Raw genomic sequence first — 461,373 nt, forward strand, 5'->3', positions numbered from 1 at the left:
AGATGAATATGAAGGTGCTGTTTTTGTCATTGCTGAAAGCCTGTATCGAGACTTAAGCACATTGGGGACCACTTTGCCCTTCTTGGCAGTTGTAGACTTACCAAGTTCAAGCCAAAGCGTAAACTTTAGCTTAGACACCCTGATTTTGGAAAATATTCAAGATCCAGGTAATGTCGGTACACTCCTCCGCTCCGCAGCTGCTGCAGGGATTAAACAAGTGATCTGCACCAAAGGCTCAGCATCACTTTGGTCGCCACGTGTATTACGCGCTGGTATGGGAGCGCATTTCTCGCTCAACACCTATGAAAACGTTGCCATCGAAGATGTACTCGAGCGCTTTGAAATTCCAGTGTATGTCACCAGCTCACATCAAGCTGAAAGCCTGTATCAAAAAGATTTAACCCAAGCTTGTGTCTGGATCTTAGGTAACGAAGGTCAAGGTGTTTCTGATTTTGCTTTGACCCATGCCCAAGCAGTTAGCATTCCACAACCAGGTGGTCAAGAGTCTCTTAATGTGGCAATTGCAGGTTCAATTTGTTTCTTTGAAATGGTACGACAGCGACTTTAAAATCGTTAAGTTATATTAATTAAAGTCGGTTCAGCTGAAAAAATAGATTACACTAGAAAAAATAATTAGTTGTGTTGTCAACCAAACCATTATTTCCAACGTTATAGGCACATGATCGAGGAAATAATGGTGGGTATCCAATGACAGGATTTTCCATCTCTATGGATTTAGCACCCAAACAGTCTAAAGTGCAAGATTCGAGTATTCTTAAGAGTACCGCTGAGTCTCGCCTGAAAAGCTTTATGCAAGAAGTGACTGGTCGTGCATTAGTGATGATGGAAAGTGCAACACAAAACCAACATGGCATTGCCATGGATTTGGTGCAAGAAGCCTTTATTTCTCTGCATAAGTCTTATGCAGATCGTTCTACGGAAGAATGGTATCCCCTGTTCTATACCATTTTAACCAACAAATTACAGGATTGGCGTCGTAAAGAAGCACGTCGAGCACAACCCTTTTCTTTCTTCAAAAAAGTCAGTCTTGATGATGACGATCTTGAAGTCAATGATGTGGTTGATGAAAGAGCGCTAAATCCATCAGACTTTTTAAGTCAAGCTGTTACTGCTGATGAAATTCAAGAAGCCATTGCGAGCCTTCCAGTTCGTCAACAGCAAGCATTTATGTTACGTGCATGGGAAGGTTTTGATACTGCAACTACTGCACAAATCATGAATTGCTCTGAAGGCAGTGTTAAAACGCATTACCATCGTGCGATTCAAGGCTTACGCCAAGCTCTCGCACATTTGAATCCACATCTAGGAGGATCATCCGAATGAAAGATGATTTCTTAAAGCAAGTAACCTCCAAACTTGATGGACTCGCGCAGCACCACAAAAATAAACCCGTGGTCATGCAACATGTTCTTGATGATATTCAAGATCAAAAGTCCTCACGTTATGGCCTTTGGAAAATGTCTGGTTTTGCTTTAGCTGCGGCTATTGCAGGTTTCGTGGTTCTTCCAAACTCTGTAACTCTCGATGAAAAACCACACAACCAAGTAGTTTCGACTCCTAAACTTTCACCACAGATGGTTGAAGATTTAGAAATGTTATTGGTTTTAGGTGAGGACACCGTTCCACATGGCAGCTAAACGTGTCGCTTTTGCGCTTTGTACACTGGGTTTTTTACAAACCAGTTTTGCAGGTTTTGAACGTTTTTGGATTTTTTCCAAAGATGCCGATACACAAGTATCTGAAACGTGGGAATCGCTATCTGAAGAAGAACAGCGTGCGTTAATTCAACGCTACCAGTCCCTCAAAGAACTCCCAGATGCGCAAAGTGCCGCACTTCAACAACGTATGGATTGGTTCACTCAGCTACCTGAGCAAGAAAAGCAGAAAATGCGTGATACATGGCAACAGATGAGCACCCAAGAGCGACGTGATTTAGGCATTCGCATGCAAAAAGCTGATGCAAATGAACGTGTAAACATTCGTAATGAATATATTAATAAATACATCAATAACCATAACAGCACACATTAAGTTCAGTCAAAACTTATGACCTACTGCTCTCAAGTTCATAAAAAATGCCTCAATTGAGGCATTTTTTATTTTAATTCTAAATTTTACGGCGTTGTCTTAACCACACCAATGACAATAACCCTATCACCCCTAAACCACCGATCGAACCGCCTCCACCGCCACTTGATTCTTTATTGGTATTTTTAGCAGTATTTTTAAAGTAGATCATCGCAGATTTAGACTCTTCAGCCTCAGCATCATAAATTACATATTCAATCTCATAGGGGAATGGGCTGAAATTATTGCGCACTTCAACTTCAATATTACCGCCATAACATACATATTTCTCATACTCTCCAGGACACGGTCCTGTACGCTCTGGTTTAATATTGATACCTGCATCTTGACGAACAATACGAATTGCAAGATTTTCACCATTAGCATCTTGGTAAAATGCTGGTCGCTGATATTCTGAAGCCACAGTGCTAACAGGGCCATCACCGTCATCACTATCATTGGAAAGTGGGTTTATATTTAATTTTAATGTTCCACCGTAATTCAATGTGTATTCGTCTGTTTTGGCAATTGGTTGAATATTGCTAAATTCAGCTTTTAAAATTCCTGACGATGTTGCCTGTGTTGACTTACTCTGAACAGTATATTGACAATAGACATATTCAGAACTATTGGTAGGTTGACCATCTGTTCGATAAATCATGATTTGTTTTAAATCATCTTTCCATTCACAACGCAATGTTGGATCAGCCCTGAGTTTAGAAGTATCAAGGACACCGCCTGTAGCACTGAGTGTTCCAACACCCAAAACCTTAGTTTCAATAATCGCATAATTATCTGTATTGGGTTCTTTTAAAGCTGATGTTCCATCAGCAGAATTAATCACAGCTTCATCTTGAAGTATAAAAAGGAATGGATCGACATAAATCGCACGGTATTTTTGATCAGTTTTTGTCGCGGATAAAAGTGCTTTATAGCGTTGTAACTCCTCATTAAACTCAACTAGAAAGTCAGGGTTAGTATTTTTATTGGCAATTAAATCTTCTAATTCCTTAATATTATCTTCATAAGCTTGTAGACGCTCTACATGTGAGGTGTTTTTCAAATCAGTAATGTCTGCCGCCGCCAAGCGACGAAGTTCAACAGAACCAATATCGCAACTATTGGCATCTTCTGGAGCCAACATCAAGGTTCCATCAACAATACGATCTAAGCCACGCTGATCACTACTATTACAGTCTAATTTGCTGTTGGTATCTAACAAATCAATACCTCCCCCATTGACTTTCGGGAAGTACATTTGTCGAAATAAATTATACTTTGATGGTTCAGTTAATGAACTCAGTAAGCTAGACATAGCAACATTTTTAACATCAATATTGGTATCAACCGAATTACTTACAACCCTTGCACCTTCAGCGAACTCACACTGGCTTGTACTTGTATCAAAAGCGTTATAAGCAACTGTCACACCAGCATCATACTTATCCGACAAAGTCTGTGATCCTAAATAACGGCACGACTTGTATTGGTTATATGCAAGCACATTGTAATATAAAGATTTATCACCAGAATCATCATAATCCAGAACACCTGCTGCACTATTTTCCACAATGGTATTGTTTGAAAGGATAAAACTACTTTCTAGACTTAAATTATGTTCACGAGTATTGATGGCATAAATAATACTTCCGTTTGTAGGACTCGCAATGTTTTTTGCCACAGTATTATTACTCATGGCAACTTTAGGATTCCCGCAGAAGTCAAATGCACTGAGACTCGATGTCAGTCCATTCGCAATAAAACTACTCGCCCTAAATTCTAGATTAGCCTTCACATCCAAAAGACCTGCATTGCACTGCATTGCAAGAATACTACCAACATTCGCCTGATTACCCTGCAACACACTGTTATTAACAGACAGTTGATGTTCCCCTGATCCAACTAAATATAATGCCCCACCTTTCTTAGCAGATTTTGAGTTTAAAATCTGACTATTGTTGAGGGTTAATGCTCCACCAATAAGCAGAGCCCCACCTTCATCTGATGAGTAACCATTTTCTAAAACTACATTTTCAAGTGTTAGACTACTCTGTGTGATGGTGTTAAATAAACGTGATTTCCCAGCCGCATCAATTCGTGAAGTCAACTCACCTAGTGCTGGATACTTAAAACTAATTGGGCTTTTCTCACGATCTAAATATGGACTTTTTCCTAAAATCACAACCTTAGATTCAGGTATGATTTCTTTATCCAACTTATATGTACCAGCCTTTAATTGAATATAATCTGTCTGACCAGAACCTGTATTTCCAGCTGTGCAGCCCCCATAAGCCTTGTTGAGACTCGCTGTTTTAATTGCCTCACGGAGTGAGCATTGATCCATGTTCACATTATCTTCATCTTCAAATGTATTGACATAAATAGTCTTATCTTCCGCTGCAATTAGAGCCATGCTCGCGACCACCACGGCTCCTAACAGTCCTTTCTTAAAATATTTCATGTTTGGCCTTTTCTTTTTATTTTCGACGCAGCAAAATTAATGCAAACAACCCGAGTAAGCTAAGAATTCCGGTGCTTCCTCCAGAGGTTTTAATTTTGTCACTTTCCATATGATTTTGTGGTTCTTGCACAATTTGAACATTCACTTCAATGAACGGAACATGCTCATCAAAGCGTGTTGTTGTGGTCACAAGTTGCAATCTAAAAATATCTGCACCATGCCATGATCCATTTGGCGTATAGGTGATATTCCCTTGCTCATCAATAACAACTTTGCCCTTGGAAACAGTTTGAGTCTGCTGTACACGCATACAACCCGGTTGCCATTCTTCACCATTAGGCGCTTTGACTGAGTTGAACAAGGTCGCACATTCAGTTTTAGACAATAAATCACTATCCCCTAGCAAATCTGCAACTGAAAGCTTAGCAACTTGGCCAGAGATTAAATCCTGACCAATCAGACTAATGCTGGTAGGGACTTCAATTTCAATTGCGCCTCGGTCACAGAAAGTATTATTACTATTCCTGTTTACGCCTCGTTGATCAGAGCTTTCACAACCAATCAGAGTATCGGTTGAGTTCACAACTACTTTACCTTTATTCACAATTGGTGAATCTAGCCAATGCATTTGACTCATTAAGATACGTGGGCGTATATAACCTAAAAATTTATGATTAGGTACCTTATACGGACACAGTAAGCTATCCCCATCTTCAGACATCGTCTTACAATCGCCAACAACATCATTGCCAGCAATCAGAGGACCCGACCAAAACTCATTGGGATAATAATTTACACCACTTCCACAATCCTCTTGTGTAACAAGATTATTCTGAAGCACGGCTTTAGCAACATTTCCAGCACAGTTTTCTGCAATTGTATTTTCAATGTTGCCAAGTACAATACTATTCGCCAAATAAGCCATGTTTGCAGCGACATCAAAGTAAATACCTTTACTATTGCCAACGACAGTTAAATTGTTCAAAGCCATACCATCACGTACATTGACGACATAGCCCGTATTTTTGACAAAGGTACTACTGACAAGACGTGATGTTAATGTCAATAAGGTAGAATCTTCGTTAACAGTCGCATTATTTAAAGAATAAATATTGGCACTTGTACTGTTTGTTGTTTTATTTTCTTTGAAAACAGAATTAGATATGCGAAAAGAAGGTGCGCCACCATATAATATTGCCCCTTGTAGCGCTTGGTTCTTCTCGACCAGACTCGAGCGAATCTCTACTATGCTTCGACTTATCCCATCAGCTAACAAGGTTGCAACATTATAAATAGCACCGCCTTGCTCAGCAAAACCACCTGTTAATTTGACATATTCTAGACTTAAATATTCATTATTATAAATTAGCCCGCCCTGCCCAATACCACACTCCTGTTCACAGCCTTGTAAACTTACTTCTTTTAAATTCACACGAATTAAAGCGCTTTGATCATTATCAACTCGTAAAATATTATCTTGTCCATTCATTTTTAAAATGGCATTACTTACACCCTGAACAATTTCATCTCCAACAGAACTATCGTATGTAGTTCTCAGCGTCATATCTTTTTTTATACTTAAGTGATTGTTTAGTAAATATGTTTTATTTTTTTCAAGCAAAATTATTGAAATAGCATCTTTACCACCACAACCATAATATCCAGCTTCTGGCATGTCTTGATTAATATATTCGATAGCTTCGCGAAGTGAACATTCCGTGTCATTTTTGACAATATCTGCAGTGGTCGTGACCTTAATATTGTCTGAGTAGGCATGACTCGCCATGAATAGCGTAGCTACACCTATGCTCTTCTTGAGCATAACGATCTCCTTGCTTTTTATTTTATCTTTTCTTTTTATTCTTAGGTTGCATAATCCCTGCAACACCTAACAATTTTCCGTACTCTGTCACAGCTCGAACAATTTCTCAAGTAATATTATGATTTACCGATATTCGTCAATCAACGCATAAATCTGTCTTAAGTTTGCATTACTTAATTTGGTTTTCTCTCCCTTCAATAACTGAATCAACTGTTCCAAGCTTTGTAATAATATCGAGGTTTGATGCGGACCATGTGCAAGTAAATAATCAATAATTTGTTGATCCATATGAATCCCACGACGTGAAAGAACTGACATCACCAGTGTCGATCGGTCAGCATACAAACTACCATTTGGGACTTTCACACTCACCGCTTGGGTTAAACGTGACTGCAAATCAGGTAACTCAAGTTTTAACTCAATGGGAGCAACCCGGGAAGAGAACACCAACTGTCCACCTTCTTCATTGTTATAGTTGATTAGATGGAAAACTGCTTTTTGCCAATGTGGTACTCCACTAATGGCTTCAATATCATCTAAAGCGACCAGATCAAAACGTTCTAAAGAGGTAATTGCTTCAGTCGGAGCATCAAGCAACTCAAGCAATGAAACTTGAATTGCTGTTTTTCCAATTTCCAGATAGGAATCGCAAATTGCTGAGAGCAAATGACTTTTCCCTGAACCTGCACCACCATAGACATAGAAACGATTCATTAAACCCGCATGTAACTGACGAATTGCATCTATAACATGCCCCCACCCTGGCCCAGAAAAATCACTGATCCGAGCATCGAGTTGAGGTTCAATATCTAATTGCAATTGACGCATAGGGGGGTATTTGTCCTAAAGTTCTTTATGGTCGACTTGATCAATCTTACTTGAATTTTCAGATGCTTGCTGATCTTTTACCATCCGATTTTTTAATTCAATATCAACTTCAACCTGATCAGTTTCAATGCTAATTGAACCTGTTGTCGAATCTTGTGAAATAAGTGCTGGTGCTCCATACATAGGGCTATTTTCGTAAAACTCACGTGCATGTCTCAATAAAACCACAATCACAGCAGCTACAGGCAATGCAATCAACATCCCCAAAATTCCGCCCAACTGAGCACCTGCTAGAACCGCAAATACAACTGCCACTGGAGACAGTCCAATTTTATCGCCTAGCAAGAACGGTTGCAGGATATAGCCTTCTACAGCTTGACCAATCATAAAGACCACACCAACTAGCAGTAGCTGCATCCAGTCAATACCAAATTGGAATAAGCTTGCAATAACAGCCGCAATAATGCCAACAGCAAAACCTAAATAAGGAATAATACTACATAGGCCTGCGACCATACCGATAATTAAACCGACCTCAAGCCCAATAAGCTGTAAACCAACAGCATAGACCACACCCAAAAGCACCATCACCAAGAACTGACCTTTAACAAAAGCACCCAGTACGCTATGGCACTCTCTAACGATGACAAGTGTCCTTTGCTCGTAGGCTTTTGGAATCAGGCGACGGAAACTATCCAGCATGCGATCCCAATCTAATAGAAAATAGAATGCAATAATCGGAATCAGAACCACCGTACCGCCAATTTGAATAAAGTTCAAACCAGATTGCGCCAATTTAGCAATCATCGCTTGAATGCTGTCTGCACTATAATTGGTTTGTACGTATTCCATAATAGCCGCTGAAATTTGATCAACATCCAATTCCATAGGAACTAAATTAAAGCTGTCTGAAAGCCAAGGGAGGAATTTATAATTTGCCCAATGTATACCTGAAGGAATACTATTTTTGGCATACATTAACTGTTCCCAAATCAACGGAACCAAATACCAAAATGCTAATGTAATGACAACGCCAATACCGATAAAAACAGCACTGATAGATAGCCAACGCGGTAAACCAATTTTATGCAGTTTATCGACTAATGGGCTAAACAGATAAGCGACTAAAAATGCACCAATAAAAGGTAAAACGACAGGTTTGAGTAAATACAACACCCAGAGAATAAGTGCTATACCTGCCAAAATAAAGAAACGCTTCAGTGTACGATCTTGCATGCAATCTCGCCTTTTTCAGATTTAATCGTTATTGAGAAAAATATTTTAGTAAAGATAACATTTTAGCGCAGAAATAACATATGTGTTTCGTATATTCAGGTATAATCGCCCCGCGAATGCGGAGACTTCATTATGAGCAACTCAACTTCTACCCCAAACACTGGTTTAAGCTACAAAGATGCAGGTGTCGACATTGAAGCGGGCGACGCGTTAGTCGATCGTATTAAATCTGTCGCGAAGCGTACTACTCGTCCTGAAGTAATGGGCGGACTAGGTGGCTTCGGTGCACTTTGTAAAATCCCTAAAGGTTATGAAGAACCTGTTCTCGTATCAGGCACAGACGGTGTTGGTACAAAATTACGTTTAGCATTGAATTTGAACCGTCATGACACAATTGGTCAAGACTTGGTTGCAATGTGTGTAAACGATCTTCTTGTCTGTGGCGCTGAGCCATTATTCTTCCTTGACTACTACGCAACAGGTCACCTAAATGTTGATGTTGCAGCAAACGTAGTCACTGGTATTGGTGCAGGCTGTGAACTTGCTGGTTGTGCATTGGTTGGCGGTGAAACTGCTGAAATGCCTGGCATGTATGAAGGCGAAGATTATGACTTAGCCGGTTTCTGCGTAGGCGTGGTTGAGCAAAGCAAAATTATTGATGGCTCTAAAGTTAAAGCAGGTAATGTTTTAGTTGGTGTTGCATCTTCAGGTGCACACTCAAACGGTTACTCTCTACTTCGTAAAATCTTAGATGTTAAGAATATTGATTTAACTCAAATTGTTGATGGCCGTCCACTTGCCGATGCGGCAATGGAACCAACTCGTATTTATGTGAAGCCTATTCTTCAACTTTTAAAAGAAGTTGATGTTCATGCAATGGCACATATTACAGGTGGCGGTTTACCTGGTAACTTACCGCGCGTATTACCAAATGGTGCTCAAGCTGTTGTCAATGAAGCATCTTGGGAATGGCCAGAATTGTTTAAACTTCTTCAACGTGAAGGTGGTGTTGAACAGTTTGAAATGTATCGCACATTTAACTGTGGCGTAGGTATGGTTTTAGTTGTCGATGCTGCTGACGCTGACAAAACAGTTAAATTACTGAATGAGCTTGGCGAAAAAGCATTCACCATGGGTCATATTGTAGACAATGCTGAGTCAGTTGAAGGCGCAGACGAAAAAATCCGTGTCGTTTTCGCTTAATTCGTATGATTAAAATTGCTGTTTTGGTTTCAGGAAATGGATCAAACCTTCAGGCTTTGATTGATGCCAACCTTTCAGGAAAAATTGTAGGCGTTATTTCCAACAAACCTGAAGCCTATGCGCTACAGCGTGCTGGAAATGCAGGTATTGCAACAGCAGTGATTGAACACAAGCAATATCCAAATCGTGAAGCTTTTGATGATGTTATGCATCAACAATTGCTCGATTGGGATGTTGATCTCGTGGTTCTTGCTGGCTTTATGCGTATTTTAAGTGAGAAATTTGTTAGTACTTGGGAAGGGAAAATGATTAACATTCACCCTTCTCTTCTGCCGTATTACAAAGGGATGCATACTCATCAGCGCGTACTGAATACTGGTGATCAACTACATGGCTGTACCGTGCACTATGTGACGGCTGAACTTGATGCAGGTCAGGCTTTAGCACAAGGCGTTCTGAAAGTGAATGTACATGATAATGCCGATTCACTAGCAAGCCGAGTACATGTGCTTGAACATGTCATTTACCCGCAAGTGGTGGAATGGATTTGTACAGGTACAATTCAGCATACCGAAAAGGCTGTGTTATATCGTGGTCAAATCATGCATGAACCTGTGCAATTTGCCAAGTTTCCATAAATTTTAAGATTAAAAAAACGCATCCTCGGATGCGTTTATTTTATGATGATTTCTAATGCTTTTCTAACAACTGATTAATTAATGGATTGATTTTCGATTCATTACTTTTATATTTCGTTGGATTTAACAACCCACCTGCATGTAATTTATATTCAGCAAAACCGAGCAATTGATCATCTTTATAAAGCCTTAATTCCGCTCTAGTTAATACCATTGAAAAATCCCACTTTTGATAAGCCACATATTTCAAGACATAAACACATTCTAAAGGTTTAGTCCGATCATAAATTTGAGTTGAGATATGACGCGCTTCCAGACCATTTATAAGAATATTTTCAAAGTTAACCACAATAACTTGAGGATTATGTTCAATACAAATATGCGTTAAATCACGTTTATCAATATTATTCAAATGAGAGACTTGAGTGCTTGAGCATCCCAGTAACGGAAGTATGAAAAATAAAGAATAAATGGCTTTCTGCATTTATAATCCAAAAAATTACGCTGTTGAAATGAGCCTTTTAATGAGTGTCACCGTTTCTTGTGGTTTTTCCAATGGAAACATATGGCTTCCCTCAACCACTTGATAAGGTATTCCGAATTTCTTTTTCACCATTTGTGGAAAACCTGGACCAATAAATGGTCCTTTCTCAGCGATCAATAAATGCATGGGAACTTTTGGCTGAGCCTGTGGTAACCACCACAATGATGGATTTGTTCTAAAGATATGAACTTCATCCATCTTTGAAATGCTAAGCTCCACACCTCCACGCACACGATCTTCAGTTAACCCATGGTCGATATATGCTTGAAAGCAATCAGGATCAAAGTCTTTATAAAAACCTTTAGCGCCTAACAATTCTGCAGCCTGTTCACGGCTTTCCCAGTGATCTCTACGTCGCAGTGATAATGCGGCTGGAGACATATTATCCACCACTTTGAGCCCCAGCATCTTCGCAAAGTGTAATGCAAACGAAGCTTTGCCCATAATTAATGGTGGATCAATCATAATAACTTGTTCAAACAATTCAGGACGCTGTAATGCGGCCTGAAAAGTAAGCACTGAACCTAAAGAGTGACCTAAACCAATCACCTTGCGCCCTTGTGCCTGCCGAACAATACTATCAATCACTTGTTGAGTTAAGCTTTTCCAATGGTTATCAATTGGATAGCTTTTATCTGGTCCCAATAGAGGCACATAAATCACATCGTACTGATCCGAGAGTAAGTCAAATAATTTCTGATAGACTTTTCCAGGCACGCCATTGGCGTGCGCAAAATGAATTAAAGGTTTCATTGTAACTTTGTCGTCTGTTCAGTTTGCATTTGGTTTGACAGTGATGACGCAAAACCTGCCCCCATAGACGCACCTAAACGCCCTAAAACAGAATCAAGTGGACTATGTACCACAGTATAATCCATTGCTTTATCTGTATTTAACTCACGTTTTAAAGTATGTAAGTTACCAATACGATCAGCAATGCCGAGTTTTACTGCCTGATCACCAGTCCAGAAAAGACCTGAAAAGAGCGCTGGATCATTCGATTTTAACTTTTTACCACGACCTTGTTTAACAGCATTAATAAAATGCTCATGTACATTATCAAGTACAGCTTGGACATGTGCGCGCTGCGCAGGATTAACAGGTTGGGTCATAGATAGCAAGGCTTTGTTTTGACCAGATGTCATGGTGCGGTCTTCAACACCCAGTTTTTGCATCAAGCCGGTTACACCATAGTTCGGCATAATCACACCAATTGAACCGACCAAACTTGATGGATTCACCAGAATCTCATCCGCAGCTGACGCAATATAATATGCACCTGACGCACCAGTATCACCAATCACTGCATACAACTTTTTGTCGCTATGTGTTTTCTTTAGGTATTGGATTTCTTGCCAAATTTCATCAGACTGAACAGGTGAACCACCTGGTGAATTAATATTTAAAACCACTGCTTGGCTTTGCTTATTTTCAAATGCTTTCTTTAATGATTTAATCGTGTCATTACTGTTCACGCTTTGCTCGTCTGCGGCAATTGTGCCCACAATATCAACCACAGCAATATGCTTTGATGCTGTTGCATCCGTACCACTGGTCGAACAACTCTTGGTCATCGCAATTAAAATAAACAAAAGATAGGCAAAAGTCAGAAACTTGAAAAAGATCCCCCAACGACGTGCACGACGTTGTTCTTCAACGGAAGCTAAAACCGCTTTTTCTAAAAGCTTCCATTCATTCCCTGTTGGCTGTTCGTGTGCAGGTTGTTGTTTCGGCATTTCATTTTCTGGTTTTGGTGGCCAATCGGACATATAACAATCCAAACTTGAATAAAATTGCCCTCATTATATACACTGATTTATACAAAACTGTCGAAACCATTCATTTTATCTTATAATATTTTTTGTTTTTATCCACGTACACTATATCGACTCTAAAGAATGACTAAACCACAAGAACAGAACTCGACTTATCGTCTACTCCGTTTTGCAAGTAAACAACCCATTAAATTTTCACGTTTTTTTGCTAGAGGTTTAGCGGGTTTAGTCAATCTTTTAAAAATTAGTAAAAATAATGATGCTCTCAGACTAAATCTGCAAATTGCTTTACCTGAACTCAGTCCAGAACAGCGCGAAATGATTGCGAAACAAGCAGTACGTAATGAACTCACTACTTATTTTGAGTTTTTTAGTATTTGGGGTTCCAGTAACCAAAAAAATATTGAACGCGTTCAAAAAGTACATGGCGAACATCTACTACACGAAGCCCTTGCTGCTAAAAAAGGTGTCGTCTTGATCGTTCCACATTTTGGGACATGGGAAATTATGAACACCTATGTTGCCCAATTTACCGAAATGACCATTATGTATAAACCAGTCAAAGATCCTGGGGCTGACTTATTTGTTCGTGAAGCACGTGGTCGGGAGGGTGCTCATCTTGTTCCTACCGATGAGTCTGGAGTTCGACAAATTTTTAAGGCGCTCAAACAAGGGGGAACAACCGTGATTCTGCCCGATCATACCCCCAAACAAGGCGGGGAAATGATTCCTTATTTTGGTTTTCCCCTAGCCTCAAGTAACCTGAGCGCCAAGCTGATTCAAAAAACCAAAGCCAAAGCTTTACTGCTGTATGCCATTCGTAATGACGATGGCTTTGACATGTACATTGAAGAAATGAGTGACGCGGTTTATCAAGGTAGTGCCAATGATGGTACTTTAGTGATTCATCAAGCCATTGAGAACTTAGTCCATCGCCACCCAGAACATTACCACTGGACCTATAAACGCTTCAAAGCCAATTCGAAACTTAGGCCATTGTATAATCTGCCATTTAATGAGGCAGTGCTGCGTTTAGAGCAGTTACGTTTGGAACAACAGAATCAGCCGATCGCAACCACGGTCGAGTCTGACGCTGTGTCATCAACTCAATAAGTCCTGTAGACCTCGCAGTAAAACGTATACTACCGTGCCCTGCCGTAGTCAAAAGTGGAATATTGAGTGCTTTCAAGCGTGCTTGCGTTATTCTACTCGGATGCCCATAACGATTATGAAAACCTGCTGAAGCAACCGCCAGTTTTGGTTGATAATACTTTAAAAATGCATAAGCTGAACTATGACGACTACCGTGATGCCCCAAGATCAGGACATCAACTTTTAAGTCAGGATAATCCTGCAATAATTGAAACTCGGTTTGCCAGCCAGCATCGCCCATAATCAAAAAATTCTGATAAGGCTGTACATTTTTCACCTGTATATAGACTACACAAGATAGCTCATTTTGCTGATACGGCACTTGTGCCAATTGACTGGCTTTTGGCGATAAAATTTTGATCTCAACGTGTTCAGACCAATGCCAAATCTGCCCTTGTTTACAATAATCAAAACGAGACTTGCTAGCCACATCCAATTGCTGATTGGAATAGACTTGATTGATCGACAACTCATTTTTTAATGTGGTATAGCTTCCACTATGATCTTGATCCAAATGCGTAAGTATCAATGGATCTAATTCACTCACACCTTTTTTCGATAGAAATGGCTGAATCACCTGCTTAGCAATACTAAACTTCGTTTCATCATAGGAGCCTCCGACGTCAATCATGGCATGCTGTTGATCATCCTGCATATACACCGCCTGCCCCTGACCGACATCAAGTACAATTAATTCAAAAGGATGCTGCTTTGCACTCAGCCCAAGTAGCGGAAAAACACTCAATACTACCCATGTTTTGGGTAAAGTCGACTTGGGCATAAAAATAATGCTGAGTACCACAATGAGCAAAATTATCTGCCAAACGTTAAGTGCAACCGACAACAATTTGATCGAAAGCATGGCATCTAACAAGTGGAGTATGCTCAACAAAAATAGCAATACCCAATCTGCCAACTGAAACAAAAGACTACTCAGCGGTTCAAAAACATAAAAGGTAAAAGCAGCCAAAACATCCAATGGCACAACCACTATGCCAATCAAAGGAATGGCCACAAGGTTACTGATAGGACTAATCCAAGAGACTTGTTTAAAGAAAATGATCACCAAAGGCAAAAGTGCGACAAAGATTTTCCACTGCGACTCTATCAACAGTTTGAGCGCGAATATAAGTTGCTGTTGCCACGTTTGGGAGCGACTCAAATCAAACCGAATGGTGGTTTGATAAATGCGTAAAAGTACAAAACATGCCCCATAGGACAGCCAAAAAGCAGCTGATAGAATCGAAAAAGGATCAAACAATAAAAGAAGTGATGCACTCAATAAGAGCAACGTCAAAGCCGAAATTTTCTGCCTGAGCCAAACCAACGCCGTTAAACAGAAACAACTGAGTAAAGTCCGCATTGCAGGAATTTCAAAACCAACAAAGGCACAATACAGCAACACACAGAGGAAAAATGGCAATAGCAATAAATATGGACGTGGAACTATAAGAAAAATACGTGAGTAAAATCGGTTGACTCCTTTTTGTAAGAGCCAGCAAAACATCACAGCAAAGATGAGTACATGCGGTCCTGAAATTGCCAACAAATGACTAATACCAAAACGTTGAAAGAATATTGTTGTTTCCTTATCTAAGAAACTTTCATCCCCTGTCAGGAGCGCTAAAATTAAGCCCTTATGACTTAAGGGCTGTATATAAATAAAGTTGCGTATCTTTAAACGCTGTCGCTCTATACCTAACTGGAGTTGCTTGAAGATAGTTTGCTGCTTTCTTAAATGACTGGCATAGCCTAACCCGTAAATTTCTGCCTCAGATAAGGGTTGTATTTGCTTGAGCTTGAAACCAGACATAAGATTACGTTGCAGATACCACTGCTCAAGATCGAATACACCTTGCACTGCATAACTATGCGCAGGACGTATTTCCCCGGTCAGTCGGTAGTATTTCCCAAGTTCCAACACCTCTTGCTGATCCGATATCCTTTTTTGAAAACTTAACCACTGCACCGGTTGCTCGTGTCGGTTCAAGACCTGTATTTCTTGCTGAATGGTCTCACTACCCAGTTGGTTAATCTTTGCAATATAAACAATGACTTTAGTATCTTCCACTCTGATTTCTTTATAGGCTAGACGTTGCTGCAAAGCCGATTGCGCATAATAATATCCCGCAGTTAAAAACAACATGAAATAAATTAATCCGCATATAAACTGTAAAATAAGTGCGGGTTTATGCTTAAAAAGAAAAAACTGTAAAGGTAAAAGTCCGATGACCAAAATCAATGCTGGGTAAAAAAGATGATTTAGGATGGAGACGCTCTGCCCCATTAATGCAATTCCTAAAATCCAAGCAACAGCATATAAAAGCTTCATTTTTTATTCAGTTATTGTTTTTATTGGCGCCATAATAAAGCCCACCGAAGTGGGCTTCAATAGATAGTGGCTTTATCTCATATTTTTGTCGGCACTCAGCCTAATCATTGACCCAAAGACCATCTTGCATATGCAAAATAGAATCAGCCGACTGAGCCAGTTGCTCATCATGCGTCACGATCAACATCGCCATATTGAATTCCTGACGTAAATCCATCAGCAACTCAAAAATTTTACTTGCTGTTTTCCGATCTAAATTACCTGTCGGTTCATCTGCCATCATCAAGGCAGGCTTAGCCACCAATGCTCGCGCCAAAGCAACGCGTTGACGTTCCCCACCTGAAAGCTCACCTGGTTTATGGGTTAAACGATGCGTCAATCCTACACGTTCAAGCAAGTATTCAGCCTGTTTTTGCACATCTTTAAAGTTGGTGCCTTGGCGTAACATCAGCGGCATGGCCACATTTTCTAAAGCCGTAAACTCAGGCAACAGATGATGGAACTGGTAAACAAAACCTAAGTGTTGATTACGTAAATAGCCACGCTCAGCTTCATTCAAACTGTCAAAACGACTACCCTGTAAAAAAACCTGTCCAGAGCTCGGACGGTCTAAACCGCCCAATACATGTAACAACGTACTTTTACCCGAACCACTCGACCCCACAATTGAGACAAATTCGCCTGCTTTGACTTGTAGAGAGAGACCTTTAATCACTTCAACGGTCGACTTACCATCGGTAAAGTGCTTTTCAATATTTTGTGCTTCTAAAACAATTTTACTCATAGCGTAATGCCTCCGCAGGTTGGATTTTTGCAGCACGCATTGCAGGATAAATTGTTGCAAGGAAACTTAAAATTAAAGACAGGGACACAATGGTTAATACATCTTGCCATCTTAAATACGAAGGTAAGTAATTAATAAAATAAGCATCAAATAAATGAAGTCCCATTACATTGTTTAGCCAACCCACCAAGCTACTAATACTTGAAGCGAAAACAATACCGAGAATCGCACCAGATACCGTACCAATCACACCAATAATCGTACCCTGAACCATAAAAATACGAGTAATAGTTGCTGGAGAAGCGCCAAGAGTTCGTAATATAGCAATATCCGATTTTTTATCGGTGACAACCATCACCAAGGACGACACAATATTAAATGCAGCCACCAAGACAATCAGGAACAGTAATAAGCTCACCATGGCTTTTTCCATTTGGATCGCACTAAATAAGTTGCCGTGAGTATAAGTCCAATTTGAGGCATAAAAACCGCTTGGCAGATCCATGACAATTTCATCTGCCACTTTCGGCGCAACAAAAATATCATCTAGTTTCAAGCGAATACCTTGTGCTCCATCAGGTAAGCGCAGCAAAGTTGATGCATCATTAAGAGCAATATAGCCCATCATCGAATCAACCTCAGCACCAATGCTGAAAATCCCCACAATTTTGAAACGCTTAAAACGTGGTACGACACCCGCTGGTGATGGTGTTGCCTCAGGTAAAACCAAAGTCACACTGTCATTTAAGCCTAAACCTAAGGCATCGGTCATTTGTTTGCCTAAAACAATACCAAACTCACCTTTTTTGAGCTTATCAATACCCCCTTCAACCATGTGGTCTTGGATAATCGAAACCTTTTTTTCATACTCAGGTTCAATTCCCGTGACCATGATTCCAGCCACTTGGCCTTGTGCAGTCAGCATCCCCTGCAATTGAGTAAAAGGTGCCACACCCGTGACATGCTCTTTTGTTTCAATTTTTTTTGCAAGTTCGGGCCAATTTGTTAAAATTTGTGTTGAAGAAACAGTGGCTTGAGGTATCATTCCAAGTACACGAGTTTTCAATTCTCGGTCAAAACCATTCATTACAGATAACACTGTAATGAGTACTGCCACACCCAGTGTCAGACCGATCATCGAAACCAGTGCAATAAAAGAAATAAAGTGGTTGCTACGCCGTGCGCGAGTATATCTCAACCCTATATACAGCGAGATTGGTTTAAACATACCATCTAGTCCGAGGTCATAATTATGGAAAGTTTACAGCATCAAAACGTTCAAACTGAACGTCGTGTGATGTCTCGAATCGACGCGGCCTTGAGAATTAACTATCAGATTATTTCTGATGATGTTGCCCTTAATGACCCTTACGATCCTAATTTTGTTTTGCCACGCTATTTTCTACTACTCGCAGAATTAGATCAATTTGATCATGCCCTAAACTACGAATTAGAACAATTATCTGAAAAAGATCAACAAATTGCTCGAATATTATCCCTATTTAATCAAAAATTAAACCTGATCACGGGATCTTTGTACGACACGATTGTACAAACCATGTTACCTACACCTGAGCATGTCAACTTTTCAGAAAGTGGTTTAAGCTTTTACAGTGACAAGCAAATTCAAGATGGTACCTATATACATCTGACTTTGAGCCATCCTGAAAACTTCTTCCATATTGCAGCCATTGCGCAAGTGGTATATAGCAACGCAGAAGAAAATGACAAGTATCGCACGGGTGCATACTTTATTACCTTGCACCCGCAAGATCGTGCGAAACTCGCAGACTGTATTTCATTAAGCTTAGAAGATCATTAAAAAGCCAAAAACTCGGACTAGTTTGGACTTTTTAATTTTTGGGCAAGTTTTCGACTTGCCTGAAGATCTTTATAAAAATAGACAAATAAGCCAGATAGCAATACCGCTGCACCTAAGAGGACTAACATCGACAGTTTTTCGTGGTTGAGTACTGCACCAATAAATAAAGCAATCATTGGCGTCATGACTGTTGTCAATGACAACGTTGTCGGCTGAATTTTTTGTACCAAATTAAAATAACAGAACATTGCAATCAATGACGCCATAATGACGGTATAAAGTAGTGCCAAACAAGTTTTCAAATCGGGCATTTGCTGCGGTGCATACTGCCAAATAAATGGCACGATACATATTGCTGCTACGGTTGAAACCAAGATTGACCCCGTTGCTTGTGCAACAGGTTCGATATTTGCATTGACTTTTTTCACCCAGAAAATAGAGGCTGCATAAGAAAATACACTGAGTAGCATCAGCCCAATCCCAAAGGGATGCACATGCTGTGTATTTCCAGCAAGACAAATAATGGCCAATCCCACCAATGCAATACACATCCCGAGCCACTGCATTGCGCTCAAATAGGTCTTAAAGTAAAAACGTCCGATCAGCCCTGCCATAATGGGTGCTAAGCCAAACATTAAGGCAATCATGCCTGAACTAATATAATTGGTTGCGACATAGGTAAAAAACTGCGAGCCGATCAAGCTAAAAGAACCAGCTAAATAACTATGCCACGCAACTTTGTTGGTCGGGAACTGGCGCTTTAGAACCAATAACAAACAAATCGCCAAAGGTAGTGCAATAAAAAATCGCAATACCAACGCCCACAGCATATGTAAATCGGTCACACTCCACACAATCGCTAAAGGCGTTGTAGACCAAATAAAAACCAGTAATCCATAGGTTGCCATCAAATTGGCTTTAGAAGACATAATCGGCTCGATGCTAGATAGCTGTTTTACGTTTTTGCTTTTGGATGGTTTGATCTAAAGAACTGGAGAACTCTCGTTTATCTCGTTCGGAAATAGGGGGAGGACCACCTGTTTGAACACCTGCCCCACGTAAGGTATCCATAAAGTCCCGTAAATGCAGTCGCGCTTTGACATTTGCAGTGGTGTAAATTTCACCACGAGGATGAATCGCAACCCCTCCTTTTTCAATCACTTGTGCGGCAAGCGGAATATCCTGAGTAATCACAATATCGTTGGCTTGCATGCGATCAACAATTTCTTGATCAGCCGCATCTGCCCCGCTCATCACCTGAATCGAATTAATACGGATGGATGGCGTAATCCCAACATTTTGGTTTGCCACGAAAGTGACTTCAAGCTGATAACGATCTGAAGCACGTAAAATCACTTCACGTAAGATTTTAGGTAATGCATCAGCATCCACCCACAGTTTAAATGGCAACACTTTGCATCCACGAACAAAAGAAACTGTCTTAGTCTAACAAACTCAGTGCGTTAGATTAATAGATAAAACCGCTCAAAATGACAGTGTTAACCATCGCCAAATACTTTTAAAGTATAATTCATCATGACTGTGGCAGGATTTAAAAGCCAAATTCAAGCCATATCTATGTGCTTTTTCATGATTCTTCAGTAAAAATATAATAAAGGACTTGAAATATAGAAATAACCCTCGATTTAATAGGGATATATCACCTCATTCAATCGTGCATATGAACAATCAAAATAGTCCAGAAATAATCACCATTGATGACCAAAACTTTGGTAGCCACGTCGAACATTGGAATTTACTCACAGATCACCCTGCACAAGATGTACCCAAATGGTTAGGTTTAGCTTTAAATGCGCCGATTATGCCAATGGGGTTGTGCCAAACTGAACAGGATATGGATGCAAACTGTTGGTTAATCCAAGGACCAAGTCAAGCTGCTGTTCAGCTTACACAAGTGATTGCAGTTGAAAATAATAAGCCTACAGCAGTAAAAACCGCATTCCCAAGTTTCAATAGCCCCTACAAAGTTCCTGTTGTGGTTGAACGTATCATCCGCTGTCAATCAAACACGCAAGCTGTTCTACGCCTAAATTTAGGTAATAACAGCATTGTATATGCTTACGATAGTCTGTATAGCGTGAATCATGGCCAATACCAAAAAGACCAAACCTATGTTGCACAACTCAATGCATGGGCATATGAGCTAGAGGCTGTTGCAGAACATGAACAACTTGTCGTTGATGATCCCGCATCCATTAAACACCATCGCGCACTAAACGATATTTTAGCAGCAAACAATGGTATTGCCCCTGCCAACCTCCAAGAGCAAATCGACGCATGGGAACCAAAGTCAGATGACGATAAAGAACCTGTGACTGTAGATTTTTCAAAGATGGTTGCCTATTTATATGGTGAAAAGATTGGTCAGGAAGATGAAGCATGGTTTCAAGGCAATATTGTGGGTAAAACTAGCATGCAATTTATGGAGCAAGACTACACGTTGCTTGACGTTGCCTTAATTCATGAAGAAGACCAAGCTGCAACCTTGATCCGTATTGCCACTAAAAACCCAACTTATGCACAGTTCAATATTGGGCAATACATCCGTGGTAACATTTGGATTCAAGCCAATATTTATTCATCAAATCAATAATTTAAACAAAAATCTAACTCAGATTGCAAAGCAATTTGTATCAACTGAGTTGGATTTTTTTATTTTTATAGCTCACTTTTATTTTAATTTAAATTCATTTGTATAAAACTTATCCACATTTTATATTAATTCCATCTATTTTAAATTCATTTTAAAACCCATTTATCCACAGTTTTAAATTCATTATTTTTATTTAATTTATATATTCAAAACTTATGAGTTTTATGACTTTCATATAGTTAGCTCTTGCCAGAAGCAGACTTTGATATAATTTTTAGATAAAACTAAAAAAATTAATAATGATGTATAATCGGCTTTGATTATTTTTATTTAGTACTTTATTTAATCATTTTTTTATGTTAAAAATATAAACATGCAATAGGATTTAAACGATAATTAAATCGGAATAAAACTTCCATGAAAATTATGCAAGAAGAAAATATACAGCATGTTGAACATCAATTAGAAAAGCGCTATCAGCTTGATGCTTATTCGTGCATGTTCTTTGTGTTAGGCATGATGATTTCTGCCTACTTCTTACATCAATTCATTTTGTAATTGATGTGACCTTCGCAGCCCCATTCAAAGAAGCCAACGATTGTTGGTTTTTTTACGTCTAAAATAGCCAAAACAAAGCCATCTAAACTTTTTTCTTCTACCGCGCTTAGCTGTGTGGTCTTTTATGCGCTTTATATAATATTGTTCAGTAAATATTTGCCCAAAATACTCAACAGGCTGTTCACTCATATAAACAAAACCATATTGCTCATACAATTTTTTTGCAGCCTGATATGGTTGCTCAAGCCACGTTTCCACCGCCTGAAAGTCATGTAACTCACAAAATTGCATTGCATGTGACATAAGCCGTTGACCTATGCCCTGTCCGCGCCAAATATCATCCACCATCAACCACCGAAGTTGAGCATTGGCATTGCCTAAGTTTTCTGCATCAATCGCAACACAGCCCACAATACGATTTTGATGTAAGGCAAACCAAATTTCATTACGCGCCTGATCTAAGCGACCAATAAAATCAGCTAACTCGCGTGCAAACTGAATTTCAATCACATCATGTGATGTGCTATTCATTCGATAAAACTGGCGCAACATATCAATCAGCCGGGCAACACAGCCTGTTTGATAGCCAGAGACAATTTGAATATTTGTAGTATGTATTGTAGTTGCTGAGATGCGAAAGTTTTTTAGTGTTTCAATATACAGGGCTAAACCCTGCAAAATCAGTTGCTGTCCATGTTCATCTAAATTTTGCAATGCCGCACTGATCTGACTTTGATCAGCTCTATGAATATGGTGAACTGTACTGAGCCCCTGCTCGGTTAAGCAAACTAACTTGACACGTCCATCTTCGCTACTACTGAATTCCTCAATTTCACCCGTTTGTTTTAACTTGGCTAACATTCGGCTCACACTTGATTTGTCCAAACCCAAGTGTTCCACCAAAGAAACTGCACTCAGTTGCCCTTGTTGCTCTAAACAAAGTAAACATTGCACTGACGATGATGACAATACTTGATCTAAACCATTCTGTAGACGACCATACTCACGAACCAATTGCTGAGTAGACTGACGAATGTGATCAATTGGACTAATCGGCGTTCGACTCATAACGTTAGCCAACTTTAGTGTACATATCCAGCATATTTACATACTCATAAAAACTAAACAATAGATAAAAAAATATTTTAGATATAAAAAAACCTGCGAGCCTAAACTCGCAGGTTTTTGAAAAATATTATAAAAATTAGAACAACCGATTCATACCGTTTAAGGTTGCAACCCGGTAAGCTTCCGCCATAGTTGGATAGTTGAATGTGGTTTCCACAAAATATTTGATGGTATTATTTGGACTATTCATCACAGCTTGACCAATGTGAATAATTTCCGAAGCGTTGTTACCGAAGCAATGTACACCCAGCACTTCCAAAGTTTCTCGGTGGAACAGAATTTTCAATTCCCCCACCGTGTCACCCGTAATTTGTGCACGTGCCAAGTGACGGAATGAAGCCTGACCCACTTCATACGGAATTTTTTCTTCAGTTAACTCTTGTTCAGTTTTTCCAATCGAAGAAATTTCTGGAATGGTATAAATCCCTGTCGGAATATCAACAACAGGTTCAACGCCTTCCTCACCGCTCATATTTGCACCCGCACAACGACCTTGGTCGTATGCAGCAGAAGCCAGTGAAGGCCAGCCAATCACATCACCTGCAGCATAAATATTTTCTACTTCGGTTTGGTACTGATCATTCACCGTAATCTGACCACGACTGTTTGGTGTAATGCCAACATTTTCCAAACCTAAGCCATCCGTATTTCCAGAGCGGCCGTTACACCATAAAATGGCATCGGCTTTAATTTTCTTACCGCTTTGCAAATGCAGTACCACGTGATCATCATAGGTTTCAAGATGATCAATCTGCTCATTATGGCGAATCAAAACACCTTGTTGGCGTAAGTGATAAGATAACGCATCTGAAATTTCATCATCAAGATAACTCAGCAGTTTGTGCTGTGTGTTTATCAAGTCAACTTTGTGATCTAGCCCAATAAAAATAGACGCGTATTCACAGCCAATGACACCTGCACCATAAATAATGATTTTTTGGATGGAATAATCAAGATCTAAAATTTTGTCTGAATCGAATACACGCGGATGGTTAAAATCAAGCGCCGCAGGACGATATGGACGACTACCCGTTGCAATTACGATTTGTTTACATAGGATCGTTTCTTTAATGCCTTCAGGGCTAAACACTAAAACTGTATTTTGGTCTTGGACATAGGCGCGACCATGGAAAATATCAATTTTGTTACGGTCATAAAAACGTGAATGCGTATCTACTTGTTGTTGAATCACTTTATGTGCATTTTGAAGCACTTGCTTCATGGTAAACTGACGCCAGTCGCCCATTTTTTTAAACATTGGATCACGACGATAGCGAATAATGCTCGATACCGTTTGACGTAAAGCCTTACTTGGAATAGTCCCCACGTGGGTACAGTTACCACCGAGCTGCTCACGTACATCCACAATCGCAACACGCTTTCCAGATTTGGCAAGTTTCATTGCCGCGCCTTCACCCGCAGGGCCTGAACCTAGAACGACCGCATCGTACTTAACGAAAGTTCCACCAACGACCTCTTTTTTACGTGGCATTCAACGCTCCTTCTTCAAAAAACTTATTACTTATCTTGGGCATATTATGACGTAATTGCAGGCAATTTGCTGTATTTAGCTTACATATATTAAGTGATAACCACATTTAGTAAATGAATAGTATTTCTGCCCTATCAATTCGCATTTCCGCTATACTAAGAACTGCTATTTTTAGCATCTCCCCCGTCAAAAACAGTGGAATAGTTGAATATGTCTGAAAACCGTAAACCTGAGCAGGGTATCAAACTTCGTGGCGCAGAAAAGGTCGCGCGTATACCTGTAAAAGTTATTCCTACGGTTGAAACGCCACGCAAGCCGGATTGGATTCGCGTTAAAATGGCAGCACCCGAAGAAGTGCAACGCATTAAATCAACCCTACGTGAACAAAAACTACATACCGTTTGTGAAGAAGCAGCATGTCCAAACCTACCTGAATGTTTTGGTGGGGGTACTGCAACCTTTATGATTATGGGTGACATTTGTACACGTCGTTGTCCTTTCTGCGACGTGGCACATGGCCGTCCAAATGCACTTGATGCAGACGAACCACGTCACATGGCTGAAACGATTTCAAACTTAGGTCTAAAATATGCCGTGATCACTTCTGTAGACCGTGATGACTTACTTGACGGTGGTGCACAACACTTTGTTGATTGTATTAAAGAAGCACGTGCATTAAGCCCGAATACTTTACTTGAGATTTTAGTCCCTGACTTCCGTGGTCGTATGGACATTGCGCTTCGCATTATGACCGAGTGTCCACCTGATGTTTTCAACCACAACATTGAAACGGTGCCACGTTTATACAAAGCAATGCGTCCAGGTTCAGACTACCAACACTCTTTAAATCTGTTGAAAATGTTTAAAGAATACTGCCCTGACGTTCCAACCAAATGTGGTTTGATGGTCGGTATTGGTGAAACTGAAGAAGAAGTCATTTCACTTTTAGATGACTTGCATGCACACGGCGTTGACTATGTAACGATTGGTCAGTATTTACAGCCTTCAAAAGAGCATGCGCCGATTGACCGCTTTGTTACACCAGAAGAATTTGAACGTTACACTGCACATGGTCAAAAGCTAGGCTTTAGAAATATTTGGGCAGCACCAATGGTTCGCTCAAGTTACTTCGCTGACCGTCAATACTATGGCGAACCTGTACCAGCAGTACGTCGCAAAGTAGACCCTGCGAAAAAGATTGCCGTTCAAACGATTGAAGCTTAATTTGCTGTGATGTTAAACAGTTAAATGCAAAAATTAAAAGCCCTCATATGAGGGCTTTTTTTATTACAGACTTCGTTCTTTATATTTTTCAATTACGTATTCATACATTTCTAACACAGTCATTGCTCAAAAAACGCCCTAAGCTAATTCAAAGTCTAAAATAATTGTATTGCTACACATCAAATCAAATTCATTTTTATTACACCTTTTCAGTCTACGTTTTGCCTTATTTTCCGTGAAATTTTATAAAACGTATGACTCACCTCACGGTGTAAACAACGGGAGGTTTCAATGGGTTTCATTTTCGCCATTCTGCTTTTAATCTGTACCCTCTGGGCTGTTTTTTATTTTGAAGTCAGTCGCCTTATTGGTGCTGCAATGGTTATTTTTGCATCCCTCTTCACTGCTATTTTTATTAATCCGTGGTCACTACTTCTAGGTCTACCCTTAATTATTCTCAGCCTGATTGTGGTTATTGATCCATTACGCAAGTCCTTAATCACGCAACCTGCCTATAAAGCTTTAGCCAAAGCCATGCCGAGTATGAGCAGTACCGAACGCGAAGCATTGGATGCAGGCACCAGTTGGTGGGAAAAAGAATTATTTATGGGTGCGCCTGACTGGAAAAAATTTGATGGTTATGTCTACCCAACTTTGTCTGCTGAGGAGCAATCCTTCTTAGATCATGAAGTTGAACACCTTTGCGGTTTACTCAATGAATGGGAAATTCATCACCACTTAAAAGATCTTCCTGTTGAAGCATGGCAATACATCAAAGAACAAGGCTTTTTGGGTTTAATTATTCCCAAAAAATACGGCGGTCGTGCGTTTAGCTCCTTTGCCCAAAGCCGCATCATGAGCAAAATTTCTTCACGCTCACTGACCACTGCCGTCAGTTGTATGGTGCCCAACTCTCTAGGCCCAGGTGAGTTGCTTTTACATTATGGAACTGAGGAACAAAAACAACGCTATCTACCGGGACTCGCCAAAGGTGAAGAAATCCCCTGCTTTGGTTTAACCAGTCCCGAGGCTGGTTCAGACGCAGGTGCAATACCTGATACAGGCGTGGTCTGTTATGGCATGTTTGAAGGCCGAGAAATACTCGGTTTACGTATGAACTTTTCAAAACGCTGGATTACTCTGGCACCTATTGCGACTGTGATTGGTCTCGCTTTTAAACTCTATGACCCTGATGGGCTATTAGGCGATGCAAGCAAAACTGAATACGGCATAACCTGCGCCTTATTACCTGCCAGCCATGATGGTGTCCAAGTTGGTGCACGACATAATCCTGGTTCTCCTTTTATGAATGGAACGGTCGATGGACAAGATGTTTTTATCCCACTCGATTGGATTATTGGTGGGGTAGAAAATGCAGGTAAAGGTTGGCGCATGCTGATGGAGTGCTTAGCCGTAGGTCGCGGTATTTCCCTACCTGCGCTCTCCACTGCTTCTGCTGAAATGGCCTATTTAAGCATCGGTGCTTTTGCCAAAGTCCGCCAACAGTTTAAAATTTCTGTGGGACATTTTGAAGGTGTGCAAGAAGCCACCAGTGATATTGCCAGCGGTGCGTATATGTTAGAAGCTTTTCGCTATATGGTGACCTGTGGTTTAAATGAAGGTGGAAAACCTGCTGTAATGACAGCTATGGCCAAATACTATGCCACTGAAACCATGCGTAAAATTGTCAATCACGGCATGGATGTCGTTGGTGGACGGGCTGTGCAAATGGGGCCACGCAATTTTTTAGCACTGAATTATCAAGCCATCCCCATTTCGATTACTGTTGAAGGGGCCAATATTTTAAGCCGTTCTTTAATGATCTTTGGTCAAGGTTCTATGCGCTGTCATCCTTATTTATATGAAGAGCTGCAACTCCTTCAAGTAGAAGATACAAAAACCGCTTTAGCGCCTTTCGACACGCTACTTTTTAAACATTTGGCTTATACCTTTAACCGAACAGCACGTTCATTCAGTTATGGCATATTCGGTGGTCCTTCAGATGCTTCCGCACAGACAGATGATTTCTCACGTCCTTTTTACAAAACCATTAACCGTTTCAGTGCCAACTTCGCTTTAACCGCAGACCTTTGTTTAGGCTTACTTGCAGGTGATATTAAGCGCAAAGAAATGCTTTCAGGGCGTTTAGCCGACATTCATGCTTATTTATTTATCGCGACTGCTATTTTGAAGTTTTATGAAAAAGGACAACGTAGTGAGGTGGAACAACAACATGCTCAATTGGCTTTAGAAAAAGCATTTGTGCAAATTCAGGATGCATTTGATGGGCTATTTGCAAACTTTCCTATACGAGCCGCAGCTTGCGTAGTCAAGTTCATCTGTTTCCCTTTTGGTCGTATTGCCCAACAACCAAGTGACCAATTAAAAACACAATTAGGACTTGCCATCATGGAAAATAACCCGTTCCGTGAACAACTGAAGCAGCATGTTTTTTACAATACCGATCCCGATGATGTCTTTGGGCGTATGGAAAATGCGTTCCAAGCAGCATTAAAGATTGATCCGCTGTGGACGAAGTTTAAAAAAGCAGAGTCCAAAGAACAATTTGAAGGCTTAGATTTTGAATCACATATTCAACATGCACTTGAAACAGGGTTCATCAGCTCTGAGGAAGCGGATCAGTTGCTTCATTACAACACTCAACGCTTCGATAGTATGCTCACCGATATTTTCGACCATAAACTTAAACAGACACTAGATTTAAAGAATCTCTACCACACTAAAATTTCAGATATTAGACTCTAATCGTCTTATCGGTTTTGTGGAATTGCTAAAAGATAAAAGTCCATTCACGGGCTTTTATTGTATTCATACCAAGATAAACTTAACCGTAAAGGACAGCTTTAAATCCAGTACACATTTAAACTGTAATAGAACTCTTCCACTTCCAAACGGACTTGATATCCCAATTGGGTGAGTTCTGCTGAAAAACAGCGAATATCTTGTAAAGGTAAATGTTTTGGTAGCACTGTAAATACCGCAGTATTTCCCTGTTTGGCACTTTCTTCAATCAATGAGGCCAAACGTAATTTGTAGATCTCAATATCTAAATACGCTTGGTTAGACATAATTTTTGCTTGTTCAGCATTAATAAAAGCAGCCATTCCTTTCCTCAAATTACATCATTGTATAGGCAATGAAAATAACGCAGAAACAAATACTCAATCAGATGATTTAGTAACGCCATGTAGCCTTTTCAGCTAAAAAAATCTTCAAAAAATAATTTAGGACTTACGCACTATTATTTATAGATTCTCTGTGGTAGCAGATGATTTTTATCGAGAATAAAGTCATCAATGAAGTTTTTGATAACTGGTCTAAATAATTTCTTCTGCCAACGATATACATTTTCAAAGATCCGCTCAAACTGGTTCTTTTGTATCTCGACGTAGGCCATCAAGGCTGAAAAAATATGATTCAAAATCAGTTTAGATCGTCTTACTTGAAACTTTTCAATATGACAAACCTGTTTAATCACCCGGTGATATTGCTCTATTTTCCAATGACTTGAATGTAATTCATGAAAACCCTCAAAGGACAATAAATCATCTTCATCTTGATGCACAATATAAAACCTCTGCTGTTCTTTTAACTGAGTCTTAAATAATTGTACAAAGCCAAAATCTTTGAGCCAGATCACTTGACCCTGATGGAAATCTGGCAATAAGCGCAGTTGAAACCATTGTCCTTTTTCTGGGGAAACCTTACGGTTACAGTCGATACCAAACATAAATCGAATACCATATTTTCTTATGGTTTTTAGATTTCCAGTCGATGAATACCAACTATCACCTGTAATAAATTGAATCTTTGCACCCCAACTGAGTACTTCACTTAACATATCCATAAAGTAATCATTCTTGGTTTTACTTTCAGATTTGTCATAAATTCGGAAATTAATTGGAATATTTTGACCATTTCGATCTGTCGCATACAAGGTAATGAGATTAATACCCTTGACGGATCGGTGGTGTTTGCCTGACCAAAAATAGCTAACCAAGTCCATATGTTGACTATATGGTTTATCTAAAACAGTATCATCAATACTGACTATAAGTTTATTATTATCAATATGTTGAATTGATTCTTGATATAGGTCGTGAGGTGTGTAGTCTTCACGCTCTAGAAAGCGATTTACACTATCATGCGAGATATTATAAGTCTCGGCAAGTTGTGTGCAGCTAATAGAGTTCGGTTCTGTCATGAGAAAGCCCATATAAATGGGTAATGTACAAGTTGCTGTAGAAGCATGTTTAATTCGTCTGATCACAGATACTTTATAAAGTATTTTAATACTTTTTTGAATCCGTCAATGCGTAAGTCCTATAAATTTAATATTCTTCTACCGTTGCTTTAAATCTTACTCATTTAGAGGCTCACCAAACATTACAGAAAAAATAAATAAAATTACCATCTATTTAATTTAAATAATAATTGTTATCATTTACAACACTGTTTACTAAAGCACCAACTGTCTTCCATGAATAGCACCACTCAAATTGATGCCTTGGTTCATTCGGAAAAAGTTCGTCCGAAACCAACCAAAAAGAAAAAAGTCGATACCCCCGTTAGCTACCGCCTTATGGTGTTGTACCGATTTGCTCTTGCCTTACTTGGAGGCTATCTCCTTGCAGCACTTTCTGCATTAGCCATTGCTAAAATCTTTATAGCCAATCCTGTGAATGCGGCTATGAGCGCTACACTCATTGCATTTTGTCTTAACTGTGCTGCCTTTATTTGGGTCTTTATGGTTCAAAAAACCTTAAAAGCAACGCTCGGTATTGCTGTGCCATGTATTGCACTGTATGCCCTACTCAAATTTTTAGGATAGTTTTTCAATGCGTGTTGATCAAAAAGCGGAAGGACCGCGCCAATCCATGTCATGGTTGCATACATGGGCCAGTCTCATTTTAGGGTGGCTGCTGTATGCAATTTTTGTGACTGGAACACTCAGTTTTTTCCAAAATGAAATTTCTACTTGGATGAAACCCGAAACCCATCAATCTATCCCTGCGCAGTCTCAAGTGCAACAAATGCAGGTCGCGCTCAACTATTTACAAAAAAACCACCCTGATGCAGGCAGTTGGAACATTCAACTACCCAACTCACGGCAAACTACGACTGAAGTAACTATTCGTGCCGTTGGCGAAGACCCGAAAGCACGTCGTGGTGGGACACGGATCACCTTAGACAGTGCAACTGGTGAAGTGATTGAACCACGGGATACACGTGGTGGTGGGTTCCTGTACCGTTTCCATTTTGAATTATACGGTTTACCGCGTCTGTGGACACGTTGGTTGGTCGGGATTGCCACCATGTTCATGTTGGTTGCAATTGTTAGCGGTATCATCACCCATAAAAAAATCTTTAAGGACTTCTTTACCTTTCGCTCAGGCAAAGGTCAGCGTTCATGGCTGGATGCACACAACGCAACCGCTGTTTTTGCATTGCCTTTTCACTTAATGATTACTTTTAGTGGCTTACTACTGCTCATGTTTATGTTCATGCCTTGGGGAATTAACCAAGCGTATGAAAATAGACAACAGTTCTTACGTGACCAACAGGCCAGCATGATTGAGCAGCCCCAAAAAGCTGAAGATCAGCAGCGCGAAGGTCGAGGTCAACGCGAAGGCGAAAGAGCGGATCGTGGAGAGCGCGGACAGCAACGTGGTGAACATGCTCAAGGTCGTGGTGGGGAACGTCCACAACCCGAACTCCGCCCTGCGCCACTGACGGACCTAGCGCCGATTATGGTGACAGTACAACAGCAGTGGAAAGACAATCCAATTGCTTCGATTAACATTATTTCACCCAATACAGACCAAGCCAAAATTGAGTTCCGTGCCTTGCGTGCTGAAAGTGTCGCGCATCGCAATGTCTATGCAACACTCAACTACAATGGGGTCACGGGTCAAGATGAAACGGATAAAAATATACGGATAAAAAACCCATCTATTCCAAGTGGTATCTATAACGTGGTCACCGTCTTACACGAAGCTCGCGGCGTCGACTTAGCTCTTCGTTGGTTGCTATTCTGTTCGGGCATTTTAGGCACGCTCATGGTCGCTACAGGTCTGATTCTTTGGTGTGTAAAACGCGCGCCCCAACAGCAAAAACAAGGCTATAAATCGTTTGGCTTCCGACTGGTTGAAGTCCTGAATATTGCAGCCATCATTGGTTTACCTTTGGCGTGTGCGGCATATTTTTATGCTAACCGCTTCATTCCTGCAGATGTAGAAATGCGCCTGAACTGGGAGATCCGTAGCTTCTTTACGGTATGGTTACTCACACTAATTTATGCCATTTTCCGTACCCACCGCCAAGCATGGTTAGACTTACTTTTACTGGCAACACTCGCTTTCGCACTGTTACCAGTGGTCAACTTTATGACAGGTGGTCAGGCTTTGTGGAACAGCATTGCGCAGGATCAGTGGATGATTGCATCGGTTGACCTAGCCATGTGGATAATGGCAGTGATCTTCTATTTCGCTTATAACAAAGTTAAAAAGCATCAAGGTTTGCCGAATAAAAAAGTGAAAGCACTTGTTCAGGAGGCCGAAGCATGATTTGGTTTCTAATGATATGGGCTTTAGCAACCCTAGGTTTTTTTGCTCTTGCCAGCAGTATGTCTAAGCATCAAAAGCAAATCTTTAACAAAGAACTGACACTTCAGCAAACCCGCTTAGCAACCACTATAGGTTGGTTACTCCTCATTGTTTCTTTGTTCATTTGCTTAACGCAAGGACATTGGAGCACTGAAATCAGTTATTGGGTTGGCGTGATTAGCTTCGCGGCGTTGTTTGTTGGACTTTGCTTGAGTTATTTTGAGCAAAAAATTAGGAATATCGCTGTTTCAGTTTTACTCTTATTTATATTCAGTCTAACTTTGCATCTGATCTAAGCCTAAAAGCCAATCTTCGGATTGGCTTTTTCACTTGAAAGCATTAGGCTATCCACAGTTTAAATCTTTGGTTATCTGTATGCCTAAATCTCCTAAAATTCCTGCTGAATTGGTCAACCTTGCAACAACGGGCAATAGTGACGCTCAATTTGAACTTGCTGAACTGTATATGCAAAGTGAAAATGAAGATGACATTACCCTTGCAGAAGAATGGGCGCTCAAAGCAGCAGCATTAGGTCATGTAGAAGCCATGTATTGGCTCGGTGAAGGTTATTCTTTTTATGCCAAAGAACTTCGTGAAGAAGACCCAAGCGAAGCAGAAACCTACTTTGGACATGCACATCACTGGTTAAAACAAGCTGCTGAACTGAAACACCCTACTGCAATATTAGAGTTGGCTGGTTTTTACCGTCGAGGCGATGTGGTTGAAAAAGATGTCACTAAGTCAATTGAGCTGGTACAACAAGCGGCGGAACTGGGTGAGGCTCAAGCCATGCGTGATTTGGCTTTCATTTATGAAAATGCACTAGGTATTGATGCGGATGAGGAAAAAGCCAAATACTGGCACGACAAGGCGGATGCCACAGAGCAAGAATAAAAGCAAAAGCCCATCCTTTGATGGGCTTTTTACTACTTAAAACTTACGCACAAAAATAATATCTAAATCCTGCTTAGGCACAAAATTCTTTTCTGTCATTTGAAATTGTGTCGAACTGATCTTTTTCACCTGACCATTCCAACAAAATGAAACCAACTCATTGGGATCACGCTTAATCGTCAGCTTAAAGCTTTGAATGGGTTTCGCCCAATTTGCGCCCGTTTTTAAGATATAACCCAACGCCTGATAAGGTGCATATTGTGATTTGGCTTTTTTCAAACCCGCTTTGAAGCTTTGATCCATACAATAAGTCTTTTCATCCTCTTCAGGATATAAAGAGACCGAACCACCGACCAATGGCGCATATTCATGCTGAATACGGGTCATGCTGTTCGCTTTAAAATTTTGTTTCCAGCTATAAATAACCTGAGACTGCCAGCGAATGAGATCTTCATCTTGAATTTTTAGTAGTTTTTGCACTCTTGGATTTTTACAAGTTTGAATTTTTTGCTGAATAGAAGTACTTATATCGGCATTTTCACCTTTCCACGGCTGTATCAACTCTTGCTGCGTGAGACTACAAGCCATAAGCTCATTCGTTACATCGGCTTGAAAGTCTCCATCATGAACATATTCTTGTTCATTACTCGGTAAAAAAGCCCGTACATGTACCTGAGGCTGGATAGGCTGACCATTAACTTGAATTTTAAAACTATCAATTAAACCTGTGGCGTCAGCATAATCATAGTCCACGTAATTTTGAACTTTCGGTAAGGGAAATAAAATAGTCTCATTTACCAAATGTTTACCTAAATTTTTAAACTCATAATCGACAGTGATTCGCTTTTTACTGATAAATAAGTTTTCACTATACATTTGAATATCTTTATTTTTCAGATATTGCACACCGCCTGTTGCGACAAAACCCGTACTGTCATTCGCACTCACGTGCATAGACATAAATACGAATAACCCTATTATTTTTTTCATTTTAATCTTCTTTTTTAAGGTTTAATGTTCTGCATGAGTCTCAAAGTTTGCATTCTCGATAATGATCACCTGACGACAAATGCCTTCAGCTTTTCGCTGTTGTTCAAAGACAGATGCAGGCATCGCCTCAAAACTGTCAAAGAAACAGATTTCTTGTTCATCTATAGAATAAACCAGTGAATGGTTTCCGACGCCTTCTAAAGTATCGTAATACACAATAATAAAGTTATTCTGTTCAAACGCCTGCTGAATGTGTTGATAATTGACTGCAGGCGAAATAGGTAAATTTAACTGTTCAGCTTCGGCATAACTCAGTTTTTCTTGTTCTTGAAGATCAGGATCTGCATCGGTATAGAAATGCACATTGAAACCAAACTTTTTTAAGCCTACAGCCAAGCCTATCGTTGTGGTGCCAAACGTTGCATCATAAGCACAGACATCAATCAATTGTTCAATCTCTGCATCTATACCTAAATGTTGCAGCATCATCCATACTGCATAGATACCGCCATTGGCTTCAAGGTTCATTAAGGACTCAGGGATATTCACGGTCATAACACAATTCAAAAAAGATGATTGTGTTGATAATAAACAAAACATCGTTGGAACTAAATCAATTTCCAAGTACAATACTTCGCTAGTCGAGGGATGCTGCGACTTTTTCACAGGTACATAAATGTGAAATCGCTAGGCTCGACGATCCGGTTCAAATCCCTTTTGAATCAACAACGGCATCCGCGAACTGAATGATCAATTTTTTATATTAGGAGATCGTGATGAACGCGGTTACTGCTTCATTTACAGATTACAAAGTTGCTGATATTTCACTCGCTGACTACGGCCGTAAAGAAATCAAACTTGCTGAAGCAGAAATGCCAGCACTTATGGGCCTACGTAAGCGTTATGCTGCTGCAAAACCACTTGCTGGCGCAAAAGTCCTTGGTTGTATCCACATGACCATTCAAACTGCGGTTCTTATTGAAACTCTAGTTGAATTAGGTGCAGAAGTTCGTTGGACATCTTGTAATATCTTCTCTACTCAAGACCATGCTGCTGCGGCAATTGCGGCTTCTGGTGTTCCAGTATTTGCTTGGAAAGGCGAAACTGAAGAAGAATATGTATGGTGTTTAGAACAACAAATCAATGTGAATGGTACGCCTTGGGATGCCAACATGATTTTGGATGATGGCGGTGACTTAACTGCTCTTATTCATGAAAAATATCCAAATGTATTGGCTAAAATTCACGGTATTACTGAAGAAACCACCACAGGTGTTCAACGTCTACTTGAAATGTGGAAAGACGGTTCTCTTAAAGTTCCTGCGATCAACGTCAACGATTCAGTAACGAAATCTAAAAACGACAACAAATACGGTTGCCGCCACTCACTAAACGATGCGATTAAGCGTGGTACAGATATGCTTTTATCTGGCCGTCGTGCACTTGTCATCGGTTACGGTGACGTAGGTAAAGGTTCTGCTCAATCTCTTCGTCAAGAAGGCATGATTGTACGTGTAACTGAAGTTGACCCAATCTGTGCAATGCAAGCATGCATGGATGGCTTTGAGGTTGTTGCTCCGTACAAAAACGGCGTTCAAACGAGTAAAAAAGAAGACATCAATCTTGACCTTCTTCAAAACACTGACTTGATCGTAACGACAACGGGTAACTACCACGTATGTGACGCGGCAATGTTAGATACATTAAAAGCAGGCGCAGTAGTGTGTAACATCGGTCACTTTGATACTGAAATCGACACCAACTACTTACGTGGTTACAAATGGGTTGAAGTGAAGCCACAAGTACACCAAGTATATCGTTCTGAAAATGACAGTGATTACCTAATCCTGCTTTCTGAAGGTCGTCTTGTGAACTTGGGTAATGCAACAGGTCACCCATCACGTGTCATGGATGGTTCTTTTGCCAACCAAGTCTTAGGTCAAATGCACTTATTCGCGGAAAAATTTGCGGATCTTGCAGAAGATCAAAAACAAGCAGCAATCCGTGTAGAACTCCTTCCTAAGAAATTAGATGAAGAAGTTGCTGCGGCAATGGTTGCAGGTTTTGGCGGTGTGTTAACAACTTTGACTCAAGTACAAGCAGATTACTTAGGTGTTCAAGTTGAAGGCCCATTCAAATCAGACGCTTATAAATACTAAGTTTTATATTTCCCCTCATCCTAGCCTTCTCCCAATGAGAGAAGGGACTTTTCATTATTAATTCAATTTATAGTGAAAGTCCCCTTCTCCTGTAAAGCGAGTTTTAAGCACTGCTTTAAAGCTACGCGCAAGAGTGGGCTAGGAAGAGGTCTAAATAAAAAGCATTTATAAAAAGGATTTGAACATGTCGAAACACATTCCTATTTCTTTTGAGTTTTTCCCGACCAAAACGGATGCGGGCGCAGAGAAGCTCAAAGTCGTACATCAAGAACTACAACTCTTAAATCCAGAGTTTTTCTCAATTACTTATGGTGCAGGCGGTTCAACTCGTGAACGTACCTTAGCAGCCATTGCTGAATTTAATGGTAAAGGCACACCTGTTGCCCCTCACCTGTCTTGTATTGGTGATGACAAAGCACGTATTGCTGAGTTACTCGACATTTATAAAGATCAAGGTATTGACCGTATTGTCGCGTTGCGCGGTGACTTGCCTTCAGGTCAAGTTGGCCTAGGCGAATTGCCTTATGCTACGGATTTGGTACGTTTTATCCGTGAACATTCGGGCGATCATTTCAAAATTGAGGTTGCTGCGTATCCTGAAATGCACCCTCAAGCAGATAGCTTTGACCAAGACATTCAACGCTTTTGCGACAAAGCCAATGCTGGTGCGAATGCCGCACTGACTCAGTTCTTCTTTAATCCAGATGCCTACTTCTACTTTGTAGATCGCATTCAAAAAGAAGGGGTGAATATTCCTGTAGCACCAGGCATTATGCCAATTATCAATGCCAGCAACTTAATTCGCTTTGCAGATGGTACAGGCGCTGAGATTCCACGTTGGATTCGCAAGCAACTGGCAACCTATGGTGACGATACCGCAAGCATTAAAGCATTTGGTCATGAAGTGGTTGTAAAACTATGTGAACGCTTAATTGCTGGTGGTGCACCAAGTTTGCATTTCTACACCATGAACACCACTGATCCTACCCGTCAACTTGTACTAGACCTCGGTTTAGCATAAGGATTTAAACCAGATTCACCCTATTTGAGAGTAAAACCGAATGCCTCGTTTTTTTATGGAAGCAGAACTCAATGTTGATCACACTGTCGAACTGACTGAAACGGTGTTTCATCATTGGGTCAAAGTTTTACGCGCTCAAGTCGGTGAAACGGCTACCTTATTTAATGGACAAGGTGGCGAGTATGAAGTGACCTTAAGTGACGTTGCCAAAAAGTCAGCCTCAGTTCAGGTCACTGCTTTCAACCCAACCAATCGCACACCTGCGTTCAAAACTTTACTCGGTCAAGTCATGAGTAAAGGTGACCGTATGGACTATGTCATTCAAAAAGCGGTTGAATTGGGCGTTTCGGAGATTCAACTCTTAACATCTGAACGTTGCGAAATGCGTTTGAAATATGATCGTGACCAAAAGAAGATTGATCATTGGCAAGGTATTGCCATAGCGGCTTGTGAACAATGTGGCATGAACCTTGTTCCCACTATTCATGCTCCGGTCGGCTTAGAAAAATGGCTCGCGACAGAGTTACCAACAACTCGACTTGTGCTTGCACCAAACAAAGAAGAACTCGACGTTTTGGCAGAAGCGACCCCGAACATTGCGTTACTGATTGGCCCTGAAGGTGGTTTAAGTGAGGCTGAAATTACGACAGCCAATGACCACGGATTTATAAACTGGTGTATAGGCGAACGGGTGTTACGTACAGAGACTGCGCCAGTTGTCGCTTTAGCGATTCTAAATTACAAATTTAGTGATTTAAATCACATAAACGGTTGAGTCATCCTTTAGTTCTGTTAATATATTGCTTATTATGTACAACAATATTACCCTTGACTTATATCAAAACATAACTTGAGTTTATTTTTGTACTGTGTTTTTTAACTTGAAAAACTCACAACTGAACATTTTTAGGTCATAAAAAAAATAAGGTTTCGCGATTCATGCCAGATATTTCTACAGAAAATCTTGATCGGCACTTGCAGACTGCGCAGATATCGCACTCCATTAGCCATATTCGTTTTCTTATTAGTAGCTTACTGATTCTTAATTTTTATATTTTCTGTACATATCACTATAATTTTTCTCAAGATTCTTTTTATTTTAACCTTTGGTTTTTCATTTCTGAGTTTATTTTGAGTATTTTATGGGTGATTAGCACAGTCTATTTCAAGCCAAGTAACTATTCAACTCATCCTGCACATCGTTGGATTCAAGGTGTTTGCTTAACCGTCGGCTGTCTAGTTGCGACTGGTGTTGTATGTATTTATTATTATCTACCCCAACAATCAGGTGATTTTAGTTTTGTTGACGCATTGGTTTTATCTGCACTTTTGGTCATTGTTACACAAACAGTCTGCCTAACCTATTTAACCCAGCGAATTAATTATTTCTGTCTAGTCTTTATTCCATCAATTACGCCCTATATCTTCTCTCAATTCATTTACTTTGATAACAATCACAATATTTTTCACCTTACCGTCAATTTTATTTTGATTGTGATATTACTCTGTGCCAATGCAACAAATCGTATCAATCAGCATTCCTCGCGCCTCTCTATTAAAAACCGCGAACTGAAAAAAGAAGCTGAAATGCAAGTGGCATGGACCGATGATCTTTGTAAACAATTACAAACTGAAGTGAATAAATCCAAGGAAATAGAGCAACAACTGCAACTGAATAATCAGTTACTGGAACAAAAAGTACGTGAACGTACTTTTGACATAAATGAAATCAATAAAGATTTAAAAAACAAACAAGAAAACCTTTCTCTTGCACATAAAATCGCAGGTATTCGCCCTTGGGATTGGAATATTAAAGATCGTTCGATTTCACTAACCAATCACAAACAAGAAAAAGTCGTTAAAAACTCCACAGAACATCAAAACCAACTACAGTTTTTGATTCATCCAGATGACATTACATTATTTAAGTCGTCTATGAAAAGTCATTTACGGGGTCATTCAGATCGTTATGAAGCCACTTACCGTGTGCAACATAACAATGGGAAATGGTATTGGGTACATGACACTGGTCGTGTCATTTCCCGAGATCCTATGACACAAAAGCCTTTACAAATGGTGGGTATTCGACGTGATATTCAACATGAAAAAAGTAATCAGGAACGTTTACGACTCGCAGCAAGCGTACTTGAACAAGCAGAACAAGGTATTTTCATTCTTGATGAAGACCTGCGTTATATCGACGTAAACCCATTCTTTGAGCGTCTCACTGGGTTTAATGCCGCGCACATAAATGGTAAACATCTATTTGATATTGTGGCCAACTATAAGTCACATCAACGCACCACTCACAACCAAATCATTGCTCAGCTTTTGAAAAAAGGTGAATACGATGGTGAACTAGACGAAAAGTTTCTTTCAGGCAAAGAACTGTGTATTTGGATGCATCTGAATGCCATCACTGATGATCAAGATCGTGTGACCCATTATATTGGGATTGTGTCTGATTTAACTGAGCGTAAACTGCAAGAACAACGCCTTTCTTATTTAGAAAACTACGACACATTAACGGACTTACCTAACCGTTTTTATTATAACTATCAACTGCATCAGTATCTCGTCTCTCAAAAAGACAGTATTAAACAACTGGCAATTATTCGTCTCAATATTGACCGTTTCCGACCATTGAATGAGTTTTTAAGCAACAATGGTGGAGATGAATTACTCCGTCAAGTTGCACAACGCCTTCGTTTAACCAATGCAGAAGCTCTAGTTGTTGCTCACTTAAACGGCGATGATTTTGCTATTGTCTATGAAATTTCACATATTCGGCCATCTATTCAACAGCATATTGAGCGAATTCATAAAGCGTTTAGCTTACCTTTTGACATCTTTGGTCAGGAACATATCATTACGCTTTCAATGGGAATTTCTCAATACCCTGAACACGGTCGTCAACTTGACTACTTAAATAACTGTGCAGAACAAGCATTGACCGAGGCAAAACGCCTTGGTGGCAATACAACCAAGTTTTATACTTTGAGTAATACCGTTGCTTTAGAAGAAGGGATTTATTTAGAACGTGATTTAAGGCTGGCAATACAAAACAATGAGTTAGTGGTCTATTATCAACCAAAAATCAATTTTCACGATCAAAAAATTTATGGTTTTGAAGCGCTAGTACGTTGGAATCATCCATCCAAAGGTATAGTTCCCCCTGGACTGTTCATTCCTATGGCGGAAAAAACCAGTCTGATTTCGGATATTGGGCGCATTGTCATCCTACAAACCGCAAAACAGATTCAAGAATGGAATAAACTTGGTTTCGAGGACATTTGTGTCTCTGTCAATGTGGTTGCACAACAGTTACAACGTGGTCAACTCCTCAAAGATTTGGATGAGGCACTTCACCTTTATGGAATCAAAGGCAGTAGCCTAGAGTTAGAAATAACCGAGTCCACCTTAGTAGAAAACTCTGTTGAAGTTAAAAATTTACTTGAGACCATCAAATCACGTGGCATCCACATTTCTTTGGATGATTTCGGTACTGGCTATTCATCCCTGTCCTATCTGACCGACTTCCCAATCGACACTTTAAAAATTGATCGCACATTTATTTCAAAAATTGGGCACAGCAAACAAGAAGCGATTGTCAGTGCCATGATTGCAATGGGGAAAGCCATGGGCATGACTGTCGTCGCTGAAGGTATCGAAACTGAGCAGCAACTAAACTACTTACAAAACCTTGAATGCGATATCGCTCAAGGTTACTTATTTTCCAAACCACTTGCCCAGCGTGACGCAACTCAGTATCTCAAAGATAACCTCGAACTGCCCGCTTATACATACTTAATATAAATCAGGTGGTTTTAGCTCTAAGTTTGACTTAAAAAGCATCAGCTATCACTGGGATATGCCAGCAACTAATGGTATATTCGGTCTTGTCTACTAAAAAACCACCAGCTCCGCTGGCTAACCCACGCTACAAAGAGATTCAGATGGACGATCAATCATTAAAACAGCAAGCTTTGTATTATCACGAATTTCCAACTCCAGGGAAAATCAGCGTTACACCAAGCAAGCAGCTGGTCAACCAACGTGACTTAGCTTTAGCTTATTCACCAGGTGTTGCTGCACCATGTTTAGAGATTGAACGCGACCCGTCTACTGCTGCGCTTTACACAGCGCGTGGTAACTTAGTTGCTGTGGTCAGTAACGGTACAGCCGTACTTGGCCTAGGCAACATTGGTCCTTTAGCGTCTAAACCTGTTATGGAAGGTAAAGGCGTACTGTTTAAGAAATTTGCTGGTGTTGACGTTTTTGACATCGAAATTGCAGAAAATGATCCTGACAAAATCGTGGACATTGTTGCTGCATTAGAACCGACTTTTGGCGGTATTAACCTTGAAGATATCAAGGCGCCAGAGTGTTTCTATATCGAGCAAAAACTACGTGAACGCATGAATATTCCTGTGTTCCACGACGACCAACATGGTACTTCTATTATTGTTGGTTCTGCTTTGCTGAACGCTTTACAGTTAAATGGCAAAAAAATTGAGGAAATCAAGATCGTTGCTTCAGGCGCAGGCGCTGCTGCATTGTCTTGTTTAGATCTTCTTTGTGCAATTGGTGCGAAGAAAGAAAATATTATTGTAGCTGACTCTCGCGGTCTGCTTACCACTAAGCGTGAAGGCTTAGACGAGTCTAAAAAGCGTTATGTACAAGACATCGACGGCACTCAACTGGCTGACGTGATTGCAGACGCAGACATGTTCCTTGGGTTATCTGCTGCAGGTATCTTAACCAAAGAAATGGTTAAGCTCATGGCAAAAGATCCAATTATCTTTGCACTTGCAAACCCAGATCCAGAAATTCTACCTGAACATGCTCACGAAGTTCGTGATGATGTCATCATGGCAACAGGTCGTTCAGACTATCCAAACCAAGTAAATAACGCACTTTGCTTCCCTTACATTTTCCGTGGTGCCCTTGATGTAGGTGCAACGACGATTAATGAAGAGATGAAAATCGCGTGTGTATATGCGATTGCGCGTATGGCACACATTGAAGCAGATGCGGCATCTTATGGTGAAAAATCAGCATCATTTGGTCGTGACTACCTTATTCCACGTCCACTCGATCAACGTCTGATTTTGGAAATTGCACCAGCTGTTGCACAAGCAGCAATGGACTCTGGTGTGGCTGATCGCCCAATTCAAGACTTCTCTGCTTACCGTCAACGTCTGTCTGAGTTTGTTTATAACTCTGCGTTCATGATGAAGCCTATTTTTGCTCAGGCAAAATCTGACCCAAAACGTATTGCTTATGCAGAAGGTGAAGACCTACGTGTACTTCGTGCAGTACAAATTGCGGTTGATGAAGATCTTGCAAAACCAATTTTAGTCGGTCGTACGGCAGTTATTGAAGCGAACATCAAAAAGTTAGGCTTACGTCTTGAACATGGTGTGAACATCACGATTGTGGATCAAGAAAAAAATCCTGACTACGAACTGTTTGCAGATGACTACTACACACTCATGCAGCGTAAAGGTGTAACACCTGAATATGCGCAACGTGAAGCACGTCGTCGTTCAACCTTGATCGCGTCGATGTTGGTGAAACATGGTAAAGCAGACGGTATGTTATGTGGTACATATTCAAGCTACGACATTCACTTAGATTTCGTTAAAAACATCATTGGTAAAAAAGAAGGTCATAACTCTTTCTTTACACTAAATGCTTTAATGCTTGAAGACCGTAACCTGTTCATTGCTGACACTTACATCAATCGTAATCCAACGGCTGAACAGCTGGCTGAAATGACTATTTTAGCTGCTGAAGAAGTGCGCCGTTTTGGCATGACACCACGTGTTGCGCTACTTTCTCACTCAAGCTTCGGTTCAGATCAAACGGATGCAAGCGCACAAAAAATGCGTAAAGTGTTTGAGATTTTAACGCAAATTGCGCCAGAACTTGAAGTTGAAGGTGAAATGCATGCAGACGCAGCATTGGATGAAAACATCCGTAGCTTTGCATACTCAAACTCACGCTTCAAAGGTTCTGCGAACCTACTGATCATGCCGAACTTGGATGCAGCCAACATTTCATTTAACCTGTTAAAAGCAACTTCAGGCAATAATGTTACTATTGGTCCTATCCTATTAGGTGCAGCTAAACCAGTTCATATTTTGACACCGACAGCAACAACACGTCGTTTGGTCAACATGACAGCGCTGACTGTAGCCGAAGTTCAAGAAGCTGAGAAAAACGCTATCTAATCACTTGTTGAGATAGTCTCGTCTTGTGACTTGAGAAAACCTCTATTCTGTAGCATGATGGCTGCAAGAATAGAGGTTTTTTCATGCAAGTTTATTTAGTAGGTGGTGCGGTCCGAGATCAGCTTCTGGGTCATCCCTATCACGAAAAAGATTATGTAGTTGTCGGTGCAACGCCTGAACAACTGCTTGCCCAAGGTTTCCAACCTGTAGGTAAAGATTTTCCTGTTTTTTTACATCCTGAAACCAAAGATGAATATGCGCTTGCCCGTACTGAACGTAAGTCAGGACAGGGATATCATGGCTTTGAGTTTTATACCGATAGTTCCGTCACCCTAGAACAAGATTTAATTCGACGCGACCTTACCATTAATGCCATCGCTATGGATGATGACGGCACACTATATGACCCCTATGGCGGTCAGCGAGACCTAGAACGACGTATTTTACGGCATGTTTCCGATGCTTTTGTAGAAGACCCACTGCGCGTCCTACGCATTGCTCGATTTGCGGCACGTTATAAAACCCTAGGATTTATAGTGGCAGAGGAAACGTTGGCACTGATGCAACAACTCGCAAACTCGGGCGAACTTGAGGCGCTAACACCTGAACGCGTTTGGAAAGAAACCTCCCGCGCCCTAATGGAAGATCATGCTGATGAATACTTTGAAGTGCTACGTCGCTGTGGTGCTTTAAAAGTACTTTTTCCAGAAATCGAGGCACTTTACGGTATTCCGCAGCGCCCTGAATATCACCCTGAAATTGACTGTGGCATCCACACCATGATGTCATTACAACAGGCGTGCCGCGCCAACTATGCACTAGATGTTCGTTTTGCTGTTCTCGTACATGACTTAGGTAAAGCCTTAACACCTGTAGATGAGTTACCACGTCATATCATGCATGAAGAACGTGGAGTTAAACCTGTGACTGAAGTGTGCGAGCGTCTAAAAGTCCCAACACAGATGAAACAACTTGCAATTACGGTCTGCAAAGAACATTTGAAATGTCATCAAGCCCTCACCTTAAAACCAGGGACTTTATGGCGCTTACTGCAACGCTTAGATGTATTGCGTCGTCCTGAACGGGTTGAAGCCTTTGTGCAGGCCTGTGAATGCGACTCACGTGGTCGTTTAGGACTTGAAGATCGTGAATACCCGCAGTCTCAATATGTTTTAAAAGCGATGGAGGTTGTGCGAAATATTAAAGCTCAAGATCTGCCTGCAGATATCCAAGGCCCTGATATTGGTGAAATGCTGATTGAACGTCGCATACATGCCATTGGCGTGCTGAAAACTCAATACAGTTGAATCTTTATAAACAAAAAAATAAAGCGCCCTATTTGGCGCTTTATTTTCATTTCACTTAAGAAATGGATGCGGGAAAAGTAATTACTTTTTCCAACTGCATCTGTTCAGTTGCAACCATTAATAAACGATCCACACCTAAAGCAATACCTGCACATGCGGTCATTTGAGGCAAAGCAGCCAATAAAAATTCATCAATCGGCATCACATGTAAACCTAACTTTTCCCGTTCTGCGTTATCAGCTGCAAAGCGTGAACGTAACACGTCAGCATCAATCAACTCATCATAAGCATTGGCGAGCTCTAAACCCTCGATGTACAACTCAAAACGTGCTGCAACTAGCTCACCGTCTTCATCTGTTTTGGTTTTGGCAAGTGAAGCAAGTTCTGGCGGAAAGTCAGTTAAAAATACTGGGGTATCAAAACCTAAGCTTGGCTCTACAAAATGCGAAAAGAGTAAATCAATATAACCCAATCGGTCATCACCCAAGTCCAAATTTAAACCCACGCGATTGCAGCAGTCTTTTAGCTCTTTCAAACTAGCTAGCAGTGGGTTCAAATCCAAACGATCCATAAATGCATGTTTATAGCTTAAAATGGTTGGACGAACTTCACCAAAACGCTGCTTTAATGTGACATTCAATAAATCGGTCACTTCAAACATCAAATCCTTCAAACTAAAATTCGGTCTGTACCATTCCAACATGGTAAATTCACTATTGTGTTTTCGTCCATGTTCATCATCACGGAAAACCTTACAGACTTGATAAATCGGCCCACAGCCACTGGCGAGTAAGCGCTTCATCGCAAACTCAGGGGAGGTTTGTAAATAATGCGTTTGCTGCGAGCCCTGTACATGACGCTGCGCTTGAATGGAAGCCAAATGTACATCCGTCACACCAGCCTGAGATAATATAGGGGTTTCAACCTCAAGTACTTCTCGTTCAGCAAAAAACTGACGAATTTGGCTGTACATTTGCGCGCGAGCACGCATGGCTTTTAAATCACAGGTTGGCTGATAGTGGATCACGTCCTGACTCATGCCTTTGGCCCCCCATGTGCAGCCCATTCACGGCGTAATGGATAAGTCTTTCTTAAATGGTCAAAGGCTTTCTGGTCAACCATTCCCTCTTTTAAACAAGCACGTAAAGCGTGGTCATCTCGTAAAATTGGATAGATTTCATTTAAATGCTGTTGCAGTGCAGATTTCAAATCTTGCCTTTCAAAATACTGAGCACACACAGGCAACTGCGACTCGAAACTTTTATGTGCTTCAAACTGAAAGGTTTTACAAAAGGCCTCATAGATCATTTGTGTACCACGCGCTTTGCCTTCTAAGCTATAACCTGCAATGTGTGGCGTCACTAGACTCACAGCGTTCAATACTTGTTCAGAAATCACAGGCTCATACTCAAAGACATCTAATACCACTTTACGCTGTGTTTTTTCGATGTCTGCCAATAAAGCTTGCTCTTCAACAACAGATCCACGCGAAGAGTTGATTAGGATCGCCGTAGGCTTCATTGCAGCTAAAGCATCAGTATTAATTAAATGATGTGTCGGGTGCTGCCCTGCTTTCGTGAGTGGAACATGCAATGAAATGGCATCGGCAGTGTTTAATAGCGTATTTAAATCGACCTGCTGAATCACATCTTGCTGTACAAAAGGATCATAGCCGATCACATTCCAACCCAATAGTTTGGCCATATAGGCTAAGCGAGAACCGACATTTCCTAGGCCAATAATCCCCAAAGTAAAACGTTCATTAGCATCTATAAAAGCTGGGTTCAAATGCAGTAAAGCGGTAATCACATATTCAGCCACCGCCTGTGCATTACAGCCCGCAGCATTTGCCCAGTGGATATTCTGTTTTTCAAGGGCTTCAATATCTAAATGGTCTGTGCCAATCGTTGCACTACCGACATATTCAAGCGCTGTATTATCAATTAAAGCTGGATTAACTTGTGTCACAGAGCGAACCAATAATGCCTTCGCTTCTACAACATCGGCATGGGTCAAAGTACGCCCTGCTTTCTGTTCGACTTCACCAAATTCAGCAAAAAAATAATCGGTAAATGCGAGATTTTCATCTGCCACGATTTTCATAATCTATTCCAACGCTTTGTTAGCGCTATGATACCCCTTGAGTGAGTACAACACTATGTTGCCTTATCGTTCATTAAGTTAAAAACCTAAATATTCCACACTTATTTTTAAAAAATAAAAGACATAATAGTTTTATGGAATTGCCTTTTTCATTTATTCTCTATTAGAATAAGTAAAATAACTATTCAGCATGAATGATTAAAAAATTCACTCAGTATATTGAACGATAAAGTGCCATGCTGCATAAGCCTATGCATTGCATCTTTAAGTATTGATTGAGAATAAACGATTAAGATAAAAACAATATTTAACTAAAAACGATAAGGGGACTTAAACGCCATGCAGCGAATTCCAACTCTAAATGAATCCCCACCACTTAAAACGGCCCAACTGATGGGAAAAGTTTACCGATATCATGTCATGATCAAACCTTCGGGTGCGCAGTGTAATTTAGACTGTAGTTATTGCTTCTATTTACATAAGCAAGACATGCTACATCAACCTAAAACACCCCGCATGACAGAGTCTCTTCTTGAACTGCACATTAAACAATACATCGAGTCTCAAACCGCAGATGAAGTTGTGTTTAGTTGGCAAGGGGGTGAGCCTACTCTTATGGGTTTGGAGTTTTTTGAACGAGTGGTTGAGCTACAACGAAAATATCAAAAAGCCAATCAACGTATCGAAAATGACTTACAAACCAATGGCACTTTACTCGATGAAGACTGGTGTGCATTTCTCAAACGGAATAATTTTTTAGTCGGTCTATCCATTGATGGCCCTGCCGAGTTTCATGATAAACATCGTTATAACAAAGGTGGAAAGCCGACCCATAGCAAAGTCATGCAGGCAGTGAAACTTCTGCATCTCTACCAAATTCCTTTCAATGCACTTTGTGTGGTCAACCGTGATAATGCAAAGCGTCCAATCGACGTATATCGTTTTCTCCGCGATCAAGTCCAACCTCGTATGATCCAGTTTATACCTGGGATGGAAAGTGCACAGTTTCAGCAAACAGCTCCAGGTTATTGGAATCCAGATGACTTACCCACTTTAGGCAGTTCTGCAACACAACCTGGGACAGCCGATTCCGTCGTTACAGACTGGTCTATTGCAGCCGATGATTGGGGTTACTTTCTTTCTCGGGTATGGGGAGAATGGTTACAAAAAGACTTTGGTAAGGTCTTTGTCGATCAATTTGAAAATATCGTTTCGATGATGTTTGGCTATGGTGCTCAAAAATGTGTATCAGGACAAATTTGTGGTAAAGCGCTAGCTATAGAACATAATGGTGACTTATTTTCCTGCGACCACTTTGTCTATCCTGAATATAAACTGGGAAATATTCAGGACTTTCATCAAGGTGATCTGGTCTTTTCTGAAAAGCAAAAACAGTTTTCTTTTTCAAAGTACAAATCCCTGCCTAAATATTGTACAAAATGTCCATATTTGCAGTATTGTTGGGGTGACTGCCCCAAAGATCGTTTTTTGAAAACACCTGATGGTGAAGCAGGCTTACATTACCTCTGCTCAGGTCTAAAAAAATTTTTTCACACCGCAACTTCATCTAAACATGATATTGCGAAACGCTTGCAATCACATTAAAAAAAATCCTTTTAACATAGCTATAAATTTTTATTTTTAGAACAACCGTAAAAACATCGCTAAGTTCGTTAAGGCGAACTGAGTGAAAAAAATCTCTATTGCTTCATAACAATCCTAACAAGGAGAAATAACATGCGGAAGAGTTTAATTGCACGCTCTGTTGCCTTAATTGGCGGAGCGTTGTTGTCTGCAACCACATTTGCAAAGCAACCTAATATTTTAGTCATTTGGGGCGACGATGTTGGGATGTGGAATTTAAGCACCTACCACCGTGGCATGATGGGCGGTACCACGCCTAATATTGATCGTATTGCCAAAGAAGGCATGACCTTCATGGATCATTATGCACAGGCATCCTCTACAGCTGGTCGGGCTGCTTTCATTACAGGGCAATACCCAATGCGTACAGGTTTGAGTACGGTCGGACTTCCAGGAGCAGTACAGGGACTAAAATCTAAAGATCCAACCATTGCCGAAATGCTGAAAGCCAAAGGTTATGTCACAGGACAATTTGGTAAAAATCACTTGGGTGATCGAGATGAACACTTACCCACTGTACATGGTTTCGATGAATTTTATGGAATTCTCTATCACCTAAATGCGGGTGAGTATGGTGAGCAACAAGACTATCCGAAAGATGAAGCAACACAACAAAAATTAGGCTTAAAAATGCGTGGTGTGATCCACTCTAAAGCTTTGGGTAATGGCAAACAACAAATTGAAGATTTAGGTCCATTTGGTATAGAACGCCAACGTAATCTTGATGAAGAAGTCTTGGTACAATCTAAGCGTTTTATCTCAGATGCAGTTAAACAAGATAAGCCGTTTTTTGTTTGGCACAACATGACACGAACACACTATAAAACCCACTTAAATAAGAAATATGATGGTAAAACCGGTTATGGTGTCTATGCCGATGGTGTTGCTGAAATGGATGATGGTGTCGGTGAACTTTTAAAGCTTCTTGATGACTTAAAAGTAAGCGGAGATACCATTGTGATGTTCTCAACCGATAATGGCGCAGCATCAAATTCGTGGCCAGATGGTGGTAACCAACCATTCCATGGTGAAAAAGGTGTAGGAGGATGGGAAGGTGGCTTCCGTGTTCCTTTAGTCGTCAAATGGCCTGGTCACATTGCTGCCAATGTATCAACTGGCGAATTTATGACCATGGAAGACTGGATGCCAACACTAATGTCTTGGGTGGGTGATAAGACGCTGAAAGAGGATTTATTAAAAGGTAAGCGTATTGGTGGGAAAAATTATAAAGTTCATTTAGATGGTTATGATCAAAGTGATCTTTTATTAAACCAAGGCAAAACTAAACGTAAAGATTTCTATTACTTTACGGAAACTACTTTCCATGGCATGCGTTATGGAGATTGGAAATTACTATTCACCAAACAAGATGGTTGGTTCCGCTCTACTCAAGAAGCAATGACCAGTCCATATATCATTAACCTGAAAATGGATCCATTTGAACGCTTCACCGAGGCGCGTGGTTATGATGAATGGGCTGAAAACAGAAGCTGGATTTTAGGTCCAGCTGGAGAGCAGATTGGAGAGTTTGTGAAAACCTTTAAAGACTTCCCGCCAAGTCAAAAGAGTATGTCTGTCCAAGTCGACCAAGTTGCAAGTATGATTGAAAATCAGCCTGCTGGACGTTAATTCAACTTAAGGTAAGCTAAAGAGAAAACCTCTACGATACTTTGTTCCAAAGAACAGAAAATCTGTAGGGGTTTTCTCTTTAAAACAACTAACGACTTACTATTACACTGTCAATTTATTTAGCAGAATAAGACAGCTTCATGCCTACGATATAACCTGTATTGTCTTTAAAATCACCCACTATACGACGGTCAGATGTTTCACCTTTGGCATCACCAAACCACATATAACGACCACCGACACTAAATGCGAGTTTTTCATTAAAGTTATATTTTGCTGCCAAACCCGCGCCCCAATATCCATCCACAGGCCCTAAAGTCGGAGCTGGATCACCCGCGCCTGAATCCCATAAACCAGAAACCACAATGGCAAGCTTCGGAGCCAAACGTTTCCCCAGCCCAATTTCAACTGCTGTTTGATCGTCAGAATAATCCACTAAAGGTAAACCTTTGCCCAAAGCAGCCACGGTCGATGCTTTTAAAATAGGTGGATAATAGGCAAAGTTACTCCACGGCACATAGCGTACTTTTGCAAACACAGCAGTGGTCATATTCAGTCCTGCTTGCATGTTTAAATTGACAGACTCAGGGGTAGTAATACTGCCTTGATTATAATGTGAATAATCCATACCCAATTTATCAGCCAATGGCACATCTTCCTGAATTGTTGTCTTATGCTCAATTTCAGAACGATAAGTAAGTGAGGCTAAAATGCCCTTTTCAGGCTTGGCATAGCTGAAACCAGCCACCCAACCAATAGCCATATCATCAAAGCTGTTGTTATAACCACTATTGGCAGCATAGGTTAAACCACGTAAATGTACATTAGCTTCAATCTCTTGCAGTGCAGGTCCAGCATAAATCATGACATTTTTATTCAGGTTATAGCCCAATAATGCAGTGATATTTTTCGATTGCACATCGACACGGGTTTTAGCATCTGTTGCTGGACGGTCTGTTGCAATGAAGTTATTTGTCCCATCAAACTTCACTTTCGCACCAAATGGTTCGTCATAAATGACCGCTAAACGTAAATTCGGGGTTAAATCTGTCTTTACTGCATAATTCAGAGATTGATAATCTTCCGCCATGTCAGAAAGAGAATGCCCACTTGAATCGTCACCTGTCACATCAGGTGAAATATGGGTGTAGCCTACTTCTGCATAAGTTCCCTGTTCAAAAAGCGCATCAATTTGTTGTGGGGAACGCTCTAAACCTGCGGCATAGGCTTGACTTGCCAATACAGACAATATTGCAGTTATGAGATACTTTTGATTCGATTTCATGTCTAATCCTTTAGTGAATATTTAAGCCAGTGACTACGTTTCATTCCGCTGAAAAGCAGTCACTGTGAGTGATTGCATCGCTTTTTGTTCTAGTGAATAGAATCTTTGCTCAAACTGAATTAAGGCACACCCAAACCAATGTCTTTGGCTGGATATTTCTGAAAGGTGCTCATGTGATAACGCACCAGATTCAGGGCACGTGGATAACCCCATTCAAACCCATGATGGCTTGGAATTTGCTCTTTGGGGTCAAGGTATAAGTTGTATGCCCACGGTGCTGGGTTGGCGACTGCCAACAAAGTACTATCAATATTTTTACGTGGCGAAGTAGTATCCATCACTTTGAAATGCACTTTAAACTCATTCCAACGCAGTGATGTGAACTGATTGCCTGAATAGAAGTATGAAGTTTCACGGTTTGACTCACCGTCATCAGCCAGTAGGAAACTGGTTTGGTCGATACCATCAAAGTAACGATCTTTCGGGATTTGATTTGTTTGCTCACCTAGTGCAACGGATGTGTTAAATAAGTCAAGAATGTCAAAAAGACCGTCGCTAACACGTCCCTCTTTGATCATGCCTGGCCAATACGCAATACCCGGTACACGAATTCCCCCTTCCCATGTGGTGCCTTTCCCCCCTTTCCATGGATGAAACCCAGAATCTGGCCAAACATCTTCATTGGCTCCGTTGTCTGAGGTAAAGAACACGACTGTATTTTCAAGCTGACCTGTATCTTTCAGCGTCTTCATAAGACGACCAACGATATCATCGACCTCAATCACCCCATCCTTATAGGGATATTTTGCGGGGCTCTTGCCTGCATAACCCGGAGCAGGATAATTATCATTATGTAATCGTGAAAATGAATGTATCAGATAAAACGGCTCATTCTTTTTACCTGCACGACGGATAAAACTGTCGGAGTAATCTGCAAATTTTTGATCCATTTTGCTGATGTCATCAATAGTTTTAATCGACTGCTCAACCTTTAGCGCCCCGCCTTTGACGCCACTGGTAATTTCAGGAGGCTGAATCGTGCACATTGCTTCTAAACGCTCAGGGTCGTGGATTAAATTTGGATATAAACGTTCATCGGTCATCTCGGTTAAGTTCGATACCACTTGCAAGAAACCGAAGTATTCGTCATAACCATTTTGCTGTGGGTAAGCTCCATCAATTTCACCCAAATGCCATTTTCCCACCATGCCCGTGCGGTAGCCCGCTTTGTCGAGAAGACCTGCTGCAGTAACTTCACCCTCCCACGGATTTGCTTTGAGTTTTTCACCTGTCAAAATAGGACGGACCAACCCTGTACGTATTGGCAGACGACCTGTCATCATTGCAGCGCGAGAAGGCGTACTCAGTGGTTGTGCATAGAATGAGGTAAAACGCAAACCCCCTTGTGCCAATTTATCAATATTTGGTGTCGGTGCACCCACCGTTTCACCTCCACCATTCACACCAATATCCCCCCACCCCATATCATCAACAATGAAAATCAAAATATTAGGAGTACGCCCTGTTTTTTGTTTATATGCCTCAATTTTTTTCTGGGCTACCACGCTCTGCACAGGATGAATAATCGCAGGTTCCATATGCTCAGAACTGACTACTGCTTTCAAAAAAGGATCGTTCGCAATCGTCTTCCCTGTTTGATATGTTTTCGCAGATGCAGCATGTGCTGTTGTTATTGCTACCGACAATAAGCTAGTGCCGATAGATAAACACAGCTTAGACTTCATAATACGCATGGTATCCTCCTTGACCGTTTTTAAGATAAAAGTATCCCTTCCGACTTTTGCCAGAACTTATTTCTTAGAAATTTAATCTGTATAAAATTTATTAAAGTTCAATTATTTATGTATACTTATTTTTAAATTCTCTATAAATAAATGTTGCAATCTATGTATCAAAACCTGCATAGCTAAAAATTATTTTTACAGTAAATAATGTGCTAAAGACCACTCACTAAAAATAGGGCATAGCAATAAAAAAAGGGGGGCAATCTTGGTAACTTTAAGTCGTGGTGAAGCCAAAATTTCGTCTAGTGTTATACAAACAAGTTGATTAACCATCTTGGTTCTAATCCTTTAAAGAAAATATGTTTGCGATTTTCGAAGTTATTGAGTTCTACACATTCGATTTCACATCGTTATTTTTAATCATCTCAATATTTTAAAGGAATCCACACTCCTCCATGACCATGGCTTTCTTTAAAATATGGCTTATGACTTCTACTCAGTCCTTGAGTAATAAATCTGCTTGAAAAGATTAACAGTCTTGAAATGAAGAACAACCATGCGAAAGAATGGTTATAGAATGGTTTGATAGAAAAATCATCCCATAGAAGAATTTTGGGCACGGCTAAAGTGAATCACAGCGCCCATATCATAATGTGGTGCGTATTTACTGCTTAGATTTCTAACATATCAAAGTCAGCTTTAGCCCCCACAGTCAGGACAAGTCCAGTTTTCAGGCACATCCTGCCACGCTCTAGCTGCTACAAAACCTTCTTGCGGCCAACCTGATTGTTCATCATAGATAAACCACAAACCAAACATTGATAACGTTTCATCCTACATCCTCTTGAGTCCTAACTTGCTCTGATGTAATGGATGATTTAGACAGTAAAGTGGTAAATTTTTGATGAATTCTTTTTTGGGATTTTGGATCAATATTTATTTTGCTTAAGATCCTTGCATAGTGTTCGACTACCCGCTGATCCATCAGTTTAAACCACCACTTCGAAATCAAGGCAGGTAAAATCATGGCGGCATAACCTGCGGGAAGTTGAGGTACATCTTCATAATTTCTCAGCGTTTGAAAACTACGTGTTGGATAAACATGATGATCTGAATGGCATTGTAACTGATATAAAAATAGGTGGGCGACTAAATTATTATCGTTCCAACTATGCTCAGGTTGAGTGCGCGTATATGCTTCAGCAGCCAATTTTTGAGAACATTTAAGGCTGAGTTTGCTACACACCATAATGCTATAGAGCCCATCGTCAGCTCCAAACAAACACCGCTAAGTGAACTATCCGTTCATATCTAAAATGCAATGAAAAAACCAAACATTTTAAAAACATCAAATACAGTACTGATTAAGATTTTTTAGTTAAATATTCAAATCAGTTCTTGATAAAACTGTATAATAAATCAGATCTTAAAGTTATTTTTGGGGCAAGGATGCGCGAGACAGATCACGAAATTATTCAACTCTTTAAACAACATGTTTTCCCTCTGTCTACGAAGCTGGCTGAAATGTTAAATGAACATTTCTCACATCAGGCTGAACGTCGAGGTTGCGGTTATACACAAGCCACACGTGTTTTAGCTGAATACATCAACAGCCCACGCTTGAGCCAAGACTTCATCGACTTAAAATTGTTCGATCAATATGATACCAAAGCGTTGAAGGCACTACTTGAACAGTCTCAATATCTAATTTCAGACTGGCATAACTTAGACCTCAATGAAAATTTACAACAACATTTGGCTGGCCCAAATTCCACATTTCTTTCAGCACAAATACATGACCATTTTGAAAGACAGAAAAATTTAAGACACATTGCAGCACAAGCTCAATTAGAAGAAAGTCAGATTTTATGCCAACTGATTGCAGATATTATTTTACCTCAAACCTCAACTAACACAGGTTTAGTCGAATTAAAGACTCGAACAGAAAAGCCTAAAGTCGGCTCATGCCCAATGGCTGAAAACTTCTTCCTTAAAATTGCCCATGGACGAGTACTAAGACAAGGTGAAATCAATATCTTTGTAGATGAGGAACAGCAACCCCTCTTACTAGAAAAACTGAACATGGGAGATGATCACTCTTGTATTAGTCTCAAACCTATACTAATGAATGGTGTTTGTTTGCCAGCAGGCTCATTATTTTCGGTCGATTATGATCGAGATGCCATTCAAAACAAAACTCAAAATAAACAGTTTAAAGGCTATGTTATCCCCTACACAGAAGTAAGTGGGTTTTGGTTCTTACGACTCACGACTTTGGCAGTGTCTCCTGAAAATCGGTCAAGAGCCTTTACAACCCACTATCAACAGCAAATTGACAATGGTTTATATAGTCCTGGAACCACGCGATTACAACAACTGCTTGATGTCGCCACTGCGCAAGTGAAGAACTAAACTATGTTAAACGTCTGCTACTCACCTCAATACTACGCTCGCACTCATACCAATAGTATGGAAAAATTGACGGCGGTGGCGGAAGCACTAAATGATTTAGGCATAGTGCAATTTCATACACCGAAGAAAATTTCTACAGACATACTAAAGCAACTCCATGACCCTAAGTATGTAGAAGCCTTTGATACAGGACTGCCTGAAAAGTTAGCAACACTACAAGGGTTTAAACCTTGGAATCCTCAACTCCGTGATGCAGTTTATCACATCAATGCAGGTCAAATTCTGGCTGCAGAGTTGGCTTGGGAACACCAAATCTCAGCCAATATTGCTCAAGGATTTCATCATGCCGTTTATGAGTTTGGGGGTTCTTTTTGTAGCTTTAATGGACTGGCTTTAGTGGCTCAACAATTCCCAGATAAACGTATCTTTGTGATTGATTGTGATCAACATGGAGGCAATGGAACAGCAGAATTTACTCGTCGCTTGAGCAATCTTTTTAATTATAGTATCTATGGTTTGGCTTTTGGCTGTCCAACTTATGAACGAGCTGAAACCTATCATATTCATAAAACCAATGGAAATTTTAGTCAGTATATCCTAGCGATTCACCAAGCTTTTAGCCTCGCTTTGGAGTGGAAAGCTGATTTGATTATTTTTCAGGCAGGCATGGACTGCCATCAAAATGACCCTTGCGGTTCTTCATGGTTTAGTACGGAACTTATTCAAAAACGAGATGAAATCGTATTTCGTTTAGCCCAAAAGCACCAATTTCCACTAATGTTTGTTTTAGCTGGCGGTTATCAAAGGCTACCTGAACTGGTCAAACTGCATGTCAGTACCTTTCAAACAGCCTACAAAACCTACTATGCCAAGTAGGGATCGCAGTATTTAGTACACTCACCAGTGCCAACCTATAACGCATAAAAAATGCCAGCATATCGAAATATACTAGCATGGCTAATTACTCTAGAAAATCAAGAAAAATCAAGTGATTTTTCAAAACCTTTTAACTCATAACGAGCCATTGCCAAGTTTGATTTAGAACGATCTAAAACTAAATATAAGAACAACGCTTCATTCGTATCCAAAGGACGAATCAAGTGATACTGCTTACCTAAAGTAATTAAAATATCTTCAATGTTGTCATTTAATTGTAAAGCCTTCGCAACTTTACGCTTAGAACGAATAACTTCAGTATTACCTGCTGCTGCTAATTCTAAGTCTACCCCACCGCCTTGAGTCGCAAGTGCTAGACCACTCTCACTATCAACAAGTGCAGCAGCAACAAAACCATCAAGACCTGTTAACGCATCTAAACTAATACGCGCCATATTATTTTACCTCTAGTTATAGGGTTACCCCGGAAAAAATCAAAGACCAAGTTTTCTACGTAACTTTCCAATAAAGCCACGTAGTTTATTCATTTGACCAGTTTCTACTTGTTTTGTATCTATATGATACTTCACTTCATTTTGATCAATAAAACGACCTAATTGCAGTAAAACAGCACATGCTACAAAATTCAATACTTTTTCATTACTTAAATTCAGAGCCTGTTTTACATCTGCAATATGAGCACCCTGTGAAAAACAGGCAGCTATTTTTAAAAAGTCACGGCGTTGCAAATCTTTTTCAAACTGTGGCCAAATATCAAGCTTAAAATTCTGATTAAGATCTACCTTCGGTAAATCCATTGATGGCGAGGAATTTACAACCTTCCATAACCACACTCTTAAGTCATAGACTTCTTTGTCTTTTATCGTATCTTGTACAATTTGTGCCGTTGCATAGGTTTGATTCAATGTTTCATTAAATTGAATCGTTTTATTCGGATTGACCCAAACACGCTCCGTACGCGTATCTACCAATGCAAGAAAACCTTGTGCATCAAATAACTGAATATACCCATTGCGTGGAATAAAGATTTCATTAAATACTTGTTCCGTCGTCATTTCAGGGTTTAAAACCGTCAGTGGTGTCAGCTGCGTATGTGTCATTTCCATGGATGGTATTTCAAATGACATCAACTCTGACTGTGGAATGACTTTTTTGAATAACCAATCACGTAAATATTCAGCATTAGGCAGAGGATAAAATAACTGATCCCCTACAATTCGTCCTGCATTCTCTACCTTTTTAACCAAACGTAGATAAGCAACACTCTGAAGAGATAAAAGTTTTTGAATGCCAGGTGCGTTAAAAAAGGCATCATTAACGAGTAACAAATCAATTTCTTGTTCAGCAAGATTTACCCAATTCACATTCATATTTTTAGGTAAAGAAAGTAATATCTGTGTTTTGATTTGATCTAATGAATTCAAACTTAAACCAAATATCGCAATATTTAATACATTTTTCATTCATGAACCCACTAAAAAATCATCTATCGAGATCATGACTGCACGCCATTTCACTCTAAACAAAAAAAGTTCAACCGCATCCATTTTATGAGGCAATGCTCAATTGTTGGCTTGCCAATTTTTCACTTAATTCTTTGTAGTAATACAACATTTGTCCAATCAAAATATCTGTGCTGGTTACAGCAACCATCACCATTGGATATTTCGAGTGATTAACTGCCGTTAAAAATACTTTTCCATTTTCAGCATCAAGCGTAATTGTCTGACAACCCACAAGTTGGATTTCTGAAATAAAAGCAGAAACCATCGCCAAAATAGAGCTACTAACCGCTGCTATTTTTCCTTTATTTTCTATATTTTTTTTCGAAGCTAAGCAAAGTTCAAAGCCATCCGATGAACATAGCATGACAAAATCAATACCAGCAACAGTATTTAAAAAATGCTGTAATTCTAAATTTGCGTATTCAATCAACTCTTTCGGAATTTCACGAGGATTATTCATTTTTAGCTACCTATTAAATGACTGGCTCTGCTTGTAATTCTAGTGTTGCAATTAACGTTTCTATCATCAGCAAGACATCATCTTTTTTACGTGCATCTACCGCAAATAGTGGAAATTGTTTTTGATGTATTTGCATCCAATCACGGTAAATTTTCAGCTTATGCTCATGCTCTTCATCTAAATGAGTAATTCCCACCACAATATTTGAGCCATAATCTGCAAAAGCATTTAAATAAAATTCAAGATCTTTCAAACGGTCAGTTTGACTATGATCAATTAATACCACGGTCCCTATTGCCCCTTTACAAACAATGGACCACATGAAGTCAAAACGATCTTGACCAGGTGTCCCGTACAAACCAATTTTTGTACCGTCATCTAGACTAATTTCCCCATAATCAATGCCGACAGTCGTCAAAAATTTATGGTGTGCTTCTGTATCGGTATTGACAGCTTCGGTTGTTACTACAGAAATATCAGATAATGCTTGGATAGCAGCAGATTTTCCTGCCCCCATTGTTCCTCCAAAAACAATTTTATATTGCTGTAATATCATTCAGAAGTCCCAAATAGCGAAAAAGTGTGTACTGGTTCACATTATATTTTATTTGATTGACAAAAAACATCATTTTATAAACCATTTAGTAAAACTTAATTACATATTTCCCTACTTTTTGTATACCTTTTAATCTTATTTAGATGCATTTCTATATATTAAATAATGCTAAGTATATGTATTTTATATATAATAATTTTCACAAATAAGAATCATAATCAATTAGTATTAGATTGGCATTTTTTATCATGCAAAAATCAATCTTTTTATTAGATAATTAAATATATGTTAAACTTTTTTTCCAATCAATAAAAAAATACTTTTCACGTAAATATCAGTTCTTAAATACCCTCCTCTTTGCAAAATCATCGCTATCTGGAACAAATCTAATCTATAAAAGATGCAAATTCAGCGCGATGTAAACGGTTATTTACAAAATCATTTAAGTGAATTTAGCTTTTTATTAAGCTGAGCTGATTGCTAAAATACAAATAGAATGACTATCAAACCCTAGTAAAATTAGAAGAGTAAAAATATTTTATAGTGGCCTACGTGTTTTTTTATTTGCTGAAAGCACAAACCACTAAATCCTGATAGCGACAGACCATCAAGGTACATTTCAACATTAATGGTAATCTGCTTTAATTACTGCATGATTTTTCTGATCAAAAATCCTTCAACAACCTGAAAGATTTTTATCCCCTTAAGATCAACCTAAATTTTCACACTTACCTGCCGTTGCTGTGGTGAAGATGGCAATAAATTTTCGAACATTTGCATCAATTCAAAATTTTCTGTTTGCCATTTCGGTTGCTTGTCTTTATCAATCAGTAAGGCACGAACACCTTCAATCATGTCCCCTTGCTCAAACCAGATATCTTGTAAATCACGCTCTAACTGCATACATTGCTCTAAAGATAATCCACGACCTACATATTGAAGTTTTAAGCTGATTTGCTTGGCCAACAAAGAACGTTGTTGTAAATTGGCTAGGATTTTTTCAGCCCAATCCATATAGTCACTGTCTAATGTATTGGCTAAGCTGTCTTCAATATCCTGCAAATCTGCATGTGAAAAATGATGCCGAATCGCATCTTCATACTGTTTTAGTTCGCTAGGTGCAGGTTCTTTTAAATAACGCGCAATGGTCTGCTCAATCGACTGTTGGGTTAATTGCGTAGCATGCGCCAATTCTGTTTGTAGCTGTGCTAAGCGGTCACTCGGCACCAGATAATCAATTAAGTCTAAATGTAAGGCATCGCTACTACTGATCTGTTCACCCGTCACCGCCATATACACGCCCACATCGTCTAAACGAGAAAGGAAATGGGTTGCGCCCACATCGGGGAAAAAGCCGATCGCGGTTTCTGGCATGGCAAAACGAGATTTCTCACTACTAACAATGATATGGCAGGCTTGTGCCAAACCAAAACCACCGCCCAAAACATAGCCATCTAAAAACACCAGCACAGGTTTCGCATATTGGCGCAGGCTCTTCAGCATGTGATATTCATCAGCAAAATAGCGTTGATAGTTGGCAGTTCCATTTTGATAACTGTCATAGAGGAAGCGAATATCCCCCCCTGCACAAAAGGCTTTAGGGCTTTTGGAGTTAATCAAGACGGCTTGAACTTGATCATCCTCTCGCCATTGTTCTAGCTGCTGGCTAATGCCATGAATCATGTTTAAGGACAGTGCATTCAGATGACTCGCTCGATCTAGCGTAATCACGCCTAAATGCCCTTGCATGCTAATCTGTAAATTATTTTCCATGCGAAGACTCCTTTTATTGATTTTTAAATTGTGCTGGACGCTTTTCCACAAAGGCTTTCATGCCTTCTTTTTGATCAGACGTTGCAAAGATGGAATGGAAAGTACGACGTTCAAAGCGTAATCCCTCACTCAAACTCACCTCAAAGGCGCGATTAATACTTTCTTTAATCATCATGGTTGCAGTCAGGGATCGCTGTGCAATTTTTTCCGCAGCCTCTAGGGTATAGGCCAATAATTCATCTTTCGGTAGCACACGCGCCACTAAACCACTTTGTTCCGCCTCAATCGCACCCATTTGCCGTGCGGTTAAACACATTTCCATGGTTTTGGCTTTACCCAATGCCAACGTTAAACGCTGCGTTCCACCAATGCCAGGAATCACCCCAAGAGTTACTTCAGGCAAACCAAATTTGGCATTCTCCGCACAATAGATAAAATCGCACATCAATGCCAACTCACAACCGCCCCCCAGTGCATAACCACTCACCGCAGCGATCAAAGGTTTGCGACGCTGTGCAATCCGATCTGCCAAATGGAAAAAATCATCAAAATAGATATTCGGGAAATTCAGCTCTGCCATTTCTTTAATATCAGCACCTGCTGCAAAGGCTTTTTCCGAACCCGCCAACACCATACAGCCAATCTCAGCATCGCGTTCAAACTGGTCCAAGGCTTGGTTAATTTCAGCAATCAGTTGACTGTTCAAGGCATTTAACGCTTGAGGACGGTTCAGGGTAATCACCCCGACGCCTTTACGCTTTTCAACTAAAATCGTGTCCCACTGTAAATCTTCAATGAAAGTTTTTTCCCACTGCATGTTGCGATCCTTCTTCTATAAACCAGTGCACATATCTCTTGAAAAATCTCGCGATCGTTGACATGTGCAAGGGTCAGTTTTTTTCGATATTGGGTTTATAAACTACGGGCAATTACTAAGCGTTGAATATCACTGGTGCCTTCGTAAATCTGACAAATTCGGGCATCACGATAAATTCGCTCTATCGGGAAATCTTTTAGATAGCCATAACCCCCAAAGATTTGTAGAGCATTTGAACAGACCCGCTCAGTCATTTCAGAGGCAAACAACTTGGCCATCGAAGCTTCTGTCAAACACGGCTGACCTGCTTCTTTTAAACGCGCAGCCTGATGTACCAACTGACGTGCTGCGGCAATTTCTGTTGCCATACTGGCCAGTCGAAACGACACTGCTTGCTGTTCAAAAATGGGCTTACCGAATGCCACACGCTCCTTGGCATAACGCGTCGCTTCCTCCAAAGCGGCTCGCGCCAACCCAACAGCCTGCGCGGCAATCCCAATGCGCCCGCCCTCCAAATTAGACAAGGCAATTTTTAAACCTTCGCCCTCTTTGCCCAATAACATACTTTTGTGAACACGCACATCAGTCAAGGCAATTTGGCAGGTGTCAGATGCATGTAAACCTAATTTTTCTTCGACCCGAATGACTTCGTAGCCGGGTGTATTACGCGGGACTAAAAAAGCACTCATGCCTTTTTTCCCAGCGCTCGGATCAGTCACGGCAAACACGATAATCACGCCTGCGTTATGCCCTGAAGTAATAAATTGCTTGGCACCATTGATGATGTAATGGTCACCATCTTTCACGGCGCGGGTTTTAATGGCTGCGGCATCGGAACCGGTGTGTGGTTCAGTTAAAGCAAAAGCGCCAATCATTTCCCCTTTGGCTAAAGGCACCAGAAATTGTTGCTTTTGTTCTTCGGTGCCAAATTTCAAAATCGGCATGCAACCCACCGAATTATGCACACTCATAATGGCTGAAGTTGCACCATCAGCAGCGGCAATTTCTTCCAGCGCCAGTACATAGGCCAAGTTACCTGTTGCTGAACCACCCCATTCTTCAGGTACCAACATGCCCATAAAACCCAATTGCCCCATTTGCTGTAAAGCTTGCGCAGGGAAAGTCCCCTGTCGATCCCACTCACTGGCATGCGGTTTAATTTGTTCTTGGGCAAAACTTTTCGCCATGTCCTGAATCAGGACTTGTTCTTCAAAAAACATGCCTTGTCGATCCCACTCACTGGTATTTGGTTTCATCTGTTCTTGGGCAAAACTTTTCGCCTTGTCCTGACTCAGGACGTGTTCCTCAGTGAATTGCATAAATCCTTTCCTTACAATCTCTTCAATTTAAACAGTAGCCGCAGTTTGTTGCTTGGCAATTTCCTGATTACGCAGTAAAAAGCGTTGAATCTTCCCACTTGGTGTTTTGGGAAGTTCAGTCACAAACTCAATCAAACGCGGATAGGCATGGGCAGATAAGCGTTTTTTGACAAATTGGCTCAGTTCATTTTCGAGTTCAGTACTAGCCGCACTTTCACCAGATAAAATCACAAAAGCTTTAATCACTTCTGTACGCTCAGGATCAGGCACACCAATCACGGCGGCTTCAATCACTGCATCATGCTCTAGTAGTGCACTTTCGACATCAAAGGGGCCAACGCGATAGCCTGAAGTGGTAATCACATCATCACTGCGTCCGACAAAACTCATGCTGCCATCAGTATGAATTTCAGCTGTGTCACCGGTTAAATAATAATGTCCAATAAAGGGTGATTTACGGCTTTCTTGATAACCGCCAAACCACATCAGCGGAGACTGGCTTATATCTACCGCTAAAATTCCTGGGCTATCGGCACCTAACTCCTGACCCTGTTCATCTAGTGCCACGACACGATAGCCGGGACTGGCAAAACCAGCCGAACCTGCACGGACCTCATGTTCTAGCGCATGGTGATTACACACCACCATTCCCACTTCGGTTTGGCCATAGTGGTCAAATATCGGGGCATCTAATACTTGCTTGAACCAGCGGAACACTTCAGGATTTAATGGCTCACCTGCACTGCTGACGACACGAAATTTGCCACGGAGTTTCGCCATTTGCTTGGGATCAGCCGCCATCATCATACGGTAAGCTGTAGGTGCTCCCGCCAAATTATTCACGCCATAGTCATTTACAATCTGGCATAGACTATCGGCGGTAAACGCGCCTTCATAAAAAATGGTCGGATGACCCAATAAGAGCGGGCCAGTAATGCCGTAATACAATCCATAGGCCCAACCCGGATCGGCAATATTCCAAAATAAATCTTCTGCTCTTAAACCAATCGCATCTTGCATATAAGCACCAAATGCAATCAGAGCCTTCAGTGGCACTTGCAAAGGTTTAGCAGGGCCTGTCGTGCCTGAAGTGAACATCAACAAGAACGGATCTTGGATGTTCATCATCACCAATTCGCACTGATCAGATTGGCGATTAACCTCTGCCCAAAAGCTATAATCTCCTTGATACAAACCTGTGCCTTTGGCTCCCGTGACCGTCACAATGGCAGGGCAATCCTCTACTTCATTTAATTTGTCACGATTGCCCACATCAGTCACCACCAGTTTGCTTTGTGCCAACTGTAAACGGTGCTCAATGGCTTTCGGGCCGAACGCAGTAAATAAAGGTTGATAGACCGCACCAATTCTCCATGCCGCTAAAATGGTAATAATGAGCTCAGGCGTGCGTGGCAATAAACCAGAAATGCGGTCGCCTTTGCTCACCCCTTGCGACTTTAAAAAGTTGGCAAATTGGCTGGCACGTTGTTGTAACTCTCGAAAGGTATATTGCTCTTTACGACCATCTTTACCCTGCCAAAACAAAGCAATCTGCCCTGGCAAAGCATGCCGATCACAGCACTCATAACACGCATTCAGTGCATCGACTGAACCTGATAGAAACCGTTGCGCAGCCTGTTGTAAATCAAAGTTTTGCTGCGCTTGTTGATAATTTGAAGTCATCCTTTCACCTCAGTCACATTTTTTGTTATTCACGACAAGGGTTTTTTATCGGGTGCACTCATTGCACCCATGCATTTCTTTTAAATCAATTTTCTCGGGGTAAGTATTGCTGGATAATGCTGGAAAAATCTAAATGTGCATTGCCTTGCAAACACAGCTGTTGATACAACTGCTGTGCCAAACCACCGAGTAATACAGGTTGCTTGACTTGGCCTGCCGCTTCAATGGCCAAACCTAAATCTTTGAGCATGAGTTGCGAAGCAAAACCATCGGTATAACCACGTCCTGCGGGTGCATTCGGGCTAATATCAGGCCAAGGATTACAGATTTCAGAACTCCAGCAACGACCACTTGAACTATTGATTACCCCTGCCAGCGCATGTGTATCAATCCCCAGTCGACTGCCCAAAGCCATGCCTTCTGCCACGGCTGCCATGGAAATGCCCAAAATCATGTTATTGCAAATCTTCGCAATTTGCCCCGCACCGACTACACCGCAGTGCACGGTATTTTTGCCCATAAAGCTTAAAATCGGCTGCACGCGCTCATAGGTCGCATCATCGGCGCCGACCATAAAGGTGAGAGTGCCTGCTTTGGCACCAATGGTGCCACCAGATACAGGCGCATCACAAACTTGAACCTGATGCTTCAAGCCCTCAGTAGCAACATCTTTAATGGTTTGCGGGTCGATGGTACTCGAGTCAATACATAAGCTGCCTGCACGCATTACCGCCAGAATTCCAGTTTCACCCAAATATACCTCACGCACATGCTTGGCTGCGGGCAGCATGCTAATCACCACATCTGCCTGCTCAGCCGCAGCATGCGGGCTAGCGCACACCACACCGCCACTTTCAGCAAACTGTTGTAAGGCTTTTTCACTCAGGTCATAGCCCAACACTGTTTGCCCTGCTTTGAGCAGGTTCTGTGCCATCGAACCGCCCATATTCCCTAAACCAATGAAAGCTATCTTCATCTCGCTACTCCTTAGCGTAAACTGATGGTGGTATTCACTTCCCCTGCTTCTTGGCTGTCTTCAAACCAACGGCTGGTAATGGTTTTAGTTTGTGTATAGAACTGGACCGCTTGTTTGCCATAAGGACCTAAATCACCCAACTTCGAGCCACGCGAACCTGTAAAACTAAAGAATGGGACAGGGACTGGAATTGGAATATTGATGCCCACTTGACCAATATCAATACGGTTCTGGAAAGTCCGTGCAACTGCCCCACTTTGGGTAAATAAGCCCACACCATTACCAAATGGATTGGCATTGACCAGTTCAATCGCCTCATCCAAAGTCTCGACACAAAGAATGGTCAATACAGGGCCAAAGATTTCTTCTTTATAAATGCGCATATCCGTGGTGACATTGCTAAACACCGTTGCCCCAACAAAGTTGCCATTTTCATAGCCTTTGACTTGAATATCACGACCATCTAGCAGCAGTTCAGCACCTTGTTCTACACCACTGTTAATCAGATCAATCACACGGGCTTTGGCACGCGGTGAAATCACAGGGCCAATATCCGTATTTGGCTCATGTCCTGCATTCACGCTCAAGGTTTTGGCTTTTGCGACCAATTCATTGATCCAGTGTTTACTGTCACCGACCATGACTGCCACTGAAAGCGCCATACAACGTTGTCCTGCCGCGCCAAAGGCTGCACCGACCATGGCATTTAAGGTTTGTTCTTTATTAGCATCAGGCATCACCACCACATGGTTTTTCGCACCCATCATGGATTGCACACGCTTACCATGTTGGCCTGCCAAGTTATAGACATGCGTGCCAACAGCGGTCGAACCCACAAAAGAAATGGCTTTAATGTCTTGATGGGTACACAGGGCATCGACCACATCTTTACCACCATGCACCACATTCAGTACGCCTGCGGGAATACCAGCTTCGATTGCCAATTCGACCAACATCATGGTGGAGAGCGGATCTTGTTCAGATGGCTTCAAAACAAAGGTATTGCCGCAGACGATTGCCATGGGGAACATCCACAAAGGAATCATCGCTGGGAAGTTAAATGGTGTAATGCCCGCACACACTCCCAAAGGTTGTTGTAAGGTATAGGTATCTACACCACGTGCCACACCTTCGGTATATTCGCCCATTTGCAACGTGCCAATTGAACAGGCATGTTCCACCACTTCTAAACCACGCTGAATATCACCTTCCGCGTCGGCCAAGGTTTTACCTTGTTCGGCTGTGAGCACCTGTGCAATTTTCTTGGCATTGTCACGAATCAGTTGCTGTAGTTTCAGCATAATGCGCATACGCGCTTGAATCGGGGTTTCTCTCCAGCTCGCAAAGGCAGATTTTGCTGAGCTAATCGCAGCTTGTATTTCCTCTGGTGTTGCAAAAGGGACTAAACCAATCACTTCTTGGGTTGCAGGGTTAATAATGTCTTGCCACTGCTGGGTTTTAGACTCAATAAATTCACCGTTAATCAAAAGTTTAGCTGTAGTAATTTGGATTTTAGAAACCGTATTCATAACCTCTCCATAGGCCTTCATTTTTATTGTGTCACTGTGAAAACATACGACTTAAACCGTATATTCAATTTCTGCTTTTCAACTCAGACTAGCAAAGAAAACTTTGACCACCAATGCAGATTGGTGCACGATAGTTGTGCAATTTTGCACAGGATGTGGAAAATAAAAATGAAAGTAGATTGGGATCATCTGCAGTTTTTTTGGTCTTGGCACGCGCTAAAACCCTGACCAATGCAGCACGGATTATTGGCGTCGAACACAGTACCGTGGCACGACGCGTGCAGTCTTTAGAAGTCACTTTAGGTATGCCCCTGTTTAAACGTGAAGCCACTGGCTATGAACTCACTGCCGATGGCATGGCATTGGTTCCCCGTGTAGAGCAAATGGAACAGGCTTTTTTGCAAATTCAAAAACCACAACAGCCACTCGAAGGTCGTGTGCGAATTGGCGCACCTGAGGGTTTCGGCACAGCATTTTTAACTCAACTATTGGCCGAACTGTCATTGCAATTTCCACTGCTCACGATCGACCTAATTCCTGTGCCGAAGATGATCAAACTGTCGCATCGTGAAGCGGATATTGTGATTTCAATTGACCGCCCAAAATCGGGGCCATACATCATTACCCGACTAACAGATTATTGTTTAAAAATTTACGGCAGCAAAAGCTATCTGGCACAACATCCACCCATTCCAAATATGGACGATTTAGCTCATCACCGCTTTGTGAATTATATTGATGATCTAATTTATAGTTCGGAGCTATATTGCTTGGAACGCCTACCGATTCCTCTGACTGCAAACTTCCGCAGTAGTAGTATTTTGGCCCAGCAAATTGCAGTCAATGCAGGGGCAGGATTGGCCCTTTTGCCGAAATTTTTGGCGCATGATCAACCTGATTTGGTACAAGTTCTACCCGATCAGGTACGTTTCACACATACCTTTTGGATGCTGACTTTTGTCGACCTACAACACGAGCCACGGATTAAATTGGTTTGGGACTATTTACGCAAACAAGCAGACTTAAAACAAAGCGTGCTGATGGATTAGACCATCAGCAGTAAGTTCTTATTGGTCTTTCTCATCGCAATGTATCGAACTCATTATTCGAATAATGAAGTACAAATAAACTTATCCATGCGAAATAACCAATCACTCTTTTAGTTGAGCCTAGCTAGAAACTCTTATATTGATTGGTATCAAGATTTTATTTGAGTACCCAACGATAACTTTGAGCAGTTAATAATAATGCTGCCAAAAAAATCCCCATAATCATAATCTTCCATATCGTCATGACAGAGGGTTCAACCTGAAATGCCCCATTTATACCAAACATATAACTGAATGGAATAATGACCATCCAATAACAAAATAAAATGACAAACAAGGGCTGCGTGAATTGCTGCATTCCTCTTAATATTCCTGCTGCAACTGTTTGTAAAGCATCAAATATAAGAAAAATAGCCACATAGCACATCAGCGTTGCAGCAATCGTTACTACATCGCTATCCTGACTAAAAAATGCTGTCATTTGTCTTGCAAATTGACTTAGAATCCCTGCCACAACGATTGCATAAAAAAGAGTAAAAGCAGTAACGATGTAATATGACCAGCGCCTCTCTTTCCGATATTTCATCCCATTAAAATGAGCTATTCGAATGGTTGCAGCACTACTCATGGCAACAGGGATCATAATAATCACCATTGCAATATTAATTACAATTTGATGTGCTGCGATGACTTGTGTTCCAAGTCTGGCTGCAAAAAAGGCCAAAGTCGCGAGTGCTAAAACTTGTAAAACTAATGCACATCCAATCGGCATACCTTGTTTCAACAGTTCTATACTGTCAGATAAATTAGCAGTGCTCGTCTCAGTCCAAATACTCATTTCTGGTATACGCTTATGAACCCAATAACGCATAGTCAAACAACCAATGTAAGCACTGATAATCGTCGCCAAACCCGTGCCCATTCCTCCCATTTCGGGGAAAATACCAATCCCATGAACAAAAACATAACCCAATAATCCATCGCATATCAGCATGATGATAAAGCTCATTAGAATTGGATGAAGTTGGCTATATCCTTCACTGATAAAACGGTAAAAAACCATATAAACCAATGCAGGCATGGCAAATGCAATCAAATGTAAGTAATTCTTGCAAATTTTTGCAACATCAGGATCTGGGATAAACAATGGACATAAATATGCGAGAGCCTGTATAAACACAAAACCCAACATCGCCAACAGAAAAGATACTCTCTTTCCCTGCTGATATAATTGTGCTGTCTGTTGGCTATCCTCTTTATACTTTAAAAGCGAAAACTTTGGCACCAATACATATAAAATCCCAGTAAATAGAATGAAAACAGGTGCCCAAATATTACTACCCAAGCCAATAGCAGCTAAATCTAAATAATGATAACGACCTGCCACAATTGTATTAACTAAACCCAATAAAGCTTGACACAACTGAATAAGAATCAAAGGTAGTGCAAGTTGAAGAATGGGTACTGTGATATCTTTAACAATATTCATAGATAATTTGGTTACTCATACTCACAAATTGCTAAAAATCACTGAATACGTGCGTTCGTTTGAAAGCGCCAATAACCTTTAATATGATTATTTTTACCCTGTAGATTTAGGTCATTACGTACATAATGACGGATTGTTTTGGCAACTTTATTTTCCATTGCTCCCCATACGGCATCAATCTGCGGACATGCCTGAAGTATTAGGATTGTTTCATCCACCTGCTGCTCTAAAGTACCAACGACGGTTCTAAGCGTACAATGCTCAGGGAAAGTAAATGTCTGAAAATATTCAAGATCCTTTTCATCTGCACATAACAAAATAATGATTGGGTGAATAGGATTTAACCAAAAATCTAAAATACCAGCCAAAGCTGGGTAAGCAGTCTCATCCGCAATTAAGACCGTTTGTCCTTCAAGTAAATGCTCATGTTTATCATCTGTTTCTGTGCGACTTGAAATTAATGAGCCTGCTTGTAGTTGTTCCACCCATAGACTTCCAGGGCTGCGACCATGTGTAAAAATATCGACATAACCATAATGCAAATCTGCAGTTTGCTGATCTAGACTAAAAGCCTGACGTAACGTGTACAAGCGAATGTCTTTATTCATAGATTCCAATAATTTCTGACGCTTTGGACTAGAAAGATGCTTGAGGAGCCATAAAAAACCATGATCAAACGCATTTTTTAAGCGTCCGCTTTTATTCGACGTTTTTTGGGATAGCACAGGGACTTTCTCTAAAGCCTTTAAAATAAATCCATAAGCATAACCTGCATAATATTGCGGTAACGCTCGCTGACTTTTAATCGTCAAGCGTGTCATATTCTTGCTGACTTGCTCTTTTTGAATTACCTCAAAAAATTGGCGTGCGTTATGACTAAACTCAATTTTTTGTTTTGCAAAAGAGTTATAAGCTAAATATAAAATTTGCTCCTCAAGATCACCTTTTAATTCAAACTCAACAAAAAGCGGTTGCTCTCCTGTCAAATCTTGAATATGTAGCAAAATCCCCTCTTCATAAATATCCGCAATTGTGGCGTTACTGATTTGATCGTTTTTACCATAGGTTTGAGCAATAATTAAAAGCTCTTTGCTATGATCTTGGTTCACATGATCCATAATATCGAGCTTACGATCTTGATCTTGTATCGTGGTGTAATGTTTCATAAAAATTGCCTAAATATGCCTAAAGAAATCTCTGCTTCAAATCGTCAATTCTGGAGAGCTCTTGGGTAATAGTTTCCATACCAGTCCTGCTACGATTACTGCGCAAACAAAGGTCATGACCACCACAAATGTGTAGCCAAAATGTTGGGCTAACATGAGCCCCATCGCTGAGTAGGCAAAGCCCATAAATACAACTAGACTTAACTGTAAGCTGAAGAATGTAGCTCGAGCTGGCATAGTTGATGCGCGATCCATAATCAATGTAGATAAGGTCGCCATTAAGCCGGGGTTAGCAATAAAGTATCCAAAAATAGCCAGATAAACCAAAGCCTTAGACGTATACCCTAAAGTTAATGGAATGAATAATAAAAGTGTCCCACCCTGTAATAAGGTGAAAGTGATAAGTGCTGCTTTACGCTTTAATTTGTTGATGAATACTGTGGCGAGAAAAGCAGAAATGACACCGATCATCGAACCAAATACTTTGGTCGCAAAACCAATATCAGCCATAGACCATTTTGCATCGACCAACAGCGGATTTAGAATGCCAAACACAGCAGTAAAACCGATTGGATATAAAAACAGTAGGAAAAACCAAAGCCGATGTTGGATTAAAAAGAGCTTAAGTTGCGTCCATAGGCTCTTAAATTGAAGGCCTATACCTTGATGCGGGTTTTCCCATTTATTTTCAGGTTCTGAATAGAAAATAAGCTGGAACCATGTCATTGCCGTAAGCCCAGCCAATAACCATAAGGCTCCTTGCCACTGCAACCAAGGGTATAAAATGAGTAATAGACCACCACCAATAATATTGCCCAATAAATTACTGGCATATTGAATACTATTGGCAAATTGGCGTTCAGGTGCACTAAAAATTTTACATGCTAATCCATCAATTGAGACATCCTGTATACTCATAAACAAGGTATAAACAATAAACAGAATTAAGATCACACTAAATTGCTTATGAATATCCAATATGCCACAAATCAACAATAGTAGAGTCATGCACATCTGAGCAAGAATAAGCCAACTACGATACTGCCCCTGAAAGAAAAAACGGAAACTATCAATAAATGGTGCATATAAAACTTTGCCCAACATTGGAAGTGCAATTAAATTCATTAATGCCAATTTATCGAGTGCAATACCACTTTGCCTCAAAATGGCAAATGTGGCAGAAATCATAAAAGCGATACCAATATATTGCGTGGTATATACACTAATCAAAAGTGGCCAAGGCTTCGTATTTGCTTTCATAAACAATTTTCCAATGTTGAGAATGATTTTGATTTTAAAAATCGAACTGCATTGAAAGCTTGTAAGTACGTGGCTGACCTACAGAAACAAAGGCACCATTCCAAACACCTGCCCAATACTGTTTATCAAAAACGTTGTCTACTCCACCTCTAAACGTGACCTTTCGATTTGCAAGTGACGTTACATAACGTCCCCCTAAATCCAAACGAGCCCAACTTGGTAGTTTTTGTGTATTTGCAGCATTAACATACATACTGCCTGTATATATCGTATTTGCAGTTAAGGTGAGCCCCTGTAACTGATTTACATCCCACTCAAAACCTAAATTCGACTGCCAATGTGGAATGCCATAGACATCATTTCCATCATATTTTCCTTGTGTTGTTTTGGCTTGCTCTGCATCCATATACACCACGCCACCTAAAACTCGTAAGTTGTCACGGAGCTCACCCGCTGTAGTCCACTCCACGCCTCGGTTTTGCTGTTCTCCACTCATGCTGTAGTAATTCGTTAGAGAATCACCCATGATCAGCGGTTTCGTAATCTGATAAATACTTAAGGTATTTCTAAAAGTCCCACTGTCCCATTTCGTACCAAGCTCATATTGTTTCGATTTATACGGTGCAAGTGTTGCTCCATAGTTGGATGCAGTCGTATCTGTCACTGACTCCCCAGGCGATAAACCCTCAACATAGTTACCATACAATGCCACTGAGTTATTCCATGGTTTAATAACAAAACCGACTGCTGGAGTGATTTCATTTTTATTGTATGCAGAGCCTTCTACAGGTTTTCCATCATTAATGCTAAAGCTCTGAGACTTAACTTGTTGGTGACGAAGTCCAAGAATAAGTTGATATTTATCATCCTTAAATGAAAGAGTATCTGCGAGTGCGACACTACTTAAAGTGACATCTGATGTTTTAGGAACATACGTTGGAGTTACTGCTAATGCAGCAGGGGTAGATGGAGAATAAATATTTGAGGACCACATTGCTGCTGTACCAGCTGCGTTTTTGGTCGAAAGCCCCATATGCACATCTTGATCAATCACATTGGCACTCAAAACCAACTGATGATTAATATTCCCTGTCGCAAAATGGCCACGAATCCCTACTTCAGCCGAATCGACATCGGTTACATTTGCTGTACTTCGAGAAACAGCCGTATAGTTGCCATTGGCCTGAGCATTCATACCAAGTGCATTATTCGCCATATAACCATGTGCTTTTTGGTGCTTAGTTCCTGCTGTTAGATAAGCCGTCCAATCATCTACAAAGTCATATTCAACATGACCAATTGCAGCCGTTGTTTCTGTAACACCGTATGAACCTGGCATCGTGTTAATAGACGCATCGGGTGCTTTAGGAATATTAGATGACGCAAAAGACAGCATTAAGGGCATAGCGCCTGATAGCTCTTCCTTAATATCATAAATATCTAAAGACGCACGTAAATCTTCCCCGCGATAATCTAGAGCAATCGAACCTAAACGTCGATCTTCAGTTTGACCATCCAAAGCCGTATCGCCATGCGATTTCAACGCATTCACACGTAGACCGAACTCATTGTTTTCACCAAAACGTCGGCCAATATCGACATGCGCCCCTAAGTTCGAATCTGAAGAATAGGTGGTCGTTAATCGTGTGATCGGATCATCTGTTGCACGTTTTGGCACCACATTAATAACCCCTCCAACAGCCCCGCCTAATGACATTCCATACAACAACCCACTGGTGCCACGAAACACCTCAACACGATCTAAAAACTCAGTTGGAACACGATTATGAGGGACTAAGCCAAAAGCACCATTCCATGCCAGTTCATGACTTTGGGTATATAAACCACGAATATTAAAATATTCTCCCAGACCATTTGAGGACATTACAGTGCGTACAGAAGGATCGCTTTGTAGTGCTTCTGCAACCGTTTTCGCCTGATGATCTTCTATGTATTTTGAGGTATAACTCGTGATACTAAATGGTGTATCTAATGCCTCTTTTTCACCTAAAATCCCAATCTGACTTTTTTTACTCACTTGACCACTTGCCAATTCATTTTCAGAAACGGCCGAACTCACAATCGTTGCTAACTGACTCGCGCCTTGACTGTTTTTTTCCCCTTGGATGTCTATGCTTTCCCCTGCAACCACATTTTGGGTTAATAACAATGCAATACTCAAAGACAACATGGATCTTTTTACCTGAAACACTGTATTCATTTTTCACCTTAAACGGGACAAGTGTATTTGAAAGTTGAGGAATACTATCAAGAATCATTCTCAATAAAAAATAATATTGGAAATATGTTTACAGAATTGGGAAAGTGTCTGTTTTTTAATATAAAAATTAACCGCAGGATTTAAACTTGATTGCAAAGATATACATTATTTTTTAATCATAATCGGTTTCAATCACCGATTACGTTACAGAAAAATTGGGGCTTAAATCCTATATACCCATCAATTAAGGATTGACAATCCCCATCGTTAAAATGAAAATAATTATCATTTGTAATTTAAAGTAGCGCTGTGGATGTCGATCTACATTGATTCTCATAAATCGGTATTAGAACAAGTGGGCAATATATTTTTGGATGCTCATTCTCAGTTGCCCAACCACCAACTTAATCATTTTAATCCATCTGATGGTGAAGGTTATAGTGAGCTCTATGATTTCGGTAAGCTCTGTGTAGGTAAAGGTAAATATTGGCTAACCCAACCTTTGACCATGAGTGCCGAAGCTTCTCTTCATTCTTTCGGTTTAACCTTGTTACTTTCTGGCACTCATCATATTCAAAATCATAAAAATAAAATGGAATATGAAATCCATTCACCAATGATTATTCTACGCAAAGGGAATTTAGGCTTACAGACGATCTACTTACAACCTCAGAAAATGATGTCTCTCATTAGTTTAGATTTTAATGAAACCATGTTGAAAATGATTACATCAAACATCGGAGATTGCGATGTAACACGTTTCTTTTTAGACCCGTCCTCACCCACAATACAGACATGTAATATTCCCAATAAAGATATTTTGCATCAGGCACATTATTTACTCAATTTAGCTCCTGCACAGAGTTCAATAGATTTACTGCACCTCGAAGGTGCTGCGCTTGAATTATTAAGTTTAATTTTGCATAAAAACGCTAAAGAAAATTCACTCCCGCTCGCCATTCAAAAGAGTATCTTTATATTAGAAAACCAATTTGATAAGAAAATTACGATTCGTACTTTGGCTAAACAAGCTGGAATTAATGAATGTGATTTAAAACGCTTATTTAAACAATATACAGGGCAAACCATCGGCCATTTTTTACGTGATGTTCGAATGAAACATGCCCAATTATTATTAAAAGAAGGTGTTTCTTTAGACAACGTAGCCAACCAAATCGGCTACAGTAGCACACAATATTTTAAACAAGTTTTTGAGCAGCACTTTGGTTATCATTTTTAAAATGACTGGGTATATACTCAAAAGAATGACAACAATAGCACTGAAACAACATGATAATGAGTCAATTGACTCGATATAATGATCCATATAACATAAATCAACACACACGTTTATATTTATCAGCTATAAAATTTAAAATAAAACTCGAACTCAACTCATCTCATCCGCTCAACAACTTATTGTTATAAAAATCTCAAAATATATAACCACATTTAAATGTATTTAATCTTAATTTTAACTGAGTTTTTTTAAACCCTATAAGTATAAAATCAATGAAAAAATATAGACCTGTTATTTCTGTGAATATTTCAACATTATTATATTTTTAGTTAAATTAAAAACTAGATTTACATATCGAAAATCTTAGTAGCTATTCATACTTTAATTCTATTACAAATATAGAATAGCCACAGATCTAAAATACCCTTATTAATATGTCACTGTTACCACTACAGTATCACTGTAACTTCCTGGAGGAGGAATACTCACACCTTGTGGAATCCGCCCATATACGGTAAAGGTTTGATTGCTACCTGTGCCAGTACCAGCTACGCCACCACTTCCACCAGTTGCTGTTACACCGCCCGTACTATCCCAAATATTGGTCCGCGCAGATTCTTTGTATAGTTGATAGGCTAAATAATTACTTCCATTTACCATCCTACGGTTTCCACCAGTGATACGATTATTCCCATTACCCAAGTAAATTGAATAGTTACGATTCACATTACAACGCGTAACGACAGCACCATTAGCGTCATAATTACTATCTATTACACCTGCATCAGCAATATTACCAAAATCAATATCTGTTACAGAAGTTAAATAACAAATTCCTGGTACGACATAATTAAATGTATAGTCAATACTGCCTGAATCCCATCCATTATTATTTCCCGTTCCACCTTCACAGACAGTTCCCGATGCTGCTTGCATATCTACATATAGCTTTAGAGTAGATGTATATGTTCCAGCAGGAAGGATTGTGGAAGGTGCTGGTACAGTAATGGTTAGAGAAATGTTCATATTATTATTTGTTGTCGTCGTCGTTCCTGGTCCATACCATGTTCCTGTTGTTGCATTTGAACCAGTTGTGGTCACGCCTGCTGTCGCAGTGACCGTATAAGGTAAAGTATAACTTGCATTAGGGCCCGTCATAGGTGAAGAAAAAACAGGCTTTAAACAAGTATAAGCACTCGTTCCAGCATTATTATTTTCTTGGCAACGCCAAGTTCCAGTGAGTGTTAATGTTGCTGCATTACCATAATTAGCGGCAGTATAAGTGTAGGTACTGGATGATGTACCTGTATATGTACACGCAGCATGCGCTTGTTTAGGTGTAAGCAATAAAAAAAACAAGCAAGATGTTAAAAACAAAAAACTCAACAAATAATTTAAGGGGCGTGTTCGAGTTAAAGTATTAAAACTTCGACTGTTCAAATTATTTACACTTAGATTTTTCATGAACATATATATGGCCCTAATTTCTGAGTTGTTGCCTGATCTTGATCATATTGGAATTCAACAGAACATTGTCCGCCATCCAACAAATCAACAACTAGCTTATTCTTTGGTAGCAATCCACGTAAGAACACTTCACCATCATAACCAATCATACTGCTCGTCTGCCCATTAAGGCTGACTGAATAACCAACAGGAAGTGGTTTTAAATTTTTATCTAGCAATACAACGGTAGCTGAAATAATATTCTTTGCCGCAAAATCAAGCACAATACCTTGTTGATAACCCGCAATCGCCAAATTTTCTGTTTTTTCGGCTTCCCAACCCGTAGGTAAATACTGAGTATCCAAATAAATATGATTCTTAGCATAAGGTGTTAAATGCGAAATTAGAAAGTTTCCGTTATGATTTGCTTTACCTAAATTCACACCACCATTAATAATTTCACTTTTAGGGCCTGCATTTTTAACAATCGCAAAAGCATCCCCAATTTCATTGCTCGCAAAAATATCACCTTGTGCTATAACTAAGGCACCTCTTGCACCTAGCATGGTTTGTGAGCTGCTGCCAAACTGGCTGTATCGCCCAAACAAATAAGCTGGCCGCGAACGATAATTCAGATATGCTGTGTTAAGATCTGACTCCCCTTCACTATGCGTCGTTGCCACGCCCCATCCAAAACTACCTAATTTTGGATCACTAATACTATTCAACTCTTGGGTATATTTTATATTTCCATAATCATTGCTTACACTTGTAGATGCTTTTAACTTCGACGACAGATCAAATCTCAAAGCTAAGTATGCGCCATAATTATCATGATCATTAAAATCTTGATACAGTGAAGAATATAGATTAATCCGATCCGTAATATTGCCACTTAAACTGAGTGAAAATAAATCATATTGCTCATTTGTATATTTTAAACGGTTATAATTACTCGAAATACTCCAACCAGGAATTGGATTAAAATTCAAGCCTGCTCGAATTATTTCTTCTGCAGTCGCACTATTTTCAACGACATCACTATCCGTAGAAAAGTTAGAGTTTTGATAATTGATGAGTGATAATCGGGCCAAATCATAGTAGTCTTTACTTGCACCTTGATAGCTAAAATTAAAAGATGAAGATGGACTTAAGCGTCCCTCAACACCAATTAACCCCAGAAATCCTTGATTTCCTTCATAGCTACTGCCCACTACGTTAAAATTCCAAACCCCTCGACCCGCAATATTTTGTGCATAACCTACACCTAAATTTGCTAAACCATCTGTTGATGTTTCAATATGGCCAGTCGCTGTTTGTGAATTAGAAATAGCTTGGCGTAAAGAGCCAGATGCAAAGACAATATCCGAATCATAATCATTAGATTTAGTACTATAATTATAACGAGGGACACCAACATCAACAGAAAACTCTTGAATTCCTTCTTTTAAAATTTTTGGTGAATAGTAATAATATTGTTTATTTACTTGTTGCTGCCCTAATGCATCAGTAGTGACTAATGTCATTTCATTACCTGAAATAAAAGGTAAACTCTTAACATCAAAGGGGCCAGATGGAATTTCACCTGAATATATCTTCTGCTGATTAACAAACAAATCTAAAGACGATGGTAGCGCTGCTGTGCCTGAAAACTGAGGTAATGCCGCCGTAATAATATCTGAGCGCAAAGTATAAGCACTGGACCACTGTAATCCCAATAGTCTGAGACTACTCCCCCAATCTACAGTATTACTATTAAAATCACCAAGTACATAAGAACGAATTTTTTCTGAGTCTATATATTGCCACTTAGACTCTAAACGTACAGATCGGTTGTTTGAATCCTCTGTATCCTGATTATATAAGAAGCCAGACGAAAAAGAGCCATAACTAGAGTTATATATCGCATTTGCTATAGCTGAAAAATAGTTTTCATCATCCAAATAAGTATTATTGATTTCATAATTCAATACTACTGTTTGTATACTTTTTTGTGGAATAAGTCGGTCTTCAGTAATGACATTTCCTTTTAAATCTACTGTATGGGCCTCTAAATTTTTATCTGTAATTTTTATCTGTAATGTTTGTTCATTTTCATTATATGAATACACCAGATCTTTAATATCATTCAAAGCAATGAGTTGCTCATCTTTTAGCTGTACAGGTAATTTAATTCTAAGCTTGCGTAAATCACGAGCTTTGATCAAGATCTTCTGATTTTTTGAGTCTAAATAACTTTGAATTAGGTCGTTAGATGATGAACCATTAACTGAAGAAATTAAAAATAGTGGAACAAGGTCCTGACTATTAACATCCTTTTTTTCAACTGCACCTATTTCTTCAGCATATACTTGGCCTAAAGAGATGTAGGTAACTAAACACGTACATAGAAAATACTTCATATTCTTATCTAACTTAGTAAGAGATATCTTTACCATTTATATTTGCTTGAATGGTGTATTTGTGTGTTGCAATATAATTAAACTTTTCGTTTAAAGGATATGTTTTCACATTGCCATTTAAAACATAGCCATTTAAAGTATTAATTTCAATAGGGTAAGACTGGGCAGAGTAAAACTTGAAGTGCGACATAAACCACCTAATTAATTTAAAGGGTTTATGGAGTATATAAAATTGTCATACCATCATCTTAACTTTGAAGATCGTACTGCATTAATGCTTGAGTCAAGAAAAGAAGGCTTTTCAGCCAGAAAATTTGCTGAACTTATTAAAAGACATCCTAGTACGATCTATCGTGAGCTTAAAAGAAATAGCATCAATGACGTTTATCAAGCTCAATATGCTTCTGATAACACTTTTGCTAGACGTAGACGTGGTCACAGAAAACTCAAAATCGATTCAATCCTCTGGAAATTTATTGTTGAAGCGATCCGTTGTTTATGGTCTCCTCAGCAAATAGCAAAGCGTTTAAAGACATTTCCTGATTTGGATCAAACAATGAATGTAAGCCATACAACGATTTATTCAACGATACGAGCATTACCCAAGGGTGAGTTGAAAAAAGACTTATTATCCTGTCTACGTCATGAAAATAAAAAGCGAAAAGCTAACGGTGAACCTAAAAAAGATTCTATATTACAGGATATTAAAACTATTCATGAGCGCCCAGCCGAAGTTCAAGAAAGAAAAATACCGGGTCATTGGGAAGCTGATTTAATTAAAGGTAAAGACAATAAAAGTTCGATAGCAACACTTATTGAACGAAATACACGGCTCTGTATCTTGGCAACATTACCTGATGCAAAGGCAGAATCAGTGCGCAAGGCTTTAACTGAAGCTCTGAAATATTTACCTGCAGAACTGCGTAAAACGTTGACCTATGACCGTGGACGTGAGATGTCAGAACATAAAATACTCGAAGAAGATTTAGGCATAGATGTATATTTCTGTGACCCACATTCACCCTGGCAAAAAGGCACATGCGAAAATATGAATGGTTTAATTAGGCAATATTTACCTAAAGGGATTGATTTAAATCAGGCAGATCAGCATTATTTAAATCAAGTTGCCATGTCACTGAATACTCGTCCTAGAAAGGCGTTAGATTGGCTTACACCATTAGAGAAATTTGCTCAGCTTGTTGATTATCATATGGCTTTTGAAACTGTCGCACCTCATGTTTGAATTCGCCCTGTTTCGTCGTCTCATCTATCAGCTTTAAGCTAGTGAGCTGAATAAAACGACCACCAATATTATTAACTTCAATTATAGATTTGCCATCTTGATGTAATAGTTGAGCTTTTGCTTCACGAATTGACTTTGGGTTGGTTATAAATAAAGGTAATGAAGTTCTTAATACAACATTAATCCCTTGCCCTATTGTTCTTGAATCTACAACCGTGGGTAACTCATCAATCCAAATCCTGTAGCTTTCTTCTTTCTCAATCGCTGTTTCATTAACTCGTACCACTCTTAAATTATAAGATTGCTGCCCATTAAGCGATAAGGCAGGTGGACTGACAACAACATCATTAGTGGAAATATATGATTCTTCATTCCCTTTCTGTTGCCATTTAAATACGCGTATCTGTAAATTTGTTTTTTCATTTGAATCATTGGCAATAGTTAAACTACTGCTTTGTTGACTTTGTGCCAATTCAATACTTACAGGGGAAATTTTTAACGCTGCAGCATGCACTCCAGCACTACATAAAAAAGTTAAAACGGTCACAAAAAAACTTTTATTCATTATACATAAACCTTAAATATTTTACATTGACACGTCTAGTGAACAAAGCTGACCGAGGTCAGCTTTGTTTTTCTTTTTCGAATTAATATGTAATTGTCAAAGCAACTGTATCGGTATAGCTACCAGCCTTAGGCAACGCCGTTCCTGCTGGAATACGACCATAAACATCATAAGTCTGCTGAATACCTGTACCCGTACCAGTCGCAACGTTCCCACCTACAGCAATTGCTGTCGCACGTGTAGAATCAGAAAATAAGTTGTATGGTAAATAGTCAGCTGTAGAGCCAGAACCTGTAATCATACGGCGTTGTGTTGAAGATACGTTATTACCAGCACCTGCTGTCAAAGTCCAAGTTGTGCCATTTGAACAAAGCACTCCAACTTTAGCACCACCAGAACCAGATGTATCCGCATCAACATTACTAGCAAGGGTTGTTATACTACCAAAATCAATAACTGCTGAAGTAACTGTTCCAGTTGCACTGGTATTCACATAACAGCTTTTCACAACAGTTGCTTTAATTAATAGACTACCTGTTGCTGTGTCAGCCATCGCATTCATTGATACGAATCCACTTACCGCAAGCATTGTTAAAACCAACTTTTTCATATTCGTTCCTAGTTCCTAGCAAAAAAACTTTGTTGCAACTATTTAATTTCAGTAAATCAACGGCTTTTGTATAGAAGAAATTTACCTATATAAAAACAGTCACAAAAGAAATAATTGCTTTCATACATAATACAAAAAAAATAAACCATTTCAACAAAAATATACTTTATTTGACGTAGTAGACACTTTTTAAAAAAACAACCACAATAAATTTATATATTTCAAATAACTGAATAAAAAACACTCATTAGTCAACTTAACTTTATTGACATCACTATTAGTTATTTCTAAATAATATTCAATCGTAGCCGATTTTCTTGGACAAACGTTTGTAAGCTAAAGTTCACTTAAATCATGAATAAGAAATTGACATGAAAAAAAGAGGACTAGAGCCATCAGTTGAGTGATCACACACAACTCACAGCTCTAATCCCTATGCTTTCCGATGGTTTTTGATTGATAGTTCTATCAAACAGAACCTTTATATCGCCATCCTTTACATATTTATTCCTATCATAAGCAAATGCATTTACTCAAGGTGTGTCTGGTGATATATCCTGTATGAGATATTCCTTGTCTAAGGCCTTATCTTGTGGGGCTTTTACATATGTAACCAGCAAAGCCTCATCTTATCTGAGGTGCCGCAATATGATTGATATCTCGATTAAATAGAACTTCTCTAACAGTAATCGCATCCTGATTTTTCAATCTCACGAATTTTAAAAAATTAATCCATAAATTTCTAAATCACCTTCACCAAAAAAGATTTTTTTATAAATTTTTAGCTACTTGATCTGATGCCTGCTGCATCAAACTATTTGAAATATCCCCCCATAACGTAACTGTGCTTGAGTATTACTATAAACTCGAATAAGTTCAGACAAAGAACTACGCCCAGCATTCGCTTCAGTTTCACCCCGTAGCCATAATACAGTTGGATTTGATGATGTATAACCATAATCACTTTGTAGTAAACTGGCTAATGTTGAATAAATAACATAATAACCAATTTTTCCATTTTCTGCCTGTATATGTAAAGCAGGAATTTAATCCATATGGGTTTGACTTAATTTAGTTAACATAATGTAATTTCTTTTTTTCGTTTAATATTTTTAAAGTGGTTAAACAAACATCTAGATATTGTTCATCTGTAATATTAATATAATGAGCATTAAATCCTAATAAGAATCCAATTTCATTTAAATTGATTTATTTTAGAAGTACATGAAGTATGATTAAATGTATTCAAACCCCATCATAATATTGTTTTGAATACATAGATATCCTAAAAAAAAGTTCCATAACCAAATTCATTTTTCCATTTTTCATTTAGCAGGTCATTTACAGTATCAGACCACATTACATTTAATCCATCAACTCCATAATATTAGATCTCTTGCGAAAGTAAGAAGTGGTTTATACTGAACGAGATGAGATATGAAAATTTAACACGATTTAATGATAAGGAATTCAAACGATTAGTTGGAGTTCCACGTCCTTTATTTGTCCAAATGGTTACTATTCTGCAAGAAGCAGAAAGAGCAAAGAAAAAATCTGGTCGTCCACACACATTAACGATTGAAGACCAATTATTATTAACTTTTAATTACTTACGCTCATATAGCACTCAAATTGAGTTAGCAGCAGCTTATGATATTGCAGAAAGTAATGTAAACCGAACGATTCATAAAGTCGAAACGGCACTCATGCGATCACGTCAATTTTCACTACCTAAAAGAGATCCCAAAATAAAAGAGCTTGATTTCGTGATTGTAGATGTGACTGAATCACAGATAGAGCGTCCTAAAAAAACAAGTAAATTACTATAGCGGTAAAAAGAAAAAACATACGCTTAAAACACAAGTTATTTTTAGTCCAAACCTGAATCAAATCATCAGTATTCAAGTTGCTACTGGACGCAGACATGATTTAACGATAGCAAGAAAATATGCTAAAGAGTTTGTAAATTTTAAGTGTATTATGGCTGATTTAGCCTATAAGGGCTTTAAAGAAATAAAGAGTAAGCTGCTAATAGCCATAAAGAAACCTAAAAATATGGAGTTATCGAAAGAAGCGAAAAGCATCAATAGAGAGATCAATCGTCGTAGAATAACAATTGAGCATATCAATTCAAAACTTAAAGTTTTCCGTATTCTTAGCGAACGTTATCGAAATCGAAGGAAACGATTTGGTTTAAGGATGAATTTAATTGCTGGACTGATCAACTGGATGATTCAAAATTAACTTTCGCAAGAGACATATTCTTTAGTGATTAACCAAAAGCGTTTATTACGTTTTATCAAAACGAATTGACGTGAGTCATATTTGGGCAATCTTGCTCTATCTGCATCTGTAATAGCATCAAATTCCTGAGCCAATCTTCTATTCTTTGCCTCCATCAGTCGCCGAACTTCTCCCTCCCGTTCCTCGTTTGTTAAAGGAACACACTTATATATAACCCAAGCTATAAAAACTACTAAAAGCAAAATCCATATAAAACCTTTAGTTGGTGTGTAGTTTTTTTTTATTTTTCCACCTTTAATAAACTTTTGGGTCTCACCTTTTCTACTTCAACAAACAATGAAAAAGTCTGATTAACATAGTTCACTATACTTGATTCACATAATTCACCATGCTAGAAATCTGTTCCAGTTGAAACACCATAAGCTCATTCAGCATAACCATAACCTAGATCCGAAAGCTCCTGATAGATAGCTGGAGTCGCATTAATCATTTCAGCATTTAATAGAATCAGAAGTTGCTCTATTCTATCTTTTGTGAGTTTTTGTGTAGTTGTCACTTTATGCACCTTTTAAATTATTTTTGTTCAACAATAGAACCTAATACAACTTTTTTTGCTTGTTTTTGAATAATTTTCCAGTCCTGTAGATACATGCTTTGAAATACTGCTGAGATTCTAACCTTCATTTCTGGTTCTAAAACAAATTCCTGTTCACATTTACGTGCTATTGGATTTACCGAATCTCCACAAGTAATTAAGGTAAGTACCTTTCCTCCTTTATCTTTTTCAACATATAAATCATCTATATCATATAAATCATTAGACCCCGTATTTATAGCCATCAATTCCTTATTTCGTTTCACCCATTTAGGATGAGGAATATATTTCTGCAGACCATATTCATACTCATCAGTAGGTATGTATATATGCATAAAATTAATTTCTTCTAAATGTTTTTTTGATGTTATTTTTGTCTCTAAGGTTGAATTGATTAATCTCGTTGATAAATCTCCATTATAACTTTTATCTGCATATACACCTACACTTACCCAATGATTATCAGGCAAATTAATTTCTTTTTTATACAGTTTTTCTGAGTATGGTGAAGCTTTATAATAAACAACTAGCACTAATCCATCGGTATAACGCATATCAAAACCAAAGGCCTGAATTTTAGATTGATAGGTTCGAGTCTTTCGTTTATATTTCTTACCTGTTACGAAACCTGTATTATCTTCATATTCAACCCAAGGTGCTTCTCTACCAAGGTTAACAGGCTTCCCTCCTAAGTCGCCTACACTATAACGTGCGCCATATTGATCTCGTGGTGTTATAAACTCTTGCATTTCTGGTTCTTTATTGGAGTCACAAGCTGTTAATAAAAGTACGCTGAGCCCTATTCCTAAAATTTTCTTTGCCATAAGACAACTCACTCTTATTTTTTTATGTTAGTTAGTAAAGACTGTGGTCTCACTTTCTCGACTTCACCAAACAAACTAAAAGTCTGACTCACGTAATTCACTACACCAGAAATCTGTTCCATATACTGCATTAGTTCTGGCGTTTTCTCTGCTTGAATCATTTTCACTGTCCTAGATGGATCAACCCCATCAAATTGACAATAAAAGAGTGGCTCTCCACGCTTTAAAATGAGATCTTTTGAAGTGTCATGCCATTCAAATGCCCACATCAGTGGTCTAGGCCAAATATGAATGGGAAAACGCCCACCAAATATCGTCCCCGGCAAAGGATTTTTTCTATAATGTCCAAATGCATCTAACTGAGTGATATACACCACTTCATCGGCAATAAAACAATAAGGTAATTTAAGCTGAAGAATAGGAACATTCGGTGTACGCCACTCATTTTCATTCACGAGTGTTAAAAGTTCACGTAACTTATTAGCGCGGACTGGTGATGCTTCACCAAGTACATTTATCAAGGTTGGCTTACCTTTTGAATCCCGATCAAAACGAAGATGAAAGTCAAATGGACAATTAATCACAAAGTATCTACTTTCTAGCTGAAGTACCGCAGGACAACGGCTTGCTGACTTGGCATGTTTCGTTTGTGGTTGAGATCGCATGCGATAAGGAGGTTCATAAAGTATGGCCGCCTTATAATCCGTTAGAAACCATCCCACCTGAATAGGTCCAGTACCTTCAATACGATCCTGATCTTCTATTGTAAAATGTATATGCATTGTTTTTATTCACAAGTATTAAGCTATTAGTTTATGGCACTTTAAATATGTTTTTTACCTAAAATTTAAATCGAACGTTTAAAAATTTGAACTTAAATAATTAATATTTCATGCTTTTAATCCATATTAAATATTTAAATTCAATCAGTGAAATTCATCACAGTTATTTATATGCTCTAACATTATTCGTGCTAGCGTCTTATTATAAAGGCAAAGAAATAAAGGACTATTAATGTGCCAAGCCCATCAGCCTCAACTAAATTGACATATTTCACCATTGCCGATACACACTGGACGCTCTGTATGACGGTCAAAAAGATTGTACTCAGTACGTAGGTTTAGCTCGAGATCATTGAAGAGCATGCCTACTAAAATACTACGGAGTTTTTGATTGAGTGCTTTAGCTCGGAGTTGTTCATCGAATGGATATTTCACCCAGCGCTCTTTGTACTGATTTAACGAGCAATTTGTTAATATAGACTTAGGTACCATTTATGCTGAGTATGCTAGCATAAAAACCTATACTAAAACCTACACTAATTTACTCAACAGTCTAGGTTTACATTGAACTAACATGGATTACATCAGACAGTTACCATTAAGTTATCTTTTTAAAAACTGTTTAAATTTAAAGGCTTTATTGTAGTGAAACAAGATAACTCAATGATTGACACATCCACTCTCACCCCGATGATGCAACAGTACATGGGCGTCAAAATGCAACATCCGCATTCTTTGATGTTCTATCGTATGGGTGACTTCTACGAGCTATTTTTTGAAGATGCACACAAGGCCGCTAAACTTCTCGGAATTACACTGACTCATCGTGGCAAAGCCAATGGTGAACCCATCCCTATGGCAGGTGTTCCTTATCATGCAGCAGAAGGCTACCTTGCGCGCTTGGTAAAAAAAGGTGAAACAGTCGTCATTTGCGAGCAAATTGGCGAAGTTACAGGTAAGGCCCCTGTTGAGCGTGGTGTTGTCAGGATTATTACACCAGGTACACTGACCGATGATGCCTTACTGACTGCACATCAAAGTTCAAACCTTGTGGCGCTTTGCATACAACAAAACGAAATTGGTATTGCACTGTTAGATTTGAGTGCGGGTTTATTTAAAGTTCAGCAACAAGAGTTTCAACTTGAGCAACTCGGTATTGAACTGTCTCGCCTCATGCCAAGTGAAATTTTGGTCGATGAAAATATTGTCGACCCCAACATTATTGAACACATTAAAAAGCTACTCGACTGCCCGGTAACACGCCGCCCGAATGTCGACTTTAACCTAAACAACGCACAAAAAACCTTATGCGATCAGTTTGCTGTATCGACTTTAGCAGGTTTCGGTATTGACCATTTGCCACTTGCCAAAGCGGCAGCAGCATCGCTGATTCATTATGCCAAAGAAACGCAAAAGACAGCCTTACCGCATATTCGCTCTATTCAGTTGGAACAAAGCAGTGATTTCATTGCGCTTGATCCTGTGACACGTAGAAACTTAGAGTTGGTTGAACCTCTGTTTGAACACGGCACGTCATTATTTCAACTCATCAATGACTGTCAAACAGCCATGGGCGGACGTTTACTTAGCCGCACGCTAATGCAACCATTACGTGACACCAAGCTTTTAGACGCACGTTTAGACGCGACTAAAAGTCTTGTAGATGGCTACCATGAATCACCAGTCCGTTTAGTCTTAAAAGAAATTGGAGACATCGAACGCGTTCTCAGTCGCGTGGCTTTAGGCAGTGCCCGTCCACGTGACTTAGTGCAACTGCGCCAAGCTTGTGCACAAATCCCTTATTTACGTCATGCCATTCAGCCCGTGATTCAAAGCAAGCAGTCTGCACTCATTACCCAATTGAATGAGGAATTGGGTGATTTCCATGGCTTACATCAACGTTTAATGTCTGCCATTGTTGAACATCCGCCTGTGCTTTTACGGGATGGCAATGTAATAGCCGAAGGTTTCGATCATGAACTAGATGAACTGCGTAAAATCCGCGATCATGCAGGACAGTACTTGATCGACCTTGAAATTCAAGAACGTCAAAATACTGGAATTTCAACCTTAAAAATTGGCTATAACCGTGTCAGCGGGTATTACATTGAACTGACCCGTGCACAAGCCGAGCAAGCACCTGATCACTACATTCGCCGTCAAACCTTGAAAAATGCTGAGCGTTATATCACGCCTGAGCTGAAAACCTTTGAAGACAAGGTGCTATCGAGTGAATCCCGTGCATTAGCCCGCGAAAAAATGCTGTTCGAAATGCTTTTAGATGAACTGCGCGCCGATATTGGTCATTTACAAATGATGAGCAGCGCTATTGCGCAGATCGACCTCTTAGCCAACTTTGCACATCAGGCTCGCTTACGCAATTGGTCACGTCCTGAGTATAGTCCCGAAACTGGGGTTAAAATTATTGCTGGACGTCATCCAGTGGTTGAGGCATTGAACAAAGCTACATTTACACCGAATGACACGACACTTGATTTCAACCACCGTATGGCCATTATTACTGGTCCTAATATGGGGGGTAAATCAACCTTTATGCGCCAAACGGCTTTAATTAGCCTATTGGCCTATTGTGGCTCCTATGTCCCTGCCCAATCGGCAGTATTAGGTCCTATTGATCGAATCTTTACCCGTATTGGTTCTGCCGATGACCTATCTACAGGCAAATCAACCTTTATGGTGGAAATGACTGAAACCTCGCAAATCCTACATCATGCAACCAATCAGTCTCTGGTTCTGATGGATGAAGTTGGTCGTGGCACCAGTACCTATGATGGTTTATCTTTGGCATGGGCTTGCGTACTTGACTTAACCAAACGTATTAAATGTTTATGTTTATTTGCCACCCACTACTTTGAACTGACCGAGCTGGCCAAAGAAACTGCTATTGATAACTACCATGTCACCGCAAAAGAACTCAATGGCAACCTGATTTTGTTACATAAAGTCCAACATGGGCCTGCAAGCCAAAGTCACGGCTTACAAGTGGCAAAATTGGCAGGTATTCCTGCCAGTGTGATCAAAGAAGCACAAAATCGTCTGAAAATTTTAGAGAAACAACAACTGCAAAAACCTAAAGTCGTTCAAAACGATTTGTTTGCTGCAATAGAAGCACCTGAAATTGAAACAATTGAACGTGTAGTCGAAATTGAGAAACCTTCTGCTGCACTTGAACTACTCAAGAGTATTGATGTCGATAATTTAAGCCCACGTGAAGCTTTACAACAGCTTTATGCATTGAAAGATCAGTTACATTCATAGTGGTTTTCTATTTTTGTCACCCATTTAGACCGTCAAAATGGCGGTCTTTTTTATTGTCAAAAGCAGTTTTCAGTAGAATGTTCAGTTTTTATCAAATTTAACAGCCGTGCATATAACAAATATCAATAAAAGCAATTGTTAGTTGGTGCCGTTTTTGCCTAAAATACACATTAGTTATTAGAACCATATTTTTAGGTAGCCTTCGCCATGACCTTTGTTGTCACTGAAAATTGTATTAAATGTAAATATCAAGACTGCGTAGAAGTTTGTCCAGTAGACTGTTTCTATGAAGGTCCAAACTTTCTAGTGATCAATCCAGATGAGTGTATTGATTGTGCACTGTGTGAACCTGAATGTCCTGCAAATGCAATTTTCTCTGAAGATGAACTGCCAGAAGGTCAAGAAGTCTTTATCGAACTGAATGCTGAATTATCACAAACTTGGCCAAACATTACCCAGATTGGTGATCAACCTGCTGACCGTGAAGAATGGAACGGTAAAACAGATAAGTTACAATACTTAGAAAAGTAACTCTAAAAAGATCAGCATAAGCTGATCTTTTTTTATACCTAAAACACACATTTGATTGCAATATTTCCAAATTTTCCCCATCAATATAGATTAAAATAATAGCCGTATTTTTTAAATATTTGATTTCTATAATGAAGAAATTTTTAAAGGGATTATTTGCGGTTAGCATAATCCCCTTGGTGATGATTGGCTGTACGACTTCATCTCACAAAGGCAAAACCATTACGACTCCCGATGGAAAACGTATTTTTATCCCACAAGAGCAAATTAGTTTTGACCGCCCTGCACCACCTAAAATTATTCCTTATACCTATAATGCTTGGATGTCTGTAGGTGACACACTAGCACGCGTACGTGAGTATGAAGTTTTCCTTGAACGTAATGGCGTTGGGAATATCATTCCAAGCTTTGAACTGCTCAGAACCGCTCGTGACTGGCAAAAATGTGGTCGCTCACAATATATGATTCCAAACCGTGAGCTTTGGAAAAACCAAATTGCGACTCTAAAAGTGTTTAAATATTTGGTTGCAGCCAAAGTACTGACCGATTTTGAAGTTACTTCAGTTTATCGTGATCTGCCTTTAAACCAATGTGCAGGTGGTGCCAACTCATCCCGCCACTTATTCAATTCTGCTATAGATTTTCGAATCGGACCTGAAAACCCGCAGCCGCAAGATTATGCATATATTGAAAATACTAAATTCCGTCTATGCCAATTTTGGGCTCAACACGGACAAAGCTTAAACATGGGCTTAGGCTTATATGCATCTGGTCAAATTCACATTGATACCCAAGGATATCGCACATGGGGCCCTGACCTTAGTCGAAATTCATCAATGTGTAATTACTAACTATTTTATAAGGAAAAGAGGTCAATTAGACCTCTTTTTTTAAGCATTGATTTAAACAAATATGGTCGGATAAATTGCACTCTGAAAATAAAAGTTTAAAATGCTCCACATCGCAACCAAGGTGAACATGCTATGCAACAAATGTGGACAGAGATTGATAACTATATCGACGCACATTTAATTCCTGAAGACCCCATTCTGACTCAAACTTTAGAAAATACAGAGAAACATGGTTTTCCAGATCACTTAGCTGTTGCACCCAACCAAGGCATGCTTTTACAAATGCTGATTCAAATGAATCAATGTAAGCGTGTGTTGGAGCTTGGTACTTTTGCTGCCTATAGCACCATGTGGTTAGCGCGCGCTTTGCCTGAAGATGGCTATATTTTAACAATTGAAGGGCGTGATACGCATGCCGCGATGGGTCAAGAAAATATCGACAAAGCTCAGCTTAAACAAACTGTTGAACTCGAATGTGGACGTGCAGCAGATATCCTTAAATCGCTGCCCGCAGACATTGAACCTTTTGACTTTATTTTTATTGATGCCGATAAGCAAAGTTACCCAGAGTATTTGGAATTAAGCCTCAAGCTATCTCATTCAGGTACTTTGATTTTCCTTGATAACGTGATTCGTGCAGGCGATATTATCAATCCTGAAAATCATAAGCCAAGTATTGAAGGGATCCGTGATATGTTTAAAGCAATGCAAAATCATCCGAAAATTTTGTCGTGCACCGCCATTCAAACTGTCGGTAGCAAAGGACATGATGGCTTTGCCTTAGCCATTGTAAAATAAGCTAAAACTTAGATTAAAAAATACCCAATTAATTTAAGCTTATATAAATTATAAACTTACACTCTGTACACGACAAATTTCACAGAACCCTTATCCTATCAGGATTCTGCCTTCTTAAAATTGCCAAAATTTCCTTAAACTCTTCTTTTTTCCCAAAACCAATTAAACGCTGAATCGCCATTTGAACATAGTCTAAACCATAGCGAAATAAACTCATTGAGAGTCGTCCATGCTTCTTTATTTTTATCGCTTTTTTTTGATCATGTTGCCATTCACCTGTTAAATAGCACCAACAGAAACCGATAGCTAGCACTGCTATCAATTTCTTGACTCGTCCAGGGTCTGTTAAACGAGTATTTTCAAGATTGAATCCACGTCCTTTGAGACAACTAAATAAGGTTTCGATTTCCCAGCGTAATGCATAATCACGAATAGCAGAAGCATTAAACATAGGAGAAACAACAAGTAAAAGTTCCCCATCTTCTAATCGTAGCGCACTAATATACAGTTTCACTCGACCAACCCAAATACGTCGTTTACGACATTCAGTTTGACCAACTTGAAGATGACGAAATAAATCACTAATTTTATGATTCCTGGCTAAGTGATTGGTCACAATAAAGTTTTTTTAACACGTATACAGAAGTTGATGTCATTTTCAATTAACCATGTAAACCATTTCTCACCGATAAATTCTCTGTCTGCGAACACATTCACAATACGGTCTTTACCAAAAATAGAGATAAAGCGTTGAATCAAAGCAATACGCTCTTTTGTATCTGAATTTCCACGTTTATTGAGCAATGTCCAAACAATAGGTATCGCTATTCCACGATAGACGATGGCTAACATCAAGATATTGATATCTCGTTTTCCCCATTTCCAATTGGTTCTATCTAAAGTCAGTTGCACTTTGTCGAATGAAAACATATTGAAAATCAACTGAGAAATTTGACGATAATCAAAATACTGACCTGCAAAGAAGCGTTGTATACGTCGATAAAATGATTGTGGTAAGCACTTGATGGGTAAGGCTTTAGATGCAGAAGAAAGATTACAGGTCTGTTTTACAATTAATGCAATCATAATCAGTGTAAAACATTTTACATGTGACTTGTTCCACTTTAGATATTTGTTTAAGATGAGATGTAACTCATTGAAATGTGTCATCATATTCGTCGTCAGAAAACAAGTATTATGCCATTATTTCAATGAGTTATCTATTTTTGTCGTGTACAGAGAAACTTACATTTACTGTCCATATAGTTATCCACAATTAATGCGGATAACTATGGATAAAAGGGGCACAATTTAGAGAAGTCACTCTATATTAGCGTGCCACCAATAAAGGCACTTTGGCATTCCTAAAAATAGTCGTAGCAATGCTACCCAAAAAGAACTGATGAATTTTACTGTGGCTAAATGCCCCTAGAACAATCAGTTGTATACCATGCTCATTCTGATATTCCAAAATATTTTCAGCCACATCACCATAGCGGTATTCAGTAATCACATCCAGATTCGCCTCTTTTAAATAACGTTCTGGCTCTGCTAGGATTTCAGGGTGGTCGCCAACATAGACTAAATGGCATTGTAAAAGACGCAGTAAATCACTTTGAGCAATTCGCTTCATCATCTTCACACAGGTCGGGGAATATTCATAAGCAAAGATAAAACGTGTAGGCGGTTTGAATGTATCACCCACGGTCATGACCGTGCATTTTGCTCCGCGAATAAAGTTTTCAACATTACTACCCAGTGGTTTATTACGTTCAGCCGATTTTTCTCCGACTCGACCAATCACGACAATGTCATCTTCATGTAATAAGTTAAAACTTTGCTCGAGGAAGTCTCCTTTTTCTTGAATATGTGTCGTATGCAAGCCGTGTGTTTCAAGAATGAGTTTAGAAATATGATCAAGTAGATTGTTACTGTAACTGAGTGCAAGTTCACTTTGTTTCTGCTCTAACTCAGCTAGCTCTTTGAGCAACATTGCATTGCTTTCAAATCCAATCACCCCACTAATTTCACCCAAGTGATAACTTGCAGGGTAATAATCCAAAACTTGTAAAAGGACCAATTCACGCCCTGTTTGTTTTGCAATCCAAGCAGACGCTTCTGCTAAGGCATTGATACAAGGGGAAGAATCAATACATGCAATGACTCGTTTCATTATCGCCTCTCATTACACCGCATTTGGCATAAGGTCTCATTGTTGTTCTAAACTTAGCATATCTTTTTTTTTGATGGCAGATTTTTATGTAATTAAGTATTGATAAATGTTCAAGATTCTTTGATGTCTTAATCACGTAAACGAATAAGCTGAGCAGGATTGCCTGCCACAATGGATCGCTCCGCAATATCTTTGGTCACCATACTATTCATACCTACCACGGCATGTGCACCAATTTTCACTCCATCTTTCACGCCCACATGTGCCCCCAACCAAACATCTCGTCCAATTTCTATCCCTCTTGAACGTACAGGCTGTTGATAGATCGGATCACTGAGTGCCATGCCATGATCAAAGGCATATAAGTGACAATAGGCTGCAATACGTACTTGATCATCTAACTTAATCCCCACACGGCCACCATCCAAAATACAATGATGGTTGATTGCGACCTCGTTGCCAATCTCTAAAGGCCCGTGCAAAGTACAATCAGCAGCAATAAACGTGTTGTCCCCAATAATAATTTTGCGGCCTGGCTCTGCGAAAATGTGTGCCAATGGAGAAATAAAACAGTTTTGACCAATTTCAACGGTTTCCATTTCCATTAAGTAAGCTTGGTACTCTTGCTGCCATACCTCAGCCCACATCCGATTTTTAGGCTTGAGTGACCAATACAACCATGGCATATAATTTAAGCGGTGCTTATGCTGTTCACGATATTTTAATAAGGGATCAGTCATGATGGTCATCCACAATTTTTAATGCTTCACGCCCACGGGTTAGGTCTTGTATTTTAACTGCGAGCGCTTCAATCTGATGCACTTGTAATAATGCCTCTACAAGCACGCCCTCCGCAGTATATTGCTCATTAAACTCAATCTGCCCGCTATTTAGCTCATACTGGAAAATTGCCCATTCATTAAATTGACAGGCAAAATGTACTTTTTTCTTTTCAATCAGCTCGATTTTTTCAGCCAACAGTAAACACTGTCCTGCTGTTCCACCATAAGCACGTACCAGTCCACCTGTGCCTAGCTTGACACCACCATACCAACGATTGACCAAAACCAAAACATTGGTTAGTTCATTACCTTCAATGGTGGCTAAAATAGGACGACCTGCAGTACCTGAGGGTTCACCGTCATCATTAAAACGAACATTATGACCAATTTTCCATGCCCAACACTGATGTGTGGTGCTGATATCTTTATATTGCTCTAAAAAGTCTTTAACAGCCTGTTCATTTTCAACAGGCACAGCAAAAGCTTGAAAACGACTTTTTTTGATGTCTTCTTCATAGCTTACTAAACTAGAGATGGTAAATGGCATAACGTAATTTTTAAAAATTTCACAAAAAATTATAACGTATTTTCAATCAGCTATCGTATGAAAATGGCTCATTACTTCAAACCAACACGATGATCAAATAGGCAATGCATAGCAGTATAAAAGGGAAAAGATGCTTTAAATGCTCTACGATCAAACATAGAACAAAAAAACGAGCTATGTAACTGAGTCAAAATGGGATATCCATAACTCTAAAATTTCAGCTCAAAATCTGCGCCAATCAGACCAATTGGCGCAGCAAAAACTTATACAGTAAAGTCATCACCCAGATAGACTTGGCGCACGGTTTCATTGGCTAAGATTTCATCAGGAGAACCTTCAGCAATTACCGCACCCTCACTGACAATATAAGCACGCTCACAAATCGCTAAAGTCTCACGAACGTTATGGTCTGTAATCAATACGCCGATCCCGCGCTGTTTCAATGTAGTAATAATATCTTTAATATCACCGACTGAAATTGGATCAACTCCAGCAAACGGTTCATCCAATAGCATAAATTTTGGATCAGCGGCCAATGCACGTGCAATTTCCGCACGACGACGCTCACCACCAGAGACACTCATACCCAATGAATCTTTAATATGACTGATTTTGAAATCAGCCAATAATTCATGCAAACGTTGTTTACGCTGCTCTTTATTCAAATCTTTTCGTGTTTCCAGAATCGCCATAATATTTTCAGAAATGGTGAGTTTTCTGAAAATAGATGCCTCTTGCGGCAAGTAACCAATACCTTTACGCGCACGTTCATGCATGGCCAAATCAGACATATCCAAGTTATCAAGATGAATTTCACCTTTATCCATGCGTACCAGTCCAACCACCATATAGAAGCTAGTGGTTTTACCCGCACCATTTGGTCCAAGTAAGCCAACAATTTGCCCACTTTGCATGCTAAAAGATACATCTTTTACCACCCAACGCTTACTGTAGTTCTTCGCAAGATGCTTGATGCATAAGGTCTGTGGCTGATTGAGAGTTTGCTCCATTAGTCACGCGCTCCAGGGAAGGATTGAGAGGCTGAAGGTGGAATCACAATTTGAACTCGACCGCCCGATGAACCACCACTACTCGGTGTACCAATCGCTTCAATATCCCCTTTGTTCATACTATAACGCAGCGTATTACCCCGAATACTGGCACCATCCTGCTCCAAAAGTGCACTACCTGATAAGGTAATAATGCCTGTTTCTGCATTATAAATAATCTTTTGCGCCTGACCTTTGGCAATGCCTTTATTAGTACTGACTTGCTGCTGAAAACGTGCAGGCTTGCCATTTGCAGTAATGGTACTGATTTGACGGTTTTGGTTCAAATTCGCAACAATCGAGTCAGCCTGAAGTTTCATTGTCCCTTGTTCAATAATGACATTACCCGTATACGTCGTGACTCCTGTTTTTTCATTAAAGGTTGCACGATCTGCCAACAATGAAATGGCTTTAGTTCGATCACTTGGTAATGCTAAAGCAAAAGTTGAAACTGCTACACCTAAGCTCAGTGCAAGCGTTTGCTTGAGGAAAGTTTTCGAAATAGAAAATTTTGGATTATGGTTCATACTTCCCTCGAATATGGAAAAAGTCATATTGACCCGTATTTAAATTTGCTTTTAAACCCTGACTGACAAATTCTGCTTGTGGTGTTGTGACCACCACTTGCTGTTGAGATTCAAGTTCACGTGTTTTTGGAAAAGCAGTCAGTTCGACCGTCTCAAACTGCATACGGCCATGATCTAACATTTTTTGAGCAACAACCTGATTCGTTAATACGACTTTTTCGTTGTCATTAGAGCCATTCGCCTGCTTTGCATAGAATATGGCATCGACTTTTCCTGCTTTATACATTTCAGCATTTAAGTTTTCTAACTTCGATGTCTTCTTTTGCATATCTTGCTCAAGACGATCTATCTTTGCTCGGACGTATAGATTTCCCCGCTCATCCGTTTGTGTCAGCTGGATCTTCTCAGCAGAATAGGTCATGCTCTGTGCAGAATCGACTTCGAGCTTATGCCCCTTTCCACTATAATAGTAATAACCACTGCTGATAGCAGCAATCGCTACGGCAGTGATATATAAAACTTTAGTATCCATAAATGTTAACTAAACTCTCATGCATGCATACTGATTAATGCGGGACTGCGGTATACTTTTCAAGTAAAGTTTCGTATACGCCTTTGGCTTGTAAAATCATATCGCAAATTTCACGTACAGCACCACGACCACCCATCGCTTGAGTGACTAAATCCGCACGACGACGAACCTCTAAGTGACCATTCGGTACTGTAACTTTCATACCAGCAATCGCAAATGCAGATAGGTCTGGCCAGTCATCTCCCATATACAAACAGTCCTCTGGCACAATGCCGAACTTTGCACAAGCTTCGCGTAGCGCCACACCTTTGTCTTCACGGCCTTGATAAACAAGGTCAACGCCCAAATCAGACATGCGTTTTTCTACGATCTGGCTCTTACGACCCGTGATAATAATCACTTTAACGCCAGCCTGCTGAACCAATTTCATACCTAAACCATCACGGATATCGAAGGATTTAATTTCGTCCCCAGAGTTGGTTAAAGTTACAAAACCATCACTCAAAATACCATCGACATCCAAAACTAGAGCTTCTACATGACGTGCTTGTTCTAACAAAATATAAGAAGCCATTTCTTAGTTCACCCCAGCTTGAATCAGGTCATGCATACTCAACACACCAATCACTTTATTGGCATCATCAACGACGACAAATTGGTTAATTTTCTTTTCGTTCATTCGCTCTAAGGCTTCGACAGCACGTGCTTCGGCAGAAATTGTCAGTGGATTTTGAGTCATCACATTTGACACAGCCAAGTTCACATCAAAACCTTGTTGCTTATCAATCAAACGACGTAAGTCACCATCGGTAAAAATACCCAACAGTCGATCATTTTCATCCACAATTGTGGTTAAACCTAGGCGTTTGTTTGAGATTTCGTAAAGAACTTTGTTCATTGCTGTATCTGGAGACACTTTTGGTAACTCATCCCCTGTATGCATTAAATGTTTCACATGCAACAACAGACGTTTACCGAGTGCACCAGCGGGATGGGAACGAGCAAAGTCATCTGACGTAAAACCACGAGCTTCGAGTAGTGCAACAGCCAATGCATCTCCCAAAGCTAAGGTTGCTGTGGTACTTGATGTTGGTGCCAAACCCAATGGGCACGCTTCTTGGATATCACCTAAGGTCAACGCCACATCAGCATTTTGTGGCATTGGTCCACGTTCATCACCACTGATGGTAATTAAAGGCACACCTAAATATTTAATCAAAGGCATCAGCATCATAATTTCATCACTCTTGCCCGAGTTTGAAATCGCAATCAGCACATCACCTGCAACCAACATCCCCAAATCACCGTGACCAGCCTCACCAGGGTGCATGAAAAATGATGGCGTGCCTGTAGAAGCAAACGTAGCTGCCATCTTTCGTCCAATATGTCCCGACTTTCCCATTCCAGTTATGACTAAACGCCCTTTACACTTTAAAATAATTTCACATGCACGAGTGAAACGATCATCTATTTGCTGTGCAAGAACTGATAATGCTTGTCGCTCTATCTCAAGAGTTTCTAAAGCCACTTTTTGGAAATCAATAGGATTTGACATATTTTCAGAATTCAATGCTGTTTTACCTGAATTGCATGATGATATTAAACACTACCATCACATAAAAAATAATTTCCAAGATTTTATCATATCTAGGTTGTCAACTAGCGTGGAAATCTTTGGATTTTCACAACATATCTACAAATGATCCATTCGAACAATTGAATCTCTATTTTAATGATCTATATTGTCCGCTTTTATACTGATGCTTTTACCATTCGATCAAGATCTGCTATCGCTTTACATCAAACGACGATTTTTTTTGGTTTATAATAGTTAGGCTAAATAAAATACAGCAAACACAAAACTCAATAATGTGGCTAATTCAATTATTTCAATACTTGCCCCGATGGTATCGCCTGTCACTCCCCCGATGCGCTGTATAAATTTACACCGTAAATACCACAATGCTAAATAAAATGAGGCAAGGACAACAACTCCAATCCATGCCCAATACAAGGCCACTAAAGGCGTAAGCAGTAAAAGTGCTATTGCGATTGGGCGAGCTAGATGTTGACCCAACTGGCTACCAAGTCCTTTTTCACGTACATAGTCTGTGCTTAAAAAGAAAAAAAGAGGTACGAGACGCCCTAACAGAGGAAAAAGCATCAGCGCTGTATACAGCTGTTTTTGTAATAACACATATAATACCGACCATTTTAATAGGCACATAATGACAAGACTGAGTACACCTATAGGCCCACAACTCGGATCTTTCATGATCGCCAGTGTGCGTGCTTTATCGCCAAAACCACCAACCCAAGCATCTGCGGTATCGGCCAAACCATCCAGATGCAAACCACCTGTCAGCCAAATCCAGAGCACTAGAATTACACTGCTTAATAGCACAACTGGCAAAGCATGTAATAACAGGGCAATTCCATACAGAATGCTTCCTATGAGCAAACCCACTACAGGATAAAACAACAATGCCTGCGCATTTTGCTGAGGCGTTGGCATTGCGCTTAAGCGAACTGGAAACGTCGTTAAAAACTGTAATGCAATCCAAAAAGGTGTCATTACACATCCTCACTTTGAATAAACTGAAGCTGCCCTTGAGTAAAAACAAAGCAGTTCAACTGCCCTAACTCTGCTGACATTTTTAAAAGATCATTATCATGCTGTTTTAGCGCTTGGCATTTTAAGAGTTTAATCACTCCAGCATGGGAAATAATCAATGCACATGTCCAGCCCTGCGTATGCATTTGTTGGGTCAACCTCTCTACAGACTTTAGAACGCGGCTTTTAAATACCAATAGGCTTTCTGCCTGAGGCGGGGTAAAGCTTAACGGTGTTTGCCAAAATTGGGCCAACTCATCTGGAAAGAGTTGATAAAGTCGCTCAGTCGGCTGAGCTTCCCATTCTCCAAAATCCATTTCTTGCAAATTCGGTTCTATAAACAAAGGAAGCTGTTTTTGCTCGGCCCATTGCTCTGCAAACAAACGGCAGCGCTGTAGCGGTGAGCTATAAATGACATCCCATGCCTGACTAACCTGCTCAGCCTGCCTGAGGGTAGATTGCATTTGCATCCAACCTTTCGCCGTCAAAGCATCATCCGTTTTACCCCGTAGGGTATGACTTAAGCTGGTTTCGCCATGGCGCAGAAAATCTAAATACAACATCTTTAAACTTTCTCACCAATCACTGCTGCTTCAGCAAATGTTGCCATCTCATTATGTAAACGACAGGCGAGTTTGATCAATCCAAGTGCAGCCCCTGCACCACTGCCTTCTCCCAACCGTAGGTTCAGCTTCAATAAAGGCATCGCTTTAAGTTCTTGCAACAAACGCACATGACCATATTCAGCCGACTGATGTCCAAAAAGCATCCAAGCGCGAACCTGTGGATTTAAACGTACTGCGAGTAACGCCGAAACAGTACTGATAAACCCATCCACCACCATCGGCAGACCCAATTGCGCACAGCGAATATACGCGCCTGTCATGGCTGCGATTTCAAGTCCACCCACGGCACATAAGGCTTTAAATGGATCGTTCCCGACATATTGGGCATGCAGTGCAAGTGCTTGGTCGATCACCTGTTTTTTATGTATCAATTGTTCAGTACGGATACCCGTTCCAACACCTGTTAACTTTTCAGCAGGTTCAGCCAATAAAAAACAAGCGACAGCTGAGGCTGAACAGGTATTTCCAATTCCCATTTCACCCGCAACATAGATATCCGCCCCATAAGCGATGGCATCTTCCACACTTTTTTGACCCAAAGCAAAAGCATCTTCACACTCAACCTCAGTCATAGCCAGAGTTTGAGCAAAGTTAGCCGTACCCGCGCGGATGCAGTGGCGTTCAACTCCGACATATTCATAAGCTTCACCGACTGAACCACAGTCGATGACTTGTAATTTAGCTTGATACTCTTTGGCAATCACACTAATACACGCCCCACCTGTTGCGAAGTTCTGCAACATTTGACGTGTCACCGCTTGTGGATAGGCAGAAATATTTTCTTCCATCACCCCATGATCACCTGCAAAAATCGTAATCCATGGGCGGTCAATCTTAGGTTTTACAGTGTTTTGCAAACTGGCTAAGGTTACAGCAACCGATTCAAGCTCCGACAACGAGCCGGTCGGTTTGGTCAACTGTGACTGGCGTACTAGGGCTTGAGTCAATACTGACTCACTCGGACTTTGACATGCTTCTAACCACCAACTCACACTTGTTCTCCTTTTAAAATCATGGGAAATCCTGCCACGCAGAACACCACTTTTGTTGCGATTTGACCTAACTGCTGATGCAATCGCCCTGTTTCATCGACAAAGCGACGGCTAATTTGCCCCATTGGAACCACACCTAAACCTGTTTCATTACTCACTAAAATCAGCTCGGACTGTAAACTTCCCACAACATCTAACAACTTCTGACATTCTTGAACTTGTAAGTTTGAGTCAGTCTGCATCAGTAAATTACTCATCCATAAGGTCAGACAATCGACTAAAATGGTTTGGTTTGGGCGATCTAATTTGAGCAACTGCTCTGCAAGATAAATGGGTTCTTCACACAGCCCCCAATCTTCGGGTCGTTGCTGCTGATGGTGTTGAATACGCGCTTGCATTTCCCCATCTAAGGCTTGTGCTGTGGCGACATAGACCACTGGCTGCGCTAACTGTTGTGCAACCTGCTCTGCCAAGCGGCTTTTCCCCGAACGTGCACCACCTAAAATCAGTTGCATTGTGCATTTCCCAACTTAATTTGTGTATGTGAAAACAATGGCCCTTGTAAAACATCTGCCTGATAAAAACCAAACGTGAGCTTTGAGATGTGTAAGCTATAGTTGATGTCTTCAATTTCAGCCATACGTGTCAATACATGATCACTACTTAACGCTTCACGGTATAGACCTAATGTAATATGCGGACAATAACTTAATGCCGCGACTTCCTGCGATGTATGCAACAATGTTTTTCTAATTTTTTCCAACACGCCTGCGGTATCATCCACTTTTAAAAATAAGGCACTTTCAAAACTATTTAATCCACCTATCTGTAACTGAAAAGATTCTAGCTTTAAATTTTTAAGACGTTCAAGCTGCTGATTCAGTTGCGCTCGACTAAAGTCGTCCGACTGTGTTGCCTGTTCTACCCAAAAACCAGCAACAAATAAGGTGATATGAAACTGCCGTTGATTCGGTTGATAAAGTAAATCTGAAAACTGCTCACGAAGCTGGGTTAAATAGCTGACCAAAACAGGATCATTCACTTCAATATACCAAAGTGCATAGTGCTCACGTCCCAAATGCCATTCAGGATAGTCTCGATCTTCAGTCGGTACGACAGTGCTATTGGGTTGAAGGAACACAATTTTATTCACAAATGAAGATGAATGATTTAAGCATATTTTTGGCAAAATGATGGGCTGAAACGCCGAGATAATTTCACATTTAAATGAATTATTTTCAACACACTCAAATTACAGACATAAAAAAACCTCAAGCTAAGCTTGAGGTTTTTTAAATTTTGGAGCGGGAAACGAGACTCGAACTCGCGACCCCAACCTTGGCAAGGTTGTGCTCTACCAACTGAGCTATTCCCGCAATATGGATGTGCATTATAGAGAGTTTCATCAAACTGTCAACACTCTATAATGCAATTGCTGAATTAATCAGCACGACGCCAAATTGTCCCTTGACGAGTGTCTTCCAAAACAACACCCTGATCAAGCAAAGATTGACGAATTTCATCTGCTTTGGCAAACTCTTTGGCTTTTTTAGCGTCTTGACGTTGTTGAATCAAATCTTCAATTTGCTCTTCAGACAAAGCCAAAGCCTCTTGCCCAATGTCAGATTTCAGAAACTCTTCAACATTGTGCTGAACCAAACCTAAAATATTAGTTAAATGACGCAAGGTTGCATAGTAAATTGCCGCTTGCTCAGCGTGTTGCTCTTTCACTGCACGGTTCAATTCTTTGTTAACTTCAAACAATACCGCAATGGCTTCGGCGGTATTAAAGTCATCCCGCATGGCACTGTTGAAACGCTCAAGCAATGTTTCATCCAAGGTATCGACGTGCGTATCACCATAGGCTTGTTGATATGCCTTAAATGAATGGTAGAAACGTGACAGTGCTGTTTTTGCTTCTTTTAAAGCAACATCAGAGAAGTTCACAGGACTACGATAGTGCGATGACACAATAAAGTAACGAATCACTTCAGGGTGAAACTTATCCATCACATCACGAATGGTAAAGAAATTGCCCAATGACTTCGACATTTTCTCGCCATCAACGTTAATGAAACCGACATGCATCCAGTAGTTGACATACTGCTCACCAGTTGAAGCCTCAGACTGTGCAATTTCATTTTCATGGTGTGGGAACATGAGATCCGAACCACCACCATGAATGTCAAAATGGTTCCCTAGGCAGCAAGTCGACATGGCAGAACATTCAATATGCCAACCTGGACGACCTTTACCCCACGGCGAAGCCCATGCAGGTTCATTTTCTTTGGCATGTTTCCAAAGCACAAAGTCAAAGGGATGTTTTTTCTCAACTTCAACATCGACCCGTTCAGATGCACCCGCTTGCATGTCTTCCAGTTTGCGACCTGAAAGACGACCATATTTGGCAAATTTTTCTACTTGGAAATACACATCACCATTGGTAGATGGATACGCAGTGCCTTTTTTAACCAAATTGCCAATCATGCTCTGCATTTGGTCAATATAATCCGTTGCACGTGGGGCTTCATCTGGATGTAGACAACCTAAGTTTTCAGCATCTTCATTCATGGCTTGAATAAAGCGATCTGTTAGTTGAGTAATCGACTCGCCATTTTCATTGGCACGCTTAATGATTTTGTCGTCAATGTCGGTAATGTTACGCACATATTTCACGCTCCAACCTTGGCTACGCAAGAAGCGAATAATATAGTCAAATGCAACCATCACGCGCGCATGTCCAATATGACAGTAGTCATACACCGTCATACCGCAGACATACATATCAATATGCCCCTCAACACGAGGTACGAATTCTACTTTTTTGCGTTGCTCTGAGTTATATAGAACAAATGGTTGCATAGCGATTCAAAAGACTTTAAATATAAGAATGGATTATCTTAACCTAAGCATTATTTTTCATAAAGTTTTCAGAAGATTTTTCTTCAAATTATCTCACCGCTTTCCTTTTTAAACTCATCAAGTGCTAAATTTTCTCATGCAAATCTTAAAGGTGCCACTGGTAAATATTGGCATTGAATAATGCGCTTTGCTGGGCATGAACATACGCATGATCACAGTGCTCGTGGCTATGAGGTTTTGGCACTTCATGGTCTTTTCGAATACAACAACCTTCGACATATTGACTGCTACCATCCAGATAAAACTCTTCTTTCCATACAGGAACTTCATGTTTCACTCGTTCGACAGCTTCCTCACAGGCTTGAAAGGCTTCATGGCGGTGCGCAGCGTAAGCCATCGCAATAATGGCAGTATCGCCAATAGCTAAAGTACCAATCCGATGTACCACCCGAACATAAGACACGCCATATTTGAATTGGATCTCTTGTTCAATTTGACGAATCATTTTTTCAGCGACAGGTGCATAAGCACTATATTTCAATGCTTGGACAGCTTTACCTTGATGGTGATTTCGCACCGTACCAATAAATATACCCATAGCGCCGCACTCAGGAAAATGATGGATACCATCAAAGTCATTTTGACTAAAAGCAGATGCTTGAATACGTGAAAACTGTTTTAAGGTCATTTTAGCCCCCAATCATATGCATACTGATTTTGCGAATAGGTTGGAGTACTTGCTGTTGAATAGTCTGAAAGCCCTGTTCTTTATGCCAGATATAAGTCATCAACTTACTTTTCAAATGCACAGATGCATGTTGATAATCTTGAGCAAGCTGTTGAATATCTGGTTTCAGTTTTAAACCTTGCTTAGCAAAGAGACAATTATAAAACTCGCCCTGCGCATTCAAGCGCAGTCGATCACACTCCCCACAAAACGAGTTGCTAATGGTCGATATAACGCCAACCACACTGCCATCCACCCGATAACTACGCGCTGGATTGGCACCTTGTCCCTCAAGCACTTGCACCGTAAATTGTGAGCTGAGTTGAGACAAAATTTCTTGCTCAGTTATAACATCAGCTTGCGACCAATTTTGATCGCCATCTAAAGGCATAAACTCAATAAAACGTAGTTCTAGTTTTTGCTGCTTGGCCCACTGCACCAAAGGAATAATTTGATCCTCGTTCATTCCTTTCATAAGGACTGTATTGATTTTAATGTTAAAACCAACATCTTGTGCGGCTTGTATTCCCTCAAGCACAGTATGGAGTTGTTTCTTGGTCAGTCTTTGGAATTGATCCGCATCTAAGCTATCCAGACTAATATTTAAGTCATCCAGTCCAGCTTGTTTTAAAGCATCTGCATATTGTTTTAAATAATGACCATTGGTGGTCATTGAAACACGCTTGAGACCCATTTTTTTTAACGATTGGAGTTGCTCGATAAAATGCACCACTCCCTGCCGCATCAATGGTTCTCCCCCCGTAATACGAATCTGCTCAATTCCTTGTCGCACCATAAATTCACAAAAATGATAGAGTGCTTCAAAACTCAGTAGATCATGTTTTTTCATCCATTCAGGATGTTCAGGCATACAATAGACACATTTAAAATTACAACGATCCGTCACGGAGATCCGTAGCTTTCGCTTTTCTCGCCCAAACTGATCTTGAAATACGCCAATTGCGGCTAACTGTGTCATGCTGTTCATCTGTCTTGCCTACGCATCATTTGCGCTGTTATTGAACAGTTCAAATTTCACGCCCTAATTTCTTGGTTTTAAAACAGCAATAAATGTTCCAACTTTGTGCTATTCAACAGATTGAATACGCTCAAGTCATAACACGAATAGAACAATACACAGCACATTGTTATATAGATAAAATAAATCAGACACGTAAAAACAGTTTAAGATATTGTTTTATTTATTTTAAATATATTTCTATTATTAGTCAGCATTACTACTCATTGGTCAAATCACGAGATAGTATCAAAATCATTTTTATTTATGCGATCTGTGCCTACTGCGCAGAATCCGAACCGTTTAAACGCTACTTTTTATAAAAAATTTCTCTGTACACGACAAAAATAGATAACTCATTGAAATAATGGCATAATACTTGTTTTCTGACGACGAATATGATGACACATTTCAATGAGTTACATCTCATCTTAAACAAATATCTAAAGTGGAACAAGTCACATGTAAAATGTTTTACACTGATTATGATTGCATTAATTGTAAAACAGACCTGTAATCTTTCTTCTGCATCTAAAGCCTTACCCATCAAGTGCTTACCACAATCATTTTATCGACGTATACAACGCTTCTTTGCAGGTCAGTATTTTGATTATCGTCAAATTTCTCAGTTGATTTTCAATATGTTTTCATTCGACAAAGTGCAACTGACTTTAGATAGAACCAATTGGAAATGGGGAAAACGAGATATCAATATCTTGATGTTAGCCATCGTCTATCGTGGAATAGCGATACCTATTGTTTGGACATTGCTCAATAAACGTGGAAATTCAGATACAAAAGAGCGTATTGCTTTGATTCAACGCTTTATCTCTATTTTTGGTAAAGACCGTATTGTGAATGTGTTCGCAGACAGAGAATTTATCGGTGAGAAATGGTTTACATGGTTAATTGAAAATGACATCAACTTCTGTATACGTGTTAAAAAAACTTTATTGTGACCAATCACTTAGCCAGGAATCATAAAATTAGTGATTTATTTCGTCATCTTCAAGTTGGTCAAACTGAATGTCGTAAACGACGTATTTGGGTTGGTCGAGTGAAACTGTATATTAGTGCGCTACGATTAGAAGATGGGGAACTTTTACTTGTTGTTTCTCCTATGTTTAATGCTTCTGCTATTCGTGATTATGCATTACGCTGGGAAATCGAAACCTTATTTAGTTGTCTCAAAGGACGTGGATTCAATCTTGAAAATACTCGTTTAACAGACCCTGGACGAGTCAAGAAATTGATAGCAGTGCTAGCTATCGGTTTCTGTTGGTGCTATTTAACAGGTGAATGGCAACATGATCAAAAAAAGCGATAAAAATAAAGAAGCATGGACGACTCTCAATGAGTTTATTTCGCTATGGTTTAGACTATGTTCAAATGGCGATTCAGCGTTTAATTGGTTTTGGGAAAAAAGAAGAGTTTAAGGAAATTTTGGCAATTTTAAGAAGGCAGAATCCTGATAGGATAAGGGTTCTGTGAAATTTGTCGTGTACAGAGAAAAAATTTAACTGACGATGTTGTTGCAATTCATCTAATGAATTAATGCTATGAAAAAACAGTGCATGATTTTTGAAACGTGCCACTTGTGGGTGCAAATCTGCAAAGCACTGTCTTAAACTGCGCTGATTTTGTTCAAGGTGGCGAATCAAAGTCGGTAAGCTACTGCGTTTTACCAAACAAAATGGATATAAAGCACGTTCATTCATTTCAACGATCGCCACACCACAATTTGGGTCTTGTTGCATCGCCTGATGTAAGCGTGAAAATACTTTTTTCGGAATGAAAGTCACATCACAGGGTACAAACAGTACATAATCTGATTGTACATGCGCCCATGCACTTTTCATCCCCATTAATGGGCCTTGGAAGCCTGCTTCATCATCTTCAAAAAAGCCAATGGATGGAATCAATCGTTCATAAATGGAATGGTCACGGTGGCTATTCACCCACACTTTTGTTGCCCGTGATTTTAACTGTTGATGAATTTTGATGAGCTGGATTTCGTCATCAAACTTTTGTAGCAGTTTATTAATGCCGTTCATACGACGTGCTTGTCCACCTGCTAAAATCACAACTTCAGTGTCAGGATACGTCACCAGTTTAAATATTTTTCTTTTCATTATACATCCTCAGTTTGACATGCCTTAATCAACCCTCGAATTTCAGGTAAACATGAACCACAATTTCCACCGGCCTTTAAACATGCAGTGACTTGTTTTTCATCGGTGATATTTTTTTCTTTAATGGTCTGAATAATTCTATTTTTACCCACTTTAAAACAACTACACACCAACGGTCCTTCACTTTGCCCCATCGACATTGCTTGACCAGCTAACAATGCCTTACGATGCATTGCGCTTAACCGCTCACGTTTAAAGAGACTTGCAACCCAATCCCGGTCTGGTAACAATGCTTTCGGAGCAATATAAAGACTCGCAATGAGATGTCCCTCTTGTAACACCACACTATGACTGATGTGCGCTGTTTGATCTTCTAAATTCAGCCATTCAAAGCTTTCATCTTCAAAAGGAAGTAAGCTCTTTAACTTCTCTGTCGTTTCAGTAAAACGATGGCGATCTGCTAACTCATAGCGCACTGCTTTGGCTGTTTGAATCTTTGTCCACCATACTGTACTTTCAATGGTTTTCTGAACGATGTTTTCAAAGCCTTTACGTACATAAAATACCCCTTGCCATTGGGTATAAAAGGGTTGAATCATCACAGGCGTATGTTTAAATTCAGGTTCCCCTGAAATAGCATCCACCACAGGGTTTACGACTTTACCTATACGTGCATCTGATGCAAATTGATCATTCCAGTGAATCGGTGCAAAAATTTGTCCCCGACGAATATTATCACTCACTGTGGCACGTAATACACAGTTCCCCCAAACCGATTTGATTTCAACTAACTCTCCATCTTTGAGTCCATATTTTAATGCATCGTTAGGATGAATTTCGCAATATGGCTCTGCTTTATGTGTACTTAAATTGGCTGATAAACCTGTACGAGTCATGGTATGCCATTGATCTCGAATTCGACCAGTATTCAATACCAATGGATATTCACTGCAAGTTTTATTAACTGCACCAACAGCAGCTGTTGCAATAAATTTTGCTTTACGATCCGCATGACTAAACTGCCCTGTTTCAAATAACTGAGCAACAGCACCATCTTGTTGATTTTTATTTAGAATAGGCCATTGAACTGGCGCAAGATATTGATATTCAGTAAATGAAAGATCACTTAAACCTTTCAAATTGAAATAGCGAAAAACATCAGACGCCGAACACTGACTCAGTCCCGCATTTTGATAAGCTGAAAGCTCTGCGTGTTCTTTGAAAATGTCATGGCTACTCTCAAAGTCAAAACCACTAAAGCCCAGCTTTTTAGCCACTTGAGAAACTGACCACCAATCCGCTTTGGCTTGTTCTGGGCAGTCCAAAAAGGCACGTTGTCGTGAAATACGACGCTCTGAATTGGTGACTGTACCATCTTTTTCTCCCCACCCAAGAGCAGGCAATAACACATCGGCATATTGCGTGGTATCCGTATCTTTGCAAATGTCTGAAACAATCACAAACTCACATTTTTCTAGCGCACGTTTTACCTGATCAGCATTTGGTAAACTCACGACAGGGTTGGTCGCCATAATCCAAATGGCTTTAATTTTCCCTGCCTCAACCGCTTCGAAAAGGTCAACAGCTTTTAAACCCACTTGTTTCGCAATTGTCGGGCTTTGCCAAAACTGCTGTACCAATTGTTGGTGTTTTTGATTATCCAAGTCCATGTGTGCCGCAAGCATATTTGCAAGACCACCAACTTCACGCCCACCCATCGCATTGGGTTGTCCTGTCATTGAAAACGGCGCAGCACCCAACTTGCCAATTTTTCCAGTCAACAAATGACAATTAATAATACTATTGGCCTTATCTACCCCACGTGAAGATTGATTGACCCCCATTGAAAACAAGCTCATTACTTTGTCTGTTTGAGCAAATTTTTCAAAAAATAAGGTCAATTTCTCCGCTGAAATTCCAGTACGCTCAATCAAACTTTCGATCGAAAACTCAGTTCCACTGCTGATAAGCGCAGCGTCTAAGCCTTGGGTATGCTTTGCAATAAAATCGGTATCGGTATAATGATTGGTTGCCAAATACTGCAATAGACCATTGAACAAAGTAACATCTTGACCCGGCAAAATTGGCAAGTGTAAATCTGCTGCCTCACAAGTAGCAGTAAACCGTGGATCAATCACAACGACAAAAAGATCTCTTTCTTCTTTAGCTTTCATTATGCGCTGATACAATACAGGATGGCACCATGCTGTATTTGAACCAACCAGAACCACCATATCCGTATGTTCAAAATCATGATAACTAGCAGGAACTAAATCTTCCCCAAAGGCACGTTTATGTGCTGCTACCGCTGAAGACATACATAGTCTTGAATTGGTATCAATATTGGCTGTGCCAAGATAACCTTTTACAAATTTATTGACCACATAATAATCTTCTGTCAACAACTGACCTGACACATAAAAAGCAATACTTTCAGGACCATATTGATCTATATAGTGTTGGAATTTATCAGCAATTAAATCAGTTGCAGTATCCCAATCTGTTTGTACTCTCGATGTTTTTTGGATACACGTATCTAAATCTGTTTTGCGGCCTAACATTGGGTGTAAAACCCGTGTCTCTAAGCCCACTGTATCGGCTAAATTACTACCTTTGATACACAGTTTTCCGTAATTTGATGGATGATTTAAATCCCCCACCACAGACACTTTTCGCCCTAAAGCAGTTTCTTCAACAGTTGCAGTTACTCCACATCCCACACCACAATAAGGGCACGTCGTTTGTGTCGTTTTAATCATTTTTTCTGTGGAGCTATGCAGTTCCATTACAGGGATACTATTCATAGAAACTCCTTAATTTTGAAATATACAATTTGATTCATTACGACGACGTCTTTGCAAGAAAGTTAATTTTCAGGAATAAACTTCGGTTAGACCTACTTTTCTTTGTCGAAGAGTAGGCAAAACCTAAGATGCGACTAAAACAACGCAAGATCCGCAAACTCATTGCATCCGTCATTTACCTAAAAGTCCGCAGAAACATTCGTTTCCATGTTTGCTATCAACTCAAACAATAGTAGATAACGTTTCCGCGTATCGAGCTTCAATACATTAAAAGGTTGGGTTTTGATCACCCTGCTATTTTTAATGCAAAATCTTTACCAAATAACAATTTATTGCGAATGGATGAAATTGGCGTTTGATCCGAAATAAGTTCTGCATACCAAGCTCCATCTTCCGTGTCACCAAATAGAACTGCACCAATCACCTTATCCTTTTGAATAATAATGCGTTTATAAATCTGACGCTTTTCATCATTTAAAATAATATCTTCAAAATCATCTTTCGGTTCAAAATTGCCTGCTGAGAACACATCACAACCGCTGACTTTTAATTGAGTCGGTACTGTTGGCGCTTTAAACGTCAAGCTGCCGTGCTCAGCCAAATGCGATGCACAAATAAACGCTTGCCCCCAAAGTGGCTCAACCAAGCCAAAAGTCTGGTTACGGTGTTCGATACATTCACCTACCGCATAAATACTTGGGTCATACGTTTGCATGGTGTCATTCACCAAGACACCTCGGTTACAGCGGAGACCTGCACTTTGTGCTAAGGCCATATTAGGACGAATACCTACAGCAAAAACCACTAGGTCTGCATCTAAAACTGTGCCATCTTTCAAACAAACCTGTGTCACATGACCATCCACCCCAATCAAAGCTTCAGTATTCGCCTCTGTAATGATTGAAATGCCCTTTTGTTCGATACTATGACGTAACATTTGGCTCGCTTTACTATCTAGCTGACGCTCCATAATGCGATCCATCAAATGCAACACCGTCACATTCATACCACGCTGTTTTAGGCCATACGCCGCTTCCAAACCAAGTAAACCACCGCCAATCACCACAGCATTCTTTTTAGATTTACTGTATTCAAGCATGGTATTCACATCGTAAATATCACGGAAACTCAGCACACCTTTTAAATCCGAACCTTGCACGGGCGGGATAAATGGTTTTGAGCCTGTCGCTAAAATCAAACGATCATAATCTACCATCACGCCTTTTTCGGTATAAACTTGCTTACGTGGGCGGTCAATACGCACTGCTGGGTCGCCTGCAATAAAGCGAATATTTTTATCGCTATACCATGCATGCGGATGCAACATGATGTCATCAATAGTCTTATCACCAGATAGAACAGGTGATAGCATGATGCGGTTATAATTACCCCATGGCTCTTCACCAATCACCGTCACTTCATAACGATCTGGTGCCATATCGAGTAAATCCTCTAGGCAACGCATACCTGCCAAACCGTTCCCCACCAAGACCAACTTCATTTTTTCCTGAGAAGTACCATTATTGGTGATATAGGTTTTTTGTGGCGTTGGGCTAATGAGTACACGGCCATTTTCAATCTTGCTTGGGAAAACCAAAAGTTTTTGATCTTTATCTTCCAAACAACGACCTGTTGCTAAACTAAAATGTTGCTTATAAATAGGCGACGCAATAACACGCTCACCTTGTAAATCACCAATGATGCCACGTGACATCACAAAAGCTTTACTAAACGGATCTTGGTTGCTCAAAGCATAAACACGCTTTTCACTGCCTACCCGAAAAATTGCAATTTGTTGGTCTTCGAGTAGCGCACCTACACCTGTATTTGGCGTAATATCATCCAAGGCGCAAATATCCAACCAATCCAGTTCATTCATATCTTTTAAAATTGTCATCATCTTTATCCTTTTAAACTTTTTCATCCCCTCTCTATATTTTCTTTTAAGAGAGCACTAGAGAGAAAAGTTTGAATACCTTAATTTGTTAAGCTTCAACCACAGGAATACGGCTGCTATCACGTTCCGCTTCAGTTTTCGGACGAATTTGTCCACGTACAGAAGCAAACTGAATATGCGGATCTTGTTGTTGTTCAGCTTTTGCATTGATAAAGGTGACAAAACGCTTACGCACCTCTGGGTCTTCAACCGCAGTACGCCACTCATCCTGATACGTCCCAACCACATGACTCATGCGATTCTCAAGTTCAGTAGCCAGACCTAAAGAGTCATTTACAATAACGTCTTTTAAATAATCTAAACCACCTTCCATGTTGTCACGCCATACTGATGTACGTTGGAGACGATCCGCAGTTTGGATATAGAACATGAAGAAACGGTCAATGTATTGAATCAGCGTTTGTGTATCTAAGTCTGAAGCCAATAATTCTGCATGACGTGGTTTCATCCCACCGTTACCACAAACATATAAATTCCAGCCTTTTTCGGTTGCAATCACACCCACATCTTTACTTTGCGCCTCAGCACATTCACGTGTACAACCCGAAACTGCCATTTTTAATTTATGTGGTGAACGTAAGCCTTTGTAACGATTTTCAAGGAAAATCGCTAAACCAACAGAATCATCAACCCCATAACGACACCATGTACTGCCAACACACGACTTCACCGTACGCAGTGATTTACCGTAGGCATGTCCAGATTCAAAACCAGCGGCAATCAACTTTTCCCAAATTTCTGGCAATTGGTGAATTTGAGCACCAAACATGTCAACACGTTGACCGCCTGTCAGTTTGGTATATAAACCGTATTCTTTGGCAATTTGACCCACTGCAATCAAACCATCTGGTGTCACTTCTCCACCCGCCATACGAGGTACAACCGAGTAAGACCCGTCTTTTTGAATATTTCCTAGATAGTAATCATTACTGTCTTGCAGACCAGCATGGCTTGGTTTTAAAACAAAATCATTCCAACACGATGCTAAAATATTTGCTGCAGCTGGTTTACAAATATCACAGCCTAAACCATGACCATGTTGTTGAATCAAATCATCAAAGCTTTTGATTTCATTCACTCGTACCAAGTGATACAACTCTTGGCGTGAATAAGCAAAGTGTTCGCAAATATGGTTATTTACAGTCACGCCTTGGCGTTGTAATTCAGATTTTAATACTTGCGTCACTAACGCTGCGCATCCGCCACATGCTGTTGCCGCTTTAGTGCATTTTTTTAGAGCTCCTAAAGACGTCGAACCCTCTGCAATTGCGCTACAAATATCTGCTTTAGACACGTTATTACATGAACAAATCGTTGCACTGTCTGGGAGCAGATCAACACCACTTCCACCTGTTTTTGCTGAAGATTGAGCATAACCCGGCATGATTAAGCTTTCAGGATTCTCTGGAACTGCTAATCCATTCAGCATCATTTGTAATAAGTCGTTGTACTCTTTTGCACAACCCACCAGTACTGCGCCTAATAATTTCGTTTTTTCGGCATTCACAACAATCTTTTTATAGACCATCGTGTCTTCATCTGCATAGAAATAGCTTAGTGCATTCGGTGTCATCGCATGCGCATCCCCGACAGAAGCAACATCTACTCCCATAAGCTTCAATTTGGTGCTCATATCTGCACCCGCAAACTCTGGACAAGCTTGTTCTGTCACATGTTTTGCTGCAATACGTGCCATGTCGTAGCCTGGAGCAACCAAACCGTAGATCTTGTTATTCCATAATGCACATTCACCAATCGCATAAATGTCAGCATCAGAAGTTTGACAATAATCATTAATGACAATACCGCCACGCTCGCCAACAGCCAAACCGCTTTGACGCGCCAATTCATCACGTGGACGAATCCCTGCTGAAAACAACACAATATCTGTTTCAAGTTCAGAGCCATCTCCAAACTTCATCACGTGTGTAGCATTAAGACCATCTTCGATGGATGATGTTGCTTTTTGGGTATGAACTTTTACCCCAAGATTCTCAATTTTAGAACGTAAAACTTTACCGCCTAAATCATCAATTTGAACCGCCATCAAGCGTGGTGCAAACTCAACCACATGTGTTTCCAAATCTAAATCACGTAGTGCCTTAGCCGCTTCTAAACCGAGTAATCCACCACCAATCACCACACCAGACTTTGCGGTCAGACTTGCTGCGCGAATTGCATCTAAATCTTCAATGGTGCGATATACGAAACAGTTTTGACGATCATTTCCTGGGATTGGAGGAACAAAGGCATAAGAACCCGTTGCGAGCACCAACTTGTCATAACTGATCACATCGCCATGATTCGTGGTGATCAATTTATTTACTGTATCAATTGCAGTTGCTTTAGTCGCTAAGCGGAGATCTATACCATAAGCATCAGCAAAGTCCGCACGACATAAGGTCAAATCTTTTGCAGATTTACCTGTAAAATATTCAGTTAAATGTACACGGTCATACGCTAAACGTGGCTCTTCTGCCAAGATCGTAATTTCAACATCATCACCTGCATGTTCTAGCACAGATTCAATGAATTTATGCCCTACCATGCCATGACCAATCATCACTAATTTCATATCAATTCTCCTTAATTCCTGTTGTTATTTTGGCTTAAACGCTTTGTTTGATTACAGTTGAAGCATTTTGCTCCACGCTATTTCGCTCAAGTAACGCAGCTTCAAATAACTTTTGCTCTTTCTCTTTGTGTTCTACGGAGAAACGAATCATGAGCACACAACTTGCGGCGATGACGACCAAGCCACCTAGAACCATGAGTGTGGTTTGAATATCCAACATCCCTTTAAGTAAGAAGCCTGCAGCCACAGCACCAACGTTACCACCAGCACCGATAATGCCTGCGACACCTCCCAAAGCATCACGGTCAATGAATGGAACCAATGCATAGGTCGCACCACAAGCCATGTGAGTAAACAATGCAAATACGGTCATTGCGAGAATGGCAAGGACTGCTGTATTCATTTGTGAAAATACGATTAAGAACAGACCTTCCATCAAGATCATTGCAAATAGAACTTTAGTACGACCATCTAAGCCTTTTTTAGTTGCAATTTTGTCTGAAACAATGCCACCAAATGCACGGGCAAATAGAGCCAGTAAGCCGAAAATGCCCGCAGCCATACCTGCTTCTTTTAAACCAAATTTAAAGTGATCTACGTAGTACATTGCGACGATGTTATGAATGAAGATTTCGATACCAAAACATGCAGCATAAGCACCAAACAAAATCCAAACACGATAGTTTTTTGCAGCATGCATCAAAATAGCCACACCGCCTTTTTTATCAGAACCAACACTTACACCATCTGCACGTAGTTCTTTAAAGTTGCCTTGTGGACAGTCTTGTGTAAATTTCCAATACATCAAACCGACAATCAGCATCAATATGCCTGGAACAAGTAATGCAATTCTCCAGCCCATAGATTGCTCAACACCAAACATCACTAAAGCACCAAGCATCAATGGCATAAGTACTTGTGTTGCACCTCCACCAGCATTTCCCCAACCTGCTGCCGCCGCATTTGCAGTTCCAACTACATTTGGTGCAAACATGATGCTAGTGTGATACTGAGTGATGACAAAACTTGCACCAATTGCACCGATAAGCAAACGAAAGAAGAGGAATGATTCATAGCTATTTGCTGAAGCAACGCCAAAAACTGGAATACTGCCTAGGATAAGAAGTGCTGTATATGTTTTGCGTGGACCGTATTTATCACACAGTGGACCTACAATCAGACGAACAAGAATGGTGATGGCTACGGCTGCAATATTAATATTGGCGATTTGATCTTTTGTGAGATGAAATTCACCTGCTATAACAGGCATCAATGGCGCACAGGCAAACCATGCAAAGAAGCAGACAAAAAAGGCGAGCCAACTCATGTGGAAGGCTCTCATTGCTGCGCCATTGAAACTAAAAAGACTTATTTTTGTTGCTTTTTTAGCATTTAAATTTGAAGACATAACCTTCTCCAGACAGAACTGAGCGTATTGTTTTTCCACAACACAAAAACTTGTGGTGTAGAAGCGATCAGAACGGACGTCGTTGGCCGTCTTACAAATTTGATTTAGAGTCGTCTTTGACTCGATTAAGATTAAGCAATGATTGTGCCAACATTTAAAGAAACTAGTTAATATAATGATTTTTATTGTTTTTTATAATTAGAATACTTGCACTATAGCCAATATCAGCCCGTCCTTTTCAAGAGGCAACTTCATGTTTTTTCGACTTCTTAACGGCGTGATCACTATTGGTGCATTTTGCATTATCGCTGAGCAAACAACGAATTTTTGAATTGTCTCTGTGCTCTCTAGTGGGTCTCCCGTTACTCTTCAAAAGTAATTTGTACTTCAAGCTGTATATTTTAATTTGTGTTAGGCTTCTATTTCATCCAATGTGTTTAAACAGGCTTGTTTAGACAAGCAACTCAGATACATATTTTTCTTTGATTAAAGTCTTTTTTACTCGGTATACACAGCTTATAGCGAATCTCTACGTAAAAAATTGACTCACCAATCTGAGATAAAGCTGGATTTTCATACATTTGGCATTTAAATTGCTAGCACAATTTTAGATCCCATTTTTCAGGTTTACCTGAGCACTGTACAACATGCCTAAACTGAAAATCGCTTTGATTGACGACAATCAAGAACGCGCACAATTTATTCGTACATCCCTTATCGAACATGATTTCGATGTAGTTGCCTGCCTGATTATAGATCACTTGAATATTAATCGCCTTGAGCAATTAAATGCAGACGTTATTTTATTAGATATGGATCACCCACAACGGGATATTATTGAAAGTTGCGTGAGTCAGTTCAACTTACCTACTGTTTTATTTACTAAAAACAGCCATAGAGACACGATTAAAAGTGCCATAGATGCAGGTGTTACAGCTTATATTGTGGATGGTATAGACCCGTCAAAGTTAAAAAGTATTTTAGAAATATCTATCGAGCAGTTTCGTAAACACAAAAAGCTACTTTCCGATTTACAAGATACTAAAAATAAACTTGCAGACCGTAAAGATGTAGAGCGTGCAAAGGTATTACTTATGCAACTACACGACCTGTCCGAAGATGATGCTTTTCAGCTACTACGTAAAAATGCCATGAGCCATCGTATGACTATTGGTGAAATGGCAAGACGACTGTTGGATGCTCAACAGCTTCTACAATCTCAATTCAAGGACTAAGGCATGGCTCATTTAGAAAAGACGCAACTTCAACTGGGCTATATTCCGCTTTTAGACTGTGTTGCTTTATTATGGGCAAAACAACGAGGTTTTTTTGAAGAAGTCGGTTTAGATGTAAGCTTAGTCAAAGAAGCTTCTTGGGCGAGCTTAAGAGACCGTTTAGCTTTTGGTTTTCTCGATGCAGCCCATTGTCTATCTGCGATGTTACCTGCGGCTGCACTGGCGCAGGATCAACTCGGTATTCCACTACAAACACCGCTTGTTCTGAGCTATAACAGTGCATTTATCAGTTTGAGCCAAAAGCTCTGTTATGCACTAAACATTCAAAAAAATGACGATGCAGCAGTGACTGCACATAAATTTTATACTGCAATGCAGCATAAACAACAGCTGGCTATTGCACATGTCTTTAAGCAATCTATCCATCATTATTGCTTACGTGAATGGCTGGCATTGGCCAATCCTGATTTTGCGAAACATGTTCAACTACGTACACTTCCCCCACCCTACATGGTAGAAGCCATTTCAAATCAGCTCATTGAGGGATTCTGTGTCGGAGAACCATGGAACACTCAAGCTGAAATTCAAGGTTATAGCCAAATTATTGCAACTGGAACAGACATTATTCCGCGGGTTGCAGATAAGGTTTTGGCAGTCACGCAAGAATGGGCCATATCCAATCCAAATACACTTTCAGCCTTAGTCCAAGCTATAGAAAAAGCCCAAGATGAACTCAAAAAAATGGAAAATTTTGAAGCTGTATGGCAGGTTCTGGTCGATTACAACATCATTCGTTTCCCATGTTCTGATAGTGTACATGTTGAAAAATATTATCTAATTCAAAGTATTATTCGCGGCTTTATTAGAGAACATGCCTTGCCACAAGTTTCAGACTTCATTTGGCTTACCGAGCAAATGCAAAAATGGGATGATGTGGATTTAAATAATGATGAAATCCGCAGAATTAGTGATAACTGTGTCATTTCACCAAAACTTAATTTTTAAATTATTACGAAATGTAAACCGAGTTGTAATTACGCACCATTTTAGAACATCTATTTTAAATAATATTATGAAGTAAATCTAAGACCTAACTTGACCGACTTTTTAAAGGAAATCTTTGCTTGGCTTCTGTCTATCTGGCCTTGCTATTTACTTAAACTTAAAGCGATGTAAGCTATTTTTTCAAACATGAAAACAATAGATAAATGAGTCATGATGACTACTGATACATAGAACATCAAACTAACCGATGAATAACGGAGGTGAATTATGTTTACCGAGGAAAATCGCCATGTATCTTTATTGCATGCGATTAATAAAATACTGATTAAAGACTGGGACCCACTATGTATTTATCGTAATCCAGCTCTACAAGATGAATATGAAGAATACTTACCTAATTTATTTCGCTTTATCTGTGAAAAATCCAGTGAAACTGAGATTTTTGAGTATTTATGGTGGATTGAAAATAAAGTCATGGAAGTCAAAGCCAATAGAACACACACGATGAAAATTGCTCATTTATTGAAAAATTTACAAGAAACTTAGTTGATCATTGTGCAATGATAAATCAGCACCTAAAGCAAAAAACCGCACAATGCCAAAAGCAAAGTATTGAGTTTATTTCAAACCAGCAAAACCACTTAGGCAGGGCTGTTTTCCGTGCACTTTAATGCTTCACGGCCACCACAAATCAAATATCGTTGCTGTGTAGCGATATCTTTATATAAGCTGACACATGATCAACGGCGCCAAACTTTTATGGTCCTGCACTAAAGTGGCAAATAAAAATGGCCATGATCAGCAATACTGACCATAGCCACGTGATATTGATTGCTAAAATAATCAACCAACATCGGCGAATCGAATATACGTACTTAGAATGATCCGCCATATACATTACAGCTTGCGATACATTTGACCACTCAGCACCAATATAGATCAGTGCGAACTAGCCTTTAGATCGAAGTTAAACCGTTTAATCCATTTCGCATCAGACTCAACTCGTAACATATAGCCTTATGCAACGTGTTTTTTCACCAGTACTGCACCAACAGAATAACCTGCACCAAATGAGCACAGGATGCCATATTCACCATCATTAACTTGGTCTGCTGTGCGGTGCAACGCAATGATGACCCCTGCGGACGAGGTATTTGCAAACTCATCTAAAATGATTGGCACTAAATCGGGTTGAGCATGTTCTTTGCCCACAACCAATTTTAAAATCAATTCATTCATACTGGCATTGGCTTGGTGCAACCAGAAACGTTTCACATCAGTCGGTGCAATATTGTTTTTCTCAAGCTGCGCTGTAATCATTTTGGCAACCAGTGGACAAACTTCTTTGAACACCTTACGACCGTCTTGAGCGAAACGATTATTTTCAATGTCTGCATCGACTTCACTTAAGTTTAAGAAACCAAAGTTATTGCGGATGTTATTTGAAAACTGTGTGAATAAGTTAATGTCTTCAATTTCAAAACCAGTTTTGCTGTCGGTTTCTTCAATGATTGAAGCCGTTGCGACATCACCAAAGATAAAATGGCAGTCACGTGAACGGTAGTCGGTATGACCAGAGGTGATTTCGACATTCACCAATAATACACGGCGTCCGCCTGCTTTGATTGCATCATAGGCTTGTTTAATGCCAAAAGTTGCTGCCGAACATGCCACGTTCATGTCGTAGGCATAGCCTTGAATACCAAGTGCAGTTTGAATTTCAATTGCAACCGCAGGGTAAGCTCGTTGTAAGTTTGAGCATGATAAAATCACGACATCAATATCTTCTGCAGTTACGCCTGCATTTTCCATCGCTTGTTTCGCTGCGATCACGCCCCATTCGGCTTGAATCGAGAGTTCATCATTTGAACGCTCATGTAACAATGGACGTAAACGCTTCGGATCTAAGATCCCTGTTTTCTCAACCACATAACGACGTTTTACACCAGACGCTTTTTCAATAAACTCTGCGCTTGACCCACGACGGGCTTCCAACTCGCCCGAAGCAATTTTGTCAGCATTGTCTAGGTTATACTGTTCCACATAAGCATTTAAACTTTCAACTAACTCTTCATTGGTAATAATGTCTTCAGGATGATAAAGACCCGTACCTGTAATGCGGATGCCCATGTAAAACTCCTTCTTTAAATTACCTATAGTTTAACTGATTCCAAGTTTTTCCCATACTTTTTGCAAGCGAGTCGGAGAAATGGGCATCTTTGTCTTCATCGGCTGAGAGAATAAAGAAATCCGAAACTCCTCAACCATGAAATACAATTCTTTAAGGCGAGTGTCATTTTTAAACTTAAATAATTTTTCCATCCACGGGTCAACTTGATCAATGGCAGAATTATCCCTTTGTAGGTTATTGGGCAGGCGCTCCAAACGCAAGACCAATGCTTTCAAATATCGAGGAAATTCAAGCCAAATGTCGGAAGATTTTACGTAAACAAAGTTTGATAAGCACATCAAATCTAGCTGATCTTCAACATCATCAATATTTTTCCCAAACACCGCATCATCTAAAACCAACAACTTTCGACGTATATCCTGCCATTGGATATAGATCTCTGTCACATCTGCCAGTGCTTTTTGCCCATGAGTCAGAAAAGTTTTTTTGACATTTGCAACTAAGTTTTCAAACTCTTGTGCATTGACCGGCAGTTCATTGATCGACATTTGCAGTGTGGCATAAACCAGCATTTGTTCCAATTTTGCCTTATCACCCAAAGGTGAATACGCCAATGCCAACGGTTTGGAAATTTGCTTTTTCAACTGACGGACCAAATCTCCCAATTGTATATGCACCAAACGAAGTACACCCTCGCGGTGCTGTTTAGTTGCCTCAGCTTGATCATTAAAAGTCTGAATCACGACACCAGACTCATCCTTTTGTTCCAATGCTGCAAATGTCTTAGTCGGGACCAAAGCTTGATACTGCTTCACCACCACGCCCGTCACTTTTTGCGATGCTTCAAACACAAAACTTTCAGGGAAAGTTTGGAACTCTCCTTTGAGTTGTTTGACGGGACTATGGGTTTCCGTTCGACAGCGCGCTTTTAACTCAGCTAAATCACGACCTTGTTCAATCACACGGCCTTTGTCGTCAATGACTTTAATCAGTGGCAACAAATATTGTTCAACTCGCTCAAAGCTAAAGTCTTTTTCAGTGATTTGTTCGCCACGTAACTGGAAGGCTAAGAAACTAAAAATATGCTGCAAATGCATGGCATCTACTTTCGCCATTAGCTTTGCAGCCGTATCAGGGATAGGCACCAAGTGACGACGTTTATCTTTAGGTAACGCTTTGAGTAAAGCCTCTATTAAATCCTGACGCCAACCAGGTATGCCCCACGACCACAAGTTTTCATCCACCTGAGGCAAGGCTTGCAACGGGATTTTCACCGTTGCTCCATCTTCGTCATGGCTTGGATCAAAACGGTAACTGGCCGCAAGGCGCAGTTCACCATTACGTAAAAAATCGGGAAATTGCTGTGTGGTTGGACGGTCGTTCATCCACAGCGAATCATCATCAATAAATAAATAACGTGGGTTTTGTGGTTCAACCGTTGCGCGCCAGTCTTCAAAACTACGACGACTTGCCACCTCTTCAGGAACTTTAGCCGCATAAAACTGGTAAATGGTTTCTTCATCTACCACCAAATCACGGCGACGTAGCTTATCTTCGACCCGCTCTACCTCTTCAAGTTTAAGCAGGTTGTGTTTTAAAAATGGTGGTGTAATGCCCAAGTGTCCTGTCGTCAGTGCATCTCGAAGGAAAATTTCATGTGCTGCAACATGGTCGACTTTTTCATAATTGATCTGACGTTTTGGTTCAATAATTAAGCCAAATAGTGAAATTTGGTCATAGGCATTAACCACGCCTGCTTTTTTCGACCAGTGTGGCTCAAAATAATGGTGCTTTAACAAATCGCCTGCTGCAAGCAAAATCCACTCAGGTTCAATTTTTGCCAGTGTCCGAATATAGACCTGTGAAGTTTCCACCATCTCAAAAGCCATGACCCAAGGCGTATTGGTCTTATGTAAGGTAGATGCTGGAAAAATGCGAGCCTTTTGCTGACGCACCGCCATAAACACATTGCGTTCATCGGTTTTATTGGCAATAAAGGACAGTAGACCTGTTAAAAGCGCACGGTGTAAATTTTCATAATTGGCTTTTTTCTCATTAAAAGACAGCTTTAAGCCCTTTGCCAAATCAACCAATTGCTCATGAGTTTTCTTCCACTCACGTAAACGCAACCAGCTTAAAAAGTGATTACGGGCAAAAGTACGACGTTTGTTTTCACTCATATCACGGTTGGCAACCAGTGCTTCCCAAAGTTTAAGATAGAACAGAAAGTCAGAATCGGCTTCACGGAACAACGCATGTTTCTGATCCGCCTGCATTTGTTTATCCGCAGGGCGTTCACGTGGGTCTTGTACGGCCAAAGCGGCAACAATCACCAAGACTTCATTCAACACACCAAAATGTGCCCCGCCTAAAATCATACGGGCCAAACGTGGGTCAATTGGCATTTTGGCCATTTGTTGACCAATTTTGGTTAAATCTCCTTTACTTCCCCCTTTGGAAAAGGGGGATTGAGGGGGATTGTCTTCAGATGTATTTCCCCCAACCTCTCTTTGCAAAAGAGGGGCTTTACCTTTCTCCGTCATTGCCCCAAGTTCAACCAACAACTTACGACCATCGTTAACTAAACGATGATCTGGCGGCTCAATGAAATCAAAATCTTCTAACGCACCCAGCCCTAAACTTTGCATCTGTAAAATAACTGAAGCTAAGTTCGTTCGCTTAATTTCGGGTTCGGTAAACTCAGGGCGACTTTGAAAATCTTCCTCAGAATACAAACGAATACATACACCTGGGGCAATACGACCACAACGACCTTTACGCTGATTTGCTGCGGCCTGAGAAACCGCTTCAATCGGTAAACGCTGTACACGTGAACGATAGTTATAGCGAGAAATACGCGCAAAACCACTGTCAATCACATAACGAATATTGGGTACAGTCAGTGCTGTTTCTGCAACGTTGGTGGCGATAATAATGCGTCGCCCGCCACCCGATGGATTAAAGATTTTTTGTTGTTCAGCCAAGGCCAAGCGCGCATATAAGGGTAAAATTTCTGTATGCCGCGGCCCATGCTTTTGCAAAGTTTCTTGTAGCTCACGAATCTCTTGTTCGGTACTGGCAAAAATTAAAGTATCAGCATATTCAGGGTGGCCTTTTTCTTGTGCATCCCGAAAACATTCTTCTACAGCTTGCACTACGGCACGCGGCAAATTTTCTTCAAAGTCATCAAACTCATCATCATCACTACCGACAATACTCATTTCAGAGACAGGGCGATAGCGTAGTTCGACTGGAAAACTACGACCTTCTACTTCAAAAATAGGTGCATTGTTAAAGTACTGGCTAAAACGGTTTACATCTAAAGTTGCCGAAGTGATGATGACTTTTAAATCTTTACGGCGGGGTAAGAGCTGTTTGAGATAACCCATGATAAAGTCGATATTGAGCGAACGCTCATGTGCTTCATCAATAATAATGGTGTCGTATTTATTGAGATAACGGTCATTGGCCAGCTCTGCCAGCAAAATACCATCAGTCATTAAACGGACAATAGAGTCCTGCGATCCTTGTTCATTGAAACGAACTTTAAAGGAAATCGACTCGCCAAGTTTTTCACCAACTTCTTCCGCAATACGCTGGGAAACACTACGTGCGGCCAAACGACGTGGCTGTGTATGACCAATCAGACCCGTTAAACCACGACCCGCCAACATCGCAATTTGCGGTAGCTGCGTCGTTTTACCCGAACCCGTCTCCCCTGCAACGATAATCACTTGATGCGCTTGAATGGCATCAATTAACTTATCTGCATACTGTGTAACAGGCAGGTCTTGGTTCAGTTTAATATTTGGAATGCGTTCAATACGCTCTAAAACTTTTAAATGTGACTGTTCAAATAATGCTTGATATTGCTTTTCGTTGGCATCTTTTCCTTTTTTGAGTCGGTTTAAACGATGACGGTCTTTGACCATCACCAATTGCTCTATATTTAAAGGACTCTGCACAGAAAAAATACCCACATCAAAAACATCAATCGCTTAGTTTACGTGGTAATACAACGAAGCGAAAGTACAGCCTAATTTTTTTAATTTTAACTTTTTTCAAATATCCCCTTGAATTTTAAGCCTAAGGACATCATGTCTGTAGACGAGTTGCGGAATAGATGATTTTGTCATTTAGTCATCATATTTATCATGCTAAATGAACAGAATGATCAGATTCGCTGAGATAGTCTGGAGTAAGATTCGGTTTTTCCGATTCTTGTAATGTAAAAATACTGTTTCAGCAATAACAAAAATTTCGATACCCTATAGAGCATTAAATACAAACCCCAATCATGGAGACAATGATGAGCTTAATTAATACTGAAGTAAAACCATTCGCAGCTACTGCATATCACAACGGTCAATTTGTTGACGTAACTGAAGCAGATCTTAAAGGCAAATGGTCTGTAGTATTCTTCTACCCAGCTGACTTCACTTTCGTTTGCCCAACTGAACTTGGTGACCTTGCTGACAACTACGCTGAATTCCAAAAATTAGGCGTGGAAATTTACGGTGTTTCTACTGACACTCACTTCACTCATAAAGCTTGGCACGACACTTCTGAAGTTATTGGTAAAATCAATACCCATTAATCGGCGACCCAACTTGGACTCTTTCTAAAAACTTTGACGTTCTAATCGAAGCTGCTGGTCTTGCAGACCGTGGTACTTTCGTAATCGATCCAGAAGGCAAAATCCAAATCGTTGAAATCAACGCTGGTGGTATTGGTCGTGATGCTCAAGAATTACTTCGTAAAGTTAAAGCAGCTCAATACGTTCACGCTCACCCAGGTGAAGTTTGCCCAGCTAAATGGAAAGAAGGCGAAGCAACTCTTGCTCCTTCAATCGACCTAGTAGGTAAAATCTAATCTAAATTAGATTGAACACATAAAAAACCACGCTTTTTAGCGTGGTTTTTTATGGCCAAGATAACAGTACAATATGACAAGAAAGAGAAAGCATAAAACAATAAATACCTATCCTTTTACGTCTTCCATGATTCATGACTAGAATTCAGTGTCTGTACCCGCTACAGTAGAATGAATACATATAACACATTGAAGAAAAAAGATGACTTATCAAGTTCATATGATTGATGTGAAAAATCAGCTCCAAAACTACATTTGGTTGCTAGAACACACCACATCAAAACAAGTCACAGTAATTGACCCAACAGAAGCGGGATTAGTTGAAGAATATTGCACTAAACATGGTTTAAGCATTGCTCAAATTTGGCTGACTCATTGGCATAAAGACCATATTGGCGGTGTCGCTGACCTGATCGCAAGTCGAAATATTCCTGTGTATGGACCACGGGAGGAATTATCAAAAATTCCTTTTATCACCCATGCATTAATGGATGATGACTACTTTGCATTTCATGATTTACATGTCGATGTTTTAGCCGTTCCTGGTCATACACTGGGCCATATTGTGTACTTTATCGAATCCATCCAAACTCTATTTTGCGGTGACACCCTGTTTGCTATGGGCTGTGGGCGAGTGTTTGAGGGCACACATGAGCAGATGTACCATTCACTCAATCGTTTAGCAGCTTTGCCAGCCGACACCAAAGTCTATTGTACGCACGAATACACGCTCTCTAACGCGAAATTTGCCAACCATGTCGAACCAGACAATATTGCCATTCAAGAGCGTTTAGACCATGTAGAAACCATGCGCTATTTGGGTCAATGTACGCTCCCGAGCAGTATTGAAATCGAACTTGAAACCAATCCTTTTTTACGTACAGAAAACGTTGAAGAGTTTAAGCGACTGCGCGATCTGAAAGACCATTTTTAAAGCGCCCCCCTAGAGAGACTGCTGACGAGTGCAGTCTCTACTTCATACCAAAGGCTCTCGTCAGACAAGCCTAAACACTCCGATAATGTCTAGAGATTTTCTCTTGAATTCAACGCTCAGTTGGCGCTATTACCATGAGCGTTTAATCTGTCAAAATTTCCACAGAAATAATTTCAACTCACACGATGCTAAACGCAAATGATCATCACAAAGACAGAATGATCCTACTTTTTCAAAACATCCCAGCTTTGAAAAAAATCATTACATTTCTATTCGCTACAAAATATTTCTAGCTCTCATTTTAGCAATATTATAAAAAGGGATTTCCATCTTTTAAATTTTATTATTTTTCAATATCTTGTAAATTTTTAGCCCATAAAGCCTTTTCCTTTATGATTTCTACATGATGATGGATAGCCTGATTACGTGCTAAAAAACAGCAAAAATAGAAATATATAAAAAAATCCCCTTTAAAAAAGCGTGAAATATCCCTATTAATAATTTATCAGTGAATAAGGAATATCCTCGTGAAAAAAGTAGTGAAAGCAAAAAACCTCATCGCCTTTCGTATTTGGTTAGAGAAATTGGGTTATTCAGTCAAAACTTTAGCAGACAACCGTGGCTTTACTTTTAGCTTTAAAAAAGAATATGGACTGGTGACCTGCGACCTCGCGGGAAATAACTTGGCCATGCAGCTCGGTGAAGAATTCGAAGACCATTTGAAAGCCTAAAATTGCTCCATACTTACTTCGCGTGATGAATCAAAACTTAGCCCCCTTATGGGGGCTTTTTTTATGATGAATGGATTCTTAAATTTCAGGCAATAAAAAAGCAAGGTTCTATACCTTGCTTCATTACTGATGGTGGGGACGGAGAGACTCGAACTCTCACACCTTGCGGCGCTGGAACCTAAATCCAGTGCGTCTACCAATTTCGCCACGTCCCCATCAGGGTGCTAACTTTGCGTTAGACTTTAAGTTGGCAGAGGATCAAGGATTCGAACCTTGACGAACGGTTTTGGAGACCGTCATGCTACCATTACACCAATCCTCTATGGCCTTATAAATCATCTTAATTCAAATGATTTATGGTGGGGACGGAGAGACTCGAACTCTCACACCTTGCGGCGCTGGAACCTAAATCCAGTGCGTCTACCAATTTCGCCACGTCCCCAATGGCTGTGTATATTATAGCGATAGACACTATATGACAAGCGCTTTTATAAGCAATCACCCGCTTTTCTACTATAAAATCGGCAGTTGAATCTATTTTTATGCACTATCTGTATAAAAAGGCTATTTAGCTCTTTACTAAATTTTAGGCAATAAAAAAGCAAGGCTCTATACCTTGCTTCATTACTGATGGTGGGGACGGAGAGACTCGAACTCTCACACCTTGCGGCGCTGGAACCTAAATCCAGTGCGTCTACCAATTTCGCCACGTCCCCATCAGGGTGCTAACTTTGCGTTAGACTTTAAGTTGGCAGAGGATCAAGGATTCGAACCTTGACGAACGGTTTTGGAGACCGTCATGCTACCATTACACCAATCCTCTATGGCCTTATAAATCATCTTAATTCAAATGATTTATGGTGGGGACGGAGAGACTCGAACTCTCACACCTTGCGGCGCTGGAACCTAAATCCAGTGCGTCTACCAATTTCGCCACGTCCCCAATGGCTGTGTATACTATAGGGATCATTTTCGCATGACAAGCGATTTTTAAGAAATACCCACTCATTTGATTAAATAAGAAACAAAAACCTTATACTTGGCTTTTTCTCATTCAATTTCAGTCATTAAGCATCGTTTTGCGTCCATGATATTCTGAAGTCTTTGACTTTTTTGCTTGGTCAAAAGCCCCGTTAAAAGTGCATTAAAACATTGAAAACCATGTGGAATATCTATGTCTAATGACTGACAATGTAAATAGGCCCAATCTTGATAACTTTGCGCCTGTAAACGGCTTTGGCTCAGCCACTCAAGTAAAATAATGCCCAGTGCGTAAAGATCAGTTTGTACTGTCTTTGCTTCACCATGAAATAACTCTGGTGCCATATAGCGTGGCGTTGCATTTATAGTTTGTTGATGTCCAGTTCCACCAATTGTTTGACTTTGCTCAAAATCAATCAATTTACATGTCGAACCTGCCAATAAAAAATGTGCAGGTTTTAAGTCAGCATGAATCCAGTCCATCTGATGTAATTCTTCTACAGCATTCAACATTTTGAAGATAATATGAATGACATGATCACAACTTAACTGACGCGGATCTCTTACAAGTAAAGGTGGCAGGTCTTTTAAAATAAGCGCAGCACTCACCTGCTCTGAATGAAACTCAAAATTTTCAAGAATTTGTACTTCAGGCAAAAACGTTGGTTGTGGCGACATCGCAAGCGCATGCTGATAAAAGCTGAACTCTGCATTAAAACCATCAATAAGTACGGAATAACTGGATGCCAATTGAAACTTTAACCAATATCTCTGCCCTGCAACTTCAAAGCGATAAAGTCGTCTCCCCCAACTCAAACGCTGAGTCGGAGTATGAAGCGACAACTCGAGCATGTTCAATTCTTGACGATCAAACTGCCAAGAATTCGGATTCATTCATTTCTGCCGTATTCAACTCAGTTAAGACTTCCAAACAATGCTGAATTGTTTTACCGACACGGGCATGTGTCTCAATCATTGAAATTTTAGGCCAAGTTGCACGCTCGCCTTCACGTTGTAGGAGCTTAAACAGATGTGGCCGTGGATTTTGTAACATATAACTATAATGGCGTAGACCATATTTTCCCACAATATTTACATCGCCATAATAACGCTGATCAACCACACCATAGCCATGGTCCAGTAAACGACGGATCGGCGGGATATTACCTACACGTTCGCGGGCAAAGTCCATGACACCTTTACTAATTACTTTACCCTGCCGACGTACAATACGCTCAGGCCAGCTCAGCATGTCTTTACGGAAACGTGCTTCATCCGACTGCATAAAGGGCACGACATGTGGATTGACTTGGCTGGCAATTGTGTAATTTAAATTGTATAAACGCGCCATCTTTTCCTGAGGGAAATCACTACGCACACTACCATCCACCCAGCGCGTAGAAGACATATAGGGCGTATATAAACCATCATGTCGCTTACTGGTCAGTTTGACGGGTGGGAACAAAATTGGCACAGCACAGGACGCTAAGACAGCACTCCACACCAATAAATCCGGTGAAGTAAAAGTATTCATGATGCGTGCATTTTGTGAGGCATCATAAGGTGCAACCGCGACATTGTTGTATAGGCCTGACTGCTTAAAAGCCTCTTCAAAAGTCACATCACCTAAGTTCGCGATCAAAAAGCTTTTTAAATGCTTTACATCAGCCAAACCACCATTGCCTTTTAGAACTTCGCGAAAACCCCGAAATTGAAAAGCATCGGTAAAGAAGTTTTCACCATTTAAAATACCGAGCATTTCCACAGGCGTTGCCCGTCCTAGCATCGCTGTCATGATGGCTCCAGCACTCGAACCAGACAGTACTTTTGGCATCAGATCTTGTTCAAGCAAAGCCTTACATACACCTGTATGAAATAACCCCAAGGTTGCACCACCTGAAAACATCAGTGCAGGTTGTCCAAAGGCTTTTTGGCAATGTTGAAAAAATTCAATTTTTTGTTGTTTATCTAGACATTGGCAATCCGTAGATGCCACAAATGCTAAACCTAGGCTGACTTCATCAATATAGTCTTCAATAATTTTTTTGGTGCCCACATAAGTTGCTGTGAACAGCATAGGATGAGCAATATTGGCAATATCATAGCTTAAACCTTCACGCAGAAGGTACATTAGATCAGTCGTTCGTTTTTGTTGGCGATAGCGTTTCAACAATCCTAAGCGATGGGTAATCACTTCTGCATCAAAATAAGGTGAACAGTTATCATACTTCCACTCTTGCGCCCCTGATTCCTCATCAATCTTCAGCGCAATATTTTTCCACTCAGTATAATTTTCCGCCTGTGCTAACTGCTGCTTTAGTTTTTTAATGCGATAGGCTTGGTGCGGGTTGATTTCCCGTGTGAAATCTTTAAACAACATATTTGTCCTCACCCACTTTTTTTATTTTCCTAAAACATCATTAACATTGCCAGAGTTAGTCTAACGACTATGTGTAAATTATGGGAGTATTACAATTGCCATTTCAAGCCTAAAATTGGCAAATTAGTGCCATTTTAAGGGTTTGATGTGCCTAAATCGGGTGTTAATATCAATTCCAAGTGTAATTATAAACTGATTGATCATGGCAACTCTTGACCTACCCAACAATATCTTAGAAACACTATCGACTGTACTCCAACAGCTACAGCAAAGCCTTCCCGAAGTTAAACAAGCACCTGATTTCTCGGCGATTGCATTTAAATGGCAAAATGGTGAATTAAAAGCCATTCATCAACTCAAGCGTGTCGAATTGAATGACTTAAAAGGGATTGAGCGCCAAAAAGAGAAAGTTTTACAAAATACTGAACAATTTCTCAATGGTTTACCTGCCAATGACGTCCTGCTCACAGGCTCTCGTGGTACAGGAAAATCCTCTATTGTGCGGGCTTTATTAACTGAATATGCAGAGCAAGGGTTAAGACTGATTGAAATTGAACGTGATGATTTATCTGAACTACCTGAGATTCAAAAGCTCATCGCAGAACGTCCTGAAAAATTTATTGTATATTGCGATGACTTAGCTTTTAACGCAGAAGATGAAAACTATCGCAGTTTAAAAAGTGTGCTGGATGGATCTTTGCAGTCTGGTTCTAGTAATTTTATTATTTATGCCACCAGTAACCGTCGTCATTTATTACCCGAGTTTATGCATGAAAATACACCTGTAACTCGTGTCGATGTACCACAATATAACGAACTACACCCACAAGAAGCGATTGAAGAAAAAATTTCACTCTCTGATCGTTTTGGATTGTGGCTGTCTTTTTATCCAATGGATCAAAACTTGTATTTAGAAATCGTACAGCATTACTTATCAAAAGCTCAAATCAGCATGGATGACATAGTACGTGCTGAGGCATTGCGTTGGTGTCAGGCGCGTGGTCAGCGCTCTGGACGTGCAGCGTATCAGTTCTCTAAACATTGGATTGGTTCACAGCAACTCAAACAAATTTAATATTTTTGTTTAAATCAACAACACCCCAAAAATCTATATAACATTTGGGGTGCTGTAATCTAGTTACTAGAAAAAACTAAGTTTAATTTCAGTTTATTGATACTTGTCTAAGTTCGTTTCAGGTCCATCTTTCACAACTGCTTGCGCTTTTGCATAACTTTCCATTAAACACTTATATTCTGGGCAGATATGTTCAGAAATAATTTCAGCAAAACGAGAACCTTCTGGACGGTTCCAAGTGCGCATTAACTCAGCCACAATGGCGAAAGTATCAGTTGGAATCGCACCAGCTTGGGTAACACGAGCAATTGATGTATCCGTCGCCATCTTATTCCAATTACCAGAAGCATCTACAACACAATACACATTATAGCCTTCCTTACGTGCACTTACGGCTGGGAATGTCATACATACACTGGTCAGGGTTCCCGCAATAATCAAAGTTTTTCTGCCTGTTTTCTTAATTTCATCAACAAAGCGTGGATTATCCCATGTATTAATTTGTCCAGTACGAGGAACATAAACTGCATGGGGTGCAAAATGGTGGATTTCAGGGATTAAAGGCCCATTTGGCCCGTCTGGTACAGAGGCAGTAGTAATCACTGGGATATTTAACAATGTTGCTGCTTTTGCAATTGCAATGACATAATTTCGTAAATCAGGTACAGGCAAATCCCGTACTGTATTAAAAAGTCCACTTTGATGATCTATCAATAAAATAACTGAATCATCTGGATCTAACATTCCATTAGTTGCTGTCATGATAAACACCTCTAACATTTTCTTCTAATTGTGTACCCCCATTGTTGCAATGGAAGTTCCTAAGACAGATGGACATATCATTAAAAGTTATAATAATGATGACCTGTTTATTTAAAATAACTATATCTGTCTTTTATATAAACTAATCAATAAAACTCCCTTCAGAAAGAACATTCATGTTCTCTCTTGTAATTTTGCCAGTCACTTTGGATAAACCCTGACCAATTTCATCAAACAGTAAATTCAAATTAAATTATTGTAAATTAATTATTTAATACCAACCAAGACCTTTGAAAAATAGATTTACAAATCACTTTAGAAACCACGTGACTTCAATATTCTTCCTTAAAATCAATAATCATGTGCTCTATACGCAAATATCATTAGCACGAGTCAAATCCAAGCGCATAAGTCAAGGCAAGATACATATTCCAAACAAGACCAACCCTTTTATTTCAGCCAAGCCCAACATGAGCCAAAGTTCACACAACCTATTTATATACCTCATTCGGTTAGATACACTTTATTGAAACAAATAAAAAAGCCCAATAAAACAGATTGGGCTTTTAAGTGTTTCAATGAAATCTTTAAACTTCACTTGGGTTGGTGAGTTCCGTCATCGGCCAACGCGGCGTAGTGGTTACTGCAAGTCCATCTTGCTGCCCTGCTTTTAAGCGCTGATAGCCCGCGAAAGCAATCATGGCACCATTATCTGTACACAGTGCAGGCTCCGCATAATAGACTTGAGCGCGAACCTTGGTTAAATCTGCCTCCAAACGTTCCCGTAAACGTTTATTGGCACTGACACCACCAGCAATCACTAAACGCTTTAAACCCGTTTGTTTCAGTGCTTTGACTGATTTTTTCACTAAAGTATCCACGATGGCTTCTTGGAAGCTCGCCGCAATATCTGCATCTCGGTTTTCATCACCTAATTTTTTCATTTGCACAGATACGGCTGTTTTTAAACCACTAAATGAAAACTCTAACCCCTGATGCAACATTGGACGCGGGAAAGCAAAAGCATTCGGGTCACCTTGCTCAGCCAGTTTTGAAATATTCGGGCCACCTGGATAAGGTAAACCCATCATTTTCGCCACTTTATCAAAAGCTTCACCAGCGGCATCATCAATAGATTCGCCTAAAAGCTCATATTGACCAATACCATAAGCGGCCATGAGCTGAGAATGCCCACCTGAAACCAAAAGTGCCACAAAAGGAAATTCAGGTGGTGTCGCTGATAAAAGCGGAGCCAACATATGTCCTTCCATATGGTGTACGCCAATTGCAGGTTTATTTAAGGCAAAAGCCAAAGTCCGACCAAATAATGCACCTGTCATGAGTGCGCCCATCAACCCTGGACCACGTGTATAGGCTACAGCATCTATTTCAGATTTATGCACCCCACTTTCCTCAAGCAACTGATTTATGAGGGGAATAAGTTTACGTACATGATCGCGTGAAGCTAATTCAGGCACCACACCACCATACTCTGCATGCAGTTTAATTTGGCTGTACAGCACTTGCCCACGCAAACCCAACTCGCTGTCATAAAGGGCAAGTCCTGTTTCATCACAAGATGTTTCTAAGCCTAAAACGATCATTAAACTGCCTATAACCTGTATCAAATCTATTGCATGAACCATTATAGACTTGTGGTATGAGATGTAAATGAGTAAAATACTGACCTTCACTTGTGATCATGGGCAATATCGCCCTGATCTTATCCATAACTTAATGAGGATTCTTCATGCCACAAGTTAAATTGAAAGAAGGCGAACCAGTAGACGTAGCTATCCGTCGTTTCAAGCGTTCATGCGAAAAAGCGGGTGTTTTGGCTGACGTTCGTAAGCGCGAATTCTACGAGAAACCAACTCAAGAACGTAAGCGCAAAAAAGCTGCTGCTGTTAAACGCTACCAAAAGAAATTGGCGCGTGAATCAGTACGTACTACTCGCCTTTACTAAGATTAATTTGTGATTGACTGTCTGGACTAAATAATGACTACTTTAAAAAGCCAAATAACTGAAGTTTTGAAAGCCACTATGCGTGCTAAAGAAATGGATAAGTTAACGGTAATTCGTGGTCTACAGGCAGCAATTAAGCAAATCGAAGTCGATGAGCGCAAAGAACTTGACGACGCTCAAGTTCTTGCGGTCATTGAAAAACAAATTAAACAACGTAAAGAATCGATCAAAGCCTTCGAAGGTGCTGGTCGAGAAGATTTAGCTAGTAAGGAACAAGCCGAACTTGAGGTTTTATCTCAATTTCTACCAGAAGCTATGACTGAGGAAGAACTTGATTCCATGATTGCGCAAACGATTGCAGCGCAAGAAGCTACTAGCATGAAAGATATGGGTAAGGTGATGAATTCTCTGCGTCCGCTCATAGCCGGGCGCGCCGATCCTTCTCAAGTTTCAGCTAAAATTAAAGCAAAACTGGCTTAATTTAAAAATCTTTAAATCCATTACGTTGAACTGACCCTTAAAAAGGCAGTTCAAAGTTTACTTGTCATAAAAATAATTCTCTCAAATCTTCTCTCTTTTTTATTTTTCAAACCATTATCAATCTCTAATCTACCCCGTTCAACACACTACTTTTGCAGCTCAGTTTGGATTAAGCTCTAAATTGTCGATCTTTCTGCATTTGCGTTAAACGCATTTTAATTGTTGCAGACATCGACTCATTATCTTTCGCTAAACGCTGCGCATGCAATAGTGACTTAATTCCCTCTTCCTCAAAGCCCGACCAAAATTGTACCTCAGCCCGGTACCGCAAAACATTAACAGTATGCATTGGAGATTGCTTATCTAAGCTCGCTGCTTGTTGCATCAGGCGCCATGCACTTACATCTCTAGGATTGGTATTTAGGAACCGATTTAACACAGGTTGTGCCAGTTCAGGTCGTTTTTGCTGAATATACACTTCTGCTAACTTATAATTTAAAGCACGATTTTCAGGCATGATACTCGCAGGTGATTGGATCACTGCTAAAGCCTCATTCACCCGATTTTGCCCAAGTAAAATATCGGTCTGAATCAAGGTTTGCAAATTATGTAATCTTTGATGCGACTTTGCTTGATCTAATACTTGTTGAGCAAGCTTATAATCACCCTGTTTCACATAAAAACTAGCCAAAGCTAGCTCTGCTGCATAACTGTTCTGGTTTACTAACGTCTGTAATTGCTGCTCTGTGGCTTGATTGGAAGCGACCAAGGTGTATAACTTTAGGATTTCAAAGTCTTCATCACGCCAAGAAGACTTCACTTTAGGCAGCTGATTTGCTCTGAGCCTCGCTTCACTCATTCGTTCCGTTGTCAGTGGATGTGTGAGCCAAAAGTCAGGCAAAAAGCTCACTCGACTAGTCGCACGATGCATCACTTCAAAAAAGTCAGCCATACTCTGCGGGTTATAACCCGCACCATACATATATTGCATACCTATACGGTCAGCTTCACGCTCTTGGTTCCGGCTATAGGACAACTGCTTGTCCATCATCGCAGCCTGTGTACCCACCATCACGGCAGAACCCACATCCCCATCTGCTTTTGAAGCAACCAAAGCACCCACCAAAATACCAGCCAAAGCAAGTAAGCCCTGCCCCTTAAATGCCTCCTGTGAACGACTGTAGTGGCGCTGTGTGACATGCGCAATCTCATGCGCCATAACACCTGCCACTTCGTCCATATTATTGGCATTGGTGATCAAGCCTGCATTTAATGCAAACAAACCACCTGGGACTGCAAAAGCATTAATTTGTGGATCATCTATCACAACCAGACCGATCGGCTGTCCAAGTTGAGTTTGACTCAAAATATTGGAAAAAGCCTTCAACAATTGATCTTCCAACCAAGTGTTTTGCATAACTGGAAGCTGACGGTGCACTTCACGATAGACTTTCTCTCCAATATAACGCTCGTTATATTGGTCAATAAAACCTATACCCGAACCAATTTCAGGTACATTGAATTGGGGCGCAGTTGTTGAGAATTGATTTTCTGCAAAACCAACAGTCGAAATTAGACTTAAACTGTATGCACACAGAAAACGTTTCAACCCTCACCCCAACTTTATTTAAAGGAATAAAATCACTATAACATTGATAATTGAATGAAAATGCAATGAAGTGTTATCAATTTTTTATTTAAATTCAGGGTTCACCAGATATTGTGGCTGATCTCCATCCAAAGCCTTTACTAAGTTTTGATACGCCAATTCTGCCATCTTTTTACGAGTTACTTCTGTTGCAGAGCCAATATGTGGCAAAGTGACGACATTCGGTAATTGAAACAGACCAGAATCTTGCAAAGGCTCTTTATCATAGACATCCAGACCTGCTGCAAAAATTTGCTTTTGTTCTAATGCTTGAATCAGTGCTTGCTCATCCACCACTGCACCGCGAGAAACATTGACAAAAACCGCATGCGGTTTCATTTTCTCAAAGGCTTTAGCATCAATCAAATGCTTGGTATGTGCATTCAAATCAACGGCTACCACCACAAAGTCAGACTGCGCCAGCAGCTCATCCAACCCACAGAAACGCGCATTTAAGGCTTGGGCTAATTCTAATTTTTCATGACGACCATGATATAAAATATTCATGTTAAAACCATGAAAACCTCGACGTGCTATCGCAGCACCAATATTCCCCAAGCCAATAATCCCCAAGTTTTGTCCAAAAATTTCTTGACCAAACTGTGCTTGACCTACGGTTCTTAGCCATTGTCCAGTTTTGGTCCATTGATCTAAATAGGGCACTTGACGCGCTGCACTCATCAATAGAGTAAAAGCCAAATCTGCTGTCGCATTGGTTAACACATGTGGCGTATGGCTCAGCCAAACTTTTGCTTGATTAAGATAGCTCAAGTCATAGTTATCATAACCAACACTGACACTAGATATAATTTTGAGCTGTTTCGCAGTTTCTAGGTTATTTTGATTGAGTACGCGCCCTGCGCCAATCATGCCATCCGCATCCGCAACTTGCTCACGGATCTGCATATTAACATCACCCTCTTTCGGATTGATGACCACCACGTGATAACGCTGCTTTAGGCGCTCCAATACTTCTGTATCAATTTGACTAAAAACAACGACTTTTTGCTTCATATCTATTCCGTATTGGGTTGTTTTACTCGCATCATTTGCCACAGCGCTTTTTTCAACAAAGACTGATCCAGCATTTCTTGCAAACTTGCTACTTGTGTGAATTTTACACCATTAGCATTTGGTATGGCACCCAGTGCAATGACTGTCTTACCCTGACTTAAGCCATCAAAGAAACCTTGGATATAACTTTGCACGCCACGCCCATCTTGTAAATTAAGCAAAGGGAATGGCCAATTCAACGCATACTTTTGCGCAGGTAAAGCTTGTACGATATTTTGCCAAAGTTGTTGCTGCTCGGCACTCAATGAAGAAGCATCTATGACCAAAGCACAATGCGCCAAGGTAATCGCCTGCAACTGAAAAGCATCAACATGCATTGTCTCTCGGACAATCTCTTCTTTGAGCGCTGTAACAACTTCTTGTTGGATCGGCTGTGTTACAATTTCAGCGAGATGGCGTTGGATGCGGATTCTCTTTTTGAATCAGCGGACGTTCAATGGTTATTTCTGCATTGGGTTGAACCTGAGGCACAATAATTTCAGAAATACGTTCCGCACTGTTTTGATCTCTCCAAATCGAAGGTGCAACATTTTGTTGAGACGGCAGTGATCGCGGAACCCATAAATCAATTCCTAAACCTGCCAAAACCTCACGCTGATGCCCGATCATCTTTTCACTTCACCTACCGATCAATGCTTATTCTAACGACAAATGCCCAGAGATGCTTTGCTTTTCACACGGTATTGCATACTCAATAGGCAAATACTGCCCCCCCATAAGTCTCCAATCTACTAAACAATCATCAAGCGGTTTTTCTTCTGCATTTGCTCAACGATCTCTTCACTATCAAAACCAAGACGCCAATAGAGCAACTCCAAAACATCTTGCTCATCTTGAGTAATGATGCGGTCATTCCACAAACAAATTTCAGCCACCCCCAAGATGCTTAAACGATCTCGGAGTAGAAGCCCAGCCATATCATTTAAAATTTCTGCCAAATCAATCGGCTCATCTGAAATTTCTGCATATTGCTCCAACTCTTGAAGGGTCAGAACCCGACGTAAAATTTTCTCACGTACTTCCAACTGTGTTTCACTATTGATTTGCTGTACATGCAACAGCGCATCAATCAAGCGCACAATCTGCGGTTTAACTTCATCCAGTGCGGCTGGCGTATGCACAGGCAATAGATTCAATTCAAATTTAACCCGTTCTAGCAACAAAGCATCCAAAAGACCGATTTCCCCATCCTCCTGAATAATTCTCGCCAGTTTCAGTAAAAACTGACGTGCAATCGTGGCAGGCATTCCCCCAATATTTAGACAGGCCTCATGGAAAATAGAAATGTGCACACGTCCATCAAGATTTAATAGTGAGTCAACAATGGCACGACTGACTTCCGCTTCAGCAGGGATAAATTCACGAAACTGGCGAATCATGAGAATCGCGACCATTAATTCTCGCGAACCTGTTGCAGTCTGTAACGCACGCTGAATCAACTCTGGACGTTCAATATGTGCACGCACTTCAGGGTTCAATGGTTTAATCGCATCTTTAATCGCAAAACTAATGGGGGATAGTCGTAGCAAAGGTAAAGGTTGTGGGGACGTCCACGGTGCTTGAAAGTCAGTATATTGCTCCTCTAAGGACCGAAACAAGCCAAACAAAGGACGATTACGTAATTTCTCTAAATTTTCGAGTTGTATATCTTGTACCAAATTCGGATTCATTTCATAAATACGCTCTTCAATACTTGGATGAATATTCATCCAGCTCTGAGCGCTTAAAGAGTTAGCAAAACACATATGTGCAATCGACTCCGAATATTCACTATGAATTTGCGAGCCTGCATGATGCACATAAATCCGCATTAGTGTTTGAATATTGGCATCGTTTTGCATCAGGCGGCGCGTTTTCATGTCATTTTTTAGAGTTCGCCCGCCCAAGGTTAAAAACTTGATACAACGTGTGACCAATACACCTAAACTGCCCACCAACCAAATTACACCACCTGTTGCAACAAATGTCGTCTCAAAACCTTGTGACTTTTTATGATGAGTTGAAAAGCCCAATTTAGCAATTTTACTGCCCCACTGACTAAAGGTGGTTAAGGCACTATATAGAATTTTCAGACGTGTATTTTCTGCTGTTTCACCTGATAGAATTTGGTTAAATTCATGATTTAACAGACCAGTCAGCTCAAGCTCATCGAGGTTTTGTAAGGCACCCCATGTTATAATAATTGCAATATTTTTCGGCTCAAAACCCGCAGTCAATGCATTGACCCCTACTTCATCAGGCAAAACATAGATCGCAGGGGTTTCTATTAAAAAAGTATCTGCTAATTTTTCAGTAATTTTCAGCGCAATACTTTCTTCAGGTGTGCTTTCAATCAAACTTAAACGTCGTGCACGCAGTTGCTTTGCTAAGCTATGTCCCCCTGAGCGAAACACATACAATTCATAAACAACTGAATAGCCCATTATGAGGAGCAATACACCAATTAAGTAAACACTCAAGCTGTGCCAAAAAATGCTTTGGCTCGGGTCAAAGTAAAAAACGAGAAGACCAACCACCGTATTTAAAATAAACAATGACAAGAGCACTGCAAGCATACAAATACTCGCAGACCACAACATATTTTTATTCTTTATGATTGAATAACTTACACCTTTCAATGTAAATCCCTTTTCTTACATTGCCTAATCAAATCCATCATAAATGAAAAAAGCGGGAAACTCCCGCTTTTCTCCACGCTAAATCGCTTAGACTTCTTTTACACCCGTCAAATCAACAGAAGCTGCATCAATATTGACGTCAATATAACTGTCTTTTTTCTTCGATGTTTCGCGACGTTTCGCTTGTAATTCATTTAAATATGCTTCATCAATACCGCCTGCAACATATTTACCATCAAATACAGAGCAATCAAACTCTTTCAAATCAGGCACTTTACTGGTACGCACAGCCGCTTTTAAGTCTTCCAAATCTTGGAAAATCAAACGATCAGCACCAATAATTTCACGAATTTCTTCCACACTGCGATCTGATGCAATGAGCTCATCTTTCGCAGGCATATCAATACCATAGACGTTTGGATATTTCACCATTGGTGCAGCAGAAGCAAAGAAAACTTTTTTCGCACCCGCATCACGTGCCATTTGGATAATTTCGTTACACGTAGTACCACGTACAATTGAGTCATCTACCAACAGTACATTTTTACCTTGGAACTCTAGTTCAACAGGGTTGAGCTTTTGACGCACTGATTTTTTACGTAGTTGCTGACCTGGCATAATAAAGGTACGGCCAATATAACGGTTCTTCATAAAGCCTTCGCGGAACTTCACGCCTAACATATTTGCAAGTTCAAGCGCTGAAGTACGTGAAGTATCAGGAATTGGAATCACCACATCAATGTCATGCTCTTCACTCCACTCCGTCAGGATTTTCTGAGCAAGTTTTTCGCCCATTTTTAAACGTGCTTTGTAGACTGAAATACCATCAATGATTGCATCTGGACGCGCAAAGTACACGTATTCAAAAATACATGGACGATATTCAGGCGCTTCAGCACATTGCTTAGTAAACATCTGACCTTTCGAGTCGATAAAGATCGCTTCACCTGGGGCAATATCACGCTCAACCTTAAAGCCAAGTGCCGTAATAGCAACTGATTCAGATGCAATGATGTATTCCATCCCAGCATCAGTTTCCCGCGAGCCATAAATGAGTGGACGAATACCATTTGGATCACGAAAACCCACTAAACCGTGGCCTGTAAGCATCGCAACTACAGCATAACCACCTTTACAACGCTGATGTACTTTGCTGACTACGTGGAAAATATCGTCCGCCGTAGGCATCAATTTACCGCGTTTTTGTAGCTCGTGTGCAAACACGTTTAACAGCACTTCCGAGTCTGAATCTGTATTCATATGACGTAAGTCTGTTTTGAACAGATCATCATGAATTTCTTCAGCATTGGTTAAGTTACCATTATGCGCTAACGTGATCCCATAAGGTGAGTTCACATAGAAAGGCTGCGCTTCAGCGCTGCTCGATGAACCCGCCGTAGGATAACGTACATGGCCAATACCGTAATTACCTTGTAATGCACGCATATGGCGAGTATGGAACACATCGCGAACCATGCCATTGTCTTTACGTAAAAATAAACGACCTTCGTGGCAGGTTACTATCCCAGCTGCATCTTGCCCACGATGTTGTAACATCGTTAATGCATCAAACAACATTTGGTTAACAGCTGATTTACCAGCTATACCAACTACTCCACACATAGCAACCTCGCAGACAAGCTAGGATTAATAAAAAGGATTATTTGTTGACTCACCCTGCCCCTCAGCATTTTTCGAGGAAATTTTAGGTGAAGAATCTGAAGATACATGTGCATCTTCAGACTTGATATGTGACATAGCCTCATTGGCCGCTTCTTTTGAAAGCTGCATCGCAAAAGGCGCGTAAGGCAAAAGTGTTTGTACAAACTTGGATTGTTTCCAATATGGAGACGTTTCTACCCAAGATCCCACACCTTGCATCGTAATCAGAACAATTAACAACCCTTTTAAAGAACCAAACGCACCACCGGCTAAACGATTCAAAGGTCCGAGTTTTAAGCTCTTTAAGATGTTGTTGAGTAATGCCGTGACGAACCACGTCAAAACCACAATAACCAATACAATAAATGCAAAAGCTGCAATTTTTTGAACCACTGGATCTTCACTGAGTGAGACCATCGAAGGTGCTAGGACAGTTGCAAATTTCGCACCTAAAATCAGTGCTAGAATCCATCCTATCAAGTTCGCAAAGGCTTTGACAAATCCTTGACGCAAACCGTTAAGCCCTCCAATGAGCAATATAATCAATATGAAGATATCAATGGCATTCATGTTGTTTTCAGTGCGGCGACGCAGTCTTGAATTAAAGTTGGCCCTGTATAGATGAGGCCACTATAAACTTGTACAAGGCTTGCACCTGCATTTTGTTTTGCAACAGCCTGCTCACCCGATAAAATTCCACCCACACCAATCAACGGAATTTGACCCTTCAAAGCATCAGCAAACGCTTTTAAACACGCTGTACTTTTTTCAAATACAGGTGCACCAGACAAACCACCTGCTTCATCACCAAACGGTAAGTTTTCCACACCCTCGCGTGATAAAGTCGTATTGGTCACGATCAGGCCATCAATTTTAAACTGAAGCAATTGTTTCGCAATAAACTGAATATCTTCCGCTTCCAAATCTGGAGCAACTTTAAGCACCAAAGGCACATAATGTTGTTGCTCTTCTGCGAGTTCCAGTTGACGTTTTTTCAATGTTTCTAATAGTTCTGTCAGCGCATCGCCGCTTTGTAGACTACGTAGGTTTTTAGTGTTTGGAGAGGAAATATTGACCGTAATATAAGAGGCATAGTTATAGACTTTTTCTAAACAAATCAAATAGTCATCTACTGCTTTTTCTACTGGAGTATCGGCATTTTTACCAATATTAATGCCCAGAACACCTTTAAATTTTGCTGCTTTGACATTTTCAATCAGTTGATCCACGCCATCATTGTTAAAACCCATACGGTTAATAATAGCTTTGGCTTGCGGAACACGGAACAAACGTGGCAAAGGATTCCCTGCCTGAGGACGTGGGGTAATGGTTCCAATCTCAATAAAACCAAAACCCAAACCTGCCAGTGCGTCAATATAAGCACCATTTTTATCTAGGCCAGCAGCTAAACCCACAGGATTAGGGAATTCGATGCCCATACATGTCACCGGTTTAGCCGCTATATTTTGACGCATTAAGCCAACTTTATGTGTCAATTTCAATAGCGATAATGTTAGCTCATGTGCACGCTCTGGTGCTAAAGTAAACAACAAAGGGCGGGCAAGAGAATACAACATATCTGCAAAAGTCTACTGCTTTTTAAGTCGCCATATTATAGGCATAGCCTAGCTAAAACACCATGCCTCGTCTGGCTTTATTTTTAGCGATTATTTCACGCTCGCCGATAATTTAATCTGCCCTGCATCTGAGACCAATTCCATCTTTTCAATACTTAAACCATTTTGTATTAACTGCGTCAGAAAATTGGCCAAAATCACATAGTTCTGATGGCTCACGACCAACTGAATTTGTTCAGCATTTTGCTGTGAAGTAACCGATAAGCCTTGCTGCTGGGCGATACGCTGGATTTGCTCCATCGGTGTTAATTGCCCATCAGAACTTGACTTCATGGTGACTGCATTGCTCTGCATCCATGTCATGGTTTCCTTGAGCTGATTCACGCGTTTTTGCTGTTTCTCTGCCGCAGCATGGGTATACCAAAGTGTAGCCCCTATCGAGCTCACCAAGACGAAAACGACCAAGAAGATAGCCAATATACGGTCGCGCGGTGTAAGACGGTCAAAATAAACACCGATTACCTCTAAACGCTGATCGAAAACTGTTTGTAAATTTTGCATGGCTTTCATTATTGTATTTTCACCATTCCAATGGCCCCACCCGTAGTCGGCTGGATATTGCCTAATTCAACCTGAAAACCTTGTTGGTTCAGTTGCTGAGTAAGTGCTTGCAAAGCGTCTGCCGAATTTGCCTTCAATTGCATATTCAAAGTATTCGCTTCATATACCACCTGATTGGCCACAATTTGCTGTTGCATCAATACAGGACCAACTCGACTAAGCAAAGATAAAGCTTGTGCATCAGCTTGTTTATTCATTTTTAGCTGGTATTCAAACTGACTTCGTAACGTTTGCTCGGTCACAGGATAATTCGCACCAAACCAATATTTAAATTGATCGACAGCTTGAACCGCAACTTGGTCTGCTATTTTTTTGTTTTGATACCAACGAGTTGTATCATAAGCGAGTTGCGTCACAATCAATGCAACCAAGACCGCAGCACAGGCTTTCCAGTAACCTCCTGAGCTGCTCTGCTCTTTAACTTTAGGTAACACATTCCACGGATGTTGCTTTGCTCTTGGCAAGGCAACCCACTCATAGTGAAAAGACTCTAGCTGCTCCTGTGTCACACGGGCACTTAGACTGTGCATGTGTGAAGCAGTAAAATTACAAATTTTATATTTTTGCTCAGGCGCTTGATAATCTAAGAACACCGAAAGATCATCAATCGAGCCACCCAACCATGTATTAGAACGAAATAACAAGCGTTCTTCAATACAGCCCAGTATAACCTGTTCTGCTGTCGGTTCTGGCAGAATCAAAAAGTCTGGTAATAGACTCACCAATTTCACAGGAATTAAGCTAAGTGCATGTTGCAATGTTTCTAAGCGATGATTTGCAATACCTAACACCGTTAACTGCTCAGGCGCTTGAAAGTGGTGTAGAACCTTCATCTGGTCAATTGAGCTCAGCACATATTCTTCGAGCAAATATCTCACCCCTTCAGCACCCAATTGTTTGTATTGAGCCTTAGGTATGTTTTGCTGAATCATTTGCACATCTCGACTTGGAAAGAAAACGGTTGCTTCCTCACCATGATGAGCTTGTATATCTTGGATCAATTGCTCAAGTGTATAAGCAGTTTGCCATCTTTCCCCTGTAGACCAGTGCCATGTTCCATCGGCTTCGGGCATCCAAATTTGCAACATGTATTATATTCTGCCGTTTGAATTATTTTTTATATACTAGGTATAAATGCTTTTGTTTGTGTCGACAAGCCCTCTGCAATGACTGCTTGCTCATAAATACGAACTTCTGCCAAAGCATAAGGGTTAAATGATTCTGTTACCCAAATAGATGCTATATGTGCCACCACATTCATATGACATACCACAACAATAGACTCATAGGGTAAATGTGACAACCACTCAACCGCAGCCTTAGCATCGTCATCGGGTTTAATAGTATTACACACCACGACAGGCACATCAGCAAAATGCTGTTTAATGTGCGCCAAGGTTTCCTGTGCTCGTAACAAAGGGCTCACGACAAATACATCTGGTTGAATACGTGACTTTAAAAAGTCACCAGTCTGTTCAGCTTGTGCATGCCCTCTTTCTGTCAATGGTCGCTTGCTATCATTCCCCATCATCGGTGGTGCAGCTTCACCATGACGAACTAAAGTCAGTTGCATAAAAAATCCTTATTCAAATCCTGATTATTTTAATTAATTTTTATGACAATACTGTCACTTTGGACATTCAACAGTCCATTTTATCAGCCTTTTTCTATCATTTTAAACTTCATGATGTGGTAAAACGAATTCCACATCACTTCGATGTCCATTTTTCATCAATGAAAGCGCAATTGTCATTGGCGGTGCATTTTCAAATATCACACTGTATAACGCGCTAGTAATCGGCATATACACATCCAACTCTTCGGAACGCGCTTTCACTTGCACAATGGTATTAATCCCTTCTGCCGTTTGTCCGAGTTCAGTGGTTGCCTGTTCCAAACTCTTGCCCTGCCCCAATGCAAACCCTACTTGATAATTGCGACTGAGTGGACTGCTGCAGGTTGCAAATAAATCCCCCACACCAGACAGGCCCAAGAAAGTGAGTGGGTTTGCCCCTAACTTGACAGCAAAACGGCTCATTTCAGCTAAAGCACGTGTCAAAATCATACTCTTGGTATTTTCACCGACTTTATAGGCTGCCGCCATACCCATTGCAACAGCATAAATATTTTTAAGCGCACCGCCCAGTTCGACCCCATGCACATCATCACTAGCAAAAACACGAAATAAAGCACTATGTAACGCTTGTTGCACTGCATATCGCACTAGCTCGGACTCGCTTGCAATCACTGTTCCGGCTGGTTGCCCCGCGACAATTTCCTTGGCCAAATTTGGACCAGACAATACCCCATAAGGCACTTCAGGTAACTCAGAACGAATAATATCACTCATAAAACTAAAGGTATTGGCTTCGATACCTTTGGTTAAAGACACCACCGCTTGCGAAGTAATAAACGGTTTGATTTGTTTGAGGACATCACGAAAAGAATGACTTGGAATCGCCACTAAAATAATGTCGCGATCACGAACCGCCTCTTCCATATTTGAAACTGCACGCAAACCATCTTCCAATTTAAAATCAGGCAAATAGCGCTTATTCACATGCGTCGCATTGATATCCGCCGCAACGGCTTCATCACGAATCCAAATCATGGTATCGCAACCATTACGAACAGCCGTATTTGCCATAGCAGTACCAAAACTACCACCGCCCAAAACCGTAATACGTAGTGCTGTTTTTTGATTCACTGCTACAGGTTCAACCAAATCTGAAAACTTTAACTCTGACATTATTTTTATATCCTAAAACGGAACTATTGATTCCAATAACTTACGTAATCTTGGGTTTGAATCTCAGCACGTGGAGGAATCGCTTTAAATGCTGTACCAATGTATAAAATACCTGAAATCAAATCATCTGCGGTGAGGCCTAAAGCCTTTTTTAAATATTCCGATTCCACCACTGCTCCACTACGCCACATACTTGAAAAGCCTTGCGCCTGTAATGACAAAATAAAGTTTTGAATCGCAGCACCACTACTTAAAGTCTGCTCAAAATAAGGGACTTTCGGGTGTTGTTGAAACTTGGTTAAAGCCAATACCAATAAAGGCGCACGAAAAGGATGATTTTTGACCCGATCCAACTGTGCCACTTCCGTTTCACCTAAATCTGCCAAGGCTTGTGACAAAAGCTCACCAAATGCCTCACGCTGATCTTCAGCGATTACAATAAAACGAGTCGGTTTTAAACGATGGTGGTCAGGTGCAGTCAAGGCAGCTTGAAAGGCCCGTTCTAATTGTTCCGCATTCGGTGCAGGTTCGACTAAATGTCCAAGCGATTGACGTTGATGCATATTTTGATGAACGATATCTACTTCGAGTTCCGTCATTGGGTGCTTAATCTTTCAAATTAAAAAATACGTTTTAGATTAGCATACTCTGAAAAGTTTGCTCTAGCGCTTCGTTATGAAATACCCATTTTCAGCAAAACTTATTTTTAAAATCCAAAAATCTTATAGAAATGTATCGAAAAGACCATATTTTTCGTACATTTCTTTCACCTTAGCTTCTAAAAGCTATGTTCAAATACAACCATTCATTTATTAAACACAACTGGGCTACAAAAATGAAAAAAAATATCGTTATGGCTGGAACAGCTGCTGTGATACTTCTTCTGAGTGCTTGTGCATCAACGCCAAGTAACTCTCTCGCTATACAAAAAGCAGATAATCAATACGAAGTTACAGGTATTGGTAAAACTGCATTGATTGCAAAAAACAACGCGATTGAAGCAGCAGCGAAAACTTGCGGTTCTAAAACAACGGCGATTGTGAGTGATGAAAAAACTGAATATCAAGGTGCTTTAAAAGGCGTAGTGAGTGACGAAACTGGAAAAATGATTCAAGCAGCCGCATCTGTACTAGGCTCTATTTCGGGTACAAATTCAGGCATTAACCAAGACAGTGACTATCAAACAGTCCTGACTTTTTCTTGTAAAGCAAAATAAAGATGCCATAAAAAAAACCGCTCATCTGAGCGGTTTTTTTATACCAATCACTTCAAACGATTAGCAATAGCCGTCTAAACGTGTCAAGGGAAGTTTTTGCCCAATGGCTTTTTCAATTTCTGGTAGATAGAACGCATCATCTTCAGATAAGAAACTGATACTCACACCACGCGTACCTGCGCGACCTGTACGACCAATACGGTGTACATAGTCATCCGACTGTTCAGGTAAAGTGAAATTCACCACATGCGATACACCATCTACATGGATACCACGACCCGCAACATCAGTTGCAATCATAATATTATGTTGACCATTTTTAAATTGATCTAACATTTTCAAACGTTTGTCTTGTGCAATTTCACCAGACAACATCACTACTTTATAGCCATCACGCTTTAAGTTGTCATACAGCTTACGCACTTGATCACGGCGATTGGCGAAAATCATGACTTTTTCAATGGGCTCATCGCGCAGAATGTCTTGTAGTAATTTATATTTATCAGATTTTGCGACCATGTACACACGTTGCTCAACATCGGCATTGGTTTTCTTTTCTGGCTCAATTTCAACTGTTACAGGTTCAAACAACCATTGCTGTGCAAGGTTTAAAACATCGTAACTAAACGTTGCAGAGAACATCAAAGTCTGACGTTGTTCCTTGCGCGGGGAGAAACGGACAATACGTTTGACTGAAGGAATAAAGCCCATATCCAATAAGCGATCGGCTTCATCAATAACCAAAAACTCAATTTGGTCGAGCCAGACTTCTTTTTGCTCAACAAAGTCAATCAGACGACCAGGAGTTGCAACCATAATATCGACTGGTTTTTTATCAAGTTGTGCTTTTTGTTTATCAAAATCAACACCACCCAACAAAGTCACGACATTTAAATCGGAGAATTTCGTGAGTTCTTTGGCATCACTTTCAATTTGTAGTGCAAGCTCTCGCGTAGGTGCCAAAATTAAAGCACGTGGTTCACCACGATAACGTTGGCCTTGAATCGGGTTATTTAGCAAATCGTTAATTACGCTCACTAAAAATGCAGCCGTCTTCCCTGTTCCTGTTTGTGCACGACCAATTGCATCATGTCCTGCCAAAGTGAATTTTAAAACCTTTTGCTGAATAGGCGTCATATCCTTAAAACCTAAAGCATCAATGGCTTGTTTCAGTTGAGGATGTAAATTTAAGGTTTCAAAACCTGATGACATATATGTGCGCTCTGACGGAAAATCACGAAAATCGAATCGTATTATAAACAAAAAACGCCCCAATTTACATTGGGGCGTTTTTAAGTACTATCAGACGATTAGTCTAAAGGTTGTACTTCTTCAGCTTGGAAGCCTTTTTGACCTTTTACAACGCTGAATTCAACGCGTTGGCCGTCACGAAGTGAACGGTGGCCGTCGCCTTGGATAGCACGGAAGTGAACGAATACATCGTCACCGCCATTGCGTTGGATAAAGCCGAAGCCTTTAGTGTCGTTGAACCATTTAACTACGCCTTGTTCACGAGCTGTCATAAGTTAATCCTCATTGTATTTAAAAGAAGGACCACCCGGTGTTGCAAACAGCAGACCAAACAAGGTTTAAAAATATTTATTATTTCTAAGCTTGTAATCATTCTGTATAACTATTAACAAAATCCCGGTTACATCCATTTGTAAAATAGGCGTTAAAACAATTTATAGTTGTATTAAATCCCAGTACGCGACGAGCTTAACATGGGTTAAAAACAATTCATACCCTTTTTTTGATTAATCGTCTTTTTTAATTCAGCATATTTTTTAACTAGTTATTTGTAATTTTTGATATAGCGACTATCGGCCTATAAAATATGAAATAGTTGGGTTTTGGCACTGAATTTGCTAATATTTCTATCCGCCTAAATGTTGTAAAACTTAGCCTAACTATATGAGTAATATTGAACAAAATATCAACATTATTGATGCAATCGGACAGCCTTGCCCTATGCCTCTGTTGTTGCTTAAACGCGCACTCAAAAAGAGCACTCATCAACATTTGCTGCTAAAATCGTCTGATCCACACAGTCAAGCCGATGTTACACGGTATTGCGAAATCCATCATTTATCTTGCGTTTTGAAACAAATTAATGCGCATGAATTTCACTACTTCATTGAATCTTAATTCTTTTCGATTACACTAACTGTATTCACATTTTGCATAAAAGTTTACATTTCTATACCCAATTTTCCATTATTCGCTGGAAGTTTGGATTAAGATAAAACTCAATGAGTGGGTAAAAATGAAAATCCCTAAGGAGAACACATGAGTGACAGCAGCAATCAATTGATGCCCCTGTCATTATCAGCACCAGGTGTAAACTTGGGTGCTTATATTAGTACTGTCAACCAAATCCCGATTTTGACAGCGGAACAAGAAAAAGAGCTAGCTGAACGCTACTATTATGACCAAGACCTCGATGCAGCCAAACTTCTAGTCATGTCGCATTTGCGTTTTGTGGTTCATATTGCCCGCAGTTATGCAGGCTATGGCTTACCTCAAGGTGACCTTATTCAAGAAGGTAACTTGGGCTTAATGAAAGCCGTTAAACGTTTCGACCCGAACATGGGCGTACGCTTGGTCTCTTTTGCAGTACACTGGATTAAAGCCGAAATTCACGAATATGTGATCCGTAACTGGCGTATTGTCAAAATTGCGACCACCAAGGCACAGCGTAAACTGTTTTTTAATTTACGTAGTCTGAAAAAATCGTCTAAGAAGTTGACTTTACAAGAAGCTCAATCCATTGCAAATGATCTGAATGTCACACCAGAACAGGTGTTAGAAATGGAAGGTCGTTTGACTGCCTATGATGCGGCATTTGAAGCTCAAGGGGAGGATGACGATGAAGGATCAACTCACGTTGCACCCGCTTTGTATCTTGAAGACAACCGTTATGATCCTGCTCGTTTAGCAGAAGAGGACGACTACGAAGAACAAAGCACCAATGCCCTGCATGATGCCATGGAACAGCTTGATGACCGTTCTCGAAATATTTTACAGCGTCGTTGGTTAGATGATGAAAAATCGACCTTACACGAACTGGCTGCTGAATATAATGTTTCAGCAGAACGTATTCGTCAGTTAGAAAAAAATGCCATGGAAAAAATTAAAGTGGCAATGTCATCGAACTAAGTTGATATAGATATAGAAAAGGGCGAAATGCCCTTTTCTTTTTTGTAAATAAATGAGGCTTTTTGTCTTTTAACCTGTCTTCAAAATATGCTACTTTGTTGCGCACAGTGATATAAGTAAAGCATTGCCTATGTGGATTGCGATTTCAGCGCTAAATTTAGCGTTTGCCGTTATATTAGGTGCCTTTGGCGCACATGGTCTCAAAGCACGTGCTACTGAAGCTCAATTGGCTTGGTGGCAAACGGCAACTGATTATTTTTTTTATCATGCGCTTGGTTTACTGGCGCTTGGCATTTTGGCCAAAGTCATCCCGCAACTTCCCATCAAAACCAGCTTTTTACTGATCCAAGTCGGCATCTTCTTTTTCTGTGGTTCCCTGTATGTCATGGCATTGGGCTTACCGCGTGGCCTAGGTGCAATTACCCCGATTGGTGGCGCATTGATGATTGCAGGTTGGTTGGTTCTGGCATGGAATGCCATGAAATATGCCAAGTAAACAACTAGAGATGAGCACAATGCAGATTTATTTAAACGGCGAACTACAGCATACCGAATGTAAAACCCTGCTTGAGCTGGTGCAAACCTTTGCACTTGAAGGCAAACGTTTTGCTGTTGAGCAAAATGAAAACATTATTAGTAAAAGTAAATTGGAACACACCCCAATTTGTGCAATGGATCGAATTGAAATTATTCATGCCGTCGGTGGCGGTTAATACGGAGTTCACATGCAAGACAGCCCTCTCATCATTGGTTCTAGATCATTTCAATCTCGTCTACTGGTGGGCACAGGTAAATATAAGGACCTGCAAGAAACCGATTTGGCCATTCAAGCCAGTGGCGCAGAAATCGTGACTGTTGCAATTCGTCGCGTCAATATTGGTCAGCATCCCGATCAACCAAACCTATTGTCCGTGGTCCCACCTGAAAAATACACGATTCTCCCGAATACAGCAGGCTGTTTTGATGCCAATAGTGCCGTGCGTACCTGTATGTTAGCGCGTGAGTTATTAGACGGTCATAACTTGGTCAAGCTTGAAGTATTGGGCGATGAAAAAACGCTGTATCCAAACATTACCGAAACATTGAAAGCGGCACGTACCTTGATTGACGATGGTTTTGAAATCATGGTCTATACTTCAGATGACCCAATTGTGGCGCAAGAGCTTGAAAGCATGGGCTGTGTTGCCATCATGCCTTTAGGCAGTTTGATTGGTTCGGGTCTAGGGATTTTAAATCCACACACGATTTCTATCATTAAAGAAAATGCCAAAGTTCCTGTGTTGGTGGATGCAGGTGTTGGAACGGCAAGCGATGCAGCCATTGCCATGGAACTCGGCTGTGATGGCGTGTTGATGAATACTGCGATTGCTGCCGCTCAACAGCCAATTTTAATGGCTTCTGCAATGAAAAAAGCAGTTGAAGCGGGTCGAGAAGCATTTCTCGCAGGCCGTATGCCTCGCAAACGTATGGCCAATGCAAGCTCACCAGAAACGGGTTATTTTTTTAAATAATCTATTGATCTGTGTTAAGTAATCAAAAAGGATTCTTCGGAGTCCTTTTTGATTTATTTCAACATAAAGTCAGTATTTTATGCTGACTTAGCTTGTAGGGACATTCCGTCGTACTCTTTGATACACTCAATAATATCCATCTTCAAACATCTATAACCATATAAAAATGAGAGGAAACGATGCCCATACAAAAATGGATCAGACCAACACTCATACTCAATACCTTATTTTTCATAACACTCGCAAGCAATGCTTGGGCCAAAGCAGAGGAAAAACCGACTCTCAAAACGAGCTACCAAGCTTTTGTGCCAAAAAACTGGAAGGTTTTAGAAAAAGTCCAAGGCGATTTAAACCAAGATGGTCAAGCGGACATTGCCCTGATTATTGAAGATACTAATCCTGAACATATCGTTAAAAATGATCGCTTAGGCAGTAATCTCCTCAATATCAATGAACGAAAGCTTTTGGTTTTATTGAAGCATACTCAGGGTTTTCAACTTGCAGCGAGTAATAGCACTTTGCCGACGGAAGGCGACCTAGAGTCCCCTTGCCTCGCAGATCCACTCGGTGAAACTGAAGCGTTAAGCATTCAAAAAGGCGTGCTCAAAGTTCATCTGCACTACTGGTTAAGCTGTGGTTCGTGGTATGTGACCAATCACACATATACCTTTCGCTACCAAGACCGTGCATTTAAACTGATTGGTTATGATGTCGATGATTTCCACCGTGCATCAGGCGACATCACGGCGCGAAGTATCAACTTTATGACAGGCAAAGTAAAAAATACGACAGGTGAAAATGAATTTGCTGAAACTACACAACCTGTCAAAGTTCAATGGTCAACCCTCAAACAGCGTTATGCACTGAAACTCGAACAGGTTCAGTTCAATGAACCACTTGAGTTTAAATAGATAGAGCGAAGAAAAGCTTTATCAAACTCATATGCATCGCTTATTGCGCTTCTAAAATACGAATTTGCACCTGAGCAACTGCACCTTCGGTTGCTTGAGCATGTTGCTGCATATTAACACTGTGCATATGTGTTTCTAAATGCTGCATGCTTTCCCATTTTTCATACATCATGATTGAAAACGGTACTTTGGTCTGTAATGCACTCTCAACAGTAGGATGATCAATATGCACGTCATAACGATGACAACCAGGCTCTTGTAACACCTGCTCACGAATGTTGTTGAATGAATCAAGAACCGTTTTAAAATCTTGCTCTGAATGACAAATAATTTCAGCTATTACAGTTAACATCGTTGCCTCTCCGAATTAAGCAAAAACTTGCGTCAAATGGTTACGGTACTGTGCCATATAGGCTTCAACTTCGGGTGCTTTAATCACATCATTCACAATAAACGTCGGTAAGGTTTGCATTCCTAAGAACTGATTGGCTTTGTGAAAAGGTAAATAAACCCCGTCGACCCCAACCCCATGAAAAAATTGTTCAGTATCGTTAAATGCATCCATCGGTGCATTCCATGTCAACGACAGCATATAGTTTTTATCGTGAATCAGACCGCCTGAACCATATTTTTTTGAAGCATCTGCACGTGAGCGACCATCATTGGCATACAGACTACCGTGCCCTTCGGTAAAGACATCATCAATATACTTTTTCACAGTCCACGGCGCACCCATCCACCAACCTGGCATTTGGTAAATCACGGTGTCTGCCCACAGAAATTTTTCCACTTCAACTTTTGCATCATATTCGCTATCGGCACGGGTCACTTGAACCTGATGCCCTAAACCTGACAAGACCTCTTGTGCAAGTTCAGTCAAGGTATCGTTTAACTGGCCATTCGAGTGTGCAAAGGTTTTTGCACCGTTAATTAATAAAATATTTTTCATTGGAAGAGCCCAAAAGCCAAAATCTATGTAGGCACTATAGAGACTCTGTTCAGCGCTAAAAAGTAGTGAATCTGCAAAATATTATTGACTAAATATCAACAATAAATTTTAAAGTAGAAAAAAGCGCCTTTCGGCGCTTCTTCAATGCATCAAAATTAAGGAATTAGACCTTCATCTCGCATTGCAATTTGTACTGACTGACGTTCAGCCACTTTATTACGGATAAAGATAATATTTTTATACGGTGATAAATCATGTTCGATGCCATTTGACCAATTGGTGAGGACAAATAAATATGCATCCGCAGGGCCAAAATTATCATCGACCAAATAGTCATGATCCGACTCACCAATTTGTTTGTCAATATAACTGAGTAAACGATCAATCTCTGCATAGGCTTTTTCTTTGGCAGCAGCATCTAATGGCGCACCGAAGAAAACGGCATAAGCATCGTGCAATTCAGAGTTTAAATAACCTAGCCATTCTAAAACTTTGGCACGCCCTAAGCCTGATGGCGGAATAAGATCTTGTTTTGGATCATGTTGTGCTAAAAATGGCAAAATGGCTACATTTTCAGTCAGAATCAAACCTGGATTAATTTCTAAAGCGGGTACATATCCTTTTGGATTAATTTCGTAATAATCAGCACCTTTTTCTGTTTTATGTGTTTTTAAATCTACTCGGACTAAATCAAAGTCAACATTAATTTCATTGAGGATAATGTGCGCCGCAAGCGAGCACGCACCCGGTGCATAATAAAGCTTCATATCTGATCCTTGTTATAACTCTATTCTCTGTTTTAAATGGCTTCTAACAAACTTTCAAGTGATCAAAACCTGTAAATTGCAAAAAAGCGTAAACGAAAAATCATTCGTTCGCCTATTGAATATTGTCTAATTCACATTTTTTTTCAAGTACAACAACACTGCAATTTGCAACAGAGTTGTTTTAACATAGCCCCCTTGACCCTAAAATGAATTTGATCTGTGATTAGCCTTAAAAAAGATGAATGGTTTTCTAACATTCGTACCGATGTTCTTGCTGGTTTAGTGGTAGGACTTGCTCTAATTCCCGAATCTATTGCTTTTTCAGCAATTGCAGGTGTAGACCCTCAAGTCGGACTGTATGCCTCCTTTTGTATCGCAGTGAGCATTGCTTTTTTTGGCGGTCGTCCAGCCATGATTTCAGCTGCTACAGGCGCGATGGCTCTACTCATGATCACGCTGGTCAAAGAGCATGGCCTACAGTATTTACTGGCGGCAACTATACTCACTGGTGTCATTCAGATCATTGCGGGTTATTTTAAAGTCGCCAAACTGATGCGTTTTGTGTCGCAGTCAGTGGTGTATGGGTTTTTAAATGCACTGGCAATTTTAATCTTCATGGCCCAGCTTCCAGAACTCAGCCAAATGAATCACTGGGGCTATGCATTTGTTGCACTTGGCCTCGCTGTGATTTATCTGTTTCCCTATCTGCCTAAAGTGGGGAAAAGCATTCCCTCACCGCTTATTTGTATTCTTGTCCTGACCGCTTTGGCGCTGTTTTTCGGCACGGATATGCGTATGGTCAGTGACTTAGGTCATTTCCCCGATACTTTACCTATTTTTCTTCTGCCTGATATTCCACTGACCTTTGAAACGCTACAAATTATCTTTCCTTACGCCATCACATTAGCGACCGTCGGTTTGCTTGAAAGCATGATGACCACTACAGTAGTGAATGAAGTCACAGGCACTGAAGGTGACCGTCATCAAGAATGTCGCGGACAAGGTATGGCAAATATTGTGAGCGGTTTTATGGGCGGTATGGCAGGTTGTGCCATGATTGGACAGTCTGTGATTAATGTCAGCTCAGGTGCGCGTACTCGACTTTCAACCTTAGTGGCTGGTGTGTTTTTACTGTGTTTGGTGGTGTTTTTTAAAGACTGGCTGTCTTATATTCCAATGGCGGCATTGGTTGCCATTATGATCATGGTGGCATTTACAACCTTTCAATGGGACTCGGTTAAAAACATCGCTAAACACCCATTACAAAGTAATATGGTCATGTTGAGTGTCGTGATCATTGTCTTAGCCACACATAATCTTGCCTTGGGTGTCTTTGTCGGAGTTTTACTGTCCGCATTATTTTTCATCAACAAACTGGAAAGTACAGTCCATGTTCAATCTGAACTGCATAACCATACCCGTCGCTATGTAGTGAGCGGTCAAATTTTCTTTAGCAGCTCAGAGAAATTCTTTCAGTTTTTTGACTTTAACGAACATATTCAGAAGGTTGAAATTGAACTCAGCCATGCACATATTTGGGATATGACTTCAGTCCAAATGTTAAATGCTGTGGTTGAAAAGTTTGCAGCCCGCGGTGTAGTGGTCGAGGTGTTAGGCTTAAATGAAGCCAGCAGCACCCTCATTGACCGCATCAGCTCATAAAACTGAAACCCTAGATAATAATAATAAAAGGGCGATAACGCCCTTTTATTATTATCCATAAAGAGAGTTAAGGCTGATTCTTGCGGCGTCTTAGACTGCCATATAAGGCCAAACTGATTAACCCTAATGCAGACCACAGCCCTGTACTTCCCGCACTGGTTTTATCATCCTCATTAGCCACTGCATCGTTTAAGTCTAAATCCACAATCACAGGATCATGGTCAGAAGAGCGGTAAGCATCGTCTGCATAGAATGCAGCAATTTGCTCCTCAGTTTTATATTCTTCGTTATAGTCTAGTGCCGTCGGTTCATCCGCATTGATATGCCATGCAAATGCTTTTTTCACCAAAGGATAAAGTGTTGCATCGGCAATCGCATGGTCTAAATTGCCTGCGCCACCATAACCTTGGGCATTACTGGCTACACCGAAGACATAGCTATAGGCTGCTTTCCCCTGACCAATTTTTTCATCATTCAACAAGACTTTATAGTTGGCTTGTTCAAGCGCCAAAATTGGGTCTTCTTTGGCATAACTATTCATATCCCCCAACAGTAAGACATTTGGTTTACTCACCTGCGTTGGATTTTTTGCGACCCATTGCATTAACGCTTGCACTGCTTTAACGCGGGTTGGATTCCAGCATCCTTGACCATCGCCCTGATCTGCCTCTATCGAAGTTTTATCATCTGGACAGCTACCTTTAGACTTCAAATGGTTGGGAATAACTGTAAAAGTTTTCCCACCTGATAGGGCTTGAAAGGTTTGTGCCATCGTGACACGATTTTTCTGACTCTGATCATCAAAGACCGCTGCGACATTGATTGGTTTGACCCGCTTAGCATTATAAATAATAGCAACAGCAATCGCATCGGTTCCGAGTTTGTCAGCATTTGGAGGTGTTACATATTTCCAATCGCTGCCTAGCGCTTGGGCTAAATATGCAACTGCACTACGCTCGCCATAACCATTGTTGGCAATTTCCATCAGACCATAAACATCTGCATCAATCGCTTTTAATGCACTGACAATTTTCTGATGTTGCTTTTTAAACTCAGCCTCAGAACTTGCACCACGTTCCGTCGGAAAACCTTGCGCCAAACCATTGTCATAATTCAGTACGTTAAATGCTGCAACACGAACTTGTTGTGTAGCCTTTGCTGGAACGCTCGTAAGTGGGTTTTGCGCGTCTAAGACTTGCGGCGCTGTTGCATCAAGCACAGGTTGAATTCGCCATTGGTTATAACGGTATTCTAAAATGCCTTGTACATTTTGCAGTTGTGCACCTGTACGTAGGGTGTTTTTAGCACTAAAAGAAGTTGGCAACCACGGCGTTCTGTTCTGATTGTTGTAACCATCATCCAAAATCAGTTTAGAACGTAAATTTTGTTGTGCAAGCGCTTTGGCTTCCGTTGAGTTGGCAGGATATAAATTGGTTGGAATATATAAACGCGCAGGGCTTAAAGCCAACTGACCATAACGCCCATAGTCATAGTTTTCACTGACCGTTAGAGTTTGAGGAATATTGACCAACATACCCTGATAACGTTTTGGTGCGTGGCCTGACACTTCAGTCAAATTATCAAAGGGCAAATTGATCGCCATTGGCTTAACCAAATCATGCGCCGAAGGATTACATACGTTAATATCGCTGCTTAAATCTTGAAGCTGCAGTTGGTTTTGATAGGTTTTCAGTTTGCCTTTAAAAATGACTTCCTGCCCGACTTGCCCACCTGTCACGCTACTTGAAGAGGGAACATAGACAAACACCGCGTTGCTGGTATTGGCTTGGGCTTGAGCATCTGGGGTTTGGATAAAGAAACCTGAGAAACCATTGTTATAACGATAATCTGCCGTGATTACGCCTTTCACTACATATTCCACATCTTGCGCTGCACTTTGCAATGTCGCAATTGGGGTCGCTGTCGTACTACAGCTCAGGGTGGTCAATGGCGGTGCCACTGTATTTCCAGCAAGATAACTGGAAAATGCATTTCGGTCTGACCATTTTTCCCATGCCGATGCCAAATCAAACGGTGCGGTAACGTCAATCCCTGCACTGGAAACATGATTACTTAATAGTGTGCGTTTAAAACTATTCGCTGTTGCAACACTACCCCATCCAGTGCTTGGTCTTTCACCCACTGTACCAAAGCGGTCAATCGCAATGCCATTATGATAAAGCACCAAAGCATCATCACCATTGAAAGCTAAGTTCGCCTGCTGTTGTACCGCATCGCCCAGCGCTTCTTTTAAAGCAGAATGCCCGACCAGATAATACCCCTTTGCTGCCAATTGCCCAGACAAACTCACTGTCAAATTTGCATTGGTACTGCCATTTGCGAACTGCTTGATCTGATATTCTGCCAAATTGACCGTCGTCGGATCTGGATTATAAATTTCTAATCCTTTCTTATTTGAAGTGCCATCTACATACTGACTAAATAATAGTTGTGCATACGCGGGAAAAGAACAACCTGCCAAAATCAGGCTCAGGCTTAATATCTGTGGCTTAAAATTTTTCATCATTTTTTATCAGTTGGTTAAATCGTATGGCAGGTTAATTTTTATTCGTTACATCATGATTAATAAATGATGACAATTTTTAGGCTAATCAAAATAGAGCGTGCTGAATTTGATAAATTCTGAGTAAAAAATTTGACTTGTCCTGCTCAGGACTTACAATACCGCTTTCGAATTTCTACATCTGCCAAAATTATGACGAATGATCAATTAGACCAGCAAGTCGTCGAGCTAGACAACTTAAATGAACACCGCGAAATTGTGACATTTATGCGTCGTTCATCTCCGCTGAACACCTCGCAACGCACTGCGCTTGAACAATATGGTCACATGATTTTGGAATACCCTGTAGGTGACTTACGCCAACAGTTTGAACATCCAGAACGTCCGCTCACAGTTGAAATTGGCTTTGGTATGGGACGTTCATTGGTCTTGATGGCGCAGGCCAACCCTGAACGTAACTATGTCGGCATTGAAGTGCATGTTCCGGGGATCGCACAATGTGTGTATGAAGCTGGAATTGCAGGTTTAACCAATCTTCGTCTTTTAGATGCAGATGCCATTCAAGTATTACGTGAAATGCCAGACAACAGCATCAACGCTGTGCAACTCTACTTCCCAGACCCATGGCAGAAAAAACGCCACTTCAAACGTCGTTTCGTTTCCCATGACCGTATGCCACTGGTTGAGCAAAAGTTGGAAATGGGTGGAACATTCCACGCAGCGACAGACTGGGAACCGTATGCAGAGTGGATGATTGATGTACTTGATAACCGTCCAGATCTTGAAAATATGGCTGGTAAAGGCAACAGCTACCCGCGTCCAGACTGGCGTCCACAAACTAAATTTGAACGTCGTGGACTCGAAGAAGGCCATAAGATCAACGACTTCTTATTTAAGAAAATAAATTAAATAAACCATATTATCCTACCAAATCCAACCTCGTCTTTAAAATAATTTTATAGCATTAAATATATGATATTTAATGCTATATTATTATCCAATGGTATCTAAACAATTCTGACCAATGCTATATTTTTTAGTCTCAAAAAAGTATCAAGAAAAAATAATTTCTTGAATTAGTCTCGAGGAATATCAAAAGACATATCCCCTAAAGAAGAAAATGCACTACAAACAGAATCAATTTTTTTCAAAGACTATGGCGAAAGATATGTCACTGATGTTGTAGCAAAAGATTATTAATCTACATCAACTTTAAGGTACAACTTAAATGTGAGGTCGGCCTAATTCAGTAAATTTATTTAAGACTGCCACACGTGCACGAATCTCGTTAATTTGACTGTCAAAATTCCTAGTACTTACTGAGTTTATTGCCTAATAACTTGATGCAATACATCTTAGTTTCACCCAACTTCGCCAATGATATCTAGACCACTTTTTCCAAAGGGCTCCGCCTAGACGCTTAACTTTTTTAATAACTCATTCCCCTCTATGGATCCCACGTTCTTATCTTTCCATGGCTTTGCATACTTTCTTGATGGAATCACCGCATGCGTTTGTCGATCCACAATGACTTGACGGCATCTTTTTGTGTCATAAGCTCCATCGGTATAGACAGAGTCTATTCGTTCATCAAGTGGAATCTGACCAAGTAAATCATCGAGTACCTATGAATCACTGACATTATTCGTTGTAAGCTGAACTGTCCGTATTTACAGTGTTTCAGCATCTATACCAATATAGAGTTTACGCCATTGTCAACGATATTCAGGCTGATGCTTCTTTCGTTTCCATTCACCTTCACCCAAAAACTTTAAACCAGTTAAATCTACGAGTAGATGTATCCCAATGCTACATTTTTGGTAGTTAATCGCAATATCAATATGTTTTTGCCTTATGTAAAGCTTCGTGTAGTCTGGCGCTGTCCAATCTAATCTGGCAAGTGTAATTAGGCTTTGAACAAAACCTGTAACCATGCGTAAAGAGAGTCGAAATAGGGATTTGATCATCAGATAACATTGAATCGCTGCATCAAAATAGGTTTGATTTCGTCCATGTTTAGGCTGTGGTTGAGCGTACCATTGAGTCGTAGGATCAAACCAAATAGAGATATTCCCTCTATTTATTAGTGCTTGGTTGTACGAGGGCCAATTAGTTGTGAGATAAATTTTAGGTGCTAGCTTTTTGATTCGGAAATTATATTGTTTAAATAAGCCTTCAAAAATAGTTTTGTGCAACAAAGCCACTCTCACTCATTTTTAAAAATGTCCAAACGAAAAACCTGACTTAGCCAGTTGCTGCATCAGGTTCATTCAGATGATTAAATTTTTAGCAAATTGAGCCAATGATCTGCTCTGCGTGACAAGTTGCTCCTTGCTGAACCGTCAATTGAATCACTCCGCTTTGATGCGCAAGTACAGGGACTTCCATTTTCATGGCTTCCATAATCGCAACCACTTGCCCCTCTGCGACCTGCTCCCCGTTTTCTATTTTCCAAGTGCTAATCACGCCATTGATCGGTGCAAGTAAATGTTCAGCACGCATGGCTGTTTCTGTAGCTGGTTGGTCTTGAGCAGTGATGGTAGAGTTTTGTGCAAACATGCCCGCTGGTAAGCCTACACGATGTAATTTTCCATCAATTTCAATATAGCTGAGTAACATCGGTTGTTGATGATTCGGAATACTGCGTTTCGTTGGTTTTAAGTCTTGCTTAAAATCATTTTCAATCCAACGAGTATGGACATTAAATGTGTCGGCAAAATCAGCTTCATTTAATACAGCACGGTGAAAGTCTAAAACCGAAGCAACCCCTTCAATTTTAAATTGCTTAAGCGCACGTTTTGCACGAGCAATAGTAACCTCACGTGTTGGACCTGTGATAATCAGTTTTGCCATAAGCGAATCAAAATGACTCGATACCAAAGAGCCTGTACGAACACCTGTGTCTACGCGTACGCCCTGACCAAACGGTGCTTCAAATAAACTCAATACACCAAATGCAGGGATGAAGCCACGAGCAGGGTCTTCAGCATTGATACGAAACTCAATGGCATGCCCCTGCACTTTCGGGGTTTCTTTGATTGAAAGTTCATGACCTTGAGCCACGCGAATTTGCTCAACCACCAAATCGACTTTGGCCGTTTCTTCAGTAACAGGATGTTCCACCTGCAAGCGGGTATTCACCTCTAAAAATGAAAGCTTTCCATCACGGCTCAGCAAATATTCAACTGTACCCGCACCGACATAGTTGGCTGCCTGACAGATATTTTTAGCCGAAGTTAAAATTTCTTGATATATCGCATCGCTGATAAAAGGCGCTGGCGCTTCTTCAATCAGTTTTTGATTACGACGCTGTAGCGAACAATCACGTGTGCCTAAAACCACAACATTGCCATGTTGATCGGCAATCACTTGTGCTTCAACATGGCGTGGTTGATCCAAGTATTGCTCAACAAAACATTCACCACGCCCAAAAGCAGCTTGTGCTTCACGTACAGCCGAATCATACAGCTCTTTTACATCTTCCAGTTTCCAAACGACTTTTAAACCTCGACCACCACCGCCAAATGCGGCTTTAATCGCAATGGGTAAACCAAACTGCTTTGCAAACTCGAGGGCTTCATCAGCAGTATTTAAGGGGTCTTGTGTGCCTTGAACTAAAGGTGCGCCCACTGAAGCGGCGATTTTACGTGCTTCAATTTTATCACCCAATTTTTCAATGGCACTTGGCGATGGTCCGACCCACTTTAAGCCTGCATCAATCACTGCCTGTGCAAATTCAGCACGTTCAGATAAAAAACCATAACCCGGATGAACCATGGTTGCTTTGGATTTTTTAGCAACATCAATAATGGCTGGAATATTTAAATAGGTTTCACGTGCAGTTGCACCTGCCAAACCCCATGCTTCATCCGCCAGTTCGACATGCATACTATCTATATCGTCATCGGCATATAAAGCAACTGAGGTAATGCCCATATCACGGCAAGCATGAATAATACGAACAGCAATTTCACCACGGTTTGCAATTAATAATTTTTCAGTCGTCATCATTCATTCTCAAAATCTGTAAATTCGGTCATTTTTTTAAATTTGATTTGGCAACCTGCTGGAATCTGCGCCACCAAGTCCCAATGATGCTTCGCCACAGCCGCAATGACGGGGTAACCACCAGTTAAAGGATGGTCATTCATAAACAGTACAGGTTGACCACTGGGTGGAATCTGTAAGGCACCAATACAAGTGCCTTCACTTTCCAACTCATGGGTAATTTTGCGCCGCAACGGCTGCTCACCTGAGAGTCTCAGTCCAACCCGATTGCTTTCATTCGTCACCAACCAAGCTTGCTGGCATAAGCGCTCAATGCTCTCTGCTTCGAACCAATCCGTTCGCGGTCCCATCACAATGTCGAGCTCTACTACATCGCCAACTTTAGGCAAGTGCAACTTCGCAACTTCGGTGACACTAATATTTGAAACTTCAACCTGTCCGTGATAAACCGTATCCCCCATTTTTAGAGGTTCTGGCCCCAATACAGCCAAACTATCAAATGAGGCACTCTTCAGCACAGGCTGCACGTCGATACCACCACGAATCGCCAGATAATTCCTCAGCCCTGCCGTCGGTGCTTGAATCTGAAATTCATCGCCTTCATCAAGGGCAATCGCTTGATAACTTTCAAAGTCTGCCTTCTGTCCATCACTAAATTTCACGTGGATGTTTGAAATTGCTCCCGTAACTGCAATGACTGCGGACTGATGCATTTTGGCTTTCAAACCACCATTTAAAACTTCAATTACAGGCGTCGGAGTTCGGTTACCGACAATTCGATTTGCACTGTGCATCGCCGATACATCCATCGCCCCTGCAACACCAACCCCAATATTGGTCTGATTAAAACGTCCTTCATCTTGAATCAACATCTGTAGACTCGGTGCCGTTACCGTAAACAAAGGCATGGATTGTCTAGGCTCAACTGTACAAGTGACTTGCTGTGGTACGCTAACCGTGGTCGGTTGATGTGTGACATCTTCAAAATGTACCGTCATCCCCGGTAACAGTAGCGCTGGATTTTTACGCTCTAGATCCCACATTTTTTCAGCAGTCGTACCGATCAACTGCCAGCCCCCCGGACTATCTTTCGGGTAAATCCCTGAATATTGTCCTGCCAGTCCCAAAGAACCCGACGGTATTTTTTTACGTGGTACGGCTAAACGAGGAATATCTGTAAAAGGCCGATCAGGACTGCTCATATAAGCAAAGCCCGGTGCAAAGCCAATAAAGGCCACATTCCAAACACTTTGACGATGCTTCAAAATCACATCAGCAATTGAAAGCCCTTGTAACGCTGCAACCTGAGCAAGGTCTTCACCCGTATAGCAGATAGGAATTATCAACTCTTGCACATTACGCTCAATGCCTGAACCAATTTTTACAGTCTGAATCGAAGCAACCAGTGTTTTAAAAGTGGTCTCGATTTCATTAAAAAACACTAAAATTGTTTTTGCAGCAGGGACTAAGTCTTTAATTCCATTCAATTGCATCGTGTGCAATTTATTGTACAACGCCAATGTTTCCTCTAAGCTGGCAAGCTCTATGAGAAAACAATCCGCGTTTACCGATAAAAAACGCATATGCTTATCCTTTTAATTGTTCTTTCGTGCCGCTTAACCTATCCATGCACGATCAGGAATGTCGGTAATAAACATATGACCAGGTGCATGGCTAATAGCAAAAGGAATTTTTGAGTTCATCACCGCTGCTTGTGGGGTGACACCACAAGCCCAAAACACAGGAATTTCCCCAGCCTCAATACGTGAAGCATCACCAAAGTCTGGCTGATTCACATCTCGGATGCCTAAACCTTCAGGATGTCCAATATGCACGGGCGCACCATGCACACTTGGCATCCGTGCTGTAATTTTGACGGCATCCGCGATTTGATGGGATGGAATTGGGCGCATAGAAACCACCATGTTGCCCGAAATACGCCCCGCAGGCTGACATTGAATATTACTCAAATACATCGGCACATTGGTCTGATCATGGATATGACGAACTTCAATACCTGCTTCTTGCAATGCAGTTTCAAAAGAAAAACTACAACCAATTAGAAACGTCACCAAGTCAGGATGTGCATGATAAATGTCACTCGCATCGGTGACTTCATCGACCAATTCACCCTCTTTCCAGATGCGATAACGTGGAAAGTCCGTGCGTATATCTGAGTTTTCTGCCAGTCTCGTGGCATATACACCTTCCTCTAGCACGTCTAAAACAGGACAGCTTTGCGGATTGCGATGTGCATACAGTAGAAAATCATAAGCCCAATCTTTAGGCACTGAAATCATATTGACCTGCGTCATGCCCGTAGCCATACCCGCCGTTGGTTTGTCAAAGCCTGCACGAATTTTTAAACGCGCGGCTAAAGCGGCTTCAAGCTGCGTTGAATCAACTCGGATATCCTTATACATTGCTTACTTCCTCATGCTTTAAGACAAAGGGACGAATTTCAATATGATGATTTAGCAGTTCAGCTTTAATCGCAGCCGACATTTCTAAAGCACCCGCAGTGTCACCGTGTAAGCAAATCGTGTCCGCTTGAATAGGGGTAAAGATTCCATCAATCGACTCAACCCCACCATTTTTCAACATAGACACCACACGGCGTGCCACAAAGGCCGAATCATGTAAAACAGCCCCATCCAAACGACGTGAAACCAATGAGCCATCACTGTTATAAGCACGATCTGCGAATGCCTCAGAGACAACCTTTAAGCCTGCTGCACGTGCTTGCTCAACCAAGTGGGAACCTGCCAGTGCCACCAAAACCAGTTCTGGGTTATACATTTTGATGGCATCAATCACCGCAGCGGCTTGAGCTTGATCGTGTGCAATGGTGTTATACAGGGCACCATGGGGTTTCACATATTGCACTTGAGAACCAGCCACTTTGGCTAAACCATCCAGTGCGGAAATTTGATACAACACGTCGGCCATCAGCTCATCACGTGACACATCCATATTACGGCGACCAAAACCGACGAGGTCTGGATAAGATACATGCGCGCCAATCGTGACATTTAATTCAACAGCTTTACGCAGCGTCTTTAAAATCCCCAGCGGATCTCCTGCATGAAAGCCACATGCAATATTGGCACTCGTCACCACGGGTAGAATTTGGTCATCATTGCCCATTTTCCACGAACCAAAGCTTTCACCTAAGTCACTATTTAAATCTACAAACATGGCTCAATTCCTTTATCACTTCACCGTCGTCTGGCTTAAAGTTTGGTTAAATAATTAAAGACTGTGGTAAAGGACATATAGCCCATCCACCATGTCAACATACACGTGAGTACACCCAAAATAAGTAACCATTTTGGATAGTTATAATTCCCCATCATATCTTTACGGCAAGCAGCTACATAAACAAAAATCGTTAACCCAATTGGCAGTACCAAACCATTAAAGCCACCAACAAAAATCAACAATCCCGCAGGAGTTGCGCCCAGTACCACATACAACAATAACGCTAAAGCGATAAATGTAATGGTGGTGTAGTTGGTTTGTTTTGGACTGAGGTTTTTCTTAAATGCGGTAAAGAATGAAACCGAAGTATAAGCTGCGCCAATGGTACTGCTAATCCCTGCTGCCCAGAAAATCAAACCAAATAGTTTATAACCAAAAGTTCCTGCGGCATATTGAAAAGCTTGTGCTGCTGGATTGGCATCATGGCTGGCTAAATCAATGCTTGCACCACTGACCACCACACCCAAGAAAGCTAAAAACAGCACATACCGCATGATGCCCACAACCACAATACCTTTGGTTGCCGCTCTTGCGACTTCATCAATATTTTCAGGGCCAACCGCGCCTTTATCCAATAAACGATGGGCGCCTGCATAACAGATATAGCCGCCGACCGTTCCACCGACAATCGTGGTGATAATGGCAAAATCAATCTGGTCGGGTGCAAACGTTTGATGAACAGCTTGACCCACAGGTGGCATCACAATGACGGCAACAATGATAATCAAGATGATTTTGAGCAACCCCAAAACGATCATGCTTTTATCCATGGCTAGCGTAGCTTTTCTTGAAGCAAAAATTAAAATGGCCAAAGCACCACTTAAAATGCCACCCCATTTGGTGTCTAATCCAAATAAGGCATTGAGACCTAAGGCTGCGCCTGCAATATTACCAATACTGAAGAAAAACCCACCCAAAATGACCAGAAAAGCCAGTAAGTAACCACTGCCCGGTAAGGCTTTATTGGCAATATCCGAGGCACGCATTTGCGTCAGCGTGACGACACGCCAAATGTTTTGTTGAACCACATAATCAATCAAAATAGACACGAGAATGGCAAAGCCAAACGCCGCACCCAATTTCACAGTAAAGACCGCGGTTTGAGTGAGAAAACCGGGCCCCATTGCGGAGGTTGCCATCATGAAGATTGAAGCAACAATGGCCCATTGGCGATCTGATAAAAAAGAAGATTTTAATAAAGACATATTTAATGCGTTCCTCGTCCATTTGAGCTTAATAACGCTATTTTCAAGTTGAACCAAGAACATCATTTTGTTTGCAAATTCTGTTCTTAAATCCATTTAACTGACAAAGATTCCCTGTTGCCCAACCAAAGCCATGGTGGATCAAATCTTCTATTTGAAATAAGAACATAGGCAAGCGCGAGGAACAATACGACTTTTTAAATCAATTATTAAACTCAAATAACTGTATTTTAATGTTTTTTATTTATTAAAAGTCTAATGATAAATTTTACTTATCACGCACGATAAGCTGCTTTTATGGTTTTTCAAACAAATTACGTTTTGAGATAAAGTAACTTCACTTGTCAAAAAACTGGTACGCCTCAATTATTTTTTAATTTTCTCAAGCAGTCTTTTCATTGCACTTTCAGAAACAGTGACTGCGACATCGGTTAATTTCTCTTTCAAGGCTGCATCATTGCCTTGCATATAAATCGAGGTGAAATGAAAGGTTTAGGACTTACGCATTGACGGATTCAAAAAAGTATTAAAATACTTTATAAAGTATCTGTGATCAGACGAATTAAACATGCTTCTACAGCAACTTGTACATTACCCATTTATATGGGCTTTCTCATGACAGAACCGAACTCTATTAGCTGCACACAACTTGCCGAGACTTATAATATCTCGCATGATAGTGTAAATCGCTTTCTAGAGCGTGAAGACTACACACCTCACGACCTATATCAAGAATCAATTCAACATATTGATAATAATAAACTTATAGTCAGTATTGATGATACTGTTTTAGATAAACCATATAGTCAACATATGGACTTGGTTAGCTATTTTTGGTCAGGCAAACACCACCGATCCGTCAAGGGTATTAATCTCATTACCTTGTATGCGACAGATCGAAATGGTCAAAATATTCCAATTAATTTCCGAATTTATGACAAATCTGAAAGTAAAACCAAGAATGATTACTTTATGGATATGTTAAGTGAAGTACTCAGTTGGGGTGCAAAGATTCAATTTATTACAGGTGATAGTTGGTATTCATCGACTGGAAATCTAAAAACCATAAGAAAATATGGTATTCGATTTATGTTTGGTATCGACTGTAACCGTAAGGTTTCCCCAGAAAAAGGACAATGGTTTCAACTGCGCTTATTGCCAGATTTCCATCAGGGTCAAGTGATCTGGCTCAAAGATTTTGGCTTTGTACAATTATTTAAGACTCAGTTAAAAGAACAGCAGAGGTTTTATATTGTGCATCAAGATGAAGATGATTTATTGTCCTTTGAAGGTTTTCATGAATTACATTCAAGTCATTGGAAAATAGAGCAATATCACCGGGTGATTAAACAGGTTTGTCATATTGAAAAGTTTCAAGTAAGACGATCTAAACTGATTTTGAATCATATTTTTTCAGCCTTGATGGCCTACGTTGAGATACAAAAGAACCAGTTTGAGCGGATCTTTGAAAATATATATCGTTGGCAGAAGAAATTATTTAGACCAATTATCAAAAACTTCATTGATGACTTTATTCTCGATAAAAATCATCTGCTACCACAGAGAATCTATAAGTAATAGTGCGTAAGTCCTAAGGTTTTGAGCTGGATCGGGGTATTCAAAATTTCTAAGCGACCATCGGTAATTTCCTTTAGCGCCGTTAAGGTCGGCACAACGGCAATCCCTAACCCTTGCTCTGCAAGACGCAATAAGGTCGCAAGCGAATAACTGGTAATTGAAAGCGGCTCATCCAGTGCCTGTTCTTTCATTTTGGCCTTGAGTTCTTTATAGGGATAGGTAATTTTCGGATAGGTTAAAATGGTATGAGACATCAATGCCTTAAATGACATTTGACCTACACCACCTTTAAAAGATGGAGCTGCCAAGAAACTCAGCTCAAAGTCACACAGCGCCTGCTCTACACACTCGAAAGCCAAAGTTGGGCCCAGTAAAAAGGCCATGTCCAAATCCCCTGTACGCACACCTTCTTGCAAATTTGGGGTTAAATCCACCACAATTTCCACAGAAACTTTGGGAAACTCTTTTTGTACTTTTTCGATATATTCAACCAACCACGTATAAACAATCGTCTCCGAAACACCTAAACGAATCGTTCCTGTGAGGTGTTGGTTTTCAGTTAGCTCGGCCACCAAATCGGTTTCCAAACGCATAAACTTTTCAGCATATTTAAACAGGGTCATGCCTTTATGGGTGGGTTTAAGCTGTCGAAAACCGCGATCAAGGACTTTAAAACCTAAATCATTTTCTAGAGCAGTGATTTTTTGGGAAACCGCAGGCTGAGTGGTTTGTAATTTTGCAGCAGCCTTATTGAAGCTATTTAAGGTCACAACCCAATAAAATGCCTCTAGACTTTTTAAATTCACCTTAAATCTTGTCCTTATTCGATTCCAGTTATCGTACAGTAGTTACCACTCTTTTTAAGTGATGAGAATTCAGTCTACAAAATAGGATAAAAACCAGTAGATCTAAATTTATACAGCATAATATTTTGATCTAAAAAGTAATTTATCAAAGCTCTTTTAAGGTTTAAGTTTTTCCATTTTGACATCACCATTTGCATAAAATTCAACAGTATTCCAACCTAAGTGCTTATAAAACTGATATGCCCGACTTTTTGAATCTGTTTCTAAGTAAATACAATTATATTTTTGAAATAATAAGGCTTCTGCCTCTTTCATTAACTGTTTTCCAAAGCCTTTCCCTTCATGATCGGGATGTACAAAACTTGCAAAAACCATCCCCGCTTTAAAATCAACTATTGAGAAACCAAGTACCATCCCTGCCTTTTCCACAACCCAAATACATGGTTCACTTTCCATCATCGCCAAAACTGAAATTGGGGTAATACCCATCTCTGTCAATTGCTCTAGGGAAAGGTGATTTTCTTTTACACTGATTCGGATATCAAAAATTGATTTGATATCATGTTGCGTGGCCAGTCTAATCAATTGCATATACTTCTCTAAATTTTATTTTCAATAAATACCATTAAGCTCAAACGCTTATTCTCGACTACTGCCAATGCCCATTTGAATGGTAAAAATGCTGTTTGAGTTTAGGTTTTCATAATGCACTGTGCCCTTATGTGCAATCACAATGGCATTGACCACCGCAAGTCCAAGGCCAGTTCCACCAAACTCTTTATTGCGTGACTGTTCCAAGCGAAAGAACGGGTCGAATAAATGTTGTTGAAATTCTTCAGCAAGCCCTGGTCCATTATCAGCAACTTTTAGCTGCCACATTTTTCCATCAGTTTGAGATGAAATAGTTAACTTTCCTGCATTTGCATAACGAATAGCATTATCAATCAAAGCAATCAATATTTGTTCAATACGGCGTTGGTCACAAAAAACAGGTGTTGTTTCCAAATCCAATACTGGTGTTAAATCTGCCTGTATCAAACGCTCTTCAAATATTTTCAATACCTTATCAACACTGTCTTGCAGATTAACCCATTCATAATTTAAACGTAGCTGTTGATTTTCAACCAAACTCAGCGTACGTAAGTCTTCCACCAAATGAGAAAGGCCTTCAACTTGGTTTAATAAACTCTTGATTAAGGCTGGATTGGGTTCAAAAACACCATCTACCATGCCTTGCAAACGTCCCTGTAAAATCGTGATAGGAGTTCGAAGTTCATGGGCAATTGCGGCATTCCAAACTTGCGCATTTTGTACAGAAACTTCAAGTTTATATGCCATATCATTAAAATGTTGTACCAACTCAGAAATTTCAATCGAGTGTCCTTGTGTATCTTCAGCCCTTGCGGACAAATCCCCCTGACTAATTTTCTTAGCAGCTTCGACCAAAAAATTGAGGGGCCGAGTAAACCGCTGTGCGAGATACATCCCAATGATTAAAGAAATAACTGAGCCACAGAAAATCACGGTCGCCAACCAAATCCAATCGACAAAATGAAATTCATTCCAGTCTTCTTGCAATGCGCTTAAAGTAATCCAACCTGCATCAATCGCGTAGTCATAAATAAAGTACCCGAGAACAATAGAAAATAGCGTCACGCTTAAATTGACAATACTTAAGGCGATAAATAACTGTGTACTAATACCTGACTTATTTTTCATATTATTTTCTAGCCCTATTCCTTCGCATTCTCCACATCTTGCACGGTTTTATATTACTCATTGCAAGTCTTTTGGCTGATCTAATCGGTAGCCGACCCCACGTACATTCATTAGTATCTGCTCAAGTCCTTGCTCTTCAAGTTTCTTTCTTAACTTACTCACATGACTGTCAACTGTACGTTCAAGCGCATCACTATCTGGCAAGCATTGGTTCATCAGCTCACTACGACTAAATACTTTATGTGGATGATCAATCATTAACAGAAGAATTTTATATTCCGTTAACGTCAGATTCAGTAAAATCTTTTTATTCTGTCGCTGTACATAGACACTACGAAGTTCTGTATTAATTTCAATATTTCTATACAACAAGCGCTTCTGCTGGGCTTGCATACTGTGCTGAGTTCTTCTTAAGACAGCTTGCACCCGTGCAACCACTTCATTTGGGTTAAAAGGTTTGACCACAAAGTCATCCGCGCCAATTCTGAGTGCCATCACTTTATCAATATCTTGATCAAGTGCCGTTAACATAATGACAGGCGTTTGTGCTTTTTGACGAATTTTACTCAGCACTTCCCAACCGTTTAGCTCAGGCAACTTAATATCGAGCACAATTAAATCAATTACTTGTGCTGCATGTATTTCAATTGCTTGCTTGCCATTCATCGCACGAATCACGTGCATTCCTTCACGTTTTAAATAGTGCTCGATAATATCGCCAATCTCATACTCATCTTCTACAACAAGAATCTGTTTGTCATGGCAATCAAAAGAAAATGAAGCTTCGAACATGAATAGGTTATCGAATAATTTCAGTCAATCTCCATAATACGCCGATTTATCTGTGTATCTCCACACTTTTTCCACATTTCAGAAATCATCGTTACACACTTCTCAAAAATAATGACAGCATCAAAAACTCCCAAGGCTTGGACAGTATGCAAAAGCATCTTTTACTTCCATTATTTTTATCTATCGGACTGATACTACAAGGGTGTGGCTCTGAACAGGCAAAACCAGCTGAAACACCCCCTGCAAAAGTGAGTGTTTTAAATATTCAACCGCAATCGGTGAACTTTAGTGAAAACTTGCCAGCACGTGTACAGGCTTTCAGAACTGCTGAAATACGTCCACAAGTCGGTGGCATTATTGAAAAGGTATTGTTTACTCAAGGCAGTGAAGTTAAAGCAGGACAAGCACTCTATAAAATTAATTCAGAAATCTTTCAAGCCGATGTGAATAGTAATCAGGCTTCACTCAATAAAGCAGAAGCTGAGGTTGCACGTTTAAAAGTTCAGCTAGCACGTTATGAACAATTACTGCCTAGCAATGCGATCAGTAAGCAAGAAGTCAGTAATGCTCAAGCTGAATACCGTCAGGCTTTGGCTGATGTTGCACAAATGAAAGCCTTGCTGACTCGTCAAAACCTGAATCTGCAATATGCCACTGTACGCGCACCGATTTCAGGTCGTATCGGACAATCATTCGTGACTGAAGGTGCTTTGGTGAGTCAAGGTGATACGAATACCATGGCGACTGTTCAACAAATCGACAAAGTCTATGTCGATGTAAAGCAATCTATTAGCGAATATGAACGACTACAGGTCGCACTACAAAGCGGTGAGTTATCGGCAAATAATAAGAAGACAGTCCGAATTTCGAATAGTCATGGACAGCCTTATAAGGTCAGCGCAAAAATGCTGTTTGAAGACATCAATGTTGATCCTGAGACAGGTGATGTCACCATCCGCATCGAAGTGCAGAATCCTGAACGCAAACTCCTTCCGGGGATGTATGTTCGCGTGAATATCGACCGTGCTTCTGTTCCTCAAGCCTTGCTCGTCCCTGCTCAAGCGATTCAACGTAATATCAATGGTGATCCACAAGTCTATGTCATCAATGCTAAAGGTACGGCAGATATTCGCCCAATCGAATTGGGTCAGCAATATGAGCAGTACTACATTGCCAATAAGGGATTAAAAACAGGTGACAAAGTGGTCGTTGAAGGGGTTGAACGTATCCAAGCGAACCAAAAACTGCAACTCACGACTTGGAAAGTACCGTCATCGAACAATAGCACCTCACCTATGACTCAAGGAGCGAAATGATGATGTCACAATTTTTCATTCGCCGCCCTGTGTTTGCATGGGTGATTGCGATTTTCATTATCCTGTTTGGGCTACTCAGTATCCCCAAACTGCCGATTGCTCGCTTTCCAAGTGTCGCGCCACCTCAAGTCAACATTAGTGCGACTTATCCCGGCGCAACGGCAAAAACCATTAATGACAGTGTTGTGACCTTGATCGAAAGAGAATTATCTGGGGTTAAAAACCTGCTTTATTATAGTTCGACCACAGATACCTCTGGTACAGCGCAAATCTCGGCGACCTTTAAACCGGGTACTGATGTTGAAATGGCACAAGTCGATGTGCAAAACAAAATCAAAGCGGTTGAAGCACGTCTACCACAAGTTGTTCGTCAACAAGGCTTACAAGTCGAAGCATCTTCATCAGGCTTTTTGATGTTAGTCGGTATCAACTCACCGAATGGTCAATATTCTGAAGTTGATCTGAGTGATTATTTGGTTCGCAATGTGGTGGAAGAACTGAAACGTGTTGAAGGTGTGGGTAAAGTTCAATCCTTCGGTGCAGAAAAAGCCATGCGAATTTGGGTCGACCCCAATAAACTGGTGTCTTATGGCCTGTCAATTAGTGATGTGAATACAGCGATTCGCGAGAACAATGTTGAAATTGCACCCGGTCGTCTTGGAGATATGCCTGCTGAAAAAGGTCAACTGATCACTGTGCCCCTCTCTGTACAAGGACAATTGGGCAATGTTGAGCAATTTAGAAATATCAGCTTAAAAAGTAAAACCAATGGCAGTGTGATCAAGCTGTCTGATGTCGCCAAGGTTGAAATCGGCTCACAAGCCTATAACTTTGCCATTTTGGAAGATGGTAAACCTGCTACTGCTGCTGCAATCCAACTCAGTCCGGGCGCGAATGCCGTGAAAACGGCGGAGGGTGTTAAAGCCAAAATCGAAGAATTAAAGCTCAATTTACCCGAAGGGATGCAAATCAGTGTTCCTTATGACACGGCACCTTTCGTTAAAATTTCGATTGAGAAAGTGATTCATACCTTGCTCGAAGCTATGGTTCTGGTTTTCATTGTAATGTATCTGTTCTTGCATAATGTTCGTTATACCTTAATTCCTGCAATTGTCGCGCCGATTGCATTGCTAGGTACTTTTGCGGTCATGCTATTGGCAGGCTTTTCCATCAACGTACTAACCATGTTTGGTATGGTGCTTGCGATTGGGATCATCGTTGATGATGCAATTGTAGTGGTTGAAAACGTAGAACGAATCATGGCGACAGAAGGTTTGTCTCCTAAAGAAGCGACCTCTAAAGCGATGAAAGAGATTACCAGCCCAATTATCGGGATTACACTGGTACTGGCTGCGGTGTTTTTACCGATGGCGTTTGCCAGTGGTTCAGTGGGGATTATCTATCAGCAATTTACATTAACCATGTCAGTGTCCATTCTGTTCTCCGCATTATTGGCTTTGATCTTAACCCCTGCTCTCTGCGCGACCATTCTAAAACCGATTGATGGTCATCATCAAAAGAAAGGTTTCTTTGCATGGTTTGATCGTAGCTTTGACAAAGTCACCAAGAAATATGAATTGATACTGCTCAAAGTCATCAAACACAGTATTCCGATGATGGTGGTTTTTGTGGTGATTACGGGCATTACCTTTGCAAGCATGAAATATTGGCCCACAGCATTTATGCCCGAAGAAGATCAAGGCTGGTTTCTCACCTCTTTCCAACTGCCATCGGATGCGACTACTGAACGTACTCGAAATGTAGTGAATGAATTTGAAGCAAGCTTAAAAGACAATCCAAATGTGAAAAGTAACACTACTATTTTGGGTTGGGGCTTTAGTGGTTCAGGTCAAAACGTGGCAGTCGCGTTTACGACCCTCGCCGATTTTAAAGACCGCACATCAACAGCAACCGAAATGACCAATACCGTCAATGCAACCATGGCGAACAGTAAAGAAGGTGCAACCATGGCGGTACTTCCGCCTGCCATTGATGAATTGGGCACTTTTTCAGGTTTCAGTTTACGTTTACAAGATCGAGCCAACTTAGGTATGCCTGCGCTACTGGCTGCTCAAGATCAGTTAATGGCAATGGCTGCCAAGAATAAAAAATTCTATATGGTGTGGAATGAAGGTTTACCACAAGGTGACAACATTTCTTTAAAAATTGACCGTGAGAAACTCAATGTTTTAGGGGTGAAGTTCTCTGATGTCTCAGACATCATCTCGACCTCAATGGGATCTATGTATATCAACGACTTTCCGAATCAGGGTCGTATGCAACAAGTGATTGTTCAGGTTGATGCCAAAGCACGGATGCAATTGAAAGATATTTTAAATCTGAAAGTAGCGGGTTCAAGCGGGCAATTAGTTTCTTTATCCGAAGTGGTCACCCCTCAATGGAGCAAAGCACCACAACAATACAATCGCTATAACGGTCGCCCATCCTTGAGTATTGCAGGTATTCCAAACTTTGATACCTCATCTGGTGATGCGATGCGTGAAATGGAACAACTGATTGCCAAATTACCGAAAGGTATCGGCTATGAATGGACGGGTATTTCCTTACAGGAAAAACAGTCTGAATCACAAATGGCGTTCTTACTCGGTTTATCTATGTTGGTGGTCTTCCTTGTACTCGCTGCGCTCTATGAAAGTTGGGCAATTCCACTGTCAGTGATGCTCGTCGTACCACTGGGTATTTTCGGTGCGATTGTGGCAATTATGTCGAGAGGGATGATGAATGATGTGTTCTTTAAAATTGGCTTGATTACCATCATCGGTTTATCTGCCAAGAATGCCATTTTGATTGTTGAATTTGCCAAGATGCTCAAGGAAGAAGGCATGAGTTTAATTGAAGCCACTGTTGCGGCAGCAAAACTTCGTTTACGCCCGATTCTGATGACTTCACTTGCCTTTACTTGTGGTGTAATTCCATTGGTCATCGCATCAGGTGCAAGTTCAGAAACCCAACATGCCTTAGGCACAGGCGTATTTGGTGGCATGATCTCAGCAACGATTCTGGCGATTTTCTTTGTACCTGTCTTCTTTATCTTTGTCTTGGGTGCAGTTGAAAAGCTGTTTTCTTCGAAAGAAAAAAATCCATCTTAAATAGCATTGAACAGAGAAAATCAAACGATTTTCTCTGTTCTCTCCTCTGCATTCATCTTTATATTATTTGGAGAAAACCATGTCTAAAGTGACTGTCTTATCTCGTGGGCTACTCATCTCTACGCTTTCAATGACAATGACGGCGTGTATGAATATGCAAGCACCTCAGCCGATGATCAAATCAGATATTCCACAGAGTTTTGCACAGACAAACACAGGAATTTCGATTGCACATCAGGGCTATAAACAATTCTTTACCGATACTCAATTATTACAAGTGATTGAAATCAGCTTAGATCACAATCGTGATTTACGTACAGCCACATTGAATATTCAACGTGCACAGCAACAGTACCAAATCAGCAAAAATGATCAACTACCGACTATTGGTGCAAATGGTAGTGCGATTCGACAAGTCAACGCTTCTGTGAATCCCAATAACCCTTATTCAGCTTTCCAAGTCAGGCTTGGTATGACAGCCTATGAACTGGATTTTTGGGGACGTGTGAAAAGCTTAAAAGATGTGGCGTTGAATAATTACTTTGCCACGCAAAACGCACAAGAAGCCACGCAGATCAGTTTAGTCAGCCAAGTCGCGCAAGCTTGGTTGGATTATGCCTATGCTCAAGCCAATTTAAACTTTGCTGAACAAACACTTAAAGTGCAACTTGATGCGTACAATCTGAACAAAAAACGTTTTGATGTGGGCATTGAAAGTGAAGTCCCTTTGCGTCAGGCGCAGATTTCCGTAGAGACTGCCACAAATGATGTGGCTGCGTATAAAACCCAAGTATTACAGGCACAGAATTTACTCAATCTATTGGCTGGGCAAGTTGTTCCACAACACCTTCTTCCAAATCATGCCGTGAAAAGTATCAGTGCCGAAACCAACTTTGCGACAGGTTTAAGTAGTGATTTACTCAATAATCGCCCTGATCTAAAAGCGGCTGAATATCAACTTCAAGCTGCGGGTGCAAATATTGGCGCAGCAAAAGCACGTATGTATCCAAACATTAGTCTGACAGGTTCTACAGGTTATGCCTCAACTGAACTAAAAGATTTATTTAAATCTGGTGGCTTTTCTTGGTCAGTTGGCCCAAGTATTGAACTTCCTATCTTTGATTGGGGAACGCGTAAAGCCAATATTAAGATTGCTGAAACAGAACAGAAAATTGCATTGGCGAATTATGAAAAAGCCATTCAGTCTGCATTCCGTGAGGTCAATGATGCCTTGGCTGCACAGGCTCATATCGAAAATCGTTTAAATGCGCAACGCCGTTTGGTTTCCGCGACCGATACCACCTACAAATTATCCACGGCTCGTTTTAAAGCAGGCATAGAGAGTTATTTAACCGTGTTGGATGCTCAACGCTCTGCTTACGCAGCTCAACAAGGTCTACTGATGCTTGAACAAACCAAATTGAATACTCAAATCGAATTATACAAAGCTTTAGGCGGTGGGCTATCTAGACCCATTTCTTAACTTTTCAATGATGAGAACTCAGTGCCTCATTCAAGAGAATTTTATTTATTCAATCAGCGCAAAATAAGAAAGAGTCTTCAACTTGAGAATTATCGCAGGACTATCTATTAAAAGATTACTCCGTTCTCAACTTCCACACGCCATAAAAAAGCGCCTTCTCAAAAGCGCTTTCTTATGGGCTTTGGTTTAAATCAGATTTTCAAAAAGAGCATGTTTTATTTTGCTTTTTGCAGACGTAAAGCGTTCAAAACCACAGACAACGAACTCAGTGACATCGCCACCGCAGCAAACATCGGGGTGAGTAATAAACCTGTTAATGGGTAGAAAATTCCTGCTGCCACAGGTACACCCAAACCGTTATACACAAAGGAAAACGCAAGGTTCTGTTTCATATTACGAACACCCAGTTTCGCCATATGTAGAGCATCGGCTGCACCACGAATATCCCCTTTCACTAAGGTGACTTGCGCGGTTTGTTTCGCGATATCAGTTCCGTTCCCCATGGCAATCCCGACATTGGCTTGTGCTAAGGCTGGTGCATCGTTAATACCATCTCCCGCCATCGCCACAATTTTACCTTGAGCCTGATATTTCTTCACAATCTCCAATTTTTCAGTTGGCGTACAGTTGCCATAGACTTGTTGAATACCCAATTCCTTAGCCACCAACTGGGCATTTTGCTCATGGTCACCTGTTGCCATGACCACTTCAATACCATCATCAATCAGCTGTTGAATGACTTGCTGAGCATTGGCCTTAATCGCATCGTGAATAGAAATATAAGCCAGCACTTCTTGGTTATTGCTTAAGAAACTGATCACGTTGCCTGTCACACGTTGCTGATCTAGCTGGCTTTGCAAAGTATCATCTAAAGTAATGCCGAGTTGTTCTAGCAGCTTTTGGCTGCCAATATAGAGGGTTTGCTCGCCGATCTGCCCTTTGACACCAAACCCAGTTACATCTTCAAAGTCTGCTACTTTAAGCAATTGCTGTGCAGGGACAATTTGAGTCAGAGTTTGAGCAATCGGATGACTCGAATACTGCTCAATCGAGGCAATCCACTGTTCTACTTGTGCTTGTTCCACATTTGGGCTGAGCAACTGAATTTCTTTCAGACTCGGCTTACCTTCAGTCAAGGTTCCCGTTTTATCGACAATCAGGGTATTAACTTTACTTAATGCTTCAATCGCCACTGCATCTTTAAACAGTACCCCTTTTTGTGCTGCACGACCTGTCGTGGCCATCACGGACATTGGCGTTGCTAAACCCAGCGCACATGGACAGGCAATAATCAGTACCGCCACCGCACACATCAATGCCAAATCAAATTGTGCGCCGCCAAAGATCATCCAAGCGGCAAAAGTCAGCACACTAATCAAGAGCACGATGATGACAAAGTACTTAGCAAATACATCGGCCAAACGTTGTAACGGTGCTTTTGAACGCTGCGCTTCTGCTACCGTTTGAATCATTTTCGCCAAAGTCGTATTCGCCCCGACCGCCGTGGTTTGAATACGAATACTGCCTTGTTGATTGACCGTACCACCGATCACCGTGTCATGCACTTGCTTTTTCACAGGTACAGGTTCGCCCGTCATCATGGCTTCATCGACATAGGTTTTGCCTTCCACCACTACACCATCTAATGGAATTTGATCTCCTGAGGCAATCTGTAAAATATCGCCTTGTTTGACCATGCCAATATCCACTTCAACCACTTGATCGTTTTGAACCAACTTGGCCGTGTTGGCTTGCAATTTGAGTAAGGCTTTGAGTGAGTCTGCAGTCTTGGCACGCGCTTTCAGTTCCATGATTTGACCAAGCAAACTTAGAGACACGATCATACAGGCCGCTTCAAAGTACACTGCAACGCCGTGCCCAGTTTTGGCTTCCATTGGAATCACACTTGGGAAAATTGTTGCCACGACACTATAAATATAAGCGGCCAACACCCCGACACCAATAAGGCTCCACATATTGAGGTTGCGGGTTTTATACGAAATCCAGCAACGTTCAATAAAGGGTTTACCTGCCCACAGCACCACAGGAGTCGCGAGGACTAACTCAATCCACGGCTGAATATGCGGTGAAATGAAACTATGAATGTGCGAACCCATCGCCAGTACAAATACAATCAACGTCAGTGGTAAAGTCATCCAAAAGCGATGGCTAAAGTCCACCAACTCTGGGTTGGGTGCATCATCTAAAGTCGGTTGCATCGGCTCGAGTGCCATACCACAAATCGGACACGTCCCCGGTCCTTTTTGTACAATTTCAGGGTCCATCGGACAGGTATAATCCATATCCGCAGCCCCTTCAGGCACAGGACGCTGATCGGGTGGAATCAGATAAAACTCAGGATCAGCCTTAAACTTATCTAAGCAAGAAGGATTACAGAAATAATAAGTCTGTTGCTGATAATCCGTTTTTAACTCTGTATTTGGGTCAACGGACATACCACAGACAGGATCAATAAATGCGGATGAACCAGATGGAGCATGATGTTCATGCTTTCCTGCACCGCAGCAACTATTTTTGGCTGGTTCTGCTTTAGGTTTAGGTGCACAACAACTGGCTTTGGTATCTGGTTCTGTTTGTGGCTTAGGTGCACAACAGGATGCTTTTTTCTCAACCACTTTCGGTGTCGACCCACAACAACCTGAAGCTTTAACTACAGAATCTAAATGTTCAACCTTTACATAAGCCTCTGGATTGGCAATGAATTTTTGCTGACACTTTTCACTACAAAAATAATAATCCTGCCCCTGCCACTCGGTGTGCGGTTTGCTTAAATCCGTCACGGTCATACCACACACAGGGTCAATAAATGTGGGCTTCTCTGCATCTGACACAGGTTTGGATCCGCAACCACAGCCTTTGGAAATAACTACAGCACTACCCTCTTTCGCCTGAGATGAAGCATTGCTTAAATCTGTTTTCGGCTTACCGCAACAAGTGCTTGATTGTTTTTCTGAGCCTAAGTAAGCCTCTGGGTTAGCGACAAATTTATTTAAACAGCCTGAGCAACAAAACAAATAACGAACAGATTGATGCTCATACACATGTGGAGAATCTTCCGCCACTGTCATACCACAAACTGGGTCGATCCTTACCACCGTAGGCGCTAATTTATCTTTGGAACAGCAAGAAGTTTGGTGTTGCTCACTCATTCTGATTCACCTTTTATTTTTTGATTGTGTTAGCATAAAGTCTGTACCTAGGTACTGAGTCAAGCCTTTTGGAGATTATTTTATGCTCACTATTGGCAAACTGGCAAAACAGTGTCATGTTAATGTAGAAACGATTCGTTATTATCAACGCATTGGTCTGATGCGCATTCCTGAAACCACCCAAAGCTATCGCTACTATAGCCAGCAAGATATTGAAACTCTGGGCTTTATTCAAAAAGGTAAAGATGCGGGCTTACAGTTGAGTGAAATTCAAGATCTACTACATTTGCAACTGGATGACCGCGAAAAAGTCCGTGATGTGATTCAGCAACGTCTGGAAAAAATTGATCAACGGATTCAAGAGCTGAATGCTTTGAAACAACGGCTTTCAACTTGGGTGGATGAATGTAAAACCACGACAGATAGCTGTTGCCCTATTTTGCAAGAACTGAAAAAAGGTTCAACGATTGCACCATAAACAATTGCCGTCTTTTTTGACTTGGCGATCACTTTCACACTTATCTTTTCGATACTCAGGACTGCGTTCACCATGTCGATTGAACTTGCCCAACTCAGAAAACAGCTTCGCAAACAACGCAGACAAGTTTCCTCCTACCAACAGCAGCAGTCCGAACAGCAAATTTTACAGCGCTTAAAACGCGTGCCCGAATTCAAACAGGCCAAGCATGTCGGTATTTATCTACATGCTTTTGGGGAAATTCAGACCCGTAAAATCATTGAATATTGTTTTCATCAGAAAAAAGCAGTGTATTTACCAATGATTTGCAATATGAACCAGCGCTTGGTGTGGGTCAAAGTTTCACACAACCAATTTCAAAATAAACGCTTTTCCCACCATCCGTTAGGTATGCAAGAGCCTATGGCAACACGTGGGCAACACGTTTCACATTTAGACCTCCTGCTCATGCCCTTATTGGCTTGTGATCCTTATGGCACACGTATTGGCATGGGCGGTGGTTTTTACGATAAAACCTTGGCTTCTGCGCCCTATCACCGTCCGTTTCGCCTTGGTTTGGCCCATCACTTCCAGTTAGTGCCACAGCGCTTGATTCGAGAAACATGGGATCAGCCTTTAGATGGACTGCTGACCCCTCAACAACATTTACGCTTCAAGCGCTAAAATTGACATTTTTGACTGTTGAGAATACTTAAAAATCACATGTTTAGTCATTTTTTATACAATTTATTTTGACCTGCCCTTGTATTTTTTAAAATACCCATCACTATAAAAAACATGGCAACACCGTTGTCACTCATTAGGAGTGCCCATGTCTGAAATTATTATGAATCAAGAAACCTTAGAGCCTCAGGTTCCAAGTGTATTACCACTTTTAGCGTTACGTGATGTCGTGGTGTATCCACACATGCAAATCGCGCTATTTGTAGGTCGTGAAAAATCGATCAATGCAGTTGATGTGGCTCGTAACAGTGACAATCTAGTATTTGTAGTTGCTCAGAAAGATTCTCTTTCAGAAGAAATTGATCACGACAACTTATATCAATACGGTACTGTCGCGAAGATTGTGCAAGTTGTGAATCATGAAAATGATGAAAACTGTATAAAAGTATTAATTGAAGGCTTGCATCGTTCAAAGCTAGAAAAAATCATTGATGAAAATGATTATCTAACCGCAGAACATGCGCTTAGCCCAATGTCAGTCCACATTGACGAAACAACGCAAGAAACACGTGTACAAGAGTTACGTGCTCTGTTTGCTCAATATGCTGAAGCAAAGCTGCGCAATGCACGTGAACTGATTGCTGCTGCGAACAAGATTGACGATTTACTCCAATTGTTATTCTTCGTAGCGACCCGTGTTCCACTGAATATTGATGTGAAGCAAAAATTCCTCGAACACGATGAGTTTGAAGCCCATCTACAAGAACTAATGACGTATTTATTGCAACAATCTGAAGAACAACAGATTGAGCAAACTTTACATGACTCAGTGAAGCGTCAAATGGAGAAAAATCAACGCGAATACTTCCTCAATGAAAAGATGAAGGTCATTCAGCGTGAGCTTTCTGACATGAATGGCGGCGCGGAAGATGACGTTGCTGAAATTGAAAAACGTCTTGCTGAAGCTGATTTACCTGAACACGTGCGTAAAAAAGCTGAAAGCGAATTCCGTAAACTCAAAGCAATGCAACCTGCGTCTAGTGAAGCGGCTGTGGTGCGCAATTATATCGAGGCTATCTTAGATACGCCTTGGAATAAAGCCAGCAAAGTCAGCATTAACTTAAGCAAAGCGCAAGAAATTCTCGATGCAGATCATTACGGCTTAGACGACGTGAAAGATCGTATTGTGGAATATCTCGCAGTTCAATCTCGCGTGAAAAAACTCAAAGGCCCAATCCTTTGTTTGGTTGGCCCTCCAGGTGTAGGTAAAACTTCACTGGGTGAATCGGTTGCGAAAGCGACAGGTCGTGAGTTTGTCCGTATGGCACTCGGTGGCGTACGTGACGAAGCGGAAATCCGTGGTCACCGTCGTACCTATATCGGTGCGATGCCGGGTAAAATTGTGCAGTCTTTAACGAAAGTTGGCGTGAAGAACCCATTGTTCTTGCTCGACGAAATCGACAAGATGGCACAAGACTACCGTGGCGACCCTGCTTCTGCATTGCTTGAAGTACTCGATCCATCACAGAACAGCAAGTTTAACGATCACTATTTAGATCTTGATCTGGACCTGTCTGAAGTGATGTTCATTTGTACGGCCAACAGCATGAATATTCCAGAAGCTTTGCTAGATCGTATGGAAGTGATTCGTCTACCGGGTTATACCGAAGATGAAAAAGTCAATATTGCTGAGCGTTACCTTGTTCCTAAAGCAATCAAGAACAACGGCCTACGTGCAAAAGAATTGACTGTTCATGAAGAAGCGATTCGTGACATCGTACAACGTTATACCCGTGAAGCTGGTGTACGTAGCTTAGAACGTGAAGTCTCTAAAATTGCCCGTAAAGTGGTAAAAGAAGCGGTCAGCAAAAAGGCGAAAAACCTGCAAGTTGATGTGACTTCAGCCAATCTTCCAGACTACTTAGGTCCACATAAGTTTGACTTTGGTATGGCGGAAGATGAAGCCCAAGTGGGTCGTGTCAACGGTTTAGCATGGACTTCTGTCGGTGGTGAGTTATTGACCATTGAAGTTGCAGCAGTCAAAGGTAAAGGAAAATTCATCACCACAGGTTCACTCGGTGACGTGATGAAAGAATCCATTACTGCTGCTATGACCGTGGTACGTACCCGTGCAGATGAACTCGGTATTGATGCATCTCGCTTTGATGAAACAGATGTACACGTTCACTTACCTGAAGGTGCAACACCTAAAGATGGCCCTTCTGCAGGTCTCGCGTTAACGACAGCATTGGTTTCTGCCTTTACTGGTATTCCAATTCGTCCTGATATCGCGATGACAGGTGAAACCAGTCTAGGGGGCCGTGCAATGCGTATTGGTGGCTTGAAAGAGAAACTACTCGCAGCACACCGTGGTGGAATTAAGCTGGTCTTCATTCCTCAAGACAACGTCCGTGATTTATCTGAAATCCCTGACAATGTCAAAGAAGGTTTAGAGATTAAAGCAGTAAAATCAATTGATGAGATTTTACCGTTAGCATTAACATCTATGCCTGAACCATTGGTTAAGGCACCGATTGTGAAAGCAGTCGATGAAGGCAAAAAAGCTGCACGCCACTGATTCGGTATGATGAAAAGAGAGAGCTTCGGCTCTCTTTTTTTATTACAAATCAGCGTAGAGAATTCCACATACCGTCGTACATTGAGCAACTACAATAATTCAATCAAGGGATAGATGTAGGACAAATAAAATGAAAAATCCAATTGGATGGTTTGAAATTTATGTAGATGACTTATCTCGTGCCAAACAATTTTACCAATCCGTTTTTAAGGTTCAGCTGACTGAACTTACACCACCTTCAGATGGTAATTCACTGCAAATGTGGGCATTTCCATCAGATATGCAAGCCTACGGTGCTTCTGGAGCACTGGTCAAAATGCCTGGTGTTGTTGCAGGAGCGAACAGTACCTTAATCTATTTTTCATGTGAAGATTGTGCGCACGAAGCCAGCCGTATTATGGAATTTGGTGGAAAAATTCATGAAGCGAAGATTTCTATTGGCGAATATGGTTATGTTGTGATTGCTTTCGATAGCGAAGGAAATATGATTGGTTTGCATTCTATGCAATAAAATAAACTTAAAATTCTAGCCTCACGTGTACATGCTTTTTTATAAACCTTTTAAGCTAATTTAGACTTGAAAATTTTGTAAAAATCCCGATATAAATAGTAGGAATATGTATGTGCTGTATGTTTTCTCTTTATTCGATTTTTAAAATCGTATGGTCATCTGATTCTCCAGACGGATGACCTTTTATCGCAGTTCTCACTACTTGGGAACTGCGTTTTTTATTGTTTAATGATCCATTAAGGTTTCAATAAATGCTGCACCAGCCCGTCAATCACATTGGTCATTTTAGTTAAATTTAATGTGGCTAAACGATCTGTTTTGGCGTGATAATGAGCATTTCGATAAAAAGCAGTATCCGTAATCATCACTGCTGGAATATCAAACTCCCAATAATTCAAATGATCTGAAAAATCGAAAGCATTGGCAAAGCTTGGTGCAACCAAACGCTGACATTCCAGTTGATTCAACTCCTGCATCGCAGCACAGTAGCCTGTACCTAAATCACGTGAACTGACATTACTCACGGTTGCAATAAAATTACCATGGGTTGGATAAATCCATTTTAAACCCACTGGATAGTTCTGAATCGGCTGCTCGCTAAAGAAACCAATCATGTCTAAAATATACACCCCTTTAATCTTCTCTTTGTGAGCTTGGACTGACTTCGCGTGGACATAACTCCCCATTTGCTGAGTTTTAGAAAATGGAGGCTCTTCCAGACTATAAAAAACGAACTCTACATTATTAGGTAGTTTAGACTTTTGCTCTGCCAAAATCCGTGCAGTTTCAATTACACCAGCAACACCAGAGGCATTGTCATCGGCGCCATCTTGCTCACCAAAGACGTCATAATGTGCCCCAACAATCACACGGTCTGCACGTCCGACGTTTAAACTACAAACTACATTTCGGTAGATTTGCTGATTGGCCGTAAAGTTTTGATATTGGCATGGCACACCCAACAAGCGCATCTGTTCTTTAATCCATGCAGAGACACGATTCAGCTCGTCGAGATTTTTATAATTACGTGCTTTGCCCTGACCAATCACCTGCTCCAAATAGACCTGTAAGTTTTGTTCATCAGCCATTTTGACGTTGCTTGCGAATACCTCCCCTGTGAAAGTACCCAGTACAACAATCAACAAAAAAGCCTGCTTTTTTAAAATTTTGAGCCACATTGTTATTATTCCAAGTATTTCTTATTCCACTCATTTGTTGAATTAAGCAACATTGGCTCAATGAATTCAATTGCATTTTGTTTCGTCTCACTGCAAAGCCATACTTTCACCGTTATAATAAATCGTCTCCATATACATACTTCATTATGAAAATCCGTATTCTGACCATTGGTCAAAAAATGCCAGCGTGGGTGCTCACTGGTTTTGAAGATTATTTTAAACGTATTCAGCCTTTTGTTCAGACACAAATTATTGAACTGCCAATGGCAAAGCGTGGCAAAAATGACTCGGAAGCAGATATTTTGAAGTATCGCCAAATTGAAGGCGATAGCATCTTGAATGCCATGAAAAGCAATGAAGTCTTGATTGCTTTAGAGGTTGGAGGACGCGAGTTTAGTACCGAAAAACTGGCTGAAACCATGAAAGGATGGATGCTTGAGGGTAATGATATTGTACTTGCTATTGGCGGACCTGATGGCCATTCTGAAGCAGTACGTAAAGCGGCTGCTTGGCATTGGTCATTATCTAAACTCACTTTGCCCCACCCCATGGTTCGCGTAATGCTAATTGAACAGCTATATCGTGCGATGAGCATCAACCATAATCATCCTTATCATCGGGCAGGTTAGGTCAATTTCCGTTCTATTTTCAGAACAATACGTTGATGTTTTTCACATTACTGAAATGAGCAGAATCTGACACAATTGTTTTCATCTTCCTTTATTAGGCTTTCACAATGAACTTACAAACGCTCCCCGGCTTATTCATTTCTCATGGCTCCCCCATGCTTGCGTTGAATCCTGAGCAAGTTGGGCCTGCGTTACACCGTTTAAGCCTAAACCTACCAAAGCCACAAGCCATCGTTATTATGTCTGCACACTGGGAAAGTAACGCACTAGAAGTAAGTACAGGTATACGTCCTGAGACATGGCACGATTTCCGCGGCTTTCCTGCTGAACTTTATGACATTCGCTACCCTGCCCCAGGTCAACCCCAGCTCGCTGAAGAAATCTTAAATTTGTTGGCAGAAGCAAATTTTTCAGCACATGCGAATGGCACCCGTCCGCGGGATCATGGCGTTTGGATGCCTTTACTACATATGTATCCTGATGCTGACATTCCTGTGGTAGAGATTTCTCTGCCAATGAACTTATCAGCCCAAGAGATTTATAGAATTGGACAAACGCTTGCGCCACTTCGTGAGCAGCAGGTATTACTGATTGGTTCTGGAAGTATCACACATAACTTAGCTGAGCTGTCTTGGCATGGCCAATCCCAAGCGGTACCTGAATGGGCATCGACATTTCGGAACCATGTGGTCGCAAAACTCAGTCATCAGGACTATGATGCGGTTTTAAACTGGGAATCTATTCCTTTTGTCCGTCGTAATCATCCAACTTTAGAACACTTTGCGCCCATATTTTTTGCGATGGGTACAGGGCATCGTTTTAATATTGTACATAGCAGCTTTACCATGGGTGCACTGGGTATGGACATTTATCGTTTCGACTAACACATAAATTTTAATTATAAATTAACAAAAAAATATTTATGGATACATTCTGAAACTGAAAAGAACTGAATGTATTCATTCTTTTAAAAAAGAAGATCGGATATTATGGATCTTGTTATTTTAAATCAAGAACTTGTAACCATGAAATTAAAATATTTAGCGATTGCTCTTTTCCCACTCGCACTGGCCGCTTGCCAATCCTCTGATATCCAAAAAGTAGGAGATATCGCTGTGTCTGTACTCCAACAACAAAATGCAGATCAAACACTTGCAAACTACCATTGGAGCGCGAATACCACAGATGCGCCCAAGCCTTTGGTTTTAAACTTTGACAAAGCAGGTCGTCTAGGGATTGCAACCAGTTGTAACGGCATGGGGACTAGCTGGAAAGTTGAAAATAATCAAATCGTGACAGGTAACCTCATGGCAACACAAATGGCATGTGAACCGAAAGCCATGGCACAAGAAAAAGTCGTAGCCAACCTATTTGACAACCGTAAAGTGCCTTTCGTTTTAAATCTCAATGATCCTGAAGCACCAACATTAACAGTGATCTCTGCGAATGGTGAAAAAATTGTTTTCACAGGCAAGCAAACAGCTGAATCGAAATATCAAAGTCAAGGTGAAACTGTTTTCTTAGAAATCTCACCAGAGACCAAAACATGTTCTACAGGCGTTGCTCGTATGGAGTGCCTACAAGTTCGTGAACTTAAATATGCTGAAAATGGGGTAAAAACCCAAGTCGATAAAGACTGGACATTATTTTATAACCATATTGATGGTTTCACGCATAACCCGAAAGAGCGTCAGATTGTACGTGTGAAGCGTTATGAAATTCAAAACCCTGCGGCTGACCAATCCAAATATGCTTATGTGCAAGACATGATCATTGAACGTGAAGCGGTAAAAGGCTCATTGTAATCGTTCAATGACCTAGAAAAAAACCGAGGCTATACCTCGGTTTTTTCTTGAGTATTGATCTAAGTGTATATAACTTAGAATACGCCTTGAGCAAGCATTGCATCGGCCACTTTTACAAAACCTGCAATGTTGGCACCATTAACATAGTTCACAGAGCCATCTTCTTGTGTACCGTATTTCACACAGTTACGGTGAATTTCTTTCATGATCGCATGTAAACGCTCATCAACTTCTTCAAACGTCCAACCCAAACGTAAAGCATTTTGTGACATTTCTAGGCCAGAAGTTGCAACACCACCCGCATTCGAAGCCTTACCTGGTGCATATAAAATTTTCGCTTGAACGAACTTTTCTACCGCATCTAAAGTTGAAGGCATATTTGCCCCTTCAGCTACACAAATCACACCATTTGCAAGTAGCGCTTCTGCATCGGCCTGATCTAACTCATTTTGAGTTGCACATGGCAAAGCGATATCACATGGAATAGACCAAGGGCGCTGACCTTCTAAGTATTCAAAACCATGCTTAGAAGCAAACTCAGAGATACGACCACGTTTTACATTTTTTAGTTCCATCACTTCAGCAAGTAGCGCGTCAGTAAAGCCATTTTTGACATATACTGTACCTGCTGAATCGGACAATGAAACGACTTTTGCACCTAAATACATTGCTTTTTCAGCAGCATACTGTGCCACATTCCCTGAACCAGAAATGGTAACCGTTTTAGCTTGAAAGCTATCACCGCGAGTTTTCAGCATTTCTTCCGCAAAATACACTGTGCCATAACCTGTTGCTTCAGGACGAGCCAAAGAACCACCAAAACTTAAACCTTTGCCTGTAAACACACATGAAGTGTCATTGCTCAGCTTCTTCATCATGCCAGTCATATAACCCACTTCACGCCCCCCCACGCCAATATCACCCGCAGGGATATCTGTATTTGAACCAAGGTGGCGATACAACTCAATAATCAGCGCTTGGCAAAAACGCATGATTTCACCTTCAGACTTGCCCTTAGGGTCGAAGTCTGACCCCCTTTACCCCCGCCCATAGGTAGTGTGGTGAGTGCATTTTTAAAAGTCTGTTCAAAACCCAAGAACTTAAGAATAGACAAATTCACCGATGGATGAAAACGCATACCACCTTTAAATGGACCAATTGCCGAGTTGTACTGAACGCGGAAAGCACGGTTAACATGTGTTTGACCTTGATCATCTACCCATGAAACGCGGAATTGAATTGCACGTTCTGGTTCTACTAAACGCTCTAGCAAACCGTGATCTGCATAACGAGGATTTTTTGCAATGAACGGCCAAAGGCTGGTCATGACTTCCTCTACCGCTTGTAGAAATTCAGGTTGATGTGTATCACGTGTTTTCACGTAATCTAAAAACTCATTAAGGCTGTTATATTTCAACGCTTAATCCTCAGCAAAAAAATGGATCAAAATTGGTCAAATTTTATAAACAATGTTAAATTTTGGCGCAAACAATTAAATATCTTTTCCCAACAATTCACAACATATTTATTCAAAAAAACATATTTATCATTTATATAACAATTATTTATATTAAATATGCCTTAAAACTGGTTATAAAAAACACCAATGAAAACACAGATTTAAAATCATTTTATGCGCAAAAAAGATGCAATAAATGAACCATTTTAGAACATAAGATTATTCAAAAAAAACATGGTAAAATTCAGCATCTACTTAAATTGTCCTAGTATCTCTGCACATACAGTTGCAGGGTCGGTTTACGCATGAACTCGCACATTTCACTTATCCAAAATATAGATGCCCTCCTTCCCCAAACCCAATGCGGGCTCTGTGGACATCGTGATGGTTGCTTGCCTTATGCTAAAGCCATCAGTGAAGGTGAGGCTGCCAATAAATGCGTCCCAGGTGGACAGCCTGTAGCAGATGCATTGGCTCAGTTGCTTAATCGGCCAAAATTCATCGCAGAAGAAAGTGTTTGGCCTATTCAGGCGGATGGCCGTCCGCAGAGAATGAAAGCCATCATTCGCGAGGATGAATGCATTGGCTGTACCAAATGTATTAGTGCCTGCCCAGTAGATGCAATCATTGGTTCTGGTAAACTCATGCACAGCATTTTGTCTGACCTATGCACAGGTTGTGAGCTATGTATTCCGCCCTGTCCTGTCGACTGTATTGACCTCATTCCAGATGCAGACGAAATACCGACCGAAATCTTGCGTAAAGCTGAGCAAGATGATCTAAGACAACGCTATTACGCACATATACAGCGTGAAGAAAAACAGCGTCTACACCGCAAAGGCCCAGTAGTTCGTGCTGAAATTGATACAGCGTTATTTGCCCAATTTTCAGCACAGAACGATGCAGTACCTGATATTCAGATCATTGAAAAAGAACCAGAAATGACGGTAAAACTCGATGCAAAATCCACCATTGAACTGGCGAAATTACGCGTACAAATCAAAAAACTAGAAAAGCAACTCAGCGTGCGTGAAGATACCAAAAAGCGTCTGTTGTTAGATGATTTAACCCAACAGCTTAATCAGTTACAGGAAGCTTAGAGCATGCTAACCACAAGCGGAAAACCTGTAAAAAACATGACCAAAAAGCAAATCCAAATCTTTTTTGAACGTTTACGAGCACAACGCCCAAACCCAAAAACTGAATTGAATTATTCAAGTCCTTTTGAGCTATTAGTGGCCGTGACCTTATCTGCTCAGGCAACGGATGTGAGTGTCAACAAAGCCACAGATAAACTCTTTCCAGTTGCCAACACACCTGAAACGATTTATGCCTTGGGTGTAGATGGTTTAAAAACCTATATTAAAACCATAGGCTTATATAATGCGAAGGCTGAAAATGTCATTAAAGCTTGTAAGATACTGATTGAAAAACATAATAGCATCGTGCCGAACAACCGTGCTGATTTGGAAGCTTTACCCGGTGTAGGGCGAAAAACAGCCAATGTGGTGTTAAATACTGCTTTTGGACAACCGACCATGGCGGTCGATACGCATATTTTTCGTTTAGGCAATCGTACAGGATTAGCGGTCGGCAAAAATGTGCTGGAAGTCGAACACCGTTTAGTGAAAGTCATACCGAAAGAATTTATTGTCGATTCACACCATTGGCTCATTTTACATGGTCGATACTGCTGTATCGCACGCAAACCGAAATGTCATGAGTGCATCGTTTCAGATGTATGTAACTGGCCAGATCGTTTTGAATTTGGTGCAGCACGCATTGCCACAAAAACGATAATAGAAGCTGAACATTAAAGTTCAGTTTTTATTTTTGATTGGATTTATCTTTTAAGTCTTGCTGCAACTTCGGATGCAACTGCCGTTCTGGTTGCTTATTCGACATTTTTTCTTGTTGACTGATATCGCGCAGCATTTTTGCGCTGATATAAAACAAACCTAATAACACCGCCACAGCAACAATAATTAAAACAATGATTCCAACTTGTGCCACACGCGACTCCATTTGAAAAGGATCAAGAAAAAGAGCCCTAATATGACTTAGAGCTCTTTCAATGTCAAAACATTGCCATGTTTATAACATGCAATTATTTGTCTTGATCAAGAATTGCAAACAAATCCGCTTGTACTTCGTCAATTGGACGTAAGCCATTCAGCTTGTCATAAGTTGGTGCATTTTCACCAGACGCTGCGCGACCTTGGTAGAAACCAACCAACTGTTCAGTTTCAGTATGGTATGAACCTAAACGTTTACGAATCGTTGCTTCTTGGTCATCTGGACGTTGTACCAATTCTTCACCAGTTTCGTCGTCTTTACCTTCCACTTTAGGTGGGTTGTAAACGATGTGATAAACACGACCCGATGCAGGGTGCTGACGGCGACCCGAAAGACGTTGTACAATTTCTTCGTCAGGAACATCAATTTCAATCACGTGATCAATGTTGATGCCTTCTTTTTCCAAAGCTTCAGCTTGCGGAATCGTACGAGGGAAACCATCAAAGATACAGCCATTTGCACAGTCAGGTTGCGCAATACGTTCTTTCACTAAACCAATGATCAGTTCATCAGATACAAGACCACCGTTGTCCATCACGCTTTTCGCCTGTAGACCGAGTTCAGTTCCTTCACGAATTGCAGCACGGAGCATATCACCGGTTGAAATTTGTGGGACATTGTAGCGCTTACAGATCAACTGAGCTTGTGTACCTTTACCTGCTCCAGGTGGTCCGAGTAAGATAATGCGCATAAAAAAACATCCTCATTTAAACAATGTATTTGACACTTTGTACATGTCGAAAAATTCGACATATTTTTAGCATCTAATTATAAGAAAGCCACAAACAAATGTATTGTACCCGCAATAAAGCCCGTTACCCCACCCAATAAAATCAAAATCCATTCGTCTTCCTGAAATGCAGGACGTAATAAGTTTTGAAATTCTTTCGGCGTTAGCTCTCGAATACGGTCTCTAAACATTTGATAGATTTTCTGTGCACGGCTCGCATTGAACGCTGGGTCGCATACAGGCACCATCGTAATTTCAATTGAACGATCAATCAAGTCCGTCTTCAGTTTTGCGTATTCACGTGGCCCCAAAGACAGTTGCAAAGATGTTCTCACCAATGGTGTTTCCATGATTTCATTAATATGACGTTTGACAATACGACGCGTCTTGTCTTTTTTATTGCCATACATCATTTCAGTCATGATGGATTTTAACGTAATCAGGTCTTCTGTGACTACACTTGCGAACACATCAGACACTTCTTCTTGGCGCTTCATAAATGCGCCTTGTACATTATAAGTCCCTATGCGTGGAATCACAGGCTTAATCCATGGAAACTTACGATTTTTTGTTAATTCAGTCAGTTGCAAGTATCGAACATAATGTGGCTCAATTGGGTTAAACACCATCCAAATCGCAATCCAGTTGGTTAAGAAGCCCCATACTGCAGCCCAAAATGGCACCGTCCAATGCCAAGGTACTACAAACCAAACAATCATTTGGAAGATACCAAAGAACATGCCGATGAGGGCACTAATATGCCAAATAAAGTTGATTTCTTTCTGACCCACTTTCAAGAACATACGAACCATCAATCTGCGGTCGCCTTCCATTTGGCTGACCACCATATCACGCATATCCACAAGTGACTCGACGTTCATGGTCAGTTCGGTCACTAATTCTCGGAGCACAGCTGGAAGTTGTTTATGTGCTTGCGCATAAATTCGACGTTTAATCGAATAAGGTAAATTTTCCCAAAGTACAGCATTGCGGTCAATCATGACTTCATCAATCAGATGCTCAAGTTCAAAACCGACTTGTTCACCAATGATCCGTGCCATATCCTCAGGATCCATTGCATCTAAAAATTCACGCAAAGAACCGAGCTTGGATAAAGTATTATCAGTAATAATGCCTGAAATACGCCCTGCCTTTCTGGGCACAATCCCCTGCCAACCGACAGGCAAAGGGCCAATATGGAAGCCCCAAAAGTTAATCGGATAAAAGACCATTTTCAGGGCCATCCAAACATGCGCCCATGTTACAAATGCAGTTACAGGGATAATACTGAGTACAGCCCAAAAATCGGGTCTATTCAAAAAGGTTTGCCACAACTGATTGACGTACTCAAGCATGCATAACTTCCATATTTAATTTTATTAACTGAATTATATAGCGTTTTAAAAAAGATATTGTGTCTATAAACCAAAGCTTAAAGTATAGGAAAATTGTAGTCTCGGTTCGGTTTCTACAATCACATCCCCCGATTTAGTTTCGAGTTTTTCCCCTGCACCAATCCCTACACTGAATGTACTGATTCGCTCAGGACTAAGTAACACATAAGCAAGATCTACACCACCACCAAGGCGAGCCTCATACTCTCCATCAACTTTTTTACTATCTATATGTCCTGCATAGACACCTAAATAATAGCCATTTTTATCTTTGCCAGTAAAATGAACTGGAAATCTAAAACCAACCTGACCACCCACTGGGTAGTCATCATTCATAAATACCCCAGCTTTTGCATAAGCAATCCCATAAGGATTTACCCATTCTACGTTAGTGTGCAGTAGTTTCTGCGTTACACCTGCTCCCACATTCCATGTTTGAGCACTATCTGTAGGAATTTTTGCTTCTGGCAAAAACGAATTATCTTGAGCGTAGGCTACGTTTGCACAGGCAACAAGTGCCAACACTGGATAAATTCTTGTCATTATTGTCACCATTATCCGTAATGTTATTTTAGTAATTGGTCCCTTTTTATCGGATTTTGACTGTATCAGAAATTAGAAAACACTTATATACAGGAATTTACATTTTTAATGTCTGTAAAGTCAAAGTTTAGTCAAAATGAAAAGCAGAACAGGTGATAACAAATATCAAAACAGGGAGACATGCGTTAGAATAGCGCGCAGGTATATTCCTCTTTATCCATGTGTCTAAGTCGATTTGGTATGAAACAGCACTTTCCTTTAAAAAACGTTCAACAAGAAAAGCGCATTTTTCGAAATCGTACCTTTATTTCCATGGGTATTGTGATCTTTTTCTTACTGATTTTAGTCTCCCGCTATGCGTATTTACAGCTGGTACAGTACGATGAATTTTCCACCGCATCTGACCAAAACCGTATTCGGCTACAGCCTTTAGCCCCTGCCCGCGGCTATATTTATGACCGTAATGGTGTGCTCTTAGCCGACAACTATCCTGTTTTCACAGCCACTATGAGTCGTGCAGATGTTCCAGATATTGATAAGACAATTGAACGTCTAACGCCCATTTTAGAACTTAGCCAAGAAGATATTGACCGTTTTCAAAGTCGTATTAAAGCATCACGTAAAACTGAGCGTGTTTCGATTAAACTCAATTTGAATGAAAACGATATTGCACGTTTTAGTGAAGTCAAATATCAATTTCCAGGGGTAAACATCGAAACTCAAATGACACGTTACTATCCACATGGCGAGCTATTTGCTCATGTGATTGGTTATGTGGGACGTATTAACGATAAAGAATTAAAAAGTATCAATAAAGACTTATATGCGGGCACTAACCTGATTGGTAAAATTGGGGTAGAAAAATCCTATGAAGATTTGCTACATGGCGTTCCTGGAAACGAGTCTGTCGAAGCGGATGCTCACGGCAATGTATTACGACATTTAGGTCGCAAAGAGCCAATTCGTGGCAACGATTTATACCTGTCACTCGATTATGGCTTACAAGTCGTTGCGACAGAACAACTCGCAGGTCGTCGCGGTGCAATTGTGGCCATGGACCCACGTACAGGTGAAATCCTCGCCCTCGTATCAAGTCCTAGTTTTAACCCAAACCTGTTTGTGACAGGCATTAGCCATACCGACTATAGTGGTCTGCGAGACAACCTTGATCAACCCCTTTATAACCGTGCTGTACAAGGGGCTTATCCACCTGGTTCAACCATTAAACCGATGTTTGGTTTAGGTGGTATTCATTATGGCTTGATTGATTGGGGTACTGCTATTTCCGATCACGGCTATTTCACCCTGCCGGGAGATTCGCATAAATTCCGTGACTGGAAAAAGTCAGGACATGGCGTGGTCAATTTGCATAAAGCTCAAGTTGTTTCTTGCGATACCTTTTATTACATTCTGTCTTTCCGCATGGGCATTGAAAAAATGAACACATGGATGCGTCAGTTTGGTTTTGGTGAAAAAACAGGTGTTGATTTACCAAGTGAAAGCACAGGTCTTTATCCAAACCCTGAATGGAAAATGCGTACTCGCGATGCCAAGTGGCTTAAAGGTGAAACCATTTCTGTCAGTATTGGACAAGGTGCTTTTACCGCAACCCCCCTACAATTAGCCATGGCAACTGCCATTACTGCGAATCATGGTTCACATGTAATTCCACATGTTTTACAAACCAGTAAAGGCGCAAAACCACATAAAGACCTAAATGCACCTGATGGTCGAATTCAGTTCAATGGTACAGACGAAGACTGGGTAAAAATGCGTGATGCTATGGTCGATGTCGTGGAAACGGGTACAGGACGTGGTATTCGTACACCAATGTATAAAATTGCAGGTAAAACAGGTACCGCACAGGTTAAAAGTATTGCTCAAGGTAAACGTTATAACGAAGCACTTTTAACAGAACGTCAGCTCGACCATGGTTTATTTGTTGGCTTTGCGCCTGCGGAAAATCCAGAGATTGCAATTGCGGTCGTCTGGGAAAATGGACGTCACGGCGGATCAGCAGCTCAGCTAGCTCGCCCTGTGCTAGATTATTGGTTGCAAACTCGCCATAAAAATCCAATTCGTCCGCAAAACCATCAAATCAGTGGTGGACTCATGACAGCGGGGATTAAACCGGGTGAGTTGCCGAGTGACAGCACGCCACCCGCAGCAAATACAGCAGTAGCCCCACAAGGTCGTTCAGCAACCTCCGTACAAAGTACAACAGTAGCTCCGAACACTAACCATTCAGCTACTCCACCCCCTGCTACTGAAGAGCCAGACTAATTATGAAAAATCAACTTCGTATCATCGGGGGGGAATGGAAACGTCGCCAACTCCCTTTCGCCAATATTGAAGGTTTGCGCCCCACGCCTGATCGAGTCCGTGAAACTTTGTTTAATTGGCTTATGTGGGATGTGCAAAATACCAATGTTTTGGATATTTGTGCAGGTTCGGGTGCATTGGCATTCGAAGCTCTATCCCGTGGTGCTTCAAAAGTAGTGATGATTGAACCTGACCGCAGTCAAGCACAGTTTTTAACACAAAACTTAGAGCTCTTGAAAGTACCTAAGTCTCGTGCACAATTAAAAGTCTCAACAGCACAGCAAAGCTTGCCCAACCTAAAAGAACAGTTTGATTTGGTCTTTTTAGACCCGCCGTATAGCCTAGAGTTATGGGAACAATTGGCTCTCTTGGCTGACCCGCTGATTTCAAAGAATGGCTATATTTATATAGAAGCGGATCGTGAGTTAAATCTGCTAAGACTTCCAAGCTCCTGGGTTCAAGTAAAGAGCACCAAGGCTGGCACTGTACGTGCAGGCTTATTTCAAAAGACAGCATAAGCTACTAAAGCAAAGACATTTTATGTTTCGATATTTCAAAATTTTAGTAAAATCTATGTCGCTTTCGGCTGAACGAAATATCACTTACCCTATAAAATTTTCGGCATATATGCGATGACTTGGCTGGTCTTTATTTTAGGTGCAATGGTTGCTGGTTTTGTTCAGGGCTTAACGGGTTTTGCCTTTGCCTTAATTGCCATGTCATTTTGGGTATGGGTTTTAGCACCACAGCTAGCAGCACCATTAGTGGTTTTTGCTTCTGTATGGAGCCATCTTATCTCCTTAAAATCAGAATCATCTTTTCAGATCAATAAAAACCTTATTGCACCCTACGTTTTGGCTGGCATTTTAGGTGTTCCACTGGGAACCTATCTTTTAGATATTATTCAAGCGGATATGTTTAAGCTAATGCTTGGTATATTTTTAGTGCTTTGGTGTCCATTGATGCTCTTGAATCCACAAATTCGTTCTATTCAATCTTCAGGAAAATATGCCGACAGCTGTATTGGTTTTATTGGTGGCATACTCGGCGGTTTAGGCGGGTTTTGTGGCTCACTTCCTTCTGCTTGGGTCATGTTAAAAAATCTACCTAAAGAGCAGCAACGTTTTATTTTGAGACATTTTAATTTTGCGATCCAAGTATTCACACTATTTAGCTACCTACTTCGTGGAAATTTAAGCCTACAGCATTTACCCTATATGGGTATCTTGATTTTAAGTGTCAGTCTACCGGCCATGCTAGGTGCACGCTTATTTTATAAAATTTCTGAACGCCAATTTAAACAAATCGTACTGGGACTCTTATTTAGCTCAGGCTGTTTTTTATGTATCAGCTACCTTTTAAATCAGTAGCGGATTTTTAACATTTTATGACAAACGATCTAGACATTTAATTGTGTGCTTTCTGTCAAAATTGCCACTTCTTTAAGCAACTTACGATGTTTAAGCTTTCTCACTATTCACAAAAATTTATACAATAACGCCACTCTCAAAAACCATCTATTCAGCATATATGAAACCGTATTTTGCACTTTTTAGTCTTTGCTTTGTCAGTGCCTGCTCCATCAGCTCATCTAAAGAAATTAAACAAGCTGAAAAACTATTACAATATTTCGATTGTCAAAATATTGAACGTGACCAAACTGATCACAGCTCCATGACCAGTTTTCATGAACAAATACTTGCTAGCAGCAAACAAAAAGCCCAATCTTATGTAGAAAGCTATCAACATGGCGATAAAATCTTTGACCTGCCACTACCTGAAGTTATAGAAACCCAGCTACAAAACTACACTACAGCCTGTCAATCTTTAGGTGGCGTTTTACCGACCACGGCTCAAGACACACCTTAAAATTTTGGACAAATAAAAAGACAGCATGCGTGCTGTCTTTTTTGATTTATCACTGATTATGCTTCAATTTCTTGTTTCATAGAATCTGAATGATAACGCGTATCTACACTAAACTTCTGCGGAAATTTCGCTGAAATTTCAGCGTAAAATGCCATAATCTCTGCCATATCTTTCTCATAGTCACCCGTAGGGTAAACAATTTTACCGATCCCCGTTTTTTTCTTTGCATAATCCATATAAGCCAATGCAATCGGCACACCTGCACTTATCGCAACATGGTAAAAACCTGTTTTCCATTGCTCCTGCTTAGCACGTGTTCCTTCTGGGGTGACTAACATGACTAATTTAGGATGTTCTTTAAAAAGATCACTCATCAATTGCACCATGCTTGGACGTGGTTCACCTTCATGTTTTGGACGGCGGTCAATACCAATTCCCCCCATAGCACGGACAAAAGGGCCAAAAGGCAACTTCATATAACTGTCTTTTATCGTGATACGGACATTCACCCCTAAGGCTTTTAGTGCCAAACGCGCATAGAGTGCATCCCAATTACTGGTATGTGGCGCTGCAATCATGACACATTGATTGATATTCAAATCCCAATGATTATCAATCTGCCACCCCATTAAGGTTAAACTTTGTTCTGCAAGCTTCTCGAACACAAAAAACACCACATTGCTAAAATTCGCGCAGATTCTAGCAATGCTGAAGATCAAATACATCGGATTTAGATCAATAAAACAGCAATTAATCTATAAATGTATATTTTATTTAATTCCAAATATTTCAAAAAATATCAGTCCATCACAAATCATGTCTGAATAAATGTGAATAATATCGTTTTATTCGAGATAGCCCTTCTCTTAAAAGTAATCAAAAAATGATGCAATTGAACCTTTTTGCTGACAACCGTATTTAATTGATTGATTCAGACTTTATTGAAATAAATGTAATGCGATAAGAGGTAACGACCTAGCCAATCTGAGCTAAATGTTAAAATAATCAAGCTCCTGGAATAACTTACCCAAATAAAAAATCCCCGCGAAATGCAGGGATTTTTTGATTAGCAACGCTAGGCGAGTATTTACATCATGCCGCCCATACCACCCATGCCACCCATATCAGGCATTGCAGGCTTGTCTTCTGGAACGTCAGTAATCATACATTCTGTAGTCAACATTAAACCTGCGACAGATGCAGCATGTTCAAGTGCAGAACGTGTTACTTTCGCAGGGTCAAGAATACCCATTTCTAGCATGTCACCATACTCAGACGTTGCAGCGTTATAACCAAAGTTACCTTGACCATTTTTCACGGCATTGATCACAACTGAAGGCTCATCACCCGCATTGGCAACGATTTGACGAAGTGGTGCTTCAATCGCACGACGTAAAATGTTGATACCTACATTTTGATCATCGTTTGCACCTGTTACGCCATCAAGCGCAGCTGCAGCACGTACCAGTGCAACACCACCGCCAGCAACCACACCTTCTTCAACCGCAGCACGTGTTGCATGCAATGCATCATCTACACGGTCTTTTTTCTCTTTCATTTCAACTTCAGTCGCTGCGCCAATTTTGATCACAGCTACACCGCCTGCCAATTTAGCAACACGTTCTTGAAGTTTTTCTTTGTCGTATTCAGACGTCGACTCTTCAATTTGCGCACGGATTTGAGTGACACGTTCAGCAATTTGAGTTGCATCACCAGCACCATCAACAATCACAGTGTTTTCTTTAGATACTGTAATTTTGTGCGCAGTACCTAAGTCTTGAAGAGAAGCTTGCTCTAAAGTCATGCCCACTTCTTCAGAAATCACAGTCGCACCAGTCAAGATTGCAATATCTTGAAGCATTGCTTTACGACGGTCACCAAAACCTGGCGCTTTAACCGCACATACTTTAATAATGCCGCGCATGTTGTTGACAACCAGTGTAGCTAAAGCCTCACCTTCAACATCTTCAGCGATAATTAAAAGTGGTTTACCTGTTTTAGCAACGGCTTCAAGCACAGTAATCAATTCACGAATGTTGCTGATTTTTTTATCAACAAGAAGAATGAATGGATTTTCAAGTTCTGCTGTTAAGGTATCTTGTTTGTTTGCAAAGTACGGGCTGATATAACCACGGTCAAACTGCATACCTTCAACAACGTCCAAAGCATCTTCAAAGCCTGAACCTTCTTCAACGGTAATCACGCCTTCTTTGCCTACGCGTTCCATTGCTTGTGCAATGAGTTTACCTACAGTTTCGTCAGAGTTTGCAGAGATTGAACCCACTTGTTCAATCGCTTTAGTATCAGAAGCAGGTTTTGCTGTTGCTTTAATTTCGGCAACCAATGCTTTAACTGCAAGGTCAATACCACGTTTCAAGTCCATTGGGTTCATGCCCGCAGTTACAGACTTGATGCCTTCATTTAAAATTGCTTGAGCAAGTACAGTTGCAGTTGTTGTACCGTCACCCGCGATGTCATTGGTTTTAGAAGATACTTCACGAACCAATTGAGCGCCCATGTTCTCAAATTTGTCTTTTAGAGAAATTTCTTTCGCAACAGTTACACCATCTTTAGTGATGTGCGGTGCGCCGAAAGAACGGTCGATCACAACATTACGGCCTTTAGGGCCTAAAGTCACTTTTACAGCATCTGCAAGTACGTTTACGCCTGCAATCATTTTAGAACGTGCTGAATCACCAAATTTTACATCTTTAGCTGACATGCTTAACTCCAAATATTCTTAAATTTTAATCAATTGTATTGCTTAAACAGCAAATGACCGTTCCGAATTAACCTTCAAGAACTGCTAAAATATCAGACTCTTTCATTACTAGAAGCTCTTCGCCTTCAACCTTAACTTTAGTGCCTGCATAAGCACCGAACAGTACATTGTCGCCCACTTTTACGTCTAAAGCACGAACGCCATTGTCTGTGATTTTGCCATTACCTACTGCAATAATTTCACCTTGAGCTGGCTGTTCAGCAGCAGAAGTGCTCAAAATCAAACCGCCAGCAGTTTTAGTTTCTTTCTCTACGCGGCGAATCACAACGTTGTCATGTAAAGGACGAATTTTGCTCATTTCTAACTCCATAGACATTTTCAGAATGTCATTGATTACGATGTGAAGATGACTTCTTATTCCTAGGTCATCAACAAAATTTTGATATGACACTTTTGTGGGGATGGAAAAAAGGGCTTCAAGGGCAAATACAAAATATTTTTATATTTTTGCGCTCTTTTTAAACAAACCTAATCAAAGTTTAGACACACAAATCAATCTGAGATATTTTTCTGCATCAACTCGAAGCGATTTATTGCAGAATTAAAGCTCAAATGCTGCACACCTGCATTATTTAAAATAATATTTAGGCTATTCGGTCGTCCACCATGTAAACGATAAGATGTCGCTGTTCCAGCATGAATATCCAACACCGGATGTGATGCTCCAAGTTGATAAATCTGATTCAGATCATAGACTGCTGGATGATGCAAATGCCCATGCAAGAGTCCATTTAAACCCTGTTGACTCCATTGCTCCAGCGCAATACGACCAAGCATTGGACAGTCTTTCACACCATGACTATGGTCTGGTGGCGTATAAAAAGGTTGATGAGCGGCGATCAGCTTTATTTTGTGTGCAGGTGCTTGTTGTAATTTCAGGTCAATCTCTTGAATTTGGCTCAGTGAAATATGCCCCCGTGTGTGGTAACGCCTCCGAATACTGTTCACGCCTATGACATAAAAGTGTTCAGTTTCTAAGGTGTTTTCCATCCCCCCAAAAAACAGTTGATAACGTGCAAAGGGATTAAAAAAACGATTCCAAATATGGTACAGCGGGATATCATGATTTCCTGGCACCACCAAATACGGTAAATTCAAACTGTCTAAAAACTGCCGACAAGCATAAAACTGAATAAACCGTGCACGCTGGGTTAAATCACCACTGACCACTACAGCTTCAAAAGGATGTTCCTCACATAACAGATGAATAGCCTGCAAACAGGCTTCGCGTTCTGTGCCGAAATGTAAATCAGACAAATGTAAAATCATGCAGGAACCATGATATTCAGTGCATGTTTACGTACTGTAATTTTTAGAGGCGGTTTCATCATAATGATTTCACCATCTACGGCAACCGTAAGCTTGTTATGCTTTGAATGCACAATCACTTCATCTGCGGCAAAGCTATAAACATCGGAAGCCTGATCCAAATTGCCTTTAATCAGTTGCCACAAGGTTTTAAACAGTGTGCGTTTATCACTTTTTGCAACAACCACCCCTGCTACCTTTCCAGCTTCGGCAGCTTCTGCAATACGCAATTTCATTTCAGCCAATTGAAGCTGATTATTTCCAAAGAAAATCAATGGCGTTTTAACAGGATAAAGCTGCCCATCAACTTCAACCTCAAGTTTTAACTCTTTACGGTTACGAATAAGAACATCCAATGCCGAGGTATACGCATGCAATGGAAAACGTCCAAAATGCTGATTAAACTGTTCTCGCTTTTGAATAAATAAAGGATATAACCCTAAGCTGGCATTGTTCAGGTAAATGTGTTGATTGAGCTGTGCCACATGCACAGAACGCGTTTTCCCCGTGCCAATCACATGTGCCGCTTCTAATAAATCTAGCGGGATATTCAAGACCCGTGCGACATAGTTAAATGTACCTAAAGGCAATATTCCCATAGGAATATCAGTACCCATTAGCTTTGAAGCGACTGCATTTAATGTTCCGTCTCCACCTGCAGCAACCACAACACCTATATGTTCTGCTTGTCGATGACGTAATAAAACCTCTTGCATCATCTGATCAAAGTCCATGCACTCACTTAACTCAAATGACTGTATTTCAAAACCAGCAGTACTCAGATCGGCTAGCAGTTGTTCATACACTTCATCTTTATTTGTGGCATGAAAACCTGATTTTTTGTTATAAATAAGTGACAAAGGTTTTAACTGCTCAGACATCCCGCACTCTTCCATAAAGTAATTACTCTATTTTTGTCCAAAAATTCAACAGTTAACAGTTTGGTTATGTAAAAATCAAATGACGTTCATTTATTTAATCAATAATAAATCTCAATCACAAAATATTTATAAACCATTGTTTTTAATTTAAATATTTTAAATGAATAATACTCATAAATATAATAAATACATCAAATAAAGCAAGAAAATTAAAGTAAAATATTGTTTTTTAATAATTAAAATGAAATACCTTTACAAAATTGTTCATAATTTAGATACGGCTTTGGTCTTATTTTTTTTATCAAATTATGCTTTAATACAGCCACTTTTTTTTCATCTTTTCATCTCAGCAGTAAATCTATTGTTGAGATTGTACTTTGTACAACTGTGTACATATTTGAGATAGGCCTCACCATGACCCAAGTGAACGCACCAGAATTCGTTCGTCACCCTAAGCTTATTGCATGGGTGGAAGAAATTGCAAAATTAACAAAACCAGCGAAAATTGAATGGTGTGACGGTAGCGAAGAAGAATATCAACGTTATATCGACTTGATGATCGCTAACGGCACGATGCAAGCGCTTAACCAAGAAACACATCCTGGTTCTTATCTTGCAAATTCTGACCCTTCTGACGTTGCTCGTGTTGAAGGTCGTACATACATCTGCTCTGAAAAACAAGAAGATGCTGGCGCAACAAACAACTGGGAAGAGCCTGCTGAAATGCGTGCTCGTCTAAATGGTTTGTTCGACGGTTCAATGGCAGGTCGTACTTTATATGTAGTACCGTTCTCTATGGGTCCTTTAGGTTCTCATATTGCACACATCGGTATCGAACTTACTGACTCTCCTTATGTAGCAGTCAGTATGTCTAAAATGGCTCGTATGGGTAAAGCTGTTTATGACGTATTAGGTACTGATGGCGAATATGTTCCTTGTGTTCATACAGTAGGTGCTCCACTTGCGATCGGCGAAAAAGACGTGGCTTGGCCTTGCAATCCTGAAAAATGGATCGTTCACTATCCAGAAACACGTGAAATCTGGTCTTATGGTTCAGGTTACGGTGGTAACGCATTGTTAGGTAAAAAATGCCTAGCTTTACGTATTGCTTCTTCTATGGGTCGTCAACAAGGCTGGTTAGCTGAACACATGCTGATCCTTGGCGTAACAAATCCACAAGGCGAGAAACACTACATCGCAGCAGCATTCCCTTCTGCATGTGGTAAAACGAACTTTGCTATGTTGATTCCACCAGCGGGTTACGAAGGTTGGAAAATTGAAACCGTAGGTGACGATATTGCTTGGATCAAACCAGGTGAAGATGGTCGCTTATATGCGATCAACCCTGAAGCTGGTTTCTTTGGTGTAGCGCCTGGTACAAATACCAAGACGAACCCAAACTGTATGGCAACATTAACTAAAGATGTTATCTATACCAACGTTGCTGTAACAGACAACGGTGAAGTATGGTGGGAAGGTCTTTCTAAAGAAGTGCCTGCTAACCTAACTAACTGGAAAGGTCAACCGCACACTGGTGAAGAAAAAGCAGCTCACCCGAATGCACGCTTTACTGTTTCAGCAGGTCAATGTCCTTCTATTGATGCTGACTGGGAAAACCCAGCAGGCGTACCTATTTCTGCATTCATCTTCGGTGGCCGTCGTGCGGACACAGTGCCTCTTATTTCAGAAGCATTTGACTGGGTGGATGGTGTTTATAAAGCTGCAACTATGGGCTCTGAAACAACTGCAGCTGCTGTAGGTCAACAAGGTATCGTTCGTCGCGACCCATTCGCAATGCTTCCATTTGCGGGTTACAACATGGCGGATTACTTCTCTCATTGGTTAGAACTTGGTGAAGAAGTTGCAGCAAAAGCAAAAGCTGCAGGCAACAAACTCCCAGGCATTTACAACGTGAACTGGTTCCGTCGTGATGCTGAAGGTAACTTTGTATGGCCTGGTTTTGGTCAAAACATGCGTGTTCTTGAGTGGATCATTGACCGCTGTGAAGGCCGTGCTGATGCTGTTGAGACTCCAATTGGTTTAGTACCAACTTATGAGCAATTAAACTGGACAGGTTCTGACTTTACTAAAGCTCAATTTGAACTTGTGACTTCTCAAGATAAAGATCAATGGATCAAAGAAATTGAAAGTCATACTGAGTTGTTCAATAAACTTGGTGAGCGTTTACCGGCTGCTCTTAAAACTCGTCAAAACGAACTTTTAGAAGCTGTGAAAAAATCTGCTTAACCTTTAAATTAAACTCTCAAAAAAGACCGCATAAGCGGTCTTTTTTCAATCTTTCAAATATTTTAAAAATTTAACTTTATAAATCAAAAAGAAACATCAAAGGGGAAAACTATGTTCAAAACACTCATGCTAACCATCAGTCTAGTTGGTGTATCAAGCCTAGCAATGGCTCAAACTGAACCAACAACAACATCTACACTGCACGTCTGCGCCATTAAAGGTACTCCAGACTCTACTCAATTTGACATTAAAAAACGCATTAAAGTTGCTAAAGGCACTTATGGCAGTGTGGAAGAACTTTATCCACGCTTTGCTGAACGCGCGCACCAAGTGGGTGGCAATGTGGTGATTAATTACAATGCAAGCCAACGATTTGGATTCTGGCCTTGGCGTATTGTTCGTCCAGTGGTTTGGGGTACTGCTGTGAAATGGAAAACACCTGTGGACTGCAAACAATTAGGTGGTATTGAAATCTAAGCTTAAAAAGCCGCGCAGCAAGCGGCTTTTTTTAATCCCAATGCTCTACTTTTAAGAAGATAAACATCAATGCAAGACTAGGCAGCATCACCCTGCACACGACGCTGATGTAAATCATGTAGATACATATCTAAACTTCGGACTTCAGCTATATTGAGTTTCATACCCAGCTTTGTTCTTCGCCAGAGAATATCTTGGCTATGCCTAGCCCATTCAACTCTATATAAATAATCAACCTCTTGCTGATATAGACCATACCCAAATGACTGCCCTAAATCCTGCATAGTCTTCTTCTCATCTAGCATCTGCCAAACACGACAGCCATAGGTTTTAGCCCAACGCTGTGCAGTATGTAAATCCAAACCTTGAATACTCTGCATTAATTCTGTCCGCAATAATTCCACTGAATCAAAATCCTCCGCACCCGGTAATTTTGCTTGCAGCGTCCATTCTGCTTTCATCTGAGGAAAATACCGTTTGAGCTGAGATAATGCTGCTTCTGCTAGCTTTCGATAAGTTGTTAACTTTCCACCGTATACTGTCAAAAGAGGTGCTTCGTGTTCTCTTTCATTCGACAGTGCAAGGACATAATCACGGGTTATTTTAGAAGCCTGTGCGCTTTCATCATCATACAGCGCCCGAACACCAGCATAGGTAGAAATGACATCATCAAGCTGTAATTGCAGCTTAAAATGATCGTTAATAACATCTATTAGATATGCCGTTTCTTGTTCGGTAATGTGTACATGATTTGGATCACCCTCAAACTCTAGGTCTGTTGTCCCAATCAAACTGTATTCATCTAAATAAGGGATCACAAAAACAATACGCTGATCATCATTTTGCAGGATAAAAGCGTGATGTTCGGGGTATAAGCGCTTCACAACAATGTGACTGCCTTGTACTAATCGAATTCCAGCTTTGGGCGTTTGAAGCAACTGCTGTTGAATAAAATCAGTGACCCATGCACCTGTAGCATTCACCAAAACTCTTGCCTTAATTTGATATTGTTGTTTTTGATGTTCTAAGGTTAAACACCACACACCCTCTTGCTGAGTTGCAGAAACACAGCGGGTCTGTGTTCGAATCTGCGCTCCTAGTTCATGTGCTTGCAATGCATTGACCACCACTAACCGAGCATCATCTACGGTACAGTCAGAGTATTCAAAACCACGACTGATCGTTTCCTTTAGTGGACTATCAGCATTAAAATAAATTAACTCAGAACCTTCAAGAGTTTCTCGTTTTGCCAGATAATCATAAATAAATAAGCCCGAACGAATTAGCCATGCTGGGCGCAAATACGGTTGATGTGGCATGATAAAACGCATGGGATGGATCAAATGTGGCGCTTTTTTTAATAAGACTTCACGCTCAAGTAATGCTTCACGAACTAAACGAAATTCTTTTTGTTCCAGATAACGCAATCCACCATGGATGAGTTTGCTACTCGCTGAAGACGTATGACTAGCTAAATCATCTTTTTCGCAGACGAAAACATTTAAGCCACGACCAACAGCATCATTTGCAATTCCCACTCCATTGATTCCAGCTCCAACAACGGCAATGTCATAAATTGCATTTGTGTCTTGCATATCAACCTCTTTACTTAGCATATATTCTTGTTTTTCTTAATCTCAACTTAACATCAAAATCAGACCTTGTCATACCGAAAAGATGATTCCACCGTACAAAAACATCACTTTCCTTAACAGATCAGCTCTCCCACATCTTTTTCTCTGTACACGACAAAAATAGATAACTCATTGAAATAATGTCACAATAATTGTTTTCTAACGACGAATACTATGACACATCTCAATGAGTTATATCTTATCTTAAACAAATATCTAAAATGGAACAAGTCACATTTAAAGTGCTTTGCGCTCATCATGCTTGTGATTATTTTAAAGCAAACATGTAATCTTTCTTCTGCATCTAAAGCCTTGCCCATCAAGTGCTTACCACAATCATTTTATCGACGTATGCAGCGCTTCTTTGCAGGTCAGTATTTCGATTATCGTCAAATTTCTCGGTTGATTTTCAATATATTTTCATTCGACAAAGTGCAACTGACTTTAGATAGAACCAATTGGAAATGGGGAAAACGAAATATTAATATCCTGATGCTCGCGATCGTTTATCGTGGAATAGCGATACCTATCCTTTGGACATTGCTTAATAAACGTGGAAATTCAGATACGAAAGAGCGCATTGCTTTGATTCAACGCTTTATCTCCATTTTTGGTAAAGACCGTATTGTGAATGTGTTCGCAGACAGAGAGTTTATCGGTGAGCAGTGGTTTACATGGTTAATTGAACAAGACATCAACTTCTGCATTCGTGTTAAAAACTTCATTGTCACCAATCATTTAGGAAAGAATCATAAAATTAGTGATTTATTTCGCCATCTTAAAGTTGGTCAAATTGAATGTCGTAAACGACGGATTTTGGTTGGTCGGGTGAAACTATATATAAGTGCACTACAGTTAGAAAATGGAGAGCTTTTACTCGTCGTTTCTCCTCAGTTTAATGCCAATGCTATTCAGGATTATGCATTACGCTGGGAAATTGAAACCTTATTCAGTTGTCTCAAAGGACGCGGGTTTAATCTTGAAAATACGCGCTTGACAGACCCTAGACGAGTGAAAAAATTGATTGCGGTGTTAGCTATAAGCTTCTGTTGGTGTTACTTAACGGGTGAATGGCAACATGATCAAAAAAAGCGATAAAAATAAAGAAGCATGGACGACTCTCAATGAGTTTATTTCGCTATGGTTTAGACTATGTTCAAATGGCGATTCAGCGTTTAATTGGTTTTGGGAAAAAAGAAGAGTTTAAGGAAATTTTGGCAATTTTAAGAAGGCAGAAGCCTGATAGGATAAGGGTTCTGTGAAATTTGTCGTGTACAGAGCATCTTTTTACAAATTAATGCTTCTTTTTTATGATTCGGTTCAATATTTGAATAACATTCAAACAAAAAGTGATATTTCCACCAAATAAAAATTCTTTTTAATTTTGTATAAAGCAGCCTAAACCGTTGTATTTTAATTGACTATTCACATTTTACCGATTACCAAGATACTGTTTTAAATAAGTAAAATTATTATTTTCCATTGAAAAACTAATATTAATTAGAAAAACTTAACAGCCCATAAATCATGCGATTTTTTAGACTAAAGTCGAATGAACTATCTAAACAAGGGGCGTATAACAAAAAAGAATTTATTGTTTAATCTAAAAATATATTGTTTTAACTTTTATAATCCAAAAAGTTAAAAGATGTATTTTTCCGAACTTCTCTTTGGAAAATCTTTGTGACTGATTTATCTTCCCAAGCAGCTCCAGTAAGCCTCGACAAAAAGACACGTTTAAAGTCAATTTTAGGCGGTTCAGCAGGTAATCTCGTTGAATGGTATGACTGGTATGTCTATGCAGCATTTACATTATATTTTGCGCCCCAGTTTTTTCCTGAAGGAGATGACACGGTCAAATTACTGCAAGCCGCTGCGGTATTTGCACTTGGGTTTCTCATGCGCCCAATCGGCGCATGGATCATGGGTATTTATGCCGACCGCAAAGGACGTAAATCAGGCCTAACATTATCTGTGTCTTTAATGTGTGTGGGGTCTTTAATTATTGCCTGCGCGCCCACCTATGCAAGTGTCGGCATGCTCGCACCTGCCCTATTGCTCTTTGCACGCTTATTACAAGGTTTAAGTGTTGGCGGTGAATATGGCTCTAGTGCCACTTACTTAACCGAAATGGCAGGTAAAAACCATCGCGGCTTTTTCTCTAGTTTCCAGTATGTGACCCTCATTTCAGGACAATTACTCGCTCTGTGCGTGTTGATTATCTTACAACGCAACATGACTGAAACCCAGTTGTCTGAATGGGGTTGGCGTATTCCATTCTTTATTGGTGCCGTTCTTGCAGTTGTGGTGTTCTGGATTCGTCGTGGTTTGGTTGAAACACAATCATCGAAAGATGCACAAGAACAAGCTAAAAATGGTGGCCCCAAATCAAGTGCTTTGGCATTGTTTACCAAATACCCACGACAAGCTTTTACAGTCATTATGCTGACTGCAGGTGGAACGCTGGCATTCAATACTTTCACCACCTATTTACAAAAATACTTGGTCAACACCTCTGGTTTTGAAAAAACTACAGCGACTGAAATTACCACAGCAGCCATCTTTATTTTTATGCCGTTACAACCCGTAGTTGGTGCACTATCCGATAAGATTGGTCGTAAACCCATTATGATTACTTTCGGTGTTTTAGGCGTACTGTTCACGATTCCAATCTTTAACGGCCTAGGCTCAACCAGTAGCCCAACCACTGCTTTTATGCTGTGTATGAGCGGTATGGTAATTGTGACAGGTTATACTGCCATTAATGCTGTCGTGAAAGCAGAGCTGTTTCCTGCGCACATTCGTGCACTAGGTGTTGCCCTGCCTTATGCCATTGCCAATACGGTTTTTGGTGGTACAGCAGAGTTAGTTGCTTTAAGTTTTAAAAATGCTGGGCATGAAAACTATTTCTTTTATTACATTACATTTATGATCGGATTATCCTTACTGACTTATATTTTCATGAAAGACACCAAAAAGCACAGCATGATTACCGATCACTAATCCTTTTGCTTGTTGCATATCTGAAAGATTAAAAGTCTAAATGCCTTCATTCCATGAAGGCATTTTTTATTTATCAGGGGAAAGTTTTACTCAAACTAGATCAATTGAAATATCGTGAATTAAACTTGTGTATGGCATACTAAGAACAAGAATAATGTTAGGAACTTTTTACATGAAAAATACGTATAAATTTTTAGGTTTAAGTTGTATTGTTTTAGCAGTATCTGCATGCCAAAGTACACCTCGCCAATACAATGGCAATGTTGGCTATCAAATTGAACAACAGTCTGGAACTAGTGCTACGCTTGCTTATACACTTGCAGCACGTAAAAATCAGCAGCTGGATGAAAACAAACTCCAACATGCGTGCCAAAAGGTTTTAGGTTCACAGAAAAACTATAAATTGACGATTTTAAGTATCAATGAGATTCCAAATACTGCCGCAGATATGCCTCAATATGGTCGTCAAATTGGACAAACTCGCGCTACATTTGGTTTAAGTAACACACCGGACTTACACCAAGGTGAAAATTTTGCCACACGTGAAGCACTTGAAACACGACCGAGCACATTACATGTAGTACGCTATACCTGCTCATAAATCGCTTAGACTCATGAAAAGGGCTACTGCCCTTTTTGAGTTTCTAAAGTTCGATAAAAACTTACATTACGAAACTCAGGTGATTCATCTAAGTCTGGCCACGTTGTTGCACTGCGTTCATCCAACTTTATGTACTGCGGATGGCTGAAATTTTTAACACGACTATCTGCCACCCAAACCTCTGGTGCAAACTTTAAAAACTCATCTAAAAAGAAACGATTGCATTGGTCATATAAAACATCAGCAGCCAACAAAACATCAACTTGCTCTGCTTTGTAGAGATCAATTAAATATTCCAGCTCTACATTATTTAGTTCCGCATTGGCACGACAAGCATCTAAACTCACTTGGTCAATGTCACAGCAAATCACGCGCTTTGCACCCGCAATTTTGGCTGCAATCGCAACCACTCCTGAACCTGCACCGAAGTCCAACACCACTTTATCCTGAACATGATGTGGTTCAGCCAGTAACCATTGCGCCATTGCTAGACCTGAAGCCCAGCAAAAGATCCAATATGGCGTTTCATTCCAAATACGCCGAATGATTTCATCATCCAATTTATCGGTTGGAAATACTGGAGGAATGAGCCACAGTGAAATGGGTGTTTCAGGAAGTTGCTGAGCTAAAAGCTCACAATTTGGAATCACCTCATGCAAGGCTTGAAGTAAATGATCTGGGGCTTTGGGGAATTGGAAAGTACAGCTCATAAGTCATTGAGTACTTTTATGCTTTTACTGCGGGGTCCTGCAGCTAAAGTTTGGATTGAGGAATTAGCCTTCGGCTAGACCTACTTTTGTTTTGGCAAAAGTAGGCAAAACCATAGTCATTCGCTGAACTCGTTAAATGCCACCATCTATTTAAAATAGTCGCAGAAACATTAAATAATAAAGTCTTAGCTCAAACAACAGCGAATGACGTTATCGTGTATCCAATACTCGCTTTGAGGAAGTATTAGACTACTTTAAATAATTAACCTAAAGCCTTCTCAGCCGCTTCAACCGTTTGACGAATCAATGTCGTAATGGTCATTGGGCCAACACCACCTGGAACTGGTGTGTACGCAGAAGCCACTTCTTCAATACCGACCAATTGAATGTCGCCTACACCACCACCATCACGTGGATGGAAACCTGCATCAACAACCACAGCGCCTTGTTTAATCCAATCTTTTTGGATCAATTCAGCCTTACCCACAGCACCCACGATAATATCCGCTTGCTTCACAAAGCTCGCCAAATCTTGAGTACGGCTATGGCAAATCGTCACAGTTGCATTGGCTTCAAGCAACATTGCCGCCATTGGTTTACCTAAAATTGCAGAACGACCTACAACAACCGCATGTTTACCCGCGATTTCAATGTTGTTTTCTTTCAGAATCGTCATAATACCTGCAGGAGTTGCAGAGCCATAAGCAGCCTCACCCATAGCCATACGACCAAAACCAAGACAGGTTACGCCATCCACATCTTTTGCAAGAGAGATTGCATCAAAACATGCACGCTCATCAATCTGTTCAGGCACTGGATGTTGCAGCAAAATACCATGTACATCAGGATTTGCATTCAACTTTTCAATTTCAGCTAACAATTGCTCAGTCGTGGTTTCTTTAGGTAATTCAACTTTAAGCGAGTCCATACCAACGCGGCGGCAAGCATTTCCTTTCATACGCACATAAGTTGCAGATGCACCATCGTCACCCACCAAAATTGTTGCAAGAATTGGGGTACGACCTGATTTTGCTTTTAGCACTTCTACGCGAGTTAACAAGTCAGCTTCAATTTGTTTTGCCAATGCACGACCATCTAAAACTAATGCCACGGCACATCTCCAAGTGTTGATATGAATCAATTTTGCACATAATACATGATTATTTTGAATATTTTTCGCGATATGCTGTTTTTATGCGCATACGAATGAAAGTCCTATTGTTTTTTTTTCAGAGCTTGCTAATATACGCATCAACAAGACGCGGCGGGGTGGCAGAGTGGTCATGCAGCGGACTGCAACTCCGTGGACGCCGGTTCGATTCCGACCTCCGCCTCCATCTTGTTAAAGCCCGAGTGGTGAAATCGGTAGACACAGGGGATTTAAAATCCCCCGCCCACAAAGCGTGCCAGTTCGAGTCTGGCCTCGGGCACCATTCTTATACTTCTAAGTATGGTGCATATAAAGAACCCAGCGTTAAGCTGGTTTTTTTATGCCTAGAAAAAATACAATACAAAAAGGAGAGCACAATGACCCTCTTAAAACAACATATTGCCATTCATGATTATAATGGTGGCAATAAATAATGCTTTAGATCTTGTTCTAATTTTTGTTGAAAATGTGCGGGTTCAATAATTTTGATATATGGAATCCAATAACGCACCAAAGGTAAAAGTTGCATTTCATGACAAATTTTACAGGCAATTAATAAGCTGCCCGTCGTATCCTCCAATATGATTTGTTGTTCAGGCAATAACAGACGTTGCTTAAAATACAAAGCAACCTCAGGTCGCACAGATATTTTCACGGTTTGCTTGTGCTTACCAAACCAAATTCCCTCACTAAGTTCTAATTGCATCAACACTTCTGGATGATGTTGAAATAACTCATTTTCATGCAAAGTCGCTTGGTCTATTTTACTTAAACGGTATGCGCGTAATTCATCACCTACAGCAGCAGCTAAATACCAACTTCCCTGATGGTGAATTAAACGATATGGATCAACATGTCGCCAACGATCATTATAAAAAAAGCTGATTTTTTGTCGATTATGAATAGCATCTGCGAAAACCTGAAAATGTTCAGAGAACTCTCGTGCATTTTCAAAACAATAACCCTTAGCTGAAAAAATTTGGCTAGAGCGTTCATCAAGTAAATGGCGAAGAAATGACATATCCAAAGATGGATACAGCTCGGTTATTCCTGAAAGTTGAGCAAAATTCTGAATATCTTGTAACTTAAAACGCCCAAGATAAAGAGGATCTAGAAAATACTTTTTGGTGCTTTCATCCTGTAGTAAAGGTAAATATGTATTGAGACGATCAAAATCTCGCTCTATCGTTCTCGTGCTGACCTGAAACTCATGTGCTAGTTCTGCAACCCCTAATTGATACCCAGTATTTAATTTAGTCAAAATATTCGCTAAACGCTCCGCAAGGCGTTCATGTGTTGAAGCTTTACGCTTCATATTGCCCTCGCTGCACAATCAATGTTGTGTATTTTTAGTTTAATAGCCACTCATCATATTCAACATAAAGAATTGAATAATATTGATTAAATAAAAATGATCAACTTTACAGCTATCTCATGTTTTTATCAGAATGATCACTTTTGTTTAAATTTCTTTTTTAAGTCCGACTGTTGATGAGCTAAGCGTTCGATATAACGCTCAAAATGAATTAAGGCTTTATACAGCTTGTGCAAGTCATTAGGCAAAACTCGATTATGAATCACAGACCTATGCAGACGTTTAAGCGCACGAAAACCTTGTGAATGTGTGTACGATGTCGATAAAATTTTCATGACCACCCTCTTCTCTGTTTTATTTTTCATTTAAAACCACGTAAATTTGTCAGGTTTAAATTTAGCTGCAAATTTACACCGCAGTTTTGACAGGTTGTGTCGTACAGTTATCATTTTTTAATATTTGGTAAATTATTTCATTTTTTCAATATATTATTTTGATTGTTTTGTAAAAATTTCGGCAAAAGAAAAGCCGACATGATGTCAGCTCTACTTTTTATTTTATATAAATATTCTCTGTACACGACAAAAATAGATAACTCATTGAAATAATGGCATAATACTTGTTTTCTGACGACGAATATGATGACACATTTCAATGAGTTACATCTCATCTTAAACAAATATCTAAAGTGGAACAAGTCACATGTAAAATGTTTTACACTGATTATGATTGCATTAATTGTAAAACAGACCTGTAATCTTTCTTCTGCATCTAAAGCCTTACCCATCAAGTGCTTACCACAATCATTTTATCGACGTATACAACGCTTCTTTGCAGGTCAGTATTTTGATTATCGTCAAATTTCTCAGTTGATTTTCAATATGTTTTCATTCGACAAAGTGCAACTGACTTTAGATAGAACCAATTGGAAATGGGGAAAACGAGATATCAATATCTTGATGTTAGCCATCGTCTATCGTGGAATAGCGATACCTATTGTTTGGACATTGCTCAATAAACGTGGAAATTCAGATACAAAAGAGCGTATTGCTTTGATTCAACGCTTTATCTCTATTTTTGGTAAAGACCGTATTGTGAATGTGTTCGCAGACAGAGAATTTATCGGTGAGAAATGGTTTACATGGTTAATTGAAAATGACATCAACTTCTGTATACGTGTTAAAAAAACTTTATTGTGACCAATCACTTAGCCAGGAATCATAAAATTAGTGATTTATTTCGTCATCTTCAAGTTGGTCAAACTGAATGTCGTAAACGACGTATTTGGGTTGGTCGAGTGAAACTGTATATTAGTGCGCTACGATTAGAAGATGGGGAACTTTTACTTGTTGTTTCTCCTATGTTTAATGCTTCTGCTATTCGTGATTATGCATTACGCTGGGAAATCGAAACCTTATTTAGTTGTCTCAAAGGACGTGGATTCAATCTTGAAAATACTCGTTTAACAGACCCTGGACGAGTCAAGAAATTGATAGCAGTGCTAGCTATCGGTTTCTGTTGGTGCTATTTAACAGGTGAATGGCAACATGATCAAAAAAAGCGATAAAAATAAAGAAGCATGGACGACTCTCAATGAGTTTATTTCGCTATGGTTTAGACTATGTTCAAATGGCGATTCAGCGTTTAATTGGTTTTGGGAAAAAAGAAGAGTTTAAGGAAATTTTGGCAATTTTAAGAAGGCAGAATCCTGATAGGATAAGGGTTCTGTGAAATTTGTCGTGTACAGAGATAAATATTACAGAACTTTTACAACAACTTTACCCACGTGCTCACCCGTATCCATACACGCATGCGCCGCTTGAATCTGATCGAACTCAAAAGTTTGATAAATCATCGGTAAGCACTCACCTCTAGCCCATAACGGTGCCACATGATCTTGTAAACCTTGTGCAATCTCAGCCTTCTCAGCCGTATTTCGTGCACGCATGGTTGAACCAGTAATCGTTAAGCGCTTCATCATAATTTGACCCAACTTAACCTCTTTAGCCTTTGCTCCACCCAAAAAGGCAATATAGACCAAACGCCCGTCACGACGGAGTAGATTTAAATTCTTTTCTAAATACGGGGCGCCCACCATATCTAAAATAACATCAACTCCACCATTATCCGTTTTCTCATTAATCACGTGTTCAAAATCTTGCGTCTTATAATTGATGGCATCTGTCAAGTTCGCAATGGCTTGAACTTTTTCATCTGTGCCAACTGTGGCAAAGGTTTGAATACCCAATGACTTACACAACATAAGTGCTGTCGTACCAATACCACTACTTCCACCATGTACCAATACAATTTCGCCCGCTTTGGCTTTACCCATTTGAAATACATTCGCCCAAACTGTGAAAAAAGTCTCAGGAATAGCCGCAGCTTCAACAAAGCTTACATTTTCTGGAATATGTAAAGTTTGACTTTGTGGAACCACACAATACTCTGCATAACCACCACCATTAGTCAAACCACAAACCTTATCCCCGACTTTAAATTGTGTAACGTCTGTACCAACAGCAACAACTTCGCCTGCAACCTCAAGTCCTGGGACTTGTGTTACCCCAGGTGGCATCGGATATAAGCCCTGACGTTGTAGAATGTCTGGACGGTTAATACCAAATGCATGCACCTTCACCAAAACTTCATCAGCTTTTGCTTCTGGGATCGTCACTGTTTCATAAGCTAACTTATCCACACCGCCCGGCTCAGTAATAATGACCTGCTGCATTGTTGTTTGTGACATGATTTATTCCCTACGCTTTGAATATTTTTCAAGTTTCATCGACGTATTTGATCATAGAAGTAAACTGAAATGAAGAACACAGTACTTATGTATAGTCTATTCACTATTTTTCGCTGTGATATTCCACGCTCAAATCAGAATCAAAGCAAAAAGATTTTCAGCCCATAAACAACAGCCTTTAAAACATCATCTAAACCATGTTTATTCAAAGTACAATGCTTATCAACCAAATAACTTGAGTTTTAAGATTGATCTGGCAGATGCACAAACCGCATTAGAAATTTACGGACGAGAGGCAAAAACAGCATAATCAGAGGAAATGCAATCAGCCAAGATAAACTCCAGCTTTTTAACCAAAGCTGAAATAAGCCATCCACCAAACCCTTATTCAACAATAAATTAAACGCAGAAATTGAGCCACTCATTAGCCCTGAAAGTAGTAACGGCATCAACCAATTCAGATGTTTGATATGAATTTTTAGGCGCGTATTCAACATAAATGACCCAATTAAAAATTAACCTTGCTTCTGCGTTTTAACGGTTTGTTTTAACGCCTTCATAAATTGCCCGAACTGAGGCATGAAATCTTTAAATAATGGAAGCTCTTTATGCTCCAGCATCACTTCACTAAATAGCTTTAAGCCAACAGCAAATGATTTTGCAGCTTCATCATCAAGCATTTGACTGCTTTGAATCATCTCTAACACTTTAAAAATGTCGTCGTGGTTATAGCTGTTAAAACTTAAAATATCGGTGTAACTAGACGGGTTACCTTGCGCATCGGCAATATGTTTGAGTGTAACTTCATAACGATGTTGTTTCATTTTATTCTCCTAGAGACATGCAATATTCACTGCAGCCCGATCAACTTCCGCAGCAATCGCCCGAATTTGTTCAGGACTCAATTCGCTATGCTGAATCTTAAGCCGTAGAGAAGCTTTTAGTTTTTCCATAGCACGTTTAATATCAAGATATTGCTCATTATTTTGAATTTGTTTACGGGTATCAAAACGCACCAAAATTTTCTCAACCCCCCCTTGCTCAGCCTCAAGATGTTGCAAACCCAAGGCCGTTATACAGTATTGCTTACGTTTATCCTCACCCAATTCAACGCGAACAAACTGTTGCTCTTCTAAATAGTTCAAAGTTGGATAGATGGTTCCTGCACTTGGACAATAGCCTCCTCCTACAATCTCACCGATGTCTTTAATAATGTCGTAACCATATTTGGGTGCCAACGAAATAAGATGCAGTGCTAAGAGCTTCATTTGTCCTGTTTCAAATAAACGTCGCTTACGTAAAACAGGAGATCCGTCCAATTCGACAATAGCTTCAGACTCAAGAGCATTCGACATACATAAGATACAACTTAAAATTATTAAGATATATCTTAGTGTGTTTTTAGATTATTTCAAGCACTAAATTTCAAACTAAAAATCATCATTAAAAAGTGAAGAATTTGAATGGCTAAGCGTTAAAACATAAATCAATACATTCGATCTCATTGATGTAAACACCCAATATCGTTAAAATTTGCGTTATGTCTTTGCGCCTATACACTCAAGTAAACGCAGACCAATAGCTTAAAACTTAGAATTAATTACAATGACAGATCAACTCAGAAAAAAATTTGAAAACCTACAACTCAATGCTGGGCAAGGGAAGATCAGCGCATTTCTTTCTATGTCCTTAGGGTTTTTGGGTATTTTTGCTGCCTTATGTTTTTTGTTTCCTAGCGTCCTAACCACACCTGAACTACGCCCGCTTTATAGTAAACACTATGATGCTTTTTACTACGCCTTGCTGTTTGGTATTGTCGTCAGTGCTGGTTTTGGTACTTATAGTGCAATCATTAAACAGAATAAATACGGTTTTTATGGTTTATGTATCACCATTTTGGCAGCTGTTTTAGGTTGTGGCTTAATCAAAGCACCGATATTACCTGCGCTACCGTTTTATGCAGGTTTTGATTATTTTGTTATTACTTTAATCATCCTTGCTTTGGTTTTTATCCCGCTTGAAGGATTCTTTGCAAAAAATACTGAACAGAAAATCCTGCGCGTCGGCTGGGTCACAGACATGAAATATTTCATGTTTAGCCATATTGGCATTCAGCTTTTTTCGTTTTTAACGGTTATGCCTATTCAGTATTGGATTACGCATATTCCCAATAACCCAATAGCGCCTTATGTACAAGCGCAGCCCATCTGGTTGCAGTTTATTGAGTTATTGATTGTGGTGGACTTCACCACCTACTGGTTGCATCGTGCGATGCATGAAGTGAATTTCTTATGGCGCTTTCATGCCATTCACCATTCAACCGAACAAATGGACTGGCTAGCCTCTTCACGCTTACACATCGTTGAAGTGTTAATGACTCGTTTTATCGCAACTTTACCAATTTTCTTGTTAGGCTTTCATACCTCTGCAGTATTTGCTTATTTGGTCTTTATTTCTTTCCATGCCATTTTTATTCACTCCAATGTACGTTTCCGCTTTCCTTATCTGCGCTGGTTAATCGCAACGCCTGAATTCCATCACTGGCATCATTCTTCTGAAAAGCCTGCGATTGATAAAAACTATGCTGCCTTTATCCCCCTTTATGATGTGATGTTTAAATCCATTTATATGCCCAATCATTTAGCCAGTGTATATGGCACAGTGGGTTATAAAATTCCAAACAGTTTTGTGAAGCAGTTTACTTGGCCATTTAAACGCTATGTGAATAAGTTGAAGAAGCGATTAAACAAAAGCAATGAATCTCCCTAATAAAGCCAATTGATTGGTAATCTAACAATCTAAGCTCAATTCATCCCATTCATAAGCCGTACCTAAAGAGAAGGCCGACACCATTGCAGGTTTTCTCTTTTATTTTTAGTCTATCAATTCTAATTTAAACTATGCTCGCACTTTAAACGTTTTCACCATTCGATCACCTATACTATCCAAATAACACAACAGAACCACCTCACCTTCTCCATTATAAGTACTGGCGTTTACCACATTAACCGCCCTAAGAGATATTGCATAACATTGAATGATTGTTAAAAACCCATTTTTTTATTTAGATCACCTTTAAACACTCAACATAATAATAAAAAACCCACCTCACGGTGGGTTCCTTTCAAATTAGCCAAATCTATTAAAGACGAACCAATTCAACAATTTTATCAGCCAGCTCTTCAACCGCATCTTGCGTAAATGCGACATCTGTACCGTCTACAAGGTCAGTCACCACAACCACACCTGTTTCACGTACTAACGCAACCTGATCAGCAGTTAAACCTGCTTTCGCAATCGCAACCACACCTTGTTGAATTAACAAGTTTTCAAGTACTTGTGCATTTTCAAGTGCTTTCACAGATACAGTTACCGCAGCAGGTTTTTGACCTAAACGTGCAGCACGGTCTTCCGCTGTGACAGGGTTGCTATGAGCAGACCATTCCACAGACTCTTCCACCATACCCGCACCAATCGTCACGTTGTTTAAACGGTCGATGAAGATAAACGAACCTGTATAACGGCTGTCTTGGTAACGATCAAATACCACAGGCGCATCAAACTCAACGGTGACATTGGCAATGGCGTTCAGCTCAAGGCTATCCACTTGCACCTTTTCCAATGTGTTGACATTGGTACGGTAGTTAATCGCGGTCACTTTTGCAGGAACAGTTTGCGTGCCTACTTTTAAGTTATACAGCTTACCAATCACCAGTGGTTGATCTGCCATCCAGACCACAGTAGCATTCACTGAACGTGAAATTTCTGGCGCCGTTTGATCTGCACGTACAAGTACATTACCGCGTGAAATATCAATTTCGTCATTCAGCGTCAACGTCACCGCTTGACCTGCAACAGCACGCTCTAAGTTACCATCATAAGTAACAATTTCTTTGATCGTTGATGACTTACCCGATGGTAAAGCCACGATTTTGTCGCCTACCGATACATCACCTAACGCAACCGTACCACAGAAACCACGGAAGTCGAGGTTTGGACGGTTTACATATTGCACAGGGAAACGGAAATCATTGGTCACTGAACTGCGGTTAATTTCTACCGACTCAAGTGTACCCATCAACGTTTCACCAGTGTACCACGGTGTATTTGGTGATTTATTGACAACGTTATCGCCATTCAATGCTGAAATAGGCGTAAAGATAATGTTGTTTGGCTTACGGTCACCGAGTTGTGCAACAAAGTTTGCATACTCTGTCTGAATTTCATTGAAGCGTGCTTCAGAAAATTCCACCAAGTCCATTTTGTTAATCGCAACAATAATGTTCTTAATGCCAAGTAAGCTTGCAATATATGTGTGACGACGTGTCTGAGTTTGTACACCATAACGCGCATCAATCAAGATAATCGCAAGATCACAGGTCGACGCACCCGTTGCCATGTTACGCGTATATTGCTCATGTCCTGGTGTGTCAGCAATGATGAACTTACGTTTTTCAGTTGAGAAATAACGATAAGCTACATCAATGGTAATACCCTGTTCACGCTCAGCTTGTAGACCATCTACAAGGAGTGCCAAGTCAGGAGCATCACCTGTCGTACCGACTTTTTTAGAGTCGCGAGTCACCGCTTGCAATTGATCTTCATAAATCAATTTTGAATCGTAAAGCAAACGACCAATTAAAGTTGACTTACCATCATCGACATTACCGCAAGTCAAAAAACGCAATAGGTCTTTATTTTCATGTTGTTTTAGATAGCCCAAGATATCTTGGCTAATCAGTTCTGATTGATGAGACATTGCTCAAAACTCCACATATTCTTTAGAAATCGGTTTTAATCTCTTTAATCCCTCTAAATCTCCCTTTGTTAAGGGAGACTTTCCCCTTTACAAAAGAAGGGCTTTTCTCCTCTCTTAGAAAAAGAGAGGTTGGGAGAGATTTATCAACAGTTAGAAATAACCTTCTTGCTTTTTCTTTTCCATCGAGCCTGCTTCATCATGGTCAATCATACGACCTTGACGTTCAGAACTGGTTGCAAGCAACATTTCTTGGATAATTTCAGGTAGGGTATTTGCCGTTGACTCAACTGCACCCGTAAGTGGGTAACAACCAAGTGTACGGAAACGTACCGATTTCATTTGTGGAACTTCACCTTCTTTCAAAGGCATACGTTCATCATCAACCATAATCAGCGTGCCACTACGCTCAACCACAGGACGTTCTGCAGCTAAATAAAGTGGAACCAATGGAATACTTTCCAAGTAGATATATTGCCAAATATCAAGCTCAGTCCAGTTTGATAATGGGAACACACGAATACTTTCACCTTTGTTCACTTTACCGTTGTAAAGATTCCAAAGTTCAGGACGCTGGTTTTTCGGATCCCAACGGTGTTTCGAGTCACGGAATGAATAGACACGTTCTTTAGCACGTGATTTTTCTTCGTCACGACGCGCACCACCAAAAGCTGCATCAAAACCGTATTTATCAAGTGCTTGTTTTAAGCCTTGAGTTTTCATGATGTCGGTATATTTTGAGCTACCATGGTCAAATGGGTTAATGCCCGCATCTTTCCCTTCTTTGTTTTGATGTACGATCAAATCAAAGCCATGCGTTTTTGCCATGTTGTCGCGGAAAGCAATCATGTCTTTAAATTTCCAGCCTGTATCTACATGTAGAAGCGGAAATGGAAGTTTGGCAGGATAGAACGCTTTTAACGCCAAATGCAGCATCACTGCTGAATCCTTACCAATAGAATAGAGCATGACTGGGTTTTCAAACTCAGCAGCTACTTCGCGGATAATATGAATACTCTCAGCTTCAAGCTGTTTAAGATGAGTAAGTCTTTCCTCATTTAATGACATTGACAGCACCAACTCACAAAAATCGTGTACTTATTACACATTCAAAAATATATATTCATTATAAAGATTTAGTTATGCACGCTATTGCTTGTTTTATTATATTTATATGCAAAAAGCTCATATAAAACAAAATTGATAAGCCCTATTAGTTTTATTCAACAACTCCAACGTTCAAAATAAATGCAGATATTACATTAACTTCCCCTGTCATATTCAGTGTTTTAAGTACTTTTGTGATTGATATTTCATCTAAGCACTAGCTATGCCACCTGCACTAAAAACTCTACAGTAAATTTTTCATCTACTTATTTTATTCTATGTCTAGACCAAACCTCACAATAGCAGCGATAAAAAGTAAATTAGACGCAGCTCAACTGGCTGGGTTCATATATCAACATAATAACCACATGCTGATACTACAAGAAGCACTCAATGAAGCAGGCTCGATCTTTCCCAGCTTTGTACAACATGAACATAGTACAGACCAAATTGGCATGCAATTTGGTCTACGACTTTCGCAGTATGACTGCAAAATTTTGAAGCTTGAATTTTTGATCGGTATTACACATAGCAACCAGGACCGCAGTTATGAAATCGGTATTGGGCATTTAAAAGGAGATGAACAAGCATTTAATCTTAATTACGCTTTTTATAATTATCCCAAAACTTTTTTCATATTGAGTTGCCCACTCTATGCCACATCCGCCCAACTCCTGTATGAAATTGAACAGCAAATCTTCAATCAACCTAAACTCGATTTTTTAAATACTGCGATCAAAACCAATCCACTAGGTAAACAAGTCGTCTGGATGAAAGATTTTATCTTTCAGCAAGCATTAGACATGAAAGTTCGGATTCAAAAGGCTTTACACTAAATGCTGAAACCATCAAAAAACCCGCATTTCATTGAGAATGAGATGCGGGTTTTGTGTCTCAGTAAACTTAATTTTTATGACGCATGTGTGGGAACAAAATCACATCACGAATACTCGCGGCATTAGCAAATAGCATCACCAAACGGTCAATACCAATACCCTCACCTGCTGTTGGAGGTAAGCCGTACTCAAGCGCCTCAACAAAGTCTGCATCATAGTGCATTGCTTCATCATCACCCGCATCTTTTTCTGAAACCTGTGCTTGGAAACGTTCAGCTTGGTCAATCGGGTCATTCAACTCTGAGAAACCATTGGCAAGTTCACGACCACCAATAAAGAACTCAAAACGGTCCGTAATGTGTGGGTTGTGATCATTACGACGTGCCAATGGCGAAGTTTCAGCAGGATATTCTGTAATGAAAGTCGGCTGGCGTAACTGAGTTTCAACAGTTTCTTCAAATACGATAGTTTGCAGTTTGCCCAAACCAAAACCTGGTTTCACCTGCTCTTTCAGTTCTTCCTGCACAAATTTTGCTAAGAATTCACGGTCATTGACATTATCAGGCGTGAACTGTGGGTTGTGCGCAAGAATGGCATCAAACATCGAAATTTTCTTGAATGGACCTTTGAAGCTATACACTTCTTCACCATAAGGCACATCGGTTGAACCCAAAATGTCGAGCGCTAAGCGTTCAAGCATATTTTCAGTCAGTTCCATCAAGTCCTTATAATCTGCATAAGCTTGATAGAATTCAATCATAGTGAATTCTGGGTTATGACGTGTCGAGACACCTTCGTTACGGAAGTTACGGTTAATTTCAAACACACGCTCAAAACCACCGACCACCAAACGTTTTAAGTAAAGCTCAGGTGCAATACGTAAGAAAAGTGGCATATCCAAAGCATTGTGATGTGTTTCAAATGGACGCGCTGACGCTCCACCCGGAATCACATGCATCATCGGTGTTTCTACTTCCATGAAGCGCTGTTCAGTTAAGAACGCACGAATGCCTGAAACCACTTTGGCACGGATTTCAAAAGTCTTACGTGTTTCTTCGTTCACAATCAGGTCAAGATAACGCTTACGATATTTGACTTCAGTGTCGTTTAGACCATGGAATTTATCTGGAAGTGGACGAAGTGACTTGGTTAAAAGCTCAAAATGTTCGATATGCACATAAAGGTCACCTTTACCTGAACGACCGATATAACCTTTCACCGCGATAATATCGCCAAGATCTAGGCTCTTAATGGTTTCTAAAGTTTCAGGTGCTAACTCTTTACGCGCCACGTATAACTGGATACGACCTGTCATATCTTGGATCACGATGAATGAACCGCGGTTCAACATCACACGACCCGCTACAGACACATAAACATGCTCGGCTGCTTCAATCTCTTCTTTGCTTTTGTCTGCAAATTGATCTTGTAAGTCTTGCGCATAATGTTCACGTTTAAACGTGTTTGGCCATGGGCTAGTGCCCGTTTGTTTGGCTTGATCTTCAATCTGCTTTAACTTGGCATGACGCTGTGCAATTAAATCGTTTTCGGAAATGGCTTGTTCAGAAGTCGATTGAGCGTTTTGTTGCGTCATCTCTGCCTCGTATATGTATTAAAAAACGGAAGTTGCATAGCATAGCAGAATTCTGGACGAATGAGCATCATCTAAAACCAAGCGATATATAAAAAAGTCTTTGTTCTGTTGATTTCAAACCTAAGAACTAACTGTCGATATACTCAGCTTTTTTCTTAGACCAAAAGCTAACTTCCTTTCAATATGAATCACTCTACAATGAATGTTATAAATCGTGGAAAAGTAAACTTTTCGCCACCAATAAAATAATTTAATTTTTGATTGAATGACAATATATGAGCAGATGCGAATCTAAAATTTTGTTTTTGCATGGATTAGACTCTTCCCGTGAGTCCACCAAATTCCATGCGATTGATGCAAAACAAAAGTTTTGTATCGACATTGATTATCGCTATCTGAACTTTTCTACTGTAGCCAGTTTTTATGACGATATTATTGAGAAAATAAAACCTGAAATTATTGTAGGGCATTGCATTGGGGCATATTGGGCGTTGAAAATGTCACTGACACATCAAATTCCATGTGTAATTGCCAATCCTCGTTTAGCACCAGATTTCCGTGATGATTATCCAAGTATTAATGATACAGACCTAGACCACAACGTTCCCCAAGTCGCCTACTTGGAGCTCGGCGATGAGCTGATTGATATGTATGCAGCACAGGAAATATTAGAAAATTATATGCTGATACAAGCCGTTGAAGGTGGACACCACCGATTACTGAAACCTGAAAATATCAATCAATTGATTGAACATCTAGAACAACAATATTTGTATAAATAAAAAGCCTTGGATCATCCAAGGCTTTTTTAACGCAATTATGCTGCTACAGATTCTGGCTTAGATTTGTCATCTAGTACAGACCAAATTTCTAAACCTAAGTCAGCATGTAAATCTGGTAAATCCAGAAAAATACTTGCACCCAATACTTCATGATGGCATTTTTTCACCAACTGCTTCACTGCTTTTAATGTCCCGCCTGTTGCTAGAACATCATCTACAATTATCACTTTTTGTGATGCTATATTCGCTGCCATTTCTAAGCGATCTAAACCATACTCCAAACTGTAGCCAACGCCTACAACTGGTGGCGGCAGTTTACCCGCCTTGCGTACTAACAACAAACCTTTACCCAACCGTTGCGCAAGCAAACTTGCAAGTACAAAACCACGCGCTTCTACAGCAACAAAACTGTCTACCTCAGCCAACTTCTCCGCAGGAATACTTGCAATCAGTGCATCTGTAAGTGGCTCAAGATTACTCATGAATAATGGCGTTAAATCGAAGAAACAAATACCTGGTTTTGGGAAATCTTGGACCGTACGGATGTGAGACCACAGCGTTGTAGACAAGTTGCTCATAGGAGATCAATGAAATTTGAAAAAGAATAGATGAATTTTACAGCAAATCTTGCAGAAAAACAGCCAAAAACTCCCGACATTCCAATACAGAAACTTAGTAAAGTTTTATAAGTCATTGTTTTTAATTACATCATTTATTTATTAAATATTAGGTATAGATTTATCTAATCATAAAATAGCAATTTAAAGAAAGATATGCAGCCCGACTTTAGTCTAAGGCATGAATTTTACTGAGATAAAAACTTAAGCGAATACCCTCATTTAAGCAATTTTCATGTCTATATTCTGCATACGCTCAAAATACAATCTGGTTTTAAATGATACGTTTTGTCCTTAGCGTCGCTTTTAGCTCAAACATTCAATCATTAAACTCCGATATTTACTTTACATTCGTAATAGAACTGCGTAAAAATTTAGATTACATGAGTATGCTACTAAAGTCAGATCAATAGCATTTTGCTTAATGGATTATTTTGCTGAACCCTTTCTTGTTCAGCGTTTTGGAGAGTCAAATGAAGAAGTATCAATGCATCGTTTGTGGATGGATTTATGACGAAGCAGAAGGTTGGCCGCAAGATGGCATCGTGGCAGGTACCAAATGGGACGATATCCCAGACGATTGGACTTGCCCAGATTGTGGTGTGTCAAAAATTGATTTTGAAATGGTTGAAATCTAATTTCTAATGTTAAAGACCATGCAGCATGGTCTTTTTTTACGTCCTTAAAATAATCTCTGGAGAACCCTATGCATCCCATCGTCATCATTGGCTCAGGTATGGCAGGCTATGCTGTAGCGCGTGAATTTCGTAAGCTCAACCCTGAACAAGAACTGCTCATGCTCTGTGCAGATGATGCGACTAACTATGCCAAGCCAACCTTATCCAATGCCTTTGTGGCGAATAAAGCACCTGAACAAATTGCTTTGGGCGATGCTGAGAAAATGGCAGCTCAGCTCAAAATGCAAATTGCTACACACACTTGGGTCAAAGAAATCCATGCAGAACAACAACAGTTGACCTTAATTAAAGATGGTATGGAATCTACACAGCCCTACTCACAATTGGTTTTAGCGGTAGGTGCAAATCCAATTCGCCTTGCGATTGCCGGTGATGGCAGTGAAGATATTCAAGTAGTCAATAACTTAGATGACTACAAAACTTTCAGGGCTGAACTTGAAAAGCGTGCAGATAAGCGTGTCGTGATTTTAGGTGCAGGTCTGATTGGTTGTGAATTTGCCAACGACTTACAACATACTGGTCATCAAACCACAGTAATTGACTTAGCCAATCAACCATTGGGACGTCTCTTACCCGCACATGTTTCCAGTGCGTTTAAGGAAAACCTTGAAGCAACGGGTATACATTTTGTCCTTGGCACCACAGTTGAAAAAGTGTCTAAAATTGAAAATGGCGACTATGTTGTAACTTTAGCCAGCGGTCAGTCTTTAGTGGCAGATGTCGTGCTATCTGCTATTGGCTTACAACCGAGCATTTCCCTTGCAAAGAATGCCGATATCCAAACCAGTCGCGGAATCTTAACCAACGCACAACTTGAAACGAATCAACCTCATATTTATGCCGTAGGTGACTGTGCAGAAGTGAACGGGTTGCTACTGCCTTATGTTATGCCGATCATGCAGCAAGCTCGCGCACTTGCAAAAACCTTAAATGGTGAAAAAACTGCCGTACATTACCCTGCTATGCCTGTTGCAGTGAAAACCCCTGCTGCACCATTGACCGTTTTACCTGCACCAATTGGTGTTGACGTAAACTGGGAAACAGAAGAGTTAGACGATGGCATGATTGCCAAAGCCCTAGATAGTCAAGGTACACTTCGTGGATTCGTACTACTGGGTGCGACGGCTGGAAAACAACGTTTAGCATTGACAAAACTGGTTCCAGACTTGATTCCTGCACAGGTTTAAGGTTTAAATAAAAGGACATTTATAACAATAAATGTCCTTTATGTGAGGATGACAACAATGAATAGCGCACTCCAATATAATCTTTCCCCCTATACCTCCTTCATGCGCGAAACCAAAGTCGACTTAGGTAATGGCATTGAACTCCATGTTGAAATCGGTGGTGAAGATCATCATCCCACCATTGTTTTAATTATGGGTTTGGGAGCGCAACTGCTATTTTGGCCTGACTTTTTTTGTAAATCACTGATTGACCAAGGTTTTCGTATTATTCGCTTTGACAACCGTGATATCGGTTTATCTTCAAAAATTAAACATCAAGGGCCACGTTTAAACACACTTAAACTGATGGGACGTTTTGCTTTAGGTTTAGATAACCGTGGTGCACCCTATGACTTATACGACATGGCAGATGATGTTTCTTTGCTTCTAGACCGTTTAGGTTTGGATGAAAGTTATGTGATTGGTGCATCCATGGGCGGTATGATTGGGCAAATTCTTGCAGCACGTCATCCGCAAAAAGTAAAAAAACTGGGGCTGATGTTCACCAGCAACAATCAACCTCTACTTCCTCCGCCTTTCCCAAAACAACTCTTTAGTCTCATCGGCAGACCTGAATCAACCGATGAAGAAGGAATTGTCAGCCACTCTTTAAAAGTGTTTAAGATCATAGGCTCACCTGGTTATCACAACCAAATAGAAGCAATTCAGACATCTCGCAAATTATATCGTCGAAGTTATTACCCAGCGGGTGTACTTCAACAGTTTTTAGCAATATTATGTACAGGTTCTTTATTGCAACTGGACAAACAGATCCAACAACCAACCCTTGTAGTGCATGGTTCTCGGGATCGTTTACTTCCGCCTAGCCACGGAAAAGCCGTTGCAAAGGCAATTGTGGGTGCTAAATTTGAATTAATTGATGGAATGGGGCATGATATCCCACCGCACTTCATTCCAAATCTTAGCGAATTATTTGCACAACATTTTAAATCATAATCATTAGGACACTATGGCTGCATTACCATCCTTAAGACAGCTGTCATATCTCGTTACACTGTCAGAAACGCTGCATTTTACTGAAGCTGCACGCCGTTCATTTGTAACCCAATCGACTTTGTCGGGTGGGATTATGGAGCTTGAACGCCTACTCGGTGGCGTACTTGTAGAGCGTGATCGTCAAAATGTGCGCTTAACGCCCCTAGGTGAGCAGGTTGTTGCACGTGCTCGTGTTCTACTCGCAGATGCTCAAGACCTGATGCGTTTAAGCCGAGAAATGAGCGAGCCGCTCACTGGTGATTTACATTTAGGTGTTATTCCAACCATTGCTCCGTTTATTTTGGCGCAATTGTTAGATGAAGTGCATAAGCAACTGCCTAAAATTCAATTACATTTGCACGAAGCACAAAGTGAGAAAATTGTAGAAAAACTCGAACATGGCAATTTAGACATGATCGTTTTGGCTCTACCTTTTGATACACGTGGCCTCAAAGTTGCTGAAGTTGCAAAAGAAAGCCTATTCTTAGTGTGTAATAAAGCGGATATTCCAAGTAGCCAAGCAAACAATTTAGATGACTTAGATTTATCGCGTTTAATGTTACTGGAAGAAGGTCATTGTCTGCGCGATCATACGCTCAGCGCCTGCCCGATTGGTGAACGTAAAAATGACCATCGCTTAAAAGCAAGCTCTTTACCGACATTGGTTGAAATGGTATCGGCTGATCTTGGTTTTACTTTATTGCCAGAAATTGCAGTACGTACCAATATGATCAAAGCCAATCCAGACTTGCTGGTTAAGCAAATTGAAGCCGCACCAAGCCGTACTTTGGCTTTGGTAACACGTAAAAGCACCCCGTTACAAAGCGAATTTGATGTGTTATTACAAATCCTGCAAAAAATTACTCAAGATCTACACTAACCTTATTTTAGTGCATAAAAAAGGAGTCAAACATGACTCCTTTTTTTTGTGCCTGAATCTTTTGCAGATTCAGGCACAATCCCTAAAATTATTTAATCACATCCAGCAAATAACGCTGTGCATTATGCTCGGTTTCACCCTCCGCAAGCGTCGCACGTATCCATGTTCCGTCACCCTGTAATAACCACGCTTGTTGGTTATCTTGTAAATAAGTTAACAAACCCTGCTGATAAATACGTTTTTTCAAAGCAGGATCTTCAATTGGGAAACATGCCTCAACACGATTAAACAAATTTCGATCCATCCAGTCGGCACTCGACCCATAAATACGCGCATCGCCATTATTACTAAAGTAGAAAACGCGCGTATGTTCTAGGAAACGTCCCACGATTGAACGTACACGAATATTTTCTGAAAGCCCTGGCAAACCTGGACGTAGACAGCAAATAGAACGAATAATGAGATCAATTTGCACACCTGCCTGCGATGCCTCATACAGTTTATTGATCAGTTGCACCTCGGTCAGCGCATTCACTTTCACAATAATTTGTGCTTTCTTGCCTGCTTTGGCATTGGCAATTTCATCATCAATAAAGTTGATCAGTTGAGCATGCAGCGTAAAAGGTGCATGAAGTAGCTTTTTCAGCTTCGCCATTTTCCCCATACCTGTTAACTCTTGGAAAATACGGTGTACATCTTCACACAACTCTTTATCGGTGGTGAGCAAGCCATAATCGGTATAAATTCGCGCATTACCCGCATGGTAGTTACCCGTTCCCAAGTGCACATAACGAACAAGTTTATTATTTTCACGGCGTACCACAAGAATCATTTTGGCATGGGTTTTATAGCCCACAATGCCGTAAACAACTACTGCACCCGCTTCTTGTAACACATTCGCCACTTCAATATTTGACTCTTCATCAAAACGCGCACGCAGCTCAATCACTGCGGTAACTTCTTTCCCATTACGCGCCGCTTCTGCGAGGACTTGTACAATTTCAGAGTCTGCACCACTGCGGTAGAGGGTTTGTTTAATCGCCAACACTTGTGGATCACGAGCCGCCTCACGCAATAAGTTAATCACAGGTGCGAAAGACTCAAACGGATGATGTAGTAAAATGTCCTGTTTCTGCATGGCAGAAAACATACTTTCCGACTTTTTCAATACTTTAGGAATAACTGGAATATGCGCATCATAACGTAGATGCGGACGTTTAAAATTGGACAATAGACGTGCTAAATTTACAGGCCCTTCAACTTTGTATAACTGCTCCTCATGTAAATCAAATTCATCAAGCAAGTAGTTATAAATATGCGCTGGACAGTTTTGTGTCACTTCTAGACGTACTGCACGACCAAAACGACGTGAGCTCAACTCGCCTTTCAGTGCCTTGGCTAAGTCTTCCACATCTTCATTGAGTGCCAAGTCGGCATTCCGTGTTACACGGAACTGATAACAGCCTGTCGCAGTCATACCTGGGAACAAATCAGATACATGCTCATGAATAATCGCTGAAAGCATCACATGGTGTTCTTTTCCACCTGTGAGTTCATCAGGTAAACGCACCACACGTGGCAATGAACGTGGAGCAGGAACAACGGCCAAATCAATCTGACGACCAAATGCATCTTTCCCTTCCAAAGTCACAATAAAGTTGAGGCTTTTATTAACTAAACGCGGGAACGGGTGCGCAGGGTCTAAGCTAATCGGAGTTAAAACAGGTGCGACCTGTTCCTGAAAATATTTTTTCACCCATGACGACTGTGCAGGCGTCAATTCCCCACGGCGTAGGAAGCAAATATCTTCTTCACGCAGTTTTGGCAAAATTTCTTCATTCAGAATGCGGTACTGACGTTCTATCGCTGCATGTGCAGTCTGCGAAATTTGGTCGAGTACTTGACGAGGGGTTAAACCATCAGGGCTACGGCTTTCATTGCCTAAACTCAGTTGCTCTAAAACCCCTGCAACACGAATTTCAAAGAACTCATCTAAATTGCGTGAAAAAATCAGTAAAAAATTCATCCGTTCTAAAAGCGGATGTAAAGGGTCTACAGCTTGTTCCAAAACCCGTAAATGGAAATCTAATATTGATAACTCACGGTTAATATAGCGGTCGTTATATGCATATTCAGGTTGTAATGTAGGAGATGTGCTTGCTGCCGTATTCATAGCTAACCTTTGATTATTTGAATGCGTTTTATCATGATAAGTATGCTTCAATTTTGTGACAATTTCATAAAAAAAGCCCATTAATTTGGGCTTTTTCACAACAAAGTAATTATGGGATATCGCTATAACGCATGTACTTTCGGATCATGCGCTCGCGGTTTTGTAACTTACGGTCATTTTGATGATCTTGGTAATATTTCGGATTAGGTAAAATGGCCGCTAAAAAGACTGCTTGCTCACGACTTAGACTACGGGAGCTTTTACCAAAGTAATGTTGGGTTGCCGCTTCAATGCCATAAATATTATCGCCAAACTCTACCGAGTTCAGATATACCTCTAAGATGCGTTCTTTACTCCACATCCGCTCCATCATCCAAGTTGCAACAGCTTCTTGACCTTTACGAATGAATGAACGTTTGTTATATAAAAATAAGTTTTTTGCCAACTGCTGCGAAATAGTTGAACCACCTGCAACTACCTTGCCCGTGTCATTATTACGTTCGAGCGCTGCTTGAATCCCGTCCCAGTCAAAACCATGATGTTGCATAAATTTGCCATCTTCAGCCGCAACAATGGCCTTTTTCATGTATTCACTGATCTCATCATAATCACGCCATTCGTGTTGAATCGGTTTAGACGGCTCAGACCAATAATCAATCCGCATAAACATCGTGGTTTCCACTGGCTTGTAACGCCACCACGCGAGGCTTGCAAAAATCCACAACTGTACCAAAAGCACGAAGCTGATAACGACTAACAAACTACGAACAATAAAAACTTTCATGCCAGTGGCTTACTCCAAAAATCATTTTTATTCATGCTAAGCTTGGGCAATATAGCAAAATTTTAGCAAGAATAGCATGACCGAGCTTACACCTCCTCAAATCAAAACAAAATTCGACGTACATTTATGGTGGATTACCGCCCTCATTATTACCATCAATGTTGGATTGTTTTTTTGGCAAGTCCTACATGGCATGGATGTCAGTAATCCAAGCACGGCTGATGCCATCCGCTGGGGAGCAGACTATGCACCGCTCACTTTCTTGGCTGAACCGATACGCTTATTGAGCAGTATGTTCTTTCATTTTGGTTTGGTTCACCTGATGTTGAACATGTGGGCACTGTATATTTTTGGTAGTGTGCTGGAGCAAATGTTTGGACGTGTCTATTTTCTTGCACTATATGTCCTTGCTGGTCTCATGGGGAGCTTGCTCAGTGGCTATCTCGCCATTCAAGACAGTTATGAACTGCTCCGTATTGGCGTAGCAAATCCAGAGTTGTTACCACGAGTAGGTGCAGGGGCTTCAGGTGCGGTCATGGGACTAGGTTCAGCACTGACGGTTCTATCCCTACTGCCGATGCTCCCACAGCAACGTTTTATTTTAGATAAAAAGACTTTACTAATCGTGATGGGAATCAACTTAGTCATGGGCTTTATGATTTCAGGGATTAACAATGCCGCACATATTGGCGGCATGTTGATGGGTGCTGTTTTGGCGGCACTTTGGTATCTCTCCCAAAAAACTCAACAGCGTTGGATTATGCCACTAAGCCTTGTTTTGGCGGCCTGCGGCTCGTATTGGTTTTACTTACACTGCCAAAACCTGGTAACCCACATTCAGCCCCTATGGTCTGAAGTATTAATGATGATGCGTCAACAGCTCAATTTCTAAGATTCAACTCTTCACGCATTAAGAGATCAATCACGATTGATGGATCTCTCTCAAACTTTGTAAGGGTGGAATATCACTGAGATAACTCAAGCGATAACGCCCAATCAATGTACAAAGTACAGTCATAAAGAGCGGTAAAATGAGCCAGATTTCCCAGTGTGGCTGTATGGCTAAGCCCATGCGATAACATGCGACCGCACTTATCGCTTCAGCAAACAAACAAGAAACTACACCCGCCATAAAACCAATAAAGCCAATTTCTAAGCTAAGCATAGTTTTAAGTTTTTGCTTGGAACCCCCAAATGAGCGCAACAATGCGACTTCACGTTTACGCTCATCCATAAGTAAGTTCAGGCAAGCAATTAAAACCAAAATGCCCGAAATGCTCACTAAAACTGCAAGGATCGTGACAATCTGTACCAGTACCGTCACGATGCGCTTAATTTCATCTAAAATTAAACTGACATCAATAAAAACGGTATTGGAAAATTGTTGAATGATACTGACCAATTTCGCTTTGTCTGACGCAGGCACATAGAAACTGCCCAAATAACTGCCCGCATTTTCATCCATAGTTTGGGGCGCAAAAATAAAGAAGAAGTTTGGGCTAAAACTTTCCCATTCCACGCTTCTTAAATTTGCCACTTTGGCATGAATCACACCCTCTGGTAAGCTAAAGGTCAGTTGATCCCCCACTTTTATCCCAAGCTCTGTTGCGGTATTGGCTTCTACCGAAACTTGTCCTTTTGCTGTCAGTTTTGATACTCCAGAGACAATTACATTGTCTTTAGGATAACTGTCTGCTTGGGTTAAATTTAACTCGCGACGTAAGGAATTATTTTGCTTGACCAAATCCGTAGCAAAAGGCTGTCCATTTTTGGCAATCAGCCTGCCCCGAATATTTGGATAGAGCGGCGTACTGTCCCAATGGTTTTGTTCAATTTTCGCTTTTAACTCAGGCATGTCAAAAGGCGGTAAACCATATACAAACTGATTCGGCGTTCCTACAGGAATTTGCTGTTGCCAGCGCTCTAACAAATCGGTGCGTAGCACGGCTAAGACCGTAATTAAACTGAGCCCCAAAGCCAAAGCAGTAATCTGAAACGCAGTTTGGTAAGGCGTGCGGACATAGGCAGAAACCGCATTTTTCAAGCCGCGCAGGAACTTCAAACTCAGCCAGACCACAACGTATAATACTGCACATAGAATAATAATTGCCCCAATCACCATGGCTGTCAGTACCATGTTTTCAGTCAGAACAATACTAAATAATACCAGACTTGCCGTGCCTGCAAGTAACATCCAAAACATAGACGAAACTGATTTTTCTTGACTGCGAATGACACGGATCGGTGGAGTATTCAACAGTTCCCAAAAACTAGGTAAGACAAAACCCAGTAGTACTACGGCACTGGTCAACATGGCAATCGGAATCGGCCCGAGCAGCATATCCCACGCTGAAAACGCAATACTTAAGTGTGGTATCAGTTGTAACATCAACTGTAATAAGCCATACCCCAGCCCGACACCCACGGCACTCCCGACCAGCATGGCAAGCAAAAACACCACACCCAACAAGCAGAGGTAAGCCCAAAGAATTTGTGACTTCGCAGCCCCCATACAACGTAATAACGCAATGTGATCTTGGTTTTGTTGCACAAAATGCTGACTGGTCAAAGCAATCGCAATTCCACACAGTAAAATAGTTAAGATATTCGCCAACTGCAAAAATGTGTCCAAATTTTCAATCGGTTTCATTAAACGGGTATTGCCCTCACTGGCATTGCGTAAGCGTAAGCTGTTTTGTGGTTCTTCCGCATTAGGACTTTGAGTTGTCGCACTGACCTCTTCAGACGCTACATTTTGCTGCTTAAAATTTGCTTCAAACTGCTGGGTATCTTGTATTGCACCTGCCATCAGTAAACGATATTCAATGCGACTACCGACTTGTATGGCATTGGTCTTGGCAATATCCGCTTGTGAAATAATCACCGTTGGCGAGAAACCGGAAAAACCTAACTCCTGATTAGAGTCATGCTCAATCAAGCCTGTAATCTTAAACACACCATCTGCAATATTGAGTTGATCACCCAATTTGACTTGTAGCAAATCCATAGCACGCCGGCTCAACCACACTTCACCCGAGGCAATGTGCTTCGCAATTGGCTGAATGCGTAGCTCTCCACGTAGAGGAAAAGCTTGATCAATCGCTTTGACATTGACCATAACAAACTGATCATTGGTATATGCCATCGAACTAAAGACAGTGACTTCGGATTGTTTTAAATCAAGAGCTGTCGCTTGTGCTTTCCATTTCGGATCGAGCTTTTCGCTGTCCGTTAGAACCAAATCCCCTGCTAACATCTCAGCGGCTTGCAACGCTACGGCGTTTTGAATTTGTTCATTACTAAACTTTAGTGCAGTCGTGGCGCTGATCGCGAGAATCAACGCAATAATCAATAAATACACACCACTACTTTTAAAACTTTGCTTCAGTAAGGGTTGAAATAAAGAATTCATTTTATCCTCCCGTTCGAGGATGTTCGATCAACTGTCCATCGAGTAATTCAAAATGCCGTTGGCACTGCTCCGCAAGCGTATGATCATGCGTTACTAAAATCAGGGTCGTACCCAACTCACGGTTCAATTGAAACAATAGTTGCTCAATTTCTCGCGCAGTTTGACTGTCCAAATTTCCTGTTGGTTCATCGGCAAAAATAATTTTTGGTTCAGCAATCAGCGCACGGGCAATCGCAACCCGCTGCTGCTCCCCACCCGAAAGTACCTTCGGTGTTTGGCTGGCTTGTCGCTCTAAGCCAACTTTTTGCAATAAACTCAAAGCACGACGTTCAGCTTCGACAAAGTTAAATGAACGATGAAGCCGTAGCGGGAGCATCACATTTTCAACCGCGGTCAGATGAGGTAGAAGTTGAAAGGACTGAAACACAAAACCAATATGCTTTAGGCGAACTTCTGCGCGCTGCTCTTCATTGAGCTTGGAAATACTTTCACCACAAACACTTAACTCACCACTGCTGGCCTGATCCAAAGTCGCCAATATACCAAGCAGTGTGGACTTTCCTGAACCTGAACGTCCTGTAATGGCCACTTGTTCACCTGCTGTGATACTCAGATTCAAATCTGAAAAAATAGTGAGTTCTTTTTGTGGAAGTTTAATCTTTTGTGTCAGTTGCTGGGCAGAAATAATCACTTGTGGCATGATGTTTACATTACTTTGAACTTGGGTCATAACATCCCTATATGCAAATATTCGTGCAAAATCGCAAATTTAAAAAACGCATAAATTCATACTTGGTTTTGATTGCACTGTGCATGAGCCCCACTTGGGTTTTTGCAAAAACCGTGATGGTTTTAGGAGATAGCATTAGTGCAGGTTATGGCATAGAACCACAGCAAGCATGGGTAAATTTACTGCAAAAACGGTTAGACCAACAGTATCCGAAACAACACAAAGTGGTCAATGCCAGTGTGAGTGGTGAAACCACCAGTGGTGCTTTAGCTCGTTTACCCAAACTGTTGCAAACGCATAAGCCGAATGTGGTGGTGATTGAGCTTGGCGGGAATGATGGACTGCGTGGTCAGCCCCCTCAAATGATTCAAAAAAATTTAGCGCAATTGATCCAACAGAGTCAAAAAGCCCATGCCACCGTGGTTGTTTTGGGAATGAAAATACCGCCAAACTATGGCACCGCCTATAGCAAGGCTTTTGAAAATAATTACAAAGTGGTCAGTCAACAATACAAAGTGAAATTACTGCCCTTTTTCTTAGAAGGTGTCGCTGGAAATAAAAGCCTGATGCAAAAAGATTTGGTTCATCCAAATGGTAAAGCGCAGCCTATTTTATTAAATTTAGCTTATCCCTATATAAAAGGCGCTTTATAAAGCGCCTTTTAATCTGACCTTCTTCACTGATCAGAAGTCAAAAAAAACCACTTCACCACTTTCAAGTGAATACTCAGCACCAACCACTTGTAACTTGCCTTTGGCAATCAAACTCTCAAGCACAGCTGAACCATGACGTAACTGATTTACAGAGGCAAATACATTTGAACGCACCGCATGTTTAGACAGTTTGCATAAGTCATGTTTCAATTCGGTTTGCATCAAAGTTTCAACCGAAGGGCGTACACGGTTTACAATCGACATCAGGTTTGCAGAAGGTGGGCTATCTGGGTTCATCAAAGTATCAATTGTAGCTTGAATCGCACCGCAGTGACTATGACCAAGTACCACAACTACCGCACAGTCATAACGTTCGGCGGCAAACTCCACGCTGCCAACTTGTGATGGTGCAACCACGTTGCCTGCAACACGAATCACAAAAAGATCACCCAAACCTTGGTCAAACACCATTTCAGCAGGTACGCGTGAATCAGAGCAACCCAGTACAATGGCAAATGGATTTTGATCTTCAGCCATTTCTGCCCGTTCATGGTGAGACAGTTGTTTATGGTGGGTTGTCTCACCCGCTACAAAACGTTGGTTACCCTGTTTAAGACGGCTTAAAGCTTCTTGAGCTGTTAGCATTCCTTTTTCCCACCCGATTGTTGTTAAGTCGCAATAGTTTAATCTTAGAGAAATTGATTGTCACTTGCAAAAAACATAGCTGCATATTTTTTTAATTTTTCTTGAATTTGCATTTTAGCTCAGCAGAATAGATATCCAGTTCACACTTTATCTAAATGCGGTATATCCTTTCAAACAAATAATTAATGACATTTGCATAAAAGCGATTAGAATCAAACAGACCCTTAAATAAAAATAAAAACTATTCAAAATCAGAGCATTTTTATCTTATTTGGTCAGTTTTTTCATTCATCTCCGTTTAAGGATGAACCATGATGATGCGCTCAACCCCCTCTTAAAATACTGTTTAAAAGTCAGCATACTGACGTGGGCATTGTCTTTTTCTTTCGCCAGTCATGCGGTGGAAAATACCATCATCAAAGACAAACTCAGTTTACAAAGCTATCTTGTTCAAGAGCGTGTTACTGCTGGCTTAAAATCAAAAACCCTTAAAGTCGATGATATTGTTTGGGCATATAATGAAGGCGGAGCAGCCGATAAACCAACGATTTTACTAATTCATGGTTTTGCTGGAAATCGGGACAATTGGAATCGTGTAGCACAGTTTCTCACGCCTTATTATCATGTAGTTATTCCCGACCTTCCAACCAACGGCGATACCAAAGTCCCAGATGATTTTGATATTTCTATGCCGAATGTCACTGAGCGCTTACGCCGTTTTGTTGAAGCCATTCATATACAAGATAAGCTGAATGTTGCAGGACATTCCATCGGTGGTTCAATTGCAACGCTATATGCGGCGCAATATCCTTTTGACACGCAAAGTTTATTTTTATTGAACAGTGCAGGGATTTATAAAAATGCTAACACCAACTATGCCAAAGACCCGCAATATTTAAAGCACTTGATTGTGAGTAAACCGGGCGATTTAGATGATGTGATGCAACGTGTCATGCAAACCCCAATCAAAATGCCCTATTATTTAAAACGCGCCCAAGAAAAACAGTTAATTACTCAAGCTGAGAAAAACAGCAAAGTCATTGATCAATTGGTGACCTTAAACCGCATTTATACGACCGACTCTTTTGCCCGAGTGACCCGTAACATTGAAGCGCCCACCCTCATTTTGTGGGGTAAGCAGGACAAAATTATCAATGTCGAAGTGGCGAATGAACTTAAATCCTTATTGAAACGTGCTGAAGCTCCTGTCATCCTTAACAATGTTGGTCATATGCCACTTTTGGAAGCAGAACAGGCCGTTGCACAGCACTACCTACCTTTTCTTGCAAAAACCCAAAAGTTAAAAAACCCATTGGCTGATAAACTGATTCCACTAAATTAATTTTGTTGAGTACGTATGCAGAAACACCCGATGATTGAGCAGCTCATTGAAGCTCATCTTAATTTTTTAGATCATGAGTTTTCGCAAGCAAGTACCGTACAAAATGAATTCACCCTCTTTTATCACTGGTTTAGAAAACAAACTTTGCAGCAACTGTGGAGCTTTGAAGATATCAATGCGCTGTTGCAAAAACAAATCCTAGCCACACCTGCAACAGAACATCTGATTTCACAAATTGCAGAGCACATCAAATTTGCTTTGATTCACCCCATCAATGAATCAACAAAAATTGCCGATGTGATTCCAGTACTCACCATCGACAAAATTGCGCAGTATGTCGCGAGTAAAAGTGGGCATCGTCAACGCCTGATTAAAACTATGGTAAATAACCCAGCTTTTTCAGCCATGATTACTCAGCTCATTCAGCACTCAATTCAAGACTATTTAAACAATTCCGTCATGACCAAACGTGTGCCGGGTGTCTCTAGTTTTATGAAAATGGGCAAGTCGGTACTTGAAACCGTCACGGACTCAAACCTAAATGACACCATCGGTCATTATTTGCAAAAGAACATCTTAAAACTCAGTCAAATGAGCGAACAAGTGTTAAATCAAAACTTTAATGATGAAAAGCTGTATCATTTTCAAGCCAATCTTTGGCATAAAATCAAAGACATGCCTTTATCAGTTTTAAAAAATTATGTAGAAGTGCAAGACTTGCCTCAAACCGTCGCTATGGGTCACGAAATTTGGGAACATATACGTCAAACTAACTATCTGCAGCAACAGGTACATGATGGTGTTTATGCTTGGTACATTCGCAACCAAGAACGTCCTTTTGATTTACTCCTACGTGACTTAAATATCGACGAAGCTTTAATTCAAAATGAACTTCAAGATTTATTGAATCCTATTATTCAAGAGCTCATCCAATCACATTACTTGCGTGATCGAGCACGTTATTATTTAGAACAGTTTTATTATTCTGACCAAGCACAAGCGATTCTAAAACGATAAAAAAAGCCGCATTATGCGGCTTTTTTCTTTCATAATTTAGAATGCATACTTCAAGCTCGCATAATAAGCTCGACCTGGTTCGTTGTAGGTTTGGTTCAAGTCATTATTACGAACAAGTTGCTCATCAAATAAATTACTCACACCTAAACGACCGCTAAATTGATCTGTAAATTTGTATCCAACATTAATCCCTGCGATACCATAGCTTGGCACACTTTTCGTGTTCATCGTTGTATTACGCGTTTCAGCAAATTGACGTGGTTTTTGGCGACCATATTGGGTATAAACGAAATTCACATCAAATTGATCTGTAATATCATAGTTGAAAATCGAATTAATCGTGTAATTAGGTACAACTGACAAAGGATTTCCAGTGGTTTTATTCACTGAATCCATCATATAAGTAAAGTTGTTTGTCCAATTAATATTACCAAAATCTAAGCTAACACTTCCTTCTAGACCTTGAATTAAAGCCTTTGGAATATTGGTCCACTCTAATAAATGATATGTTGTTGAACCTACGGTTGTCGTTCCAACAACTTCGTCACCTGATGTGATTTTGTTTTTATAATCATTACGGAACCACGTTAAGCTTGCATTCACAATATCTTTTTCAAACTGGATACCCACTTCCTTGTTAATAGAAGTCTCAGGTTTTAAGTCTGCATTTCCAACTAAATAGCAACTTCCCGAAGCCGTTGCTGTGGTGTCAGGACAACCGTTCCCACGTGTAAAGAGTAAGTAGCCTTCTGCATTTTGATACATATTTGGCGCTTTATATGCTCTTGCTATACCACCTTTTAAAGTGAAGTAATCTCCAAGTTTTTGGGTAATGTTTAAACTTGGACTCCAGTTTGACCCAGACTTACTATGATCATCAAAACGAACTCCCAAGACCAAATCTGTTGTATCAGTTACTTTAAAGTTATCTTCAATGTATGCAGAAGCAATTCGTGATTTCATGTGAGTACGATCAGATGGCAACTGGACCAAACCAGAGGCATCTGCTTGTACTGTACTGGTTGCATCGCTAAACTTATCTTCAACCCACTCTGCGCCCAAGGTGAGTGCTTGAGGAAGAAATATATCCAATGGAATATTGGTTTCAGCATTAAAACGTGTGGTATCTAGCACCGACGTTTTTTTATCAAATGAATTTGGACTTCCTTCTGGCCCACCAGCTAGTGACTCAGGAATACGCTTATTTTTAGTTTTATCAAATTGAGCCAATAATTTTGTATCACCCCATGCCCATTTTCCTTCATGGGTTAAAGCATAACTGTCCCGGTACATCGTATTAGTTTCTTTACCTAACAATCCATTGACGTACGCAATGTTGCTAAAGCTAGAATCTGGATTGGTTGCATCTGCATTACTGTTTTGAATATCACCTGTATATTCATTCCCTTGACGACCAAATGAAGTGTCAAGAGTCAAGCTCTGTTGATCATTAATCTGCCAAGCTAAACGCCCTGAGATATCTTTATTCTCAACGCCTTCTCGACCTGCTGCACGACTACCACTTTCTGTCAGTGGGTTGATATCTGCAGCATCCGCATCTGTCTTGTTATAATTTCCATATAAACGATAAGACAATACGTCCTTAATAATTGGACCACTCAAGTTAAAACTTTCTCGATGGCTCGAACCTTCTTTTGAGTTCTCAGGTTGGTTAGTAAATACCTCAACCGAACCATGAACTTCGTTTGTGACTTTTTTAGTTTTAATATTAACAACACCACCCATGGCACCTGAGCCATAACGAGCAGCCGCTGGACCACGCAATACTTCAATAGATTCAATCGCATCTGCAGGCACCCAGTTTGAGTCACCGCGGGTATCACGTTCCCCTCTCCAGCCATAACGCACAGAATTTCTCGAATTCACAGGCTTACCATCAACCAAAATCAAGGTATTTTCTGGCCCCATACCGCGAATATCAATTTGGCGGTTATTACCACGTTGTCCCGTTGCACTATTGCCTGTTAAATTTACGCCAGGCATCCGACGTACATATTCAGAAATATCATTTACAACAGGTAATTTTTCTAAATCTTTATCCGTAATAATAGATGCGCCTAGAGACTGCTTAACCTGTTCCTCAGCCGTTAATACAATCGTTTGTAATTGTGTTGTATCTTTTTCTGCCCCTGTAGTCAGCGATTCATTCGCCATCGCAAATGAACTCATTGCCCCTACAACAGCCAAAGCCAAAGTTGATCTCGTCAGATTTTTACCCATAACGCATACACCCAAATACAAAAGAAGGAGAGATTGTGTAAATTTCGTAGGGTATCTTAACAAATGATAAACATATTGCAATAAATATTGATAATTATTCTCAGTTATATTTTACCTTTAGATAAAATATAACCCCCTAATTTAAGGAGGTTATTTGGTAAAATGGTTTAAAAATTATTTGAAGTACGCGCCTTCTGCCTGCGTATGATCCGTCTGGTCAATAACACGACGTAACTCAGGAATGTGTTGTTGCAGAGTCGTTTCAACACCTTGTTTCAAGGTGACATCAATCGCTGAGCAACCTTGGCAACCACCACCAAATTTCAATACAGCCGTTAAACCATGCTCTTCATCTTCAACAACTTCAACCAATGCACAGTTACCGCCATGACCAGCTAGACCTGGGTTAATTTCAGACTGAAGAATGTAAGTAATACGCTCTTCAATTGATGCATCAGGACCTACACGTGGCACTTTCGAATTCGGTGCGCGGAATGTCAATTGCCCACCAAAACGGTCTTTATTGTAATCAATCACCGCATCCAACAAATATGGAATAGACGGTGTGTCGATATATGCAGGAAAGTCTGGATAATCTTGACGATAATCAGTTGGGATCACTTCTTCAGGCGCGCTATATGCCATACAACATTCAGCACGTGGTGTACCCGGATTTTCAACAAATACACGTACAGCAATACCAGGTGTATTTTGTTTTTCTAATAAATCACGTAAATACTCTTGTGCAGTTGGAGTAATCAATAAGTTTGGAATTTCCTCTGCAACTGCAGTGCTGCTGTTCTCAGTCGACATAACAATCATTTCCTCAAGCTGAAGCTGCTATTTTAACTGAAGATGCGGGGTAATGAAAAAAAATCAACCAAAATTGTCGGATTTATTGTGAAAGTTCATCTTTTCAATCAATTTAATGGCATTATGGCTACAAGTTATTCATTTGTAGAACATCTCAGAAATGTTGCATTTACCTTTTAATCATACAGTTACAATCATTATTATTACTGTCATTATTTCTATGGTGGCATTTTCAAACCAGAATGTCATGAACCGCTTGATTTTTTGGCCACCTGCAATGCAACGTGGACAATACGATCGTTTCATTACCCATGGCTTCATTCATGCCGATGGTATGCACCTTTTGTTCAACATGTTCACGCTGTTTTTCTTTGGTAGCATTATTGAAAGTTTTTACCGCCAATATTTCTATGACTTAGGCTTCGTTTTATTTTATTTGGGTGGTTTAATTTTCGCCATTTTACCAAGTTATTTAAAACATAAAAATGATGTGCGCTGGGCAAGCCTTGGCGCCTCTGGTGCAGTCTCTGCGGTACTATTCGCTTATGTATTGTTTGAGCCTTGGAAGCTGATTTTTGTGTTTTTTATTCCTGTACCCGCGATTATTTTTGCTGTGCTCTATGTGGCTTATAGCATCTGGTCTGGCAAGAAAGGCAACTCCAACATCAATCATAGCGCTCACCTCTGGGGTGCAGCTTATGGCGTAATTATGACTGTCATTTTAGAACCACGTTTAATTCCGCATTTCCTAAGCAAATTGACTCAGCTCCCATTTAGAAACTGGGTTGACAGGCTACATATACCTTGGATCAGGCGATAACACAAATCCAATAACATTTTCGTAGCACAGGCGGACCATGCTTTTAAGATAAGAATCAGGACAATCATGAAAGAGAGAGATTGCAATAAAAATCATATCTATCTTTATCACATTGATGATGTTCCTTACTTTAATCGGCTGTGCTATACAAACATTTGAAAGGCATATCGTCTACAGCCCTGATCATTTTGATTATCCATCTGGTCATGACGATTTTTGCCCATTGTAACCCAGCCTAAAAGATCACTATTCACGCAAAAGTCTACTATATCTAAGGCTTTATATTGCACATACTTTTACACAAATTTGGTATGAAATGCCAAGTGAGAATTCAATTTGGCATAGATAATGTATACAACTGTATATAAATAGCAAATGCCAGTGAGATTTCTTGCATGTCCAATCCCCTAGATGGTCTTCAATTTCCAATTCATCCAAAAACACAAAAAGCCAGCACTTCACGCACTGGAAAAGAAATTATTGCGGAAGCACTAGCTAATGTCGATCATCAAATTGCTGTTGAGGTGTTGGCCGAGAAAAACTGGCGTAAACAATATCCGCGCTATTTTAAATCCTTGGTTGAGTTAGGCATTGCCAATCAAACAGCTCCTATTCAAATTGCTCAGGATGGATTAAACAAGGCACATCATGTTTTTGAATTCTATCGTGACAATCAAAAATATCTTGTTAAAGATGTAATGTCGCTTGAAACAACACCCTTGCATACTATTAAACTCAAAGGTGAAAGCACTGTTCTGCCTGAGTGGTCAGTGCCTTATAAAGGCACACAGCTTAAAGGTGAGAGCTTACTCGCTCAAATCCAAATATGGTTAGAGGCTGGGGTGATTGAACCAAGTCATGCCCAAGCACTGATTGCCTGCGTTGAACATCCAGAATGGTTCGATTTATCTGATCGGACCATGGTGCTTTTTGGCGCTGCATCTGAAGCAGGTCCTCTCACATGGTTATCGCAATGGAAAGCCAATATCGTAGCGGTAGATCTACCCAATCCACGCGTATGGGGCAAAATTTTAGACACCATTCAACATGGCAATGCCACCTTATATGCTCCATCTGTTGAAGCATTGAATGCGGATACGCCTGTTTCAGTGTTAAAGGAAAAGCCCGGCGCAAATCTTCTCACGCAGACTCCTGAGATCGCACAGTGGTTAGCACAAAACCCACATCAGTTAGACTTGGCTGCCATTGCGTATCTGGATGGCGAAAAGCATGTTCGTGTTTCTGTGGCAATGGATGCGATTATGCAATATGTCAGCAAACAGAAAGCGGATACCAGTTTGATGTATATGTGTACACCAACCGATGTTTATGCAGTGCCTGAGGAAGTGATCACAGCATCTGAACAAAAATTTAATGGCCGCTCTAAAACGCAACAAATGCTCAGCAAAAGTATTTCAACGCTTAGTAGACAATACTTCTTTAAGAAAAACTTACATGGTTTAGTGAGCTCAGACAATAATAAAGAATACGGTATTGCCGATTGTTTAGTGGTTGAGCAAGGACCTAACTATGCCTTGGCTAAACGCATTCAGCAGTGGCGCGCAACACTGGCACGCTCACAAGGCCAACGCGTCAGCATCAATATTGCGCCTTCAACTACAACGCACTCTGTCACCAAAAATCCATTGCTTAAAGCAGCATTTAACGGTGCAAGCTTATTTGACGTTGAAGCATTTAAGCCTGAAACAACCAATGCAATTATGGCTGCTCTATGGGTTCATGACCTGCGTAATCCTGAATCTGTAGCGAATCCAGAGGTCAAACTTGAGCATCCTCTAGAACTGATGATGCATGGTGCAAACCACGGCGGACTATGGCGTGTGGCTTATCTGGCAAGAACTGCTCTACCCTTTGCAGCACTATATGGCTTTGCAGCGGACAAGCTCCCACTCGAAAAAGTGTTCGCAAAACGTAAAAAATAAGACTCAAATGCTGCTCTCTTAGGCAGCCATACGGACATAAAACACAACCTCAACTTAGAGACAACCAGTTAAGGAGCCTCCTCTTCATCTCCTTAACTTTTTAACCCTATACTGTGAGGTCTTAGTGTTCCTAAGCTCAATATTGGTCGTTCGTTTATTCCTGCAACGTTTAGGTCTTATTCGCTAAGTAAGAAGTGAAGCATCGTAGAAGTAACATTTTGCGGTGCAATGCGCCCCACAGAAAATCTGTTCAATCTATAGATACGAAACAACTTTGCATTACAAAATAGTCCATTTTGAATGCCAATGACTGCATCTTGCACTACGAATAAATGCAATGCTTTTATTTCTGCTCAAATCGTGAGTAGTGTTAGCGTATATTGAATAAAATCGAGAATTGAAAAGAAAATGCCAGTCAGTTTATGAACTGACTGGCATTATGACTTCAAATAACGTTTTTCTTTACATTACAGATTAAACAAACTGTAGGAACAACCAGAACAAACCACCTGATAAACAGATTGTTGCTGGCAGGGTGAAAACCCAAGCCGAAAGAATGGTTCTGACAGTTGCAAAGTTCAGACCTGACTTATTTGCCACCATGGTCCCTGCAACCGCAGAGTTGAGTACATGGGTCGTCGATACAGGCATACCAAAACCATCTGCCGCAGCAATCGTAGTCATAGCGACTAACTCTGCAGACATACCTTGACCATAAGTCATATGGTTCTTACCAATACGCTCGCCCACGGTAACTACAATACGCTTCCACCCCACCATTGTTCCTAAGCCAAGTGCAAGTGCCACAGCCACTTTTACCCAGTTTGGAATATACTGAAGGAACGAATCGAGGTTACTACGATATTCTTTAACGGTCTTTTTCTCCGCATCAGACATCGCTGGTAATTGATCTGCCTTATCTAAACGTTTGAAAGCTGTCGTACTTAAGTACATATCATTACGTATAGAAGAAACTTCTGCCTCTGGAATATCTTTTAAATCACCATAATGTCCAACACGTTCACCCAAATGATCAGTCAAACTTGCTAATGCAGGTACGACTTCAGGAGTCATTTCTTTAGTTTGAATATATTGGGTAATGACTGCACGGGCTTCTTCATCAGCGATATCGTCATGCTGAGTATAAATTACATTTGCTGTCTGATTCGAAAGCTGTGCAAATGACTGAATGTGCTGTGAATCCAAATTCTTATTTAAAGAATAAGCCAAAGGCACAATACCAATCAAAATCAGCATGATTAAACCCATACCTTTTTGACCATCATTTGAACCGTGTGCAAAACTTACACCCGTACAGGTAAAAATCAAAATAGCACGAATCAGAGGTGGTGGTGGCTTGTTACCTTCAGGTGGTTGAAATAGTTCAAGTTGACGCTTGAAAATTGTTTTAACCAACAAAAATACGATCGCAGCAAAGGCAAAACCGATCAATGGCGAAAACAATAAAGCCTTGCCGACTTTGATCACTTGATCCATGTCTACACCCGAAGCACCACTGCCTGAATGCATCAGGTAGTTCATAATACCCACACCCAAGATTGAACCAATCAAAGTGTGTGAACTTGATGCTGGGATGCCTAAGAACCATGTCCCCAAGTTCCATAAAATCGCAGCAATCAACATGGCAAACACCATGGCAAACCCTGCACCTGAGCTGACATTCATAATCAACTCGACAGGCAAAAGTGCAATAATACCGTAAGCTACTGCACCACTTGCCACCATAACCCCAAGGAAGTTACAGAAACCTGCCCACATTACCGCAACTGGCGCTGACAGTGCATTGGTATAAATCACCGTTGCCACAGCATTGGCTGTGTCATGGAAACCATTTACAAACTCAAAGCCCAACGCAATGAACAATGCCGTCGCTAAAAGGATTAGAGAGTAAAGATTCAGTGCAGGAACATGCGATAAGTCAGCAGAAAGCTGAAAGCCAATATAAATTAGCGTTGAAATAATGACCGTTAAAAACACCGGCATAAAAAATTTCGGCGTAGGTACGTGCACATTTGTCGACTTGACTTGTGTCACGTGCACCTGATCTTGGACAGGAGGAATATTAGAATTCATGCAGACGGCTAAAGAGGATATCAATATCCCCTATTGTTCAATTTAATTGTGACAATTATATGACAAATGCGTGTCACATGAAGCCAATTTTTTCATAATTGATTCATTTTAGACCAGCAGTAAATCGCCTATAGGCCTTGAAAGCACTGTGCTTGCTTAAAATTTAATTTTTCTGTGCTCATTACGCTGAATTATTTTCTTACATTTGGCTGTGTTGTCTGTAACAATCTGCTCAAATCAATCTTTCCTCATCTCTATTTATTTTCATCTATTAACATAGACGCCCTATATTTCACTTTCGTGAAAACTAAAGCTAAATCAGCCTTTTTTATTTGCAATATAGCGAATACCACTTGAATTAAGCATAAATGAATATGCTTTTCTGCTAAAATATTGCACGTTTTGAAAACCTGTTTGTGAGTTTTGAATGTCTACACTTGCCACCTTAAAAGCACTTCTTGCCGAGCGCATCCTCATTATTGACGGTGCAATGGGCACCATGATTCAGCGTCATAAGCTCGAAGAAGAAGATTATCGTGGTGAACGTTTTGCAGACTGGGCATCTGACTTAAAAGGCAACAATGACCTTTTGGTACTGACACAGCCACAGATTATCCAAGGGATTCATGAAGCTTACCTCGATGCTGGCGCAGACATCATTGAAACCAACAGCTTTAATGGCACACGTGTTTCAATGTCAGACTATCACATGGAAGACCTCGTTCCCGAGATCAACCGTGAAGCAGCGCGCCTAGCACGTGCGGCATGTGACAAATATTCAACACCAGATAAACCACGTTTTGTTGCAGGTGTACTCGGCCCAACCTCACGTACCTGTTCAATTTCACCGAATGTAAATGATCCTGCATTTCGTAATATTACTTTCGATGAACTGAAAGAAAATTACATCGAAGCCACTCATGCCTTGATCGAAGGTGGTGCAGACATCATCTTGATTGAAACCGTGTTCGATACCTTGAACTGTAAAGCTGCGATCTTTGCAGTCAAAGAAGTATTCAAACAACTTGGTCATGAACTTCCACTCATGATTTCGGGCACGATTACCGATGCATCAGGTCGTACCTTAACGGGTCAAACCGCTGAGGCTTTCTGGAACTCGGTTCGCCACGGTGATTTACTTTCAATTGGTTTTAACTGTGCGCTCGGTGCAGATGCGATGCGTCCACACGTAAAAACGATTGCTGATGTTGCTGATACTTTTGTATCTGCCCATCCAAATGCAGGCTTACCAAATGCTTTTGGTGAATATGACGAAACGCCTGAACAAACAGCAGCGTTCATCAAAGAATTTGCTGAAAGTGGTTTAATCAATATTACAGGTGGCTGTTGTGGTACAACGCCTGATCATATCCGTGCCATTTACAATGCAGTAAAAGATATAAAACCACGTCAGATTCCTGAAACAAAACCTGCATGTCGTTTAAGCGGTTTAGAACCATTTAACATCTATGATGATTCACTATTCGTGAATGTCGGTGAACGTACCAACGTTACAGGTTCAAAAAAATTCCTACGTCTGATCCGTGAAGAAAAGTTTGCTGAGGCTTTAGAAGTAGCTCAGCAACAGGTCGTTGCAGGCGCACAAGTTATCGACATTAACATGGATGAAGGGATGCTCGATTCGCAAAATGCGATGGTACATTTCCTCAATCTAGTTGCATCTGAGCCAGATATCTCTCGTGTACCGATCATGATTGACTCATCTAAATGGGAAATCATTGAGGCAGGCTTAAAATGTGTACAAGGTAAGCCTGTCGTGAACTCGATTTCCTTAAAAGAAGGTTATGATGAGTTCGTTGAAAAGGCTCGTCTATGCCGTCAATACGGTGCTGCGGTTATTGTCATGGCATTTGATGAAACGGGTCAAGCAGATACGGCTGCACGCAAACGTGAAATCTGTAAACGTTCTTATGATGTTTTGGTCAATGAGGTGGGCTTCCCTGCTGAAGATATTATTTTTGACCCGAACGTGTTTGCAGTCGCAACAGGGATTGAAGAACATAATAACTATGGCGTCGATTTTATTGAAGCTACAGGTTGGATCAAACAAAACTTGCCACATGCCATGATTTCAGGCGGTGTATCCAACGTATCGTTCTCATTCCGTGGTAATGAACCTGTACGTGAAGCGATTCACTCTGTGTTTCTTTACTATGCCATTAAGCAAGGCATGACCATGGGTATCGTCAACGCAGGTCAAATGGCGATTTACGATGATATTCCAAAAGAACTTAAAGATGCGGTCGAAGATGTTGTACTGAACCAAAACCAAGGTGAATCAGGTCAAAACGCAACAGAGAAATTACTTGAAGTCGCAGAAAAGTTCCGTGGTCATAGTGGCGCACAACGTGAAGCTGAAAACCTTGAATGGCGCAATGAGTCAGTAGAAAAACGTCTTGAATATGCCTTAGTCAAAGGGATTACCACCTATATTGATGAAGATACTGAAGAAGCACGCTTACAATCGAAACGCCCTCTCGATGTGATTGAAGGTGCGTTGATGGATGGTATGAACGTAGTTGGTGACTTGTTCGGTTCAGGCAAAATGTTCCTACCTCAAGTGGTAAAATCGGCACGTGTGATGAAACAAGCTGTAGCTTGGCTGAACCCGTACATCGAAGCCGAAAAAGGCAATGCACAATCTAAAGGTCGTGTGTTGATGGCAACGGTGAAAGGTGATGTACATGATATTGGTAAAAATATCGTGGGCGTGGTCTTGGGCTGTAATGGTTATGACATCGTTGACCTCGGCGTAATGGTGCCTGCGGAAAAAATCCTACAAACTGCGATTGATGAGAAATGTGACATCATCGGTTTGTCGGGCTTGATCACGCCATCTTTAGATGAAATGGTGTTTGTTGCCAAAGAAATGCAGCGTAAAGGTTTTACTATTCCTTTATTGATTGGTGGCGCAACCACATCGAAAGCGCATACTGCGGTTAAAATTGATCCGCAATATTCAAATGATGCAGTGATTTATGTTGCCGATGCCTCTCGTGCAGTGGGTGTTGCAACCACCCTACTCTCAAAAGAAATGCGCGGTAACTTTATTGCTGAGCATCGTGCTGAATATGCCAAGATTCGTGAACGCTTAGCCAATAAGCAACCGAAAGCAGCTAAACTCAGCTATGCCGAATCAATCGAAAACGGCTTTAAAGTCGATGCGAACTATGTGCCGCCAATTCCAAATACAATGGGAACACACGTCCTCACTAACTACCCACTTGCAACATTGGTGGAATATTTTGACTGGACACCATTCTTTATTTCTTGGAGCTTGGCAGGTAAATTCCCGAAAATCTTAGAAGATGAGATTGTCGGTGAAGCTGCAACGGATTTGTATAATCAAGCGCAAGCCATGCTTAAAGATGTGATCGAAAATAACCGTTTCGATGCCCGTGCTGTATTTGGTTTATATCCTGCACAACGTACAGGTGCCGATACAGTCAGCGTGTTTGATGAAACAGCGCAGAATGTCACACATACTTTTGAACACTTGCGTCAACAGTCGGATAAAGTCACAGGCAAACCAAACTTATCTTTAGCCGACTTTATTAGCACCTCGAAAGATAATACTGACTATCTCGGTGGTTTCACGGTATCAATCTTTGGTGCAGAAGAATTGGCGAATGAATATAAAGCTAAAGGTGATGATTATTCTGCAATCTTGGTTCAGTCTTTAGCGGATCGTTTTGCCGAAGCTTTTGCCGAGCATTTGCATGAACGTATCCGTAAAGAATTCTGGGGCTATAAAGTCGATGAGACTTTGGGCAATGAAGAATTGATCAAAGAAAAGTATGTCGGTATTCGTCCTGCACCAGGTTATCCCGCTTGTCCTGAGCATTCTGAAAAAGCGGTGTTATTTGACTGGTTAGGTTCGGAAGCAAAGATTGGTACGAAGTTGACTGAACACTTTGCGATGATGCCACCTTCTTCTGTAAGTGGTTTCTATTATTCACATCCTGAAAGTGAATACTTTAACGTGGGTAAGATTTCTCAAGATCAGCTTGAGGATTATGCCAAGCGTAAAGGCTGGACACTGGATGAAGCGAAGCGTTGGTTAGCACCGAATTTAGATGATTCGGTTGTTTAATTTAGAATAAAAAAATCTCCCCTAACCCTCTTTTTCAAAGAGGGGAACTTTTGCGTATCAAATGAGTTACGTGACAGCTCCTCCCTTTTTCAAAGGGAGGTTGGGAGGGATTAATTTAGTAATATTTGTATTAATATAGCCCGTAAAGATCATTAATAAAAACTTATGACAAATCAGACATTCACTGGAAGTGAACCAACATGGGCTAATGCATGTGTTGGTGATAATGGTCAACCTAATTATATAGAATATTCAAAAGGTTATTCTAAAGCCGCTAATTTACTCTTGAATAACGTTTTGAATACTCGTGGTAAAGAAGTTGACTTATACATTTACCCAATATGCTTCAATATGCGTCACTCTATTGAGCTTAGAATTAAAGGAGCTATTCAAGAAATTACTGAATTAGCAAAAATTAAAAATGAAAAATTACCATCTTTTGACTTAGTTGGCTCGCATGATATCGGCAATATATGGAGGTATTTCAAAGAAAATTCAAAAATTTTAGATATTCGTTTTAAAATGCTGAATGACAAACTAGATGCAACTATTGTAGACATTGCTGAAATAGATTCTACAGGTCAAACTTTTAGATACCCCTTTAACAATGAGAATAAAAAGCATCTAGTTGATCAAAAAATCATAAACTGTGCAATTTTAAAAATTAGATTTACTGAACTAGAAAAAAATTTGGATGATCTTATACATTTAATAGGTTTATTGATTGATGAATATAAATTAGGCACATTTACATCAAAACTTTCAAGAGCCCAAATTTTTAACTTTGCTAAACTACTTCCTTCATATCATGAATGGTCTAAAACTTCCTTCAAAGAAATAAAAGAAGACCTAAAGTTAAAGTACAATCTATCAAATAATGATTTTTCAAAAATAGTAAATCATATAAAGAATAATTATGAATTAAGCTATAAAATAGGTTTAAAGAAAAACTTAGCTTTTTTAAGCGATAGTAATATCTTAGAAGCATGTGACATTTGGGTTACTTACTTTGAGCCAAAATTTAGGGAACTTTATAATCATACAGATTTAGTTTCAGAAGATAATTCTTCAGATCAAATAGAAGAATGGATTAAAATTTCTGAATTACATAAAAAAGGTATGAGTTTATTAGAAAATAATTTATCAGCAGATTATGTCGCTGACCTTAAAGCTTTGTACTATTTATCTATAGACCAGCACCAATATAGTGAAAATTATATGTTTCGCTTTAAATACTTCCACAATGAAGCTAAATATAAGGACTTATCAGACTCTTTAGATCACCTTTTATCTAAAGGAATTTTTTTAGAAGAATTATTAAAAAGCTTGTTTTTTCTTAATCAAATAGATTTAGCTGAAAAAATTATTCAGATTTACGATTTGGAATCTATTTTTGATTTTATTCCTCAAGCTAGACTTGGAAAATTTTTCAAACATTTTGAGTTATTAGGCTATTAAATTTACCTTTAATTTTAATCCCTCCTAACCTCCCTTAAAAAAGGGAGGAGCTTCACGAATCCAATACCACCATCAAATTCGCGAGAAGTCCCCCTTTCTCAAAGGTGAGAAACTATGTTTCGCAAGAGGGGGATTCTAATTTGAAAAGTTCTAATCTTTGCTCAACAACACAATAAATCTTCTCCACCACAGCATCAATCTCAGTCAAAACCTGCCTATTATCAAACCGTAAAACAGTTAGTCCCAATTCAGCTAAAGCCTCATCTCTTACTCGATCAGCCTCCAACCCTTCTGCTGTGTAATGCTGCCCTCCATCACACTCGATAACCAAACTCACTGATGGACAGTAAAAATCCACAATAAAATTAAGAATCGGTTTTTGTCGATAAAACTGTAGCCCTAAAATTTGCTTACGCCTTATTCTTTGCCATAACAGTTGTTCAGCATCGGTCATATTGTTTCGCAAATCACGAGATGGCTGTTTTAGGTTATTATTGTAAGGTTGCATCTAAATTTTCTTTATTTTTATATGTAGGAAATACATGCCTAGTCTAAGCATATCGCTTGGAACAAATACTGCTCTATACACCTTAAAGAATAATCTCTATTTTTCTCATCTTCTTTAAAGAATCTTGGCATAATACTGCCAGAGAATAACAATGCACGAAACATCCTCATGAACACAACCCAACTTTTCCTCGGTGTGATCTTTAGCTCAATAGGCTTAGGCTATTTCCTGTATGGCAAAAAGCAAAAAATGACCATACCTTTAACTGTCGGTCTAGTTTTAATGATTTTCCCTTATTTTATTGAAAGTAACGCATTGCTAAGTGGTATCGGTTTACTTTTGTCTATTGTTCCATATTTTTTACGCTTTTAATGTCACTCAAAATCAAGCTGTTCGAATTGAATCTCCACGACATTCCAGTGATGCATCATCTCTCGTAGTACAATAAAGTAAATCAAACTAGAAAGACCATCATCGGTCACTTGAGACACATAGTACTCCCTGCGCTCAACAAAAGTATTGAAAGCACTTTCAAGTTGCACACGGTCAAGTTGCTGCTGATCTGGAAAAAATAATGCTAAAACCCTTTGGAATAAGCCATCTGAAGTCACGGCAGTCTTAGGTTGGGCATACTTCATCTGAACGGATTCTAACAACTCTTCAATCACATAAATCATCGACTCAATCGCAAGCTCATCCAACAACCCATGGCGCATACTGTTTGACTGTATAAAGCTTAAACCTTGATCTAGCTGGATATGCTGTCCATCCATTTCAAATGAAAGCTGATCTAGGCCGAATGAAAACTTGAGTACACCATTCAGATCCGTCATCGCTTCAATACTCCAAAGTCAAAGCACATACATTCAATGCCGTTATTACCGATCATAATCATCAAGCCGAAATGCAATCGCGCCATCTTTGTTTGATAAGATAGCGCGATTAAAACTGAAGGTCAGCAATATTTCGTTAGTTTGCTTGCGTCTTCGGTAAAAAGAAGGTTGCTAAACCAAGTAACGGCAATAACGAACACACGCCAAACACCCATTCAATGCCTTTGACATCTGCTAAATATCCTAAACCTGCTGCAGCGATACCACTTACACCAAACATTAAACCAAACATCAAACCTGCAATCATGCCAACCCGTCCCGGAACGGCTTCTTGTGCATAGACCACCATGGCTGCAAAGGCAGAGGACAGTACTAAACCCGTGATAACCGAAAGTACGGTCGTCCAAAATAAATTGGCATGTGGCATCATCAACGCAAACGGTGCCATGCCGACAAAAGACACCCAAATCACGGCTTTACGCCCAATTCGGTCTCCAATCGGCCCACCAGCAAATGTCCCCAGAGCCACCGCCGCTAAAAAGGCAAAGAGGTGTAACTGTGCATTTTGTAAACTGAGCTGAAACTTATGCATTAAATAAAAAGTGAAATAGTTACTGATGCTGGCGATGTACGTAAATTTGGCAAACATCAACACGCAAATAGTCGACAACGCGATGACGAGTTGACGTCCGTGTAGTTTGCTTTGCACTTGATGTGCTTTGGTCGCCAATTGTTTTTTACTGTGGCTGATGCTCCAACGGCTGACACCAAACAGCACCCAAATTGCAAGTAAGGCAAATACAATTAACCATGCCACGGCATGCTGTCCGAAAGGCACAATAATCAGCGCGGCCAATAAAGGCCCAATCGCGGTACCTGTATTGCCACCGACCTGAAAGGTCGATTGAGCTGTACCAAAACGTCCGCCCGAAGCCATACGCGCTACACGTGATGCTTCAGGGTGAAAGGTCGATGAACCCACACCAATCAACGCCGAAGCCATGAGCAGTACAATAAAATTTGGTGAAAATGCCAACAGCAAAATACCACTAAAAGTCACCACCATACCAAGTGGTAGCAGATAAGGTTTCGGATGTTTATCGGTATAGAGTCCAATCCAAGGTTGCAGTAGCGATGCTGTGATTTGATAAACCAATGAAATCAATCCCACTTGTGCAAAGCTTAAGGAGAAATTGGTTTTCAGCATCGGGTAAATAGCTGGCAAAACGGCTTGAATCAAGTCATTCAGTAGATGTGCAACAGCCACCGCTCCCACAATTTTAATGATCATGCCTTGTGGTTGTTCATGAACCACAGCCTCACCAATACCATCCTTCATCTGTATTGAAGACGTCATACCGCACAAACTCCGTGTATTTTTCATCAGATATTGATTGTAAAATGTCATTCATAAGACTATCTTCCAATAATCATTGTATAAGTGACAAATTTAAAACACACATGCCAAACTCACTGATTCAAACTGAAATGTCTGAACTGGTCATTGGACTTTCTTCTGAACACACTTATCGAGAGATCACTCCTGCACATACCCATTCACGGGCACAGTTTCTATATGCTTCGACAGGAATGATTCAAGTGTTTACCCCAAATCATGTCTGGATCGTGCCACCGATGTGTGCACTATGGATTCCGACCCATGTTGAACACAGTGTGATTTCATTAAGCCGTGTAAAGCTTAATACGGCATTGGTTCAGGCCGATGCGGCTGCGCTGTTGGGACAACATTGTTTTATTATTCGGGTCAGTAAGTTATTGCATGAACTCTTGATTCGACTCAATGCAATTGAACACATTCCACCCTCCGAACTGATCAGCTCTGATGAACTGTCTCGATCTTTACAGATTTTAATTTTTGATGAAATTCATAAGGCCAATCTGTTGCCCATTCAAATTCCGTGGCCGCAAGATCGGCGCTTAATGAATATTTGCCAAGCGCTATTAAGTACTCCCGATCAGTTAAAAGATTTAAGCACATGGGCAGATGAAATTGGCACCAGCTCCAGAACCTTGATGCGTATGTTTCAAAAGGAAACGGGGCTGTCTTATCGGGCATGGATTCAGCAAATGCATATTGCTCAAGCGCTCACAAAAATTGCCAGTGGTGAATCCGTTGCGCGAATTGCAAGAGCTCTTGGCTATAGCAATCCGAGTGCGTTTAGTAGCATGTTTAAACGTCACTTAGGACAAACCCCGCAACAGTTTAAATATAAGGATGAATAGTTGTTTTTACTTTAAGCGGTGAGTCGATCGACAAATAAAATCCCATTGAGATGATCTATTTCATGTTGCACAATCCGCGCAGGGAAACCTTCAAAAATGCTTTCTAGCACCTCTCCCGTTAAGGTGTGATACACCACTTTAATGCTTTGCGCACGCTGTACCTGACCGCGTTCATTCGGCACGCTTAAACAGCCCTCTTCCCCCAAGGACGTTGCTTGAGAAAACTCTAGAATTTCGGGATTGACCATCACCACTGCATCCATTTCAGGTGCATCTGGATAACGCAAATTTGGACGTGAAGCCACAATAATGACCCGCTTTGAAATATACACTTGCGGTGCTGCAATACCTACACCATTTCGTTCAAGCATAGTCGCCAACATGACTGACGCCAGTTGCATAAGCCAATCACTATTAAATTCTGTATCCGCAACACGGGCGGCTTTCAGTCTTAAAACCTCTTCCCCTCGTTGTGCAACAGGTAAAATGACACTCATACTCAAATCCTAAATTTTTATATCTATTTATTTCTTTTTATACCATAAGCTTTTTATTTTATTGCAGTTACTTTTACTCTTTATATTTTATGACTAAAAATGATGAACACGAACACATCTATAATTTTTAGTTAATATGCAGCAAAGAAAGATTGATTATTCATCCAAAAAAGACTTTATTAAAATCAAATACAAACTTTTATTTAACTTTGGAAATACACACATGGATGCAACACCACGACTGACCCGAGAAGACAAACGTACCCTTGGGTTATCATCATTGGGTGGTGCACTTGAGTTCTATGACTTTGTTATTTATGTTTTTTACGCCAAAATTATTTCTGAATTGTTCTTCCCCGCAGGACTCAGCCCATTTTGGGCGATGCTGAATACTTACGGTATTTTTGCCGCAGGTTACTTCTTCCGTCCACTTGGCGGTGTAGTCATGGCGCACTTTGGTGACCTCATAGGGCGCAAGCGTCTATTTAGCTTATCTATTTTGCTCATGGCTTTACCCACCCTCATAATCGGGGTCATGCCAACCTTTGAAACGATTGGTTATGCTGCGCCGCTGCTCTTACTCCTTATGCGGGTGGTACAAGGCATCGCGATTGGTGGAGAAATTCCAGCGGCATGGACATTTGTTTCTGAGCATGTTCCTGCTGAAAAAATTGGTTTTGCCAATGGCTTACTCACAGCAGGATTATCTCTTGGCATTCTTCTTGGCGCTTTAATGTCGCTGTTCATTTCTCTTCAGTTTAGTGAAGCTGCAATTCATGATTGGGCTTGGCGTATCCCGTTTATTGTGGGGGGTATTTTTGGCTTAGTGGCTTTGTATTTACGCAGTTATTTAAAAGAAACACCCGTATTCAAAGCCATGCAAGCACGCAAAGAGCTATCCAAAGAAATGCCTGTTAAACAAGTCTTAGCCAACCATAAAACAGCGGTAGTTATTGCCATGCTCCTAACATGGTTCTTAACCGCTTGCGTGGTGGTCCTGATTTTGGCCATGCCAAACTTATTAGCGGGTGCCTTTGGCTTTGCACGTGGTGATGCTTTTCAAATGCAAAGTGCTGCAATCATCATGCAAATGTTAGGTTGTATACTCGCTGGGACATTGGCAGATCGTTTGGGTGCAGCCAAGGTTTTGATTTTTGGCTCGCTCGGTGTCGCTACTATTGCAACCATTTTCTATCACAGTTTGGGTGTGGTCAGTCCAAATACGGTGTTTGCGCTGTATATGCTGTTAGGATTTTTTTCAGGCACGGTTGGACTTGTCTCCTATAGTATGGTCAAGATGTTCCCTGCACCGATCCGTTTCTCGGGGATTTCGTTTTCCTACAATGTCGCCTATGCCATTGCAGGAGGCATTACACTGCCTTTGGTTCAATGGCTCAGTCTCTATAGCAAGATTGGGGCGATGTATTATATTTGGCTGGTCTGTTTGGTTTGCTTCTTCACAGCTTGGGTTTATCGAGCTCAGTTCGAGGCAAAACACTAAAATGATAAAACCCTTCAAACGAAGGGTTTTCTTTTTATGCAAGCTACTTTGAAAACATGAGGTCAAAACCTTTAGCTTAATGTTTCTGCGTGCAGATTTTGGCGCAGTTCATCTTCCACAATATCGAGTTCGATTTGGCTAAACTTACGAATTTCACCTTCAGCATGTTTTTCTAACATGCCACCAATCAACGGCACTTTCACTTTTACCGTCCACTCCATTTGAAAATGGATCTGTTCATCATTGCCTGACACACTACGTTGGCAACTCGCTTCAAGAGGTAAATTCGGATCTAAGCGCACTTCTGAACTCAGTGCAGTTAAATTACTTACATCGGTACGATGTAAACGAAACGCATCTTTTAAAAATTTCTTCGCAATATCGGGAATGTTGACATCCAAATTATACGCACGCTTGAGGGTATAAATATCGCCGACTTTATTCGACTCCAAAATTTCCAACTTCTCACCTGGAATACGACGACAAACATTTTCATGTAAGTTGATATCGGCTGCGAGTCGACGGAAATCATCCAATGAAACACCGTTGATGGTGGCATTGACGACAAACTGATGTGCCATAGCATTAAATCCTTTATTTTTTTGTTTTTGTAACCATCCATGCCCAGATCAGGACTGAAAAATTGGAGCTCGTTATCCTGTAGAAAGATCAAGCATAGACGATGATCCAGCACCGACTATACCGTGATCTGGATATCAATGTGTGCCATTCTGTATGACAATATCATCTGCAATATGAATAAAAACTACGCGCTCAAAACAGGCCAAGCGAATATCAAAATGCTCTGCCCCATCATCTAGTCCTGTGACCGCCCAACTTGCACTGCTGGGTAAATCACCCAGCCAAGCGGCCTGATAAAAATCAGCAACCGAAGCAAAATCCAAATATTGCTTTGGACTTCCCTTTAACCGTTCGATGACCGACTCAAATTGAGCCAACTGTGTTTGTTTAAAGTCGATCAACACTATCCAGCCTATGCACTTTTCAGCTGTTGTTTATGACGTACCTGCGTCCATTGCCACCATCCAAAAGCCGCCAAGCCGACAAAGCCTGCATATAAGCCAGCGGTCAAAAACAAATCTTTATAGATAAACATACCGACATAAACAATATCGACAAAGACCCACAGCACCCACGTTGCAATATGTTTACGACTGGTCCAATAGGTCGCCAACAGGCTAAATGCTGCGAGCTGCGCGTCCAATAAAGGTACAGCAGCATCGGTCAAATACTTTAAGCTCAGACCAAATATTGCGCCAGCTGTAGCAGCAAGCAGCATTTGCAAAATCACTTGCCGAGCTGTAATCGGTTCAATGCGAATATCATGATCTTGTTGTTTACCTTTGAGCCAGTGATAAAATCCATAAAAGTTCACCACTACGAAAAAAAACTGCAAAATGGTTTCGCCATATAACTTATAGGTATAAAACAAATAGGCATATAACAAGAAAGCAACAAAGTTAAACCACCAACACCACATATTGCGCTTAATGGTCAACGTCACTCCGATTAAGCTAATGATGACTGCAAATATTTCAAGGCTAGACATGGTTCAACTGGCATCCAAAGAAGTGCTGCTATTATGAAAAAAAACTCAATAAAGGCAAGACAATTCCGCTCAATCTAAACATCGATCTTTTTTCGGAGAATCGGATCAAACTGTCGAGTCACAGAATGCATACGCATAAGCTTTGACAGTTTTCTAACAATCGTTTAAAAACTTATAAAACGATGCAGGAATAAGCAAAATGTCAGAACAACAAGGTCGTGTCAGTCGCGAAATTCGCGGTTCGTTATTTTTAATTGGTTTAGACCGTGCAGCCAAGCGTAATGCTTTTGATAGTCATATGATTCATGACTTATCACTGGCCCTCACCGAATATGAGGATGATCCTTCACTACGCTGTGCCGTGATTTTTGCGCACGGAGAACACTTTACAGCTGGGCTTGATTTGGTTGAGTTGCAACCCAAGCTCAATGCAGGCGTTTTCGACTTTCCCGCGTCACAAATTAACCCTTGGGGCACCAGTTCCAGACCTCGCAGCAAACCCGTGGTTGTGGCAGTCCAAGGCTTTTGCTTTACTGCGGGAATTGAACTGATGCTGAATGCCGATGTTGTGATTGCCGACGTCCATACACAATTTGCCCAAATGGAAGTGCAGCGCGGCATTTTACCCTTTGGTGGTGCAACGGTTCGCTTTGTACAAGCGGCAGGTTGGAACAAAGCCATGCGCTACCTACTCACAGGAGACAGCTTCGATGCGCAAACAGCCCTCGATTTGAACTTAATTACCGAAGTCGTAGAAGCATCCACGCCAAATGCTGCATTAGAGCGAGCATTGAGCCTTGCAGAGTCCATTGCGCAAGCTGCACCACTCGCCGTTCAAGCCACACTGGCTTCTGCACAACAGGCAGCACAACACGGCGCAGACTATGCCTTTGCACATTTACAAGAGCACCTCAGCCCGCTCCTCAAAACCCAAGATGTACAAGAAGGTGTCATGGCGATGCTGCAACGCCGCCCTGCTCAGTTTAAAGGGCAATAAAACTTAAAAGTCTGGAACCCACTTTAGTATTTAACAAAAAGAAGAAAACATGATGCAAGCCACAGCCCATTTAGACTCGACTCAAATTGAGAAACAAACTGTAAAATTCTCAGCAACCGATGGTTATGTACTCGTTGGCACACGTTATCGCTCATCTGAGCCGATCAAAGCCAACATTATTGTGGCCAGTGCAACAGGTGTACCACAGCAGTTCTATCGTCGCTTTGCCGAGTATGCAGTAGCTTTAGGATATCAAGTTCTAACTTTTGACTATCGTGGTGTGGGGCTTTCTGCACCGAAGCAGTTAAAAGGTTTTAGTATGTCCTATTTAGACTGGGGACAATTGGACTTATCCGGTGCAATTGACTTCGTCGCACAAGACGGTAAACCCATTTTTGTGGTTGGGCATTCCTATGGTGGCCAAGCCTTAGGTTTAACCGATAATCATGACCAAGTTACTGCGATGTATTGCTTCGGTACAGGTGCAGGTTGGCATGGCTACATGCCGTTTCGTGAGAAGATGAAAGTCCATGTGATGTGGAATATTATTTTCCCACCCATGGTTGCACTTAAGGGTTATTTACCTTGGAGCATACTCAAAATGGGGGCAGATTTACCTGTCGATGTTTACACGCAGTGGCGAAAGTGGTGTAAAAATCCGACCTACTTTTTTGCAGACCCTGAACAACAGCATTTACTGGAACAGTATGCTCAGGTAAAGACCCCAATCTATGCTGTTTCAGCACTGGATGATGACTGGGCTCTACCCAACTCAAGGCATGCGTTTATGCAACATTATCGACAGGCAGATCTGCACTATCTCAACATTGAAGCCAGTGAATACGGCTTGAAAGAAATTGGACACATGGGATATTTCCGTCAAGGCGCTGAAAACATTTGGGATAACATGCTGAATACTTTTGATCGCTATCTATCATCTTCACCACACACGACTACGAAACTCTAAACGGAATACCAAATACCTATGCGCCCGCAAAAACTCAGCAAAGAGCAAATCCAGCTCCACTGTATGCAAACTTTTAAAACACATGGTTATGCAGGCACCAGTATGGATTTGTTGGCAAAATCTTGTGGGCTGAGTAAAGCCGCTTTTTATTATTATTATCCAAATAAAGAAGCATTACTTTTGGATATTTTAGACGTTAGCCAACAGTATTTAAAAAATCGAGTCTTTAATATTTTAAAAAATAATCAAATCGAGTATTGCGGCCGCTTTGAACACCTCCATCAACAAGCCGTAACCTTTTTTAGTACAGGTGTACAAGGCTGTTTGGTGGGTATGCTGTCTTTAGAAATTCCTCATTTATCTGAAACAATACAGCTCAAGATTCGCTCTATTTTTCAAGACTGGGAAACCTCACTTTTTGACTATTTCCACCAAGTCATGCCTACGGTAAACGCAGCTTCTTTGGCCAAAATCAGTGTTGCCGATTATGAAGGGGCGATTTTAATGACACGTTTAAACCAAGATGACTTTTATTTGACTCATGTTGCCGAACGAATTCTCAAACAGTTATCTATGACGATACTCAACATTGAGCGCGCATAAGCAAAATCGTTAATCTCGAGTCCGATGGCTTTTTTTGTGCTCTCGCCCACTACGGTCAATATGTGTATAAAACATACCATAACGGCTCACATAATATTCCAATGACTGATCGTAAAAACTCCAAAAAATCGACCATTCGTTTAAGTCCATTTTACGGATTTGAGTCTGGGTTTTTGCAGGCATTTTAACCAACAAAGTACTTTGCATCAGTTCTGCATCTTCCTCAGCACTTAACAAAATCGCTTGATCTAAAAACAAGCTTGCAACATCATCAAACAGCACTTGTTCATAGGCATCAATTTCAATCACACGTTCAACTTGAGCATCACTTTCAATTTGGGTTGTCATCTGCGCTGATTGAACTTGCAACTCAGTTTCCTTTTTTTGCCGTTTTAAAAAACGCTGCTTTTTCTGAATTTTGATAACAATAATAGATGCTGCAACCAAAGCAATGAGTATGCAAATCATCAATAAAAAAGTTGCCATTCCCTGCTCTCGTAACAGATATATTCTTTTAAAATACAGCATTATTGTTCAAATAAACATCAAAACATCTGACCCTAGCGTGTGCTATTGCATACGAATCACGCTAATTATTCAGAAATAATCTTTAAATGTACGATCAATGCTCTTCATTCAACAAATACAATATTAATGCGAACAGCATCACAAAATTAAATTTTCAGCTCACAAAAAGACTATAAAATTTAATCAAGTCAATATAATCAAACAACACAGCTACATCGCGACTAACAATAATTCAATTTAGTAATCGTGTGCTCTAGCATGAAATAGCTGTTCATATAGCTCCAAGAAGAAAACATGATACGAGCAGCTCAGATTCAGGACATCCCTGAGATATTAAATGTCGTGCATGACAGCATTCGATCTTGTATCAAAGACCACCACCGTCATGAAAGTACAATTCAAGTTTGGTTAGAAAATAAGACCCAATCCAACCTGATTATGTGGATGCATTATAATGACAGTTGGGTTTATGTGATGGATCAGCAAGTTGTAGGTTTTATTATGGTGAGCGATCAAGGTCGCATTCTTCTTAATTATATCTCATCGGCAGAACAGCACCGTGGTATAGGTAAGGCCTTATTGAACACAGTCATTGAACATTTTAAAAGCAAAAAGATCCATCAAATTAGCCTTGAAAGCACGCAAACTGCGCTAAGCTTTTACCAAAGACATGGTTTCCAAATTCGTAGCCAATACACTTCTGATACAACCTCGATCCCCATGATTAAACAACTGTCATAAAGATGATTCGATTGGCATTTTCATTTGATCACGTCCCGCCTCTTTGGCTTCATAGAGTTTTAAATCTGCGGCTTTCATGAGGTCATGAATATTGGCATACGATGTTTGATGATCCATCCACGAAACCCCCATACTCAAAGTTATATAGCCTTTTTCATCTAAGCGATTACGATGTTCAATATGTTCACTGCGCACTGCATCTAGCACAGTTTGCATAATCTGGCGAATAATAACGATGGGAACATTATATAAAACAATTGCAAACTCCTCTCCGCCATAACGCGCTAAATAAGCATTATGTGGGAGTACTGCGCTAATGACTGCGACCAAGTTTTGCAGTACTTCATCTCCCTTTAAATGCCCATAGTAGTCATTATATTTTTTAAAATAGTCTACATCCATCATGGCAAATGCCAAAGTTGCATGACTATTTTGCTGTGTTTCCATAAACCGCTTTTGAATTTCACTATTTAACGCACGGCGATTATAGGCCCCCGTTAAAGCATCTATTTGAATTTGATATTCTAGTTTTTCATTTAAATCATGAAGTTGTGATGTTCTTTGTTGTACTTTCATATCTAAAGAGCTATTCAATTCAATCAAATTATTATTCAAGCGCTCGGTATGATAGGTCTGATGGGCATAGTTTCGTGATTGCTGAAACATCACTAAAAGTGCATAAAGGCTCGTTGAAATAAAGGACAAATGAATCGAATCAATAACATGTAGAGTTAATAAGAAGCCATGGATAAACGATAAACACAATAGAATTACAGCACAAAAATTAAGCTTTGAATATTTTTGCTTGGTCTTTAAGGTAATATAAAAACCATAGGCAAAATTGCACAGAATCACAATGCTCAATAAGGCACTATAAAAAGCCAGAGGCTCAAAAACTTCCTGTTCGGATAAAAGTGTTATAACGACATTTAACGTCAGCACCAACATAGAAGCTGTATATATCCAATGGTGCAAATATTTCTGATCGAGTAAATACATATAACTCAAAAAGAACATGATCGCTAAATAGATAAATAAATACTCTAAGCGTATGCCCCACAACCAATTGATATCTAAAAAAGTGGTATAGGCATAAGGTGCTGTGAACAAATTATGTAAGGCTAAAAACAGAATAAAAATCCCGAACACAAAAATACTTTTGCTATTCCTCTCGTTTGAGCCACGGAAAATAGAAAACATCGTGGTGAACATTCCCACGCCAAATACTGCACCACAGATCATGGCTATGCTCATCATTAACTGCTGATAATGCCGATTAACTGTTTTAGCAACCCCGATATGCATAGGACTTTCAAGACCACCGCGTAGCTTATTAAAATTTGAAGCCTGTATGCTTAAAGTAAAATAAGGGCTGTCTGGTACAAAATAGGCAATACGTGGGGCATTTTCTGTCTGCTGTTGCATTACATTATCTGCGACATCTCCTAAACGAACGAGAAAGTCGCCATTTAGATAAACTCGATAAGCAGAATTTTGATTGGGGATTTGAATAGCTAAACGTCGACCAATAAATTCATCAGGAATTTTAAAATGACCAATAAAGGTACCATAATCAATATTACTACCTGTTAGCTCCTTAAAGGAAATAGGAAGCTCCGTTGTTTTTGATGCTAATTTTTGATTGGGCTGAGTAATGAGTTCATGGTCATAATAAGACCATATTCCATTTAAATAACTGGTTGTTTGCTCAGTAAATTGAATATTATTGACATTCTTTTGATGTAAATAATACTGCGCAGGCTCTGCTTCATATTGCGCCCACGTCGAAGGTATAAGACTTAAAATTAACAAACAGCTTAGAATAAACCAGATAACATGCTGTCTGCCTAATGAGCTATACAAAAGCGACTCTTCCCTTTAATACGCTCTGCCTACGAATTAATCTACAAATGTTTTTCTTAAAAACCAAGTGATTTTTACAAATGAATCAAATACATCCTTATAATTGATTCATTATCAATAATTCTGATTAGTCTCGTGTTTTTACATCATACAATTCAATTTCAAAAATCAAATTTGAATTGGCTGGAATCACGTTACCCATCTTACGCTCACCATAGGCCAAATGTGACGGCACGATGAGTTTACGCTTGCCGCCCACTTTCATCCCCATTATGCCTTGATCCCAACCTTTAATCACACGACCTGTTCCAATCACCGTTTCAAAGTAGTTTCCACGGTCTACAGATGAGTCAAACTTAGTTCCGTCTTCTAACCATCCGGTATAATGTGTAGTGATTAAAGCACCTTTTACTGCTTCTTTACCTTCACCAACAACTAAATCAATAATTTCTAATTCAGCGCTCATCTATTCGCTCCACTATTACTTTATAAATAAATTTTGTTGAACTGCTTGTTTATTGCAATTGAGTCCACTCAATCGTAGCTTGTGCATTGTCACCAATTAAAGTCCACTCACCATCCATCACGTTCAACTGAAGTTGCATGGTCCGTTCACAAAGGGCCTGAACCGCTTCTGTACTTTGTGCAGACAGTTGCCAAATTTCAACATTACTCAAAGTCTTTAGTTTACTGTTGCGTTTGTACCATTCATCAACAGCAGTGCCATAGGTCACAATAGCAACTTGTTTACAACGCGCGCTGGCTTTTTTGACTTTGTCTTCGTCAGGGCTTCCCACTTCAATCCATTTCATCAACTGGCCTGTTAAGTCTTTTTCCCAAAGTGCAGGTTCATTGGTTTCAAAGAGGTCTTTGGTAAACTCCAAAGCCTCATCTGCAAAGCGTGCAAAAGCCAAAAGACGAACCATCAAACGTTCTATCGTCTCTGAAGGATGCAGAGCCAAGGTAAGTTGATAGTCAACATATTGGTGAACGTCCATATTGGCAATATTTAAATCTGCCTTATAAATTGTAGCTTTAAGCGCCATAAATACCGTCCTCAAATTTGCCGAATAGCATATAAGATTTCAGCTCATTTTGCTTAAAACAATTTACCTCATTACTCAATACGACATGCAAATAATGCAGTTTCAAACATCAACCAATCTCTTTCGTTCTGCACAATCAACTCGATTCGGTTATCAATGCCTTCTTCGACATCCTGATAATTAAATTGCTTGGGATTAAAGTTAAATGCTTTCCAACCCTGATTGGTATGGAAAATCCCCTTAATCCTCCGCCAATCCTGCTGCTCACACAACAAATCGAGTAAATCATAAAAATCAAAAACCCAACGTTTTGGCATTTTCCAACCTGCCACACTATAGCCCTGCGCCGATTCTACATAGTGATAAGGCAGTTGCTTAATTTCAGGAAATTCCTGTTGATTTGCTTTTAATTGTTGTTGCACTTTCAGTAAAGGTTGGTTTTGACGCTTAGTCGCAACATAGTCAAAGTCAAGTTGTTCAAGCTGGATATTCCCCTGATCTGCCATAAGCCACTGCTGAGCATAAGCTTGATATTCAGTTTGTAGCTGCTCAAGAGCCTTTAAATCTGCACTTTGCATCTGAGCATAATGCGAAACAACGACGATCTGCGCTGCCTTCAACTGATCTTGATATAAGTTTTGTGCCGTCCACGTCTGATCATGTAAGCGTGAACCATCCAGCACAGTGACTGGCGCACGCATACGCAGAGTCGAATGCCAATGTGGTTCTGTCAGTTGCTCTAATAACTGTGCAGGGTGACCCAAGCCTGTCGGTTCAATAAACAGTCGATCAGGCTTTTGTTCTGAGAGCAATCGAGACAATGCTATTTGCATCGGAAGCTGACTACTACAGCATAAACACCCGCCTAATAACTCTTTAACTGCATAACCTTCACTTTGTGGCATAAGCTGTTGGTCGACACCAATTTGCCCAAATTCGTTCATCAACACTGCCCAAACTTCATGTTCAGGTTTTTGACTCAACAAATGCATCAGTAAGGTGGTTTTACCGGCACCCAAAAAACCTGAAATAATATGCGTTGGAACCACCTGTTGCATCGCCATCAGTTTCAAAATTGTTCCACCTAATCTGAAATACTATAAAAACAGCACAATAAAATAAGCGATTATTTTAGTTTAAATGTCTCATTTTCTCACTTTAAATCGACGGCTTTACACACGCAACATATCAAATTATGTATTTAAACTGGGCTTATTCACTCTTAGAAATCTTTATTTACATTTTATTCAACGTCAAAATGCACGGTTTGTTCCATTTCCATCGCCTTTGTATATTTTATGTGAGTTTTCACTCAAATATTTTGATCAATTTTTCTACATTTTCAGCTTTTTGACTCACAAAAAGCTTCTACTTGTTACTTAAAGCCTACCATTTTTTCATCATCTGTAGTTTTAGGTAAAGTGCATTTTTCACATTGTTGCTTCAATTGAACCTCGCATATTCAGACGCTAGCATGAAGCTCAGTTCAAATTGATGTGATGAACAATCTGAACTGTTTCTCTATAAAATATAAGGATGCCGAAACAATGAAACTTTCACACTTATTAATTGCAACATCTTTAACTGCTGCGAGCTTTACAACTTTTGCAGCAACTCAGGAAGCTCCTGCACAGGAAGATAAAGTCGTTGTATCTACTCAAGAAACAGCTGAAACTACTGACTTAAGTGCAAATGCACCTGCTTCAGAAGCCTCAGCAGAACAACCAAACCAAGAAAAAGCAGCTAAATAATTTATTACTTGCTGTAATAAAGCGACCTACTCTCCAGCATGATTACAGCTCTTATTTAGCACAATCAGAAACCAAGACTTATCCTGTCTTGGTTTCTTTTTTGCCGATAGATTTAAATCATAGAAATTAGTGATCATTTCAAGGTGAAAGCTTATAGTAGAAAACAGAATATTTTAATAATAAACAATAAACTACAAACCATACCAAACACAAAGTCTCATTATCTTTATACCCATGACCTACTATTGACTAGCTTGTTCTGCCTCATTTTTTCACCGTTAATAACTGTAAAAGTGAATTAAATGGACATTCGCAATGCGCAACACAGCAAATTACACAACTGAAGTCGCAATTCTTGGTGCTGGCCCTGTCGGTTTGACCATTGCCAACTATTTAAGTAAGCAAGGCGTACAAGTCACAGTCATTGAACAGTTAGATAGCTTAATTGATTACCCGCGTGCAATTGGGATTGATGATGAGTCTCTACGGACGATTCAGTCTTTGGGCTTAGTCGAACAGGTCTTACCACATACCACGCCGAATCATGCTATGCGTTTTTTAACGCCAAAAGGACGTTGCTTTGCAGACATCCAACCTTTAACCCGTGAGTTTGGTTTTTCGCGTCGGAATGCCTTTATTCAACCACAAGTAGACAATGTCTTATTACAAGGTCTGAAACAGTACGAGCAGACTCATGTATTGTTTTCCCGCCAATTGATTGAATTTAGCCAAGATCAAACTGGTGTCACTTTAAAGCTACAAACCGCAGATCAAACTGAAGAAATCATTCAAGCACAATACTTAATTGCATGTGATGGCGGAAATTCCATTATTCGTCGTACATTGAATATAGATTTTGCAGGTAAAACAGCACCAAACCAGTGGATTGTGATTGATATTGAAAATGACCCACTGGCAACACCACATATTTACTTATGCTGTGACCCTGTACGTCCTTATGTTTCGGCAGCACTTCCACATGGTATTCGTCGTTTTGAGTTTATGGTGATGCCTGGTGAAACTCAAGAAGAGCTCAGTCAGCCTGAAAATATTGCCAAACTATTGTCCAAAGTACTTCCAACAACCGATGGTATTGAAGTGATTCGTCAGCGTGTCTATACCCACAATGCACGCATTGCAGAAAAATTCCGTGTCGACCGTATTTTACTGGCAGGCGATGCCGCCCACATTATGCCTGTATGGCAAGGTCAAGGTTATAATAGTGGCATGCGCGATGCTTTCAACCTTGCATGGAAAGTTGCATTGGTTGTACAAGGCAAAGCATCTGCTGAATTATTAGACTCGTACCAAGTTGAACGTAAAGACCATGCCAAAGCCATGATCGACCTTTCCGTGATGGCAGGTCATGTACTGGCACCACCGAAAAAATGGCAAGGCTTTGTGCGTGATGGCATTGCTCATGCATTGAACTACATCAAACCGATTAAACAGTATTTACTTGAAATGCGTTTCAAACCTATGCCGAAATATCATGCTGGTGCACTAATCACTGATGGCAGTAAAACCACACCTGTCGGCAAAATGTTCATTCAACCACATGTTAAACTTGAATCTGGCAAGACTGTTTTACTCGATGAGGTTCTGAGCAATGACTTTGCCATCATCGCTTGGGGGGTAGATCCAAAGTGGGGACTCACACCAGCGCACATGCAACAATGGCAAAAACTGGGCGTCAAGTTTGTTCAAGTCATTCCAGCAGTGCAACTGGACAATGAAAAACGCCAAAAGTATGACGGGGTGATCACGGTAGGCGATCTGGGCACAGACATCCGCAGTTGGTTTGGTCAAACGACTGAGTCTGTGGTCATACTTCGTCCAGACCGTTTTGTTGCAGCATTAGCGATTCCACAGACCTTAAACACGGTTAGCCAACAGCTCTTTGCCAAACTGCATGTGAGCTAATGCCATATCACAAGGTTCTGGCACAATCCAGAACATAAAAAACCACGCTAAACCATAATGCTGATCCGTTAAGGGGTTTTGTACTAAACTCCTTAACTTTTTAGTTCTTTAAAGCAGAATCTTCTATACTCTAGATCAAATATTTATAGCTCAACTACTACTTTGGTTAAGCCCGAATGCCCCATCAGAATATATATTGGGTTCGCAAGAAAAGCGGCTTGTGGCGCATACCCCCGACTACACAAATCACCAAATCCCTTGTATTGATTCATAAATCGCAAACCTTATTTTTAAATATTTTTACCTTGAGCAAGTACAAGTGACGTTTCTGCGCATCAAATAGCATCATACGTTTAAAAATAAAATGCCAGTCTATTGCTTAAGACTGGCATGAGCACTAAGGCACGGTTTTATAGTACTAAGTTTATTGGACTTAAATCGCTTGTACCCATTCAACTCCCTGTACCGCATCGCGACTTTGAATCAACTGGATAAAAGGTTTAAATTCGTCGAAATATGGGACAATTTTGAAAGAAATGGCATAGATTAACCAATAGGCCAAAAACAAATCTGCGGCACTAATTTGATTGCCCAACAAATATGGCTTCGCCTGAGCTAAACCTACTTTTATAAACCGATAAATAGATGCTTCTGTACCAAAACCCAAACTTCTTTTTCTAGTCTCTAGCTGTTGTTCAGAAATGCCTAAACTTTTCACGTCCATAAACTCAGTGAGTGGTCCATGACAAAAGAATAACCATTTCAAATATTCACCACGCTTGGGGTCATTGAAAGCAGGCGCAAAACCTTTTTCGAGATATTTATCTGCCAAATAAGCAAAAATAGCAGGAGTTTCTGAAATCACCGAACCCTGATCCACTAAAAATGGGACTTTCCCCATTGGGTTCAAAGCCAAATATTCAGCCTCCGCTAAATCTGCATATTCGATATGAATAATTTCGACCTGATCTTCAATATCTAACTCTTTTAAAAACGGCAATACCGTAATGCCGCGAGAATGAACGTTGCTATACAGCTTCATTATTTTGAGCCTCTTAGATGGCGCTTTGAGTATGTTTTAAACATCATATAGCACAACTGTATGTGTATATTTTTAAGTAAAAAAACAACGACATAATAATATGACTGATTTTATTCACTGTTTTATCCCAATCCCTTTCCTGCCTTTACCAAGAGTACATTTTTTGGACGTGTTATCAGTGTTTTTTATTATGCTTTAAGTCCTTTTTACTCTCACCATTATTTACGACATTATAAAAATAAATTTTCATCATGCTTAAACTAAACACAATTTGGTGTTGCCTTAGGCATAGATGGTAAATCAGGAAAATTAAACCACGATATCATCATGGACTCAGTTAAAGAGACAAAATTAGAAATCGCACTGTGTATTCGCAATAAGGCATCTTGAACATTTATACCTTCTGGTTCTGCTATATCAACCCTTTAGCCAGATCTTTATAAACCTCATACACTTGAAATGTTGATTTACCTAATGACTCTTTCCCCAAGTTCCAATATTCAAAAGAATTCTGGTCAGAACATGTCCATATAAAATTGCTCTTTTAATATTTTTAAAATAAGATCAATCGCAGGGTTTTTCTGCTGTTTACGGTAATTCGCATAGAGTCCAATCATCGGTAAAGGTTCAATTGTGTTCTTCGCTACAATTTTATCGCCCAAAAGTGGAATCACATACGCAGGTACAATACTCCACCCAACCCCCATCCCGACCAAATTCACATTCAGCAAAATATTGGTCGAGTGCTGGACAATATTGACATTCAGTTTCGAGTGTTTAAAAAAGTCTTGGATCAACTTATATAACTGTGGTGAAGCGGTTTCATCACTGATCACAAAGTCACGATCATTAAAGTGCTTAATGCTAATACTGCGCTGTTCAGCAAAAGGAGAATCTTTCGGCATAATCAGAGCTAAAGGCTCCTGAAAAACTTGAACATGCTCAAACTCTCCAGACTCATCTGGATAACGCGTAAATGCAATATCAATTTCACCTTTTTTCAGAGCATCAAGCTGGGCTGAATCTGTCAGGCTATGAAAGCTAATTTTTAAGTCTGGAAAATGCGCGCGAATGTTTGGCATGATGTAAGGAAACACTTTCATTTCAGCAACAGGTACAAAGCCAATATGTAAGTGATCTTTACTCATATTGGCAATTTGGCGTGCATCATAAATTGCCTTTTCAGCATACTCCAAGCTCAGTAAAGCTTGTTTTAAAAATGCTTTTCCTTCTTCCGTAAGTTCGACCTTACGATTGGTTCGAATCAATAGCTGCGCGCCAACCTCATGTTCCAAATCCTTAATTTGCTGGCTAAGCGAAGGCTGAACCGTACACATGCGCTGTGCTGCTTTAGTAAAATTGAGTTCTTCTGCAACAGCAACAAAATAACGTAAATGACGCAATTCCATAAAACGCTCCAACTATGCTTCTGACACCCGTCGTGTCGTTTTAGCCACTTTAAATTTGTAGATACATAACGTCAGCAGCACAATGGCTGCACAGATTAAATATGTAGTTTGGAAGCCTAAATGCGCAATCACCACACCTATCACAACCGAGCCAACAGCCATTCCCAAATCAAACAAAGTAAAAAAAGTCGAAATAGCATGTCCCATACGTTGTTTCGGTACCGACTGAATGGCGACCGTTTGAAAACAAGGAAATAACGAGCCGTATCCCATACCAATAAATACAGCAGATAACCATAACATCCATGGACTATTGACGATGCTGACCAACACTAAACCCAATGCAAAACACAAAAATGAAGGATAAATCACAGCACTGGCGCCACGGCTGTCATAAATCTTGCCGACCCACGGTCGCACCAAAATCATCGACACAGCAAAAACCACGAAAAATAAACTGGTATAAGCCAATAAAGCTTTGGACTCAGTATATGTAGCAATGAAACTCATAATGCTCGAATATGCAAAGGCCGTGAGTAATGCAATTAAACCAATCGGCACTGCCTTGAGTTCAATAATGTCATACCAGCTCAAACCTACTCGTTCTTTAGTTTCGGGCACTTGAAGAGAAACAGATTCAGTAATTGGAATCAACCAACTAAAAATCAAACCAAGACTAATCAGCACAGTCAGTAGAACAAATAAATCATTAAAACTACTGTACTGCACAACGCTCAGAGCAATAAGTGGCCCAAAAACCACAGCCAAATTGGTAGACATGACAAAATAACCCATCCCCTCACCTTTGCGTTGTTCGGGTATAAAATCATGAGCAATGGGTACAGTTACAGTTGTTAAAATACTAAACCAAATACCATGTATAAAACGAATAGCAAGCAAGCTCCACATGCTGTCCACCCAAAGATAGCTAAAGGCAAAGCAGACAAAAAGTGATGCCGAAGCACGAAAGGAAAAAGCCTTCCCGAGCCGCTCCACAATCAACCCTGAAAACGGTCGCACTGCAATAGAGGACACCAAAAATAGGGTTAAAGTGAGACCTGCTTGCTTCACCGTCCCACCGAGTTCTTGCATGATATAAACGGGCAAGATCGTGAGTAATGCAAAGTAATATGTGAACAAGAACAGGTTATTACACACACAAAGTATAAAATTTCTATTCCAAAGCGACTGCTGAGGCATTATCTATTCCTCTAAAAGCACATGTCGCTGTGCAGGTGCAATTACCAACCGAACCAAATTGTGAATATAGGCGTCATCAGGCATACGGTTAAAAAAAATAATTTGATAATGAATCGGTCCATACAAAGTATCGAGCATCAACTCAAAAGGATAATCTGCGCGTACTTCACCACGCTCAATTGCACACTGAATTAATTTACGGGTTTGGACACGACGTGGCAGTAAATACTCTTGGAAAAATAACCCTGCAGCTTCGCGATGCTCTGCCATGACCACCAACAGTGCTCGCCCCACTGGATGATTCAAGGCCACTGCCAGTTTAGATAATTGTTGTACTAAGTTGTGCTCTAAACTTTGCTCAAAATCCAATTCAAAGACGGATTCGGTATGCAATTTAAATGCTTCAAAAACCAAATCAGATTTGTGCTTCCACCATCGGTAAATGGTGGATTTTCCAACTCCTGCACGTGCAGCAATATCTTCTATAGTGAACTGTGAATAATCTGCCTCTGACAAAGCTGCCAGTACAGCATTTAAAATGCATTGTTTTCGTTTAGAACCTTTCTCAACATTCATATCACACCAAAACGATACGCTACGTATCGTTTCATTTTATACTTAAAAATGCACTTGTGCTAATTTCTTTAATAAATAAATTTTAGACATAAAAAAAGGTCTCCTATATAGGAGACCTTTTCATTGCATTTAACTATGCGATGTTTTTTTATAAATACTGCACGAAGGGTGATGGTTTTCTTGTAAGCGCGCAACTTTACGTTGCTCAGCCGCTTCAAAACGACAACGCTTCCAGTCATTATCCAAGTTCAATGCAGGAATTTGTTTTGGCTTACCATTTTCATCGACCGCCACCATAGTAAAGTAACAACTGTTGGTATGACGTACTGTACGCTTTTGAATATTCTGCGCTTCAACACGAATACCGATTTCCATCGAAGTCCGCCCCACATGGTTCACACTTGCCAAGAAAGTAACCAACTCACCTACATGAATCGGCTCTTTAAAGTTCACTTTATCCACCGATAAGGTCACTACATAACTGCCAGAAAAACGACTTGCACACGCATACGCAACTTGGTCTAACAGTTTCAAAATGGTGCCACCATGCACATTTCCTGAAAAATTCGCCATATCTGGTGTCATTAAGACCGACATAGTGAGTTCAGACTGGTCATCTGCAGCCGCAGCAATTTGATCTAATGGGGACATCGCGTTCTCTAATTCGGAAGATAATAGGATATGTGGCGCATATTATATCGGTTTTACAGACTAAATTTGGTAACAAAACCATCATTATTATTTATAGCGATTCTCCCATCATTCAAAAAAATATATATAAAGAAGACTAAGCTGTTGAATCTATAAGCCTTCTTGGTACTTCAACCAGTTTTCTATCACATATATTTGACTGTACAATTCACATTCAGTCGCATGAACATCGCTACATATAAGAGCACAGCCCTTAATTTCACCTATTCATTTGCCAAAATATATATCTACTACTGCATGCGTGCCTGAATCGCTTGAATATTCAGTTTCTGTTTATAATTTTTTTGAGCGAACACTTTTTGAATCTGTTGCAATTGAGCAACAGTTGCATCCTGTCCTGCTTTCATCGTCATTTCACGCCCACTCACATCAAAAATATGTACTTTCTCACGTAAGTCTGGCTGAATCACAATATCGGCATTTTTCAGCTCTATTTGCGCAAGGTTCTTTTGCATAATATTGATATTTTGGTTAAATAGTCCCCATACATTCGACGTTTCGGTATACATCGGCTGCGCTAAAATATCTACAGCAATAATAATATCTGCACCTAATTTACGCGCTACATCGACAGGAACTGGGCTCACTAAACCGCCATCAACATACTCATCTTCACCAATTTTAGTCGGGATAAACATGCTCGGAATGGACACCGATGCACGCACTGCTTGCCCTGTATTTCCATAATTAAAAACGACTTTTTTACCTTCTTTTAGTTGTGTTGCAACCACATACATCGGTGTTGGTAAACGTTGAAGAGGAACATCTTTGACCTGTTCATTAACATAGTCCTCAACTTTTTGACCATCAAAAAAACCTTTCATACCCAAACGAATATCACGTACATCATTGGCTTTCATATTGAGTGCAATTTCACGCAGTTCATTTGCATTTTTACCACTGGCATAAAGGGAGCCCACTATACTACCCGCACTGGTTCCCACAATAAAATCAGGGTGTATACCTGACTGCTCCAGTACTTGTATTGCACCAATATGTGCGTAACCACGGGCACCGCCACTACCAAGGACAAGAGCAATAATTGGCCGATTTTGCTCTTTTTTAAGCTGTTTAAAATTAATACGATCGGTTCTTTCCTGAGCTTCGTTGGAATTATTATGTGTTGCACCAAGCTGATTTGACAGGTCTTGGTCTGCTTTTGGCATGCTTTGGCAACCAGCCAAGACAAGCAATGTAAGCGACAACAGGCTAATTTTTAATTTCAACATAATTCACCAACGCTAAGGAAGAAGAAATTTTTAAGCAACATAGTGTATGAAAATCCGTAGTCTTCTGACTGTTGTTTTTCGTAAAAGTGTGCATTCTCTTATTATAATTCTTTTCCCCCTTTTAGTATCATCCAGTATGTGTAATCAGCTCCTGATCCACATATTTAAACCTAAAGTGCCTATCTTTTTGTAGTCTAGTCACCTATTGGACTCAGTTTGGTCATAAATTTTGACTCATTAGAGCTCTTGAAGCAGTCAAAAAATAATCATTCACTGACAATAAAATAAGTGTTGAACGTCACTTTCTCTCTTGGTGAAAAGCTTAGAATGAGGTCGGATTCTTCCTATAAATCCTCTCCCTAGCCCTCTCCTTTAAAAAGGAGAAAGAACTTTCTTTGTGATTTCAAGACAGCTCAGAAAATGGCTGATGCACGAACTCCATTGAAGATTCATTAATGTACGACTATTAGTGCATAAAAAAGCCCCTACTTTAAGTAGAGGCTTTCTGGCGAATTACCAAATGTCTGATTTGACTTTATCTTTAAATTTAGGATGGTTGTCCAATTTAAACACTGGCTCTTTCACTCCTTGTTTGAGCTGACCGATATAGTCCTTTAACAACATCAATAAGAATGGTGTTAATAACAAAATGGCAAACAAGTTAATGGTGGCCATGATGCCCATGAACAAATCCGCAGTGTTCCAAATAAGAGGCACACTCATCACTGAACCAAGATAGACCATAATCAAAACAAAGATACGGAACACAAACATCACTTTGGCGTTGTTGTTAATAAATTGCACATTGCCTTCTGCATAGGCGTAGTTACCAATGACTGATGAAAAAGCGAATAAGAATAAAATCGTTGCAAGGAAGTCATCCCCCCATGAACCAATTTGGCTCTCTAGCGCCATTTGTGTTAATGCAACACCTTCAAACCCAGCATCGTGATACAGACCAGACGCCAAAATAATAATTGCTGTACATGAACACACCACAAACGTATCCACAAATACACCGAGCATTTGTACTAAACCTTGGTTTACGGGATGTTTCACATCTGATGCAGCTGCCGCATTTGGTGCTGAACCCATACCTGCTTCATTAGAGAATAAACCACGTTTAATCCCCATCATCATTGCCATAGAAACCATCGCACCGAAGAATCCACCTGCTGCCGCCTCAAACTCAAATGCTTTCGAGAAAATAAGCTGAAAGATGTCGGGCAAAATAGCATAGTTAATAATGGCAATATAAAGTGCAACAACTAAATACAATATAGCCATAAATGGAACAAAGCTTTCAGCAACCTTCGCAATACGCTTAATCCCACCAAAGATAATCACTGCAGTTAGCAAGACTAAACCGAGCCCAACCCAAGACACCACAATATGAATGCCACCCAGTTCAAAAGCCAAATTGGCTTTGTCCCAACCCCATGCATGTGCTGTTGCACCTGTAATGGCATTGGCTTGTACTGCATTAAATACAAAACCATAGGTTGAAATTAAAGTGACAGCAAAAACTACACCCAACCACTTTTGCTTCAGACCTTGGGTAATATAATAAGCAGGGCCGCCACGGAACTGTTTATTCTCTTGGTCACGTACTTTAAACAATTGTGCTAAAGATGATTCAACAAAAGCTGAGCTCATGCCTAAAAATGCAGTCACCCACATCCAAAAAACTGCACCCGGTCCACCAATCGCAATTGCGATCGCAACACCAGCAACATTACCCACACCAACACGGCTTGCAAGCCCCGTTACAAAAGCTTGAAAAGGTGTAATGCCATGGTCATCATCACATTCCTTACGGCTTGATTTCATCACCTTGATGCTGTGTAAAAATAAACGAACCTGCACCGCACCCGTAATTAGCGTGTAAAACACACCAACGGCAACCAGAAAAACCACTAAAAAGTCCCATAGCGGTCCATTCAGTGTATTCACCCACCCGAGTAATGTTTCATTCAATTGATCATTCATCTCGATATCCTAATTATTGTGAAAGGCTTAAAAGCAAAAAAGCCCTAGTTTCCTAGGGCCAAAGGTTAATCAAAAATCAACCAAAAAATTGCAAAATCGTTTGGATCACAACAACATTCACCAAATCAATAAAGAATGCCCCTACTAGAGGAACAATCAAAAATGCCTTGTGTGAAGGTCCATACATATTGGTAATGGCTTGCATGTTTGCAATTGCATTTGGCGTTGCCCCCATACCGAAACCACATAGACCTGAAGCGAGTACCGCAGAATCGTAATTTTTACCCATGACACGGAAGGATACATATACCGCAAATACCCACATCGCAATTGATTGAGCAACCAACAGTACAATCATCGGAACGGCAAGATCAGCCAACTGCCATAATTTCAGAGAAACCAAAGCCATCGCTAAATATAATGCTAAAGCAGTATTACCAAAAACATCAATTGAGCGATCAAAGATTTCTCGTTTAAAACCTGACTCAACAACATTACGTAAAATAATACCGCCCATCAAGGCCCAAACGAACGTTGGTAACTCAAATGCCGTACCTACTGTAAGGTTTTTCAACACTTCTGCAAATGCCAAAGCAAATGCAAACATCCCCAAGGTCACAATCGCATTATCAGCAGTGATTAGACGTACTTTTTGTGGAGCTTCAAAAGCATACTCCCCATCAGTCAGGGGCGCATCTTTATTTTCTTGACGCATATCAGCGTTCAATGGTGATGCCAAACTGTGCTTACGAATTAAATAGCGTGCTAATGGGCCACCCATTAAGCCACCGACAACCATACCAAAGGTCGCACTCGCGATCCCCATTGGTAATGCACCCTCAACAGCATATTTGGTCTCAAAAATTGGTCCCCAAGCGCCTGCTGTCCCTAAACCGCCAACTAAGGCAATCGAACCTGCAATCACACCCATCAAAGGATCCAAGCCCAATGCTGAAGCTACAGCCATACCGACACCGTTTTGGATTAAAACGAAGACCGAAATAGCAATCAAGAAAATGAATAATGGCTTACCGCCTTCCTTGAGTTTTGCAAAGTTTGCACTCAAACCAATAGACGCAAAGAACATCAGCATGAATGTATCTTGCATTGGTTTATTTACGGAAATGGTATAACCTAAAAACTGATGGATTAGATAAAATAAAATCGCCCCAACTAGACCACCTGCAACTGGTTCTGGAATATTGTATTTGGTTAGAAATGGGATGTACTTATTTAAAATACGTCCCACATAGAGCACCAACACCGCTAGCATAAGCGTATATGTTGGATTTAGTATTAAATCCATAGAAAACCCTTAAGTGATAAATCACTCTCGTATTTGTAAATTAGATAACTCAGCTTTATCAAATGTCACAACACCGCAAAAGAACGATCATCTCTTGCAGTGGTTTTTGGATAAATATGATTGGGAGTAAGATCTAAGCCTGTAACAAATACATTTAACCCTTGTTCAAGCAAAAAAAAATGCATACACAAGTGAATTATGCATGCATCTTAAGTTTTTATAAACAGTTTATTAATTAAAAACTGTATTTCGCCATCAAGCCAACACGGTTGTCTTTGTAGCTATTTCCTGCAAAGGTATCACGTTTACCATTGATATATTCAACACCTAAGTCCAATGGCTTAACTGGAGAATAGATAAAGTTAATCCATGCTTGGTAAACTTCTTCATTCGCCGTTGGATTTAAAGTTGCGTAATCCGTACCATCATCCGCAAACAGTGCGCCATAAGCTAAAGTCGAACGTAATTTTTCATTGAACTTATACGTACCACCGACTTGCACAGCAAAAGCTTCGTTTTGAGCAATTTTGTTATTTGCAGTATTAACTACATATGCAGCGTTACTACCATATAAGTAATTACTGTTGCCATCAACATAAGACACATCGGCACTTAGTTTTAGCGGGTCCATTACTTGATAATTTACACCTGCTGCTAAGCCCCAAGCAGTATCAGAGTCATTCGCAGATTTATAGTTTTCAACTAAAGCACGTGCAGACAGTGAGCCTTTACCATCTGCAAAACCTTGCGTCAATTTTGCTGTTAAATTCGGTACGCTGTATTTAATGTTTGTACCGCTACTATCACCTTCTTCAGCAGAAATAAATAGTTTAGTTGCAGGCGCTAAATTAAAGCCATAACGGACTTGTGGAAGACGATTTGTACCGCCACCCACGTTGGTCCCAAAATCAATCATTTCTGGCGCATGGTTAGACAGGAAGTTAGATGTGGTTTGACCAAATAACCAGTTGTTATAAGTTAAATACGCATGACGAATACGTAAAGCACCATTGCTATCTGTAGTCGAGCCCGCAAAATCAACTTCGACTTTACCGCCAAGTTTGTTATCCGCACCGACATTGGTGTTAAAATCTAAACCTAGACGTGTGGTTTTTGCAGTTGCACGTAATTTGTCTTTAGTTCCCCCAGTTGATGTATGTACACCATTGAAGTCATTATCCGCACCTTCAATAATGTAGTTTGCATCGCCACGAACAAAACCATATAGGTTAATGTCAGCACCTGACTTAGATTTAAATGAAGACAATGCTGACTCAGGCTTCGCAGGTGGTACTGGCTGTGCTTTGACTTGTTGAATCTGAACGGCTTGTTGTTGTTGAACTTGTTGCTGCTGTTGCATTAAAGCTTTTAACTCAGCAACTTCAGCGCGCAATTGAGCAAGCTCTTGTTGTTCTTTCGTTGCTGCATGAGTCGTTGTCATCATCAACGCGGCAACACTGAGTGCTAGGCTTTGAGCGACAAATGGCTTTTTAGTGAGGGCTAAACGCATACGCAAGCTTCCTTTATTACATAGTTAGTGGTAAGTCAAAAATTCCATTTCAGTAAAATTTACTATACAAAAACCATTCCATTTCGGTCTCTTTATGTATAGAACAATCTTATAAAGATGAAAAATCGCACATTTCGATGTTTTTGGATATGATCTTTTATTACTTTTGCAACTAAAGTCTAATTAGAAACCTTCTAAACTGGAATAAGCATCACACTTCATCTGCTTTGAATTATGAAATTACAATTTAAAAATGTTTTTGCAATAATTAAGTAACAATTCTTCATATATTCTAGGACTTACGCACTATTACTTATAGATTCTCTGTGGTAGCAGATGATTTTTATCGAGAATAAAGTCATCAATGAAGTTTTTGATAATTGGTCTAAATAATTTCTTCTGCCAACGATATATATTTTCAAAGATCCGCTCAAACTGGTTCTTTTGTATCTCAACGTAGGCCATCAAGGCTGAAAAAATATGATTCAAAATCAGTTTAGATCGTCTTACTTGAAACTTTTCAATATGACAAACCTGTTTAATCACCCGGTGATATTGCTCTATTTTCCAATGACTTGAATGTAATTCATGAAAACCTTCAAAGGACAATAAATCATCTTCATCTTGATGCACAATATAAAACCTCTGCTGTTCTTTTAACTGAGTCTTAAATAATTGTACAAAGCCAAAATCTTTGAGCCAGATCACTTGACCCTGATGGAAATCTGGCAATAAGCGCAGTTGAAACCATTGTCCTTTTTCTGGGGAAACCTTACGGTTACAGTCGATACCAAACATAAATCGAATACCATATTTTCTTATGGTTTTTAGATTTCCAGTCGATGAATACCAACTATCACCTGTAATAAATTGAATCTTTGCACCCCAACTGAGTACTTCACTTAACATATCCATAAAGTAATCATTCTTGGTTTTACTTTCAGATTTGTCATAAATTCGGAAATTAATTGGAATATTTTGACCATTTCGATCTGTCGCATACAAGGTAATGAGATTAATACCCTTGACGGATCGGTGGTGTTTGCCTGACCAAAAATAGCTAACCAAGTCCATATGTTGACTATATGGTTTATCTAAAACAGTATCATCAATACTGACTATAAGTTTATTATTATCAATATGTTGAATTGATTCTTGATATAGGTCGTGAGGTGTGTAGTCTTCACGCTCTAGAAAGCGATTTACACTATCATGCGAGATATTATAAGTCTCGGCAAGTTGTGTGCAGCTAATAGAGTTCGGTTCTGTCATGAGAAAGCCCATATAAATGGGTAATGTACAAGTTGCTGTAGAAGCATGTTTAATTCGTCTGATCACAGATACTTTATAAAGTATTTTAATACTTTTTTGAATCCGTCAATGCGTAAGTCCTATATTCTTAAATATAGACTGAGTTTTCGGTGATATCTATATTTTTTTCTTATAACTAAAGTCTTAGTTTGATTGATAACCACATGCTGCCAAATAAGTGGTCAAAACTACGTCTTTGCATAAAAAGTAGGATAATTATGACGCAGCAGATGTCCGATCTTGTCGATCAAGCAATTCGCTCACGCCATTCAGTTCGTGCCTTTACAAACCAAATGGTTGATGTACAAACCCTTAAAGATATTTTACACGTCGCCAGCCGAGCGCCATCAGGGACCAACACACAACCATGGAAAGTGTATGTGGTCACTGGGAAAAAACGCGACGAAATAGTTGAACGTGTTTGCCATGCGCAACTTGAGCTTTTTCAACATCCTGAAAAAGCAGCACAATACCAAGAAACTTTTGCTTATTATCCTGAAAACTGGATTTCACCCTATATTGACCGTCGTCGCGAAAATGGTTGGGGGCTGTACGGATTACTCAACATTCAAAAAAATGAAAAAAGTAAAATGGCTCAACAGCAACTCCATAATTTTCAACTTTTTGATGCGCCTGTGGGCTTATTTTTTACAGTCAATAAAGTCATGGGCATTGGGTCTAAAATGGACATTGCCATGATGATGCAAAATGTGATGGTTGCAGCCAAAGCACGTGGCTTAGACACCTGCCCACAAGCAGCATGGAATCACTTTCATTCTATCGTACTGGGTATTCTTGGTGCATCATCAGATGAAGAATTAGTCGGCGCAATCGCTTTAGGTTATGCAGACCCAGAACACATTGTGAATAGCTTTATCACACCACGGGTCCCCGTAGACGAGTTTGCTGTTTTTTTAACTGACGAATAGAGATCACAGCTTTCATTTATCAAAAGAGACTGATTACAGTCTCTTTTTTATACACTTAGATTAGCATTTAAATGTCTCAGACTTAGGCTTTTATCCCTTCGTCTTGCCCAAGTTTGAACACATAATACAAAGCCGGTAGCACAAAAATAGCCATGACAATGGCCATATTTAAAAGTGCAGACCAAACTAAGAAATTTAGAATCACGCCACAAAGTAAACCACATGCAAATTGCATACTGCCCATAATAGCACTAGCCGTTCCAGCACGAGCGCCTTGCTCAGACATTGCAATTGCCATTGCATTTGGTCCCGTAAAACCAATCGCTGCAACGGCTAAAAACATACCTGCACACACTACAGATAAAGGTGCTGATGCCATGCTTCCTGCTATTAACAGCAAAATAACCCCTAACAATTGCAAAGCACTGCCTAATTTTAAACGTTGAAATACATTTAAACTGCGTGCTAAACGTTTATTTAAAGTTGAGAAAAGCATGATGCCAACCGCATTCGCACCAAAGGCATAGGCAAAAATTTGCTGACTCAAACCATACCCGTCCATCAAAATGGCAGCTGAGGCACTGATATAACAAAATAAAACCGCGCCAGCAAAACAACCGACAAACATTGGTCGTCTAAAACTTGGATCTTGGAAAATCGCACTATATAAGTTGAGTACTTGATTGAAATTCAGTTTTAACCGACGCTTTGGATCTAAAGTTTCTTTAAAAAAGAAATGTACACAACAGAGACTTCCCAAACCAACAAGCATCAATATGGCAAAAATACTGTGCCAACTACTAAAACTCAGCACCAAAGCGCCCAAACTTGGTGCAATAATTGGAGCAATGGTCGTCACAATCATCATACTGGCAAAAGCTTGTGCCGAAGCTTGCATATCCAAACGGTCACGAATTGCAGCACGTGCAATCACCACCCCGACACAACCACCTAGAGCCTGTAACACCCGCGCAGCAATTAAGCTCCATTCACTGTTTGCAAACACACACAGTAAACTGGCCACAATATAAAGGCTCAATCCAAAATACAGAGGCTTTTTACGCCCGATTCGGTCACTTACAGGCCCATAAATTAGCTGCCCAAGAGCCAAACCAAGAAAATATGCAGGCAAGCTGTTAGCAACCATTTGTGTGCTTACCCCGAAGTCATCTGCCATTTGTGGCAAAGCGGGTAAGTACATATCAATAGAAAGTGGGCCCAGTGCCGTCAGTGAAGCGAGTAAAAGAATCCAAGCGTTAGAATATTCCGCTTTTTCCTGTGTAGTTGACATAGGATTAATGTGTTTTTTAAAGGAGAGTTTGCAGACAAGTTTACACGCTCCATAGTATGATTTATACCTGAGCAAGTGAAATTTCACATATTCTCATATTTGAAAATTGTCTAACCCTAAAAGACAGATAAAGGTGCGCTTTGAAAGCATGGCTGACGAGCCTAAAACAGGCTACTTATAATACAACCTTTATGTATAACCTCCGCATGGTCATCACCTTTGCAGGAACCGCTTTTATACCTTATTTTATGGGGTTCCAACTGGCAACTATTCCACTTACACTGGGTGCAGTTGCAGCGGGTTTAAGCGATATTGATGACCGCTTTTCTGTGCGCATCATGAACTTGATTTATACCTATATTGGTTTTTTCGTCACAGCCACCTCTATTTATTTTTTATTTCCGCACCCGATTTTATTTGCGCTAGGTCTTATTGTTTCCTGTATCGGTTTTATTTTACTGGGTTCATTGGGACGTCGTTATGCAACCATTTCATATGGTTGTTTGGTTATTTCCGTCTATTCCATGCTTGGTGTCGGTCTTTTTGACCAATGGTATATGCAGCCTTCGCTTTTAGTCATCGGTGCAATTTGGTATAGCCTGATTTCAACCATCAGTTTTTTGCTTTTCCCAGTGCGTCAAGTTCAAGATAACTTATCCAAATGTTATTCGTCTTTGGCCGATTTTCTCTTTGCCAAGTCTAATCTATTCGATGTCGATATGACGCCAAATAGTTATCAACAAAGTATGATTGAGCTGTCTCTGGAAAATGGCAAATTAATTGCGATATTCAACGACATGAAAACCGCTCTACTCACCCGTTTAAAAGGTGACCGCGGGCAGCGTGATACCCGTCGGAGCTTGCAATATTATTTTGTCGCACAAGATATCCATGAACGTGCAGATTCAGCACATATTGACTATCAAAAACTGGCTAAGATCTTTCAGCACAGTGATATCTTGTTTCGCTTTCAACGTATTTTATCCATCCAAGCCAAGGCCTGTAAGGACCTCAGTAGCAGCATATTAAACCGCCAAACCTACGTGCATAATAAACGCTTTAAACATGCATTTGAAAACCTCCGCTTATCTTTAGAAAAGCTCAAAGATGAACAACAATATGACCAAATTTGGGTCAATGCACTGTTTTCCTTATTTCAAAACTTAAAATCAATTGATGCACAGCTTCGTAACTTAGAAACTGAGCGCAATATTAAATTTGATAAAAGTAAGCACATTGAAAGTCAGCTTAAAGATGATGATCTCAAAGGTTGGGATGACATTGTGGTGCGGATTAAACAAAATCTCACGCCTGAATCCGTACTATTTCGACATGCAATACGGGTTTCGATTGTGCTCTTGGTCGGCTATATTTTTGTTCAAGTAACCAATATTCAATATGGTTATTGGATTTTACTGACCGCTTTATTTGTCAGCCAACCCAACTTTAATGCCACCAAACGCCGTTTGCGCTTGCGGATCATAGGTACATTGATGGGAATTCTTTTAGGTTATGCCATCTTGTATTTTGTCCCATCCATTGAAGGCCAATTGGTCATGTTAGTGATCAGTGGTGTCCTCTTTTTCGAACTTCGCAGTAAACAATATGCTCAAGCCACTGCATTTATTACTATTTTGGCTTTAATTAACTTTAATTTAGACGGCATGGGTTACGCCGCGGCACTTCCGAGGATGATTGACACCCTGATTGGCTGTGGGCTAGCGTGGTTGGGTGTGAGTTTTATTTTCCCCGATTGGAAATTTCGTCGTCTCCCCCGCACCATTTACCGCTCCCTTGCCGCACAATGCAATTATTTGGCTGAAGTAATTGAGCAGTATAAATCTGGACGCAACAATGGCTTGAATTATCGCGTTGTTCGCCGTGCAGCGCACAATACCGATGCCGAAGTTGCTTCACTCATTTCAACTTTAGCCACCGAGCCTGACTTTGATCCCACTCAAAAAAGTTTGGCATTTGAATTTCTGTGTCTCAATCATACCTTTATCAGTTATATTGCAGCACTGGGTGCACATCGTGAAAAAATTGACGACCCACAAATTTTAGAATTGATGGATCGCGCTTTTGATAATATCCAAGGCGCACTGCTACGTGACGAAATGCCTGATTTAACTGCACAGAATATGCTTCAAACCATTCGTCAACGTTTAAGCCAAAATAATGAAGAAGATCAAAAAGCATTGATCATTTTGCAACAGCTGTCATTGATGTTTAGCATCCTAAATCAATTCAGTCGTTTGAAGCAAAGTTTGAGCCATGAACGGGATCACGAGGCTACAGAATTAGCCTCATTATAATTTGGGTGATTTTGGAACAATATACTCACTGAAATGCTCTAAATAATGCTAAACTTTTTGCAGTTTTAAATCTGTTACTTTCACTATGACCGCGAAAAATTTATACGCTTATACTTTACAGCCTGTGAACTATGAAATCACTGAGTCTGAACAACGCGATGCTCAATTAAAAATTTGGCGTAGCACAAACAAAATCAGCCTGAAAGCCTGGATCATCATGGGTGCTGTCGTTGCCCTTTCAATCCTCGGCTTAATTCTGCTTAAAAACTATTCCACAATTTTTTGTTGGGTTGCCATAGCCTGTGTTGTAGTCTATCTACTGGTCCGTAAATTCGGCCTAGAATGGTATGTAAAGCGCAAAATGAATGAGTTTCCAGTACAGGAAATTAAAGGCATTCGCTTAGGTGTACAACCTCATGGTCTGGTTATGCGCCAACAAATGGGCATGCAGGAAGGTGTCGGTGCAATCAGTTGGAAAGATATTTATGAATGGTACAACACACCTGAGTTCTTATTGATTAAGTTTAAGGTGAAAGGCCAAGAAGGTGCTTACATCCTGCCAAAACGCATGGATAGCAAAAACTTCTCATTTAATACGATCCGATGCGCATTTAAAAGAAACTGTGGGTGAAGCTCAACCGCTTTAATCGCTTTTTATTTTATAAAAAAACCTCCTTATTTGGGAGGTTTTTTTATCCCCTAAACCTCTAAATATAAATGATAATGAGAATAAATATTAATTGCTAAATCCATAGTATCTTCTCAATCTTCAGGTATAATTCGCGCACAACAAATCGCTCACGATCAAGTCTAGCCATGTTTAAAAAGACATTTTTCCAAGTGCATTGGTTTTTGGGAATCACTGCGGGTCTCATTCTATCTCTTATGGGTGTCACAGGTGCCATCTACTCTTATGAACAGCAAATCTTAAAGTGGATGAATCCTAGCAGCTATACCGTTCAAGCAAGTCAAAACAATAAATTAACCCCTGCTGAGTTGTATCTGCATTTCCAAAAGAATGATCCAAGCATCCAAATTAACAGTATTACCATTGCTCATGAGCCCACTGCATCCAGTACAGTTAATATTGTGAAAGAAGGTGCACGCCGTGGCTATAACATGATGGTAAATCCATATACCGCTGAAGTTTTACCCGAAATCAAAGGTCGTGATTTTTTTAACTTTATTCAACAACTACACCGCACTTTAACAGTCGGTCCTGTGGGTAAGCAAATCACAGGTGCCTGTACCCTCATGCTCATCTTCTTTGTATTGAGTGGTCTGTACCTCCGTTGGCCCAAGCGTCACTCCATCAAACAATGGTTTTTTGTTAAGCCTAAATTGAAAGGACGCAACTTCATTTGGGATTTACATGCGGTTGTTGGCACTTGGGTGGTGATTTTTTATCTCATCTTGGCCTGTACGGGGCTGTACTGGTCCTATGATTGGTGGCGCGATGGCATGTTCAAAGTGCTTGGTGTTGAACGCCCGCAACCACAAATGCAAGAAGGCCCCCGTCCAAATGCAGGTGTAGTTCAAGGCCCACGCGGCGAACAAACGGGTGCTCGTGGTGGCGAGTCACGTGAGCAAGGTCGTGGCGGCCCACAAAGCGAGCACGCTACACATGGCGAACGTGGGCAAGGTGAGCATAAAGGCTTATCACCTCAACATGTGCAAATTGCTTTAACCCAAACATGGACAGGCTTTAATGCACAAGTTGGTCGCAACTATTCAACACTGACCTTAAATATTCCGAAAAAGCCAGATGGCACACTTGAGCTTTCATTTGTAGATGCAATTCCACAGCATGAGCGAGCGCGAAATTCAGCGGTCTTTAATTATCAAACTTCAAAAATTGAAAAAATGGAGTTATATGAAGAGAAGAAGCTGAATGAAAAAATCATGAGCAGTATGCTTCCTGTACACCGTGGTAGCTTCTTTGGCCCAATTTATCAATTCTTTGCCATGTTCGCATCACTAATGATGCCACTGTTCTTTATAACGGGTTGGATGCTCTATCTGAAACGTCGTAAACAAAAGAAACTCACCCAACAAGCACGTGGTGGAGCGTTGAATGTTACGGTTGATCCAAATGCGAAACCGTGGCTGATTGCCTATGCAACCCAAACTGGTGTTTCTGAGCAAATCGCTTGGCGTACTGCAACCAGCTTACAAGAAGCAAGACAGCCAGTAAGCGTAAAAGCGGTACAACACTTAACGCTTGATGACTTAAAAACTGCCGAACAAGTACTTTTTATTGCAAGTACTTATGGCACGGGTGAAGCACCTGACTTAGCCAGTAGTTTTGAAAAGAAATTTTTAAATACAACCTTGGATTTGTCACACCTGCACTATGCCGTATTGGCTTTAGGCTCTCGAGAATACCCTGACTCCTATTGTAGTTTTGGGCATCGCATTGACCATTGGTTAAAAGCCAATGGAGCGCATACTTTATTTGCAACCATTGAAGTCAATAATGCAGACAACAGCGATATTCAGCGTTGGAATAGTGCTCTTGCCTCTGCAACAAAACTTGAACTTCAAGCCATGAATATTGATAAAACCTTTGATCAATGGACTTTGGCACAACGTGAAGTACTCAATCCAAACAGTGTTGGCGCACATGCTTATAATATCGAGCTAAAAACCAACTTCGATGTTACATGGCAAGCAGGCGATATTGCTGAAATCCAACCAGGTAATAGCACAACACGTATCCAAGCCTTCATGCAAAAGCATCACATTGCAGCACAGAGCATCGTTGAGTCTTTAGCTATTTCGATTGAACAAGCGCTTTGGGATAAAAACCTCAGCACAGAGATTGAACCTTTTGCCAACTTGGAACATTTGCTGGAACAGTTGAGCCCTTTACCTACACGTGAATACTCGATTGCAAGTGTACCGACCCAACAAGTGTTACGGTTGGTTGTGCGCCAACAGCAAGATTTAGAAGGTGAACTGGGCTTAGGTTCTGGTTGGTTAACCCAACATGCCAAGCTTCAGCAACCTATCGCACTGCGTATTCGTACTAATGAATCATTCCACTTGATCAATGACAACCGTCCTATCATTTGTATTGGTAATGGCACAGGTATCGCCGGTTTAATGAGTCTACTCCATGCACGTACCCGCCTAGACTATACTCAAAACTGGTTGATCTTTGGTGAGCGTCAGCGTGAACATGATTTCTTCTATCAAAGTACGATTGAAGCATGGCAAACCACAGGCATGTTGCAACGCTTAGATTTAGCATTCTCACGAGATCAAGCAGAAAAAGTTTATGTACACCATAAACTGACTGAACAAGCCTATGAGCTTAAAATATGGGTTGAAAAGGGTGCCGTCATTTATGTCTGCGGTAGCATTAATGGGATGGCAAGTGATGTTGATACAGCATTGGTAGAAATCTTAGGCGAAGAAAAATTAGATCAACTCCGCCAAGAAGGTCGTTACCGTCGTGATGTTTATTAAACATTAAATCAAGATGAGAAAACCGAGCCACAGTGCTCGGTTTTTTTATATATAAATTTGCTAAAATCCATGCAAAGCCTAAACTCACAAGCCTACATGCAAAAATCAAAAAGAATCATTAGTTTTATCATCGGTTCATTACTTTTCGCAGATGAGCATATTTTTATTTTACAACTACGCTTTGATTTCGGCATTCTCCTGCCTTTGTTTATTGGATTAGGTCTGCTGATTTATGCACTCACCGCCCCTAGGCTTAGGGCTTATATTCAAACCAATAAAATCCGACAATCAATATGGCGTTACACTTGGGCTATTTTCTTGCTATGGATTTGTAGTTTAGCCATTTTCTTTCTCTTTTTAAAATTTTCAAATGAACAAAACATACCCCATGTCAATGCATCCGCCGTTTTAGTTCTTGGCAGTGGGCTAAAGCACGGTAAACCAAGTCCAACTTTAGCCAGTCGCTTAGATCAGGCAGCTCATTACGTAAAACAATATCCAGAAACTATTATTGTTGTAAGTGGTGGGCTATCTCCACAGCAAAACATCAGCGAGGCCAACGCAATGCGTCAATATTTGGTGGATCAACACCATATTCCAGCCCATCGCATCTACACCGAAGAACAAAGTACCAGTACAGAGTTAAACCTGTTCAATAGCAAAAAAATTTTAGCTCAACAACATATCTCTATTAAACAACCAATTGCGATTGTCACCAGCGATTTCCACATTCCACGTAGTCGTGCGATTGCAATTCGCCAAGGTTATCAATCACCCATCATGATCGGTGCTAAAACACCACTTGAAACTCGCTATAACGCATGGCTACGAGAGTATTTTGCCTTTATTAGCGGTTGGCTACTCAACGAATACTAAAGCAAAACAATATATTAATGCAGACGAATATGACGTGGTGAAGGCAATTGTAATTGCTTGAATAAATCAGGCTTTTGTATCGAAAACTGATACAGATAATTTTTAATATCTAATAATAATTTTTCAGGAGCAACCAAAACATTCTGCCCTTCTGGTGTTAAATTCATCGACACTGTCGTATTTTCAACACGTAAAAAAGGAATCACTTTTTCAACCAAATCCGTTAAACCAATACTCTGAATTTCATAACCCGCCCAATTATCTTTCACTAAAAGCTGTGCTAAGCCTTTACTCTGCCACATCGCAAATGAACGCTGTCCAGTTGGTGTAGCACAGAGTGCCCACCCATCATGATACAACGCCAAAACATGGCCCTGATGCACAATAGTTTCAATAAAAAGGCGATAAACTTGGAGAGGATCGTAAGCAGTATTTTGATTTTTAGATGCAGCTTTGCGTTGATATGGATTTCTCATAAATCTGTCATGTTTTAAAATTATTATTGCACAGAAGTGTATGAAAACAGCTTGAGATAAGCAAGGTTTTTACGACTAGGAAATATGGTGGGCGCTGACGGGATCGAACCGCCGACATTCTGCTTGTAAGGCAGACGCTCTACCAACTGAGCTAAGCGCCCTTGAGAAGTAAAAATAGCATTGCTATTTTTATGATGCAAGAAAGAAATCTTGCTTGATTCCATTTACTAGCGCAAGGGATCTAGGAAATGGCGCAGCGGACGGGGCTCGAACCCGCGACCCCCGGCGTGACAGGCCGGTATTCTAACCAACTGAACTACCGCTGCAACGGTAATTGCGAATGCAATTAGGGTCATTAAGCTTTACAGCTTGAATATGGTGGGCGCTGACGGGATCGAACCGCCGACATTCTGCTTGTAAGGCAGACGCTCTACCAACTGAGCTAAGCGCCCTGATTTAAGATTGTCAGTCTTAGATTTCAAATTTAAGCTCAGGAACTTAAATTTATATTTAAATGGCGCAGCGGACGGGGCTCGAACCCGCGACCCCCGGCGTGACAGGCCGGTATTCTAACCAACTGAACTACCGCTGCGTCGTAAATATGGTGGGCGCTGACGGGATCGAACCGCCGACATTCTGCTTGTAAGGCAGACGCTCTACCAACTGAGCTAAGCGCCCTGATTAAGATTGTCAGTCTTAGATTTTAAACTTAAGCTCAGGAACTTAAATTTAATTGATTTTTTGAATGGCGCAGCGGACGGGGCTCGAACCCGCGACCCCCGGCGTGACAGGCCGGTATTCTAACCAACTGAACTACCGCTGCATCGCAAAAAATCTGGTGGGCGCTGACGGGATCGAACCGCCGACATTCTGCTTGTAAGGCAGACGCTCTACCAACTGAGCTAAGCGCCCTCATTAAGGATTTTGTATAAATGGCGCAGCGGACGGGGCTCGAACCCGCGACCCCCGGCGTGACAGGCCGGTATTCTAACCAACTGAACTACCGCTGCACTTACACAAAGTCACTAATGTGGTACAAACAATATTAAAAATCTTAAGTGGCGCAGCGGACGGGGCTCGAACCCGCGACCCCCGGCGTGACAGGCCGGTATTCTAACCAACTGAACTACCGCTGCACGTAAGATCTTTAACGTAAAGGCTTGGTGGGCGCTGACGGGATCGAACCGCCGACATTCTGCTTGTAAGGCAGACGCTCTACCAACTGAGCTAAGCGCCCTTAACGTCTTTATCGTTTGTGAGGTGCATTATAGAGAATCTTTACAGGCTGTCAAACGCTTTTCGGCCTGTTTTCGTTTTTTTACAATCGAGTGATTAAAAAATAGGTCAAATGGTATAAAAACAAGGATTTTCTGTATGTTATTTAACAGATTCGTCTAATTTATTTTCTTAAACATGCCAGTCATTTTGGCTAAATCACGCAGTTTTGTTAAGCTTTAGCCTTTTGAATTAAGCCTAATAGTATTCAGCAAAATCACTTTGTCTATTTTTAATCCACATTTTAAATTTCAAGTTTATGTTCGGAAATATAAACCAATGCATTGCAATCAATCAGCTCAAATAATTCCATAACATCAGCATTACGCATACGAATACAGCCATGTGACATCGGCATCCCCATTGGCTCGGTATCAGGTGTTCCATGAATATAGATATAACGTTGATAGGTGTCGCATCCTTCGCCGCGATTAAAGCCCTCTTCTAAACCACTCAACCATAAAATCCGAGATAAAATCCAATCCCGTTCTGGAAACTGAGCCGCCAAATTGGAATCATAAACCTCCCCTGTCGGCTTTCGAGCAATAAAAACAGCATTTTGTGGTTGCTCAGCGCCATGCTTTTCAGCAATGCAATGCCACCCCCGTGGGGTTTTACCACTATTTTCAGTTTCGCCAATGCCATTTTTCCCCGATGAGATCAGATAAAATTTATTCTTTTTAGGCAGTGTTAAAGTCTGTTCAGCTAGATCAATCAAGACGTCTGCATCAGCAATCACATAAGACATCAGTTGTCCTCTATTTGTTTTTTATCTATCGACGTATTTGGTTCAGGGCGTAGCCATAGCCATATTGCAACAATTAACATAGTGGTATTGGTAAATAATTTGACTAAAAATGGCGCATTGGTAAAGAGCATAATCACCCCACTGATCAACATCATGATACTGGCAAACCATTTCGCCTTACGTGGTACAGTCCCATTGGCACGCCATGCCCTTAATGTTGCTCCGTATTTCGGATGATTCAGCAGCCAAGCATCCATTTGTGGCCAACCTTTGGATGCAGCCCATGCAGCTAAAATTAAAAAAACAGTTGTTGGCATACCCGGCAAAAGCGCGCCGATAAAGCCTAGGATGACAAAAATCACCACTAAACAACGCCAAAACAACGTTTTCATACCACTTTCCTAAACACCGAATTGCGGTAGTATAAAGTGTTTTTTGGATTTATCCGTTGTCCTTCTGCATATTTCGCTTCTTTTTTAAGGCTCACACATGCATCTCATTTCACAGCATCAATTGTTTGAACCGTGGCTCCAATTTAAACATCCATTGGTTCGTCAGTTGGCTTTTGCTGTAGCAAGTCCAAACATTTTGTCTGCGTTGCCGTTAGAACTCGATATACAACATGCTTTTCATTTTCATCCCTCACAGATCTGGCAACAGCACTTTCAAACCTATTTACCTCGCCTTAAACAGCTCGATCAAGACCCGAAAGAACTTGAAGACTTTATGGTTCAACTGAAAAGTACCCGTCTAGGTCTGCGCTTTGAAATGTTCATGTGGTTTTGGTTACTGGATCATCGCTATCATGCATACGAGTTATTGGGGCATAGTATTCAAATCATTGATGGTTCACGTACTACGGGTGAGCTGGACTTTTTAATTAAAAATACTGAAACCAATCAAGTTGAGCACTGGGAAGTCGCGTTGAAATATTATTTAGGTGAAACAGATCTGAGCCTAACCACATGGTACGGTTTAAATCGTACTGATACTTTAAACCGCAAACTAAAACACTTTACTCAAAAACAGTTCCAATTCCAGCAAGCTTTAGATACTGACATTCAGATGCGCTATGCTGTTTTAAAAGGACAACTCTTTCTACCCTTAAAAAATAGTTTCGTGGATGTTGGTGATTTTAACCAATACTCTCTTCCACATTGGCTCAATCCTGACCGGCGCTTGGGAATTTGGGGGACTACCATTCCCAAGGCCGATTTAAATTTTTTCCGCCTACAACGTCAAGAATGGATTTGCCCAAATGCTGTGCCAAGTAGTCTCACTGCCCACTGGTGGACCAATGGATTGTATTTACAAAATCAACACAATCAGTTTTATATGTACCGAAATTCGAGTTTGATTTTTACTTGATTTTGCAGAAGTTACTTTATACAAATATACATAAGACTACATATAGTTACCTATTTCATGTAAAACACTGCTACATTTTAATATGTTTATTTTTTAACCTTATAAAACATCAGAACAGAATCATTTGATGACAACACCAAAAATTTTGGAGATAAACATGAAGAAAATTATTGCTGGTTCACTTGTGATGCTTTTTGTTTTAACGGGCTGTAATACAGTTGCTGGCGTGGGTAAAGATGTATCCAAAGTGGGAGATGCTGTGACCAACTCTGCAGATAAGACTGCCGATAAATTATAATCTGTTCTAAACCCACATAGACCTTATCGTTTCGATAAGGTTTTTTTATTGCTAAGTTTCGCATTCTAGACATTAATCGCCTATTATAGTGCCGACTGTTTTATTGACTCTGAAATGCGCATGACCTCTTCTGCTACTCTCGATTTAAGCCTCCAACTTTTACGCCAGCCATCGGTTACTCCAGTTGACCACAACTGTCAAAATATTATGGCTGAACGCTTAGAAAAAATTGGCTTCAATATTGAATCTATGCGTTTTGATGATGTTGATAATTTATGGGCGCGCAAAGGCACTGAGTCTCCTGTATTTTGTTTTGCAGGACATACTGATGTCGTTCCTACAGGCAATTTAGACGCATGGAACTCCGATCCATTTGCCCCTGAAATTCGTGATGGTAAACTCTACGGACGTGGTAGTGCAGACATGAAAACGGCTTTAGCAGCTATGGTGGTTGCCTCTGAACGTTTTGTTGCAAAGCACCCTGACCACAAAGGGTCGATTGCATTTCTGATTACTTCTGATGAGGAAGGTCCATCTATTAACGGTACAGTTAAAGTGATTGAAACATTAGAAGCACGCAATGAAAAAATGACTTGGTGCTTGGTCGGTGAACCATCAAGTACCCATCAATTAGGTGATATTGTCAAAAATGGTCGTCGTGGTTCATTAAATGCCGTCTTGACAGTCAAAGGAAAGCAAGGTCACGTGGCTTACCCACACCTTGCGATTAACCCGATTCATATGGCATCTAAAGCCGTTGCAGAACTTTGCGATACCGTATGGGATCAAGGTAACGAATACTTCCCTGCAACTTCTTTTCAAGTATCTAATATTCAAGCAGGTACAGGTGCAACCAATGTTGTTCCTGGAACGATGACCGTAACTTTCAATTTCCGCTATTCAACAGAAGTAACCGCAGAAGAGTTGAAAGCACGTGTTTTAGAGCTTTTAGACCGTCATAGTTTAGATTACGACATCAAATGGACACATTCAGGTTTACCTTTCCTCACCCCTGTTGGTGAACTGGTCAACTCTGCGAAAAATGCCATACGTAATGTAACTGGAGTTGAAACTGAACTTTCGACCTCTGGTGGTACATCTGATGGTCGTTTTATTGCTCCTACAGGTGCACAAGTTCTTGAACTTGGCGTTTTAAATGCCAGCATCCACCAAATTGATGAACATGTGAATGTCGCGGACCTAGAACCACTTGCTGAAATTTACGAACAAATTTTAGAAGGGCTTTTAGCATAAGACTTTCAATAAAAAAAGGAACTCATCTGAGTTCCTTTTTTATTGAGTACAGATTTAAGTAGATAAACCTAAACTTGCCTGAATTTGATTTAAATTCGGGATGTGATACAACTCTTCACCCATACGTACCAGTTGAAACACTGTAGGGTCATTCGCTGGCGTTTCATCATCTACAATTTCAGAAATACGTAAACGAATCGACTTCGGCATCTCATTACACATTAAAGCAAAACGTTGAGACGCATCATCTCCTTCAATCACCAATGCCACACCTTCCGTCTGTTCAGGACGATTCACGGCATAGACGGGTAGATGTAGATCATGCCACTCTACAGTTTTAACCTGCGTATCACTATCGAGTGCAGACAGTACAATATTTTGTGGTAATAACATGGAATTTTTTCCATGGCATTCAATGATATAAGCATCAATAAAACCTGTTGATACCGTAATCAGATATTGCAACTCTTGCTGGCTGATTTGCTCATTCATGGTCTTTGAAACATTTGCACTCATTTATTTACCCCTGCTTTTCAGCAAGTAACTGCTGAATGTTGGCAAGTAATTCTGCTTCTTGGAATGGTTTGCCCATGTAGTGCGTCACACCCAAGCTGAAAGCACGTTCACGGTGTTTTTCACCCGTACGTGATGTAATCATAATGATCGGTAAGTTCTGATGAATTTCATGGTGACGTACCAAGTTGGTCACTTCGAAACCATCCATACGCGGCATCTCAATATCTAGTAACATCAAGTCTGGTTTAACATTCTCGAGTTGCTCCATAGCATCGACACCGTCTTTTGCTGTCACAATATCAAAGCCTTGTCGCTCCAATAAACGTGACGTTACCTTACGCACCGTCACTGAGTCATCCACAATCATGACTAATCGGCGTGTATCTTGATGGCGACCAAAATCACGTTGATCTGTTGCATGCGTGACACGCTTAGTACTGAGGATCTGACGTGCAATATTCTGACCGTCTAGAATCAAGCAAACATGTCCATCACCAAGAATCGTCGCACCCGCAATTGCACCGATACTTGCAAACTGTTGACCGATTGGTTTTACAACAATTTGTGCACGCGAACCAATCAACTGATCAACCAATAATGCAATCGTTTGTCCACTGTTCCCTTTAATTAAAAGTACTGGTAGTGAATGACCAATATTACTCAAACGAGGAATCGGCTGATTAGACAAGAACTCAGAGAGATAACGTAGTTTATAATTTACGCCATCAATTTTGAATTGGTCATCTTTACTATGGAAATAAGTATCTAAAGCCGTTGGAGCAATACGTACAATACGGTCAATCTGTGCCAATGGAATCGCATATTGTTGATCACCTGCTTTCACCATCAAGGCATCGCTCACCGCAACCGTGGTCGGTACGCGAATAATGAAGGTTGTGCCAGAGCCAATTTCCGATTCAACAGTAACATGCCCACCTAGCGCCTTAATTTCACTTTGTACAACATCAAGACCTACACCACGGCCAGAAATTTGCGTCACTTCTTTAGCCGTACTGAATCCAGGGTGGAAGATAAACTGTAAAATCTCCTGTTTATCTAGTACTTGGTCGGCTTTAATTAGGCCTAAGTTTAATGCTTTGGCTTTGATCGTACTTTCATCAATACCCTTACCATCATCTTTGAAGGTAACGATAACATCTGTTCCTTGGCGGCTAATGTTGAGTTCAATTTGACCAGTCACTGATTTTTTCGCAGCAATACGCTGTTCCGTATCTTCAATACCGTGGTCAATCGCGTTACGTAACATGTGCTCAAAAGGCGTAACCAACCGCTCAAGAATAGTACGGTCTAATTCACCTTCTGTATTGTGTACGATCAAGTCTGTCGGACGGTTCAAAGTCGATGCCGTCTGACGCACAATACGTTGTAAGCGCGGCAGCATACGTGAGAATGGAACCAAACGCGTACGCATTAAACTTTCTTGGATTTCTGCCTGAATGCGTGACTGTTGTAATAACAAGCCTTCAGCATCACGAATTTTCTCAGCCAAAGTGCTCTTAAAGTCAACCAAATCCGAAGCTGACTCAGCGAGAGATTTAGATAATTGATTCAACGATGAATATTGGTCCATTTCCAATGGGTCAAAGTCTGTATAACGCGAATTCTCAGAACCATGCTTCGCGATAATTTGGCTCTCAAGCTCACCTTCCATTCGACGCAACTGATCGGCCAAACGTTTAATGGCAAGTTCCATCTCGTTTAAGGTATTGCCAAGTTGACCTAAGTCCATCTCAATACGCGAACGGTTAATCGCATTTTCACCTGATAAATCAATCATTTTCTCAACCAAATCGGCTGAGATACGAATCATCTCATTACCACTATCCAAGTGAGTTGTTTCTTTCCACTCACCCATCATAGCTGGCGGTTCAGTGCCATCACCCTGAACAAACTCAAAACTTGGCGCTGCATTGAGCAAATCTATTTGCGTTACACGCGTCGGCAATTGGGCAATAACATCGACATAGTCAACAGATGCCAAACTATTTTTCAGACCATCATAATTACTAAAATCACGTTTGAAGATGGCTTGCTTCAACCAGACAAACGCAGTTTGCAATAATGGGTCATAAACATTAGAACTAAAATTATGTACCGCAAATTGCTCAAAAATTGTTTCAAGTTCATAAGCAATTGCAGCAACTGGTTCGTTCTCTGCCATACGTGCGCCACCTTTTAAACTGTGGGCAGCACGTTGTAATTGAAGTAACACACTACGGTCACTACGCTGTTCAGTCCATTGCTTCAGTAAGCCATCGGTGGACGCTAAAATTTCTTCAACCTCTTCCAAGAAAGTTTCTTCAACAATTGATGAAATACTTGTATCGTCAGTTTCATCCGTAGTTACAGCAACAAATTGCTCAGATGCGAGCACTTCACCTGATTCAACTGGCACAGACAAGTCTGCATCAAGTGTAATTGACTCACCCAAAGGAAGTGCTTCGTTCCCAGGGAAAGTTTGTGCATCAAAATCTATCGTCGATGAAGTCTCATCATCGCTGGTCTGCACAGCCACATCCTCAACCGATGCAATTGCCTCAGCTAGAGGTTCAGCAGCCGTCACAACCGTACCATCAACCAAACTTTGGATATTGTGTAAGACATTGATGGTTGCTGTGGCTGGATAATCGACTTTCTCTGTTCGAATAACTTGAATACGGTCTGCGACATCATCCTGCACCAAACGAATGATGCTAATCAACTGTGGTGTTGTTTGAATTTGCTGACGAATCACACGCTCATAAATAGATTCTAATTCATGCGCAATTGAACCAATAAATGATGCAGAAATCATATTTGCACCACCTTTTAAGGTATGCAAATAACGCATTAAATTATTGAGTGCAGTTGTATCATTGCCATTTTTAGACCAAGTATTAAGATCTTGGTCCATACCCATCAATAATTCTTCGGCTTCTTCTAAGAAGATATCCAGTAAATCATCATCAAAGTCAGTATTTGAAGTGTTCGATTGTTTGTACTGATGATCGGACGCAATCTGTTGCGAAATTTGCGCAAGATCAAGACTTGGTTGAGACGTATTGCTCGCTACAATGCCTTCATCAACTGGCTCTACCGTTGCAGCTTCTACAGATTCGATATCTTGTTGTACAAAGGCTGTTAAATCATTCAACACTTTATAAACATCATCGGTAAGGATGACACGTTGACCAGCAGCTAAGGTATCGAATAAGTGGATAAACTCTTGATGTGCCTGACCAAATAACTCATACGCATAATCCACATTGAGTAATTCTGGCTTTTCCAGTAAGGCTTGATAACTTGCATACAACTCAGAGGTAAACTCATGAATCCCTTGTGCAGCACGGTTATTTGTAAATTCTACCAGTTGTTTCGCTTGCTCACTCAAGTGCTGAATATATTCTGGATACTCTGCTTTTGCACGCTGATCAAACTCAAATTCTGTATCCAGTAAAAGATCAATATTTAATTCGATTAATTTTGAAACCATCCCTTGAGGGTTCAGTTCATTATCTATCTCTTCAAGACTAAAGCCATAGTTATCCCAAGCCGTACTAAAAGTTGAATAAATGACTTCAAGCTGCTCGTTACTACCACGCCCAAGAACATGTAAATAATCACGTACAAATTCGGCATACTGGGTGAGTAACGAAATTTCCTTAGAGGTTGAAACAATTTCTTCTTGCACCAGTGTTTTAAATAGATTTTCAACTTTTGAGCTAGCATTAAATACATGCTCAATTTGCGCCATAGACGAGCTACCACGCAAAGTATGTAAGGCACGGATTAACCCATTGTAATCTTGTACTTTAGTTTCATCAGCATTTAGGAATTGATCAATCGTCTCTAAGTGATCTTCCGCTTCTTCAATGAAGATCGACAATGTTTCCTCAAGAACTTCGTGTTCCGGATGATCAGAATTGGTTGCAGCTTCCTCAAATTCAACGACATGCTCAGTGCCTTCAGCATCACCAAGCTCCAACCCTGTTAATACATCATAATCATTTAAATGATTAGATAACTGTAGGAGCTCTTCTAAGGCAGGTTCTAAACTCTGATTTTGCTGTAACTGTTGACCAATTAAGACGAGAGGTCGCAAATCTAGCTCAGTTTGTTCGACATTCTTAAAAATGGGATACAGTTTATATTGATAAATTTTAAATACTGTTTTAGCAAATTTCTGAATTGTGGCAGAGATGGGTACTACACCTGAAATCACACGATTCAAGGTATCTTCAACTGCCCATGCGGTTTCGCCAGCTGACTTTGCTCCCACCATCCGACCAGACCCTTTTAAGGTATGGAAATGACGACGAATGCTCACCAATGTCTCTTGATGTGTTGGTTCAGCGTACCACTTTTCGAATAATGGATCTAATTCAACGAAAATTTCTTCAATTTCTTCAACAAAAATTTCAAGAATTTCTGCATCTTGATCTAGATAACTATCTTCCGGAAGCGTTGTCGTTTCAACTAAATGTTTTAATATTTCTTTCATAGCTAGGCTTCTTGCGTTGTCAGCTACCCAAAACAGGTGCATAAACTTCATTATAACCATCACCAGAAACCTAACTTTGTAGACAAAGCCGGTTTAAGCTGATGTGATATCCTGATTTCGGCATGCCACTCAAATTTTGAGTCACATGCCTCCCCCAAAGCAAATGCTTAATCAGGTAATTTAAAGTCAGTTACAGACTCACGTAATGCTTCTGCCATGTTAGCAAGTTCGGATACCGAACGTGCTGTATCGAAAGTCGCACTCGTTGTTTGTGAGGTAATTTCTTGTACGACATTCATCGTCGTTGCAATATGACCTGCAGACGCTGACTGAAGTTTTGCAGCATCAGAAATGCTTGCAATCAATTTCGCCAAGTTACCTGATACGTTCTGAATCTCATCCAGTGCAACACCAGCATCTTTAGACAAGTTGGCACCGCGTACAACCTCAGACGTGGTTTGCTCCATTGAAATTACAGCTTCGTTGGTATCGGTCTGAATCGTTTTTACCAGTGTTTCAATTTGCTTTGTCGCTGAAGCTGAACGTTCTGCAAGACGCTGTACTTCATCTGCAACCACGGCGAAACCACGGCCTGCTTCACCAGCCATAGATGCTTGGATCGCTGCGTTTAAAGCCAAGATGTTCGTTTGGTCTGCAATATCGTTAATTAAGGCAACGATGTTACCAATTTCTTGAGAAGACTCACCCAAACGTTTAATACGTTTAGAGGTTTCTTGAATCTGTTCACGAATGATATCCATACCTTCAATTGAACGGTTTACAACATCAGCACCATTTGCTGCAATTTGTACAGAACGTTCTGCTACCACGGCTGACTCTTCAGCATTCGAAGATACTTGGTCAATGGACATTGCCATTTCATTAATCGCAGCAGATGCGCCCGCAATTTCTTGCGCTTGGTGTTCTGATGCTTCTGCCAACTGGTTAGTAATACCTTGTGTACTTGCCGTATATTGTGCAACCTCTTGAGAAGTTTCTGTAATACGAGATACTAGGTCACGTAACTGGTCAATCGCAAAGTTGATGGAGTCAGCAATGGCACCTGTAAAGTCTTCAGATACTGTCGCATGCGAACGTAAGTCACCATCTGCAAGGTCAGCAATCTCATCCAACAAACGTAGAATCGCGTTTTGGTTACGGTCATATTCATCTTGAAGACGTGATACACGTTTTTTATCTGACTCGCCACGAAGTACAAGTAATTTGAATACACAGAACAAGAATGCGATCAACGCTAAAATTAGACCCAATGCAGGAATCGCAATCGCTAAACCAGTACCACCTGACAACTTATTCAAATTGGTTAGCAACGTGTCTGATTGTTCAAAAATAGATGATGATGCTTGACGTACTTTAACGATTTGAGATGAGTTTTTTAGTACTGTTGCCGCTGCAGATTTCAATACATCATCATATTCAGACTGAATACTGGTTAGAGAGTCGCGCATTTCAGGATCATTAATCCGTTCCACACCTAAGTCAGCACTGCCATTTAACTGTGCATTTAGGTAAGAAGCGAAAGTTTCTGTATCTGAGCTAAAGTCATCTGCAGATTCACGTGAGTTGTCTGAACCCGTCAATACCGAACCAATCGAACGAAGAATACGTTCAGCAATGAATACTTGGTTCTTTGCAATCACGACTTGGTTGGCTGGCACATTTTGACGTGCCATTTGGTCAACCATTAAGTTATATTCGGCCTGAATACCAGGAATTGTTTCACTAATTGCGATGTTGGTATCATATAATTGATTAATAATTTTTTGTTGTGATGCAATTAAATCAATATTTGCAGAAACTTTCGTCCACTGCGCATCTACTTCACGTAGCGCATCTGTACTTGCATGAATATCTTTAACAATTTCTAGGTTTTCAGCAAACGACTTTTGCGATTCGGTCAATTTTTTAATCGCTTCAGGCGTACCTGATGCTGTAGCTTCTGTCGCTTGACGTGAAATGGTTTGAGATAAAAGTCGTAACTCACCCACACTACGGGTAAATTCGTTATTTCGCGGTACGCTATAGAATAGGTACAACAGTAGGAAAATTGCTAAAACAATACAAAATGCTGCACCCAAAATTAATGGCTTGGACTTTTCACTATCACCAAATACACGTGAAAACTGTTCCGTCTGCGATTGAATTTTTGCTACTAAAGCATTTCCACCTGAGCGGTTCGTGCTTCCATCTGTATTTTTCTTTTTAAGTTTAAAGCCCATGCAGCTTCTCCCCGATTTACGCCCTTATATTTTCGTGCGCGACAATGATATTAATTTATAAATTTTATAGATGCGTTCATATACTTTGGATTGTCTAATAAGCGACTGAATAAGAAAACATGCCATTGTTGGTTATGTTGATGGAAATACCCTTGGCAATATTCTTTTAAGTTTTGATCTAAATCATCATGCTTAGAAAAAAAACTCTTCTTATTAAAGTGCTGAATCCCCAGAACCTGATCTACAACTAAACCGACATAGTGGTCATTGTGACTTATACAGAGTACTTTTTGAGTTGGTGAATACGTACTACGATGCCCCGACATGTAATGCGCCAAGTCAGCAACAGAGAGTAAACGTCCTCGAATATTTGCCAAACCGACAACCCAAGGTTGGGTATTTGGCACTAAAGTATATTTCGGAGGATAAATAACCTCTGCCACCTCACCTAATGGAGCAACAAAATATTGCCCCATCATTTCAAAAGCAATGCCCGACCAGCGGTTTACCTCATTTTCGTTTGAAACGTAGTTTTTATTGCCACGTTTAGCAAGTCGAAGTAATTCGATAAATCCATTTGCTGCCATAGAGCTTATCCTGCATTCAGGTGTTGCTTAATCACATCAATCAATTGGTTTTCATCAACAGGCTTAGTCAAATAATCACATGCCCCCTGACGCTTACCCCATACACGGTCAGTTGCCTGATCTTTAGTACTGACAATCACCACAGGAATGTGTTTTGTGGTTGCACCACGCGCAATTTGACGTGTTGCCTGGAAACCATTGACGCCTGGCATCACCACATCCATCAACACTAGATCAGGAAGTTCTGCCTGTGCCATGGTCACACCATCTGCACCATTTGACGCTTCAATCACCTCAAAACCGTGCTTCCCCAAAATTTCTTTAAAGCGGAATGTTTCAGTAGGTGAGTCATCCACAATTAAAATACGTGCCATAAATTTCCCCAATTACACTTATATTATTTATGCTGAAACGTGGTTACGAATCGCATTTAATAATTCATCTTTACTAAATGGCTTTGTTAAATATTCATCTGAACCTACGACACGCCCTTTGGCTTGGTCAAATAGACCATCTTTGCTAGAGAGCATCACGACAGGAATGTTTTGATAATTCTGTGAATTCTTGATTAATGCACATGTTTGATAGCCATCCAGACGTGGCATCATGATATCGACAAATACAATATCAGGATTTGCTTCTGCAATTTTTGACAATGCTTCAAAACCATCTACAGCAGTCACAACCTCACAACCTTCGCGTTGTAATAATGTTTCGGCTGTGCGACGAATAGTTTTTGAATCATCAATGACCATCACTTTAAGATTCTGGAATTTATCGTCCATTTAATATGACCCTTCCCATTTTTAGAATGTTTGTAGAAACAGATTCGTAGACGTTTTACAAGTTACGTACACTTTTAACATATATTTACTTATATTTTCAACGAACAGTTTCAGCATAAAACCACACTTCATCTCCTTTTTAAGAACGGCTTCACACTTTCCGACACACGTCGATTTTTTTTTGACTGATTATATTTTTTATTCCTAAATTTAGGACTAATATAGCACCATTTATTGCTTTTAAATAAGTAATTTAGTCAACTTTAAATGGGGGTATCAATGCTTAGGGAGTTTAATTACAAACTTGCTTTGATCGTGAAAAAAATGATGACTGCAAAAGTCATTTTACTGACTTTGCTTAGTGTACAAAGCATCATGGTCATGGCCGATCCGCCTAAAGCAGTCTGGTATCGTTATTACGATAGTAAAGGTATCGCCAATGTTAGTAGTACGGTGACACCAGATCATATTAGATATGGATATGAAGCGCTCGATACGAATATGCAAGTGATTCAACGAGCACGGCCATACAACGCCAAAAAAGATGCACAATACGCACCCCAAGGAGCTATCGCTGCAAAGCAACGGGATGCTGATCTAAAACTAAAACGTGCTTATACCAACAGTCAAGTAGCAACAGAAAAACGAAATACGGCACTTTCATATATTTTAAAACAAATTAAATTTCAACAAGATGAACTAAAGCAATTACAAAATGACCGAATTGGTTTTTTACGCCAAGAAAAAGAAAATATGCGTAAAGGTAAAAGTAATCCAAAACCACTACAAGATATGCTTGATTATAATTCAAAAAATATTGTGATGAAAAAAGAGCAAATACAGTCATTACAAAGTAACTACCGTAGTACAAAAGCCGAATACGACAGAATTATTGCTCGCTTAAAAACATTTGAATAATTGCACTTGATATAAGGACTTTATTTAATAAAGACAATATTGTGGTAAAAGGATCATAAGCTATAAAAGTATCCCTATTTTTCATTCCAACTCAGGCATGATTATACTTATTGCTCAATGTTTACCCTGCTGATCTCTTTACTCTACCAACTCAAAAATTGAACTTATGATTAATAAGCGGTCAATCATTGCGTTCACGATGACTACAGCACAAATACTCTTAAAAGCCTCTCCCAATGAACGATAGTCGAAGTGAATCCCCCTCTCACGTTCAGGTTAAGGCCAAATACTGAATCATATATCAATGGCATATCCAGTGATTGTCCGTATCATTCCACTCTTGCTATTTACCTCAGTAATCGTTTCTATGATCTGCACTTCTTTAGATAACTTTAAGAACCTTATGCTGCGTCAAGTACATAAAATCATGTCATAATAATCCGCATTTCTCTGAGGTGACATCAACGTGTCGCTTCATTTTTCATTGTATACTCTTTGACTTTCAAAGTTTAAAATTTTAGGACAGTTTCCATGCGCGCGAGTCGCTTTTTATTTGCAACGTTAAGAGAAACCCCAAATGACGCAGAAGTGATTTCACATCAACTGATGCTACGTGCTGGGATGATTCGTAAATTGGCTTCAGGTTTATATACTTGGCTGCCGATGGGCGTTCGCGTATTAAATAAAGTTGCAGCGATCGTTCATGAAGAAATGAACAATGCAGGTTCACTCGAAGTCCTGATGCCCGTAACTCAGCCAGCGTCTTTATGGGAAGAATCTGGTCGATATGTCCAATACGGCCCTGAACTGCTTCGTTTCAAAGACCGCCATGATAACCCTTTCGTACTTGGTCCTACACACGAAGAAGTGATTACCGATCTTGCACGCAATGAACTCAAAAGCTATAAACAATTGCCTGCAAACTTCTACCAAGTACAAACCAAATTCCGTGACGAAATTCGCCCACGTTTTGGTGTAATGCGTTCACGTGAATTTATCATGAAAGATGCGTATTCTTTCCATGCAAACCAAGCATCACTGCAAGAAACCTATGACATCATGTACGATGCGTACTGCAAAATCTTTACCCGTTTAGGTTTAGATTTCCGTCCAGTACAAGCTGATACAGGTTCAATTGGTGGTTCAGGTTCACATGAATTCCACGTATTAGCATCAAGTGGTGAAGATGATATCGCCTTCTCAACTGAATCTGACTATGCTGCAAACATTGAAATGGCTGAAGCCGTTTTAGTCGGTGAACGTGCAGCTCCAACTCAAGCTTTGGAAGTGGTTGATACACCAAATCAAAAAACCATTGCAGACGTCTCTAACTTCTTAAAATCTGATCCTGCTCACTCTGTAAAAGCCTTGTTAGTGCAAGGTATTGCAGCCGAAGACGGCCAAGCAACACCAGTTGTAGCCTTGTTCTTACGTGGTGATCACGAGTTAAATGAAATTAAAGCTGAGAAACACCCGCGCATTGCCTCTCCATTAACTTTCGCAACTGAAGAACAACTTGCTACACTTGGTTTAACAGCAGGTTTCTGTGGACCACAAGGTTTAGTTGAAAAAGGCTTAACTGTAATTGTTGACCGTGCTGCATCTGTTCTTTCTGACTTCGTTGCAGGTGCAAATGAATTGGATAAACACGTTACAGGTCTCAATTGGGAGCGCGACGCACAGTTTACTGAAGTTTATGACCTCCGTAATGTAGTTGAAGGCGATCCATCACCAGATGGTCAAGGTACGCTACAAATCAAACGTGGTATCGAAGTAGGTCATATCTTCCAATTAGGTCAAAAATATTCAGAAGCTTTAGGCTGTAAAGTTCTAGGCGAAGATGGTAAACCATTCACTGTAACCATGGGTTGTTACGGTATTGGAGTTACGCGCGTAGTTGCTTCAGCAATTGAGCAAAATTTTGATGAAAAAGGGATTATTTGGCCTACAGCCATTGCACCATTTGAAATTGCGATTGTGCCAATGAACGCCCATAAATCTCCACGGACGCTGGAAGCAGCTGAAGCTTTATACACTGAACTTACAGCAGCAGGTTTCGATGTTTTACTGGATGACCGTAACGAACGTCCAGGCGTAAAATTCTCCGATCTTGAGCTTACAGGCATTCCTCATCGCATTGTAATTGGTGAAAAAGGCCTAGATGCAGGTACTTTTGAATATAAAGGCCGTCGTGATGCAGACTCTGTAAATATTTCGAAAGAAGAATTACTCGAAAAAATTGCAAAATAATTTCGAAATTAGAAATCCCGCACAGGTTGCGGGATTTTTTTGCAATTTAGTTTTTAGCAAAACTTTAATCCGCCATAACAGTTTGGCCTAAAATTTTGCCCCTGCAAGGTTAAGTTAGTCAATGGAAAATCCAATGTAGTCGTCATAGGCACATTACCAACAACAAGCGCAGAACCACCAACACATCCTGTCAAAAGATTGCCACAATTTCGTGGATTATCAGTCAAGTCTTTATTAATTCCCGCAATGGTTTGTTTTAGAACTTCATTGGTGATCGCCACTTTAGTCGTTGGGCTTAAACTGCCTAGTTCCACTTCATCTTCCATCGCTAACCACCAACCCTTATTTGCTCCTACGGCAGCTCCAGTCCATAAAACATCTTGAGATTGTAAGGACAATGAAGCAGGATTATTTAAATATAATGCATGAATTAAACCCAGACTTTGATTTACAGTAATGTCCGTTTTCAGGCCTGTAATATTACCTGAGACTTGTTTATCTAAATTTAATAGACCTAATACCTTCGCGGTTAGTTGTCCGCTAAAGTCAATTTGACCAACTGTACCACTGCCTTTCAAAGTCACGTCTTTCATTCGAGTTCCAGATACAATTGTAGAGTTAATAGTAAAAGGCGCCGAAGTAGAAGATAAGTTTAAATTATAATTATTAGAGGTATAGGAAATACTTTGACACGGATCTAAGAAGCCATCTTGGCATGTAGTCCCCGAACTGCTACCAAAGAGTCGTCCTTCAACGACCCCATTTATTGTTAAATTGGTATCTGCATAGGTCATACTGCGGGCTTCAGTCACAGCTGTGCCTGTTGCAGTTTTGGTTTTCATATAGCCACTAAATGTATTAATGCCATTCGGTGTCGCACTATTTTCCGTACCAAGTGTCATTAAGCCTTTAATCTTTTCAGCACTCAAACGAAAACCCAGTACTTCACGTGTGGCAGCAGAAGTCGGGTTTTTAATAGCGAATTGAATAAATGGATTTGTAATTAAGGCAGAAGTTGCTGCACGCTCATCAGCGGTATAGTTTGAGTTATCAGGAAGTCCACTCAGTGAAATATGATCTATATCAATATCACAGCTACTCGCGCGAATTGCATTATTATCACCACCACAGCCCAATTGTAGCTTTTTAATATTGGCATTCAATTCCATTTCTGCACTAAGAGCCAACTTATAAAAACCAATGTTTGATTGATTATATGTTTTCCCTTGTGCATCTGTTGTATTTGTCCCCTGCTGAAACTCGAGATTAATCAAAGATTGGCCTTCAATTTCTGAAAGTTCCTCATCATTTAAAGCAGTCATCGCATAACTTTGACTCAAACCCAAAGTTGCAGTAATCAAAACTGAGATTAAAGACTTATTCATCTTACTTATTCCTTGTCTTTCTTTTTATCGAGGAGTAATACCCAATGTGCTACGCATAGCTCCACCCGTAATGGCAATATCTGCAACTTTCTGCATTGTTCCTGTTGGAGACAGTGCAACTTCTGCTCTAAAGGCAGCCCCTTGTCCACCCACTAATGCCTTATGGTTAAATTGCACTTGGTTGTCGATAACAACTGAATCCTTTTGCATGTGAATTTTTCCATTAAAACCTAAGTGACCTTGCATTTTATTCAAGTTAATACTAGAGGTTTTAGAGGTTGTCCCATTACTGTCCGTATTGCTTAAACTAATAAAACTCCCTTTCTTACTTTCATTACTCTGATCTAAGCTACTTAAAGTATTAAATTCAAAATTTGATTTAAATGACAAATAATTGGTCTGAGGAGTTCCACCTATCGCCTCAAGCCCCGGAATAATGAAAAGCTCACCTTTACCATCCAACATAAATGCAATAGACGTCAGTACATCTTCTTTTCGAGAAAAATTATTAATCGGAACGACTTCTTTAGCACAAGTGCTTACACCTGCTGGACAGTTATATAAGGACCCAGGGAGTTGACCGATTGCTATTTCTGCACTGGCAGCAAATAATAAATTATCTGCTTTGATATAGATCTCATTCTCATTAAAACCAATAACACCATTGGCTTTAAAATATGAATCAATATTTCTTAAGCCTGCATAGTAGTTCACCTCTTCGCCATGCTGACTCATGGCACCATCAATCACAATAATAGACGTTGTTTTCGGATTACCCTGACTATCTTCCCCATAACCGTCTGTCGATACCGCAATGTCGTATCCTAAGCCGTCCTTAACAGTTCCAGCAGTATTGGTATATTTCTTTGCAAAAAAAGCAGCATTAGCATTCAAGTTATAAATTGGAATGCCTAAGCCCCATGTTCCCTCATTAGTGTTATTCACCGCGATTGAATTATCTGAAATAAACCGTGCTTTACGGGCAATCGCTTGAAAATCCATCCCACGCACGGCAATAAATGCCATGTTTGATGCATTCGCTGTCGGTGAAGGGTTGTATGTCAGCTCATAATTTTGTGCGCCCAATATATTCTTGATTTGATCATTAATCACAAAGCCCATAGCATTAGAACGAATGTTATTAATATAAATCTGACCAAAATCAATATAAGCATTTTGACTCGTTAAAGCTGAGTTAGGATCAGTAGATGTACGTACATTGAGTGGCGCTAAGTTTGAAAACTCAATAGCATAACTACCAGTTCCCGTATGTCCCAATTCAAATGTGGTTGGTGCTACAGCTCCAAGTAAACTATTTCCCGTACGCGTAAAATCGGCTGCAACGTTTAAATGCACACCACCCGCATTTTTAAAAGCATAACCCGTAGATGCTGTAGTCTCACTTTCTTGAACATTGCCATTAATCCGATTGACCGTATTAAACTTAGCAATCCCAGTCTGATCTGCATTGAACGCAATCTTGCCATTCGTTAATGCCCCCGATGCTCCGATTCGAATTAAATTTCGTTGAGTTGAGTTTTCTGAACCGTAGCGCATATCAACATTTAAACCAGGGTTTGTTGCAGTACCACTGCGACTCCCATGTACATCGGTCTTATCTTCAACACGCCCAAGTACAATAAGATTATCACCAAGACTCCCTTTGGATGTGAGTACAATACCTTCAGCGTCATCAATATATAAATAGCCATCTGCCGATAAATTAAAGTTCAAATCTTTCAAAGTTAAATTTTGATCACCCTGCCCATAACTGATACTGGCATTTTGTAATTTAAAATCTAAATGTGCTTTCGAATCACGGTTGAATAAGCCATTTGTCGTGGTTAAATACACTTCAAAAGGTGAAATGGTTGATAACTTCAAGCTTCCTAAATTTTGATCGGTTTCACCTGTTGCACAATTCGGCGAACATACCAACATAATTTGAGCAGCAGTTGCGGTAAATGGCGATACACTGGCAGAAAGCTGTATGCCCACACCTTGTGTACCATTGGCTAATTGTGTAGTTCCAACATCGAAATCAAGTTTAGATTGAATATTGTTATAACCATTAGCAGCTTTAATCTCTATATTGTGTAAGCCTGTTTTGACGGGCATCTGGCCAACTTCTGCTGGGTCAACCCAATTTAGTTGCTTAATCTGAATTTTTGATGCTTCGTGCGTAATAGAAATGCCATCTTGACCAGTCACATCACTTAAAGTTTGGTCATTTAAAGCCTGTAATGCATAGCTTTGATTCGCCGCGCAAATGCATAGTGTCAGAAGGTTTAATTTTATTATTTTATGCATTTCAATATCCTTTTGAAACTTTATGACTAGCAGCGACTACTCGCAGTACCTGAACAGTTATAGCTAAAGATTTTTAGATTTCCATCTAGGTGCAAATTCCCATGTACATTGAGCCCCATAAACCCTTGCTCTTGGCCTTTGTCGAAGTTGGGTACTGATTTGGTCGTGCCATAGCCATTGTAGGTTGCGGTATTAAAATAGCCCTGATCACCACTTTCAACTGAAAGACTAGCAAAGCCCAAATTACGGATTTTTAATGGTTTATCATCAAAAAACTTGAGTAGCATCGCAGTTTGTGGTTTTCCATCTCTATTCAGAAGTGTAGTCCCTTCCAGTGAAAATTTATCAATTTGCATCGTCCCTTGAAATTGCTTAAATACCAGCCATTTTTGCTGCCCATTTTCTTTATGATTATTTGGGGAAATCGCTATACGGCAGAGTTCTAATAAAGCACAGTCTTGGTTTGCTCGCATTTGATAATATGCTTCAGTCACAATTGCTCGCCCATTCGCATCAACTCCATTAGTCTTAGAGATAGAATTAAGACTCATGTCATTGGCATATTGATGGTTAATCGAGAGTGTTAAGCTTAAATCCGCCCCTCCCTGACCAGTAACACCCACCAATTCAGTATTATCCAGGTCAACCAAGCCAGCTTGAGATAACATCGGACTAGAGATCAACATGGCTATACATATTTTTTTAATCATGTCAGTCCCCTACAAACCTGTGGTCTTAATTTTAAAATGCTGAATCAACACACCATCAATAGCCACAGAACCCAAGTTCACAGGTGTTGCTGTTCCTGTTCCACGAAATACCACACCTGTAGAATTGGTCGCTGTATTGGCTTTTAAGGTGTTGCTGGTTGGATCACGTGTCACGCTACCGATTGAAATACTGCTGTGTGTTGCATTATTCCCTTGATAATTGACAGCTGTAGACCCTGCACCTGTTTGTACGATATTTGAACCACAATACGCTACATTACAAGTTGAGCCTTTATATTCAGTACTGGTTCCACCTTCCACATCTGGATAATAGGTATAAATCTGTTTATATATCTCTGGAACTTTGGGTATACGGGTAACTTCAAGAATAATATTTCGCCCTTCAGAACCAACAACAAAAGGTTGGTACATATTCCCCAAAACCAAATTAATGTTAGGACTGTATAAATAAAGCCCCTCACTCGCATCAAAGATAGGAGCCAGTGAACGATCTAAAGCAGGAGTAACAGCAGTACCATCATTGGTTGTAGCTGTGCTGATTCGAAATGCTTTGGAGTTTAACAACGATTTATTCGCATCGGTATTTGCATAAACCAGCCCTGATGGATCATCATTCGTATTAATCCGAAGTAAGCTCGCCATCCCAAAAGTCTTGTTTTGTTGATCTAAGGCAGATGCTTGTGTCTGAAATAAACGTATTTGTGAACCATTTAGACTTAACCCATTGGCAACCGCTTGCAAACGAATGCGTTGGTCTACCCTCAAATCAGGATCAGCTGCCGCATTTGTTGTCGTTGGCGCACCAGTAATCGGATCGACTTTATTTTGAGAATTCCAACTCCGAGAAAAGGCATCTAACCATAAGCCTAATTTAATATTGTTATCTGTTTCACTGGCCAAAACTGTCGCCAAAGGGGCCTCTAGCCCCAGAAAACTCACATCAGCACTTGCATTTGACTGTTGAAATTGTTTAATGCCCGTAGCAGTTCCTGCACGAAATAACCAAGGGTTAACGTCACTTCCCCATGTGAAGCCCTGATTGCTAAAACGGCTGTTGGCATTATTATCAGATTTTGAAAGAGCTAAACCATAAATGAAAATATCAGCCTTGGTTCGCTTCGTGGTCAGATCATCGGCATTTGTATACTTAGAATAATTTTCACCGATCGGGATAATCCGAATAAAGCCTGTATCATACTGTTGTGGATTAGCAACGCCTCGATTATAACTCGAAGCTGTCGACATATCATTAGGTCCCTGAAAGACCATTTTAAAATTTTCAGGAAGTAATGCAATGCCCTCACCTGTAGTATCCGCTAGATGTTAATCTGAGAGTGACTCAAGCGCAAAAGTAGACTGCGTCAACATAAGTCCGACAAGACTAGCTAAACAGGATTTTTTAAGCCCTGTAGAATAAATACGATTCGTCATCTCGACCATCCTTATTATTTGATGCTCCGCATCTTTTATGTACTGCATCCTTTGCTTGGCATTCTACTTTGCGCACTATAATTTTTATTTGCGTCAACCAAAGCACCTTAAATTCTTAATTTATTATGCTGAAACTCACACTAAATGCAAAACCAACTGTCCGATAATATTTATTTTCCGATGAATGAATTGACATAAAAAAAGCGGATCAATGATCCGCTTTCTTATATATCAAAAACTTAGGTCTTCGGCAAAGTCACACCTGTTTGCCCTTGGTACTTACCACCACGGTCTTTATACGACGTTTCACACACTTCGTCAGATTCGAAGAACAACATCTGTGCCACACCCTCACCCGCGTAAATACGTGCAGGTAGATTCGTTGTGTTCGAGAACTCTAAAGTAACATGACCTTCCCACTCAGGCTCAAGCGGTGTCACGTTTACGATAATACCGCAACGTGCATAGGTTGATTTACCCAAACACACGGTCAACACATTACGTGGAATACGGAAATACTCAACGGTACGTGCTAAAGCAAATGAGTTCGGTGGAATAATACAAACATCAGCTTCAATGTCGATAAAACTTTTATCATCAAAGTTTTTTGGATCTACAATTGCCGAGTGAACATTGGTAAAAACTTTAAATTCACGTGCACAACGAACATCATAACCATAGCTTGATACGCCATAAGAAATGAGTTTTTGACCATTTTCATCTAAACGAACTTGGTTTTCTGCATACGGTTCGATCATGCCGTGTTTTTCGCTCATTTCGCGAATCCAACGATCAGACTTAATAGCCATTTATTCTTTCCAAAAATCTTAATTTCAATAATTGCGTTGTACTTTAACTGAAATCGCTTTCAATGAAAATAAGCACATCTATGTTCGCAAAGTTTCTGTCTTTAATCTTCAAATTAAAGGCTTAAAATCGCAGAATATCCCAATGGAATTGAAAAGGTCATCAATACAATCGACGCAGTTTTTTGTAAGTTGCATTGATTCAGCCAACGAATTTTATTGGTTGCTAAAATTGAGCCAATAAATGTCCAAAAAAAAGCTATCGGTATAATCAAAATCAAAAAAATCGACATGTGCGACAAATAATAATCCATATTTGTCCAAGCAATGGTTGGAAAAATGGCTGAAGCAAATAATAAGGCTTTCGGGTTAAGCAAAGTTGCGCAAAAAAGCTCTCGTGCACGAATGGTTGGCTGATTAAAGCTAACCTCGACATCTGCTGTACGCCATAATTTAATGGCCAAATAGATAATATAGCTCGCACTAAACAGCTTTAAAATAGTGGGTAACAATGGTAAGTGTGTAGACACTTTTCCAATGAGAAAACCCCATGCTGTGATTGAGATGAGATAGCCAAAAGCTTCTGCAGGAATAAGCCGCAATGACTTACGGATACCCACTTGAATCCCAGATGAAGCAAGTAAGGTATTGGTCGGTCCTGGGGTCAAAAGAATGGTTATGACTAAACCAATAAAAAACCAAGTGATCATATTCACAGACCCACAGATGTATTCTTATAAGATTAATAAGTCCCCTCAATGAAAGCAATCGAATTTAGTGAACCGAGATAACACTTTTTTTAATTTTTATTCAACAATTAGCACAAATGAGACCTAAAACCTTTAACAAATCTAGCTTTCATAAATATGAAGTTATAGATTTTATTCTTATTTTGAATCAATGGTTTTATAAATCAAATGGACATGACTAATGAAAAAAAACTATTCAAATGATTTTTAATCAATTACTTTTTAAATAATGCGTATTTTTATTCATCAATCTGATCACGTGAAGTCAAGGATAAAAGAGCCAAGTGAATGGCGTTGAAGATAATAAAACGAGGAAATTGTATAAAAGACAAACTCAGCTCATGCTATTCTCGACCGTCCTTATAAGTCTCGAAACACGTTCAAAAACAATAAAATCATCCCAGTACGTTCCACTACAACAGAAGTCAGTGCTCAAGCTTCGAGCAAATTACAAAACAAATTAGTCAACATCGCGACAGGTGGTGCATCTGCTCTATGTAATGTAATTAACATCAACTTGTTGTTTGAAATTTATAATAAAACTTATACTTTATATCCAAACTATGGGCAAATCTTGACATCAAAACCTCAGGCATAAAACCTTGACGGTTTAAAAGGGATATACCTTACAGTGGGCACATAACACTCTAGAGGTGACACGTCCAGACACATGAGTTTATATTCCCTGTATGGACCACGATTGTGAGTATTGTCTTTACCTCTGTGGTCGGTATTTTGGCGCTGGGTGTTACAGTTAAAAGTTCCTTTAAAATTGGTTTGAACTGGTTTTAGCGGATGTTCTTAGGTACAGGTGCTTTATGTATGATTATCCCTGAAACTGTGACTGATATTATTGGGATTTTGATGGTGGTGATTGCGATCAGCATTAATATTTTGCAAGCCAAAAAACAAAATCAGCCCTATTCACTATCCTAAAAAGCAAAAAAGCCCAACTCATCAGGTTGGGCTTTTTTTATTGAGGCTTAATTTAAAAAATACGGGTTTGGTCTTTTTCAGCTTTCGGCAATGCTGCTACAATTTTTTCAGCAATTTGCATATAGCTGTCTGCTGCACTGTCTTCAACTAGAACCGAAGGCTTCCCTGCATCTGCATTTTCACGGATTTGTACATTTAAAGGCAAACGTCCCAAAAGCGGAATAGCATATTGCTCAGACAGTTTATCACCGCCACCCGTACCAAAAATTTGCTCTTCAAATCCACAATTTGAGCAAATATGGGTCGACATATTTTCCACTACACCCATGACTGGAATGTGTACGCGGTTAAATAATTCAATGCCTTTGGTGGCATCCATAAGTGCAACGTTTTGAGGTGTAGTCACAATCACTGCACCTGTCACAGGAATACGCTGCGCAAGGGTCAACTGAATATCGCCTGTACCCGGTGGCATATCAATCATTAAGACATCTAAGTCAGGCCATAAGGTTTGATTGAACAGTTGCATCAATGCCCCTGTCGCTTTTGGCCCACGCCAAGCCACAGGAGTATTATGATCACCCGTTAAATGCCCAATTGATAACACTGCTAAACCATAGGCATCTAAGGGTACAAAATTTTCCGCTTCAATCATCGGCGTTTTGCCCGCATTGCCCAACATGGTCGGAATACTCGGACCATAAATATCAGCATCTAAGACCCCCACTTTTAAGCCGAGCTTTTGCAAAGCAAGTGCAAGGTTTACGGTAGTGGTCGATTTACCTACGCCACCCTTGCCTGAGGATACCAAAATCACATTTTGAATACGTGGATGCTTCGGCACATCACGCTGTTGTGGCGCTGCTTTTTGAATCGGTGGATTGTTTGGATCAGCTTCAACCGATTGTTCAACAGCTTTAGGTATTGAGTCTGAGGCATCAATCACTGGCGGTAAATTGCTTTTCGGCGCTGCCTGTTTTGATTGGCTTGAACAGCTCTCACCTTCAGCGTGTTGATGTCCGCAGCCACCAGATTTTTCTTTATGCCCAGTTTTTTGCTGAATCACATGCATATTTAATTCTTTGATACCACACGCTTCAAGTGCAACTGCCAAATCATCATGGATCTGCTGTAAATCATCTGCTTCAGCAGGAAAAGTATTCAGGGTAATTTGCAGGATATTGCCTTGCACATTCACTTGAGTAATGCGGTCTTTTAAAGCATTGTTTGAATTGGGCAAGATATAATTTTGCAGCACTGTTTGGATTTCTTCTTCCTTTACCTCCTGCGCAGGAGAAAAAACAGATTTAAGAGAAGAAAGCCACGACATATATTTGCTCCAAATTCGAGTTCACAGCTGAGTGCTATAGTTTAACCACAAAACTTAGAGAGGTTAAGTTAAGTCTTCATAGAATATGCCATGAAAACCGATATTCCTACCAAATCAGTTGGTTTTTTTTATTAGTAATCTTGTCAAACGCTAATATTTAGCTCTAGAACATTCAAAGTGAAATCAGTGAATTGTTTCAAACTTGAACGTAAAGAATTGTAATTTTTGACTAATCTCACCATTTAAGGTGATGTTTTTGCATAGCAAAATACCTATATTCTGTGGGTCTATAATGAAGCTATATGGAGAAAAACAATGAAATGGGGGATCGCTTTTATTTTCGCTTATTTGCTGTCGGGCCTAAGTTTTGCCGATACATCAACCAGCTCGTTTAGAACTCCTACGGGTCAAACCGTGACCATAGGCGACCAAGTTCAGGACATGCAGAAAAAAATCAACTTGTCACCGACTTCAATGGTATCTAAACCGCTAAGCACTGCTCCCAACAGCCCTATGGAAACAGTATATATCTATGAAATACAAAACTTTCGCTATACCATTCGTACCGTGAATAACCAAATTCAAAGTATTACATGGTTTAATTTAGACACAGACCCTGCATCATATACACAGTCTGTGCAGTAACATTTAGGTTATAACAGTCGGCTAGCTAGACAACATTAAGCTTGGTCGTCTTTTTTAAACTTTTGCAGTGTTTCTGTGGCTTTCTTTTTCAATTCGTCAAACTTTTCAGTGGCTTGCACCTTAAACTCTTCCAGTTTAATTTCAGCCTCATGCTTTAACTCTGTAGCTTTAAATTTAGCCTCATCCAGTTTATGTCCTGCTTCAACTTTAAAATGATCCAATTTCTCCTGCGCGACTTGTTTCGCATGCTCAGCTTTGGCTTGTGCAGACTCCAACTTTTGCTCAAAGGCTGCATTAGCTTCAGCTTTACTTTCTTCTACATTCTCTTTTAAGTCAGTCAGTTGCTTTTCAGCATCAAGCTTGGCTTCAGTGGCCTGATGCTTAACATCTTCCAGCACTTTCTCACCTTCAAGTTTTGCCGCTTCAGCTTTTAACTTTAAGTCTTCACTCAGTTCAGTCGCTTTGGTTTTTAAATCATCGAGTTTATTATCATTCGTCATGTCACAGCCCTCTATCGTATTTAAAATTTTGCTTAACTCAGAGTTATACCTTGCTTTTTAAGTGCTGACGTCATTTGCATCATTTAGAAACAATAGATGTACAGGATGCATCAATTTTAGATCCATCCTATACTTTTATACGGAACAAACTAACGCTTTAAAGTACTGATAAAACTGATTACTGCAAACAGCCAAATAAACAAAATGAAACTGCGTGCTTGAGTGAAATGGGTCACGTCCGCACCGTGTACCATATTATGACGGCTGGCGGTGACACTAGAACTCGCATCCATTTTCAATGCTTCAAGGCTCAAGAAATACGGATTGATTTCACTGGCAATTTTGACTTTATGCCACAGGCTTTTGACTTCATGGCCTTTCAAGCCCGGCACGATTTTATAGACATCGACAAACTTGGTTTGATTTTGCTGTAAATAACCATGCTCAACTAGGGCATCCGTCAAAATCCCTTCAATTTGACCATAAAGAACCGTAATACAACCGGCATAACACTGCTGTTGATACAGTTTTAAAGTTTCTTCAATCACGCTGCGGCGTTGGGCTTGGAATGCCCCCAAATCCATTGCATCATAAGCTTCAAGCAAAGTCGCTTGGAAATAGCCCGTTTGGATTAAATCGGGCAATTGAAACTCAGTCATATCCGCTTCTTTTTCATTGGCCATTTGCCAGAAAAACAACAGATTGAGCACGTCATTGGCGATTGGTTCATCACTTTCATACTCAAGTTGATCGGCCATGATTGCAAAGTATGAATCTTCAGACTCGAGCTGACGGAGTGACTCGACCAATTGTGCATGTGCTCGACTGCCCATTGAAGCAAGGTAGTGTTCAGCTTGTTGTAAAAGTTGATTGCCCAGTAATTTAGTCGCTTGTGGATTTTGCGGAATTCGGGTCACGGCTTGGTCGAAATCAAAATCATCGTCAATCATGGACGGCATACTCTTAAAAACGGGCTGAATCCACGTATTATCGCTGTTATTAGCGCATGAATATAGAGAAAATACACATTAGTTTTAAGCTGCATAATTTGAGTTTTTAACAATCCATTCAATATGTCTCTTGCGAAAGTTAATTTTGAATCATCCAGTTGATCAGTCCAGCAATTAAATTCATCCTTAAACCAAATCGTTTCCTTCGATTTCGATAACGTTCACTAAGAATACGGAAAACTTTAAGTTTTGAATTGATATGCTCAATTGTTATTCTACGACGATTGATCTCTCTATTGATGCTTTTCGCTTCTTTCGATAACTCCATATTTTTAGGTTTCTTTATGGCTATTAGCAGCTTACTCTTTATTTCTTTAAAGCCCTTATAGGCTAAATCAGCCATAATACACTTAAAATTTACAAACTCTTTAGCATATTTTCTTGCTATCGTTAAATCATGTCTGCGTCCAGTAGCAACTTGAATACTGATGATTTGATTCAGGTTTGGACTAAAAATAACTTGTGTTTTAAGCGTATGTTTTTTCTTTTTACCGCTATAGTAATTTACTTGTTTTTTTAGGACGCTCTATCTGTGATTCAGTCACATCTACAATCACGAAATCAAGCTCTTTTATTTTGGGATCTCTTTTAGGTAGTGAAAATTGACGTGATCGCATGAGTGCCGTTTCGACTTTATGAATCGTTCGGTTTACATTACTTTCTGCAATATCATAAGCTGCTGCTAACTCAATTTGAGTGCTATATGAGCGTAAGTGATTAAAAGTTAATAATAATTGGTCTTCAATCGTTAATGTGTGTGGACGACCAGATTTTTTCTTTGCTCTTTCTGCTTCTTGCAGAATAGTAACCATTTGGACAAATAAAGGACGTGGAACTCCAACTAATCGTTTGAATTCCTTATCATTAAATCGTGTTAAATTTTCATATCTCATCTGTTCAGTATAAACCACTTCTTACTTTCGCAAGAGATCTAATCTTTCATGAAAAGATGAATAAACTATTTTATGCCGTTTTAAACCATATATTTCCGATTATTTTTTCACTGTCTTGCTCAAATTAATGATTGCTGCTCAATCTAGCGATCAACTCATACAAGCTTTAGCCTCATTTGAAAACTTTTCACCGATTCACTTGTGCAAGTCGCGGCTATCTAAGGTAAAATCGTTGACCTTATATAAAATACGAATGAGAGAGTCATATCCGTGCGTAATATTTTAGTCACTAACGCCCTACCATACGCCAATGGCCCCATCCATATGGGACACTTACTCGGTTATATCCAAGCAGATATTTGGGTTCGTGCCATGCGTGCAATGGGACACGATGTGACTTATGTATGTGCGGATGATGCTCACGGTACAGCCATCATGCTACGTGCCGAAGCAAATGGTATTTCACCTGAAGATCAAATTGCCAACGTACAAAAAGAGCACATTCGTGACTTTGACGGTTTCGGTGTACATTTCGATCATTATGATTCGACCAATAGTGATGAAAACAAAGCACGCTCTTCCGAGATTTATATTAAGAACCGTGAAGCAGGCAATATTGCCATCCGTCCTGTCAATCAGCTGTTTGATCCTGAAAAAGGCATGTTCCTGTCTGACCGTTTCATTAAAGGCACATGCCCAAAATGTAAGTCGGAAGATCAATATGGCGATGCGTGTGAAGTCTGCGGTACAACATACAACGCGACTGAGCTTTTAAACCCAAAATCGACTTTGAGTGGTGCAACGCCTGTAGAGAAATCTTCAGATCATTACTTCTTTAAACTGCCGAATTTCTCAGAATATTTACAAAAATGGACGCGTGACCAAGGTCGCTTACCAGTTTCGATTGCCAATAAACTGGATGAATGGTTTGAAGCTGGTTTATCAGACTGGGATATTTCACGTGATGCACCGTATTTCGGTTTTGAAATTCCAGATGCGCCGAACAAATATTTCTATGTTTGGGTCGATGCGCCGATTGGTTATATGTCGAGTTTTGAAAACTACATCAAGACTAAACGTCCTGATTTAAGTTTTGACGACTTTTGGAAGAAAGACTCTGACAAAGAAGTCTATCACTTCATTGGTAAAGACATTGTTTACTTCCATGCGCTGTTCTGGCCTGCAATGCTTGAAGGTGCAAACTACCGTACGCCATCAGGTTTATTCGTCAATGGTTTCTTGACTGTAAACGGTCAGAAGATGTCGAAGTCTCGCGGGACATTCATCAAAGCTGAAACGTATTTAGAGCACTTAAACCCTGAGTACTTACGCTACTATTTCGCGTCTAAACTGTCTGATAAAGTTGAAGACTCTGATTTGAACTTGGATGATTTCGTTCAGAAAGTAAACTCTGACTTAGTCGGTAAAGTGGTAAATATTGCCAGCCGTTGTGCAAAATTCATCAACACCAAGTTTGATAATAAGTTAAGTGTAACTTGTGCAGAGCCTGAATTGGTTCAAAGCTTTATTGATGCGGGCGACTCAATTGCGAAAGCCTATGAAGCACGTGAGTTCTCTGCTGCGATTCGTGAAATCATGGCACTTGCAGACAAAGCTAACCAATATATTGATGAGAAAAAACCTTGGGCTTTAGCCAAAGTTGAAGGCGAAGAACAGCAAGTACACGATGTTTGTTCGGTGGGGATTAACCTATTCCGTCAATTGGCTGTGTACCTTGCGCCTGTACTTCCAACTTTAGCGGCTCAAGTACAAGAGTTCTTAAAACTAGACTGCTTTGACTTTGCTTCTGCTCAAACGGCATTGGTCGATCATGAAATTGCATTGTTCCAACCGTTAATGCAACGTGTAGACCCGAAAGCGGTTGCAGCCATGGTTGATGCATCTAAAGACTCTTTAGCTGCTGCGACAGAAGCGCCAAAAGTGGAAAAGAAAAAAGAGAAGAAAGCTTCGACTAAGCCTGAGCCTAAAGTGGGTGAAGCTGAAATTATTGGTATTGAAGACTTTATGAAAGTTGACCTACGTGTAGCTGAAGTTTTAGAAGCTGCAACAGTAGAAGGTTCTGATAAATTACTTCAATTAACTTTAAATGTAGGTGAAGCTGAACCACGTAATGTGTTTAGTGGTATTCGTGAGTTTTATCAGCCAGAAGACTTAAAAGGCAAATTAGTGGTGATAGTGGCTAACCTTGCGCCACGTAAGATGCGTTTTGGTATTTCTAACGGTATGGTACTTGCCGCAGGTAATGGTGAAGGTGTTTGGGTGATCTCACCTGAATCTGGTGCTAAAGCTGGTGATAAAGTGTCTTAAGATTTAGATCTGAGATGAGAAAAAGCCTCTACTTTGTAGGGGCTTTTTATTGGGTGTAAATTGAATTAACATTAGATATAAGTAATCGAATTTAATGTTCTATTATTATTTAAAGAGCTTAAATTATAAATAAAACCCTGATTAGGAGCAGATCATGGACAATCAAGAAAACAATTTAAGCTTCTTAGATGTCGAATTATTATTAAATGAAGTTGGCGCTGAAAATCCAAACTTAGCTAATCTTATACGTAAAATAATTTATGATTCACCGACAAAGAAAATGAATACTCATGCAAGAGAAGTCATAAGCAAAATCATCAATAATCAAAAAAATAATGATAAAAAATGCCAGCATAATGGTTGTAATGCAAAGAGTATTAATTCTCATGTAATTTCAAAAAATAAATTAGATAATTTTTTAGGAAATAAAATTAACGATAAAATTATTATAGATGTTTTAGATCTAGATTTAAAAGAAAACCCATATAAATATAATTTTAAGCAAAAATCAACCAAATTTTCTTGTTCATTTTTTGGATATTGTAGAGATCATGATCGGGATTTATTTAATGAGTTAGATAATGCAGGAATTTTGTATAACAACAAATTACTCAATTACCAATACCTCAGAATGTTATATGAAAATATCCGAAATTTGGAGTCTGAACTCAAAGTTTTTGAAAATATTTTTAACGAACTTAAATCTTTAAATAATCAAAGTCCAAATGATATCTCTACAGATTTTATAAATACTAGAGAAGAGAAGTTAAAAAATACAAAAAATAGATTAGAACGATCAAAAGAAATTTATCAAAAAATTTGGCAAGGTTTAGTTACGGGTGTTTTTTATATTACTAGCAAAAAATATAGACTAAAAAAATCAGGAATTATATTTTCACATTTTTTTGATTTAACAAAAGGTGATGATAAAGAACCATATACTTTTTTTATACTAAAAGAAGAATATAAAAAAACTTCATATATTTATGTTGGGACATTATGTAATGAAAATTCCATTGAAATCTTTGAGTCTTTAGATTTACATAAATTTGAAGGAAAACAATTTTTAACAGAGCTTATGCTTGATTCAAAAGATAAACTTATATTTTCTACAGAATTTAAAAAGCAAATAAACGAAAAAGAACTTAGTATTTTTCTGAAAAATCAAGATTTATTTCCCAATGAGCCAATTGAAATATTTTTAATACAGGAAATTTTATTTAATTCCGAAAAAAAATTATACTTTTACACGTGATCTATTCATGTTAAAAATAATCACTATTTTAAATTTATAAGAATCATATGAAAAACCTAAAACCAATCTTCGTTACATTAAGCTTATTAACAGCACCATTAACTCAAGCCATCACTCCTGTCGAGCCAACCAAAACCAATCCACAGGTTGCAGGCTACTACCAATATCAAGCAGATGACGTACAAATCACAGCCCTGCTAGATGGTACAAACTTTATGTCACCAAGCTTGTTTAAAGACATTCCACAACAACAAGTTCACGAGATTTTAAAGAAATACTATGCAGATCAAGAGAAAGGCGTACAAACCTCTATCAATGCGTTCCTCGTCAATACAGGAAAATCTCTAGTATTAGTAGATAGCGGTGCAGCCAGCTGCTTCGGTGCACACTTAGGTTCAGTTCTAACGAACCTAAAAGCATCAGGCTATCAACCTGAGCAAGTTGATACCATTCTACTCACACATCTACATCCCGACCATGTCTGTGGTATCAGTAAAGATGGCGTTGCCAATTTTCCTAATGCAACCGTTTACGTTTCCAATGATGAAGCGAACTATTGGCTAAACCCGAAACAAGTCAGCCAACTCCCGAAAGAAAAACAAGCAGGCTACTTAGGAACTGTTGAAAAAATTAAACAAGCCATTGCACCCTATCAAGCCAAACAACGCTTCAAAACGTATCAATTGGGCGATCAAATTCAGGGCTTTAAAGTGATTAATACCGCGGGGCATACACCCGGACATTTTAGCTATGAGTTAAAAACCAAAGATGAAACGATGGTCTTTATTGGTGACATTGTGCACTCACATACCGTGCAATTTGATAAACCTACAACGGCAATTGATTATGATATCGACCCGAAAAAAGCAATACAAACCCGCTTAAAGCAATTTGCAGAATATGCGAAAGGCGGGCAAACCATTGCAGCACCACACTTGCCATTCCCCGGCATTGGGCATATTTATTCAGCAGATGGTAAAAGCTATCAATGGATTCCTGTGCATTTTAAGGATTGATGAAATATAAAAAACCCTCTCATTTTTGGAGAGGGTGAGCCTGAGCTCAAACAGTTACTTCATTCCAAAAATAAGTTTTAAACCCAATCCCGTCATCACAGCCCCAGCAACACGATCAAATACTTTCTTAAACTTTAAATATACACGACGTGGCTTTTCCGCAGACAAGGCAACCGCCACAAGCGAATACCAACCTGCATCAATAAAAAAGCACAGCATCGGCAATACCACATAGAAATAAGTTGGAATTTCTTTGGGTAAAAGTGCAGTAAAAATACTGGCAAGAATAATGGCAATTTTAGGATTACTGAGCTGAGTAATCAGCCCCAACCGAAAAGCCTGTACATAACTCATCGTCTTTACAGAACCATTTACAGCTTCCATCGGTTCTTTAGCATGTTTAATGATTTTATACGCCAGCCAAAGTAAGTACAAACCGCCAAAAACTTTCAAAGCAATATAAGCGGACGGTACAGCCAACAAAATTGCTTGTAACCCCATGACTGCAAGCAAACCAAACAATGCAGCGCCTGTGCCTGTACCTAAAGCAGTAAATAAACCATGTTTACGTGAAATCGCAATTGAATTTTTGGCGACATAAATAAATGTTGGACCAGGACTAATAGCACCTAACATTAATGCCAAAGTAATAGAGCCTAAAATCAATAATGATTCCAAGAGTGACCTCTAAGTTGAGAGAATTTGATCAGCAACGATTTTACGCTAAACAAGGTTGTTACGATATTCACTTTATCAATTATTTTTCACGTTTATATTTCAATGTATAGGCTTTACGCCATTCAATTATATCTTTTAATGATCAATAAAAAGCCTATTTCTAAAGAAATTTAGGCATAGGCAATCGTAAAAACAACAATAGAGCAATTACTCCATAAAAAATAATAACATCAATTATTTAGATCATATTCAATTTTAATAAAAAGACAAATGTGTATTAAAAATAACCATTATCTACATATTTTTGATTACAAAATATAATGAGTGGATTGCTTCCCATTTCATACATTTTTCATATATAAAAAGACATACTATTTTTAAGGTTTTTCTAAACCAATTTTTTTACTTCATAATTTTTAACATCATAATTAAAGGTGAACCATGCAAAATAAGAAGCGCACCCCATTAGACGCGCAACAGTCCCATCTTTGGATTATTGGTGGTGGTATCGCAGGTATGGCTGCTGCTGCATTTGCAATCCGTGATGCCAAAGTCCCTGCCAAAAATATCCATATTTTAGAAGAACTCGATATTTCAGGTGGCTCGATGGACGGTGGACATACCCCGCATGCCGCACAAGCTTGGGTGACACGTGGCGGACGGATGCTCACTGATGAAACGTATCTATGCCTGTGGGATTTATTTTCCAGTATTCCATCTTTGGAAAATCCAGACATTTCGGTACGTGAAGAGTGTCGTGAGTTTAATGAAAAAGTGAAAACCCATGCCAATGCGCGTTTAATTGATGCCGAACATGTCATTGCAGATGCTGCAAAACTTGGGCTGAATACGCTACATCGTGCACAAATGCTACGCTTATTGGCTTCAAAAGAAGAAAAAATTGGCAGCCGCCGCATAGATGAGTTTTTTGATGAGGCCTTTTTTGAAACCAATTTCTGGCGCATGTGGCGCACAACTTTCGCTTTTCAAAAATGGCACAGCGCAGCAGAATTAAGACGCTATTTCTTACGTTTTATTCAAGAACTACCGCGTATTCATACTTTAGCAGGTGTGAAACGCACCAAGTACAACCAATATGATTCAATGATTCTGCCCTTACAGCGTTGGCTAGTCGCACAAGGTGTCGATGTGCGTTTTGGACACTATGTTACAGATGCGGACTTCATTACCAATGCTGAAACTCAAGAGCGCCATGCCTCGCGCCTATATGTACAATTGCCTGAAGGCACAGAGCAAATTAATCTAAAAGCCAATGATTTAGCCATTTTCACTTTAGGCTCTATTACCGCAGACTCGCGTTATGGTGGTAATCATGACGTACCTGCCCTCATTCGTAATCGAGAAGATCATGGCTGGACGCTTTGGGAAACGCTGGCACAAAAAGCCCCAGACTTTGGCCGTCCCATGACTTTTTATGGCAATGTTGATGAACATAAATGGGAGTCATTTACTCTGACCATGAAAGATGATGTTCTACTTAAACGTATTATTGACTATACAGGCAATGAACCGGGCACAGGCGCATTGATGACTTGGTACGAGTCGGGTTGGCATTTATCCATCGTGGTTCCTGCACAGCCACACTTTGCCGACTTACCTGAAGGTTTATATACCTTATGGGGCTACGGTTTCCAAATTGACCATATAGGCGATTACATCAAAAAACCAATGTCCGAAGCCACGGGGCAAGAAATTCTAACAGAGCTGATTAAACAACTCGGTTTTGAGGACATTTTAGATCATGTTTTGGCAACGACTGATGTTACTACCGCCATGATGCCATATGCCTCTGCCCTGTTTGCCTGCCGTAAACCGGGGGATCGTCCACAAGTGATTCCGCAAGGCTCACAAAACTTTGCTTTCCTTGGACAGTTTGTGGAAATTGAAGATGACGTGGTCTTTACTGTGGAATATTCAGTTCGTGGAGCGATGCTTGCCATTTATGAATTCTTTGGGGTGGAACGTGAAATCCCTGAAATTTACAATGGTCTACTTGATCCAAAAGTGGGTTTAAAAGCTTTAGAAACAGTGTTCCACTAAGTTTTTAATATATAGCGATAAGAGCACGCTTCTGTGCTCTTATCACTTTTAAGCAAAATGTCACTTCTTCGAATTACAAAACTCATTTGAAGCTTTGATCGCACAGATGCAGTATAAGATTCATCTAAAATTTTAAAAATAAAACTATGAAACTCGCCGAAGCACTTTTATTGCGTAGTGATTTACAAACCAAGCTCGCCTCTTTACAGCAACGGATCAACAATAATGTTTTGATCCAAGAAGGCGATGAACTGAGTGAAGACCCCAATGCGCTGATGGGTGAGGCCTTTAGTGTAAATACAGAGTTACATCATCTGATTGAAAAAATTCATGCGACCAATGCTCAAGCTAAAACCAGCACAGGCCAATCCATGCTCAGTGTTTTAAACACACGTGATTTGCTCACTCAACAGCATCGTATTATCCAACAGGCCATCGACAGTTCACGACGTGAAAATGGTCGTTATAGTTCCAGTGAAATTCGCTGGGTTAAAACCATTACGGTTGCAGACTTGCAAAAACAAGCCGATGCAATTAGCCAACAACTCAGGCAAAATAACTTAGAGATTCAAGCTTCAAATTGGCAAATCGAACTGATCTAACCAATTTGAGCCACAACAGTTTGGGCATATTGGGCGAGTACAAGGCCTTTTATACGTTTGTAAGGCTTTAATTCAACAAACGTTTGCAGGAAGTAAGACGTCTACTTCATATTTTCACAAATCTGACGTAGCACAATGCATCTTTTATACTGCACATCGCACCTTGCACCACCATGTACTGACAATATGCCTCCCTATTTTACATCTTCGTAGGCATCAGCCTGTCTAGGCGTTTTCTGATTAAAAGCCATTTCTTGTGATGGAAGTTTATAGTCACGATCATGCACAGGAACACCGCCAATAATCATGGTACGAGCCTCAGTTCTAGGCTGATTCAAATCCTTTTTTGCATCACATGCAGTTAGCTGAGTGAGCAATAAAACCAATACTAGGGTAGATAAGGTTTTCATCATATCCCCTCATTTATCATTATTGTGCTTTCAGCATAGCACTTTTATTTTTCCAATCCTATCGACTTTGTTACAACTTTTATCTAGCCAAATGAGGGTTCTGTACGTATTTTTTTATTTATAATAAATATCAATCATTCATTTATAAAACAATAATATAAATGATTTAAGCTAACCAAAATTCGATTTAAATATTTATCCGACGTATTGAAGAAACCATCTTGTCGGAGTCTTATCTTGTTTTATTCAATTTCTTCATCAGCCTGTGGCTCGCCCTACTTTTGTTTCGATAAAAGTAGGCAAAACCATTGTGATCTGCAAAACCTGTTCATTCCTTGTATTTATTCAAATATAGCGAATAAAACATTATCTTATTTACACCATGCAGATTGCAGATGACGTTTCCGAGTCGCCTATTTCTTATCGAAATTAGATTAAATTAGAAAAAGACAACCTGATTTACAAAATCTTACAGGATTAAATATTTACAACGGACACTTTTGTCCGTTAAATAATAGCACTCCCCCAATCAAATGAAATAATCACCATGACCAGTCGTCAACAGCGTGCTGCACAAAACCGTGAGGAATTGCTGGAAGCTGCGGTTCAGGTTTTTCGTACACACGGAATCAATGCTCCCTTACAAATGATCATTGATACAGCCAATGTCGGGCGGGCGACGTTTTATCGTAATTTTGATGACCGTCGTGCCTTGGTGATTGCACTCATGGAACAAGCTTTGGAACGTCTCGCTGTTCGTGCGGCAGCGTTTTCTCAGTATGAAGATGGTTTTATTCGTTTAATTGAAAACCATGTTTATAACTTGCCCTATTTAACTGCACTGATGGAATATTGGCGGGTGATTGATCGTGATGATCCCGTCATGGTCGATATTTACGCACGCCGTGATGCCATTTTACAGCCTTTGATTGATCAAGCCATTCGACACGGCGTATGTCGCCCCGATTTGACTACCCAAGATTACGCCATGATTACGGCAATTTTAAGGACTTCATTTCAAGGGCTGACCAATCTAGAGCAACAACAACTTGCACAACGTGCGATTGAGCTCTTACTCAACGGTATTCGGGCATAAAGGTCACCACTCATGACACAGCCACCGCGTTTACTCGAACCTGCGCCAAACTGGACAGCCGAAGAAAAACCAACCCTGCCCGGCTCTCCTGCCGTGATCGCGCACTCCACACCTAAGCGATTCATATATTTTTTTATTGGCTTATTTGTCGCACTGTCTGCAAGTCTCAGTAACGGTTTTATTACCGCAAATTTACCCTTAATTCAGGGTGAATATGGACTCACACCCTCTGAGGTGGCATGGATTCCTGCAGCTTATGTCATGGCCAATGTCAGTGCGAATCTGATTCTGTTTAAAGCCCGCCAACAATACGGTCTGCGTCTATTTTCTGAAATAGGCCTACTGATTTTTATTGTAGTTTTAGTTTTACACGTCTTTGTACATACCTTTGAAATGGCTGTACTGGTGCGTTTTATTAGCGGCATGGTTGCAGCACCGCTCAGCTCTTTAGGCATGTATTACATTATGCAGGCTTTTAAGCGAGAAAATTTTGGTCGCAGTATCTATTTAGCTTTAGGCTTCCAACAGCTTGGTATTCCCTTAGCATGGATCATTTCTCCCTATCTTATTGATGTCAATAACTGGAATGTCCTATATACCTTTGAAATTGGTTTAGCCCTGTGCTGTTTCGCCATGGTGGTGTCGCTGAAGTTACCACGCAGTTTAAGAATTGCTGTTTTTGAAAAACAGGACTTCTTCACCTTTGCCCTGCTTGCACCTGGTTTTGCCTTTTTGTGTATCGTGCTGACCCAAGGGCCAATCTTGTGGTGGTTTGAAGTGAAATGGTTGGCCTATTTACTCATTGCAGGGTTCAGCCTAATTGTGATTGGTTTAGTCTACGAGCATTATCGGGTCAATCCACTGATTATGACGCGTTGGCTAGGAACATCATCCACGCTTCGTTTTATTATCGGTGCCTTTGCAATTCGCTTCTTAATGTCGGAGCAAAGTTATGCTGCCGTGAGTTTTCTCAAAACGATGGGCATGGGCCCCGATCAATTTGTCCCGCTCTATGTGGTGATCTTTTTAGGCATTGTGTCTGGAACCTTATTTAGTGCCATCACTTTTTCACGTGAACGGATTATTTGGCACCTACTGTTAGCAGAAGCTTTGGTATTAATTGCTTGTGGGCTAGATTTTCACCTCACCAGCGATATTCGCCCTTCCAACTTCTACGGCAGTCAGTTTTTGGTAGGCTTTGCCAGTGGTGTATTTATTGGTCCACTCTTAATCACGGGTATCTTAAGTGCCATGCAAAAAGGCCCTACCCATATTGTCACGTTCATTGTTTTATTTTCAGCGACTCAAACATTTGGTGGCTTAGTCGGTTCATCGTTTTACTCCACCTATCAACAAGTCCGAACCCAGAACTATCGTGCTGAAATGATTCAACAACTCCCCGAAACCAATCCATTGATTGCACAGCGCCTTTTAACCTATCAACAAAGTTCACATAGTTACACGCTCGATCAGCGGTTAGAGCAACAACAAGCCTTAAAAAATCTCAATCAAGTGGTAACTCGAGAAGCCCAAGTACGAGCCTATAACGACGTGATTAGCTTCAATGGCATCGTGGCCATGCTGCTGTTGCTATGGGGGACATTCCTGATTGCACGGAATCAATATCAACTGCGGCAACAAGCGAAAATCGGTCCTGCCTAATGCCACTGCTCCCTATTTATTTGAGAAATTGTTATGTCTGATGATCAAAAACCCGTAGCTCCCGCTGAAACAACTGCAACGACTGAAAATACCGCTCAGCCTGAACAGCCCGTGGCAGCAGAAACACCGATTACGCCGCCTTCAAGTAAATTAATTCCAACAGCGAAACGTACCTTGATTTTGATGTTTTTAGTACTCATCATCGGGATCGGCATCATCTTGTGGGCATGGAAAATTGGGCCATTTGATAGCGATATTGAGTCAACAGACAATAGCTATGTCAAAGGCAAAACTACAGTGCTTTCTTCGCAAATTAATGGCTATGTCAAAGATGTGCTGGTCAGTGATTTTGATCACGTCAAAAAAGGACAGGTGTTGATGCATATTGATGCCACCACCTATGACCAAAAAGTCACACAGGCTGAAGCAGGCGTCGATCAAGCCCAAAATAACCTCTCCAATCAAAGCCAAAATATTGCACAGCGTAAAGCCGATATTGTCGCGGCAGAAGCCAAAGTGGAACAAGCGCGAGCAGCATACCAACTGTCATTGACACAACAGCATCGCTTTCAACAGTTAGGCGACTCTGGCGCAGCGTCTAAATCAGAACAAGACAAAGCCTTTGCCGATACCCAAAATAATTTAGCCTTACTGCAACAAGCACAGGCCAATGTCCTAGTGGCGAAAGAAGCCCTCAAAACTGCACAAGTGGCTGAAACAGGACTCAAAGCACAAGTGACCAATGCCGCTGCACAACTGGATCAAGCCAAAACCACCAAAAATTACAGCAGTATTATCGCCCCGATGGATGGACAACTGGGTGAAGTCAATCCACGTGTGGGACAATATGTAGCCGCAGGCACACAGTTGCTCTATCTGATTCCACAGCAAACTTGGGTCACGGCTAACTTTAAAGAAACTCAAATTGCCAATATGAAAATTGGACAAAAAGCATGGTTCACGGTGGATGCCCTCAATCATCAGAAATTTACAGGTCATGTCGAGCAAATTTCCCCAGCGGCGGGCTCAGAGTTCAGTGTGCTTAAAGCAGATAATGCGACAGGCAACTTTACCAAAGTGGTACAACGTATTGCAGTACGGATTGCAATTGATCCGAATCAGACAGGAATTGAAAACCTACGTCCAGGCATGTCCGTAATTAGTTCGGTCGATACCCAATCTGCACAGCGTTAATTCTGTGCAGAAACCACGACTTTTCACTTACACTAAGCACTCAACCTGATTGATTAAAGTCCTATGTTTGAACAGATTGCACAGTCCATTCCCTATCAGCACATCAGTGTTGGCGGAATCAATATCAGCATCAAACGTTTAGACCTGGTCCATCCATACATTTCAGGCAATAAATTTTTAAAACTGAAATACAACCTGTTAGTGGCACAGCAACAAGGCTATAAAAAACTGCTGACTTTTGGTGGTGCCTATTCCAATCATATTGCCGCGACAGCCTATGCAGCGCAGTTATTGGGTTTTGAGAGTCTGGGCATTATTCGAGGTGAAGAGCTAGCTAGTAAAGCTTTGAATGCAACTTTAAGTACAGCACAGCAATTCGGCATGCAGTTGCAATTTGTAACGCGAGAAGCCTATCGGCAAAAGCAAAGCCCAGCCTACTTAGCACAGTTACAACAAGATTATCCTGATTATTATGTGATTCCTGAAGGGGGCACCAATCCCCTTGCTATTCAAGGCTGTACAGAAATTCTCTCTGATGCGGATCGACAAAATTTCGATCTGATTTGCTGTGCTGTGGGTACAGGTGGCACCATTGCGGGTCTGATTGAAGCCAGTCATTCGCAGCAGCAAGTTTTGGGCTTCTCCGCACTCAAAGGTGTTTTTTTGAGTACCGAAGTCGAGCAGTTCACCCCAAAACGGAATTGGCAAATTACCGATCAATATTGCTGTGGCGGTTATGCCAAAACCACGGCTGAACTCCTGCAATTTATTCAAGACTTTGAGCAGCAATATGACATTCCACTGGAACAAATTTACACAGGCAAAATGCTGTTGGGCTTAAGCGATTTAATTCAACAAGGTACATTTCCACGAGACCATCGTATTTTAGTGATTCATTCAGGTGGACTGCAAGGTCGTTTAGCCGCGCTTTAGATAGTCCTGAAAAAGCAAAAAAGATGGTCTATAATGCCCTGCTTTATTCTCCCGTGAGTGTGTCATGTCCACAAATCAATATGATGTCTTAGTTTTAGGTGCAGGTGCATCTGGCTTAATGACAGCCTATATGGCAGCTCAACGCGGACGTAAAGTGGTGGTGGTAGAAAAAGCCAATAAAGTTGGCAAAAAAATTCTCATGTCAGGTGGGGGTAAATGTAACTTTACCAATCTCTATGTCGAACCAAGCAACTTTATTTCACATAATCCACACTTTGTGATTTCAGCCCTCACTCGCTATACCAATTGGGACTTTATAGGCATGGTCTGTGAGTACGGGATTGAATATGAAGAGCGTAAACACGGTCAGCTGTTCACTACAAAAGGTGCCAAAGAAATTTTAGCCATGCTGTTGAGCGAGTGTGAAAAAACAGGTTTGGTCGAGATTAAAACCAACTGTGAAGTGAAAGCCATCACTGCACTTGATCAGCAAGGTTTTCAAATTGCTACGACACTGGGGTATTTTGAAACCGAATCTGTAGTCATTGCATCGGGTGGTTTATCTATTCCGACCTTAGGGGGTTCAGGGATTGGCTATGAAATTGCCAAACAATTTGGTCACCATGTTTATCCAACTCGTGCAGGTTTAGTACCTTTTACCTTTTCAGATAGCTTTAAAGAAGTAACCACACGCTTAAGTGGCAACGCAGTCGATGCGACTTTATCAAATGACTTAAACGCTTTCACCGAAGCCCTTTTATTTACGCATCGTGGGCTCAGTGGGCCAAGTTCGCTACAGCTGTCAAATTATTGGGATGTAGGGCAAAGTTTTAAAATTGACTTCCTACCAAGTGCAGATGTGCACGACTACTTAAAGGCCAAGAAACACAGTCAACCCAAAGCCCTACTTCGCACGTTAATGGGTGAACATTTCCCGAAAAGTGTAGTGGTTGAACTACAAAACCTGATTTGGCCTGAATTGGCTGAAACAGCGATTGGCCAACTGTCAGATGAAAAACTGGAGCACATTGCAACGCGCTTACATGCGTTTGAAGTCAAACCATCAGGAACCGAAGGCTACCGTACCGCTGAGGTCACTTTAGGCGGTGTAGATACTACGGAAGTGTCCTCGAAAACCATGGAAAGTAAAAAGCAAAAAGGCTTGTACTTTGTTGGCGAAATACTGGATGTCACAGGACATTTGGGTGGTTTCAACTTCCAATGGGCATGGTCATCTGCACATGCCGCATCAGAATATGTCTAAGCCATCTGCTTAAACGATAAATTATTCTAAATAATCAGTGCGTAGCAGTACGCACTGCTTTTGCTTCTGCTGACGAGCAAGCACTAAGTCCATTTTCGCAATCGCAATTTGCACATGACTAAGTTCAGTCACGGTACGGCGCAACATCAATGTCTTTTTTAATATTTTCATCATTGGTTTTTCCTTGTGTATGTACAATTTATCAAAATAAATTGTGAAATATTCATCAATTCATATTTCAAAGTATAGGCATCTAAGTATTTCTAATTTATGAAATATCCATATTTCACATGCATTAAACATACCAAATTAAATGCCATTCAACACTATATACTTTTGTATTATTTTTCATCATCCTTTTCAGTCACTACTCGCTCAGAAGATTGCGCAGGAAGCATCTCTGACGCTGTGGATTGCTTAGCTTCTGCTTTCGGCTTCGCAAAGACAAACTTATAAGCACTCACGAAAAATCCAACGGTAATGCCTGCAATAATAATGGGCGCAAAATATTTATTTGGGGCTTTTTTTGACATCGTTTACTCCAATAAAAAAACACCAACCGCCATCAGCGGTTGGTGTTTAGTATAATTGACTTAGTCTGGATCTTTGGGGTGAACATCAATATCTTGCTCAGCTTCACCCGTTGAGCCAAAAGGTTTATTTAAAGGTTTATGCGCAGGATCAACTTCTGCGGTGGTCGGAATATCATCAGCATGTTGATATTCTTCTGCAACTGTTGGTGCATCCATTTGCTCTTTCAGTGAAGCATGCTCTTCTTTGCCTTGTGCGGACTGCGTGCTATCAGCTTTGACCTGATACAGTGGATTCGGTTGCGTACCTTCTTTTTTGGCTTTATCTAACAAGTCGGTCAAAACCCGTTCCGCAGGTTGACGACCACCCAGACCAAAAGCCAGTGCAAAAGCAATCGCAACTGCGCCAAGCGTTAAACCAAAGGCTAAGTTTACGATCGAATCTGCGATACCCATGGCACGCAAGCCCATTGCCAACACTAAGCCAATAATCAAGACACGAACAATGTTCGCCACCCAACGAGAACTATTGTATTCACCACGTTCAATCACCTGTGCAACCAAGTTCGCCAGCCAGAAGCCCACGCCCAGAATGACTGCACCCAACAGGATGTTTGCACCAAACTGGATAAACATCGCAATCAAACCACTGATCTGCTCAAAGCCGAGTCGATTTGCTGCTTCAGAAACTGCAAATAACATGGTAAAGAACACGATGAAGTAACCCACAACGCAAGATGCTTTGGTGTTCCCTAAGAAACGTTGTAAGCCAACTTTGCTTGGAATATCATCTACACCTGTTCCCGACAAGACTTCCACCACAAGGCTTGCGACAAAACGCGACACCACATAGGCCAAAATTAAAATCAATGCCGCCGCAATAATATGCGGAATAGCATTCATGATTTCATACAACATGGCGGTTGCAGGTTGAGAAATGGCATCAATCCCTAAAGCTTCAAAGGCGATAATCAGAGCCGTGATAATGACGATTGCAAAAACAAAAGATCCGAGCACTTTGACCAAATCTGAGTTTTTAAATAACCCAATTTTTTCAACCTGCTGCTGCACATCTAAACTTCGCAATAAGCCCTCAATAATGCCACGTATAATTTTTGCTAGAATATAACCCGCAAAAATAATCACACCCGCAATAAAGATATTCGGCAGATACAATACGGCTTCATTGACCATATTTTGGATAGGGAAAAGCAGCCCTGTGAGACCGAGTATCGACAGTACAATAGGCAAAAACAGCAAGAGAATTAACCAATAAACAATTTCACTGATGTTTTGACTGAGCGTGCTCACACCGACATCTTGACTGAGCTTTTCATCTAACTGGGTGCGATCCAATCCTTTTTGTAAACCCACTTTGACCAGATTGGCCACAATCCAGCCAATAAAACCGACCGCAATAGCAGCCAGCAACTGAGGGATAAACAATAGGAATTGCTGAACCATATTGCTAAATGGCCCACTCACACTGGTGAGATTAAGCACATTGAGTGCGCCAATCACCGCAATAATCAAAATCAGCCAAAACACAACACGGGAAACAATATTTTCAATATTTGAACGATGCCCTGTGGCACTCGATAGTTTTTGATTGGTGCCCAGTTTAGTTAAGACCTTTTTCACAGCACCTGCAATGAGCAAGGCAATAATCCAACCAATGATCAGAATTGCGATTGCAGACAGAATAGGATGAAACTGATCCCAATAATACATCGCATCAAATCGACTTTGATGCCCTACATAATCATTCATCTTGTTCTCCCTCTTGTTATGTCTAGATCTTTGCCAAGTACACCGTCAACATTCAATTGAGTTCTCTAGAGTAGTCTTAGCCAATGTATCAATGAGAAATGGATTTTATTTTTTGTAATGATTCTTAAAGAAAACCCCTGTTGATGCACAAGGGTTTTCACCACCTTTAACGGTCTGTTGCTGTTGCGGTATTGCTATCTGTTGCTACAGCTTCATCACTCGTGGTCGTTGTGGCAGTATTATTTGAGCTTGCAACTGCTGTCGTTGCATTAGGATGTCCTGGTGGTGCATCAGCCTTATTCGGCTGACGATCTGCAAACATATAAAGTAATAATGCAATGAAAAAGATGCCAACCAACGCCAGCATATACACTGGCACGCGTTTTTTCTTTTGCCGCTCCTCTGGCGTTTGAACATGGGGCGGTTTACTGAAATCATGTGTCATAGCTCCCCCGCATTTCTATTATCAAGTTGTCGAATTTTTATACTAACAAGTGCTTGTGTAGCATTGTGTTTCAAAGCATAGTGAGATAGTAAACAAACAAATCTCAAACTATTAAATATTTGTTTTACAAGCATTTAAAAACTATAGACGTATAACTTTTTAAGCTTTCAAAACCAAGAAAATGGCATTTCTATAAAGCATGGGCAAAAAGAGTCTGTCTAAAGGTCTTCTTGGGCTCAATTTGCGCTATAATCACGCACCTTGTTTTAGCTGTTTTGGACTTTATGGCATATCGTCAACAAAGTGTAACGCTTGATTTAGACACTGATGTTACGCACCAATGTCATGTGCATTTCACTCGCGATCAACACCTCATTGGTATAATTGAATTTTCTAAGCCAAGTTACATTCTCAAATGGGGCGATTTAGAGTTTTTCCGTCGTCGCACTGAAGAATTTTCTGTGATGCCGTTTCCTGAATGTATCAATGCCATGATCATTGATATTCGAAATGTGCAAGCCTTTTTAGACAATGAAACGCCGATTATTCCTTGGCGTTTACTCGAAGAAGAATGTCCAATACGTCTTGTTGTACCTCAAGATCGCTTAGATCATTATATCGGGTTATTTGAGCCAACATGGTTGACGACCGATATTGAAACAGCCATTTCTGAAATCCGTGAATATATGGATATGTTTGTTCACTAAAATTCTAACTTCAAACTTTAGCTCAGTGCGATTACTCAACTTAAAATCATCCCATGTAATCGCCTTAGTGACTTGTAATCGTTATCAAAATTTCATACGTGTTTCGCTCATACTGCTTGCAACTTGGTAAAAGCATCTTTTTAAAATTTAAGCTTCTTTTTTTAATTTATCTTTATAAACTCTACTTATCCCATTATATCCCCGCACACTGTGAGATGATAAAAAGCGTGTTGTGAGGCTGCTGAATTATTAGACATTCGCCTAATATGATTTAAAAAAATATTAAAATGGCATGCATTATGCTTAATTTCCTTTGTAATATCAGAGGAATATAACTATGCCCTAATTCAATGCATTATTAACAAAATATTAAAAATCCCACTTGAGCAGTAAAAGCAATCTCGATTAAGATGCAGACTAAGCTGTAAAAAAAACACCATAAAAAGAACATCTTTTGCACAGAATAAAGCTTTATCCCAATTCTGACGTTTTTAATAAAAACAATGCAATTGATGCTGCAAACAAAAGGAGTTTGTACATGACCATGCAACGTAATCTTTCTGCCCTATTTTGTGCAAGTGCACTTGCGCTGAGCCTCAGTGCATGTAGCGATAACAAAGCCCCTGCAACAGATGCCGCTAGCACTGGTGCTGATGCTTCACAGTCAGGCACTTTAGATAAGATTAAAAAATCAGGAACCATTGTTTTAGGTTACCGTGATTCTTCCATTCCATTCTCCTATATCGCAGACAACCCAAACCAACCAGTCGGCTACGCACATGATTTACAGCTCAAAGTGGTTGAAGCTGTTAAACAAAAGCTGAATATGCCTGATTTAAAAGTTCGCTATAACTTAGTCACCAGCCAAAACCGTATTCCTTTGGTTTCAAATGGTACTGTTGACCTTGAGTGTGGTTCAACCACAAACAACAAAGAACGTCAGCAACAAGTAGACTTTTCGGTAGGTTTCTTTGAAGTGGGCTCGCGCTTACTCACTGCGACAAATTCGGGAATCAAAGATTTTGCTGACCTAAAAGGCAAAAAGCTTGTGACCACAGCAGGTACAACATCTGAGCGCTATATCCGCCAACATGAAAAAGAACTCGGGATTGGTGAAGTCATTTCTGCTAAAGACCATGCTGAATCTTTCTTGATGCTTCAAAGTGGTCGTGCTGCTGCGTTTATGATGGATGATATTTTACTTGCGGGTGAAAAATCAAAAGCCAAAGATCCAAACAACTGGCACATTGTCGGTACAGCACCAATTCAAGAAGTCTATGGCTGTATGTTGCGTAAAGGCGACACAGGCTTTAAGCAAGTCGTAGATGATGCCATTAAAGCCACCTATAGTTCGGGTGAAATTAACAAGATGTACAACAAATGGTTTGAACAGCCAATTCCACCGAAAAACATTAACCTGAATTTTGCTATGTCAGACCAACTTAAAGCCTTAATTGCAAACCCACATGACCGTGATCAGTAATAGATAAACGAGAAATTAATGTTCACTCAGGCAAAGTTTCTTTGCCTGACCTATTTTAGGGGATTGTCATGAATTATAGCTGGAACTGGGGCGTCCTTTGGCAATCCACAGGCGTCGGAGATAGCACCTATCTCAGTTGGATTTTGATTGGTTTAGGCTGGCTATTTGTTATTGCTATTGTGGCTTGGAGCATTGCCATGGTGCTTGGAAGCATTCTCGGCATTATGCGAACGCTTCCGAATAAAACTGCTCGTGCCATCGGCACAGCTTATGTCACCATTTTCCGTAATGTACCACTCTTGATCCAATTGTTTATTTGGTTCTATGTAGTTCCAAACTTCCTACCAGGGCCAATCAAATCATGGTGGATCAATGATTTAAGTGCGGGTACAACTGCGCTCATTTCAGCCAGTATCGGTCTTGGACTATTTACTGCAGCACGGGTCTGCGAGCAAGTCCGCACAGGCATTGAAGCCTTACCTACAGGACAGGTCAATGCAGGTTATGCCATGGGTTTTAGTACTGCACAACTATATCGCTATGTCATTTTACCGCAGTCCTTCCGTACGATTTTGCCACCACTGAGTTCAGAGCTGACCAACTGTGTCAAAAACACATCAGTGGCCTCTTTAGTTGGGGTCTCAGAGATTATTTCGCAGATGAAAACCATCAGCGAATATACGCAAAACACCATCGAAATCTATACCTATGTCACGCTTATTTTCATCGTTATCAACGTGTGCTTAATTACCTTAATGACGCTGCTTGAAAAACGTTTACGTGTCCCAGGTTTAATTGCAGGAGCTAAATAATGGAATGGCTCACCGCATTTACCCATGATTTGCAGTTATCTGCACCTGCCCTATGGCATGGTTTAAGCATCACTTTAAAAGTGGTCATCATCGCCACCATTAGCGGTATTTTCATTGGCACACTGTTGGCACTGATGCGTTTGTCTTCTATTCGCATCTTGAATTTAATTGCCCAAGGTTATGTCAATTTATTCCGCTCGATTCCACTCCTATTGGTATTGATGTGGTTCTACTTTGCTGTACCGTTCATCTACACCACAGTCACGGGAAATTATCTGACCATTGATACCGCTCTGGTCTCCAGTATTGTGGCGTTCATGTTGTTTGAAGCGGCTTATTTCTCGGAAATTGTCCGTGCAGGGATTCAGTCCATTCCTAGAGGGCAATCTGCCGCAGCTTATGCCCTAGGGATGACCTATGGCCAATCTATGCGCTTAATTATCCTGCCACAAGCCTTTCGTAAAATGACACCGCTACTGTTACAACAAACCATTATCTTGTTCCAAGACTCAACCATGGTGTACGCCATTGGCTTATTGGACTTCTTCCGCACCAACTACGTGCGTGGAGATTTGATGTCTCTATTAACGCAATATATTTTATTTGCAGGCTTGGTGTATTTCACCATCAGTATGTTAGCCACATATGCAGTAAAACGATTACAAAGGAGGTTAAGCGTATGAGCGACCAAAAAGTAATGATTGACCTCCAAAATGTCAGTAAATGGTATGGCGATTTTCAAGTTTTAACCGATTGCACAACACAAATTTGCCAAGGTGAAGTAGTGGTAGTCTGTGGCCCATCAGGCTCAGGCAAATCAACCCTGATTAAAACGGTCAATGGTCTGGAAGCCTTCCAACAAGGTCAGATCACAGTTGACGGTATTCCTATTAACGACCCAAAAACAGACTTAACCAAATTACGTAGTCGCGTGGGTATGGTGTTTCAGCACTTTGAACTGTTTCCACACTTAAGCATTACGGAAAATTTGACCATTGCCCAAATTAAAGTATTGGGCCGCTCTGAAACTGAAGCGAAAAAGAAAGGTTTAGGCTATTTAGAACGTGTCGGGCTGAGTGCACATGCTCATAAATTTCCAGCACAACTTTCAGGTGGACAACAACAACGTGTCGCTATCGCCCGTGCACTTAGTATGGATCCGATTGCCATGCTGTTTGATGAGCCGACATCTGCGCTTGACCCTGAAATGATTAATGAAGTTCTTGATGTGATGGTCGAACTGGCACATGAAGGCATGACCATGATGTGTGTCACCCATGAAATGGGTTTTGCCCGCCAAGTGGCCAATCGTGTGCTGTTTATGGATCAAGGTAAAATTGTCGAAGACTGTAGTAAAGATGAATTCTTTAATACTAAACGTGGGGATCGTGCTCAACAGTTCTTAGACAAGATCTTGCACTAGCATAGAGACGTGTTATCCCACCTTAAAAAAAAGCAGGTCAAACGATCTGCTTTTTTTAAATTTAGATTCTAGTCTAAAACCAGACGTGCATTGATGGCTTGAACAGGACGGTTATTCGGATACCCTATCAGTGCAGCGAATTTTGCGATTTGCTGCGCTGATGCCTGTTGTATATCTTTTAAGACCACTCAACGTACACTCTCAGTACACGGTGGTGTCATAAGTGAACCATTAAAACGATAGTAGCCATGTGTCGCGGGTAAAAAATTCATTCGCTCTCAAACTTAACCCTTTCTTTGATTGTCTTTGTTGCCATAGCCGTTCCAGTGTTAAATTCTTTTTGCCTGCTTCATACATTACCGCAACCACGGCCAACTCACCTTTTTCAGAAGCATGAACTAAATGTAATTCCATGGGAAAGCTTTTCCCTTTGATCATATTTCCTGAGGGGCTGAGATGCATTTGCAATAATTGAAATCGTTCGCCCTCTAAACTTAAATAACTACCTTGATGAAAATTGATTTGTACCGTATGGGGAAGTTGCACAATATTGCTGGCAGAAGTTTTATAGTTAAAATGAAGTGCTGCGAGTTCTGCTGAAATCACACGTTCTATATTAATAGGTGATTGATTATATCCCGCACATGCTTAATATTGGGGATTCAACTGACTCCAGTGCTTTTTCTACTTGATAGCCCCAATCTGATGTTAACTCACTGGCTGACCAACCCACCACACAGGGAAACCCAAACAATGCTGCTATTATTTTATATCTCATATTCCTTCATCAAAAAATAGATCTCAAATGATCCAATATCCTCCATGAATTGACTAGGCTCCAGCAAAACTAAAAATGACATTTCAAACAGATTTTTTCATGTTTTGTTTCAGTGCTGTAAGGATTTAGACAAAACAAAAATACCTCTTTCGATTAAGCTTTTTATTTATTTTTTTAATCTCGACCCTAAAATTGAAATGATCATATATGACAAAAATTACAATTAATAACATTTAGTTATGTGAATTTTCCATCGTTATAAATAAGAAATGAATCTCAATGTAATTCCTAAAACTTTTGGCTTGATTTTACACACGCACAATCAAAATGCAGACTTTTTGTTATTTGCGTTCCAAAATAGAACAAATGCAGTTCAAATTGAACCCCATACATTTTTCCCAGACTATTTTTTTGCTTTCAACTCAAATGCATCCAAATTTTGCAGTAAATATACAATCACATATTTAAAATAAATAAGTGTAATATTTTCATATATTTACAATTAAATCATATTTTCATAAACGCACCAGTAAGATGCGTGAACACCATCATGGTGCATATTAATGCTTTATATCGGGTCTTATTATTTTTAAGCAAAACTTAATCAATATTTCCTTTTTGCTTAGCTCTTCACGAAATGACAAGCATCAGTATACTGAGCTTCTTTTTGCAAAATTTTGCACTCAAATGGAACCTAAACATGCAAAATATTGACTTACTTTTTCTTCTTCTTGGTGCAGTTTTAGTCCTCGCCATGCATGCAGGTTTTGCTTTTTTAGAACTAGGGACAGTTCGACATAAAAACCAAGTGAATGCCTTAAGTAAAATTTTAACGGACTTTTCACTCTCTGCAATTGCCTACTTTTTTGTAGGTTATTACATTTCTTATGGACATCACTTTTTCCATATCGGGGATACTTTAGCAGCGGATCATGGCTATAACCTAATGCGCTGCTTCTTCCTGCTCACTTTTGCAGCCGCAATTCCAGCAATCATCTCAGGTGGCATTGCTGAACGTGCCAAAATGCGTTCTCAAGCCATTGCAACCGTTTTGCTAGTAGCTTTGGTTTATCCTTTTTTTGAAGGTATCGCTTGGAATGGCAACTTTGGCTTACAACAATGGTTGCAAAGCACTTTCGGTGCAAGTTTCCATGATTTCGCAGGTTCTGTGGTTGTACATGCTATGGGAGGGTGGATTGCCCTTGCTGCAGTTATTTTACTTGGAGCACGTCACGGACGTTATAAAAAGGATGGTCGGGTCAGTGCTCATCCACCCTCATCTATTCCTTTCCTAGCCTTAGGTTCTTGGATATTAATTGTAGGTTGGTTCGGCTTTAACGTTATGAGTGCACAACGTTTAGATGCAATTTCAGGACTCGTAGCAATTAACTCCCTCATGGCCATGGTCGGTGGAACATTAGCAGCTAACTTTGCTGGAAAAGATGACCCAGGTTTCTTACATAATGGTCCTTTGGCGGGTCTTGTTGCAATTTGTGCAGGTTCTGATGTTGTACACCCTATAGGCGCTTTAATCATTGGTGCTATTGCAGGACTTATGTTTGTTAAACTCTTCACCTATACGCAAAACAAGCTCAAAGTCGATGATGTACTCGGCGTATGGCCTTTGCACGGTGTATGTGGTGCATTCGGTGGGCTTGCAGTTGGTGTATTTGGTCAAAAATGGCTTGGTGGCTTAGGTGGGGTAGCTATGATGTCGCAGTTAATTGGTACATTGTTGGCAATTGGCATAGCCATGCTTGGTGGACTTGTTGTTTATGGCACTTTAAAAGCCACGATGGGGATTCGTTTAAGTCAAGAAGATGAATTCCGAGGGGCAGACTTGTCTATTCATAAAATTTCTGCCAACTCTGATGACAGCATGTTCTAAAATCATGTTCAATTTCAACGCGACCCTTATGGGTCGCTTTTTTATTCTCTGATTTAAACGTCAGTCATTGCTGTTAAATGCTTAAAAATCTCAGACAATGCCGTAATCTGTGGGGCATTTATTGTTACCAATGGTTGATGAAAGCCTGATAACCACAGGGCTTGCATTCCTGCCTGCTGTGCACCGTGTACATCATTAAACGGATGATCCCCAACAAATAAGCACTGCTCAACTTCAACATGTAATTTTTGTGCCGTATCAATAAAAATATCTGGCTTTGGTTTAGCTTGTCCAAATAGCCCAGAAGTATTGATCACATCAAAATAATGCGCAAAGCCCAAGCCATTTAATATAGACAAGCGTGTTGCATGACCACCATTTGAAATAATCGCAAGTTTATATCCCGATTGCTTTAAATGAGTCAGCGTTTGTTCAGCATCGGGCATTGCCACAGCACAGCGACCAAATTGTTCAAACCAAAAATTACTTAAGTCATTCAAATCAGGAGCTAAATTCCAACTAAGCTCCTGTAGCAAAGCATAAGCCACTGAAGCACCAATACTTGTGTGGGTTAAATGTTCTTTTAAGGGATAGCCCCCATTGTCTATACGATTGACGATAGTCTCTATCTGTACAACATTTATACTTTGTAATTGTACGTGATAATAATCCGCAAGCTGTTGGCTAAACGCAGCAACACTGCGTCCACGGTGGGTTAAGGTATTATCTAGATCAAATAAAACTGCACGTATCACGCTGTCTTTTCCCAATATTGTTTAGACTCAACCTAACATCGAATTGCTGCACCACTTTAGCCTTAAATGAATAAGTAAATCACTGATTTTGCTAAAAGCGATGAAAGACCAAAACCGTTAAGCCTGCTTTAAGCTAACACTGTTGGAATAGCAACTTATTTTTATTTTACGGCGTATCTTGTGTCAGATCAGCAACGTTTTTTTCTACTTCAGTTTTTTATTTTGACACTTGGTTTTTCCATTTTATGGCTCCTCTTTCCAGTGGCAGGAACATTAGATTTACACCTGATTCAACCCTATATGGATCGGACAGGTCATTTCCCATTAAAACGAGATTGGGCCTTAGCCGAACTCAATCATCGCTATGTCAAAGACATACTCATTGCAGTTTACTTGATTTACTTACTGAAATGGGTTGCATCGTATAAGTGGACTGCCCTAAAACCACAGCGCTGGCAAAGTGGTTATTTCATTGGCTTAGTCCTTATCAGCACCAGTTGCATTGGCATATTAAAATCACAATCTGGTCATGCATGCCCATGGGATATGACACTCGCTACCGCACATGATTTCTTTTGGGACTTTTCAGCAACAGCAGGTCATTGTTTTCCTGGTGGACATGCTGCCACAGGATTTGCTCTATTTGTGGGATATTTTGTCTATCGACTCACTGAGCCAAAACGTGCATGGTTTTATTTGTTTGCTGCCCTGATTTTAGGTTTTGTAATGGGCTGGGCACAAATGATGCGTGGCGCACATTTCCTCAGTCATAATCTTTGGACAGCATGGGTTATCTGGTTAATTAACGTATTGGCTTATGCATTGTTTTATAAAAGTTTTCTTGGGACTCAAATAAGCCCTAAACTATAAATTAAACATCACCTGAACTTGTAAGCCACCCAGAGCTTCACTTTGCCCAAAATTCAATTTTGCCCCGACTTTCTCTGCGGCTTTATCGACAATGGACAACCCTAATCCACTGCCGACCTCTAAATGATGATGAACTCGATAGAACCGTTTTAAAATCTGATCATAAAGCTCGGGGGCAATTCCTGGTCCACTGTCTTCAATTTGGAGAATTGCTCGCTGATCTTGCTTATAAATGGAAACATTAATCACTCCCTGCTCTGGGGTATATTTAATGGCATTATCAAGCAAATTATAAACAATCGAATGCACAGCTGAACTTTGACTCTTAAGCCAAATTTGTTCTTGTTGCTCTAAACCTAAATCAATATTCTTGGCAAGTGCCAACTCCATCAATTGCTCCATACAATCTCCAACCAAATCACTTAAGCACACCTGCTGTACTGACTCTAAAGTAGGGACAGATGCATCCTGTTTTGCCAAATTAAGTAATTGAGAAACCAAATGCTGAATCCGAATTAAACCTAAACTCAGATTTTTTAAAGCCTGATGTTCTGGAAATTCATGCAATAAAATTTTCATTTGCAAATTGAGCGCTGTAATCGGTGTTCTCAATTCATGTGCAGCATCGGCAATAAACTGTTTCTGTTCTTGCTGGAACAATGAAATCCGTTCAAACAAACGGTTCATTTCGTTGATAGTCGGTAAAATTTCAACAGGATAACCAGCTGGACGAATTGCCGTAAGCTCATGTGGTTCACGCTGTGCGAGTTCAGCTTTAAACTCATCTAAAGGCTTTAAACTACGTCCAATAATCCAATTTAACCCCCATAGCGCCAAAGGCATAAACAATAAATAAGGAATCAACATATTCGCTGCAAGTTCTAAAGCCAGTTTTTGCCGCACGCTCCGTTGTTGACTGACCTGAATCTGATATTTTTCTGTAGGTAGAACATAGGTGTTCCACAAACCTTGTGCGGTATGGTGAGTATAAAAACCTGCTTTTTTTACAGGTTGTATTAGGAGGTCAAACTTATGTTCACGCTGTTCTGGAAACTCATACGACCAGACATCTACAAATAAATCCTCTTCATGATAGTGCCGACTTACTTCAAATTCACTTTTGATCGGAGCGGGGTCATGTTCTGCCACACGTTCAGCCAAATTTCGCATTTGTGCATCAAGTATTTCATTGGTCTCTTCAAGGGCAATCCGATAAGCTGCAATCACCAATAAGCAACCCATTACAATACTGAATAAAGAGGTGTAAGTGACCAGTTGTCGCTTTAAGGAAATTGAGGTTGCTTTTGCCACTTATGATTCAACCTGCCCCAAACGATAGCCCAAACCACGAATCGTTCGAATAAAATCTTTGCCCAATTTAGCGCGTAAATGGTGAATATAAACTTCAATGGTATTGCTGTTAATTTCCGAGTCCAAATCGTATAATTTTTCTTCCAAATTTGCTTTGGAAAAAATTTTATTGGGATGGCTAACCAAAGGAATAAGTATCGCCCATTCACGATTCGATAAATCAATCGTTTGCCCTTTGTATTTAGCTAAGTGTAAATCCTCATCAAGCTCTAGCCCTGAAAAACTCAGCGTTTGTCGCTGATTTTGCTGTTTCAAAGCCCCGCTACGACGTAACAGAGCTTGTATACGGGCAAGTAACTCATCAAATTCATAAGGTTTAATTAAATAATCATCAGCACCTTGGTTTAAACCATCAACACGGTTTTGTAACTGATCTCGTGCAGAAATAATCAATACTGGTAAAGTCGGATACAGTAGTCGAATATTTTTTAAGACTTGCATACCATCCATCATCGGGAGACCCAAGTCGAGTAATACCACATCAAATGCATGTTGTTGTAACTGTTTTAAACCATCAAAACCATTATTTACCCACACCACATCAAACTGCTGATAGCGCAAAAGGGTTTGCGTGGACTCAGCAATCATAAAATCATCTTCAATAATCAATATTTTTGACATGAATTAAGCTCTCGCCTTGGTCGAGGTACACTGTTCTAGCATATTATTTTTCGAATCAATCACTTCACTTTTCACCTCAAGTAAACTGAGTAAACTTGGGAATAAATGATCTTGACTCAATTCTTGGCTTTTTTGCTGAGCTAAGCAAGTCATTTGTTGTGGATTTTGCTTTTTCCATGTTTCAGAAAACCACATCAGCATCGGCACATGAGTCTGTTGGCTCGGTGCGATAGCATAAGGTGAACCATGTAAATACAGGCCGTGCTCACCAGTCGACTCACCATGATCGGATAAATACCAAAAACCCGTCTCAAAGTTTTGATTTTGCTTTAATACGCCAATCAGCTGGCTTAATATATGATCTGTATAAACAATTGAATTATCATAACTATTTTTTAGTTGTTCGGAGCTACAGCCTTGAATAGCATTGGTCTCACACATTGGTTTAAATGGTTGAAAACCTACTTGTGAACGTTTGTAATAAGCAGGCCCATGGCTACCCATTTGATGCAATACAATTAAACGTGGGGTTTTATCATCACTCGCGATACTGGCAATATAAGCTTTGAAGCTATCCACCAAAATTCCATCCGCACACTCACCATCTGCCGAACACCACTTTTTCTGTATAGGCTCAGGAATCTTAAACTGCTCCACGCGATCACACACGCCTTTGCAACCTGAATTATTATCAATCCACGTCACTTTATAGCCTGCACGTTGTGCTAAATCTAATAAGCCTTCACGATGTTTAGCCAGTTGTGCATCATAATTTTCACGTGTCATCCCAGAAAACATACAAGGTACTGACACAGCCGTTGCTGTACCACATGAACTTACTTGGCTAAAGTTAATAACGTTGAGTTTTTCAAGTTCAGGATTGGTTTTTTTTGCATACCCATTTAAAGAAAAGCTTTCTGCACGCGCAGTTTCACCGACAACCAAAACCATGAGCTTCGGCAATTTTTTCTGTCCAACTTGTTCCACTAAATGCGCATCTTCACCATACTTCACGAGTGGTAAATGCTGCTGCGGTCTATTCTTTTTATAATACGACAGTGTTGAGCTAATCGCATTTTGCGGTGAAATCATCCCTTTAAGATCGCGATGCTCACGGAAAATAGAAGCATAATCCACAAAGAAAACAAACAGCAGGCTGGCAATCACTGCCACGGAAATGGCACTACCCAATAGCTTATGTAACAAAACGGCCTTAAGCGGATCACGACGAATCTTTACCTTAAAGAGAACGACCAATGGCAAGATCACCATCGTCCCAATCCAGAATAAAAGATGCCAAGACAATAAATCACGTACTTCATTACCATCGGTTTGCATCATGTTTTGAATTTGATCAGGCGTGATTGCAACTCCTAAACTATTGACAAAATAGGCACTCATGCCACCAATCAAGATTAAAATAGCGGCAACAGATTTAGCAATTGGGCGCCACTGTATAATTTGAAACACCAGATTATATAATGCCAATATCACCAATACGGTCGCAGCAATGAATGCATAAGCTTTCAAGCCTTGGTATGGTGTGAGTAACTGAATTTGCTTATAAAACATAAAGTTTAATGCCACAGCTAACCACACAGCCAAATACGCATTAAAGCGTAAAAGCGATATTTCTTTGAAGACAGACTGCAAATTGAACATCTTAAATTATGTCTTTGTGATCGGATGTCCCAATGTAGTTTTCTAAACTTAAAACTCGCTTAAATAGAAAAGAGCGCTGTCGCTTTGTGTCAATTCATAACAGTAAACTAAACTATCGGATGAGATTTTTAAGACCCAACGTATGATTTGATATGTGGAATACCCTTGCACAACCAGAACATGAATAGAAGTATGGCTTTTATGTGCAGAGCAAGTCGAAGGATTTTATGGTGGTGTATATTGAGCCACTAGATATTTTTTGTTTTCGGCTAAACGAGAGAATAAACAAGCTCTGTGCTGAATGTCAGATATTAAGATTTCATCTTTTTGGGCAAAAATTAAGGCGTTTCATAAAACGCCTTAATTAGATCGGCTTTAGTCTGTGTATGCCTGAGCCTGTTCTACAGCTTAAAATTTGTATTCGATCCCAGTGCCGACTACAGGTTGCTTGGTTTCAAAAGATGCTTGTTCAAGTGTCAAAATTCCTGCATAACCATAAGCTTTGACTTGCTTGGTAAAGGCATAATCAGCACCTGCAATAAACTGCTGCGCATCAAAGTCGTCTTTAGCCGTTTTGAAGCTGGTTGAGTTTTGACTGTATTGTGCTTTCACTGTCCAAGCTTTGGCAGTCGGTAAGTTATATTCAGCACCAATTAGCCAACCTTGTGCGTCGTCTATCGTAGCTGCGGCAGCATCATTGCCTTGTACATCCGCCACTTCAGAAGTTTGATATAAAGCTTTCAACGCCAAACCATTATTGAGATTGACTCGACCAATGGCACGTAAGGTATCTGCTGCTGCAAAAGCACTGCCTGCCACCCCGCCTGTCACCTCAGGCGCTGATGCATTCAAAATACCACGTCCTGCAAAGGTTGATGGAATGGCCTTATCATAACCAATCCCGGCAACAAACTTTTTACTGTCATAAACCACTGACGCTGACCATGCATCGCCCAGACCACGTCCTGCAACTTTTGCTCCGCCTTTGGATTTTTCAATACCCCCTGCTTCACCAGTGGCTAACAGTGCAGTAGCTTTCAGTTTTCCTGTGCCGAGTCCCCAAGCTGGCGTTTCATAGACCACAACATTATCTATACGGTTTTCACCAGTGAAAATCCCTGCCACATCAGCTTTGTTGGCCACATAGTTATTAAAGGTATCTACCACTGAAGACAGTTGTTTAACGGGAGTATCAATTTTGCCGACTTTCAATGTCCCTAATTTTTGGTCTTGTAAGCCAACAAGTAAATTACGTGGAACAAAAGTATCTGTGCTACCCCCATTGTCCACATAGAAGGTAAATTCTGCTTGATATAGTGCATTTAAACGATCTGTGAGTTTTTCTTCGCCTTTTAAGCCTAAAAAGGAGTTATTAGAGTTCAATTCAACGACATCACGGTCTTTATTTGGAGAGGCATTATCTTCAGGTAAATAATCGGCCGTGACATCAATTTCACCATAAAAAGTAGGTGCTGCGAATGTTACCCCTGCCACTAGGCTTAAAGCGATTGCGACTGCGATTTGTGTTTTCATTATCAAAATATCCTACGGTAAATTTGTTACAAATATTACCGTTCAGACATATATGACAGAACGATTAAAAAAATATTTAGTTATATTTTTTAATAATTTACCTCACTATTTAGCATTTTTTATGATTTATTTATGAAAGCATTATGAAAAATCTGAATGCGTTGCAATGGCACGCCATTTAAAAATAAACCACAAACTCAACATCGCAATGACCACAATAATACATAGATAATGGAAATAGCCGAGCCAGTCGCCCAATATCCCGCTGATACTATATAATCCACCACTGATGGTGGCCATCAATGCCACTTGAAAGGTAAAATCGGTGCCTGCCATCTGTTTACGACTATATTGCATCACTAGGGTGAGCATGACCACCAACAGCATCGACGAGGTCATATCTTCAAAGGCATTGATCAGATAAATCAGCCACGGCTGAATACTGTGCTGGCTTACATATTGAAAGGCTAACCATGTATAAGCCGCTAGACTGAATATTTTAAGCACCGAATACAGTACTAAAGCCGTGGAACGCCGAATAAATTTCAAACTATAACCCGCAAGTCCTGCACCTATTAAGGCGGCACATGCACCTAGCATGGTCACATATAGACCAATCTGGGAAAAACTTAAGCCTAAATCAACCATTAAAGGCTTCAATAGTGGCCCTGCTAAACCATCCGCTATTTTAAAGCTCAAAAGCACTGCTAACCATGCTGCGAGTACAGGACTCTGGATAAAATAAGCTAAATAGTTTTTGATCTGTTGAAAATTAAAAGATACGGTTTGCGTTTCTGAAACCTTTCTATGCTGTGGCTCTGAGTAAACTAAAATCGGCACTGTATTTATAAAAACAATTGCCGCCAAAATCAAAAAAGTAGATTGCCAACTCAGCCAATCCAGTGCCCACAAGATTGCCCCGCCACCGACAATAAAACCAAGACGCGATCCAATCACCTGAAAGGTATTACCCCAGTGCTGTTGCTCCCCTTTTAAAATATTGACCGCCAACCCATCGGTTGCAATATCTTGCGTTGCCCCGAGCAAATTCATACTGAGTAGGCCCACAAAGAAAGCCCATAAATAAATAGGTTGATTTAATCCATCAATCGGGAGAAAAGACAGCCCAATCAACACCAGTACAGTCAAGAGTTGTAATGGAATAATCCAACTACGATAGTGACCAAAACGGGTGATCCCAAAACGATCTAACAAAGGCGCCCAAAACACTTTAATCGACCACGGTAACATCAGCAGTCCAAAACCTCCAATCTGTGCCAGTGAACCCCCCTGTGCTCTCAAAATCACGGGCAAAGCATGGGTCATAAACCCCACAGGTAAACCTTGTGCCCAATACAGAGAAAATAGCAAAATATATACATTTCGGGTCTGTAACATGGTCGTCCTAAATTCATCAATTGGGCAAAGTGTTCATTTTGGCTCGGTAGGCATTCACTATTTTGCCAATGAATTCAAACCGATCAATGCCTATTATTGAAATCATATTCATCTTGATCGTTTGAGTAAAATAATAATGAGTCCATCTTTTCCAGAACTACCTGATCAAGTGCCTCATCGTAATTCGTCTGCATTCACTCGCACTATGTTTAAGCAGATTTTTTTAGTGCAAGGTTGGCGCTTTGTTGGTGAATTTCCCAACCTGCCTAAAGCGGTAGCAATTATCTCGCCGCATACCTCCAATATTGACGCATGGCACGGTTTCACCGCCTTGCTAGGTTTAGGCATTCAAATTACCATTTTTGGTAAGAATAGTTTGTTTCATACCCCGTTGAAACCATTGCTGGAATGGATTGGGGTGATTCCTGTGAATCGCACCCATGCCCAAGGCTTAACCCAAGACATTATCGCGATTATCAACAGCAAAGAAAAAATTTGGGTCGGTATGGCGCCTGAAGGCACCCGTAAACACGCTGAATCTATTCGTAGCGGTTTTTATCGTATTGCTCACGGTGCACAAGTTCCGATTGTGATGTTCTCTTTTGACTATACACAAAAGACCATTCACTGCTTGGGCGTGTTTCATCCTACTGGGCATTTTGAGCAAGACCTTGAGAAAATTTTAGATTTTTATGTTGGTAAATTTTCAGCCAAGAACCCAAAATGGTTGGCCAAGCCTTTACAAAAACGCTTAAAAAATCGCTAGTAAATCAAGGTCGAATCTGCTGAGATGTGCAGCATTATTTGTTTTGCGTTTTAGTACTTTTGACCATGAATTTTGCTCGTTTATCTCTGATTGGTGCACTCACACTGACTATGGCAGGATGTGATCTTGCATCAAAGAAAACACCAACAACTACTCCCGTTCAAGCCCGTGAACCTGTGATTGCCATTGCCCTCGGCGGTGGCGGTGCCAAAGGCTTTGCACATATTGGTGTACTGAAAGTTTTGGAGTCACATGGCATCAAACCCAAAATTGTCACGGGAACCAGTGCTGGCAGTTTTGTGGGTAGTATCTATGCCAGTGGTAAAACACCTTATCAACTTCAACAAATTGCGCTGACTTTAAAAGAATCGGACATCCGAGACTTAACCCTCAATTCACAAGGTTTTGTGCAAGGACAAAAACTGCAAGACTATGTCAACAAACATGTCGGCAATAAACCGATTCAACAGTTCCCCATCCGCTTCGCTGCAGTCGCTACCCGTCTAGATACAGGACGCAAAGCCGACTTTATTAAAGGCAATGCGGGTCAAGCTGTTCGAGCATCCTGTAGTATTCCGAACGTTTTTGTCCCTGCGGTGATTGGTGGAACCAAATATGTCGATGGTGGCCTTGTTAGCCCAATTCCAGTGAAAACTGCCAAAGATATGGGCGCGGATATTGTAATTGCGGTTGATATTTCAGCCCGTCCCGTTGGAAACAAGCCACTGAATATGTGGGGTTTGCTCGATCAAACCATTAACATCATGGGGCAGCAAAGCATCAATGAAGAGCTAAGCCAAGCAACTGTAGTGATTCAACCCAAAGTTGGCCACCTAGGTACTTTAGACTTAACAGCGAGCAATCAATCTATTTTAGAAGGTGAAAAGGCAGCACAACTCAAAATTAAGTCAATTGAAAAAGCCATAGGTGACTTTAAAAAGTCACCAGCAGCCTTTAAACCTGCACCTAAAGCCAAATTCTAAAAAGTTTGATTTTTAATATTCAAAGACTTATTCATCTGCTAAATTGATATAGATGCTGCTGCATCTATATCCCTATAACGAATATATGAGTAGATGTATGGAATTTGCTTTTGAGCCTTGGCACTGGTTTGTATTGGGCGTTCTGTTAATGTTATCAGAGCTGATTCTGCCTGCTTTTGCCGCATTGTGGTTCGGTATTGCGGCCATTATGGTCGGTATTCTGTACTGGATGTTCCCAATAATGGGCGTTACCACGCAATTTGTAACGTGGATTATTTTGTCGATTTTATGCACTTTACTTTGGTTTAAGTTTATTAAACCACTTTCGACTGACAAAACCAAAGCAGGACTGTCTCGCGAAGCAACCATCGGTCAAATTGGCATGGTCATTCAAGCGAGTCCTGAAAATGAACACATACGCGTTCGCTTTCCCATTCCAGTTCTCGGTTCAGATGAATGGAACTGTCGCACTTTAGATAAAGTCCAAGTCGGTGACCGAGTGCGTGTCATTGAAATACTGGGCAATGATTTAATGGTCAAAGCACATCTCTCAAGCAACGAAAATACTTAAAAGTGAGTTAAGACTATGTCTGGTGGATTTATTATTGTTTTAGCAATTTTGGCTTTTGCCGCTGTCACCATTTTTAAAGGTGTCCGCATTGTACCGCAAGGTTATAAATGGATTGTGCAACGTCTGGGTAAATACCATACTACATTGAGCCCAGGTCTCAACTTTGTGATTCCTTATGTCGATGAGGTGGCTTATAAAGTCACGACCAAAGACATTGTATTAGACATTCCCTCTCAAGAAGTGATTACCCGAGATAATGCGGTTTTGCTCATGAATGCCGTGGCGTATATCAACATCACCACGCCTGTAAATGCAGTCTACGGCATTGAAAACTATACATGGGCCATTCAAAACTTAGTACAAACATCACTACGTTCTATCGTGGGTGAAATGGATCTCGATGATGCACTCTCATCTCGTGACCATATTAAAGCCAAATTGAAAGCGGCTATTTCGGATGATATCTCAGACTGGGGCATTACCCTAAAAACCGTTGAAATCCAAGATATTCAACCTTCTTCAACCATGCAAGCTGCAATGGAAGCACAAGCTGCCGCAGAGCGTCAACGTCGTGCAACCGTGACCAAAGCAGACGGTGAAAAACAAGCCGCGATTTTAGAGGCAGACGGTCGTTTAGAAGCATCACGTCGTGACGCAGAAGCACAAGTCGTCTTAGCAGAGTCTTCTCAGCGTGCCATTGAAATGGTCACTTCGGCTGTGGGCGACAAGGAAATTCCTGTTGCTTACTTATTGGGTGAACAATATGTCAAAGCGATGCAAGACATGTCTAAATCAAACAATGCCAAAACAGTGGTTTTACCAGCCGATATTTTAAGTACCATCCGTGGTGTTATGGGACGTAAAGATATTTAACTGACTCCTGCGTTTAGCCAAAAAGGACAGCTTTCGAGCTGTCCTTTTTGTTCTACCTGCGAAAACAATAAAAGCCTGCTAAATTACGCATCATTTTTAATATTGTAAAATTCTTCCAGCTTTTTTGAGCATTTGAATTTTAATCTCTCTGCCATCTTAATATGGACATCGTATGAGCTCCCTCAATCCCACCCTCATTACTTTTCTTTTTTATATTGTCGCCATGGTCATTATTGGTCTGGTTGCCTACCGTGCGACCACCAATTTCTCTGACTATATTTTAGGCGGCCGTCGCTTAGGAAGCTTTGTCACCGCATTATCTGCGGGAGCATCCGACATGAGTGGTTGGTTACTCATGGGACTACCAGGCGCAATTTATCTCTCTGGTTTATCTGAAGTTTGGATTGCAATTGGCTTGATCATCGGAGCTTGGCTAAACTGGTTATTGGTCGCAGGACGCCTGCGTGTACATACCGAAGTGCAGTTCAATGCGCTCACCTTACCAGACTATTTTTCCAATCGCTTTGATGACCAAAAGAAAGTCTTGCGCATTGTCTCAGCCTTGGTCATTTTGATTTTCTTTGCAATTTACTGTGCCTCAGGCATGGTGGCAGGTGCACGCTTATTTGAAAGTATGTTTGCCATTCCCTACAGCACTGCACTTTGGATCAGTGCAATTGCAACTATTAGTTATGTCTTTATTGGTGGGTTCTTAGCAGTCAGCTGGACTGATACCATCCAAGCAGGTTTAATGATTTTTGCCCTATTGCTCACGCCTATTGTAGTTCTTCTGAGTTTCTCCGACTTAAACCATATGACTACAGTCCTTGAAGCAGCACGCCCACAAGCTTTTGATGTACTTGGTAATTTAAACCTTGTTGCCATCATTTCTCTATTGGCTTGGGGCTTAGGCTATTTTGGTCAACCTCATATTTTAGTGCGCTTCATGGCTGCCGATTCTGTTAAATCTATTCCCAATGCACGTCGTATCGGTATGACTTGGATGACACTCTGCTTAGGCGGTGCCGTAACAGCGGGCTTTTTTGGGATTGCCTATTTTGTAGAGCACCCTGAGCTAGCTGCTGTGGTTAATGCCAACCCTGAAACCGTGTTTATGGAGCTTACTAAAATTCTTTTCAATCCGTGGATTGCTGGAATTGTTTTAGCTGCAATTTTAGCGGCGGTTATGAGCACTTTAAGCTGCCAACTTTTAGTATGCTCAAGTACCTTGACCGAAGATTTTTATAAATCGTTCTTACGTAAAAATGCCTCACAAACCGAACTGGTTTGGATCGGTCGTTTAATGGTGCTACTGATCGCCCTGCTTGCAATTTGGATGGCAGGTAATCCTGAATCTAAAGTTTTAGGCCTGGTAGCTTATGCATGGGCAGGTTTTGGCGCTGCATTTGGTCCACTCATCATTCTGTCTTTGTTCTGGAAACGCATGACTTTAAACGGTGCACTCTCGGGTATGATTGTCGGTGCGGTTGTGGTCATTCTTTGGAAAAACCTTTTTGCAGCTACAGGCCTTTACGAGATTATTCCCGGCTTTATCTGTTCACTCATCACGATCGTTGTTATCAGTCTTTTGGGTAAAGCACCAACGCAAGACATTACAGATCGTTTTGAAGAAGCAGATCGTGTATATAAAGCATCTCAATAAACCGCTACACATAAAAAAGAGGACATCAGCTGTCCTCTTGTGGGTTTAAAAGTTTGAACTCAACTTTGACGCGCCAATAAAAATTGGGAAATTTGATTCAATTCGGAAGCCGCATCACTTGAGAAATAAGCTAACGCTGCAAAAGCTTGATCATGTAGCGTTTTCGCATAGTTCTGCGCAGCTTCAAGCCCCATCAAAGCTGGATAGGTCGACTTTTCAACTTGCTCATCTTTGCCCGCAGTTTTACCCAGTACATCTGTATTTGACGTAATATCTAAAATGTCATCTTGTACTTGAAAAGCGAGGCCTATCGCCTGTGCATATTCACGTAACTTTGGAATCGCTTGATCACCACCCTCAAAGACGGTGACCGCAGCCATCATCACTGCTGCTGAAATCAATGCACCCGTTTTATTACGGTGAATGGTTTCTAGTGCAGTTTGATCAACCCGCTTACCTTCTGCTTGTAAATCGAGGACTTGACCACACACCATTTTAGAACTGGCTGTTGCTAAAATTTGCATCTGCTTTAATACAATACCTTGATCCACCATAGGACCCGCATCAAATAGTCGGCTAGCTAGAATTTCAAAAGCCATAGACTGTAAAATGTCACCTGCCAGTAAAGCGGTATCCTCACCATAAGCCACATGACAAGTCGGCTGACCACGACGTAATAGGTCATTGTCCATACATGGCAAATCATCGTGTGCCAAGGAATAACAGTGAATCAACTCTACTGCCACAGCAGCACGGCGTACAGCAGCCCAATTGGAGTTTGGGTTCAAATGGGCCGTAGCATAGCACAGTGCGGGGCGCACACGCTTTCCGCCTAACATTACAGCATGATGCACGGCACTTTTTAACGGTTCAGGAATTGAAAAAGCATCCAGTGCAGTCAATAAATCATCGTGAATACGTTGTTGAGCCTGTTGGAGCGCATTTGCTGATACGTCGGTTAGTACTGACACATTCGCCTCGAATAACAATAGAATAAAATGATTTAAAGCTCAGTTTACACTGAGTTAAACATGAACATGATCTGTTGGCATCATACTGCTTTCTGCCCGCTTTCTCTACGCCGAAACCTCAAACAATATGCGCTAATCTATTAAATTTCGCATACTGATCAATATGAAGCCCTTTTTGGCTGTTTTAAACAGCGACTGCGCTAAAAAATGGCTCTGAGAAATTAGATCCAAAACTCCCCACCCCAATTCATTGTTTTAGCCTTTCGCACTTTAAAATTAGGAGAAATATAAAAAGCCTCTAAACATAGAGGCTTTTACATAGCTTACATAGGATTAATCTATGCTTTCAGCAGGAATTCTGACCCAACCTTCCATCAGCACACGGGCACTACGACTCATGACCGCTTTTTTCACGACCCATTGACCATTTTCTTGTATCGCTTGCGCCCCTACACGCAATGTCCCTGACGGATGCCCAAATCGTACTGCCTCGCGCTCACCGCCACCTGCAGCCAAATTAACCAAGGTTCCTGGTATCGCTGCTGCGGTGCCAATAGCAACAGCTGCTGTACCCATCATGGCATGATGGAGTTTACCCATAGACAGTGCACGAACCAATAAATCTGTGTCCTGTGCTGTGATGGTTTTACCACTTGAAGATACATATTGTTTTGGTTGAGAAACAAAGGCAATTTTAGGCGTGTGTTGACGGCTGGCAGCTTCAGAAATATCTTGAATCAGCCCCATCTGTTTTGCACCATAAGCTCGAATAGTTTCAAAGCGTGCTAAAGCTTTGGCATCGCCATTAATTGCGTCTTGTAATTCAGTACCTGTATAACCAATGTCTTCTGCATTTAAAAAAATCGTGGGAATACCCGCATTGATAAACGTGGCTTGGAAACGACCAATCTCAGGTACCTCTAAAGTATCGACCAAATTCCCTGTTGGGAACATTGCACCACCATCTTCACCATCATCGGCAGGATCTAAAAATTCAATTTGCACTTCCGCAGCAGGAAATGTCACACCATCAAGTTCAAAATCACCTGTTTCTTGAACTTGTCCATTTGTGACAGGTACATGGGCAATAATAGTTTTTTGAATATTGACCTGCCAAATGCGGACTGTGCAGATGCCATTTTCTGGAATACGCGCAGCATCGACCAAACCATTTGAGATTGCAAATGAGCCCACTGCTGCCGTTAAGTTGCCACAGTTTCCGCTCCAGTCGACAAAAGGCTGATCAATTGAAACCTGACCAAACAAATAATCAACATCATGTTCTGCTTGCTGGCTTTTGGCTAGAATCACCGTTTTACTGGTGCTTGATGTTGCACCTCCCATGCCATCAATCTGCTTTGCATAAGGATCCGGACTACCAATCACACGAAGTAAAAGCTGATCTCGAACGCGACCTGCTTGTTGCGCAGCTTCAGGAAGATCATCAAGTTTAAAGAATACGCCCTTACTGGTTCCTCCACGCATATAGGTTGCTGGAATCTTGATTTGCGGTGCAAAACTCATTTTTATTGAATCCTTCATATTTATCATTGTGTTAAGTCAAACAACCTGATTTAACTCAGCTTCATCATACCTTTTTTCCAGATCCATGCGTAAAATACAGGACTTAAGTCTAAACAAGTATAAAAAAACATCATTTGTGAACGGAGAGTTTCCTAAAATAATCCACAATCCGACAATTTAAATAAAATTAATATATTGATTCGTATCTTTTTTATTTACTATTTTTCACACATTATTTTTCATATGAATAATAACTTTTTTTCATGCATTTTGAGCTACTATGCGATTTCTTCTCGATCTATTACAATCGGAAACACTTATCCATTGTCGGGCTGAAATAACTTGAATAAAGAGTCGTCTCAACTTCAGCGTGGCTTAAAGAACCGTCATATTCAATTGATTGCCATGGGTGGTGCAATTGGTACTGGCTTATTTTTAGGTTCCGCACAGGTCATCCAATCTGCTGGTCCATCCATTATTCTGGGCTATGCTATTGGTGGCTTGATTGCATTTTTAATTATGCGTCAACTTGGGGAAATGATTGTACATGAGCCAGTCGCTGGTTCATTCAGTCATTTTGCAAACAAATACTGGGGCAAATTTCCGGGCTTTTTGGCAGGTTGGAACTATTGGATTTTATATATCCTTGTTGCCATGACCGAACTCACAGCAGTTGCCAAATATATTAATTACTGGTGGCCCCATATTCCTGCTTGGTCATCTGTACTGTTCTTCTTTATTGTCATTACCTTAATTAACTTAGGCAATGTTAAATTCTATGGTGAATCTGAGTTCTGGTTAGCCATCATTAAAGTTGCAGCTGTTATCTCCATGATTGTTTTCGGTTTATATTTATTATTTACCGCAGATGCAGGTTCTACCGCTTCATTTAGCAACCTATGGAGTCATGGCGGATTCTTCCCGAATGGCTTTGATGGCTTGTTCTATATGTTAGCCTTCCTCATGTTCGCTTTTGGTGGTATTGAGCTGATTGGTATGGCTGCGGCTGAAGCAAAAGATCCGGAAAAGACGATCCCTAAAGCCATTAATCAGGTTGTGTTCCGTATCCTGATTTTCTATGTAGGTTCATTGACTATTCTGTTGTCTTTAGTGCCTTGGAATCAACTAGATTTGGGCGGTTTAGATAAAAGTCCATTTGTGATGATCTTTAGTCAATTAGGCATAGGTTGGGCAGCTCATTTACTGAACTTCATTATTTTAACTGCTGCACTGTCTGTGTATAACAGTGGTATGTATGCCAATAGCCGTATGTTGTTTGGTTTGGCTGAACAAGGCAATGCACCTAAAGTTTTCCTAAAAGTGAATAAACAAGGCGTGCCTATTCCTGCGGTGTTGTTCTCTGCTGTCCTGATTTTTGGTTGCGTGTTGTTGAACTATTTTGTTCCAGAAGATGCTTTAGGTCACTTAATGTATGTCGTCGTCGGTGCTTTGGTTCTCAACTGGGCCATGATTAGCTTGACGCACTTAAAGTTCATGCAAGCAATGAAGCAAAAAGGCTTAAAGACCGGCTTCCCTGCACTTTGGGCACCTGTAAGTAACTATGTTGTATTGGCATTTATTTTGACTGTGCTCTACATCATGTGGACTCAAGGTTTCAAAGAATCTGTCTATATGATTCCGATCTGGATTATCGCCATGTTGGTACTGTTTAAGTCTTTAAACAAAAATAAAGCTTAAAATCTATACTTGAGCCACTTTAAAATAGTTATTGTTTCGGCAATAACTATTTTTTTTGAATAAAATCAGCTACATTAACCCCACCTTTGCGCCCTTAGCTTAACTGGATAGAGCAGTTGCCTCCTAAGCGACCGACGTGGGTTCGAGTCCCGCAGGGCGCACCATTTGATGGTTTATTTTGATCTACAACATTCCAAATCAATATTAAAAATATATAAAATTCAGTTTGTTAGTCGAAGTTCAGTTATCTTCTTTCAAATTAAATTTTATCCAAGATTCAGATTAATTAATTTTACGAACTTCACTTGGTGTTTGCCCAGACCATTTTCTAAAGGCCCTGCAAAAGTTAGCATCATCCTCATAACCCATTTTACTAGCGATTTCATCAATGCTTAATTGTGTATTTTGCAATAGGCGAGTCGCATCTTTTAGTTTTACTTGCTTGAGTAATTCAGAATATTTACTCCCTTCGTCAGCTAAATTTCTTCTTAAAGTTCGCGCTGACATAGATAAATATGCAGCCATTTCATCTAATGAAAGATATCCATTTTTATCCAAACCTATAATATTTTTAATTTTTTTTGTTAATATAGAATATTGATCTTCAAAGTTTAACTGTGCATCACATTGTGCTATTGCAATAGTAAAAGCTGATGAGCTCCTGAGAGGGAGTTTATCTGACAAATATTGAATGGGGATTTGTATACTGTTGATTGGATAGTTATATTTAACGTTACCAACCTCTTTATAAACGTCTATAGCATGGGGTGGTTCAGCAAAAGTTAAGGTTATTTTTAGTTCATGTTTGGCATTTGGTAGTATAGCAACCAATCGTACGCCAAAAGGAAAATATTGCAGATTCAATCATCCACTGTTGTAAATACCCTTCTGTCGGCATTTCAGTTTCAATAATAATGAGATGTTCTTTATCGTTTTCTTGATGAGTGGTTTGTATACCTTTTCCAATCAATTCCCAATATTGAGTACAAAATACAATCGCTTCTTGAAATGTGTTACAGCTTAATATTGCTTGCCCAAAATAACCAAATGCGGTTGGTGTAATACGACATCCTGCTTGGAAACCAATAGATAAGTCATGGTTAGTCACCTGCCATAATGCATGCATCATTTGCAACATCTGCTCAAACAATATCCCATGTTCTCTTAAAATATTAACGTTGGAGCTCATACCCAAAGAACTTAATAAGTGATTGATATCTACACCTTGTTCTTTAGCTATCATTAAGTATTCTACAGGAAAAACCCCTGAAATCTTTAACCTATGCTCCCCTTTCATTTTCAATTCCTTTAAAACAACATGGCCACAAATGACAATAATATAGGGTTAGTTTGCCACTACAGCTAAAATTTTGCGAGTAGTAAGATGCCTTTCAAGCGGAGTAGAAAATCTACTCACATATGACCAAAAACCTCTCGTTGGAGCATATATGAAAGCATTATTCACTAAATTAAGCTTTGTTATTCTAGCCCTCATTGGTACAGCAAAAGTACAAGCTGGATTAACAGTCCCAGTTGGTTTTACAGCATCAGATTCAATTCATACTTTTCCAGAAGCGTTAAGGCATGATTTTTGGGATAAATTTGGGATAAAAGCACAAGCGAAAGGTACAGCAATAGCATTAGATCAACCAAGTATCGGTGGAAATTCAAGTGAGTTTAATTACCCTGTGACAAGTATAGTGATTGGTTCCAAAATGAAAGTTGTACTTGGACGAGCAAAAGGTACAACCATGGTCTACTCACGCCATCAAGATGATGGAACAGAAAAGAGTCTAACACTCTCTAATTTTTCTATAGATTATGCACATAAACAAGTATTAGCAGATGCAACTTATGGGGAAAATATCAAACAACTACAGTTGCCTATTTTTAATTTTAGCATTGAAACATCTTTAAACTTTGATTATCACTTTCCATTAGGATTCAGTAGTTATGAAAAGCTCTCTCAACTTTATCTTACACCTGAAGCAAAAGTTGCTTATCAAAAGGGATTAGCCTTACCAGACTCAGCCCTACACTTATTAGATATGGATTTTGGTACGCTCACTCAAAAATCATCTTCAAAAATTCGTTTCACAAACCCCAAAGCTTTGGAAACTGTAAAAAATTAAATCAAGGTGAATAAATATGTCTATCTTTTTGAGAATATGTATATTCCTAGGAGCATTCTTGAGCTTTAATCCAGCATTTTCTGCCGAACAATCAAACAACGCTAAAGCCTCTATTGTTCCTACAAAAATTTTAGTGATTCTGACCAATCATGCTCAGTATCCACATCGAGCCGACTCCACTGGATTATGGCTTACGGAACTCACGCATTTTATAGATATTATTGACACTGCTGGTTTTGAATTAGATTTTGTCAGTCCTAAAGGTGGGAAAGTCCCATTAGATGAGCGTAGCCTTGGATGGTTATATATGGATCGCGCTGCCAAAGCCTATTTAAATGATCCAGAGTTCATATACCTTCTCAATCACACACGCCAACCCGAAGATATTAACCCATTAGAATATAAGGCTATTTATTTTACAGGTGGGCATGGAACAATGTGGGACTTTCGCAATAACGTGACACTCAAAAATATTGCAGAAGAAATTTATAATCACGGCGGTATAATTTCATCTGTATGCCATGGAGCAGCAGGACTACTAAACTTACAAGATTTGAATGGAAAGGCACTAATTGCTGATCGTCATGTTACAGGATTTTCTAACACTGAGGAAAAATTATCAGGGATTGAGGAGCAAGTGCCTTTTTTCTTACAAAATGAACTGATTTCTCAAGGTGCAAACTATAAAAAGGCGTTGTTACCATTTCAATCTTTTGTTGTTGTAGATAATCGTTTTATAACAGGGCAAAATCCCAATTCAAGTAAAGCAGTTGCTAGGGAATTGATCAAACTCATTCAACGTAATAATCAATGATTAAAAACTAATCCAAACCTATAAATAATAAAGTAAAATTCTCTATCTTTAGTGTTTGGCCCCACATCTGTACAAGAATCACCCATACACAGATGTAGGACCGCCTCACTTATAATCTAGTAATCTAGGGCAATTTAACGCTACTATTTCGATACCGCATTCACAGCTTCAAGAATCACTTTAGCGACTGCTTTGGGTTGAGAAATCTGTGGCGTATGCCCTGCTTGCAGCGTTGTAACATGTGCTGAGATTTTCTTTGCCATTGCCACCTGTGCAGCAGGTTGAAGCATATAGTCTTGCTGACTCACGACATACCATGAAGGTTTCGTCTTCCATGCCGCGACAGTCACCTTTTCTTCAAAATTATGACTGTTGGTTGGCGTTTGTGTAGCGAACATTAAGCGCGTTTGTTTTGCAGCAACATCTGGCGCAAGATGCTTTTGAACCCCTTCTAAGCTTAATGTTACAAATCCATCTTTATCTGCGACAAGATGACTAAAACCAGATGGCGTCGGATAATCTTTCGAAACATCAACCACAGATTGTCCTTCAGATGGAGCAAATGCAGCAACATAAACCAATGCTTTTACTTTGTCCTGTTGACCAACTTGAGTCATAGGAACACCACCCCAAGAATGTCCAACCAGAACCACAGGACCTTTCTGCATATCTAAAACACGTTGTGTCGCCTTCACATCATCAGATAATGAACTCAATGGATTTTGTACAGCAACAACATTGACACCTTTATCTTGTAATAAAGGAATCACTTTACTCCATGCAGAACCATCAGAAAATGCACCATGAACCAGTACCACCGTTGGTTTTTGAGTTTCCGCAGCAAATGTAGAACTGATTGTAGCCACACCCAAAATCGTGGTCGCAATCGCAGCTTTTATCATTGATTTCATCTCATTTCCTTCAAAGTAGGTTGGCGATTAGCCCGTTATATTTGATAGGAACACTTTATATTTAAAATAAATTAGCTTCAATTGTCAAAAAAAATCAACACTACATACAAAATATTTCTAATTTAAGGAATTATGACCCATTGCTGAAATCGCGAATTTAAAAAGTAAAAACGTCAGTCAACAATTTTATTCACCGCTTGATCTCAAATAAATAAAATGAAAGCGGAAATTTTGGCAACGCTTTATCGTTGCCAAAATAGATCACATGCTATTAATGCTGATCAGTTAAGAGTAATTTAATAGTTATTCATCTAAGAATCTCCCCTAACTCCTCTTTAAAAAGAGGGGAACTATTGAGAATTCAAAATAATTTTAGATTCCTTGCGCAGCTATGCTGCTCATCCCTCCTTTTCCAAAGGATGAGGAGTGTACTCCGCAAGGGAGGATTTAAAAATGCTTAACTGACTGGTATTAATCACATACCATGCTTTTTTAGACTTCAACAGCATCAGCAATTACTGGGCTAAATCTTGAATTTGGCGTGTCGAGCTGCTGTTTAATATGCGCAGCAACAAACTCAGCATCTTTAGCAATGTCTAAAAAGCGACCTGAGCCCCAAGTATGTAACCAAGGCAAACCAATAAATGTGACATCAGGATCAAGCGTAATTCCACGGTCATGTTTTGGATAGCCATTTGTTTCAAATAAATCTAAATCAATCCATGAATAGTCAGGTCGAAACCCAATACACCAAATGATGGAAGTAATATTTTCCGCAACCAAATCAATTTCCGTAATTTCAGCTTGAGCTGTCCACACAGGCTCATAAACTGAAGCTGGTTCATCTGTCTCAATACCATTTTCAGCAAGATAAGCATCAATCCCTGCATTAATACGGTTATAGGTTGCATCTGCCATGTCCAAGTTTTGCATCAAATCTGGACGAAACACCAATTGTCCATCTTTGTAGTCTTCAAAACGCCCTAATAATTGCATCCCTTCTAATGCAAATTGACGTAGATCAATATCACGACCTCCATCACGTCCAGTCACATAGTGATTAGTACTGTTTCGAACTTCCTCACTATAACGATGGTCTTTGACTGTAGTCTCGTAGTAGCCCATTTCAAAAAGCCACTTCACCACATCCTTACCTCGATAGAAACGTGCACAACGTGGCGCATCCCCTGTAGATAAATACACTTTTTTACCTGCAAGATGTAGGTCTTCCGCAATTTGCGCACCTGACTGTCCCGATCCAACCACCAACACATTGCCCGCAGGTAATTGCTCAGCATTAAAGTATTGTTCAGAGTGAATCACTGTGACATTTTCAGGCAATGCAGATGAAAGCTTTGGATAAATTGGCGTGTGATAGCCTCCTGCGGCAACCACTAACTGCTTCGTAGTTGTCGTCCCCCGATCTGTTTCAATCACAAAAGACTGGTCTGCAACTTTTTCAACATGCTGAACTGCAACACCCAAAATTGCAGGAGGATTGAGCTTTTCAATAAACTGATCCAAATATTCAACAATCTCATTTTTTTTCATAAATCCATCAGGCTGATGGCCCATATACGGATGATCTGGTAACAAACACTGCCAATTTGGCGTCACCAAGGTAAAATTATCCCAGCGTTTACGTCGCCACGCATGGGTTAACTCGGGTTCTTTTTCTAAGATTACATGTTCAATATTGGCTTTTTTTAAATAGTGGCTGACACAAAGTCCTGCCTGCCCACCACCAATAATCACCACTGGATATTCAGATTTAAGTTTTGCTTGTTCAACTAGCATCATGGTCATCACCTGTCTTATTCGTTTGTCATGTCAATAATTTCGATTTGATCTTGGGCTTGGATGCTCAAAATATTAATGTGCCGTTTAATGCTAGCGAGATTGTCCATCGCAGCACTACAAGCAAAACCGTAACGCAGTCGGACTCGTTCAGAAGCCTGTTCAAGACCGTTTTCCACTTGCGTCACAAAGTCCGTTAAGCTGTACACCTGCCCAACCCGTAAATAGTCGTAAATAATGCTAGAGGGTGAGTAATATTGATTGACCTCGCCATTTGGCCATTTCACGGTAAAATTTACACTCGGCATAATGTTGACTCCTGTTGCTGTGCATGTCGGGAAAGATGGGAAAACGGAGCTTGCGCGAGGACTTTTTGATAATTCAGCCCAGTAAAAGCCTGTTGTTGAAAATCCCAAAAAGTCTGTTGTTCAGTCTGCTGCTGAACCTGTACCTTGCCAGAATTTGTGACTTCACCAATCACCGCACAATCAACATCTTGTGAAGCAAATAATTCAATGATGTCCTCACATTCTTCGCTATCTGCCGTCAGTAAAAAACCATAACTTGGGAAAATTTGAAGCCATTTCAGCCAATCGGTATGTTGTGGCTTCGGAATCTTGTCTAGCCAAAGATTCGCTCCTGATCCTGTCGCCTCAAGTAGCATTAACAAACTGCCCAAGATTCCTGCATTACTAATGTCACGCGCTGCATACGCGAGATGCTGTTCTGCAATTTCGGGCAATACATTCAACTGAGTTCTTAAAACCGCAGCAGGAACATGTTCAAAACATTTCCAATAGGTGGTTTGCTCATGGAATTTGCCCTGCATATTCAGTGCAATTAAGATTTGCTGCCCTGCTTGAACATGAAAGACCGAGAGCAAATGATTGGCTAAACCCTGTATCGCAACAGAGAGCGTAGGTTGAAAATCTGCGTGAATATTGGTGTGTCCACCCACAAGCTTTACGTCATAAGCATCACAAGCTGCCTGCATGCCAGCGAATAACTGTTGACCACTTTGTGTATCGGTATGCCAATAACTATTCACCACCGTTAAAGCTCGCCCCCCCATTGCAGCAATATCGCTCACATTCGCCATCACCGCAGACCATCCTGCAAAATAAGGGTGATTAGCCACAAAACTCGGTAGCATTCCTTCACAAGCATGTAATAAATATTGTTCACCGAATGGCATCGCAGCAGCATCATCCGCAGGCAATGCATATAAATCTTGTAGAGTTTGAATGTTCAGATTCAACTGCGATTTAATCGCATGAATGTCTTGCTTAGACTGCATTGCCGACGTGATTTGCAGTTGTGGGAGTAGCTCTGAAAGTCTCATCAGCAGACCTCCTTATAGCTATAAGCTTGCATCACCACATGTTGTAATGGGTAATTTTCGACTTGTGCCTGCATGAGCACATGCGGAAGATTTGCAACATTCAGCTCATGTACAGTGTCCCAACACAACTTTTGAAAATAGCGTTCGTTCTGTTGCTGAACCGTTGCAAGGAATGTGGTACAGCCTAAATTTTTGGCAGTGGATACGGCTGCATTAATCAACGCTTTACCAATTGCATGTTGATGACGGTATACAGGATCAACACACAAACGCCCGCCCCACCATGTCTGTTCAGCTTCAGGGAAAATACGAACAGCACCAATGACACGATCATGTTCCCCAAATATTTGTCCAATCGCCACAATCGCTAGAGCTTTGAAATCATGTTCATCACGATCTTCTTTTAAAATTTTCTGCTCATCACGAAACGTTGCTTCGCGTAATTGATAATATTGGCGACGCTCCCAATCTTCTGCAACAACTTTGATAATGATGTCATCCGTGACAAATTGTTTGAGTTCTTCATTGAGCTCAATCAACCATGCGTAACTCGATAATTTCATCATCAACTCCTTATTCATAAGCTCTGAGGGAAGAACAAGCTCCACATTTTGCACAACCTGCCTGTGTGTCCTGTGAATTCAAACCATACTGCCGAAGCTGTGTGCCAATTTGGGGATAAAGCATTTGCATAAATGCTGAATCAGGTTTGGGGTGATGCTCTAGAGCCGTTCCCTGTATCGGCACAAAAGGAACTACAAACGGATAAACACCTATTTTTGCGAGACGTTCCGTCATGTTGATAATTTCTTGTTCGGTATCGCCTAAACCAGCCAAGATATAAGTACTGACTTGCCCTCGTCCAAAGACCTTCACTGCTGCTTCAAAAGCAGAAAAATAGAACGCAAGGGATACTTCGGCCTTACCCGGCATAATTTGCTTGCGTACCCGATCACTCACGGCTTCTAAATGCATCCCGATGGACACAGCTCCAGCATCTTTTAATTTTTGAAACCAAGCGAAATCATCAGGTGGTTCACACTGCACTTGAATCGGTAAATCGACTTGTGCCTTAATCGCAACAACTGAGTCGTATAAAATGGCTGCACCGCGATCAGGCGTATTCGGTGTTCCTGTGGTCAGCACCATCTGAGTCACCCCATCCAGTTCTACGGCTGCCTTCGCCACTTCAGCCAATTGATCTGGACGCTTACGTATAATGGCGCGCCCATCTTTTAAAGACTGATCAATCGAACAAAACTGACATGCCGTTGCTTTATCATTCATGCGAATACAATGCTGCAACACCGTTGTTGCTAGAACATCATGGCTATGCAGCGTGGCAATCTGTTCATACGGAATGCCCTCTGCTGTGCTTAAATCATAAAATCGTGGTCGTGTTGGCGAAGTGAGCGTTGCAACAGGTATGCGGTTTTTAAACACAATCACCTCACCTGTTGCAGTATCTTTTTTACCCGTATAAGGAGAATCCTGTGAAGCAAGGTTTAACACTGGAATCATGAGTGTCTGACCACCCAAGATCATGGCTTTATGATCGCTTGGACCTGCACCACCTTTGCGAGAAAGCCCAACCTCACCTTCCCATTTCAACCCGTTACATTGCAAATCACTGAGTAATTCAATCGCAGACATGATCTTCTCCTGTTATTTTTTTAAACGGGGTGTCTATGCGTGTACTTCGGCAAATTCAGACACTTTTTCGATGCTGTTATTCGATGGATTCTCTAGTTTTAACTCATGCAAAACTGAGGTAGGACGACGATCAATCAACAAACTGAGTAATTCTGGACGACTATAATGCCCAACAGAATCCATCATCCGTTTACGTTTTTCGATTAAGGAAAAGTCTAAATCGGCAATCACATAGCCTTCGCCTTGTGTGATCGGTTCAGACAAAAATTTGCCTTCTGGAGAAACGATGGCCGTAAAACATCCCCCCGAAATTGGACCGAGTTCACAACCAGTGTCTTGCATAATTTGTTGTTGTTGCTCTGGGTAAAGCCATGCTGTGGCATTCACCACAAAACAACCCGACTCCAAAGCATGGTGCTGAATGGTGGCACTGATCTGATCTGCAAAAATCTGCCCCACGAGTGATCCCGGAAACATCGCCGCATGAATTTGCTCACCATCCGCCATCAAAGCAAACCGAGCCAAAGGGTTGTAATGCTCCCAACATGCCAGCGACCCAATACGTCCTACAGCAGAATCTATCACACGTAAACCACTGCCATCGCCTTGTCCCCACACCATACGTTCATGATACGTTGGAGTAATTTTACGGCGATGCTGGATAATCGAACCATCCGCATCAAACAACAATTGAGCGTTATAAATCGTGCCACCTGCACGCTCATTAATACCAACAGAAACCACCATGTTTGCTTCTTTGCATGCCTGTCCAATTAAAGTTGTTGCTGCCGATGGCACGACAACCGATTCATGCAATAGCTTTAAATGTTCTTTACCCATAGCAAACGGTGGTTGCACAAAAGAAAAATAAGGGTAATAAGGCACAACGGTTTCAGGAAATACGGCAAATTGCACACCTTGCTGCCCCAACTCCAAAATCGTGTCACAGATTTTCTTGACTGTACCCGCTTGGCTATAGAGCACAGGGCTACATTGAACTGCCGCCGCTTTAATGATTTGATTCATGACTTATTCCCCTTTTTTCTTAAATACTTAAACAGTCCACGTATCAATAATTAATGCATTGTCACGGCGCATCAAAAGTTTCAGATCCATCACATCGAGAGGATTAATCGGACGAATTCCCTCCATTAAAGCTTTTTCAGTTTGTCCATAAAGTGCTTGCAAGGCGAAACGACAGGCATAGACTTCACCGCCTTCTGCCATAAATGCTTTTAATTGATTATTGACCGCCAAATGTCCTGGGAATGCTTCTGCACCCAATGTTGGAAATCCACGTTGTACCCCCAACTGCACACCCGGACCGTACAGCAAAATTTTGGTTTCAAAGCCTTTGCGTAATAATCGTTTTGCTTGTAAGACATTGACCAAACCAATAGAGCCTTCAAAGGCAACGGTATGGAACGTCACCAATGCTTTTTCACCCGGCTGAGCTTTTACATCCTCAAATACCTTTTCTTCATAATCGACAAGAAAATCACCATCTTTGTATTGTTCAATATCTACTTTAGGCATAGCCGTTCCTCATATCTACGGTTTCAATTCAACCAACTGTTTTGGTCTATCCGTGTTATTGCGAGAGCCATGCCAACATGATTAAAATGCTGTTTTAAAATTTTTATATTATTGAAAAATATATTTTTATTATTTATTTAAGGGCGCTTTATAAAAATAAGAATGTGTTGAATAACTACGGTTTTTCGTAGTATTATGGAATTTCATAGTCAAGATTACGATTTTTCATAGCATGAATAATATCGACTTTATTTCTGATTGGGCGTCTTCTGAAGATTCAATTCGTCCGCTTGCTTTTGAGCATACCTCTCAAGCGTTAATCGTGATCGACCCACATCAAAATCGCTTTATTGATCTAAATATTAGCGCGTCTCAATTATTACGCTATGAACGACATGAATTGATTGCAAAAACAGTTACTTCTGTTTTTGGACACATCAATCAATTGCCACATCTCATGGCATTTACAGATGAAGCGCTCAGTAAGGGTTATGCTTGGAACAATGAGCTATATGCTTTTGATAAAGAACATGAAAAAATACAACTCGATGTCACCGCCATTCGTCTGCCTTATAAAAATAAAAATCTACTCATTTGGTCATTGGTCGATGTCAAAGATCTAGAATTACGCCAATTTAACAAAAATGCGGACAAGGTCATTCGTGCAGGGCTAAAAGAATGGCAAGCCTTACAAGAGCTGTTTATTGACTCAGATACAGGCAAACATTTATTACTCAGTTCCGTTGGTGATGGTATTTACAGTATTAATAAGCAAGGACTATGTACCTTTATTAATCCTGTTGGTGCAAAAATGCTTGGCTTACAACCCGAAGATGTGCTTGGTAAAAATATTCATAAAGTTCATCATCATACCCATGAAAATGGAACACACTACCCTGTTGAAGATTGTCCAATTTATGCTGCGGTGCATGATGGTATTGTTCATGAAGGCATCCAAGAGGTTTTCTGGCGACGTGATGGTAGCTATTTTCCAGTCGAATTTACCAGTACACCGATTATCCGTGATAGTGAAATCATTGGTGCTGTGGTGGTTTTCCGAGATATTAGCGATCGTTTAAATACTGAAAAACAGCTCACCCATGCGCTAGAGGAATTACAAGATTTTAAAAGCCGCCTAGAGCAACAAAATGAATACCTACAAGAAGAGATTTTACAAGAAAATCAATATCATGAAATTGTAGGCAATAGCCCTGCTATTCTACAGATTATTGAAAAAATAAAAGTGGTTGCACCCACTGATGCCAATGTCATGATCTACGGAGAATCAGGAACAGGTAAAGAGCTGATTGCACGTGCTATCCATCAATCCAGTCACCGTAAACAGCATCCGCTCATTCGTGTGAACTGTGCGGCAATCCCCTCTGAATTATTTGAAAGTGAATTTTTCGGACATGTAAAAGGGGCTTTTACAGGCGCAGTTCGTGATCGGGCTGGACGCTTTGAACTCGCCGATCAAGGGACTTTATTTTTAGATGAGATTGGTGAAATCCCACTTGAATTACAAAGTAAATTACTCCGAGTCTTGCAGGAAGGGACTTTTGAAAGAATTGGCGAAGAGAAAACACGGCAGGTTGATGTCAGAATTATTGCCGCCACCAATCGAAAATTAAAAGAAGAAGTGAAGCTTAAAAACTTCCGTGAAGATTTATATTTCCGTCTGAATGTATTCCCAATTCATTCTCCTGCATTACGCGAACGTAAACAGGATATTCCCTTACTAGTCTCGCACTTTACCAAGCTGATTAGCGAAAATCGTAAAGTGCCTTATTTACCTTTTTCACAAAAACATATCCTCGAACTGCAACGCTATGACTGGCCGGGTAATATTCGTGAATTACAGAATGTATTGGAACGTGCATTAATCACTGCCAAACACGGGGCTGTTTCTTTTCAATATCTGCTTGAACAAGAACCATCTCAGACCGTACAGCACAATCAAGCCGCAGCAATCGAACAAGTCCTGACAATACAACAGCTTAAACAGTTAGAAATGACAAATCTTCAACTGGCAATCAAACAATGTGAAGGTAAAATTTTTGGTGATGATGGCGCAGCTAAACAGTTAGGCATTAATCCCACCACATTGATTTCAAAATTAAAAAAACTAGGGATTGAGTATTGAGCTGTGTTGGCTCAAATATGCTTGTTCAAACCATCATCAAAGCTTGTGTTTACTCACCCAATTCATCCAAAACTTCAGTTTTGGCAAACATCTCTTTTAGCGCATCCAAATCTTCATCAATCGCTGTTTTCATCCCTCGCCTTTCTAACCATTTTCTGCCCCAAAGACTCAGTTCCATAATTAAATGCTGTAATTCCTTCCCTTCATCACTTAATGAATATTCAACTTTTGGAGGGACTACAGGATAAACGTGGCGGATCACCAGTCCATCTTCTTCAAGTTCACGTAATTGTTTGGTCAGTAAACGCTGATTAATACTCACTAAATGACGCTGCAACTCGCTAAAGCGTAAAGTCCCATCCTTAAACAGATGAAATAAAATTACACCCTTCCACTTTCCACCCAAAATATGCAGTGCTGCCTCCATCGAACAGCCCGGAGCAGAATCATAATTACGCAGTTTTTTCATAGCAGTTAAAGTTACCTTTTGGTAAGTATGAGAATTTTTTTAGCGTATAAACACAAAAAAACAGTATGTATCATCACCTCACCAAAGTAAAACAGATTCTTGGAGAGGACGATGTCCGCACTGTTATTCCAACCGATTACCATCCGCAATACTGAATTTAAAAACCGTATTGCCATGTCTCCAATGTGTATGCACTCTGCTACATCTGACGGGCATAGCACTGATTTTCATATCGTGCATTATGGCGCACGTGCTTTAGGTGGTGCAGGGCTCATCATGCTAGAAACTGCTTCTGTACTACCCAATGGCCCGATCGGCCCTGGCGATTTAGGCATCTGGAAGGATAGTCATATTGAAAGCTTGGCTCGAGTGGTCGATGTAATTCACCGCTTTGGTGCTAAAGCAGGTGCTCAACTCGGTCATGCAGGTCGTCAACTGGGGATTGATTTACCCTCAATTGCCCCTTCTGCCATTCCGTTTACTGCTGAATCGCGTGTTCCACATGAGATGAGTATTGAACAAATCAAAGAAGTGGTTGAAGCATTTCGTTTAGGTGCAGCAAGAGCAAAAAAAGCCGGCTTTGATGTAATTGAAATTCACTGCGCACATGGTTATTTACTCAATGAATTTTTATCACCACTTGCGAATAAACGTACTGATCTTTACGGTGGTAGTCATGAAAACCGCTATCGTATCGTTCGAGAAGTGATTGATGCGGTTCGCAGTGAATGGGATGGCCCTTTATTCTTACGAATTTCTTCAACCGACTATGTTGAAGGTGGCAATACACCCCAAGATTTTCTAATTTATGGTCAATGGATGAAAGAACAGGATATTGATTTAATTGATTGTTCGTCAGGTGGTATTGCGATGATTCCAGTCAATACTTACCCGAATTACCAAGTGCCTGCGGCTGAATTATTGCGTAAAGAACTTAAGATCATGACGGGTGCTGTGGGTTTGATTGAAACTGGTCGTCAAGCTGAAGAGATTCTACAAAATGGTCGTGCAGATATTGTTCTAGTTGGTCGTGAGATGTTAAAAGACCCGTTCTGGGCACGTACAGCAGCAGACGAGCTAAAAACTGCAATTACAGTTCCCTCTCAATATACCCGTTATGGTTCAGCTTGGCAGCGCACAATGCCAAAACCAGAAGTAGTGCCATTAACTGAAACAGTTGAACAATAAATATTGCTAAGATGAAGGGAAAACATTTCCCTTCATTTCCCTATTCACTTGCAGTTTTGCATATTGATAGTAAAAGCTTAGATTCAAAATTTAAAGAATATCAACACAATAAGACAAGTAACACTCAAGTACTTGAAGATATGCTCTTACAGCCTCCAATTCCAATAAAAACATAGTGCTCAATCACGTAGCGAAATCCTATGGCGTATAGCCTTTAAAATTTAGTCTATTAATTTCATCAAAAAAGAAGGTGCTATCTTAGAATAAGATGAAAATTTACTGAACAATAAAATGAACAACTCAAATGTGATCATGCAATTAGCATGAAAAACTTGAATGATAGCTGATCGTTTACATCACCATTTAGGTTTAAACAACCAAATGAAATGAATCAAACCTTGGATTGTAAACCGATCGTCTATAAGCATCAAAACTTCATCAGCCATTACGAGCTCTGTGTTGCTATCTCTCATTTACCTGAAAATAAATCCCATTTTGTCAGTTAAATTTGAATATGTTAGCTCCACCAGTGGCTTGTAAATATTTGTGCAACAAAACAAGGCTATATTCATTTTATAGATATTTTTTGCAGAAATTATGATCTAAACAATCAAAAAATATAATATACTTAACAAAATATGTTGAGTATATAACATGAAAATATCCTTACTCATATCCTCACTTCCTACACAGAACACAACCACACGCATGAGAGTATGGCGATCGCTGAAGGCAAGTGGGGCCGCAACCCTTAGAGATGGCGTCTATATCCTCCCTATGGCTCATAGCGACAAATTTGATCCTATCGTTCATGATGTTGTTTCAGAGCAAGGAACGGCCTATGTATTTAACGCTGAGTCGGTTGCAAATTTGGATATTGTGACTATTTTCAGTCGAAAAGAAGAATATGATGCTCTTTATAAACAATTAATAGAGTTAAAAGATCGCTTAACTCAAGATGAAAAGAAAGAGTTACTCAAGCAAGTTCGTAAACTCAGAAAAGGGATCAATGCACTTGTAGATATTGACTATTATCCAGATGAGACTCAAGCACAGGTCCTCAATGAACTTTCATTATTGGAACTCGCAATTGCACGTCTAGGTGAAGTCAATGAACCCAAAGCAAGACAAGCCTACATTCAAGTCTTAAACAAAGCGAACTATCAGAATCAATGTTGGGCAACCCGACAAAGACCTTGGATTGATCGCTTAGCTTCTGCATGGCTAATTAAGACTTTTATTGACGCCACACCTACATTTATTTGGTTAGAGCATCCAACTGACTGCCCAGAACACGCATTAGGATTCGATTTTGATGGCGCAAGATTCAGCCACATCAATCACTGGGTCACCTTTGAAGTGCTTTTACATAGTTTTAATTTAGAAACACCAGCACTCCAAAAAATTGCTGAAATTGTGCATTACCTTGATGTGGGTGGGATTGAACCGCCTGAAGCAATAGGGATTGAAAAAGTCATGCAAGGTCTTCGAAGCCAAATAAACAATGATGACCAACTATTTGAATTATCTAATCATATATTTGATGGCTTATACGCCAACCTATCCAGAGAATAATCATGCAACACGAACAGATTCCCTCCCCAGAAACAGACATCCAAACTGTTTCATTTTGGCAAGCCTTTCTGTTTTGGCTTAAATTGGGGTTTATTAGTTTTGGGGGACCCGCAGGTCAAATCGCGGTCATGCACCAAGAACTGGTTGAACAAAAGCGTTGGATTTCAGAGAAGCGATTTTTGCATGCACTTAACTATTGTATGCTCTTACCAGGCCCTGAAGCACAACAATTAGCAACTTATATCGGTTGGTTAATGCATAGAACCGTCGGTGGTTTAGTTGCTGGGATTCTTTTTGTACTACCATCGCTATTTATTTTAATTGGTCTTTCATGGGTTTATGTGAAATTTGGTGATGTACCCATTATTGCTGGCCTCTTTTACGGCATTAAACCTGCTGTTGTTGCTATTGTTTTTCATGCGACGCATCGAATCGGCAGCCGATCACTTAAAAATAAATTCTTATGGCTGATTGCAGCTCTTTCATTTATTGCTATATTTTTCTTCAACTTACCCTTTCCTTTAATTGTGCTCTCTGCCGCAATCATTGGTTATCTAACCAGTAAAAAATATCCAAACCTATTTTCTAGTGGAAACGCACACCAGCAAAGTAAAAAAGATTATGGTCGTGCTTTAATTGATGATGATACTCCTACACCTGAACATGCAATCTTTAGCTGGAAACGTTTGGGCAGTATTCTGCTCATTGGTGGTCTACTGTGGTTTATTCCAATCCTGAGCCTAAGCTTAACGCTGGGATGGGATCATACTTACACCCAAATGGCTTGGTTCTTCACTAAAGCAGCCCTGCTCACCTTTGGTGGTGCCTATGCAGTATTGCCTTATGTTTATCAGGGTGCTGTGAGCTATTACAGCTGGTTAAGTCCGACTCAAATGATAGATGGTTTAGCACTAGGTGAAAGTACGCCGGGTCCTTTAATTATGGTTGTCGCATTTGTTGGATTTTTGGGAGCATTTAACCAAGCACTCTTAGGCTCAGATCATCTATTCTTAGCAGGAGCTATTGGAGCAACGCTTGTCACTTGGTTTACTTTCCTTTTTTCTTTTGTTTTTATCTTGGCTGGGGCACCGATTATCGAATCAACACATAATGAGCTTAAATTTACAGCCCCGTTAACTGCAATTACAGCGGCTGTGGTTGGTGTGATTCTAAACCTTGCCCTATTTTTTTCTTATCATGTACTTTGGCCAACAGGATTTAACGGCTCTTTTGATGTTGTTGCTGCACTAATTGCATTTGCAGCCCTGATTGGACTGTTCTATTTTGAGCTTAAAGTCATGTATGTCCTAGCAGCTTCAGCGTTAATTGGCTTGCTTTGCTTTACATTTCTTTAATGCATTTAGACTGAATAAATGTGATCTTTTGTGGGATTCAATGCAATCAATCCCACAAAACTTTTTATATCCTCATCACTGCTACGGATATACAGCAACTTCATTTTAGTAGCTCTCTTTCTCGTCCTTAGTTTTTCAACACGCTTCCAAGATAATAAAGCTCATCTCCATGTCTGCTCATAACTCAGTCATGATTTGTTTTATAGAACCATTTTTCCCATTGCTGAATTAGCCTTACGCATGGCGGAAACTCCTTTTCAATAAGGACAATTTCTTCCTTGGTAAACTTCGTCCCAAGCATGATTTCCCCCCAGTTAAGCAAACCTGGTATTCAACTTCGAACTTGAACTAAAGCTATTTGAACAATATCACACTAGTTAGTGCTTTCTAAACAAAGCCTGACCCTCAAACGTTAAAACCCTATTATTTTTTATTCTCTTTCTTCACAGTAACTAACATTCTTAATAACACATCATCTCTCCCCCGACTGGGCTTTGGAACAGTGAGATACATAGCTCAAAAGTAAAGAAGATTAATATGAGAATTCTTAACTGATCAATATTGCCCTATTTACTAAGTTTTTCACTGTAGCTCAATCAAAGAATTGTTTTTATAAATTCGTGTTAAAACTCATTTTAGAAACACGACATCATGATTTTCAAAAATAATATTGAGTAAAAAAATTATCTCACTCTAATAAGAAAAGCAGCGAAATCGCTGCTTTTCTTTTAGGTATTTCTATGTTCTACAAAACAATTAAAATAATAATACCCAGTATGATCCTATACCAAGCAAAGACTCTCAAGGTATGTTTTTCAACAAACCGCACCAGTGCTTTGACAACAAATAATGCTGAAATAAACGCAGCAATAAAGCCCAACACAATACTGACCATGTTATCTTGAGTCAGCACATCTGCGTTACGGACTAAGTCAAATGTCGCAGCACCGAGCATCGTAGGCATCGCCAAAAAGAACGAAAACTCTGTCGCTGCTTTTCTAGAGAGCCCAGCAAACATACCACCGACAATGGTGGCACCAGAACGCGATGTACCTGGAATCATGGCAACGCATTGTGCACAGCCCACCAGCAGTGCCTGCTTAAAAGTAATCTGTGTGGCTTCTGTAGTTTTATGCTCAAATTGCTTTGATTCAACCCAAAAAATAATCAAGCCCCCAATAATCAAAGCAACAGCTACCACCATCGGGCTAAATAAAACCTGCTTAATAAAATCAACAGCAAACACACCAATAATGACCGCAGGGAAGAAAGCGATCATGACACTTGTTGCAAAGTGACGCGCTTCTCGATCACCACTAAAGAAGCCTTTTAATAAATCTAAAATTTTCTTGCGGTATAACCAACATACCGCAAGAATAGCCCCCAATTGAATTACGACTTCAAAAACTCGACCATCATCGGAATGGAAGTTAATGATATGCCCAAATAAAATCAAATGCCCTGTACTTGAAATAGGCAGGAACTCAGTCAGTCCCTCAATGAAGCCCAAGAAGAGCGCTTTTAAAAATTCAATGTTTTCCATGCTTTAACCAAATTAAAAATATTGTATTCATCATGCTTAATTGAATAGCCAAATAGGAAAAATCTACATTTCTTATTTAAAACATCAACCCATCAAGTCTAGTTCACCAGCATAAATAGCGACTATTTTAAAGTCGTAAATATTAATACAATCTTAAAAGTTTTAGATAGTGCGTTTGTTTATTTTAAAAGACTATTTTTTCTTCATTGTCCATGCGATAAAAAACACCAAAAAACTCTAATAAGTCAAACATATAAAAGGCGCCTTGCACTCTTTTATATGTTTGCTTAAACATGCCCTGTATTTCATCTATTCTGTATTTTTACGATTCTATATAAATAGCTTTCAACATCCGCATGAAAGTATTTCAACTAATGAATGCAACCATGTCATGTTGTCAGTCAACACTACAAAAGAGGACGGAAAGATCTAAACCACAGACTTACTCTCAATGAGGCTTATATATACAACCTGTTTGGGTCTTAGAATAATCAACCCATGACACCGTTTGAAAATACTTTTTGTCTTAACCGCAACGAAACGCCAACCAAAGCAATTAAAACAGGAACTTCAACCAAGGGGCCGATCACCGTAGTAAAAGCAACAGGCGATGCTAAACCGAAAGTGGCAATTGCAACAGCCAAAGCCAATTCAAAGTTATTACCAGCAGCAGTGAACGAGATAGCTGTAGTTTTCGGATAATCATTCCCCATCCATTTGCTCATAAAGAAGCTGATAAAAAACATCACAACGAAATAAATCGTCAAGGGAATAGCAATACGTAAAACATCCATCGGTAAGCTCACCACATCATGCCCTTTGAGGCTAAACATGGCTACAATCGTGAACAAGAGGGCCAGTAAACTTAAAGGACTAATTTTCGGTAAAAAAGTAGTTTGATACCACAACAAGCCTCTAGCTTTCACTAAAACCAAGCGCGTAATAAACCCGAGGAAGAATGGAATCCCCAAATACACCAGTACGGCATGGGTAATAGTCCAAAAATCAACATGAATCACCTGTCCCGCAATGCCGAAATAAGGCGGTAAAAAACTCAGGAATAACCATGCGTAGGTACTAAAAAACAAAATTTGGAAAATACTGTTAAATGCAACCAAAGCGGCTACGTACTGATTATCTCCACAGGCCAAACCATTCCAAACCAAGACCATCGCAATACAACGAGCTAAACCAATCAAGATTAAACCTGTCATATATTCTGGATAGCTATGCAAAAAAAGAATAGCCAAAGCAAACATCAACACGGGAGCAATAATCCAGTTTTGAACCAACGATAGTATCAGTGTTTTCTTGTCTTTGAAGACGTCAGGGAGTGCTGCATAATCCACTTTTGCAAGCGGTGGATACATCATCAAAATCAATCCCATCGCAATAGGAATATTGACTGAATTTACACGCATGTTATCCAACGCTATAGAGGCTTGTGGGAAAAAAACACTTATAGCAATTCCCAACCCCATAGCGACAAAAATCCACAACGTCAAATTACGATCTATAAAAGACAACTTTTGCTGAACCATAATGTTCTCATTCAATCTCTGAATTTGTTGGATAAGCGCAATGGATTTTGTATCAGATACATGCGCTATATCTCTTAACAATCAAACATCTAAACGATGCTTCACCTATATTTACTCACAGCAACTCTGTGTAGCTCGTTCTTGTATAACTACAAACTGACTCGTTGGATGTGTAATCAAAATATTGAGAACCTCCTGACACCACATGGGTAATTGTGGATGGATACTGTAGTACACCCACTGACCTTGACGTCGATCTTGCAATAGCCCTGAAGAACGTAATAAAGCTAAATGTCGAGAAATTTTAGGCTGGCTAAGCTGTAATTTTTCAGTCAGGTCACAAACACATAACTCTTTATTCTTCGCGACTAAAGCCACAATATTAGAACGTGTTTCATCGGATAAGCATTTGAAAAAACTAACTTGATCCATTTTCATTTCTCTTTGATATATCCAAAATAAATTTCTAGTTCACACGTTGCCCATCTTGATCAATCACTTGCTCACCATCTTCTTTGCTAAACGCGCCCTTTTGTGGCCGGGGCAGAATTTCTAAAACCACTTCTGAGGGACGACTTAATCGGGTGCCTAATTCTGTCACCACAAAAGGACGATTAATTAAAATCGGATACTGAAGCATAAAATCTAACAATTGTTCCTCAGTCCAATCTTCACGCTCTAAGCTCAACTCACGATAAGGTTCAACATTCTGACGAATGGCTTCTCTAAGCTCTAAACCTGCATCTGATATGAGCTGAATGAGTTCTAGTTTCGATGGAGGTGTCAGCAAATATTCAATGATTTCAGGTTCAATTTGTGCATTACGAATGAGCGCTAATGTATTACGCGATGTCCCGCAGTCGGGGTTGTGATAAATCTTAACTTTTGATGTATTCGTCATGCCAACAAACTCTGCCTATCATTTCAGCACAGTTATATATGTATATTCATATATATGCAATTCCATATATAAAATATCTAACTAAATATAGAAATAAAACCATGCAAGTTGAATCATTTTTCAAGGTCCGTGTTAAAATAAGATTAAACCCAATTGTGTGAGGTCAAGCCATGGAAACCTTCATGATTCTGTTGATTTTAATGATTATTTTGATTTTACTGGTTATATTTTATAAAAAGAAAAAATGAGCCATGTTATTGGGATGCTCTAGTCTCAGTTGCACAATGAATCAACTTATCCAGTGTCTGTAAGAGAGCAAGCGCTCTCTTATTCAAAGTACAGACTAAATCACCTTACACCCACTAGTTATCAGTCATAGATAGGGCTTAATGCACTGGCTAAATCCCCTGTGCCTGTCAATGCAGATACTTGTCCATCCAAAGGCTGACTGAACTCGATACGCTGAATACAGGCTGCACGCTCAGCGGAGAATACAGGGATTTGACTCATGGCAAACTCAGACAATGAGGTAATAGTCAGAGAGGGATTCACACCTAAGTTGCCAGGTACGATTGAACCATCTATCACTCTTAAGTTTTGATAACCAAATACTTGACCCGTAAAGTCCACCACACCATTGTTACGATCATTCCCCATCGCCACACCACTCATAATATGTGCTGTCATCGGTGTCCCTAATAAAATTTCGGTCAATGCTGAACCTGGTTCACCGCCTAGCTTCTCAGAAAATAGCTTCGTAGCTTTTTCAGCCGCAGGAAAAGATACGGTGAGTGGCGTATCGTTTGGCTTTTGTACCGCACTAATGCCATTTCTAAACAAGCGATACCACTTTCTACGCCATTCTAGGTGAATAAAGGCTTCAGACTTCTGCATTACCAAGAGTAAAACTGAACTTCGGGCTTTCCCTTTTGGACGCAAAACTTTATAAGTTTTCAATGGATGCAACAGCGTATTGAGTAAAAATTTCACAATACGCATAAAGCCTTGTCCTGTAACCATCGGAACATAAGGCACATAAATCCAAGAGCCATCTGAACCTTCTGGAAAACGGGTCACTTCAATATTGGTATCTGCATCTACTGAAATGAACGAGCTGATCGCGACACCATCATCCAATTTTTCACGAGTATTGTTTGCTGTGGTCAGCGTTTCTGAATTGGTGCGAATTTCCTGCCCCAATAACGGTGAAATGTTTGGTAGTGTTTTATACTGATCACGCATTTTTAATAATAGCGGTACAGTCCCCATGACTCCCGCAGACAGCACCACACCTCGACTGCGTAAGCTATATTGACGAACTTGTTTTCCTAAGGTTTCTTTGACGATGATTTCATAACCTGCACGACCATCTTCACTTAAAGGAATGATCTTTAGAACTTCCGAACTAGGCCGGATTTCAACCCCATTACGCTCCGCAAAATACAGGTAATTTTTCATAAGCGTATTTTTCGCATTATTGCGACAGCCCAACATACAACTACCGCAGTAGTTACAAGTTTGGCGATCAGGTCCTGCACCATTGAAATAAGGGTCTTTGACCAGTTTTTGCTTTTTTCCGTCAGATTGTGGGAAGAACACCCCTGTATTTACTGTTTTAAATGAACGTGCATAACCCATTTCAGCTGCAACTTGCTTCAAAGTCTCATCAGCCACGTTAGTATAAGTATTATTGGCTGTACCTAACATGCGCTGTGCCAATCCATAAAAAGGCATTAGCGTTTCCTTCCAATCAGCACGAATCTTGGTCCATGCTACAGACTCAAATACCTCATCTGGTGGAATTAAATGCACATTGGCATAAATTTGTGACCCTCCACCAACACCAACGCCATGAATAATTGTGGTTTTATTGGTAAAAGTGAATTGTAATGTACCTTTAAACCCCAACTCAGGTACCCACAGATAATTTTTAGTATCTAAGTTCGTTTCAGGAAAATCTTGATCGCCTCGTCTCAAGCCCTTTTCTAAAATCAGAACCGTATTGCCTTTTTCACTCAAGCGTAATGCACTGACTGATCCACCGAAGCCCGAACCAATCACAATTTGGTCATAGTCAAAATCCTGATCATTCATCCTATTAACTCCTTTAATAGTTTTATTCTTTTGTTTTTAAATACAACGATCTCTTCGCTTCAAACTGTCCAGATTGAAGCGAATATGTGTATAAGTTTTAAACTGACTCGCTTATGACTTAATACGAATCAAAAGGTTCAATAACCAATTGGCAAATTTTCCATAAGGAGGAGCTAAAAACTTCAAACTCGAAAAACCCGCCTGATAAAACACAGGGCGCATTTTTGAAAAAGTCAAAAAGCCTTCATAACCGTGATAATGTCCCATCCCGCTGGCACCAACGCCACCAAACGGCAAGTCATGTTGTCCAACATGAAATAATGCATCATTGACCGAAACCCCGCCCGACATAACTCGGCTAATATAAAACTCAACTAATTTTTTATTATGACTAAATGGATAAAATGCCAATGGTCGATCACGCTGAATAATATAGTCCACGACCTCTTCAGGCTTTTGATAGGTTTTCACCATCAAGATTGGACCAAAAGTTTCGCGGGTATCAATTTCCATCCCATCATTACTGTTCAAGACCAAAGTCAGTGGAAACTTTCGCGTCGTAGCATCCGGTTCTTGTTGGTTCAAATTAATCAGACTTGCGCCCTTAGCTTCGGCATCTGCAAGTGTATGCACTAAGCGTTGGTAAGCACGCTCATCAATAACAGACGTATAGTCGTGACTATGAATATCTGGGACATGCGCTTTTACCCATGCCGTTGCCGTATGGATGAATGCTTGCAACTTCGTCTCATGTACAAAAACATAATCCACATTGGTACAGATTTGCCCCGCATTAAACTGTTTGACAAACAGAATCCGTTCGACCGCTTTTTCCATAGGGTACTCAGGATCAATCACCGCAGGGGATTTCCCCCCCAATTCCAAAGTCACAGGAGTCAAGTTTTGTGCTGCCGCAGCCATGACTTTACGCCCGGTTGCACCAGAACCTGTAAAGATCAAATGATCGAACGGAAGCTTTGAAAAAGCGATTCCCACCTCTCCGGTTTCATCGAAAATTTGCAATTTCTCAGCTTTAAAATATTTAGGGCTGAGCTCAATCAGTAGTTGGGCCAAATGCCTTGAATTTTCAGACATTTTGACCATAGCTGTATTACCTGCTGCAAATACCGCAGAGAGTTGAGAAAACATCAAATTAATCGGAAAATTCCACGGTACGATCACGCCAATCACACCCAATGGTTGTGGAATTACACGGTTCTTTGCACCAAAGTACAGGCTATGATCGACATGACGGCTTTGTACTTTGGTCCACTGTTTTAAGTGTTTGATACTTCCATTAATGTCATCAGTAACAGTAATAATTTCAGCCAATAACGTTTCATGACGTGAACGGTTACCATAATCCTGATTTAAAGCATCAATAATCGCTTCACGATGATTATTAATCAGCGCTTTTAAATTCAATAAGTGCTGTTTTCTTTGTGCAAGGGTTTCAATGCCTTGCTCAAGAAAGTGACTGCGCTGTAATTTGAAAGCATTGTGTAGTGTCTGTTCCATCACTGTTTGCTCGATATGAGACTGAGCCGTAAGTTGCATAAGCGTTCCTTATTAACAGCTAAAAAGTGGTGATTTACTGGTCGTCGATTAGGTTAAGCTGAACTCTCATCCTACTTTATCAAATTACTTGAAATTGGCTTGACTTTTTAGGACACTTATTTGATCTTTCAGGACAATATGGAACATTGTTATGGCCAGCTATATTCGTGCAGCCAGCCTTGGTGGATTTGAAGAACTCGTCCGAAGCTATGATGTAAATCCTATTGAAATTTTAAAAGACATTGGGATTTTACCTTCTTTACTTCGAGATCCCGATGCGTTTATTCATTATGATCATTATTTAAGTTTATTAGAAAAAGCAGCTTTCGTGTGCCAAGAAGAGTGCTTTGGCCTAAAACTCGGTGCACTGCAAAATATTAGTACTATTGGCTTAATTGGTGTGTACATGTCACGACAGCTAAGCATTTTGGAGGCGCTAAAAGTTGCCCAAAAATATGTTTACCTACATGCTGAAGGAATTGTATTTCAAGTAACCCGCTATAATGCGCAGACATGTAGACTCAACTTTGTCCGTCTAAATGACTACAACATCGACATGCCACAAAAGTCACAACTCGCAATTTGTCTAGTCAGCAATATTCTCAAGGATTTAATCGGGCCACCTTGGTATGCAGAAAAAATCTGCCTAAAACAAAGAGCACCTCAACACAGCGCGCATGTTTTTAAAGAACATTTTCCCTGTGAAGTTGAGTTTGAAAAAGATGAAGATGCTCTGTACTTCCCAGCAGCATTTTTAACGCTTAAACCCTATAATTTCAATGAAGATTTAGTCGATCAACTGATTCTACAGCGCCTTGAGATGCAAAGCAGTACCAAGGCAGATGATCAACCCCTTCTCATTGAAAGCTCCATTCGTATGTTAATGGCAACTGGTGATTGTAGTATTGAAAATATCGCATTGTGTCTGGGGATACATCCCAAAAAACTACAACGCACCTTAAAGCAACAAGGGACCAGCTATCGCGATTTGCTCGAAAATGTTCGTAAAAAAGAAGCTCTGCGCATGATTGACGCAGGTAATATTAGCTTAACAGACATAGCCTTACAGTTAGGCTATGCCGAGCTGTCAATTTTTAGTCGGAACTTTAAAAACTGGTTTGGCTATCCAGCAAATGAATGGAAAAATAAAGTGAGAAGTCATCTAGAATAACTTCTCACTTTCATTGGAATTCAAAATGAGTATGTGACAGGTTAACCCTACACATTAAAGTCCATTTTTTATTTTTTAGGGAAAACAAAAGAAGCAATCAATCGTGCTCCCCAACCTTTAGGGCTAGCATCATGATCATCCGCCCAATATCTCGCACCCGCACCAACACTGATCAACTGCCCATTTAGATTAATAACTTTTGTAACAGTAAGATTTACTGGCATTGTGGCCTCTTCAGAATTCCAATCATAGGTTGTTTCTGTATTTAGACCCACGGTCGTACTGTTCGGGTAGGTATAACTTACAAAAGGTTGCACAAAAGTACTACTGATGGCATCCACGTCATCATCATGTTCTACTCCCCAAATATGGTTTGCCAAAGCACCCACTGTCCAACCATGTGTTTGTTTCAAAATAACAAAAGTCGGTCCAAGTCCATATTGATCTGCACCCAAAGTTTTTTCTGAGGCTGTCGGAAGTAATATCGCTGGACCAACTCCCCAGGTAATTCCACTCTCAGAAGTTTTCGAAGGAGAGAAAAATAGACTTTGTACAATATCACCTACCCCCCAATCATCCTCAAGGTTTGATTCGTTATAGACTTGATAAGTCACAGGTAAAACTGTACGTGAAATCAAATTCCAATTTTCATTTAACTCAATCGGTATTACAGGCTGAATATTCAGTTGATAACGTTCAATATTCTCAGCTGCACCAATATTCTCATCGTAATTAAACTGAAAAGGTACGCTCACCAGATTTGCAACAGGATTTGACAATTGCTTTGCTAAATCTGCATCATCGGCAAAAGCTTGAGAGTTACAAAAGACACTGCATACCATTAAGGAAAGTAATATTTCTAGCTTTCTGTTTCTCATAGAAAAATGATTCATATACCGAATGCCCCTTTATAATTTATGGATATTATTGAGTTATAACAAATACTTGCTCTTTTTCTACTAACTACACTGACTCAACCAGCACATACGGCTCTTTGAATGAATATCAAAGCTTCCGTATCCCACTGATTAAATATGCCTAAATTTTTAATATTATAAATTTTGAATCTTATAGGACTTACGCACTATTACTTATAGATTCTCTGTGGTAGCAGATGATTTTTATCGAGAATAAAGTCATCAATGAAGTTTTTGATAATTGGTCTAAATAATTTCTTCTGCCAACGATATATATTTTCAAAGATCCGCTCAAACTGGTTCTTTTGTATCTCAACGTAGGCCATCAAGGCTGAAAAAATATGATTCAAAATCAGTTTAGATCGTCTTACTTGAAACTTTTCAATATGACAAACCTGTTTAATCACCCGGTGATATTGCTCTATTTTCCAATGACTTGAATGTAATTCATGAAAACCTTCAAAGGACAATAAATCATCTTCATCTTGATGCACAATATAAAACCTCTGCTGTTCTTTTAACTGAGTCTTAAATAATTGTACAAAGCCAAAATCTTTGAGCCAGATCACTTGACCCTGATGGAAATCTGGCAATAAGCGCAGTTGAAACCATTGTCCTTTTTCTGGGGAAACCTTACGGTTACAGTCGATACCAAACATAAATCGAATACCATATTTTCTTATGGTTTTTAGATTTCCAGTCGATGAATACCAACTATCACCTGTAATAAATTGAATCTTTGCACCCCAACTGAGTACTTCACTTAACATATCCATAAAGTAATCATTCTTGGTTTTACTTTCAGATTTGTCATAAATTCGGAAATTAATTGGAATATTTTGACCATTTCGATCTGTCGCATACAAGGTAATGAGATTAATACCCTTGACGGATCGGTGGTGTTTGCCTGACCAAAAATAGCTAACCAAGTCCATATGTTGACTATATGGTTTATCTAAAACAGTATCATCAATACTGACTATAAGTTTATTATTATCAATATGTTGAATTGATTCTTGATATAGGTCGTGAGGTGTGTAGTCTTCACGCTCTAGAAAGCGATTTACACTATCATGCGAGATATTATAAGTCTCGGCAAGTTGTGTGCAGCTAATAGAGTTCGGTTCTGTCATGAGAAAGCCCATATAAATGGGTAATGTACAAGTTGCTGTAGAAGCATGTTTAATTCGTCTGATCACAGATACTTTATAAAGTATTTTAATACTTTTTTGAATCCGTCAATGCGTAAGTCCTATCTTATTACTTTGCTTATTGGATTAAAGCTTAGTTTTTTATAGCACAATTCATAATAGCTGCAACAGTTTTTAACCTTGGTTTCATTATAGTAAATTGATTGCAGAAATAAGTGCTTAGTCCGTGTTTATATAAAAAGGCTTGAATCATAAATAATTTTTAGGTGAAACACATAAACATCAAATAAAAATCTGTATTTGGCGCCACGAAGCTTATTTATTTCTTATTTTTATGCTTATTTTTTAACCAAAAGAAAATTTTATATTTCAAATTATATATTTATATTTTTCATTAACTTAAGTTTAAAAAATATGTTTTTTTAGTATAAAAACTCTATTGTGATCACTTTTTGAACTGATTAGTTATATCTAGAGCATTTACTCTTATTTTAATTGTGCTATTTTTGTGACATGGAGTAACAAATGATTTCGGTAAAACGATTTCTCCAAAAGCCAAAAAACATAAACACAAAATGAGCAAAAACATTTGCATTTGCACCTCAAGGAAAGACGTAGAATGAAATTAAAGACATTAACGACAGCAATGATTTTAGCAACTGTACCAATGACGGGGGCATTTGCCGCTGCACTCGATCGTTCAGGTCAGTCTATCTCAGCATTCTTACAACCAGGCAACTACTTTGAAGCAGGTATTTCTGTATTAGATCCAGATGTATCTGGGAAGGCTATTTCAACTGCTGGTGGCGGCAATCTTTCTGACATGGGAGATGATTACTACTTCCCCTCAGCTGCTCTTAAATTACAAGTAACAGACCACTTCTCATTTGGTTTGATCTATGACCAACCATTTGGTGCTGATGCTGCATACTCAACAAGTGACCCACTTGTTGGTCTCAATACAGGTTTGTTACACTTAAACGGTGAAGCAACTGAAGTAGAAGTTGACACTCAAAGTTTGTCTATGATTTTTGGTTTCCAGCCAAATGAAAATTTCAACATTTATGCTGGTCCTGTTTATCAAACAATTAAAGGTAATGTTCAATTACGTGGTGCGGCATATGGTTCAGCTAACGGCCTTGGCTTATATAATGCTGATTTAGATGAAGATGGTGCAGTTGGCTGGTTAGCTGGCTTTGCTTATCAAATTCCTGAAATTGCTTTAAAAACATCTATCACTTATCGCTCTGAAATTGACCACAAAGCATCTGCTCGCGAATATGGTCAAAGTAACGTATTAGCATTTGTTGGCAGTAGCCCTGTTTACGATGTAGCAACAGATGCAAATATTACAACTCCCCAATCTGTTAACCTTGATTTCCAAACAGGGATCATGGCAAATACAGTTGCCTTTGCAAATGTACGTTGGGTGAATTGGAAAGACTTTTCTATTGACCTAAAACAATTCGGAACTGTTGCAGATACTCTAGGTGCGCTAGGCCAGACTCCAGACAACCCAAATGGCTTTGATATTGTTGGTTATACTGATGACCAATGGTCAGCAAACGTAGGTGTAGGCCGTAAATTTAATGATCTATGGGCAGGTAATATCTCTGTAGGTTGGGACTCTGGTGCAGGTAATCCTATATCAACTCTTGGCCCAACTGAAGGTTACTGGAATGTTGGCTTAGGACTTCAATATAGTCCAACACCTGCAACCTTTATCGCTGGTGGTGTTAAATACTTCTGGTTAGGCGATGCAAAAGCGCAAGTCGCATCTAACTTTGGATCAGATACTTATGTTGCAGAATTTAATGACAATGATGCTTTAGCTTATGGCTTAAAAATCGGTTACAAGTTCTAATTACTAATACTGAAAAAACCATCTGCAAAGATGGTTTTTTCATTTTCAACAATGACACCTACGCTCTTTTTTATACACTTGTGATTCATTTGAGCAACAAATAAACACTTAAACATTTTGCATAATATTCAATCAGCCACTCAGCATTTAAAAATAAATCCATATAAATCATAAAATTAATATTTTTTTTTAGTGTTTTTACTCTACACAAGTATATTTTTTAACTTTTCAGTTCATTTTACAACCGTAGTTGAGCATTTACTCTTTTTGTATTTATGTTACTTTTCGTGCCAATCACTTACATAAAGCTACAACAAGGAATGTTCCCTATGAAGCTTACAGCTCTTCGCTCGGCTATTTTGCTCAGCTTAATCCCAACAACTTCTGTCATAGCTGGCGGTCTAGATCGATCTGGGCAATCAATGTCTGCTTTTTTTCAATCGGGCAACTATGCTGAAGCTGGTTTTACAGTAATTGATCCAACTGTAGAAGGTACCTCTACAGTTGTTAAAGATGAAAAAATCAGTGATATGGGAGGTGATTACTACTTCCCTTCTGCAGCGATTAAAATACAGCCAACCGATAATATTTCACTAGGATTATTATATGATCAGCCTTTCGGTGCTGATGCAACCTACTCATCAACAGCAGGTACATTTGGTAATGGTACGGAAGGAACTTCTGTTGAAGTTGATACTCATAATCTAACAGCGCTGATTGGTTACCAACCCAACCAAAACTGGAATTTTTATGCAGGCCCCGTATATCAAACAGTTGAAGGAAAAGTTTCATTACGTGGTGCCGCATACGGTGGTACTCGTTTATTAGGTGGCTACGACATAGATCTCAAAGAAGATGATGCTTTCGGTTGGATCGCAGGTGCCGCATACTCTATCCCTGAAATTGCACTTAGAGCTGCTGTCACTTATCGCTCTGAAATCAAACATGAACTTGATACTTCAGAAACATTTGCCCTAGGTGCTGTTGTTCGTCCTAACTCAAACACAGAAGTTGTTACACCTCAGTCTGTAAACATTGATTTGCAATCAGGTGTCGCTAAAGATACTTTAGCTTTTGCAAATATTCGCTGGGTACATTGGGATCAATTTGCAGTTAAGCCAACATATTTAGCTGCTGCAACACAAGCTGCAAGAGGTAAAGCACAAAATCTAATCGACTATTCAGATGATCAGTGGTCTATTACAACAGGTCTTTCTCATAAGTTTAATGATAAATGGGCTGGTTCAGCTTCTGTTGGTTATGACTCTGGAGCAGGTAACCCTGTTACGACACTTGGCCCTGTAGAAGGAAACTGGAGTATTGGATTAGGCGCTCAATATAGCCCTGCACAAAGCTATTTCATTGCTGCTGGCGTACGTTACCTATGGTTAGGTGATGCAGATGCACAAACAGGTGGGAATGTTGTTGGTAGCTTTGAAGATAACAGCGCCCTTGCATATGGTATGAAAATTGGCTATCGCTTTTAATTAATCTATGTTAACTAACATTGAATTCAATGAAAAATGGCGCTAATTGCGCCATTTTTTATTATTTTAAAATCAATATATTAAGCAGGAATATCACGAACTGAAGCATTACGAATTGCCTCTTTTAAAGCTGCATAACCATGAATTGCAGGGAATTGTGGGAATTCTTTAATCACGTTTTCTGGTGCATCAAACAAAAAACCTTTATCCGCTTCACCCAGCATAGTGGTGTCATTATAAGAATCACCTGCGGCAATCACACGGTAATTTAGTCCATGCAATGCTTTAACTGCTTCACGTTTTTGGTCAGGTTGGCGCAGCTTATAGGTTGTAATCATACCCTTTTCATCAGTCTCTAACTTATGACAAAAAATCGTTGGCCAGCCCAGCTGTTTCATTAATGGGTGCGCAAACTCATAGAAAGTGTCTGACAAAATAATCAACTGAAAGTGTGTGCGTAACCATTCAACAAATTCTTTCGCACCTGGAAATGGCCCCATTTCGGCAATCACTTCTTGAATATCATTTAAACCTAAACCATGTTCTTTTAATATATTCAAACGCTGCGTCATGAGCACATCATAATCAGGAATATCACGTGTGGTTGCTTCAAGCGCTTTAATGCCTGTTTTTTTAGCAAAGTTAATCCAAATCTCTGGAACTAACACCCCTTCTAGATCAAGGCAAACAACTTCCATGAATACTCCCTTTTATTTACGTGGAAAAATTTTGAACTATCATAGCTTAATATTTGTCTAATGCATTGCTGTTTTTTAAATCTATTTTTTTCATAAGCATTTATTTTTTAGTGATAAGTGGCTTATTTCAACTCTATTAAAATACACAGCAAATAACGTAATATAGGTCTTGTTAGATTCCAAGCCTATTGCCAGGATACTCATGACAACCATTCCAACTATTGATCTTGTTGATGCTCTCGCAGCTGAATATGCAGACAAATCACCAAGTGAAATTTTAGCACTTGCACTGAATCAAACGGGTGAAATTGCCATCTCGTTTTCAGGTGCAGAAGATGTCGTACTTATTGATATGGCTGCTAACTTAGGTAAACCTTTTCGTGTCTTTAGCTTAGACACAGGACGTTTACATGCAGAAACCTATCAATTTATCGAAACTGTGCGTAAACACTACAACATTAATATCGAAATTTGCTTCCCAGAAGCAGATGCCGTTCAAAAATTGGTCAATAAAAAAGGTTTATTCAGCTTTTATCAAGATGATCATAAAGAGTGTTGTGGTATCCGTAAAGTTCAGCCTTTACGTAAAAAATTAGCGACTTTAGATGGTTGGATTACGGGTCAACGTAAAGACCAAAGCCCAGGCACACGAACTGAGATTCCAGTTGTTCAAGCAGATGCAAGCTTTTCAGGCGTAGGCAAACAATTGATTAAATACAATCCTCTTGCCAACTGGTCCAGTGCCGATGTGTGGAGCTACATTCGCATGATGGAAGTGCCTTATAACCCATTACATGAACGCGGCTTTATTTCTATCGGTTGTGAGCCTTGTACACGACCAGTGCTACCAAACCAGCATGAGCGTGAAGGTCGCTGGTGGTGGGAAGAAGCTACGCACAAAGAATGTGGCTTGCATGCAGGTAATTTGAAAAAGTAAAGACTAAAACCACTGCTCAGCAGTGGTTTTTCGCAACTAATAGATACACACAAAGCGCTCCCATTCTTATAAAAAGTCGATATACTAACCTTAAGTTATATAATTCTAACAAGATTGCTCAGATAAGAGCCGTCAGATATTGCAGTGAGGCAATCTAGACTATGCGTCCATTACATCCGATTGACTTTATTTTTTTATCACTTGAAAAACGGCAGCAACCCATGCATGTCGGTGGATTATTCTTATTCCAAATCCCCGAAAATGCACCAGCCAGCTTCATTCAAAATTTAGTAGCGGATATTCGTAATTCAAAATCTATTCCTATCCCCCCGTTTAACAATAAACTGAATGGCCTATTTTGGGATGAAGATGAAGAATTTGATCTTGACCATCATTTTCGCCATATTGCACTTCCCAAACCTGGTCGTATCCGCGAACTCCTGACTTATATTTCACAAGAACACAGCAGTTTGATCGACCGTGCAAAACCATTATGGACCTGCCATATCATTGAAGGAATTGAGGGTAACCGTTTTGCCATGTATTTCAAAATTCACCATGCAATGGTGGATGGAATTGCAGGTATGCGGTTGGTTGAGAAATCCTTATCACATGATCCAAACATCAAAAGCATCGTACCGCCTTGGTGTGTTGAAGGACCACGCGCTAAACGCTTGAAAGAGGATAAAGCGAGTCGCTTTAAAAAGATTATGAATGGTGTGGTTGGACAGCTTGAATCTACCCCACGTGTCATGTATGAACTGTCTCAAACAGTGATGAAAGATATGGGGCGTAATCCCGATTACGTTTCAAGTTTCCAAGCGCCAAGCTCCATTTTAAACCAACGTGTCAGCTCTTCACGTCGCTTTGCAGCACAGTCTTTTGAATTTGACCGTTTACGCCATATCTCTAAAAGTCTGGGTGTCACAATTAATGACATCGTACTGGCTGTTTGTTCAGGCGCACTGCGGGAATATTTGTTATCGCAAGATGCGTTACCTAAAAAACCGCTGATTGCAATGGTTCCTGCATCTGTACGTGATGATGATTCATCTATGTCGAATCGTATTACGATGATCTTGGCAAACTTAGGCACACATAAAGAAGATCCATTAGAACGCTTAAACATCGTCCGTCGTAGCGTACAAAATGCAAAAGAAAAGTTCAAACGTATGAACTCAAATCAAATTTTGAACTATAGTGCATTTGTATATAGTGCGGCAGGTCTGAATATAGCCTCAGGCCTATTGCCTAAACGCCAAGCCTTTAATTTGGTGATCTCGAATGTACCAGGACCACGTGAGCCACTGTACTGGAACGGAGCACGTCTCGATGCATTGTACCCTGCTTCGATCATTTTAGATGGTCAGGCACTCAATATCACCATGACCAGTTATTTAGATAAACTTGAGGTCGGTTTGACTGCGTGTCGCAATGCTTTGCCGAAAATGCAAAACTTATTGACTCACTTGGAAGAAGAAATCCAACGTTTCGAAGCGATTGTGGGGGTTGAAAACCCAAAGTTACAAGCGGTCAGTTGATACCGCAGAACCCATTAGAAACTGAATAAATGACATAAAACTAAGGGGCTTCGATAAGCCCCTTAGTTTTTAATGCTACGACATTGTTTTAATAGTTGATGACATGCAGTTCGAATCATGGCAGTGGTAATTTGTACTTCCTTACCTTGCTCGTCCAAAATATATGCATTATGCGTCACTTTCGTATCCAATAAATGTTTCAAACTAGGTTGAATAATTGCTTCTCTAACACCCATATCACACCTCATTTGCTAAACCTATTTGGGAGAATAAGCTTTGGCTATTTCCGTGTTCCTAGTATTCAAAATCTACAGTCGAAAGTAAAATTTCAGTTGTAACAACTATTTAACCATATATTGTTACAATTTCAGCTCAGAATGATATCGTATTGCTCTTGCGTATATAAATTTTCAACCTGAAATTTAATCACACGACCAATAAAATGCTCCAGATCCGCGACTGCTGGCGCTTCTGCGGTTAACAAGCGGTCAATCACGGATGGATGAGCAACGACAGTAAAGCCAGTCTGAGACTGATACGCGCGTGTATAACGCATGATTTCTCGAAAGATTTCGTAACATACCGACTCTGCTGTTTTCACATAACCACGCCCCTGACAGGTCGGGCAAGATTCACATAATAAGTGTTCTAATGATTCACGTGTTCGCTTACGTGTCATTTCCACTAGACCCAGCTCTGATACCTGCGTAATTTTGGTTTTAGCATGGTCTTGCTCAAGCATCCGCTCAAACTGAGTCATCACTTCAGTACGATGCTCCTGCTCTTGCATGTCAATAAAGTCGATAATAATAATACCGCCTAAATTGCGCAGTCTCAGCTGACGAGCAATCACCTGTGTCGCTTCCATATTGGTTTTAAACACAGTGTCTTCTAAAGAGCGACCACCCACATAGGAGCCCGTATTGACGTCAATCGTGGTCATGGCCTCGGTCTGGTCAATCATCAAATAACCGCCTGACTTCAGCGCAACACGCGTTTGCAGAGCTTTTTGAATATCTTCTTCTACATTATATAAATCGAAGATTGGACGCTCACCCGGATAGTGAATCAAACGCTCTTTAATATTCGGCACAAATTCTTCAACAAACTCTTTGAGCTTGCCGTGAATTTCACGTGAGTCGACTGAAATTTTAGCGGTTTTTTCGCTTGCAAGATCTCGGATAATCCGCTGCGGTAAAGGTAGCTCTTCAAAAATTAACGATGGCACCGCAATACTGATCTGCTTGCGCTGGATAAACTCCCATAGCTTTGCCAAATAAGCCATATCTTGGGCAATGGCCGCTTCTTCAATACCATCTGCCGCAGTACGAACAATCACAGAACCTGGAAGCTTATGTTCTGCTTGAATTCGCTCAATCATAGAGCGTAAACGGTCACGCTCTGCCTCAGACTCTATTCGTTGCGAAACACCCGTATGGTTTCCATAAGGCATTAAAACCAAATAACGAGAAGGAATGGACAGATCTGTTGAAAGGCGGGCACCCTTCGTTCCCAACATATCTTTCATGACTTGAACAGTAAGAATTTGTCCCGGTTGCAAAAGCTCAAACACATTCGGAATCGGCTGATTACGTGGCCAAACCATATCATTGATATGCAAAAAAGCAGTTCGTGACAGTCCAATATCGACAAAAGCAGCTTGCATACCCGGAAGAACGCGCACCACTTTACCTTTATAAATATTACCCACTAACCCACGTTTTACCGTACGCTCAACAAATAACTCATTGACCGTGCCGTTTTCAATCAACGCGACGCGACATTCCATAGGCGTGACGTTAATTAATAACTCGTCAGACATAACAAACTCAAAACATTATAAAAAATCTTTTGAGACAGTTAATTTAGTGCCTTAACTGCCCGTAATAACTGTACCGTTTCATACAACGGTAAACCCACCACATTGCTATAGCTTCCCTCAATACGTGGAATATAACGTGCTGCAATGCCTTGTATGGCATAGGCTCCCGCCTTGCCAAGGGGTTCATGTGTTGCCCAATATGCTTCCATATCTTCAAGGCTTAAGTGCTGAAATTCGACTTCAGTACGAACTACTATACTTGAAATTTGTGCATTTGTACGAACACAAACACCTGTATAAACATCATGCTTACGTCCCGAAATTTTTTCCCACATTTCAAAAGCATGTTGTTTCGATTCAGGTTTACCCAAAATCTCTTGATCGACTCCTAAGCTGGTATCGGCAGCGATCACGATCGCATCTGGATAACGAACTTGCACAGCCTCAGCTTTGGCACAAGCCAGTCGCTCTACATAATGAGCGACCAATTCGCTTGTTTGTATCGACTCATCAATATCTGGGCTGTAAATATCAAAAACTAGGCCAAGCTGCTCAAGCAACTCACGACGGCGAGGCGAACTTGACGCTAAAATTAAATGCGCCATTTTTTTAGGAAGAAATATAAAATGGGAAAGGTCAAAACACTACTCAACAGGGGTTGCCAATGACGGGCAATCGAAAACTGCGCCCCGATCATAATTTGCGCGATCCATGTCATAAATAAATGCGCGACAACAGCCAAAGCCGTGATCACCCAGATATTTGCAAACGTCATAATCCGACGTTCTCGGGTTAAAAAGCGTGAGACAAAAGTAATCAGCACAAAACTGAGCGCATTTAAACCTAAGGGTGCATCGAGCAATAAATCGGTGAAAATACCCACAGCAAAGGCGAACCAAATTCCACACCATGTCGGCTGACACAGCACCCAAAACAGCATGACCATCATCATAAACAATGGACGCCAGCCAGAGAGCGTATAAGACAGTGGATAGACCATCAACACCGAAGCAATGATCACCGAAAAAATGATCGGAAATAGTGGATCACGCTGTTTGGCAGCACGAAGTTTAGCGATCGGCATGCGGTTGCTCCATCGCTAAAGAATCGGAAAATAACACAACGACATGATGTCCACCCGCTAGCTGTGCGGCAGGTACCACATCTATTTGAGCAAACTCACCTGAATTATGACGACTGATTTTTGAAATCGTACCCACCAAATAACCCGCTGGGAAATGCTCACCAAGACCTGAGCTATACACTTTTTCACCCACTTTAATTTCGGCACTGGTCGGGACATATTCCATTTTCAAATGCCCTAAATCTCCCGTACCCGAAACAATCGCTCGCATACCCGAGCGCTCTAAACGGACTGAAAGTGAATGTTCTTTATCTGAAAGCAACATCACACGGCTACTATGTGGATAGACATTGATAATCTGCCCCATAATGCCTTTGTCATCGAGCACCGTCTGCCCTACTTTTAACTGACTGTTGGCACCACGGTTAATCACAATAATATGACGCAGTGGATCGGCATCGGTTCCAATGACTTCTGCAATCTCCATACGACCATCAATGATTAACGGGGTATCTAACAAACCACGCAAACGGGTATTTTCCGCAGATAGTTCAGATAATTTTTGTAAACGTACCTGTGCCTGTAACAGTTCAGCTTGCATCGCGGTATTTTCACGGCGCAGTTGAGCCTCAGACTTGGTTTGTTGATTCAGCCACTCTCGCGATAACACGGGATAACTTGCTACAGCATAAATTGGATTATAAGCGGCGTACAAGACATCTCTTGCAGGTTGAATCACATGCGGCATGCGCCAGTTAAAAAACAGCACAACCAAACATGTGATCACTGCAATGATAAATGAGCGAAAAGATGGCGGTTGTCTGGAAAACAGATTTGTTTGCACCCGCCGATTCCTTTATTAGCCTACAAATAACATGTCGTGATTTGGATTATCGAAGAACTCCAAAACTTTACCACCACCACGAGTGACACACGTTAAAGGATCTTCTGCAACCACCACAGGTAAGCCCGTTTCTTGCGCAAGAAGTTTGTCGAGGTTACGTAGTAATGCACCACCACCTGTCAACACAATACCGCGCTCAGCGATGTCTGAAGACAGCTCAGGAGGCGTTTGCTCAAGTGCAGATTTCACAGCGGAGACAATACTTTGTAGAGGATCAGAAATCGCTTGCGTGATTTCGTCCGAAGTTACATTAATGGCACGTGGCACACCTTCAGCAAGGTTGCGACCGCGAACTTCAATCTCAAGCGTTTTAGCATCAGGCTCGGGCAAAGCCATACCCACTTCTTTCTTGATAATTTCTGCAGTGGTTTCACCAATCACACAACCATGAGCCTTACGTACGTAGTTAATGATTTGTTCATCAAATACATCACCACCAATACGGAGTGAGTCAGCATAGACACAACCTTGTAATGAAATGATCGCAATTTCAGTTGTACCACCACCGACATCCACCACCATCGAGCCACATGCTTGCTCAACTGGCATACCTGCACCAATTGCAGCGGCCATTGGTTCTTCAATCAAACGAACATCGCGTGCGCCTGCATTAAATACAGCTTCACGAATAGCACGACGCTCAACCAAAGTTGATTTGCAAGGCACACACACCACAACACGCGGTGCAGGTGGGAACAGACGTTTTTCATGTACTTTACCAATAAATTGGTTCAGCATGGTTTCAGTCACTTCAAAATCGGCAATCACACCATCCTTCATTGGACGAATGGCAGAGATATTCGCAGGGGTACGGCCTAGCATTTGCTTTGCATCAAGACCTACTGCGGCAACGATTTTTTGTGAACCACTGTGACGAATTGCCACAACTGTCGGTTCATTTAATATAATGCCTCGTCCTGGTGCATAAATAAGTGTATTTGCTGTACCTAAATCAATGGCTAGATCGGGCGAAAACAAGCCAATTAGTCTTTTTAGAATCACGGAGACGTTCTCGATTAAACTTTATGTGGACGCAAGGTGGCAACTTTAACTAAATGTGATGATTTGAACAAGTCAATCGCTTATTATAACGCACGATATTTTGAAATTTTTTAATACTGACTCAGGTGATGTTATGTCTACATCGGATGCACAGCATTCTGCAGATTTAAATGCACAAACAGTTTCAGCAATCGCCAATCTTGCTCGATTGTCGCTAGATGATACGCAATCTGCTGAATATGCTCAAAGTCTAAATAAAATTTTAGGCATGATGGAAACCTTAAAAGGTATCGACACCGATGGTGTTGAGCCGCTTAAAAGCCCATTTGATCACCCACAACCCTTACGTGAAGATGTGGTTTCAGAAACCAATCATCGTGATGAATATCAAGCCATTGCACCGCAAGTGCAAGACGGTTTGTACCTTGTTCCTCGCGTGATTGAATAATTTCTATTCAGTTAAACCATTATTTTGTAAAAATTAACGTAAAGACATTTCTCATGACAGATTTACATCGCTTATCGATTCGTGAACTCTCTGAGGGTTTAGCTGGGGCTAAATTTTCATCTCGCGAACTGACTGAACATTATTTAAAGCGCATTGCAAAACTAGATACACAAGTTAAATCTTATGTAACCGTGACTGCAGAACAAGCGCTTGCACAAGCCGATGCTGCTGATGCCGCAATTAAAGCAGGCACAGCAACCGCATTGACAGGTGTGCCCATTGCACACAAAGACATTTTTTGTACCCAAGGCATTAAAACCACTGCGGGTTCAAAAATGTTGGATAACTTTATCTCTCCTTACGACGCCACCGTTGTAGCGAAAGGCAAAGCCGCTGGTCTGGTCACTTTGGGTAAAGTGAACATGGACGAGTTCGCCATGGGTTCAACCTCTGAGAACTCATTCTACGGCGCTACAGCAAACCCTTGGAACTTAGGTCATGTACCAGGTGGTTCTTCAGGTGGTTCTGCGGCAGCGGTTGCAGCGGACCTCGCTCCATTTGCGACAGGTACAGACACAGGTGGTTCAATTCGACAACCTGCATCATTCTGTGGCTTAACGGGTCTTAAACCAAGTTATGGTCGTGTGTCGCGCTTCGGGATGATTGCTTATGCATCATCACTGGATCAGGGCGGACCAATGGCACGTTCGGCTGAAGACTGTGCCTACCTCATGAATGTGATGGCAGGTCATGACGCGAAAGACTCAACATCGGTTGAAAAAGACGTTGATGACTATGTGGCGAATCTAAACGGCACAGCGATTCAAGGTCTACGTATTGGTATTCCAAAGCAGTACTTCAATGTCGCTGGTTTAGATGCCGACGTGAAAGCACGTGTTGAAGAATCATTGAAAAAATTGGAAGAGATGGGCGCGATCCTAGTTGAGATTGATCTCAACATGACTGAAGCTTATGTTCCAACCTATTACTTGATTGCACCTGCTGAAGCGTCATCGAACTTGTCTCGTTACGATGGCGTACGCTATGGCTACCGTGCAGAGAACCCAGTTGACTTGATGGACTTATACAAACGTTCACGCTCTGAAGGTTTTGGTGCAGAAGTACAGCGTCGTATCTTGATTGGTACGTATGCGTTGTCTGCGGGTTACTACGATGCCTACTATGTGAAAGCGCAAAAAGTCCGTCGTCTGATTCAACAAGACTTCTTAAAAGCGTTTGAATCGGTGGATGTGATTGCTGCACCTGCTGCACCAACCACGGCTTATAAAATTGGAGCGAACTTGTCCCCAGTTGAAATGTACTTGGGCGACATTTACACCATCGCGGTTAACCTTGCAGGTCTTCCTGCGATTAATGCACCTGTTGGTTTTGACAAAGACAACTTACCTGTGGGCTTACAGCTGATTGGTAACTATTGGTCAGAATCTCAACTGTTGTCTGTGGTACATCAGTACCAACAAGCGACGGATTGGCATACGAAACGTGCGACAATTGCTGAGGAGAATGCATAATGGCTCAAGCTCAAAAGAAACCAAAGTCGTTATTAATTGACGGTTGGGAAGTCGTGATCGGGATCGAGATTCATACTCAGCTTGCAACCCAATCTAAAATCTTCTCAGGTTCATCGACTGAATTTGGTCAAGACCCAAACACCCAAGCTAGCCTCGTTGACTTGGCAATGCCGGGTGTACTGCCTGTACTGAATAAAGAAGTGGTGGATTTAGCCATTCGCTTTGGTTTGGGGATTGATGCTTACATCGACCAAGCGTCTGTGTTTGCACGTAAGAACTACTTCTACCCTGACTCTCCGAAAGGCTACCAAATCAGCCAGATGGATAATCCAATTGTGGGTTTGGGTCATATTGATATTCAACTTGAAGATGGTACGGTAAAGCGCATTGGCGTAACACGTGCCCACCTTGAGGAAGATGCAGGTAAATCCATCCATGATCAGTTTGAAGGAATGTCAGGCATCGACTTAAACCGTGCAGGTACACCTTTACTTGAAATCGTGTCTGAACCTGACATGCGTTCGGTTGAAGAAGCGGTGGCTTATATCAAGTCGATTCACACTTTAGTGCGTTGGTTGGGTATTTCTGACGGTAACATGGCGGAAGGTTCATTCCGTGCAGACTGTAACGTGTCGTTACGTCGTCCGGGTCAACCGTTCGGCACACGTTGCGAGTTAAAAAACCTCAACTCATTCCGTTTCATTGAACAAGCGATCAATGTTGAAATTGAACGCCAAATGGAAATTTTGGAATGGGATGGCACGATTGACCAAGAAACGCGTCTATTCGACCCTGTGAAGATGGAAACACGTTCAATGCGTTCAAAAGAAGAAGCGAACGACTATCGCTACTTCCCAGACCCTGATTTGTTGCCTGTGATTATTTCTGATGCGCAAATTGAAACAGCTCGTGCTGCATTGCCTGAGCTTCCTGCGGCACGTCGTGAGCGTTTCGTCGCGGACTTTGGTGTCACTGAGTACGATGCGCATGTGTTGACGCTGACCCGTGAAATGTCTGACTTTTATGAAGTGGTTGTGGCTGCTGCTGGCGGCGCGGCTCAAGGTAAAGTGTCTGCAAACTGGGTCATGGGCGAGTTCTCTGGTGCTTTAAATAAAGCGGGCTTAGAACTCGCAGACTCTCCTGTTTCGGCTGAAAAACTGGGCGGCATGGTTGCACGTATCGTGGATAACACCATTAGTGGCAAGATTGCGAAGCAAGTATTCGGCTTTATGTGGGATGAAGGTAAAACTGCGGACGAAATTATTGCGGAAAAAGGCTTGAAGCAGGAAACTGATACAGGTGCGATTGAAGCGATTATTAAAGACGTACTTGCTGCCAATGAGAAGATGGTTGAAGAGTTTAAATCTGGTAAAGAGAAAGCTTTCAATGGTCTTGTTGGTCAAGTAATGAAGGCGTCTAAGGGTAAAGCTAACCCTGCACAAGTGAATGAATTAATGAAGAAATTGATTGGTTGATTTATTCGCTAATTAATTGATTCCATGTTATAAAAACCTCGCTTAATGCGGGGTTTTTTATGAAACATTCAATTATCTATATATCTACAACATCATCTTATTTAGAACAAATAATCGACAAAAAACGATTAAGAATCTTTGCTGGAGACTTTATTCTCAACCATGCTTCTGAAGAAGTACAAATTTTTTATAAAGTTTTGGATGATGAAACACTTAGAGAATTAAGTAACTTACCCCTAATCATCAACGATGATTCTAATATCTTACGTATTCTAAAAATTAAAAAAGCTATTTATGATTCTAAAAACTCTATAATTGAAATTACATTTCATGAGAGTCTTACTGAGCATCCCAAAAGAAACGACGTTTTGGAAATAGATAAAATTAAAGAATTCAAAAGAGGTGAAAGTAATATAATTGTTCAAATAATTACAGCGGAATTATCTGATTTTATTTGGCAATTAACCGATAATTATGACAAAGATGATTTCGAAAAATCTCAAAAGCAGTTTGTTGATAAAATAACCAAAAACAATGAAAGAAATTATAGTAACGTAGAAACACTACCCTCTTTTTTTGACCAATTAGCCATTATTTTAAAAAGTAATCAATATCAATACTTTAAGGAAAGATTTTTTAGAGGACACTCCTCTATCAGATATCGCTTAGAGCCATCAAATTATAGATTCCATTCGGGCAAAAGAATATATCTTGATAACGAAGATAAACTATTTCGAGAATTAATCATCAATGAACCAATACATTTTCAAAATGATAAAAATGCATTAGAAATTTTAACAAGAATGCAACATTTTGGGTTGCCGACGAGACTATTAGATGTAACCTTGAATCCCCTAACTGCCTTATATTTTGCTTGTAGTAGCAAGGATAGTGAGGATGGTGAAGTAATTATAATTTTACCTAATCAAAATAACATTAAATATTATGATTCTGATACTGTTAGCTGCCTAACAAATTTAGCAAAAATGAATATGCATGACAAAAATGATATAGAAAATTATTTGCTAACGAAACCGACACCTAAAAAACTTAATTACAGAAAAACATCGCATAAAAAATTTCTACATTTCATTAAAGAAGATAAACCTTATTTTCAAAATTTAATCAACACTAGTGATTTAACCCGCATCGTATGCATCAAAAGTAAATTAAACAATGAAAGAATTGCAGCTCAAACAGGTGCTTTTTTATTATTTGGTATAAAATCTAGAATGAATGAAAAATCTGATTACAATTATAAAATTCATAGAATACGTATTAATAAAGGTTCTAAAGCAAACATCTTAAAAGAGCTTGATCTAGTGAACATTAATTCAAGAACTATTTACCCAACTCTAGAGAATACAGCTAAGTATCTATTAGAGAAATATAAATGACCATCAAAAAAGTATCCACCATCCGCAAACTCGAAGGCTTAGAACGTATTCAATTTTCAAAGTCATACTTTATGCGTGACTTCTAATTTCCCTCATCTCCCGCCTTCTCCCAATGGGAGAAGGAGCTTTCATTGTAAATTTGATAGCACCATATATTTAATAATGAATATTCCCTCTCCTTTCTTAAAGGAGAGGGTTAGGGAGAGGATTTCTACATTAATTAGTTTTTAATTCCCGAAAAACCACTACACTAAACTAATTCTAATACTTTAAAACATTTAGCATTTCAAAATATCAAAGGACAAAAATGAAAACAGTCATCCTCACACTTTCTACCCTTGCCTTCTTCAGCACCACAGCCTTTGCAGAAACCAAACCCAATATTCCAGCTAAAGAAGCCAGCCAAATATTTAAAGCCGCTGGCTTTTCAAAAACCAAACATGGCTGGAAAGGTAGCTGCGACACAGGTGAAATCACCACATACAAAGACCTCAATGGTGACGGTTTAAAAGACGCTGTCATTTCAGACTACAGCACCATGTGCTATGGCAACACAGGTGTCGGCTACCATATCGTTGCTCAGCAAAAAACTGGAGATTGGAAACTCATTTTTGAAAACATGGGCATTCCTACTTTTCTAAAAACCAAAGGAAAAGACGGCTGGCCAGATATTGAAAATGGTGGCCCCGGATTTTGTTTTGCAGTTTACCGCTGGAATGGTCAAAAATATGCTGTCAACCGTTATGAATATAATGGCAAAGCCTGCACATTAAACTATTAAAATGTCAGCATAGTAAATTTCATATCAACGAATATGTAGACTGATTGATTTAACAAGCTTTTACAGACAGGGATAACGCCTCAATTGATTGGGGCTTTTTTATAAAAATGACTTCAGTTATACGACTAAAGAGCACTGAATGACTTAAAAATGACATCGTAACTGTGCTAATTTAGATCAAAATTGAACATAAATATGCACAAACAATAAAGAGGGTTTAAAGATGTCAAAACAAATTTTAATGCTCGTCGGTGACTATGCTGAAGACTATGAAACCATGGTGCCTTTTCAGTTTTTAACAGGTCTCGGTTATACCGTACATGCAGTCTGCCCCGATAAAAATGAAGGTGAAAGCATCGCTACAGCCATTCATGACTTTGAAGGCGAGCAAACCTATAGTGAAAAACGCGGTCATAACTTTGCCATCAACTACAACTTTGAAGCGGTACACACTGCGGACTATGTCGGTTTAGTCATTCCCGGTGGTCGCGCGCCCGAATACTTACGTATGAATGAACGTATCCTTGAAATCGTACGTGAGTTTGATACTGCGAAAAAGCCAATTGCAGCAGTTTGTCATGGTGCACAAATTCTTGTGGCAGCCGATGTACTCAAAGGCCGTACTTGTTCCGCTTACCCTGCCTGTGCAGCCGAGGTGAAACTAGCAGGCGGGACTTATGCGGACATTGAAGTAACGGAAGCTGTAACCGATGGGCACTTGATCACAGCACCTGCTTGGCCTGCACACCCTGCTTGGATGGCGCAGTTTATTCAAGCTTTAGGGGCGACTGTGACGATTTAATTGTCTTGTTCTTCAAATGAATATTTTATGATATGCCCTACCATCTTTTTAGATTCAAAAATAAAAAAGCTCCTTCGATTCAAGGAGCTTTTTTAAGCGCTGTTCTTTTTAAATGACTACAAACCTTCGAGTTGGGCATCACATCCCGCCCATTCATTTACATAATTTAAAGATCTAAGTGGTTTTAGTTCAACCCTTTCACCAGTGGACATGATTTCATTGATTGCCAAAGAACACTGCATTCCGCCAGCGTTATCCAATAACTCATAATTTTTATTTGTTGCAAATTTATAAACCGCATTAACGCTACAACCACGCAACTCTACGCCATTGTGGTAACTTTTATATGCACTAATTGCTAAAAAACGTTCAGCAGGTACTTTAAACTCAGCAAAATTAATTTCAGCCGGCGGAAAAGGCATGTCTAATAATTTTTGTTTATACTTAATCTGACTGCTTTGCATTTGTTCTTTAAATGATCCCATACTTTCTACTTCGGGTAACATTTGGAAGTTTGGCTGCATTGAAGTCATACACCCATTTGGGTATAAACGTACGCCAAAGTTATTTTTATTTTCAATCCGAAGCTTTGCTGTGTGCTCAGCATTAGAGTCTTGATATAACTTGAGACCTAACATTTTTTTCGATTGATTCACCATTCCTGCACTACAACCAACTAATCCCAAGACTAAAAAGCCAATCACTATTTTTTTCATCTATTGTAAAAATCAATTAAAAATTCACATCAAATACTAGCAAATATAATTAGTTACACAACTTATAATTCTATTTATAAATGATATTTTGATCTTCCGGATAAAAAGCCTCTTTGGAGAGAGGCTTTATGATTCTTAGATTAGCATTTAAATTCAACTACCTCGTCACACCCAACTTATTCCAAATTTCTGGAGTTAAAAAAGTTGTCACCAATTTATTCAGATCTACATAGCGCAGTACACCTTGCAACTGCCCTTTCACTTCAGGATTCTTTAAAATTTCCTCACCTGTAATCTGCCCAAGTTCCTGAAAACTGTCTCCAACCGCTTGTAAGCCTTCAGCTTGAATCACTGCTTTGGTCTGCGCTGAACATTGCTCCACCAAAATGCGCTGTAAAACCTGTGCGAGGTTTTTATCTAGCTGTGTACGCTGTGCATCGGTGACATTGCTATACACCTTCAGATCTGGATGTGCAGCCAGTGCCGCAAACGTCCACTGTAACACGGTGGTTTTATCTGTTGCTGTCGTTGACTTCACCAAACAATTACTCAGCTGGTCGACTGTGGTACTGGCTGTTGCAACTTGGACTGAACCACACAATGCTGCTGCCATAACAGCATGACGAAAAATAGCAGAAGACCGACCACGTAAAATGCTTAAAACAGGCTGTGACATAAACTCAACTCCAATCAACAATTGCATTCTTTGTATCACAAAGCCCGTCAATCAGCCTGTTATGGAACTGTAAAATTACCGCGTAATTGAAGCAAAAAGATAAAGTCGCTTCATTCAAGTGATATCTATATTCAACTCAGCAGATTCAAACGCATCGAGCTGTGGATGAATGGTCGGGCATGCGTTCCAAAACCAATAGAAGTAACCTTTGGGATCAAGCAGGGTATGCATCTGTATCATAGATTGACCGCTTTCGGCCTTCCAACACGCTAAAGCAGCATTACGGTTATTATGTAAATCGACAAATTCAGGGGCGACTTGCTTTGGCATTTCAGGAATATAAAGCGCGTCGCCATATTCCACCCACAAATCAGCCAAGTAAATTTTTCGATCTTTAGGAAAATAGCGTCCTACTGAAATCACCAACGGTAATTGATTGGGGTCGGTCGAAGCAAATACATGCGGAAAATCATGATGTTCCAAGTCTGTGATGACAAAAGGATATAAGGTTTTCTCGGTCAAATTAGCCTGAGATGAATCGTAAGGAAAAAAGTGACCTGCCATCATGCCATAACGATATTCAATTTGAGATAGCATCTGCTCTGTTGCGACAACTGCAATCGCTTGTCCTGCTTTGACTAAAGTCATACCAAATGCAGCGGCCGTTTCAGGCGTGGCTTTGAGTGGCATAAACTCAAAAGTGTTTCCTGCGAACGCAAGCTGAGTTTGTTCCCCCCAATCGGTTTGGATCGTTTCAATCTCTTCAGGCACAACATATACATGCCCCATACTCATACTGGCATTGGTCGATGATGCAGAAATGAGTTCAATAGCATCTGACAGATCAGCTAAAAACTCAGGAGTCCCACCATTATTGTAAAAATATGGTTGAGCAGAAATATCAACATCTATTTCTTGCAAAGTCTGATCCAACAAAGGCGCAGTAAAATAGGTGGCTGGGTTTGTGACATGACTCATGATCTAGTTCCTTTGGTTTAGATGCCCACATGAAGTCCTGTCAAAAACAGCCGAAAATATTACTTCATTTGTTTGAGCATATTTTTAGCACCTGTATGGTTATGGTTTTTGGCTAAGTTCTGTAACACGTACTTTGCCTGCCCTTTAGGGTTAGAAAAACGACTGCTATAACTTGGGATGCTGGTTAAACAACGTGCAACTAATATGCCTGATTCGGTATAAACATTTGAGGCATCTGAACCTGGTAAACGCCCATAGTTATATGCGCGTTGGGCATTATTGCAAGCAGTGACTTGGTTGCGACCACTGTTAATATCACGGCGAGCTGCCACATACAGTTTGGTCTGTTGCTGTTGTGGTGTTTCTACAGCTTTGCTGACCTTAGGTTGTTCTTCGACTTTAGTTTCCTTTTTGCTCTCCACTTCTTTTTTCGGCTCTTCTTTTTTCGCCTCTGACTTTGTCTGCGGAGCTTTGATCACTGTTTTCTTCGTTACAGTACTAGGTGGGGTATTTCTTGGTGCTTGTCCGTGTTCAGCCAAGACTTTAGTTTGTAGATTCACCACACGAGTATCATTGGAACTTGGTAGTTTACGTTCAGACAAAGCCTCTATGCTGACTTGCCACTGTTCACCATTTTTAAGCTGACAACGAAAAGTACCCGTTCCCTGTTTTAAACTGTTATAGGTACGAAGTAACTTTTTCGCCCACGGATCTTTCACTAAGCTAAAACTACTTTTTTGTGTCTGAGTAAAACGTCCACCATGGGCTTGGCAATACTGACTGAACATGGTTCGTGGATAGAGCACCTCAATGTCTTTTTCATTTTGTACACCCACTTTGTGATACACATATTCTTTGCTACTTTTGTCAGTATCATTAATTTTTCGTTCTACAATGAGTTCTTGTGGTGATGCAATATTTGTAAACGGTTCTTGTGCTATATTTCCCAGACTAGTACAGCCCTGTAACACACTTCCCAAAACCCCAAATACCCATAAAATTTTATAATTCACTACGACTTTACTCTTAAACACCCGCATAAAAACATTAGCGGAAAGATCATAAAATAACAAACTCAAACTACTGTTTTTATTATTTATTTTAGCTTGATGAATACATCAAAATGATGTGTTTTATGATAAATTCAACACCATTTAATCAATTTAGTTTGAACCATACAACACAAGTTATAGACAAAACGATGCTTGAGCACATAAAAAACCTGCCCTAAAGGCAGGTTTAAAACAATGGATTTATTCGTCAAGTGTCGACTCAAAAGCTTTCAAACGCTTATAAATCGAAAGTAGCTCAATAATGGTTTTCCATGACATGATGAGATATTGAAATGACTCACGGACTTTATCAAATACATTACCAATTTGATTGATTAAACCAAGAGTCATTTTCCCGGCTGCAATCGCAGGAAATAGCACAACAAGACTATATAAAATGTCCAATTGTTTATACCAAGTTGCCACTAAGTTGAAATAAGCATAGTGAAAATACAAACGGAAATAGTTTTTACGTACCCGACTAAACAGTTCAGTCAATGTCGCGGGTTGAGCACGATCTGCATGATCTTCCCCATAAACCAATTCTTTACGATACGCAGCTTCAACTTTTTGGTTATTAAACTCTAAACCTGGTAGTTTGTTTCCCACCACCATTAACAGAACTGTACCAAAAATAGCCCAAATAATGGCCGCCCACACTAAAGAATGCTTTACTTCACCAACGACAGGTAGCTCTGGTACATGTTTCGATAACTCGAACAAAATTGGAAGAAAAGCCACCAATACCATTACTGCTTTGATCAACTCTACGCCCAAATCTTCCATAATCGTGGCAAAACGCATGGTGTCTTCTTGTACACGTTGTGATGCCCCCTCGATATGACGCAATTTTTCCCAACGCTCGGTGTAATATTCATTCATCGCTGTACGCCACCGGAACACATAGTGACTGGTAAAAAAGGCATTGATCACCGCGAAAGTCACTGCAATCATGGCAATATACAAGAAAGTTAAAGTCCCCATATAGAGTTCTTTGATATTCCCTCCTTTACCCAGCATGCCTTGAATCGTATCCCAAAAAGGACCGTACCAAGCATTGATTGCAACACTCACTTGTACACCAAACCAAATGTTAAACAGAATAAATGCAGACCCCCAGATCGACCATCTTTGCCACTTATTGTCTGAAAAAAAACGCCAGAACGAGGCAAAGAGTGCTGTTGCTATAAAAAACCATAGGTAAAACCAAAGAAAGGAAGACGACCAAAAACGGCTTACACCAATAGGCAGTTCAGCTGTTGCATATCCTTGTGGCCATCCTATAGCACTTCCCCATGTGTTGCCTCCCGTATACCACAGTACGACATTGATCACAGACCACAGTAATACTGAAAGGAAGAACCATTTAGGGCTTGGGAAAAATGACTTAAACATGAACGATGTATATCCCTTTTATTTTTAAGGTATGCAATCCCTGCATACTAATCCTTATTTCTTAATTTAGTACAATCGCATTACAGCAAGTTTGTACACTTTACTTATCCTGATTTGGTTATACGTTATTTTATTTAGATACAAATCTACAAGTCCTCATCTAGATATTTTTATAACCCCGAAGTCAAAACCCAGTTAAATCAAATAAGATCAATAATTTAAACGCAAATATCTGAGCATTCTTTGCACTTAGTTGTTTTTTGTCTACTGTAGGTTTCTTTGGCCCTAAGGTGAAAGTCATTCTTTAGATTTAAAATTTCTATGTATATAAAAATGCGCCAAGCTTATCTTTCGATTACTTTTTGATTTCATGGATAAAAGATCATTTTTACACACATAAAAATTACTTCATGTTAGTATCGAGACATTAAAAAAAATTGTTGGGTCTGTTCCATGGAAACACTAGTACTTGAACTGATAAAACCACTAACACTGACAAAAGAAGACTTTCCGCCCATTAACTTTGAAGAAGGCACCATTTTAAAAGTCATCATGAAAACCCCAACGGGTTACCTTGTGACAGCGGATTCACGTTTTAATTTTACTGTCTCTTATGATGATAAAAATCAAATCTGGCAGAAGCTCTAGTTTAAGCCTCTTCTCTTAGAAAAATAAAATTTACTCAAGCAGATAAAAATAAACATTCATCTTTTTTATAGATTTAAAAACTGATTGTTTTTATTAAAATTTGGGTTCTTCATACCCTATCAGCACATGAATAGCGTGCTGATAGTTTTCTACACTTATTGATTTTATGATTATTTTTTCCACCAAATCCAAATTTGCACAGCGATCATAATAATAATTGCAATACCGACAAAATAAGGATGTGGTACTTTCCAAAGCATAAGTCCAGCAGCAAGACTCATACTCAACAAAGAAAGTATTTTCGCTTTTGTCGGTAAGGTTTTATGTTCTTTCCATTGTTGTAAAATAGGACCAATAACCCGATTCTGTACAATCCAACGATGTAAACGCGCCGAACCTTTAGCGGCAAAAATAGTGGCTAAAAAATAAAAATCAAAAGTAGGTAAACCAGGAATAATGATTCCTAATGTGCCTATAGCCAAACAGACCCAAGCAAGCCCAATACACACCCAACGTACCCAAATTGATTTTGCAAGATTTGAATCTGAGTCATCCTTAGGTTTGGATATTGAACTTAACTCGGTATTTTGCATGTCTGCCTCTTACTTCAATTGTTCTAAGTCTGCTAACAATTGACCAAAGCGAGAAAAGCCTTGCATCGCCCCTTCAATCACCTGATCTTGCTGCTCTTGACTGAAGTTGGCATCATCCATAGCCTGCTTAAAACGTTTCCAGACCACAGCACGCCCCTCTGGATAAGCAGCTAAATTACGCGCAGCAAAGTCAGCGCTAAAACCAAACTGGCTCTGCGCGGCTTTAAATAAAAATGCTGCACCTAAAGTCGAACCTTCAGACACATAGATCCAGCCCAAAGCTTGAGGAAAGCTAACATGATCTGTTGCAATGCTACTGGATTGAGGTGCTAACCCTAGATCTTTTAAGTCCAACAGCGCAGCATCTGAACGACCACGCACATCTAAGTCTGGGATAATACGTACCACTTCAGGATGTGCATATAAGTGTTCAACATCTTTCTGGAAATAATACTGAGATAAAGTAAAGCGCGCATAGTTACTTTGGTTTTCAAAGACTTTTGCTTGTGCCATTAACTGTTCCATTCGATCATGTTCTGTCGAAGTTTCCGTTTTTAGACGCTGTGACAGACTTGTTTCTAGCTGCGGGTTCATACTGGTGGTCACGTTTAAATCCTATGGTTCCTGTTTGTACTGATTTCCACGTTTGTTCTTTTCAGAATTTCCCAACAACTCGAATCACGCTTTCGGATCTCTTGAGATTGATGATTTTTCTAAACTGTAAAACTGGACTTATACATATAGACGAACAAAAAGTTCAAAATACGCAAAAATAATTTAACTTTCTTCTCTGTACTGAAAAATCGTCTTTTTTACTTTACGCACTATTGCATTTGGACACATCATAAATGATAATCAATATCATTTAAACCCTTGGGGAAGTATTATGTCTCCTTCCACCTCTTCCAAAGCACAGCAACAGTTAATTGGTGAACTTTATCTTCAGCACCATGACTGGTTAATTCAATGGCTCAGATATCGCATTCGGCATCCCTTTAATGCTGCCGATATTGTGCAAGATACTTTTGTGCGTTTAATCCAAGCCAAACATAAGTTGGCTTCGATCCAAGAACCCAAAGCCTATCTCATCAATATTGCAAAACACGTTTTGATTGATCAGCATCGACGTAATGTAATTGAAACCAATTACTTAAAAAATCTCTACGATGAAGCTCAATTAGGACAAGAGCTAATTCAAGACAACACTATTGAAGACACCATACAAATTCTGGATTTTCTATCGGTTGCCTTAGGTAAAACCACCGCTAAAGTGCGCCAGTCCTTTATTCTGTATTATATTGAAGGCTATAGCCAAACTGAGATTGCTGAATTAACAGGAAAATCACTGCGTAGCATACAAGGCTATTTAGCCGATGGACTCAGTCTCTGTTATGAGCTACGCCATAAAATGCACGCAGAATGCGAAGAATGAAAGACGCTCGGCATATTCGTAAAGAAATTGCCCTTTGGGTGATTCGACTCAACTGTGACAACCCAACTGAGCGTGCACAAGTTCAGCAAGAGTTTCAGGCTTGGCAAAGAAATCATCCGCAATATCTGCCCTATTTTGAAGAATTTCGAGACTTTGATCTTGAAATGCAGAACCTATCACGCCAGCAAAACCTACATGGTGAAACTGTCGAACAAACCTTTCAAGCCATTGAGCATGAACAACAAAAAGTTATCTCATTGTTTAATCAGGCTGTTTTCTCACTGATGGCCATCAGTTGTCTTGGTTATTTGAGTTTTACTTATATTCCCTTTTCTTATTATTTTGCAGACTATAAAACTGCAACCAGTGAAGTGAAGAATATTGTACTCGATGATGGCTCAATGCTAACCCTCGCGCCTAAATCAGCCATAAAAGTGGATTACACCACTGGGCAAAGACGAATCGAATTGATCCAAGGTGATATCTATGTTGATGTCGCTAAGAACCCTGCTCGCCCTTTTATCGTCCATACAAAACAAGCTGACTATCAAGCACTTGGTACACGTTTTATTGTCAACCAATATACCGATACAAGTGCACTGAATATGTTGCATTCACGTGTTCAAGCCCGTGCTAATCTGACTACTCAGGCTAAGCCTTTAATTGTTTCAGAAGGTCAACGGATACAAGTTGACGCTCATGGCCTTGGAAAAATTGAAGTTTTTGATACACAAATGTTCAAAACTTCATGGCAAATGCAACAAATTCAGGCCAATGAACTGGCTTTACCTGATCTTCTCAATCGCTTAAATGCTTACCATAGTGGCTACATGATTTTTAATGAAAAAGAACTCAGCCAAATTAAAGTGACGGGGATTATTAACCCTCAACAAGACTTGCTTGGAACACTGCAATTGATCCAGTTACAGTATCCTCAGCTTGAGTTTTTTCAAATCGGGAACTATGTGACCTACGTCAAAATGAAAGCCTCTTAATTTAAAATTTGTACTCAAACTTTAAGCTTAAACTTTGCTTATCATTGCTATATAGCCAGTCTACATTGCTTTTATTTTGGTTATAGTTGTAGGTTAAATTGGGGGTCAGACCATATAGTGTGAATTTCGGCATTTGCAGTACCGCTGTATAATTCTGTTCAAAATCATGACGTCGGGTATCAAAACCAAAACCGTTGACATATTGATCGTACTGTCTCCAACGTAAAGAGCTAAACACAGTCAAGTTGATTCCATCTAGGATCGGTTTACTCAACCCAAAGCGAACTCCTTGTTGCTCATAGGCTGCAAAATACTGCTCCTCGGTATTGTGATCGACATAGTCTAATCCTGAAAACAACGTCCACTGCTGTGGTAGAACTTTCCAAAAGGTCAGAAATATCGACGTTTCAATGCCACTCTGTTTTTCATATAAGATATGATCGACATCTTCAATTTCTGCTTCCAGTTTTAAGGCTTTATCCTGTCCGATAAAGCGCATCCATTCTGCCCGCATACCATAAGCATTTGACAAAGTATCATTGGCATAGCGCCGATGTTCAAACACAGGTGCAACTAAAATTTGATTACGTGGGTTTTGAAAACTATAGCCTGCATTAAAATTGAGCGTGGTTTCATTATAGTCGCTTTGCTTTTGATAACTTTTTCCATAACCCAACGCCTTGAATGCAAATCCATGCTGCCCTACAAGTGACCAGCGTTTACTGATGACTGTTTCATAGTCGAATGCACTTGCATCAATCGGATCTGGAGTACCTTGCTTTAAGTCACGAATAATATATTCACCATTTGCATCCACCCCGACAATGGTGGGTACCAGTGTATAGCGCTCGGAAGAATTATTAATATTGGTTGCATGACGTATCCCCAAAGCTACATTGCCTTGCCATGTATCACGTTGATCTAAAGTTTTTAAATATGCGTCGATGCTGTGATTAATATTGTGACTGATTTGATCATTTGCCCCCGCTAAATGCTGTTTCACTTGTTCAAACAACTGTTTGGCTTCTTTATTTTTTTGTTGTTCTGTCCATAATCTTGCCAATTCCAAACGAATCATCATATTTTCAGGCTGCAATTCTAAGGCCTGCTGAAATAGTTGCTCGGCTTGTTGCGCCTGACCTTGTACTCTTGCCAGTGAAGCTTGCGCAAAATAAGCCAAAGACAGGTCATGATCTTTAAAATTTAAATAGCGATTTAAATAAATCTGAGCAGCCTGCCACTGTTTTTGCATGACTGCAATGTATAAAGCACGTCCAACCTCCTCCACATTTGGCTGAACTTGGACGGCCTCCCCATCAATCACCATCGTCGGTAATGGATGAGAATCTATGTTTTGTTGCTGTTTGAACTGCTGTTCTATTTGTAATTGCTGTTGTTGTAATTCTTGGTTCAAACGCAACTGAGTGTCATCATCTGCTGCATATATATGTTGTTGACTTAAAAAGAATATGCCAATTAACCATTTTTTTTTCATTACTCACACTCAAAAGATAAAACATAGAAATATGAAAGACCTACCGAAGTAAGTCTTTCACGCCTTTCAATTAGGGAGTATATGAAGTCTGAACACCACCAAAGGCTGTATCTAAATTACGGTCATCAAACTGGGCAATACCCGCTAAAGAACCAGTATTGGTCGCTTGGTTACCAAAGAAGTGACCCGATGCATCACCTGCGATTGAACCGTTTGCAGTCGCAGTTCCATAGAAGCTTGCTGAGCTTGCATCAATATCAGCATTCACCTGTAGGCTGCTTACCGTTCCTGTACCTGTTAATTGGCCCGTCAAAGTTGCATTATTGAAGTTTGCTGTAAAGGTATTGGCACCTGTGGCAGTCAAGTTGTTTCCATTGTTAATGCCACTCACGCTATAGGTTGCAGTACCTGCATTCGGTACTGATGCGCCAGTATTGTTGCCAATATAGAAAACTGTACGGGTTGCTGCATCAGCAGCACCTGTATAGTTTCCAGCACTGTCTTTCACCTCTTTGGCCCATTCGCCAAACCAAACATCATTGCTTGCAGCGGGGCTTACATTCTTGAACTTCCAAACACCGAGACCTGTATGTGGAAATGGAATACTGGCCAAATCAATCCCTGCAGCCAACCCATAGATGCCTGTTGCAGGATCATAAGTACCGCCATAATTTGGATTATTAATAAAGCTAACCAGATGATCTTCAAATGATGCTTTTAAGTTCAATAACTGACCTTGGACACCCCCTGCTGCTGTGCCAGAAAGGTTATACGCTGAGCCCAATAACAAATTGGTCGTGTCCGATTGACCATAAACCAAGGCTGCTTGTGCAGAACCCATTACGCCCAATGAAGCAATCATTGCCAGTGTAAGTTGCTTAACTTTCATTTGTTCATTTCCTTTTATTTAGAATTTAAGATCATCAATAATTAAATGATAATCTTAATGATTATTATTTACATATTTGGATTGTATTTATGCTTGATTCAATTCTCTAGATGTAAAGCATAAAAAAGATCGGGCTATGTAAATTGTCAATTAAACTGTACGAATACAGTTTTGTTATTTTCCATACATCCACATGTGAATACATGGACTTGCTACTGAAGGTTCAGCCTATATAGAGTGCCCAACCTTCGGTATTACTTTGAATATTTCAAAACATTCAGCTTTAAAATATTCATATATTAATCAAGGTAATAACCTTCTATTTCAAATTAAAACTTATAGCTCAATGCCAATTTAAAGGCACGACCTGGAGCCGCAACCGCAGAACGGGTTAAAGGATCCAAGTAGTATTGATTGGTTAAGTTGGTACCAATTAGATCCAGACCTAAATGCTCACTGTGTTGGTAGTGTGCATAGGCATCGACGGTTAGCGTGTCATCCCATTGCAAAGGTGCGTTAAACCAAGCCACCAATTCAGTTCCAATATAAGGATGGTCATAGCCTTCAAAATAATTCAGACGTGTGCCTAGCTCTAATTTGTTATCCAATAACCGTGTGCCGAGGGTTAGGTTCGCTTGGTATTCTGGTAAGGCCATATTGACCAAATAACCTGTTGGGAAACCATAATTGATACAGGTTTTTGCTACACCCGACATAGTCATGGCGTCTAGACTGGCAAGCAGACCTGAACTTTCATCGCAGACTTCATTTTTTGAGTTATAAACCAAGGATAAATCGGTAAAGTATTTACCATTGTCAAAACGCCCTGAAAACTCATAGCCTTCGACTGTCTGTTTATCAATATTGCTAAATTTCAGTTGGTTATTACGTTCAATTACATCTTCTGTTTTATTATGAAAATATGCCAGTTTGATGTCTGCATGCCCTTTTTGTAAGTTAAACAAATCCTTCATGTTATATACATAAGCCAGTTCAAAGTTGTGGGCATGCTCGGGTTTTAGATCATAACCTGACTGTGATGCCGAAAACCCTAAAGTCGTTTCAAACATGCTCGGCATGCGATAGGCTTCAGTATAGTTAATATAAAAACGGTTGTTCGGATTCAATGTAATGGCTGCCGAAACAGCAGGTGCCCAATTTTTATGGTCTTTTTTCTTTTTCACCACAGTTGAGTTAGTCTCTGTGACTTCAGAAGAACTGACATCAGGCTGACCATTGGTATTGAGCGCCAAGTCTTTTTGACTTAAGTCGACTGTTCCATTTAAGAATGGATTGTTCTCTGCATGAAACTTGCCATCTGCGTCGGCATACCAGTAATGTACCCCTTTAAATTGATAGGCTTTTCCAATGGCACGTTTGGCGCGGTTGCGTAGCGCAAGATTAACGCCCCCCCAATCATAAGCAAAAGCTCCATTTTGATCCATTTCATCAAACATTTCTTGGGTATAGACATCGACGTTTTCCGTATAAGACAGTTTCTGCCCAATGGTCCGTGTGGTTTCCGATAAACCCGCAATGCTGTCTTTATTGCCATTTAAAAAGTCATCAAAAGAACTATACGAAACCGAGCGGGCGCCTGCCGTTAAGTTCAGCCATGACGTCGCCTGCCAATCAAAGTTAAACCAATATTGATTTTCTGAACGATGTCCTGCTCGTGGCAACATACGAAAAGCAGAGGTGCCCTGACTATCGTTGATATATTCATCTTTGGTGGTCAGTTTTTCACGCGTTAAATCCGCTCCAACAGTTAAACTTAAGGCATCCATAAAGTTAAACTTGTTGCTGAGACTCACGCCCTTATGAGTGGTTTTGGCATCGGTAAATGCGGTGTCAAGAATGGTAAAACCATCACCTGGACTTCTGTCTCGAACACCATCTCCATCACGGTCAACATTGGCTTCCCAAACATAGTCCCGTTTTGAAATCCAGTTCACGAAACCACCTGCTGAATAGGTTTGTGATTCTGTATCGGTCTGAAATAAGTTTGCACTGAAATCAAGCCAACGGCTATTTTCAGGGTTAAATCTATATTTTAAACTATAAGCCTTCGTACTTACTTCGCTGACAGGCCACTGTGGAACATTATCCTCCGTCTGCCACATAATTCGCGAAGGCATAATTTCGCCATAAATGGTGTTGGTATCTCGATAGGTCAGTTGTAGCGCATGATCATCGTTTGGTCGCCAGTTCCCCTTTAATAGCCAAGATTCCATACGATTAGAAGTATTGGTGACCTCATTGCCCGGTTGCCAGACCGTTGCCATATAAGGTACCAGCCCTGTATTGTAATCAATGTTGCTACGGTCGCCCTGCTTAAAAAAGTCACTATTATGCTTTCCTGCAAAGTAGTTGCCACGGTCTCGATAGGCATAAGCTGCAAGCAAATCAAATTGATCTTGTTTGGTCGCCACCGCAATACGCAGTGCCTGATCTTCTAAATGTGTGAGTTTATTGTCACTGCTGGTTTTTGGAGTCACTTGACCCAATGGGTCTTCACCATTATAGCTACCGAGCTTATCCCAACCTTTAGATTCTGCGACATCCCGATAATCTTGCCCATGATAAGAATGCATTTTTTGGGCTTTGGTGGTATTCGTCGCGCCTTCTACTTTAATTTCAGCACCATAGCGCTGTCCTTCACGTACAACATCATCCGCTTCTAAAGTCTTAACCGATACCCCACCCGCAATGCCCGTTTTCACATCACGATCTAAAACTGAACCTTTCACTACTTGAATCGAGCTGAGCAAATTCGGATCAATATAACTGCGACTATTGGCACCGTTGTAGCCACGCCAGACCGTCATCGACTGTTCTGTTCCATCAATCGTGACGGGTACACGTCCCTGCCCTTGCATCCCACGGATATTCGGATCTAAAGCCCCACTATTACGAGCATCGCCACTATACACATTCGACATTCCTTTCAGTAAATCTGAAGGCGTCGTCCCTTTAAAACGCTCAATCGCTTCTTTGCCTGCATAGACGGTCGAAATATTTTTATCATAGACATCATCATAGCCTTGCTCATCTCGTTCTTTTTCGCCACTAAAACTAAGGGCTTCGAGCTGTACATGAACAGAGTTTGGGTTTTCCACATCGAGAGCCTGTGTACTTTGCGACTCAGGCAATGCTTGTGCAATGACCTTATTTTGTGCTGTATCTGACTTTGATGTAGTCGGAGCTTCTTTTAACAAATAACCTGTCGCATTTTTTTGCAAACTAAAAGGCGTATCTTTTAATAAATGCTGGAAAGCTTCATCGGCTGTGTATTTTCCGTTTAAAGCAGGTGCTTGGAACAGATTGGTCTTTTTCGGGTCGAGTAACAAAGTCACATTGGCTTTCTGCGCAACCAAATTCAACGCACTGGTCAAATTACCCTGTGGAATGTGGTAATTCATTTCAGCAACTTGTGGTGCCGCTGAAACAGACTGCATAGCCAATGTCGATGAAATGGCTAGTGATATACAGAGACTTAAATATGTCACCTGCTGTTTAAATTGTTTTGATGAATGCCCCATGCCCCGACCCAAAATAAGTAAATGATAATCATTAACCAAGCAAGCGTATATAAATCCCTTGTTTGTATGTATAGAGACGAGTGGCGGATAAAAAACATGCAAAAAAAAATTAATTTAATTTTGCCCCAAAGGAAATAAGCAGAAAAAAATAACGGTTTCTTTCAATCCTAGTAAAAATAAAATAACAAGATTGTGATAGAAAATGAGGTCTTAAGTCTCATGTTCTATATCTGGAAACAGCATGAAATGTAGAATGCAAACGCTCTAGTTTGGGCATTTGTAGTTTTCGTCTTCATTTCACGATGTATAAATAGTCATGTATGGAAAACAAGGCATTTTGATTGGTCAAGTATGCCATCAAAAAAAAGAAGCTTTGTCTCAAGCTTCTTAGCATCATGGCGTATCAGATATATGCTGTACAATGCTCCCAGCCCATTCTGAAAAGAAATGTATGGCTATATTTCTCACAAAATATAAGTCCTAAAACATTCGGTTTAACCTGAGATGCGATATTGGAAGGTATTTTTAACATTCGACACACTGGTCGGTTTACCATCGACGAGACGAGGCTGATATTTAAAAGTGAGTGCAGCCTGAATCGAAGGTCGTACAAACATCGGATGGCAGTCACCTTGTGCCTTTGGATTTTCTACCCGTCCTTTTTCGTTCACGCTATACACCACCGTACAATCCCCCTCCAGCTTACGATCCAAAGCTTGTTCAGGGTAAGCTGGTGCTATTTTTGCAACAGGTTGATAATTTTTAACATCAAATGATTCAGGATGAGTTTGTGCTTTAGGTTCTACTGATTTCTGGGTCTTCGTCTGAGTTGGTATATCCGCTTGAGACTGCGTATCTATTGTTTTCTGAGATTCCGCTGCTGCCGTTTGCTTTTCCGTCACGACTTGCTGTGTCGGTTTAGCCGCTGTAGGTACAATTTTGTTGCTCTGTGACTCTACAAACTTCTTGGTGGTTTTCGGTTGGACTTCAGTAGGTTTCTCAAGCTGTTTTTTGACAGGCTCATGTAAGGGTTTTTCTTCGACTATCGGCTCAGGCTTTTTAGGTTCAGGTTGTTGTTTGATTGGAGGGGGTATTTGCACAAATTGTAATTGAATGGTTTTCGGCTTGGGTTCCGCCAATGTTTCATGCATCTCAACCGTACATAACCATGCAATTAGCGCAATATGCAATCCAGCCGTGACCGACAGAGCTAGGCCTTGATCACGAAACCTAATTTTGGAAACGGTTGCCATCATGATTGTGGTTCCTCTGTCACTAGCCCCAAGTTTGTTACCCCACTTTTTTGCAAGGATGCTATGGCCTGTGCAACCAGTTGATAATCAGCATCCTGATCGGCACGTACATAAAACTGTAAGCTTTTATCTTTTTGAATAATCGGAACGAGCTTTTGTTGCATAGTGGCTAAATCAATGGCCTGATCCGTAACTTTCTCGGTATTCACTTCTGATCCAATATTCCAGTAATACTGGCCATTGGCTTGAATAGATAAGGTTACAATACGCTGCTGTTGTGACGCGGGCATGACATTGGCATCCACTTTAGGCAAATCAATTTGAATGCCTTGCGTCAACATTGGTGCAGTCACCATAAAAATTACCAACAACACCAACATGACATCAATATAAGGAACCACATTCATTTCAGCATTGGGTTTTAATTTTTGAGGACGCTTAATCATGGTTCTTGCTCCTTAACGCGAAGTGCGCTCAGTGTGCCCCAACAAACGATAAATACGCGTTTGCAACTCATTGGCAAAACCGTAATAACGACTGGAAAGCTTGTCAGCACGTGCCGAAAAACGGTTATACGCCACGACCGCAGGAATAGCGGCAAATAAACCAATGGCTGTCGCAATCAGCGCTTCTGCAATCCCTGGTGCAACTGTATTGAGGGTTGCCTGTTCAACGGCAGACAGTCCAATAAACGCATTCATAATGCCCCAGACCGTTCCAAATAAGCCTATATAAGGGCTGACTGAACCGACTGTTGCGAGAAAGGTTAGATTCTGCTGAAGCTTTTCTTCTTCTTCACTGATACTACTGAGTAAACGACGTTCTACCCCATCAATCACATCACTTGTGGTGAGTTGCTCATCTTTGATCAATTGATGGTATTCATCCACCCCATGTTGAAAAATGCTGACAACGCCTTTTTGTTGTTCAGGCTGTTGGTAATCTTGCTGTAAAAGATTGAGATCTTTTTGCTGTCTAAAATTCTTTAAAAAACGGTTCCAAAGCTGCTCTTGTCCACGAAGTAACATGCCGTGACGCACGATTAAATACCAACTTACGACTGAGGATAAAACCAAAATCAACATCACTACTTTTACCAACACACTGGCATGGCTAATCAACATCCAAACTGACATTTGATCCATCGTTGCTTGCATAACGCACTCCAATTTTTTTACTGCATGGTGCAGTACATATATATTTTTAAAATGGGCTGTGATTCTTTAGCAGCCCATGTACTCACTCAGGTACTAAAGTACTAAAGAGTTATTTAGTCCAAATGCAGCGCTTGGGCGATTTTTTCCCAAGGCACATATTTAAAGTTCTGATTGGTTTCAGGCATACGTTTACGTCCGTCTTGCACCACCAACATGCCTCGCTTCCATTTGCCACCAAAATTTAGGGAACTCACATCTAGTCCATCTGTTTCAGACACAGCGTCAATGCCTTTGTCGGTATTGATGCCGATACGAAATGCGCCACGAACCGTGTAAGGTGCAGCGGCATCAAGCACCACAAAGCTGTCATTGCCTTGGCTTGAAACCACCAAATAACTTTGGTTTTTGCCGTGATAAAGTCCCATCCCCTCAATGTCATCATGCATCACCTCTCCTACACCTATCACCTGCTGCATAGGAAGCTGAGTTTTTGGGTTGAGATCTTTTACCCACACCGCGACATCTTCTTCACCCAAGAAAATACGCCCTGTGGCATCGTCTACGACACAGCCTTCAGGTTGAGTTTTCACTGAAAAACGTTGTACTTCTTCAGCCCGTAATTTTTGCTGTGCAGCCGTGATCTGGTATTGAACAAAAGTCCCGTTTTTATCGTTGGGAATGGCATAAATTTCCCCTTGAGCATCGCGGTACATGCAAATGCCATAAATATCATCCAATGTGGTTGCTAACTCGCCAAGCACAGAAACCTTGCCCGTTTTGGGTTGAATCGCAAAGAGATGCAGGCTGTTATGGTCACGGTTTGATGCGACAGCCAAATCGACTGTCTGATTGCCCCATTTAAAACCGTGGCGTACATCGACATTATTCAATCGCCCTACAGGCAAGTACTGTACCGTTTTGCCTTGTAAGTCTGTGACCTGTAAGCCACCTTGTTTGTCTGTCGCTAAAATACGGGACTGACTCGGCTGCGCAGCGTTATGCCAAATCGCAGGATCATCAGCCGCATCCCCTGTACTTGGCACACCCTCCGTCTGCACTTCTGCTGGAATAGTGATGATATTTTGGGCTTTGGTCTGGGTCTGCGTTTCCCATTCCACATCTGTCACTTTCACGGTTTTATCATCTAAAATCAGCAAGGATTTATCAGTTAAATTACCTTGAACACTCAAAGTCTCTGCTTCTTTCACCGTGTCTAGTTGTAAAGGCGGCTGTGCTTTCCATTGCTTATCTTGCTTTTGATAACGATAAAGCAAAGGTTTTTCTGCATCGAGTACCGCGACATGATCATCTACAATCGCAATTGCAGAAGGTGAACCTTGAATCGAACCAAAGGGTTGCACGAGATCCACCGCCTGACGCACCATGTCTGCTTCAGAATGAGCTGGATATGCCCAAATGCCAACATTCGCTTCATTAATAAACAACTCTGCTGTGGCATCATTCACTTTGCATACACTACTAGCAGGTGGAAAACTGAGACGGCGTACCAACTGTGGTTGAACCAAAGCCTTCTCATGCTGAGCCACCAACCATTGTTCACCAAGCCCCTCTTCACCTACTAAAAAAGCAAAACTCAGCCCTTGAGCATCGGTATATAGGCAAACATCTTCAGACTTAAATGAACGCTTTGGAATAAAACTAGGCTTGTCCCATGCTTTATTTTTTAAGTTCATGCTCATCAGTTGAATTTGCTGTTGTTGCAAATTCGACGCAGCAATCAATAAACGCTCCGAACCAATCCGATAATCAAAACGCCCAAACTGACCTTGAATTTGATGTAGTACATTTTGTTGATCATCTAAAATTTGTAGCCCTTTATTTTTACTGCTCAACAGTGCGGCAACTTCAGGCCATGCACTCAAGGTTAACCATTGCACATCCTCAGTTTTCGCCCCATTCATGTCGACTTCACGTAATTGCAACTTCGCTGCCATAGGCTGATCTATTGGTATTTCAACCGAGCTTAACGACTGGCTATTTTGCGGAGCTTGGGGCACGCTGTGCTGACTGCATGCGCTCAATAACAGCAAGCAACTGCTTAAAGCAGACCATTTAAAAGATGAAAATTTCATAGAGATACTCAAAATTGGGCAAGGAACCTCAGGTCTGCTTCTGTTGAGCAAACCTGAGTACTAAATTTAATTCGACTTAAAAATGGGTATAGGTCAGTGCCAGTTTGTAAGCTGGGCCATACTCTTCATATTGCGCGTTATAAGCCTTAGAACCTGCATAGTTGTAATAATGCTCATCGGTGATATTTTGTACATCAAACTTGAGCTGTAAGTTTTTAGATAAGTTCACATGACTACTAAAATCAAGGAAGATTTGGTCATCGGTATAAATATCTTTTTCAGGCGTATCAATGTCACCAAGTTCATACAGATAACTCGATTTATAATTTGCTGAAAGTCGTACACCAAAACGTTCATTTTCCCAGCCAAGCATCGCATTCGCCACCACATCCGACTGATTTGGCAAATGAATACGACGATTCAGAAGTTCACCATCTTTCATCGAATCAATATCCGCTTCTGACTTACTAAAGGTGGTATTTAAACCCAACAAGAACCCGTTCCATGGTGCTCCTAAGTGGTCAAATTTTTGAGAATAGGCAAACTCCATTCCATAGAGTTTGGCACTTTGACCATTTTTATAAGTCACAGCTTCATCAAAGTCAGCCCACTGACCTGTCCCTGCAATATTGGTGTTATAGATAAAATTGTCGATATCTTTATAAAAACTATAAAAACTCACCATACTGGCTTTGCCAAAATACTTTTCTACACCCAAATCAAAGTTAGAAGACTCTAAAGGCTTTAACATTGGGTTACCAAACTCAGCTTCATCACCATCTATGTAAACACCTGGCGCACTTTGCGCAAAGTTCGGACGCACGACACTATTGGTCCATGCCGCACGCAGGTAGGTATTGTCCGCCAATTGATAACGCAAATGTAAGCTTGGCAACCAATGATCATAGTCATTTTCATATTTGGTCGCAGTGATCACATCATCATTAAACTCAAAACCACGTGCTTCAAAGTTGGTATTTTCATAACGTAAACCAGCAATCACACGCAATTGATCCAAATCAATCGTATTCATGACATAAGCCGCTTGTATGTCTTCATTTGACTTAAAGTCATTAATGATGGAGCCATCCGCAACCACATAGTCAGCAGCGTTTAGCCCATTTATTTTGTCCTGAATGGCATTTTCATTGATGCTTGGACCAAACTGTCCCAGTTCATAGTGACTGTTTGAATTGAAATCTGAACTTGATGTGCTGAGGTTTTTATATTTCCACTCATCGGTATTATTGGTTTTCTCACGTTGACTGATTTTGCCCCCAAACTTCAATGCAGCAGCATAATTCCCCAACATATAGTCTTTTAAAAAGTCTAATTTACCGTTGTATTCTTTATCGGTGGTTTTAGACTTTTCCCACGACACCGAATCTAGCTCATAGTTGGCAGCATCATAAAAATCTTGATCTGCTGTTACAACTGGCTTTTGGGTACTGCTAAAGCCAACATTGCTAAACTCAGCTTTATATTTCGCCCCTGAAATACCGCCTGGGTTTTCCTCCGATGCTTCGCTATAACCGAGTTGGCCTTCAACAGTCCACGTGCCGAAACCTTGCTTGCCCCCTAAAACAAAGGACTGAATTTCTTGCGTTTCAACACGACTTTTTAATGAGCGAGTGACTTCGGCATCTCCACTTTGCCCTGCAAGTTGTGGATCGGCAAATTCAACTGAAACTTCTTGACGCGATTCGGTATCTTTAAATCGGCTATATAACGTTCTTAAATAGTATTCGCCTGTGTCATTGGGGCGGTAATCAAAATTCAGCCCTGCACCAATGCGCTCACGCTCGATGTCATATTGGCGCATTGCGGTTTCTTCAAGTGCGTCGCCATCCCAAGCCCCACCCGTTTCAACATTGTCCGAGCCAAATTTTCGGTTTTGATAACTCAGTGCCAGCGCTACCCCAAGGTTGTCTTGCCCCTCACCAACACTGAAACGGTTACTGATGGCACCCGATGCTTTAGGGCTATATTTTTCCCGTTTTTCATCATAACCACCTTCAACCGTTCCCGTATAAAACAAACCGTCATGGTCAAAGGCTGATAAACTTTCGACTTGCACCGTACCGCCTAATGAGTTGGCATCCATATCCGGTGTCAGCGTTTTCACCACAGCCAAAGACTGCACCAGCTCTGATGGTAAGACATCCAATGCCACGCCACGGCGATCGCTTTCAGGCGCGGGAACCAAAGTACCATTGATGGTCACTGCATTTAAGTCAGCACCTAAACCACGAACTGAAACAAAACGTCCTTCGCCTTGGTCACGCTCTGTAGATACACCCGGTATCCGTTGCAACGCTTCTGCGGCATTGTCATCTGGTAATTGTCCAATGCCATCGGCATGTACGACACTGCTGATTTGGTCGGCACGTTTTTGTTCTTTGAGTGCTTTATCCATACTTGCAGCTTGGCCAATGACCTGTACATATTCCACCGTGTTATCTTCGGCATGTAGATGCGTCATGCTCAGCATTGACAGGACCAGTGTACTGAGCTGAAAACCCGCACGCTTATGTTTCATGAAACGGCTCTGATTATTTTGCATTATGTTCTTCCCCTCAAGCCAAAGTGGCATGGTTTGAACGCACAATAGAAATTGAATGTGAACATGATGTGACAGTGCCTTTTACGATCTGCCCTTTTTATTTATTTTTGGCCATTTTCAGCAAAAAGTGAGCTAATTTGATCTGTATAGAGAAAATACTGAGCATACAGAATGATGCATATTCACCACAAAGATAGGGTTTTTCAGCATTTTTATTCTCAAAAAGCAAAAATACACTGATCTATTTTGACTCTAGCCTTTGCCATCAAACTGTCATCTAAATCTGTTTAGCTTGGGCGAAAATAAATCATTTCAAAAAATGCTATGCCTAAATACTTTGCTTACTACCGCTGGCCTTTGTTATGTGTAGCGACTGCCTGTAGCTTATCTCTCTGGTTGTTTATCTTACTTGGACAGAGCAAGTCGTTTGCTGAATGGAACTGGGTCGATATTTTAGGTGAAGGGGGAGCAACTGTTTTTATTGGTATTTGGATTTTCTTTATTATTAAAAGCCGTCCTTTGGGCCGTGTAACCAACTATATCTTTTATGGACTGTGTTTTATTTTTTTCCACATGTGGATGGACAGCTTAGATGAGTTTATTCGCCTGCCTAAAGAAATCATGTGGGATGCCTGGCTTGAGTCCATTCCTTTTCCAATTGGACTGTGCCTATTTACCATCGGGATTTATTTTTGGCATCAAGAAGAACTGGCGATTTCTAAACACATGCAAAAACGAGAACGTATTTATCGGGATCATCGTTTATTCGATGCACTCACCCCTTTGGCCGATGCTCATTACTTTAAAACACAGCTCAAAGCTGCAATTGAGCAAAACTTGCATGAACCCAGCGACATGTCCGTCATATTGTTAGATATGCATAATTTTAATCAGATTAATCAAACACATGGTTTTGATGAAGGCACATCTATTTTACAGCATGTTTCACAATTGATTAGCTTAAACTTACGACCACAAGACCTGCTCTGCCGCTTCGCAGGAGATCGTTTTATTATGCTGTTACCAGAGACGAAGCTACAACAGGCTGAAAAAATAGCAGCTCAACTTGAGCGCATGCTTATGGTCAGTGCTTATTATCAACGTGATCTGTCCGAACACATTCCTTTAAAAGCACTCACGACCTGCTGTTCAGTCGGGCAATACCAAACTGCTCAGCAACTTTTGAGTGCCTTAAATCAGCAATTGCTCCAAGTGAAGCAATACTACTCACCAAAGCGAGTCACGGTATGAGCTTTGAATGCGACTACAGCTACATTCCTGCGCATCATCAATTGTCTATTTTAATTGATTTAGCAGTCAGCCATGAGGTCGAACATCACGTCCTACTCAGTGGTAGCGGTATTTTCTTGGAAGATATCTTTTCAGGGCAAAAGCTGATTAGCCAGCAACAGTTACAACAGGTTTTAACAAATGCTGAGCAGTGTTTTCGCAATCAGGACATCAGTTTTTTATTCGGTCAACGCAGCCTAACCACCCCCTTTAATGACGCCATTAAATCCATGCTGTATGCATCGACCTTCGATGAAGCGCTTAGCCGTTATTTAACATTTTCCGCGTCTGTTTCACCGTGGTTATGCCCTCGACTCATGTACAGCCAAAGCCATATTCATATTTATTGGTTAGATGAAAACAAGCTTGAAAATCGCTTTTTAATCGAAAGCGCAATGAGTGCAATACAAGCATTTAGCCGTCAACTGTATCAAACCAAGTTAGCGTGGAAATTCGAATTTAATTTTTCTGAACCGGATTATATTGAACAATATTGGACGCATTTAGGCAGTGCTTTAGAATTTAATCGCCCGATCAACATGATGAGCCTGCCTCGTGACTTGGTCCATGAAAAACTTCCCAATGCCTCTTCGACCTTAGCTGCAATCAGTTATCAACATGCGCTGAAAGAAATGACAGCTCAAAATATTCAACAGAGTTTTTTGCTCAGTTTGCATCAATACTTCATGCAGAATATTCAAAATAATATTCAACTTGAACAAACTGCTGATTATTTTCAAATGAGTTCTGCCACCTTAAAACGTAAACTGAAAAAGCATCAGACCCATTTTCAGGCGCAACTCGATCAAAGTCGTTTGCATACCGCCATCATTTTATATCGTGTGCATGGTTTTAAAACTGAACAGATTTCTCAGTATTTACAAATTAACGATGCCACTAATTTTCGACGTGCATTTAAACGTTGGAGTGGTTTAACAGTACAAGCGGCACAGTCCTAACCACTTATTTTCCCAAAAAAAATCACGAATATTGCTGTTGTAACGCCGAAATTAAAAGTCAAAAACTCATCGGCTAATCACTAAAGTCCGCATAGTCACGTTCGCTGTATTTTTCTGTTTGCGTCCAAGGTGTAGCAACATGTTGGCCAATTTTGCGCACGGTAAAGGTTTTGGCATAGCCTGAGGTCGGTTTGAGCAATTCATATTTTTGAACCAGTTGATCCTGTTCACTCCATATAATATTCAACGTTTGCCCAGCACTGCGTATTTGATAATGCGCTAACTTCGGATCACGTTGAATCAATTGTGCTCGCTTTAAAATGTCAGGATGAATCAAACTATATTCACAGCGCCAACAGTTTTTCATCCCTAGCATTTCTTGATCGACATCCTGCAATTGCACCCGCATTTTTTCATCTGGCAAAATATAAAAACGCTGAAACGGACTTTCTACGTTTGCTTGCCCGACTACATCTTTGCGCTGCATCCACTGAATTGCACTGTCAAAACTCGCATGCTCATGGGTGTCTGTTTTGGCAGACACATGAGCGTTGCTATGTGTCTGGGCTTCGTCAGCATGCGTTTGTGTGTTTAAACGTTCAATCCAAATATTTTGCGCATCTCGAATTATTTTCTCACTGTATTTTTGAATGGTCGTGACCCCATTGGCATCCAACCGTTCAATCTGATAATCAATACGATATTCATCGGCCGACCATACCCATGGACTGAGCAAACTGAAAGACAATGCTAAGAACTTCATTTTGAATTTGAACGGCCGTATTAATCTTGTATCCATTAAAATCCAAATGCCTTTTTCAATTGCTCAAATACCCATGTATTTTCTTGTGTGCCTTTGAAGAGATTTGAATTCTTTCCTTCAGCAAACAGCATCACATCTCCGCCGCCATGTGTTTCGCTTTTCGTCAGTTGTACCCCGACTTCTTGTTTATAGTCGTCAGCAAAGGCTTGCTCGTTGCTAATACTGTCACGAATATCTAAACGCTTGCCCGTACCATTTCCAAAAACGAGCGTCGTTCCTGTTGCCCCATTTACATCGCGGTATGGATTATGTACTTGGCCATCAGCCAGCACTTTGCTGTAAGCATTTTGCTCTTTTGCAATATTATAGTCATAGCTCAGCCCCAAAATACCTGGATTAGTCTCCGTCGTTTGGCCCGTTCGTGCGGCATAACCATTAAAGGTCATCACATGGTCATGGTCTGCCGTCACTACTATCAAGGTATTGCTCAAATCCACTTTATCCAGTGCAGTTTGAATTGCATCATTAAATGCCTTGGTTTCCTGCAATGCCCGTTTGGCATTATTGGCATGTAGCGCATGGTCAATACGCCCACCCTCAACCATCAAGAAATAGCCTTGTCCATGACTCTGTGCTTGCAGTGCATCAATCGCTTTACTGGTCATCACCGCCAGACTCGGTTCAGTCTTTATATTGTTCTTGAGTCGATCCAAATCAAAATTTAAATGCGACTGTGTGGAGAATACGCCGAAAATTTTCTGAGTATTGACCGTCTGTGCCAAATCACTTTGGTTTAAAACGGTTTGATAACCCTGCTGTTTAAACTCTGCCAATAAATCACGACCATCCAAGCGCCCTTTGGGGTTGGAGACTGCATCATAAGGCGTCCAGTGATTTAAGCCGCCTCCCAGAAGGACATTAATGCCATCCAATAAGTTTGGATTATAAGCTTTACCTTTTGGAACAGCTTGAAGCGCAATATCGTATTGCGCATCACGGTGACAGATATGTGCATAGGTTGCCGCAGGTGTGGCATGGGTGAGTTCAGTCGTCGTCACTACGCCAACCGCTTTTCCCTGCTTTTTTGCCAGTTCTAAAATACTTAACGCAGGCATCCCTGCGACCATACTACTGCCCTGTTCTGGACAACGGTTGATGGCTTTCGCTAAGCTTTTGCCATTCGGCAATTTTCCATCTTCAGGTTCGACCGCAACCGTTCCTGTTGTCATGGCAATCACTTCATTTTTATTTTTCTGCCCAGTCATATAGGCGCCCATAGAGGGAGCGCTATCTGTGGTTTGACCATCCTCAGAATAGGTTTTAATCCGTGCTGCGTGCTTCATGCTGTCCATGGCCAGTTTGCCATTTTCCCCCACAGCATAAATACGACTTGCCGTCACTGTGGTTGGTCCCATGCCATCGCCTAAAAAGAATATAACGTTTTTCGTCGGTGTAAGTGTGGTGTCAGCAGCATACAAAGCACTTGAAGAAATCGACGCTGTAAGCAGAAGCATCATGTATGGGATGGTTTTTAAAGTAGGTTTCATGTGATATCCCTCTGCTATAAGCCTGTGATCTTACGAATGAGGTGATTGACCTCAATATTTTCAAGGCTCCCTGAGAACTGATCTGCCCCCTGACCAATCGCACCTAAAAACACATCTGCACCGCCATGTGTTTCTTTATCTTTATAGCCCGTTTGAATCACAGCTTCTTGTTGGAAATCATCCGCAGCAGTGCCCGTACACCAACCCGTTTCAGCCAAAGGATAGGTGAAACTATATTTTTCACCTTGCGGTGCCTTTGGCCCTTGTACTGGATGACAGACATCAGTGTCTTTTAAGTTCAGTACCAAGTCATCCATACGGTTTTGAGTGGGGCGTTTTTTGCCCGTACCAAAACCGATAATCGGATAAGCTTGACCATGAATATCTTGAGCAAAGCCCGCTTGATCATAGTTTTTTACCAATCCAAGCACACTGGTTTCCTTACCTTCGACGTATTTTCCTGTGCGCTTGGCATAACCATTTAAAACCAAGGTGTGATCATGGTCGGCCGTGATTACAATCAGTGTATTTTTAAGTTCAGGATCACTTTGTTTAAGCTTTTGAATGGTTGCTTCTAAAGCATCATTTAAGGCAATCGTGTCTTGTAAAGCACGTTTGGCATTGGTGTCATGCAACGCATGATCTATACGCCCGCCCTCCACCATCAGGAAAAAACCTTTTTTATTTTGCGTCAGGATGTCTAAAGCAGACAGCGTCATTTGCTTGAGACTTGGCTCTGCCAAGTTTTTCTTGGTGCGATCCAAGTCGTAATTTAAATGGCTGTGATTAAATAAACCCAATAATTTTTCATTTTTCGCCAGTTGCACTTGGGAGAGTTGGTTTTCATCAAAAACCACGCGGTAGCCTGCCTTTTGCATCTCGGTAATTAGATTGCGCCCATCAGTACGTTCTCCACCTGCATCTTTAGGCAAAAATTGACGCTTACCTCCACCTAAAACAACATCGACTCCATCTTTGAGTTTGAGGTTATAGCGTTGATAATCATCGCCTTTTGAACTCGGGACCAACTGTGATGCAATGTCATTTTCAGCATCACGGTGGCATATATGCGCATAAGTCGATGCAGGCGTGGCATGCGTGATCCGCGTCGTGGTCACAACCCCTGTCCCCCAACCCTTTGCTTTGGCTAATTCGAGTAAAGTCTGTGTGTTTTGCTTATTTTGGTTTTGTGGGTTAGTAGCGCACTGGTTATTCCCTACTGAGTCAGGTTCAACCGCAATTGTCCCTGTCTGCATCGAGATCACCTCGTTTTTCATCTTCACACCAGTCATGTATGCGCCCATCGAAGGTGCGCTGTCCGTGACTTGTGCATCTTCAGAAAAGGTACGAACAAAAGCAGACTCAGGCAGCCGATCAATCGCCAACTGACCATCTTCACCAACAGCATAAATACGTGAAGCGGTAAGCGTGGTAATGCCCATACCATCACCCAAGAAAAAGACCACACGTTTCGGTTGTTGGACTTTTTCTTGTTGGAGCTGTTGCGCTGTATTGGCCTGTTGATTTCGCGTTATCGTCGTACTTTGACAAGCGGTAAGCAATAAAGCGCTGAAACTTATACATGCCACGCTGATTGTTTTTAATTGGAATTTTTCAAGAGAACCGAGCATGGCATCAACCCATCTAAAGATGGCTGAACCATACACCGCAGATATTTAATTAAGATTACAACAGTACACAAACTTTAAATTTTCTTGGTACTTAGATATTTTTATCACGTTTCACAATGATTTTTAGTTGGGTACTTTTACAAAATCGGGCACTATAAAAAAACCTCGGATACGAACATCCGAGGTTTTTTTAATTTTTAAACCTATACTGAGGCAAATTATTGCGCGGTATAGCCACCATCCATCACCACGGCTTGACCCGTTACACCACCCGCCTTATCACTAGCAAGGAAGATCGCATAATCCGCAATTTCCTCTACACTGAGTAAGCGTTTTTGTGGCACCATCGCCAAAATTACATCTTCTAATGCACTTTGTTCGCTGACATTTCGGGTTTTAGCCAAGTCATGAATTTGACCACGTACCAACGGTGTATCGACATAGCCCGGACACAGAGCATTCACCGTAATACCATCACGCGCGCACTCTAAAGCCGCAACTTTGGTCAAACCAATCACGCCATGCTTAGCACTGTTGTAGCCAGCCTTGCCAGCAAAGCCAATCAGACCATTAATCGAAGCCATGTTAATCACACGACCAAACTGTTGCGCTTTCATGATGGGAAATGCGTACTTGATACCAATGAACGACCCCACCAACATGACATTAATCAACTTTTGATAGACTGCGGTTGGAAAGTCTTCAATCACTGCAACATGCTGAAAACCTGCATTATTGATAAGAATATCCAAACGACCATAGGTTTGCTGAGTCAGTTCAATCGCAGCTTTATAGGCTTCTTCATCAGTCACATCGCAAGGTGCAGACAATGCTTCAAAGCCTTGCTTTTGAAGTGCCGCCACAGTTTCAGCACACTTCTCTGCATTCATATCAGAAATGACAACTTTGGCACCTTCACTGGCAAATTTCTTTGCAATTTCATGTCCAATACCGCTGGCTGAACCAGTAATAAATGCAACTTTATCTTTTAACAGTTGACTCATCATGTACTCCGTTGTCTTCTTTTTTCATTCCAAAGTCTTAAACAATACCAAACCAAGTAAAGGCAGCAATGGCAACAAATACCGCGATGGTTTTAATAATGGTGATAGCAAAAATATCTTTATACGATTGTTTATGGGTTAAACCTGTGACTGCCAACAAGGTAATCACAGCGCCGTTATGCGGTAAGGTATCCATACCGCCAGATGCCATCGCAACAATACGGTGCATGACTTCAGGTGGAATTCCCATGGCTAGAATCGCAGCATTGTACTGATCGGCCATCGCACTTAGGGCGATACTCATCCCACCAGAAGCTGAACCTGTCACGCCTGCTAAAACTGTCGTGGTGACTGCACCATTGACCAGCGGATTGGTAAAGGTATTACCCAATGCATGACTAATGATCGCAAAGCCTGGTAAGGCCGCAATGATCGCACCAAAACCATATTCAGATGCAGTATTCATCACTGCAAGTAAAGACCCGCCAATACTGGCATTAACGCCATCTTTAAAGCCCGTATAGACACGGCGGAAGTCAAATGAAATGGCTGTGATAATGCCCACAATTAAAGCCAAGCCCACGGCCCAAATGGCAGAGGTTTTCGCAACATCGACCGTGTAGGCTGCAAGTCCAATCGCATTAAAGTCAAAACCGTTTGGATACCATTCTTTAATCGCAGTGGATAAATACTTATTGGTCACGGCAACTAAAATGAGCGGTACAAAAGCCAACCATTGACGTGCGGTAGAACCATTCGACGTTGTATCTAAGTTTTGCTTCAGTTGTTGTTGCTCGGCTTCAGTCAGCTCAATACCTGTGGCATAACCATCGCCATTTCGAGCAGCTACACGGCGACGCCATTCCAAATAGCTCAAGCCCGTTGCTAGAACAAATACCGCACCAATCAAACCGAGAAAAGGCGCTGCATAAATGTCTGTACCAAAGAATGTAGTTGGAATAACGTTTTGAATTTGTGGGGTTCCCGGCAAGGCATCCATGGTAAACGTAAATGCACCAAGGGCAATGGTTCCCGGAATCAAACGCTTTGGAATATTGGCTTGTCTAAATAGTTGATTTGCAAATGGATAAACTGCAAAGACCACCACAAAGAGACTGACACCGCTATAGGTTAAAATCGCCCCTAAAAGCACAACGGTTAACATTGCATTTTTAGAACCAATCAGGTTCACAATGGTTTTGGCAATGGATTCTGCAATCCCTGACATTTCAACCACTTTACCGAAGATGGCACCGAGTAAAAACACCAAGAAATAATCTTTAATGAACCCAACCATTTTGGGCATAAACACGCCTGAATAAAAAGGCAAAACGTTAGCAGGGTTAATCAGTAAAACCGCCAACAAGGCACAAATCGGTGCCATAAGAATTACAGAAAAACCTCTGTAGGCTGTATACATCAGTAGCCCAAGAGACAATAAAATTACACCCAAATCCCACATATTTTTTACTCCATCCTTAAAGAAAATATGTCTTGATGTGCTGTGATATTAATGGCGAATGATGTCAAATGTAGTTGAGTCACAGTACAATCAACCTGTACTGAAAGTACCCTATACGTATCCATAGACCGTCTATTTTCCATCATGACGAGATGTCTATGTGCACTCTGATCTGTGTACTATATTTATTCATCAGAGCATTAATATTTCAGCTTATGGGTCAGACTATAATGCATATAAACCCGCACATTGTTTGAAAATAATCATTGAGTAAGAAGAAAAATTGATTAATATCCATGCCCTAGTAAGACTGATCAAACTAATTGTATCAAGTTAAAGGTAAAATTTCGAAATCACACAAAATAATCAATTTTTATATTTTTCATTTAGTTAAAACATATTTTTACAGACTATCACGCTGTTCGGCTTATACTGCTTTGACCCATCGAATCAAAACCACATTTACTTTCATCACTTGATCTATTTTGACCTCTTGTTGTATTTTTCATGTAAACCATTGGAGAAAAGCACGTTCACTTTCATTCGACATCGTGTTGCATCATTGCTCAGGGAAGCTCATGACACTCAAACAATTAAAAGCCTTTTTAGTCCTTGCACATACGCTTAATTATGCCAATGCAGCCAATGAACTGTGTCTGAGCCAATCCGCTCTCAGCTTAAGTATTAAAACGCTAGAAGAGGAACTCGGTGGAAAACTGTTTAAACGCAATACACGTCGGGTAGCAATCACCACCGAAGGTCAGTCCCTGATTCCCTATGCCAAAAAGCTTCTGGCTAACTGGGAAGATATGGAAAAAGATGTCAAACAGCGCTTTAAACTCAACCGTGGCACTTTAAATATTGCCTCAATGCCCTTTGCCACCCATGCGGTACTCCCCGCAGTCATGCATGATTTTTCACAATTACACCCCAACATCAGTTTTTCCATCCATGACATTACCAATGAAAAAATTATTGAAAAAGTTCAAGAAGGCATTTTTGAGATTGGCATTTGTTTTGAACCTAAACCGAATGATCAACTGATTTTCCAGCCCTTATTTAATGAAGACTTTTTGGCTCTGTTACCCAAACACCATGCCTTAGCCAAACAAAAAAGCGTGACATGGCTGGAACTCTGCTCTTACCCTTTTGTGACCTTACAAAACCCCTCGATTATTCGACATGTAATTGAGGAACAGTGTGCGGCGCATCAAGTGGTGTTGGATTTGAAAGTCGAATGCCACCAAATCAGTTCCCTATCTCACTTTGTTGCCTATGGCATGGGCGTCAGTGCGATTCCACGGCATTTTCAGAAATTCATTGATCTTGAAAAAAATGTGTTGATTGAAATTGACGACAACCAAACTCAACTGGCGGTGGGCATTATTTATAAAAAAGATTATGAACTGTCCAACATTTCAGCCCAATTTATTGAAACCACACTTTGGCATCATTTTTAAAGCCTCACTTTTATCCTTAAAGATGAATCTCTGTTCCTATTCCTTATGAATCAAATGCTTATAATTATTTAAATATTTAAGGCATTTTGTATTCTTCGCACCTAATTCTCTCTTTTTCCTTCTTTAATATTAATGATTAATGAGTTTTTTTTATTACACATTAGAAAGATTCAATTTCTAAAAAAAGCAGTGCAATGCTAAAAAAATAACAAGCAAGGAAGATCAGGAAATAAAGGATGAATAAAGTTGTCGCAAATGCAGCCGAAGCATTGGCCGATGTGGTTGCCAATAATCAAACTATTGCTGTTGGTGGTTTTGGCCTCTGTGGTATTCCAGAAGCATTAATTGATGCCTTAAAAGAAACAGGTGTCACAGGTTTAACCTGTATTTCAAATAATGCAGGTGTAGATGGCTTTGGTTTAGGCAAACTATTAGAAACCAAACAAATTAAAAAAATGATTGCGTCTTATGTCGGTGAAAACAAAGAGTTTGAGCGCCAATATCTGAATGGTGAACTTGAAGTCGAGCTCACACCACAAGGCACACTCGCAGAAAAACTACGTTCAGGCGGTGCAGGTATTCCTGCATTTTTCACCCAGACAGGTGTAGGCACTCTCATTGCCGAAGGCAAAGAAGTTCGTGACTTTGATGGTCGTCCACATATTTTAGAAATGTCTCTCACTGCGGACATTGCTTTAGTCAAAGCCTACAAAGCCGATAAAGCGGGTAACTTAGTGTTCCGTAAAACCGCGCGTAACTTTAACCCTGACTGTGCTATGGCAGGCAAATTCACCATTGCTGAAGTCGAACAAGTGGTTGAAATTGGTGAAATTGATCCAGATGACATCCATTTACCGGGGATCTACATCAACCGTGTGGTACTGAATGCCACCCCCAAAAAGCAGATCGAACAACTGACCATTAAAGCAGAGGAAGCTTAATCATGGCTTGGACACGTAATGAAATGGCACAGCGTGCTGCCCTTGAACTCGAAGATGGTTTTTATGTCAACTTAGGTATTGGCTTACCGACCTTAGTGGCCAATTATCTACCCGAAGGGATCAATGTTTGGTTGCAGTCAGAAAATGGCTTGCTCGGTATTGATGAATTTCCAACCCGTGATGCAATCGATGCAGACTTGATTAATGCAGGAAAACAAACTGTCACCGCACGCAAAGGGGCTGCATTTTTCTCAAGCTCAGAATCCTTTGCCATGATTCGTGGTGGTCATGTCAATATTGCTATTTTAGGTGCAATGGAAGTCTCTGAAACGGGCGACTTGGCAAACTGGATGATTCCGGGTAAAAAAGTCAAAGGCATGGGCGGTGCAATGGACTTGGTCTCTGGTGTACAAAAAGTCGTGGTGCTCATGGAACACTGCGCCAAAGATGGCACGCCCAAAATTGTGCCTCAATGTACCCTACCACTCACGGGTAAAGCTGTCGTTAGCCGTATCATTACTGACTTAGGTGTGATGGATATCACTGCTGAAGGGGTGAAACTGGTTGAACTGGCACGCGATGTGAGCCTAGAACAAATTCAAAAAGCGACTGACTTAAAACTTATCATTAATGACTTTAAAGCCGCTTAAGTACAAAACGACATCATTCAAAGCAGCTTCGGCTGCTTTGTTATTGGGATCAATCAAAAAAAGATTTTCAGTTAAAAAGAAGCTTCTTTATAGCCTTTAAATCCAACATAAAACCAGCATCACCGTGACCAAGTCTATCTCCCGATATTCTCGAATTTACCGAATGATGACTCCTGCGCACATTTTTTAACTCAAATACTTGATGAAAAACTAATCCGCTCGGCTACTATATTTGCATTCCACATCCAGAGGTTCCCATGTCACAACAAGATTATGAAAATGGTTTAAAAGTTCGCACAGAAGTCATGGGCGAATCTTTTGTTAAACGTGCTCAAGACAATACTGTGCCTTTCACCCAACCTTTGCAGGACTGGATTAATGAACATGCTTGGGGCTCAACATGGCAACGTGAAGGTGTTTTACCACGTAAATATCGCTCGTTAATTACCATTGCATTTTTGACGGCACAAAAGAGTCCAACTGAGCTGAAAGGCCACGTTCGTGGTGCGCTAAATAACGGTGCAACGGTTGAAGAAATTCAAGAAGTCCTTCTGCACAGTTTGCCTTATTGCGGTGCACCTGCAACTCAAGAGGCGTTCCGCGCTGCACTGGAAGTGATTCAGGAATATCAAAGTAATTCATAAATAGACTAAGTGCCCATACAAAAGCGTTATATTGCAGTCGTATGGCGCAATTCATCTGGTTTGGCTATGCCGTATTTTTTGCCTAGCCAAACCATTTCCATTAAAAGGCTTTAGTCACACTCATGCCAACGCTAAAGTTTCGACCATCGGCAGGTTCAAAGAAACGACTATTGCTGTCATTCACAATCACTGAACCAACATAGTTACGGTCAAACAGGTTATCGACTCGGGCATAGCTGTTTACTTTCCAGTCACGGTTTACCCATAAGTAGCCGACATTTGCAGCCACAACGGTATAACTTGGTGCCGTATCTGAGTTGATATCATCGACATAAATTTTATCCATATAGCGTGCTTCTAAGCCTGCTTGAAAGCCTTGCTCAGGTTGCCATGCAATACGGGTGAACACTTGGTTTTTGGCAATTCCGGGAATATATGTCCCTTTTTCAATCAAAGGTTTGGTGCTAGTTGCTGCAATATCGGCATCAAAAGTGGCATCCAAATAACTATAGCTTGCACTAAGTTTTAAATCCTGCCAAAGCTGATGTTGCCAAGCTAGCTCAGCGCCTTGTCGTAAGGTTTGTTCTGCATTACGAAATGTATTGCGTCCCGCATTCGCATCATCAGGCACAATGTCATTTTTAGTGACAGTATTGAAAACAGCCAATGTAAACAGACCAAATGCATTTTGAGACTTTAACCCAAGCTCATAGGTATCACTACTTGCAGGTTTTAAATCGAAATTAATTCCCGATGTGGCCAATGTAGGATAAGCCATTTCGGTAAAGGTTGGGGTTTCAAAGCCTTTGCCATAACTGGCATAAGCATAGAGTTCAGGTAAAATTTCCCAACCTAAAGCCACAGACGGCAATAATTTTTGATAATCCGTTGTACCACTGTCATCACTATTGCCAGCTACAATGTAATGGTCTTCCGACTCATAATGTACATTGCTATAGCGTAAGCCTGTATCAAGATGCCATGTGGGTAAGAACTGCCATGAGGCCTGCACATACGGATCTAAATTCCATAAGGTATTATTTTCATTACGGCGTAAATCACCTTTCACGCCAAATTTCCCTTGATTATTATAATTGTTATAGCCTTTACGATCTTCGACCATTCGGTCTAAAGCCACACCGGCAACCAAAGTCGTATTCGGTAAAACCTCTTTCCCTGTCCAACGGAAGTCTGCACCATAGTAATCTCGGTCAAAATCAATCACGCCACCTGCATGGCGAGCATTGGCTTGCGGCCCCTTTGGAATCGACTGATATTGTACGACTTGTCGGTTGCCCAAATAGAACATGCTATATAGCTCTTGCTGGTCATTCAGCGGCTTCGTCCAGGTCAGTCCTGTTTGGGTTTGCTCGATTTCTTTGCGCACATCATAAGTATTGGTACGGTCATTCACTTGTTTCGGATTGGTTTTCCACTGCTCACGACTGAGGCCTTGTGGATCGTCGGCATCAATATCAACACGATTCATCACCCAGTTGATTTTACTGCCATCTTCTAAGTTCCACGTCAGTTTGGCATTATTCAATACTTTTTGTGCTGCACTATGGTCTCGAAAACCATCGGTATCAAAATAAGAAGAACTAATCACATAAGCAGGCTGATTGGCCTGTTCGGAACCCCCTTGTAATTGGATATTGGCTTGTTGCTTATGGTGGCTGCCTGCATTGAGTCCCACTTGAATTGAGTCTTTCCCTTGTCCTTCTTTGCTCTCAGCTAAGATGGTTCCCCCTGATGAGTTGCCATATAAAGATGAAAATGGCCCTGTCAGTACTTCGATGTGATCTAAACTATTGAGGTCAATATTGGAACTTTGCCCTTGGCCATCAGGCATGGTCGCAGGAATACCATCGACATACATCCGTATTCCACGTACACCAAAAGTCGAACGAGCGCCAAAGCCACGCATCGAAATCTGTAAGTCTTGCGCATAGTTTTCACGGTTATTGATTTGTAAGCCTGCAACCCCTTGTAAAACTTCGGATAGATTCACATTGGTATTGTTTTGTACTGTAACCGCTTGGACTTTTTGAATAGATGCAGAAGTCGATAACAACTCGCTATCGGTATGTACCGCTTGGACAGTGATAATAGGAAGTTGATATTCTGTCGTTTCTGCATAGGCATGCATCGTTTGTAAAATAACTGCAGTCAATAAGGCTTGTTTAAAAGGCGTATGCATCAAATAAGTTAATCGCACAATATTTCCTTGCTTGTTATTAGCATAAAAATGGGAAGCCTATCATCTCGACAGGCTTCCGATACAATAAAACGTTTTAATCGGCTAAGCTATACGCAACCACATAATCGCCATGATCAGGCGACTGACGTGCCCCACCTGCGGAAATGACCACATATTGCTTGCCTGTTTTTGGAGAAATGTAGCTCATCGGTGTACCTTGGCTACCCACAGGTAAACGCGCTTTCCATAACTCTTCACCATTCGATGAATTGAAAGCACGTAAGTAGAAGTCTTGCGTTGCAGCAAAGAATACTAAACCACCTTGTGTCGCCATTGGGCCACCAATCGTTGGCATACCTATCGGCGCTTTTAAGCCCATTTTAATGCCCATTGGGCCAGTATCTTCAACCGTACCTAAAGGTACCTGCCAAGCCACTTGACGGGTTTTCATATCAATCGCCGTCATGGTTCCGAAAGGTGGTTTTTGGCATGGAATGCCCAGTACTGACATAAAGCGGTTTTTATTCACTTTATACGGTGTACCTTTCATTGGCACTGCGCCCATACCAGTGTTGACCTTCTCTCCGCCACTGGCTTCAAGTTTTAAATCTTCAGGCGTTTGTTTAATCAGCTGAATCCACAAACCTAGGCGCATGTCGTTGACAAACATATAACGATGCGTTGGGTCAAATGCGATACTGCCCCAGTTCATCCCACCCAGCGAACCCGGAAAACTTAAAGATACATCAGAACCCGGTGCCGTAAAGAGACCGTCATAGCGCATTGATTTAAAGTTAATACGACACATCAACTGGTCAAATGGCGTTGCGCCCCACATGTCCGATTCAGTCAAAGTTTGATTGCCAATCTGTGGCATTTCAACTGAACGTGGCTGAGTTGCACTGTATTGCTCATCAGGGATATCTGCAGCTTTTACAGGTTGCTCAACCACTTTGGTTAAAGGCTTGCCTGTCACACGGTCAAGTACAAAGAACTGACCAGACTTGGTGCCAATGACAACAGCAGCTTTGGTTTGCCCATTTTGCATTGGAAAGTCGACCAAGCTTGGCTGCATGGGTAAATCAAAGTCCCAAAGGTCATTGTGAACAGTTTGATAAACCCACTTTTCTTTACCTGTGGTTGCATCCAAAGCCAAAACAGAAGAATTGTACTTATGATCTACAGGTTGACGGTTTCCGCCCCAAACATCGACCGATGAACTTCCCATCGGTAAAAATACCGTGTTCATTTGCGGGTCGTAGGACATTGCAGCCCAAGAGTTAGCCGAACTACGTTTGTAGATTTCACCCGGTTTCAGAACATAGTTTGGATTTGGGTTACGAGGATCAAAAGCCCAACGCAGTTGCCCAGTAATCACATCATAGGCACGAATCACACCACCCGGCATATCCGCTGCAAAGTTATCAGCAATACGACTCCCGACAATGACGCTAGTGCCTGCAATGGTTGGCGCTGAGGTCACTTCAAAACGAGGCGCTTGCGTACCCGCACCTAGACCTTCCAGTAAGTTCACCGTTCCATCGACACCAAAGTCTTTACAGCGTTCGCCTGTATCGGCATTGACTGCAATTAAACGACCATCAGGTGTATTGGTATAAACACGACGTGGACATGCGGTATTATTTGCCACCGCTGTCACCGCACTTGCACCTGCTAAAGTCGGTTGTACCAAGGCTTGAGTCGAGTCAAAGTAACCCACACCCCGACAACGCTCCCAAGCATCGGCTTTAGAGTTCACTTCAGCCTTCCAGATTTGTTTACCTGTGTCCGCATCTAAAGCAATGATGTTGTTATGCGGTGTACATAAAAAGACTTTATCACCGACCTGCAAAGGCGTGAGCTGGTCTTCTGCGCCATTACCCGTACCCGTAGTCATATCGCCTGTTTGAAAGCGCCATGCTTCTTTTAACTTAGACACATTATTTCGGTTGATCTGATCCAGTGCGGCAAAACGACTTCCACCAGCATCATTACCATAGTGCGACCAATTCACTTGTTGAGTTTGAGCTGTTACAGGCACTAGAGGTAGCTCTTCACCAGTGGCTTTTACCGTTGGATGTGGAATAAACATGCCATATAAACCACCCAGCATACCTAACACCGTCAAACCACCTAAGGCATAAGCAGGTGCTGAAGGCGCAATTTGAAATTGGTACTTACGAATAGCAGGTAAAGTAAAACACAGTGCGGCAAATAAACCCGCAGGAAACATTAACCGTGAATGGAGTGCCCAAAAATCCCAACCTGCATCAAACAGTGCCCAGACCACGGTTCCAAGAAAAACCAAGGCAAAGATCCAAACACCCAATGCTTTTTTTCTAAAAATAAAGATTGCGGAAATGGTGGTCAATAAGCCTGCAATCAGGAAGTACCATGAACCCCCTAGACTAATCAGTTTTCCACCACCGATTAAATAAAATAAGCCAGTCAGCAATAAAGCCAAGCCTAATATAAAGCACCATATTTTAAATATGGGTTGAGATTGCGCTTCGGACATACTTTTTACTCCAAATGCTGTGTTTTAAATGACCACTCCCACTTTGTTCTGAGCATCATTCACACCACATCCAAACTTTTGAGCATCCACAATTAGTTTGCTTCAGCAACGAAAAAAAGAGTATTTAAATTCAGCAATCACATCACTGATATTTTAAACACTCTTCCACTTCAAATACGATTAAAAATTCACCTTAACGCTAAGGCCCGCCACCCATGCGTCATCTACTTCTTTCACCCCAGAAGGTTGATAGATATATTGCAAGTTGGGTCTGAGCATCACCGCAGGAGACCATTGGTAGGTATAGTTCAACTCAACATTGAGTTCGTCATGTTGAATTGGGACATAATCGCTGGCGAGCGCGTCATAACTGTAATAACCATGGCCTTCGTTGGTGGCGATTTGTTTATCCGTCACACGGCTATTCACCACATAGTTGGCTAAACCAAAGCCAATCGAGTCATTAGGGCGACTGTCAAAAGGACCTTTATACCAAAGTGCCAACTGCTGCGTACTTTCTACAGCGGTCGTATCTCGGTCATTGATGACCCCATTGAAACTGATATATAAACCACGTTTAGGATCAGCCCCATGTTGGGTTAGTTGTTGTTGAGCATTCAACCAGAAACTATATTTGCCATCGTGGATTTCTCCTGATGTCCCCACATCTTTAGCTTCTGCTGTGGAATACAGTGCGCCGAGTTTATATTCGCCCGGTAAACCATTAAATGTGGCAAGTTTTGGTTTCCATGCCAGTTCAACTGGAATGGTGGCCCCTTCGACATTGTCCATATCGAGGTTAAAACCATCACTGTCCGAATCTGTTTTGACATTGTCAGGATTAACTTCATAGACCCCAACACCAAGTGACCAGTCTGGTGCAAATTGGTATTTCACATTGGTACCCCATAAGCTGACAGGCCAGTTATACCAAATCGAACCGATAGATTTGCCTAACTGTCCACCACACAAAAGTAAGTTCTGAAACTCACATTGCGAGCTGTTAAAATCATCGGACATGCCCATACGACCAATCTTAAATTGGACACGGTTATCATCAAATCCTGTTTTAATCCATGCTTGGGTTAAGCGCCAGATCTTGCCACGTCCATAAATTTCTTGAGTATTCCCCAAGGTGCTGGCACGTGGATCTTTAATTCGCGCTAAAGTTAATGAATTACCATCACGTTTGGTAATCATTAAGCCTGCTGTGGTATTTTCCCAACCTGCAATTTTGTTTAAATCAAAATTGGCACCTAAGGTCAACTGTGCAGCATTGTCAAAACTTCGGTCATCGTTATAACCACCAGCCAAATTGGTCGCTGCTTGGCTCATAATCGAAGCTGTAAATTTATAACCTTGATCTTCCAGTTGCTTCCGTTCACCGTTCCAATCGCCGAATAACCATTGACGGTCTGCCGAGTAAAATTCATTGGCTGACGCCAATTGGCAAGTTAAAAGCGCCAAAGATAATGTGCCTAGTTTTAAGAGTTGTTGCATAACCAAACATCCTTTTTTGTGAGGAAAGCTCAACCGAGCTTTCCATGCGGTTTTTATTATTTAATGCGAACTGCTGGACTCAATTCAGAGGTCGCACCCAAATGATCAGTCACATTCGCTGTCACACTTGCAGCCCCATTCAATACCTTCCAAGTTGCTTGACCCTGACCTTGCGCATCGGTTGTCACCACTTGAGTACCTAAATACTGCTCTGCTTCTTGACTCTTCGCTTGACGATTGGCAAAGAATTCAACTTGGTAACGTTGATTTGGTTGTGCTTGTACTTCAGCCATAACCTGACCTTTGCTATAACTCAAACGTGGCGCTTGGATATTTTGGTTGGGTATCGCATTACAACCCTGTTCATTTGGCTGGCTACAGGTTTTTTGCAGTTTCGCTGCTTCAATGACCACACCACCCCCACGAGAACCGACAAAGCCAGCATGTTCTAGCGCAGGCACAGCAAACACAATGGCACCTAAACGTTGATTGGGTACGCACGAACCACCCGCCTCACAGCGCTTAATATCTTTGCCATTGTCCCAAATTAAGTTTTGGGTCAAGGTTGTGCGGGCATTGGCATCTTTTTCTGAACGAATGGCTATCCCTAAACGGTTAGCATGAACTTTATTGCTGTCAAAAATGTTGCCATCACCCGTGAGGTTAAAGCCAATTGAGTTATTGGTCAGTTCGTTATAGGCGATATAATTACGCTTACCCCAGTTGATTTGTAAACCATCAGAGTAATTTTCAAATTTGTTACCGACCACCGCATTGTCATTACCCCACAGGATTTCAATCCCTTGTGACGGTTCTGGATTGGCTTTGGTTGAAGTAAATAGGTTATTAGCGACAAGGTTAAATGCCGCACCACGCGTCAGCTCTAAACCATCGCCATTATCTACAAACAAATTATTTAAAACTTTGTTGTTATTGGTGGTGGTCGAGGTTGGATTGCCCTTACCATCATCACCCGTTAACATCACGCCTGAACCACCGTAGTTATTACTGATACGGTTATGTTGAATCAAGTTATTGCTTGAACGGTTCACCAAAACGCCAATACAGAAACGGTGAATATCGAGACCTTTTAAGGTCACACCATTAACATCTTGCAGAACCAGACCCGGTAAAGTCATGGTACGGACATTGGTGCCATACTGTTCAGGGTTTGCCCCTGGGCAGGCTTTAGCGCCCTCACCTTTAATATAGTTTGAACCATCAATCGCAATAAACTCGCCTGTTTTGTCCCATTGCATCCCGATGATCTTCACTGAAGACTTAATTGGCGGTAAAGGCTGATTTAGTTTAATGGTATAAGGTGCTTTGCCCACAGCTTGGATGTGAATTTCATTTTCTTGCGCCGTATTGGCATTCGATTGTTCAATTGCCCAACGCAGTGAACCTTTTGCACTATCATCCTGATAACGATCCACAATATAAGTTTCTGCACTGGCCAAACCTGATGCCGCTAAACTCAAAACCAATGTGGTCAAACGTAAAGTTGATGGTTTCATATTTTAAATCCTTTTCTATCCTTGAACATGAATAACGCAGTGCATTAAGGGGTTGGTTGTACAGTTTTCAGCAACTGTTTGAGTTGAGTCACATCAATTTGACCTGGTGCAGAAGCTTCACCAATCATGCCGAAACTTAGGCTGCCACCCATGTTGGCAGTCGCCACACGTGAAATGGTGCCCAACTGTCCCATCGACATGGTCAGTAGTGGTTTTTGAGTTTTTTGACTGACCGCCAAGGTGGCATTCATGAGGGTAAAGACATCTTGTTTTGACTTTGGCATTACCGCAATTTTCAAAATGTCGGCACCCATCTGATCTTGTTTTAGCAGACGGTTTTCAATGTCTTGTTGCTCAGGTGTTTTTGCAAAATCGTGATTTGACATGATCACCAATACGTTCTTGTCATGCGCCAATTTGGTTAATTTCGCCACACTGCCTGCATCACGGAACATTTCAATATCCAGCAATTGCATAAATGGCTTTTTCAGGTATTCACGATAAATTTTTTCATAGTCTTGGTCAGACACTGTCATTTTTCCGCCTTCGTTATGAGTACGAATGGTGGCAATTAATGGTTTGTCTTTTAAAATTTGATTCAGCTGCTGGCCCAGTGCCATCACTTTTTTAGTGTCGGCAGAAAATTCCAATAAGTCGATACGAAACTCAGCCACATCTGCGTTTGGATTACTGGCAATCACTTTTGCTTGGGCAATCGCTTGTTCAGCCGTTTTTGCAGTAATCGGCACAATGGTTTTGACAGGTAAGTCACCAATATTGAGGTTTTTCACCACATAGTGTTGTACGCTTGATTGAGCTACTTCCGCTGCAAATGCTGGCATTGCTGCTAAAACAGCACTGCTTAAACAAAGTTGCATCGCAATTTTTTTGATTTTCATCATTACATTTCCTTGTATTTACAAACTATTGCCTGACTTCTGTCATCAATGGCAAATATACGTGGGATGAACGAAATGGGTCATACCATCACCACGTATAAACTTTTATCTTTAGAATTAGTTCAAGATGTCTCGCACTAAATCTTGGAAAATTTAGATATCCAAAAAGACCGTTTCGTCTTCTCCTTGAATACGAATATCAAAGCGATACACCACTTCACCATCACGCTGTTCACGTTTTGCAATAAGTGTCTGACGACGAGGTGCCCACTCAATGCCTTTCAGCACAGGATCTTGTGCATTGGCTTCCGCTTCATCTTCAAAATAGACACGGGTGTTTAAGCCAATGTTGATACCGCGTGCAAAAATAATCAGTGCAATATGCGGGGCTTGAGTTGTGCCTTTACGTCCCGGAACAGCACCCGGTTTAATGGTATTGAAACTCCAAAAACCAGTTTCAAAGTCTGCCCCTGTACGTCCCCAACCGAGGAAGTTTGGATCGACCGCTTTGCCCTGAATATCCGTCGCACTTGGATACACGCCGTTGGCATCTGCCTGCCAAATTTCAATCAATACATCGCGTAACGGCAAACCTAGACCGTCGAATACTTGACCCTCTAAGCGAATACGTTCACCTAAGGTTTTTTCTTGAACCAACTGATTGTTAAAGTTGTTTTCAAAGACTTCAATGTTGGCTTGTTGGGGCAACAAACCAATGTGTACGTATGGCCCACCTGTTTGAGATGGCGTTTCATGCAATTCTTGAAAGTTCCAATGGTTCATGTTGCTCTCCCTGAATTAAGTCAAATCATTTTCGAAATATGTCGCACGACGACCACGTAAAGTGATGTCAAAGCGGTAACAACGGCTGTCTGCTTCAATGAAGTTGCTCTTATCCTCAAGAGCAATCAGCGCGCGACGTTGTTCTTCCGAAGGAATGGTTTTAATAATCGGACACGAATCAATCAGCGTATCGCCTTCAAAGTAGAACTGAGAAATAAGACGCTGCGCCCAACCATCGGCAAGCAAAGAGAAATGGATATGCGCTGGACGCCACTCATTAATACGGTTACGCCATGGGTAAGGACCCGGCTTAATGGTACGGAATACAAAATAGCCGTTAGCATCAGTCATCATGCGGCCACAGCCGCCAAAGTTTGGGTCCATCGCACCAATAAACTGATCATTTGGATGACGATAACGGCCAGAAGCATTGGCTTGCCACACTTCGAGCAATGCATTTTTAACTGGACGCCCAAACTGATCACGGACATAACCATGCACAATAATGCGCTCACCAATCGGCAAACCTTCTTTGGCATAGTTCAAAATCAAATCGTTATCTTTAGGCCCAAACTGCTCCGCACTAAACTGTGGTGAAGTCACTTCAGTTAATGTTTCTGCAATCGAAATCAACGCATTTTTGGGCGAGCGTAATACACTGGTTTTATAGCCGGGTGCGTATGCTGGCGGGTGATCTTCGGTATTGCGTTGTGCATAAGCACCTAAAATAAGTTGCGACATGTGACGTCCCTCTTAATCTTGTTCCATTACTCTTGATTCGTTTGTTCTTGGCTAAGCTGCTGTTCGCTCAGCTTTTGCGGGGCAATGCCCAAATCTGCAAAAACTTCTTCTGCCATGTGCATGGCTGCATTGGCTGCGGGCAAACCGGCATACAGTGAACAGTGCAAAATCAACTCTTTTAAGTCGTCCTTGGTCACACCATTGTTAAAACAAGCACGTAAATGCATACGCAGTTCGTCTTCACGGCCCAGTGCCAATAACACCGCAATGGTGACTAAGCTACGGGTGTGGCGCGGCATGCCTGGTCTAGACCAGACTTCGCCCCACGCAAAACGACTGATAAAGTTTTGAAAGTCAGCATTGAAATCATTTAAGTTCTCAAGTGAACGACCGACATGCTTTTCACCCAGCACTTCAGTGCGTACAGTGATTCCTTGTTCATAACGTTGTTCATCATTCATGGGAGAAACCTCAATTAGGTCGCATCGGTATGTGCGACCAGTGATTTAACAAAAATAGCGACTGCTGCTGCTGTTGCTGGAATTAACAGCAGACTTAAAATGGCAGTAAACGACCAGTCATTGCCCAGTAGAACTGCGCCAATCCATGCACCAAATACCGCACCGAAGCGCCCAATCCCAGACATCCATGCCACACCTGTTGCACGGCATTGGGTTGGATAAAAACGCGCGCTGAGTGCTGGCATTGCCGACTGTGCACCATTAATTGCGACACCTGCGCAAAGCACTAAAATGGCAAGTAGGGTTGGATTTGCTAAGCTCTGACCAACAGCAAAGGCAAAGATCCCCGCGACAAAGTAGAAGCCTGCAATAATGCGGTTCGGGTTGAAACGGTCCATTGCCCAGCCAATAAATAAAGCACTGAGTACACCGCCAAACTGGAATAAACCACCAATAAATGCAGCACGTTCCATGGTTGCGCCAGTTTCACGCATTAAGGTTGGTAACCAACTGGTGAGTAGATAAATCATCACCAAACCCATGAAATAGGTCAGCCACAATAAAACCGTGCCTTTGACATATTTCTGAGAGAACAGCATGCCAAACACACCTTTCTTCTCTGCACCTTCAGTTTTTTCTTCAGGTACATGAAACTCAGTGACACCCTGTACTTGCGTCGGTGCAATACGCGTTAGAATTTTGCGGACTTTTTCACTGTCACGACCTTTCACAATCAAGAAACGATAGGATTCTGGCAGGAAGAAAATCACCAAGATCATCAAAATCAGTGGCGACCAACCGCCCAGTAAAAATAAGCTGTGCCAACCAAAGGTTGGGATCAACCAACTGCTAATGAAGCCACCTGTCGCCATACCTAAGTTGTAACCACAGAACATGCAGGTCACGAGTAACGAACGTGAACGCTGCGGGCAATATTCAGAAAATAGCGTGGTTGCATTCGGCATTGCAGCACCCAAACCAATACCCGTTAAAAAGCGCAAGACCACCAAGGTATTTAAGTCAGACGCATAGGCTGATGCCAAAGTAAAGCCACCAAAAATCAGCATCGAAACACTTAAGACAATCTTTCGCCCAAAGCGGTCAGCGGTTGGACCAGACACCAAAGCGCCAATAATCATGCCACCTAAAGCCGCACTCATGACTGGCCCTAATTGCGAGCGGTCTATCCCCCAGTCTTGTGCCAAGGCTGGAGCAATAAAACCCATTGCCGCAGTATCAATACCGTCAACAAAAACAATGAGAAAACATACAATTGCGATCAACCACTGATATTTGCTAATCGGTGCATCATTAATCAGTGCTTGTGCGTCTATACTCGTTTTTTGAGTAGCGTATTCCTGAGACGCCATACCTGCCTCCTTGGGCTGAAAGTCCTTTTAAAAATCCTTAAACTATTGAATCGATCCAATAAATTGAGTGAGGGTTTGGTTAAACTGCTCAGGTTGTTCAATATTGGAAAGATGCGATGCGTCAATCACCGCTAATTCACTCTTTTGAATTTGTTGTTGCATAAAAACGCCATCTGCCACTGTCGTGACTGGGTCAAATGCACCCGCAATCACTAAAGTTGGAATCTGAATCTGCTGAATTTCTGTGCTCAAATCAGCCTTAGCCAATGCTCGGCAAGATTCTGCATAACCCAATGCTGGCGTAGTCGCTAAAGACTGAATGGTACGCTGAGCCAAAGCATCGTGTTGATAATCAAACTGCTCGCTGAACCAGCGTGTATGCGTAGTCGCAACCAAATCCGCTAAGCCATTGGCTGTCACAGCATCTGCACGAGCATTCCAACCTTCTTCAGTCCAAATTTTGGCTGCTGAATTCGCCACAGTGATACTATGAAAACGATCTGCATGGTGAATACCGAGCCACAAAGCCGTCATACCGCCCATTGAAATCCCGCAAAAATGCGCTTTTTCAATGTTTAAACCATCAAGAATATCAATCACATCTTCTGCAAGGTTTTGTACAGTGGTCTGCTCAATCACATCACTTTGCCCATGACCACGCGTGTCATAAGTCACCACTTTGAACTGCTGTTCGAAGGCAGCAACTTGTGGCTGCCACATGCCTTTATCGGTACCCAATGAGTTTGAAAATACAATCACAGGTGCATGGTCTTGCCCACTGATTGCCACGGATAAAGTCTTGCCTTGACGATTGGTCATCGTGATATTCACTTTGCCTCTCCTTTTGCTTCTTGCAACACCGCATCAATCTGGTCTTGAATATTGCCGAGATATGACGCGGGTTTAAAAATTTCTGAAATCTGAGCTGCACTAAAATAGGCTTTGACTTGATCGAGTTCAGTAATGACCTCTTTTAAGTGAACACCTTTTGCAACCGCTGTTTTACATGCGTCCTCTACCAGATGATGAGCTTGTAAACGTCCGATGTGTGGTGCCAAAGCCATCATCACCGCTTCCGCCATAATTAAGCCTTGCGTACATTCCAAATTGCGTTGCATATTTTCAACATTGACTTGCATCCCCTGTAACACATCCAAAGTCCGCTCTAAAGCACCAGCACAGAGTTGGAAAATTTCAGGCAATGCCAGCCATTCCGCATGCCATCCACCTAAACTACGCTCATGTTCCTGCACCATGCTTTGGTACAAACTCGACATCAGCACAGGCACACGATTGGCTGCTGCCAATACGGATGCCGCAGCAACAGGATTACGCTTATGTGGCATGGTTGATGAGCCACCACGCCCTTTCGCTGCTGGCTCAAATACTTCTGCAATTTCAGTTTGCATCATCAAAGACCAGTCACGTGCCATTTTGCCCAGACTACCTGTCGCTATTGCGAGAACACTCGCCACTTCGACAATACGGTCGCGCTCACCATGCCAAGTACAGCTTGGAACAGAAAGTTGTAACTGTGCTGCAAATGCTTGCACAACTGCTGTGCCTTGATTTTGCAAAGATGCCAATGAACCCACTGCACCGCCTAATTGCGCAGTGAACACACGTGATTTCATGGCTTCAATACGGGTCAAATCACGATGAAAAGCCGAAGCCCAACGTGCGAATTTATGACCCAACGTAATGGGTAGACCCTGCTGCAACCACGTGCGTCCAATCATCACTTGTGAACGATATTGTTCAGCTTGGGTCAATGCAGTGCGGTAACATTGTTGAATTAAAGATTCCACCTGTTGTAGCGCAGCACGACATTGCAAAAGACAAGCAGTATCTAAAATGTCTTGACTGGTTGCGCCCCAATGCACATAACGTGCAGCATCTTCATCGCTTTGTTTCACAATCGCGGTTAATTGCTTCACAAAAGGAATCGCGATATTGCCTGCCAAGCCTGTTGCAACAGCCAAAGCATTAAAATCAATCTGATCGAGTGCAGTTGCTGCAATGTTTGAAATTGCTGTTGCTGCAGATTCTGGAATAACACCA

398 protein-coding genes, 20 tRNA genes and 16 pseudogenes (2 of these 434 only partly in view) are annotated in these 461,373 nt (G+C 40.5%); 165 read left to right on the plus strand and 269 right to left on the minus strand.

Features of this window, described 5'->3' with window-relative positions; genetic code table 11:
* From ACZ8ZH_RS11275 to ACZ8ZH_RS11290, 4 genes are all read left to right on the plus strand, one after another.
* Positions 1-568, plus strand: the 3' portion of a protein-coding gene (locus ACZ8ZH_RS11275; RefSeq protein ID WP_119063653.1) for a TrmH family RNA methyltransferase. 209 nt of this gene lie to the left of the window's left edge; only the last 568 of its 777 coding nucleotides appear in the window; its start codon lies beyond the left edge, outside the window; it ends in the stop codon at positions 566-568.
* Between the two features lie 161 nt (positions 569-729).
* Complete coding sequence (locus tag ACZ8ZH_RS11280) at positions 730-1,344, plus strand: RNA polymerase sigma factor (protein ID WP_119063654.1); 615 nt, start codon at positions 730-732, stop codon at positions 1,342-1,344.
* Positions 1,341-1,658, plus strand: a complete 318-nt coding sequence (locus ACZ8ZH_RS11285) for a hypothetical protein (protein ID WP_004693889.1) — start codon at positions 1,341-1,343, stop codon at positions 1,656-1,658. The genes ACZ8ZH_RS11280 and ACZ8ZH_RS11285 overlap by 4 nt, the downstream gene beginning before the upstream one ends.
* Positions 1,648-2,052 (plus strand): DUF3106 domain-containing protein, encoded by a 405-nt coding sequence (locus tag ACZ8ZH_RS11290; RefSeq protein ID WP_086208292.1) that lies wholly within the window; start codon positions 1,648-1,650, stop codon positions 2,050-2,052. The genes ACZ8ZH_RS11285 and ACZ8ZH_RS11290 overlap by 11 nt, the downstream gene beginning before the upstream one ends.
* Positions 2,053-2,128: 76 nt before the next feature.
* Here the strand turns inward: ACZ8ZH_RS11290 and ACZ8ZH_RS11295 are convergent, their stop codons facing one another.
* From ACZ8ZH_RS11295 to cxpE, 4 genes are all read right to left on the minus strand, one after another.
* On the minus strand, positions 2,129-4,549 hold the full coding sequence (locus ACZ8ZH_RS11295) for a CSLREA domain-containing protein (protein ID WP_086208293.1): 2,421 nt from the start codon (positions 4,547-4,549) through the stop codon (positions 2,129-2,131).
* Positions 4,550-4,565: 16 nt separating this feature from the next.
* Positions 4,566-6,371: a rhombotarget A gene (rbtA, locus tag ACZ8ZH_RS11300; protein WP_119063655.1), complete on the minus strand. Its 1,806-nt coding sequence runs from the start codon at positions 6,369-6,371 to the stop codon at positions 4,566-4,568.
* Positions 6,372-6,494: 123 nt separating this feature from the next.
* On the minus strand, positions 6,495-7,199 hold the full coding sequence (gene hda / locus ACZ8ZH_RS11305) for a DnaA regulatory inactivator Hda (RefSeq protein ID WP_086208295.1): 705 nt from the start codon (positions 7,197-7,199) through the stop codon (positions 6,495-6,497).
* A 15-nt stretch (positions 7,200-7,214) separates the two neighbouring features.
* Complete coding sequence (cxpE, locus tag ACZ8ZH_RS11310; protein WP_086208296.1) at positions 7,215-8,435, minus strand: chloramphenicol efflux transporter CxpE; 1,221 nt, start codon at positions 8,433-8,435, stop codon at positions 7,215-7,217.
* 132 nt (positions 8,436-8,567) lie between these two features.
* On the opposite strand from cxpE, the gene purM reads away from it, so the two are divergent.
* The gene (purM, locus tag ACZ8ZH_RS11315; protein ID WP_086208297.1) at positions 8,568-9,638 is read left to right on the plus strand and encodes a phosphoribosylformylglycinamidine cyclo-ligase; all 1,071 of its coding nucleotides are present in this window, start codon (positions 8,568-8,570) and stop codon (positions 9,636-9,638) included.
* A gap of 5 nt (positions 9,639-9,643) precedes the next feature.
* A complete protein-coding gene (gene purN, locus ACZ8ZH_RS11320) occupies positions 9,644-10,276 on the plus strand; it encodes a phosphoribosylglycinamide formyltransferase (RefSeq protein ID WP_119063656.1) in 633 nt (210 codons plus the stop codon).
* Positions 10,277-10,328: 52 nt separating this feature from the next.
* On the opposite strand, the gene ACZ8ZH_RS11325 is transcribed toward purN, so the two are convergent.
* From ACZ8ZH_RS11325 to sppA, 3 genes are read right to left on the minus strand one after another with little or no spacing between them, the layout of a single operon-like run.
* Positions 10,329-10,760, minus strand: coding sequence for an Sbal_3080 family lipoprotein (locus ACZ8ZH_RS11325; RefSeq protein ID WP_119063657.1), 432 nt, complete (start codon positions 10,758-10,760; stop codon positions 10,329-10,331).
* 15 nt (positions 10,761-10,775) lie between these two features.
* The gene (locus ACZ8ZH_RS11330; RefSeq protein ID WP_086208300.1) at positions 10,776-11,573 is read right to left on the minus strand and encodes an alpha/beta fold hydrolase; all 798 of its coding nucleotides are present in this window, start codon (positions 11,571-11,573) and stop codon (positions 10,776-10,778) included.
* The gene (gene sppA / locus ACZ8ZH_RS11335) at positions 11,570-12,589 is read right to left on the minus strand and encodes a signal peptide peptidase SppA (RefSeq protein ID WP_086208301.1); all 1,020 of its coding nucleotides are present in this window, start codon (positions 12,587-12,589) and stop codon (positions 11,570-11,572) included. The genes ACZ8ZH_RS11330 and sppA overlap by 4 nt, the downstream gene beginning before the upstream one ends.
* Positions 12,590-12,718: 129 nt before the next feature.
* On the opposite strand from sppA, the gene ACZ8ZH_RS11340 reads away from it, so the two are divergent.
* Entirely contained in the window at positions 12,719-13,708 is a 990-nt protein-coding gene (locus ACZ8ZH_RS11340) for a lysophospholipid acyltransferase family protein (protein WP_119063658.1), read from the plus strand.
* Here the strand turns inward: ACZ8ZH_RS11340 and ACZ8ZH_RS11345 are convergent.
* The 3 genes from ACZ8ZH_RS11345 to ACZ8ZH_RS11355 form a co-directional block, all read right to left on the minus strand.
* Positions 13,608-16,079, minus strand: coding sequence for a DNA internalization-related competence protein ComEC/Rec2 (locus ACZ8ZH_RS11345; RefSeq protein WP_119063659.1), 2,472 nt, complete (start codon positions 16,077-16,079; stop codon positions 13,608-13,610). The two genes, ACZ8ZH_RS11340 and ACZ8ZH_RS11345, sit on opposite strands and share 101 nt — an antisense overlap.
* Before the next feature lie 100 nt (positions 16,080-16,179).
* A complete protein-coding gene (gene lolD, locus ACZ8ZH_RS11350; protein ID WP_004693913.1) occupies positions 16,180-16,863 on the minus strand; it encodes a lipoprotein-releasing ABC transporter ATP-binding protein LolD in 684 nt (227 codons plus the stop codon).
* Complete coding sequence (locus tag ACZ8ZH_RS11355) at positions 16,856-18,091, minus strand: lipoprotein-releasing ABC transporter permease subunit (protein WP_086208304.1); 1,236 nt, start codon at positions 18,089-18,091, stop codon at positions 16,856-16,858. Before ACZ8ZH_RS11355 ends, lolD begins: the two co-directional genes overlap by 8 nt.
* Positions 18,092-18,115: 24 nt before the next feature.
* Between ACZ8ZH_RS11355 and ACZ8ZH_RS11360 the strand changes: the two genes are divergently transcribed.
* Positions 18,116-18,685 carry a PilZ domain-containing protein gene (locus tag ACZ8ZH_RS11360; protein ID WP_086208305.1) on the plus strand — a complete coding sequence of 190 codons (570 nt, stop codon included), beginning with the start codon at positions 18,116-18,118 and terminating at the stop codon, positions 18,683-18,685.
* A gap of 17 nt (positions 18,686-18,702) precedes the next feature.
* On the opposite strand, the gene ACZ8ZH_RS11365 is transcribed toward ACZ8ZH_RS11360, so the two are convergent.
* Together ACZ8ZH_RS11365 and ACZ8ZH_RS11370 are read right to left on the minus strand one after the other, a co-directional pair.
* Positions 18,703-19,614, minus strand: coding sequence for a DMT family transporter (locus ACZ8ZH_RS11365; protein ID WP_086208306.1), 912 nt, complete (start codon positions 19,612-19,614; stop codon positions 18,703-18,705).
* A gap of 13 nt (positions 19,615-19,627) precedes the next feature.
* Complete coding sequence (locus ACZ8ZH_RS11370) at positions 19,628-20,098, minus strand: YaiI/YqxD family protein (protein ID WP_086208307.1); 471 nt, start codon at positions 20,096-20,098, stop codon at positions 19,628-19,630.
* 268 nt (positions 20,099-20,366) lie between these two features.
* On the opposite strand from ACZ8ZH_RS11370, the gene ACZ8ZH_RS11375 reads away from it, so the two are divergent.
* Positions 20,367-21,299, plus strand: a complete 933-nt coding sequence (locus tag ACZ8ZH_RS11375) for a hypothetical protein (protein WP_119063661.1) — start codon at positions 20,367-20,369, stop codon at positions 21,297-21,299.
* A gap of 417 nt (positions 21,300-21,716) precedes the next feature.
* Positions 21,717-21,857, plus strand: coding sequence for a hypothetical protein (locus tag ACZ8ZH_RS11380; protein WP_004693924.1), 141 nt, complete (start codon positions 21,717-21,719; stop codon positions 21,855-21,857).
* A 24-nt stretch (positions 21,858-21,881) separates the two neighbouring features.
* On the opposite strand, the gene ACZ8ZH_RS11385 is transcribed toward ACZ8ZH_RS11380, so the two are convergent.
* The gene (locus tag ACZ8ZH_RS11385) at positions 21,882-22,925 is read right to left on the minus strand and encodes a bifunctional helix-turn-helix transcriptional regulator/GNAT family N-acetyltransferase (RefSeq protein WP_470247730.1); all 1,044 of its coding nucleotides are present in this window, start codon (positions 22,923-22,925) and stop codon (positions 21,882-21,884) included.
* A 136-nt stretch (positions 22,926-23,061) separates the two neighbouring features.
* Positions 23,062-24,477, minus strand: a complete 1,416-nt coding sequence (gene sthA, locus ACZ8ZH_RS11390; protein ID WP_086208310.1) for a Si-specific NAD(P)(+) transhydrogenase — start codon at positions 24,475-24,477, stop codon at positions 23,062-23,064.
* Between the two features lie 210 nt (positions 24,478-24,687).
* On the opposite strand from sthA, the gene lipA reads away from it, so the two are divergent.
* On the plus strand, positions 24,688-25,701 hold the full coding sequence (gene lipA / locus ACZ8ZH_RS11395) for a lipoyl synthase (RefSeq protein WP_086208311.1): 1,014 nt from the start codon (positions 24,688-24,690) through the stop codon (positions 25,699-25,701).
* 291 nt (positions 25,702-25,992) lie between these two features.
* A complete protein-coding gene (locus ACZ8ZH_RS11400; RefSeq protein WP_119063663.1) occupies positions 25,993-28,467 on the plus strand; it encodes an acyl-CoA dehydrogenase in 2,475 nt (824 codons plus the stop codon).
* 98 nt (positions 28,468-28,565) lie between these two features.
* Here ACZ8ZH_RS11400 and ACZ8ZH_RS11405 read toward each other — a convergent pair whose 3' ends face one another.
* Positions 28,566-28,826, minus strand: coding sequence for a hypothetical protein (locus tag ACZ8ZH_RS11405; RefSeq protein ID WP_086208313.1), 261 nt, complete (start codon positions 28,824-28,826; stop codon positions 28,566-28,568).
* Positions 28,827-28,963: 137 nt separating this feature from the next.
* Positions 28,964-29,992: an IS701 family transposase gene (locus ACZ8ZH_RS11410; RefSeq protein WP_470247683.1), complete on the minus strand. Its 1,029-nt coding sequence runs from the start codon at positions 29,990-29,992 to the stop codon at positions 28,964-28,966.
* Between the two features lie 210 nt (positions 29,993-30,202).
* Here ACZ8ZH_RS11410 and ACZ8ZH_RS11415 point away from each other — a divergent pair, with 210 nt between their 5' ends.
* The 4 genes from ACZ8ZH_RS11415 to ACZ8ZH_RS11430 all read left to right on the plus strand — a co-directional run bounded on the left by ACZ8ZH_RS11415 (position 30,203) and on the right by ACZ8ZH_RS11430 (position 33,221).
* On the plus strand, positions 30,203-30,553 hold the full coding sequence (locus tag ACZ8ZH_RS11415; RefSeq protein ID WP_086208314.1) for a hypothetical protein: 351 nt from the start codon (positions 30,203-30,205) through the stop codon (positions 30,551-30,553).
* Positions 30,554-30,560: 7 nt separating this feature from the next.
* Positions 30,561-32,288, plus strand: a complete 1,728-nt coding sequence (locus ACZ8ZH_RS11420; protein ID WP_119063664.1) for a PepSY-associated TM helix domain-containing protein — start codon at positions 30,561-30,563, stop codon at positions 32,286-32,288.
* Positions 32,285-32,623 (plus strand): DUF3325 domain-containing protein, encoded by a 339-nt coding sequence (locus ACZ8ZH_RS11425; RefSeq protein ID WP_119063665.1) that lies wholly within the window; start codon positions 32,285-32,287, stop codon positions 32,621-32,623. The genes ACZ8ZH_RS11420 and ACZ8ZH_RS11425 overlap by 4 nt, the downstream gene beginning before the upstream one ends.
* Before the next feature lie 79 nt (positions 32,624-32,702).
* Positions 32,703-33,221 carry a tetratricopeptide repeat protein gene (locus ACZ8ZH_RS11430; protein ID WP_162900265.1) on the plus strand — a complete coding sequence of 173 codons (519 nt, stop codon included), beginning with the start codon at positions 32,703-32,705 and terminating at the stop codon, positions 33,219-33,221.
* Positions 33,222-33,257: 36 nt separating this feature from the next.
* On the opposite strand, the gene ACZ8ZH_RS11435 is transcribed toward ACZ8ZH_RS11430, so the two are convergent.
* Both ACZ8ZH_RS11435 and ACZ8ZH_RS11440 read right to left on the minus strand, forming a co-directional pair.
* The gene (locus tag ACZ8ZH_RS11435) at positions 33,258-34,211 is read right to left on the minus strand and encodes a DUF4424 family protein (RefSeq protein ID WP_119063667.1); all 954 of its coding nucleotides are present in this window, start codon (positions 34,209-34,211) and stop codon (positions 33,258-33,260) included.
* 21 nt (positions 34,212-34,232) lie between these two features.
* On the minus strand, positions 34,233-34,766 hold the full coding sequence (locus tag ACZ8ZH_RS11440) for a cysteine peptidase family C39 domain-containing protein (RefSeq protein WP_119063668.1): 534 nt from the start codon (positions 34,764-34,766) through the stop codon (positions 34,233-34,235).
* 221 nt (positions 34,767-34,987) lie between these two features.
* Here ACZ8ZH_RS11440 and ahcY point away from each other — a divergent pair, with 221 nt between their 5' ends.
* From ahcY to ACZ8ZH_RS11470, 6 genes are all read left to right on the plus strand, one after another.
* Positions 34,988-36,370 (plus strand): adenosylhomocysteinase, encoded by a 1,383-nt coding sequence (gene ahcY / locus ACZ8ZH_RS11445; RefSeq protein WP_119063669.1) that lies wholly within the window; start codon positions 34,988-34,990, stop codon positions 36,368-36,370.
* 184 nt (positions 36,371-36,554) lie between these two features.
* Positions 36,555-37,391, plus strand: coding sequence for a methylenetetrahydrofolate reductase [NAD(P)H] (metF, locus tag ACZ8ZH_RS11450; protein WP_119063670.1), 837 nt, complete (start codon positions 36,555-36,557; stop codon positions 37,389-37,391).
* Between the two features lie 40 nt (positions 37,392-37,431).
* Positions 37,432-38,166 carry a 16S rRNA (uracil(1498)-N(3))-methyltransferase gene (locus ACZ8ZH_RS11455; protein WP_110974551.1) on the plus strand — a complete coding sequence of 245 codons (735 nt, stop codon included), beginning with the start codon at positions 37,432-37,434 and terminating at the stop codon, positions 38,164-38,166.
* A 164-nt stretch (positions 38,167-38,330) separates the two neighbouring features.
* Positions 38,331-41,207, plus strand: a complete 2,877-nt coding sequence (locus ACZ8ZH_RS11460) for a bifunctional diguanylate cyclase/phosphodiesterase (protein ID WP_119063671.1) — start codon at positions 38,331-38,333, stop codon at positions 41,205-41,207.
* Between the two features lie 140 nt (positions 41,208-41,347).
* The gene (locus ACZ8ZH_RS11465; protein ID WP_086208872.1) at positions 41,348-43,627 is read left to right on the plus strand and encodes an NADP-dependent malic enzyme; all 2,280 of its coding nucleotides are present in this window, start codon (positions 41,348-41,350) and stop codon (positions 43,625-43,627) included.
* 83 nt (positions 43,628-43,710) lie between these two features.
* Positions 43,711-44,934, plus strand: a complete 1,224-nt coding sequence (locus ACZ8ZH_RS11470; protein ID WP_119063672.1) for a multifunctional CCA addition/repair protein — start codon at positions 43,711-43,713, stop codon at positions 44,932-44,934.
* Positions 44,935-44,989: 55 nt separating this feature from the next.
* Here ACZ8ZH_RS11470 and epmA read toward each other — a convergent pair whose 3' ends face one another.
* Positions 44,990-45,973 carry an EF-P lysine aminoacylase EpmA gene (gene epmA, locus ACZ8ZH_RS11475; RefSeq protein WP_119063673.1) on the minus strand — a complete coding sequence of 328 codons (984 nt, stop codon included), beginning with the start codon at positions 45,971-45,973 and terminating at the stop codon, positions 44,990-44,992.
* Positions 45,970-47,037, minus strand: coding sequence for a 4-phosphoerythronate dehydrogenase (locus ACZ8ZH_RS11480; RefSeq protein WP_119063674.1), 1,068 nt, complete (start codon positions 47,035-47,037; stop codon positions 45,970-45,972). The genes epmA and ACZ8ZH_RS11480 overlap by 4 nt, the downstream gene beginning before the upstream one ends.
* Positions 47,038-47,376: 339 nt before the next feature.
* Here ACZ8ZH_RS11480 and ACZ8ZH_RS11485 point away from each other — a divergent pair, with 339 nt between their 5' ends.
* Positions 47,377-48,642 (plus strand): anaerobic sulfatase maturase, encoded by a 1,266-nt coding sequence (locus tag ACZ8ZH_RS11485; protein WP_110974546.1) that lies wholly within the window; start codon positions 47,377-47,379, stop codon positions 48,640-48,642.
* Between the two features lie 132 nt (positions 48,643-48,774).
* A complete protein-coding gene (locus tag ACZ8ZH_RS11490) occupies positions 48,775-50,310 on the plus strand; it encodes an arylsulfatase (RefSeq protein WP_119063675.1) in 1,536 nt (511 codons plus the stop codon).
* Between the two features lie 115 nt (positions 50,311-50,425).
* Here ACZ8ZH_RS11490 and ACZ8ZH_RS11495 read toward each other — a convergent pair whose 3' ends face one another.
* The 4 genes and pseudogenes from ACZ8ZH_RS11495 to ACZ8ZH_RS11510 all read right to left on the minus strand — a co-directional run.
* Entirely contained in the window at positions 50,426-51,595 is a 1,170-nt protein-coding gene (locus ACZ8ZH_RS11495) for an OmpP1/FadL family transporter (RefSeq protein WP_119063676.1), read from the minus strand.
* Between the two features lie 119 nt (positions 51,596-51,714).
* Positions 51,715-53,349: an arylsulfatase gene (locus ACZ8ZH_RS11500; protein WP_213069986.1), complete on the minus strand. Its 1,635-nt coding sequence runs from the start codon at positions 53,347-53,349 to the stop codon at positions 51,715-51,717.
* A gap of 662 nt (positions 53,350-54,011) precedes the next feature.
* Positions 54,012-54,173 (minus strand): annotated as a pseudogene (locus ACZ8ZH_RS11505) (rubredoxin).
* Positions 54,170-54,541 (minus strand): annotated as a pseudogene (locus tag ACZ8ZH_RS11510) (alkane 1-monooxygenase); the annotation flags it as partial. The pseudogenes ACZ8ZH_RS11505 and ACZ8ZH_RS11510, both read right to left, overlap by 4 nt.
* Positions 54,542-54,789: 248 nt before the next feature.
* Here ACZ8ZH_RS11510 and ACZ8ZH_RS11515 point away from each other — a divergent pair.
* Positions 54,790-55,752 (plus strand): hypothetical protein, encoded by a 963-nt coding sequence (locus ACZ8ZH_RS11515; protein WP_470247731.1) that lies wholly within the window; start codon positions 54,790-54,792, stop codon positions 55,750-55,752.
* A gap of 3 nt (positions 55,753-55,755) precedes the next feature.
* Entirely contained in the window at positions 55,756-56,628 is an 873-nt protein-coding gene (locus tag ACZ8ZH_RS11520) for an arginase family protein (protein ID WP_119063678.1), read from the plus strand.
* A 98-nt stretch (positions 56,629-56,726) separates the two neighbouring features.
* Here ACZ8ZH_RS11520 and ACZ8ZH_RS11525 read toward each other — a convergent pair whose 3' ends face one another.
* The 10 genes from ACZ8ZH_RS11525 to ACZ8ZH_RS11570 all read right to left on the minus strand — a co-directional run bounded on the left by ACZ8ZH_RS11525 (position 56,727) and on the right by ACZ8ZH_RS11570 (position 67,267).
* Positions 56,727-57,083, minus strand: a complete 357-nt coding sequence (locus ACZ8ZH_RS11525; RefSeq protein WP_086208333.1) for a hypothetical protein — start codon at positions 57,081-57,083, stop codon at positions 56,727-56,729.
* Between the two features lie 39 nt (positions 57,084-57,122).
* A complete protein-coding gene (locus ACZ8ZH_RS11530) occupies positions 57,123-58,112 on the minus strand; it encodes a hypothetical protein (protein WP_086208334.1) in 990 nt (329 codons plus the stop codon).
* Between the two features lie 85 nt (positions 58,113-58,197).
* Positions 58,198-58,614: a roadblock/LC7 domain-containing protein gene (locus ACZ8ZH_RS11535; RefSeq protein ID WP_119063679.1), complete on the minus strand. Its 417-nt coding sequence runs from the start codon at positions 58,612-58,614 to the stop codon at positions 58,198-58,200.
* Between the two features lie 13 nt (positions 58,615-58,627).
* Positions 58,628-59,170, minus strand: coding sequence for a GTP-binding protein (locus ACZ8ZH_RS11540; RefSeq protein WP_086208336.1), 543 nt, complete (start codon positions 59,168-59,170; stop codon positions 58,628-58,630).
* Positions 59,171-59,884: 714 nt separating this feature from the next.
* Positions 59,885-60,943 carry an enoyl-CoA hydratase/isomerase family protein gene (locus tag ACZ8ZH_RS11545; protein WP_086208337.1) on the minus strand — a complete coding sequence of 353 codons (1,059 nt, stop codon included), beginning with the start codon at positions 60,941-60,943 and terminating at the stop codon, positions 59,885-59,887.
* A gap of 13 nt (positions 60,944-60,956) precedes the next feature.
* A complete protein-coding gene (locus ACZ8ZH_RS11550; RefSeq protein WP_119063680.1) occupies positions 60,957-61,760 on the minus strand; it encodes an enoyl-CoA hydratase in 804 nt (267 codons plus the stop codon).
* Positions 61,761-61,855: 95 nt separating this feature from the next.
* Entirely contained in the window at positions 61,856-62,980 is a 1,125-nt protein-coding gene (locus ACZ8ZH_RS11555; RefSeq protein WP_119063697.1) for an acyl-CoA dehydrogenase family protein, read from the minus strand.
* A 126-nt stretch (positions 62,981-63,106) separates the two neighbouring features.
* Positions 63,107-64,762, minus strand: a complete 1,656-nt coding sequence (locus ACZ8ZH_RS11560) for an AMP-binding protein (protein ID WP_470247732.1) — start codon at positions 64,760-64,762, stop codon at positions 63,107-63,109.
* An 85-nt stretch (positions 64,763-64,847) separates the two neighbouring features.
* On the minus strand, positions 64,848-65,738 hold the full coding sequence (gene mmsB, locus ACZ8ZH_RS11565) for a 3-hydroxyisobutyrate dehydrogenase (protein ID WP_119063682.1): 891 nt from the start codon (positions 65,736-65,738) through the stop codon (positions 64,848-64,850).
* 11 nt (positions 65,739-65,749) lie between these two features.
* On the minus strand, positions 65,750-67,267 hold the full coding sequence (locus ACZ8ZH_RS11570; RefSeq protein WP_119063683.1) for a CoA-acylating methylmalonate-semialdehyde dehydrogenase: 1,518 nt from the start codon (positions 67,265-67,267) through the stop codon (positions 65,750-65,752).
* Between the two features lie 168 nt (positions 67,268-67,435).
* Between ACZ8ZH_RS11570 and ACZ8ZH_RS11575 the strand changes: the two are divergent.
* Positions 67,436-68,316: pseudogene (locus ACZ8ZH_RS11575) on the plus strand (LysR family transcriptional regulator).
* Between the two features lie 157 nt (positions 68,317-68,473).
* Here the strand turns inward: ACZ8ZH_RS11575 and ACZ8ZH_RS11580 are convergent.
* From ACZ8ZH_RS11580 to ACZ8ZH_RS11595, 4 genes are read right to left on the minus strand one after another with little or no spacing between them, the layout of a single operon-like run.
* A complete protein-coding gene (locus ACZ8ZH_RS11580; protein ID WP_119063684.1) occupies positions 68,474-69,805 on the minus strand; it encodes an MATE family efflux transporter in 1,332 nt (443 codons plus the stop codon).
* A 38-nt stretch (positions 69,806-69,843) separates the two neighbouring features.
* A complete protein-coding gene (locus ACZ8ZH_RS11585) occupies positions 69,844-70,971 on the minus strand; it encodes a siderophore-interacting protein (protein WP_119063685.1) in 1,128 nt (375 codons plus the stop codon).
* Positions 70,972-71,007: 36 nt separating this feature from the next.
* Positions 71,008-72,231 (minus strand): MFS transporter, encoded by a 1,224-nt coding sequence (locus tag ACZ8ZH_RS11590; RefSeq protein ID WP_119063686.1) that lies wholly within the window; start codon positions 72,229-72,231, stop codon positions 71,008-71,010.
* A gap of 34 nt (positions 72,232-72,265) precedes the next feature.
* Entirely contained in the window at positions 72,266-74,452 is a 2,187-nt protein-coding gene (locus ACZ8ZH_RS11595) for a TonB-dependent receptor (RefSeq protein ID WP_119063687.1), read from the minus strand.
* 313 nt (positions 74,453-74,765) lie between these two features.
* On the opposite strand from ACZ8ZH_RS11595, the gene ACZ8ZH_RS11600 reads away from it, so the two are divergent.
* Positions 74,766-75,692, plus strand: coding sequence for a helix-turn-helix transcriptional regulator (locus ACZ8ZH_RS11600; protein WP_086208347.1), 927 nt, complete (start codon positions 74,766-74,768; stop codon positions 75,690-75,692).
* Positions 75,693-76,121: 429 nt separating this feature from the next.
* On the opposite strand, the gene ACZ8ZH_RS11605 is transcribed toward ACZ8ZH_RS11600, so the two are convergent.
* Entirely contained in the window at positions 76,122-77,039 is a 918-nt protein-coding gene (locus tag ACZ8ZH_RS11605) for a Csu type fimbrial protein (protein ID WP_228199426.1), read from the minus strand.
* A 113-nt stretch (positions 77,040-77,152) separates the two neighbouring features.
* Positions 77,153-79,540 carry a fimbria/pilus outer membrane usher protein gene (locus ACZ8ZH_RS11610; protein WP_119063688.1) on the minus strand — a complete coding sequence of 796 codons (2,388 nt, stop codon included), beginning with the start codon at positions 79,538-79,540 and terminating at the stop codon, positions 77,153-77,155.
* 217 nt (positions 79,541-79,757) lie between these two features.
* Between ACZ8ZH_RS11610 and ACZ8ZH_RS11615 the strand changes: the two genes are divergently transcribed.
* Positions 79,758-80,783 carry an IS30-like element ISAba125 family transposase gene (locus ACZ8ZH_RS11615; protein ID WP_001988464.1) on the plus strand — a complete coding sequence of 342 codons (1,026 nt, stop codon included), beginning with the start codon at positions 79,758-79,760 and terminating at the stop codon, positions 80,781-80,783.
* Here ACZ8ZH_RS11615 and ACZ8ZH_RS11620 read toward each other — a convergent pair.
* The gene (locus ACZ8ZH_RS11620) at positions 80,710-81,348 is read right to left on the minus strand and encodes a fimbrial biogenesis chaperone (protein ID WP_470247733.1); all 639 of its coding nucleotides are present in this window, start codon (positions 81,346-81,348) and stop codon (positions 80,710-80,712) included. The two genes, ACZ8ZH_RS11615 and ACZ8ZH_RS11620, sit on opposite strands and share 74 nt — an antisense overlap.
* 82 nt (positions 81,349-81,430) lie before the next feature.
* A complete protein-coding gene (locus ACZ8ZH_RS11625) occupies positions 81,431-81,958 on the minus strand; it encodes a Csu type fimbrial protein (RefSeq protein WP_119063690.1) in 528 nt (175 codons plus the stop codon).
* A gap of 1,430 nt (positions 81,959-83,388) precedes the next feature.
* On the opposite strand from ACZ8ZH_RS11625, the gene ACZ8ZH_RS11630 reads away from it, so the two are divergent.
* Positions 83,389-84,202 (plus strand): IS5 family transposase gene (locus tag ACZ8ZH_RS11630; protein WP_139841352.1). Its coding sequence is split into 2 segments (ribosomal slippage): positions 83,389-83,778 and positions 83,780-84,202, totalling 813 coding nucleotides; the frame shifts between segments, so codons are not numbered across the junction.
* A gap of 424 nt (positions 84,203-84,626) precedes the next feature.
* On the opposite strand, the gene ACZ8ZH_RS11635 is transcribed toward ACZ8ZH_RS11630, so the two are convergent.
* The 4 genes and pseudogenes from ACZ8ZH_RS11635 to ACZ8ZH_RS11650 form a co-directional block, all read right to left on the minus strand.
* Positions 84,627-84,758, minus strand: a complete 132-nt coding sequence (locus ACZ8ZH_RS11635; protein WP_265936075.1) for a hypothetical protein — start codon at positions 84,756-84,758, stop codon at positions 84,627-84,629.
* A 17-nt stretch (positions 84,759-84,775) separates the two neighbouring features.
* The gene (locus ACZ8ZH_RS11640; protein WP_119063483.1) at positions 84,776-85,621 is read right to left on the minus strand and encodes a hypothetical protein; all 846 of its coding nucleotides are present in this window, start codon (positions 85,619-85,621) and stop codon (positions 84,776-84,778) included.
* Between the two features lie 14 nt (positions 85,622-85,635).
* Positions 85,636-86,403, minus strand: a complete 768-nt coding sequence (locus ACZ8ZH_RS11645) for a hypothetical protein (protein WP_470247734.1) — start codon at positions 86,401-86,403, stop codon at positions 85,636-85,638.
* Between the two features lie 261 nt (positions 86,404-86,664).
* Positions 86,665-86,856 (minus strand): annotated as a pseudogene (locus ACZ8ZH_RS11650) (recombination directionality factor); the annotation flags it as partial.
* A 210-nt stretch (positions 86,857-87,066) separates the two neighbouring features.
* Between ACZ8ZH_RS11650 and mutS the strand changes: the two are divergent.
* The 4 genes from mutS (at position 87,067) to ACZ8ZH_RS11670 (ending at position 91,862) form a co-directional block, all read left to right on the plus strand.
* Positions 87,067-89,682 (plus strand): DNA mismatch repair protein MutS, encoded by a 2,616-nt coding sequence (gene mutS, locus ACZ8ZH_RS11655; RefSeq protein ID WP_119063580.1) that lies wholly within the window; start codon positions 87,067-87,069, stop codon positions 89,680-89,682.
* Between the two features lie 207 nt (positions 89,683-89,889).
* Positions 89,890-90,213 carry a ferredoxin FdxA gene (gene fdxA, locus ACZ8ZH_RS11660; protein ID WP_010327061.1) on the plus strand — a complete coding sequence of 108 codons (324 nt, stop codon included), beginning with the start codon at positions 89,890-89,892 and terminating at the stop codon, positions 90,211-90,213.
* A gap of 131 nt (positions 90,214-90,344) precedes the next feature.
* Positions 90,345-91,064 carry a D-Ala-D-Ala carboxypeptidase family metallohydrolase gene (locus ACZ8ZH_RS11665; protein WP_086208353.1) on the plus strand — a complete coding sequence of 240 codons (720 nt, stop codon included), beginning with the start codon at positions 90,345-90,347 and terminating at the stop codon, positions 91,062-91,064.
* Positions 91,065-91,196: 132 nt separating this feature from the next.
* Positions 91,197-91,862, plus strand: coding sequence for an O-methyltransferase (locus tag ACZ8ZH_RS11670; RefSeq protein ID WP_086208354.1), 666 nt, complete (start codon positions 91,197-91,199; stop codon positions 91,860-91,862).
* Positions 91,863-91,941: 79 nt separating this feature from the next.
* Here the strand turns inward: ACZ8ZH_RS11670 and ACZ8ZH_RS11675 are convergent.
* The 18 genes from ACZ8ZH_RS11675 to moaA form a co-directional block, all read right to left on the minus strand.
* A protein-coding gene (locus tag ACZ8ZH_RS11675) for an IS4 family transposase (protein ID WP_470247926.1) occupies positions 91,942-93,032 on the minus strand; the annotation gives its coding sequence in 2 pieces (ribosomal slippage) (positions 91,942-92,492 and positions 92,492-93,032; 1,092 coding nt in all).
* Between the two features lie 160 nt (positions 93,033-93,192).
* Positions 93,193-94,035, minus strand: coding sequence for a universal stress protein (locus ACZ8ZH_RS11680; protein WP_110975168.1), 843 nt, complete (start codon positions 94,033-94,035; stop codon positions 93,193-93,195).
* A 128-nt stretch (positions 94,036-94,163) separates the two neighbouring features.
* Complete coding sequence (locus tag ACZ8ZH_RS11685) at positions 94,164-94,775, minus strand: acyltransferase (RefSeq protein WP_119063485.1); 612 nt, start codon at positions 94,773-94,775, stop codon at positions 94,164-94,166.
* Positions 94,768-95,364: an IMPACT family protein gene (locus ACZ8ZH_RS11690; RefSeq protein ID WP_086208357.1), complete on the minus strand. Its 597-nt coding sequence runs from the start codon at positions 95,362-95,364 to the stop codon at positions 94,768-94,770. Before ACZ8ZH_RS11690 ends, ACZ8ZH_RS11685 begins: the two co-directional genes overlap by 8 nt.
* A gap of 263 nt (positions 95,365-95,627) precedes the next feature.
* Entirely contained in the window at positions 95,628-96,374 is a 747-nt protein-coding gene (gene lptB / locus ACZ8ZH_RS11695) for an LPS export ABC transporter ATP-binding protein (RefSeq protein ID WP_110975170.1), read from the minus strand.
* A complete protein-coding gene (gene lptA, locus ACZ8ZH_RS11700) occupies positions 96,374-96,940 on the minus strand; it encodes a lipopolysaccharide transport periplasmic protein LptA (protein ID WP_086208359.1) in 567 nt (188 codons plus the stop codon). Before lptA ends, lptB begins: the two co-directional genes overlap by 1 nt.
* Positions 96,930-97,472, minus strand: coding sequence for an LPS export ABC transporter periplasmic protein LptC (lptC, locus tag ACZ8ZH_RS11705; protein ID WP_086208360.1), 543 nt, complete (start codon positions 97,470-97,472; stop codon positions 96,930-96,932). Before lptC ends, lptA begins: the two co-directional genes overlap by 11 nt.
* Before the next feature lie 34 nt (positions 97,473-97,506).
* Entirely contained in the window at positions 97,507-98,046 is a 540-nt protein-coding gene (locus ACZ8ZH_RS11710) for a KdsC family phosphatase (protein ID WP_110975171.1), read from the minus strand.
* A 3-nt stretch (positions 98,047-98,049) separates the two neighbouring features.
* The gene (locus ACZ8ZH_RS11715; protein ID WP_086208362.1) at positions 98,050-99,027 is read right to left on the minus strand and encodes a KpsF/GutQ family sugar-phosphate isomerase; all 978 of its coding nucleotides are present in this window, start codon (positions 99,025-99,027) and stop codon (positions 98,050-98,052) included.
* Positions 99,028-99,303: 276 nt separating this feature from the next.
* Positions 99,304-100,047 carry an adenosylcobinamide-GDP ribazoletransferase gene (locus tag ACZ8ZH_RS11720; RefSeq protein WP_119063486.1) on the minus strand — a complete coding sequence of 248 codons (744 nt, stop codon included), beginning with the start codon at positions 100,045-100,047 and terminating at the stop codon, positions 99,304-99,306.
* Positions 100,047-100,649 carry a histidine phosphatase family protein gene (locus ACZ8ZH_RS11725; RefSeq protein ID WP_119063487.1) on the minus strand — a complete coding sequence of 201 codons (603 nt, stop codon included), beginning with the start codon at positions 100,647-100,649 and terminating at the stop codon, positions 100,047-100,049. The genes ACZ8ZH_RS11720 and ACZ8ZH_RS11725 overlap by 1 nt, the downstream gene beginning before the upstream one ends.
* 2 nt (positions 100,650-100,651) lie before the next feature.
* Entirely contained in the window at positions 100,652-101,704 is a 1,053-nt protein-coding gene (gene cobT / locus ACZ8ZH_RS11730) for a nicotinate-nucleotide--dimethylbenzimidazole phosphoribosyltransferase (RefSeq protein ID WP_119063488.1), read from the minus strand.
* A complete protein-coding gene (gene cobU, locus ACZ8ZH_RS11735) occupies positions 101,701-102,219 on the minus strand; it encodes a bifunctional adenosylcobinamide kinase/adenosylcobinamide-phosphate guanylyltransferase (RefSeq protein WP_119063489.1) in 519 nt (172 codons plus the stop codon). The genes cobT and cobU overlap by 4 nt, the downstream gene beginning before the upstream one ends.
* Positions 102,210-102,857 carry a 2'-5' RNA ligase family protein gene (locus tag ACZ8ZH_RS11740; protein ID WP_119063490.1) on the minus strand — a complete coding sequence of 216 codons (648 nt, stop codon included), beginning with the start codon at positions 102,855-102,857 and terminating at the stop codon, positions 102,210-102,212. Before ACZ8ZH_RS11740 ends, cobU begins: the two co-directional genes overlap by 10 nt.
* A gap of 147 nt (positions 102,858-103,004) precedes the next feature.
* Positions 103,005-103,080: transfer RNA gene (locus ACZ8ZH_RS11745), tRNA-Gly, on the minus strand.
* Between the two features lie 64 nt (positions 103,081-103,144).
* Positions 103,145-104,566 carry a cysteine--tRNA ligase gene (gene cysS, locus ACZ8ZH_RS11750; RefSeq protein ID WP_119063491.1) on the minus strand — a complete coding sequence of 474 codons (1,422 nt, stop codon included), beginning with the start codon at positions 104,564-104,566 and terminating at the stop codon, positions 103,145-103,147.
* Between the two features lie 145 nt (positions 104,567-104,711).
* Positions 104,712-105,254, minus strand: coding sequence for a molybdenum cofactor biosynthesis protein MoaE (locus ACZ8ZH_RS11755; protein ID WP_110975178.1), 543 nt, complete (start codon positions 105,252-105,254; stop codon positions 104,712-104,714).
* A 1-nt stretch (position 105,255) separates the two neighbouring features.
* Positions 105,256-106,281 carry a GTP 3',8-cyclase MoaA gene (gene moaA / locus ACZ8ZH_RS11760; protein ID WP_119063492.1) on the minus strand — a complete coding sequence of 342 codons (1,026 nt, stop codon included), beginning with the start codon at positions 106,279-106,281 and terminating at the stop codon, positions 105,256-105,258.
* 431 nt (positions 106,282-106,712) lie between these two features.
* Between moaA and ACZ8ZH_RS11765 the strand changes: the two are divergent.
* Positions 106,713-107,802: pseudogene (locus ACZ8ZH_RS11765) on the plus strand (IS4 family transposase).
* 20 nt (positions 107,803-107,822) lie between these two features.
* On the opposite strand, the pseudogene mobA reads toward ACZ8ZH_RS11765, so the two are convergent.
* The 5 genes and pseudogenes from mobA to ACZ8ZH_RS11790 form a co-directional block, all read right to left on the minus strand.
* A pseudogene (gene mobA / locus ACZ8ZH_RS11770) lies at positions 107,823-108,443 on the minus strand (molybdenum cofactor guanylyltransferase); the annotation flags it as partial.
* Complete coding sequence (locus tag ACZ8ZH_RS11775; RefSeq protein WP_119063494.1) at positions 108,443-111,247, minus strand: nitrate reductase; 2,805 nt, start codon at positions 111,245-111,247, stop codon at positions 108,443-108,445. The gene ACZ8ZH_RS11775 and the pseudogene mobA, both read right to left, overlap by 1 nt.
* Positions 111,248-111,533: 286 nt before the next feature.
* Positions 111,534-113,144, minus strand: coding sequence for a nitrite reductase small subunit NirD (gene nirD, locus ACZ8ZH_RS11780; protein ID WP_119063495.1), 1,611 nt, complete (start codon positions 113,142-113,144; stop codon positions 111,534-111,536).
* An 88-nt stretch (positions 113,145-113,232) separates the two neighbouring features.
* Complete coding sequence (gene nirB, locus ACZ8ZH_RS11785) at positions 113,233-115,779, minus strand: nitrite reductase large subunit NirB (protein ID WP_086208374.1); 2,547 nt, start codon at positions 115,777-115,779, stop codon at positions 113,233-113,235.
* Between the two features lie 34 nt (positions 115,780-115,813).
* On the minus strand, positions 115,814-117,187 hold the full coding sequence (locus ACZ8ZH_RS11790) for an MFS transporter (protein ID WP_119063496.1): 1,374 nt from the start codon (positions 117,185-117,187) through the stop codon (positions 115,814-115,816).
* Between the two features lie 647 nt (positions 117,188-117,834).
* On the opposite strand from ACZ8ZH_RS11790, the gene ACZ8ZH_RS11795 reads away from it, so the two are divergent.
* The 3 genes from ACZ8ZH_RS11795 (at position 117,835) to ACZ8ZH_RS11805 (ending at position 119,973) form a co-directional block, all read left to right on the plus strand.
* Positions 117,835-118,422: an ANTAR domain-containing response regulator gene (locus ACZ8ZH_RS11795; protein WP_470247735.1), complete on the plus strand. Its 588-nt coding sequence runs from the start codon at positions 117,835-117,837 to the stop codon at positions 118,420-118,422.
* A 3-nt stretch (positions 118,423-118,425) separates the two neighbouring features.
* Positions 118,426-119,427: an ABC transporter substrate-binding protein gene (locus tag ACZ8ZH_RS11800; RefSeq protein ID WP_086208377.1), complete on the plus strand. Its 1,002-nt coding sequence runs from the start codon at positions 118,426-118,428 to the stop codon at positions 119,425-119,427.
* 267 nt (positions 119,428-119,694) lie between these two features.
* Positions 119,695-119,973, plus strand: a complete 279-nt coding sequence (locus ACZ8ZH_RS11805; RefSeq protein ID WP_086208378.1) for a hypothetical protein — start codon at positions 119,695-119,697, stop codon at positions 119,971-119,973.
* A gap of 471 nt (positions 119,974-120,444) precedes the next feature.
* Here ACZ8ZH_RS11805 and ACZ8ZH_RS11810 read toward each other — a convergent pair whose 3' ends face one another.
* The gene (locus ACZ8ZH_RS11810) at positions 120,445-121,557 is read right to left on the minus strand and encodes a beta-ketoacyl-ACP synthase III (RefSeq protein ID WP_119063498.1); all 1,113 of its coding nucleotides are present in this window, start codon (positions 121,555-121,557) and stop codon (positions 120,445-120,447) included.
* Positions 121,558-121,587: 30 nt separating this feature from the next.
* Positions 121,588-125,523, minus strand: coding sequence for an ATP-dependent RNA helicase HrpA (hrpA, locus tag ACZ8ZH_RS11815; protein WP_119063581.1), 3,936 nt, complete (start codon positions 125,521-125,523; stop codon positions 121,588-121,590).
* A gap of 344 nt (positions 125,524-125,867) precedes the next feature.
* Here hrpA and ahpC point away from each other — a divergent pair.
* From ahpC to ACZ8ZH_RS11830, 3 genes and pseudogenes are all read left to right on the plus strand, one after another.
* Positions 125,868-126,430 (plus strand): annotated as a pseudogene (gene ahpC / locus ACZ8ZH_RS11820) (alkyl hydroperoxide reductase subunit C).
* Positions 126,431-126,632: 202 nt separating this feature from the next.
* Positions 126,633-127,364 carry a hydroxyacylglutathione hydrolase gene (gene gloB, locus ACZ8ZH_RS11825; protein WP_119063499.1) on the plus strand — a complete coding sequence of 244 codons (732 nt, stop codon included), beginning with the start codon at positions 126,633-126,635 and terminating at the stop codon, positions 127,362-127,364.
* A 527-nt stretch (positions 127,365-127,891) separates the two neighbouring features.
* Positions 127,892-128,095, plus strand: a complete 204-nt coding sequence (locus ACZ8ZH_RS11830; RefSeq protein ID WP_004696295.1) for a hypothetical protein — start codon at positions 127,892-127,894, stop codon at positions 128,093-128,095.
* 130 nt (positions 128,096-128,225) lie between these two features.
* Here the strand turns inward: ACZ8ZH_RS11830 and ACZ8ZH_RS11835 are convergent.
* The 8 genes from ACZ8ZH_RS11835 to ACZ8ZH_RS11870 all read right to left on the minus strand — a co-directional run bounded on the left by ACZ8ZH_RS11835 (position 128,226) and on the right by ACZ8ZH_RS11870 (position 131,456).
* A tRNA-Leu gene (locus tag ACZ8ZH_RS11835) sits at positions 128,226-128,310 on the minus strand.
* 33 nt (positions 128,311-128,343) lie between these two features.
* Positions 128,344-128,417: transfer RNA gene (locus ACZ8ZH_RS11840), tRNA-Trp, on the minus strand.
* A 35-nt stretch (positions 128,418-128,452) separates the two neighbouring features.
* A tRNA-Leu gene (locus ACZ8ZH_RS11845) sits at positions 128,453-128,537 on the minus strand.
* A 189-nt stretch (positions 128,538-128,726) separates the two neighbouring features.
* Positions 128,727-128,811, minus strand: a tRNA-Leu gene (locus ACZ8ZH_RS11850).
* A gap of 33 nt (positions 128,812-128,844) precedes the next feature.
* Positions 128,845-128,918 (minus strand) — tRNA-Trp (locus ACZ8ZH_RS11855).
* 35 nt (positions 128,919-128,953) lie between these two features.
* Positions 128,954-129,038 (minus strand) — tRNA-Leu (locus ACZ8ZH_RS11860).
* Between the two features lie 107 nt (positions 129,039-129,145).
* Positions 129,146-129,970 carry a protein kinase domain-containing protein gene (locus ACZ8ZH_RS11865; protein WP_119063500.1) on the minus strand — a complete coding sequence of 275 codons (825 nt, stop codon included), beginning with the start codon at positions 129,968-129,970 and terminating at the stop codon, positions 129,146-129,148.
* On the minus strand, positions 129,945-131,456 hold the full coding sequence (locus tag ACZ8ZH_RS11870) for a DUF3336 domain-containing protein (RefSeq protein WP_110975292.1): 1,512 nt from the start codon (positions 131,454-131,456) through the stop codon (positions 129,945-129,947). Before ACZ8ZH_RS11870 ends, ACZ8ZH_RS11865 begins: the two co-directional genes overlap by 26 nt.
* A 202-nt stretch (positions 131,457-131,658) precedes the next feature.
* Here ACZ8ZH_RS11870 and ACZ8ZH_RS11875 point away from each other — a divergent pair, with 202 nt between their 5' ends.
* Positions 131,659-132,531, plus strand: a complete 873-nt coding sequence (locus tag ACZ8ZH_RS11875; protein WP_119063501.1) for an ATP-binding protein — start codon at positions 131,659-131,661, stop codon at positions 132,529-132,531.
* A 93-nt stretch (positions 132,532-132,624) separates the two neighbouring features.
* On the opposite strand, the gene ACZ8ZH_RS11880 is transcribed toward ACZ8ZH_RS11875, so the two are convergent.
* Together ACZ8ZH_RS11880 and tsaD are read right to left on the minus strand one after the other, a co-directional pair.
* Positions 132,625-133,293: an isochorismatase family protein gene (locus ACZ8ZH_RS11880; protein WP_086208384.1), complete on the minus strand. Its 669-nt coding sequence runs from the start codon at positions 133,291-133,293 to the stop codon at positions 132,625-132,627.
* A gap of 587 nt (positions 133,294-133,880) precedes the next feature.
* Entirely contained in the window at positions 133,881-134,897 is a 1,017-nt protein-coding gene (gene tsaD, locus ACZ8ZH_RS11885) for a tRNA (adenosine(37)-N6)-threonylcarbamoyltransferase complex transferase subunit TsaD (protein WP_110975289.1), read from the minus strand.
* A gap of 146 nt (positions 134,898-135,043) precedes the next feature.
* Between tsaD and rpsU the strand changes: the two genes are divergently transcribed.
* On the plus strand, positions 135,044-135,259 hold the full coding sequence (rpsU, locus tag ACZ8ZH_RS11890) for a 30S ribosomal protein S21 (protein WP_001136722.1): 216 nt from the start codon (positions 135,044-135,046) through the stop codon (positions 135,257-135,259).
* A gap of 33 nt (positions 135,260-135,292) precedes the next feature.
* Positions 135,293-135,739, plus strand: coding sequence for a GatB/YqeY domain-containing protein (locus ACZ8ZH_RS11895; protein ID WP_004982206.1), 447 nt, complete (start codon positions 135,293-135,295; stop codon positions 135,737-135,739).
* 169 nt (positions 135,740-135,908) lie between these two features.
* Here the strand turns inward: ACZ8ZH_RS11895 and ACZ8ZH_RS11900 are convergent, their stop codons facing one another.
* From ACZ8ZH_RS11900 to ACZ8ZH_RS11960, 13 genes are all read right to left on the minus strand, one after another.
* On the minus strand, positions 135,909-137,348 hold the full coding sequence (locus tag ACZ8ZH_RS11900; protein ID WP_119063502.1) for a M48 family metalloprotease: 1,440 nt from the start codon (positions 137,346-137,348) through the stop codon (positions 135,909-135,911).
* Between the two features lie 84 nt (positions 137,349-137,432).
* Positions 137,433-138,401: a 2-hydroxyacid dehydrogenase gene (locus tag ACZ8ZH_RS11905; protein ID WP_119063503.1), complete on the minus strand. Its 969-nt coding sequence runs from the start codon at positions 138,399-138,401 to the stop codon at positions 137,433-137,435.
* A 2-nt stretch (positions 138,402-138,403) separates the two neighbouring features.
* Positions 138,404-138,778: a hypothetical protein gene (locus tag ACZ8ZH_RS11910; protein WP_470247736.1), complete on the minus strand. Its 375-nt coding sequence runs from the start codon at positions 138,776-138,778 to the stop codon at positions 138,404-138,406.
* 67 nt (positions 138,779-138,845) lie between these two features.
* Positions 138,846-139,070 carry a hypothetical protein gene (locus ACZ8ZH_RS11915; protein ID WP_470247737.1) on the minus strand — a complete coding sequence of 75 codons (225 nt, stop codon included), beginning with the start codon at positions 139,068-139,070 and terminating at the stop codon, positions 138,846-138,848.
* Between the two features lie 122 nt (positions 139,071-139,192).
* On the minus strand, positions 139,193-141,079 hold the full coding sequence (locus tag ACZ8ZH_RS11920) for a M48 family metalloprotease (protein ID WP_213033317.1): 1,887 nt from the start codon (positions 141,077-141,079) through the stop codon (positions 139,193-139,195).
* Positions 141,080-141,166: 87 nt separating this feature from the next.
* Positions 141,167-142,702, minus strand: a complete 1,536-nt coding sequence (gene purF / locus ACZ8ZH_RS11925; RefSeq protein WP_086208390.1) for an amidophosphoribosyltransferase — start codon at positions 142,700-142,702, stop codon at positions 141,167-141,169.
* Between the two features lie 24 nt (positions 142,703-142,726).
* Entirely contained in the window at positions 142,727-143,311 is a 585-nt protein-coding gene (locus ACZ8ZH_RS11930; protein WP_086208391.1) for a CvpA family protein, read from the minus strand.
* Positions 143,308-144,318 (minus strand): quinone-dependent dihydroorotate dehydrogenase, encoded by a 1,011-nt coding sequence (locus ACZ8ZH_RS11935; protein ID WP_086208392.1) that lies wholly within the window; start codon positions 144,316-144,318, stop codon positions 143,308-143,310. The genes ACZ8ZH_RS11930 and ACZ8ZH_RS11935 overlap by 4 nt, the downstream gene beginning before the upstream one ends.
* Before the next feature lie 90 nt (positions 144,319-144,408).
* Positions 144,409-144,888 (minus strand): type II secretion system protein GspM, encoded by a 480-nt coding sequence (gene gspM / locus ACZ8ZH_RS11940; protein WP_086208393.1) that lies wholly within the window; start codon positions 144,886-144,888, stop codon positions 144,409-144,411.
* Positions 144,888-146,027, minus strand: a complete 1,140-nt coding sequence (gene gspL, locus ACZ8ZH_RS11945) for a type II secretion system protein GspL (protein ID WP_086208394.1) — start codon at positions 146,025-146,027, stop codon at positions 144,888-144,890. The genes gspM and gspL overlap by 1 nt, the downstream gene beginning before the upstream one ends.
* 29 nt (positions 146,028-146,056) lie before the next feature.
* Positions 146,057-146,512, minus strand: coding sequence for a SixA phosphatase family protein (locus ACZ8ZH_RS11950; RefSeq protein WP_470247738.1), 456 nt, complete (start codon positions 146,510-146,512; stop codon positions 146,057-146,059).
* Positions 146,513-146,614: 102 nt separating this feature from the next.
* Positions 146,615-147,688 (minus strand): NAD(P)H-dependent glycerol-3-phosphate dehydrogenase, encoded by a 1,074-nt coding sequence (locus ACZ8ZH_RS11955; protein ID WP_119063506.1) that lies wholly within the window; start codon positions 147,686-147,688, stop codon positions 146,615-146,617.
* Positions 147,689-147,711: 23 nt separating this feature from the next.
* Complete coding sequence (locus ACZ8ZH_RS11960; protein WP_086208397.1) at positions 147,712-148,287, minus strand: nitroreductase family protein; 576 nt, start codon at positions 148,285-148,287, stop codon at positions 147,712-147,714.
* 236 nt (positions 148,288-148,523) lie between these two features.
* Between ACZ8ZH_RS11960 and ACZ8ZH_RS11965 the strand changes: the two genes are divergently transcribed.
* A complete protein-coding gene (locus ACZ8ZH_RS11965) occupies positions 148,524-148,904 on the plus strand; it encodes a hypothetical protein (RefSeq protein WP_119063507.1) in 381 nt (126 codons plus the stop codon).
* Positions 148,905-148,964: 60 nt separating this feature from the next.
* On the opposite strand, the gene rhlB is transcribed toward ACZ8ZH_RS11965, so the two are convergent.
* Both rhlB and ACZ8ZH_RS11975 read right to left on the minus strand, forming a co-directional pair.
* Entirely contained in the window at positions 148,965-150,116 is a 1,152-nt protein-coding gene (gene rhlB, locus ACZ8ZH_RS11970) for an ATP-dependent RNA helicase RhlB (RefSeq protein ID WP_110975280.1), read from the minus strand.
* A 98-nt stretch (positions 150,117-150,214) separates the two neighbouring features.
* The gene (locus ACZ8ZH_RS11975) at positions 150,215-150,427 is read right to left on the minus strand and encodes a cold-shock protein (protein ID WP_004648643.1); all 213 of its coding nucleotides are present in this window, start codon (positions 150,425-150,427) and stop codon (positions 150,215-150,217) included.
* Between the two features lie 391 nt (positions 150,428-150,818).
* Here ACZ8ZH_RS11975 and ACZ8ZH_RS11980 point away from each other — a divergent pair, with 391 nt between their 5' ends.
* The 6 genes from ACZ8ZH_RS11980 to ACZ8ZH_RS12005 all read left to right on the plus strand — a co-directional run bounded on the left by ACZ8ZH_RS11980 (position 150,819) and on the right by ACZ8ZH_RS12005 (position 154,485).
* Positions 150,819-151,052, plus strand: coding sequence for a sulfurtransferase TusA family protein (locus tag ACZ8ZH_RS11980; protein ID WP_119063508.1), 234 nt, complete (start codon positions 150,819-150,821; stop codon positions 151,050-151,052).
* A 141-nt stretch (positions 151,053-151,193) separates the two neighbouring features.
* Entirely contained in the window at positions 151,194-152,063 is an 870-nt protein-coding gene (gene rpoH, locus ACZ8ZH_RS11985) for an RNA polymerase sigma factor RpoH (protein ID WP_086208401.1), read from the plus strand.
* 130 nt (positions 152,064-152,193) lie between these two features.
* Positions 152,194-152,559, plus strand: a complete 366-nt coding sequence (locus ACZ8ZH_RS11990) for a DUF423 domain-containing protein (protein ID WP_004982244.1) — start codon at positions 152,194-152,196, stop codon at positions 152,557-152,559.
* Positions 152,560-152,578: 19 nt separating this feature from the next.
* The gene (gene thiS / locus ACZ8ZH_RS11995) at positions 152,579-152,776 is read left to right on the plus strand and encodes a sulfur carrier protein ThiS (RefSeq protein ID WP_078388931.1); all 198 of its coding nucleotides are present in this window, start codon (positions 152,579-152,581) and stop codon (positions 152,774-152,776) included.
* 12 nt (positions 152,777-152,788) lie between these two features.
* The gene (locus ACZ8ZH_RS12000; protein ID WP_004696243.1) at positions 152,789-153,574 is read left to right on the plus strand and encodes a thiazole synthase; all 786 of its coding nucleotides are present in this window, start codon (positions 152,789-152,791) and stop codon (positions 153,572-153,574) included.
* Positions 153,575-153,753: 179 nt separating this feature from the next.
* Positions 153,754-154,485, plus strand: a complete 732-nt coding sequence (locus ACZ8ZH_RS12005) for a hypothetical protein (RefSeq protein WP_119063509.1) — start codon at positions 153,754-153,756, stop codon at positions 154,483-154,485.
* Positions 154,486-154,525: 40 nt separating this feature from the next.
* Here the strand turns inward: ACZ8ZH_RS12005 and ACZ8ZH_RS12010 are convergent, their stop codons facing one another.
* From ACZ8ZH_RS12010 to ACZ8ZH_RS12020, 3 genes are all read right to left on the minus strand, one after another.
* Positions 154,526-154,837, minus strand: coding sequence for a putative quinol monooxygenase (locus ACZ8ZH_RS12010; RefSeq protein WP_119063510.1), 312 nt, complete (start codon positions 154,835-154,837; stop codon positions 154,526-154,528).
* 15 nt (positions 154,838-154,852) lie between these two features.
* Positions 154,853-155,434 (minus strand): NAD(P)H-dependent oxidoreductase, encoded by a 582-nt coding sequence (locus ACZ8ZH_RS12015; protein ID WP_086208403.1) that lies wholly within the window; start codon positions 155,432-155,434, stop codon positions 154,853-154,855.
* Between the two features lie 155 nt (positions 155,435-155,589).
* Positions 155,590-156,201 carry a glutathione binding-like protein gene (locus tag ACZ8ZH_RS12020; protein WP_078388936.1) on the minus strand — a complete coding sequence of 204 codons (612 nt, stop codon included), beginning with the start codon at positions 156,199-156,201 and terminating at the stop codon, positions 155,590-155,592.
* Positions 156,202-156,420: 219 nt separating this feature from the next.
* Between ACZ8ZH_RS12020 and ACZ8ZH_RS12025 the strand changes: the two genes are divergently transcribed.
* Positions 156,421-157,863, plus strand: coding sequence for a SulP family inorganic anion transporter (locus tag ACZ8ZH_RS12025; RefSeq protein WP_119063511.1), 1,443 nt, complete (start codon positions 156,421-156,423; stop codon positions 157,861-157,863).
* A 67-nt stretch (positions 157,864-157,930) separates the two neighbouring features.
* Here ACZ8ZH_RS12025 and ACZ8ZH_RS12030 read toward each other — a convergent pair whose 3' ends face one another.
* Positions 157,931-160,387, minus strand: a complete 2,457-nt coding sequence (locus tag ACZ8ZH_RS12030; protein ID WP_470247933.1) for an ExeM/NucH family extracellular endonuclease — start codon at positions 160,385-160,387, stop codon at positions 157,931-157,933.
* A 192-nt stretch (positions 160,388-160,579) separates the two neighbouring features.
* Between ACZ8ZH_RS12030 and trmB the strand changes: the two genes are divergently transcribed.
* Complete coding sequence (gene trmB, locus ACZ8ZH_RS12035; protein ID WP_119063583.1) at positions 160,580-161,296, plus strand: tRNA (guanosine(46)-N7)-methyltransferase TrmB; 717 nt, start codon at positions 160,580-160,582, stop codon at positions 161,294-161,296.
* A 315-nt stretch (positions 161,297-161,611) separates the two neighbouring features.
* On the opposite strand, the pseudogene ACZ8ZH_RS12040 reads toward trmB, so the two are convergent.
* From ACZ8ZH_RS12040 to ACZ8ZH_RS12070, 7 genes and pseudogenes are all read right to left on the minus strand, one after another.
* Positions 161,612-162,534: pseudogene (locus ACZ8ZH_RS12040) on the minus strand (IS5 family transposase).
* A 139-nt stretch (positions 162,535-162,673) separates the two neighbouring features.
* Positions 162,674-164,395: an acetyl/propionyl/methylcrotonyl-CoA carboxylase subunit alpha gene (locus ACZ8ZH_RS12045; RefSeq protein ID WP_119063584.1), complete on the minus strand. Its 1,722-nt coding sequence runs from the start codon at positions 164,393-164,395 to the stop codon at positions 162,674-162,676.
* Complete coding sequence (locus tag ACZ8ZH_RS12050) at positions 164,395-165,978, minus strand: 5-oxoprolinase subunit B/C family protein (protein ID WP_119063513.1); 1,584 nt, start codon at positions 165,976-165,978, stop codon at positions 164,395-164,397. The genes ACZ8ZH_RS12045 and ACZ8ZH_RS12050 overlap by 1 nt, the downstream gene beginning before the upstream one ends.
* Before the next feature lie 33 nt (positions 165,979-166,011).
* Entirely contained in the window at positions 166,012-166,818 is an 807-nt protein-coding gene (locus ACZ8ZH_RS12055; RefSeq protein WP_119063514.1) for a putative hydro-lyase, read from the minus strand.
* Positions 166,811-167,593, minus strand: a complete 783-nt coding sequence (locus ACZ8ZH_RS12060; protein ID WP_119063515.1) for a LamB/YcsF family protein — start codon at positions 167,591-167,593, stop codon at positions 166,811-166,813. The genes ACZ8ZH_RS12055 and ACZ8ZH_RS12060 overlap by 8 nt, the downstream gene beginning before the upstream one ends.
* A gap of 35 nt (positions 167,594-167,628) precedes the next feature.
* Positions 167,629-168,883 (minus strand): annotated as a pseudogene (locus tag ACZ8ZH_RS12065) (NRAMP family divalent metal transporter).
* A 344-nt stretch (positions 168,884-169,227) separates the two neighbouring features.
* Positions 169,228-169,353, minus strand: a pseudogene (locus ACZ8ZH_RS12070) (LysR family transcriptional regulator); the annotation flags it as partial.
* Between the two features lie 57 nt (positions 169,354-169,410).
* On the opposite strand from ACZ8ZH_RS12070, the gene ACZ8ZH_RS12075 reads away from it, so the two are divergent.
* Positions 169,411-170,439 carry an IS701 family transposase gene (locus ACZ8ZH_RS12075; RefSeq protein ID WP_086197162.1) on the plus strand — a complete coding sequence of 343 codons (1,029 nt, stop codon included), beginning with the start codon at positions 169,411-169,413 and terminating at the stop codon, positions 170,437-170,439.
* Here ACZ8ZH_RS12075 and mumR read toward each other — a convergent pair.
* The 4 genes and pseudogenes from mumR to adeR all read right to left on the minus strand — a co-directional run.
* Positions 170,433-171,245: pseudogene (mumR, locus tag ACZ8ZH_RS12080) on the minus strand (LysR family transcriptional regulator MumR); the annotation flags it as partial. The gene ACZ8ZH_RS12075 and the pseudogene mumR overlap by 7 nt on opposite strands.
* Before the next feature lie 156 nt (positions 171,246-171,401).
* Positions 171,402-171,836, minus strand: coding sequence for a GNAT family N-acetyltransferase (locus ACZ8ZH_RS12085; RefSeq protein ID WP_119063516.1), 435 nt, complete (start codon positions 171,834-171,836; stop codon positions 171,402-171,404).
* Between the two features lie 48 nt (positions 171,837-171,884).
* Complete coding sequence (gene adeS / locus ACZ8ZH_RS12090) at positions 171,885-172,964, minus strand: two-component sensor histidine kinase AdeS (RefSeq protein ID WP_119063517.1); 1,080 nt, start codon at positions 172,962-172,964, stop codon at positions 171,885-171,887.
* A gap of 57 nt (positions 172,965-173,021) precedes the next feature.
* Complete coding sequence (gene adeR / locus ACZ8ZH_RS12095; protein WP_086208412.1) at positions 173,022-173,756, minus strand: efflux system response regulator transcription factor AdeR; 735 nt, start codon at positions 173,754-173,756, stop codon at positions 173,022-173,024.
* A 146-nt stretch (positions 173,757-173,902) separates the two neighbouring features.
* On the opposite strand from adeR, the gene ACZ8ZH_RS12100 reads away from it, so the two are divergent.
* The 3 genes from ACZ8ZH_RS12100 to adeC all read left to right on the plus strand — a co-directional run bounded on the left by ACZ8ZH_RS12100 (position 173,903) and on the right by adeC (position 179,665).
* Positions 173,903-175,072, plus strand: coding sequence for an efflux RND transporter periplasmic adaptor subunit (locus ACZ8ZH_RS12100; RefSeq protein ID WP_119063518.1), 1,170 nt, complete (start codon positions 173,903-173,905; stop codon positions 175,070-175,072).
* Positions 175,072-178,182, plus strand: a complete 3,111-nt coding sequence (locus ACZ8ZH_RS12105) for an efflux RND transporter permease subunit (protein WP_119063519.1) — start codon at positions 175,072-175,074, stop codon at positions 178,180-178,182. The genes ACZ8ZH_RS12100 and ACZ8ZH_RS12105 overlap by 1 nt, the downstream gene beginning before the upstream one ends.
* A gap of 79 nt (positions 178,183-178,261) precedes the next feature.
* The gene (adeC, locus tag ACZ8ZH_RS12110; protein WP_119063520.1) at positions 178,262-179,665 is read left to right on the plus strand and encodes an AdeC/AdeK/OprM family multidrug efflux complex outer membrane factor; all 1,404 of its coding nucleotides are present in this window, start codon (positions 178,262-178,264) and stop codon (positions 179,663-179,665) included.
* Positions 179,666-179,880: 215 nt separating this feature from the next.
* Here adeC and ACZ8ZH_RS12115 read toward each other — a convergent pair whose 3' ends face one another.
* Positions 179,881-182,835: a heavy metal translocating P-type ATPase gene (locus tag ACZ8ZH_RS12115; RefSeq protein ID WP_470247739.1), complete on the minus strand. Its 2,955-nt coding sequence runs from the start codon at positions 182,833-182,835 to the stop codon at positions 179,881-179,883.
* A gap of 82 nt (positions 182,836-182,917) precedes the next feature.
* Here ACZ8ZH_RS12115 and ACZ8ZH_RS12120 point away from each other — a divergent pair, with 82 nt between their 5' ends.
* The 4 genes from ACZ8ZH_RS12120 to ACZ8ZH_RS12135 all read left to right on the plus strand — a co-directional run bounded on the left by ACZ8ZH_RS12120 (position 182,918) and on the right by ACZ8ZH_RS12135 (position 187,065).
* Positions 182,918-183,313 carry a MerR family transcriptional regulator gene (locus ACZ8ZH_RS12120; protein WP_110975649.1) on the plus strand — a complete coding sequence of 132 codons (396 nt, stop codon included), beginning with the start codon at positions 182,918-182,920 and terminating at the stop codon, positions 183,311-183,313.
* Positions 183,314-183,385: 72 nt separating this feature from the next.
* Positions 183,386-183,976: a 5-formyltetrahydrofolate cyclo-ligase gene (locus tag ACZ8ZH_RS12125; RefSeq protein ID WP_086208418.1), complete on the plus strand. Its 591-nt coding sequence runs from the start codon at positions 183,386-183,388 to the stop codon at positions 183,974-183,976.
* A 148-nt stretch (positions 183,977-184,124) separates the two neighbouring features.
* Complete coding sequence (lon, locus tag ACZ8ZH_RS12130; RefSeq protein ID WP_119063522.1) at positions 184,125-186,554, plus strand: endopeptidase La; 2,430 nt, start codon at positions 184,125-184,127, stop codon at positions 186,552-186,554.
* 130 nt (positions 186,555-186,684) lie between these two features.
* Positions 186,685-187,065, plus strand: a complete 381-nt coding sequence (locus tag ACZ8ZH_RS12135) for a VOC family protein (protein WP_086208420.1) — start codon at positions 186,685-186,687, stop codon at positions 187,063-187,065.
* Between the two features lie 236 nt (positions 187,066-187,301).
* On the opposite strand, the gene ACZ8ZH_RS12140 is transcribed toward ACZ8ZH_RS12135, so the two are convergent.
* Positions 187,302-188,243 carry a M20/M25/M40 family metallo-hydrolase gene (locus ACZ8ZH_RS12140; RefSeq protein WP_119063523.1) on the minus strand — a complete coding sequence of 314 codons (942 nt, stop codon included), beginning with the start codon at positions 188,241-188,243 and terminating at the stop codon, positions 187,302-187,304.
* A 146-nt stretch (positions 188,244-188,389) separates the two neighbouring features.
* Between ACZ8ZH_RS12140 and rlmH the strand changes: the two genes are divergently transcribed.
* The 3 genes from rlmH to ACZ8ZH_RS12155 all read left to right on the plus strand — a co-directional run bounded on the left by rlmH (position 188,390) and on the right by ACZ8ZH_RS12155 (position 190,677).
* Complete coding sequence (rlmH, locus tag ACZ8ZH_RS12145; protein ID WP_086208422.1) at positions 188,390-188,872, plus strand: 23S rRNA (pseudouridine(1915)-N(3))-methyltransferase RlmH; 483 nt, start codon at positions 188,390-188,392, stop codon at positions 188,870-188,872.
* Positions 188,873-188,979: 107 nt separating this feature from the next.
* Positions 188,980-189,756, plus strand: a complete 777-nt coding sequence (locus ACZ8ZH_RS12150) for a dioxygenase family protein (RefSeq protein WP_086208423.1) — start codon at positions 188,980-188,982, stop codon at positions 189,754-189,756.
* 141 nt (positions 189,757-189,897) lie between these two features.
* Complete coding sequence (locus tag ACZ8ZH_RS12155; protein ID WP_086208882.1) at positions 189,898-190,677, plus strand: META and DUF4377 domain-containing protein; 780 nt, start codon at positions 189,898-189,900, stop codon at positions 190,675-190,677.
* Positions 190,678-190,751: 74 nt separating this feature from the next.
* Here the strand turns inward: ACZ8ZH_RS12155 and gdhA are convergent.
* Positions 190,752-192,094 (minus strand): annotated as a pseudogene (gdhA, locus tag ACZ8ZH_RS12160) (NADP-specific glutamate dehydrogenase).
* A gap of 347 nt (positions 192,095-192,441) precedes the next feature.
* Here gdhA and ACZ8ZH_RS12165 point away from each other — a divergent pair.
* Both ACZ8ZH_RS12165 and nth read left to right on the plus strand, forming a co-directional pair.
* A complete protein-coding gene (locus ACZ8ZH_RS12165) occupies positions 192,442-193,236 on the plus strand; it encodes an RnfABCDGE type electron transport complex subunit B (protein WP_110975656.1) in 795 nt (264 codons plus the stop codon).
* A gap of 3 nt (positions 193,237-193,239) precedes the next feature.
* Positions 193,240-193,953, plus strand: a complete 714-nt coding sequence (gene nth, locus ACZ8ZH_RS12170) for an endonuclease III (RefSeq protein ID WP_086208426.1) — start codon at positions 193,240-193,242, stop codon at positions 193,951-193,953.
* A gap of 10 nt (positions 193,954-193,963) precedes the next feature.
* Here nth and ACZ8ZH_RS12175 read toward each other — a convergent pair whose 3' ends face one another.
* The 4 genes from ACZ8ZH_RS12175 to ACZ8ZH_RS12190 all read right to left on the minus strand — a co-directional run bounded on the left by ACZ8ZH_RS12175 (position 193,964) and on the right by ACZ8ZH_RS12190 (position 196,879).
* Positions 193,964-194,161 carry a hypothetical protein gene (locus ACZ8ZH_RS12175; protein ID WP_086208427.1) on the minus strand — a complete coding sequence of 66 codons (198 nt, stop codon included), beginning with the start codon at positions 194,159-194,161 and terminating at the stop codon, positions 193,964-193,966.
* Between the two features lie 82 nt (positions 194,162-194,243).
* Positions 194,244-194,903 (minus strand): adenylate kinase, encoded by a 660-nt coding sequence (gene adk, locus ACZ8ZH_RS12180; RefSeq protein WP_086208428.1) that lies wholly within the window; start codon positions 194,901-194,903, stop codon positions 194,244-194,246.
* Positions 194,904-194,980: 77 nt separating this feature from the next.
* The gene (locus ACZ8ZH_RS12185; RefSeq protein ID WP_086208429.1) at positions 194,981-196,297 is read right to left on the minus strand and encodes a DUF445 domain-containing protein; all 1,317 of its coding nucleotides are present in this window, start codon (positions 196,295-196,297) and stop codon (positions 194,981-194,983) included.
* A gap of 63 nt (positions 196,298-196,360) precedes the next feature.
* On the minus strand, positions 196,361-196,879 hold the full coding sequence (locus ACZ8ZH_RS12190; RefSeq protein ID WP_086208430.1) for a hypothetical protein: 519 nt from the start codon (positions 196,877-196,879) through the stop codon (positions 196,361-196,363).
* A gap of 240 nt (positions 196,880-197,119) precedes the next feature.
* On the opposite strand from ACZ8ZH_RS12190, the gene mrdA reads away from it, so the two are divergent.
* From mrdA to ACZ8ZH_RS12210, 4 genes are all read left to right on the plus strand, one after another.
* Positions 197,120-199,162 (plus strand): penicillin-binding protein 2, encoded by a 2,043-nt coding sequence (gene mrdA, locus ACZ8ZH_RS12195; RefSeq protein ID WP_086208431.1) that lies wholly within the window; start codon positions 197,120-197,122, stop codon positions 199,160-199,162.
* Between the two features lie 2 nt (positions 199,163-199,164).
* Entirely contained in the window at positions 199,165-199,719 is a 555-nt protein-coding gene (rsmD, locus tag ACZ8ZH_RS12200) for a 16S rRNA (guanine(966)-N(2))-methyltransferase RsmD (protein WP_119063525.1), read from the plus strand.
* A 114-nt stretch (positions 199,720-199,833) separates the two neighbouring features.
* Positions 199,834-200,571, plus strand: coding sequence for a sulfite exporter TauE/SafE family protein (locus ACZ8ZH_RS12205; RefSeq protein WP_119063526.1), 738 nt, complete (start codon positions 199,834-199,836; stop codon positions 200,569-200,571).
* Positions 200,572-200,731: 160 nt separating this feature from the next.
* Positions 200,732-201,070, plus strand: a complete 339-nt coding sequence (locus ACZ8ZH_RS12210; RefSeq protein ID WP_119063527.1) for a hypothetical protein — start codon at positions 200,732-200,734, stop codon at positions 201,068-201,070.
* A gap of 56 nt (positions 201,071-201,126) precedes the next feature.
* Here ACZ8ZH_RS12210 and ACZ8ZH_RS12215 read toward each other — a convergent pair whose 3' ends face one another.
* From ACZ8ZH_RS12215 to ACZ8ZH_RS12235, 5 genes are all read right to left on the minus strand, one after another.
* A complete protein-coding gene (locus ACZ8ZH_RS12215; protein WP_171264412.1) occupies positions 201,127-201,735 on the minus strand; it encodes a 1-acyl-sn-glycerol-3-phosphate acyltransferase in 609 nt (202 codons plus the stop codon).
* Between the two features lie 422 nt (positions 201,736-202,157).
* On the minus strand, positions 202,158-203,792 hold the full coding sequence (gene groL, locus ACZ8ZH_RS12220) for a chaperonin GroEL (protein ID WP_086208436.1): 1,635 nt from the start codon (positions 203,790-203,792) through the stop codon (positions 202,158-202,160).
* 67 nt (positions 203,793-203,859) lie between these two features.
* Positions 203,860-204,150: a co-chaperone GroES gene (locus ACZ8ZH_RS12225; RefSeq protein ID WP_010326285.1), complete on the minus strand. Its 291-nt coding sequence runs from the start codon at positions 204,148-204,150 to the stop codon at positions 203,860-203,862.
* Positions 204,151-204,344: 194 nt separating this feature from the next.
* Complete coding sequence (locus ACZ8ZH_RS12230; protein ID WP_119063528.1) at positions 204,345-205,121, minus strand: metallophosphoesterase family protein; 777 nt, start codon at positions 205,119-205,121, stop codon at positions 204,345-204,347.
* On the minus strand, positions 205,118-206,041 hold the full coding sequence (locus ACZ8ZH_RS12235) for a diacylglycerol/lipid kinase family protein (protein WP_086208438.1): 924 nt from the start codon (positions 206,039-206,041) through the stop codon (positions 205,118-205,120). Before ACZ8ZH_RS12235 ends, ACZ8ZH_RS12230 begins: the two co-directional genes overlap by 4 nt.
* A gap of 414 nt (positions 206,042-206,455) precedes the next feature.
* On the opposite strand from ACZ8ZH_RS12235, the gene ACZ8ZH_RS12240 reads away from it, so the two are divergent.
* A complete protein-coding gene (locus ACZ8ZH_RS12240) occupies positions 206,456-208,288 on the plus strand; it encodes a phosphoenolpyruvate carboxykinase (GTP) (RefSeq protein WP_119063529.1) in 1,833 nt (610 codons plus the stop codon).
* Positions 208,289-208,399: 111 nt separating this feature from the next.
* Positions 208,400-208,765 (plus strand): hypothetical protein, encoded by a 366-nt coding sequence (locus tag ACZ8ZH_RS12245; protein ID WP_086208440.1) that lies wholly within the window; start codon positions 208,400-208,402, stop codon positions 208,763-208,765.
* A gap of 77 nt (positions 208,766-208,842) precedes the next feature.
* Here ACZ8ZH_RS12245 and glpD read toward each other — a convergent pair whose 3' ends face one another.
* Complete coding sequence (gene glpD, locus ACZ8ZH_RS12250; RefSeq protein ID WP_086208441.1) at positions 208,843-210,360, minus strand: glycerol-3-phosphate dehydrogenase; 1,518 nt, start codon at positions 210,358-210,360, stop codon at positions 208,843-208,845.
* Positions 210,361-210,573: 213 nt separating this feature from the next.
* Here glpD and ACZ8ZH_RS12255 point away from each other — a divergent pair.
* From ACZ8ZH_RS12255 to ACZ8ZH_RS12265, 3 genes are all read left to right on the plus strand, one after another.
* A protein-coding gene (locus ACZ8ZH_RS12255) for an IS4 family transposase (RefSeq protein WP_470247740.1) occupies positions 210,574-211,661 on the plus strand; the annotation gives its coding sequence in 2 pieces (ribosomal slippage) (positions 210,574-211,483 and positions 211,483-211,661; 1,089 coding nt in all).
* Between the two features lie 421 nt (positions 211,662-212,082).
* Positions 212,083-213,402, plus strand: a complete 1,320-nt coding sequence (locus ACZ8ZH_RS12260) for an MFS transporter (RefSeq protein ID WP_119063530.1) — start codon at positions 212,083-212,085, stop codon at positions 213,400-213,402.
* 172 nt (positions 213,403-213,574) lie between these two features.
* The gene (locus ACZ8ZH_RS12265) at positions 213,575-214,003 is read left to right on the plus strand and encodes a hypothetical protein (RefSeq protein ID WP_086208443.1); all 429 of its coding nucleotides are present in this window, start codon (positions 213,575-213,577) and stop codon (positions 214,001-214,003) included.
* 23 nt (positions 214,004-214,026) lie between these two features.
* Here ACZ8ZH_RS12265 and ACZ8ZH_RS12270 read toward each other — a convergent pair whose 3' ends face one another.
* Positions 214,027-214,713, minus strand: coding sequence for a class I SAM-dependent methyltransferase (locus ACZ8ZH_RS12270; RefSeq protein WP_086208444.1), 687 nt, complete (start codon positions 214,711-214,713; stop codon positions 214,027-214,029).
* A 262-nt stretch (positions 214,714-214,975) separates the two neighbouring features.
* Positions 214,976-215,824, minus strand: a complete 849-nt coding sequence (folD, locus tag ACZ8ZH_RS12275) for a bifunctional methylenetetrahydrofolate dehydrogenase/methenyltetrahydrofolate cyclohydrolase FolD (RefSeq protein ID WP_119063531.1) — start codon at positions 215,822-215,824, stop codon at positions 214,976-214,978.
* 152 nt (positions 215,825-215,976) lie between these two features.
* Here folD and ACZ8ZH_RS12280 point away from each other — a divergent pair.
* Both ACZ8ZH_RS12280 and ACZ8ZH_RS12285 read left to right on the plus strand, forming a co-directional pair.
* Positions 215,977-216,050, plus strand: a tRNA-Cys gene (locus ACZ8ZH_RS12280).
* Positions 216,051-216,060: 10 nt separating this feature from the next.
* Positions 216,061-216,146: transfer RNA gene (locus ACZ8ZH_RS12285), tRNA-Leu, on the plus strand.
* Between the two features lie 129 nt (positions 216,147-216,275).
* Here ACZ8ZH_RS12285 and ACZ8ZH_RS12290 read toward each other — a convergent pair.
* Complete coding sequence (locus ACZ8ZH_RS12290; protein WP_119063532.1) at positions 216,276-217,178, minus strand: helix-turn-helix transcriptional regulator; 903 nt, start codon at positions 217,176-217,178, stop codon at positions 216,276-216,278.
* 137 nt (positions 217,179-217,315) lie between these two features.
* On the minus strand, positions 217,316-217,513 hold the full coding sequence (locus ACZ8ZH_RS12295) for a hypothetical protein (protein WP_086208447.1): 198 nt from the start codon (positions 217,511-217,513) through the stop codon (positions 217,316-217,318).
* Positions 217,514-217,819: 306 nt separating this feature from the next.
* Between ACZ8ZH_RS12295 and ACZ8ZH_RS12300 the strand changes: the two are divergent.
* Positions 217,820-218,909 (plus strand): annotated as a pseudogene (locus ACZ8ZH_RS12300) (IS4 family transposase).
* Between the two features lie 25 nt (positions 218,910-218,934).
* Here the strand turns inward: ACZ8ZH_RS12300 and ACZ8ZH_RS12305 are convergent.
* The 4 genes from ACZ8ZH_RS12305 to ACZ8ZH_RS12320 all read right to left on the minus strand — a co-directional run bounded on the left by ACZ8ZH_RS12305 (position 218,935) and on the right by ACZ8ZH_RS12320 (position 221,282).
* Positions 218,935-219,927, minus strand: coding sequence for an NAD(P)H-quinone oxidoreductase (locus tag ACZ8ZH_RS12305; protein WP_110975119.1), 993 nt, complete (start codon positions 219,925-219,927; stop codon positions 218,935-218,937).
* A 242-nt stretch (positions 219,928-220,169) separates the two neighbouring features.
* A complete protein-coding gene (locus ACZ8ZH_RS12310; RefSeq protein WP_086208449.1) occupies positions 220,170-220,424 on the minus strand; it encodes a DUF2798 domain-containing protein in 255 nt (84 codons plus the stop codon).
* A gap of 18 nt (positions 220,425-220,442) precedes the next feature.
* A complete protein-coding gene (locus ACZ8ZH_RS12315; protein ID WP_086208450.1) occupies positions 220,443-220,751 on the minus strand; it encodes a DUF3861 domain-containing protein in 309 nt (102 codons plus the stop codon).
* A gap of 9 nt (positions 220,752-220,760) precedes the next feature.
* Positions 220,761-221,282: a PadR family transcriptional regulator gene (locus tag ACZ8ZH_RS12320; protein ID WP_119063533.1), complete on the minus strand. Its 522-nt coding sequence runs from the start codon at positions 221,280-221,282 to the stop codon at positions 220,761-220,763.
* 250 nt (positions 221,283-221,532) lie between these two features.
* On the opposite strand from ACZ8ZH_RS12320, the gene ACZ8ZH_RS12325 reads away from it, so the two are divergent.
* Positions 221,533-222,696 carry a sterol desaturase family protein gene (locus ACZ8ZH_RS12325; protein WP_119063534.1) on the plus strand — a complete coding sequence of 388 codons (1,164 nt, stop codon included), beginning with the start codon at positions 221,533-221,535 and terminating at the stop codon, positions 222,694-222,696.
* Positions 222,697-223,069: 373 nt separating this feature from the next.
* On the opposite strand, the gene cysN is transcribed toward ACZ8ZH_RS12325, so the two are convergent.
* Together cysN and cysD are read right to left on the minus strand one after the other, a co-directional pair.
* On the minus strand, positions 223,070-224,686 hold the full coding sequence (gene cysN / locus ACZ8ZH_RS12330) for a sulfate adenylyltransferase subunit CysN (protein WP_110975115.1): 1,617 nt from the start codon (positions 224,684-224,686) through the stop codon (positions 223,070-223,072).
* Positions 224,687-224,836: 150 nt separating this feature from the next.
* On the minus strand, positions 224,837-225,751 hold the full coding sequence (cysD, locus tag ACZ8ZH_RS12335) for a sulfate adenylyltransferase subunit CysD (RefSeq protein ID WP_004694369.1): 915 nt from the start codon (positions 225,749-225,751) through the stop codon (positions 224,837-224,839).
* Between the two features lie 317 nt (positions 225,752-226,068).
* On the opposite strand from cysD, the gene ACZ8ZH_RS12340 reads away from it, so the two are divergent.
* Entirely contained in the window at positions 226,069-226,626 is a 558-nt protein-coding gene (locus tag ACZ8ZH_RS12340; RefSeq protein WP_119063535.1) for a hypothetical protein, read from the plus strand.
* Between the two features lie 67 nt (positions 226,627-226,693).
* On the opposite strand, the gene lysS is transcribed toward ACZ8ZH_RS12340, so the two are convergent.
* Positions 226,694-228,220, minus strand: a complete 1,527-nt coding sequence (lysS, locus tag ACZ8ZH_RS12345) for a lysine--tRNA ligase (protein WP_086208455.1) — start codon at positions 228,218-228,220, stop codon at positions 226,694-226,696.
* Positions 228,221-228,495: 275 nt separating this feature from the next.
* Between lysS and ACZ8ZH_RS12350 the strand changes: the two genes are divergently transcribed.
* A complete protein-coding gene (locus ACZ8ZH_RS12350; RefSeq protein WP_086208456.1) occupies positions 228,496-229,002 on the plus strand; it encodes a YqiA/YcfP family alpha/beta fold hydrolase in 507 nt (168 codons plus the stop codon).
* Positions 229,003-229,037: 35 nt separating this feature from the next.
* On the opposite strand, the gene ACZ8ZH_RS12355 is transcribed toward ACZ8ZH_RS12350, so the two are convergent.
* The gene (locus ACZ8ZH_RS12355) at positions 229,038-229,580 is read right to left on the minus strand and encodes an adenine phosphoribosyltransferase (RefSeq protein WP_086208457.1); all 543 of its coding nucleotides are present in this window, start codon (positions 229,578-229,580) and stop codon (positions 229,038-229,040) included.
* Between the two features lie 512 nt (positions 229,581-230,092).
* Between ACZ8ZH_RS12355 and rubA the strand changes: the two genes are divergently transcribed.
* The 4 genes from rubA (at position 230,093) to oxyR (ending at position 233,419) form a co-directional block, all read left to right on the plus strand.
* Positions 230,093-230,257, plus strand: coding sequence for a rubredoxin RubA (gene rubA, locus ACZ8ZH_RS12360; RefSeq protein WP_004694381.1), 165 nt, complete (start codon positions 230,093-230,095; stop codon positions 230,255-230,257).
* Positions 230,258-230,325: 68 nt separating this feature from the next.
* On the plus strand, positions 230,326-231,504 hold the full coding sequence (locus ACZ8ZH_RS12365; protein ID WP_119063536.1) for an NAD(P)/FAD-dependent oxidoreductase: 1,179 nt from the start codon (positions 230,326-230,328) through the stop codon (positions 231,502-231,504).
* Positions 231,505-231,561: 57 nt separating this feature from the next.
* Entirely contained in the window at positions 231,562-232,500 is a 939-nt protein-coding gene (gene estB / locus ACZ8ZH_RS12370; RefSeq protein ID WP_086208459.1) for an esterase EstB, read from the plus strand.
* A gap of 13 nt (positions 232,501-232,513) precedes the next feature.
* A complete protein-coding gene (oxyR, locus tag ACZ8ZH_RS12375; RefSeq protein WP_110975111.1) occupies positions 232,514-233,419 on the plus strand; it encodes a LysR family transcriptional regulator OxyR in 906 nt (301 codons plus the stop codon).
* An 88-nt stretch (positions 233,420-233,507) separates the two neighbouring features.
* On the opposite strand, the gene ppk1 is transcribed toward oxyR, so the two are convergent.
* Together ppk1 and mtgA are read right to left on the minus strand one after the other, a co-directional pair.
* On the minus strand, positions 233,508-235,592 hold the full coding sequence (gene ppk1 / locus ACZ8ZH_RS12380) for a polyphosphate kinase 1 (RefSeq protein ID WP_119063585.1): 2,085 nt from the start codon (positions 235,590-235,592) through the stop codon (positions 233,508-233,510).
* A gap of 109 nt (positions 235,593-235,701) precedes the next feature.
* Entirely contained in the window at positions 235,702-236,376 is a 675-nt protein-coding gene (gene mtgA, locus ACZ8ZH_RS12385) for a monofunctional biosynthetic peptidoglycan transglycosylase (protein WP_086208461.1), read from the minus strand.
* Positions 236,377-236,452: 76 nt separating this feature from the next.
* Here mtgA and ACZ8ZH_RS12390 point away from each other — a divergent pair, with 76 nt between their 5' ends.
* A complete protein-coding gene (locus tag ACZ8ZH_RS12390) occupies positions 236,453-237,268 on the plus strand; it encodes a rhomboid family intramembrane serine protease (protein WP_119063537.1) in 816 nt (271 codons plus the stop codon).
* A gap of 30 nt (positions 237,269-237,298) precedes the next feature.
* On the opposite strand, the gene ACZ8ZH_RS12395 is transcribed toward ACZ8ZH_RS12390, so the two are convergent.
* Both ACZ8ZH_RS12395 and ACZ8ZH_RS12400 read right to left on the minus strand, forming a co-directional pair.
* Complete coding sequence (locus tag ACZ8ZH_RS12395; protein WP_119063538.1) at positions 237,299-239,788, minus strand: ABC transporter permease; 2,490 nt, start codon at positions 239,786-239,788, stop codon at positions 237,299-237,301.
* A 1-nt stretch (position 239,789) separates the two neighbouring features.
* The gene (locus tag ACZ8ZH_RS12400) at positions 239,790-240,518 is read right to left on the minus strand and encodes an ABC transporter ATP-binding protein (protein ID WP_086208464.1); all 729 of its coding nucleotides are present in this window, start codon (positions 240,516-240,518) and stop codon (positions 239,790-239,792) included.
* An 11-nt stretch (positions 240,519-240,529) separates the two neighbouring features.
* On the opposite strand from ACZ8ZH_RS12400, the gene ACZ8ZH_RS12405 reads away from it, so the two are divergent.
* Complete coding sequence (locus ACZ8ZH_RS12405; protein ID WP_119063539.1) at positions 240,530-241,171, plus strand: arylesterase; 642 nt, start codon at positions 240,530-240,532, stop codon at positions 241,169-241,171.
* 30 nt (positions 241,172-241,201) lie between these two features.
* Here ACZ8ZH_RS12405 and ACZ8ZH_RS12410 read toward each other — a convergent pair whose 3' ends face one another.
* A complete protein-coding gene (locus ACZ8ZH_RS12410; RefSeq protein WP_086208466.1) occupies positions 241,202-241,816 on the minus strand; it encodes a carbonic anhydrase in 615 nt (204 codons plus the stop codon).
* Between the two features lie 304 nt (positions 241,817-242,120).
* On the opposite strand from ACZ8ZH_RS12410, the gene ACZ8ZH_RS12415 reads away from it, so the two are divergent.
* Both ACZ8ZH_RS12415 and ACZ8ZH_RS12420 read left to right on the plus strand, forming a co-directional pair.
* Positions 242,121-243,158: an alpha/beta fold hydrolase gene (locus ACZ8ZH_RS12415; protein WP_470247741.1), complete on the plus strand. Its 1,038-nt coding sequence runs from the start codon at positions 242,121-242,123 to the stop codon at positions 243,156-243,158.
* A gap of 15 nt (positions 243,159-243,173) precedes the next feature.
* Positions 243,174-244,175 (plus strand): hypothetical protein, encoded by a 1,002-nt coding sequence (locus ACZ8ZH_RS12420; RefSeq protein WP_119063541.1) that lies wholly within the window; start codon positions 243,174-243,176, stop codon positions 244,173-244,175.
* A gap of 36 nt (positions 244,176-244,211) precedes the next feature.
* On the opposite strand, the gene ACZ8ZH_RS12425 is transcribed toward ACZ8ZH_RS12420, so the two are convergent.
* Both ACZ8ZH_RS12425 and nfuA read right to left on the minus strand, forming a co-directional pair.
* Positions 244,212-246,416 (minus strand): FepA family TonB-dependent siderophore receptor, encoded by a 2,205-nt coding sequence (locus tag ACZ8ZH_RS12425; protein WP_119063542.1) that lies wholly within the window; start codon positions 246,414-246,416, stop codon positions 244,212-244,214.
* 174 nt (positions 246,417-246,590) lie between these two features.
* A complete protein-coding gene (gene nfuA / locus ACZ8ZH_RS12430) occupies positions 246,591-247,229 on the minus strand; it encodes a Fe-S biogenesis protein NfuA (protein WP_004981041.1) in 639 nt (212 codons plus the stop codon).
* 160 nt (positions 247,230-247,389) lie between these two features.
* On the opposite strand from nfuA, the gene ACZ8ZH_RS12435 reads away from it, so the two are divergent.
* Together ACZ8ZH_RS12435 and ACZ8ZH_RS12440 are read left to right on the plus strand one after the other, a co-directional pair.
* Positions 247,390-248,049 carry a rhomboid family intramembrane serine protease gene (locus tag ACZ8ZH_RS12435; RefSeq protein ID WP_470247742.1) on the plus strand — a complete coding sequence of 220 codons (660 nt, stop codon included), beginning with the start codon at positions 247,390-247,392 and terminating at the stop codon, positions 248,047-248,049.
* 395 nt (positions 248,050-248,444) lie between these two features.
* The gene (locus ACZ8ZH_RS12440) at positions 248,445-249,992 is read left to right on the plus strand and encodes a hypothetical protein (protein WP_470247743.1); all 1,548 of its coding nucleotides are present in this window, start codon (positions 248,445-248,447) and stop codon (positions 249,990-249,992) included.
* A 474-nt stretch (positions 249,993-250,466) separates the two neighbouring features.
* On the opposite strand, the gene ACZ8ZH_RS12445 is transcribed toward ACZ8ZH_RS12440, so the two are convergent.
* The gene (locus ACZ8ZH_RS12445; protein ID WP_119063544.1) at positions 250,467-252,086 is read right to left on the minus strand and encodes an inorganic phosphate transporter; all 1,620 of its coding nucleotides are present in this window, start codon (positions 252,084-252,086) and stop codon (positions 250,467-250,469) included.
* Between the two features lie 427 nt (positions 252,087-252,513).
* Here ACZ8ZH_RS12445 and metH point away from each other — a divergent pair, with 427 nt between their 5' ends.
* Together metH and ACZ8ZH_RS12455 are read left to right on the plus strand one after the other, a co-directional pair.
* On the plus strand, positions 252,514-256,200 hold the full coding sequence (metH, locus tag ACZ8ZH_RS12450) for a methionine synthase (protein WP_119063545.1): 3,687 nt from the start codon (positions 252,514-252,516) through the stop codon (positions 256,198-256,200).
* Positions 256,201-256,365: 165 nt separating this feature from the next.
* Complete coding sequence (locus ACZ8ZH_RS12455; protein WP_119063546.1) at positions 256,366-257,658, plus strand: hypothetical protein; 1,293 nt, start codon at positions 256,366-256,368, stop codon at positions 257,656-257,658.
* 112 nt (positions 257,659-257,770) lie between these two features.
* Here the strand turns inward: ACZ8ZH_RS12455 and ACZ8ZH_RS12460 are convergent, their stop codons facing one another.
* Positions 257,771-258,166 (minus strand): endonuclease domain-containing protein, encoded by a 396-nt coding sequence (locus ACZ8ZH_RS12460; protein WP_119063547.1) that lies wholly within the window; start codon positions 258,164-258,166, stop codon positions 257,771-257,773.
* Positions 258,167-258,334: 168 nt separating this feature from the next.
* Between ACZ8ZH_RS12460 and ACZ8ZH_RS12465 the strand changes: the two genes are divergently transcribed.
* A complete protein-coding gene (locus tag ACZ8ZH_RS12465; RefSeq protein ID WP_119063548.1) occupies positions 258,335-258,538 on the plus strand; it encodes an amino acid transport protein in 204 nt (67 codons plus the stop codon).
* 2 nt (positions 258,539-258,540) lie between these two features.
* Here ACZ8ZH_RS12465 and ACZ8ZH_RS12470 read toward each other — a convergent pair whose 3' ends face one another.
* Together ACZ8ZH_RS12470 and ACZ8ZH_RS12475 are read right to left on the minus strand one after the other, a co-directional pair.
* Positions 258,541-258,999, minus strand: a complete 459-nt coding sequence (locus tag ACZ8ZH_RS12470; RefSeq protein ID WP_119063549.1) for a hypothetical protein — start codon at positions 258,997-258,999, stop codon at positions 258,541-258,543.
* Between the two features lie 136 nt (positions 259,000-259,135).
* A complete protein-coding gene (locus ACZ8ZH_RS12475; RefSeq protein WP_119063550.1) occupies positions 259,136-260,356 on the minus strand; it encodes an MFS transporter in 1,221 nt (406 codons plus the stop codon).
* 104 nt (positions 260,357-260,460) lie between these two features.
* Between ACZ8ZH_RS12475 and ACZ8ZH_RS12480 the strand changes: the two genes are divergently transcribed.
* Complete coding sequence (locus ACZ8ZH_RS12480; protein ID WP_119063551.1) at positions 260,461-261,243, plus strand: AraC family transcriptional regulator; 783 nt, start codon at positions 260,461-260,463, stop codon at positions 261,241-261,243.
* An 11-nt stretch (positions 261,244-261,254) separates the two neighbouring features.
* Here the strand turns inward: ACZ8ZH_RS12480 and def are convergent, their stop codons facing one another.
* The gene (gene def / locus ACZ8ZH_RS12485; protein ID WP_086208481.1) at positions 261,255-261,740 is read right to left on the minus strand and encodes a peptide deformylase; all 486 of its coding nucleotides are present in this window, start codon (positions 261,738-261,740) and stop codon (positions 261,255-261,257) included.
* Between the two features lie 223 nt (positions 261,741-261,963).
* On the opposite strand from def, the gene ACZ8ZH_RS12490 reads away from it, so the two are divergent.
* The gene (locus ACZ8ZH_RS12490) at positions 261,964-263,241 is read left to right on the plus strand and encodes an MFS transporter (protein ID WP_119063586.1); all 1,278 of its coding nucleotides are present in this window, start codon (positions 261,964-261,966) and stop codon (positions 263,239-263,241) included.
* 71 nt (positions 263,242-263,312) lie between these two features.
* Here ACZ8ZH_RS12490 and ACZ8ZH_RS12495 read toward each other — a convergent pair whose 3' ends face one another.
* From ACZ8ZH_RS12495 to pnuC, 3 genes are all read right to left on the minus strand, one after another.
* Positions 263,313-263,822: a DUF2505 family protein gene (locus ACZ8ZH_RS12495; protein WP_119063552.1), complete on the minus strand. Its 510-nt coding sequence runs from the start codon at positions 263,820-263,822 to the stop codon at positions 263,313-263,315.
* A gap of 135 nt (positions 263,823-263,957) precedes the next feature.
* Positions 263,958-264,227, minus strand: coding sequence for a hypothetical protein (locus ACZ8ZH_RS12500; protein WP_119063553.1), 270 nt, complete (start codon positions 264,225-264,227; stop codon positions 263,958-263,960).
* 8 nt (positions 264,228-264,235) lie between these two features.
* Positions 264,236-264,811, minus strand: a complete 576-nt coding sequence (pnuC, locus tag ACZ8ZH_RS12505) for a nicotinamide riboside transporter PnuC (RefSeq protein WP_119063554.1) — start codon at positions 264,809-264,811, stop codon at positions 264,236-264,238.
* A gap of 199 nt (positions 264,812-265,010) precedes the next feature.
* On the opposite strand from pnuC, the gene ACZ8ZH_RS12510 reads away from it, so the two are divergent.
* From ACZ8ZH_RS12510 to ACZ8ZH_RS12520, 3 genes are read left to right on the plus strand one after another with little or no spacing between them, the layout of a single operon-like run.
* On the plus strand, positions 265,011-265,808 hold the full coding sequence (locus ACZ8ZH_RS12510) for a crotonase/enoyl-CoA hydratase family protein (RefSeq protein ID WP_119063555.1): 798 nt from the start codon (positions 265,011-265,013) through the stop codon (positions 265,806-265,808).
* Between the two features lie 52 nt (positions 265,809-265,860).
* On the plus strand, positions 265,861-266,775 hold the full coding sequence (locus ACZ8ZH_RS12515) for an alpha/beta hydrolase family protein (RefSeq protein ID WP_119063587.1): 915 nt from the start codon (positions 265,861-265,863) through the stop codon (positions 266,773-266,775).
* A gap of 18 nt (positions 266,776-266,793) precedes the next feature.
* Positions 266,794-267,378: a TetR/AcrR family transcriptional regulator gene (locus tag ACZ8ZH_RS12520; RefSeq protein WP_119063556.1), complete on the plus strand. Its 585-nt coding sequence runs from the start codon at positions 266,794-266,796 to the stop codon at positions 267,376-267,378.
* 9 nt (positions 267,379-267,387) lie between these two features.
* Here the strand turns inward: ACZ8ZH_RS12520 and ACZ8ZH_RS12525 are convergent, their stop codons facing one another.
* The gene (locus ACZ8ZH_RS12525) at positions 267,388-267,864 is read right to left on the minus strand and encodes a hypothetical protein (protein WP_171405793.1); all 477 of its coding nucleotides are present in this window, start codon (positions 267,862-267,864) and stop codon (positions 267,388-267,390) included.
* Positions 267,865-268,200: 336 nt separating this feature from the next.
* Between ACZ8ZH_RS12525 and ACZ8ZH_RS12530 the strand changes: the two genes are divergently transcribed.
* Positions 268,201-268,647 (plus strand): GNAT family N-acetyltransferase, encoded by a 447-nt coding sequence (locus ACZ8ZH_RS12530; protein WP_086208489.1) that lies wholly within the window; start codon positions 268,201-268,203, stop codon positions 268,645-268,647.
* On the opposite strand, the gene ACZ8ZH_RS12535 is transcribed toward ACZ8ZH_RS12530, so the two are convergent.
* The 4 genes from ACZ8ZH_RS12535 to ACZ8ZH_RS12550 all read right to left on the minus strand — a co-directional run bounded on the left by ACZ8ZH_RS12535 (position 268,642) and on the right by ACZ8ZH_RS12550 (position 272,620).
* The gene (locus tag ACZ8ZH_RS12535; protein WP_470247744.1) at positions 268,642-270,510 is read right to left on the minus strand and encodes a sensor domain-containing diguanylate cyclase; all 1,869 of its coding nucleotides are present in this window, start codon (positions 270,508-270,510) and stop codon (positions 268,642-268,644) included. The two genes, ACZ8ZH_RS12530 and ACZ8ZH_RS12535, sit on opposite strands and share 6 nt — an antisense overlap.
* 127 nt (positions 270,511-270,637) lie before the next feature.
* On the minus strand, positions 270,638-270,976 hold the full coding sequence (locus ACZ8ZH_RS12540; RefSeq protein WP_119063559.1) for an FKBP-type peptidyl-prolyl cis-trans isomerase: 339 nt from the start codon (positions 270,974-270,976) through the stop codon (positions 270,638-270,640).
* Between the two features lie 49 nt (positions 270,977-271,025).
* A complete protein-coding gene (locus ACZ8ZH_RS12545) occupies positions 271,026-271,556 on the minus strand; it encodes a YaeQ family protein (RefSeq protein ID WP_119063560.1) in 531 nt (176 codons plus the stop codon).
* A gap of 71 nt (positions 271,557-271,627) precedes the next feature.
* The gene (locus ACZ8ZH_RS12550; RefSeq protein WP_416332345.1) at positions 271,628-272,620 is read right to left on the minus strand and encodes a CobW family GTP-binding protein; all 993 of its coding nucleotides are present in this window, start codon (positions 272,618-272,620) and stop codon (positions 271,628-271,630) included.
* Between the two features lie 483 nt (positions 272,621-273,103).
* Between ACZ8ZH_RS12550 and ACZ8ZH_RS12555 the strand changes: the two genes are divergently transcribed.
* A complete protein-coding gene (locus ACZ8ZH_RS12555; RefSeq protein ID WP_086208493.1) occupies positions 273,104-273,307 on the plus strand; it encodes a hypothetical protein in 204 nt (67 codons plus the stop codon).
* 315 nt (positions 273,308-273,622) lie between these two features.
* The gene (locus ACZ8ZH_RS12560) at positions 273,623-275,230 is read left to right on the plus strand and encodes a bifunctional 3-(3-hydroxy-phenyl)propionate/3-hydroxycinnamic acid hydroxylase (protein WP_110975088.1); all 1,608 of its coding nucleotides are present in this window, start codon (positions 273,623-273,625) and stop codon (positions 275,228-275,230) included.
* A 143-nt stretch (positions 275,231-275,373) separates the two neighbouring features.
* Here the strand turns inward: ACZ8ZH_RS12560 and ACZ8ZH_RS12565 are convergent, their stop codons facing one another.
* The 11 genes from ACZ8ZH_RS12565 to ACZ8ZH_RS12615 form a co-directional block, all read right to left on the minus strand.
* Positions 275,374-275,502: a hypothetical protein gene (locus tag ACZ8ZH_RS12565; RefSeq protein WP_265733397.1), complete on the minus strand. Its 129-nt coding sequence runs from the start codon at positions 275,500-275,502 to the stop codon at positions 275,374-275,376.
* A 161-nt stretch (positions 275,503-275,663) separates the two neighbouring features.
* Positions 275,664-276,272: a glutathione S-transferase family protein gene (locus ACZ8ZH_RS12570; RefSeq protein ID WP_119063561.1), complete on the minus strand. Its 609-nt coding sequence runs from the start codon at positions 276,270-276,272 to the stop codon at positions 275,664-275,666.
* Between the two features lie 515 nt (positions 276,273-276,787).
* A complete protein-coding gene (locus tag ACZ8ZH_RS12575; RefSeq protein WP_086208496.1) occupies positions 276,788-277,681 on the minus strand; it encodes a LysR substrate-binding domain-containing protein in 894 nt (297 codons plus the stop codon).
* Positions 277,682-277,693: 12 nt separating this feature from the next.
* Complete coding sequence (locus tag ACZ8ZH_RS12580) at positions 277,694-278,881, minus strand: MFS transporter (protein ID WP_119063562.1); 1,188 nt, start codon at positions 278,879-278,881, stop codon at positions 277,694-277,696.
* A 3-nt stretch (positions 278,882-278,884) separates the two neighbouring features.
* A complete protein-coding gene (locus ACZ8ZH_RS12585) occupies positions 278,885-279,457 on the minus strand; it encodes a TetR/AcrR family transcriptional regulator (RefSeq protein ID WP_110975084.1) in 573 nt (190 codons plus the stop codon).
* A gap of 129 nt (positions 279,458-279,586) precedes the next feature.
* Complete coding sequence (locus tag ACZ8ZH_RS12590) at positions 279,587-280,108, minus strand: acyl-CoA thioesterase (RefSeq protein WP_058869179.1); 522 nt, start codon at positions 280,106-280,108, stop codon at positions 279,587-279,589.
* 290 nt (positions 280,109-280,398) lie between these two features.
* Entirely contained in the window at positions 280,399-281,397 is a 999-nt protein-coding gene (locus tag ACZ8ZH_RS12595; RefSeq protein ID WP_086208499.1) for a patatin-like phospholipase family protein, read from the minus strand.
* A 513-nt stretch (positions 281,398-281,910) separates the two neighbouring features.
* Positions 281,911-283,386, minus strand: a complete 1,476-nt coding sequence (locus ACZ8ZH_RS12600; protein WP_119063563.1) for an alanine/glycine:cation symporter family protein — start codon at positions 283,384-283,386, stop codon at positions 281,911-281,913.
* Positions 283,387-283,462: 76 nt separating this feature from the next.
* Entirely contained in the window at positions 283,463-284,692 is a 1,230-nt protein-coding gene (gene gltS / locus ACZ8ZH_RS12605) for a sodium/glutamate symporter (protein ID WP_119063564.1), read from the minus strand.
* A 235-nt stretch (positions 284,693-284,927) separates the two neighbouring features.
* Positions 284,928-286,202, minus strand: coding sequence for a DcaP family trimeric outer membrane transporter (locus ACZ8ZH_RS12610; RefSeq protein WP_119063565.1), 1,275 nt, complete (start codon positions 286,200-286,202; stop codon positions 284,928-284,930).
* A gap of 309 nt (positions 286,203-286,511) precedes the next feature.
* Positions 286,512-287,540 (minus strand): IS701 family transposase, encoded by a 1,029-nt coding sequence (locus ACZ8ZH_RS12615; RefSeq protein ID WP_086197162.1) that lies wholly within the window; start codon positions 287,538-287,540, stop codon positions 286,512-286,514.
* Positions 287,541-287,731: 191 nt separating this feature from the next.
* Here ACZ8ZH_RS12615 and ACZ8ZH_RS12620 point away from each other — a divergent pair, with 191 nt between their 5' ends.
* A complete protein-coding gene (locus tag ACZ8ZH_RS12620; RefSeq protein WP_119063566.1) occupies positions 287,732-288,442 on the plus strand; it encodes a nitroreductase in 711 nt (236 codons plus the stop codon).
* 82 nt (positions 288,443-288,524) lie between these two features.
* Here ACZ8ZH_RS12620 and ACZ8ZH_RS12625 read toward each other — a convergent pair whose 3' ends face one another.
* Positions 288,525-289,733, minus strand: a complete 1,209-nt coding sequence (locus tag ACZ8ZH_RS12625; protein WP_119063567.1) for a multidrug effflux MFS transporter — start codon at positions 289,731-289,733, stop codon at positions 288,525-288,527.
* 140 nt (positions 289,734-289,873) lie between these two features.
* Between ACZ8ZH_RS12625 and yccS the strand changes: the two genes are divergently transcribed.
* The 4 genes and pseudogenes from yccS (at position 289,874) to ACZ8ZH_RS12645 (ending at position 296,395) form a co-directional block, all read left to right on the plus strand.
* Positions 289,874-292,048 (plus strand): YccS family putative transporter, encoded by a 2,175-nt coding sequence (gene yccS, locus ACZ8ZH_RS12630; RefSeq protein ID WP_470247745.1) that lies wholly within the window; start codon positions 289,874-289,876, stop codon positions 292,046-292,048.
* An 85-nt stretch (positions 292,049-292,133) separates the two neighbouring features.
* Positions 292,134-292,695, plus strand: a pseudogene (locus ACZ8ZH_RS12635) (YcxB family protein).
* A 169-nt stretch (positions 292,696-292,864) separates the two neighbouring features.
* On the plus strand, positions 292,865-295,519 hold the full coding sequence (locus ACZ8ZH_RS12640; protein ID WP_119063569.1) for a PepSY domain-containing protein: 2,655 nt from the start codon (positions 292,865-292,867) through the stop codon (positions 295,517-295,519).
* Positions 295,520-295,588: 69 nt separating this feature from the next.
* Entirely contained in the window at positions 295,589-296,395 is an 807-nt protein-coding gene (locus ACZ8ZH_RS12645; protein WP_470247746.1) for a YdcF family protein, read from the plus strand.
* 14 nt (positions 296,396-296,409) lie between these two features.
* On the opposite strand, the gene ACZ8ZH_RS12650 is transcribed toward ACZ8ZH_RS12645, so the two are convergent.
* From ACZ8ZH_RS12650 to ACZ8ZH_RS12710, 13 genes are all read right to left on the minus strand, one after another.
* A complete protein-coding gene (locus tag ACZ8ZH_RS12650) occupies positions 296,410-296,871 on the minus strand; it encodes a DUF2750 domain-containing protein (RefSeq protein ID WP_086208508.1) in 462 nt (153 codons plus the stop codon).
* Between the two features lie 85 nt (positions 296,872-296,956).
* Positions 296,957-297,032 (minus strand) — tRNA-Val (locus tag ACZ8ZH_RS12655).
* Positions 297,033-297,120: 88 nt separating this feature from the next.
* Positions 297,121-297,197, minus strand: a tRNA-Asp gene (locus ACZ8ZH_RS12660).
* A gap of 50 nt (positions 297,198-297,247) precedes the next feature.
* Positions 297,248-297,323, minus strand: a tRNA-Val gene (locus ACZ8ZH_RS12665).
* 63 nt (positions 297,324-297,386) lie between these two features.
* Positions 297,387-297,463, minus strand: a tRNA-Asp gene (locus ACZ8ZH_RS12670).
* Between the two features lie 10 nt (positions 297,464-297,473).
* A tRNA-Val gene (locus ACZ8ZH_RS12675) sits at positions 297,474-297,549 on the minus strand.
* A 68-nt stretch (positions 297,550-297,617) separates the two neighbouring features.
* Positions 297,618-297,694: transfer RNA gene (locus ACZ8ZH_RS12680), tRNA-Asp, on the minus strand.
* Positions 297,695-297,707: 13 nt separating this feature from the next.
* Positions 297,708-297,783 (minus strand) — tRNA-Val (locus ACZ8ZH_RS12685).
* Between the two features lie 21 nt (positions 297,784-297,804).
* Positions 297,805-297,881: transfer RNA gene (locus tag ACZ8ZH_RS12690), tRNA-Asp, on the minus strand.
* A gap of 49 nt (positions 297,882-297,930) precedes the next feature.
* Positions 297,931-298,007, minus strand: a tRNA-Asp gene (locus ACZ8ZH_RS12695).
* A 25-nt stretch (positions 298,008-298,032) separates the two neighbouring features.
* Positions 298,033-298,108: transfer RNA gene (locus ACZ8ZH_RS12700), tRNA-Val, on the minus strand.
* A 282-nt stretch (positions 298,109-298,390) separates the two neighbouring features.
* On the minus strand, positions 298,391-298,894 hold the full coding sequence (gene elsL, locus ACZ8ZH_RS12705; RefSeq protein ID WP_119063570.1) for a cell wall-recycling L,D-carboxypeptidase ElsL: 504 nt from the start codon (positions 298,892-298,894) through the stop codon (positions 298,391-298,393).
* Positions 298,894-299,286: a YbaN family protein gene (locus tag ACZ8ZH_RS12710; protein ID WP_119063571.1), complete on the minus strand. Its 393-nt coding sequence runs from the start codon at positions 299,284-299,286 to the stop codon at positions 298,894-298,896. The genes elsL and ACZ8ZH_RS12710 overlap by 1 nt, the downstream gene beginning before the upstream one ends.
* A gap of 97 nt (positions 299,287-299,383) precedes the next feature.
* On the opposite strand from ACZ8ZH_RS12710, the gene ACZ8ZH_RS12715 reads away from it, so the two are divergent.
* The 3 genes from ACZ8ZH_RS12715 (at position 299,384) to dapE (ending at position 301,814) form a co-directional block, all read left to right on the plus strand.
* The gene (locus tag ACZ8ZH_RS12715) at positions 299,384-300,262 is read left to right on the plus strand and encodes a DUF1853 family protein (protein ID WP_119063572.1); all 879 of its coding nucleotides are present in this window, start codon (positions 299,384-299,386) and stop codon (positions 300,260-300,262) included.
* Between the two features lie 157 nt (positions 300,263-300,419).
* Positions 300,420-300,560 (plus strand): entericidin A/B family lipoprotein, encoded by a 141-nt coding sequence (locus ACZ8ZH_RS12720; protein WP_086208511.1) that lies wholly within the window; start codon positions 300,420-300,422, stop codon positions 300,558-300,560.
* Positions 300,561-300,680: 120 nt separating this feature from the next.
* On the plus strand, positions 300,681-301,814 hold the full coding sequence (gene dapE / locus ACZ8ZH_RS12725; RefSeq protein WP_119063590.1) for a succinyl-diaminopimelate desuccinylase: 1,134 nt from the start codon (positions 300,681-300,683) through the stop codon (positions 301,812-301,814).
* Between the two features lie 54 nt (positions 301,815-301,868).
* Here the strand turns inward: dapE and ACZ8ZH_RS12730 are convergent, their stop codons facing one another.
* From ACZ8ZH_RS12730 to pilG, 6 genes are all read right to left on the minus strand, one after another.
* Positions 301,869-302,330 carry a hypothetical protein gene (locus ACZ8ZH_RS12730; protein WP_119063573.1) on the minus strand — a complete coding sequence of 154 codons (462 nt, stop codon included), beginning with the start codon at positions 302,328-302,330 and terminating at the stop codon, positions 301,869-301,871.
* Between the two features lie 4 nt (positions 302,331-302,334).
* Positions 302,335-306,831 (minus strand): hybrid sensor histidine kinase/response regulator, encoded by a 4,497-nt coding sequence (locus ACZ8ZH_RS12735; RefSeq protein WP_470247747.1) that lies wholly within the window; start codon positions 306,829-306,831, stop codon positions 302,335-302,337.
* 167 nt (positions 306,832-306,998) lie between these two features.
* A complete protein-coding gene (locus tag ACZ8ZH_RS12740; protein WP_086208514.1) occupies positions 306,999-309,071 on the minus strand; it encodes a methyl-accepting chemotaxis protein in 2,073 nt (690 codons plus the stop codon).
* Between the two features lie 50 nt (positions 309,072-309,121).
* Positions 309,122-309,658 carry a chemotaxis protein CheW gene (locus tag ACZ8ZH_RS12745; RefSeq protein WP_086208515.1) on the minus strand — a complete coding sequence of 179 codons (537 nt, stop codon included), beginning with the start codon at positions 309,656-309,658 and terminating at the stop codon, positions 309,122-309,124.
* A gap of 5 nt (positions 309,659-309,663) precedes the next feature.
* Positions 309,664-310,032, minus strand: coding sequence for a response regulator (locus ACZ8ZH_RS12750; RefSeq protein WP_004694491.1), 369 nt, complete (start codon positions 310,030-310,032; stop codon positions 309,664-309,666).
* Between the two features lie 27 nt (positions 310,033-310,059).
* Positions 310,060-310,443, minus strand: a complete 384-nt coding sequence (pilG, locus tag ACZ8ZH_RS12755) for a twitching motility response regulator PilG (protein ID WP_086208516.1) — start codon at positions 310,441-310,443, stop codon at positions 310,060-310,062.
* A 279-nt stretch (positions 310,444-310,722) separates the two neighbouring features.
* On the opposite strand from pilG, the gene ACZ8ZH_RS12760 reads away from it, so the two are divergent.
* The gene (locus ACZ8ZH_RS12760; RefSeq protein ID WP_086208517.1) at positions 310,723-311,361 is read left to right on the plus strand and encodes a hypothetical protein; all 639 of its coding nucleotides are present in this window, start codon (positions 310,723-310,725) and stop codon (positions 311,359-311,361) included.
* 531 nt (positions 311,362-311,892) lie between these two features.
* Positions 311,893-313,611, plus strand: coding sequence for a proline--tRNA ligase (locus ACZ8ZH_RS12765; protein ID WP_119063574.1), 1,719 nt, complete (start codon positions 311,893-311,895; stop codon positions 313,609-313,611).
* A 53-nt stretch (positions 313,612-313,664) separates the two neighbouring features.
* Here ACZ8ZH_RS12765 and ACZ8ZH_RS12770 read toward each other — a convergent pair whose 3' ends face one another.
* The 6 genes and pseudogenes from ACZ8ZH_RS12770 to ACZ8ZH_RS12795 form a co-directional block, all read right to left on the minus strand.
* Positions 313,665-314,996 (minus strand): hypothetical protein, encoded by a 1,332-nt coding sequence (locus tag ACZ8ZH_RS12770; protein ID WP_110974309.1) that lies wholly within the window; start codon positions 314,994-314,996, stop codon positions 313,665-313,667.
* Positions 314,997-315,020: 24 nt separating this feature from the next.
* Positions 315,021-317,306: a DUF6160 family protein gene (locus tag ACZ8ZH_RS12775; RefSeq protein WP_119063575.1), complete on the minus strand. Its 2,286-nt coding sequence runs from the start codon at positions 317,304-317,306 to the stop codon at positions 315,021-315,023.
* Positions 317,307-317,332: 26 nt separating this feature from the next.
* Positions 317,333-318,016, minus strand: a complete 684-nt coding sequence (locus ACZ8ZH_RS12780; protein WP_086208521.1) for a hypothetical protein — start codon at positions 318,014-318,016, stop codon at positions 317,333-317,335.
* 9 nt (positions 318,017-318,025) lie between these two features.
* A pseudogene (locus tag ACZ8ZH_RS12785) lies at positions 318,026-319,468 on the minus strand (hypothetical protein).
* Between the two features lie 239 nt (positions 319,469-319,707).
* A complete protein-coding gene (dcd, locus tag ACZ8ZH_RS12790) occupies positions 319,708-320,277 on the minus strand; it encodes a dCTP deaminase (protein ID WP_004694514.1) in 570 nt (189 codons plus the stop codon).
* A 113-nt stretch (positions 320,278-320,390) separates the two neighbouring features.
* Positions 320,391-320,984 carry a LysE family translocator gene (locus ACZ8ZH_RS12795; RefSeq protein ID WP_086208523.1) on the minus strand — a complete coding sequence of 198 codons (594 nt, stop codon included), beginning with the start codon at positions 320,982-320,984 and terminating at the stop codon, positions 320,391-320,393.
* 834 nt (positions 320,985-321,818) lie between these two features.
* Here ACZ8ZH_RS12795 and ACZ8ZH_RS12800 point away from each other — a divergent pair.
* The gene (locus tag ACZ8ZH_RS12800; RefSeq protein WP_228199420.1) at positions 321,819-321,959 is read left to right on the plus strand and encodes a hypothetical protein; all 141 of its coding nucleotides are present in this window, start codon (positions 321,819-321,821) and stop codon (positions 321,957-321,959) included.
* 52 nt (positions 321,960-322,011) lie between these two features.
* On the opposite strand, the gene apbC is transcribed toward ACZ8ZH_RS12800, so the two are convergent.
* Entirely contained in the window at positions 322,012-323,289 is a 1,278-nt protein-coding gene (gene apbC, locus ACZ8ZH_RS12805; RefSeq protein WP_119063576.1) for an iron-sulfur cluster carrier protein ApbC, read from the minus strand.
* 315 nt (positions 323,290-323,604) lie between these two features.
* Here apbC and ACZ8ZH_RS12810 point away from each other — a divergent pair, with 315 nt between their 5' ends.
* Positions 323,605-323,934, plus strand: a complete 330-nt coding sequence (locus ACZ8ZH_RS12810) for a hypothetical protein (protein WP_119063577.1) — start codon at positions 323,605-323,607, stop codon at positions 323,932-323,934.
* Positions 323,935-323,969: 35 nt separating this feature from the next.
* Here the strand turns inward: ACZ8ZH_RS12810 and ACZ8ZH_RS12815 are convergent, their stop codons facing one another.
* The 3 genes from ACZ8ZH_RS12815 to ACZ8ZH_RS12825 all read right to left on the minus strand — a co-directional run bounded on the left by ACZ8ZH_RS12815 (position 323,970) and on the right by ACZ8ZH_RS12825 (position 326,337).
* Entirely contained in the window at positions 323,970-324,434 is a 465-nt protein-coding gene (locus tag ACZ8ZH_RS12815; RefSeq protein ID WP_119063578.1) for a hypothetical protein, read from the minus strand.
* Positions 324,435-324,583: 149 nt separating this feature from the next.
* On the minus strand, positions 324,584-325,384 hold the full coding sequence (locus ACZ8ZH_RS12820) for a hypothetical protein (RefSeq protein WP_119063579.1): 801 nt from the start codon (positions 325,382-325,384) through the stop codon (positions 324,584-324,586).
* A gap of 139 nt (positions 325,385-325,523) precedes the next feature.
* Positions 325,524-326,337, minus strand: a protein-coding gene (locus ACZ8ZH_RS12825) for an IS5 family transposase (RefSeq protein WP_119065103.1) whose coding sequence is annotated in 2 segments (ribosomal slippage) — positions 325,524-325,946 and positions 325,948-326,337 — 813 coding nt in all. Because the reading frame shifts where the segments join, the coding sequence is not laid out codon by codon here.
* 270 nt (positions 326,338-326,607) lie between these two features.
* On the opposite strand from ACZ8ZH_RS12825, the gene metG reads away from it, so the two are divergent.
* The 3 genes from metG (at position 326,608) to ACZ8ZH_RS12840 (ending at position 330,936) form a co-directional block, all read left to right on the plus strand.
* Positions 326,608-328,665, plus strand: coding sequence for a methionine--tRNA ligase (gene metG / locus ACZ8ZH_RS12830; RefSeq protein ID WP_119064422.1), 2,058 nt, complete (start codon positions 326,608-326,610; stop codon positions 328,663-328,665).
* 154 nt (positions 328,666-328,819) lie between these two features.
* Positions 328,820-329,920, plus strand: a complete 1,101-nt coding sequence (locus tag ACZ8ZH_RS12835; protein WP_086208529.1) for a hypothetical protein — start codon at positions 328,820-328,822, stop codon at positions 329,918-329,920.
* A 47-nt stretch (positions 329,921-329,967) separates the two neighbouring features.
* Positions 329,968-330,936: an MBL fold metallo-hydrolase gene (locus tag ACZ8ZH_RS12840; protein ID WP_086208530.1), complete on the plus strand. Its 969-nt coding sequence runs from the start codon at positions 329,968-329,970 to the stop codon at positions 330,934-330,936.
* Between the two features lie 54 nt (positions 330,937-330,990).
* Here ACZ8ZH_RS12840 and ACZ8ZH_RS12845 read toward each other — a convergent pair whose 3' ends face one another.
* Positions 330,991-331,614: a LysE family translocator gene (locus ACZ8ZH_RS12845; protein WP_086208531.1), complete on the minus strand. Its 624-nt coding sequence runs from the start codon at positions 331,612-331,614 to the stop codon at positions 330,991-330,993.
* A 441-nt stretch (positions 331,615-332,055) separates the two neighbouring features.
* Here ACZ8ZH_RS12845 and ACZ8ZH_RS12850 point away from each other — a divergent pair, with 441 nt between their 5' ends.
* Entirely contained in the window at positions 332,056-333,675 is a 1,620-nt protein-coding gene (locus ACZ8ZH_RS12850; RefSeq protein ID WP_086208532.1) for an oleate hydratase, read from the plus strand.
* Between the two features lie 146 nt (positions 333,676-333,821).
* Positions 333,822-334,277: a DIP1984 family protein gene (locus tag ACZ8ZH_RS12855; protein ID WP_086208533.1), complete on the plus strand. Its 456-nt coding sequence runs from the start codon at positions 333,822-333,824 to the stop codon at positions 334,275-334,277.
* A gap of 194 nt (positions 334,278-334,471) precedes the next feature.
* Here the strand turns inward: ACZ8ZH_RS12855 and ACZ8ZH_RS12860 are convergent, their stop codons facing one another.
* Positions 334,472-334,687 (minus strand): NF038215 family lipoprotein, encoded by a 216-nt coding sequence (locus tag ACZ8ZH_RS12860; protein WP_086208888.1) that lies wholly within the window; start codon positions 334,685-334,687, stop codon positions 334,472-334,474.
* Positions 334,688-335,234: 547 nt separating this feature from the next.
* Here ACZ8ZH_RS12860 and ACZ8ZH_RS12865 point away from each other — a divergent pair.
* The 5 genes from ACZ8ZH_RS12865 (at position 335,235) to ACZ8ZH_RS12885 (ending at position 340,836) form a co-directional block, all read left to right on the plus strand.
* On the plus strand, positions 335,235-335,783 hold the full coding sequence (locus ACZ8ZH_RS12865; protein WP_119064420.1) for a TetR/AcrR family transcriptional regulator: 549 nt from the start codon (positions 335,235-335,237) through the stop codon (positions 335,781-335,783).
* A 12-nt stretch (positions 335,784-335,795) separates the two neighbouring features.
* Complete coding sequence (locus ACZ8ZH_RS12870) at positions 335,796-337,445, plus strand: MFS transporter (protein ID WP_119064418.1); 1,650 nt, start codon at positions 335,796-335,798, stop codon at positions 337,443-337,445.
* 33 nt (positions 337,446-337,478) lie between these two features.
* Positions 337,479-338,639, plus strand: a complete 1,161-nt coding sequence (locus ACZ8ZH_RS12875) for an HlyD family secretion protein (RefSeq protein WP_119064416.1) — start codon at positions 337,479-337,481, stop codon at positions 338,637-338,639.
* Between the two features lie 63 nt (positions 338,640-338,702).
* Positions 338,703-339,572 carry a 1-aminocyclopropane-1-carboxylate deaminase/D-cysteine desulfhydrase gene (locus ACZ8ZH_RS12880; protein ID WP_119064414.1) on the plus strand — a complete coding sequence of 290 codons (870 nt, stop codon included), beginning with the start codon at positions 338,703-338,705 and terminating at the stop codon, positions 339,570-339,572.
* 64 nt (positions 339,573-339,636) lie between these two features.
* Entirely contained in the window at positions 339,637-340,836 is a 1,200-nt protein-coding gene (locus tag ACZ8ZH_RS12885; RefSeq protein WP_119064413.1) for a BaiN/RdsA family NAD(P)/FAD-dependent oxidoreductase, read from the plus strand.
* Between the two features lie 21 nt (positions 340,837-340,857).
* On the opposite strand, the gene ACZ8ZH_RS12890 is transcribed toward ACZ8ZH_RS12885, so the two are convergent.
* From ACZ8ZH_RS12890 to ACZ8ZH_RS12905, 4 genes are all read right to left on the minus strand, one after another.
* Positions 340,858-341,010, minus strand: a complete 153-nt coding sequence (locus ACZ8ZH_RS12890; RefSeq protein ID WP_162900297.1) for a hypothetical protein — start codon at positions 341,008-341,010, stop codon at positions 340,858-340,860.
* A 167-nt stretch (positions 341,011-341,177) separates the two neighbouring features.
* Positions 341,178-341,369 carry a hypothetical protein gene (locus ACZ8ZH_RS12895; RefSeq protein ID WP_086208539.1) on the minus strand — a complete coding sequence of 64 codons (192 nt, stop codon included), beginning with the start codon at positions 341,367-341,369 and terminating at the stop codon, positions 341,178-341,180.
* A 60-nt stretch (positions 341,370-341,429) separates the two neighbouring features.
* Complete coding sequence (locus ACZ8ZH_RS12900; RefSeq protein WP_470247748.1) at positions 341,430-343,136, minus strand: mechanosensitive ion channel; 1,707 nt, start codon at positions 343,134-343,136, stop codon at positions 341,430-341,432.
* 166 nt (positions 343,137-343,302) lie between these two features.
* Entirely contained in the window at positions 343,303-343,581 is a 279-nt protein-coding gene (locus tag ACZ8ZH_RS12905) for a hypothetical protein (RefSeq protein ID WP_086208541.1), read from the minus strand.
* A 284-nt stretch (positions 343,582-343,865) separates the two neighbouring features.
* On the opposite strand from ACZ8ZH_RS12905, the gene ACZ8ZH_RS12910 reads away from it, so the two are divergent.
* From ACZ8ZH_RS12910 to ACZ8ZH_RS12930, 5 genes are all read left to right on the plus strand, one after another.
* Positions 343,866-344,288 (plus strand): hypothetical protein, encoded by a 423-nt coding sequence (locus ACZ8ZH_RS12910; RefSeq protein WP_086208542.1) that lies wholly within the window; start codon positions 343,866-343,868, stop codon positions 344,286-344,288.
* 538 nt (positions 344,289-344,826) lie between these two features.
* Positions 344,827-345,771, plus strand: a complete 945-nt coding sequence (locus tag ACZ8ZH_RS12915) for a transporter substrate-binding domain-containing protein (RefSeq protein WP_086208543.1) — start codon at positions 344,827-344,829, stop codon at positions 345,769-345,771.
* A gap of 68 nt (positions 345,772-345,839) precedes the next feature.
* Positions 345,840-346,583: an amino acid ABC transporter permease gene (locus tag ACZ8ZH_RS12920; RefSeq protein WP_086208544.1), complete on the plus strand. Its 744-nt coding sequence runs from the start codon at positions 345,840-345,842 to the stop codon at positions 346,581-346,583.
* Entirely contained in the window at positions 346,583-347,266 is a 684-nt protein-coding gene (locus tag ACZ8ZH_RS12925; RefSeq protein ID WP_470247749.1) for an ABC transporter permease subunit, read from the plus strand. The genes ACZ8ZH_RS12920 and ACZ8ZH_RS12925 overlap by 1 nt, the downstream gene beginning before the upstream one ends.
* A gap of 14 nt (positions 347,267-347,280) precedes the next feature.
* A complete protein-coding gene (locus ACZ8ZH_RS12930; RefSeq protein ID WP_171264431.1) occupies positions 347,281-348,006 on the plus strand; it encodes an amino acid ABC transporter ATP-binding protein in 726 nt (241 codons plus the stop codon).
* 68 nt (positions 348,007-348,074) lie between these two features.
* Here ACZ8ZH_RS12930 and ACZ8ZH_RS12935 read toward each other — a convergent pair.
* Positions 348,075-348,784, minus strand: a pseudogene (locus ACZ8ZH_RS12935) (carbonic anhydrase).
* 700 nt (positions 348,785-349,484) lie between these two features.
* Between ACZ8ZH_RS12935 and ACZ8ZH_RS12940 the strand changes: the two are divergent.
* Entirely contained in the window at positions 349,485-350,672 is a 1,188-nt protein-coding gene (locus ACZ8ZH_RS12940; RefSeq protein WP_086208548.1) for an ammonium transporter, read from the plus strand.
* Positions 350,673-350,725: 53 nt separating this feature from the next.
* Here the strand turns inward: ACZ8ZH_RS12940 and ACZ8ZH_RS12945 are convergent, their stop codons facing one another.
* The gene (locus ACZ8ZH_RS12945; RefSeq protein WP_119064430.1) at positions 350,726-351,427 is read right to left on the minus strand and encodes an HAD family hydrolase; all 702 of its coding nucleotides are present in this window, start codon (positions 351,425-351,427) and stop codon (positions 350,726-350,728) included.
* A gap of 180 nt (positions 351,428-351,607) precedes the next feature.
* Here ACZ8ZH_RS12945 and ACZ8ZH_RS12950 point away from each other — a divergent pair, with 180 nt between their 5' ends.
* Complete coding sequence (locus tag ACZ8ZH_RS12950; RefSeq protein ID WP_119064407.1) at positions 351,608-352,297, plus strand: phosphatase PAP2 family protein; 690 nt, start codon at positions 351,608-351,610, stop codon at positions 352,295-352,297.
* Here ACZ8ZH_RS12950 and ACZ8ZH_RS12955 read toward each other — a convergent pair.
* The 5 genes from ACZ8ZH_RS12955 to ACZ8ZH_RS12975 form a co-directional block, all read right to left on the minus strand.
* Positions 352,292-353,608 (minus strand): ATP-binding protein, encoded by a 1,317-nt coding sequence (locus tag ACZ8ZH_RS12955; protein ID WP_086208551.1) that lies wholly within the window; start codon positions 353,606-353,608, stop codon positions 352,292-352,294. The two genes, ACZ8ZH_RS12950 and ACZ8ZH_RS12955, sit on opposite strands and share 6 nt — an antisense overlap.
* The gene (locus ACZ8ZH_RS12960) at positions 353,609-354,289 is read right to left on the minus strand and encodes a response regulator transcription factor (RefSeq protein ID WP_110974329.1); all 681 of its coding nucleotides are present in this window, start codon (positions 354,287-354,289) and stop codon (positions 353,609-353,611) included.
* 3 nt (positions 354,290-354,292) lie between these two features.
* On the minus strand, positions 354,293-355,951 hold the full coding sequence (locus ACZ8ZH_RS12965) for a phosphoethanolamine transferase (protein WP_086208553.1): 1,659 nt from the start codon (positions 355,949-355,951) through the stop codon (positions 354,293-354,295).
* Between the two features lie 408 nt (positions 355,952-356,359).
* Positions 356,360-357,484 (minus strand): porin, encoded by a 1,125-nt coding sequence (locus tag ACZ8ZH_RS12970; RefSeq protein WP_119064405.1) that lies wholly within the window; start codon positions 357,482-357,484, stop codon positions 356,360-356,362.
* A gap of 141 nt (positions 357,485-357,625) precedes the next feature.
* On the minus strand, positions 357,626-358,882 hold the full coding sequence (locus ACZ8ZH_RS12975; RefSeq protein WP_119064403.1) for an MFS transporter: 1,257 nt from the start codon (positions 358,880-358,882) through the stop codon (positions 357,626-357,628).
* A gap of 136 nt (positions 358,883-359,018) precedes the next feature.
* On the opposite strand from ACZ8ZH_RS12975, the gene ACZ8ZH_RS12980 reads away from it, so the two are divergent.
* From ACZ8ZH_RS12980 to putP, 5 genes are all read left to right on the plus strand, one after another.
* Entirely contained in the window at positions 359,019-359,648 is a 630-nt protein-coding gene (locus ACZ8ZH_RS12980) for a 1-acyl-sn-glycerol-3-phosphate acyltransferase (RefSeq protein WP_110974333.1), read from the plus strand.
* Positions 359,649-359,713: 65 nt separating this feature from the next.
* Positions 359,714-360,631 carry a patatin-like phospholipase family protein gene (locus ACZ8ZH_RS12985; protein WP_086208557.1) on the plus strand — a complete coding sequence of 306 codons (918 nt, stop codon included), beginning with the start codon at positions 359,714-359,716 and terminating at the stop codon, positions 360,629-360,631.
* Between the two features lie 97 nt (positions 360,632-360,728).
* Positions 360,729-361,202 (plus strand): NfeD family protein, encoded by a 474-nt coding sequence (locus ACZ8ZH_RS12990; protein ID WP_119064401.1) that lies wholly within the window; start codon positions 360,729-360,731, stop codon positions 361,200-361,202.
* A gap of 15 nt (positions 361,203-361,217) precedes the next feature.
* Positions 361,218-362,075 carry an SPFH domain-containing protein gene (locus tag ACZ8ZH_RS12995; RefSeq protein ID WP_086208559.1) on the plus strand — a complete coding sequence of 286 codons (858 nt, stop codon included), beginning with the start codon at positions 361,218-361,220 and terminating at the stop codon, positions 362,073-362,075.
* A gap of 172 nt (positions 362,076-362,247) precedes the next feature.
* Positions 362,248-363,738, plus strand: coding sequence for a sodium/proline symporter PutP (gene putP, locus ACZ8ZH_RS13000; protein WP_119064399.1), 1,491 nt, complete (start codon positions 362,248-362,250; stop codon positions 363,736-363,738).
* 59 nt (positions 363,739-363,797) lie between these two features.
* On the opposite strand, the gene ACZ8ZH_RS13005 is transcribed toward putP, so the two are convergent.
* The gene (locus ACZ8ZH_RS13005) at positions 363,798-364,709 is read right to left on the minus strand and encodes a polyprenyl synthetase family protein (protein ID WP_086208889.1); all 912 of its coding nucleotides are present in this window, start codon (positions 364,707-364,709) and stop codon (positions 363,798-363,800) included.
* Positions 364,710-365,042: 333 nt separating this feature from the next.
* Positions 365,043-366,233, minus strand: coding sequence for a 2-methylaconitate cis-trans isomerase PrpF (prpF, locus tag ACZ8ZH_RS13010; protein ID WP_086208561.1), 1,191 nt, complete (start codon positions 366,231-366,233; stop codon positions 365,043-365,045).
* A 342-nt stretch (positions 366,234-366,575) separates the two neighbouring features.
* Between prpF and ACZ8ZH_RS13015 the strand changes: the two genes are divergently transcribed.
* Complete coding sequence (locus tag ACZ8ZH_RS13015) at positions 366,576-367,931, plus strand: amino acid permease (protein ID WP_119064397.1); 1,356 nt, start codon at positions 366,576-366,578, stop codon at positions 367,929-367,931.
* Positions 367,932-368,019: 88 nt separating this feature from the next.
* Positions 368,020-368,095, plus strand: a tRNA-Arg gene (locus ACZ8ZH_RS13020).
* Positions 368,096-368,213: 118 nt separating this feature from the next.
* On the opposite strand, the gene ACZ8ZH_RS13025 is transcribed toward ACZ8ZH_RS13020, so the two are convergent.
* Together ACZ8ZH_RS13025 and ACZ8ZH_RS13030 are read right to left on the minus strand one after the other, a co-directional pair.
* A complete protein-coding gene (locus ACZ8ZH_RS13025) occupies positions 368,214-368,762 on the minus strand; it encodes a helix-turn-helix domain-containing protein (protein WP_470247750.1) in 549 nt (182 codons plus the stop codon).
* Entirely contained in the window at positions 368,731-369,228 is a 498-nt protein-coding gene (locus ACZ8ZH_RS13030; RefSeq protein ID WP_470247751.1) for an AraC family transcriptional regulator ligand-binding domain-containing protein, read from the minus strand. The genes ACZ8ZH_RS13025 and ACZ8ZH_RS13030 overlap by 32 nt, the downstream gene beginning before the upstream one ends.
* A gap of 151 nt (positions 369,229-369,379) precedes the next feature.
* Between ACZ8ZH_RS13030 and ACZ8ZH_RS13035 the strand changes: the two genes are divergently transcribed.
* Both ACZ8ZH_RS13035 and ACZ8ZH_RS13040 read left to right on the plus strand, forming a co-directional pair.
* The gene (locus tag ACZ8ZH_RS13035; protein WP_119064300.1) at positions 369,380-370,063 is read left to right on the plus strand and encodes a hypothetical protein; all 684 of its coding nucleotides are present in this window, start codon (positions 369,380-369,382) and stop codon (positions 370,061-370,063) included.
* 16 nt (positions 370,064-370,079) lie between these two features.
* Complete coding sequence (locus ACZ8ZH_RS13040; RefSeq protein WP_110974936.1) at positions 370,080-370,877, plus strand: type 1 glutamine amidotransferase domain-containing protein; 798 nt, start codon at positions 370,080-370,082, stop codon at positions 370,875-370,877.
* 143 nt (positions 370,878-371,020) lie between these two features.
* Here the strand turns inward: ACZ8ZH_RS13040 and ACZ8ZH_RS13045 are convergent, their stop codons facing one another.
* The 8 genes from ACZ8ZH_RS13045 to ACZ8ZH_RS13080 all read right to left on the minus strand — a co-directional run bounded on the left by ACZ8ZH_RS13045 (position 371,021) and on the right by ACZ8ZH_RS13080 (position 378,116).
* On the minus strand, positions 371,021-371,788 hold the full coding sequence (locus ACZ8ZH_RS13045; protein WP_119064298.1) for an alpha/beta fold hydrolase: 768 nt from the start codon (positions 371,786-371,788) through the stop codon (positions 371,021-371,023).
* Between the two features lie 492 nt (positions 371,789-372,280).
* Positions 372,281-373,588, minus strand: coding sequence for an MSMEG_0569 family flavin-dependent oxidoreductase (locus tag ACZ8ZH_RS13050; RefSeq protein WP_119064296.1), 1,308 nt, complete (start codon positions 373,586-373,588; stop codon positions 372,281-372,283).
* Between the two features lie 14 nt (positions 373,589-373,602).
* Positions 373,603-373,893: an MSMEG_0570 family nitrogen starvation response protein gene (locus ACZ8ZH_RS13055; protein ID WP_086208581.1), complete on the minus strand. Its 291-nt coding sequence runs from the start codon at positions 373,891-373,893 to the stop codon at positions 373,603-373,605.
* Positions 373,881-374,927 carry a sll0787 family AIR synthase-like protein gene (locus ACZ8ZH_RS13060; protein ID WP_119064294.1) on the minus strand — a complete coding sequence of 349 codons (1,047 nt, stop codon included), beginning with the start codon at positions 374,925-374,927 and terminating at the stop codon, positions 373,881-373,883. Before ACZ8ZH_RS13060 ends, ACZ8ZH_RS13055 begins: the two co-directional genes overlap by 13 nt.
* Positions 374,927-375,490 (minus strand): MSMEG_0567/Sll0786 family nitrogen starvation N-acetyltransferase, encoded by a 564-nt coding sequence (locus ACZ8ZH_RS13065; RefSeq protein ID WP_119064292.1) that lies wholly within the window; start codon positions 375,488-375,490, stop codon positions 374,927-374,929. Before ACZ8ZH_RS13065 ends, ACZ8ZH_RS13060 begins: the two co-directional genes overlap by 1 nt.
* Before the next feature lie 10 nt (positions 375,491-375,500).
* A complete protein-coding gene (locus ACZ8ZH_RS13070; RefSeq protein ID WP_119064290.1) occupies positions 375,501-376,580 on the minus strand; it encodes an MSMEG_0568 family radical SAM protein in 1,080 nt (359 codons plus the stop codon).
* 33 nt (positions 376,581-376,613) lie between these two features.
* Complete coding sequence (locus ACZ8ZH_RS13075) at positions 376,614-377,606, minus strand: Nit6803 family nitrilase (RefSeq protein ID WP_119064288.1); 993 nt, start codon at positions 377,604-377,606, stop codon at positions 376,614-376,616.
* Positions 377,607-377,633: 27 nt separating this feature from the next.
* Complete coding sequence (locus tag ACZ8ZH_RS13080) at positions 377,634-378,116, minus strand: MSMEG_0572/Sll0783 family nitrogen starvation response protein (protein ID WP_004638761.1); 483 nt, start codon at positions 378,114-378,116, stop codon at positions 377,634-377,636.
* Between the two features lie 232 nt (positions 378,117-378,348).
* On the opposite strand from ACZ8ZH_RS13080, the gene ACZ8ZH_RS13085 reads away from it, so the two are divergent.
* The gene (locus ACZ8ZH_RS13085; protein ID WP_119064286.1) at positions 378,349-380,259 is read left to right on the plus strand and encodes a sigma 54-interacting transcriptional regulator; all 1,911 of its coding nucleotides are present in this window, start codon (positions 378,349-378,351) and stop codon (positions 380,257-380,259) included.
* A 49-nt stretch (positions 380,260-380,308) separates the two neighbouring features.
* Here the strand turns inward: ACZ8ZH_RS13085 and ACZ8ZH_RS13090 are convergent, their stop codons facing one another.
* Positions 380,309-380,728 (minus strand): winged helix-turn-helix transcriptional regulator, encoded by a 420-nt coding sequence (locus ACZ8ZH_RS13090; RefSeq protein ID WP_119064284.1) that lies wholly within the window; start codon positions 380,726-380,728, stop codon positions 380,309-380,311.
* Between the two features lie 111 nt (positions 380,729-380,839).
* On the opposite strand from ACZ8ZH_RS13090, the gene namA reads away from it, so the two are divergent.
* The 3 genes from namA to chrA all read left to right on the plus strand — a co-directional run bounded on the left by namA (position 380,840) and on the right by chrA (position 384,846).
* Positions 380,840-381,916: an NADPH dehydrogenase NamA gene (namA, locus tag ACZ8ZH_RS13095; RefSeq protein WP_119064282.1), complete on the plus strand. Its 1,077-nt coding sequence runs from the start codon at positions 380,840-380,842 to the stop codon at positions 381,914-381,916.
* Positions 381,917-382,570: 654 nt separating this feature from the next.
* The gene (locus ACZ8ZH_RS13100) at positions 382,571-383,491 is read left to right on the plus strand and encodes a chromate resistance protein ChrB domain-containing protein (RefSeq protein WP_119064280.1); all 921 of its coding nucleotides are present in this window, start codon (positions 382,571-382,573) and stop codon (positions 383,489-383,491) included.
* 2 nt (positions 383,492-383,493) lie between these two features.
* Positions 383,494-384,846, plus strand: coding sequence for a chromate efflux transporter (chrA, locus tag ACZ8ZH_RS13105; protein WP_119064278.1), 1,353 nt, complete (start codon positions 383,494-383,496; stop codon positions 384,844-384,846).
* Positions 384,847-385,591: 745 nt separating this feature from the next.
* On the opposite strand, the gene ACZ8ZH_RS13110 is transcribed toward chrA, so the two are convergent.
* The 4 genes from ACZ8ZH_RS13110 to arsC all read right to left on the minus strand — a co-directional run bounded on the left by ACZ8ZH_RS13110 (position 385,592) and on the right by arsC (position 388,831).
* The gene (locus tag ACZ8ZH_RS13110; RefSeq protein WP_110974947.1) at positions 385,592-386,389 is read right to left on the minus strand and encodes an undecaprenyl-diphosphate phosphatase; all 798 of its coding nucleotides are present in this window, start codon (positions 386,387-386,389) and stop codon (positions 385,592-385,594) included.
* A 491-nt stretch (positions 386,390-386,880) separates the two neighbouring features.
* A complete protein-coding gene (gene arsB, locus ACZ8ZH_RS13115) occupies positions 386,881-387,930 on the minus strand; it encodes an ACR3 family arsenite efflux transporter (RefSeq protein ID WP_119064276.1) in 1,050 nt (349 codons plus the stop codon).
* A gap of 111 nt (positions 387,931-388,041) precedes the next feature.
* Entirely contained in the window at positions 388,042-388,362 is a 321-nt protein-coding gene (locus ACZ8ZH_RS13120; RefSeq protein WP_086208593.1) for a metalloregulator ArsR/SmtB family transcription factor, read from the minus strand.
* Positions 388,363-388,396: 34 nt separating this feature from the next.
* Positions 388,397-388,831: an arsenate reductase (glutaredoxin) gene (gene arsC, locus ACZ8ZH_RS13125; protein WP_110974949.1), complete on the minus strand. Its 435-nt coding sequence runs from the start codon at positions 388,829-388,831 to the stop codon at positions 388,397-388,399.
* A gap of 170 nt (positions 388,832-389,001) precedes the next feature.
* Here arsC and ACZ8ZH_RS13130 point away from each other — a divergent pair, with 170 nt between their 5' ends.
* Positions 389,002-389,079, plus strand: a complete 78-nt coding sequence (locus tag ACZ8ZH_RS13130; RefSeq protein WP_110974979.1) for an LPXTG cell wall anchor domain-containing protein — start codon at positions 389,002-389,004, stop codon at positions 389,077-389,079.
* 121 nt (positions 389,080-389,200) lie between these two features.
* Here ACZ8ZH_RS13130 and ACZ8ZH_RS13135 read toward each other — a convergent pair whose 3' ends face one another.
* Both ACZ8ZH_RS13135 and ACZ8ZH_RS13140 read right to left on the minus strand, forming a co-directional pair.
* Positions 389,201-390,925 (minus strand): GMC oxidoreductase, encoded by a 1,725-nt coding sequence (locus ACZ8ZH_RS13135; protein WP_119064274.1) that lies wholly within the window; start codon positions 390,923-390,925, stop codon positions 389,201-389,203.
* Between the two features lie 111 nt (positions 390,926-391,036).
* On the minus strand, positions 391,037-392,482 hold the full coding sequence (locus ACZ8ZH_RS13140) for a coniferyl aldehyde dehydrogenase (RefSeq protein ID WP_086208596.1): 1,446 nt from the start codon (positions 392,480-392,482) through the stop codon (positions 391,037-391,039).
* A 151-nt stretch (positions 392,483-392,633) separates the two neighbouring features.
* On the opposite strand from ACZ8ZH_RS13140, the gene ACZ8ZH_RS13145 reads away from it, so the two are divergent.
* Positions 392,634-393,653, plus strand: a complete 1,020-nt coding sequence (locus ACZ8ZH_RS13145; RefSeq protein ID WP_470247752.1) for an AraC family transcriptional regulator — start codon at positions 392,634-392,636, stop codon at positions 393,651-393,653.
* A gap of 68 nt (positions 393,654-393,721) precedes the next feature.
* Here ACZ8ZH_RS13145 and ACZ8ZH_RS13150 read toward each other — a convergent pair whose 3' ends face one another.
* The gene (locus ACZ8ZH_RS13150; RefSeq protein ID WP_228146971.1) at positions 393,722-394,531 is read right to left on the minus strand and encodes a transporter; all 810 of its coding nucleotides are present in this window, start codon (positions 394,529-394,531) and stop codon (positions 393,722-393,724) included.
* A gap of 209 nt (positions 394,532-394,740) precedes the next feature.
* Positions 394,741-395,769 (minus strand): IS701 family transposase, encoded by a 1,029-nt coding sequence (locus tag ACZ8ZH_RS13155; protein WP_086197162.1) that lies wholly within the window; start codon positions 395,767-395,769, stop codon positions 394,741-394,743.
* A 571-nt stretch (positions 395,770-396,340) separates the two neighbouring features.
* Here ACZ8ZH_RS13155 and ACZ8ZH_RS13160 point away from each other — a divergent pair.
* Together ACZ8ZH_RS13160 and ACZ8ZH_RS13165 are read left to right on the plus strand one after the other, a co-directional pair.
* Positions 396,341-397,585, plus strand: a complete 1,245-nt coding sequence (locus tag ACZ8ZH_RS13160; RefSeq protein WP_470247753.1) for an OmpP1/FadL family transporter — start codon at positions 396,341-396,343, stop codon at positions 397,583-397,585.
* A 329-nt stretch (positions 397,586-397,914) separates the two neighbouring features.
* Positions 397,915-399,072, plus strand: coding sequence for an OmpP1/FadL family transporter (locus ACZ8ZH_RS13165; RefSeq protein WP_279698754.1), 1,158 nt, complete (start codon positions 397,915-397,917; stop codon positions 399,070-399,072).
* Between the two features lie 80 nt (positions 399,073-399,152).
* Here ACZ8ZH_RS13165 and thrH read toward each other — a convergent pair whose 3' ends face one another.
* Positions 399,153-399,770 (minus strand): bifunctional phosphoserine phosphatase/homoserine phosphotransferase ThrH, encoded by a 618-nt coding sequence (thrH, locus tag ACZ8ZH_RS13170; protein WP_005399989.1) that lies wholly within the window; start codon positions 399,768-399,770, stop codon positions 399,153-399,155.
* 202 nt (positions 399,771-399,972) lie between these two features.
* On the opposite strand from thrH, the gene ACZ8ZH_RS13175 reads away from it, so the two are divergent.
* Positions 399,973-400,707, plus strand: a complete 735-nt coding sequence (locus tag ACZ8ZH_RS13175) for a phosphoadenylyl-sulfate reductase (protein ID WP_470247754.1) — start codon at positions 399,973-399,975, stop codon at positions 400,705-400,707.
* A 161-nt stretch (positions 400,708-400,868) separates the two neighbouring features.
* Positions 400,869-402,248 (plus strand): WS/DGAT/MGAT family O-acyltransferase, encoded by a 1,380-nt coding sequence (locus ACZ8ZH_RS13180; protein WP_086208602.1) that lies wholly within the window; start codon positions 400,869-400,871, stop codon positions 402,246-402,248.
* Between the two features lie 62 nt (positions 402,249-402,310).
* Here ACZ8ZH_RS13180 and ACZ8ZH_RS13185 read toward each other — a convergent pair whose 3' ends face one another.
* The 6 genes from ACZ8ZH_RS13185 to ACZ8ZH_RS13210 form a co-directional block, all read right to left on the minus strand.
* Entirely contained in the window at positions 402,311-402,484 is a 174-nt protein-coding gene (locus ACZ8ZH_RS13185; protein WP_086208603.1) for a PA1571 family protein, read from the minus strand.
* A gap of 131 nt (positions 402,485-402,615) precedes the next feature.
* On the minus strand, positions 402,616-404,070 hold the full coding sequence (gene rng, locus ACZ8ZH_RS13190) for a ribonuclease G (RefSeq protein ID WP_086208604.1): 1,455 nt from the start codon (positions 404,068-404,070) through the stop codon (positions 402,616-402,618).
* Between the two features lie 38 nt (positions 404,071-404,108).
* Positions 404,109-404,675: a Maf family nucleotide pyrophosphatase gene (locus ACZ8ZH_RS13195; RefSeq protein WP_395579776.1), complete on the minus strand. Its 567-nt coding sequence runs from the start codon at positions 404,673-404,675 to the stop codon at positions 404,109-404,111.
* Positions 404,663-405,154, minus strand: a complete 492-nt coding sequence (mreD, locus tag ACZ8ZH_RS13200; RefSeq protein ID WP_086208606.1) for a rod shape-determining protein MreD — start codon at positions 405,152-405,154, stop codon at positions 404,663-404,665. The genes ACZ8ZH_RS13195 and mreD overlap by 13 nt, the downstream gene beginning before the upstream one ends.
* The gene (gene mreC / locus ACZ8ZH_RS13205) at positions 405,141-405,998 is read right to left on the minus strand and encodes a rod shape-determining protein MreC (protein ID WP_086208607.1); all 858 of its coding nucleotides are present in this window, start codon (positions 405,996-405,998) and stop codon (positions 405,141-405,143) included. The genes mreD and mreC overlap by 14 nt, the downstream gene beginning before the upstream one ends.
* Positions 405,999-406,013: 15 nt before the next feature.
* Positions 406,014-407,060: a rod shape-determining protein gene (locus ACZ8ZH_RS13210; protein WP_086208608.1), complete on the minus strand. Its 1,047-nt coding sequence runs from the start codon at positions 407,058-407,060 to the stop codon at positions 406,014-406,016.
* A gap of 133 nt (positions 407,061-407,193) precedes the next feature.
* Here ACZ8ZH_RS13210 and gatC point away from each other — a divergent pair, with 133 nt between their 5' ends.
* From gatC to ACZ8ZH_RS13240, 6 genes are all read left to right on the plus strand, one after another.
* On the plus strand, positions 407,194-407,508 hold the full coding sequence (gene gatC, locus ACZ8ZH_RS13215; protein ID WP_004694671.1) for an Asp-tRNA(Asn)/Glu-tRNA(Gln) amidotransferase subunit GatC: 315 nt from the start codon (positions 407,194-407,196) through the stop codon (positions 407,506-407,508).
* 53 nt (positions 407,509-407,561) lie between these two features.
* Positions 407,562-409,040 (plus strand): Asp-tRNA(Asn)/Glu-tRNA(Gln) amidotransferase subunit GatA, encoded by a 1,479-nt coding sequence (gene gatA / locus ACZ8ZH_RS13220; protein WP_395579775.1) that lies wholly within the window; start codon positions 407,562-407,564, stop codon positions 409,038-409,040.
* Positions 409,040-410,515 carry an Asp-tRNA(Asn)/Glu-tRNA(Gln) amidotransferase subunit GatB gene (gatB, locus tag ACZ8ZH_RS13225; RefSeq protein WP_168158417.1) on the plus strand — a complete coding sequence of 492 codons (1,476 nt, stop codon included), beginning with the start codon at positions 409,040-409,042 and terminating at the stop codon, positions 410,513-410,515. The genes gatA and gatB overlap by 1 nt, the downstream gene beginning before the upstream one ends.
* 59 nt (positions 410,516-410,574) lie before the next feature.
* Positions 410,575-411,912: an FRG domain-containing protein gene (locus tag ACZ8ZH_RS13230; protein ID WP_086208611.1), complete on the plus strand. Its 1,338-nt coding sequence runs from the start codon at positions 410,575-410,577 to the stop codon at positions 411,910-411,912.
* 307 nt (positions 411,913-412,219) lie between these two features.
* Positions 412,220-412,693, plus strand: coding sequence for a hypothetical protein (locus ACZ8ZH_RS13235; protein WP_119064261.1), 474 nt, complete (start codon positions 412,220-412,222; stop codon positions 412,691-412,693).
* Between the two features lie 223 nt (positions 412,694-412,916).
* Positions 412,917-413,495, plus strand: a complete 579-nt coding sequence (locus tag ACZ8ZH_RS13240; RefSeq protein WP_119064259.1) for a DJ-1/PfpI family protein — start codon at positions 412,917-412,919, stop codon at positions 413,493-413,495.
* 116 nt (positions 413,496-413,611) lie between these two features.
* On the opposite strand, the gene ACZ8ZH_RS13245 is transcribed toward ACZ8ZH_RS13240, so the two are convergent.
* From ACZ8ZH_RS13245 to sbmA, 5 genes are all read right to left on the minus strand, one after another.
* On the minus strand, positions 413,612-414,211 hold the full coding sequence (locus ACZ8ZH_RS13245; protein WP_086208615.1) for a hypothetical protein: 600 nt from the start codon (positions 414,209-414,211) through the stop codon (positions 413,612-413,614).
* Between the two features lie 157 nt (positions 414,212-414,368).
* A complete protein-coding gene (locus tag ACZ8ZH_RS13250; RefSeq protein WP_119064257.1) occupies positions 414,369-414,887 on the minus strand; it encodes a hypothetical protein in 519 nt (172 codons plus the stop codon).
* 114 nt (positions 414,888-415,001) lie between these two features.
* Positions 415,002-415,865, minus strand: a complete 864-nt coding sequence (locus tag ACZ8ZH_RS13255) for a hypothetical protein (protein WP_119064256.1) — start codon at positions 415,863-415,865, stop codon at positions 415,002-415,004.
* Between the two features lie 59 nt (positions 415,866-415,924).
* A complete protein-coding gene (locus ACZ8ZH_RS13260) occupies positions 415,925-416,980 on the minus strand; it encodes a hypothetical protein (protein ID WP_119064254.1) in 1,056 nt (351 codons plus the stop codon).
* A 138-nt stretch (positions 416,981-417,118) separates the two neighbouring features.
* The gene (gene sbmA, locus ACZ8ZH_RS13265; protein WP_110974966.1) at positions 417,119-418,312 is read right to left on the minus strand and encodes a peptide antibiotic transporter SbmA; all 1,194 of its coding nucleotides are present in this window, start codon (positions 418,310-418,312) and stop codon (positions 417,119-417,121) included.
* A gap of 453 nt (positions 418,313-418,765) precedes the next feature.
* On the opposite strand from sbmA, the gene ACZ8ZH_RS13270 reads away from it, so the two are divergent.
* Positions 418,766-418,960, plus strand: a complete 195-nt coding sequence (locus ACZ8ZH_RS13270) for a hypothetical protein (RefSeq protein WP_119064252.1) — start codon at positions 418,766-418,768, stop codon at positions 418,958-418,960.
* A 170-nt stretch (positions 418,961-419,130) separates the two neighbouring features.
* On the opposite strand, the gene ACZ8ZH_RS13275 is transcribed toward ACZ8ZH_RS13270, so the two are convergent.
* A complete protein-coding gene (locus tag ACZ8ZH_RS13275) occupies positions 419,131-419,553 on the minus strand; it encodes a YbaN family protein (protein WP_119064250.1) in 423 nt (140 codons plus the stop codon).
* A 9-nt stretch (positions 419,554-419,562) separates the two neighbouring features.
* Positions 419,563-420,159 (minus strand): biliverdin-producing heme oxygenase, encoded by a 597-nt coding sequence (locus tag ACZ8ZH_RS13280; RefSeq protein WP_416332350.1) that lies wholly within the window; start codon positions 420,157-420,159, stop codon positions 419,563-419,565.
* A gap of 280 nt (positions 420,160-420,439) precedes the next feature.
* On the opposite strand from ACZ8ZH_RS13280, the gene ACZ8ZH_RS13285 reads away from it, so the two are divergent.
* Entirely contained in the window at positions 420,440-420,985 is a 546-nt protein-coding gene (locus ACZ8ZH_RS13285; RefSeq protein WP_086208621.1) for an RNA polymerase sigma factor, read from the plus strand.
* A complete protein-coding gene (locus tag ACZ8ZH_RS13290; protein WP_470247755.1) occupies positions 420,982-421,980 on the plus strand; it encodes a FecR family protein in 999 nt (332 codons plus the stop codon). Before ACZ8ZH_RS13285 ends, ACZ8ZH_RS13290 begins: the two co-directional genes overlap by 4 nt.
* A gap of 1 nt (position 421,981) precedes the next feature.
* Here ACZ8ZH_RS13290 and ACZ8ZH_RS13295 read toward each other — a convergent pair whose 3' ends face one another.
* The 8 genes from ACZ8ZH_RS13295 to ACZ8ZH_RS13330 all read right to left on the minus strand — a co-directional run bounded on the left by ACZ8ZH_RS13295 (position 421,982) and on the right by ACZ8ZH_RS13330 (position 434,972).
* Positions 421,982-423,475 carry a surface lipoprotein assembly modifier gene (locus tag ACZ8ZH_RS13295; protein ID WP_119064246.1) on the minus strand — a complete coding sequence of 498 codons (1,494 nt, stop codon included), beginning with the start codon at positions 423,473-423,475 and terminating at the stop codon, positions 421,982-421,984.
* A gap of 70 nt (positions 423,476-423,545) precedes the next feature.
* Positions 423,546-424,364 (minus strand): Slam-dependent surface lipoprotein, encoded by an 819-nt coding sequence (locus ACZ8ZH_RS13300; protein ID WP_087527941.1) that lies wholly within the window; start codon positions 424,362-424,364, stop codon positions 423,546-423,548.
* Between the two features lie 329 nt (positions 424,365-424,693).
* A complete protein-coding gene (locus ACZ8ZH_RS13305; protein ID WP_119064244.1) occupies positions 424,694-427,906 on the minus strand; it encodes a TonB-dependent receptor domain-containing protein in 3,213 nt (1,070 codons plus the stop codon).
* A gap of 494 nt (positions 427,907-428,400) precedes the next feature.
* A complete protein-coding gene (locus tag ACZ8ZH_RS13310) occupies positions 428,401-429,162 on the minus strand; it encodes an energy transducer TonB (protein WP_171405806.1) in 762 nt (253 codons plus the stop codon).
* The gene (gene tolR, locus ACZ8ZH_RS13315) at positions 429,159-429,605 is read right to left on the minus strand and encodes a protein TolR (protein ID WP_086208627.1); all 447 of its coding nucleotides are present in this window, start codon (positions 429,603-429,605) and stop codon (positions 429,159-429,161) included. The genes ACZ8ZH_RS13310 and tolR overlap by 4 nt, the downstream gene beginning before the upstream one ends.
* Before the next feature lie 12 nt (positions 429,606-429,617).
* Complete coding sequence (tolQ, locus tag ACZ8ZH_RS13320) at positions 429,618-430,316, minus strand: protein TolQ (RefSeq protein ID WP_049590884.1); 699 nt, start codon at positions 430,314-430,316, stop codon at positions 429,618-429,620.
* 113 nt (positions 430,317-430,429) lie between these two features.
* On the minus strand, positions 430,430-432,409 hold the full coding sequence (locus ACZ8ZH_RS13325) for a phytase (protein ID WP_119064242.1): 1,980 nt from the start codon (positions 432,407-432,409) through the stop codon (positions 430,430-430,432).
* A gap of 76 nt (positions 432,410-432,485) precedes the next feature.
* Positions 432,486-434,972, minus strand: coding sequence for a TonB-dependent receptor (locus ACZ8ZH_RS13330; RefSeq protein ID WP_086208629.1), 2,487 nt, complete (start codon positions 434,970-434,972; stop codon positions 432,486-432,488).
* A 324-nt stretch (positions 434,973-435,296) separates the two neighbouring features.
* Between ACZ8ZH_RS13330 and ACZ8ZH_RS13335 the strand changes: the two genes are divergently transcribed.
* Positions 435,297-436,223 carry a diguanylate cyclase domain-containing protein gene (locus ACZ8ZH_RS13335; protein WP_119064240.1) on the plus strand — a complete coding sequence of 309 codons (927 nt, stop codon included), beginning with the start codon at positions 435,297-435,299 and terminating at the stop codon, positions 436,221-436,223.
* Positions 436,220-437,221, plus strand: coding sequence for a helix-turn-helix transcriptional regulator (locus tag ACZ8ZH_RS13340; RefSeq protein ID WP_005234808.1), 1,002 nt, complete (start codon positions 436,220-436,222; stop codon positions 437,219-437,221). Before ACZ8ZH_RS13335 ends, ACZ8ZH_RS13340 begins: the two co-directional genes overlap by 4 nt.
* Positions 437,222-437,294: 73 nt before the next feature.
* Here the strand turns inward: ACZ8ZH_RS13340 and ACZ8ZH_RS13345 are convergent, their stop codons facing one another.
* The 5 genes from ACZ8ZH_RS13345 to ACZ8ZH_RS13365 form a co-directional block, all read right to left on the minus strand.
* Positions 437,295-438,020 (minus strand): hypothetical protein, encoded by a 726-nt coding sequence (locus ACZ8ZH_RS13345; protein ID WP_110974972.1) that lies wholly within the window; start codon positions 438,018-438,020, stop codon positions 437,295-437,297.
* Positions 438,020-439,531 carry an alkaline phosphatase gene (locus tag ACZ8ZH_RS13350; RefSeq protein WP_119064238.1) on the minus strand — a complete coding sequence of 504 codons (1,512 nt, stop codon included), beginning with the start codon at positions 439,529-439,531 and terminating at the stop codon, positions 438,020-438,022. The genes ACZ8ZH_RS13345 and ACZ8ZH_RS13350 overlap by 1 nt, the downstream gene beginning before the upstream one ends.
* Positions 439,532-439,545: 14 nt before the next feature.
* Positions 439,546-441,162 carry an alkaline phosphatase gene (locus tag ACZ8ZH_RS13355; RefSeq protein WP_119064236.1) on the minus strand — a complete coding sequence of 539 codons (1,617 nt, stop codon included), beginning with the start codon at positions 441,160-441,162 and terminating at the stop codon, positions 439,546-439,548.
* A 218-nt stretch (positions 441,163-441,380) separates the two neighbouring features.
* Entirely contained in the window at positions 441,381-442,166 is a 786-nt protein-coding gene (locus ACZ8ZH_RS13360; protein ID WP_119064234.1) for a 3-hydroxybutyrate dehydrogenase, read from the minus strand.
* 37 nt (positions 442,167-442,203) lie between these two features.
* The gene (locus ACZ8ZH_RS13365; protein ID WP_119064232.1) at positions 442,204-443,628 is read right to left on the minus strand and encodes a GntP family permease; all 1,425 of its coding nucleotides are present in this window, start codon (positions 443,626-443,628) and stop codon (positions 442,204-442,206) included.
* Positions 443,629-444,206: 578 nt separating this feature from the next.
* On the opposite strand from ACZ8ZH_RS13365, the gene ACZ8ZH_RS13370 reads away from it, so the two are divergent.
* The 4 genes from ACZ8ZH_RS13370 to ACZ8ZH_RS13385 all read left to right on the plus strand — a co-directional run bounded on the left by ACZ8ZH_RS13370 (position 444,207) and on the right by ACZ8ZH_RS13385 (position 447,323).
* Positions 444,207-445,088: a LysR family transcriptional regulator gene (locus ACZ8ZH_RS13370; protein ID WP_470247756.1), complete on the plus strand. Its 882-nt coding sequence runs from the start codon at positions 444,207-444,209 to the stop codon at positions 445,086-445,088.
* 236 nt (positions 445,089-445,324) lie between these two features.
* On the plus strand, positions 445,325-446,029 hold the full coding sequence (locus tag ACZ8ZH_RS13375; RefSeq protein WP_086208637.1) for a CoA transferase subunit A: 705 nt from the start codon (positions 445,325-445,327) through the stop codon (positions 446,027-446,029).
* A gap of 2 nt (positions 446,030-446,031) precedes the next feature.
* A complete protein-coding gene (locus ACZ8ZH_RS13380) occupies positions 446,032-446,679 on the plus strand; it encodes a CoA transferase subunit B (protein ID WP_119064230.1) in 648 nt (215 codons plus the stop codon).
* Between the two features lie 257 nt (positions 446,680-446,936).
* Positions 446,937-447,323 (plus strand): carboxymuconolactone decarboxylase family protein, encoded by a 387-nt coding sequence (locus ACZ8ZH_RS13385; RefSeq protein ID WP_004981378.1) that lies wholly within the window; start codon positions 446,937-446,939, stop codon positions 447,321-447,323.
* A 100-nt stretch (positions 447,324-447,423) separates the two neighbouring features.
* Here the strand turns inward: ACZ8ZH_RS13385 and ACZ8ZH_RS13390 are convergent, their stop codons facing one another.
* The 11 genes from ACZ8ZH_RS13390 to pcaB form a co-directional block, all read right to left on the minus strand.
* The gene (locus ACZ8ZH_RS13390) at positions 447,424-449,523 is read right to left on the minus strand and encodes a TonB-dependent receptor (RefSeq protein ID WP_119064228.1); all 2,100 of its coding nucleotides are present in this window, start codon (positions 449,521-449,523) and stop codon (positions 447,424-447,426) included.
* Positions 449,524-449,617: 94 nt separating this feature from the next.
* Positions 449,618-452,041 carry a glucose/quinate/shikimate family membrane-bound PQQ-dependent dehydrogenase gene (locus tag ACZ8ZH_RS13395; protein WP_119064226.1) on the minus strand — a complete coding sequence of 808 codons (2,424 nt, stop codon included), beginning with the start codon at positions 452,039-452,041 and terminating at the stop codon, positions 449,618-449,620.
* Between the two features lie 180 nt (positions 452,042-452,221).
* Positions 452,222-453,541, minus strand: coding sequence for a carbohydrate porin (locus ACZ8ZH_RS13400; RefSeq protein WP_119064224.1), 1,320 nt, complete (start codon positions 453,539-453,541; stop codon positions 452,222-452,224).
* 56 nt (positions 453,542-453,597) lie between these two features.
* Complete coding sequence (locus tag ACZ8ZH_RS13405) at positions 453,598-455,058, minus strand: right-handed parallel beta-helix repeat-containing protein (protein ID WP_119064222.1); 1,461 nt, start codon at positions 455,056-455,058, stop codon at positions 453,598-453,600.
* Between the two features lie 44 nt (positions 455,059-455,102).
* Positions 455,103-455,960: a type I 3-dehydroquinate dehydratase gene (aroD, locus tag ACZ8ZH_RS13410; RefSeq protein WP_119064220.1), complete on the minus strand. Its 858-nt coding sequence runs from the start codon at positions 455,958-455,960 to the stop codon at positions 455,103-455,105.
* Between the two features lie 150 nt (positions 455,961-456,110).
* Positions 456,111-456,740 carry a protocatechuate 3,4-dioxygenase subunit alpha gene (gene pcaG, locus ACZ8ZH_RS13415; RefSeq protein ID WP_119064218.1) on the minus strand — a complete coding sequence of 210 codons (630 nt, stop codon included), beginning with the start codon at positions 456,738-456,740 and terminating at the stop codon, positions 456,111-456,113.
* A gap of 15 nt (positions 456,741-456,755) precedes the next feature.
* Positions 456,756-457,481 carry a protocatechuate 3,4-dioxygenase subunit beta gene (pcaH, locus tag ACZ8ZH_RS13420; protein ID WP_004981392.1) on the minus strand — a complete coding sequence of 242 codons (726 nt, stop codon included), beginning with the start codon at positions 457,479-457,481 and terminating at the stop codon, positions 456,756-456,758.
* A gap of 26 nt (positions 457,482-457,507) precedes the next feature.
* Positions 457,508-457,942, minus strand: coding sequence for a 4-carboxymuconolactone decarboxylase (gene pcaC / locus ACZ8ZH_RS13425; RefSeq protein ID WP_004981395.1), 435 nt, complete (start codon positions 457,940-457,942; stop codon positions 457,508-457,510).
* A gap of 14 nt (positions 457,943-457,956) precedes the next feature.
* On the minus strand, positions 457,957-459,312 hold the full coding sequence (pcaK, locus tag ACZ8ZH_RS13430; RefSeq protein WP_119064217.1) for a 4-hydroxybenzoate transporter PcaK: 1,356 nt from the start codon (positions 459,310-459,312) through the stop codon (positions 457,957-457,959).
* A 42-nt stretch (positions 459,313-459,354) separates the two neighbouring features.
* Positions 459,355-460,131 carry a 3-oxoadipate enol-lactonase gene (gene pcaD / locus ACZ8ZH_RS13435; protein ID WP_416332351.1) on the minus strand — a complete coding sequence of 259 codons (777 nt, stop codon included), beginning with the start codon at positions 460,129-460,131 and terminating at the stop codon, positions 459,355-459,357.
* Between the two features lie 8 nt (positions 460,132-460,139).
* Positions 460,140-461,373: the 3' portion of a 3-carboxy-cis,cis-muconate cycloisomerase gene (gene pcaB, locus ACZ8ZH_RS13440; protein WP_086208648.1), read on the minus strand. The gene runs 122 nt beyond the window's last position; only the last 1,234 of its 1,356 coding nucleotides appear in the window; its start codon lies off the right edge, out of view; its stop codon occupies positions 460,140-460,142.

It is taken from the genome of Acinetobacter sp. SW-226, from assembly GCF_055632855.1.

What these genes read in the sequence shown, in the direction of transcription:
- ACZ8ZH_RS11280 (WP_119063654.1), top strand. Translation starts at nt 730, where the DNA reads ATGGATTTAGCACCCAAACAGTCTAAAGTGCAAGATTCGAGTATTCTT.
- ACZ8ZH_RS11285 (WP_004693889.1), top strand. Translation starts at nt 1,341, where the DNA reads ATGAAAGATGATTTCTTAAAGCAAGTAACCTCCAAACTTGATGGACTC.
- ACZ8ZH_RS11290 (WP_086208292.1), top strand. Translation starts at nt 1,648, where the DNA reads ATGGCAGCTAAACGTGTCGCTTTTGCGCTTTGTACACTGGGTTTTTTA.
- ACZ8ZH_RS11295 (WP_086208293.1), bottom strand. Translation starts at nt 4,549, where the DNA reads ATGAAATATTTTAAGAAAGGACTGTTAGGAGCCGTGGTGGTCGCGAGC.
- rbtA (WP_119063655.1), bottom strand. Translation starts at nt 6,371, where the DNA reads ATGCTCAAGAAGAGCATAGGTGTAGCTACGCTATTCATGGCGAGTCAT.
- hda (WP_086208295.1), bottom strand. Translation starts at nt 7,199, where the DNA reads ATGCGTCAATTGCAATTAGATATTGAACCTCAACTCGATGCTCGGATC.
- cxpE (WP_086208296.1), bottom strand. Translation starts at nt 8,435, where the DNA reads ATGCAAGATCGTACACTGAAGCGTTTCTTTATTTTGGCAGGTATAGCA.
- purM (WP_086208297.1), top strand. Translation starts at nt 8,568, where the DNA reads ATGAGCAACTCAACTTCTACCCCAAACACTGGTTTAAGCTACAAAGAT.
- purN (WP_119063656.1), top strand. Translation starts at nt 9,644, where the DNA reads ATGATTAAAATTGCTGTTTTGGTTTCAGGAAATGGATCAAACCTTCAG.
- ACZ8ZH_RS11325 (WP_119063657.1), bottom strand. Translation starts at nt 10,760, where the DNA reads ATGCAGAAAGCCATTTATTCTTTATTTTTCATACTTCCGTTACTGGGA.
- ACZ8ZH_RS11330 (WP_086208300.1), bottom strand. Translation starts at nt 11,573, where the DNA reads ATGAAACCTTTAATTCATTTTGCGCACGCCAATGGCGTGCCTGGAAAA.
- sppA (WP_086208301.1), bottom strand. Translation starts at nt 12,589, where the DNA reads ATGTCCGATTGGCCACCAAAACCAGAAAATGAAATGCCGAAACAACAA.
- ACZ8ZH_RS11340 (WP_119063658.1), top strand. Translation starts at nt 12,719, where the DNA reads ATGACTAAACCACAAGAACAGAACTCGACTTATCGTCTACTCCGTTTT.
- ACZ8ZH_RS11345 (WP_119063659.1), bottom strand. Translation starts at nt 16,079, where the DNA reads ATGAAGCTTTTATATGCTGTTGCTTGGATTTTAGGAATTGCATTAATG.
- lolD (WP_004693913.1), bottom strand. Translation starts at nt 16,863, where the DNA reads ATGAGTAAAATTGTTTTAGAAGCACAAAATATTGAAAAGCACTTTACC.
- ACZ8ZH_RS11355 (WP_086208304.1), bottom strand. Translation starts at nt 18,091, where the DNA reads ATGTTTAAACCAATCTCGCTGTATATAGGGTTGAGATATACTCGCGCA.
- ACZ8ZH_RS11360 (WP_086208305.1), top strand. Translation starts at nt 18,116, where the DNA reads ATGGAAAGTTTACAGCATCAAAACGTTCAAACTGAACGTCGTGTGATG.
- ACZ8ZH_RS11365 (WP_086208306.1), bottom strand. Translation starts at nt 19,614, where the DNA reads ATGTCTTCTAAAGCCAATTTGATGGCAACCTATGGATTACTGGTTTTT.
- ACZ8ZH_RS11375 (WP_119063661.1), top strand. Translation starts at nt 20,367, where the DNA reads ATGAACAATCAAAATAGTCCAGAAATAATCACCATTGATGACCAAAAC.
- ACZ8ZH_RS11380 (WP_004693924.1), top strand. Translation starts at nt 21,717, where the DNA reads ATGAAAATTATGCAAGAAGAAAATATACAGCATGTTGAACATCAATTA.
- ACZ8ZH_RS11385 (WP_470247730.1), bottom strand. Translation starts at nt 22,925, where the DNA reads ATGAGTCGAACGCCGATTAGTCCAATTGATCACATTCGTCAGTCTACT.
- sthA (WP_086208310.1), bottom strand. Translation starts at nt 24,477, where the DNA reads ATGCCACGTAAAAAAGAGGTCGTTGGTGGAACTTTCGTTAAGTACGAT.
- lipA (WP_086208311.1), top strand. Translation starts at nt 24,688, where the DNA reads ATGTCTGAAAACCGTAAACCTGAGCAGGGTATCAAACTTCGTGGCGCA.
- ACZ8ZH_RS11400 (WP_119063663.1), top strand. Translation starts at nt 25,993, where the DNA reads ATGGGTTTCATTTTCGCCATTCTGCTTTTAATCTGTACCCTCTGGGCT.
- ACZ8ZH_RS11405 (WP_086208313.1), bottom strand. Translation starts at nt 28,826, where the DNA reads ATGGCTGCTTTTATTAATGCTGAACAAGCAAAAATTATGTCTAACCAA.
- ACZ8ZH_RS11415 (WP_086208314.1), top strand. Translation starts at nt 30,203, where the DNA reads ATGAATAGCACCACTCAAATTGATGCCTTGGTTCATTCGGAAAAAGTT.
- ACZ8ZH_RS11420 (WP_119063664.1), top strand. Translation starts at nt 30,561, where the DNA reads ATGCGTGTTGATCAAAAAGCGGAAGGACCGCGCCAATCCATGTCATGG.
- ACZ8ZH_RS11425 (WP_119063665.1), top strand. Translation starts at nt 32,285, where the DNA reads ATGATTTGGTTTCTAATGATATGGGCTTTAGCAACCCTAGGTTTTTTT.
- ACZ8ZH_RS11430 (WP_162900265.1), top strand. Translation starts at nt 32,703, where the DNA reads ATGCCTAAATCTCCTAAAATTCCTGCTGAATTGGTCAACCTTGCAACA.
- ACZ8ZH_RS11435 (WP_119063667.1), bottom strand. Translation starts at nt 34,211, where the DNA reads ATGAAAAAAATAATAGGGTTATTCGTATTTATGTCTATGCACGTGAGT.
- ACZ8ZH_RS11440 (WP_119063668.1), bottom strand. Translation starts at nt 34,766, where the DNA reads ATGACCGTGAATATCCCTGAGTCCTTAATGAACCTTGAAGCCAATGGC.
- ahcY (WP_119063669.1), top strand. Translation starts at nt 34,988, where the DNA reads ATGAACGCGGTTACTGCTTCATTTACAGATTACAAAGTTGCTGATATT.
- metF (WP_119063670.1), top strand. Translation starts at nt 36,555, where the DNA reads ATGTCGAAACACATTCCTATTTCTTTTGAGTTTTTCCCGACCAAAACG.
- ACZ8ZH_RS11455 (WP_110974551.1), top strand. Translation starts at nt 37,432, where the DNA reads ATGCCTCGTTTTTTTATGGAAGCAGAACTCAATGTTGATCACACTGTC.
- ACZ8ZH_RS11460 (WP_119063671.1), top strand. Translation starts at nt 38,331, where the DNA reads ATGCCAGATATTTCTACAGAAAATCTTGATCGGCACTTGCAGACTGCG.
- ACZ8ZH_RS11465 (WP_086208872.1), top strand. Translation starts at nt 41,348, where the DNA reads ATGGACGATCAATCATTAAAACAGCAAGCTTTGTATTATCACGAATTT.
- ACZ8ZH_RS11470 (WP_119063672.1), top strand. Translation starts at nt 43,711, where the DNA reads ATGCAAGTTTATTTAGTAGGTGGTGCGGTCCGAGATCAGCTTCTGGGT.
- epmA (WP_119063673.1), bottom strand. Translation starts at nt 45,973, where the DNA reads ATGAGTCAGGACGTGATCCACTATCAGCCAACCTGTGATTTAAAAGCC.
- ACZ8ZH_RS11480 (WP_119063674.1), bottom strand. Translation starts at nt 47,037, where the DNA reads ATGAAAATCGTGGCAGATGAAAATCTCGCATTTACCGATTATTTTTTT.
- ACZ8ZH_RS11485 (WP_110974546.1), top strand. Translation starts at nt 47,377, where the DNA reads ATGCAGCGAATTCCAACTCTAAATGAATCCCCACCACTTAAAACGGCC.
- ACZ8ZH_RS11490 (WP_119063675.1), top strand. Translation starts at nt 48,775, where the DNA reads ATGCGGAAGAGTTTAATTGCACGCTCTGTTGCCTTAATTGGCGGAGCG.
- ACZ8ZH_RS11495 (WP_119063676.1), bottom strand. Translation starts at nt 51,595, where the DNA reads ATGAAATCGAATCAAAAGTATCTCATAACTGCAATATTGTCTGTATTG.
- ACZ8ZH_RS11500 (WP_213069986.1), bottom strand. Translation starts at nt 53,349, where the DNA reads ATGCGTATTATGAAGTCTAAGCTGTGTTTATCTATCGGCACTAGCTTA.
- ACZ8ZH_RS11515 (WP_470247731.1), top strand. Translation starts at nt 54,790, where the DNA reads ATGCGCGAGACAGATCACGAAATTATTCAACTCTTTAAACAACATGTT.
- ACZ8ZH_RS11520 (WP_119063678.1), top strand. Translation starts at nt 55,756, where the DNA reads ATGTTAAACGTCTGCTACTCACCTCAATACTACGCTCGCACTCATACC.
- ACZ8ZH_RS11525 (WP_086208333.1), bottom strand. Translation starts at nt 57,083, where the DNA reads ATGGCGCGTATTAGTTTAGATGCGTTAACAGGTCTTGATGGTTTTGTT.
- ACZ8ZH_RS11530 (WP_086208334.1), bottom strand. Translation starts at nt 58,112, where the DNA reads ATGAAAAATGTATTAAATATTGCGATATTTGGTTTAAGTTTGAATTCA.
- ACZ8ZH_RS11535 (WP_119063679.1), bottom strand. Translation starts at nt 58,614, where the DNA reads ATGAATAATCCTCGTGAAATTCCGAAAGAGTTGATTGAATACGCAAAT.
- ACZ8ZH_RS11540 (WP_086208336.1), bottom strand. Translation starts at nt 59,170, where the DNA reads ATGATATTACAGCAATATAAAATTGTTTTTGGAGGAACAATGGGGGCA.
- ACZ8ZH_RS11545 (WP_086208337.1), bottom strand. Translation starts at nt 60,943, where the DNA reads ATGGAAAATAATTTACAGATTAGCATGCAAGGGCATTTAGGCGTGATT.
- ACZ8ZH_RS11550 (WP_119063680.1), bottom strand. Translation starts at nt 61,760, where the DNA reads ATGCAGTGGGAAAAAACTTTCATTGAAGATTTACAGTGGGACACGATT.
- ACZ8ZH_RS11555 (WP_119063697.1), bottom strand. Translation starts at nt 62,980, where the DNA reads ATGTTTTTTGAAGAACAAGTCCTGATTCAGGACATGGCGAAAAGTTTT.
- ACZ8ZH_RS11560 (WP_470247732.1), bottom strand. Translation starts at nt 64,762, where the DNA reads ATGACTTCAAATTATCAACAAGCGCAGCAAAACTTTGATTTACAACAG.
- mmsB (WP_119063682.1), bottom strand. Translation starts at nt 65,738, where the DNA reads ATGAAGATAGCTTTCATTGGTTTAGGGAATATGGGCGGTTCGATGGCA.
- ACZ8ZH_RS11570 (WP_119063683.1), bottom strand. Translation starts at nt 67,267, where the DNA reads ATGAATACGGTTTCTAAAATCCAAATTACTACAGCTAAACTTTTGATT.
- ACZ8ZH_RS11580 (WP_119063684.1), bottom strand. Translation starts at nt 69,805, where the DNA reads ATGAATATTGTTAAAGATATCACAGTACCCATTCTTCAACTTGCACTA.
- ACZ8ZH_RS11585 (WP_119063685.1), bottom strand. Translation starts at nt 70,971, where the DNA reads ATGAAACATTACACCACGATACAAGATCAAGATCGTAAGCTCGATATT.
- ACZ8ZH_RS11590 (WP_119063686.1), bottom strand. Translation starts at nt 72,231, where the DNA reads ATGAAAGCAAATACGAAGCCTTGGCCACTTTTGATTAGTGTATATACC.
- ACZ8ZH_RS11595 (WP_119063687.1), bottom strand. Translation starts at nt 74,452, where the DNA reads ATGAATACAGTGTTTCAGGTAAAAAGATCCATGTTGTCTTTGAGTATT.
- ACZ8ZH_RS11600 (WP_086208347.1), top strand. Translation starts at nt 74,766, where the DNA reads ATGTCGATCTACATTGATTCTCATAAATCGGTATTAGAACAAGTGGGC.
- ACZ8ZH_RS11610 (WP_119063688.1), bottom strand. Translation starts at nt 79,540, where the DNA reads ATGAAGTATTTTCTATGTACGTGTTTAGTTACCTACATCTCTTTAGGC.
- ACZ8ZH_RS11615 (WP_001988464.1), top strand. Translation starts at nt 79,758, where the DNA reads ATGGAGTATATAAAATTGTCATACCATCATCTTAACTTTGAAGATCGT.
- ACZ8ZH_RS11620 (WP_470247733.1), bottom strand. Translation starts at nt 81,348, where the DNA reads ATGAATAAAAGTTTTTTTGTGACCGTTTTAACTTTTTTATGTAGTGCT.
- ACZ8ZH_RS11625 (WP_119063690.1), bottom strand. Translation starts at nt 81,958, where the DNA reads ATGAAAAAGTTGGTTTTAACAATGCTTGCGGTAAGTGGATTCGTATCA.
- ACZ8ZH_RS11640 (WP_119063483.1), bottom strand. Translation starts at nt 85,621, where the DNA reads ATGGCAAAGAAAATTTTAGGAATAGGGCTCAGCGTACTTTTATTAACA.
- ACZ8ZH_RS11645 (WP_470247734.1), bottom strand. Translation starts at nt 86,403, where the DNA reads ATGCATATACATTTTACAATAGAAGATCAGGATCGTATTGAAGGTACT.
- mutS (WP_119063580.1), top strand. Translation starts at nt 87,067, where the DNA reads ATGATTGACACATCCACTCTCACCCCGATGATGCAACAGTACATGGGC.
- fdxA (WP_010327061.1), top strand. Translation starts at nt 89,890, where the DNA reads ATGACCTTTGTTGTCACTGAAAATTGTATTAAATGTAAATATCAAGAC.
- ACZ8ZH_RS11665 (WP_086208353.1), top strand. Translation starts at nt 90,345, where the DNA reads ATGAAGAAATTTTTAAAGGGATTATTTGCGGTTAGCATAATCCCCTTG.
- ACZ8ZH_RS11670 (WP_086208354.1), top strand. Translation starts at nt 91,197, where the DNA reads ATGCAACAAATGTGGACAGAGATTGATAACTATATCGACGCACATTTA.
- ACZ8ZH_RS11680 (WP_110975168.1), bottom strand. Translation starts at nt 94,035, where the DNA reads ATGAAACGAGTCATTGCATGTATTGATTCTTCCCCTTGTATCAATGCC.
- ACZ8ZH_RS11685 (WP_119063485.1), bottom strand. Translation starts at nt 94,775, where the DNA reads ATGACTGATCCCTTATTAAAATATCGTGAACAGCATAAGCACCGCTTA.
- ACZ8ZH_RS11690 (WP_086208357.1), bottom strand. Translation starts at nt 95,364, where the DNA reads ATGCCATTTACCATCTCTAGTTTAGTAAGCTATGAAGAAGACATCAAA.
- lptB (WP_110975170.1), bottom strand. Translation starts at nt 96,374, where the DNA reads ATGGAGCAAACTCTCAATCAGCCACAGACCTTATGCATCAAGCATCTT.
- lptA (WP_086208359.1), bottom strand. Translation starts at nt 96,940, where the DNA reads ATGAACCATAATCCAAAATTTTCTATTTCGAAAACTTTCCTCAAGCAA.
- lptC (WP_086208360.1), bottom strand. Translation starts at nt 97,472, where the DNA reads ATGGATACTAAAGTTTTATATATCACTGCCGTAGCGATTGCTGCTATC.
- ACZ8ZH_RS11710 (WP_110975171.1), bottom strand. Translation starts at nt 98,046, where the DNA reads ATGGCTTCTTATATTTTGTTAGAACAAGCACGTCATGTAGAAGCTCTA.
- ACZ8ZH_RS11715 (WP_086208362.1), bottom strand. Translation starts at nt 99,027, where the DNA reads ATGTCAAATCCTATTGATTTCCAAAAAGTGGCTTTAGAAACTCTTGAG.
- ACZ8ZH_RS11720 (WP_119063486.1), bottom strand. Translation starts at nt 100,047, where the DNA reads ATGACACCTTTTTGGATTGCATTACAGTTTTTAACGACGTTTCCAGTT.
- ACZ8ZH_RS11725 (WP_119063487.1), bottom strand. Translation starts at nt 100,649, where the DNA reads ATGTTGTATTTAGATTTTCTGCGCCATGGCGAAACCAGCTTAAGTCAT.
- cobU (WP_119063489.1), bottom strand. Translation starts at nt 102,219, where the DNA reads ATGCAACTGATTTTAGGTGGTGCACGTTCGGGGAAAAGCCGCTTGGCA.
- cysS (WP_119063491.1), bottom strand. Translation starts at nt 104,566, where the DNA reads ATGCAACCATTTGTTCTATATAACTCAGAGCAACGCAAAAAAGTAGAA.
- ACZ8ZH_RS11755 (WP_110975178.1), bottom strand. Translation starts at nt 105,254, where the DNA reads ATGACCTTAAAACAGTTTTCACGTATTCAAGCATCTGCTTTTAGTCAA.
- moaA (WP_119063492.1), bottom strand. Translation starts at nt 106,281, where the DNA reads ATGAACAGCATGACACAGTTAGCCGCAATTGGCGTATTTCAAGATCAG.
- ACZ8ZH_RS11775 (WP_119063494.1), bottom strand. Translation starts at nt 111,247, where the DNA reads ATGAATAGTATCCCTGTAATGGAACTGCATAGCTCCACAGAAAAAATG.
- nirD (WP_119063495.1), bottom strand. Translation starts at nt 113,144, where the DNA reads ATGACAATTTTAAAAGATATGAATGAACTGGATTGGTTGGATATTTGC.
- nirB (WP_086208374.1), bottom strand. Translation starts at nt 115,779, where the DNA reads ATGAAATTAGTGATGATTGGTCATGGCATGGTAGGGCATAAATTCATT.
- ACZ8ZH_RS11790 (WP_119063496.1), bottom strand. Translation starts at nt 117,187, where the DNA reads ATGTCTTCAAATTTAAATGCTAAAAAAGCAACAAAAATAAGTCTTTTT.
- ACZ8ZH_RS11795 (WP_470247735.1), top strand. Translation starts at nt 117,835, where the DNA reads ATGCCTAAACTGAAAATCGCTTTGATTGACGACAATCAAGAACGCGCA.
- ACZ8ZH_RS11800 (WP_086208377.1), top strand. Translation starts at nt 118,426, where the DNA reads ATGGCTCATTTAGAAAAGACGCAACTTCAACTGGGCTATATTCCGCTT.
- ACZ8ZH_RS11805 (WP_086208378.1), top strand. Translation starts at nt 119,695, where the DNA reads ATGTTTACCGAGGAAAATCGCCATGTATCTTTATTGCATGCGATTAAT.
- ACZ8ZH_RS11810 (WP_119063498.1), bottom strand. Translation starts at nt 121,557, where the DNA reads ATGGGCATCCGCATTACAGGTACGGGTCTTTATCATCCTGAAGACATT.
- gloB (WP_119063499.1), top strand. Translation starts at nt 126,633, where the DNA reads ATGACTTATCAAGTTCATATGATTGATGTGAAAAATCAGCTCCAAAAC.
- ACZ8ZH_RS11865 (WP_119063500.1), bottom strand. Translation starts at nt 129,970, where the DNA reads ATGAATCCGAATTCTTGGCAGTTTGATCGTCAAGAATTGAACATGCTC.
- ACZ8ZH_RS11870 (WP_110975292.1), bottom strand. Translation starts at nt 131,456, where the DNA reads ATGTTGTTTAAAGATTTCACACGGGAAATCAACCCGCACCAAGCCTAT.
- ACZ8ZH_RS11875 (WP_119063501.1), top strand. Translation starts at nt 131,659, where the DNA reads ATGGCAACTCTTGACCTACCCAACAATATCTTAGAAACACTATCGACT.
- ACZ8ZH_RS11880 (WP_086208384.1), bottom strand. Translation starts at nt 133,293, where the DNA reads ATGACAGCAACTAATGGAATGTTAGATCCAGATGATTCAGTTATTTTA.
- tsaD (WP_110975289.1), bottom strand. Translation starts at nt 134,897, where the DNA reads ATGATCGTTTTAGGCTTAGAAACATCTTGTGATGAAACAGGACTTGCC.
- rpsU (WP_001136722.1), top strand. Translation starts at nt 135,044, where the DNA reads ATGCCACAAGTTAAATTGAAAGAAGGCGAACCAGTAGACGTAGCTATC.
- ACZ8ZH_RS11895 (WP_004982206.1), top strand. Translation starts at nt 135,293, where the DNA reads ATGACTACTTTAAAAAGCCAAATAACTGAAGTTTTGAAAGCCACTATG.
- ACZ8ZH_RS11905 (WP_119063503.1), bottom strand. Translation starts at nt 138,401, where the DNA reads ATGAAGCAAAAAGTCGTTGTTTTTAGTCAAATTGATACAGAAGTATTG.
- ACZ8ZH_RS11910 (WP_470247736.1), bottom strand. Translation starts at nt 138,778, where the DNA reads ATGCATGTTGATGCTTTTCAGTTGCAGGCGATTACCTTGGCGCATTGT.
- ACZ8ZH_RS11915 (WP_470247737.1), bottom strand. Translation starts at nt 139,070, where the DNA reads ATGATCGGGCATCAGCGTGAGGTTTTGGCAGGTTTAGGAATTGATTTA.
- purF (WP_086208390.1), bottom strand. Translation starts at nt 142,702, where the DNA reads ATGTGTGGAGTAGTTGGTATAGCTGGTAAATCAGCTGTTAACCAAATG.
- ACZ8ZH_RS11930 (WP_086208391.1), bottom strand. Translation starts at nt 143,311, where the DNA reads ATGAATGCCATTGATATCTTCATATTGATTATATTGCTCATTGGAGGG.
- ACZ8ZH_RS11935 (WP_086208392.1), bottom strand. Translation starts at nt 144,318, where the DNA reads ATGTTGTATTCTCTTGCCCGCCCTTTGTTGTTTACTTTAGCACCAGAG.
- gspM (WP_086208393.1), bottom strand. Translation starts at nt 144,888, where the DNA reads ATGAAAGCCATGCAAAATTTACAAACAGTTTTCGATCAGCGTTTAGAG.
- gspL (WP_086208394.1), bottom strand. Translation starts at nt 146,027, where the DNA reads ATGTTGCAAATTTGGATGCCCGAAGCCGATGGAACATGGCACTGGTCT.
- ACZ8ZH_RS11950 (WP_470247738.1), bottom strand. Translation starts at nt 146,512, where the DNA reads ATGCAACTGACTTTAGTTCGTCATGGTGAAGCTGCACCACCGATGATG.
- ACZ8ZH_RS11955 (WP_119063506.1), bottom strand. Translation starts at nt 147,688, where the DNA reads ATGTCAGAGTTAAAGTTTTCAGATTTGGTTGAACCTGTAGCAGTGAAT.
- ACZ8ZH_RS11960 (WP_086208397.1), bottom strand. Translation starts at nt 148,287, where the DNA reads ATGACGGAACTCGAAGTAGATATCGTTCATCAAAATATGCATCAACGT.
- ACZ8ZH_RS11965 (WP_119063507.1), top strand. Translation starts at nt 148,524, where the DNA reads ATGAAAAAAAATATCGTTATGGCTGGAACAGCTGCTGTGATACTTCTT.
- rhlB (WP_110975280.1), bottom strand. Translation starts at nt 150,116, where the DNA reads ATGTCATCAGGTTTTGAAACCTTAAATTTACATCCTCAACTGAAACAA.
- ACZ8ZH_RS11975 (WP_004648643.1), bottom strand. Translation starts at nt 150,427, where the DNA reads ATGACAGCTCGTGAACAAGGCGTAGTTAAATGGTTCAACGACACTAAA.
- ACZ8ZH_RS11980 (WP_119063508.1), top strand. Translation starts at nt 150,819, where the DNA reads ATGAGTAATATTGAACAAAATATCAACATTATTGATGCAATCGGACAG.
- rpoH (WP_086208401.1), top strand. Translation starts at nt 151,194, where the DNA reads ATGAGTGACAGCAGCAATCAATTGATGCCCCTGTCATTATCAGCACCA.
- ACZ8ZH_RS11990 (WP_004982244.1), top strand. Translation starts at nt 152,194, where the DNA reads ATGTGGATTGCGATTTCAGCGCTAAATTTAGCGTTTGCCGTTATATTA.
- thiS (WP_078388931.1), top strand. Translation starts at nt 152,579, where the DNA reads ATGCAGATTTATTTAAACGGCGAACTACAGCATACCGAATGTAAAACC.
- ACZ8ZH_RS12000 (WP_004696243.1), top strand. Translation starts at nt 152,789, where the DNA reads ATGCAAGACAGCCCTCTCATCATTGGTTCTAGATCATTTCAATCTCGT.
- ACZ8ZH_RS12005 (WP_119063509.1), top strand. Translation starts at nt 153,754, where the DNA reads ATGCCCATACAAAAATGGATCAGACCAACACTCATACTCAATACCTTA.
- ACZ8ZH_RS12010 (WP_119063510.1), bottom strand. Translation starts at nt 154,837, where the DNA reads ATGTTAACTGTAATAGCTGAAATTATTTGTCATTCAGAGCAAGATTTT.
- ACZ8ZH_RS12015 (WP_086208403.1), bottom strand. Translation starts at nt 155,434, where the DNA reads ATGAAAAATATTTTATTAATTAACGGTGCAAAAACCTTTGCACACTCG.
- ACZ8ZH_RS12020 (WP_078388936.1), bottom strand. Translation starts at nt 156,201, where the DNA reads ATGAAGCTTTATTATGCACCGGGTGCGTGCTCGCTTGCGGCGCACATT.
- ACZ8ZH_RS12030 (WP_470247933.1), bottom strand. Translation starts at nt 160,387, where the DNA reads ATGAAAAATTTTAAGCCACAGATATTAAGCCTGAGCCTGATTTTGGCA.
- trmB (WP_119063583.1), top strand. Translation starts at nt 160,580, where the DNA reads ATGACGAATGATCAATTAGACCAGCAAGTCGTCGAGCTAGACAACTTA.
- ACZ8ZH_RS12045 (WP_119063584.1), bottom strand. Translation starts at nt 164,395, where the DNA reads ATGACGACTGAAAAATTATTAATTGCAAACCGTGGTGAAATTGCTGTT.
- ACZ8ZH_RS12050 (WP_119063513.1), bottom strand. Translation starts at nt 165,978, where the DNA reads ATGCGTTTTTTATCGGTAAACGCGGATTGTTTTCTCATAGAGCTTGCC.
- ACZ8ZH_RS12055 (WP_119063514.1), bottom strand. Translation starts at nt 166,818, where the DNA reads ATGTATAAGGATATCCGAGTTGATTCAACGCAGCTTGAAGCCGCTTTA.
- ACZ8ZH_RS12060 (WP_119063515.1), bottom strand. Translation starts at nt 167,593, where the DNA reads ATGTTTGTAGATTTAAATAGTGACTTAGGTGAAAGCTTTGGTTCGTGG.
- ACZ8ZH_RS12085 (WP_119063516.1), bottom strand. Translation starts at nt 171,836, where the DNA reads ATGCAATTGATTAGACTGGCCACGCAACATGATATCAAATCAATTTTT.
- adeS (WP_119063517.1), bottom strand. Translation starts at nt 172,964, where the DNA reads ATGAAAAATAAGTCAGGTATTAGTACACAGTTATTTATCGCCTTAAGT.
- adeR (WP_086208412.1), bottom strand. Translation starts at nt 173,756, where the DNA reads ATGTTCGAAGCTTCATTTTCTTTTGATTGCCATGACAAACAGATTCTT.
- ACZ8ZH_RS12100 (WP_119063518.1), top strand. Translation starts at nt 173,903, where the DNA reads ATGCAAAAGCATCTTTTACTTCCATTATTTTTATCTATCGGACTGATA.
- ACZ8ZH_RS12105 (WP_119063519.1), top strand. Translation starts at nt 175,072, where the DNA reads ATGATGTCACAATTTTTCATTCGCCGCCCTGTGTTTGCATGGGTGATT.
- adeC (WP_119063520.1), top strand. Translation starts at nt 178,262, where the DNA reads ATGTCTAAAGTGACTGTCTTATCTCGTGGGCTACTCATCTCTACGCTT.
- ACZ8ZH_RS12115 (WP_470247739.1), bottom strand. Translation starts at nt 182,835, where the DNA reads ATGAGTGAGCAACACCAAACTTCTTGCTGTTCCAAAGATAAATTAGCG.
- ACZ8ZH_RS12120 (WP_110975649.1), top strand. Translation starts at nt 182,918, where the DNA reads ATGCTCACTATTGGCAAACTGGCAAAACAGTGTCATGTTAATGTAGAA.
- ACZ8ZH_RS12125 (WP_086208418.1), top strand. Translation starts at nt 183,386, where the DNA reads ATGTCGATTGAACTTGCCCAACTCAGAAAACAGCTTCGCAAACAACGC.
- lon (WP_119063522.1), top strand. Translation starts at nt 184,125, where the DNA reads ATGTCTGAAATTATTATGAATCAAGAAACCTTAGAGCCTCAGGTTCCA.
- ACZ8ZH_RS12135 (WP_086208420.1), top strand. Translation starts at nt 186,685, where the DNA reads ATGAAAAATCCAATTGGATGGTTTGAAATTTATGTAGATGACTTATCT.
- ACZ8ZH_RS12140 (WP_119063523.1), bottom strand. Translation starts at nt 188,243, where the DNA reads ATGTGGCTCAAAATTTTAAAAAAGCAGGCTTTTTTGTTGATTGTTGTA.
- rlmH (WP_086208422.1), top strand. Translation starts at nt 188,390, where the DNA reads ATGAAAATCCGTATTCTGACCATTGGTCAAAAAATGCCAGCGTGGGTG.
- ACZ8ZH_RS12150 (WP_086208423.1), top strand. Translation starts at nt 188,980, where the DNA reads ATGAACTTACAAACGCTCCCCGGCTTATTCATTTCTCATGGCTCCCCC.
- ACZ8ZH_RS12155 (WP_086208882.1), top strand. Translation starts at nt 189,898, where the DNA reads ATGAAATTAAAATATTTAGCGATTGCTCTTTTCCCACTCGCACTGGCC.
- ACZ8ZH_RS12165 (WP_110975656.1), top strand. Translation starts at nt 192,442, where the DNA reads ATGAACTCGCACATTTCACTTATCCAAAATATAGATGCCCTCCTTCCC.
- nth (WP_086208426.1), top strand. Translation starts at nt 193,240, where the DNA reads ATGCTAACCACAAGCGGAAAACCTGTAAAAAACATGACCAAAAAGCAA.
- ACZ8ZH_RS12175 (WP_086208427.1), bottom strand. Translation starts at nt 194,161, where the DNA reads ATGGAGTCGCGTGTGGCACAAGTTGGAATCATTGTTTTAATTATTGTT.
- adk (WP_086208428.1), bottom strand. Translation starts at nt 194,903, where the DNA reads ATGCGCATTATCTTACTCGGACCACCTGGAGCAGGTAAAGGTACACAA.
- ACZ8ZH_RS12185 (WP_086208429.1), bottom strand. Translation starts at nt 196,297, where the DNA reads ATGCTTGAGTACGTCAATCAGTTGTGGCAAACCTTTTTGAATAGACCC.
- ACZ8ZH_RS12190 (WP_086208430.1), bottom strand. Translation starts at nt 196,879, where the DNA reads ATGACAAGAATTTATCCAGTGTTGGCACTTGTTGCCTGTGCAAACGTA.
- mrdA (WP_086208431.1), top strand. Translation starts at nt 197,120, where the DNA reads ATGAAACAGCACTTTCCTTTAAAAAACGTTCAACAAGAAAAGCGCATT.
- rsmD (WP_119063525.1), top strand. Translation starts at nt 199,165, where the DNA reads ATGAAAAATCAACTTCGTATCATCGGGGGGGAATGGAAACGTCGCCAA.
- ACZ8ZH_RS12205 (WP_119063526.1), top strand. Translation starts at nt 199,834, where the DNA reads ATGACTTGGCTGGTCTTTATTTTAGGTGCAATGGTTGCTGGTTTTGTT.
- ACZ8ZH_RS12210 (WP_119063527.1), top strand. Translation starts at nt 200,732, where the DNA reads ATGAAACCGTATTTTGCACTTTTTAGTCTTTGCTTTGTCAGTGCCTGC.
- groL (WP_086208436.1), bottom strand. Translation starts at nt 203,792, where the DNA reads ATGTCAGCTAAAGATGTAAAATTTGGTGATTCAGCACGTTCTAAAATG.
- ACZ8ZH_RS12225 (WP_010326285.1), bottom strand. Translation starts at nt 204,150, where the DNA reads ATGAGCAAAATTCGTCCTTTACATGACAACGTTGTGATTCGCCGCGTA.
- ACZ8ZH_RS12230 (WP_119063528.1), bottom strand. Translation starts at nt 205,121, where the DNA reads ATGATTTTACATTTGTCTGATTTACATTTCGGCACAGAACGCGAAGCC.
- ACZ8ZH_RS12235 (WP_086208438.1), bottom strand. Translation starts at nt 206,041, where the DNA reads ATGTCTGAGCAGTTAAAACCTTTGTCACTTATTTATAACAAAAAATCA.
- ACZ8ZH_RS12240 (WP_119063529.1), top strand. Translation starts at nt 206,456, where the DNA reads ATGACCCAAGTGAACGCACCAGAATTCGTTCGTCACCCTAAGCTTATT.
- ACZ8ZH_RS12245 (WP_086208440.1), top strand. Translation starts at nt 208,400, where the DNA reads ATGTTCAAAACACTCATGCTAACCATCAGTCTAGTTGGTGTATCAAGC.
- glpD (WP_086208441.1), bottom strand. Translation starts at nt 210,360, where the DNA reads ATGCAAGACACAAATGCAATTTATGACATTGCCGTTGTTGGAGCTGGA.
- ACZ8ZH_RS12265 (WP_086208443.1), top strand. Translation starts at nt 213,575, where the DNA reads ATGAAAAATACGTATAAATTTTTAGGTTTAAGTTGTATTGTTTTAGCA.
- ACZ8ZH_RS12270 (WP_086208444.1), bottom strand. Translation starts at nt 214,713, where the DNA reads ATGAGCTGTACTTTCCAATTCCCCAAAGCCCCAGATCATTTACTTCAA.
- ACZ8ZH_RS12290 (WP_119063532.1), bottom strand. Translation starts at nt 217,178, where the DNA reads ATGAAGCGTAAAGCTTCAACACATGAACGCCTTGCGGAGCGTTTAGCG.
- ACZ8ZH_RS12295 (WP_086208447.1), bottom strand. Translation starts at nt 217,513, where the DNA reads ATGAAAATTTTATCGACATCGTACACACATTCACAAGGTTTTCGTGCG.
- ACZ8ZH_RS12305 (WP_110975119.1), bottom strand. Translation starts at nt 219,927, where the DNA reads ATGTCACAAACAACAATGCAGCAGGTCATTATTACTGAGCCGGGCGGT.
- ACZ8ZH_RS12310 (WP_086208449.1), bottom strand. Translation starts at nt 220,424, where the DNA reads ATGTTGAATACGCGCCTAAAAATTCATATCAAACATCTGAATTGGTTG.
- ACZ8ZH_RS12315 (WP_086208450.1), bottom strand. Translation starts at nt 220,751, where the DNA reads ATGAAACAACATCGTTATGAAGTTACACTCAAACATATTGCCGATGCG.
- ACZ8ZH_RS12320 (WP_119063533.1), bottom strand. Translation starts at nt 221,282, where the DNA reads ATGTCGAATGCTCTTGAGTCTGAAGCTATTGTCGAATTGGACGGATCT.
- ACZ8ZH_RS12325 (WP_119063534.1), top strand. Translation starts at nt 221,533, where the DNA reads ATGACAGATCAACTCAGAAAAAAATTTGAAAACCTACAACTCAATGCT.
- cysN (WP_110975115.1), bottom strand. Translation starts at nt 224,686, where the DNA reads ATGTCTCATCAATCAGAACTGATTAGCCAAGATATCTTGGGCTATCTA.
- cysD (WP_004694369.1), bottom strand. Translation starts at nt 225,751, where the DNA reads ATGTCATTAAATGAGGAAAGACTTACTCATCTTAAACAGCTTGAAGCT.
- ACZ8ZH_RS12340 (WP_119063535.1), top strand. Translation starts at nt 226,069, where the DNA reads ATGTCTAGACCAAACCTCACAATAGCAGCGATAAAAAGTAAATTAGAC.
- lysS (WP_086208455.1), bottom strand. Translation starts at nt 228,220, where the DNA reads ATGACGCAACAAAACGCTCAATCGACTTCTGAACAAGCCATTTCCGAA.
- ACZ8ZH_RS12350 (WP_086208456.1), top strand. Translation starts at nt 228,496, where the DNA reads ATGAGCAGATGCGAATCTAAAATTTTGTTTTTGCATGGATTAGACTCT.
- ACZ8ZH_RS12355 (WP_086208457.1), bottom strand. Translation starts at nt 229,580, where the DNA reads ATGAGCAACTTGTCTACAACGCTGTGGTCTCACATCCGTACGGTCCAA.
- rubA (WP_004694381.1), top strand. Translation starts at nt 230,093, where the DNA reads ATGAAGAAGTATCAATGCATCGTTTGTGGATGGATTTATGACGAAGCA.
- ACZ8ZH_RS12365 (WP_119063536.1), top strand. Translation starts at nt 230,326, where the DNA reads ATGCATCCCATCGTCATCATTGGCTCAGGTATGGCAGGCTATGCTGTA.
- estB (WP_086208459.1), top strand. Translation starts at nt 231,562, where the DNA reads ATGAATAGCGCACTCCAATATAATCTTTCCCCCTATACCTCCTTCATG.
- oxyR (WP_110975111.1), top strand. Translation starts at nt 232,514, where the DNA reads ATGGCTGCATTACCATCCTTAAGACAGCTGTCATATCTCGTTACACTG.
- ppk1 (WP_119063585.1), bottom strand. Translation starts at nt 235,592, where the DNA reads ATGAATACGGCAGCAAGCACATCTCCTACATTACAACCTGAATATGCA.
- mtgA (WP_086208461.1), bottom strand. Translation starts at nt 236,376, where the DNA reads ATGAAAGTTTTTATTGTTCGTAGTTTGTTAGTCGTTATCAGCTTCGTG.
- ACZ8ZH_RS12390 (WP_119063537.1), top strand. Translation starts at nt 236,453, where the DNA reads ATGACCGAGCTTACACCTCCTCAAATCAAAACAAAATTCGACGTACAT.
- ACZ8ZH_RS12395 (WP_119063538.1), bottom strand. Translation starts at nt 239,788, where the DNA reads ATGAATTCTTTATTTCAACCCTTACTGAAGCAAAGTTTTAAAAGTAGT.
- ACZ8ZH_RS12400 (WP_086208464.1), bottom strand. Translation starts at nt 240,518, where the DNA reads ATGACCCAAGTTCAAAGTAATGTAAACATCATGCCACAAGTGATTATT.
- ACZ8ZH_RS12405 (WP_119063539.1), top strand. Translation starts at nt 240,530, where the DNA reads ATGCAAATATTCGTGCAAAATCGCAAATTTAAAAAACGCATAAATTCA.
- ACZ8ZH_RS12410 (WP_086208466.1), bottom strand. Translation starts at nt 241,816, where the DNA reads ATGCTAACAGCTCAAGAAGCTTTAAGCCGTCTTAAACAGGGTAACCAA.
- ACZ8ZH_RS12415 (WP_470247741.1), top strand. Translation starts at nt 242,121, where the DNA reads ATGAACCATGATGATGCGCTCAACCCCCTCTTAAAATACTGTTTAAAA.
- ACZ8ZH_RS12420 (WP_119063541.1), top strand. Translation starts at nt 243,174, where the DNA reads ATGCAGAAACACCCGATGATTGAGCAGCTCATTGAAGCTCATCTTAAT.
- ACZ8ZH_RS12425 (WP_119063542.1), bottom strand. Translation starts at nt 246,416, where the DNA reads ATGGGTAAAAATCTGACGAGATCAACTTTGGCTTTGGCTGTTGTAGGG.
- nfuA (WP_004981041.1), bottom strand. Translation starts at nt 247,229, where the DNA reads ATGTCGACTGAGAACAGCAGCACTGCAGTTGCAGAGGAAATTCCAAAC.
- ACZ8ZH_RS12435 (WP_470247742.1), top strand. Translation starts at nt 247,390, where the DNA reads ATGTTGCATTTACCTTTTAATCATACAGTTACAATCATTATTATTACT.
- ACZ8ZH_RS12440 (WP_470247743.1), top strand. Translation starts at nt 248,445, where the DNA reads ATGTCCAATCCCCTAGATGGTCTTCAATTTCCAATTCATCCAAAAACA.
- ACZ8ZH_RS12445 (WP_119063544.1), bottom strand. Translation starts at nt 252,086, where the DNA reads ATGAATTCTAATATTCCTCCTGTCCAAGATCAGGTGCACGTGACACAA.
- metH (WP_119063545.1), top strand. Translation starts at nt 252,514, where the DNA reads ATGTCTACACTTGCCACCTTAAAAGCACTTCTTGCCGAGCGCATCCTC.
- ACZ8ZH_RS12455 (WP_119063546.1), top strand. Translation starts at nt 256,366, where the DNA reads ATGACAAATCAGACATTCACTGGAAGTGAACCAACATGGGCTAATGCA.
- ACZ8ZH_RS12460 (WP_119063547.1), bottom strand. Translation starts at nt 258,166, where the DNA reads ATGCAACCTTACAATAATAACCTAAAACAGCCATCTCGTGATTTGCGA.
- ACZ8ZH_RS12465 (WP_119063548.1), top strand. Translation starts at nt 258,335, where the DNA reads ATGAACACAACCCAACTTTTCCTCGGTGTGATCTTTAGCTCAATAGGC.
- ACZ8ZH_RS12470 (WP_119063549.1), bottom strand. Translation starts at nt 258,999, where the DNA reads ATGACGGATCTGAATGGTGTACTCAAGTTTTCATTCGGCCTAGATCAG.
- ACZ8ZH_RS12475 (WP_119063550.1), bottom strand. Translation starts at nt 260,356, where the DNA reads ATGACGTCTTCAATACAGATGAAGGATGGTATTGGTGAGGCTGTGGTT.
- ACZ8ZH_RS12480 (WP_119063551.1), top strand. Translation starts at nt 260,461, where the DNA reads ATGCCAAACTCACTGATTCAAACTGAAATGTCTGAACTGGTCATTGGA.
- def (WP_086208481.1), bottom strand. Translation starts at nt 261,740, where the DNA reads ATGAGTGTCATTTTACCTGTTGCACAACGAGGGGAAGAGGTTTTAAGA.
- ACZ8ZH_RS12490 (WP_119063586.1), top strand. Translation starts at nt 261,964, where the DNA reads ATGGATGCAACACCACGACTGACCCGAGAAGACAAACGTACCCTTGGG.
- ACZ8ZH_RS12495 (WP_119063552.1), bottom strand. Translation starts at nt 263,822, where the DNA reads ATGGCACATCAGTTTGTCGTCAATGCCACCATCAACGGTGTTTCATTG.
- pnuC (WP_119063554.1), bottom strand. Translation starts at nt 264,811, where the DNA reads ATGTCTAGCCTTGAAATATTTGCAGTCATCATTAGCTTAATCGGAGTG.
- ACZ8ZH_RS12510 (WP_119063555.1), top strand. Translation starts at nt 265,011, where the DNA reads ATGTCAGAACAACAAGGTCGTGTCAGTCGCGAAATTCGCGGTTCGTTA.
- ACZ8ZH_RS12515 (WP_119063587.1), top strand. Translation starts at nt 265,861, where the DNA reads ATGCAAGCCACAGCCCATTTAGACTCGACTCAAATTGAGAAACAAACT.
- ACZ8ZH_RS12520 (WP_119063556.1), top strand. Translation starts at nt 266,794, where the DNA reads ATGCGCCCGCAAAAACTCAGCAAAGAGCAAATCCAGCTCCACTGTATG.
- ACZ8ZH_RS12525 (WP_171405793.1), bottom strand. Translation starts at nt 267,864, where the DNA reads ATGGCAACTTTTTTATTGATGATTTGCATACTCATTGCTTTGGTTGCA.
- ACZ8ZH_RS12530 (WP_086208489.1), top strand. Translation starts at nt 268,201, where the DNA reads ATGATACGAGCAGCTCAGATTCAGGACATCCCTGAGATATTAAATGTC.
- ACZ8ZH_RS12540 (WP_119063559.1), bottom strand. Translation starts at nt 270,976, where the DNA reads ATGAGCGCTGAATTAGAAATTATTGATTTAGTTGTTGGTGAAGGTAAA.
- ACZ8ZH_RS12545 (WP_119063560.1), bottom strand. Translation starts at nt 271,556, where the DNA reads ATGGCGCTTAAAGCTACAATTTATAAGGCAGATTTAAATATTGCCAAT.
- ACZ8ZH_RS12550 (WP_416332345.1), bottom strand. Translation starts at nt 272,620, where the DNA reads ATGGCGATGCAACAGGTGGTTCCAACGCATATTATTTCAGGTTTTTTG.
- ACZ8ZH_RS12555 (WP_086208493.1), top strand. Translation starts at nt 273,104, where the DNA reads ATGAAACTTTCACACTTATTAATTGCAACATCTTTAACTGCTGCGAGC.
- ACZ8ZH_RS12560 (WP_110975088.1), top strand. Translation starts at nt 273,623, where the DNA reads ATGCGCAACACAGCAAATTACACAACTGAAGTCGCAATTCTTGGTGCT.
- ACZ8ZH_RS12565 (WP_265733397.1), bottom strand. Translation starts at nt 275,502, where the DNA reads ATGAATCAATACAAGGGATTTGGTGATTTGTGTAGTCGGGGGTATGCG.
- ACZ8ZH_RS12570 (WP_119063561.1), bottom strand. Translation starts at nt 276,272, where the DNA reads ATGAAGCTGTATAGCAACGTTCATTCTCGCGGCATTACGGTATTGCCG.
- ACZ8ZH_RS12575 (WP_086208496.1), bottom strand. Translation starts at nt 277,681, where the DNA reads ATGGAATTGCGTCATTTACGTTATTTTGTTGCTGTTGCAGAAGAACTC.
- ACZ8ZH_RS12580 (WP_119063562.1), bottom strand. Translation starts at nt 278,881, where the DNA reads ATGCCTCAGCAGTCGCTTTGGAATAGAAATTTTATACTTTGTGTGTGT.
- ACZ8ZH_RS12585 (WP_110975084.1), bottom strand. Translation starts at nt 279,457, where the DNA reads ATGAATGTTGAGAAAGGTTCTAAACGAAAACAATGCATTTTAAATGCT.
- ACZ8ZH_RS12590 (WP_058869179.1), bottom strand. Translation starts at nt 280,108, where the DNA reads ATGTCCCCATTAGATCAAATTGCTGCGGCTGCAGATGACCAGTCTGAA.
- ACZ8ZH_RS12595 (WP_086208499.1), bottom strand. Translation starts at nt 281,397, where the DNA reads ATGTTGAAATTAAAAATTAGCCTGTTGTCGCTTACATTGCTTGTCTTG.
- ACZ8ZH_RS12600 (WP_119063563.1), bottom strand. Translation starts at nt 283,386, where the DNA reads ATGAATGATCAATTGAATGAAACATTACTCGGGTGGGTGAATACACTG.
- gltS (WP_119063564.1), bottom strand. Translation starts at nt 284,692, where the DNA reads ATGGATTTAATACTAAATCCAACATATACGCTTATGCTAGCGGTGTTG.
- ACZ8ZH_RS12610 (WP_119063565.1), bottom strand. Translation starts at nt 286,202, where the DNA reads ATGCGTTTAGCCCTCACTAAAAAGCCATTTGTCGCTCAAAGCCTAGCA.
- ACZ8ZH_RS12620 (WP_119063566.1), top strand. Translation starts at nt 287,732, where the DNA reads ATGACGCAGCAGATGTCCGATCTTGTCGATCAAGCAATTCGCTCACGC.
- ACZ8ZH_RS12625 (WP_119063567.1), bottom strand. Translation starts at nt 289,733, where the DNA reads ATGTCAACTACACAGGAAAAAGCGGAATATTCTAACGCTTGGATTCTT.
- ACZ8ZH_RS12640 (WP_119063569.1), top strand. Translation starts at nt 292,865, where the DNA reads ATGTTTAAAAAGACATTTTTCCAAGTGCATTGGTTTTTGGGAATCACT.
- ACZ8ZH_RS12645 (WP_470247746.1), top strand. Translation starts at nt 295,589, where the DNA reads ATGCAAAGCCTAAACTCACAAGCCTACATGCAAAAATCAAAAAGAATC.
- ACZ8ZH_RS12650 (WP_086208508.1), bottom strand. Translation starts at nt 296,871, where the DNA reads ATGAGAAATCCATATCAACGCAAAGCTGCATCTAAAAATCAAAATACT.
- elsL (WP_119063570.1), bottom strand. Translation starts at nt 298,894, where the DNA reads ATGTCTTATGTGATTGCTGATGCAGACGTCTTGATTGATCTAGCTGAA.
- ACZ8ZH_RS12710 (WP_119063571.1), bottom strand. Translation starts at nt 299,286, where the DNA reads ATGAAAACGTTGTTTTGGCGTTGTTTAGTGGTGATTTTTGTCATCCTA.
- ACZ8ZH_RS12715 (WP_119063572.1), top strand. Translation starts at nt 299,384, where the DNA reads ATGCATCTCATTTCACAGCATCAATTGTTTGAACCGTGGCTCCAATTT.
- ACZ8ZH_RS12720 (WP_086208511.1), top strand. Translation starts at nt 300,420, where the DNA reads ATGAAGAAAATTATTGCTGGTTCACTTGTGATGCTTTTTGTTTTAACG.
- dapE (WP_119063590.1), top strand. Translation starts at nt 300,681, where the DNA reads ATGACCTCTTCTGCTACTCTCGATTTAAGCCTCCAACTTTTACGCCAG.
- ACZ8ZH_RS12730 (WP_119063573.1), bottom strand. Translation starts at nt 302,330, where the DNA reads ATGAGTGCAAATGTTTCAAAGACCATGAATGAGCAAATCAGCCAGCAA.
- ACZ8ZH_RS12735 (WP_470247747.1), bottom strand. Translation starts at nt 306,831, where the DNA reads ATGAAAGAAATATTAAAACATTTAGTTGAAACGACAACGCTTCCGGAA.
- ACZ8ZH_RS12740 (WP_086208514.1), bottom strand. Translation starts at nt 309,071, where the DNA reads ATGGGCTTTAAACTTAAAAAGAAAAATACAGATGGAAGCACGAACCGC.
- ACZ8ZH_RS12745 (WP_086208515.1), bottom strand. Translation starts at nt 309,658, where the DNA reads ATGGCAGCAAATGGATTTATCGAATTACTTCGACTTGCTAAACGTGGC.
- ACZ8ZH_RS12750 (WP_004694491.1), bottom strand. Translation starts at nt 310,032, where the DNA reads ATGGCACGTATTTTAATTGTGGATGACTCACCTACTGAAACATTCCGC.
- pilG (WP_086208516.1), bottom strand. Translation starts at nt 310,443, where the DNA reads ATGGACGATAAATTCCAGAATCTTAAAGTGATGGTCATTGATGATTCA.
- ACZ8ZH_RS12760 (WP_086208517.1), top strand. Translation starts at nt 310,723, where the DNA reads ATGCTTAGGGAGTTTAATTACAAACTTGCTTTGATCGTGAAAAAAATG.
- ACZ8ZH_RS12765 (WP_119063574.1), top strand. Translation starts at nt 311,893, where the DNA reads ATGCGCGCGAGTCGCTTTTTATTTGCAACGTTAAGAGAAACCCCAAAT.
- ACZ8ZH_RS12770 (WP_110974309.1), bottom strand. Translation starts at nt 314,996, where the DNA reads ATGAATAAGTCTTTAATCTCAGTTTTGATTACTGCAACTTTGGGTTTG.
- ACZ8ZH_RS12775 (WP_119063575.1), bottom strand. Translation starts at nt 317,306, where the DNA reads ATGCATAAAATAATAAAATTAAACCTTCTGACACTATGCATTTGCGCG.
- ACZ8ZH_RS12780 (WP_086208521.1), bottom strand. Translation starts at nt 318,016, where the DNA reads ATGATTAAAAAAATATGTATAGCCATGTTGATCTCTAGTCCGATGTTA.
- dcd (WP_004694514.1), bottom strand. Translation starts at nt 320,277, where the DNA reads ATGGCTATTAAGTCTGATCGTTGGATTCGCGAAATGAGCGAAAAACAC.
- ACZ8ZH_RS12795 (WP_086208523.1), bottom strand. Translation starts at nt 320,984, where the DNA reads ATGATCACTTGGTTTTTTATTGGTTTAGTCATAACCATTCTTTTGACC.
- ACZ8ZH_RS12800 (WP_228199420.1), top strand. Translation starts at nt 321,819, where the DNA reads ATGTTCTTAGGTACAGGTGCTTTATGTATGATTATCCCTGAAACTGTG.
- apbC (WP_119063576.1), bottom strand. Translation starts at nt 323,289, where the DNA reads ATGTCGTGGCTTTCTTCTCTTAAATCTGTTTTTTCTCCTGCGCAGGAG.
- ACZ8ZH_RS12810 (WP_119063577.1), top strand. Translation starts at nt 323,605, where the DNA reads ATGAAATGGGGGATCGCTTTTATTTTCGCTTATTTGCTGTCGGGCCTA.
- ACZ8ZH_RS12815 (WP_119063578.1), bottom strand. Translation starts at nt 324,434, where the DNA reads ATGACGAATGATAATAAACTCGATGATTTAAAAACCAAAGCGACTGAA.
- ACZ8ZH_RS12820 (WP_119063579.1), bottom strand. Translation starts at nt 325,384, where the DNA reads ATGATTGACGATGATTTTGATTTCGACCAAGCCGTGACCCGAATTCCG.
- ACZ8ZH_RS12835 (WP_086208529.1), top strand. Translation starts at nt 328,820, where the DNA reads ATGGACAATCAAGAAAACAATTTAAGCTTCTTAGATGTCGAATTATTA.
- ACZ8ZH_RS12840 (WP_086208530.1), top strand. Translation starts at nt 329,968, where the DNA reads ATGAAAAACCTAAAACCAATCTTCGTTACATTAAGCTTATTAACAGCA.
- ACZ8ZH_RS12850 (WP_086208532.1), top strand. Translation starts at nt 332,056, where the DNA reads ATGCAAAATAAGAAGCGCACCCCATTAGACGCGCAACAGTCCCATCTT.
- ACZ8ZH_RS12855 (WP_086208533.1), top strand. Translation starts at nt 333,822, where the DNA reads ATGAAACTCGCCGAAGCACTTTTATTGCGTAGTGATTTACAAACCAAG.
- ACZ8ZH_RS12860 (WP_086208888.1), bottom strand. Translation starts at nt 334,687, where the DNA reads ATGAAAACCTTATCTACCCTAGTATTGGTTTTATTGCTCACTCAGCTA.
- ACZ8ZH_RS12865 (WP_119064420.1), top strand. Translation starts at nt 335,235, where the DNA reads ATGACCAGTCGTCAACAGCGTGCTGCACAAAACCGTGAGGAATTGCTG.
- ACZ8ZH_RS12870 (WP_119064418.1), top strand. Translation starts at nt 335,796, where the DNA reads ATGACACAGCCACCGCGTTTACTCGAACCTGCGCCAAACTGGACAGCC.
- ACZ8ZH_RS12875 (WP_119064416.1), top strand. Translation starts at nt 337,479, where the DNA reads ATGTCTGATGATCAAAAACCCGTAGCTCCCGCTGAAACAACTGCAACG.
- ACZ8ZH_RS12880 (WP_119064414.1), top strand. Translation starts at nt 338,703, where the DNA reads ATGTTTGAACAGATTGCACAGTCCATTCCCTATCAGCACATCAGTGTT.
- ACZ8ZH_RS12885 (WP_119064413.1), top strand. Translation starts at nt 339,637, where the DNA reads ATGTCCACAAATCAATATGATGTCTTAGTTTTAGGTGCAGGTGCATCT.
- ACZ8ZH_RS12890 (WP_162900297.1), bottom strand. Translation starts at nt 341,010, where the DNA reads ATGATGAAAATATTAAAAAAGACATTGATGTTGCGCCGTACCGTGACT.
- ACZ8ZH_RS12895 (WP_086208539.1), bottom strand. Translation starts at nt 341,369, where the DNA reads ATGTCAAAAAAAGCCCCAAATAAATATTTTGCGCCCATTATTATTGCA.
- ACZ8ZH_RS12900 (WP_470247748.1), bottom strand. Translation starts at nt 343,136, where the DNA reads ATGAATGATTATGTAGGGCATCAAAGTCGATTTGATGCGATGTATTAT.
- ACZ8ZH_RS12905 (WP_086208541.1), bottom strand. Translation starts at nt 343,581, where the DNA reads ATGACACATGATTTCAGTAAACCGCCCCATGTTCAAACGCCAGAGGAG.
- ACZ8ZH_RS12910 (WP_086208542.1), top strand. Translation starts at nt 343,866, where the DNA reads ATGGCATATCGTCAACAAAGTGTAACGCTTGATTTAGACACTGATGTT.
- ACZ8ZH_RS12915 (WP_086208543.1), top strand. Translation starts at nt 344,827, where the DNA reads ATGACCATGCAACGTAATCTTTCTGCCCTATTTTGTGCAAGTGCACTT.
- ACZ8ZH_RS12920 (WP_086208544.1), top strand. Translation starts at nt 345,840, where the DNA reads ATGAATTATAGCTGGAACTGGGGCGTCCTTTGGCAATCCACAGGCGTC.
- ACZ8ZH_RS12925 (WP_470247749.1), top strand. Translation starts at nt 346,583, where the DNA reads ATGGAATGGCTCACCGCATTTACCCATGATTTGCAGTTATCTGCACCT.
- ACZ8ZH_RS12930 (WP_171264431.1), top strand. Translation starts at nt 347,281, where the DNA reads ATGATTGACCTCCAAAATGTCAGTAAATGGTATGGCGATTTTCAAGTT.
- ACZ8ZH_RS12940 (WP_086208548.1), top strand. Translation starts at nt 349,485, where the DNA reads ATGCAAAATATTGACTTACTTTTTCTTCTTCTTGGTGCAGTTTTAGTC.
- ACZ8ZH_RS12960 (WP_110974329.1), bottom strand. Translation starts at nt 354,289, where the DNA reads ATGTCAAAAATATTGATTATTGAAGATGATTTTATGATTGCTGAGTCC.
- ACZ8ZH_RS12965 (WP_086208553.1), bottom strand. Translation starts at nt 355,951, where the DNA reads ATGTTCAATTTGCAGTCTGTCTTCAAAGAAATATCGCTTTTACGCTTT.
- ACZ8ZH_RS12970 (WP_119064405.1), bottom strand. Translation starts at nt 357,484, where the DNA reads ATGAAAACACAAATCGCAGTCGCAATCGCTTTAAGCCTAGTGGCAGGG.
- ACZ8ZH_RS12975 (WP_119064403.1), bottom strand. Translation starts at nt 358,882, where the DNA reads ATGTTACAGACCCGAAATGTATATATTTTGCTATTTTCTCTGTATTGG.
- ACZ8ZH_RS12980 (WP_110974333.1), top strand. Translation starts at nt 359,019, where the DNA reads ATGAGTCCATCTTTTCCAGAACTACCTGATCAAGTGCCTCATCGTAAT.
- ACZ8ZH_RS12985 (WP_086208557.1), top strand. Translation starts at nt 359,714, where the DNA reads ATGAATTTTGCTCGTTTATCTCTGATTGGTGCACTCACACTGACTATG.
- ACZ8ZH_RS12990 (WP_119064401.1), top strand. Translation starts at nt 360,729, where the DNA reads ATGGAATTTGCTTTTGAGCCTTGGCACTGGTTTGTATTGGGCGTTCTG.
- ACZ8ZH_RS12995 (WP_086208559.1), top strand. Translation starts at nt 361,218, where the DNA reads ATGTCTGGTGGATTTATTATTGTTTTAGCAATTTTGGCTTTTGCCGCT.
- putP (WP_119064399.1), top strand. Translation starts at nt 362,248, where the DNA reads ATGAGCTCCCTCAATCCCACCCTCATTACTTTTCTTTTTTATATTGTC.
- prpF (WP_086208561.1), bottom strand. Translation starts at nt 366,233, where the DNA reads ATGAGTTTTGCACCGCAAATCAAGATTCCAGCAACCTATATGCGTGGA.
- ACZ8ZH_RS13030 (WP_470247751.1), bottom strand. Translation starts at nt 369,228, where the DNA reads ATGAAAGGGGAGCATAGGTTAAAGATTTCAGGGGTTTTTCCTGTAGAA.
- ACZ8ZH_RS13035 (WP_119064300.1), top strand. Translation starts at nt 369,380, where the DNA reads ATGAAAGCATTATTCACTAAATTAAGCTTTGTTATTCTAGCCCTCATT.
- ACZ8ZH_RS13040 (WP_110974936.1), top strand. Translation starts at nt 370,080, where the DNA reads ATGTCTATCTTTTTGAGAATATGTATATTCCTAGGAGCATTCTTGAGC.
- ACZ8ZH_RS13045 (WP_119064298.1), bottom strand. Translation starts at nt 371,788, where the DNA reads ATGAAATCAATGATAAAAGCTGCGATTGCGACCACGATTTTGGGTGTG.
- ACZ8ZH_RS13050 (WP_119064296.1), bottom strand. Translation starts at nt 373,588, where the DNA reads ATGATGCTAGTTGAACAAGCAAAACTTAAATCTGAATATCCAGTGGTG.
- ACZ8ZH_RS13055 (WP_086208581.1), bottom strand. Translation starts at nt 373,893, where the DNA reads ATGCCGAGTGTAAATTTTACCGTGAAATGGCCAAATGGCGAGGTCAAT.
- ACZ8ZH_RS13060 (WP_119064294.1), bottom strand. Translation starts at nt 374,927, where the DNA reads ATGAGACTTTCAGAGCTACTCCCACAACTGCAAATCACGTCGGCAATG.
- ACZ8ZH_RS13065 (WP_119064292.1), bottom strand. Translation starts at nt 375,490, where the DNA reads ATGAAATTATCGAGTTACGCATGGTTGATTGAGCTCAATGAAGAACTC.
- ACZ8ZH_RS13070 (WP_119064290.1), bottom strand. Translation starts at nt 376,580, where the DNA reads ATGTCTGCGATTGAATTACTCAGTGATTTGCAATGTAACGGGTTGAAA.
- ACZ8ZH_RS13075 (WP_119064288.1), bottom strand. Translation starts at nt 377,606, where the DNA reads ATGAATCAAATCATTAAAGCGGCGGCAGTTCAATGTAGCCCTGTGCTC.
- ACZ8ZH_RS13080 (WP_004638761.1), bottom strand. Translation starts at nt 378,116, where the DNA reads ATGCCTAAAGTAGATATTGAACAATACAAAGATGGTGATTTTCTTGTC.
- ACZ8ZH_RS13085 (WP_119064286.1), top strand. Translation starts at nt 378,349, where the DNA reads ATGAATAATATCGACTTTATTTCTGATTGGGCGTCTTCTGAAGATTCA.
- ACZ8ZH_RS13090 (WP_119064284.1), bottom strand. Translation starts at nt 380,728, where the DNA reads ATGAAAAAACTGCGTAATTATGATTCTGCTCCGGGCTGTTCGATGGAG.
- namA (WP_119064282.1), top strand. Translation starts at nt 380,840, where the DNA reads ATGTCCGCACTGTTATTCCAACCGATTACCATCCGCAATACTGAATTT.
- ACZ8ZH_RS13100 (WP_119064280.1), top strand. Translation starts at nt 382,571, where the DNA reads ATGAAAATATCCTTACTCATATCCTCACTTCCTACACAGAACACAACC.
- chrA (WP_119064278.1), top strand. Translation starts at nt 383,494, where the DNA reads ATGCAACACGAACAGATTCCCTCCCCAGAAACAGACATCCAAACTGTT.
- ACZ8ZH_RS13110 (WP_110974947.1), bottom strand. Translation starts at nt 386,389, where the DNA reads ATGGAAAACATTGAATTTTTAAAAGCGCTCTTCTTGGGCTTCATTGAG.
- arsB (WP_119064276.1), bottom strand. Translation starts at nt 387,930, where the DNA reads ATGGTTCAGCAAAAGTTGTCTTTTATAGATCGTAATTTGACGTTGTGG.
- ACZ8ZH_RS13120 (WP_086208593.1), bottom strand. Translation starts at nt 388,362, where the DNA reads ATGGATCAAGTTAGTTTTTTCAAATGCTTATCCGATGAAACACGTTCT.
- arsC (WP_110974949.1), bottom strand. Translation starts at nt 388,831, where the DNA reads ATGACGAATACATCAAAAGTTAAGATTTATCACAACCCCGACTGCGGG.
- ACZ8ZH_RS13130 (WP_110974979.1), top strand. Translation starts at nt 389,002, where the DNA reads ATGGAAACCTTCATGATTCTGTTGATTTTAATGATTATTTTGATTTTA.
- ACZ8ZH_RS13135 (WP_119064274.1), bottom strand. Translation starts at nt 390,925, where the DNA reads ATGAATGATCAGGATTTTGACTATGACCAAATTGTGATTGGTTCGGGC.
- ACZ8ZH_RS13140 (WP_086208596.1), bottom strand. Translation starts at nt 392,482, where the DNA reads ATGCAACTTACGGCTCAGTCTCATATCGAGCAAACAGTGATGGAACAG.
- ACZ8ZH_RS13145 (WP_470247752.1), top strand. Translation starts at nt 392,634, where the DNA reads ATGGCCAGCTATATTCGTGCAGCCAGCCTTGGTGGATTTGAAGAACTC.
- ACZ8ZH_RS13150 (WP_228146971.1), bottom strand. Translation starts at nt 394,531, where the DNA reads ATGAGAAACAGAAAGCTAGAAATATTACTTTCCTTAATGGTATGCAGT.
- ACZ8ZH_RS13160 (WP_470247753.1), top strand. Translation starts at nt 396,341, where the DNA reads ATGAAATTAAAGACATTAACGACAGCAATGATTTTAGCAACTGTACCA.
- ACZ8ZH_RS13165 (WP_279698754.1), top strand. Translation starts at nt 397,915, where the DNA reads ATGAAGCTTACAGCTCTTCGCTCGGCTATTTTGCTCAGCTTAATCCCA.
- thrH (WP_005399989.1), bottom strand. Translation starts at nt 399,770, where the DNA reads ATGGAAGTTGTTTGCCTTGATCTAGAAGGGGTGTTAGTTCCAGAGATT.
- ACZ8ZH_RS13175 (WP_470247754.1), top strand. Translation starts at nt 399,973, where the DNA reads ATGACAACCATTCCAACTATTGATCTTGTTGATGCTCTCGCAGCTGAA.
- ACZ8ZH_RS13180 (WP_086208602.1), top strand. Translation starts at nt 400,869, where the DNA reads ATGCGTCCATTACATCCGATTGACTTTATTTTTTTATCACTTGAAAAA.
- ACZ8ZH_RS13185 (WP_086208603.1), bottom strand. Translation starts at nt 402,484, where the DNA reads ATGGGTGTTAGAGAAGCAATTATTCAACCTAGTTTGAAACATTTATTG.
- rng (WP_086208604.1), bottom strand. Translation starts at nt 404,070, where the DNA reads ATGTCTGACGAGTTATTAATTAACGTCACGCCTATGGAATGTCGCGTC.
- ACZ8ZH_RS13195 (WP_395579776.1), bottom strand. Translation starts at nt 404,675, where the DNA reads ATGGCGCATTTAATTTTAGCGTCAAGTTCGCCTCGCCGTCGTGAGTTG.
- mreD (WP_086208606.1), bottom strand. Translation starts at nt 405,154, where the DNA reads ATGCCGATCGCTAAACTTCGTGCTGCCAAACAGCGTGATCCACTATTT.
- gatC (WP_004694671.1), top strand. Translation starts at nt 407,194, where the DNA reads ATGTCTACATCGGATGCACAGCATTCTGCAGATTTAAATGCACAAACA.
- gatA (WP_395579775.1), top strand. Translation starts at nt 407,562, where the DNA reads ATGACAGATTTACATCGCTTATCGATTCGTGAACTCTCTGAGGGTTTA.
- gatB (WP_168158417.1), top strand. Translation starts at nt 409,040, where the DNA reads ATGGCTCAAGCTCAAAAGAAACCAAAGTCGTTATTAATTGACGGTTGG.
- ACZ8ZH_RS13230 (WP_086208611.1), top strand. Translation starts at nt 410,575, where the DNA reads ATGAAACATTCAATTATCTATATATCTACAACATCATCTTATTTAGAA.
- ACZ8ZH_RS13235 (WP_119064261.1), top strand. Translation starts at nt 412,220, where the DNA reads ATGAAAACAGTCATCCTCACACTTTCTACCCTTGCCTTCTTCAGCACC.
- ACZ8ZH_RS13240 (WP_119064259.1), top strand. Translation starts at nt 412,917, where the DNA reads ATGTCAAAACAAATTTTAATGCTCGTCGGTGACTATGCTGAAGACTAT.
- ACZ8ZH_RS13245 (WP_086208615.1), bottom strand. Translation starts at nt 414,211, where the DNA reads ATGAAAAAAATAGTGATTGGCTTTTTAGTCTTGGGATTAGTTGGTTGT.
- ACZ8ZH_RS13250 (WP_119064257.1), bottom strand. Translation starts at nt 414,887, where the DNA reads ATGTCACAGCCTGTTTTAAGCATTTTACGTGGTCGGTCTTCTGCTATT.
- ACZ8ZH_RS13255 (WP_119064256.1), bottom strand. Translation starts at nt 415,865, where the DNA reads ATGAGTCATGTCACAAACCCAGCCACCTATTTTACTGCGCCTTTGTTG.
- sbmA (WP_110974966.1), bottom strand. Translation starts at nt 418,312, where the DNA reads ATGTTTAAGTCATTTTTCCCAAGCCCTAAATGGTTCTTCCTTTCAGTA.
- ACZ8ZH_RS13270 (WP_119064252.1), top strand. Translation starts at nt 418,766, where the DNA reads ATGGAAACACTAGTACTTGAACTGATAAAACCACTAACACTGACAAAA.
- ACZ8ZH_RS13275 (WP_119064250.1), bottom strand. Translation starts at nt 419,553, where the DNA reads ATGCAAAATACCGAGTTAAGTTCAATATCCAAACCTAAGGATGACTCA.
- ACZ8ZH_RS13285 (WP_086208621.1), top strand. Translation starts at nt 420,440, where the DNA reads ATGTCTCCTTCCACCTCTTCCAAAGCACAGCAACAGTTAATTGGTGAA.
- ACZ8ZH_RS13290 (WP_470247755.1), top strand. Translation starts at nt 420,982, where the DNA reads ATGAAAGACGCTCGGCATATTCGTAAAGAAATTGCCCTTTGGGTGATT.
- ACZ8ZH_RS13295 (WP_119064246.1), bottom strand. Translation starts at nt 423,475, where the DNA reads ATGAAAAAAAAATGGTTAATTGGCATATTCTTTTTAAGTCAACAACAT.
- ACZ8ZH_RS13300 (WP_087527941.1), bottom strand. Translation starts at nt 424,364, where the DNA reads ATGAAAGTTAAGCAACTTACACTGGCAATGATTGCTTCATTGGGCGTA.
- ACZ8ZH_RS13305 (WP_119064244.1), bottom strand. Translation starts at nt 427,906, where the DNA reads ATGGGGCATTCATCAAAACAATTTAAACAGCAGGTGACATATTTAAGT.
- ACZ8ZH_RS13310 (WP_171405806.1), bottom strand. Translation starts at nt 429,162, where the DNA reads ATGATGGCAACCGTTTCCAAAATTAGGTTTCGTGATCAAGGCCTAGCT.
- tolR (WP_086208627.1), bottom strand. Translation starts at nt 429,605, where the DNA reads ATGATTAAGCGTCCTCAAAAATTAAAACCCAATGCTGAAATGAATGTG.
- tolQ (WP_049590884.1), bottom strand. Translation starts at nt 430,316, where the DNA reads ATGCAAGCAACGATGGATCAAATGTCAGTTTGGATGTTGATTAGCCAT.
- ACZ8ZH_RS13325 (WP_119064242.1), bottom strand. Translation starts at nt 432,409, where the DNA reads ATGAAATTTTCATCTTTTAAATGGTCTGCTTTAAGCAGTTGCTTGCTG.
- ACZ8ZH_RS13330 (WP_086208629.1), bottom strand. Translation starts at nt 434,972, where the DNA reads ATGCAAAATAATCAGAGCCGTTTCATGAAACATAAGCGTGCGGGTTTT.
- ACZ8ZH_RS13335 (WP_119064240.1), top strand. Translation starts at nt 435,297, where the DNA reads ATGCCTAAATACTTTGCTTACTACCGCTGGCCTTTGTTATGTGTAGCG.
- ACZ8ZH_RS13340 (WP_005234808.1), top strand. Translation starts at nt 436,220, where the DNA reads ATGAGCTTTGAATGCGACTACAGCTACATTCCTGCGCATCATCAATTG.
- ACZ8ZH_RS13345 (WP_110974972.1), bottom strand. Translation starts at nt 438,020, where the DNA reads ATGGATACAAGATTAATACGGCCGTTCAAATTCAAAATGAAGTTCTTA.
- ACZ8ZH_RS13350 (WP_119064238.1), bottom strand. Translation starts at nt 439,531, where the DNA reads ATGAAACCTACTTTAAAAACCATCCCATACATGATGCTTCTGCTTACA.
- ACZ8ZH_RS13355 (WP_119064236.1), bottom strand. Translation starts at nt 441,162, where the DNA reads ATGCTCGGTTCTCTTGAAAAATTCCAATTAAAAACAATCAGCGTGGCA.
- ACZ8ZH_RS13360 (WP_119064234.1), bottom strand. Translation starts at nt 442,166, where the DNA reads ATGAGTCAACTGTTAAAAGATAAAGTTGCATTTATTACTGGTTCAGCC.
- ACZ8ZH_RS13365 (WP_119064232.1), bottom strand. Translation starts at nt 443,628, where the DNA reads ATGTGGGATTTGGGTGTAATTTTATTGTCTCTTGGGCTACTGATGTAT.
- ACZ8ZH_RS13370 (WP_470247756.1), top strand. Translation starts at nt 444,207, where the DNA reads ATGACACTCAAACAATTAAAAGCCTTTTTAGTCCTTGCACATACGCTT.
- ACZ8ZH_RS13375 (WP_086208637.1), top strand. Translation starts at nt 445,325, where the DNA reads ATGAATAAAGTTGTCGCAAATGCAGCCGAAGCATTGGCCGATGTGGTT.
- ACZ8ZH_RS13380 (WP_119064230.1), top strand. Translation starts at nt 446,032, where the DNA reads ATGGCTTGGACACGTAATGAAATGGCACAGCGTGCTGCCCTTGAACTC.
- ACZ8ZH_RS13385 (WP_004981378.1), top strand. Translation starts at nt 446,937, where the DNA reads ATGTCACAACAAGATTATGAAAATGGTTTAAAAGTTCGCACAGAAGTC.
- ACZ8ZH_RS13390 (WP_119064228.1), bottom strand. Translation starts at nt 449,523, where the DNA reads ATGCATACGCCTTTTAAACAAGCCTTATTGACTGCAGTTATTTTACAA.
- ACZ8ZH_RS13395 (WP_119064226.1), bottom strand. Translation starts at nt 452,041, where the DNA reads ATGTCCGAAGCGCAATCTCAACCCATATTTAAAATATGGTGCTTTATA.
- ACZ8ZH_RS13400 (WP_119064224.1), bottom strand. Translation starts at nt 453,541, where the DNA reads ATGCAACAACTCTTAAAACTAGGCACATTATCTTTGGCGCTTTTAACT.
- ACZ8ZH_RS13405 (WP_119064222.1), bottom strand. Translation starts at nt 455,058, where the DNA reads ATGAAACCATCAACTTTACGTTTGACCACATTGGTTTTGAGTTTAGCG.
- aroD (WP_119064220.1), bottom strand. Translation starts at nt 455,960, where the DNA reads ATGATGAAAATCAAAAAAATTGCGATGCAACTTTGTTTAAGCAGTGCT.
- pcaG (WP_119064218.1), bottom strand. Translation starts at nt 456,740, where the DNA reads ATGAACCATTGGAACTTTCAAGAATTGCATGAAACGCCATCTCAAACA.
- pcaH (WP_004981392.1), bottom strand. Translation starts at nt 457,481, where the DNA reads ATGTCGCAACTTATTTTAGGTGCTTATGCACAACGCAATACCGAAGAT.
- pcaC (WP_004981395.1), bottom strand. Translation starts at nt 457,942, where the DNA reads ATGAATGATGAACAACGTTATGAACAAGGAATCACTGTACGCACTGAA.
- pcaK (WP_119064217.1), bottom strand. Translation starts at nt 459,312, where the DNA reads ATGGCGTCTCAGGAATACGCTACTCAAAAAACGAGTATAGACGCACAA.
- pcaD (WP_416332351.1), bottom strand. Translation starts at nt 460,131, where the DNA reads ATGACCAATCGTCAAGGCAAGACTTTATCCGTGGCAATCAGTGGGCAA.